At 35.2% G+C, this 451,645-nt stretch carries 402 protein-coding genes, 8 tRNA genes, 3 other RNA genes, 13 pseudogenes, 1 CRISPR repeat array and 2 riboswitches (1 of these 429 running past the window's edge); of the genes and pseudogenes, 239 read left to right on the top strand and 187 right to left on the bottom strand.

Features of this window, described 5'->3' with window-relative positions; translation table 11 throughout:
- From J3U57_RS02340 to J3U57_RS02210, 29 genes and pseudogenes are all read left to right on the top strand, one after another.
- The coding region (locus J3U57_RS02340; protein WP_267343717.1) for a DUF2345 domain-containing protein at positions 1-2,209 on the top strand (2,209 nt) is incomplete at its 5' end.
- A gap of 29 nt (positions 2,210-2,238) precedes the next feature.
- Positions 2,239-2,937 (top strand): hypothetical protein, encoded by a 699-nt coding sequence (locus tag J3U57_RS02335; RefSeq protein ID WP_267343716.1) that lies wholly within the window; start codon positions 2,239-2,241, stop codon positions 2,935-2,937.
- On the top strand, positions 2,937-3,590 hold the full coding sequence (locus J3U57_RS02330; RefSeq protein WP_267343715.1) for a hypothetical protein: 654 nt from the start codon (positions 2,937-2,939) through the stop codon (positions 3,588-3,590). Before J3U57_RS02335 ends, J3U57_RS02330 begins: the two co-directional genes overlap by 1 nt.
- 38 nt (positions 3,591-3,628) lie before the next feature.
- Positions 3,629-3,949, top strand: coding sequence for a lysozyme (locus tag J3U57_RS02325; protein ID WP_323849435.1), 321 nt, complete (start codon positions 3,629-3,631; stop codon positions 3,947-3,949).
- Positions 3,950-3,959: 10 nt separating this feature from the next.
- Positions 3,960-4,355, top strand: a complete 396-nt coding sequence (locus J3U57_RS02320) for a hypothetical protein (RefSeq protein ID WP_267343714.1) — start codon at positions 3,960-3,962, stop codon at positions 4,353-4,355.
- A gap of 532 nt (positions 4,356-4,887) precedes the next feature.
- Positions 4,888-5,427 carry an N-acetylmuramidase domain-containing protein gene (locus tag J3U57_RS02315; protein WP_267343713.1) on the top strand — a complete coding sequence of 180 codons (540 nt, stop codon included), beginning with the start codon at positions 4,888-4,890 and terminating at the stop codon, positions 5,425-5,427.
- Positions 5,366-5,548: an N-acetylmuramidase domain-containing protein gene (locus J3U57_RS12755; RefSeq protein ID WP_416379637.1), complete on the top strand. Its 183-nt coding sequence runs from the start codon at positions 5,366-5,368 to the stop codon at positions 5,546-5,548. Before J3U57_RS02315 ends, J3U57_RS12755 begins: the two co-directional genes overlap by 62 nt.
- A 25-nt stretch (positions 5,549-5,573) precedes the next feature.
- Positions 5,574-6,569, top strand: a complete 996-nt coding sequence (locus tag J3U57_RS02310) for a hypothetical protein (protein WP_267343712.1) — start codon at positions 5,574-5,576, stop codon at positions 6,567-6,569.
- A gap of 108 nt (positions 6,570-6,677) precedes the next feature.
- Positions 6,678-7,535, top strand: a complete 858-nt coding sequence (locus J3U57_RS02305; RefSeq protein ID WP_267343711.1) for a hypothetical protein — start codon at positions 6,678-6,680, stop codon at positions 7,533-7,535.
- A gap of 1 nt (position 7,536) precedes the next feature.
- Entirely contained in the window at positions 7,537-8,589 is a 1,053-nt protein-coding gene (locus tag J3U57_RS02300) for a hypothetical protein (RefSeq protein ID WP_267343710.1), read from the top strand.
- Positions 8,590-8,730: 141 nt separating this feature from the next.
- Positions 8,731-9,708, top strand: a complete 978-nt coding sequence (locus J3U57_RS02295; RefSeq protein WP_267343709.1) for a hypothetical protein — start codon at positions 8,731-8,733, stop codon at positions 9,706-9,708.
- A 264-nt stretch (positions 9,709-9,972) separates the two neighbouring features.
- Entirely contained in the window at positions 9,973-10,401 is a 429-nt protein-coding gene (locus tag J3U57_RS02290; protein ID WP_267343708.1) for a hypothetical protein, read from the top strand.
- Positions 10,402-10,913: 512 nt separating this feature from the next.
- Positions 10,914-11,255: a hypothetical protein gene (locus tag J3U57_RS02285; protein ID WP_267343707.1), complete on the top strand. Its 342-nt coding sequence runs from the start codon at positions 10,914-10,916 to the stop codon at positions 11,253-11,255.
- Positions 11,252-11,431 (top strand): annotated as a pseudogene (locus J3U57_RS12750) (M23 family metallopeptidase); the annotation flags it as partial. The gene J3U57_RS02285 and the pseudogene J3U57_RS12750, both read left to right, overlap by 4 nt.
- A gap of 6 nt (positions 11,432-11,437) precedes the next feature.
- Complete coding sequence (locus J3U57_RS12710) at positions 11,438-11,593, top strand: hypothetical protein (protein WP_323849432.1); 156 nt, start codon at positions 11,438-11,440, stop codon at positions 11,591-11,593.
- The gene (locus tag J3U57_RS02275) at positions 11,574-12,632 is read left to right on the top strand and encodes a hypothetical protein (protein WP_267358418.1); all 1,059 of its coding nucleotides are present in this window, start codon (positions 11,574-11,576) and stop codon (positions 12,630-12,632) included. Before J3U57_RS12710 ends, J3U57_RS02275 begins: the two co-directional genes overlap by 20 nt.
- A 60-nt stretch (positions 12,633-12,692) precedes the next feature.
- Complete coding sequence (locus J3U57_RS02270; RefSeq protein ID WP_267343705.1) at positions 12,693-13,703, top strand: hypothetical protein; 1,011 nt, start codon at positions 12,693-12,695, stop codon at positions 13,701-13,703.
- A gap of 149 nt (positions 13,704-13,852) precedes the next feature.
- Positions 13,853-14,359: a hypothetical protein gene (locus J3U57_RS02265; RefSeq protein ID WP_267343704.1), complete on the top strand. Its 507-nt coding sequence runs from the start codon at positions 13,853-13,855 to the stop codon at positions 14,357-14,359.
- Between the two features lie 1,191 nt (positions 14,360-15,550).
- On the top strand, positions 15,551-16,483 hold the full coding sequence (locus tag J3U57_RS02260; RefSeq protein ID WP_267343703.1) for a hypothetical protein: 933 nt from the start codon (positions 15,551-15,553) through the stop codon (positions 16,481-16,483).
- Positions 16,484-16,487: 4 nt separating this feature from the next.
- Positions 16,488-16,715: a hypothetical protein gene (locus J3U57_RS02255; RefSeq protein ID WP_267343702.1), complete on the top strand. Its 228-nt coding sequence runs from the start codon at positions 16,488-16,490 to the stop codon at positions 16,713-16,715.
- A gap of 62 nt (positions 16,716-16,777) precedes the next feature.
- Positions 16,778-17,413 carry a hypothetical protein gene (locus J3U57_RS02250; RefSeq protein ID WP_267343701.1) on the top strand — a complete coding sequence of 212 codons (636 nt, stop codon included), beginning with the start codon at positions 16,778-16,780 and terminating at the stop codon, positions 17,411-17,413.
- 171 nt (positions 17,414-17,584) lie between these two features.
- Complete coding sequence (locus J3U57_RS02245) at positions 17,585-18,316, top strand: hypothetical protein (RefSeq protein WP_267343700.1); 732 nt, start codon at positions 17,585-17,587, stop codon at positions 18,314-18,316.
- 58 nt (positions 18,317-18,374) lie between these two features.
- Entirely contained in the window at positions 18,375-19,406 is a 1,032-nt protein-coding gene (locus tag J3U57_RS02240) for a hypothetical protein (RefSeq protein WP_267343699.1), read from the top strand.
- 132 nt (positions 19,407-19,538) lie between these two features.
- Positions 19,539-19,808 carry a hypothetical protein gene (locus tag J3U57_RS02235; RefSeq protein ID WP_267343698.1) on the top strand — a complete coding sequence of 90 codons (270 nt, stop codon included), beginning with the start codon at positions 19,539-19,541 and terminating at the stop codon, positions 19,806-19,808.
- On the top strand, positions 19,774-21,003 hold the full coding sequence (locus J3U57_RS02230) for a M15 family metallopeptidase (RefSeq protein ID WP_267343697.1): 1,230 nt from the start codon (positions 19,774-19,776) through the stop codon (positions 21,001-21,003). Before J3U57_RS02235 ends, J3U57_RS02230 begins: the two co-directional genes overlap by 35 nt.
- Positions 20,975-21,427 carry a hypothetical protein gene (locus J3U57_RS02225; protein ID WP_267343696.1) on the top strand — a complete coding sequence of 151 codons (453 nt, stop codon included), beginning with the start codon at positions 20,975-20,977 and terminating at the stop codon, positions 21,425-21,427. Before J3U57_RS02230 ends, J3U57_RS02225 begins: the two co-directional genes overlap by 29 nt.
- A 147-nt stretch (positions 21,428-21,574) precedes the next feature.
- The gene (locus J3U57_RS02220) at positions 21,575-22,015 is read left to right on the top strand and encodes a hypothetical protein (protein WP_267343695.1); all 441 of its coding nucleotides are present in this window, start codon (positions 21,575-21,577) and stop codon (positions 22,013-22,015) included.
- A 104-nt stretch (positions 22,016-22,119) separates the two neighbouring features.
- Complete coding sequence (locus tag J3U57_RS02215) at positions 22,120-22,398, top strand: hypothetical protein (protein ID WP_267343694.1); 279 nt, start codon at positions 22,120-22,122, stop codon at positions 22,396-22,398.
- A gap of 98 nt (positions 22,399-22,496) precedes the next feature.
- On the top strand, positions 22,497-23,678 hold the full coding sequence (locus tag J3U57_RS02210; RefSeq protein WP_267343693.1) for an NAD(P)/FAD-dependent oxidoreductase: 1,182 nt from the start codon (positions 22,497-22,499) through the stop codon (positions 23,676-23,678).
- 14 nt (positions 23,679-23,692) lie between these two features.
- Here J3U57_RS02210 and J3U57_RS02205 read toward each other — a convergent pair whose 3' ends face one another.
- The gene (locus J3U57_RS02205) at positions 23,693-25,129 is read right to left on the bottom strand and encodes a sigma-54 interaction domain-containing protein (RefSeq protein ID WP_267343692.1); all 1,437 of its coding nucleotides are present in this window, start codon (positions 25,127-25,129) and stop codon (positions 23,693-23,695) included.
- Positions 25,130-25,386: 257 nt separating this feature from the next.
- Here J3U57_RS02205 and J3U57_RS02200 point away from each other — a divergent pair, with 257 nt between their 5' ends.
- The 4 genes from J3U57_RS02200 to J3U57_RS02185 are packed head-to-tail and all read left to right on the top strand — an operon-like array spanning position 25,387 to position 30,826.
- A complete protein-coding gene (locus J3U57_RS02200) occupies positions 25,387-26,784 on the top strand; it encodes a diaminopimelate decarboxylase family protein (RefSeq protein WP_267333811.1) in 1,398 nt (465 codons plus the stop codon).
- A gap of 55 nt (positions 26,785-26,839) precedes the next feature.
- On the top strand, positions 26,840-28,252 hold the full coding sequence (locus J3U57_RS02195; protein WP_065633707.1) for an APC family permease: 1,413 nt from the start codon (positions 26,840-26,842) through the stop codon (positions 28,250-28,252).
- Positions 28,253-28,269: 17 nt separating this feature from the next.
- A complete protein-coding gene (locus J3U57_RS02190; protein ID WP_267343691.1) occupies positions 28,270-29,376 on the top strand; it encodes an alanine/ornithine racemase family PLP-dependent enzyme in 1,107 nt (368 codons plus the stop codon).
- A gap of 55 nt (positions 29,377-29,431) precedes the next feature.
- Complete coding sequence (locus J3U57_RS02185) at positions 29,432-30,826, top strand: amino acid permease (RefSeq protein WP_267333809.1); 1,395 nt, start codon at positions 29,432-29,434, stop codon at positions 30,824-30,826.
- Positions 30,827-30,960: 134 nt separating this feature from the next.
- Here the strand turns inward: J3U57_RS02185 and J3U57_RS02180 are convergent, their stop codons facing one another.
- From J3U57_RS02180 to rpsP, 5 genes are all read right to left on the bottom strand, one after another.
- Positions 30,961-31,563, bottom strand: coding sequence for a MarC family protein (locus tag J3U57_RS02180; protein WP_267333808.1), 603 nt, complete (start codon positions 31,561-31,563; stop codon positions 30,961-30,963).
- 164 nt (positions 31,564-31,727) lie between these two features.
- Positions 31,728-32,078: a 50S ribosomal protein L19 gene (gene rplS / locus J3U57_RS02175; RefSeq protein WP_065633703.1), complete on the bottom strand. Its 351-nt coding sequence runs from the start codon at positions 32,076-32,078 to the stop codon at positions 31,728-31,730.
- A 31-nt stretch (positions 32,079-32,109) separates the two neighbouring features.
- Positions 32,110-32,862: a tRNA (guanosine(37)-N1)-methyltransferase TrmD gene (gene trmD, locus J3U57_RS02170; RefSeq protein ID WP_267343690.1), complete on the bottom strand. Its 753-nt coding sequence runs from the start codon at positions 32,860-32,862 to the stop codon at positions 32,110-32,112.
- Positions 32,863-32,878: 16 nt separating this feature from the next.
- Positions 32,879-33,409 carry a ribosome maturation factor RimM gene (gene rimM / locus J3U57_RS02165; protein WP_267343689.1) on the bottom strand — a complete coding sequence of 177 codons (531 nt, stop codon included), beginning with the start codon at positions 33,407-33,409 and terminating at the stop codon, positions 32,879-32,881.
- Positions 33,410-33,433: 24 nt separating this feature from the next.
- A complete protein-coding gene (gene rpsP, locus J3U57_RS02160; protein ID WP_025314644.1) occupies positions 33,434-33,682 on the bottom strand; it encodes a 30S ribosomal protein S16 in 249 nt (82 codons plus the stop codon).
- Between the two features lie 431 nt (positions 33,683-34,113).
- On the opposite strand from rpsP, the gene J3U57_RS02155 reads away from it, so the two are divergent.
- Positions 34,114-34,389: a hypothetical protein gene (locus J3U57_RS02155; RefSeq protein ID WP_267343688.1), complete on the top strand. Its 276-nt coding sequence runs from the start codon at positions 34,114-34,116 to the stop codon at positions 34,387-34,389.
- 267 nt (positions 34,390-34,656) lie between these two features.
- Here the strand turns inward: J3U57_RS02155 and J3U57_RS02150 are convergent, their stop codons facing one another.
- The 8 genes and pseudogenes from J3U57_RS02150 to aas all read right to left on the bottom strand — a co-directional run bounded on the left by J3U57_RS02150 (position 34,657) and on the right by aas (position 42,946).
- On the bottom strand, positions 34,657-35,031 hold the full coding sequence (locus J3U57_RS02150) for a DUF956 family protein (protein WP_267333805.1): 375 nt from the start codon (positions 35,029-35,031) through the stop codon (positions 34,657-34,659).
- Positions 35,032-35,179: 148 nt separating this feature from the next.
- Entirely contained in the window at positions 35,180-36,091 is a 912-nt protein-coding gene (locus J3U57_RS02145) for a PTS system mannose/fructose/sorbose family transporter subunit IID (protein ID WP_065633698.1), read from the bottom strand.
- A 17-nt stretch (positions 36,092-36,108) separates the two neighbouring features.
- On the bottom strand, positions 36,109-36,909 hold the full coding sequence (locus J3U57_RS02140; protein WP_065633697.1) for a PTS mannose/fructose/sorbose transporter subunit IIC: 801 nt from the start codon (positions 36,907-36,909) through the stop codon (positions 36,109-36,111).
- 20 nt (positions 36,910-36,929) lie between these two features.
- Positions 36,930-37,478, bottom strand: a pseudogene (locus J3U57_RS12745) (PTS system mannose/fructose/N-acetylgalactosamine-transporter subunit IIB); the annotation flags it as partial.
- A 47-nt stretch (positions 37,479-37,525) separates the two neighbouring features.
- A pseudogene (locus tag J3U57_RS12740) lies at positions 37,526-37,898 on the bottom strand (PTS sugar transporter subunit IIA); the annotation flags it as partial.
- 807 nt (positions 37,899-38,705) lie between these two features.
- Entirely contained in the window at positions 38,706-39,617 is a 912-nt protein-coding gene (murQ, locus tag J3U57_RS02130; protein ID WP_267333803.1) for an N-acetylmuramic acid 6-phosphate etherase, read from the bottom strand.
- The gene (gene lplT, locus J3U57_RS02125; RefSeq protein ID WP_267333802.1) at positions 39,604-40,812 is read right to left on the bottom strand and encodes a lysophospholipid transporter LplT; all 1,209 of its coding nucleotides are present in this window, start codon (positions 40,810-40,812) and stop codon (positions 39,604-39,606) included. The genes murQ and lplT overlap by 14 nt, the downstream gene beginning before the upstream one ends.
- The gene (gene aas / locus J3U57_RS02120) at positions 40,805-42,946 is read right to left on the bottom strand and encodes a bifunctional acyl-ACP--phospholipid O-acyltransferase/long-chain-fatty-acid--ACP ligase (RefSeq protein ID WP_267333801.1); all 2,142 of its coding nucleotides are present in this window, start codon (positions 42,944-42,946) and stop codon (positions 40,805-40,807) included. The genes lplT and aas overlap by 8 nt, the downstream gene beginning before the upstream one ends.
- A gap of 194 nt (positions 42,947-43,140) precedes the next feature.
- Between aas and J3U57_RS02115 the strand changes: the two genes are divergently transcribed.
- Positions 43,141-44,115: a hypothetical protein gene (locus J3U57_RS02115; protein WP_267343687.1), complete on the top strand. Its 975-nt coding sequence runs from the start codon at positions 43,141-43,143 to the stop codon at positions 44,113-44,115.
- A 68-nt stretch (positions 44,116-44,183) separates the two neighbouring features.
- On the opposite strand, the gene gpsA is transcribed toward J3U57_RS02115, so the two are convergent.
- The 3 genes from gpsA to J3U57_RS02100 are packed head-to-tail and all read right to left on the bottom strand — an operon-like array spanning position 44,184 to position 46,185.
- Positions 44,184-45,197, bottom strand: coding sequence for an NAD(P)H-dependent glycerol-3-phosphate dehydrogenase (gene gpsA, locus J3U57_RS02110; protein WP_267343686.1), 1,014 nt, complete (start codon positions 45,195-45,197; stop codon positions 44,184-44,186).
- A gap of 44 nt (positions 45,198-45,241) precedes the next feature.
- Positions 45,242-45,715, bottom strand: coding sequence for a protein-export chaperone SecB (secB, locus tag J3U57_RS02105; RefSeq protein WP_267343685.1), 474 nt, complete (start codon positions 45,713-45,715; stop codon positions 45,242-45,244).
- A 29-nt stretch (positions 45,716-45,744) separates the two neighbouring features.
- The gene (locus tag J3U57_RS02100; protein ID WP_267333797.1) at positions 45,745-46,185 is read right to left on the bottom strand and encodes a rhodanese-like domain-containing protein; all 441 of its coding nucleotides are present in this window, start codon (positions 46,183-46,185) and stop codon (positions 45,745-45,747) included.
- A gap of 728 nt (positions 46,186-46,913) precedes the next feature.
- Here J3U57_RS02100 and glnA point away from each other — a divergent pair.
- The 12 genes from glnA (at position 46,914) to fruA (ending at position 61,877) form a co-directional block, all read left to right on the top strand.
- Entirely contained in the window at positions 46,914-48,323 is a 1,410-nt protein-coding gene (gene glnA / locus J3U57_RS02095) for a glutamate--ammonia ligase (protein ID WP_065633690.1), read from the top strand.
- A 74-nt stretch (positions 48,324-48,397) separates the two neighbouring features.
- Complete coding sequence (gene glnL, locus J3U57_RS02090) at positions 48,398-49,447, top strand: nitrogen regulation protein NR(II) (RefSeq protein WP_267333796.1); 1,050 nt, start codon at positions 48,398-48,400, stop codon at positions 49,445-49,447.
- An 11-nt stretch (positions 49,448-49,458) separates the two neighbouring features.
- Entirely contained in the window at positions 49,459-50,919 is a 1,461-nt protein-coding gene (glnG, locus tag J3U57_RS02085) for a nitrogen regulation protein NR(I) (RefSeq protein ID WP_267343684.1), read from the top strand.
- Between the two features lie 633 nt (positions 50,920-51,552).
- Complete coding sequence (locus tag J3U57_RS02080) at positions 51,553-52,752, top strand: hypothetical protein (RefSeq protein WP_267343683.1); 1,200 nt, start codon at positions 51,553-51,555, stop codon at positions 52,750-52,752.
- 265 nt (positions 52,753-53,017) lie between these two features.
- Entirely contained in the window at positions 53,018-53,974 is a 957-nt protein-coding gene (locus J3U57_RS02075; RefSeq protein ID WP_267333793.1) for a siderophore ABC transporter substrate-binding protein, read from the top strand.
- Positions 53,975-53,982: 8 nt separating this feature from the next.
- Positions 53,983-54,942, top strand: coding sequence for an ABC transporter permease (locus J3U57_RS02070; RefSeq protein ID WP_416379636.1), 960 nt, complete (start codon positions 53,983-53,985; stop codon positions 54,940-54,942).
- On the top strand, positions 54,932-55,903 hold the full coding sequence (locus J3U57_RS02065) for an iron chelate uptake ABC transporter family permease subunit (protein ID WP_416379590.1): 972 nt from the start codon (positions 54,932-54,934) through the stop codon (positions 55,901-55,903). The genes J3U57_RS02070 and J3U57_RS02065 overlap by 11 nt, the downstream gene beginning before the upstream one ends.
- Entirely contained in the window at positions 55,900-56,655 is a 756-nt protein-coding gene (locus J3U57_RS02060) for an ABC transporter ATP-binding protein (RefSeq protein WP_267333790.1), read from the top strand. The genes J3U57_RS02065 and J3U57_RS02060 overlap by 4 nt, the downstream gene beginning before the upstream one ends.
- A gap of 167 nt (positions 56,656-56,822) precedes the next feature.
- Positions 56,823-57,851: a catabolite repressor/activator gene (gene cra, locus J3U57_RS02055; RefSeq protein ID WP_267333789.1), complete on the top strand. Its 1,029-nt coding sequence runs from the start codon at positions 56,823-56,825 to the stop codon at positions 57,849-57,851.
- 188 nt (positions 57,852-58,039) lie between these two features.
- A complete protein-coding gene (fruB, locus tag J3U57_RS02050) occupies positions 58,040-59,242 on the top strand; it encodes a fused PTS fructose transporter subunit IIA/HPr protein (RefSeq protein WP_267343681.1) in 1,203 nt (400 codons plus the stop codon).
- Positions 59,242-60,177: a 1-phosphofructokinase gene (gene fruK / locus J3U57_RS02045; RefSeq protein WP_267333787.1), complete on the top strand. Its 936-nt coding sequence runs from the start codon at positions 59,242-59,244 to the stop codon at positions 60,175-60,177. Before fruB ends, fruK begins: the two co-directional genes overlap by 1 nt.
- 8 nt (positions 60,178-60,185) lie before the next feature.
- On the top strand, positions 60,186-61,877 hold the full coding sequence (fruA, locus tag J3U57_RS02040; RefSeq protein ID WP_267343680.1) for a PTS fructose transporter subunit IIBC: 1,692 nt from the start codon (positions 60,186-60,188) through the stop codon (positions 61,875-61,877).
- 64 nt (positions 61,878-61,941) lie between these two features.
- Here the strand turns inward: fruA and J3U57_RS02035 are convergent, their stop codons facing one another.
- Complete coding sequence (locus tag J3U57_RS02035; RefSeq protein WP_267333785.1) at positions 61,942-62,514, bottom strand: TIGR00730 family Rossman fold protein; 573 nt, start codon at positions 62,512-62,514, stop codon at positions 61,942-61,944.
- Positions 62,515-62,663: 149 nt separating this feature from the next.
- Here J3U57_RS02035 and J3U57_RS02030 point away from each other — a divergent pair.
- A tRNA-Asn gene (locus J3U57_RS02030) sits at positions 62,664-62,739 on the top strand.
- 440 nt (positions 62,740-63,179) lie between these two features.
- Here J3U57_RS02030 and J3U57_RS02025 read toward each other — a convergent pair.
- A complete protein-coding gene (locus J3U57_RS02025) occupies positions 63,180-63,476 on the bottom strand; it encodes a hypothetical protein (protein ID WP_267343679.1) in 297 nt (98 codons plus the stop codon).
- 311 nt (positions 63,477-63,787) lie between these two features.
- On the opposite strand from J3U57_RS02025, the gene J3U57_RS02020 reads away from it, so the two are divergent.
- On the top strand, positions 63,788-64,519 hold the full coding sequence (locus J3U57_RS02020; RefSeq protein ID WP_267343678.1) for an outer membrane protein: 732 nt from the start codon (positions 63,788-63,790) through the stop codon (positions 64,517-64,519).
- A 379-nt stretch (positions 64,520-64,898) separates the two neighbouring features.
- The gene (locus J3U57_RS02015) at positions 64,899-65,636 is read left to right on the top strand and encodes a carbonic anhydrase (protein WP_267333784.1); all 738 of its coding nucleotides are present in this window, start codon (positions 64,899-64,901) and stop codon (positions 65,634-65,636) included.
- A gap of 121 nt (positions 65,637-65,757) precedes the next feature.
- Here the strand turns inward: J3U57_RS02015 and J3U57_RS02010 are convergent, their stop codons facing one another.
- Positions 65,758-65,949: a hypothetical protein gene (locus J3U57_RS02010; protein ID WP_267343677.1), complete on the bottom strand. Its 192-nt coding sequence runs from the start codon at positions 65,947-65,949 to the stop codon at positions 65,758-65,760.
- Positions 65,950-66,236: 287 nt separating this feature from the next.
- Between J3U57_RS02010 and J3U57_RS02005 the strand changes: the two genes are divergently transcribed.
- Together J3U57_RS02005 and J3U57_RS02000 are read left to right on the top strand one after the other, a co-directional pair.
- The gene (locus tag J3U57_RS02005) at positions 66,237-67,145 is read left to right on the top strand and encodes a DUF5655 domain-containing protein (protein ID WP_267343676.1); all 909 of its coding nucleotides are present in this window, start codon (positions 66,237-66,239) and stop codon (positions 67,143-67,145) included.
- A 46-nt stretch (positions 67,146-67,191) separates the two neighbouring features.
- Positions 67,192-67,860: a hypothetical protein gene (locus J3U57_RS02000; RefSeq protein WP_267348400.1), complete on the top strand. Its 669-nt coding sequence runs from the start codon at positions 67,192-67,194 to the stop codon at positions 67,858-67,860.
- A gap of 949 nt (positions 67,861-68,809) precedes the next feature.
- Here the strand turns inward: J3U57_RS02000 and J3U57_RS01995 are convergent.
- Complete coding sequence (locus J3U57_RS01995; RefSeq protein ID WP_267333779.1) at positions 68,810-69,055, bottom strand: helix-turn-helix domain-containing protein; 246 nt, start codon at positions 69,053-69,055, stop codon at positions 68,810-68,812.
- Between the two features lie 174 nt (positions 69,056-69,229).
- Between J3U57_RS01995 and J3U57_RS01990 the strand changes: the two genes are divergently transcribed.
- From J3U57_RS01990 to J3U57_RS01970, 5 genes and pseudogenes are all read left to right on the top strand, one after another.
- Positions 69,230-69,517, top strand: a complete 288-nt coding sequence (locus J3U57_RS01990; RefSeq protein ID WP_065563680.1) for a helix-turn-helix domain-containing protein — start codon at positions 69,230-69,232, stop codon at positions 69,515-69,517.
- A gap of 5 nt (positions 69,518-69,522) precedes the next feature.
- Positions 69,523-69,750, top strand: a complete 228-nt coding sequence (locus J3U57_RS01985; protein WP_267333778.1) for a helix-turn-helix domain-containing protein — start codon at positions 69,523-69,525, stop codon at positions 69,748-69,750.
- Between the two features lies 1 nt (position 69,751).
- Positions 69,752-70,159, top strand: a complete 408-nt coding sequence (locus J3U57_RS01980) for a hypothetical protein (RefSeq protein ID WP_267343674.1) — start codon at positions 69,752-69,754, stop codon at positions 70,157-70,159.
- A gap of 51 nt (positions 70,160-70,210) precedes the next feature.
- Positions 70,211-70,444 (top strand): hypothetical protein, encoded by a 234-nt coding sequence (locus tag J3U57_RS01975; protein ID WP_267343673.1) that lies wholly within the window; start codon positions 70,211-70,213, stop codon positions 70,442-70,444.
- Between the two features lie 298 nt (positions 70,445-70,742).
- Positions 70,743-70,922, top strand: a pseudogene (locus J3U57_RS01970) (hypothetical protein); the annotation flags it as partial.
- Positions 70,923-71,067: 145 nt separating this feature from the next.
- On the opposite strand, the gene J3U57_RS01965 reads toward J3U57_RS01970, so the two are convergent.
- The 4 genes from J3U57_RS01965 to J3U57_RS01950 form a co-directional block, all read right to left on the bottom strand.
- Complete coding sequence (locus tag J3U57_RS01965; RefSeq protein WP_267339638.1) at positions 71,068-71,454, bottom strand: hypothetical protein; 387 nt, start codon at positions 71,452-71,454, stop codon at positions 71,068-71,070.
- Positions 71,455-71,855: 401 nt separating this feature from the next.
- Positions 71,856-73,274 (bottom strand): HEPN domain-containing protein, encoded by a 1,419-nt coding sequence (locus J3U57_RS01960; RefSeq protein ID WP_267343672.1) that lies wholly within the window; start codon positions 73,272-73,274, stop codon positions 71,856-71,858.
- A 590-nt stretch (positions 73,275-73,864) separates the two neighbouring features.
- Positions 73,865-74,229: a transfer-messenger RNA gene (gene ssrA / locus J3U57_RS01955) on the bottom strand.
- A 64-nt stretch (positions 74,230-74,293) separates the two neighbouring features.
- Entirely contained in the window at positions 74,294-75,274 is a 981-nt protein-coding gene (locus J3U57_RS01950; protein ID WP_267343671.1) for a 2-hydroxyacid dehydrogenase, read from the bottom strand.
- 857 nt (positions 75,275-76,131) lie between these two features.
- Between J3U57_RS01950 and J3U57_RS01945 the strand changes: the two genes are divergently transcribed.
- The gene (locus J3U57_RS01945) at positions 76,132-77,028 is read left to right on the top strand and encodes a DMT family transporter (protein ID WP_267333774.1); all 897 of its coding nucleotides are present in this window, start codon (positions 76,132-76,134) and stop codon (positions 77,026-77,028) included.
- Between the two features lie 51 nt (positions 77,029-77,079).
- On the opposite strand, the gene J3U57_RS01940 is transcribed toward J3U57_RS01945, so the two are convergent.
- Together J3U57_RS01940 and mprF are read right to left on the bottom strand one after the other, a co-directional pair.
- Positions 77,080-78,351 carry a virulence factor family protein gene (locus tag J3U57_RS01940; RefSeq protein ID WP_267333773.1) on the bottom strand — a complete coding sequence of 424 codons (1,272 nt, stop codon included), beginning with the start codon at positions 78,349-78,351 and terminating at the stop codon, positions 77,080-77,082.
- Between the two features lies 1 nt (position 78,352).
- Entirely contained in the window at positions 78,353-81,001 is a 2,649-nt protein-coding gene (gene mprF / locus J3U57_RS01935; protein ID WP_416379589.1) for a bifunctional lysylphosphatidylglycerol flippase/synthetase MprF, read from the bottom strand.
- 311 nt (positions 81,002-81,312) lie between these two features.
- Here mprF and J3U57_RS01930 point away from each other — a divergent pair, with 311 nt between their 5' ends.
- The 4 genes from J3U57_RS01930 (at position 81,313) to J3U57_RS01915 (ending at position 85,858) form a co-directional block, all read left to right on the top strand.
- Complete coding sequence (locus J3U57_RS01930) at positions 81,313-82,815, top strand: hypothetical protein (protein WP_267343670.1); 1,503 nt, start codon at positions 81,313-81,315, stop codon at positions 82,813-82,815.
- 61 nt (positions 82,816-82,876) lie between these two features.
- On the top strand, positions 82,877-84,274 hold the full coding sequence (locus J3U57_RS01925; protein ID WP_267343669.1) for a hypothetical protein: 1,398 nt from the start codon (positions 82,877-82,879) through the stop codon (positions 84,272-84,274).
- A gap of 24 nt (positions 84,275-84,298) precedes the next feature.
- Positions 84,299-84,970 (top strand): HD domain-containing protein, encoded by a 672-nt coding sequence (locus J3U57_RS01920; protein ID WP_267343668.1) that lies wholly within the window; start codon positions 84,299-84,301, stop codon positions 84,968-84,970.
- Positions 84,971-85,015: 45 nt separating this feature from the next.
- A complete protein-coding gene (locus tag J3U57_RS01915) occupies positions 85,016-85,858 on the top strand; it encodes an aldo/keto reductase (protein WP_267333768.1) in 843 nt (280 codons plus the stop codon).
- A 41-nt stretch (positions 85,859-85,899) separates the two neighbouring features.
- Here the strand turns inward: J3U57_RS01915 and J3U57_RS01910 are convergent, their stop codons facing one another.
- The 8 genes from J3U57_RS01910 to J3U57_RS01875 all read right to left on the bottom strand — a co-directional run bounded on the left by J3U57_RS01910 (position 85,900) and on the right by J3U57_RS01875 (position 99,146).
- Positions 85,900-86,823 (bottom strand): AEC family transporter, encoded by a 924-nt coding sequence (locus J3U57_RS01910; protein WP_267333767.1) that lies wholly within the window; start codon positions 86,821-86,823, stop codon positions 85,900-85,902.
- 24 nt (positions 86,824-86,847) lie between these two features.
- Positions 86,848-89,502: a bifunctional uridylyltransferase/uridylyl-removing protein GlnD gene (gene glnD / locus J3U57_RS01905; RefSeq protein WP_267333766.1), complete on the bottom strand. Its 2,655-nt coding sequence runs from the start codon at positions 89,500-89,502 to the stop codon at positions 86,848-86,850.
- A gap of 169 nt (positions 89,503-89,671) precedes the next feature.
- On the bottom strand, positions 89,672-90,370 hold the full coding sequence (locus J3U57_RS01900; RefSeq protein WP_267343667.1) for a hypothetical protein: 699 nt from the start codon (positions 90,368-90,370) through the stop codon (positions 89,672-89,674).
- Between the two features lie 197 nt (positions 90,371-90,567).
- The gene (nrdB, locus tag J3U57_RS01895; RefSeq protein ID WP_416379643.1) at positions 90,568-91,698 is read right to left on the bottom strand and encodes a class Ia ribonucleoside-diphosphate reductase subunit beta; all 1,131 of its coding nucleotides are present in this window, start codon (positions 91,696-91,698) and stop codon (positions 90,568-90,570) included.
- Positions 91,699-91,842: 144 nt separating this feature from the next.
- Entirely contained in the window at positions 91,843-94,128 is a 2,286-nt protein-coding gene (nrdA, locus tag J3U57_RS01890) for a class 1a ribonucleoside-diphosphate reductase subunit alpha (protein WP_267343665.1), read from the bottom strand.
- A 290-nt stretch (positions 94,129-94,418) separates the two neighbouring features.
- Positions 94,419-95,840, bottom strand: a complete 1,422-nt coding sequence (locus J3U57_RS01885) for a hypothetical protein (protein WP_267343664.1) — start codon at positions 95,838-95,840, stop codon at positions 94,419-94,421.
- Positions 95,841-96,198: 358 nt separating this feature from the next.
- The gene (locus J3U57_RS01880) at positions 96,199-97,593 is read right to left on the bottom strand and encodes a hypothetical protein (RefSeq protein WP_267343663.1); all 1,395 of its coding nucleotides are present in this window, start codon (positions 97,591-97,593) and stop codon (positions 96,199-96,201) included.
- Positions 97,594-97,805: 212 nt separating this feature from the next.
- On the bottom strand, positions 97,806-99,146 hold the full coding sequence (locus J3U57_RS01875; protein ID WP_267333761.1) for a replication-associated recombination protein A: 1,341 nt from the start codon (positions 99,144-99,146) through the stop codon (positions 97,806-97,808).
- A gap of 173 nt (positions 99,147-99,319) precedes the next feature.
- Here J3U57_RS01875 and lolA point away from each other — a divergent pair, with 173 nt between their 5' ends.
- Complete coding sequence (gene lolA, locus J3U57_RS01870; protein WP_065633124.1) at positions 99,320-99,913, top strand: outer membrane lipoprotein chaperone LolA; 594 nt, start codon at positions 99,320-99,322, stop codon at positions 99,911-99,913.
- A 118-nt stretch (positions 99,914-100,031) separates the two neighbouring features.
- On the opposite strand, the gene exuR is transcribed toward lolA, so the two are convergent.
- Positions 100,032-100,811: a transcriptional regulator ExuR gene (exuR, locus tag J3U57_RS01865; RefSeq protein ID WP_267333760.1), complete on the bottom strand. Its 780-nt coding sequence runs from the start codon at positions 100,809-100,811 to the stop codon at positions 100,032-100,034.
- A gap of 669 nt (positions 100,812-101,480) precedes the next feature.
- Between exuR and uxaC the strand changes: the two genes are divergently transcribed.
- From uxaC to J3U57_RS01815, 8 genes and pseudogenes are all read left to right on the top strand, one after another.
- The gene (gene uxaC, locus J3U57_RS01860; RefSeq protein WP_267343662.1) at positions 101,481-102,893 is read left to right on the top strand and encodes a glucuronate isomerase; all 1,413 of its coding nucleotides are present in this window, start codon (positions 101,481-101,483) and stop codon (positions 102,891-102,893) included.
- A 48-nt stretch (positions 102,894-102,941) separates the two neighbouring features.
- Positions 102,942-104,405, top strand: coding sequence for a tagaturonate reductase (locus J3U57_RS01855; protein ID WP_267343661.1), 1,464 nt, complete (start codon positions 102,942-102,944; stop codon positions 104,403-104,405).
- Positions 104,406-104,421: 16 nt separating this feature from the next.
- On the top strand, positions 104,422-105,918 hold the full coding sequence (locus J3U57_RS01850; protein ID WP_267343724.1) for an altronate dehydratase family protein: 1,497 nt from the start codon (positions 104,422-104,424) through the stop codon (positions 105,916-105,918).
- 96 nt (positions 105,919-106,014) lie between these two features.
- On the top strand, positions 106,015-107,529 hold the full coding sequence (locus J3U57_RS01845; RefSeq protein WP_267343660.1) for an MFS transporter: 1,515 nt from the start codon (positions 106,015-106,017) through the stop codon (positions 107,527-107,529).
- A 122-nt stretch (positions 107,530-107,651) separates the two neighbouring features.
- Positions 107,652-108,974 carry a glycoside hydrolase family 28 protein gene (locus J3U57_RS01840; protein WP_267343659.1) on the top strand — a complete coding sequence of 441 codons (1,323 nt, stop codon included), beginning with the start codon at positions 107,652-107,654 and terminating at the stop codon, positions 108,972-108,974.
- 790 nt (positions 108,975-109,764) lie between these two features.
- Entirely contained in the window at positions 109,765-111,006 is a 1,242-nt protein-coding gene (locus tag J3U57_RS01835; RefSeq protein ID WP_267343658.1) for an oligosaccharide MFS transporter, read from the top strand.
- Positions 111,007-111,085: 79 nt separating this feature from the next.
- Positions 111,086-112,182: pseudogene (locus J3U57_RS12735) on the top strand (glycoside hydrolase family 172 protein).
- An 18-nt stretch (positions 112,183-112,200) separates the two neighbouring features.
- The gene (locus J3U57_RS01815; protein WP_267333753.1) at positions 112,201-113,199 is read left to right on the top strand and encodes a substrate-binding domain-containing protein; all 999 of its coding nucleotides are present in this window, start codon (positions 112,201-112,203) and stop codon (positions 113,197-113,199) included.
- Between the two features lie 28 nt (positions 113,200-113,227).
- Here J3U57_RS01815 and smpB read toward each other — a convergent pair whose 3' ends face one another.
- Positions 113,228-113,710, bottom strand: coding sequence for an SsrA-binding protein SmpB (smpB, locus tag J3U57_RS01810; RefSeq protein WP_267343655.1), 483 nt, complete (start codon positions 113,708-113,710; stop codon positions 113,228-113,230).
- A 33-nt stretch (positions 113,711-113,743) separates the two neighbouring features.
- On the opposite strand from smpB, the gene J3U57_RS01805 reads away from it, so the two are divergent.
- Genes J3U57_RS01805 through J3U57_RS01785 form a run of 5 tightly spaced genes read left to right on the top strand, consistent with a single transcriptional unit; the run spans position 113,744 to position 115,662 of the window.
- Complete coding sequence (locus J3U57_RS01805; protein ID WP_267343654.1) at positions 113,744-114,205, top strand: type II toxin-antitoxin system RatA family toxin; 462 nt, start codon at positions 113,744-113,746, stop codon at positions 114,203-114,205.
- Between the two features lies 1 nt (position 114,206).
- On the top strand, positions 114,207-114,479 hold the full coding sequence (locus J3U57_RS01800) for an RnfH family protein (RefSeq protein WP_267343653.1): 273 nt from the start codon (positions 114,207-114,209) through the stop codon (positions 114,477-114,479).
- A 24-nt stretch (positions 114,480-114,503) separates the two neighbouring features.
- Positions 114,504-114,938 (top strand): zinc uptake transcriptional repressor Zur, encoded by a 435-nt coding sequence (gene zur, locus J3U57_RS01795; RefSeq protein ID WP_065633135.1) that lies wholly within the window; start codon positions 114,504-114,506, stop codon positions 114,936-114,938.
- Positions 114,926-115,282, top strand: coding sequence for an EamA family transporter (locus tag J3U57_RS01790; protein ID WP_267333750.1), 357 nt, complete (start codon positions 114,926-114,928; stop codon positions 115,280-115,282). Before zur ends, J3U57_RS01790 begins: the two co-directional genes overlap by 13 nt.
- Entirely contained in the window at positions 115,282-115,662 is a 381-nt protein-coding gene (locus J3U57_RS01785; protein ID WP_267343652.1) for a DMT family transporter, read from the top strand. Before J3U57_RS01790 ends, J3U57_RS01785 begins: the two co-directional genes overlap by 1 nt.
- Positions 115,663-115,851: 189 nt before the next feature.
- Here J3U57_RS01785 and J3U57_RS01780 read toward each other — a convergent pair whose 3' ends face one another.
- The 4 genes from J3U57_RS01780 to J3U57_RS01765 form a co-directional block, all read right to left on the bottom strand.
- The gene (locus tag J3U57_RS01780; protein ID WP_065633138.1) at positions 115,852-116,067 is read right to left on the bottom strand and encodes a DUF4177 domain-containing protein; all 216 of its coding nucleotides are present in this window, start codon (positions 116,065-116,067) and stop codon (positions 115,852-115,854) included.
- A 205-nt stretch (positions 116,068-116,272) separates the two neighbouring features.
- Positions 116,273-116,677, bottom strand: coding sequence for an 8-oxo-dGTP diphosphatase MutT (gene mutT, locus J3U57_RS01775; RefSeq protein WP_065633139.1), 405 nt, complete (start codon positions 116,675-116,677; stop codon positions 116,273-116,275).
- A gap of 117 nt (positions 116,678-116,794) precedes the next feature.
- Positions 116,795-119,518 (bottom strand): preprotein translocase subunit SecA, encoded by a 2,724-nt coding sequence (gene secA, locus J3U57_RS01770; protein ID WP_267343651.1) that lies wholly within the window; start codon positions 119,516-119,518, stop codon positions 116,795-116,797.
- 81 nt (positions 119,519-119,599) lie between these two features.
- Positions 119,600-119,944 carry a hypothetical protein gene (locus J3U57_RS01765; RefSeq protein WP_267343650.1) on the bottom strand — a complete coding sequence of 115 codons (345 nt, stop codon included), beginning with the start codon at positions 119,942-119,944 and terminating at the stop codon, positions 119,600-119,602.
- A 205-nt stretch (positions 119,945-120,149) separates the two neighbouring features.
- Here J3U57_RS01765 and J3U57_RS01760 point away from each other — a divergent pair, with 205 nt between their 5' ends.
- From J3U57_RS01760 to J3U57_RS01750, 3 genes are read left to right on the top strand one after another with little or no spacing between them, the layout of a single operon-like run.
- The gene (locus tag J3U57_RS01760; protein WP_267343649.1) at positions 120,150-120,284 is read left to right on the top strand and encodes a hypothetical protein; all 135 of its coding nucleotides are present in this window, start codon (positions 120,150-120,152) and stop codon (positions 120,282-120,284) included.
- Positions 120,285-120,287: 3 nt separating this feature from the next.
- On the top strand, positions 120,288-120,434 hold the full coding sequence (locus tag J3U57_RS01755) for a hypothetical protein (protein WP_267343648.1): 147 nt from the start codon (positions 120,288-120,290) through the stop codon (positions 120,432-120,434).
- A complete protein-coding gene (locus tag J3U57_RS01750) occupies positions 120,428-120,577 on the top strand; it encodes a hypothetical protein (protein WP_267343647.1) in 150 nt (49 codons plus the stop codon). The genes J3U57_RS01755 and J3U57_RS01750 overlap by 7 nt, the downstream gene beginning before the upstream one ends.
- A 191-nt stretch (positions 120,578-120,768) precedes the next feature.
- On the opposite strand, the gene J3U57_RS01745 is transcribed toward J3U57_RS01750, so the two are convergent.
- Entirely contained in the window at positions 120,769-122,322 is a 1,554-nt protein-coding gene (locus tag J3U57_RS01745) for a multicopper oxidase family protein (protein ID WP_267343646.1), read from the bottom strand.
- A 136-nt stretch (positions 122,323-122,458) separates the two neighbouring features.
- On the bottom strand, positions 122,459-122,833 hold the full coding sequence (locus tag J3U57_RS01740; protein WP_267333743.1) for a hypothetical protein: 375 nt from the start codon (positions 122,831-122,833) through the stop codon (positions 122,459-122,461).
- A gap of 257 nt (positions 122,834-123,090) precedes the next feature.
- On the opposite strand from J3U57_RS01740, the gene J3U57_RS01735 reads away from it, so the two are divergent.
- Positions 123,091-124,155, top strand: coding sequence for an MJ1255/VC2487 family glycosyltransferase (locus tag J3U57_RS01735; RefSeq protein ID WP_267343645.1), 1,065 nt, complete (start codon positions 123,091-123,093; stop codon positions 124,153-124,155).
- A 14-nt stretch (positions 124,156-124,169) separates the two neighbouring features.
- Complete coding sequence (gene folA, locus J3U57_RS01730) at positions 124,170-124,667, top strand: type 3 dihydrofolate reductase (protein WP_416379635.1); 498 nt, start codon at positions 124,170-124,172, stop codon at positions 124,665-124,667.
- Between the two features lie 50 nt (positions 124,668-124,717).
- On the opposite strand, the gene relA is transcribed toward folA, so the two are convergent.
- The 11 genes from relA to trmB form a co-directional block, all read right to left on the bottom strand.
- Positions 124,718-126,961 (bottom strand): GTP diphosphokinase, encoded by a 2,244-nt coding sequence (gene relA, locus J3U57_RS01725; protein WP_267333741.1) that lies wholly within the window; start codon positions 126,959-126,961, stop codon positions 124,718-124,720.
- Positions 126,962-126,971: 10 nt separating this feature from the next.
- Entirely contained in the window at positions 126,972-128,300 is a 1,329-nt protein-coding gene (gene rlmD, locus J3U57_RS01720; RefSeq protein ID WP_267333740.1) for a 23S rRNA (uracil(1939)-C(5))-methyltransferase RlmD, read from the bottom strand.
- A gap of 15 nt (positions 128,301-128,315) precedes the next feature.
- On the bottom strand, positions 128,316-128,804 hold the full coding sequence (gene coaD, locus J3U57_RS01715) for a pantetheine-phosphate adenylyltransferase (protein WP_267333739.1): 489 nt from the start codon (positions 128,802-128,804) through the stop codon (positions 128,316-128,318).
- Between the two features lie 238 nt (positions 128,805-129,042).
- Positions 129,043-130,041 carry a galactose-1-epimerase gene (gene galM, locus J3U57_RS01710; protein ID WP_267343644.1) on the bottom strand — a complete coding sequence of 333 codons (999 nt, stop codon included), beginning with the start codon at positions 130,039-130,041 and terminating at the stop codon, positions 129,043-129,045.
- Entirely contained in the window at positions 130,032-131,189 is a 1,158-nt protein-coding gene (gene galK, locus J3U57_RS01705) for a galactokinase (protein WP_267343643.1), read from the bottom strand. Before galK ends, galM begins: the two co-directional genes overlap by 10 nt.
- Positions 131,190-132,239, bottom strand: coding sequence for a galactose-1-phosphate uridylyltransferase (gene galT, locus J3U57_RS01700; RefSeq protein ID WP_267343642.1), 1,050 nt, complete (start codon positions 132,237-132,239; stop codon positions 131,190-131,192).
- 44 nt (positions 132,240-132,283) lie between these two features.
- Positions 132,284-133,300, bottom strand: a complete 1,017-nt coding sequence (gene galE, locus J3U57_RS01695) for a UDP-glucose 4-epimerase GalE (RefSeq protein ID WP_267343641.1) — start codon at positions 133,298-133,300, stop codon at positions 132,284-132,286.
- Between the two features lie 9 nt (positions 133,301-133,309).
- On the bottom strand, positions 133,310-134,617 hold the full coding sequence (locus tag J3U57_RS01690) for an MFS transporter (RefSeq protein WP_267343640.1): 1,308 nt from the start codon (positions 134,615-134,617) through the stop codon (positions 133,310-133,312).
- A gap of 699 nt (positions 134,618-135,316) precedes the next feature.
- Complete coding sequence (locus J3U57_RS01685) at positions 135,317-136,468, bottom strand: histidine-type phosphatase (protein ID WP_267343639.1); 1,152 nt, start codon at positions 136,466-136,468, stop codon at positions 135,317-135,319.
- Positions 136,465-137,190, bottom strand: a complete 726-nt coding sequence (gene nfsA, locus J3U57_RS01680; RefSeq protein ID WP_267343638.1) for an oxygen-insensitive NADPH nitroreductase — start codon at positions 137,188-137,190, stop codon at positions 136,465-136,467. The genes J3U57_RS01685 and nfsA overlap by 4 nt, the downstream gene beginning before the upstream one ends.
- A gap of 18 nt (positions 137,191-137,208) precedes the next feature.
- Positions 137,209-137,913, bottom strand: a complete 705-nt coding sequence (gene trmB, locus J3U57_RS01675) for a tRNA (guanosine(46)-N7)-methyltransferase TrmB (protein ID WP_267346715.1) — start codon at positions 137,911-137,913, stop codon at positions 137,209-137,211.
- A gap of 266 nt (positions 137,914-138,179) precedes the next feature.
- Here trmB and J3U57_RS01670 point away from each other — a divergent pair, with 266 nt between their 5' ends.
- A complete protein-coding gene (locus J3U57_RS01670; RefSeq protein WP_065634720.1) occupies positions 138,180-139,127 on the top strand; it encodes a ribose-phosphate pyrophosphokinase in 948 nt (315 codons plus the stop codon).
- A gap of 78 nt (positions 139,128-139,205) precedes the next feature.
- Positions 139,206-139,790: an aminoacyl-tRNA hydrolase gene (gene pth / locus J3U57_RS01665; RefSeq protein ID WP_065634721.1), complete on the top strand. Its 585-nt coding sequence runs from the start codon at positions 139,206-139,208 to the stop codon at positions 139,788-139,790.
- Positions 139,791-139,879: 89 nt separating this feature from the next.
- On the opposite strand, the gene J3U57_RS01660 is transcribed toward pth, so the two are convergent.
- Positions 139,880-140,311 carry a DUF3597 domain-containing protein gene (locus tag J3U57_RS01660; RefSeq protein WP_267333730.1) on the bottom strand — a complete coding sequence of 144 codons (432 nt, stop codon included), beginning with the start codon at positions 140,309-140,311 and terminating at the stop codon, positions 139,880-139,882.
- Positions 140,312-140,867: 556 nt separating this feature from the next.
- Here J3U57_RS01660 and J3U57_RS01655 point away from each other — a divergent pair.
- A pseudogene (locus J3U57_RS01655) lies at positions 140,868-141,698 on the top strand (MFS transporter); the annotation flags it as partial.
- On the opposite strand, the gene J3U57_RS01650 reads toward J3U57_RS01655, so the two are convergent.
- Positions 141,668-142,312 (bottom strand): GntR family transcriptional regulator, encoded by a 645-nt coding sequence (locus J3U57_RS01650; protein WP_267343637.1) that lies wholly within the window; start codon positions 142,310-142,312, stop codon positions 141,668-141,670. The pseudogene J3U57_RS01655 and the gene J3U57_RS01650 overlap by 31 nt on opposite strands.
- Between J3U57_RS01650 and J3U57_RS01645 the strand changes: the two genes are divergently transcribed.
- The 6 genes from J3U57_RS01645 (at position 142,273) to rpmE (ending at position 146,870) form a co-directional block, all read left to right on the top strand.
- The gene (locus J3U57_RS01645; protein ID WP_267343636.1) at positions 142,273-142,575 is read left to right on the top strand and encodes a DUF5110 domain-containing protein; all 303 of its coding nucleotides are present in this window, start codon (positions 142,273-142,275) and stop codon (positions 142,573-142,575) included. The genes J3U57_RS01650 and J3U57_RS01645 overlap by 40 nt on opposite strands.
- Before the next feature lie 392 nt (positions 142,576-142,967).
- The gene (locus J3U57_RS01640; protein ID WP_267343635.1) at positions 142,968-143,429 is read left to right on the top strand and encodes a DUF721 domain-containing protein; all 462 of its coding nucleotides are present in this window, start codon (positions 142,968-142,970) and stop codon (positions 143,427-143,429) included.
- A gap of 58 nt (positions 143,430-143,487) precedes the next feature.
- A complete protein-coding gene (locus J3U57_RS01635) occupies positions 143,488-143,892 on the top strand; it encodes a YhcB family protein (protein ID WP_267333722.1) in 405 nt (134 codons plus the stop codon).
- An 81-nt stretch (positions 143,893-143,973) separates the two neighbouring features.
- The gene (locus tag J3U57_RS01630; protein ID WP_323849430.1) at positions 143,974-145,350 is read left to right on the top strand and encodes a Do family serine endopeptidase; all 1,377 of its coding nucleotides are present in this window, start codon (positions 143,974-143,976) and stop codon (positions 145,348-145,350) included.
- Between the two features lie 114 nt (positions 145,351-145,464).
- Positions 145,465-146,517: an outer membrane-stress sensor serine endopeptidase DegS gene (gene degS, locus J3U57_RS01625; protein ID WP_267333721.1), complete on the top strand. Its 1,053-nt coding sequence runs from the start codon at positions 145,465-145,467 to the stop codon at positions 146,515-146,517.
- A 137-nt stretch (positions 146,518-146,654) separates the two neighbouring features.
- Complete coding sequence (gene rpmE / locus J3U57_RS01620) at positions 146,655-146,870, top strand: 50S ribosomal protein L31 (protein WP_065634733.1); 216 nt, start codon at positions 146,655-146,657, stop codon at positions 146,868-146,870.
- A 73-nt stretch (positions 146,871-146,943) separates the two neighbouring features.
- Here the strand turns inward: rpmE and metJ are convergent, their stop codons facing one another.
- Positions 146,944-147,261 carry a met regulon transcriptional regulator MetJ gene (metJ, locus tag J3U57_RS01615; protein ID WP_267333720.1) on the bottom strand — a complete coding sequence of 106 codons (318 nt, stop codon included), beginning with the start codon at positions 147,259-147,261 and terminating at the stop codon, positions 146,944-146,946.
- 172 nt (positions 147,262-147,433) lie between these two features.
- On the opposite strand from metJ, the gene metB reads away from it, so the two are divergent.
- Positions 147,434-148,600: a cystathionine gamma-synthase gene (gene metB / locus J3U57_RS01610; protein ID WP_267343634.1), complete on the top strand. Its 1,167-nt coding sequence runs from the start codon at positions 147,434-147,436 to the stop codon at positions 148,598-148,600.
- Positions 148,601-148,686: 86 nt separating this feature from the next.
- On the opposite strand, the gene citX is transcribed toward metB, so the two are convergent.
- The 7 genes and pseudogenes from citX to J3U57_RS01575 all read right to left on the bottom strand — a co-directional run.
- Positions 148,687-149,241 (bottom strand): citrate lyase holo-[acyl-carrier protein] synthase, encoded by a 555-nt coding sequence (gene citX / locus J3U57_RS01605; RefSeq protein ID WP_267343633.1) that lies wholly within the window; start codon positions 149,239-149,241, stop codon positions 148,687-148,689.
- A 47-nt stretch (positions 149,242-149,288) separates the two neighbouring features.
- Positions 149,289-150,818, bottom strand: coding sequence for a citrate lyase subunit alpha (gene citF, locus J3U57_RS01600; protein WP_267333717.1), 1,530 nt, complete (start codon positions 150,816-150,818; stop codon positions 149,289-149,291).
- A gap of 12 nt (positions 150,819-150,830) precedes the next feature.
- On the bottom strand, positions 150,831-151,718 hold the full coding sequence (gene citE / locus J3U57_RS01595) for a citrate (pro-3S)-lyase subunit beta (RefSeq protein ID WP_267343632.1): 888 nt from the start codon (positions 151,716-151,718) through the stop codon (positions 150,831-150,833).
- A complete protein-coding gene (citD, locus tag J3U57_RS01590; protein ID WP_065634739.1) occupies positions 151,715-152,005 on the bottom strand; it encodes a citrate lyase acyl carrier protein in 291 nt (96 codons plus the stop codon). Before citD ends, citE begins: the two co-directional genes overlap by 4 nt.
- Positions 152,006-152,026: 21 nt before the next feature.
- Positions 152,027-153,061, bottom strand: a complete 1,035-nt coding sequence (citC, locus tag J3U57_RS01585) for a [citrate (pro-3S)-lyase] ligase (protein WP_267343631.1) — start codon at positions 153,059-153,061, stop codon at positions 152,027-152,029.
- A gap of 4 nt (positions 153,062-153,065) precedes the next feature.
- Positions 153,066-153,911: a fumarylacetoacetate hydrolase family protein gene (locus J3U57_RS01580; RefSeq protein ID WP_267333714.1), complete on the bottom strand. Its 846-nt coding sequence runs from the start codon at positions 153,909-153,911 to the stop codon at positions 153,066-153,068.
- A gap of 95 nt (positions 153,912-154,006) precedes the next feature.
- Positions 154,007-155,296, bottom strand: a pseudogene (locus J3U57_RS01575) (2-hydroxycarboxylate transporter family protein); the annotation flags it as partial.
- A gap of 282 nt (positions 155,297-155,578) precedes the next feature.
- Here J3U57_RS01575 and J3U57_RS01570 point away from each other — a divergent pair.
- From J3U57_RS01570 to J3U57_RS01540, 7 genes are all read left to right on the top strand, one after another.
- A complete protein-coding gene (locus J3U57_RS01570; RefSeq protein WP_267333713.1) occupies positions 155,579-157,171 on the top strand; it encodes an ATP-binding protein in 1,593 nt (530 codons plus the stop codon).
- Positions 157,172-157,181: 10 nt separating this feature from the next.
- Positions 157,182-157,883, top strand: a complete 702-nt coding sequence (locus J3U57_RS01565) for a response regulator (RefSeq protein ID WP_065634742.1) — start codon at positions 157,182-157,184, stop codon at positions 157,881-157,883.
- 168 nt (positions 157,884-158,051) lie between these two features.
- The gene (locus tag J3U57_RS01560; protein ID WP_267343630.1) at positions 158,052-159,023 is read left to right on the top strand and encodes a glutathione S-transferase family protein; all 972 of its coding nucleotides are present in this window, start codon (positions 158,052-158,054) and stop codon (positions 159,021-159,023) included.
- A 21-nt stretch (positions 159,024-159,044) separates the two neighbouring features.
- Positions 159,045-159,785 carry an amino acid ABC transporter permease gene (locus J3U57_RS01555; RefSeq protein ID WP_267333712.1) on the top strand — a complete coding sequence of 247 codons (741 nt, stop codon included), beginning with the start codon at positions 159,045-159,047 and terminating at the stop codon, positions 159,783-159,785.
- Entirely contained in the window at positions 159,782-160,540 is a 759-nt protein-coding gene (locus J3U57_RS01550) for an amino acid ABC transporter ATP-binding protein (RefSeq protein ID WP_267333711.1), read from the top strand. Before J3U57_RS01555 ends, J3U57_RS01550 begins: the two co-directional genes overlap by 4 nt.
- A gap of 18 nt (positions 160,541-160,558) precedes the next feature.
- A complete protein-coding gene (locus tag J3U57_RS01545) occupies positions 160,559-160,984 on the top strand; it encodes a GNAT family N-acetyltransferase (RefSeq protein ID WP_267343629.1) in 426 nt (141 codons plus the stop codon).
- Positions 160,985-161,029: 45 nt separating this feature from the next.
- Positions 161,030-161,851 (top strand): transporter substrate-binding domain-containing protein, encoded by an 822-nt coding sequence (locus J3U57_RS01540; RefSeq protein WP_267343628.1) that lies wholly within the window; start codon positions 161,030-161,032, stop codon positions 161,849-161,851.
- A 32-nt stretch (positions 161,852-161,883) separates the two neighbouring features.
- Here J3U57_RS01540 and J3U57_RS01535 read toward each other — a convergent pair whose 3' ends face one another.
- Positions 161,884-162,363 carry an AraC family transcriptional regulator gene (locus tag J3U57_RS01535; RefSeq protein WP_267343627.1) on the bottom strand — a complete coding sequence of 160 codons (480 nt, stop codon included), beginning with the start codon at positions 162,361-162,363 and terminating at the stop codon, positions 161,884-161,886.
- Positions 162,364-162,669: 306 nt separating this feature from the next.
- On the opposite strand from J3U57_RS01535, the gene J3U57_RS01530 reads away from it, so the two are divergent.
- Both J3U57_RS01530 and J3U57_RS01525 read left to right on the top strand, forming a co-directional pair.
- Positions 162,670-163,527, top strand: a complete 858-nt coding sequence (locus tag J3U57_RS01530) for an RNA ligase family protein (RefSeq protein WP_267343626.1) — start codon at positions 162,670-162,672, stop codon at positions 163,525-163,527.
- Positions 163,528-163,530: 3 nt separating this feature from the next.
- Positions 163,531-164,673: an AAA family ATPase gene (locus J3U57_RS01525; protein WP_267343625.1), complete on the top strand. Its 1,143-nt coding sequence runs from the start codon at positions 163,531-163,533 to the stop codon at positions 164,671-164,673.
- 72 nt (positions 164,674-164,745) lie between these two features.
- On the opposite strand, the gene J3U57_RS01520 is transcribed toward J3U57_RS01525, so the two are convergent.
- Both J3U57_RS01520 and J3U57_RS01515 read right to left on the bottom strand, forming a co-directional pair.
- Positions 164,746-166,143, bottom strand: coding sequence for a glycoside hydrolase family 1 protein (locus J3U57_RS01520; protein ID WP_267343624.1), 1,398 nt, complete (start codon positions 166,141-166,143; stop codon positions 164,746-164,748).
- Between the two features lie 10 nt (positions 166,144-166,153).
- Positions 166,154-168,016: a beta-glucoside-specific PTS transporter subunit IIABC gene (locus tag J3U57_RS01515; protein WP_267343623.1), complete on the bottom strand. Its 1,863-nt coding sequence runs from the start codon at positions 168,014-168,016 to the stop codon at positions 166,154-166,156.
- A 259-nt stretch (positions 168,017-168,275) separates the two neighbouring features.
- On the opposite strand from J3U57_RS01515, the gene J3U57_RS01510 reads away from it, so the two are divergent.
- Entirely contained in the window at positions 168,276-169,439 is a 1,164-nt protein-coding gene (locus tag J3U57_RS01510; protein ID WP_267343622.1) for an MFS transporter, read from the top strand.
- 159 nt (positions 169,440-169,598) lie between these two features.
- On the opposite strand, the gene citG is transcribed toward J3U57_RS01510, so the two are convergent.
- The 16 genes and pseudogenes from citG to J3U57_RS01425 form a co-directional block, all read right to left on the bottom strand.
- Positions 169,599-170,486: a triphosphoribosyl-dephospho-CoA synthase CitG gene (gene citG, locus J3U57_RS01505; RefSeq protein ID WP_267343621.1), complete on the bottom strand. Its 888-nt coding sequence runs from the start codon at positions 170,484-170,486 to the stop codon at positions 169,599-169,601.
- 208 nt (positions 170,487-170,694) lie between these two features.
- A pseudogene (locus J3U57_RS12730) lies at positions 170,695-173,634 on the bottom strand (DNA translocase FtsK 4TM domain-containing protein); the annotation flags it as partial.
- A 136-nt stretch (positions 173,635-173,770) separates the two neighbouring features.
- On the bottom strand, positions 173,771-174,307 hold the full coding sequence (locus J3U57_RS01490; RefSeq protein ID WP_267333701.1) for a gamma carbonic anhydrase family protein: 537 nt from the start codon (positions 174,305-174,307) through the stop codon (positions 173,771-173,773).
- A gap of 2 nt (positions 174,308-174,309) precedes the next feature.
- A complete protein-coding gene (locus J3U57_RS01485; protein ID WP_416379634.1) occupies positions 174,310-175,608 on the bottom strand; it encodes a Bcr/CflA family multidrug efflux MFS transporter in 1,299 nt (432 codons plus the stop codon).
- Positions 175,609-175,701: 93 nt separating this feature from the next.
- Positions 175,702-176,391, bottom strand: a complete 690-nt coding sequence (rsuA, locus tag J3U57_RS01480; protein ID WP_267343619.1) for a 16S rRNA pseudouridine(516) synthase RsuA — start codon at positions 176,389-176,391, stop codon at positions 175,702-175,704.
- Positions 176,392-176,414: 23 nt separating this feature from the next.
- Positions 176,415-177,164, bottom strand: a complete 750-nt coding sequence (locus J3U57_RS01475; protein ID WP_416379633.1) for a class I SAM-dependent methyltransferase — start codon at positions 177,162-177,164, stop codon at positions 176,415-176,417.
- Positions 177,130-179,157: an oligopeptidase A gene (gene prlC, locus J3U57_RS01470; RefSeq protein ID WP_267343617.1), complete on the bottom strand. Its 2,028-nt coding sequence runs from the start codon at positions 179,155-179,157 to the stop codon at positions 177,130-177,132. The genes J3U57_RS01475 and prlC overlap by 35 nt, the downstream gene beginning before the upstream one ends.
- 94 nt (positions 179,158-179,251) lie before the next feature.
- Positions 179,252-179,509, bottom strand: a complete 258-nt coding sequence (locus J3U57_RS01465) for a BolA family protein (RefSeq protein WP_267343616.1) — start codon at positions 179,507-179,509, stop codon at positions 179,252-179,254.
- Between the two features lie 85 nt (positions 179,510-179,594).
- Positions 179,595-179,870 carry an STAS domain-containing protein gene (locus J3U57_RS01460; RefSeq protein WP_267343615.1) on the bottom strand — a complete coding sequence of 92 codons (276 nt, stop codon included), beginning with the start codon at positions 179,868-179,870 and terminating at the stop codon, positions 179,595-179,597.
- Positions 179,871-179,873: 3 nt separating this feature from the next.
- Positions 179,874-180,518 carry a phospholipid-binding protein MlaC gene (gene mlaC, locus J3U57_RS01455; protein ID WP_267343614.1) on the bottom strand — a complete coding sequence of 215 codons (645 nt, stop codon included), beginning with the start codon at positions 180,516-180,518 and terminating at the stop codon, positions 179,874-179,876.
- 2 nt (positions 180,519-180,520) lie between these two features.
- Entirely contained in the window at positions 180,521-181,111 is a 591-nt protein-coding gene (gene mlaD / locus J3U57_RS01450; protein WP_267343613.1) for an outer membrane lipid asymmetry maintenance protein MlaD, read from the bottom strand.
- 11 nt (positions 181,112-181,122) lie between these two features.
- On the bottom strand, positions 181,123-181,902 hold the full coding sequence (mlaE, locus tag J3U57_RS01445; protein WP_267333693.1) for a lipid asymmetry maintenance ABC transporter permease subunit MlaE: 780 nt from the start codon (positions 181,900-181,902) through the stop codon (positions 181,123-181,125).
- Positions 181,902-182,717 carry a phospholipid ABC transporter ATP-binding protein MlaF gene (gene mlaF, locus J3U57_RS01440; RefSeq protein WP_267333692.1) on the bottom strand — a complete coding sequence of 272 codons (816 nt, stop codon included), beginning with the start codon at positions 182,715-182,717 and terminating at the stop codon, positions 181,902-181,904. The genes mlaE and mlaF overlap by 1 nt, the downstream gene beginning before the upstream one ends.
- Before the next feature lie 284 nt (positions 182,718-183,001).
- Positions 183,002-183,700 carry a methionine ABC transporter permease gene (locus J3U57_RS01435; protein WP_267333691.1) on the bottom strand — a complete coding sequence of 233 codons (699 nt, stop codon included), beginning with the start codon at positions 183,698-183,700 and terminating at the stop codon, positions 183,002-183,004.
- The gene (locus J3U57_RS01430; RefSeq protein WP_267333690.1) at positions 183,701-184,744 is read right to left on the bottom strand and encodes a methionine ABC transporter ATP-binding protein; all 1,044 of its coding nucleotides are present in this window, start codon (positions 184,742-184,744) and stop codon (positions 183,701-183,703) included. It lies immediately after the preceding gene.
- On the bottom strand, positions 184,744-185,895 hold the full coding sequence (locus J3U57_RS01425; protein WP_267333689.1) for an amidohydrolase: 1,152 nt from the start codon (positions 185,893-185,895) through the stop codon (positions 184,744-184,746). Before J3U57_RS01425 ends, J3U57_RS01430 begins: the two co-directional genes overlap by 1 nt.
- A 179-nt stretch (positions 185,896-186,074) precedes the next feature.
- Between J3U57_RS01425 and J3U57_RS01420 the strand changes: the two genes are divergently transcribed.
- Positions 186,075-186,917 (top strand): MetQ/NlpA family ABC transporter substrate-binding protein, encoded by an 843-nt coding sequence (locus J3U57_RS01420; protein ID WP_267333688.1) that lies wholly within the window; start codon positions 186,075-186,077, stop codon positions 186,915-186,917.
- A 42-nt stretch (positions 186,918-186,959) separates the two neighbouring features.
- Here J3U57_RS01420 and J3U57_RS01415 read toward each other — a convergent pair whose 3' ends face one another.
- Positions 186,960-187,289, bottom strand: a complete 330-nt coding sequence (locus J3U57_RS01415) for a rhodanese-like domain-containing protein (protein WP_416379593.1) — start codon at positions 187,287-187,289, stop codon at positions 186,960-186,962.
- 123 nt (positions 187,290-187,412) lie between these two features.
- Complete coding sequence (gene pepN / locus J3U57_RS01410) at positions 187,413-190,046, bottom strand: aminopeptidase N (RefSeq protein ID WP_267343612.1); 2,634 nt, start codon at positions 190,044-190,046, stop codon at positions 187,413-187,415.
- Between the two features lie 158 nt (positions 190,047-190,204).
- Between pepN and pncB the strand changes: the two genes are divergently transcribed.
- The 6 genes from pncB to mdtH all read left to right on the top strand — a co-directional run bounded on the left by pncB (position 190,205) and on the right by mdtH (position 197,690).
- The gene (gene pncB, locus J3U57_RS01405) at positions 190,205-191,398 is read left to right on the top strand and encodes a nicotinate phosphoribosyltransferase (protein WP_267343611.1); all 1,194 of its coding nucleotides are present in this window, start codon (positions 190,205-190,207) and stop codon (positions 191,396-191,398) included.
- Positions 191,399-191,568: 170 nt separating this feature from the next.
- Entirely contained in the window at positions 191,569-192,969 is a 1,401-nt protein-coding gene (gene asnS, locus J3U57_RS01400; protein ID WP_416379592.1) for an asparagine--tRNA ligase, read from the top strand.
- A gap of 292 nt (positions 192,970-193,261) precedes the next feature.
- Complete coding sequence (locus tag J3U57_RS01395) at positions 193,262-194,431, top strand: porin (protein ID WP_267343610.1); 1,170 nt, start codon at positions 193,262-193,264, stop codon at positions 194,429-194,431.
- Positions 194,432-194,740: 309 nt separating this feature from the next.
- On the top strand, positions 194,741-195,886 hold the full coding sequence (locus tag J3U57_RS01390) for a porin (protein ID WP_267343609.1): 1,146 nt from the start codon (positions 194,741-194,743) through the stop codon (positions 195,884-195,886).
- 133 nt (positions 195,887-196,019) lie between these two features.
- On the top strand, positions 196,020-196,478 hold the full coding sequence (locus J3U57_RS01385; protein WP_065634807.1) for a methylglyoxal synthase: 459 nt from the start codon (positions 196,020-196,022) through the stop codon (positions 196,476-196,478).
- On the top strand, positions 196,479-197,690 hold the full coding sequence (gene mdtH / locus J3U57_RS01380) for a multidrug efflux MFS transporter MdtH (RefSeq protein WP_267343608.1): 1,212 nt from the start codon (positions 196,479-196,481) through the stop codon (positions 197,688-197,690).
- Here the strand turns inward: mdtH and J3U57_RS01375 are convergent.
- Together J3U57_RS01375 and lpcA are read right to left on the bottom strand one after the other, a co-directional pair.
- Entirely contained in the window at positions 197,668-198,447 is a 780-nt protein-coding gene (locus J3U57_RS01375) for a class II glutamine amidotransferase (RefSeq protein ID WP_065634773.1), read from the bottom strand. The genes mdtH and J3U57_RS01375 overlap by 23 nt on opposite strands.
- A gap of 1 nt (position 198,448) precedes the next feature.
- Positions 198,449-199,024 (bottom strand): D-sedoheptulose 7-phosphate isomerase, encoded by a 576-nt coding sequence (lpcA, locus tag J3U57_RS01370; protein WP_267333680.1) that lies wholly within the window; start codon positions 199,022-199,024, stop codon positions 198,449-198,451.
- Between the two features lie 369 nt (positions 199,025-199,393).
- Here lpcA and ribE point away from each other — a divergent pair, with 369 nt between their 5' ends.
- The 11 genes and pseudogenes from ribE to gorA all read left to right on the top strand — a co-directional run bounded on the left by ribE (position 199,394) and on the right by gorA (position 209,658).
- Positions 199,394-199,864 carry a 6,7-dimethyl-8-ribityllumazine synthase gene (ribE, locus tag J3U57_RS01365; RefSeq protein ID WP_416379632.1) on the top strand — a complete coding sequence of 157 codons (471 nt, stop codon included), beginning with the start codon at positions 199,394-199,396 and terminating at the stop codon, positions 199,862-199,864.
- A 4-nt stretch (positions 199,865-199,868) separates the two neighbouring features.
- Complete coding sequence (nusB, locus tag J3U57_RS01360) at positions 199,869-200,288, top strand: transcription antitermination factor NusB (RefSeq protein WP_267333679.1); 420 nt, start codon at positions 199,869-199,871, stop codon at positions 200,286-200,288.
- Positions 200,289-200,308: 20 nt separating this feature from the next.
- Positions 200,309-201,379, top strand: coding sequence for a TrmH family RNA methyltransferase (locus J3U57_RS01355; RefSeq protein ID WP_267333678.1), 1,071 nt, complete (start codon positions 200,309-200,311; stop codon positions 201,377-201,379).
- A 148-nt stretch (positions 201,380-201,527) separates the two neighbouring features.
- Complete coding sequence (gene nadR / locus J3U57_RS01350) at positions 201,528-202,463, top strand: multifunctional transcriptional regulator/nicotinamide-nucleotide adenylyltransferase/ribosylnicotinamide kinase NadR (protein ID WP_267343607.1); 936 nt, start codon at positions 201,528-201,530, stop codon at positions 202,461-202,463.
- 62 nt (positions 202,464-202,525) lie between these two features.
- On the top strand, positions 202,526-203,302 hold the full coding sequence (gene ubiE / locus J3U57_RS01345; RefSeq protein WP_065634779.1) for a bifunctional demethylmenaquinone methyltransferase/2-methoxy-6-polyprenyl-1,4-benzoquinol methylase UbiE: 777 nt from the start codon (positions 202,526-202,528) through the stop codon (positions 203,300-203,302).
- A 20-nt stretch (positions 203,303-203,322) separates the two neighbouring features.
- Positions 203,323-204,831 (top strand): annotated as a pseudogene (gene ubiB / locus J3U57_RS01340) (ubiquinone biosynthesis regulatory protein kinase UbiB); the annotation flags it as partial.
- A gap of 102 nt (positions 204,832-204,933) precedes the next feature.
- The gene (gene tatA, locus J3U57_RS01335) at positions 204,934-205,149 is read left to right on the top strand and encodes a twin-arginine translocase TatA/TatE family subunit (protein WP_416379585.1); all 216 of its coding nucleotides are present in this window, start codon (positions 204,934-204,936) and stop codon (positions 205,147-205,149) included.
- A gap of 3 nt (positions 205,150-205,152) precedes the next feature.
- Positions 205,153-205,446: pseudogene (gene tatB, locus J3U57_RS01330) on the top strand (Sec-independent protein translocase protein TatB); the annotation flags it as partial.
- Between the two features lie 44 nt (positions 205,447-205,490).
- Positions 205,491-206,261: a twin-arginine translocase subunit TatC gene (gene tatC / locus J3U57_RS01325; RefSeq protein WP_267333674.1), complete on the top strand. Its 771-nt coding sequence runs from the start codon at positions 205,491-205,493 to the stop codon at positions 206,259-206,261.
- A 46-nt stretch (positions 206,262-206,307) separates the two neighbouring features.
- A complete protein-coding gene (hldE, locus tag J3U57_RS01320; protein ID WP_267343605.1) occupies positions 206,308-207,732 on the top strand; it encodes a bifunctional D-glycero-beta-D-manno-heptose-7-phosphate kinase/D-glycero-beta-D-manno-heptose 1-phosphate adenylyltransferase HldE in 1,425 nt (474 codons plus the stop codon).
- A gap of 573 nt (positions 207,733-208,305) precedes the next feature.
- Positions 208,306-209,658 (top strand): glutathione-disulfide reductase, encoded by a 1,353-nt coding sequence (gene gorA / locus J3U57_RS01315; protein ID WP_267333670.1) that lies wholly within the window; start codon positions 208,306-208,308, stop codon positions 209,656-209,658.
- Between the two features lie 74 nt (positions 209,659-209,732).
- On the opposite strand, the gene J3U57_RS01310 is transcribed toward gorA, so the two are convergent.
- On the bottom strand, positions 209,733-211,082 hold the full coding sequence (locus J3U57_RS01310; protein ID WP_267333669.1) for an MFS transporter: 1,350 nt from the start codon (positions 211,080-211,082) through the stop codon (positions 209,733-209,735).
- Positions 211,083-211,321: 239 nt separating this feature from the next.
- On the opposite strand from J3U57_RS01310, the gene J3U57_RS01305 reads away from it, so the two are divergent.
- The 10 genes and pseudogenes from J3U57_RS01305 to J3U57_RS01260 all read left to right on the top strand — a co-directional run bounded on the left by J3U57_RS01305 (position 211,322) and on the right by J3U57_RS01260 (position 219,289).
- Positions 211,322-211,903, top strand: a complete 582-nt coding sequence (locus J3U57_RS01305; protein ID WP_267333668.1) for a DNA-3-methyladenine glycosylase I — start codon at positions 211,322-211,324, stop codon at positions 211,901-211,903.
- Positions 211,897-212,493 (top strand): YdcF family protein, encoded by a 597-nt coding sequence (locus J3U57_RS01300; RefSeq protein ID WP_267343604.1) that lies wholly within the window; start codon positions 211,897-211,899, stop codon positions 212,491-212,493. The genes J3U57_RS01305 and J3U57_RS01300 overlap by 7 nt, the downstream gene beginning before the upstream one ends.
- Before the next feature lie 174 nt (positions 212,494-212,667).
- Positions 212,668-214,029, top strand: a complete 1,362-nt coding sequence (gene mnmE, locus J3U57_RS01295) for a tRNA uridine-5-carboxymethylaminomethyl(34) synthesis GTPase MnmE (protein ID WP_267343603.1) — start codon at positions 212,668-212,670, stop codon at positions 214,027-214,029.
- Positions 214,030-214,296: 267 nt separating this feature from the next.
- Positions 214,297-214,527: pseudogene (locus J3U57_RS01290) on the top strand (helix-turn-helix domain-containing protein).
- A 3-nt stretch (positions 214,528-214,530) separates the two neighbouring features.
- Positions 214,531-215,604: a hypothetical protein gene (locus tag J3U57_RS01285; RefSeq protein WP_267343602.1), complete on the top strand. Its 1,074-nt coding sequence runs from the start codon at positions 214,531-214,533 to the stop codon at positions 215,602-215,604.
- Positions 215,605-215,637: 33 nt separating this feature from the next.
- The gene (locus J3U57_RS01280) at positions 215,638-216,603 is read left to right on the top strand and encodes a hypothetical protein (RefSeq protein ID WP_267343601.1); all 966 of its coding nucleotides are present in this window, start codon (positions 215,638-215,640) and stop codon (positions 216,601-216,603) included.
- Between the two features lie 441 nt (positions 216,604-217,044).
- Entirely contained in the window at positions 217,045-217,371 is a 327-nt protein-coding gene (locus J3U57_RS01275; RefSeq protein ID WP_267343600.1) for a hypothetical protein, read from the top strand.
- A gap of 262 nt (positions 217,372-217,633) precedes the next feature.
- The gene (locus J3U57_RS01270; protein WP_267343599.1) at positions 217,634-217,837 is read left to right on the top strand and encodes a heavy-metal-associated domain-containing protein; all 204 of its coding nucleotides are present in this window, start codon (positions 217,634-217,636) and stop codon (positions 217,835-217,837) included.
- A 318-nt stretch (positions 217,838-218,155) separates the two neighbouring features.
- A complete protein-coding gene (locus tag J3U57_RS01265; RefSeq protein ID WP_267333663.1) occupies positions 218,156-218,659 on the top strand; it encodes an STY0301 family protein in 504 nt (167 codons plus the stop codon).
- Positions 218,660-218,782: 123 nt separating this feature from the next.
- Entirely contained in the window at positions 218,783-219,289 is a 507-nt protein-coding gene (locus tag J3U57_RS01260; protein ID WP_267343598.1) for an STY0301 family protein, read from the top strand.
- A gap of 119 nt (positions 219,290-219,408) precedes the next feature.
- Here the strand turns inward: J3U57_RS01260 and thiD are convergent, their stop codons facing one another.
- The 13 genes from thiD to J3U57_RS01195 form a co-directional block, all read right to left on the bottom strand.
- Positions 219,409-220,203: a bifunctional hydroxymethylpyrimidine kinase/phosphomethylpyrimidine kinase gene (gene thiD / locus J3U57_RS01255; protein WP_267333661.1), complete on the bottom strand. Its 795-nt coding sequence runs from the start codon at positions 220,201-220,203 to the stop codon at positions 219,409-219,411.
- An 11-nt stretch (positions 220,204-220,214) separates the two neighbouring features.
- Complete coding sequence (gene thiE / locus J3U57_RS01250; protein WP_267333660.1) at positions 220,215-220,856, bottom strand: thiamine phosphate synthase; 642 nt, start codon at positions 220,854-220,856, stop codon at positions 220,215-220,217.
- 9 nt (positions 220,857-220,865) lie between these two features.
- The gene (gene thiM, locus J3U57_RS01245; protein WP_267333659.1) at positions 220,866-221,654 is read right to left on the bottom strand and encodes a hydroxyethylthiazole kinase; all 789 of its coding nucleotides are present in this window, start codon (positions 221,652-221,654) and stop codon (positions 220,866-220,868) included.
- Between the two features lie 60 nt (positions 221,655-221,714).
- Positions 221,715-221,817: riboswitch (TPP riboswitch) on the bottom strand.
- A 39-nt stretch (positions 221,818-221,856) separates the two neighbouring features.
- Positions 221,857-223,260, bottom strand: a complete 1,404-nt coding sequence (trkA, locus tag J3U57_RS01240; protein WP_255307739.1) for a Trk system potassium transporter TrkA — start codon at positions 223,258-223,260, stop codon at positions 221,857-221,859.
- A 76-nt stretch (positions 223,261-223,336) separates the two neighbouring features.
- The gene (trpS, locus tag J3U57_RS01235) at positions 223,337-224,332 is read right to left on the bottom strand and encodes a tryptophan--tRNA ligase (RefSeq protein WP_267343597.1); all 996 of its coding nucleotides are present in this window, start codon (positions 224,330-224,332) and stop codon (positions 223,337-223,339) included.
- Positions 224,333-224,371: 39 nt separating this feature from the next.
- Positions 224,372-225,067, bottom strand: coding sequence for a phosphoglycolate phosphatase (locus J3U57_RS01230; protein WP_267343596.1), 696 nt, complete (start codon positions 225,065-225,067; stop codon positions 224,372-224,374).
- A complete protein-coding gene (gene rpe, locus J3U57_RS01225) occupies positions 225,060-225,737 on the bottom strand; it encodes a ribulose-phosphate 3-epimerase (protein WP_267343595.1) in 678 nt (225 codons plus the stop codon). Before rpe ends, J3U57_RS01230 begins: the two co-directional genes overlap by 8 nt.
- A gap of 37 nt (positions 225,738-225,774) precedes the next feature.
- Complete coding sequence (locus J3U57_RS01220; RefSeq protein WP_267333655.1) at positions 225,775-226,596, bottom strand: Dam family site-specific DNA-(adenine-N6)-methyltransferase; 822 nt, start codon at positions 226,594-226,596, stop codon at positions 225,775-225,777.
- Between the two features lie 48 nt (positions 226,597-226,644).
- Complete coding sequence (locus tag J3U57_RS01215) at positions 226,645-227,493, bottom strand: SPOR domain-containing protein (RefSeq protein WP_267343594.1); 849 nt, start codon at positions 227,491-227,493, stop codon at positions 226,645-226,647.
- A 68-nt stretch (positions 227,494-227,561) separates the two neighbouring features.
- The gene (gene aroK / locus J3U57_RS01210) at positions 227,562-228,083 is read right to left on the bottom strand and encodes a shikimate kinase AroK (protein WP_065634798.1); all 522 of its coding nucleotides are present in this window, start codon (positions 228,081-228,083) and stop codon (positions 227,562-227,564) included.
- 186 nt (positions 228,084-228,269) lie between these two features.
- Positions 228,270-229,232, bottom strand: a complete 963-nt coding sequence (gutQ, locus tag J3U57_RS01205) for an arabinose-5-phosphate isomerase GutQ (RefSeq protein WP_267333653.1) — start codon at positions 229,230-229,232, stop codon at positions 228,270-228,272.
- 187 nt (positions 229,233-229,419) lie between these two features.
- Positions 229,420-230,043: a LysE family transporter gene (locus tag J3U57_RS01200; protein WP_267343593.1), complete on the bottom strand. Its 624-nt coding sequence runs from the start codon at positions 230,041-230,043 to the stop codon at positions 229,420-229,422.
- An 8-nt stretch (positions 230,044-230,051) separates the two neighbouring features.
- The gene (locus tag J3U57_RS01195; protein WP_267343592.1) at positions 230,052-231,494 is read right to left on the bottom strand and encodes an LTA synthase family protein; all 1,443 of its coding nucleotides are present in this window, start codon (positions 231,492-231,494) and stop codon (positions 230,052-230,054) included.
- A 728-nt stretch (positions 231,495-232,222) separates the two neighbouring features.
- On the opposite strand from J3U57_RS01195, the gene J3U57_RS01190 reads away from it, so the two are divergent.
- The 3 genes from J3U57_RS01190 (at position 232,223) to glyA (ending at position 236,430) form a co-directional block, all read left to right on the top strand.
- Positions 232,223-233,875 carry a PT domain-containing protein gene (locus J3U57_RS01190; RefSeq protein WP_267343591.1) on the top strand — a complete coding sequence of 551 codons (1,653 nt, stop codon included), beginning with the start codon at positions 232,223-232,225 and terminating at the stop codon, positions 233,873-233,875.
- A gap of 292 nt (positions 233,876-234,167) precedes the next feature.
- The gene (locus J3U57_RS01185) at positions 234,168-234,731 is read left to right on the top strand and encodes a hypothetical protein (protein WP_267343590.1); all 564 of its coding nucleotides are present in this window, start codon (positions 234,168-234,170) and stop codon (positions 234,729-234,731) included.
- A gap of 442 nt (positions 234,732-235,173) precedes the next feature.
- Complete coding sequence (glyA, locus tag J3U57_RS01180) at positions 235,174-236,430, top strand: serine hydroxymethyltransferase (RefSeq protein WP_267333259.1); 1,257 nt, start codon at positions 235,174-235,176, stop codon at positions 236,428-236,430.
- Between the two features lie 69 nt (positions 236,431-236,499).
- On the opposite strand, the gene J3U57_RS01175 is transcribed toward glyA, so the two are convergent.
- Positions 236,500-238,668: a phage holin family protein gene (locus tag J3U57_RS01175; RefSeq protein WP_267343589.1), complete on the bottom strand. Its 2,169-nt coding sequence runs from the start codon at positions 238,666-238,668 to the stop codon at positions 236,500-236,502.
- Positions 238,669-238,866: 198 nt separating this feature from the next.
- Here J3U57_RS01175 and J3U57_RS01170 point away from each other — a divergent pair, with 198 nt between their 5' ends.
- Positions 238,867-240,792: an ABC transporter ATP-binding protein gene (locus tag J3U57_RS01170; RefSeq protein WP_267343588.1), complete on the top strand. Its 1,926-nt coding sequence runs from the start codon at positions 238,867-238,869 to the stop codon at positions 240,790-240,792.
- 15 nt (positions 240,793-240,807) lie between these two features.
- Here the strand turns inward: J3U57_RS01170 and J3U57_RS01165 are convergent, their stop codons facing one another.
- Positions 240,808-241,983 (bottom strand): sugar transporter, encoded by a 1,176-nt coding sequence (locus J3U57_RS01165; RefSeq protein WP_267333262.1) that lies wholly within the window; start codon positions 241,981-241,983, stop codon positions 240,808-240,810.
- 143 nt (positions 241,984-242,126) lie between these two features.
- Positions 242,127-242,642 (bottom strand): thiol peroxidase, encoded by a 516-nt coding sequence (gene tpx, locus J3U57_RS01160; RefSeq protein WP_267333263.1) that lies wholly within the window; start codon positions 242,640-242,642, stop codon positions 242,127-242,129.
- A gap of 264 nt (positions 242,643-242,906) precedes the next feature.
- On the opposite strand from tpx, the gene J3U57_RS01155 reads away from it, so the two are divergent.
- Together J3U57_RS01155 and J3U57_RS01150 are read left to right on the top strand one after the other, a co-directional pair.
- On the top strand, positions 242,907-243,260 hold the full coding sequence (locus J3U57_RS01155) for a DMT family protein (protein ID WP_267333264.1): 354 nt from the start codon (positions 242,907-242,909) through the stop codon (positions 243,258-243,260).
- A gap of 233 nt (positions 243,261-243,493) precedes the next feature.
- Positions 243,494-244,240, top strand: a complete 747-nt coding sequence (locus J3U57_RS01150; protein ID WP_267343587.1) for an acid phosphatase — start codon at positions 243,494-243,496, stop codon at positions 244,238-244,240.
- Between the two features lie 88 nt (positions 244,241-244,328).
- Here J3U57_RS01150 and apbC read toward each other — a convergent pair whose 3' ends face one another.
- The gene (gene apbC / locus J3U57_RS01145; protein WP_267333266.1) at positions 244,329-245,396 is read right to left on the bottom strand and encodes an iron-sulfur cluster carrier protein ApbC; all 1,068 of its coding nucleotides are present in this window, start codon (positions 245,394-245,396) and stop codon (positions 244,329-244,331) included.
- Between the two features lie 257 nt (positions 245,397-245,653).
- Here apbC and metG point away from each other — a divergent pair, with 257 nt between their 5' ends.
- Positions 245,654-247,681 (top strand): methionine--tRNA ligase, encoded by a 2,028-nt coding sequence (gene metG, locus J3U57_RS01140; protein WP_267343586.1) that lies wholly within the window; start codon positions 245,654-245,656, stop codon positions 247,679-247,681.
- 106 nt (positions 247,682-247,787) lie between these two features.
- Here metG and J3U57_RS01135 read toward each other — a convergent pair whose 3' ends face one another.
- Positions 247,788-248,456 carry a YcdB/YcdC domain-containing protein gene (locus tag J3U57_RS01135; RefSeq protein ID WP_267343585.1) on the bottom strand — a complete coding sequence of 223 codons (669 nt, stop codon included), beginning with the start codon at positions 248,454-248,456 and terminating at the stop codon, positions 247,788-247,790.
- A gap of 3 nt (positions 248,457-248,459) precedes the next feature.
- Positions 248,460-249,623: an MFS transporter gene (locus tag J3U57_RS01130; RefSeq protein WP_267343584.1), complete on the bottom strand. Its 1,164-nt coding sequence runs from the start codon at positions 249,621-249,623 to the stop codon at positions 248,460-248,462.
- Positions 249,624-249,770: 147 nt separating this feature from the next.
- Here J3U57_RS01130 and J3U57_RS01125 point away from each other — a divergent pair, with 147 nt between their 5' ends.
- Positions 249,771-250,073: a MerR family transcriptional regulator gene (locus tag J3U57_RS01125; protein ID WP_267333270.1), complete on the top strand. Its 303-nt coding sequence runs from the start codon at positions 249,771-249,773 to the stop codon at positions 250,071-250,073.
- A 140-nt stretch (positions 250,074-250,213) separates the two neighbouring features.
- On the opposite strand, the gene J3U57_RS01120 is transcribed toward J3U57_RS01125, so the two are convergent.
- Both J3U57_RS01120 and J3U57_RS01115 read right to left on the bottom strand, forming a co-directional pair.
- Positions 250,214-250,993 (bottom strand): SDR family NAD(P)-dependent oxidoreductase, encoded by a 780-nt coding sequence (locus J3U57_RS01120; protein WP_416379642.1) that lies wholly within the window; start codon positions 250,991-250,993, stop codon positions 250,214-250,216.
- 123 nt (positions 250,994-251,116) lie between these two features.
- Positions 251,117-251,779 (bottom strand): NADPH-dependent F420 reductase, encoded by a 663-nt coding sequence (locus J3U57_RS01115; protein WP_267333272.1) that lies wholly within the window; start codon positions 251,777-251,779, stop codon positions 251,117-251,119.
- A gap of 103 nt (positions 251,780-251,882) precedes the next feature.
- Here J3U57_RS01115 and J3U57_RS01110 point away from each other — a divergent pair, with 103 nt between their 5' ends.
- A complete protein-coding gene (locus J3U57_RS01110) occupies positions 251,883-252,773 on the top strand; it encodes a LysR family transcriptional regulator (RefSeq protein WP_267333273.1) in 891 nt (296 codons plus the stop codon).
- A gap of 147 nt (positions 252,774-252,920) precedes the next feature.
- On the opposite strand, the gene tolC is transcribed toward J3U57_RS01110, so the two are convergent.
- A complete protein-coding gene (tolC, locus tag J3U57_RS01105; protein ID WP_267343582.1) occupies positions 252,921-254,267 on the bottom strand; it encodes an outer membrane channel protein TolC in 1,347 nt (448 codons plus the stop codon).
- 139 nt (positions 254,268-254,406) lie between these two features.
- Here tolC and nudF point away from each other — a divergent pair, with 139 nt between their 5' ends.
- Positions 254,407-255,036 carry an ADP-ribose diphosphatase gene (gene nudF / locus J3U57_RS01100; protein ID WP_267333275.1) on the top strand — a complete coding sequence of 210 codons (630 nt, stop codon included), beginning with the start codon at positions 254,407-254,409 and terminating at the stop codon, positions 255,034-255,036.
- Positions 255,037-255,204: 168 nt separating this feature from the next.
- Complete coding sequence (gene cpdA, locus J3U57_RS01095) at positions 255,205-256,035, top strand: 3',5'-cyclic-AMP phosphodiesterase (RefSeq protein WP_267343581.1); 831 nt, start codon at positions 255,205-255,207, stop codon at positions 256,033-256,035.
- Positions 256,036-256,058: 23 nt separating this feature from the next.
- Here cpdA and cls read toward each other — a convergent pair whose 3' ends face one another.
- The 5 genes from cls to fldA all read right to left on the bottom strand — a co-directional run bounded on the left by cls (position 256,059) and on the right by fldA (position 259,675).
- Positions 256,059-257,522 (bottom strand): cardiolipin synthase, encoded by a 1,464-nt coding sequence (gene cls / locus J3U57_RS01090; protein WP_267343580.1) that lies wholly within the window; start codon positions 257,520-257,522, stop codon positions 256,059-256,061.
- Positions 257,523-257,527: 5 nt separating this feature from the next.
- Complete coding sequence (gene yciA / locus J3U57_RS01085) at positions 257,528-257,986, bottom strand: acyl-CoA thioester hydrolase YciA (protein WP_065634304.1); 459 nt, start codon at positions 257,984-257,986, stop codon at positions 257,528-257,530.
- 24 nt (positions 257,987-258,010) lie between these two features.
- Positions 258,011-258,553: an inner membrane-spanning protein YciB gene (locus J3U57_RS01080; RefSeq protein WP_267333278.1), complete on the bottom strand. Its 543-nt coding sequence runs from the start codon at positions 258,551-258,553 to the stop codon at positions 258,011-258,013.
- Between the two features lie 72 nt (positions 258,554-258,625).
- A complete protein-coding gene (gene fur, locus J3U57_RS01075) occupies positions 258,626-259,084 on the bottom strand; it encodes a ferric iron uptake transcriptional regulator (RefSeq protein ID WP_267333279.1) in 459 nt (152 codons plus the stop codon).
- Positions 259,085-259,162: 78 nt separating this feature from the next.
- Entirely contained in the window at positions 259,163-259,675 is a 513-nt protein-coding gene (gene fldA / locus J3U57_RS01070; protein WP_267333280.1) for a flavodoxin FldA, read from the bottom strand.
- 178 nt (positions 259,676-259,853) lie between these two features.
- On the opposite strand from fldA, the gene sucC reads away from it, so the two are divergent.
- The 11 genes from sucC to hslU all read left to right on the top strand — a co-directional run bounded on the left by sucC (position 259,854) and on the right by hslU (position 269,825).
- Positions 259,854-261,023 (top strand): ADP-forming succinate--CoA ligase subunit beta, encoded by a 1,170-nt coding sequence (sucC, locus tag J3U57_RS01065; protein ID WP_267333281.1) that lies wholly within the window; start codon positions 259,854-259,856, stop codon positions 261,021-261,023.
- A 25-nt stretch (positions 261,024-261,048) separates the two neighbouring features.
- Positions 261,049-261,921, top strand: a complete 873-nt coding sequence (gene sucD / locus J3U57_RS01060) for a succinate--CoA ligase subunit alpha (protein ID WP_267333282.1) — start codon at positions 261,049-261,051, stop codon at positions 261,919-261,921.
- A 99-nt stretch (positions 261,922-262,020) separates the two neighbouring features.
- On the top strand, positions 262,021-263,592 hold the full coding sequence (locus J3U57_RS01055) for a cytochrome ubiquinol oxidase subunit I (protein ID WP_065634310.1): 1,572 nt from the start codon (positions 262,021-262,023) through the stop codon (positions 263,590-263,592).
- Positions 263,593-263,611: 19 nt separating this feature from the next.
- Positions 263,612-264,748: a cytochrome d ubiquinol oxidase subunit II gene (cydB, locus tag J3U57_RS01050; protein WP_267333283.1), complete on the top strand. Its 1,137-nt coding sequence runs from the start codon at positions 263,612-263,614 to the stop codon at positions 264,746-264,748.
- A gap of 9 nt (positions 264,749-264,757) precedes the next feature.
- Positions 264,758-264,868, top strand: a complete 111-nt coding sequence (locus J3U57_RS01045) for a cytochrome bd oxidase small subunit, CydX/CbdX family (RefSeq protein ID WP_141671549.1) — start codon at positions 264,758-264,760, stop codon at positions 264,866-264,868.
- 185 nt (positions 264,869-265,053) lie between these two features.
- Complete coding sequence (gene ybgC, locus J3U57_RS01040) at positions 265,054-265,449, top strand: tol-pal system-associated acyl-CoA thioesterase (protein WP_267333285.1); 396 nt, start codon at positions 265,054-265,056, stop codon at positions 265,447-265,449.
- Positions 265,450-266,130 (top strand): protein TolQ, encoded by a 681-nt coding sequence (gene tolQ / locus J3U57_RS01035; protein ID WP_267333286.1) that lies wholly within the window; start codon positions 265,450-265,452, stop codon positions 266,128-266,130. It begins immediately after the preceding gene.
- A gap of 6 nt (positions 266,131-266,136) precedes the next feature.
- Complete coding sequence (gene tolR, locus J3U57_RS01030) at positions 266,137-266,556, top strand: colicin uptake protein TolR (RefSeq protein WP_065634314.1); 420 nt, start codon at positions 266,137-266,139, stop codon at positions 266,554-266,556.
- A gap of 32 nt (positions 266,557-266,588) precedes the next feature.
- Positions 266,589-267,803 (top strand): cell envelope integrity protein TolA, encoded by a 1,215-nt coding sequence (tolA, locus tag J3U57_RS01025; protein WP_267343579.1) that lies wholly within the window; start codon positions 266,589-266,591, stop codon positions 267,801-267,803.
- Positions 267,804-267,942: 139 nt separating this feature from the next.
- Positions 267,943-268,470 carry an ATP-dependent protease subunit HslV gene (gene hslV, locus J3U57_RS01020; RefSeq protein ID WP_065556332.1) on the top strand — a complete coding sequence of 176 codons (528 nt, stop codon included), beginning with the start codon at positions 267,943-267,945 and terminating at the stop codon, positions 268,468-268,470.
- Between the two features lie 26 nt (positions 268,471-268,496).
- A complete protein-coding gene (gene hslU, locus J3U57_RS01015) occupies positions 268,497-269,825 on the top strand; it encodes an HslU--HslV peptidase ATPase subunit (protein ID WP_267333288.1) in 1,329 nt (442 codons plus the stop codon).
- 72 nt (positions 269,826-269,897) lie between these two features.
- On the opposite strand, the gene asmA is transcribed toward hslU, so the two are convergent.
- From asmA to mltA, 3 genes are all read right to left on the bottom strand, one after another.
- Positions 269,898-271,787 (bottom strand): outer membrane assembly protein AsmA, encoded by a 1,890-nt coding sequence (asmA, locus tag J3U57_RS01010; RefSeq protein WP_267343578.1) that lies wholly within the window; start codon positions 271,785-271,787, stop codon positions 269,898-269,900.
- A 36-nt stretch (positions 271,788-271,823) separates the two neighbouring features.
- The gene (gene dcd / locus J3U57_RS01005; protein WP_267343577.1) at positions 271,824-272,405 is read right to left on the bottom strand and encodes a dCTP deaminase; all 582 of its coding nucleotides are present in this window, start codon (positions 272,403-272,405) and stop codon (positions 271,824-271,826) included.
- A gap of 70 nt (positions 272,406-272,475) precedes the next feature.
- Positions 272,476-273,564 carry a murein transglycosylase A gene (mltA, locus tag J3U57_RS01000; protein ID WP_267343576.1) on the bottom strand — a complete coding sequence of 363 codons (1,089 nt, stop codon included), beginning with the start codon at positions 273,562-273,564 and terminating at the stop codon, positions 272,476-272,478.
- Positions 273,565-273,763: 199 nt separating this feature from the next.
- Between mltA and cycA the strand changes: the two genes are divergently transcribed.
- Entirely contained in the window at positions 273,764-275,137 is a 1,374-nt protein-coding gene (gene cycA, locus J3U57_RS00995; RefSeq protein WP_267333291.1) for a D-serine/D-alanine/glycine transporter, read from the top strand.
- Between the two features lie 38 nt (positions 275,138-275,175).
- Here cycA and J3U57_RS00990 read toward each other — a convergent pair whose 3' ends face one another.
- Positions 275,176-276,210: a TerC/Alx family metal homeostasis membrane protein gene (locus tag J3U57_RS00990; RefSeq protein WP_267343575.1), complete on the bottom strand. Its 1,035-nt coding sequence runs from the start codon at positions 276,208-276,210 to the stop codon at positions 275,176-275,178.
- Positions 276,211-276,385: 175 nt separating this feature from the next.
- Here J3U57_RS00990 and dacB point away from each other — a divergent pair, with 175 nt between their 5' ends.
- The gene (dacB, locus tag J3U57_RS00985) at positions 276,386-277,819 is read left to right on the top strand and encodes a serine-type D-Ala-D-Ala carboxypeptidase (protein WP_267333293.1); all 1,434 of its coding nucleotides are present in this window, start codon (positions 276,386-276,388) and stop codon (positions 277,817-277,819) included.
- Positions 277,820-277,879: 60 nt separating this feature from the next.
- On the opposite strand, the gene J3U57_RS00980 is transcribed toward dacB, so the two are convergent.
- Both J3U57_RS00980 and J3U57_RS00975 read right to left on the bottom strand, forming a co-directional pair.
- The gene (locus J3U57_RS00980) at positions 277,880-279,715 is read right to left on the bottom strand and encodes an ABC transporter ATP-binding protein (RefSeq protein WP_267343574.1); all 1,836 of its coding nucleotides are present in this window, start codon (positions 279,713-279,715) and stop codon (positions 277,880-277,882) included.
- A 254-nt stretch (positions 279,716-279,969) separates the two neighbouring features.
- Positions 279,970-280,656 (bottom strand): LexA family transcriptional regulator, encoded by a 687-nt coding sequence (locus tag J3U57_RS00975; RefSeq protein WP_065634324.1) that lies wholly within the window; start codon positions 280,654-280,656, stop codon positions 279,970-279,972.
- A 647-nt stretch (positions 280,657-281,303) separates the two neighbouring features.
- On the opposite strand from J3U57_RS00975, the gene J3U57_RS00970 reads away from it, so the two are divergent.
- Complete coding sequence (locus J3U57_RS00970; RefSeq protein ID WP_065634325.1) at positions 281,304-281,480, top strand: Sec-independent protein translocase subunit TatA; 177 nt, start codon at positions 281,304-281,306, stop codon at positions 281,478-281,480.
- Positions 281,481-281,494: 14 nt separating this feature from the next.
- Positions 281,495-282,679 carry an FAD-dependent oxidoreductase gene (locus J3U57_RS00965; RefSeq protein ID WP_267343573.1) on the top strand — a complete coding sequence of 395 codons (1,185 nt, stop codon included), beginning with the start codon at positions 281,495-281,497 and terminating at the stop codon, positions 282,677-282,679.
- Positions 282,680-282,742: 63 nt separating this feature from the next.
- Here the strand turns inward: J3U57_RS00965 and J3U57_RS00960 are convergent, their stop codons facing one another.
- From J3U57_RS00960 to raiA, 5 genes are all read right to left on the bottom strand, one after another.
- The gene (locus tag J3U57_RS00960; protein ID WP_267343572.1) at positions 282,743-283,783 is read right to left on the bottom strand and encodes an NADH:flavin oxidoreductase/NADH oxidase; all 1,041 of its coding nucleotides are present in this window, start codon (positions 283,781-283,783) and stop codon (positions 282,743-282,745) included.
- A 526-nt stretch (positions 283,784-284,309) separates the two neighbouring features.
- A complete protein-coding gene (locus J3U57_RS00955; RefSeq protein ID WP_267343571.1) occupies positions 284,310-285,497 on the bottom strand; it encodes an MFS transporter in 1,188 nt (395 codons plus the stop codon).
- 69 nt (positions 285,498-285,566) lie between these two features.
- Entirely contained in the window at positions 285,567-286,610 is a 1,044-nt protein-coding gene (gene mutY / locus J3U57_RS00950) for an A/G-specific adenine glycosylase (protein ID WP_267343570.1), read from the bottom strand.
- A gap of 3 nt (positions 286,611-286,613) precedes the next feature.
- Positions 286,614-287,765 carry a bifunctional chorismate mutase/prephenate dehydratase gene (pheA, locus tag J3U57_RS00945; protein ID WP_267343569.1) on the bottom strand — a complete coding sequence of 384 codons (1,152 nt, stop codon included), beginning with the start codon at positions 287,763-287,765 and terminating at the stop codon, positions 286,614-286,616.
- A 102-nt stretch (positions 287,766-287,867) separates the two neighbouring features.
- Complete coding sequence (gene raiA, locus J3U57_RS00940) at positions 287,868-288,197, bottom strand: ribosome-associated translation inhibitor RaiA (protein ID WP_267333300.1); 330 nt, start codon at positions 288,195-288,197, stop codon at positions 287,868-287,870.
- A 255-nt stretch (positions 288,198-288,452) separates the two neighbouring features.
- Between raiA and trmJ the strand changes: the two genes are divergently transcribed.
- Positions 288,453-289,178 (top strand): tRNA (cytosine(32)/uridine(32)-2'-O)-methyltransferase TrmJ, encoded by a 726-nt coding sequence (gene trmJ, locus J3U57_RS00935; RefSeq protein WP_416379641.1) that lies wholly within the window; start codon positions 288,453-288,455, stop codon positions 289,176-289,178.
- Between the two features lie 55 nt (positions 289,179-289,233).
- Here the strand turns inward: trmJ and cysS are convergent, their stop codons facing one another.
- The 5 genes from cysS to mog form a co-directional block, all read right to left on the bottom strand.
- On the bottom strand, positions 289,234-290,628 hold the full coding sequence (cysS, locus tag J3U57_RS00930) for a cysteine--tRNA ligase (RefSeq protein WP_267333302.1): 1,395 nt from the start codon (positions 290,626-290,628) through the stop codon (positions 289,234-289,236).
- Positions 290,629-290,862: 234 nt separating this feature from the next.
- Entirely contained in the window at positions 290,863-291,105 is a 243-nt protein-coding gene (locus J3U57_RS00925; RefSeq protein WP_065634334.1) for a GlsB/YeaQ/YmgE family stress response membrane protein, read from the bottom strand.
- A 350-nt stretch (positions 291,106-291,455) separates the two neighbouring features.
- Entirely contained in the window at positions 291,456-292,817 is a 1,362-nt protein-coding gene (lysC, locus tag J3U57_RS00920; RefSeq protein WP_267333303.1) for a lysine-sensitive aspartokinase 3, read from the bottom strand.
- Between the two features lie 81 nt (positions 292,818-292,898).
- Positions 292,899-293,073, bottom strand: a riboswitch (Lysine riboswitch).
- Between the two features lie 103 nt (positions 293,074-293,176).
- Positions 293,177-293,635 (bottom strand): transcriptional regulator ArgR, encoded by a 459-nt coding sequence (argR, locus tag J3U57_RS00915; RefSeq protein WP_267343567.1) that lies wholly within the window; start codon positions 293,633-293,635, stop codon positions 293,177-293,179.
- A gap of 201 nt (positions 293,636-293,836) precedes the next feature.
- A complete protein-coding gene (gene mog, locus J3U57_RS00910) occupies positions 293,837-294,415 on the bottom strand; it encodes a molybdopterin adenylyltransferase (RefSeq protein WP_267343566.1) in 579 nt (192 codons plus the stop codon).
- A gap of 206 nt (positions 294,416-294,621) precedes the next feature.
- Here mog and J3U57_RS00905 point away from each other — a divergent pair, with 206 nt between their 5' ends.
- Positions 294,622-295,548: an ABC transporter ATP-binding protein gene (locus J3U57_RS00905; protein ID WP_267333305.1), complete on the top strand. Its 927-nt coding sequence runs from the start codon at positions 294,622-294,624 to the stop codon at positions 295,546-295,548.
- A gap of 11 nt (positions 295,549-295,559) precedes the next feature.
- Positions 295,560-296,330: an ABC transporter permease gene (locus J3U57_RS00900; RefSeq protein WP_267333306.1), complete on the top strand. Its 771-nt coding sequence runs from the start codon at positions 295,560-295,562 to the stop codon at positions 296,328-296,330.
- Between the two features lie 51 nt (positions 296,331-296,381).
- Here the strand turns inward: J3U57_RS00900 and J3U57_RS00895 are convergent, their stop codons facing one another.
- From J3U57_RS00895 to accB, 3 genes are all read right to left on the bottom strand, one after another.
- Positions 296,382-297,020 carry a bifunctional 4-hydroxy-2-oxoglutarate aldolase/2-dehydro-3-deoxy-phosphogluconate aldolase gene (locus J3U57_RS00895; RefSeq protein ID WP_065798822.1) on the bottom strand — a complete coding sequence of 213 codons (639 nt, stop codon included), beginning with the start codon at positions 297,018-297,020 and terminating at the stop codon, positions 296,382-296,384.
- A gap of 69 nt (positions 297,021-297,089) precedes the next feature.
- Positions 297,090-298,436: an acetyl-CoA carboxylase biotin carboxylase subunit gene (gene accC, locus J3U57_RS00890; RefSeq protein ID WP_267333308.1), complete on the bottom strand. Its 1,347-nt coding sequence runs from the start codon at positions 298,434-298,436 to the stop codon at positions 297,090-297,092.
- A gap of 29 nt (positions 298,437-298,465) precedes the next feature.
- The gene (gene accB / locus J3U57_RS00885) at positions 298,466-298,930 is read right to left on the bottom strand and encodes an acetyl-CoA carboxylase biotin carboxyl carrier protein (protein ID WP_267333309.1); all 465 of its coding nucleotides are present in this window, start codon (positions 298,928-298,930) and stop codon (positions 298,466-298,468) included.
- 368 nt (positions 298,931-299,298) lie between these two features.
- Between accB and J3U57_RS00880 the strand changes: the two genes are divergently transcribed.
- The 6 genes from J3U57_RS00880 (at position 299,299) to J3U57_RS00855 (ending at position 305,609) form a co-directional block, all read left to right on the top strand.
- Positions 299,299-300,345: a rod shape-determining protein gene (locus tag J3U57_RS00880; protein ID WP_065634343.1), complete on the top strand. Its 1,047-nt coding sequence runs from the start codon at positions 299,299-299,301 to the stop codon at positions 300,343-300,345.
- 138 nt (positions 300,346-300,483) lie between these two features.
- Positions 300,484-301,326, top strand: a complete 843-nt coding sequence (gene mreC / locus J3U57_RS00875) for a rod shape-determining protein MreC (protein ID WP_267333310.1) — start codon at positions 300,484-300,486, stop codon at positions 301,324-301,326.
- The gene (mreD, locus tag J3U57_RS00870; protein WP_065634345.1) at positions 301,313-301,798 is read left to right on the top strand and encodes a rod shape-determining protein MreD; all 486 of its coding nucleotides are present in this window, start codon (positions 301,313-301,315) and stop codon (positions 301,796-301,798) included. The genes mreC and mreD overlap by 14 nt, the downstream gene beginning before the upstream one ends.
- Before the next feature lie 14 nt (positions 301,799-301,812).
- The gene (rng, locus tag J3U57_RS00865; protein ID WP_267333311.1) at positions 301,813-303,288 is read left to right on the top strand and encodes a ribonuclease G; all 1,476 of its coding nucleotides are present in this window, start codon (positions 301,813-301,815) and stop codon (positions 303,286-303,288) included.
- A 148-nt stretch (positions 303,289-303,436) separates the two neighbouring features.
- Positions 303,437-304,891, top strand: coding sequence for a metalloprotease TldD (gene tldD / locus J3U57_RS00860; RefSeq protein ID WP_267333312.1), 1,455 nt, complete (start codon positions 303,437-303,439; stop codon positions 304,889-304,891).
- Positions 304,892-304,922: 31 nt separating this feature from the next.
- Positions 304,923-305,609 (top strand): DedA family protein, encoded by a 687-nt coding sequence (locus tag J3U57_RS00855; protein WP_267343565.1) that lies wholly within the window; start codon positions 304,923-304,925, stop codon positions 305,607-305,609.
- Position 305,610: 1 nt separating this feature from the next.
- Here J3U57_RS00855 and rnpB read toward each other — a convergent pair.
- The 3 genes from rnpB to J3U57_RS00840 form a co-directional block, all read right to left on the bottom strand.
- Positions 305,611-306,002: RNase P RNA component class A (gene rnpB / locus J3U57_RS00850), an RNA gene on the bottom strand.
- Positions 306,003-306,208: 206 nt separating this feature from the next.
- Positions 306,209-306,571, bottom strand: coding sequence for an outer membrane protein assembly factor BamE domain-containing protein (bamE, locus tag J3U57_RS00845; protein ID WP_267343564.1), 363 nt, complete (start codon positions 306,569-306,571; stop codon positions 306,209-306,211).
- Between the two features lie 215 nt (positions 306,572-306,786).
- On the bottom strand, positions 306,787-307,050 hold the full coding sequence (locus J3U57_RS00840; protein ID WP_065634350.1) for a helix-turn-helix domain-containing protein: 264 nt from the start codon (positions 307,048-307,050) through the stop codon (positions 306,787-306,789).
- Positions 307,051-307,227: 177 nt separating this feature from the next.
- On the opposite strand from J3U57_RS00840, the gene J3U57_RS00835 reads away from it, so the two are divergent.
- The 14 genes from J3U57_RS00835 (at position 307,228) to J3U57_RS00775 (ending at position 322,794) form a co-directional block, all read left to right on the top strand.
- Complete coding sequence (locus tag J3U57_RS00835; protein WP_065634351.1) at positions 307,228-307,584, top strand: DNA-binding protein; 357 nt, start codon at positions 307,228-307,230, stop codon at positions 307,582-307,584.
- A 69-nt stretch (positions 307,585-307,653) separates the two neighbouring features.
- The gene (proQ, locus tag J3U57_RS00830) at positions 307,654-308,190 is read left to right on the top strand and encodes an RNA chaperone ProQ (protein ID WP_267333315.1); all 537 of its coding nucleotides are present in this window, start codon (positions 307,654-307,656) and stop codon (positions 308,188-308,190) included.
- Positions 308,191-308,199: 9 nt separating this feature from the next.
- Positions 308,200-310,272, top strand: a complete 2,073-nt coding sequence (gene prc / locus J3U57_RS00825; protein ID WP_267333316.1) for a carboxy terminal-processing peptidase — start codon at positions 308,200-308,202, stop codon at positions 310,270-310,272.
- Between the two features lie 34 nt (positions 310,273-310,306).
- Positions 310,307-310,396, top strand: coding sequence for a YnhF family membrane protein (locus tag J3U57_RS12725; protein WP_416379566.1), 90 nt, complete (start codon positions 310,307-310,309; stop codon positions 310,394-310,396).
- Between the two features lie 70 nt (positions 310,397-310,466).
- Positions 310,467-310,554: transfer RNA gene (locus J3U57_RS00820), tRNA-Ser, on the top strand.
- Between the two features lie 154 nt (positions 310,555-310,708).
- Positions 310,709-311,602, top strand: coding sequence for a 50S ribosomal protein L3 N(5)-glutamine methyltransferase (gene prmB, locus J3U57_RS00815; protein WP_267343563.1), 894 nt, complete (start codon positions 310,709-310,711; stop codon positions 311,600-311,602).
- A 29-nt stretch (positions 311,603-311,631) separates the two neighbouring features.
- Positions 311,632-312,705 (top strand): chorismate synthase, encoded by a 1,074-nt coding sequence (gene aroC, locus J3U57_RS00810; RefSeq protein WP_267343562.1) that lies wholly within the window; start codon positions 311,632-311,634, stop codon positions 312,703-312,705.
- On the top strand, positions 312,702-313,454 hold the full coding sequence (locus J3U57_RS00805) for a TSUP family transporter (RefSeq protein WP_065634356.1): 753 nt from the start codon (positions 312,702-312,704) through the stop codon (positions 313,452-313,454). Before aroC ends, J3U57_RS00805 begins: the two co-directional genes overlap by 4 nt.
- Positions 313,455-314,067: 613 nt before the next feature.
- Positions 314,068-314,395: a CRISPR direct-repeat array (repeat unit 28 nt; unit sequence GCTCAATACCGTGTAGGTAGTTTAGAAA).
- 607 nt (positions 314,396-315,002) lie between these two features.
- Positions 315,003-315,740, top strand: a complete 738-nt coding sequence (locus J3U57_RS00800; RefSeq protein WP_267343561.1) for an MBL fold metallo-hydrolase — start codon at positions 315,003-315,005, stop codon at positions 315,738-315,740.
- Positions 315,741-316,066: 326 nt separating this feature from the next.
- Complete coding sequence (locus J3U57_RS00795; RefSeq protein WP_267333321.1) at positions 316,067-316,990, top strand: LysR family transcriptional regulator; 924 nt, start codon at positions 316,067-316,069, stop codon at positions 316,988-316,990.
- Positions 316,991-317,139: 149 nt separating this feature from the next.
- Positions 317,140-317,409 (top strand): 30S ribosomal protein S15, encoded by a 270-nt coding sequence (gene rpsO / locus J3U57_RS00790; protein WP_065634359.1) that lies wholly within the window; start codon positions 317,140-317,142, stop codon positions 317,407-317,409.
- Positions 317,410-317,684: 275 nt separating this feature from the next.
- A complete protein-coding gene (gene pnp / locus J3U57_RS00785) occupies positions 317,685-319,799 on the top strand; it encodes a polyribonucleotide nucleotidyltransferase (protein ID WP_416379567.1) in 2,115 nt (704 codons plus the stop codon).
- Positions 319,800-319,822: 23 nt separating this feature from the next.
- Positions 319,823-320,680 carry a lipoprotein NlpI gene (nlpI, locus tag J3U57_RS00780; RefSeq protein WP_267333322.1) on the top strand — a complete coding sequence of 286 codons (858 nt, stop codon included), beginning with the start codon at positions 319,823-319,825 and terminating at the stop codon, positions 320,678-320,680.
- 344 nt (positions 320,681-321,024) lie between these two features.
- Positions 321,025-322,794 carry a DEAD/DEAH family ATP-dependent RNA helicase gene (locus J3U57_RS00775; RefSeq protein ID WP_267333323.1) on the top strand — a complete coding sequence of 590 codons (1,770 nt, stop codon included), beginning with the start codon at positions 321,025-321,027 and terminating at the stop codon, positions 322,792-322,794.
- Between the two features lie 39 nt (positions 322,795-322,833).
- Here the strand turns inward: J3U57_RS00775 and J3U57_RS00770 are convergent, their stop codons facing one another.
- Positions 322,834-324,228, bottom strand: a complete 1,395-nt coding sequence (locus J3U57_RS00770) for an MFS transporter (protein ID WP_267343560.1) — start codon at positions 324,226-324,228, stop codon at positions 322,834-322,836.
- Between the two features lie 247 nt (positions 324,229-324,475).
- Here J3U57_RS00770 and J3U57_RS00765 point away from each other — a divergent pair, with 247 nt between their 5' ends.
- From J3U57_RS00765 to recB, 3 genes are read left to right on the top strand one after another with little or no spacing between them, the layout of a single operon-like run.
- Positions 324,476-324,772, top strand: a complete 297-nt coding sequence (locus J3U57_RS00765) for a YfcZ/YiiS family protein (protein WP_267333325.1) — start codon at positions 324,476-324,478, stop codon at positions 324,770-324,772.
- Positions 324,773-324,796: 24 nt separating this feature from the next.
- The gene (gene sixA, locus J3U57_RS00760; RefSeq protein ID WP_267343559.1) at positions 324,797-325,240 is read left to right on the top strand and encodes a phosphohistidine phosphatase SixA; all 444 of its coding nucleotides are present in this window, start codon (positions 324,797-324,799) and stop codon (positions 325,238-325,240) included.
- Positions 325,219-328,689, top strand: a complete 3,471-nt coding sequence (recB, locus tag J3U57_RS00755) for an exodeoxyribonuclease V subunit beta (protein WP_267343558.1) — start codon at positions 325,219-325,221, stop codon at positions 328,687-328,689. Before sixA ends, recB begins: the two co-directional genes overlap by 22 nt.
- A 149-nt stretch (positions 328,690-328,838) precedes the next feature.
- Here recB and J3U57_RS00750 read toward each other — a convergent pair whose 3' ends face one another.
- Entirely contained in the window at positions 328,839-331,922 is a 3,084-nt protein-coding gene (locus J3U57_RS00750; RefSeq protein WP_267343557.1) for a beta-galactosidase, read from the bottom strand.
- A 437-nt stretch (positions 331,923-332,359) separates the two neighbouring features.
- On the opposite strand from J3U57_RS00750, the gene J3U57_RS00745 reads away from it, so the two are divergent.
- Positions 332,360-334,099 carry a carbohydrate porin gene (locus J3U57_RS00745; RefSeq protein ID WP_267343556.1) on the top strand — a complete coding sequence of 580 codons (1,740 nt, stop codon included), beginning with the start codon at positions 332,360-332,362 and terminating at the stop codon, positions 334,097-334,099.
- Positions 334,100-334,253: 154 nt separating this feature from the next.
- Here J3U57_RS00745 and J3U57_RS00740 read toward each other — a convergent pair whose 3' ends face one another.
- Both J3U57_RS00740 and J3U57_RS00735 read right to left on the bottom strand, forming a co-directional pair.
- Complete coding sequence (locus tag J3U57_RS00740; RefSeq protein WP_267343555.1) at positions 334,254-335,258, bottom strand: substrate-binding domain-containing protein; 1,005 nt, start codon at positions 335,256-335,258, stop codon at positions 334,254-334,256.
- 331 nt (positions 335,259-335,589) lie between these two features.
- A complete protein-coding gene (locus J3U57_RS00735; RefSeq protein WP_267343554.1) occupies positions 335,590-337,707 on the bottom strand; it encodes an alpha-galactosidase in 2,118 nt (705 codons plus the stop codon).
- A gap of 227 nt (positions 337,708-337,934) precedes the next feature.
- Between J3U57_RS00735 and J3U57_RS00730 the strand changes: the two genes are divergently transcribed.
- The 7 genes from J3U57_RS00730 to J3U57_RS00700 all read left to right on the top strand — a co-directional run bounded on the left by J3U57_RS00730 (position 337,935) and on the right by J3U57_RS00700 (position 340,319).
- A complete protein-coding gene (locus J3U57_RS00730) occupies positions 337,935-338,546 on the top strand; it encodes a TIGR04211 family SH3 domain-containing protein (RefSeq protein WP_267343553.1) in 612 nt (203 codons plus the stop codon).
- A complete protein-coding gene (locus J3U57_RS00725) occupies positions 338,547-339,644 on the top strand; it encodes a multifunctional CCA tRNA nucleotidyl transferase/2'3'-cyclic phosphodiesterase/2'nucleotidase/phosphatase (protein ID WP_267343552.1) in 1,098 nt (365 codons plus the stop codon).
- A gap of 117 nt (positions 339,645-339,761) precedes the next feature.
- Positions 339,762-339,838 (top strand) — tRNA-Met (locus J3U57_RS00720).
- 37 nt (positions 339,839-339,875) lie between these two features.
- Positions 339,876-339,960, top strand: a tRNA-Leu gene (locus tag J3U57_RS00715).
- Positions 339,961-339,986: 26 nt separating this feature from the next.
- Positions 339,987-340,061 (top strand) — tRNA-Gln (locus tag J3U57_RS00710).
- Between the two features lie 77 nt (positions 340,062-340,138).
- Positions 340,139-340,223: transfer RNA gene (locus J3U57_RS00705), tRNA-Leu, on the top strand.
- A 21-nt stretch (positions 340,224-340,244) separates the two neighbouring features.
- Positions 340,245-340,319 (top strand) — tRNA-Gln (locus J3U57_RS00700).
- A gap of 972 nt (positions 340,320-341,291) precedes the next feature.
- On the opposite strand, the gene J3U57_RS00695 is transcribed toward J3U57_RS00700, so the two are convergent.
- Positions 341,292-342,092, bottom strand: a complete 801-nt coding sequence (locus J3U57_RS00695; protein ID WP_267343551.1) for a YdgH/BhsA/McbA-like domain containing protein — start codon at positions 342,090-342,092, stop codon at positions 341,292-341,294.
- Positions 342,093-342,444: 352 nt separating this feature from the next.
- Entirely contained in the window at positions 342,445-343,062 is a 618-nt protein-coding gene (locus J3U57_RS00690) for an NUDIX hydrolase (RefSeq protein WP_267343550.1), read from the bottom strand.
- Between the two features lie 74 nt (positions 343,063-343,136).
- Between J3U57_RS00690 and J3U57_RS00685 the strand changes: the two genes are divergently transcribed.
- The 8 genes from J3U57_RS00685 to era all read left to right on the top strand — a co-directional run bounded on the left by J3U57_RS00685 (position 343,137) and on the right by era (position 352,583).
- On the top strand, positions 343,137-345,644 hold the full coding sequence (locus J3U57_RS00685; protein WP_267343549.1) for a class I adenylate cyclase: 2,508 nt from the start codon (positions 343,137-343,139) through the stop codon (positions 345,642-345,644).
- A gap of 207 nt (positions 345,645-345,851) precedes the next feature.
- Entirely contained in the window at positions 345,852-346,427 is a 576-nt protein-coding gene (gene rpoE / locus J3U57_RS00680; RefSeq protein ID WP_267343548.1) for an RNA polymerase sigma factor RpoE, read from the top strand.
- Between the two features lie 42 nt (positions 346,428-346,469).
- Positions 346,470-347,030 carry an RseA family anti-sigma factor gene (locus J3U57_RS00675; protein WP_267333340.1) on the top strand — a complete coding sequence of 187 codons (561 nt, stop codon included), beginning with the start codon at positions 346,470-346,472 and terminating at the stop codon, positions 347,028-347,030.
- A gap of 54 nt (positions 347,031-347,084) precedes the next feature.
- Positions 347,085-348,020, top strand: coding sequence for a MucB/RseB C-terminal domain-containing protein (locus tag J3U57_RS00670; protein ID WP_267333341.1), 936 nt, complete (start codon positions 347,085-347,087; stop codon positions 348,018-348,020).
- A 156-nt stretch (positions 348,021-348,176) separates the two neighbouring features.
- Complete coding sequence (gene lepA, locus J3U57_RS00665) at positions 348,177-349,973, top strand: translation elongation factor 4 (RefSeq protein ID WP_065633325.1); 1,797 nt, start codon at positions 348,177-348,179, stop codon at positions 349,971-349,973.
- 20 nt (positions 349,974-349,993) lie between these two features.
- Positions 349,994-350,995: a signal peptidase I gene (lepB, locus tag J3U57_RS00660; RefSeq protein ID WP_267333342.1), complete on the top strand. Its 1,002-nt coding sequence runs from the start codon at positions 349,994-349,996 to the stop codon at positions 350,993-350,995.
- An 8-nt stretch (positions 350,996-351,003) separates the two neighbouring features.
- Positions 351,004-351,681, top strand: coding sequence for a ribonuclease III (gene rnc, locus J3U57_RS00655; RefSeq protein WP_416379573.1), 678 nt, complete (start codon positions 351,004-351,006; stop codon positions 351,679-351,681).
- Positions 351,678-352,583: a GTPase Era gene (gene era, locus J3U57_RS00650; RefSeq protein ID WP_267343546.1), complete on the top strand. Its 906-nt coding sequence runs from the start codon at positions 351,678-351,680 to the stop codon at positions 352,581-352,583. Before rnc ends, era begins: the two co-directional genes overlap by 4 nt.
- Positions 352,584-352,653: 70 nt before the next feature.
- On the opposite strand, the gene idnR is transcribed toward era, so the two are convergent.
- From idnR to idnO, 3 genes are all read right to left on the bottom strand, one after another.
- Entirely contained in the window at positions 352,654-353,646 is a 993-nt protein-coding gene (idnR, locus tag J3U57_RS00645) for a DNA-binding transcriptional regulator IdnR (protein WP_267333344.1), read from the bottom strand.
- Positions 353,647-353,789: 143 nt separating this feature from the next.
- Entirely contained in the window at positions 353,790-355,040 is a 1,251-nt protein-coding gene (locus tag J3U57_RS00640; RefSeq protein ID WP_267333345.1) for an MFS transporter, read from the bottom strand.
- Between the two features lie 120 nt (positions 355,041-355,160).
- A complete protein-coding gene (idnO, locus tag J3U57_RS00635; protein ID WP_267343545.1) occupies positions 355,161-355,925 on the bottom strand; it encodes a gluconate 5-dehydrogenase in 765 nt (254 codons plus the stop codon).
- Between the two features lie 249 nt (positions 355,926-356,174).
- Between idnO and purH the strand changes: the two genes are divergently transcribed.
- The 5 genes from purH (at position 356,175) to J3U57_RS00610 (ending at position 363,189) form a co-directional block, all read left to right on the top strand.
- Positions 356,175-357,767, top strand: a complete 1,593-nt coding sequence (gene purH, locus J3U57_RS00630) for a bifunctional phosphoribosylaminoimidazolecarboxamide formyltransferase/IMP cyclohydrolase (RefSeq protein WP_267343544.1) — start codon at positions 356,175-356,177, stop codon at positions 357,765-357,767.
- A 112-nt stretch (positions 357,768-357,879) separates the two neighbouring features.
- Positions 357,880-359,172, top strand: coding sequence for a phosphoribosylamine--glycine ligase (purD, locus tag J3U57_RS00625; RefSeq protein WP_267333348.1), 1,293 nt, complete (start codon positions 357,880-357,882; stop codon positions 359,170-359,172).
- 242 nt (positions 359,173-359,414) lie between these two features.
- Positions 359,415-361,805 (top strand): ribonuclease R, encoded by a 2,391-nt coding sequence (gene rnr, locus J3U57_RS00620; RefSeq protein WP_267343543.1) that lies wholly within the window; start codon positions 359,415-359,417, stop codon positions 361,803-361,805.
- The gene (rlmB, locus tag J3U57_RS00615) at positions 361,806-362,561 is read left to right on the top strand and encodes a 23S rRNA (guanosine(2251)-2'-O)-methyltransferase RlmB (protein ID WP_267343542.1); all 756 of its coding nucleotides are present in this window, start codon (positions 361,806-361,808) and stop codon (positions 362,559-362,561) included.
- Between the two features lie 4 nt (positions 362,562-362,565).
- Positions 362,566-363,189, top strand: a complete 624-nt coding sequence (locus J3U57_RS00610; RefSeq protein ID WP_267333351.1) for a hypothetical protein — start codon at positions 362,566-362,568, stop codon at positions 363,187-363,189.
- Between the two features lie 124 nt (positions 363,190-363,313).
- Here the strand turns inward: J3U57_RS00610 and J3U57_RS00605 are convergent, their stop codons facing one another.
- The 14 genes from J3U57_RS00605 to J3U57_RS00540 all read right to left on the bottom strand — a co-directional run bounded on the left by J3U57_RS00605 (position 363,314) and on the right by J3U57_RS00540 (position 378,800).
- Positions 363,314-364,774: a catalase gene (locus tag J3U57_RS00605; protein WP_267333352.1), complete on the bottom strand. Its 1,461-nt coding sequence runs from the start codon at positions 364,772-364,774 to the stop codon at positions 363,314-363,316.
- Positions 364,775-365,008: 234 nt separating this feature from the next.
- The gene (locus tag J3U57_RS00600; RefSeq protein WP_267343541.1) at positions 365,009-365,554 is read right to left on the bottom strand and encodes a 5-formyltetrahydrofolate cyclo-ligase; all 546 of its coding nucleotides are present in this window, start codon (positions 365,552-365,554) and stop codon (positions 365,009-365,011) included.
- A gap of 31 nt (positions 365,555-365,585) precedes the next feature.
- A non-coding RNA gene (gene ssrS / locus J3U57_RS00595) (6S RNA) lies at positions 365,586-365,766 on the bottom strand.
- A gap of 65 nt (positions 365,767-365,831) precedes the next feature.
- Positions 365,832-366,116: a cell division protein ZapA gene (zapA, locus tag J3U57_RS00590; protein WP_267333354.1), complete on the bottom strand. Its 285-nt coding sequence runs from the start codon at positions 366,114-366,116 to the stop codon at positions 365,832-365,834.
- Positions 366,117-366,123: 7 nt separating this feature from the next.
- The gene (gene dxs / locus J3U57_RS00585; protein WP_416379631.1) at positions 366,124-367,986 is read right to left on the bottom strand and encodes a 1-deoxy-D-xylulose-5-phosphate synthase; all 1,863 of its coding nucleotides are present in this window, start codon (positions 367,984-367,986) and stop codon (positions 366,124-366,126) included.
- A 14-nt stretch (positions 367,987-368,000) separates the two neighbouring features.
- The gene (gene ispA / locus J3U57_RS00580; protein WP_267343539.1) at positions 368,001-368,873 is read right to left on the bottom strand and encodes a (2E,6E)-farnesyl diphosphate synthase; all 873 of its coding nucleotides are present in this window, start codon (positions 368,871-368,873) and stop codon (positions 368,001-368,003) included.
- The gene (xseB, locus tag J3U57_RS00575) at positions 368,863-369,108 is read right to left on the bottom strand and encodes an exodeoxyribonuclease VII small subunit (RefSeq protein ID WP_267333357.1); all 246 of its coding nucleotides are present in this window, start codon (positions 369,106-369,108) and stop codon (positions 368,863-368,865) included. The genes ispA and xseB overlap by 11 nt, the downstream gene beginning before the upstream one ends.
- Positions 369,109-369,259: 151 nt before the next feature.
- Positions 369,260-370,567 (bottom strand): DNA recombination protein RmuC, encoded by a 1,308-nt coding sequence (gene rmuC, locus J3U57_RS00570; RefSeq protein ID WP_416379640.1) that lies wholly within the window; start codon positions 370,565-370,567, stop codon positions 369,260-369,262.
- Between the two features lie 45 nt (positions 370,568-370,612).
- Positions 370,613-371,587, bottom strand: a complete 975-nt coding sequence (gene epmA / locus J3U57_RS00565) for an elongation factor P--(R)-beta-lysine ligase (RefSeq protein ID WP_267333359.1) — start codon at positions 371,585-371,587, stop codon at positions 370,613-370,615.
- 67 nt (positions 371,588-371,654) lie between these two features.
- Entirely contained in the window at positions 371,655-374,012 is a 2,358-nt protein-coding gene (gene mdoH, locus J3U57_RS00560) for a glucans biosynthesis glucosyltransferase MdoH (protein WP_267343537.1), read from the bottom strand.
- A gap of 23 nt (positions 374,013-374,035) precedes the next feature.
- The gene (locus J3U57_RS00555) at positions 374,036-375,547 is read right to left on the bottom strand and encodes a glucan biosynthesis protein G (RefSeq protein WP_416379639.1); all 1,512 of its coding nucleotides are present in this window, start codon (positions 375,545-375,547) and stop codon (positions 374,036-374,038) included.
- Positions 375,548-375,616: 69 nt separating this feature from the next.
- On the bottom strand, positions 375,617-376,282 hold the full coding sequence (locus tag J3U57_RS00550) for a hypothetical protein (RefSeq protein WP_267333362.1): 666 nt from the start codon (positions 376,280-376,282) through the stop codon (positions 375,617-375,619).
- Between the two features lie 149 nt (positions 376,283-376,431).
- Complete coding sequence (locus J3U57_RS00545; protein ID WP_267333363.1) at positions 376,432-376,668, bottom strand: YecH family metal-binding protein; 237 nt, start codon at positions 376,666-376,668, stop codon at positions 376,432-376,434.
- 191 nt (positions 376,669-376,859) lie between these two features.
- Positions 376,860-378,800, bottom strand: coding sequence for an exoribonuclease II (locus tag J3U57_RS00540; protein WP_267343535.1), 1,941 nt, complete (start codon positions 378,798-378,800; stop codon positions 376,860-376,862).
- Positions 378,801-378,936: 136 nt separating this feature from the next.
- On the opposite strand from J3U57_RS00540, the gene J3U57_RS00535 reads away from it, so the two are divergent.
- Positions 378,937-379,680: an alpha/beta fold hydrolase gene (locus tag J3U57_RS00535; protein ID WP_267343534.1), complete on the top strand. Its 744-nt coding sequence runs from the start codon at positions 378,937-378,939 to the stop codon at positions 379,678-379,680.
- Positions 379,681-379,705: 25 nt separating this feature from the next.
- On the opposite strand, the gene J3U57_RS00530 is transcribed toward J3U57_RS00535, so the two are convergent.
- Genes J3U57_RS00530 through J3U57_RS00515 form a run of 4 tightly spaced genes read right to left on the bottom strand, consistent with a single transcriptional unit; the run spans position 379,706 to position 381,485 of the window.
- A complete protein-coding gene (locus tag J3U57_RS00530; protein ID WP_267343533.1) occupies positions 379,706-380,041 on the bottom strand; it encodes a type IV pilus modification PilV family protein in 336 nt (111 codons plus the stop codon).
- Positions 380,034-380,468 (bottom strand): DUF2509 family protein, encoded by a 435-nt coding sequence (locus tag J3U57_RS00525; protein ID WP_267343532.1) that lies wholly within the window; start codon positions 380,466-380,468, stop codon positions 380,034-380,036. The genes J3U57_RS00530 and J3U57_RS00525 overlap by 8 nt, the downstream gene beginning before the upstream one ends.
- Positions 380,437-381,015, bottom strand: a complete 579-nt coding sequence (locus J3U57_RS00520) for a prepilin peptidase-dependent protein (protein WP_267343531.1) — start codon at positions 381,013-381,015, stop codon at positions 380,437-380,439. The genes J3U57_RS00525 and J3U57_RS00520 overlap by 32 nt, the downstream gene beginning before the upstream one ends.
- Complete coding sequence (locus J3U57_RS00515; RefSeq protein WP_267343530.1) at positions 381,009-381,485, bottom strand: prepilin-type N-terminal cleavage/methylation domain-containing protein; 477 nt, start codon at positions 381,483-381,485, stop codon at positions 381,009-381,011. The genes J3U57_RS00520 and J3U57_RS00515 overlap by 7 nt, the downstream gene beginning before the upstream one ends.
- 223 nt (positions 381,486-381,708) lie before the next feature.
- Here J3U57_RS00515 and dapD point away from each other — a divergent pair, with 223 nt between their 5' ends.
- The 8 genes and pseudogenes from dapD to yqfB all read left to right on the top strand — a co-directional run bounded on the left by dapD (position 381,709) and on the right by yqfB (position 392,793).
- A complete protein-coding gene (gene dapD, locus J3U57_RS00510; RefSeq protein WP_065563367.1) occupies positions 381,709-382,533 on the top strand; it encodes a 2,3,4,5-tetrahydropyridine-2,6-dicarboxylate N-succinyltransferase in 825 nt (274 codons plus the stop codon).
- A gap of 119 nt (positions 382,534-382,652) precedes the next feature.
- Complete coding sequence (locus J3U57_RS00505; protein WP_267343529.1) at positions 382,653-383,144, top strand: YajQ family cyclic di-GMP-binding protein; 492 nt, start codon at positions 382,653-382,655, stop codon at positions 383,142-383,144.
- Positions 383,145-383,440: 296 nt separating this feature from the next.
- Positions 383,441-385,651, top strand: a pseudogene (gene bglX / locus J3U57_RS00500) (beta-glucosidase BglX); the annotation flags it as partial.
- 55 nt (positions 385,652-385,706) lie between these two features.
- On the top strand, positions 385,707-387,407 hold the full coding sequence (locus J3U57_RS00495) for a sensor histidine kinase (protein WP_267343527.1): 1,701 nt from the start codon (positions 385,707-385,709) through the stop codon (positions 387,405-387,407).
- Positions 387,401-388,120, top strand: coding sequence for a two-component system response regulator BtsR (gene btsR / locus J3U57_RS00490; RefSeq protein ID WP_065633354.1), 720 nt, complete (start codon positions 387,401-387,403; stop codon positions 388,118-388,120). Before J3U57_RS00495 ends, btsR begins: the two co-directional genes overlap by 7 nt.
- A 291-nt stretch (positions 388,121-388,411) precedes the next feature.
- Entirely contained in the window at positions 388,412-390,559 is a 2,148-nt protein-coding gene (locus J3U57_RS00485) for a carbon starvation CstA family protein (RefSeq protein WP_065633355.1), read from the top strand.
- Positions 390,560-390,781: 222 nt separating this feature from the next.
- The gene (locus J3U57_RS00480) at positions 390,782-392,449 is read left to right on the top strand and encodes a bifunctional metallophosphatase/5'-nucleotidase (protein ID WP_267343526.1); all 1,668 of its coding nucleotides are present in this window, start codon (positions 390,782-390,784) and stop codon (positions 392,447-392,449) included.
- Between the two features lie 29 nt (positions 392,450-392,478).
- Entirely contained in the window at positions 392,479-392,793 is a 315-nt protein-coding gene (gene yqfB, locus J3U57_RS00475) for a N(4)-acetylcytidine aminohydrolase (RefSeq protein WP_323849428.1), read from the top strand.
- A gap of 50 nt (positions 392,794-392,843) precedes the next feature.
- Here yqfB and J3U57_RS00470 read toward each other — a convergent pair whose 3' ends face one another.
- Together J3U57_RS00470 and J3U57_RS00465 are read right to left on the bottom strand one after the other, a co-directional pair.
- A complete protein-coding gene (locus tag J3U57_RS00470; protein WP_267343525.1) occupies positions 392,844-393,308 on the bottom strand; it encodes an NfeD family protein in 465 nt (154 codons plus the stop codon).
- A gap of 120 nt (positions 393,309-393,428) precedes the next feature.
- The gene (locus tag J3U57_RS00465; protein ID WP_267333377.1) at positions 393,429-394,337 is read right to left on the bottom strand and encodes an SPFH domain-containing protein; all 909 of its coding nucleotides are present in this window, start codon (positions 394,335-394,337) and stop codon (positions 393,429-393,431) included.
- A gap of 320 nt (positions 394,338-394,657) precedes the next feature.
- On the opposite strand from J3U57_RS00465, the gene J3U57_RS00460 reads away from it, so the two are divergent.
- The 12 genes from J3U57_RS00460 to truB all read left to right on the top strand — a co-directional run bounded on the left by J3U57_RS00460 (position 394,658) and on the right by truB (position 410,224).
- Positions 394,658-396,733 (top strand): tetratricopeptide repeat protein, encoded by a 2,076-nt coding sequence (locus J3U57_RS00460; protein ID WP_267343524.1) that lies wholly within the window; start codon positions 394,658-394,660, stop codon positions 396,731-396,733.
- A gap of 343 nt (positions 396,734-397,076) precedes the next feature.
- A complete protein-coding gene (locus J3U57_RS00455; RefSeq protein ID WP_267343523.1) occupies positions 397,077-398,639 on the top strand; it encodes an anthranilate synthase component 1 in 1,563 nt (520 codons plus the stop codon).
- On the top strand, positions 398,639-400,270 hold the full coding sequence (gene trpD / locus J3U57_RS00450; protein WP_267343522.1) for a bifunctional anthranilate synthase glutamate amidotransferase component TrpG/anthranilate phosphoribosyltransferase TrpD: 1,632 nt from the start codon (positions 398,639-398,641) through the stop codon (positions 400,268-400,270). Before J3U57_RS00455 ends, trpD begins: the two co-directional genes overlap by 1 nt.
- Before the next feature lie 14 nt (positions 400,271-400,284).
- Complete coding sequence (gene trpCF / locus J3U57_RS00445; protein WP_323849427.1) at positions 400,285-401,667, top strand: bifunctional indole-3-glycerol-phosphate synthase TrpC/phosphoribosylanthranilate isomerase TrpF; 1,383 nt, start codon at positions 400,285-400,287, stop codon at positions 401,665-401,667.
- A 21-nt stretch (positions 401,668-401,688) separates the two neighbouring features.
- On the top strand, positions 401,689-402,882 hold the full coding sequence (gene trpB / locus J3U57_RS00440; RefSeq protein WP_267343521.1) for a tryptophan synthase subunit beta: 1,194 nt from the start codon (positions 401,689-401,691) through the stop codon (positions 402,880-402,882).
- Positions 402,879-403,685, top strand: coding sequence for a tryptophan synthase subunit alpha (trpA, locus tag J3U57_RS00435; RefSeq protein WP_267343520.1), 807 nt, complete (start codon positions 402,879-402,881; stop codon positions 403,683-403,685). Before trpB ends, trpA begins: the two co-directional genes overlap by 4 nt.
- Before the next feature lie 207 nt (positions 403,686-403,892).
- Positions 403,893-403,969 (top strand) — tRNA-Met (locus J3U57_RS00430).
- A gap of 191 nt (positions 403,970-404,160) precedes the next feature.
- Positions 404,161-404,622 (top strand): ribosome maturation factor RimP, encoded by a 462-nt coding sequence (gene rimP / locus J3U57_RS00425; protein WP_065633366.1) that lies wholly within the window; start codon positions 404,161-404,163, stop codon positions 404,620-404,622.
- Positions 404,623-404,638: 16 nt separating this feature from the next.
- Positions 404,639-406,114 carry a transcription termination factor NusA gene (nusA, locus tag J3U57_RS00420; protein WP_065798778.1) on the top strand — a complete coding sequence of 492 codons (1,476 nt, stop codon included), beginning with the start codon at positions 404,639-404,641 and terminating at the stop codon, positions 406,112-406,114.
- Positions 406,115-406,131: 17 nt separating this feature from the next.
- Entirely contained in the window at positions 406,132-408,813 is a 2,682-nt protein-coding gene (gene infB / locus J3U57_RS00415) for a translation initiation factor IF-2 (RefSeq protein WP_267343519.1), read from the top strand.
- Positions 408,814-408,878: 65 nt separating this feature from the next.
- Complete coding sequence (gene rbfA, locus J3U57_RS00410; RefSeq protein WP_065798776.1) at positions 408,879-409,256, top strand: 30S ribosome-binding factor RbfA; 378 nt, start codon at positions 408,879-408,881, stop codon at positions 409,254-409,256.
- 68 nt (positions 409,257-409,324) lie between these two features.
- Positions 409,325-410,224, top strand: a complete 900-nt coding sequence (truB, locus tag J3U57_RS00405) for a tRNA pseudouridine(55) synthase TruB (RefSeq protein WP_416379568.1) — start codon at positions 409,325-409,327, stop codon at positions 410,222-410,224.
- A gap of 79 nt (positions 410,225-410,303) precedes the next feature.
- Here the strand turns inward: truB and J3U57_RS00400 are convergent, their stop codons facing one another.
- Positions 410,304-411,350, bottom strand: a complete 1,047-nt coding sequence (locus J3U57_RS00400) for a LacI family DNA-binding transcriptional regulator (RefSeq protein ID WP_267343518.1) — start codon at positions 411,348-411,350, stop codon at positions 410,304-410,306.
- A 302-nt stretch (positions 411,351-411,652) separates the two neighbouring features.
- On the opposite strand from J3U57_RS00400, the gene J3U57_RS00395 reads away from it, so the two are divergent.
- From J3U57_RS00395 to dnaB, 10 genes are all read left to right on the top strand, one after another.
- Positions 411,653-412,615 (top strand): putative type VI secretion system effector, encoded by a 963-nt coding sequence (locus tag J3U57_RS00395; protein ID WP_267343517.1) that lies wholly within the window; start codon positions 411,653-411,655, stop codon positions 412,613-412,615.
- A 63-nt stretch (positions 412,616-412,678) separates the two neighbouring features.
- A complete protein-coding gene (locus J3U57_RS00390) occupies positions 412,679-413,641 on the top strand; it encodes a putative type VI secretion system effector (RefSeq protein ID WP_267343516.1) in 963 nt (320 codons plus the stop codon).
- 63 nt (positions 413,642-413,704) lie between these two features.
- Positions 413,705-414,667, top strand: coding sequence for a putative type VI secretion system effector (locus J3U57_RS00385; RefSeq protein ID WP_267343515.1), 963 nt, complete (start codon positions 413,705-413,707; stop codon positions 414,665-414,667).
- Between the two features lie 63 nt (positions 414,668-414,730).
- A complete protein-coding gene (locus J3U57_RS00380; protein ID WP_267343514.1) occupies positions 414,731-415,693 on the top strand; it encodes a putative type VI secretion system effector in 963 nt (320 codons plus the stop codon).
- Positions 415,694-415,756: 63 nt separating this feature from the next.
- Entirely contained in the window at positions 415,757-416,719 is a 963-nt protein-coding gene (locus J3U57_RS00375) for a putative type VI secretion system effector (protein ID WP_267343513.1), read from the top strand.
- A 62-nt stretch (positions 416,720-416,781) separates the two neighbouring features.
- Positions 416,782-417,744, top strand: a complete 963-nt coding sequence (locus J3U57_RS00370) for a putative type VI secretion system effector (protein WP_267343512.1) — start codon at positions 416,782-416,784, stop codon at positions 417,742-417,744.
- Between the two features lie 63 nt (positions 417,745-417,807).
- The gene (locus J3U57_RS00365; RefSeq protein WP_267343511.1) at positions 417,808-418,770 is read left to right on the top strand and encodes a putative type VI secretion system effector; all 963 of its coding nucleotides are present in this window, start codon (positions 417,808-417,810) and stop codon (positions 418,768-418,770) included.
- Between the two features lie 429 nt (positions 418,771-419,199).
- Positions 419,200-420,222, top strand: coding sequence for an aspartate-semialdehyde dehydrogenase (locus tag J3U57_RS00360; RefSeq protein ID WP_267343510.1), 1,023 nt, complete (start codon positions 419,200-419,202; stop codon positions 420,220-420,222).
- Positions 420,209-421,000 carry a tRNA pseudouridine(38-40) synthase TruA gene (truA, locus tag J3U57_RS00355; RefSeq protein ID WP_267333394.1) on the top strand — a complete coding sequence of 264 codons (792 nt, stop codon included), beginning with the start codon at positions 420,209-420,211 and terminating at the stop codon, positions 420,998-421,000. Before J3U57_RS00360 ends, truA begins: the two co-directional genes overlap by 14 nt.
- 47 nt (positions 421,001-421,047) lie before the next feature.
- The gene (gene dnaB, locus J3U57_RS00350; RefSeq protein ID WP_065798771.1) at positions 421,048-422,472 is read left to right on the top strand and encodes a replicative DNA helicase; all 1,425 of its coding nucleotides are present in this window, start codon (positions 421,048-421,050) and stop codon (positions 422,470-422,472) included.
- Between the two features lie 63 nt (positions 422,473-422,535).
- Here dnaB and J3U57_RS00345 read toward each other — a convergent pair whose 3' ends face one another.
- The 5 genes and pseudogenes from J3U57_RS00345 to J3U57_RS00325 all read right to left on the bottom strand — a co-directional run bounded on the left by J3U57_RS00345 (position 422,536) and on the right by J3U57_RS00325 (position 428,499).
- On the bottom strand, positions 422,536-423,372 hold the full coding sequence (locus J3U57_RS00345; RefSeq protein ID WP_267343509.1) for a metal ABC transporter permease: 837 nt from the start codon (positions 423,370-423,372) through the stop codon (positions 422,536-422,538).
- Positions 423,369-424,235, bottom strand: coding sequence for a metal ABC transporter permease (locus tag J3U57_RS00340; protein ID WP_267343508.1), 867 nt, complete (start codon positions 424,233-424,235; stop codon positions 423,369-423,371). The genes J3U57_RS00345 and J3U57_RS00340 overlap by 4 nt, the downstream gene beginning before the upstream one ends.
- Positions 424,236-425,121, bottom strand: a pseudogene (locus tag J3U57_RS00335) (manganese/iron ABC transporter ATP-binding protein).
- Complete coding sequence (locus tag J3U57_RS00330) at positions 425,121-426,044, bottom strand: metal ABC transporter substrate-binding protein (RefSeq protein WP_267343507.1); 924 nt, start codon at positions 426,042-426,044, stop codon at positions 425,121-425,123. Before J3U57_RS00330 ends, J3U57_RS00335 begins: the two are co-directional and overlap by 1 nt.
- Positions 426,045-426,423: 379 nt before the next feature.
- Entirely contained in the window at positions 426,424-428,499 is a 2,076-nt protein-coding gene (locus J3U57_RS00325; protein ID WP_267343506.1) for an autotransporter outer membrane beta-barrel domain-containing protein, read from the bottom strand.
- A gap of 191 nt (positions 428,500-428,690) precedes the next feature.
- Here J3U57_RS00325 and J3U57_RS00320 point away from each other — a divergent pair, with 191 nt between their 5' ends.
- A complete protein-coding gene (locus J3U57_RS00320; protein ID WP_267333402.1) occupies positions 428,691-429,611 on the top strand; it encodes an L-lactate dehydrogenase in 921 nt (306 codons plus the stop codon).
- 170 nt (positions 429,612-429,781) lie between these two features.
- Here J3U57_RS00320 and J3U57_RS00315 read toward each other — a convergent pair whose 3' ends face one another.
- The 8 genes from J3U57_RS00315 to ilvG form a co-directional block, all read right to left on the bottom strand.
- On the bottom strand, positions 429,782-430,282 hold the full coding sequence (locus J3U57_RS00315; RefSeq protein ID WP_267333403.1) for a CbrC family protein: 501 nt from the start codon (positions 430,280-430,282) through the stop codon (positions 429,782-429,784).
- A 2-nt stretch (positions 430,283-430,284) separates the two neighbouring features.
- The gene (locus J3U57_RS00310) at positions 430,285-431,157 is read right to left on the bottom strand and encodes a hypothetical protein (RefSeq protein WP_267343505.1); all 873 of its coding nucleotides are present in this window, start codon (positions 431,155-431,157) and stop codon (positions 430,285-430,287) included.
- A 415-nt stretch (positions 431,158-431,572) separates the two neighbouring features.
- Positions 431,573-433,942: a membrane-bound PQQ-dependent dehydrogenase, glucose/quinate/shikimate family gene (locus tag J3U57_RS00305; RefSeq protein ID WP_065634917.1), complete on the bottom strand. Its 2,370-nt coding sequence runs from the start codon at positions 433,940-433,942 to the stop codon at positions 431,573-431,575.
- A 389-nt stretch (positions 433,943-434,331) separates the two neighbouring features.
- Positions 434,332-435,873: a threonine ammonia-lyase, biosynthetic gene (gene ilvA, locus J3U57_RS00300; RefSeq protein ID WP_267333406.1), complete on the bottom strand. Its 1,542-nt coding sequence runs from the start codon at positions 435,871-435,873 to the stop codon at positions 434,332-434,334.
- Position 435,874: 1 nt separating this feature from the next.
- Positions 435,875-437,725, bottom strand: coding sequence for a dihydroxy-acid dehydratase (ilvD, locus tag J3U57_RS00295; RefSeq protein WP_267333407.1), 1,851 nt, complete (start codon positions 437,723-437,725; stop codon positions 435,875-435,877).
- 114 nt (positions 437,726-437,839) lie between these two features.
- The gene (locus J3U57_RS00290) at positions 437,840-438,769 is read right to left on the bottom strand and encodes a branched-chain amino acid transaminase (RefSeq protein WP_267333408.1); all 930 of its coding nucleotides are present in this window, start codon (positions 438,767-438,769) and stop codon (positions 437,840-437,842) included.
- A gap of 160 nt (positions 438,770-438,929) precedes the next feature.
- Positions 438,930-439,163 carry an acetolactate synthase 2 small subunit gene (gene ilvM / locus J3U57_RS00285; RefSeq protein ID WP_267343504.1) on the bottom strand — a complete coding sequence of 78 codons (234 nt, stop codon included), beginning with the start codon at positions 439,161-439,163 and terminating at the stop codon, positions 438,930-438,932.
- Positions 439,163-440,842: an acetolactate synthase 2 catalytic subunit gene (ilvG, locus tag J3U57_RS00280; protein WP_267333410.1), complete on the bottom strand. Its 1,680-nt coding sequence runs from the start codon at positions 440,840-440,842 to the stop codon at positions 439,163-439,165. The genes ilvM and ilvG overlap by 1 nt, the downstream gene beginning before the upstream one ends.
- A gap of 715 nt (positions 440,843-441,557) precedes the next feature.
- Between ilvG and J3U57_RS00275 the strand changes: the two genes are divergently transcribed.
- The 4 genes from J3U57_RS00275 to J3U57_RS00260 all read left to right on the top strand — a co-directional run bounded on the left by J3U57_RS00275 (position 441,558) and on the right by J3U57_RS00260 (position 444,821).
- A complete protein-coding gene (locus J3U57_RS00275) occupies positions 441,558-442,007 on the top strand; it encodes a hypothetical protein (RefSeq protein WP_267333411.1) in 450 nt (149 codons plus the stop codon).
- Between the two features lie 423 nt (positions 442,008-442,430).
- Positions 442,431-443,318 (top strand): SDR family oxidoreductase, encoded by an 888-nt coding sequence (locus tag J3U57_RS00270; protein WP_267343503.1) that lies wholly within the window; start codon positions 442,431-442,433, stop codon positions 443,316-443,318.
- Positions 443,319-443,469: 151 nt separating this feature from the next.
- Entirely contained in the window at positions 443,470-443,997 is a 528-nt protein-coding gene (locus J3U57_RS00265; RefSeq protein ID WP_267333413.1) for a hypothetical protein, read from the top strand.
- A gap of 401 nt (positions 443,998-444,398) precedes the next feature.
- Positions 444,399-444,821: a hypothetical protein gene (locus J3U57_RS00260; protein WP_267333414.1), complete on the top strand. Its 423-nt coding sequence runs from the start codon at positions 444,399-444,401 to the stop codon at positions 444,819-444,821.
- Positions 444,822-444,880: 59 nt separating this feature from the next.
- Here the strand turns inward: J3U57_RS00260 and J3U57_RS00255 are convergent, their stop codons facing one another.
- The 6 genes from J3U57_RS00255 to J3U57_RS00230 form a co-directional block, all read right to left on the bottom strand.
- Entirely contained in the window at positions 444,881-446,122 is a 1,242-nt protein-coding gene (locus J3U57_RS00255; RefSeq protein WP_267343502.1) for an MFS transporter, read from the bottom strand.
- Between the two features lie 289 nt (positions 446,123-446,411).
- Positions 446,412-447,524, bottom strand: a complete 1,113-nt coding sequence (locus J3U57_RS00250; protein WP_267343501.1) for a cupin domain-containing protein — start codon at positions 447,522-447,524, stop codon at positions 446,412-446,414.
- Complete coding sequence (locus J3U57_RS00245; RefSeq protein WP_267343500.1) at positions 447,514-448,299, bottom strand: YchF/TatD family DNA exonuclease; 786 nt, start codon at positions 448,297-448,299, stop codon at positions 447,514-447,516. The genes J3U57_RS00250 and J3U57_RS00245 overlap by 11 nt, the downstream gene beginning before the upstream one ends.
- A gap of 10 nt (positions 448,300-448,309) precedes the next feature.
- Positions 448,310-449,488 (bottom strand): lipopolysaccharide assembly protein LapB, encoded by a 1,179-nt coding sequence (lapB, locus tag J3U57_RS00240; RefSeq protein WP_267333418.1) that lies wholly within the window; start codon positions 449,486-449,488, stop codon positions 448,310-448,312.
- A 6-nt stretch (positions 449,489-449,494) separates the two neighbouring features.
- Complete coding sequence (locus tag J3U57_RS00235; RefSeq protein WP_267333419.1) at positions 449,495-449,806, bottom strand: LapA family protein; 312 nt, start codon at positions 449,804-449,806, stop codon at positions 449,495-449,497.
- Between the two features lie 83 nt (positions 449,807-449,889).
- Positions 449,890-450,360, bottom strand: coding sequence for a phosphatase PAP2 family protein (locus tag J3U57_RS00230; RefSeq protein WP_267343499.1), 471 nt, complete (start codon positions 450,358-450,360; stop codon positions 449,890-449,892).
- A gap of 345 nt (positions 450,361-450,705) precedes the next feature.
- On the opposite strand from J3U57_RS00230, the gene ribA reads away from it, so the two are divergent.
- Positions 450,706-451,308: a GTP cyclohydrolase II gene (gene ribA / locus J3U57_RS00225; RefSeq protein ID WP_267333465.1), complete on the top strand. Its 603-nt coding sequence runs from the start codon at positions 450,706-450,708 to the stop codon at positions 451,306-451,308.
- 169 nt (positions 451,309-451,477) lie between these two features.
- Here the strand turns inward: ribA and J3U57_RS00220 are convergent, their stop codons facing one another.
- Positions 451,478-451,645, bottom strand: the 3' portion of a protein-coding gene (locus J3U57_RS00220; RefSeq protein WP_065634899.1) for a 2-hydroxymuconate tautomerase. 21 nt of this gene lie beyond the right edge of the window; the window shows 168 of its 189 coding nt (coding positions 22-189); its start codon lies beyond the right edge, outside the window; it ends in the stop codon at positions 451,478-451,480.

The raw sequence follows: 451,645 nt of genomic DNA, 5'->3' as shown, positions 1-451,645 counted from the left end.
TCAAAATTTGAGTGTGGTGGGCGTTGTTGAAGAGGTGCTGCGTGGACATGGTTTTACCGGCATTGACTACCGTTTAGAATTAAAAAATCGTTATCCGGTCCGGGAGCTTATCACCCAATGGCAGGAGAGTGACCTGACCTTTATTCAACGAATTTTAGCCGATGTGGGGATTTGGTTTCGTTTTGAAACGCATGCTGAGCACAATTGTGATGTTATGGTCTTAAGTGATTACGAACAAGGTTATCAGCAGGCAAAAGATATCGACTACAAACTACCGAGTGGCACTTTAGATGCAGGCGTTGACAGTGTGTGGGATATGGGTTTACACAGTCAGATGGTTGAAGCGTCAGTTCAGGTGCAGGATTATAATTACCGGGATGCAGGCAGCAATTTACAAACGGAAGTGAACAGTCAGCCAACAAACGCGACGACGTATGGCATGAATTACCGTTATGAAGAGCACTATAAAGGATTGAATGATAACGGCACGGCTAATGCCGGTCGTGATAGCGATACAGCCAACCGTTTTGCGGCAGGGGAGCAAAATGGTAACCGCGAAGGTGACCAGGATAACAGCATTGAAAGTGGGACATGGTATGCGCGTATTCGTCATGAACAGGCAATCAGTAGTCAGGTAATCATCAGCGGTAAAAGTAACCGCTGTCAGCTAGTACCGGGGCAACGTATTTGCATAACAGGTAACCCGTTAGCCGATACGCAAGAGGGGTTTATCATTATAAGTGTGGCTGGGCACGGTAACCGCACGGATGCTTATGAAGTAGTATTTACCGCCATCCCGTATCAGGTATTAAAACCCTACCGCCCTAAACCGATAGCATGGCCACAAATCAGCGGCACCTTACCGGCACGGGTAACCAGTCCGGATAATGACACCTATGGTTATATTGACACTCAGGGTCGGTATCGGGTTAAGTTTAACTTTGACCTGAAAAGCTGGAACAGCGGTGAAGAGAGCTTATGGGTCAGACTGGCAAAACCGTATGCAGGTGATAGTTACGGTTTTCACTTTCCGCTTATTGACGGTACGGAGGTGGCGATAGCCTTTACTAACGGTAACCCTGACCGCCCTTATATTGCTTATGCGATGCATGACAGTGCCCACCCTGACCATGTTGCAACGGCCAACAAACATCGCAATGTGATTCGCACAGCGACCAACAATAAACTGCGGATGGATGATAAACGCGGTCAGGAGCACATCAAGTTAGCCACTGAATATGGAAAAACCCAGCTTAATATTGGTCACTTAGTTAACCAGAATAAAGAGCAGCGAGGTGAAGGGTTTGAACTGCGCACTGATGAATGGGGCACCTTAGCGGCGGCAAAGGGGTTATATCTGACCACCCAAACCGAACCGAAAGCACAGGGCAAACAGCTGGATATGCAAGGCGCGATTGCGCAACTAGAAAACGCCTTATCGATAGCTAAATCCCTGCAAAATGCGGCTAAACAATCGGAAGCACACAGTGCTGATACCGACAGTCAAAATCAGCTCAAGGCAAACTTAACTGAACTGGCGCAAAGTGGCATTTTAGCTTATGCACAGGAGGGCATGGCGTTAACCAGTCCTGAAAACATCCAGCTATCTACGAGTAGCAGTATTTCCTTAACCAGTGAAAACCAGACTGATATTACCGCCTTAAAAACCATCACCCTGTCTGGTGGTGAATCAATGGGATTATTTGCTCACAAATCGGGGATGAAAGTCTTTGCTAACCAGGGTGATATAAACCTACAAGCACAAAATGCCAACCTGAATATGGCCGCCAAACAGGATATCAAAATTGACAGTGTTGATGGTGAGCAGACAATCACAGCCAGTCAAAAAATCACCTTAATTTGTGGTGGCTCTTATATCAAAATCAGTGAAGAGGGGATTGAACTCGGTACAGCTGGTAATGTGTATATAAAAAGCAATGCCCTGCAAAAAATGGGGGCAAATAAAATATTAAATAACAAAAAATATTTACCTTGTGCAAGCGATAGTGGTTTATATCATATAAAATTTTTATTAAAAGATACAGATACGAAACAACCGCTAAAAAATACGAGATATGAAATAACATTAGATGATAATACCAAATTAGAAGGAATATCAGATGAACAAGGATATACTTCAAAAATTATTTCATTGGAAAATAAAATTACTAATTTAAAAGTATTTAAACCTATCTTTATTGAGGAATAAATAACTGTATTGAGTGAGTGAATATAATTATGAATTATGCTATTGAAGTAAACAATTTCCAGATGAATAAAATTGATGAAGACGATGTTGTAGAAGCATATATTAGTGGTTCAGAAGATTATATAATTCCTTTGGTTTTTCCCGATTATTTAATTAGGATAGATATATTGGATTCAACAATTCGAGTCCCTTTGTTAGGGCATGCAGGAGCTTTGATAATTAATGGTAAAAGTGGGCAAACAAAATATTACGAATACGGTCGATATCCACCAGGCGATTTAGGAAGAACAAGAAAAGTCTCAATTAACAATGTTAAAATAACTTCATCAAAAATGATTGAAATATCTTCATTCAAAAAGTTACTACGGCAAATATCTGCAAATTCAGGTCAACGCGGTAATATTAGAGGAGCTATTCTTAGAAAAGAAAATATTTACGATATTTCAGTCGAGTATTGTGAGCAAAAAATAAGAGAAAATGATGACCCTGAAAGAAAACCATATTCAATTTATTCAAATAGTTGCATGACATTTGTTGATGATTTGCTCAGATATCTTGGTTTTGTAACTCCAGGTTTAACAAGAATATCGATAGACATAGCAAATACTGTAAAAAATTATATATTTTCAATAATACCAAATACTTACATGCAGGAGATCCAATTTTATTTTTCAGCAAGGGATTTACACTATTATTATGTTTCAGATAGGTTAGAGGTAGATTATTAATGAAAAGAAAATTGAAGATAAAATATCTATTTTTCATAACATTATGTTATTTAAGTGGTTATGCTTTTGGCGAAACAAAATTAATTTCTAAAAATAATAATGAGTGGATTGAATTTTATAATGGTAAGGATTCAGAATATCTAATAATTACGTCAAATAATCAACCTAACTATTGTATTTTAATTTCATCTAGTACAGGTGTCCCTTTAACTAAGGGAAGAATTTTTTATGATGATTCTATCGATGCACTTAAAATGGCTTTAAGATTTGCTTATTTAAACCCTGCAGAAAAGTGGTGGTCAGTTGATATTTATAAAAAGAATGATTTGAATAAAAGCGTTAAGACTATGCCGATTACTCCTAGTGTTGATTGCTATAATGGTGGATTGACCTTAGAGGTCATTGAGTATAAACCTCCCTTTTATTTTGTTGCAATCAAACTAATCAATCAAGAATTTCACACTATTGGTTTTATAAAATCAGACAAAATATTAAACAAAAACAATTTTGATTTTATTTTATTAGATATTATATATATGAAAAATAGAGAAAGATTTGAAGTGTTATCATGCTCTACAACTAACTTTGATTGTAAAAATAGCAAATACTCATATCCTTACCAGTATTTTTCTAAACTATCGCAAAATAATTAAGTTTAATCATTTTGAGATTCTTTTTAATGTAAGACGTTATTACATTAACTATTGAACAAGAAAAATTATTATTAATTAAAATAATTCCCGATTATGAAAATAAAATTGAGAAAGTTATAAAAATTGATTTGAAGCAACATGAATATGATGCATTAGTTTCTTTTGTTTATAATTTTGGTTCTATTAAGAGTGATAGTGATTTATCAAAATATCTTAATGAAGGCAAAAAGAAAAAAGCAATGGATGTTTTTGTACAATATAATAAATCTGGAGGTAAAGTTTTAGACGGTTTAAAGAAAAGGCGAGAGAAAGAACGGGAAATATTTGAAAATGGTATATATGCGACAGAGATTTATTAGGCGAAAGATTATGCTTCGTAATACTTATTTAATATTCAGCCTGCTTTTGTCATTTTCAATAAAAGCAGATTTAACAAATAATTGGATAGTGACTAAAGTATATATTAGTGATAGACCATATACAAAAAAAGTGTCCTATAATGATCCAATTTATCTTAATAGAATTTTTCAATGGGATGAAAATGTTATTAAAACTAATATTTATTCTGGTGATCTTATTGAGATTTGTACAAATTATAAAATAAATAAATTTATTATCAATTTTGATGAGATTTTAAACAAAGAAATGCTAAGTGCTGACTCTTTTGATATAAATATCAAACATTCAATAAACCAAATAGATATTTTTTGCCCTAATATTCAAAAAACATGGACACTATTTAAAAAAATGCTGATGCATATTTAATAATAAATACAAATGATTCTATATTAGAAATAAATCGAATAAAGTATCAAAATACTGTTCCAAGTTTCTCTTGTTCAAAAGCAAAGAAGGTAGCTGAAAAACTGATTTGCCAAAATATTTATCTATCAGGATTAGATAGGAGTATTCATGATATTTATCATAATATAAAAAAATATTATGACTACGATAATGATCAGAAAGAGTTTGAAGAAATATACAGTAATCAAAAAAAATTTATTCAGAAAAGAGATTTATGTACTAACGAAAAGTGTTTGCTGGATATTATGAATAAACATACTTATCAATTACATGAATATATGCCATTGATTACACCTTACTAGACTGGCATCTGGTGTAAATTTCAAGTTGTATTTGATCAGAAAGTAAAAATAGGGAACTTTAAGAATCTTTTTTGAATGATAAATATCTTACGTATAGTCGCTTATATAAAGAATAATCAGACACCTCAACCAAGCAAACTGAAACTTCATCAACGCCAGACACGTTAAGTCAAAATGGTAAGGTTTGGTTTATGCATCTGATTACGATGATAAATCCAACGATTAAAAAACATCCAATTATTTTATTAAATAATAAAGAATATGAACTTATTTTTTTAGAACTAAGAATGAATATGGATTTATTAACCGACTTCGATTATGAACAAGTTGCAAATGAGTTAGGATGTGAAGCAAAAGCTCTTAAAGCTGTAGCTATAAAAGAAACAAAGGATGAAAGTTTTTATACTTATTTAGGAGATCATGTCCCTAAAATATTGTTTGAAAGAAATTATTTTCACAAATTAACCAATGGTAAATTTGATGATGATCCTGAAATTTCTAGTAGTTCTTCATTTGCTAAGTATGGTACTTATGCTAAACAATATGAACGATTAATAAAAGCATATAATTTATCACCTCGAGAAGCATTACTATCAGCTTCTTGGGGAAAATTTCAAGTCATGGGGGCAAATATGCATTCAAATGAATTAAGTATTGAAGATATTCTATATGAAATTAGCCGTTCAAAAAAATCATTTAATTACATTAAAAGGTTATTTATTAAAAAATAACAATGTATTAGAACCATTAAAGTTAAAAAAATGGGACACATTTGCTTTTTATTATAATGGAAGAAATTATAATAAAAATAATTATGATGTGCTTATAAAAGAAATATATGAAAAACTATAAAGAAGAAAAATAAAGGAATCATAATATGAAGAAAATTATTATTATTTTTATACTATCAATTAATTTTGCATTTGCTAATACAACAAAATGTGATAAAGATTCGGTTAAAAAAATAAATATAACAACATTTTCTGGGGACAATATGAATTTATTATACCAATATTGCCGGTATAATAACGAAGAATCAAAGAATTATGATGGATATCAATTATTAACGATTAACGTTGATAACAATTCATTCACCTATACAAATAATGTGATTGGCAATGAATATTTTGGTGGGGAAATGTTTTATTCAAAACTAGGTATATTCGGTTTAATCGAATCAAATACAGGTAATTCACCATTAACAATCACATATTTAAACATCAAAGATAATAATCTAATTTTATTGGGAAAAATCACGTTTGAACGACGTATGGGAAATATAATCGGTGAGCCCATTATAGAAAATATAAGTAATGAAACCATTAGAATTATCGATAATATATTTGTATTAAATAAAAAAAATATTTTGGGGGAATATTTTTTAAATTACTATGAGAGCTTTCTGTTTATTTTAGCCGATCAATTTAAACAAAATTTGTCAAAACATGATATAAATAGATTACTAGATAAATTAGCTAATTATCCAGATTTAAATAATTTTTATAGGCAAAAAATCTTTTTTAAAGATCGTTCTTTATGTACATATAATGAAAATCTAATTGAAATGGATGCTTTTGGTTGCCAAATAGGAAATAAACAATTATCTATTTGTTATAATTATTTTAACAGAAGTGATCTAATATATAGATTTGGCAATAAAAACAAAATAGAATTAGAGTTGCGAAAAGAAATTTCTGACCATAAAGTTTCAATAAATCCGTTAGTTTTTAAAAAAAATATTTGGCATTATGAAGTAAATACATATCCAGATAATGCAGGAATTTTAATAAAAAAAAATAACGAGAATATTACATTTCTTAAATGTGAAAATGAAAGTGTAGAACCTTATATACTCAATCCAATATGGAATTAGAATGAAATAGGTTAGTAATAACTTATTGGCAAGTCACATGGATAAATGAATTTTTCTGCTTATATGAATAATATCTGGTTATTTAGGAAACGCAAATTTTAACAAGCATTGAAAAATTATAACCCAACACTAAATCACATAAAACTAAAAAAAATTCAAACATCTGATACCTCAAATAAACATGCAGAAACTTCAACACCTGCTACGTTAAGCCAAAACGGTGAGGTTTGGTTTGTGAATCCGCTTACATTATATAATTTTGTTTCATGGAAAAGTTTGATAAACGTTGAAGTTTTCCTTACTAAGTATGAAAGCGAACATAAAAAATTTAAGAAAAACGAGAACGATATCGTTCCGAACTTTAATCAGAAATCTAAAGATGCTCTTTGTGGAATTATTGAAAGAATAAATCTATTTTATAAAAAAAATGATGACTTCAAACCGAACATTTACTATATATCTTATATGTTAGCAACAGCTCGTTGGGAAGCTAGCTGGGGAAATGATTTCTTCTGTGCATTGGAAGAACGTTCCGGTGGATTAGGAAAAGAATATTTTAATAAATATGACCCTGTATTAGCAAGCACTGAAGCTTTACGAAAAAATGCTAAGAACAATGGAAATATAGTCGAAGGAGATGGTTATAAATATCGAGGTCGGGGTTTAGTTCATTTAACTTGGAAAAATAACTATAAAAAGGCTAGTAATTATTTGGGTGTTGATTTTAAAACCGATCCAGATAAAGCTGCGGAACTTGACTTTGCTGTACCAATTATGATTTGGGGAATGATGAAAGGGGTTTTTACAGGCAGTAAATTACCTGAGTATATCTATAAAAATCATATTGATTACAAAACTGCAAGAAAAGTAATTAATGGCAGTGATAGTGCTGATAGCATAGCTTCTTTTGCGAACTTGTTTGAATCAATTCTTCGACAAACATCAAATTTAACTGAGGAATTCTAGAGTGAAAAAAATCATAATATTGATATTATTAATGATAATCAGTAGCTTTAGCTACGCAAAGCAACCTTGTAAGGTTAAATCATTTCAAGAAAATAAACAATTTAGTATTGATTCAAAAGTTTATAAATTCACTTCTTATTTTTGTGAAGATGAAAATGGTGAGGAAGAAGTTTTTGCAAAAAAAGCCATATTAGAAGTACAGGCAAAAAATACTAGCCAATTATATAAAAATGTTATTGGAATACGCGGAATGCTGAATATTGCATTCGAAGCATGGAATAATCAGCCTGCATTGTATTACTTTATGCCAGCAGCTGAATCTATTGAAGCACATATACCTATTATTGTTAAAAATAATGATTTAATGGTTCAATGTATATATATAAGCCAACAATTAAAAAATTTTATGGTAGCCAATTATTCGTATTGTGGCGATAAACAAATCATCCAAAATGGATTTGGTGAAGATGCAATTTTAAATCTATTTCCATATTTTTATTTATACAGTATATACGATAATATCTACTATCCTGAAAATAATGAATATTTATCTGATAAAGAATTCGATGCTTTTATTGGTAAAATAGATGATATCAGTTTTTATCGACGATATTCCTCACTTTCTGATTATTTTTTGAATAAATTCAGAGTAATAATAGTAAATAAAGAAAAAGAATACTGTTTTAAAGAATCAAAAATTTACCAACGAATAGGGGCGGTAAAAACTGATGGAATTATTGGATTAGATATTTTTGATGTAAAAGGGAAAAAAACTTTTTATGATAAAAAGGCATTATTAGAATTATTAAATAAATCTAATGTAGAACCCAATATCAAATCTTACATCCAGCAAGAAAAAATCAATCTTTATAATGAACCCAATGATAACTCTTCAACAGATATTTATATAATAAAAAACGATATGGTAAAAATTTTGGATGTAATTTGGGCTGATGAACAACATTTGAGAGTCTGGTATAAGGTAAGTTATGACAGTAAACAAAACGGTAAAATAATTAAATGGATTAAAGGGGATTCATTTACTATTTGGTAAATAAATTTATTAATAAAATATCTTATTATTACTAATGTAAAAATTAAATTGTGGAAATGAAAACCTTGATTTTCAATTATTGATAAAATTGCTCACCAACTATATGAAGAATTACTAAAAAATATTCTTAACAGGTAAACAATGAAAAAATTCTATATTTTTACAATATTGCTTTTCTTTAGTTTTCCGATATTTGCACAACTATGTAAGGAAAGTAAATTAAATGTTATTAAAGGTCAATTTATTAATGGTAATAATTTTGAAGGTAAATATATTTATTGTCGTCTGATTAATCCTGAAGAAGACAAAATGTCACAAATTGATTTAAATTTAAATATAGATAGAACAATTAATAATTATATTTACAACGGAGGAGGTAATCCATCAATTCAAACTTCAAATTTAGGTGTAATTTCTATTTTTGATAAATTTGGTGGGATGGAAAGCCCAGCTAAAATAACTTATTTAGCTAGTTTAAATAAAAAATTAATCATACTAGGCGAAATTAATCTAGATTATTCTCAAGGACAAGTTGTTAGTTATTCTATTCAGAACATTAATGACAAACTAGACATTATGAGCTCTATTTTCTTAGAAAAAATAAAGCATTATTTTATAGATAATACTCAATTGTCTTATCCTGATTATTTTTTATTGCTGTTATTTAATTCATTTTTGGAAAAAAACATTTCAAAAGATTGGATAAAGCAGTTTTATAAAAAATTAAATTTAAACCAGCATCAAGATATCATTAATATTTATAGTCAAAATGTATTTTTTAAAAATACGACACTTTGTAATAAAGATAAAAATGAAAAAAATGCATTTGGATGTGAAGTTAACAATACTCAATTATCGTTATGCTATGATTATATTAATTCAAAGTTGTTTTATAGACTTGGTAACCAGTCAAAATTAGAATTACAACTAGTAAAAATAATCGATGATAAAGACAAGAAAAAATCTGTAATAACTTTTACCAATAAAGACACTGATTATTTGGTGGATACAAATCCAGGAAAAGAGGGTGTGAGAATTAAAAGAAAAGAGATGCACTTTAAGAAGTTTGAATGTAATCCAAGTACTATTGAACCAATGATTTTGAATAGTTTCAATTAAATAGACTGTTTTAATAAAAATTAAAAGGAAAAACATAATAAAATATTTAGAACAGGATGGTGATGTTGAAGATGCTATTTATGATTGGGCTAAAGAATTTACATCAGCAGGAGTACGTAAAGGGAAAACAATAAGTAAGGGAAGAATTGCAGCTTTTGAAGGCTCATCATATTATCATGGAGATGGGCTAAATTCCGGTCATATATTACCAGATCAAAAGGTTGAAGCCTTAAAAGAATCGAAAAATTGAAATTGGAGGTAAATATGAAAAAGTTAAAGTTTACTCTTCTGTGTTTGATAATATTGGCAATTAATTGTTCCTTTATAGCTCAAGCTCAAAGTAAAGATCTTATCAAATTAGATTTTAACGATTTCGCTATTAAAACTAAGACAAAAATTAAAAATGCAAACTTTGCGTATCATTATTTGATTAAGGTTTATGGGTGTGGTGGTGGTGCAATTTGTGGAGAGATTCGAAACTTACTCTCTAACAAAGTTATTGGACTTCCTAATGCTTATTTGATAGAAGATGAAAATGGAGAAAATGGGTTTTCTATAGAGTATCATTTAAATAGTAGTTTAATTATTATTTCTGGAATAATAGCGGATCCTGATAAAAATAAAGCTAACGAAGGATATAGAAGAAGATATTATAATTTCATAAATGAAAAGTTTGAGCTTTTACAAAAATGATTAACATTATTGGGGGGCTATAAATTAACTATTAGATGTTAATAATCGTGATGATATTAAAGTATGAACAATTCAATTTATGGATATAAATAGAAAAAGCTCTTGTTGAAAAAATTTTTTCATGCAGTTGGAGCATTAAGTAATGCTAAGATGTGAAGAAAGTCAATTGTTCGTTCTTAGAGATTAGCACAACAAAAAAAAGATTATCAACGTTTTCCCGCTGATTATAAAGCTGCCCCCGACAAGAAATTAACACCGGAGCAACTTAACTTATTGGGTAAAATAAATAAGTTAGAAGAGAAGTCAGAATTATGGGAAAAACCAAAGAAAAAGCGACAAAAATGCTGTGATGGAATGATGTCGCCAAAAGTTTAGCCAAGTAAAGTCAACAGACAGAACAAAGTAATGCGACCACTGAAAAGGATAAAGCAACCCCGTCAACTAAACAAACCGAAACTTTATCAGCACCTGCCACGTTAAGTCAAAATGGTCGGGTGTGGTTTATTCACCCAGTGGCGATGGTGTATTATTTTAATGCTAAAAGAAAACTCTGGCATGAGCCTTTAGAATACCCACAACGAACGTGTTATAGTTCAAACACGTTTCTTAATAATTGGAATGGCGCTTTTGGTTTTGTAAGAAATAATGGAGATAAAGCTCATACAGGTTTAGATTTATTCGCGGATATAAATACCCCTTGCTATGCCTGCTTAGATGGTGAAATAGTACAATATGAAGAGGAGGGGGTTAAATCATATGGCTATGTGCTGGTTATCAAAGTTAAAGGTGATGATTTACGCGCATCAAGGAATGACTATACGCTTAAATTTAATGAAAAAAGAAACAAGAGATAGTCCAAGCTGATGATTTTGATATTAATGCTGACCATTTTTACTTACGTTATTGTCATTTAAGTAATAAACGTGCTGACTTAAAAGTTGGGGACAAGGTTAAATCGGGTGATTTGATAGGCTTTACAGGTGACACTGGTAACGCTGTAAATGTTTGTAATCCTCATTTACATTTTGAAATTGCAATGAAAAAAAATGGTAATAGAACTTATACAAAAGACACACAAAAAGATAGATTAGCCTACAAAATCAATCCGGCATTCTTTGTCAACTTACAGTCAATAGTTAAAGCTGAACAGACAAAAGTAAGAGATAGAAGAATTGAAGAAAGGGATGAATAAGAGCGGCTTAGAAAAGAGAAAGAAGCGAAAGCAAAACAGCAAAGCAAAAAACAAAAATAAATTAAGGAATAAGAAGATGAATTATATCAAGTCAATTTTACTTCTAATATTATTAATACCGACAATTAGCCTTGCAGAATTTAGTCGCATTTACACAGGTACCATTGGTCAAGATAAAGTTGAATTTTATTTTGAATATGATTACGCGGTTTATATTGATAATAAAGATCATCAAGTTAAGGATCTTAATATAAGCCAGATTCGTAATCCTAGTAAATTCAAATCTAATAATGTTAATCCAGTGATTGAGAATGTTGATATTTTTGATTCAGAACAGCTTACAGGCTATACACCCAATGGTGATAAGGTAGATTTACACAAAACATTTGAATACGGTGAATACGATGAACATTCATTACGCAAAGTAGAATTTAATAATGTAGATTATTTACAACAAAGTAGCACTAAAGATTTTTATTTTAAAGCGGTAGTATCAAAGAAAAAAGGGGAAAAAGCAAAAATTGTGGGGATCAAAATTTATAGCAAACAGGATGGTCGCCTTATTCAGACTATTACGGGAATAAAAGGGTGTGAATTTAATTCTTATGTTAGTGTTCAAACACATGAAGGTTTTGATTTTAATTTTGATGGTGATAATAATGATTTTTATCTGACTAAAAATAGAAATTATGGTCCTAATCAAATAGCAGATTATTACGCTTATGATAAAACCCAACAAAAATTTGTTAAATTAAATCTTGATGGTAATGATTTTCGTTTTGATTATAAAGAAAAAGAGGCTATTAGCTACAAAACCTGTCCAAGTAAAAAAGAAAGATCCCAAATATTTCTCACTGATAATTTTCAATACATAGGTAATAACCGTTACAAACGAATTTCAACAGAATGCTTATTTCAGGAGGATAGTTATCACGAAAATAATGGTCGATATGAGTTTAAAAAACAAAGAGCATGCACACTTACTGAGTTGAACTTTTGTCGCAATTATATAGATACTAATGATTATGATGATTATTAATAGCTGTGTGACTGATAAGTATGAATCCAGCTGTATACTAGATAAATTAAGGAATTACACATGAGTTATAAAAAAACAATTTTACTTTTTCTATTATTAATTCCTGCCATCAGCCAAGCAATTTTCCGTGTATATACTGGTAATGTAGGAAAAAATAAAGCTGATTTTTATTTTGATTCTGAAACGGCTGTTTTTGTTTATACAAATGGTATAGATCATCAAGTTAGATTATTAGATTTTGTAAAAAACAATACTAATGAATTTAATTTCAAAACTTATTATGCCAATTCATATAAAAAGATGATTGATAAAATATTTATTAAAGATTTCAATGTCGTGACTTTTAATGATGGTTCGGAAAATTACCAACAGCTAGCAGGATATGCTTTTGGTAAAGATAGTAAGATTAATTTAAATAAAATATTTGAATATAACGAATATTCATTAGATGAAGCGGAATTCAGCAATATAGATTATTTACAGAGAGATAGCACAAAAGATTTTTATTTTAAAGTGATAGTGTCTAAAAATCAAAAGGAAAAAGCACATATTGTGGGTGTCAAAATCTTCAATAAAAAAGATGGTCGTCTTATTCAAGTCATCGATGATATAAGTGAATATGAGTTTCATGGTTATGTTAGCATCAAAACTAATGAAAGTTTTGATTTTAATTTTTATGGAAATAATAATTCCTTTTTCATCGTTAAAGATCAACTGTCGGGTTCAAATAATATTGATAAATATTATGCTTACTCTTATGACAAAAAACAGCAAAAATTTGTCAAATTGAATCTTTACGGTAATGATTTCAGTATTGATGATGAAGATAAATTTGCTTATAGCTACAAATACTGTCCGGGCAAAAAAGAAGATGAAGTTATATCGTTGAAAAATAATTTTAAATGCTTTGAAAATAACCGTTATAAATATGTTGAAACAGAATGTTTGTATAAAGAGGTTGGAACGATGGTCGTAAATTCTAATCTATTGGTGTTTACAAAACAAAGAGAATGCACACCTAAAGAGCTAAGTAATTGTAGAAAATTTGTAGATGATCCTTATGAAGATTAAAAATTTTTAGATAAGTAATAAGGTTTTTTATTAATTATAAAGTTATTGAAATATATGAATTTTTGATAATAATCATAATGAATATTTGATATTGCAAATGTTTTAAGGGAATATCGCAAAAAAAACCATTAACAACGGCACAGGGACGGTTGTTAGTTTATTATAAAAGTGAATGGTATGAAGAGCTAGATGCGGAAGGAAAGCGGCCTGAATGGGAAGCATTAAACAGTGAAATGACAGATGATGCTGAAAACTATTTGGGTTATATAAAAGACGGTGATGAAGCAAAACGTGATGCATATGTTAGTAAGTTTGATGCAAGCGAACAAGAATCAATAAAACAAGGTTTAGAACAACAAAGAAGAGACTATGAGCGTTTTCCTGCTGATTATAAAGATGCCCCCGACAAGAAATTAACACCGGAGCAACTTAACTTATTGGGTAAAATAAAAGAGTTAGAGCATAAGTCAGAATTATGGGAAAAAACCAAAGAAAAAGCGACAAAAATGCTGTGGTGGGAAGATGTAGTCGAAAAATTAGCTAAGCAAAGTCAACAGACAGAACAAAGTGACACTGGAACAGAAAAAAGTCAAACATCCCCCCCTCAACCGAGCAAACCGAAACTTCATCAACGCCAGCCACGATTTGCTGGATGAAATAAAATGTCCTTATGAAAATGGCGGTCTTAAATTGGTTTGTAAAAATAAAAATTTTAAAAATAAATAGTCAGCTTGCTTTAATTGAGTAAAGTGCTATATCAATTTAGGGATATAAATCCCATAGTTTTACAGCCAATTATGAGCCAATCTAAGTATGATCATCTATTTAAGGGACATCTACTAATACATATGGGATGTATCCACTAACGGTAAAACCTAGTTTATTCACCCGTTAGCAATGGTGGATTATTTTAATATTCTTGAAATAAGAAAAGGTTGGGTAGAAAGTCTATTTACTTTGCTGTTGGGTAAAGTTGAATCCAATAATGACTATTCAGCTTATAATTAAACTGAACCAAAATTAAGCGCTTTTCTAATACTAATTTAATATTTATAACGATAGAAAAATTAATTGATAAAAAAGTATAAAAAGAAATATTTGCAGCTTTTGGCGATTATCATATTATCAAGGAGATGGGCAGAATTCCGTCCACATATATAAACAGACAAAATGGTTGATGCTTTAAGAGAAGCAAAAAATGAAAATTGGAAATAAATATGAAGAAGATTAAATTTGCTATTTTATGTTAATTATATTTTTCAGTTAGTTATTTTTTCATGGCTCAAAATAAAGAACCTATTAAAATAAATTTTACCAATTTTCACTTAAAACAAAAATTAAAAATACAAAACTTAAGGTTTACGGATACGGTGTTGGCTCAATTTGTGAAGAGATTATAAACTGACTTTCCAACAAAGTAATTGGATTACCTAATGCTTCTTTAATAAAAGATGAAAATGAATTTTCTATAGCGTATCATTTAAATAGTCGTTTAATTATTATTTCCGGAATAATAGCTGAACTGAATGAAAAGTAATTAAATTAATTTCGGGACCTAAGAGTTTTGAACAAAATATTTTCAGAAATAATAAAAGAAAGATGTCTTCATTGGGACAAAGATCGGAAAGACAAAAAATATAATAGAAGAAGAAAATACTGAAAAATTATAGCAATAACCATATTTGTATTATAAACTTTGATGATATTGAGCATCAATTTTAATACAAATGCTGTGCGGAAAGATTATTTTTTTAGATTATCTGGCTTGAAAAATAGCAAAACTTTAAATAATTCTCTCTTTCACGCTGTGTTTCCTTTTTTAAAAATTGGTAATGGAAGATTAATTTATGAAACTTTTATTGTATCTTATTTTATGTTTGGTTGGTTTTTATGCAAATAGTGCATTGTATAATATCAATAAAAGTTATCAAGGAGACCCCTTCTTTAAAAATGTAAATATGCAAAAATTAGAAGAGGATTGTTCAAGGAGTGTCGAGTATTGGAAAGATAGTGATGTGCAAGATGTGGAAGATCGCCGTTGTCCTTTAAATTCTATTAAATTTGATTATGGAAATGTATATAAATTAATTAATCAAGATCCCATTGTATACAAAGATGATAATTTTCAGCTGAAAATAAGTTTATCAAGTGACGATATAATTTTATCTTTAATTCATAATCATCAGGTGAAAGATAAGATTAACCTTTATGGCTATATGGATGATGGTAGCAGTGCATGTGGAGGTTGGGTTGCTTATCAACGTTATTATATTTCATCCAACGGCGATATTTATACTTTATGGTTAACAGAAACAGAAGATGGTATTTCGCCTACACTTTGGAAACATTATAAAATTGATAGTAAAAATAAGAAATTTATTCTTAAAGAAATGTTAATAAACCGATATTATGATCAGTTTAAAATTGTTTATCCTGATAAATTTAGTGCAATTTCGAATAATAAATTTTCGGAAAATTCTAATAAACAATTTGATGATTCATGTTTAAATGAATGCCAAAAAGGCTACTATTGTAGATGTTATTTAGATTTATATAACCATTATCAACGTCTATTAGAGAATAAGATCATAGCGTTTGATGAAAAAAATAAAACCAAAAACAAAAACAAATCAATTGTTATGTTAAAAAATAGAATAAATTCAAAATGTCTAAGTTTCTCTCCGCCTAATTATCATGATATGTTTGATTCTTATTTAATAAAAGTCATGTCCTGTTTTATAGATGAATATAAGGATGAAATAAAAAAACTGAAGAAATGATTCAATGAACGGGAAAAATAAGGAGGAGGCGTATTTTTCAAGCACTAATCACGCAAAAGGTTCCTGTATTGATATTAACTATTTTTATAATGCCGATCAGGATACATTTGAGCCATATATTCCTCACTATAAAAAATTAATCACTCTTGGGGGAGAAGATGGTACTGATTTACACAATAATCATATGCACTTTGATAAATTTCAATACGAAATAGCCGAGGTCTATCTATAGTGCAGATAAAGTCTTTATTTTATGGTTTATTATTTTTACCTATTTTAGCATGTTCACATTCGTTGAACGCTTTAACTCATACTAATTTATTACCTGTGGGAACGCCTCAAATTATAAATAAGAAACTGGTTAAGGATATTAATGATAATTGTTGGATTGATGGTTATTTTTCTTATGCAGACAAAGACTGGGAAAAATATCATAAAAGATGCAAATTATCGACCTTTTCTTCAACCCAGAATACTAATAATATATTTGAAGAACTACAAAAAAATAAAATTGTCTATTTATATCAATCCAAGCAATTTAATATTTATTTAAAAAAAACGACCGATACAGACATTTGTCTTGTTGAAGAAAAACAGCTTGAAGGTGAATGTGCAATTTCACCCACCAAGTTTATTATTACGATGTTTATCGAATCATCGAGCAAAATAATAAATCAACTTATTGTTTATTATAATGAAGATTATGGAAGTGATATGGCTCAAGTGACATTAGATTTTTACATCGATAAACAATTAAATATTTGGTTATTTGAACATATGTTAGTAGAAGAAGGCGCATCTGCGACTTTGTGGCAACATTACAAAATTAATACCAAAGGAAAGTTTAATTTGCTGGATGAAATAAAATGTCAGTTCGAAAATGGCGGTCTTAAATTGGTTTGTAAAAATAAAAATTTTAAAAATAAATAGTCAGCTTGTTTTAATTGAGTAAAGTGCTATATCAATTTAGGGATATAAATCCCATAGTTTTACAGCCAATTATAAGCCGTTCTGAATATGATTATCTATTTATGGGATATCGACCGATACATATAGAATCAATCCACTAACGGCAAAGCCTAATTTATTCACCTGATTGTTATGGTGGATTATTTTTCCGGATTAGGCATTGTGACTTATCATATCTATCAGGATGGAAAAATCGAAAAGCATATACCCGAAAAAATATTCCCTGGTTTTGAGCGAAAATATCAATATGTCTATCATGATAAAGATAATAACGAGCATGAAATTTGTATTTGTGAATGGCATACCATTAATAAAAAAGTGTTTGAAGATTCTCCTAGAGCAACATTTAACTATCCAGATCATGGAACTGTGAAGGAAACTAAAACTAACGTTAGCGATGGGTATATTGTGGCTAAAGCGAAATACACAAATGGTGATATTCATGAATGGATAAAAATAGAAGAAGGTGTAAGTATAAAATATGAACTTAAAGAAACTTTTCGAAAATATATAAATCCAGACTTACTGGCAGGTTTTATAGGCGCTCTGGCGGAGATTAAAGAAAATATTATTGTAACGGGTAGTGCCTATGAACAAGGCTCTTGTTTTCCTAGTTCTTTACACATAAATGGTCTGAGTATTGACACAAAGTACATTAAAAAAGTTAAAAATTTAACTGATTACAAAAAAGATAAAGAATTTGTTAACGCTTTAGCTAAATTCCATTTTAGAACGTTTCGAGTAGGAAAAGAAATCTATAACTTATTTAAAGATATATCAGGAACAAAAAATGGTGGCGATTTACATAATAGCCATTTGCATACAGAAAATTTTGATTTTAATACCATTAAAATAATTGAATAGTCGACGATTTAAATTAGAAGGATAAAGGGGATGAAAAAAATTTTTTTCACTGATTTTATTGTTTATTTTTTCTATAGGAATTGTTCATTCAAATGAATCACCGGATATTTGGGATTATTATAAAGTTTCAAAAAATTCTGTTTCTGGTAATAAATCAGATTATGAGAGAGAATTTTTAACGGAAAAGTATTCGCGAATTAAGCTAATATTAATCGATGGAAAAGTTATAGTTGATACAATTTGTGTTATCCAGTATAAAACATCAACAAATCTTACTACACCTTTATCTTATTGGAAAACTCCAGAAAAAGTGGAGGAATATAAAAAAATTTTTTCAGAAGAAGGGCTCCTTTTAGGCGATCAATTTGAGGCAATCAAATTTACTAATAATCATGACGATAATTTATGCTTGGAAGCGGGTTTAACTGATTTAATAAAGATCGATAATTATTTTGTTTTTCTAACTAAGTCAGATTACTTAATAATATTTTCGAAGCAATTGAAAAAAAATAATGAATCTCCCATAACTTATCGAGGATTTAATTATCAGGTACCAAATCGAGAGTTTAGTTGGTTTGGTCATCCCATGTTGACTAATAAAAAAATTGTAGAGGATATGAATAAGAAGTGTGATTTTCCCGCTGATGGATCTTATTCTGATTCTTACTTTGCCAATGAGTGCGATTTAAACGAATTAGGTCAATATTTTGGTAAAGTTAGTGACACTTTATTCAACAAAAAGAAAGAGATATATCAAAAAGGAGAATATCGATACAATTTAACTAAAAAGCAGCATGGAGAGTTTGATTTCGAAATATTTTTGAATATTGAAAAAAATAATAAATTAATAGATAAATTATCAATTTTTAAAGAAAAAATTTCAGAATCAGCTGCTTTTGTACAGTATTACTATATTGATAAAAATTTTAAGAATGTCTGGTTATTAAATTATGTTGGTGATCACGAAACACAAAATATTGAAAAATGGAGACATTATAAAATAGATAATAGTGGGCACTTCAAGTTATTGGAATCGATTTCATGTAAACATCGTGATAGACAAAGAGTTGTAAAATGTCAAAAAGATTAAGAATGTCTTCGTTAAAGTTTTGCTACCTTAGAAGAAAAAGGTAATCTAAAAGATTTAGCCAGTACCACACCGGCATGGAGTAAATTTCCCTTACAAGAGAGTGAGTTAACCGGTAGCAAAAATGAAGTTGATATGCCACCGTTGCTACTGAATATAAATGATAAAGATTTAATGGAAAATGATAAACGTGCAATTGATGAAAAGGGGACCTTATGGTTAAAGATAGAGTATGCACTGGATAGTAAAAATATTCCTATTAAAGGATGGACATTTATTGGTAGTGAGGGTGTAAAAAAAGTCAGTGGTTGGGAATGGTTTGATTTTAAACAGATTAGAGAAACCGGCAGTTTAAAAGAGTTTTACCTGAGTGCGAAAAAAAGCGACAACCCGAAACAAAGATAATGCCTCACTTGAGCACTACAAGCCAACCCTCAAAGAGACCCTAACAATATTAGATAAACAATATATTCAAAATAGTAATAAATATGCGACATTAACACAGGACTGTTTTAAGGGAATAGCGGAAAAACCCCCATTAACAACGGCACTGGGACGGCTGTTAGTTCATTATAAAAGTGAATGGTATGAAGAGCTGGATGGGGAAGGAAAGCGGCCGGAATGGGAAGCATTAAACAGTGAAATGACCGATGATGCTGAAAACTATTTGGGTTATATAAAAGACGGTGATGAAGCAAAACGTGATGCATATATTAGTAAGTTTGATGCAAGCGAACAAGAATCAATAAAACAAGGCTTAGAACAACAAAGAAGAGACTATGAGCGTTTTCCCGCTGATTATAAAGATGCCCCCGACAAGAAATTAACACCGGAGCAACTTAACTTATTTGGCATAATAAAAGAGTTAGAGGAGAAGGCAGAATTATGGGAAAAAACCAAAGAAAAAGCGACAAAAATGCTGTGGTGGGAAGATGTAGTCGAAGGATTAGCTAAGCAAAGTCAACAGACAGAACAAAGTGACACTGAAACAGAAAAAAGTCAAACATCGCCCCCCTCAACTGAGCAAACCGAAACTTCAGCAACGCCTGCCACGTTAAGCCAAAACGGTGAGGTTTGGTTTATGCATCCTGTGGCGATGGTGGATTATTATATGGAAGGGAAAAAAACTGAAACATGGGACAAAGTAACAAACTCAAGGATAGCATTATTACATCCAAAAATTCGTCAACACACTTTAGATTTTATAAATGATGCTGAAAGTAAGTTAAATTTGAAGTTAAGAGTATCAGATGGTTATAGATCTATAGAAGAACAAAATAAATTGTATGATAAAGGTAGAGTAAATTCGGATCCTATTGTGACAAAAGTTAAAGGTGGATACAGTTTTCATAATTATGGATTAGCCATTGATGTGGTCGAAATTTTAGATAATAAAGCAATTTTTTTAGATGATAAACACCGAAAAATTAAAGAAATAGTAGATATTGCAAAATCTTATGGTTTTTTATGGGGGGGAGATTGGATAACATTTAAAGATTATCCTCATTTTGAAATTACTTTTGGTTATAAAGCATCAGAATTATTAAAAAAATATAATGAAGGAGAATTAGATGATGAAGGTTATGTCAATATTAGTTAATTTCTTAATATGTTATCTTTTTATTGCAAACGCAAACGCAAACGCAAATGCAAATGCAAATGTATTTGAAACTCAGTCCTTCTCATCTGAAGGAGCGGAATTAATTTGTGAAGATAAAAAAAATAGTGATTTATTATTAAACGTTTATGGGGAAACATTTAAAAGTAATATTAAAGTTATCAATAGTAAACCTCATAATTATAGAATAAAAGCTAAATTTAGTTATTATGATCGCCCGATTTATGAAAAATTCAGAAATATTTTAACTATTGATTATGATTTTTATATTGAAAATGATCAAGTCCTTGTATCGTTACTAGGCTCAGATTACAGCCAAAAAATAAATGAGATCTATGAATCTATTAAACAAATATTAAAAGAAGCTCATGAAAATAATAAATGTTTATCATGGAATTTTAAGTAAATATTTAAAAATAACTTGCGTTTTTATACCTTTACTCATAAAAGTGATTGTTTAATGAGCCAGATATTGAATATTAGCGAACGATTGAAATCATTTTTGGTTATAAAGTATCAGTATTATTAAAAAAACATAATAAAGAAAAATTAGATGATGAAAGGTATATTATATTTAATTAGTCTCAATATTTTATTATTATCATTCACTTTAAAAGCAGAAGAGATGACGCTTGAATCCTTACATTCGACAGAAGGAGCTTTGTTAAATTGTAAAAAAGATCAACTTGAACTAGGAATTTATGGTGAGACATACCGTTCAAAAATTATGGTCATAAAAGTGAAAGATAAACTTGAAGTAAAATCAAACACCGAATACTACAATTTACCAATAGGTTTTCATGATGAAAATTTGAAATCTGAAACTATTTTTATTGTTGAAAGTAAATATTTTATTAAAAATAAAAAGATTATTTCTGCTATTTCACTTGATCCTTTGTATTTAAAAAAGGCTAGAGAAGATTTGTCTACTTTAGTGGATGCGATAAAAGAAGCTCATGAAAATAATAAATGTGTATCTTGGAATTTTGAGTAAAGGTTTAAAAAAATTGAATTTTACATCTTCACTCAAAAAGTGAATGGTATGAAGAGCTGGATGCGGAAGGAAAGCGGCCGGAATGGGAAGCATTAAACAGTGAAATGACCGATGATGCTGAAAACTATTTGGGTTATATAAAAGACGGTGATGAAGCAAAACGTGATGCATATGTTAGTAAGTTTGATGCAAGCGAACAAGAATCAATAAAACAAGGTTTAGAACAACAAAGAAGAGACTATGAGCGTTTTCCCGCTGATTATAAAGATGCCCCCGACAAGAAATTAACACCGGAGCAAATTGAATTGTCTAACGAAATGAAAAAGTTAGAAGAGAAGTTAATCTTATACGATTATGAACCATTAAATTGGTGTTTTAAATAAGTTTCAGCTAATGCATTTAATCAAGTATAAAATGACGACTATAAGTGGCAATTGTATACTGTTATAATCTAGCACCTTTTCTTTTGGACATATCAGTTATGCAAACCAAAATAACAATTGTCGGTGCTGGTGCTGCTGGGCTTTTTTGTGCGGGATTACTTGGTCAAAAAGGCTTTGATGTAACAGTCATTGATAATGGTAAAAAATTAGGACGTAAAATATTAATGTCTGGTGGCGGTAAATGTAATTTTACTAATCTCGATGTTGAGGCAAAACATTATATTTCGCAAAACCGCCACTTTTGTAAATCTGCATTAAAACGATTTTCCCAATGGGATTTTATCCAACTCGTTAATCAATATCATATTGCCTATCATGAAAAAGATCATGGTCAGTTATTTTGTGATAATTCAGCTCAAGATATTGTTGATATGCTTATCAAAGAGTGCCAGAAAGGGCAAGTTAAGTTTATGTTAAAAACACAACTTGAAGATGTGGAGGCTGAACAGCAAGGATTTAAGTTATCTACTTCTCAAGGCTTTGTTGATACTGATAAACTAATTATTGCAACCGGTGGACAGTCGATGCCAGCACTAGGTATGACCGCTATTGGATATAAAATTGCCGAAAAATTTTCGATTCCTGTTGTGCCAGTCAAAGCGGGGCTTGTGCCATTTACGTTACATAAGCCTTTGTTAGATGTGTTATCCTCGTTATCAGGAATTGCTGTTTTAGTTGAAGTATCTAATGAACGAATCAGTTTTAAAGAGAATCTACTCTTTACTCATCGTGGATTGTCAGGACCGGCGATTCTACAAATTTCGAGTTATTGGCAAGTAGGAGAAGAAATCGTTATTAATCTTTTACCGGATTTAGAGTTTGAATCGGCATTTAAGCCTTTACTGGAAAGTAATCGTAATCAAAGTCTAAAAAACTGTTTAGCACAAATTCTACCTAAAAGATTGGTTGAGGTATTAATACAACTTAATTTCATTTCTGACACTATTGTTAAGCAGCTTAATCCAAAACAACAGTTTGAATTGTATAAAAAGTTAACCCAGTGGCGCATTATTCCAAATGGTACTGAAGGGTATCGAACAGCCGAAGTGACCTTAGGCGGCGTGAGTACTGATGCACTTTCATCTAAAACAATGGCAGCCAATACCCAACCAAACCTGTATTTTATCGGCGAAGTTGTCGATGTTGCTGGTTGGCTAGGTGGATATAATTTTCAGTGGGCTTGGAGTAGCGCATTTGCTTGCGCACAAAGCTTTAATTGATTTTATATTGTTATCTAACTATCGATAACGCCCATTTGAATATGGTATTTTTTGACTTTATATTGTAAAGTTGTACGGGAAATATTCAATAATTTAGCCGCAGTGATAATTTTGCCATTGGCTTGATTTAATGCATCAATAATTAATTGACGTTCATAATTTTCCACTTGTTCAGTTAAATTATTGCCGTTAGGTGGGGTAGTTGGATTATTTTTTTCGGATTGACTATTTGTTTCAACTACGGCATATGGGCTGTTAATATCAAATAATTCTTCATCTAAGGTTATTTGTTGTAATTCGCCCGGTTCACTTTGTAATACCATACTTCGTACAATTGCATTCTCTAGCATTCTTACATTGCCAGGCCATGGTGCTGACATTAACTGTTTAAGTGCATGTTCACTAATACCACTAATAATAACGTTAAAATCATTTTTATGTTTATCGATAAAATAACGCGCTAAAACCGGAATATCTTCTGTTCGTTCTCGTAAAGCGGGTAATTTAATTAAACCAACATTTAAGCGATAAAAAAGATCGCTGCGCATTTTACCACTTTGTAACAGTTCCGCTGGGGATTCATTCATTGCTGCCACAATTCGAACATCTGAATGTATCTCTTTATTCCCCCCTAATTGCCAATAGGTTTTTTCCTGAAGAAATCGTAATAATTTGCTTTGCATATCTAAAGGCATAGCATTAAGTTCATCTAAAAATAGTGTGCCTCCGTTGGCGAGTTCTAAATAACCTTGTCGATTTTCAGCACCCGTAAATGCCCCTTTAACGGTTCCAAACAAAGTACTTTCGATAAGCGTTGTCGGTAATGCACTACAATTAAGTGAAATAAAAGCCTTATCACGGCGATGGCTGGTTTGATGAATTAATCGAGCAAATAATTCTTTGCCCGTGCCTGTTTCACCTACAATCAGTACAGGAACGTCGTTTCGACCTAAAATATTAGTTTGATCGATAACATCCTGCATTTTATTCGAAACAAAAACAATTTCAGGTAAAGGTTGTTCTTTATTTTGATACAGTTTTCTATTGAGTGTGAAGACTTGATCTTGAAGTTGCCTTACATCAGATAAATTACGACCTATTTCTACCGCACCAATAATCTCTTTTTTACTGTTGTAAAGTGGTACTGTAGTATGTAAATAATCAACAAGTTTACCTAAATGATTATAGTAAGATTGGTAATTATCTTGATATTCCTTACCTTGTTGTAATGCTTGTAACATTGTACTATCTTCTTTCTTCAAATTAGGATAAACTTTGAGCAATGGTTTACCAATAGCTTGCTCTTCTGAGTAACCATCAAGATCTGCGCTTTCCTGATTGTAATAAATATATTTACCTTCTTTATCAATAATGGCCATTGGCTGATGCATTAAATCAAAAAAATGTTTAAATAGTTCTAATGCTTTTAATAATTCAGGATCGATTATCATGATATCCGTACCTTTGAAATTAGGATTATTTGCTAAATATAACTAGCTTTAGTTTGTTCAACCATCACTAATAATGACAAATATTCGTCATAAAAACATATTTTTTACTAAATGACTAATATTATTTCTATGCCTATATATTTAATTTATTGATTTTTTAATTGTTTTTAAGTTGGCATGCTGATTGCATTACCTGAGAAAAGCCTTTTTTCTTATTCATTGTGTACTTTTTTATGTACTAATTAACTGGAGGTCATATGTCTGACACAATTATGTCTAATTATAACAAAATACGCACCAATCTTATAACCAAAGATCGTCGTTTTAGTGCGGAAGGTAGCAAACTTTGTTTTGATGGCATTGATTTAGTCGATTTAGCCAAAAAATATCCAACCCCTTTTTATGTGTTTTCTGAAAAAGAAATTGATCGTAACGTTCAAGAAATTAAAGATGCATTTAAGGCACATCCAAATACCAAAATTTTCTATGCATCTAAAACTTGTTCAGTCATGGGCGTACTCAAAGCGATTAAAGATGCGGGTATTTACGCTGAAGCTAATTCAATGTTTGAAGTGCGTAAATGTTTGGAAATTGGTTTTCCAGGAAGCCAAATTGTTTTCAACGGTGTGGTTAAAAAACCTGTTGATTTAGAATTTGCTATCAAAAATGATCTTTATATTATTAATGTTGATAGCTTATATGAACTTGATATTATTGATGAAATTTCACAGCGTTTGAAAAAAGTAGCAAACGTGTGTGTCCGTGTTGAACCAAATGTACCTTCTGCAACTCATGCAGAGTTAGTCACTGCTTATCATGCTAAATCAGGTATTGACCTTGAACAAGCTGAAGAAACTTGTCGTCGTATTCTTGAAATGCCTTATGTACATCTTCGTGGTTTACATATGCATGTTGGCGATCAGGTACCAGAAGCAGAACCTTTTGCTAAAGCAACCAAAGTATTAGTTGACGAATCACGCCGTTTAGAAGAAGTACTTGGCATTAAATTTGATTTAATCAACGTTGGTGGTGGTATTCCTGTTCCATATAAATATGATGAAGAAAATGGTAACCCATTAGAAGACAACATGTACGCAGGTATTACAGCACAAGATTTTGCTGATGCGGTAATTAAAGAAGTACACAAATGGCGTAAAGATGTTGAAATTTGTATTGAACCAGGACGTAAAGTAACAAGTTCAGCTGCTGTATTGTTAACCGAAGTAGCTTGTGAAAAACGTAAGACTAATTACGATTTAGACGGTAACATCGAAGAGCATGTTGAATGGAAATTTGTTGATGCAGGTTATAGTGTTCTTTCTGATAGTCAACATTTTGATTGGTTCTTCTATGTTTTCAATGCTTCAAGAATCAACGAAGCACATGATGAATACATCAAATTAGCAGGACCATTATGTGATGGCGGCGACTATTATCATGTAGGGGTTAAAGGTGAAGAATTTTTAATGCCAAAAGATACTCAAATTGGTGATATTGTCGCTTTCCTTGATGCGGGTGCTTATACCATCGAAAGCCAAACTGTTTATAACAATCGCCCACGTACTGCTGTTGTTATGATTGATAAAGAAGGCAAAGATCGATTGATTCGCCGTGAGGACACTTACGAAGATATGGTTGGATACGACGTGTATTAATCATGAGTTATCTGGGGCACATCGTGCTCCAGATATTATAATGTGAGGTTATTTTATGAGTGATTCTAAAGGTTCAAGTTTACTTGGTATTAAAGACATTGTATTTATGAATGTTATTGCAATACTAAGTTTACGTCAAATTCCTAATGTGGCGCCTTATGGGGCATCAGCAATGGTGCTTTGGTTACTTGCTGCATTTTGTTTGTTTTTCCCATTAGCGATGGTCTGTGGTGAACTTTCCACAGGTTGGCCGAAAGATGGTGGGATCTTTGTGTGGGTAAAAGAAGCGTTTGGTAAACGCATTGGTTGGATTGTTGTTGTTTGCTTCTTATTTTCTTGTGTGCTGTTTTTCCCACTCATGTTGCAATTTGGTTTTACCGCAATTGGCTATATGTTTAGTGCCGATTTGGCGCAAAATCAGGTGTTTATTGGTGTAGGATCGATGGTGGTATTCTGGATTTTGACACTGATGAATATTCGCGGTATGCAGTGGACCAAAATTATCAATAGTGTGAGTGCATGGCTTGGGGTATTTATTCCTGCTGCAATTATTGTGTTATTAGCCATTGTTTGGTTATTAACTGGTCACCCGATGGCAACTGATTATAGTCATGTTAGTGATTGGATCCCAGATTTAAGCAGTTGGGACACCATCGTATTTTTATCTAGTATGATGTTTGCTTTTGCTGGTCTTGAAGTGGCACCTATGATTGCTGGACGTACTCGTGATCCACAACGAGACTTCCCTAAAGCGATGGCGGTATCGGCAATTGTAATTGTTGGTATTTACATGATTGGTACTTGGGCAATTAATACTTTATTACCTGCTGCTGATACTGATATTGTTGCTGGCGTAATGCAAGCGATGGAAGCAGCGGCTAAAGAGTTACATATGCCTTGGTTATTACCGGTTATGGCAATTTGTTTATTCTTTGGTGCATTAGGTCAAATTAACTCATGGTTAGTTGGTCCTATTTATATGTTACAAGAAGCATCTAAAGAAGATAATTTGCTTGGTGAACGTATTGGTCGTTTACATCCTGTATATCAAACACCAGCATTTGCTTTAGTTATCCAAGCAATAATTGTAACGGTACTTTGTTTCTCAACGTTTGTATCACCAAGTATTGCGGCAGCTTATTGGATGTTAACCGCATTAACAACAATTTGTTACTTTATTCCTTACTTAGTGATGTTTATTGCTTACTATCGTTTACGTATTACTCAACCAGATGTACCACGTAGCTTTAAGATACCAGGTAAAGTATTACCAATTGTTTTACCCGGTTTAGGATTCTTATCTACGCTATTTGCGGTGATCTTAGTCTTTATTCCACCTGCACAAATTGATATGGGTGGTTATGTTGAGTATATTGCGAAAATTGTTGGTGGTGCAGTGCTTGCAATTGTCCTAGCTGAATGGATATATTACCGAGCACAAAAACGTAATCGTTTGCAACAACAATAATATAGAGGAGTAAGAGTATGTACAAACCTATATTGGAAATTGATTTGCGCAAATTAAGGAATAATGCGCGAGTCGAAAAAGAGATACTTGCTAAGCACGACATTGAAGTGATGGCGGTCAATAAAGTCTTTGACGGTTGCGTTGAAACCGCCAAGGTGGTGCTTGATGGTGGTATTGATGTAATTGCCGAGTCAAGAACTTACAATCTAAAAAAACTTAAAGACGCGTTAAATTGCAAAACGTGTTTATTACGTAGTCCTTGTTTGAGTGAAATTAGTGATGTTGTTAAATATGCTGACATTAGCTTAAACAGTGAAAAACAAGTTATCCAAGCACTTTCTGATGAAGCGGTTAAACAGCAGAAAATTCATCAGGTTTTATTAATGGTGGATATGGGTGATTTACGTGAAGGTATTTGGTTTGAACATGTTGATGATATCATCGATACTGTCAAGCTTATCTTATCGTTACCGGGTGTTGAACTTTATGGTCTTGGAACAAACTTCAATTGCTATGGTACGGTTTTACCGACTGTAAAAAATGGAGTAGACTTTTTACAAATTGCGCGTAAAGTAGAGCAAGCTTGTAACATTAAGATCAAATATTTATCAGCGGGTAACTGTACGAGTTATCATTTACTTGATAAAGGTGTTTGGCCTGAAGGCTTAAATCACATCAGAATTGGTGGTTTACATGAGTTTGGTATTGAGTATGTGGATATGAAGTATTTAGATGAATTCCATCACTCAAATAAGCCTGTCGATAAAGCATGCAGTAATTTGTATAAATTGTATGCGCAAATTATTGAACTCAATAGTAAACCAACTGTTCCTGTTGGTGAGTTAGGTGTAGATGCGTTTTTAAATAGTAAAACTTTTGTTGATCATGGTACGCGTAAACGCGCACTTCTCGCTTTTGGACGTCAAGATGTACCGTCTGAAAACTGTGTACCGATTAATGATAGTATTACTGTTTTAGGACAGACCAGTGATCATACTATTGTCGATATTGAAGATGTTACTGAAACATTGCGTGTTGGCGATACCATTGGTTTTGAACTTGATTACACAGCCTTACTTATGGCTTGCCAAACAAATGGTGTAGAAAAACGTTTTATTTATTAATTCGTGTTAGCTGCTGGTTACGCCAGCAGCTGTTATTAATTATTAGGCGGTTTACATGGCAACATCAGAATCACAAGAAAGTCCTTATCCCAGTAGCTTAAAGAAAAATCTAAAAAATCGTCACTTATTGATGATTTCGTTAGGGGGATCAATCGGTACGGGATTATTTATTGGTATTGCAGCACCGCTTAGTACAGTAGGCCCATTAGGTACTATTATTGCTTATTTAATGGCTGGCAGTATTATGCTTGCAACTATGTTATGCTTAGGTGAACTTTCTTGTGCTTTTCCCCACGCTGGTTCTTTTCAACATTATGCATTAATGTTTATTCCGAACCCAATTTGGAGTTATACCATTGGTTGGTTATATTGGTTAAGTTGGGTGCTGTCGATGGCAGCTGATTTAACTGCTGCTGCTATGATAGCCCATCAAGTTTTTCCTGCAATTCCTATTTATCTTTTTAGTCTTTTAATCCTTACAGTTATTACTTGTGTGCATTTAACTTCTGTTCGTGCATTTGGTGAAAGTGAATATTGGTTTTCAACCATTAAAGTCTTGGCGATTATTGCGTTTATTTGTATTGGCATTTATTTGTTATGTCAAGAATATAACCAAACCCACGTGTTACCAACACTTAAGACAGAACATGGCTGGTTTCCAAATGGTTTTTTATCGATTTTTGTTTGTATGACCATTGTAACTTATTCGTTTCAAGGTGTTGAGTTAATTGGTAATGCTGCTGGTGAAGCGCAATCACCACAAGCAGTATTACCCAAAATTATTACTGGCGTTGCTTTTCGAATCATTTTGTTTTACGTGTTAGCGATTGCGGTATTAGCACTGGTTTATCCTTATGGCACAGAACATACCGAGATCAGTCCTTTTATATGGGTATTTAATAAGGCAGGTATTAGCTTTGCTTCTTATGGGATGCTGTTTGTTATTTTTTGTGCTGCCATTTCAGCTGCTAATTCAGCAATTTATGCTAGCTCAAGAATGTTGTGGTCTATGGCTCAAGATAACTTAGCCCCTAAATATTTTTCAGATGTCAATAAACGCGGTGTACCAACAAAAGGGATTTTATTTATTGCACTTATTGCATTAGTATCCTTATTTTCTAAATATATTGCGGCTGAAAAACTTTATATCTATTTAGTTGCAGGTACCGGACAGGTCGGTTGTTTTGCTTGGATTGTTATAGCTTGGTGCCAGTATCGTTTTCGTAAAGGCGTCAATACTGGTCAGTACCCTAAAGAGATGATTAAATTCAGATCGCCTTTATTTCCTTGGTTAGCCATTATATCAATTATTGCAAATACAGTGATTATTATGGGGGTTTGGTTTGATGAGTCAGGTTACTTCATTCTATTATCTGAGCTAGTGTTAATTGCTATTATTCTTATTTCTTACTTTTTCTATAAAAAACGTAATCCCGACAAAAGCCATTAATCGGCACTTTGTATGTAATCGAGTCAATAAACATATTGTCTTGATTACATAGGATTGATTATTAGTAGCAAACTGTATTATTGTTGAAATCAAATATAATCATGTTTTGTTAATTATATCTCAATTTGTTTGTACTATTTTAGAAAAGCAGCTACACCAGTAAAAACAACTTGTGCCGCAATAGCGGATATAAGTAATCCAGTCAATTTTGATAAAATTGATATACCGGTATTTTTTAGCACTTTAGCGATTGTTTTAGCGCATAGCAACATAGCATAGATACCTGAAGATGCAATGAATAATGATATTGCACCAATCAAATTTTGTACAACACCCAACGAACTCGAACCTAACACAATGATGGTACCAATGGATGCCGGCCCCATACATAAAGGAATTGCTAAGGGCACAACACTAATATCTTCATCGCTACTTATTTTATTCTTTTCTGGTGAGTCATTCATCAACGAAACCGCTGTAATAAAGAGTAACGCACCGGAGCCAATTCTAAATGCATCAAGAGTAAAACCAAAAACACTAAACATAGTATTACCAAAAAAGAACAGTACAATACCAATAATAAAAACGGCACACGATGTTTTAAGTGCTGTTTTGCGGCGTAGTTGTTCATCATATTGTTTTGTGCCACTTAAAAATGCGCTCAAAACTGCTGGTGGTGTCATTAATGCGAACAATTTTATAGTTGTTGCAAGAATTTCGAAAAGATAGTCACCCATAGCATAACCTTCAAAAGAATAATAAAATTTGCTTTAACTTTGTCAACGCTAGATAGTTGGCAGGAAACAGTATGTTTTAAATATAAAAACGGTCACCGTAAAGGTGACCATCATTAGACAGATATATTTTATATTGTTTTTTTAAATCATTAACCAATAAAGAATTAGTTAAGGCGCTCTTTAATACGAGCCGCTTTACCACGAAGTTCGCGTAAGTAGTAAAGTTTAGCTTGACGTACTTGACCACGACGTTTCACAGTAATTGAATCAACAATTGGTGAGTGAGTTTGGAATACTCGTTCAACACCTTCGCCATTCGAAATTTTACGTACTGTAAATGCAGAATGTAAACCACGATTGCGAATTGCAATAACCACACCTTCATAAGCTTGAAGACGTTTTTTGTTACCTTCAACAACCCATACTTTTACTTCAATCGTATCGCCTGGGCGAAAAGACGGGATGTCTTTTTTCATTTGTTCTTGTTCTAATTGCTGAATAATTGCATTTTTCATAATGTTATCTCTTACTAGTTATACTGAAATTTTAGTTGCTTTGTTTATCACGGTATTCTTGTTGAAATTCAGTGAGTAAACATTGCTCTTCATCAGTCAGAGCTAGATTTTCAAGAAGATCGTCTCTTCTCAACCAAGTTCGTCCTAGTGATTGTTTCAATCGCCAGCGACGAATCGCTTCATGGTGACCAGACATTAACACATCGGGCACCGCCATTCCATCTAACACCTCTGGTCTGGTATAGTGTGGACAATCAAGTAAACCGTTAGCAAAAGAGTCTTCTTCTGCTGATGATTCATGATTCAACACGCCAGGAATAAATCTTGCTAGAGCATCAATCATGGTCATTGCCGGTAATTCACCGCCACTTAACACGTAATCCCCAATTGACCATTCTTCATCAATTTCGGTTTGGATAACGCGTTCATCTATACCTTCGTATCGACCACAAATCAAAATCAATTTTTGATATTGTGACAACTCGCAAACACCTTGTTGGTTTAATTTGCGCCCTTGCGGGGAAAGATAGATTACTTTTGTATCGTTACCTGCTACTGCTTTCGCTGCATGAATGGCATCTCTAAGTGGTTGTACCATCATTAACATGCCGGGACCGCCACCATAAGGTCTGTCATCGACAGTCTTATGCTTATCATGCGCAAAATCGCGCGGGTTCCAATAATTTACTGTTAACAGTCCATTTTTTACGGCTCGACCAGTTACACCATAACAGGTAATAGCTTGGAACATTTCGGGAAAAAGGCTAATTACGCCAATCCACATATTCTTACCTTACCAATTAAAATGCTGGATCCCAATCGACCACAATCATTTTTGTTGTTAAATCAACTTGTTTAATAAATTGTTCTTCAACAAAAGGAATTAAACGTTCTGTTGCTCCAAATGCATCTTTTAGATTTGCTTTAACAACCAACACATCATTAGAACCGGTTTCCATTAAATCAGTGACCTGACCTAAGTCATAACCATTAATTGTTTTTACTCGGCAACCAATCAGATCTTTCCAATAAAAATCACCATTATTAAGTTTTGGTAATTTTTCTGCATCGACAAATACTTCGGCATTAGTTAATGCATTGGCTTGATCACGATCGTCAACACCTTTGAGTTTCACAATCATGTCTTGATTATGGGGTTTAAAGCTTTCTACGATTACTTCTTGCCATTGCCCAGCACGCTGAATATACCAAGGTGTGTAATCAAAAATACTATCTGGAAATTCTGTAAACGAAAAAATCCTGAGCCATCCACGAATGCCGTAGCTTGAACCAAGTTTACCCACAACAATTAGATTCTCAGTATTCATCATTACAATTACTATTAGTTACTAATATTAAGCAGCTTTTTGTGCTTGTTTGATCAATGTATTAACACGATCAGAAACGGTTGCACCTAAACCTACCCAATGATTTACGCGATCAAGATCTAAACGTAATTCTTCCGCTTTACCTTGTGCAATTGGATTAAAAAAGCCAACGCGCTCAATAAAACGACCATCACGTGGGTTACGGCTATCAGTGACAACTACTTGATAAAAAGGGCGCTTTTTAGAGCCACCACGAGCTAAACGAATAGTTACCATAACATCCTCTTAAATTAAAAAATAATCTTTATCTTGTCCAACATGGACAAAATCAAAGCCCCGAAATTATACTCTTTCTGGCAAAAAGTGCAATGGCTGTTTATGGCTGATAAAAGGTAATACATTTATTAATCAATATCTATAAATAATCAATCTCACCAATAATAATTACTGGGATTGATTCGGTTCAAAAAACAATCATTAACAGTCGTTTTAATCTATATCTTTACCCATTAATGCCGCACTTAGCCCTTTTCCATGCATATCAAGCGCTAAAGAGCAAGTTATGCCACGGGTGATTGCACAATTTTTTTATACCTCCAAATAGCTGATAACTGTTTGACTAGCTGTCATTCAATTAGCGTTGAGTCAATTGCAATAATCTCTTTGACAGCTTTACGAGCACATCACCCATGACGGTAACATGATCTTTGGCTATTTGTTTAAACGTTACTTGCGAAAAATCGGCAACTCGTTCTGTAATGACAATATTAGCAGAAATACCGACTTTAAAAGATATTCATGCAGATTTATTGTTTTCAGGTGAGTTTTATTTGATTTGCCACAAAGATAATGTTCTTGAGCAGAAACAATCGGTTGAATTAAAGGGGTTAGAAAGGCATAAATTTATTGCTTTTTTAAAAGGTATAATTATTTGTATTTATACTAAAATAATTGACGCAGCTATAACATTTAATATGCTATAGAAGTTAGGCTGTAGACATTTATGATGGGGTTAGTTTCAGTTAATCATGGGATTAGTATTACAACTAGGTTAACCTTATTTCAATTTGAACATGACAATATTGCGGTAATCTTACTTGAAGGCATCTTGCTCAAAAGAGCAGTTTATCTGATTAAGCAAAGAGATCGACAATTACTAAAATCAGCTTAAAAATTTTATCAATTTATTAGGAATAATAAATTGATAAATTAATATATTAATTTATTTGTATATTGTACTTAATATTGTCTTAATTTTTTGTTTTTTTCTTAAAGAAAGCTCGTTTTAACACGTCAAAAAAACCTAGTGAACGTACCATTTTTTGTCCATCAATATAAACACGAATAGCTCTAAGTACTTGTTTAGGTTGTTTAGAAGCAAAGGTAAAAGTACCATCTTTTTTGGTTTGAATTGAATAACGTGGAATCCATTTACCACCAAATAGTACCGATGCAATAACAAAATCGACTTCATTCCAAGGAATTTGAATATATTTGCGCGGATCATGCTGATGATAAAACTCAAAAGCTTTGTCTCCGATTATAATATTGCCATATTCCGTTAAACCAGTAAATGCTGTTGCTTTTACCGTTAAATCAATCTTCGTGTTTAATGATTGAACCATCTATTGTGTCCCTAAACCAGACTTGAATTAGTGATGATATCCTTTTCATCATTGTTATGTGATGAAAAGGATAGTTTGATTATTAAGAATTTGTTGCTTTAAACTAAAACGGTATATTTTAAAAATACGTTGGTTAAAACATTATCTTTTATAAAAGACCAATAACGTGGCCAATAATACCTACAACAAATAATCCAAGGATAATGATAATAGGTGAGACTTTTTTACGTAGTAACCACATACATAAAAATGTTAAAAGTAATGGTACAAGTCCTGGTATTAATTGATCCAAGTTATTTTGCAAGGTAGTCACTTTTTCTTGTGTCAAAGATAATCCAGCTTGCATTTGTTGTAATGCTTTTTGAATGCCTTCCGCACCAGCGGGTAATGCATTCCAATCAATAAATGCACCATTATCTAATTTTACGGTTGAAACGACTGGTTGGAATTTTATCGATACCCACCTTTGTACCAAAGCCGCCAGTACAAACATCCCTAAAATAGACGCACCTTTCGTAATTTTTTGGAGTAAACCACCAGATAAATTATCGGTAATTTTTGAGCCAGTACGATAACCAAACTCTTGGGTATACCACATGAAGCTCCAACGAATAATGTTCCAAAGTAAGAAGAATAGAATTGGCCCCATAATGTTACCGCTAAGTGCAAGCGATGCTCCAAGTGCACCAAGCATTGGTCTTACTGTAAACCAGAATACTGGATCACCCACGCCAGCTAACGGTCCCATCATCCCAACTTTCACCCCTTGGATCGCAACATCATCAACCGCAGCGCCGTTGGCACGCTCTTCTTCTAGCGCAAGCGTTACCCCTAGCACAGGTGATGCTAAATAGGGATGAGTGTTAAAAAACTCTAAGTGACGTTTTAATGCAGCAGAGCGATCTTCTTTGCTGGTATATAATTTTTTGATAGCTGGGATCATTGAGTAAACCCAACCACCATTTTGCATACGTTCATAATTCCAAGAACCTTGGAGGAAAGTCGAACGCCAAGCAACCGCTAAACGATCTTTTTTGCTTAATTGAATTCTATCAGTCATTTTTTTTCTCCAAGTTCCTAGTAATCATTTAAAATGTCGTCAAGTGGATCGCCTTTATCGCCGCCATTTGAAGAGTTTCCGCGTTCAGAAAGGCTAAGATAGATTAACGCCAAGGCAATGCCGAGCGCACCTAGCGCAATTAAGGTTAATTGTGATATCGCTGCAACCACAAAGCCAATAATGAAAAATGGCCATACTTCGCGGTTTGCCATCATATTAATGACCATGGCGTAACCAACCGCAACAACCATTCCTCCACCAATTGCCATACCTGTTGTTAACCATTCAGGCATCGCTTCTAATGCGCCTTTTACCGTTTCAGCAGGGATAAATAAAAGAGCTGCTGCTGGGATTGCGATTCTTAGACCTTGCAAACAGATCCCCAAAATTTGCAATAATTCTATTTTACGAATATTTGCTTCTTCTGCTGCAGCATCCATCATATGGACTAATGGAACAGCAATGGTTCGCACAATCATAGTTAAGAATAATCCAGCTACAGCAAGTGGAATGGCAACTGCAATTGCGGTTGAAACACCAGCGACACCTTGCCCACCTAAAACTAAAATGATAGATGAAGCCACTGCGGCTAATGCTGCATCAGGTGCGACTGCTGCCCCAATGTTTGCCCAACCTAATGCAATCATTTGTAATGATCCACCTAATACAATACCCGCTTCTAAATTTCCGGTCACAAGTCCAATCAACGAACAAGCAACCAAAGGTTGATGAAATTGAAACTGATCTAAAATCCCTTCCATACCAGCTAGGAAGGCAATAACTATCACCAAAATGATAGCAATAATTGATAATGTCATAATATAACCCCTTAAATAAACTAATTCTTTTGCTCAGCTAATTCTTGTTTCGCTTTCTTTAATAATTCATCCATATTATCGTTAGAATCATTAGGTACTTTACGAACGTCAAATTTGACGTTTTTAGCTTTTAACTTTTCGAAGGTTTCAACGTCTTGTGCATTCATTGATAACACTTTATTAACCATGACCTTACCCACAGAATGTGCCATCGAACCAACATTGACAACATTGATATCAACACCACCTTCAATGGTTCTTAATACATCTTCAGGGTTTTCAAATAGCAATAAAGCTTTGGTATTGCCAAAACGAGGATCATGCGAAACTTCAATGATTTTTTTGATAGGAACCACGTTTGCTTTCACACCAGGAGGCGCCGCTTCTTCAATCAGTTTTTTTCTTAACTGGTCCTTAGCAACTGAATCTGATACGACAATAATACGGGTAGGATTGGTTGATTTTGTCCAAGAAGTGGCGACTTGACCATGTAATAAGCGAGAATCGATACGAGCTAACACAATTTTCATCTTTCCATCACCGACAACTGTACCTTCTGGAATAGCTGCAGCGGGTTTAGATGTTTGTGTTTTGGCAGGTTCAACTGTTGCGCGAATGCCTTCTTTAGCAGATTCTAAAATTGCTGATGCAATTTCTTTGGCTGTTTCCATCGAAAAGCGTGATGAGTAAGCTTCAATTAACATAGGTAAGTTTAAACCAGCTACAATCGCCCAATTACTATGTTCACCACATAAATTATTCGCTTGATTGAAAGGTGTTCCGCCCCATAAATCCACTAAAAAAAGCACTTCATCTTGATTATCGAATGTTGCTATTGCAGCAAGCATTCTCTCTTTTAAACTTTCAGGACTATCACTTGGATGCAAGGTAACCGCTTTAACGTTTTCTTGTTCACCAAATATCATTGTTCCTGATTGTAGAATCCCTTCTGCAAACTCGCCATGAGTTGCAAGAATAATTCCTACCATAGATCTTCCTCCAAATATTTATCTCATTGGATAATAATAAATTACTTTAAATGAGCACCAAAAACTAGTTTGGTTTAGTTAAGTCATATGTAAAAACATTGAACATAAAAAGTCTGTTTATAAAAAATATGAGGTACATAGTTGTTTGTAAAACAAATGTTTATATTCCTAATTTTTATATAATTAACTGTTAAATCATAACATTTATTAATAAGTTAAGTATAGATAATCTATTTTTTTATAGAAGAATTTTATCTATTTTTAAAAAATCATTTATTCTTGTTACGAAATTTTGCTAATTATTGATCATCCATCTAATAATGGATACTGTTATTTTATGCTTATTGATAATCAGTATTTAATCTTATTATATGATGATTATTACTGGTTATTGACGCAAAATTAATTATCAGTTATTTAATCCATAATGATGGATTTTGATATTAAATCAACAAGTTGTTGACTAAAACATCTACCATTTTAGACTTTTAAGATGATTTTCTTCAAAGCTAATTGATTGGTTTTTGTCCATTTCGTCAGGTATGTTTTGCTAACATGCAACTCAATATTGCTGCTGATTTAATTTTAAGGAGTTTTTTATCGCTCAACTTTAGATCACATCAAACAATGTCAAAGATAACTGATGTGATCTATACGCTAAATTAGATTGTCTTAGTTTTTTGATTTACCAAATGCAACTGTAAAAATTAAATTGAGATTATTTTCGTCAAATGTACTATATTGCTATTTTTTAAAAATACATTTGAACTAAAAATCACCTTTTTTAAAGGTATTTTAATCGTTATTTTATAAGCCATGATCTTTTAGCGCACGACGAATAAATCCACTATTTTCTGATAGGACCTTTTTGGCTTGCGTAAAAGATAGATTAGCTAAAATCATTAAAATAGCTGTTTTACAGTGTCGATTACTTTGTTGTAATGCTAAAGTCGCGGTTTGTCGGTCACAATCGGTTGCTTGCATAACAATTGATATTTGGCGCTCAATCAGTTTAGCATTGGTTGCTTCAACATCTACCATCAAGTTACCGTAAACTTTGCCAATTTTAATCATACTTGCTGTGGTTAACATATTTAGTACAAGCTTTTGTGCCGTGCCCGCTTTCATTCTAGATGAGCCGGTGATCACTTCTGCACCAACAATGGGAGTGATTGCGATATCGGCTAATTCAAGCATGGGAGCTTTGGGATTGCAGCATAAGCTTACAACTTTGCACCCCAGTGATTTAGCAAAGTGCATGGCACCAAGAACATAAGGTGTGCGCCCACTAGCTGCAATTCCGACTAAAACATCGTTGGCTGATAAATTGATCTTGGTTAAATCACGTTCAGCTAATTGTGGATTGTCTTCAGCATTTTCAACAGCATGAAAGATTGCCTGCTGACCACCAGCGATTAAGCCGATGACCAGTTCAGGCGGTGTGCCATAAGTTGGTGGGCATTCACTGGCATCTAAAATGCCTAAACGGCCCGATGTGCCAGCACCAATGTAAACTAATCTACCTTGATTTAACAAAGCGTGACTAACTACATCTACTGCTTGAGCTATGTTGCTTAATTCTTGCTCTACTGCTAAGGCAACTTTTTTATCTTCATTATTGATAATTTTAAGAATTTCTAATGTAGAGCAATTATCAATTTGTTCACTATTGAGATTGCGGCTCTCGGTTAACATAGAAGATAAATTAATATTTTGCATGTTTTCTTAATCCTAGCCATAGAAGAAATATTATTAGCGTAAATAAGCAACCAAAACCTACACCAATAGCAATAACAGGGAGGTTGAGCGCAACGGCTAAGGTATAAAGCCCTAACATGATCATCATTGCACTATATTCGCTTAAGTTTTGGATTGATATGACACTACCTGCACCAACTAAATCTTTGCCCATTTTTTGGATCAAGGCATTGAGTGGTACTAAGAAAAATCCACCTAGTGCACCAATGATCACTAATAAAATATAGGATGAAATGATATGGCTTTGCAATGTAAAAGCTATAACGGCAATGCCCATCATGATTCCAGCAGGAATACAACGTAATGTTTTATCGATCGAAATAAATGCACTCGCTAAACCAGCGCCAATTACAATGCCGATGGCAACAATGGCATTAAGATTGGTCGGGGTTGAATTGTCAACAATACCTAAAACCACAGGCACCCAGCTAATCAATAAAAAACGTAATGTAATGCCTGCTCCCCAAAATAGGCTGGTGCCTAATAGCGTATATAAAGCTTGTTTATTACTGAAGATGATTTTGACTGTGCGGGTAAAATCTTTCACCATACTGGTAAATTTCCAGTGAATATCTTTTCTTGCAGCAGGTAACTTGGGAATAAATATGTTAGCAATTACGGCGAGTGCATACATTAAAACACAAGTAAGTAAGGATGCACTGACATTCATATCGGCAATATGCCCACCAGCCAAAGAACCCAGCAGAATTGCTGCAATTGTTGATGCTTCAATTAAACCATTCGCTTTTATTAACTTATCACCCGATGTCAGCTCGCCTAAAATACCATATTTTGCTGGAGAGTAACCGGCAGCGCCAATACCCACTAAAAAATAACCGATAAAGGGACTAATATTTAAGCAGATACTTGCTGCGCCAATTAATTTTAGACCATTGGCTATCATCATCGCTTTGCCTTTAGACATACTATCGGCAAATTGGCCAACAAAAGGTGAAAGAATTATAAAAGGAACAACAAAGCTAATTTGTAATACTGATTGGCTCCATTGTGGGTAATGCAAATTTTTAATATAAGCAAGAATAGCAAAAAAGATTGCATTATCCGCAAATGCTGAAAAAAACTGCGCTAGCATGGTTGCTACCATGCCTTTGCTTAATAGTGAATATTGTTTCATAGTAGATTCTGACTTATTCATCGGCCATTTTTCTTAGCGTGATAAAATCGATTTTACCCGTGCCAAGTAATGGTAACTCTTTAACAACCCGAATATCACGTGGAATGGCTAATGTTGGTATACCCAGTTCTTGAGCGGCTTGATTGAGTAATTCTCGATTAATGTTAGACGATGTGGTAAACAGTACAATTGCTTCGCCTTTAGCCGAGTCTGTTTTCACTGTTGCGCCATTCATCGAATCGGGATCGACTTTTTTGGCTAGAGCTTCAACACTTTCTAATGACACCATTTCACCGGCAATTTTAGCAAATCGTTTTAAGCGTCCTTTAATGGTAACAAAACCTTCGTTATCAATAGCGACAATATCGCCAGTATCATACCAACCTTTTTCGACCTTGCCGTTTTCATCTGTGGCAGCAGGGACTTCAAGTTTACCTGGATTTTCAACACGTAAGTAACCTTTCATCACGTTAGGCCCTTTTAATTGTAGTTCGCCACCATCGGTAATCCCTGATATCGGAATTAATCGTGAAATCATACCCGGTAGTAATCGTCCAACTGTGCCCGCTTTAAAGGCCATAGGCACATTAAGGGCAACAACCGGTGCACATTCGGTCACACCATAACCTTCTAAAATACGAATACCAAATTTATCTTTCCATTGTTCTCGAACTGAATCTGGTAGTTTTTCAGCACCCGCAACTACGTAACGTAAGCGCATAAAATCATAAGGGTGTGCATATCGCGCATAGTTAGCTAAGAATGTTGGTGTACCAAATAGAACAGTACAATTTTGGTCATAGATAATTTCGGGAACCATACGATAATGTAATGGATTTGGATATAAAAAGGTTCGACTGCCTGAAAACAGCGGTAAAAATAGACCAGCAGTAATACCAAAAGCATGAAACAGTGGCAAAGCTGACATAAAACGGTCTGCTGGTGTTGGATCGATAACTGTTCGAATTTGTTCTACATTGGCAATCAAACTATTATGGCTATGTACCACACCTTTAGGATTACCTTCAGATCCGGAAGTAAAGAGTACTAATGCTTCGTCATCACTAGATTGACGACGCTGAACCAAACGTGGAATATATTGATGAATTAAAATATATAATTTATCACTGAAGGTTAAGCTTTTACGTAAATCTTCAAGGAAATACCATTTAACACCCTTGACTTCTTCAAGTAAGTAATCAAGCTTACCTTTTTGGATGAATTTTCGAGAAGTAATAATGGTTTTAATTTCAGCCGCTGTTACCGCACAGGTTATGCCTTTGGTGCCTGCTGTATAATTAAGCATTGCTGGAATTCTGTTTTTAACCGATAAACCAAAAATAGTTGCAACAGTAATTGTTGCATTTGGTAATAACAGCCCGACTCGTTCTTTTCTTTTCGTTATTTTAGCAATGATGCAACTAACACCAATAATTTGTTTAAGAAGGTTTCGGTACGACGCTTCCGATGTTGTCGGGTCTTGCACCATACGTGACTTAACCCCGTATTTTACTTGTGCTTCAAGTAAAGCTTCAAATAGTGTCAATTTGGGGCGACTTTCCATGCGAGCATTCATCATAATTTCATGCAGTTTTTCGCCTGCAATGTAACGCCTATCTCTGGCTTTTGGCGCATTTGGCATTGGAATAGAGGTCGGCTCAAGAACATGAATAGTTATCTTTGGAAACAAATGCCGTTTGAATAATCCTTTTAAACGACTGGTTAAGGTAAACTCCGCCCCTTCAATCCAAACTGGTACGATAGTCGCTTTAGAACGAGCCGCAACAAAAGCCGCACCATCATAAATTTTCATTAACGAACCTGTTATTGTGATTCGGCCTTCAGGGAAAATCACAATTGGCCGGCCTTTTTCAATTTCACGAACTAATCGTTTTATTGCCATAGGACTGATAGGATCCATTGGCACAAAATCAACATAACGCTTTGCTAAACGTACCAACCAATGGTCTATATAGCCTGCGTAGATAGCAAAAACAGGTTTTACTGGTAAAAAAACACCGATTAAAACGCCATCGAGGAAGGAAACATGATTAGGCGTGATAAGAAGCCTATCTTGTTTTAAATTATCTAGATTGCCATGAACTTTAACATGAAATAAAATCTTAAGAAAAAATTTTAGTATTTTAAATAACATCTGATTTCTCAATTGTCGTGCAAAATTACACTTTGTCATAATAGTGAAAAAGTAAGCAATATACAAGATAAGCAATTTATCCTGTTATTTCAATTAAAACAAAACATTATTATAAATGCCATTAGGGCTATTGAATAATTAGACAATCGATGTTGCTCAAAAAAATAAGCATTAAAAAATGGACTGGAGATAAAATGTTAATATTAACGGCTAATGAGATTAAAAAAGTTTATACCATGCAAGATGCGATTGCAGCAGATAAGCAAGCTTTGAAAATTTATACCGAGGGTAACAGTGAGGTACCATTACGGATTAATTTTGATATGCAAAAGGGGCAGAGTTTATTTATGCCTGCACATATAAAAGGGAGCGATATTGTCGGCATTAAAATTGTTTCAGTCTTTCCTGATAATCCAACCTTAGGTAAGCCATCAGTACCGGCACAAGTCTTATTGCTTAATCCACAAACAGGTGAAGTTTGTGCAATGTTAGATGGCACTTATGTTACTCAACTTCGAACTGGTGCGGTACAAGGTGCGGCAACAGATTTATTAGCGCGTAAAGATGCTCGTCGCGCGGTATTAATTGGTACGGGAGGGCAAGCTGTATCTCAGTTGGAGGCAATGCTAACTGTTCGTCCACTAACAGACGTGGCCATTTTTGATATTGATAGTGAAAAAGCCAAACAGTTCACCGAAGTGATGAAAAGACAATTTGAACATTTCTCTGCTAATTTTTATTGCTCACAGGACTTGGATCAAGATATTAGTCAAGCCGATATTATTACTTCTGTGACGACTTCAAAAGTAGCGACGTTTAATGGTGCTAACGTTAAACCAGGCACTCATATTAATGGTGTTGGTGCTTATACGCCAGAAATGCATGAAATTCCAAGTGATGTAGTGAAAAAATCGTCTATTCGTGTTCTTGATACTAAAGCAGGTGTTTTTGCTGAAGCCGGCGATATCATCGATCCGATCAATCAAAAGTTAGTGTCTAAAGATGATTTTTTAGAATTAGGCAATTTAGTGATGGACTCTACGCTATGTCGTGAAAATGATCAGCAAATTACGTTATTTAAAACCGTTGGTACCGCTGTGCTAGATGTTTACGTTGGCTATGATATTTACTTAAAAGCCAAACAAAAAGCAATCGGCTTAACAATATAAAATAGGGCAATAGCCCTTTTTTTTACAAAAATTTTTTGGTAAGCAATAGCCTTTTATCGATATAAAACTTAACTTTTTAATTCTTCTTTTTGCGAACGCCCAAGTAATGCCATTGCCGCTTGTTTTGGATCTTTATGTTCATATAGGACTTGATATATCTGTTCTGTAATTGGCATATCGACGTGATTGTTTTTAGCTAATAGCCAGACTTCTTTGGTGTTTTTATATCCTTCGACAACTTGAGCTATCGTTTTTTGTGCTTCTTCAATGGTTTTATTTTGACCTAATAATATACCAAAGCGACGATTACGTGATTGATTATCAGTACAAGTTAAGACCAGATCACCAAGCCCAGCCATCCCCATAAAGGTGGCAGGGTCAGCGCCAAGTTTAGCACCTAATCGCATCATTTCAGCCAGTCCTCGGGTAATTAGCGCTGTTCGAGCATTGGCACCAAAACCAAGTCCATCAGATAGACCTGCACCAATAGCAATAACATTTTTGACAGCGCCACCTAGTTGTACGCCAATAAAATCTTTACTGCTATAAACACGAAAACTTTTACTACAGTGAAATAAATTCTGTAACTCAGTTAAAAACAAATCATCGGTCGATGCAACGGTCACTGCAGTGGGTAAACCTGATGCGACTTCTTTGGCAAAGGTCGGACCAGAAATGACTGCTAAAGGAATTTCATTACCTAGAATTTCTCTTGCTACATCTTGTAATAAACGTCCTGTGTCGGCTTCTAAACCCTTTGTCGCCCAAACGATTTTTGAATCTTTACGTAAAAAAGGTTTAATTTGCTTTAAAATAGTAGCAAAAGCGTGACTAGGTACTACAATAAGTAAGATGGGTGCAGCACTAACAGCGGTTTGTAAATCCGTTTCAACCTGTAATTCAGGTGGAAAAGCAATATCTGGTAAAAATTGCTTATTTTGCCTATCTTGCTGCAAAATAGTCATTTTATCAGGGTTATGACCCCATAATCGTGTTGGATGACCATTACGAGCCAGTAATATTGCTAAAGAGGTTCCATAGGAACCTGCTCCAATGACTGTTACTACAGCGCTTTTTTTCATGAATAATCCGATAAACTGATTAAAAATTTATTGCCAAACAACCACTATTGTAGTGTTTCAGCAGAACTAGCTTCAGCTTGTTGTTGAAGATAGTTAAGGAATAGTGCATCAAAATTTACTGGCTCTAAATTAAGTTGAGGGAATGTACCTTTGGTCACTAAACTTGACACGACTTCTCGAGCATAAGGGAACAATATATTTGGACAGTAAGCCCCAACGCAGTGTTGTATTTGGTTTTCATCAAAGCCAATTAATGAAAAAATACCGGCTTGAGTAACTTCACATATATACACAACTTCATCTTGTGACTTCACTGTTACTGTGACGCGCAAAGCAACTTCATACACGCTTTCATTCAAAACTTGAGATGATGAATTAAGTTCAATATTCATGTCAGGTTGCCATTGTTTTGTAAAAATTTCTGGCACATTATTGGTTTCGAACGAAACATCTTTAGTATAAATACGTTGAATTGCGAATTGTGTTTCGGCTTGTTGTGTATTGTTTTGTTCAGTCATGATAAAACCTTATTTATTTTTAAATTATATTATTTTCTAACTAATGGTAAATTTTCGCCATTCCATCCAGCAATGCCATCTTTTAAGGCATAAACATGTAAAAAACCTTGTTTTACAAGAATTTCACCAATATTTGTTGATGATAAGCCATTTTCATCGATTAAAATAATAAGATCCTCTTTGAATTTATCAATGGTTTTGGCGCTTGCATTTTTAATATCAATCGGCAAGATATTATGAGATTCAGTCACATGCCCTTTTTTGAAGCTATCAGCAGAACGAATATCAACAATAACGGCATTTTGCTTATTGATCATATTGATTGCTTGAGCATTATTAATAATCTTAACTTTCGATAATTTGCTTTTAATCGTTAATACAATGATTGCAATGAATAACACAATCCAACCGAGTGAAAGTAAAAGGTGATTTTTTACAAAAGGAATAATTTCGAGTGTAATAAAGTCCATACTTATGTGATTACCTGATTTTTTCGATATAAGCTAAGATTATAGCGATATTATGCGGTGAAATATAGTACCATTATGTGAAAACATTATTAATGTCATGATGATTATTCGATTTTTAAGTTAAAAATAGATAACTTTAAACAGAATGATATTGATAAGTGGTTACTCAATTGATTACGTTTTTCTAACTTAGTGATATGAATTCCAATCAAATATTCTTCAAATAACGCAAGGAATCTTAATTAGTTTCTCCTATTTTTTGCATATCATGGTGACCAATTTTTCTGGTTTGTTTCAATATTAACCATCGAACAGACAACAAGTAGCACTTACTTTTTCTAATACTAAAATAACACTGAGCAAAACTAAAAATTATTATTGAATTATCATGAGGCATTAAAAAATGCTGGAGTAAAGTTTAAACAAAATATCTGTATGCACCAATACTGAAAGTTTATAAAAGCTGCAACTGTATATAACTTATTTTATATTGGTTTTAGTTTAAGCTTTTGTAATCTTTGATTAGGTAGCAATGATTGGTTTTGGTGCATTACTTTGGTGCTTATTGCTTTATTTTGGTGCAATAATAATATCTGTGTTATTATCAGGTTAGCTTATTGACCACTTAAGCATGGTTAAAAAATGGCATCATATTTGCATAACTGTAAACAACTTGGCAAAAATGCCTTTTAAACTGAACAATTATTTGTCCTTAATGGAGAAGATACATGTCTACACAAAAAGTTTTAACACTAATTAAAGAAAACGATGTTAAGTTTGTTGATTTACGTTTTACCGACACAAAAGGTAAAGAACAACACGTAACAATTCCTGTTAGCCAAATTGATGCTGATTTCTTTGAAGATGGTAAGATGTTTGACGGTTCATCAATTGCAGGTTGGAAAGGTATTAATGAATCAGACATGGTATTAATGCCAGATGCATCAAGTGCGGTAATTGATCCATTTTTTGAAGATGTGACGTTAAATTTGCGTTGTGATGTTTTAGAGCCTGCGACATTGCAAGGTTATGATCGCGATCCCCGTTCAATCGCTAAACGTGCTGAAGAGTTTTTAAAATCATCAGGTATTGCTGATACGGTTATTTTTGGACCAGAGCCAGAATTTTTCTTATTTGATGATGTGCGTTTTGGTACGCCAATGTCAGGTAGCTTTGTACATATTGATGATATCGAAGCAGCTTGGAACTCAGGCACTAAATATGAAGAAGGCAATAAAGGCCATCGTCCAGCAGTTAAAGGTGGTTACTTCCCACTTCCTCCCGTTGATTCATCCCAAGATATTCGTTCTGAAATGTGTTTAATCATGGAGCAATTAGGTTTAGTTGTTGAAGCGCATCACCATGAAGTAGCAACAGCAGGTCAAAACGAAATTGCTTGTCGTTTTAATACATTAACTAAAAAAGCCGATGAAGTGCAAATTTATAAGTATGTAGTACAAAATGTTGCGCATGCTTATGGTAAAACAGCGACATTTATGCCTAAACCGATGTTTGGCGATAATGGTTCAGGTATGCACTGCCACCAATCATTAGCCAAAGATGGGGTAAACTTATTTGCAGGCGATAAATATGCGGGTCTATCTGAAATGGCGCTATATTATATCGGTGGTATTATTAAACATGCTAAAGCAATTAATGCCTTTACCAACCCTGCAACTAACTCGTATAAACGTTTAGTCCCAGGTTATGAAGCACCAGTGATGCTTGCTTACTCAGCACGTAACCGCTCTGCGTCAATTCGTATCCCTGTTGTGACTAGCCCTAAAGCACGTCGCATTGAAGTTCGCTTCCCAGATCCAGCCGGTAACCCATACTTATCATTTGCAGCGCAGTTAATGGCTGGTTTAGATGGCATTATCAATAAAATTCATCCGGGCGATGCGATGGATAAAAACTTGTACGATTTACCACCAGAAGAGTCTAAATTAATTCCACAAGTGGCTGGCTCACTTGAAGAAGCACTTAATGCTTTAGATGCAGATCGTGAGTTCTTAACTCGTGGTAACGTATTTACTAATGACACTATCGATGCTTATATTGATTTAAAACGTCAAGATGTTGATCGTGTTCGTATGACTCCACATCCTGTTGAATTTGAGTTGTACTATAGTTTATAAGTTATTTTCGATTTAACTTAAAGTACTCCACCGCTAATCAGCGGTGGTGTCTAGCGAGGGCGGGAATTGAAACGATGACATTTGATAATGAATCTGATGCTAATCTTGTTCTCGATTCAATAATCACAAGTATTTTATTGCTCGATAAAAATCTTCATATTCTTTATGCCAATACGGCAGCTCAGCAATTATTATCGCAAAGCACAAAAAAATTATTAGAGAGTTATTTGCCTGATTTATTGAGCTATTATTCGTTGGATTTTGAACTCATGTTAAGTGCGTTAGAACAAAATCAAGGTTTTACGGATAATGAAGTCAATTTAGTGATTAATAATGAATTGCATATTTTATCATTAACGGCACAATTATTAGCAAATGGACGCATTCTTATTGAAATGGCGCCATTAAATAACCATAAGCGCCTTAGCCAAGAGCAATTACAACAAGCTCAACAAAGTGCTGCTCGAGAATTAGTTAGAGGGCTTGCTCATGAAATTAAAAATCCATTGGGTGGTCTACGTGGCGCGGCTCAATTATTATCTCGGGAATTACCTAAAAATGAATTACAAGATTATACACAAATTATTATTGAGCAAGCCGATAGACTCAGAAACCTAGTTGATAGATTACTGGGCCCTCAGCAGCGGTTACAGCAAAAAGAACAAAATATTCACAAAGCAATAGAACGAATCTATGCTTTACTCTGTTTAGAAAAGCCAATTAATATTCAAATTTTACGTGATTATGATCCAAGCTTACCTGAGTTAATTCATGATTCTGAACAGATAGAACAAGTGATTTTAAATATTGTCCGTAATGCATTGCAGGCTATAGGAACAAAAACAGGAACAATAACGATAAGAACAAGAACGGCCTTTCAGGTGACTTTACATGGACAACGTTATCGACTTTGTGCCCGCATTGATATTGAAGATAATGGGCCTGGCGTACCGGTTCATATACAAGATACCTTGTTTTATCCAATGGTGAGTGGTTATGAAGGGGGAACAGGAATTGGACTTTCGATTGCACATAATATAGTCGATCAACATCATGGAAAAATTGAATTTAATAGTTGGCCTGGACATACTGAATTTTCTGTCTATTTGCCAATTAAACAATGAGGTAAATTAAAATGAATGTTTGGATTGTTGATGATGATAGTTCAATTCGATGGGTATTAGAAAAAGCACTTACCAATGCTCACTTTAACTGCGTTACTTTCGCGAATGGTCAAGAAGTGATTGATGCGTTAGATACGCATGTGCAAAAACCTGCTGTATTGATCTCGGATATCAAAATGCCAGGACTTGATGGGTTAACCTTGTTACATTATGTGAAAGAACAAATACCGAATTTACCTGTAATTATCATGACAGCCCATTCAGATCTTGATGCAGCGGTCAATGCTTATCAAAAAGGTGCTTATGACTATATTCCTAAACCATTTGATGTGGATGAAGTCATTCAATTAGTTGAACGCGCAATTTTACAAACGCAAACAAACAAGACAAGTCAAACCACAACAGCAAAAGCCTCAACCGGTATTATTGGTGAAGCCCCCGCGATGCAAGAGGTTTTTCGTATTATTGGGCGGTTATCTAAATCATCGATTAGTGTATTAATAAATGGTGAGTCAGGAACCGGTAAAGAGTTAGTTGCCAAGGCGTTACACATCCATAGTCCGCGTTCACAATCGCCTTTTATTGCTCTTAATATGGCCGCAATTCCTAAAGATTTGATTGAATCCGAACTTTTTGGGCATGAAAAGGGCGCTTTTACTGGCGCTGCTCAAATCAGACATGGTCGATTTGAACAAGCTAATGGTGGAACTCTATTTTTGGATGAAATTGGCGATATGCCGTTAGATGTGCAGACGCGATTATTACGCGTACTTGCTGATGGACAATTTTATCGAATTGGTGGTTATTCACCGGTTAAAGTCGATGTACGGATTATTGCCGCAACCCATCAAGATCTTCAAGCGAGAGTAAGAGAAGGTAAATTTAGAGAAGATCTTTTTCATCGTTTAAATGTTATTCGTATTTTATTACCACCGTTACGAGACAGAGAACAAGATATTCCAAAACTTGCTGAACACTTTTTGCATACAACTGCAAAAGAATTAGGTGTTGAAAGTAAAATTTTTAGTCCAGAAGCTTTAAAAATTTTATGTATGTCAAAATGGCCAGGGAATGTTAGGCAGCTTGAGAATACCTGTCGATGGGTCACAGTTATGTCCTCAAGTAAAGAAATACTGGTACAGGATTTGCCACCTGAACTACTACAAATGTCTATGCCTAAAAATTCAATAGAGTATGAACCCCACTCTCAACCATTTCATCAACCAGAACTTGAAATGAATTGGCAAAATTTACTTGAAAATTGGGCTAAACAAGCATTAATTGCAGGTAAAACGGGGATATTAACCGAAGCAGTAAACGATGTTGAACGTATTTTATTGAATTGCGCGTTAAACTTTACGCGTGGTCATAAACAAGATGCCGCACATTTATTAGGATGGGGACGTAACACGTTAACAAGGAAGTTGAAAGAATTATCAGATGATACACAAAATAAATTAGATGAGCTTTGATCATTAATTAAATAAGTTAGTTTGATTACTTTTGAATTAAAGTTTTTAAACTAACTCAATTAAAGTTTATTTGAACAACGACTTTTCAATTCTTAACAAAAAATTTGTATATTTATTTCTGATTTTCTCTCATTATTAATTAGAACCATAATTAACATTTTTCTATTTTTAGAGCAATGTGATTCATTTAATATGATTTTGGTTGTTATTCTTTTAAAAAAAAACAAAAAATAACTTTTCGCATAAAAAAACGAATTTATGCAGAAATATATTGACATTTAGGAAGGGAAACATATATAATGTTTAAAACGCAAAACGCAAAACGCAAAACCTGTAAAACCCTATTTATCGTTAGATAAATCGTTATATTTAAGTTTATTCTTTCACTCTAATCATTTTCGATCCTCAATTAACTTCTTATTCTCCTTTTTAAGAGGAAAAACAGCTCTTTTTAATCAGAAAATATTTAATTCAGTTTCTTTTTATTTAAAATTTATTGGTATCATTTTAGGATTAATCACTGCTAATTCAGTTAATTCGTTAACTGCCACCACTTCAGCTGCAATTCATGGCAATGCACCACATTTAACTTTTGATAATGGAGCCACTAGCAGAAATAAAACAGATCCGCTTTTGAATATTACGCTTTACGATGGCCGAAGTTATAGCATCAAAGATAGTTTATCGACAAAAAGCAACCCAATTCGACTTCCTGCTGGAGGCGAAAAATTAAAAAATATTAAAACTGAACTTCCTTTAAATAAACTGAAAATCAGCTTGTTAGATCTAATTTCAAGTAAGGGTTATTGGAAAGATAATGATGGTGATAAGTTGTATACTGTTTCTGGCAATTTAACGTTAACGGTTAAAAGCGCTGATGGTGAAATGGTAAATAACCCTGAGCAGCTTTTGAATGATGCTTGTAATTCTCCCTATCAACTCAGTTTAACCAGTGATAGCGGCATTTTATCAACTCGCTATGGCTTGCCAAATTCTTCTAATTTTATTGGTAATCAAGCAGTTTACTATCTTATCCCTAATAAAGTGACCACTCCTTATTTTTGCTTTGCTCGGCCTAATTTAAAGTATAATGATAGCGATCCTTTTCCAAATTTTACATCTATGTCGGGACCAACAAGTCAATGGGATGGTAGTAAAGGATTTAAACTTCAAACCTTATATCAACCTTCGACCAATTTTCCAACCACAGCATCAAAAGGACTGTATTTTTATTTAACCGTAGCAGGGGCATTATCAAGTGAATTAAGCTATAGTAAATCGCCACAAAACTCTGGGATTAGCTTAAATATTACTACCGATAATATTAAACAAATCAATGTTGCTAAAGTAGAATTTCAAGGACCAGATAATGGTTCAAGTGCTGCAGAAGCTGCAACTGCAAAAGATCCAACTACTTTTACCATTTATTCAGATAAGAATAAAAAAAATATGATATACCGCTTCACAATAAGTAAATGGTTTATAGCAAAACCTGGTTATATTGACTATCCTTCTGCTAAATCCTACTGTGAAAATTTAGGTTACAAAATAGCTAGTATTATTGACTTAACTAATGCAAATGGTTGGGAATGGCAAGGTAGTTTGCCTAATCAACCCAATAATTACCAGCGTAGAATTGGTCAAACTTTATTTGCTGAATGGGGATTTACTGATAAGAATTATTATACAAATAGTGATCTAGAGTATGGTGATTATTGGACTGGGCAAATATACGACAATCTGAATGAGCCTTATCTTGTCCATTCAGATACCGGTGATGTATATCATGGTTATCTTGGTGGTAATAAACAGCGAGTTGCTTGCGTTAACTGATAGCTTTAACACAAATTTAGTATGAAAATTATTTCCTCACAGCCAATTATAACGGTGTGAGGAGTCGCACTAATAACATTGTCATCTTCACTGGATAAAATGTATTTATTCGATTGTTATATTTCTAATCTACCTAAGACACCCATTCTTTTATTCTATTAAAGTTAATTGAATAGCTTTATTTTTTTCGTTACAATCTAATGCAAATGATAATTGTTATATTTATCATTTCTTTTTTTATCAAGAATGATGATTAGGAGCCAAAATGTATTCACGTATCAAATTTAAGTTTATAGTGTTGTTAACAGCGCTATTTGTGTTAGCGGGATGTGATGATAATAAAAAAAATGAGCAAAGTTCAGTTAATAAAATAACCATTGAGCATGCGCAAGGTAAAACTGATGTACCTGAAAACCCTAAAAAGGTGGTTGTTTTTAATATCGCAACACTCGATATTATGGATGCTTTGAATATTCCTGTCTCAGCGGTTCCTCAATCTGATGTGCATTTCCCTGATTTTTTATCGAAATATAGTGATAAAAGTTATACTAATGTGGGGACGTTATTTGAGCCAAATTATGAAGTTTTAAGTTCATTAGCGCCTGATGTTATTATCGCAGGTGGTCGTGCGAACGATGTTTATAATAAATTAAATGATATTGCGCCAACTATTTCTCTTGATATTGATCCAAATAACTTTTTGGCAAGTTTAACACAAAGAACTGAACAATTAGGCACGTTGTTTAATAAACAAGATCAAGCTAAAAAGCTTATAGCTGATTTTAATCAAAAAATTGAACAACTTAAACCAAAAACAAATACCGCTGGAAGTGCACTAGTCATTATGGTTAATGGTGGCAAAATGTCAGCATATGGACCAAAATCTCGCTTTGGTTTTATCTTTGATATATTAGGTTTTAAACCTGCCACAACATTCCAAGAAGCAGGGCGTCATGGTAACGCAGTTACCTCTGAGTTTATTTTAAGTGTTAATCCACAGTGGCTTTTTGTTTTAGATAGAGATAATGCTATTGGAAATAAAGAAGCGCAATCAGCTCAACAAGTTTTAAATAATGATTTAATTCAAAAAACGGATGCATGGCAAAATAATCATATTGTCTATTTAGATTCAACCTCAATGTATATTGCTGGTGGTATTCAAACTTATAGCCACTTAATGGATCAAATAAGCGAAGCTTTACAAAAAACATCAGCTAATTAATCAAAGATATGGTTAAGTCGTTTTATTTTATTACAGGCATTTTCATTTTGTTGATAATGTCTGTAATAAGTTTATTTATTGGGGCTGGGAATGTCACACTATCTGATCTTTGGATCGATAGTACGATGCGAGAGATTTTTTTTGTTAGCCGCGTTCCCAGAACCGTTGCTTTATTATTTGCAGGTAGTGCCATGAGTGTTGCCGGTTTAATAATGCAATTGTTAACCCAAAATCGATTTGTTGAACCTACTTTAGTTGGCACTACTCAATCAGCCAGTCTTGGTTTATTAATTATGATGGTTCTTGCACCAAGTGCAAGTGTGATGACAAAAATGGTTGTTGCCAGCTTATTTGCTATGGCGGGTACAATGATTTTTATGGCGATTTCCCGAAAAATCATTTTCAAATCAGCATTGATGGTGCCGCTTATTGGTATTATGTTGGGGGCAGTCATTAGCGCGATTACAACATTTTTCGCTATGTATTTTGATTTATTACAATCGCTTGGTGGTTGGGAATCAGGCGACTTTTCAGGTATTTTACAAGGCCGTTATGAATTATTATGGTTAGTCGGCGGTTTGACATTGCTTGCTTGCTGGAGTGCCGATCAATTTACCGTTGCAGGTTTGGGGCGCGACTTTTCAGTTAATGTAGGTCTTAATTATCGTCGAGTCATGTTGACGGGACTTATTGTTATTGCATTAATTGGTGGGATTGTTGTTGTGGTCGTTGGTGTTTTACCTTTTTTAGGATTGATTGTACCAAACATTGTAAGTTTATTATTTGGTGATAATGTTCGTAAAACGATACCTTGGATCTGTTTATTTGGCAGTGGATTAGTATTAATTTGTGACATTATTGGTCGGCTAATTCGTTATCCCTTTGAAATTCCCGTGAGTGTTATTCTTGGCGTAGTTGGCGCTATTATTTTCTTAATATTATTGAGTCGAAGACGCCATGTCAGTTAATCAAAAACGTTATACAATAAGTCAAAAAAGAGTATTTTTGTTATTTATTCTGTCTTTAATTTGTATAAGTTGTTTTATGACTTTAAACCTTAAAGGCAATATTAGTTATATATTGATGCACCGAACTTGGATTGTGCTAACCATGATTCTGGTTGCTTTTGCTGCATCGACTTCTACCTTACTTTTTCAAACCGTGACCAATAATCGAATTTTGACCCCATCAATTATGGGATTTGAATCTTTGTTTGTGTTAATCCAAACGATTGTGATCTTTTTTATTGATACACAAGGTATTCCCTATATTGGGATTATTGGTAAATTTGTATTTGAATCATTATTATTAATTTTATTTTCTCTCTTTTTATACCGTGGTTTATTCACTAAACTCAAACAAAATCTACATTTAGTTTTACTAATCGGTATTATTTTAGGTACGTTGTTCCGTAGCTTTTCTAACTTACTGCAACGTTTAATGACGCCAACAGAATTTGCTGTGTTACAAAGTCGAATTTTTGCAACATTTACCCGTGCTGAACCTGTCTTGATTATCTTTTCATTAATAATAGCCGCTGTGATTGGTGTATTTTTGTGGAAAATGCGATTTCGATTCGATGTACTTGCTTTAGGTCGGGATAATGCGATTAGTTTAGGTATCGATTATCAAAAGAGCGTTACAATAATTTTATTACTCGTTTCAGTTTTAGTCGCAATATCGACGGCATTGGTTGGACCGTTTACTTTTTTGGGTCTATTGATCGCTAATCTTGCTTATAGTATTAGCGGATCAAGCCAACATCGTTATTTACTGCCTACCGCTTTTTTATTGGGTATCATTTTTCTGGTCGGTGGGCAAATGTTTCTAGAGCGTGTGTTAAATATGGTTGGCGCTTTATCTATAGTGATTGAATTTATTGGTGGTTCTTTGTTTATTTTCTTATTATTGAAAAAGGTTCCAATGTGATTGAAATTGAAAATGTTTGTAAAAATTATCAAACTATACCCGTATTAAAAAATGTCAATGCGACTATTTCGCAAGGTGGGATTACGGCAATTATTGGACCGAATGGTGCAGGTAAATCAACGCTTTTATCGATTATCAGTCGACTTTTAGTGGCTGATGAAGGTGTTGTTAAAATTCAAAATATGGATGTTGTTAATACACCAAGTGATAAACTTGCGACCTATTTATCTGTTTTAAGACAAGAAAATCGGTTTACCAGTCGGTTAACTGTTTTTGAACTTGTTGGCTTTGGGCGTTATCCTTATACCAAAGGGCGCTTAAATGCTGATGATTATAAGCATATCAATCAAGCTCTGGATTTTTTGAATCTTACCGAATATAAAGATCGTTTTATTGATGAGTTATCCGGTGGTCAGCGCCAGCGTGCTTATGTGGCTATGATTCTTTGTCAAGATACCGAATATGTCTTACTCGATGAACCGCTCAATAATTTAGACATGAAACATGCGGTTGCTATGATGAAACAATTACGTCGAGCAGCAGATGAACTCGGTAAAACCATCGTTATTGTCATTCATGATATTAATTTTGCATCCGTTTATTCAGACTATATTTTGGCGATGAAAAATGGTGAGCTTGTTTATCAAGGTAGTCCAGAGCAAATTATGAATTCACAACTTTTAGAGGATATATTTGATACCCCTATAAAAATTGAGAATGTCCAAAATCAAAATATTGCGATTTATTATTAACTTATTTTTTATGCTTGATATCGAACATAAACGAATTCAAACTTTAACCAGTTGAACAATGATTGTTCCTGCATTAACACTGTTAATCATCAGATAAAACAATTAAGGTTTACAATTTCTTTTTATTCATGTTTAATTGCCAACAATATGTTTGCTGAGACTATATTATGAAATTAGACGAAATTGCTTTGTTAGCGGGTGTTTCTCGAACTACAGCTAGCTATGTAATTAATGGAAAAGCAAAAAAATATCGTGTTAGTGATAGAACGATTGAAAAAGTCTTAGCGGTCGTTAAAGAGCATAACTATCAACCAAATCAAGTCGCAGCAGGACTAAGAGCTGGTAAAACACGCACAATAGGTATTATTATTCCTGATTTGGAAAATAGTAGTTATACAACCATTGCCAATTACTTAGAGCAATTAGCGCGCAAAAATGGATATCAATTATTACTTTCATGTTCTGAAGATAAACCAAGTATTGAGCAAGAGTGCGTAAGGCATCTTCAGCAGCGGCGAGTTGATGCTTTAGTCATATCTTCATCGTTTGTGTCTCCTCAAGATTATAGGTTTTATGATGGTTGGCAAAATAACCAAATTCCATTATTTGCCTTAGATAGAACATTATCCAATAATCAATTTAGAAACATCGTTGGATCTGATAAACAAGATGCCAAAACGTTAGGCTCCACGTTTAGTCAATTTGTTGATGGAACTGTCGTTTATATTGGTGCTTTGCCTAATTTATCGGTTAGTCAATTACGTCTTGAAGGATTTGAATCAATTGCAGCAAATCAGTTTAATAAAGTTGATTTTTTATATGCAAATAATTATAGTCGCTGTGACGCCGAAATTGTATTTAGTCATTGGTTAGAAACGCATGATATACCCGATGGTATTTTCACTACCTCCTTTTCATTATTACAAGGCGCGATTGATTCAATTTTAAAAAAATTTGGCTATCTACCCAATCAACTGACGATTGCTACTTTTGGTGATCATGAACTGCTTGATTTTTTACCGTGTAAGGTGATATCGCTTGCTCAAGATCATCAAGAAGTTTCACAAGTTGTTATCGCATTATTAATGGAAAGCTTGCGTGAACAAAGTTATAAGCCTGGTACAACCATTATTCCAAGGCGGTTGCTATATAGAGGAAGCTTGGGTAGAGCCTGTCTGAGCGATTATAAAAAATAACTTTTTTAAGTTTTAATCAAAAAATTGGATCTAGATCACATATTAATTATTAATAGAGATAATTTATTTGATAAATATTTTAATTGTATTCATCATTGCTGAAACGATTCAATATAATTCAATTAAGGATTTAGAATTGTTGAGTTATTTTAGCAAGCCCAACATTTTAACCCAGAGGTATTTATTCTATGTTTCATTTAGTTAAAGAAAATATTCATTTAAATGAACAAGCGACTAACAAGCAAGAAGCAATAAAAAAAATTGCCGCAGCATTAACGAGTGCAGGTTTTGTTGAAGATGGATATGTTAAAGGTATGCTAGAGCGAGAAGAGCAAGCTGCAACCTATCTGGGTATTGGTATCGCGATTCCTCATGGCACCACAAAAACTCGACATTTAGTGAAAAAAACAGGTGTACAGGTATTTTGTTTTCCAAATGGCGTTGAGTGGGGTGATGATGGTGAAAAAGCTTACTTGGCTATTGGTATTGCGGCAAGCTCTGATGAGCATTTAGAATTACTTCGCCAATTGACACATGTTCTTGGTGAAGATGGCGTTGAAGATAAAATTAAAAAAATTCAAACAGCGGATGAAGCAATTGCTATTTTAACTGACAAAGTAGAGCAACAAGATAACAAATTTACCATTCATCAAGATTCAGTGTTATTAGATATTCAAGCAGATAGCCTAGCAACCCTACAAGCATTGAATGCTTCGCGTTTAAAACAGCACAATGCAGTGAATGCTAATTTTATTGCCGATGTGCTTGATAACAAACCTAATTATTTAGGCAATGGGATTTGGTTAAGTGATAGTAAAAATGGTAATTTAAAAAATGCGATTGCCATTAGCCGTACAGTTAGTCATTTGAGTGAAGATAGTAAACCTGTAAAATTACTTATAACAATGTCGGTTGTTGATGATTCAGTTGCAGAAGTTGTGCATCACATCGCATCGTTGATTTTTAGACAAAAATTAGACCAACTTTTAACAGCAAATGTCGACCAATTAAGTCAGTTACTTATTTCTGGTTCTGAGATCAATAATTCTGAGCATGTTGAATCGATTCCTACTCTTGCTCAATCTAATGCAACCGAATCAAATGATAATGAATTAAGTCGTGAATTTGTTATTCATAATGAAAATGGCTTGCATACCCGCCCATCATCTGTATTAGTTAAATTGGTCAAAGAATTTAATAGTAAAATAACAGTTGCCAATTTAGATGGTAAAGGCGAACCTGTAAGTGCAACGAGCTTAATGAAGATTGTAGCTCTAGGTGCTAAAAAAGGCAGCCGTCTTAAATTTACTGCTGTTGGACAAGATGCTGAGCAAGCGCTCAATGCCATAGGTCAAGCCATTGCTAGCGGATTAGGTGAGGGAACTGAATAATGACTTATCGTGTTGCAACAATTACATTAAATCCGGCTTATGATCTATTGGGTTTTTGTCCTAAAGTTGAACTTGGTGATGTTAATTTAGTGCAGACAAATGCACTACTGGCTGCAGGTAAAGGGATTAATGTTGCCAAAGTACTATCAGATCTGGATGTTAAGTTAACGGTAGGCGGTTTTTTAGGTAAAGAAAATCGTGATGGCTTTAACTTACTGTTTAAATCACTAAATGTCGTCGATAAATTTCAAACCATTGATGGGCGCACCCGTATTAATGTTAAATTAACTGAAGAAAATAGCGAAGTTACCGACCTAAATTTTTCTGGTTTTACGATTAACGATCAAGATTGGCAGACTTTCGTTACCGATTCATTAGAATGGTTAAAAGATATAGATATGGTTGCCATTAGTGGTAGTTTACCTGCTGGCGTATCTCTGGAAAAGTTTACAGAATGGATGAAGCAAGTTAAAGCAATTTGCCCTAAAGTGGTATTTGATAGTAGCCGTGATGCTTTAGTAGCAGGTCTTAAAGCCAACCCTTGGTTAATTAAACCAAATGATAAGGAACTTGAAATGTGGGTTGGTCGAAAGTTATCTACGCTTACCGACATCAAAACAGCTGCTTTACAAATTATCGATAGTGGTATTGAAAATGTGGTCATCTCACTTGGCAGCAAAGGTGCATTATGGGTAACAAAAAATGAAGCGTGGATTGCTAAACCCCCAAAATGCCAAGTTGTTAGTACAGTTGGTGCGGGTGACTCAATGGTCGCTGGATTAATGTATGGTCTTATGACTAATCAATCAATTAAAGATACGTTAGTGTTTGCATCAAGTGTTGCAGCGCTATCTGTTGAACAAGCAGGCGTAGGCATTTCTGATCGTCAAGCTGTAACAAATATGCTCGGCAAAATTGAAATTAACGCTGGATAGGAGTATTCATGAATATATATATTGTTGAAGGTAGTAATACAGGTCCAGTAAATGGACGATTAGCTAAAGCTGAACTTATTTTAGCTGCTAATGCTTTAAATTTAAATGTAGTTGAAAACGCAGCAAATGCCGATGTGATTGTTGCAGTGGGTACAGGATCAATTGCTGATACGTCAGTGATGGGTAAAAAAGTTTATGTTGTTGAAGATATCGATGATGTTTTTGCCAATTCGAAACAAATATTAAACGATGCGCCAAATAAAGCAAAAGTTTATGAGCAAACAGCGACAACAGCTTCAGCTTCTGCTACAGGGATTAAACGCATTGTTGCTGTTACTGCTTGCCCAACAGGTGTGGCTCACACATTTATGGCAGCCGAAGCCATTGAAGAAGAAGCAAAAAAACGCGGCTGGTGGTGTAAAGTTGAAACACGTGGATCAGTTGGCGTGGGGAATGAATTAACACCTGAAGAAGTTGCTTCTGCTGATGTCGTTATTGCTGCATGTGATATTGATGTTGATTTAAGCAAATTTGCCGGTAAAAAATTATACCGTACTAAAACTGGTCCTGCTCTTAAAAAGACCGCTCAGGAATTAGATAAAGCATTCGAAGAAGCAACAATTTATCAACCTACAACCAATACCTCATCAGCTAAATCAAGTAATGAGAAGAAGAGCGTTTATAAACATCTATTAACCGGTGTTTCGTATATGTTACCTATGGTGGTTGCAGGTGGGTTAATTATTGCGCTTTCTTTTGCATTCGGATCATTTGAAATTGTTGATGGCGTACAAAAATTAATTGGTGAGCCACATTTGGCACAGATTGGTGGACTGGCGTTTTCACTGATGGTGCCATTACTTTCTGGATATATTGCCTATTCGATAGCCGATAGACCTGGCTTGGCCCCTGGTCTTGTCGGTGGTTTGCTTGCGGTATCAACCGGGGCAGGTTTTTTAGGGGGCATTATCATTGGTTATTTTGCTGGTTATTTAGCCTTGTTAATTACTCGATATTTACCACTACCAAAAACGCTTGAAGCATTAAAACCTATTCTAATTGTGCCTTTACTTGCAACATTGGTAACAGGTTTAGTCATGCAGTTTATTGTCGGTACGCCTATAGCATGGTTAATGAATGCTTTAACTGAGTGGTTAAAATCAATGGGTACCGCAAATGCCGTTATTTTAGGTGCTATCTTGGGTGGCATGATGTGTACAGACATGGGCGGACCAATTAATAAAGTCGCTTATGCGTTTGGTACAGGTTTGATTTCTGCTCAAGTCTATGCACCAATGGCAGCAGTAATGGCGGGTGGAATGGTTCCTCCATTAGCGATGGGATTAGCAACTTTAATTGCTCGTAAAAAATTTGCTAAAGCTGAACAAGAAAGTGGTAAAGCGTCTTTAGTTTTAGGTTTATGCTTCATCTCTGAAGGGGCCATTCCATTTGCAGCGCGTGATCCGTTACGTGTTATCCCTTGTTGTATTATTGGTGGTGCAATTACAGGTGGTATGGCATTAGCCTTTGGTTCAGAATTGATGACGCCGCATGGTGGGTTATTTGCATTAGCAATCCCTGGCGTTGTTAAACCTGTTGGTGGTTATTTATTGTCAATCTTAGTCGGCTCTGTCATTGCTGGTGTCGTTTATGCGGTTATTAAAAAACCGGAAGTTGTTGCTGAAGAAGTTACACAGTAATTATTTTTATACTTACAAAAAACGCCATTTTATAATGGCGTTTTTACTTTTTGATAAATAATAATTACTTTTTCACCCAACGCTGTAGGTCTTTAGCAATAAAATCATCCATTTTTTGTAATATATTTGTTGCATCATCCGATACGATTAATGTGTTATAAAAACTTTCTCGAATAAACCCCTCTTGTACTGCATGCTTTAAAAAGTTCAGCAGAGGTTGCCAAAATTGGCTATTGAATAGCGCGACAGGTTTTTCATGGTAGCCTATTTGCATCGCCGTCCAAACTTCAAAAATTTCTTCTAATGTGCCTGTTCCACCTGGCATCGCAATAAAACCATCAGCTAGTTCAGCAAGCCTTGCTTTGCGTTGATGCATATTTTGAACAACTTCTAACTGAGTAATGCCATGATGCGCAGTTTCGGCTTTAACTAAACGTTCAGGAATAACACCAATAACTTCACCGCCATTAGCTAATACGGCATTAGCAATAATCCCCATTAACCCTTTATTGCCACCACCATAAATTAATCGCCTATTTTGTTTGGCAATGGTTTGACCAAGTTGTTCAGCTGCAACACGATATTCGGCACGATTGCCTTCACTGGCACCACAAAACACACAAATATTCTTTTTCATAAACGTTTATTTTACCTATCTTGTCATTTTTAACTTATTTTAGCATAGACATAGACAAATTTGCTTACAAGCTGAGCAATTGATTTTATTTAGTGTTTTAACGATTGACATAAACGTAATAGATGGTTAATATTTTGTCCGTCAAGTGTTCCTCCATAGTTCAGTCGGTAGAACGGCGGACTGTTAATCCGTATGTCACAGGTTCAAGTCCTGTTGGAGGAGCCAACTTTTCCACTTCAACTCATATCTATACATCTCTATTTAGTTATAAATCAATATATTATATTTTTTAGTATATCTATTATCCCTATACATCTATAAATTTATTATTTTTTGGGGTACGAATGAGTGTTCAGCAAAAATTTTCAATTTTTCTTATAAAAAAGAATTTTATGCCAAAAATAATTAAAAGATTAACGAATAATCGATCAAAAATAGTTGAGTAACTGATAAAGACTTGTCTCTAAAAGACAAAGGTTAATTGTTAAAACAGTACTTTATTCAATAGTTAGCAAAGTGACTTATTCCAATATCGGCTTGAATTTTATGACTTCAGGCTTTCTTAGCATAAAGAAATGACAATAAACATGAAAGTATGTTTCCGAAAGCCATAGATATAAAAATGCCATTTATTCCCATTTTTTCGACAAAGACTAAATATAGTCCTATAGAGAAATAATGATTATCTTAATATACAGGATAATTACCACAGGTAGGTGGGCTGTCGCTTGAAAGAATGATCCAATTAGCACTTGTTTTCTGGCAAGATCAATCACGTTCACTATTGAAGTAAATGGTGGAAACAACCAAGGAAACAATAGTACATATAGTACTACAATGACGCTACAAAGTACCATTATTGCTTTTAAGCTTAGATTAAAAGCTTCTTTAATGCGATTAAGTTGATTACAGCTATAATTATTGGGAATAAAGAGCGTCATTGCACCAGCAATAGCAATCATCAGAATAACTATAATTTAGTCAATTCGATTAATCAATGTCCATGCATTGATTGCATTTTTATCAAAGTTATTTGTGATCATTTTATTATATGCAACGATAATGAAATAAGTTGAGACTGTCATTAAAAACTGAAGATAATATTTATTTGAATTTTATTGTGGTTTAAGCATAGCTGCTATTTTTTATTTTATGCTAAAAATCAAATTGATACATAATTTTTTGAGTATATCTACGCTATTTATAGACTTAATGATTTGCTTAGTTTATAATCCAAATCCCCAAAATATTAGAATAATCAAAGGAAAACATAATGAAAAAAACATTAATTGCATTAACTGCTATAGCCTGTTTCTCAAGTGTAGCTTACGCCGAAAATAGTGGTGTTTATTTAGGTGGTCAATTAGGGGTTAGTATTCTAAAAGCAAAAAGCCTTCAAGATAAGTGGAAATACGATGATGGAGATGAAGTTGATACTGAAACATTTAAGACAGGTTCAATTTCTAAAGGAAAATTTGCTGGTGCATTGAACTTAGGTTATAACTTTAAATATGATTATGCAATTCCTGTCAGAGCTGAATTGTCTTTTACGTTACGTGGTAATTTAGATAAAGAAAAGAATAAGAGTATTATTGATGAAGATGGTGATGTTCTTCATTCTAAAGAAAGAACTAAAGCGCGTATGAATACGCTTATGGTGAATGGTTATTATGATATTGAGACTGGTACAGCATTTACACCTTTTGTTGGTGCAGGACTAGGGGTTGCGTTTGCTAAGTTAGATCATAAATATTCAGAAAAATATGATTTCGATAATGAAGAAGATTATATCCAATTTTCAAAATCAAAAACTAAGTTTGCTTGGAATGTTGCTGCTGGTGTAGCATATAATGTTGCTGATAATTTAGATATTGATTTCACTGCACGTTATGTCGATGCTGGTAAACTTTCTATAAAAAGAAACGTTGACGACGAATTAAGCGTAAAAGCAAGTGGTAAATTGAGTTCTGTCGATTTACTAGCAGGTATACGTTATAGCTTCTAATTAATTAGCAATAAGTTAAAAAAGGGCGTTAGCCCTTTTTTAGTGTTCAATTATTTTCTTTGCAATCAAGATGGTATAAGGTTACCCACGTCATATTATTTACATCTATTAATCCTATTCGCATTGACTAGAATATTGTGAATAAAATTCAAATTTCTATTCTTTATTGATTCCCTGATAATGTTAAGTATGGCTATGATGAGCATGAACTTTATTCATGCTATAAAGATTGATGTCAAATTAACAACTTAATTTTTAAAAATGTCAAAGATTTTTTTTATAAAAAAACAAAAAAGTCTTAGTGGTATATTCTAGTAAGGCAATTTTTTGAGGCGTATAATTTGAGACTCGTTAATCAACGTTCTAGTGAAAAATCAAGATGAAACTTAACATAATCATGGCGGCTTTAATGGTAACGAGTTTATCATGTGCTGCTGCCGAACATTCTTCACATTGGGGGTATGAAGGTGAAGATAAACCTGAAAATTGGGGAAAACTATCACCAGAATTTTCAACTTGTGAAAATGGCAAAAACCAATCACCTATCAACATTGAACACGTGTTCAAAACTCATCATGATAAACTTAAACTGGTATTCAAACCAGGTAAGCAAGAAATTATCAATAATGGTCACACTATTCAAGTTAATGTTGGTGAAGGTAATACTTTACAAATCGATAACGAAGTTTTCACCTTACAACAATTCCACTTTCATGCGCCAAGTGAAAATGAAATTAAGGGCAAACAGTTCCCAATGGAAGCACATTTTGTCTATAAAAATAAGAATGGTGAGTTAGCTGTGGTTGCACTGATGTTTAATAAAGGAAAAACGAATCCAGAATTAGCAAAAGCCTGGCAACAAATACCAACCGAAGTTGAAGCGACGGCAACGCTTACTCAGCCTGTTGATATAAAAGCTCTATTACCAAATAGGTTAGATTTTTATCGCTTTAGTGGTTCATTGACAACTCCTCCATGTACAGAAGGGGTAAGATGGATTGTGTTAGAACAAGAAAGCAGTGCATCGGCTGAGCAAATCGAAAAGTTCCACTCAATTATGCATCATGATAACAATCGACCAGTCCAACCATTAAATGGAAGGGTAATTGTTGATTAATGTCCAAATGGCTCTATCAAATGTATTTAGATAGAGCCTATTTTAACAAATTTTTTTCGATTCTATTATAAATAAACTTGTTAATTTTTTTCATAATCGAAATTAAAAAACCAGAAATTACTTATAAATGCTTTGCAACCTCTCGGGCAACATCTAAAGCAATCTGATCCCAAGCATATTCTACCACAGAAGTCATATTTGCATCTTTTACACCACTATCATTTTGCTTGGTTGAAAACTCTTTAGTCCACGTTTTACCTGATAATTCAAATGTGAGATTTAAATATACACTAGCATTATCAATATTCGTCATGCCATAAGTGAATTTAGTTTTGGCATTATTAACAATTAGTCCAAGAACAATATAATTTATTTACTAATTTTAATGAATCACGGAAATTAATTGAGACTTCGACCCAGACGGGGGTTAAATATTTTATAATAAATTGATTAATTGAATAAAAATAGTTTAATTTTTTGTAGACCAATTTAAGTGCTGATTAGGTTAATATTCGTAATATCTTTATTTTTATACACAATGAAAAAAAACACGAAATCGTTTATTCTATAAAAAATGATGAGATTGATTAGGAAATAATGATGCAAATTTTTACAAATAAAAGTCAAAAATTGACTATCTTAAAAGAAAAACCATTCAAACTAGAAAAAGAGATCCAGTCATTATTTGAACATAATTTAGATATTATTGGTAATTTAACCTTTGTAAAATCTGAATTCAAAATTAAAGATTACCGCATTGATACCCTAGCTTATGATACCGAAGCAAATGCGTTTGTCATTATTGAATATAAACGTGAACGTAATTTTAGTGTTATTGATCAGGGCGTGACCTACTTAAATCTTATGCTGGATTATCAGGCTGATTTTATTGTCGAGTATAATGAATCTTGCCAAGCGAATTTAAAACGTCATCAAATTGATTGGTCGCAAAGTAAAATTATTTTTGTTTCCCCTGCGTTTACTGACTATCAAAAACAATCGACTAACTTCAAAGATTTAGCCATAGAACTATGGGAAATTAAACGGTTTGATAATGACTTAATTTCGATTAACCCTATCAAACGTTCTAAGTCGGCACCAAGTATTAAACAAGTACAACATACGAAAGATTCGGCATTAGATAAAGTAACCAAAGAGTTAGTTGTATATGATGAAGACTACCATTTAGAGGATAAATCAGATGACGTTCTAGAGCTTTATGAAAGCTTTAAGAATGCTATTTTATCATTATCGACAGATCTAGAAATCTCACCTAAAAAACTTTATATTGCTTTTAAACAGGGTAAAAATAATATTGTCTCTATACACTTACAAAATAAATCCCTAAAAATTTGGATTAATGCTAAAAAAGGCAATCTTGACGATCCTAAAAAATTAACAAAAGACGTTTCTAATGTTGGTCATTGGGCGACGGGGGATTATGAATTAACTGTGTCTGATACTAAAAATTTAGAATATATTATGAGTTTGGTGAAGCAGGTGTTGTAAGAAGCTACGCTCTTTATGAGGAATAATAAATAGTATGTGGAACAAAATGAGTGATTATTTAAATAGAAATGGGTTTTTGAACATGTCACTAAACCTATTTTGGTGTTTTGTAATACTTTATCTAATAGCAAATCAATATTATGTTATTGCTGGAATCATCTTTTATATTCCCACTATTATTTATATTGTTACTCATTATCAACAATTATTATCTCGCCTAAAAAAATGGTGGAAACTTCTACTTAGTTTTGGTTTTTTATTCTTTTTTGCTCGCATTTATGCCGAAAAGTCATTAAGCTATATTTATGATATCAACCCTGAGTATTTAAATTACTCGGTTAGTATATATGCCACGTTAGTAGCATTGTGCATTGGTGTCATCTTAATTTTTCTATTTTATTTTATTCGTTATCAAATAAAATCTTCATGGTGGGGATTTCTTAATTTTTTGACTACAAAGCATAGAGAAAAGACACAATCAATTGAGTTTTGCTTGGCACCATTTGTGATGATAGGAATGTTTAGTATAATTTTTCCATTATCTTATGTTGCCGATGAATTGAGGGATTATTATATTATCGCTGATGCTTATCCTATTTCTGACTGTGGTGAGAAACATAAAGATATTGTTTATATCAGAAAAAACAATGCTGAATGTTATTCAATTAAGTTAACGATTCCACCTGTATTTAATACCATAGAAATAAAGAAATAAACTTAACTATAAATAATAAATAATATTCTTTATTGATATTTATGGGTTGTAAGTGGAATCTTCATTATCAATTACATAATTTTTATTAATTTTTTAAATTTTAATCCTGTTTTCTAAATCTATTTTATGCCATGTTCCAGGTGAGGGATAGACAGGTTTTCACGTAATTAGTTATGGACATAATTTATTTGCTAATCAATAAACTTAGAATGTTTTATCCTTGTATCTAACTATCTCTTGTATCGACTTTCAATTTTCTGAAATGTATTTTCAAACGCAGCTTCCCGTTCTCTTTGATAAGTTTCTACTTGATCTGATTTTATATGTAAAAATTCTCTTTATCAGCATATTCGATCAATTTATCTTTAAAATTGTCTATAATTGATAAAATAATATCTCTATTTTTTTATTTCTTCTAGTTCCGAAAAGGAATCTTCATCTTCCTTTTCTAAATACTTACCGCCATGCAATTGAATTTCTATTTTTTAAAAAGTGAACATTAATATAGTTTTCATTCAATTTTAACGGTGGTTTATATTTTAGACTGATGATAGTGTGAATATTCTTTAATTTTTTAGGTGTGAGATTTCCAGCTGTATCAATAATGGAAGAACCATGGTCATTATCAACATCAATATCAACGTTAAAGTTAACGTTTTCTAATTTATTGATAATACTTATTTCATTTTGGATAGTCAGGTACTCAGTATTTTCATTACACTACGCAACAATTTTTTTAATGAAACAGCTTTGAAGTTTTGAGTTAATTCATTAATTCTTTTTTTTGATTCAGTAATATATGTGATATAAATTTTACTGCTTTGGTGTTAACTCTTTACTAGTTAGTCCTTCTACTTTCGGTGATTTCCAATCTGTAAGCATGCCGTAAACCGTGCATTTTATTGAACCTGACTTTTTAGTATTGTCCGTAATAGATATTAGATTGTTTCTATTCACATTTTTTAATTCGCAATACTCGAATTTTCTTTCTATAACGAGAGGGCCAAATTCGTTTAGCCTCTATACCTAATGCATTGGCAATAATCAGTTCGCCTTTTGTCCATGGGCGAACAAGTGCGTTAGAGAGCGTTGAAGGTGCATAGCCAGATTGTCTAGATAACGCAGATAGCGTTGTTCCTTTCTTTTTCAATGCTGCAATAATATCGGCAGGATGCCAGTCTTTTTTGCTATTCATAACACCTCCTAAAATCATCAATTACATGAATTATTAATGTAAAACTTTAATTATGATTAAATTAAAATCAAAATTAAAGTTATACATGATTTATTAAAGCATTCCATTACGAAATTCAAATCGAAGAAGAGGATAATTATTAATCAAAACTATATAAGATGAGTAGCAATAATCATGATTGGTAAGCGATTAAAAATAGCTAGAATTAATGCAGATCTGACACAAACTGAACTTGGAGTGAAAGCAGGATTAGACGAAGAATCAGCAAGTTCCCGCATTAGTTCTTATGAAAATGAAGTTCATTCACCTGATTTTACTCTTGTAAAACGTCTCGCAAAAGTTCTTGATGTACCTAGCGCTTATTTTTATGCTGAAGACGATGAATTAGCCGATTTTATTATTCAATATAACAAGCTAAAAAAGCAAAAGCCTAATGCATTTGTGAGTTTAACGGCTTCATAATTGTGATGACATCAATTTATTTAGAACAATATCAGCTTGTTATTCATACACTGAAAGAAGCAAGAATTAAGCAAAACATAACCCAAGAAAAACTAGCACAAGCATTAAATCGGCCACAATCTTTTATTGCCAAGGTTGAAAGTGGAGAACGCCGTTTAGATGTGGTGGAGTTTGTGCATATTGCTCGATTACTTTCACTCAATCCTGAGGCTGTAATTAAAAAGATTAAATAAAATGGCAATTATATACGGGTACATATGCTCATCAGCCTGTGATGATGAAGCTTTAGATAACTTTAATCGCTCTGTTTTACAACATCTTCCTCTTTATGGAGCCTATATTTGTCGGGATATGTTTGCTACGTTGCCGTATAACAATAAAGCACTTAGTAAATATTCACATATTATTCATTTTGCTGCTGAGTATAATGAGATGTACGTTATGCCAGATGATTGGCTAGAAGAGTTTGAAAACTTATTATCTCAGTTATGCTGGAGTCATGTTAATGTGATTGAAACTTATTCAGGTAACCGTTTTGTATGGCAAGCTAATAAATTTGATTTAGAACAAATAGTCGCCACAACTGAATGGCATAGAATTGTCTATGATTCTTATCATGAATTAAAGGAAATTGAGTTGTAATCAACTACCATCTATAATCGGTAGTTTTGCCAAATAAGACAAAATGCTGATATGTTAATTAAAATAGAAAGTTTTTATGGTGATTCATTGCTTTTTGGTAAAGTGTCTTCTATTGGGCAATTAAAATATCGAGTGATGACAGTAGTAGCCGATTGCGATATACAAGATTTTATATCTGTTTTTTGTGCTCGTTATAGCTATGATATTTATCCATATGATGAAAGTATTCAGGTAGATTATGTGGTCGATCTAGATACTTATTTAGTATATAAGCCTGTTTATTAACATATAACGCACTTTGTATCTTATTTTCTATTTATAACGCTTAAAGTCATAAAAGCGTGTACTCATTCTGTATTCTGTTTTGAAATATCATAATTAATCAAATAAGAACCCTCATGGTCAAAAAATTTAGTCCTGAATTTAAACAATAATCGGCTGATTATGCATTATCAATTGTACATCTTTCTATCAGCAAGGACGCAAGCCACCTCGGTGTTGGTAAATCATCCCTTGATAAGTGGGTAAGGCAATTGGCACCCAATAAAACCAGCCGCCGAGAGCTAACCGAGGATCAACTGGTGTTATTCGTCATGCTATCAAGAAACGTAAGGTTTTCCCGACAGATGACTTGGTTATAAAGGTTATCTATTTAACAATACAACAAGCATCTAAAAAATGGACTATGCCTATTCAAAACTGGAAAGGTTCGATGAATCAATTTATTATAGAATTAGGTGACAGAATGACTCGCTACCTCTAACTGGCAAATACACAAAATCTAGGATAGGGTCTAATGAAAAGTCAATAAAGGATCTTATTTTTATTGATAAATAATTTTTATGTCATCTAAGAGGAAATAAAGGCTTTATTCTTCTTTCCTCATTTCTGTTGAGATATATTTTTAACTAGTTATCGATAACATTAGCTTTGGATTGTTTTTCCAATTTAGAGTGATAAAAATATAAATACAGTAATCCAAAAGGAGCTATAAAAACAGAGAAAAAAAAGCATATTCCCATAGTCATTATTTTTAAGAATAAAAATAAAAAGATATTTGAGATAATTATATTATCACCTATTATAAACTCTATAATGCTTTCATAAACGAACCTAGAATATGGATAAAATCCCCACAGGATTAAAGCAATTGTAGTTGGAACTATAGTATCAGATAATTTCAACTGAGATATAGGCATTAATATAAGTATAACAAAAACAAAACCGAATAAATATTGTCGCAACAAATAACTTTTTTCTAATCCACCAAATGTTTTTTTTAAAAAATTAGCCATAAAAAATTCTTCCTTACTTATCATGAAAAAATATTAGACCACATAAAATTAAAATTGAAAACAGTAAAATGTAAATAATAATTTGATCATAATAATAACATTTGTGTTATAAGTAGGTTGAGTTAAAGAACTTGCTTCGCCTGTATACAAAAATAGGTTAACAATCATTTTATCTATTAAAGGTAATTGATAATCATAGTTTTTCTATATTGATAACCAATCAAAAAACATATTTACAGGGCATTATTTTATTAATAGCTTAATTTTCTTAATTAACTATCAGGCAACAGCGTTGCTGTTCTCCTTGAACATCTCTTTATGGCATACCTAACAATTGTTATACAAAAATATAATTTATATCAAATATGATGATTTGGTTTGAACATAAAAAATCGAATATTTTATTGGGCCTTATCCTTTTTTTTGATTTCTTCAATTTTATTTTGTAATTTAGTGCAATTTTCAACTGTCTTTTTAATATCTTCAGTAGTGAAGCCAATAACATGTAAAAAGTGAAACTGGAATATAACTTCCATTTTTAAACATAGAATCCAAAGATCTCGTCCAGTAACTAATTTATCTTTTAAATTTTCATCATAATGAGTTAAATAATTTCTAGTATCTACAATTTGTCTCAAAAGTTTATTTCTTTCTCTATTTGTTCCCAGAAAACATTTAAATGGTTCAATAAGCAATTTCAATCTTTTACTCAGGGTAATTTCATTTCCATGCATTAGTCTGCCTTTGAGCCATTCTAGATGTTCTTCGGGACATGTACCAAGAATTTTAGATACTAATGATTCAAAAACTTCGTTCTTCATTAATTTTTCATCACTAGTTCTTCGGTGATATGTTTCTAAACCCTGTACTAAAGCTAGAAACCTACCATCAAGATATTTTTGATTTCCTCTTTGAGTTGAAAAGTATAAACTAAATGCGGGAGATAAATACTCATAAGCATTTAACCAATTGTTGAATATTTGCTGAGCATTATTTCTTATAATTTTGAAATTGAATAACATTTCAAAAGAATGACGTTTAGGTACAGTTTCTACAAATGGTATGGCTTGATAGAATAATTTAATTTCAGTTGGGTATTCGTCTTCACCTAATTTATCTAGTTTTTTAGATGATGTTGCTGAAACATTTTTTATACTCACAACTTTGTCCATAGCAAAGCACATAAGGTTGGTTATCTTATAGGCAATAGCTATAAAATCATTTAATTTACGTAACTCTTCAGATTTTAATGTAAAATAAGCCTTTTGAGTAATCTTTGCCTCTTTTATATGAGGAAAACTAGGAGATGTGTAATGAAAATTAATTTCAATTTCCATCCCATTATCAAGTATAAAATTTATTTTTTCAGGTCTGTTATAAGAAATACTTACTGATCTATTTTTCCAATCACTCTCTACATGAATACCACTTATTTCAACCCATTCATCTAAGCAATCAATAGAAAAAGAAAATGTATTAAAAGTAACGATTTCATCGGCTCCCCATTCAGCCCCACTCAAAACTGTATTAGCCAAAATTTTTGATTTAGTTATGTTTCCAAATCCAAAACTTTTCTTAAGATAAATGCAATTTTCCAGTGTTACTAATCCATCGTCTTCGACAAATCCAATTATTCTTTTTAGACGAATATTTTCATGTTCACAAATAAATCCAATTCCTTTATCTTCATCAAAATTACCCATGATTTCTAATTCTGCCCGTCCACCATCATAAATGGAGAGAACCCCAGCTATTGAATTCTGTTGATTTTCAGGAAGCCAAAAATAACCAAATTTTATATATTTCTCTTCAAGTCTCATAAAATGTTCCTTTCAAATTTAATGGTTATACAGTCTAAATATATCGTTATTTTGGATCACCAATACTGATCAATAGACGTTCATTAGACTTTGCAACCAATTAGATTTGTTCCATTATTTATTTAATTATATCAAATGATTATTTATCTCTCATTTCTAAAAATTTTTTCATGACTTAAAAGCGATTTTTTTAAATTATCAATAATTTTAATTAAAACACAGCGGTATTCTATGAGATTTTTTGAGCATCTATTTACGTCATTTAATGGGTAATTGAAAAAATTGTGAATCAAATAGATTACTTCATGTTATTTCAAAGTATCTTTCTACTTGATTAACTATTAGCTGCGGATAACGTTAAATTGTTATATCGGTTTCCTAATTTATATAACATAGTTTATAACCTAATTGCCAAACTTTGTTACCACTTCGACTTACAAATAAAAAGATTTCCTTACCATTCATTTTATTATTTTATGACTGTAGTATTTATATCATTGAGTTGAATGTACAAAAAACTTATCTTTCGAAGTTTATCATTGATTTTTAGAGTCATTTTTACTTCAATTGACATCTATTGATTTGAATGGTGGTGGAGCTGGCGGGAGTTGAACCCGCGTCCGAAATCTCTACATCCTTGGTACTACATGCGTAGTTTGTCTTTAAATTTCGCCTACCTGCTGCGGACAAACACGCTACCGATAGACTAGCTTGATTAAGTTTAATGCTTCCGCCCCAAGCAAGGCTTCCACACGATCTCGTTTGGGTTTGACTCCTCTTTATCCCCGTCCTACGAGCGGAGGCTAGGGAGAGAAGGCTCTATGCAGGTTATTAAGCTGCTAGTGCGTAGTTTTCGTCGTTTGCGACTATTTTTTTGCGGTTTATTTACGAGGCCTACCGCACCTCGGCATGCACCTTGGGTTTCGCAAATCCCGTCGAATCCAGAATCAGCCCCAATTGTGAATTGTTAATGTAAACAATATCGGGGCATTATAGGTCAATTCAATAGGGAATACAAGTTAACCAACTTCGGGGTTTACCCAGTTTTCGGTTGGTTTTTCATCTTTTAATGCGGCAATAATATTATCGACTGCACATTTTGCCATTGCGTAGCGAGTTTCAACTGTTGCTGATCCTACATGTGGTGATAATAAAACATTATCAAGCTGCATAAGTGGTGAAGTTGTTGGTAGGGGTTCGACTTCAAATACATCAAGGCCAGCAGCTTTGATCGTTTTATTTTTTAATGCTTCAATTAATGCTTGCTCATCTACAATTGCTCCTCTCGCACCATTAATTAATATGGCTGATGGCTTCATTAAAGCTAATTTTTGTTTAGTAATGAGTCGTTTGGTTTGGTCGGTTAATGGCAGAATAATCACCACAAAATCTGCTTGGCTAAGCACGTCATCAAGTTCTAGGCGCTTAGCTTGATAAGCTTGTTCTACGTCAGGATGGGCTGATCGGTTATAGTAAATGACATTCATATCAAAGCCACAGTGTGCGCGTTTAGCAATCGCTTTACCAATTCGACCCATCCCTAAAATACCAATGGTTTTACCATAAATATCCGTACCGAAATATTGAGGTGTAATGCTCTTGGTCCATTTTCCATCATGAATTAGATTGGACAACTCCACTGTTCGGCGCGCGGTCGCCATTAATAGTGTAAAAATAAGGTCAGCGGTGCTTTCGGTCAATACTTTCGGGGTATTCATTAATCGAACACCATGCTTTTTTAAAGCACTAAGATCATAGTTATCGTAACCAACTGAAATTGTTGCTGCCGCTTTTAATTTTGGCGTTTGGGTTAAAAATTCATCATCAATGCGTGTTGGCATATTAGAACCTATCATACCGTCGGCACTTGCTAATGCTTGAATAAAGGCTTTTGTATCGGTATTAGGATTACGTTCAAATAGCGTGAGATTAAAAGCTTGTTCTAATCTAGCTTGTTGATCAGCAGGAATTTTACTAAATAATACAACATTCTTTTTCATAAACTCTCCTTACGTGCTGCTTGAATTGTTTTAGCCAGTATATCGCTAGTCACTTTTATTGTGCAATTGATTGACTTAAAAAGTTAATTTGTAAAGAATTTTAATCTTAGAGATGTGTTTAAGCAAAAAATGGTTTTGCATTCACATTTTATTTTGAATAATAACCAAATGCAGCTTGATTAAAAAAGGATGAGGTATAGTAATTATATCGAAATATTAATAAGTAACAGGCAAGCAAAGCCGTTAAATAGTTAATACAAGAATAAGTAATCGATAATCGTTCAAAAAATAAAATAAATAACATTAAGAATTTATATTGCCAGCCACTATGAAAATAATCTGATTGATTTGCTACTGATCATAATAACGCTGTAAAGTTATTGTTGATAAAAAAGTAAGATTATTTGACTTATTTTTGTACTAACACAAAAATTTTTTTTTAAAAAATTAAAAAAATATTTATTATAAATCAATTATATATGAATTTATTTCATAAAAAACTAAAATTATTTGAAATTAAATTGAACTTTTTGTTGTTTAGCTTGTCTATATCTACAGATTACATTTTTTCATTTTTTGCCCTCCACTCGAGTTTTCGGGTGGATTTTTTTTATCTGTTATTTTTTGTCAAACGATCTTTTCAAATTTTAGCTTCTCATTGATTGTTACTATCAAATTACAGTAAAAAAATTGCGCTTCACTCGGTAGGAAGATAATATTCATTATCGGCTATTGAAATGGTATTGTTTTTTCTGCTATCAAGTCCTGCCCACTAATACTTAATTATAAAGTGACCAAACTTAAGATAATCATGTACACTTTGATAGCTTTTTATTGATATAAGTAGAGAGATTTTTATGTTCGTTACCAAAAAAACACAAGGACACCTAATTGCCTTGATGACAATCTTTATTTGGGGAAGTACGTTTATTGCAACAAAAGTATTATTGGTCAATTTTAAACCCATTGAAATTTTGTTTTATCGATTTTGTCTTGGCTATGTCATGCTTTGGGTTTTAGCCCCGCGTTTGTTAGTTTGGCAGGGTATTAAGCGAGAATTAATGTTTTTATGTGCTGGATTTTGCGGAGTAACATGTTACTTTCTATGTGAAAATATAGCGTTAACTTATACCAATGCCTCGAATGTTGGGGTTATCACGACCTTAGCTCCCGTATTTACAGCGTTTTTATCGATATTCTTTTTGAAAACAGAAAGGCCGCCTCGACGTTTTTATATTGGTTGTTTGTTTGCTATTTTTGGGGTTGCATTGATTAGCTTTAATGGTAAATATGTGCTTTCTCTTAATCCTTTAGGTGATATTCTTGCTGTTGCAGCTTGTTTATTTTGGGCTTGCTATTCTATTTTAACCAAAAAAAGCAGTAATTATGGTTACAATACCATTTTATTGACTAGACGTTTTTTCTTTTATGGCTTACTACTGATGATACCGGCTTTATCTATTTTTGACTTTAAGTTTGGGTTAGAACGGTTTAGTCAAATGACTAATTTACTTAATATACTATTTTTGGGTGTTGGCGCATCAGCAATTTGTTTTGTATCTTGGAATTATGCAGTGAAATTAGTTGGCGCTGTTAAAATTAGTATTTATCTGTATTTATTGCCAATTTTGACCATTCTTGCTGCGGTTATGATTTTACATGAACCGTTTACTTTAATTGCTGCATTCGGCACCTTACTGACACTTATTGGTGTATTATTGTCTGAAGGTAGAATAAAAATTAAAAAGCGATGACTTAACTCTATGAGTTATATTCAAAAGGGGCTATTGCCCCTTTATTGTTAATTATTGTACTCGCTTATCAATAGCATCCATAATGATTTGACCAAGATGTTCATAATTTTCATCAAAATGATGCCCACCAGGCAATTGAAATGCTTCACCTTTCATTTCAGGCTGTAGACAGCCGGTATCCTCTTTTTCTTCCTCTCCATAGATGCAAAATAGTTTATTGGCTGGAATCTGTGCAACTTCTGGTGCGGTTTTCATTTCGTCACCCGATTGCCCTAGCCATCCACTGACTTCAATTTCAAAATTAGCATCTTTTGAAAAAGCTATCATAACTAGCGCTTGGACACTTTTTTGATCTTGCGGTGATAGTCGGTTATAGAGTGCAGGTAAAATATCCCCACCAAAAGAGTAACCAGCTAAAACGAATTGAGTTGTTCCCCATTTGTCTCGATATTGTTGCATTAAATAGCTCAAATCTTTCGCGCTACGTTCAACTGAACGATGCTGCCAAAACAGTTTTAATGCATCGACGCCAACTACCGCATACCCATGCAAAGCCATATATTCAGCCGAAACTTTATCAAGATCACGCCAACCACCATCACCAGAATAATAAAGTGTAATGGTTTTAGGGTGGATCTCTTTGCTTCTGGCGGGTAATTCTATAACAGGTAATTGTTCATGCTCACCAAATAAAATAGATGATAAGTGTAAACTCAGTAGTTCAGTTGGCGAAGCTTGGTATTCACCGATTGACGTTGTAACATGAATATTTTTTTGTTCCCGAGGAAAAACAGCAACATCATCATCCGGTGGATTATTCCAAATCACTTGCCAACTACCATGGCTGGCTTGTGCCGGTAATGGTGCATCGCAATCTTTGTGATCTAAGGTAAATTCAATTGATAATGCTTTGGCGTCATCACTTTGTTGTTCTGTTAACCATCTATAAGCAAAGGCTGCACCTTCTTCCATGCCTGCGACAGCAAAATTCTTTTCTTTGAGAATTTTTTTAGCTTGTTTAAAACGTGCTTGCTGCTCACTACAACTGGCAGAGGGCTTTAATTCAAACTGGACAAGTTTAGCGCCCATTTTTTCTGACAAGTCTAACAATTGTTGTTCAGTAAAATGATTTTTGGGTGTAGCAACAATAATTGCGGCTGCTTCAGCTGAGCGTTTTGGGGCTGCTGATAGAATGAAATACTCATTATTGATTGTTACGGTCTTAACTGATGCACTTTCTTGATTTTTTATAAAATACCAGCCGAGTATAATCAGTATTAATAGCGTAATAAATAATAAAGCATAGCGTATAAATTTTTTCATATTAATTATTTTTATTCTTTTTTAAACCTGTAATACCACCAGAAATAAGCATAGTAGTATCAATTAAAGCAACTAATGGATCAAGCCCTGCGGGAACGGCCATATAACGCGGCTCCCAATGCGTTGCAAACTTTTCTTTAAAGCGACGTAAACCTTGAAAGTTATAAAAACGTCCACCTCGTCTAAACACGAGTGCACCTAGCCTTTGAATTAATGGGGCGCCGCGTCGCCTTTGCATACCAGCCAAGGGTACCATACCTAGACTAAAGTACTTAAACCCTCTTTCTTGATAATGCAAAATTAAGCCCACCATTAAAAATTCCATCGTTAATTTGGGAATATCTTGTATGACCCGCATTAAATCGATACTGGCAGAATAGTGTTGATCGGTCTCAAGTAAATTAACAAAAGCAATGATGCGTCCTTGGTATTCAATGACTGCTATCGTAAAATTATCCAGATATTGCTTAGAAAAAGACCCTAACGAAAATCTTTTTTCCTTTGAATGTTTATTTTTAAGCCAAGCATCCGAAACCGCTTTTAGTTCATCAAGCGGCGCTGTTCCTGGTGGATAAAATTTGAGTGATAGTCCATCACGTTGCCCTCGATTCCAAGTATAACGAAGATCTTTATAACCTTTTGATGTTAAATCAAAGATTTTTAAATTGACTAATGCTTCTTCACCAAGTTTTACTGTACGTAAACCAATATCCATATAAAAAGGTAAATTAGCTGCTTTGACTTGATAAAAAACAGGGCGAAGATGATGTTCATCACACAGATCACGAAATGACCAAATTAAGTCAGCTCTATCAGCAATATCACCAATCGGGTCAAATAAGGCAACCATACTTCGGCCGCGTCTTGCATACATAATAAAGGCGGTTTGTTCTTGGTTGAACAAGAGTGATTTATCGCCACTCATTGCTAAGCCGCCTTCAGGCTGTTTTGAATTTAAAATGATTTCATAAGCTTTATTAAGTTGTTCTGTTTCTGGTTTAGTTAAAATTGGTAACGCTGGCCTAAATAACCAGATTAACATAATAGAACTTAACAAAATAAAACTGCCTAAGGCTGCACGTAATGCACGTGGTACTCGGCTATCTAATTCAAACTGCCACCATAGATCTTGGCTATAGGGGACATCTTGATAAATAAATAAAATAAGCCAAACAAAAAGCGCAATCAGACAAAAACAGATGGCAAAAGATTTGAAAGAAAAGGGGATAACACTAAGTCGGCTTTTTCGATAAAAAGCATGCCTAAAATTAATGAGTAATATTGCAATAACTAATAACGTTATGGCTTCTATCCAATGTAGGCCTCTTAACACCGAGCAGAGGCTACCAATCAAGAGTAAAACAACGGTAATTGCCCACGCTGAATAAAGACGTCGGCGTAAACCCATTGCAAGTAATAAACATAAAACGCCAATCAAACTCGCACTTAGATGAGCTATATTGATAATTTTATTCGGAATAAATTCATCAACAAAACGATGATTAAAACCAGGAATGATGCTAGAAAACATCATCACTACACCGGCAAAAAATACCGCAGCAGCCATGATAGAAGCCGCAATTCCCGTTTGCGTTTGCTTGACTTGTGATGAAGTTAAATAATGCTTTCCTTCATTGATTAACAGCAAAATCCCAGCAGGGATAAGCGGGATTAAAATATAAATAATACGATAAATGACTAATGCGACAGTTAAAGATGCTGCACCAATTTGAGATGAAAATGCAGCGAGCATAATTGCTTCAAATACGCCTACCCCTCCTGGTACATGACTTAATACACCAGCAACTAATGCTAAAATGTAAATCATAATAAAGGTAATAAAATTTGGATGAGAAGGTAATAGAAAGTAAAGGATAGCCCCTGCTAAGACAGCATCAAAGAAGGTAATAATAAATTGGCTTGAAGCCAAACGTAAGTTTGGTAAACGAATAGACCATCTTGCAATTTTAAATAAGCGAGTATCTTTATTAGGCCTGTCCGATAAACGATTGCAGTATAAGAAAATAAATAATCCAACATAAAAACAAAATAGCATGCTTGCTATCAATATCACGCCATTTTCAGATAAGTGCAAAGCAACCATAGCATTATGTGGATGAATTAATGCCGCCGCTGCTGCCAGTAATGGTAGCGTAAAGCCTAAAGAGAGTGTAACAAAAATCGACATTCTTGCCACATCAATCGTTGTTAGTCCATATTTGAAGTATAAACGACAACGAACTGCGCCCCCTGATAACGCCGATAAACCTATTGCATTACCAATAGCTGAAGCACAAATTCCACCTAAAACAATAATAGAAGGCTTTAGATTTACGCCTGCATAACGTGCGGCTGACCATTCATAGCAAATTAACATTAAATAGCTACCAATAGCCGATAAACAAGCAAATAAAATAGCTTGCGGTGAGAGTTGGTGAACGGCTAATTTTAAATCATCAAGATTAATTTCTTTTAATAGATGCCAGCAAACAATCAAAGCAATAAAAAAGATGGATAATCCAAATAATAAAGCTAGGAATTGGCGATAGCGAGTGAAGTATTCTATCAATTGCCAAGGCAAAACTTTACGCGCTGATATTTTCACGTGAGCAACTCCGATATTTGCTTTATAAATTTTTGATTTGCGCATTCTACCTTTCAAGTTTGTTGAAAACAATCATCCCAAAATAAAAAAAATATAAAAAAAACATTAATTATTACTGAGCAACTTGTTTAATTGATTATTTTTATTTAGTTGATATGAGTTTTTAACAAAAATCATTATGGGTTAATAAATATTACTTTTGGGATAATATGTATTGCTTTATAGTTAGTTTACTTTTAACCTTAGTTGCAAATTAGCTAAAGTAATTTAAGCGTTATCACTGATAGTTTATTCGTAAAAAGGCATTTAGTTGTTGTTTTGTTGTTATCAATAATTATTTAATAAGTTGTTTTATTATGAAAACAGAGATAGGTAATTTAAATAGACTTCGATCGCCAAGCTGGCAACGTTTTGCTAAAAAAAAATATTGTGGTTTGTTCATTCCTATCATTTTTTATTTATTGCGAACAATAAGGACTCGATTTTATTTAATTCGACTATCCATAGTGCTGTTTTTTTGGGGTTTATTCAGTTTTAATGTTTTTAGTGCATTACCCGTAGTTCAAGCTGTTAAGACTGTAAATACCATACAAGGTTCGGCTCCCTATCTTACTTTTGATGGTGGTAAAAGCCGTGCTTATACCACTTATGATTTATTCGTCATTACTTTACCTGACGGCAGAGAATTTAATTACTCAAATAACGTTTCCTCCACCACTAATCCGATTCAATTAACCGGTGCACCAACCAAAGTTAAAGATATTAAAACGATCATCCCTTACAATCAAACAGCAGATAGCTCAGATCAAAACAAGGATATCACTGCTCAACAAAGCATGACCGATGTGCTCAACTCTGGTCCTTATTGGTTTGATGTCGATGGTGATGGTGAAATAACGGCGACCGGTCATTTTCAATTGATTGTAAAAAATGCCAATAACCAAGTGCTTAGTTTGGATGATGAATTAAACGATTGTGAAGCGCCTTATAGCTTTAGGCTAATGCATGATGGGAGTGATGTCACCACTAAATATGGCGATCCTAACCATTTTTCATTGAACTACACTGATATGATTTACTACCTGAATCCGGCACCGGGTGCTTGCTCTTTATCGGCAAAACCCAATTTATTCGTCAGCGATACCCATAAAACTTGGTCAGGTTCGAATTATTCAGGACCGCAAGGCATGTGGGATGATGCCAAAGGATTCAGACAACAATCTTTTGATAATCCAGAATTGAACTTTCCAACTATGGCCGCTAATGGGCTATTGTTTACCATGGATTTAGCTGATTCAGCCAGTAATATGAGCTTTACTAAAATACCTGCCGATTCCGGCATTGACTTAGAGATTACCAGCAAAGGTAATCAAGCAAAAATCACTTTAACCGGTCCTGCTGACGGCGCCAGTTTGCAAGATGCAAGTAAAGCAGCAGTTGCCACCACCTTTATTCTTTATGCCGATAAGGCGAAAACCCAAAAGCTATATAGTTTTACCATTAAAAAATGGTTTATTGCTAAAAAAACTCGTCCGGAAAATTTTGATGAAGCAGCAAAACAGTATTGTCGTGATTTAGGTTATCAATTACCGACAGTATCACAATTGACCAATGCCAATTCAAAAGATTCTTCGAGTTATTGGGATGGTGGTTTGGCCGGGCAAGGCAATAATTATCAACGCCGTATTGGTGGTGGATTGTTTGCTGAGTGGGGCGAAATTCATCTAAATTCTTATCCTCAAGCTGACATTTACCCTAATGAAATTTACTTGACTAGCAATGATTTGCAAGTTTATTCAAATATGGGACAAATTCAAAAAAGGGGATATGGTAGTCTGGTTTGTATCAGTCCTAATTAACGTATTGCGACAATTAGTGATGAAACCATATGTATTGTTTAAAATAACTCGGTTGATTGAAATGCGTGACTTAGCAGCGATAAAATCAAGTTTAGCTTTATTGATATCAAAAATGATAATAGCTTGTCTTGGCATTGTTTGTTACAGTGTGAATGCGGGTTTACCTTATGTTGAAGCGGTCGAAACAACAAATACTATACAAGGTTCGGCTCCTTATATCTCTTTCGATGGCGGCAAGACGCGCTCATTTTATACCGATAATCTTTTATCTATCACTTTACCTGATGAGCGAAAATTTACAAAAGCAACCAACACTTCATCAAAGCAAGTACCCATACAATTAAATGGGGAATCGATCAGCGCCAAAGATTTTAAAACCTTAATTCCTGAAAACCAAACATCCGTTTCTTTAACTGAGGTATTTGCGACTAACGGTTTTTGGTTTGATCAAGATGGTGATGGTGATATCACAGCAACAGGGGATCTTATGTTATCCATTCAAGATGCTAACGGTAAGTCTGTTGCTTTGGATAATGAGTTAACTGATTGTTATGCTCCTTATAGTTTTACGTTGAATCATATGAATGGCACATTATCTACTAAATATGGTCAGCCAAATACGGTTGCATTTGACGCAAATAGTACCACTTACTATTTTTCTCCGCCTAATGGTGCCTGTACTTATTCAGCGGAGCCAAATTTATCAGTCAATGACAGCAAAGGCAACAGTTGGGGCGGAACGGACTATTCAGGACCAGAAAATCAATGGGATGATGCTAAAGGTTTTAAACGGCAATCTTTAACGCATCCAGAATTAAATTTTCCAACTATGGGTGAGAATGGTTTGTTTTTTTATCTGAATTTACTTGATAGTTCAGCACCAGATATGAGCTTTGATAAAATACCCGCAGATTCAGCAATTAATTTAACCATCACTGGTAATGGTTCTAAAGCCAAAATTCAATTAACTGGACCGACAAGTAGCGCTGATGCAGCACAAGCAGCTAAAGCTGCTGTTGCTACGACCTTTATCTTATATAAAGATAAAGCTAAAACCAATAAAATTTATGCTTTTACTATACAAAAATGGTTTATTGTTCAGGCTGAAAATACCAGTATGCTTTTTGACCAAGCAAAACAATATTGTGATAATTTGGGTTATCAAATACCGACTTTACTGCAATTAACTAATGCAAATTATAATACAATTTGGACGGGGGGATTACCCGGGTTAGGTCGTCACTATCAACGCCGGATCGATGGAGGACTGTTTTCTCAATGGGGCGAGACAAACAACTATTATTATCCTGAAAGCCATTTTATTTCCGGCGCTGTTTATTGGAGCGCAAATAGCTTCCAAGAGGGTGGTAAAACTTATTATTTGCAAGTGCACTCTAACATAGGGATGATTGATTATTGGACAGATAAAGCTAAAGTTGCTTGTATTAGTCCTAATTAAGCAAAATAAAAAAAGGTTTAAATGATGAAAGATTCACCGCTAACTAAACATCAACAACGTGCTATGCAAGCCGTAAAAATTTTTGTAGAACAAAAGCTTGCCCATGATTTTTCAGGTCATGATATGGCACATATTGAACGCGTAGTTAAATTGGCACAAAAAATCTTACTCAATGAACCCAATGCTAATTATTTTATTGTTGTTTTAAGTGCTTATTTACATGATGTAATTGATGAAAAAGTAGTGTCTAATGTAGAATTAGCGGTTGATGAATTACGTGCTTTTTTAGCATTGCAGGATTTGACAGAACATGAAATTACCTCTATTTTTTCTATTATCGAAAATATGTCCTATCGGAAAAACCTGAGTGATAAAAAACCATTATCCCTCGAAGGTAAGATTGTACAAGATGCCGATCGACTTGATGCCATTGGCGCAATAGGAATAGGGCGTACATTCTATTATGGTGGTAATAAACATAACATCATGCATGATCCTACGATTTTGCCAAGAATGTCGATGACTGAAGAGAGTTATAAGCAACCTAATACGGTAATTAATCATTTTTATGAGAAACTTCTTTTACTCAAAGGAATGATGAATACACAAACGGCAAAAAAGATCGCAAAGCAACGACATCAATTTTTAGTACAATTTATTAATCAGTTTGAAAAAGAGTGGAGTGGTGATGACTAACTGTACCGCTGTTTAATGTGTTAAATAGTATGGAAGGGGTTTGTGATGACAATAACTATCGATAATAAAATTACTTTAAGTAACAATATAGTAATGCCACAACTTGGTCTTGGTACTTTTAAATTAACTGAATTTGAACAAATATCTCAAGCAATTAAAACCGCTATTAAAGTAGGCTATCGCTCTTTTGATACCGCGCAACTTTACCAAAACGAAAAACAAATCGGTCAGGCGATTAAACAATGTGGTATCGATCGCAGTGAATTATTTATGACTTCAAAAGTGAGCAATGCCAATCAAGGTTACAAAAAAACGTTAGCAAGTTTTGAACAATCGCTAAAAGATTTACAACTTGATTATCTTGATCTGTTTTTAGTGCATTGGCCGCTTCATCATACTTTTTTTGAAACGTGGCGAGCAATTGAAAAGCTCTATGAAGAAAAACGTGTTCGAGCCATTGGTGTGTGTAATTTTCATATCTCACATTTAGAACTACTGGCTAGCCAAGCAAATATTCAGCCTATGATTAATCAAATAGAAATTCATCCCTACTTAACACAAATAGACTTAGTGCGCTACTTACGTAAGCAAAATATTGCAATTGAAGCATGGTCGCCACTTGCTCACAGTAAAATACTCAATGAACCGGTATTAGTTGCAATAGGCGATCGTTATAATAAGTCTTTATCACAAGTTGCCTTACGTTGGCACTTACAAAATGGTTATATTGTGATCCCAAAATCAGCGCATCCGGATCGAATTGCTGAAAATATTAATATTTTTGATTTTGAACTTACCTCTGACGAGATGAGAAAAATCAATTGCTTAAATCAAAAATTACGCACGGGACCTAATCCTGATGATGTGTATAACAATAATGGCTTTTAATTTATCCAGATATGCTCTTTTTAAAAGTAAAAAACTATTTGTTAAAAAGGTACGGGTGCGCCTACTAGCCATAATACAGTCGGTAATGTGATTAAACTTAATAATGTACTGACTAGGGTCGCACTCGAAACTAATTCAGGATGCGTATCAAACTGGACTGACATTAAAGTGGTATTAGCTGCACTTGGCATTGCGGCTAACACAATCAGTACTTGTTTATAAACCGGTGAAATAGGCATAAAGTAGACCAAACAACAAGCGACAAGTGGTGAAATAACCATACGGGTTAATAGCGAAAATGAGAGTTTAGGGTAATCGAGTTGCTTAATCCGAATTTTAGCTAATTGCATACCTAAAATTATCATAATAATCACAATTGATGAATCACCAATCATGCCAATGGATGTCATAATGGATTTTGATAAAGGAATGTGGCACAACTGGAAAATAATACCCAAAAAAGCACCATAAGCTACAGGCATGCGAATGACTTTATTGATGACATCTTTTTGACTGACAATATCGCTACGAGCACTGCCTTTTGCTGCATAGTAGATACCAACGGTACTCATTACAAATTGTTGTAATACCATCATAATAACACCAAGATCAAAGCCTATTGTTCCAAAAAAAACCAGTAGTACCGGCGTACCATAATTACCATTATTCATAAAACAAGAACTAAGAATCATGGCGCAACGTTCTTTGACTGAATAACGCATGATCAACGACCAAATTGAGACAACACTAACTAATAAAAAACATAAGCCAAAAATATAGACAATATAAAATAGATAGTCTGTTGTTAAGGTGTGAGTATAAAACGTTTTAAATGATAAAAAAGGAGAAAGCACATAAAGCGACATTTTTGATAAATTGGCTACATCAAATTTTAGTGCTTTTTGTGCAATAAATCCTACAACAAAAATACAGAAGATTGGAAATAAAATAATAAAAAATTGCATAAACGATATCTTCAAATTGGTTAATTAATTCATCGAATCAATAGTATTTACTATCGAATTTCGTAATATATTACAAGTATTATCATCAAGGGCATTGTTGTGTTTATCTTTCAAAATAAATAAATCTTCAATATGCTCACCGATAGTTGCGATTTTTGCGCTACTTAATGATAACTCTAGTTTTGCAAATACTTCACCGACACAGGCAAGTAACCCCGGCCTATCTAATGCAATTAGCTCCATATAAGTCTGGCTTTCATTAAAGGCAGATAAAAAATTGACTTGTGTGGGCACTGAAAATGAACGCAATCGCTGCTTAGGCGGTTTTATTGTCACCCCTTTATAAACCGGTTGTTGTAAAGCTTTTTCAAGTGATTTTATAATACTGTAATGCCTGTCTGGTTGTAATGTTTGCCCATTTGGTTCTAATACAATAAATGTATCGAGGGCAAAACCTTTCTTATTGGTAATAATTAATGCATCATGAATGCTCAGGTTATGATTATTTAAAATATTGCAAACAGTGGCAAATAGGTAAGGTCTATCCGGTGAATAAATAATTATCTCGCTGCCACCGTGATACGGATCTGGGTTGATTGCTACAAATGTTTGAGTTAAATCATGCTGTAATAGCATTTGCGCATGCCAAACAATCTGTTCAGTTGTATAGCGCAGAAAATAGTCAACACGGTAATCTTGCCACAAATCTTTGATTTTTTGTTCATCATAATGTTGTTTAAGCAAGGTTTCGAATGCTTCATGTTTGTGTTGGCGAGCAATACTTCGTTGTTCAGGGATATGATGAGCACCTGAGTCGAATGATCGTTTTGCGGTTAAATATAGTTCACGCATTAAACTTTGCTTCCAACTGTTCCAGAGTGTTTCGTTAGTTGCGCACACATCAGCAACGGTTAAACATAATAAATATTGTAAACGGCGCTCACTTTTAACAATTTGAATAAATTCATTAATAACGGCAGGATCTTGTAGATCACGACTTTGGGCTGTGACTGACATAAGTAAATGATAGCGAACTAGCCACACAATTAAGTCGGTATCTTTTGGATCAAGTTTATGTAGTTGGCAAAATTTTTCAACCAGTTTTGCCCCTATTTCAGAATGATCACCATGGTGACCTTTACCGATATCATGAAATAATCCAGTAATGACTAATAATTCAGGTTTTGATAGTTTGGCAAAAACGTTTGAACTGTTCGGGTGTTTTTCTTTACTGGCTTGAGTTTTAAAACTATCAAGTTCAAGTAGCAAGCGAATAGTATGTTCATCAACTGTATAGGCATGGAATAGATCAAATTGCATCATACCAGCAATGTGTTTCCAACCGGGAATATAGACCGTTAAAATACCATATTGATGCATCAGTAATATTGCCTTTTTAATTGCATCTGGGTGTTTAATAATTTTTAAAAATAATGATCTTGCTTTTTCATCTTCACATAGCAAAGTGGTTAACTGTCGCCGTGCTGAACGTAATTGCCTAATTGTGTTTGAGTATAGCCCTGTGATTTGGGGATTAAGCAAGATGGTGTAAAAAAGCTGTATAATCATGACAGGATCTTGTTTGAACAAATTATTGTCTTTTACATCAATCAAGTCATCTCTTGCTTGAAAATATTCATCAATACTATAGCTTTTACTTTGAGCATTAAGTTCAAGTATCGATTCATCAAACAGTTGTAATAACATTTGATTAAGTTCGGTAATATTATGTGCGACACGATAATAATCGTGCATCATTTTTTCAACAGGCGTATTACCTTGACCTTGGTAGCCAAGCATATTAGCAATACTGAGCTGGCGATCAAACAGCAAGCGATTGTCATAACGATTAATCACGCTATGCAGAGCAAAACGCATACGCCAAAGGAACTTGCGACAGGTTTTAAACTCTTCAATATCTTCTGGCGTTAAATAATCAAAATCAGCTATTTTTTTTAAAAACTCACCACCAAAATGACGAATAGCAATCCATTGAATAATTTGCATATCGCGTAAACCGCCTGGGCTATTTTTTAAATCCGGCTCTAGATTATAGCTGGTACTATGATATTGCCGATGTCGTTCTTGTTGCTCTTTAACTTTAGCCTGATAGAAAGCCGCTGAAGGCCAAATTTTATGACTAAAAATCTGTTTTTGCAGCTCTTTTAATAATGAAGCGTTACCACATATTAATCTCGATTCAATTAAATTGGTCATAATGGTGATATCGTTTTTAGCTTCTTGCAAACATGTTTTTAACGTTCTAACACTATGACCAATATCCAAATGTAAATCCCATAGCAAGCGAACTAAATCACCAATTCGTTTTTCAAGATCTTTTGTCAGTGATCTATCACTTAATATTAAAATATCGATATCCGATAAAGGATGAAGTTCTGCACGGCCATATCCACCTACGGCAATTAAGGCTAGACGGTTTTGCTTAAACAGTGAAGACATTTGCTCGGGAATTTGGTAGTACTGCCAGAGTCTTTTGAGCAAATCATCAATAAATTGACTCCGTAAATGCACTAATATATCAATGTCAACATGTTGTTTAAATTGGCAAACAGACCAGTTTTGAAATTCTTCAAGTTGCTGTTTTATATAGTGAGTATTTATTTGCTCATCGTTAAAATTAAGCGGTGAGATAGGATAACAAAGATTTGCTTCAGCCATAGCGATTATATCAAATCAAAACAATGTAATGCTAATATCCTTACCCGATTTTAGATAACTGTCAAGCAACGGTTGATTGATATAATGATTGACATTGTTAATGTATAAAAAAAGGAACAAGCGCTTGTTCCTTTGGTGAATAGAAAATGCGGATTGACGCGTTTGATGATTATTTTGTTTGTGTATTAAAGTTACTAAGCATTTTATACTTTATGTACTGGTTAGTCGCTTCTAACACTTCAATAACCGCACCTTTATAACGTATAATTTTGGAACTAGACAAGTCATATTCGGCATTATTCGCAAAAGCAGGTCTTGCCATGTTATTGCTAAACTCGCGATATCCTATATTAATTTTATTTCCAATTTTTCCTGTATAAATTAATATTTGTTGGAATTGGTTTTCACCTGTTATGCTAACTTTCTTGAATTGATATTGTTTATCATAATTACAAAAGTCAGTGCCAGTGTGGAAAGACAAACAAACTTCATTTTTATTATTATCTTTTCTAACGCGAATTCCAATAACTGGCACTGAGTTGGTATAACTTTTGACTATTGATTTTCCATCGATACTTTTTGAGTCAAAAAATAGATAGGTTTTATCTTCACCTAATTTTGGATAGTCACCAGCATCAATAATAAAAGATTGTATAGTTCGAGTAATATCTGTTTTAGAACTAAAAGAAATAGTATCGACTAATTTTATATTTCCCTGGCGAATCATATCATCACCAATATAGGTTGTTGTAACTGTATTGAGTTCTGGAAAACTGATTTGAGATGTTTCAGGTACATAGTTATATTTAATATCACTTACACATCCAAATAATGTAAAAGACATTGCAGCTATAATTATTTTTTTCATTAGATTTCCTTTTCCTTTTTTAGTTCTTTCATATAGTAAGCAAATTTAATAATAGATCAATATAGCAATCAATTTTTATAAAAAAAACAGATTAGTTATTTATTTTTTCAAGTTACTGTTGATTTTGAGATATATAACAAAAAAGGAACAAGCGCTCGTTCCTTTGGTGAATAGAAAATGCGGGTTGGCACGTTTGATTATAATGAGAAATCACTTAAATCATCTTCATTAATTTCTGAGTCAATTTGTCCCACTAGGTAAGAACTCATTTCCGCTTCTTGTGGAGCAACTTGGACATTGTCAGACACTAACCAGTTATTTATCCAAGGAATCGGATTGGATTTAACTTCGTACGGTAATTTTAGGCCAACAGCTTGCATACGAATATTGGTAATATATTCAACATATTGGCATAAAATGTCTTTATTTAATCCAATCATGGATCCACCTTCAAATAGGTATTCGGCCCACTCTTTTTCTTGATTGGCAGCTTGCAAGAATAAATCATAACAATCTTGTTCGCACTCTTTAGCAATTTCTGCCATTTCGGGGTCATCTTCGCCGCTACGTAATGTATTTATCATGAATTGAGTACCGGTTAAGTGAAGCGCTTCATCACGTGCAATAAGTTTAATTATTTTTGCATTACCTTCCATCAATTCGCGTTCAGCAAAGGCAAATGAACACGCGAAGCTAACATAAAAACGAATGGCTTCAAGCGCATTAACACTCATTAAACATAAGTAGAGTCGTCTTTTGAGTTCGCGCAGATTGATGGTTATGGTTCGATCGTTAACGTTATGCTTGCCTTCACCCAATAAATTATAGTAGCTAGCATAGCTGATAAGATCATCATAATAACCAGCAATATCGCCTGCTCGTTTTTGAATTTCTTTATTGGTGACAATATCATCAAATACGACAGAGGGATCGTTAACAATATTACGAATAATGTGTGTGTATGAACGTGAATGTATCGTTTCAGAAAATGACCAAGTTTCAACCCAAGTTTCGAGTTCCGGAATAGAAATAAGTGGCAGTAAAGCAACGTTAGGGCTACGTCCTTGGATTGAATCGAGTAAAGTTTGATATTTCAAATTACTGATAAAAATATGCTTTTCGTGTTCAGGTAATGCTGCATAATCGATACGATCTTGTGAAATATCGACTTCCTCAGGACGCCAGAAGAAAGACAGTTGTTTTTCGATCAGTTTTTCAAACATTTCATATTTTTGCTGATCATAACGGGCAACGTTAACAGGTTGGCCGAGAAACATTGGCTCTTTAAGTTGGTCATTATGTACATGCGAAAAGGTACTGTAATTCATACTCATAAAAGAACTCCTAACGGGTTTTTGTTGCTTTTACCGCGACCTTTCGCGACTGCAAAAGACGAGGAAGAATTTTTAGAGAAAGGTTTAAGTTTCTCTAAAACTATTTTTTAGATATTACTGCGTAACATCGAATGTTGCTTAAATTTTGCAAGCTCCGCCTTCACAACCATCATCACTTGCTGTTAGCGCTATATCACCTTGAATATCTTCGGCACCATCACGTGTATTATGATAATAAAGTGTTTTTACCCCAAATTTATAGGCTGTCAATAAATCTGCTAATAGCTGTTTCATTGGAACTTTATCATTAGGGAATTTAGTCGGATCGTAATTAGTATTAGCTGAAATAGACTGATCAATAAATTTCTGCATGATACCAACTAAGTGTAAATAACCCGTATTATTTGGTATTTGCCAAAGTAATTCGTAAAAGTTTTTTAAGTCGTTATAATCCGGTACCACTTGCTTTAAAATGCCATCCTTTGACGCTTTAACACTAATATAGCCGCGAGGAGGTTCAATACCATTGGTGGCATTAGAAATTTGTGACGACGTTTCAGAGGGCATTAATGCTGATAATGTGGAGTTGCGTAATCCATAAGTTTTGATCGATTCTCGCAAGGATTCCCAGTCATAATGTAAGGGTTCTTTCGTAATGCTATCCAAATCTTTTTTATAGGTATCGATTGGCAAAATCCCTTGAGAATAAGTTGTTTCATTAAATAATGGGCATGCACCTTTTTCTTTGGCTAAATTATTAGATGCCTTAAGCAGATAGTATTGCATGGCTTCGAAAGTGCGATGAGTTAAATTATTGGCGCTGCCGTCGGAATATTTAACGCCATGTTTTGCTAAATAATAAGCATAATTGATGACACCAATACCTAATGTCCGACGGTTGATTGATGAATTTCGAGCGGCAGGTACAGGGTAATCTTGATAATCAAGCAGAGAATCAAGCGCGCGAACGGTAAGATCTGCTAATTCTTCAAAGTCATCGAGTGATTCTATTTTACCTAAATTAAATGCAGATAAAGTACAAAGTGCAATTTCACCCTGTTCATCATTAATATTATAAAGAGGCTTGGTTGGTAACGCGATTTCCATACATAAATTGGATTGATGCACGGGGGCAAGCTCAGGGTTAAATGGGCTGTGCGTATTACAATGATCGACATTTTGGATATAAATACGACCAGTAGATGCGCGTTCTTGCATCAAAAGTGAAAATAACTCGACAGCTTTCACGATACGTTTGCGAATATTTACATCTTGTTCATATTGCTGATAAAGAGACTCAAATTTATCTTGATCAGCAAAAAAAGCATCGTAGAGCCCAGGCACATCTGATGGGCTAAATAGTGTTATATTTTCATTTTTAATAAGGCGTTGATACATTAATTTATTAATTTGTACACCATAATCTAAATGACGAACCCGGTTTTCCTCAACTCCTCGGTTGTTACGTAATACAAGTAAACTTTCAACTTCTAGATGCCAAATTGGATAAAATACCGTAGCTGCACCGCCTCGTACGCCACCTTGGGAACAAGATTTAACCGCTGTTTGGAAATATTTATAAAATGGAATACAACCCGTATGGAATGCTTCACCACCGCGAATTGAACTACCTAATGCACGAATACGGCCCGCATTGACACCAATACCTGCTCGCTGAGAAACATATTTAACAATGGCACTTGCCGTTGCATTGATTGAATCTAAACTGTCATCACATTCAATTAAAACACAAGAACTAAATTGTCGCGTAGGAGTACGAACACCAGCCATAATTGGCGTTGGCAGTGAAATCTTGAACGTTGACACTGCATCATAAAAGCGTTTGATGTAATTTAGACGTGTATCTTTAGGGTAATTGGCAAAAAGACAAGCGGCAACTAAGATATATAAAAATTGTGCGCTTTCATATATTTCACCTGTTACACGATTTTGTACTAAGTATTTACCTTCGAGTTGTTTTACCGCTGCATAAGAAAAATTCATATCGCGCCAATGATCGATTATTTTATCCATTGCTTCGAACTCTTCTTGCGTATAATCTTCAAGTAAGTGTTTGTCGTAGCGTTTAGTGTCGACTAACTTTTTGACATGTTCATAAAGTGGCGGTGGTGTAAACTGATTATAAGCTTTCTTACGTAAATGAAAAATGGCTAAACGAGCGGCTAAATATTGATAGTCAGGGGTTTCTTGCGAAATAAGATCAGCAGCAGCCCTTATGATTGTTTCGTGAATATCGGACGTGCGAATGCCGTCATAGAATTGAATATGTGAGCGCAATTCAACTTGTGATACTGAAACATTTTCTAATCCTTCGGCTGCCCAAGTGATGACTTTGTGAATTTTATCTAGATTTATGGGTTCTTGTTTACCATTTCGTTTTGTTACGAGTATTGATTTATTCATTTTTTTATCCAGTTTATCCCGTATTTCAGTGGGAGTTATGATAATTGATATTTATCAAAATATACAATATATAGTACCTATTAATCATTTTATTACTATATGTAGTGTATTTATTAAGCGATAATTAAAATTTTTTAGTTAAAATCAACTATGATTATGTTCAAAAGGGTGGGGCAGTTAAAAAAATGAAATCAGCGAAAAAGGGAGGTGAGAGCATAAAAACATGCAATTATCGGAATGATAAGATCTACCTATGGATAAGTAGATCTAGTTTAAGGGTAAGTATACTTTTACCATTCTTGACCTGGCGGTATAGAAACACATACACCATTTTTATCTTCATTTTCGTTTGCACGGCAATGATATTTAGCATTATAAGTGTGCATATCACAAAATGTACCCGGTTGATGTGTTTGAGCATCAATGGCTTCTGGATCCCATACATACCAGCGACTAAAAATATTAGATTGATTTTTAGCCGGTCCATATGAACCAGGATATTTATCTTGACTAGGGTCGCCCCATTCACCAAATAAAGAACCAATTTCACGCGTATAGTCAGAAGAACCAGCTCTATTACCATAAGGCGCATTACTTAATTCTTTGGGTTCAGTTATGCGATAGTTACCTGGCTTATCTCTACATTCGGCAGCTACCGCTTCGGCAGTGTCTCTGACGCCAATGATATTGCCTTTGCTATCTAGAGCTTGTTTCCAAGCTTCATACCATTTTTTTATTTTGAATCCATATCTAATAGATTTATGAGTGTTTTTATTTTTCCCTTCTATGATAATTGTAAACCCATCAGAATTCATAGCTTCGACATATTGCCAAGCTTGTTTTGAATCTCTAGCTATTGGTGTATTTAAATATACCGTAACTGTATCACTATTATTGGTAATCGTTGCAAGTTCACTCCCTTGTTTTACCGACCAATCATAGTTATTAGCAAGCCCATTTTGGGCCAAAAGTAAGTCAAACTTAGCGCCATAAAATCCCGTAGTTGGAAAGTTTTTGTCTAAATCTGTATTTGATTGAATTAAAAAACCAAAATTTTTATTCCATTGGTTTTTAGCACTATTAGCGGCTGTAGATGGTGTTAGTTCTGGTTTTGCGTAACAAAATCCAGTATCTTCTAAAACAGTATACATTTTCGATGGTTGCGTAATAAAGGTCTCGTTAGGATATTCATTATCATCGGGTATACCAAATTTTGAGAAAAGAAGTAAGTCTGCTGTCAGTTTTACTTTATAAGGACTGTACATTCCTTTTTGTGATAAGGAACAAAAAGTATCTGTTGCTGTAGGTATAAATTCAACTAATTGATTTTTAGCATTGGTATAATACCAAGTCATAGTAATTTTATCTTTAGCACTTAAAAAATCGAGTTGATCCCCATCGTTATCATAATATTGGTTTTCGTTAGGTTGTTTTATTGGGGCTATTTTAAATTTATCTTTAAATGGATAACTTGTTTGCAGGGGAATAGTATCGACTTCGCTACCGTAGTAATTGAGATCATCAACAGTTAAACCGAAAAGCTCAAGATCATCGATATTATTTTCTATTTCGGTAGACAAAGATGGACGCATACCATGAATGATTTGCACTGTTTGTGACGTTAAATAAGCATAACCTATTGGTGAAAATTGTAATAACAGTAATAATTTACAAATTACTTTTGCTAGTTTTTTAACATTTAATTGATTCACTTTTATATCCCTTTCCATCACTAATTATCTTTACTTAAAATTAATTCATTGTTATTTATGATGTTATTTTTGTAATTTTATTAATAATGCTAATAAATTTTTATCATGTTCAATAAATCAGCCGAGATAATTATAATTCAAATAATAGGTTTAGTCGATCAATAAGATCGTAATGATCGTTAATTCCTTAAATTGATACGTTATTATTCAAAAATATGTTAAAAAATAGTTATATAATTAATAATTTAGTGTAATTAATAAAAAAGCCCCACGACATAAAAATATGCTATTGGGGGGATATTGATATAAAAAGTTATTTGTTTAGCGGTAAAAAGAAAGGAGGGTCTTGATACGAATATCAATTTGTATCACTTTCAGCAACAGCCGTACATATCCCCGCTTTTCTATCTGTTTCAGCGGAACAGTGATATATGGCGTTGTAGGTATGTAAGTCACAATAAGCTTTTTTATTCGGGTCGTACAACCAAATTCTTTTGTATAACGTTGATTGCGTAGCTGCTGGGGCCCAAGAGTTTGGGTAAGCTGTTTGTGATGGATCGCCCCATTCACCAAGTAATGTCCCAATTTCTCGAGTAAACACGACTCTAGTACCAACGACATTAGATGTGGCATTACTGACTTCATCAGGGTAGCTAATACGATAATGTCCATTTAAAGTTTTACATGCTTTGGCTATATTCGGTGCGGTATCTATTGTCGCTTTCGGCATACCAATATTGGCTTTATTATAGCCTGAAAACCATTTAGTTAACGTAAACATATAGTTAAGGTTATAGTTTGTCGTCTTATTGTGACCTTGAATAAGCACTTTATAACCCGTACCTGATCCGATAACATATTGCCAAGCTTTACCTGTATCTTTAGCTTCATCAGTATCAAATGCAACGGTAATCTTATTTGAAGTTGGATTTACCTTCACAGTTGCAAGCTCACTACCTTGGATAATTTTCCAATCATAATTGCTGGCAAGTTCCTGTTGATTAAGTAACAAATCAAATTGAGCGCCATAAAAACCCGTTGTGGGAAAGTTTTTGTCAAATTCGCTAACGGACTGAGTCAAAAATCCATTTTTTTTATCCCATTGATTGGCAGCACTAGCGGTTGCTGCTGTAGGTAATAATACGGGTTTTGCATAACACACACCTGCTTCTTTCAATATTGAATAAGTTTTAGCAGGATGAGCAGAAATAAGTTCGTTGGGGTATTCGTTAGCATCGGGATCACCAAATTTTGAAAATAGAAGCAAATCAGCCGCTAATTTAACTTTATAGGGACCCACGATTTTACTTTGTGCTAATGAACAAAAAGTATCGGTCGTTTTGGGTGTGAATTGCACTAATTTATTTTGCGCATTGGTATAGTACCAAGTCATTGTAATATCATGAACAGCGCTTAAAAAATCCAGCTGATCACCATCTAGATCGACATATTGGTTGCTGTCAGGTTGTTTAATATTTGCAACTTTAAATTTATTGATAAATGGGTAACTTGGCACCAGGGGTATGTTATCGACTTCTTCATTGCCATAATAATCTAATCCCTCAAAGTTTAAGCCAAATAGTGCTAAATCATCGATATGTTGTTCGATGTCTGAAGATAAAGATGGATGGCTGCCATGAATGGTTTTAACTGTTTGTGCGATTAAAAATGCATAGGTTAGTGGGGGAAAGGGTAATAAAAGAACGAAAAAGAAAATTACTTTGAACTGCTGTTTATTCATTAAACTGGTCACTGCTATATTCCTTATATTACTTTTATTATATCTATTGCTGTAAAAATATATTGGTAAATCGAAAATAACGAGCGGCGCGGATTATATCTAAAGCAATAAAATTTGTCTATTAATAAATTGAAATTAATAAATAATACCTTTTTTATGGGGTGGATTTTAGGGTGCAAGGTAAGAATAGTTTGACTAAAAATAGCGAAACTCGATTAAAAAGATTATTTTTTTTGAGTTTTATAACGTTGATTTGGGCTAGCTTGATTTTGTGCATCTAACCAGGCAAGTTTATCAGCATAATTTTTTTCAGCACCACGTTCAGTAGGATAATAGTATTTGCTATTAGCCATTTCTGGTGGAAAATAATTTTCGCCAGCAGCAAAGGCATTGGGTTCGTCATGCGCATAACGATATTGTGCACCATAACCTAACTTTTTCATTAAATTCGTTGGCGCATTGCGTAGGTGTTCAGGAACGTCATAATCGGGTTTTGATGTTGCATCTTTCATCGCTTGGTTAAATGCAGAATAAACAGCATTACTTTTTGGTGCGCAAGCAAGGTAAACAATAGCTTGTGCAATTGCGCGTTCTCCTTCTGCCGGACCAACTCGCGTAAAACAATCCCACGCGGCGAGTGCCACTTGCATGGCTCTTGGATCGGCATTACCAACATCTTCCGAGGCAATAGCTAATAATCGACGAGCAACATAAAGCGGATCGCCACCGGCGGTAATAATTCTTGCATACCAATAAAGCGCTGCATCGGGTGATGAGCCTCGAATCGATTTATGCACGGCCGAAATAAGATCATAATAGCGATCACCTTGATTATCGAATCTGGCACTTCTTTCACCTATCACTTCTTTAAGTAATTCTGGCGTTAGTGCCTGACCATCAGACATATCGACTAATAATTCAAGTGTATTCAGTGCGCGCCTAGCATCGCCACCTACAAATTCGGCAATCTGTTTTTTAGTTTCGTCCGGTAAAATAATATTTCGATTACCATATCCGCGCTCAGGATCGTCCATGGCTTGTTGTAAAATCAGCTCTATATCATTATTGGTCAAGGATTTTAGCAAATAAACTCTTGCTCTTGATAGTAATGCGGAATTTAATTCAAATGAAGGATTTTCTGTTGTTGCACCAATAAAAGTGACGGTGCCATTTTCCACATAAGGTAAAAAAGCATCTTGCTGGCTTTTATTAAAACGATGCACTTCATCGACAAATAAAATTGTACGAATCCCTGCTTGCTGATTAATTTTAGCGCGCTCAATCGCTTCTCGAATATCTTTAATACCTGACGTTACAGCAGATATTCTTTCAACTTTGGCATTGGCATGATGAGCAATAATTTCGGCTAATGTTGTCTTTCCCGTGCCTGGTGGACCCCACAATATCATGGAGTGTAAATTGCCTGCTTTGATAGCTTTAGGTAATGGTTTATCTTCGCCAAGTAACTGAGATTGCCCGATATACTCCGATAAATCCCGCGGGCGCATCCTAGCCGCTAACGGTTTAAATTCATCAGTGCTAAACTCAAAAGATAGGCTAGGCATAGTAAATATTTATCCAAATTTATAAAATTGGAGCTATTATATACTGCTTATTGGTTAAGTGAAAAATAAAAGAAAATATCTTTCTTAGCTAATTGAAAAACGTTAATATTTTAAAATAATTTTGATCTCACAATTAATTTAAATATTGCCAAATAAAAATAAAAGGATTAGGCATGAAAAAGATTTTAGTGTTAATAGGGTTGTTGGTTAGTGTATCGGCATGGGCGGGCGATAAAGAAGTACTGCAACAACGTTTAGACAAAATAGATGGCTTTTATGCACGGTTTTCTCAAGATGTGAAAACCGCTGATAATCAAGTAGTGCAACAAGGTAAAGGGGATTTGTGGGTAACAAGACCTTATTACTTTAATTGGACAATGAATGAACCAGATGAAACATCTATTATTTCAGATGGAAAAAATATGTGGGTCTATACGCCAGCGGTTCAGCAAGTAAGTGTGATGGATTTAAAAAAGGCTGTCGATAACCGATTAATGTTACTTATTACAGATAGCCATAATCCTATTTGGAATGCGTATAATGTCACACGAAAGCAAGACTCATTTACATTAAAACCAACAGATGGGACCAATCAAGACTTTGTTATCTCGGTGTTACCAACAGGCATGATTTCTAGTTTTACGATTATTGAAGAAGATGGACAGCGCAGTTTTTATGATTTGTCGCGTCAAACACTTGGCAAAGTTTCATTAGAAAAGTTTCAGTTTACTCCACCTGCTGGTGTCACCATTGATGACCAACGATAATTATCTAGAGTAATAAAACATAATAACAGATAACAAGCTGGCGAAAGGCACCCGCTTGTTACTATGTGTATTTGATTGAATTGACATTGATAATTATTTTGAACATTAATGAAGAAGATTATTCATAATCTTCTTCATTAATACTCACAACAGGATTATCGGAAAATAAATAGTGGTCACGTTTAGTTTCAAAATCCTCACTTGCCGCGTCAAATAGCATCTTTTTCGTGTTTTCTAAATGTTGCCACATAGCTAATTTAGCCGCTTTAGGATCGCGATTGATTAACGCTTCTAAAATTTTATCGTGCTCTTCCCACCAACTTTCAATGTCCTGTTGTTTAACATGTTCGTGAAGCTTTTTCCATAAAGGATTTAAAGTTCTTTGTTGCCATGCCTCTTGCACAATGGTTATCAGTGCCGTGTTACGCGTTATCATGGCAATTTGGGTATGGAATTTTAAATCCCAATTAGAATCACGATAATGATCTTCTTTTTTAGCATTATGCTGAATTTCTAATAAATTGACGATATCATCTTTAGTGATCTGTGTGGCGGCAAATTCTGCGATATTGCTTTCAATAAGTTGACGAGCTTGAAGTAATTCAAATGGTCCTGTTGTTGCAAAATTCAAACCAACTGGAGAGTCAATAATATTAGATTGCATACTGTTAGCTATAACATGAATACCTGACCCTTTTCGAGCATCAACAAACCCTTCAACTTCCAGCATTATAATGGCTTCTCTAACTACTGAACGGCTCACTTTTAGCTCTTCACAAATTAATCTTTCCGAAGGTAATTTGCTACCCACTGGGTAAATACCTTTAATTATGCGGTTTTTTAATTCGGTTGCGATAATTTGGTAAAGCCTTTGATATTCGTTTTGTTCTTGGGCCATGATGACTTTGATATAGCTCCTTAATTAATCATCGCCTTAAAATAACATCTAATTGCTTGGAGTTAAATAAGATTGTTTCATTTTTTTCACATAGAACATCAATCATCAATGTTGGCAGACAAATAAAAATCCTATCAGATATTTTTATGTTTAAATTATGTGATATATGTCAACTTTTTAAGTTATCAGACATGTTATTATGCCGTGTATTATTATATTGGGCGTGGTGAAAAGTATAAAACACTAACAATCTGCGTTGATATGTGATCACTTTAATAACGATAAGAATAATACTTGGCCATCTAACACGTAATTTGATAGCTGTTGGGCATACCTGTTTTAAAAGCAGTGATGGATATGACAACGCAACACTATTGTTATGTTGTTGCTGTGTATTGGGCTTATTAAATCGTTATCCAACCGTGAACAGATTTACCAATATAGCAGTTTGGCTTCATGCTAGTACTATTTTTGCTTTAATTGTTGGTGCGCTAGCCAATAACATTGGTTTTATTAAGCCATTAGTTTTTTTTTGTTAACTTTATTTTTTAGCCACTGTTGCAGTTTGGACAAATTTTAAAGGCACTATCAACAAATATAACGAATAAATTGATCTGATTACACACGATTTTATGTCATCAGATACTTAATTATTATTGGGAGAATAAAATGAGTTTTTTAACTGAAAATTTTTTACTAGATACCGAGTTTTCTCGTCAGCTTTATCATGACTATGCAGCTGATCAACCCATTTTTGACTATCACTGCCATTTACCACCGGAACAAATTGCAAAAGATTATCAGTTTAAAAACTTATATGACATCTGGCTTAAAGGTGATCATTATAAATGGCGAGCTATGCGTACTAATGGTGTTGCTGAACAATTCTGTACTGGCAGCGATGTCAGTGATTTCGAAAAATTCAAAGCATGGGCTGAAACTGTGCCCCATACTATTGGTAATCCTTTATATCATTGGACTCACTTAGAATTACGCCGACCATTTGGAATAGATAATATTTTATTGTCGCCATCAACGGCTGAAACTATTTGGAACAAATGCAATGTAATGCTCGAAACTAAAGCGTTTTCTGCACGTAGCATTATGAAAAAAATGAATGTCAAAATGGTAGGGACAACCGATGATCCTATTGATGATTTAATCCACCATAAAACCATTGCCCAAGATAGTTCATTTGATATTAAAGTTCTACCAAGTTGGCGCCCAGATAAAGCATTTAATATTGATTCAGAGTTTTTTGTAGCTTATATCGAAAAATTATCTGCTGTCGCTGATGTGGCTATTACTAATTTCCAACAACTTTGCCAAGCATTATCAAAACGTATGGATTATTTTGCTGCGCATGGATGCAAAGTTTCGGATCATGCATTAGATGTAGTTGTTTATGAAGAAGCGAGTGAAAAAGAGTTAGATGCCATCTTAGCTAAACGATTAACAGGTGCAATGTTAAGTGCCAAAGAAACAGCACAATTCAAAACTGCAGTCATAATCTTTTTAGGTAGTGAGTATAACAAACGTGAATGGGTGCAACAGTACCACATTGGTGCGTTACGGAATAACAACTCAAAAATGTTTAAGTTAATGGGGCCGGATGTCGGTTTTGATTCTATTAATGATTCACCTATAGCGCAACCGCTTTCTCGATTATTAGATGCGCAAGCTAAGCAAAATGCACTACCTAAAACAATACTCTATTGTTTAAACCCGTCTGATAACGAAATTGTAGGCACCATGATAGGTAATTTCCAAGGTGAAGGTGTTCGCGGCAAAATGCAATTTGGTTCAGGCTGGTGGTTCAATGATCAAAAAGACGGCATGATTCGCCAAATGACACAACTTGCTCAGCTCGGCTTATTAAGCCGTTTTGTGGGTATGTTAACCGATAGTCGTAGCTTCCTTTCGTATACTCGTCATGAATATTTTAGACGTATTTTATGCCGAATGGTGGGGCGTTGGGTAGAAGACGGTGAAGCACCACGCGACATCGAATTATTAGGTCAAATGGTTAAAAATATCAGTTTTGACAATGCGAAAAACTATTTTGGTATTGAACTAAGCTAAAAAGCATTAAGTCGTTGTAATTAGATTAATTAAAGAAGAGTTAGAGTAATGAAAACATTAAACAGAAATGATTTTCCGGGTGCAAAATATACGACACGTGTTGTTCAATTTGGCGAAGGTAATTTTTTACGTGCTTTTTTAGATTGGCAATTAGATATCTTAAATGAAAAAACAGATATTGATGCGGGCGTAGTCATTGTTCGTCCACTAAATACTGATTTTCCACCTTCATTAAGTATTCAAGATGGCTTATACACCACATTGATTCGTGGCTTAAACGAAAAAAACGAAGCAGTAAAAGAGTTTAGAATGATTCGCTCAGTGAATAATGAGATAAATGTCTATACTCAATACGATGAATATCTTGAATTAGCAAAAGATCCCAATATCCAATTTATTTTTTCGAATACAACGGAAGCCGGCATTAGTTACGTTGAGGGGGATAAATTAACCGATCGCCCTGCGGCTAGCTATCCAGCTAAATTAACCGCTTTTTTATATGAAAGATTTACTCACTTTGCGGGCTGTAAAGCGAGTGGTTTAATTATTATTCCGTGTGAACTGATTGATTACAATGGTGATGCGCTTAAAAAACTTGTATTAAAGTATGCTAAACAATGGAACTTGTCTGACAAGTTTATTGCATGGATCGAAAATGACAATGTATTCTGTTCTACACTGGTCGATAGAATTGTACCGGGTTACCCAAAAGCACAAATTGCTGAGCTTGAAGCTGAACTAGGTTATAAAGACAATTTTATCGATTCTGCTGAATATTTCTATCTTTTTGTTATTCAAGGACCACAATGGTTAGCTGAAAAATTATGCTTAGATAAATGCAATATGAATATCAAAATTGTTGATGATATCAAGCCGTATAAAGAGCGTAAAGTCGCTATTTTAAATGGTGCCCATACAGCTTTAGTGCCAGTTGCTTATCTATCAGGGATTGATACAGTTGGTGAATCAATGAATGATCCACAAATCTTATCTTATATTAAAGAGACTATTTTTGATGAAATTATCCCTGTTTTAGATTTACCACATCAAGAATTAGTGGATTTTGCCCAGTCTGTGATTAGCCGTTTTAAAAACCCATTTATTGAACATCAATTAATGTCGATAGCTTTAAATAGCATGACTAAATTTAAAACGCGTATTCTTCCACAATTAATCGCTTATCAAAAAGACAAAGGTGTTTTACCAACCCATTTAGTTTTCGCATTTGCCGCATTGATGGCTTTTTATCGTGGGGTAAGAAACAACCAAACCTATCCATTACAAGATGATGCTACTTGGTTGGCGCGTTTTCACAACGGTTGGGCAAATGTAGCCGAAGGTAAACAAACTATAGATCAACTTGTACACACGATATTAAGCGATAAAGCCCATTGGGAACACGATTTATTAACTATTCCGCAATTAGCACAAACCATAACGCAATATTTAACGGTCATTACCCAGGATGGTATGCGTCAAGCAATTGAAAAATGCGTTGTGAGTAGCAAATAAAATGAGCGATGTAATGATTAAATTTATAAAAATAAATAATAAAGATAATGTTGCGGTGGCGTTATCTGATTTAGAAGCACATGACGAAAATGTTATTGTTGATGGTCATACCATTGATTTAAAACAACCAGTCAAACAAGGGCATAAATTTGCCCTTCAAGATATAGCACAAGGTGACAATATCATTAAATATGGTTTGCCGATAGGCCATGCAACTTGTGCAATTAAAGCCGGTGAGCATATTCATTCACACAATTTAAAAACTAATTTAAGTGATATTGATGATTATAAATATCATCCTCAGATAGCAAATAATGACTCTTTACATGCCATACCAGATAAAGAAATCAATATTTATCGTCGTAAAAATGGTGAGGTTGGTATTCGTAATGAATTATGGATTATCCCAACTGTAACTTGTATTAATGGTATTGCTCAGCAAATTGTTAAACAATTTTGTGCAGAATTAAATAATCAATTAGAAATTGATGGGATTACCGTTCTTGAACATCCTTATGGGTGTTCGCAACTCGGGCAAGACCATAAAAATACTAAAATTATTTTACAAGATTTAGTCAAACATCCTAATGCAGGTGCTGTACTGGTTATTGGATTAGGTTGTGAAAATAATCAGATTTCGGCGTTCAAAGCCGATTTGGGTGACTATGATGAGTCACGAGTACGGTTTCTTATTGCTCAGCAAGAAGAAGATGAAATCGAAGCCGCATTGGTTCATTTAAGAGAACTTTACACTGTCATGAAAAACGATAAGCGTGAAGCCGGTCGTTTGAGTGAATTAAAATTTGGGTTAGAGTGCGGTGGATCGGATGGTTTTTCAGGTATTACCGCAAACCCGATGCTAGGTCTTTTTTCTGATTATGTGATTGAACATGGTGGGACTAGTGTGCTCACTGAGGTGCCAGAAATGTTTGGTGCTGAAAATATTTTAATGTCGCATTGCATTGATGAATCGACTTTCGATAAAACAGTTCAGATGATTAATGATTTTAAACAATATTTTATTTCGAATAATCAACCTATCTACGAAAACCCTTCGCCAGGGAATAAAGCCGGTGGCATTACCACGTTAGAAGAAAAATCACTGGGTTGTACCCAAAAAGCAGGGGGCAGTAAAGTGATTGATGTGCTTAAGTATGGACAAATGTTAACTAAGCATGGTTTGAATTTACTCAGTGCTCCAGGGAACGATGCTGTTGCCACTGGGGCTTTATCCGCAGCTGGTTGTCACATGGTGTTATTTACCACTGGTCGAGGAACGCCTTATGGTGGCATTGTGCCAACCGTCAAAATTGCAACCAATACACAATTGGCAGAGAAGAAGGTGAATTGGATTGATTTTAATGCCGGAAAATTAATTCAAGGCATTTCAATGAAAACAGTGTTAACAGAATTTATTGATTACATAGTGCAGGTAGCTAATGGACAACAAACTTGTAATGAAAAAAATAATTTCAAAAATTTAGCCATCCTTAAAAGTGGCGTAACCCTCTAAGACTAAATTTTTATTCAAAAATAAATCATGTCGTTAAGTCCTTGTGGACTTAATGCTAGGGGCCCGTTTTTTTTATAAATTATATAGGTATCATTCATGACGAATAAAAAAGAGAGAAAAATCAAATGGTTAGTAAGATTCTCGTATGGAAGTGGTAATTTAATTGGCAGTGGCGCTTTAGCAATTAGTGGGGCTTGGCTGCTTTATTTTTATACCACTTTTTGTGGCTTAAGTGTCGTTCAAGCAGCATTAATTTTTTCTATTGCAACTTACTTGGATGTCATTCTTAATCCATTAATGGGGTTTATTACTGACAACTTTTACCAAACAAAAATAGGACAACGTTTTGGGCGCCGCCGATTCTTTATTTTAATTGGCATACCTTTAATGCTCATCTATCCAATGTTATGGATTGATGGTATGGGGTTTTGGTATTACTTAATAACTTACATCTTATTTGAAATCATCTATACCAGCATTATGATCCCATTTAATACCTTACCAGTTGAAATGACATCTAACTTTTCACAGCGTACTTATTTGACTGGTTCAAAAGCAATGTTTGGTAAAGTAGCTAACTTTTTAGGTGCTGCCATACCTGGCATCTATTTTTACTATTATAGTAAAGATTCAGCAACGCCTTTCTTATTAACGGGGATCACTTACGCAGCGATTATGATCGTCGCGTTGATTTTACTGTATTGTAATAGTTGGGAAAAACCTAAAGAAGAAGTAAAAGATGAATCTGTACATAGCTTTTTTGAAGCTATTAAAAAGCTTATTATCGACATCTTATCAACATTTCGTATTAAAACGTTTAGAACGCATTTAGGCATGTATCTATTTGGGTTTGGTGCTGAATGGTTATTTACCGCCGTATTTACCTATTTCATTGTGTTTAGTTTAGGTGAACCTCGCTCATTTGTCGCTTCAATGAACTCGTTAAGCAGTATTTGCCAGCTAGTTTCGACAGCCTTTTTTATGATGTATTGTGCTAAAAAAGGCTTTAAAAAACCGTTTATTATTGCATTACTCATTGTAATTTCATCGATGATTGGTTATGTCGGTATTTATTATCTTAACTTGCCAAATATCACTTGGATTGTTGTGGGTATTACCATTTGGTTTGGTCTAGGTACGGGGGGCGTATATTACATTCCCTGGAGTGTCTACGTATTTTTGGCTGATGTTGATGAAGTGGTAACTAATCGACGTCGTGAAGGGGTTTATGCTGGTGCAATGACTATGGCGGGTAAATTAGTTCGCGCTTCAATTGTATTTGTACTTGGTATTATTTTAAGTGCATATGGTTTTGAATCAAAATCTCATGTTCAGCCACAAAGTGCAATTGATGCTATTAATGGCATTATTTTATATGGTGTTGTTGGAATGGCACTTATTGGTGCTTTCTTCGCTTGGAGAATGAAGCTTGATCATGCAACGCATTCAATCATTATTAATGAAGTTGCTCGTATTCGCGAAGGGGGAAAAATGGCTGATGTTACGCCAGAAACTAAAAAAGTTGTTGAAGAATTATCAGGGATTGCTTATGAAAATTGCTTTGGCAATAACAACATTGGTTTTAAATCAAAAAATACCCAAGCAAAATAACATTCATTGAATAAATGGCTAGGATTAGCCAGTAATGCGAGTCCTGATTTTAGCCATATATCGTGAACTGTCCGCTACACGATTAGTGGATAGTTCACAAAGTAACACGTAAAGGATAAAAAATGACGACTGTTTCAGTTAAAGATTTTGGTGCAATTGGTGATGGTACTACAATAAATACCTTAGCTTTTGCAAAGTCGATACAACATATTGAACAACGAGGTGGAGGAACTTTAATTGTTCCAGTTGGCACCTATTTTACCGGCGCTATTAAACTTTGTAGTAATCTAACATTAGAGATTGAACAAGGTGCAACGTTATTGTTTTCCGATGATGCTAAAGATTATCCCGTGGTCAATTCACGTTGGGAAGGGGTAAAACAAGATGTATATATGCCATGTATATATGGTCATAATATTGAGAACGTAACAATCACCGGCGGTGGAAAAATCGATGGTAATGGCAAAAAATGGTGGCATACTTTTCGCAACGATCGCAGTAATCTTAAATACCCTAGACCTTATTTGATCGGATTTGATTTTTGCGAGCGTATCACGATTGAAAAACTATTTTTAACACAATCACCAAGTTGGACCGTTCATCCAATGGAGTCAAACAATGTGGTCGTTGATAATATTTCGATTCTTAATCCAGCTGATTCACCAAATACGGATGGTATCAATCCTGAATCTTGCCGTAATGTGAGAATTTCAAATTGTTATATTGATGTTGGTGATGATTGTATTGCAATTAAAGCAGGTACAGAAGAGACTGTTGATAAAAGCGCTTGTGAAAACATCTTAATTACTAACTGTAATATGATTCATGGACATGGTGCAGTGGTATTAGGGAGTGAAATGAGTGGGTGTATTCGTAATGTGACCATTACTAACTGCGTATTTCAAAAAACCGACCGTGGTGTTAGGTTTAAAACCCGTCGTGGTCGAGGTGGTACTATTTCGGATATCACCTTTAGTAATATCATTATGGACGAAGTATTATCGGCATTTGTGATGAACTATTATTACTATTGCGGCCCTAAAGGTAATGATCCCATTGTCTGGAATAAAGCAGCATTACCAGTTAATGAACAAACACCCGCATGTCATAATATTAGTTTTTCTAATATTATTGCCAAAAATGTACGTGCTTATGCTGGATTTTTATATGGTATACCTGAATCGCCAATAGCCAATATTTCGTTTGATAATATTCGAGTATCGATGCAAATTAATGCGCAAGCAGGTGAAGTTGACATGTTTAAAGATGTCAAACCCGAAGCGGGTAAGGGCTTTTTTATTGAAAATGCCGACACCATTTTATTTAACAATGTTATTGTTGATAATGTCATTAGCGAGCCACTTAGTATTAAAAACAGTACAGGTGTACATGTTAATCAATCATTTATTAAACAAGACGGTAAATTATTGCCGCTTAACGCTTAATGGTTTTTCATCAAAATAACCGCGAGAATGCGGTTATTTTTAATTATTTTTTATGTTATTACGGGTTTGAATCTGTCGATTTTATCAAACGTTTTATCACTATTTAGAGATATTATTGCTAATAATAGAACAAAAACAAATCTGGGTAATTTTATTAAAAGGCTGTTGTTTATTATCAATCTTAAATAAAAACAACATATAATGTTGATAAATATTGCAGAATGATGCTGTTAATTGGCTACTCAGTCTTATCTTCAAACTAATCTTTTTTTGTGCAAACAATCAATGGCTAGGTTTAAGGTAAATATTGTACTTTTAAGGCTACTTCACTTGTCACATGTTAGTGTTACCATTAAATAGACCTAGTCACTATTATATCCATCAAAGCGAACTTTAAAGGCTGAGAATGCGTTATTTTTGTTTTAAATCCCTTACAACTATCACATCCCGAAAAAGCATGCTTAATCCTATTTTGTAAAATAGTTTTAGGTTATTTAACAATCCGTTGCAAATGACGAACTTTTATCAAAATGCGCAACGAAATCAATATACTAAAAATATGTCACGTTACTGGCTATATCGTTAGATTGTCATTGGCATAATATTTTTAGTGTTTCATTTGTCATCCTTTTAATTTTTATCTCTGATTTATTTCATTTTGTTTGTGGCAACAAAATAACTTTGATGTTGATCACATTTATCTAATAAACCTTTTAAAGCTAAATTTTAAGCTATTTATACTTTATACTTTATACTTAATTTGAGTTGTTCACTCTTTAAGGGATAAATTATGACAAATGCCTTCTATCAAAAGCCAACTTATTGGTTCGCTTCATGTTATAGCTTTATATTTCATGCTGCAGGGAGTTTTGTTTTTTCTTTTTATGCAATATGGTTAAGTAAGGAAATTGGTTTAACGGCTGAACAAACCGGAATTATTTATTCGTTTAATTACTTTATCTCGTTAATTATTATGATTATTTATGGTGTTTATCAAGATAAATTAGTATTAAAAAAGCATTTAATTTGGTTGCAAAGCATTATTATTACTTGCGCTGCGCCCGCGTTAATTTATGTCTATGAACCGCTATTACTAAATAATTTTTTCACTGGAGTCATTTTTGGTAGTTTCTTTTTAGGTTTTGGTTGGCTTGCTGGTAGGGGACTAATTGATTGCTATTGTGAAAAAATCAGCCGTGCTTTTAATTTTGAATTTGGTCAATGTCGCACTTGGGGGTGTATTGGTTATGGTGTTGTTACTTTTATTGCAGGCATCTTAATTAGTATTAATCCACATATTAACTTTTGGGCGGCATCAGTAATGGGTGTTTGCTTTATGATACTCAATCTGAATTTTAAACCAAATTTAAGCAAATCAACAACAGCAGTCTTTCAAAAGAAAGATAAGTTAAGTTTTAATGAAATTATTTCAGTGTTTGCGCTTAAAAAGTTTTGGATATTTGTGATTTATGTGCTTGGCACTTATAGCCTTTATAATATTTACGATCAACAGTTATTTCCGGTTTATTTTATCCAGCAATTTAATGGTGTAAATGATGGATTTCGTTTATACGGCATCTTAAATTCATTAAAAGTATTTTTAGAGGCTGAAGTGATGTTTTGTGTGCCATTTGTGGTTAATCGCATTGGTGCGAAAAATGCTTTAATTTTTGCCGCTTTTATTTCAGCATCTCGAATCTTTTTAACCGGTCATGTCGAAAGTATTACTATTATTTCAGTCATTCAACTTATTCACTGTTTTGAAATTTCAACCATTTTAGTGTCAGTATTTAAATATATTGATAACAACTTTAATGCGCGCTTGTCGGCAACGGTATTTCTAATTGGCTATCAGGTCGCAGGTTCGGTTGGGGTGATATTGTTTTCTGACTTTGTCGGTCAGGTTTATGACACGGCAGGTGCAGCAACCACTTTTAATAATTTAGGGCTAGTCGTGTTGGGTTTTATGGTTTTTGCCATGCTGTTCTTAAGTAGTGATAAAAAGGTCAAATCATTAAATAATGAAGATTAATAACACTGATTTAATTTGGATCAAGAATTATATTTAAAAAATCATTTTGTTGATTAAATTCAGGATATCAAATCCTGTTATGCAGTTTCACTTTGAACAAACCAGAACTATTTCGCCCGAAAATATGACTGGCGAAAAAGGCAAATCATGTATGAAGGCCAGCGCTTTAGGGCCGAGTCGAAAAGGCAAGGCTGTATCTCAATCCCTGCCGGTAAAAAGGTGACCATAGCTGAAATAACGGGTCCTGCTGAAATTCGTCATATGTGGTTTACTTTAACTGATAGAACACATCGCGGAAGCTTTGTACTCCGCGATGTGGTGATACGCATTTATTGGGATGATGAAGCCGTACCATCAGTTGAAAGCCCAATTGGTGACTTTTTCTGTAATGGTTTTGGTGCAAGATGTGACATCAACTCAATGCCAATTGTCATTAATCCAATAGGTGGCTTAATTGTTATTTTAGAATGCCATTTAATAAAAAAGCCCGCATTGAAATTGAAAATGAGCATGAGGCTGATTTGCAACATTTCTTTTTTACTGTGAACTATGCGTTAATGCCAAAACCATTTGAAGCGCCGCTTTATTTTCATGCGCAATGGCGCCGACAACGCATTACTCAATACGCCCAAGATTATGTCATTTTGGATAATGTGCAAGGACAGGGTTATTATGTAGGGACTTACTTAGCCTTAACGGCGCTAGAGCGTTATTGGTGGGGGGAAGGGGGAGTTTAAATTCTATCTTGATGATGATAGCGACTATCCAACACAACATTCAACGGGTTCTGAAGACTATTTTGGTGGCGCTTGGGCATTTCATAATCGCGACAGCCAAGGACGCCCAAAAGCGAAGTGTTTTCAAACACTGTTTATGGGTTACCCTTATCAAACCAATCGTGATGCAACACGTGATTTTTTCCAGACAGGCGATGCAAACCCTGTACATGGCTTTGGCGATGATGGTTTGCCTATGCATGGTTTATATCGTTGGCATTTACCAGATCCGGTGGCATTTCACAAAAATATCAAGTTAGCCTTTCAACAGATTGGTAACGATGATATAAGATTGTATGAACGTTGTGATGATATCGCAAGTGTGGCTTATTGGTATCAAAATCCATCGGCAAATCACAATCCTGCGTTCCCTAATAAACAACAGCGAACTCCGCGCTAAAAATAAGGTAATGTGGTTATGGCGAGTAATAAATTAAAGATCAATGATATTGCTCGTTTGGCTGGCGTGTCGGCAACGACCGTCAGTCATATTTTTAATAAACGAGATAAAAAGTATCGAATTTCGCCCTTAACTCGGCAACGAGTATTAGCGATTGCTCAGCAATACAGTGATCAATCTCATATTCGTCAATATTTAGTTAAAGCGAATAGCACTAATACTATTGGCGTTATTGTGCCGGATATGTCTAATTCATTTTTTTCGATGTTTTTACATCATCTAGAAGCCTCGTTCAGACAAAAAAATATTCAACTCTTAATCACTTGTAGTCATTATAATCCCGAGGTCGAAATTAAAGTGGCGCAAAATTTGGTCGAACGCTGCGTTGATGCCATGATTGTTGTAACATCTTTAGATAGTGATGATTTTTATGTAAGCATTAACCAAAAGACTCCCGTTTTGTTTTTCGATCGTTATTTGAAAGATACCAAACTTCCTTTTATCACCAGTGAATCTGTAAAGTCAGTTGCCGATTTGATAATTCCTTATGCTAAGCAACTAAAAGAGTTTTATTTTATTGGGTGTGATATACAACTAACCTCGATTCATGCAAGACTTGAAGGATTCAAGCAAGGGCTCAAAACTGCGGGATTAAAGTTCAAACACGATTGGTTAGTCAGTGATGACTATTGTCAAAATAAAGGGTATCAGTTAATTAAAGGTGTTCATCAAAAATTAGGGCGGTTACCTAAGGCTATTTTTACGCCTTCCTGCAATTTATTGCAAGAGGTACTGAGTTATTTGGTCGAAATCAAAATAGATCCTAATCAAATTTGTTTATGCTCTTATGATTATAATATCTATCTTGACTACTGTTATTACCCAACAGATGCCATTGCACAAGATTTTCAAACCATGGCACATACTTGTGTTGAGGTCATCGATCGGCTGATTAACTTTAAAGAACTAAAACATCATGCCTTTTTTATTGAGCCGAAAATTATTCGCCACCGTTAGCCTAGCAATTTTTTTATGAACTAGACTATTAACGGTTGGCATTTTTCATAATTCGCGCTTTATCAACCTGCCATTGGCGTTCTTTAATGTCGGTACGTTTATCGTACTCTTTTTTACCTTTGGCTAAACCGATTTTTACTTTAGCCCAAGCATTTTTCCAATATAAAGATAGGGCAACAACGGTATAACCTTGACGGTTTATTTGACCGAACAGAGCGTTCAATTCACGCTGATTAAGCAGCAATTTACGTGTACGCATCGGATCGCATACTACATGCGATGATGCAACCGATAATGGCGTAATTGTTGCACCAAATAACCATGCTTCGCCATCTTTGAGTAAAACGTAACTATCACTAATGTTGGCTTTACCTGCGCGCAGGGATTTTACTTCCCAACCTTGTAGGGATAATCCCGCCTCAATTTCCTCTTCAATAAAGTACTCATGGCGTGCGCGTTTATTTAATGCAATCGTTGCCGAACCCGGCTTGTGTGATTTTTTCTTAGTCATAATGTGCGATATTATAGAGTTACGTGATACTATATGCCAATAATTTTATTTTTTTATTTTATTCTTATGGCACACGTTTTTCACGAAGTTATCGAGCCCTATTCAATTGAGCAAATGTTTGCGTTGGTTAATGATATTGCTCGTTATCCAGAATTTGTTCCTGATTGTATCGCAACTGGCATTATTAGCAAACAAGATAATAGGTTAACGGCTTTTATTGAGGTTGAAAAGTTAGGCTTTAAAAAATCTTTTACTACTGTCAATCAGATTAATGAGCCGCATTTAATTGAGATGAAGTTACTGCAAGGCCCTTTTAAACACCTGTCTGGTAAATGGCAATTTACGCCAGTGAATGATACTCACAGTAAAATTAGTTTTAGTTTAGATTTTGAGTTTAAAAATAAGCTACTTGATATTGCTTTTACCCCAGTGTTTAAAGAAGTTATGACTAACATGGTCAATGCATTTTCAACACGAGCAAGGCAGATTTATTAGTATGATAAATATTCAAGTTGTTTATGCTTTACCTAATAATGCAACCTTCATTGATTTAGACGTTGATGCACAAACTAATGTATTGCAAGCAATAACAAAATCCAATATCTTATCGCTATGTCAAATTGCATTAGATGAGCATCTAGTTGGTATTTACGGTAAGCGCTGTGATTTTGATACGTTAGTTAATGATGGTGATCGCATCGAAATTTATCGTCCATTAATTAATGATCCTAAAGAGATAAGACGAAAAAAAGCTGCACGTAATAAATAATAATCAAAAGTGAAGGGAAACCGAATGCACAATCTGCTAATTGAAAAGATTGAAATGTTATGCAAAAAACGCGGTATAAAACTGACAACACAGCGGCGTACCGTTTTACATATCATGTTAAAAGCAAATAAAGCGATGAGTGCATATGATTTGTTAGATCTGTTGAAAGTGAGTGAACCGCAAGCAAAACCACCGACAATTTATCGCGCACTTGAGTTTTTACTCGAACAAGGTTTTATTCACAAAGTTGAATCATCTAACAGTTACATTGTATGCCCGCATTTTCACGACCCCGAGCATATTTCAATTTTATTTATTTGTGATAAATGTAAACAAATTATAGAAAAGCATTCAGAAGATATTGAAACACAGCTCAAGCTATTAGCACTGCAAAGTCAGTTTTTAATAAAACATAGTGTGCTTGAAATACATGGAATTTGTCAGCCGTGTCAGCCTTAATTATTACACTTTGGTTAGTTAATCTATTTTGTGATACTGTTGGACAAATTGCATTTAAATATGCCGCCATAACGTCAAAACATCAACAAGGTTTACACTATTGGCAAAGATTGTTTGGTAATTTTTGGCTTTGGTTAGGTTTTGGTACCTATTTTGTTGGCTTTATTTTTTGGCTGGCGTTTTTAAGTGAAGTCCCTTTGTCGCAAGGTATTTTATTAGGATCGTTTAACATTATCACCGTTATGATTGCTGGACGAGTTTTATTTAAAGAGCATCTAACAGCCTTTCGTCTTATTGGTATATTTTTTATTACTTTTGGCGTTATTTTAGTAGGGCTCACCTAATGAAAAAATTTTATATCATTGGTTTTATTTTGTTATTATTTTTCGATACTTTTGGGCAAACCAGCTTTAAATTAACGGCATTAGCAGCACTCCCCTTTGAGGCTAATTTTCATTGGTTGATTCGTATTTTTAGTCATGGTTGGGCTTATTTAGTTATTTTAGGCTATACAGGTGCTTTTATGACATGGATGATATTATTAAAAAAAGCACCAGTTGGTCCGGCTTTTGCAGCTTCTCATTTACAAGTTGTAACGGTAATGCTTGTTTCGATCGTGGCTTTTAATGAGCAAATTACAACCACTCGTTTACTTGGCGCGTTATGTATTATTATTGGTATTGTTTTTTTGGCATTAGCCGAACAACGATTACAGTGTAAATAATCGATTTTGCTGTTTAATTTTAAAGGTCAAATGTAAATTATAAATAGTGAGTGATATTTTATCTTTAAATTGACCTGTAGTTTTGGACATCAACTGTCTTGAATCAAATAAAACTAAACTAACCAGTTTTAAGCTTAAGCTCAATTTCTATTGTTCATACAGTTTTTTAACTGTATGAATATTGGTTATTTATATGCGATCTTTTTCCATCACAATTAGATAGGCTTCGCGTTTCCAAAGTAGAAATAAGCGTCTCATATCTTTTTCCATTGTCACCACACGCCAACCTTGTCTTGCATTTTGATTTAAAAAATCAGAGAATTTTTCAGCATTAGAATTCGCTGCACCAAAAAGTAAAGAGGATAAAGCACCTTCTTGGTAAATAACGACTTTATATTCTTTCATTGTATTCATTTCCTTTTTTTATATTTTAAAAATAGTGTCCTTATTGATAAGTAATATCAATAAGGACAGCAGTATATTATAAGTTATGCTTTGAAACAAAGTTAAAACAGCAATATTTGAGTTAATATTATGTTTTTTATGCGGATAGGGGAAGGTATACGCTTGAAAATCAAACGAATAAAAAGGTATTCTTAAAAAGAATATGCTAAATTTGTTTATCTAAATTTTTTAGCATTTCGATGATAGGTCGATTAGCATCGGGAAATTCATCCGCATTGAGATCTTCTTGATCAATCCAACGACTCGGTTGCCCTTCTTTGGCAAAAGGTACGCCATCCCACTCTTCAACTAAATAAGCATGGATAGTAATATCGCGATCATCGTAACTATGCTGGACTGTTTTTAAGAATTGCGCATGATGAATATGGATGTCGACTTCTTCAGCGATCTCGCGTTGTAAAGTTTGAAAAGGTGTTTCAGCAACTTCGACTTTTCCACCTGGAAACTCCCAAAAACCAGCAAGATGCGAGTCTTCACCTCGTTGAGTGATAAAGATTTGACAATCTTGTGAACGTATAATACCTACAGCAATTTCAGTATGTTTTTTCATAATCCTGTCTGTCTATCTATGAGTCAACTTGGGGAAAGTGATCCTTTCCCACTTTTTGAATGCCGAAAGTGATCGGCAATTTATTTGATAATATTTTGATGATACTAAATTTTTACCTTAGTGAACAGCACCATGACAGTGTTTATATTTTTTCCCTGAGCCACATGGACAAGGATCATTACGCCCAACTTTTGCTTGCGCGCGGACTACTGGTTGCGTCGATGAGGTTTCAGGTTCATCTCCATCAATACTAGTAACAGATTCATGGCTCGTTTTCTGTTTTTCCATGAGCTTTTCCATTTCAGCTAAGCGTTGTCGTTCGGCTTCATCAACTTCCTCTTGTGACCGGATTTGAACACGACTCAGTACGCCAATAACATCATATTTTAACGATTCTAACATGCTTGCAAACATATTAAATGATTCACGCTTATACTCTTGTTTAGGATCTTTTTGCGCATAACCACGTAAATGTATACCTTGGCGTAAATAATCCATTGCGGCTAAATGTTCTTTCCATAAAGTGTCAAGTGTTTGTAACATTACACTTTTTTCAAAGTGTCTAAATGCTTCAGAGCCAGCACTATTTTCTTTTTCAAGATAGGTCTCTTTTGCAATTTGTAAAATACGTTCACGTAATGTTTCTTCATGCAGATTTGCTTCTTCATCTAACCATTTGGCAATCGGTAAATCTAAAGCAAAATCCGTTTTTAAAGCTGATTCTAGTCCTGGGACGTCCCACATCTCTTCAATTGATTGAGGTGGAATATATTGATCGATTAACGCATTAAATACGTCATCACGAATAGAATCAATGGTATCTTTAATATCGCTATTATCGAGTAGTTCATTTCGTTGACGATAAATTGCTTTACGTTGATCGTTGGCAACATCATCAAATTCAAGTAGTTGTTTACGTATATCAAAGTTACGGCTTTCAACTTTCTTTTGCGCATTTGCAATAGCTTTAGTAACCCAAGGATGTTCAATGGCTTCGCCTTCTTTCATACCCAGTTTACGCATCATGTTACCAACACGCTCTGAAGCAAAAATTCGCATTAATGGGTCTTCAAGTGATAGATAAAAGCGTGAAGCACCAGGGTCACCTTGACGACCAGCACGACCTCGTAATTGGTTATCAATACGACGAGATTCGTGACGCTCTGTCCCTAAAATGTAAAGACCACCAAGTGCTATTACCTCTTCGTGCTTGGTTTGCCATGCTTGTTTAGCTTTTTCGATATCTTCAGGGGTTGGATTTTCAAGTTTAGCGACTTCATTTTGCCAGTTACCACCAAGCATAATGTCAGTACCACGGCCAGCCATATTGGTGGCAATTGTCACGGCACCTTTACTACCTGCTTCAGCTATAATCTCGGCCTCTTGTGCATGGAATTTAGCATTTAATACATTATGTTTGATACCCGCTTTTTTAAATGCTTGAGAGACAAGTTCTGATTTCTCGATGGAAGCCGTACCGACTAACACAGGCTGCCCACGTTTTACACATTCTTGTACATCAGAAACGATCGCATCGATTTTTTCTTTTTCGGTCATATAGACTAAATCGGATTGATCTTTACGGACCATTGGACGATTCGTTGGAATAACAATAGTATCGAGACCATAAATTTGATTAAATTCGAATGCTTCGGTATCCGCTGTTCCTGTCATCCCTGCTAATTTTTCATATAGTCGGAAATAGTTTTGGAAAGTGATAGATGCCAAAGTTTGGTTTTCATTTTGAATTTTAACATGTTCTTTGGCTTCTACCGCCTGATGTAATCCATCAGACCAACGGCGTCCATCCATGGTACGACCGGTATGTTCATCGACAATAATGATTTCGTTATCGCGAACAATATAATCCACATCTTTATGGAATAGGTGATGGGCTCGAAGCGCTGCATTGACATGGTGCATTAACACAATATTGCTTGGGGCATACAGTGACTCGTCACTTTTCATAATGCCTTGTTTAATTAGTAACTCTTCAACTTTAATTAAACCGCGTTCAGTAAGGTTGACTTGACGTGTTTTTTCGTCAATAGAAAAGTCACCATCACCTTGAAATTGATCAGAATCTTCTTTTTCTTGGCGAACCAAGTATGGAATAATTTTATCGATACTGACATATCTATCAGAGCTGTCTTCGGCTTGTCCAGATATGATTAATGGTGTTCTTGCTTCATCAATTAAAATCGAGTCTACTTCGTCGACTAAGGCATAATGTAGTGGGCGTTGTACTCGCGATTCTTTCGTAAACACCATATTATCGCGCAGGTAATCAAAGCCATATTCGTTATTAGTACCATAAGTGATATCGGCATTATAAGCATCGCGTTTCATTTGCGGTGGCATGTTAGGTAGATTAATACCGACAGTTAAACCTAGAAATTCAAATAGTGGGCGATTGTTTTCAGCATCACGTTGGGCTAAGTAATCATTAACCGTGACGACATGAACCCCTTTGCCGGTTAACGCATTTAAATAGGCAGGTAAGGTTGCGGTTAAGGTTTTACCTTCACCGGTTCGCATTTCAGCAATACAGCGTTCATTTAATACCATACCCCCAATTAGCTGCACATCAAAATGACGCATTCCAAAAACGCGTTTACTCGCTTCACGAACGACCGCAAAAGCTTCTTCTAAAATATCATCTAATTTGGTGCCATCAGCAATTTTTTGTTTGAATTCTGCTGTTTTTGCTTTTAGCTCATCATCGGTTAATGCTTCCATTTGTGGTTCTAACGCATTGATTCTTTCTACGCGTTTGCGCATTGTTTTTAGTACGCGTTCATTACGGCTACCGAATACTTTGGTTAATAATTTTAATAGCATGATCTTCTCTTATTTTTTTAATAGGATTAATAAGGTTTTATATCTAAATAAGGCAACTTAATTTCAGTAAGTTATCGATTTTTAAACAGTAGCTTCAGGACCAGCTCTAATGCCGTTGTAGGGGGTTAATCGGATGACAATATTGGGACTGACATCATAATGATTTAATGAAATGGTTTGTTTATTATCATGTTGTTTTTGCACCAACAACAGTGATTGTATATGCGTTTTTATTGGCGTTTGATGATCTTGCACTATTGCGGTAATAGCTATAATACCGACTTGAGACACCGATAGCTGAGCAGGTAATGCATTTTCTTGATATAGACCAAACCCAGCAGCAATCACACCTAATAATAAGTGCGATAAGGCAGTTTTGATAATAAAGCGTTTGTGGAGTTGTTTACAATAGCTAATCACAGTCATAGTGGCAACATTCTAGCATTTTTTCTCAAAATTAAAACAATTATTACAGCAGTGTCATTAGCTACTCTTGATGTTAAAAGAAAAATGGCTAAAGGTCTGCTATCTTATTTTGACTCGGTTAGATGTTGTGGCAGTAAAATTGTTAAAATGAGTGACCGATAACATCCACTTGCCAATTTATACTAGCAAGAGGGTGGGGCAGCTTTTGAGCTTTTGTGCCGATTATGAGATTTTTACTGATTTATTGCCTATTGCTAACACGCTTATTTCATCACAAAACCAAATTGTTTTATTTGGCGGTGAACTGCGTGATAAAAGCTCATCGGTTTTTGGTGGTTGAGCCGTGTCAAAGATCAATGAAATTCAGGTAGATGCTTGTTGTTTAGATATTGATGGCTTGAGTAATTTAAGCGGTCCTTCTTGTTCATCTTCTTTTGATGCTTATGTTGATAAAGCGATCATTGCTCACTTGGATAAAAATATATGTTAAGTGATTACACTAAATTCAGTCGCAAAAGTTTATATAAAATTTGCGAATGGCAAGCGATTACCGCATTGATGACTAATGATATGGCTGATCCTTTGCTAGTTGCAAAATTAGAGAAGCAAACACAAGTCATTTTAGGTGAGTAACCGTCAACGTTAATTAGTCTATTATTTACTCGATATTGTCTATTTTGTTACCGTAATTGTTGAAACTATTTTTTCTATTTGAGGGGGATTATTTGCTATAGATTGTTGATTTATCTTAATCGAAATAAAATCCCCTCTTAATCTTAATAGTCTGTATTTAGACAATTAAGAAAAGAGGGAGAACAAATCGATTATTTCACCATCAATTGCCCCATCATACCCAATGTTTCGTGTTCGATGATATGGCAATGATACATGCGTAATCCCGGCATGTTTTGTTGAATTTTCACAACAAGTGTTTCGTGCGGACGTAAATTGGTGGTATCTTTTAACGCAACAAATTCAGGCGTTGTTTTAGTACCATTTAATTCACGAGACTGCACAATAAATTGCGCACCATGTATATGGAAATTGTGATCCATATGTGAGTTGTTAACAATTGTCCACTCCTCAACATCGTGCAGTTTACTTTCTAAGTCAATTCGTGACATATCATGCCGTTTGCCATTAATTAAAAACAACATACCACCTCGAGGCTCACTTTTATCCATTACTTCGGTATATTCCAGTGATTTTTTAGCGACAGCTTCGCCTAAAGTTGGTACTTGTTTTAGATGAGTCGGTAAAACTACACTGGCCGTTTGAGTTAGCTGGAGTTGTGAAAGAATGATATTTTGCTCCGGCGGTACATTACCCATTTTGCCCCGATCGTATCCGATATTTTCCAAGTAAAGGCTGGCTGTTTTCTTCGGAACAATGACCACTTCAGCGCGTTCAGCTGGGGTAAGTAGTAGGGGGGTATTAAGTTGGTGAGGCGCAGCAATTAGGCCACCGTCCGTACCCACTAAATAAACATCACAATCGGGTACCGAAAGGTTTAAGTATCGACCTGAACACGCATTCCAGATTCTGACTCGGGTTGCACCTTCTACTTTTATATTTGGGCGGTAAGCGCCATTGATTAACACAAATTGTCCTTCTCGACCATTCATCCAGTCTGTCATCGAGTTTTCAGCAATTTCCCCTTTTTCTGTTAATTTTAAGTCGGAAAAGAACCAATGTTGCTCAGGTAGTGAAGCTAATGGATCGTTTTTACTGCGGACAATAAATGTACCGGCTAAACCACGGTAGACTTGTTCAGCAACGGTGTCGTGCCCATGGGGGTGATACCAATAGGTTCCAGCGGTGCCTTCAGGGATGGTAAATTCATAAATTCGACTACCGCCTGCTGGAATGGCATCTTGTGGATTACCGTCTTGATCTGACGGAATAAGCAAACCATGCCAGTGTACGGTTGTGGGTTGTGAAAGATCATTTTTCACTGTTATTTTGACCTGATCACCTTCAAATACTTCAATTTTTGGACCGGGAACCATGCCATTATATGCCCAAAATTCTGTCGTGATATCGGGTGTTAAAGCTATTTTTACTGGTTTTAAATGTAACGTTGCTTCAAAGACACCAGCTTGGTTACTGGTATTTTTTAAATTGGTGAGCTCAGGTAAATTTTTACCCTGTTTCAGTGCTGAAGTCGATAACAGTTTTTGTGGCATTGTGTTATTCATATTCATATTCATATTCATGTTCATATGATCGTGCATATTCCCCTCCGTATTACAGTTATCAGAATTAACTTCACAAACGTTTTCAGACATTGATGCGTGATTCATTTTGGCGATAGCTTTAGTGGCAAACAATCCACCTAAGGCGGCGGTAAAACTGATGATAAAATTTCGACGTTTCATAATATTCCTTTAAAATATAGTTAGTTAAATAAAATAACCATTTATTCAAAACAATGTGATAAAAAGCCTCACATAAGGTGCTTTTTATTGCGTTATTGACTGTGAATTACTTACTTCTTGTGTTTGATAAATACTATTAAGCAATTTTTGGTGGTTTTAACTCAGGAATACTTTCTTTATATACAGGTATAAATGTTATTGGTCGGTACTGTTTACTTTTAATGGCATAATCAAAAGAAAAAAAATAGTTAGTAACAAGTGAGCTACATGTTGGGCAGTGGTTTAGTTGTTGATATTTGTTTGGAATTGATGAGTTGGGATTAGATTGAGTCGTATTATGGTGACGCTTGCTCTCTTTTAGGTTAACTGCCGTTTGATGTGCCAAGTTACAACGCGTAGAAGATTGAAAATAATTTTTAGACAAATGCCATGTAGAAACACTCAGCAAAAATACAAGTATTGCGGATAATGCAATAATAGTATAAGCCTTATTGTTGATTCTTAATGACATATTCTATCTCACTATTCATCTAACAAACTATCTGTTTATTCTACCGGAAAAAGGAGTAAATTTATACTTTTTTAAAATTGTTAACTTTATCTGATTTAATTCAAATTGTTTATTTAATTATTGATAAGTGACTGGTTAACGACTACTGCGTAAAATTATAGTCTAATTATTGGGTCTTTTGATATAAAATAAGAAAGATAAATGCTTACTGTTCTGTTATTATATTTACCTAACTTTAAATCGACAAATCATACGATATGAAAATTCTCTTTGGTGTTCAAGGAACAGGAAATGGCCACGTCAGTCGTTGTAGAACATTAGCCAATGCACTTAAAAAAGCAGGGGCTGATGTTGATTATATTTTCAGTGGACGTGATCCTAAAGACTATTTTGATATGCAAGTTTTTGGTAATTATAAAACCTATCGCGGTGTTTCGTTTGCGACGTTAAATGGTAAGATTAATTTTCGCAAAACCGTACAACGGATTCGCGCTTTTCGTTTAATTAAAGATGTGCGTGAACTCGATTTATCGACATATGATTGTGTTATCAGTGATTTTGAGCCAGTTAGTGCTTGGGCTGCGCATTATCAACATCGTGATTGTTTAGGGATTAGTAATCAGGCGGTGTGTCAATATCTTAAACCTAAAGAATATGGATTGATAGCCAATGTGATTATGAAGTATTATGCACCAGTGACTAAACCCATTGGGTTACATTGGTTTCATTTTGGACACAAATTGATACCGCCAATGATTGATTCATTTGAGGTTGCCTCAAGTGAAAATGGCAATATCGTTGTTTACTTACCATTTGAAGCATTAGATGAAATTACTGTGTTATTGCAGCAGTTTCCAAATTATCAATTTATCTGTTTCCATCCGGATATTAAACAAGTTGAACAGCACGGTAATATTCTTTTTCAACCACTTGGTCGAGATAGTTTTACGCACGCTTTAGTCAGTTGTTCCGGAATCATTGCAAATACTGGCTTTGCTTTAATTTCAGAAGCGTTAGTTTTGGGTAAAAAGATTTTAACTAAACCGGTATCGGGGCAATTTGAACAGATCTATAATGCTCAATGTTTACAAGCGTTAGATATGGCAACAGTGATGGAAAGTTTGAATAATATCAAACTTAAATATTGGCTTAGTTTGCCTTCTCCTAAACCAATCATCTATCCAGATGTCGCAACTGAACTTGCTAATTGGATCGTTTCAGGGCAAAAAGAGCCATTACTTTCGTTAAGTGAACGGCTTTGGAGTCAAACGATATTTCCTGAAAATGTCAATCAGAAGATAAAATCCTTAGGATATGTGTAAGTAAAGGTATAAAAATGATTTTAAGCATTATTGTTGCTATGGCGAAAGATCGTGTCATTGGTCTTAACAATCAAATGCCGTGGCATTTACCGGCAGATTTGGCTTGGTTTAAGAAAAACACACTACATAAACCGGTTATTATGGGACGCAAGACTTATGAGTCTATTGGTCGTCCTTTACCCAATAGACATAATATTATTATCAGTCGACAAGCTCAGTTAGAACATAATTCTGATAATGTAAGTTGGGCAAAATCAATTGACGAAGCATTATCTATAGCTAAAGATCAGCTTGCCGATGAAGTCTTTATTATTGGTGGCGGTAATATTTATCAGCAAGTTTTACCTTTTATCGATCGGTTATATTTAACACATATTGATGCCTATTTAAAGGGTGATACCTATTTCCCCGATTATTTGGTTCGGCAATGGCAACAAGTTTATTGCCAAAATTGCTTTGCTGATGAAAAAAATCCTTATCATTATCAATTTGAGATTTTAGAAAAAGTTTAACTATCGGTAAATTGCCACAGCATTAATTGATGTGGCAATTAAATCAAGGGTTATCCTTGAAAGCGTTTTGCTTCAACAACATCGGGTAATTGCTTAATTTTATTTAGTACACGATTAAGTGAGTCGTGATCGAAAATTTGTAAATCCATGTCAATTGTCGCTAATTGCTGTTTAGTATCACTGCGACTTGATACACCTAATACGTTGACTTTTTCGTTAGCAACAATAGTGGTAATATCGCGTAATAAGCCACTTCTATCATTAGCTATAATTCTAACAATCATGGTATAGCTTGATTGGGTGTTTTCACTCCACGCTGCACTTGTTATGCGTTCCGGAGCATGATTTTTTAACTCTTGCAATTGTTCACAATCAGCTCGATGTATTGAGATGCCTCGACCTTGGGTGACAAAACCAACAATAGGATCACCTGGAATAGGACGACAACAGTTAGCAATGGTATACATTAAGTTACCTACGCCTTCAATGATGATTTCACCACTTTTTGTTGTATTTTTGGTTTGAGCGGTCGATTTTTGCGAAATTTGCTTTAATACCGCTTCGTCTTCTTCTTCCGCTGTTGGCTTATTAAATTGCGCGTTAATAAAGTTAACTAGTTGGTTAATTCTGATGTCACCACTGCCAATACCCGCTAAAACTTCATCAAATGAATGGGCGTTATATTTTGCGATAAGAATTTTTTCAACGCTTTTGATACTAATATTCAGCGGTTCTAATTCGTTTTCAAGTATCTGTTGACCAGCCGCAATATTCTTATCACGATCTTGTTTTTTGAACCAAGCTTGAATTTTGGCACGTGCACGGCTACTATTGACAAAACCTGTATTAGGATTTAACCAATCACGACTTGGATTAGGTTGTTTTTGCGTAATGACTTCAACTTGATCGCCAATTTTTAACATATAAGTAAAGGGGACAATGCGCCCATTTACTTTGGCACCAATACATCTGTGGCCGACATCGCTATGAATATGATAAGCAAAATCAAGCGGTGTTGAACCCGCTGGCAAATCAACCACATCACCTTTAGGTGTAAATACATAAACCCTATCATCAAAAATTTGGCTTCTTACTGCTTCTTGGATTTCACCACTTTCTGACATCTCTTTTTGCCAAGTTAATAGTTGTCGTAACCAAGAGATGCGCTGATCATAAGCCGTCATCTTGTCAGTAGTGCCTTCTTTATACTTCCAATGTGCAGCAATACCGAGTTCAGCATCGTTATGCATTTGTTCGGTACGAATCTGAATTTCGATAGTTTTGTCTTGTGGGCCATAAACAACCGTATGAATAGATTGATAGCCATTGGGTTTGGGATTGGCTACGTAATCGTCAAATTCTTTAGCAATGTGTTTGTAATGACTATGTACAATACCCAGTGCGTTATAACAATCTTCAACGCGATCGCAAATAATTCGTACCGCTCGAATATCATACAGCTCTTCAAACTGTAAATGCTTACGCTCCATTTTTCGCCAAATGCTATAAATATGTTTTGGACGACCATAAACTTCGGCATGAATATGATCTTGATTCATTAAATCCTGTAAAGTTTTAACAAATTTATTGATATATAATTCTCGGTCTAATCGCTTTTCTTGTAGTTTGATTGCGATCATGCGGTATTGGTCAGGATATAAATACCGGAAGCAAAAATCCTCTAATTCCCATTTTAATTGCCCAATACCTAATCGGTTGGCCAGTGGGGCATAAATATTAAAGCACTCTTTAGCGGCAAGGACTTGCTCTTCTTTAGGGGCATTCATTAAATTGCGTAAGTAAGTGATACGCTCAGCAATTTTGATTACAACGCTACGAAAATCATTTACCATCGCCAGTAACATACGCCTGATACTATCGATTTGTTCTGTTGTCGCATTACCGTTACGAATTGCACGTAGTTGTCGCAAGTCTTTCATTCGGATGATGCTTGAAATAATATGGGTAATTTCGCGGTCAAAATCTTCTGGAATATCTTCACGACGGATAATCTTAGATTCTAAGAAAGGTAGCAATAACGCAGCACTTAAACTGTTAACATCCATACTTAAGGTTGATAAAATTTCAACCATTTCAATGGCACTTTTGAAACAATACAGCTGCTCAGGTGCGCCTGCACTATTTTCAAAACAGAAATCCCAGACATCTTTAAATTTTTCATAAGATTGCGGGTTAGTTAGTAACAGTTCTTGTTTGGCCCATTGTTCGACATCAAACTGAGCAAGAGAATAGTGTTCTTCGCTCTGTTGGTGGGCTCCTCTAATAGATACCATAATTATGATCCTACTTCGTTAACAGCAACATTGATTCAATGTGCTTGGTTTGTGGAAACATATCTAAAATTGCGACTTGAGCAATCTTGTATCCTTTAGCAATAAATTGTTTACAATCTCTGGCTAATGTAGCCGGATTGCACGAAATATAAACGATCTTTTTAGGTGATATTTTTACAATTTGGGCGGTAGTATTAAAAGCACCTGCTCTAGCGGGATCCAATAGAACTTTCTCAAATTGTAAATGATTCCATGTTGAAAATTGCTGCTCATCCTCTAAATTACTGGTTAAAAATTGGGTATCTGCACGTATTTCACTGCGATTTAATTTGGCATTGAATTGTGCTTTTTCAACCAGTGCTTTAACACCTTCGATGCCTGTGACCGATTTACTTAATGTTGCCATCGGCAATGAAAAATTACCCATTCCACAAAATAGATCTAAAACGTTGTCCGTCGGCTCTAATGTTAGCCACTCAAGTGCTTGGTTAATCATCTTTTGATTAATTTTACTGTTTACTTGAATAAAATCTAGAGGGCTAAAGGTTAATTTTAACTTATTGATTTGATAATAATGCTGGTTATCACCGGTAATATGAACAAGTTTATCGCCATGCAAATAGAGTGAAATGTTATGTTCTTGAGCAAATTGTCGTAATAATTTGGTATCTTGCTCATCCATCGGGCTAATATGTCTTAATACAACAATTACCCCACTATCTACCGAGATTAATTCAATATGACCTAGTGATTTTTTTTGTTTAATATTAGTTAAGCAGTGTTGTAATGGAATCAGTAAGTTATTTAACTTATCAACTAAAACAGGACAATGTTTAATATTAATTATTTGATTTGATTCTGCTTGTCTAAAACCAACAAAAAGTACACCTTTGATCAGGTTGATAGATAATCTGGCTCTTCTGCGATAAGCGTAAGGTTGATCGGCAATAATAATAGGGGCATCGTTAAGCACATTATCTAATGTTGCGCCACTCTCTTTTTTTAACAAATTAATTAATGCTTGATATTTAGCTTGTTGTTGCACGCGTGGTGATATGTGCTGTAAGTCACAGCCACCACATTTTTGATAATATTGGCATGGCGGTTTAAGGCGATCTTGGCTTTGGTTATGATATTTAATGACGGTTGCTTTGGCATAATTTTTTTTATCTTCCGTAAGTTGAATATCAACTGTTTCATTAGGTAGCGCAGATTTAACGAAAATTGTTTTGCCATTATGATTGGCTACCCCTTGACCGAAGGCATCTAACGTTGAGACTGTTACAGTCAATTTTTGCGGAATAAATTTCTTTTTAGGTGGAGTATAAAAATTAACCATATTAACTTACTTAAATTATGTCAAGCGCTTTAAAAGTTCCGTTTTAACGTGTAAAGGCACTAAGTTTGAAATATCACCACCATGAAAAGCAACATCTTTTACAATAGTTGATGAAATAAATCCCATTGCGATAGATGGCATTAAAAATATCGTATCTAAATCGGGTTTTAGTGCGCGGTTCATTTCGGCCAGTTGCCTTTCGTATTCAAAGTCATGCGTGGTTCTTACACCACGGACAACCACTGTCGCATTATGTTTTTGGGCAAAATCTGCCATTAAATTATCAAAGCCAATGACTTCAACATTAAGTAAATGCTCAATGGCGCTAGACGCTAAATTGACGCGTTCATCTAGTGTAAAAAGCGTTTTTTTATTAGGATTTTGTGCAACAGCAATAATTAAACGTGGAAATAATTGCGACGCTCGGGTAATAAGATCAATATGACCATTGGTGATCGGATCAAAAGTACCAGGAAAAATAGCGGTTAAAGTTTTACTTTTCATGTTCAGGTTATCCATTAGGACATATTAAAAATATCATACCTAATTTTATGCCAGATTGTTAGTTTAAGCTGGTAAAAACTTACTGTTTTTATTTTGGTGTATATGGTGCACCTTAATTTCTTATATTTAATGGTATACCAAAATTGGTGAAAAGAGTAAAGTTGCTTTTTCTTTAATTGGTGGGTTATGGGTAAAAATTAAGTATTACTGTCATGTACTTTAATCAAATAAGTCGTTTTTACGTTGTGATAAATTGATAGGTTATATGGTGATGATACACTTCATTGGGTTGCAAATAACAGCTTGGTTGTGGCCATTGTGGGTGATGCGGGCTATCGGGTAAAAATTGTGCTTCTAATGCAATACCCGCAAAGTTGCTATATACATCATTATGACGATTAGGCGTATTTTGTAGAAAATTGCCAGTGTAGACTTGTAATGCTGGTTTAGTGGTTTTGATATTCATTAAAACTTTTTTATCTGATGATATCAGCTGTGCAGCAATAGCTTTGCTTTTATCTAGTAAATAAGCATGATCATAACCGCCTGTCACTTGCCGTTCGGGACTTTCGAGCAGTCTATCAGACAATTGTTTTGCTTGCCGTAAATCCATGTCATATTGACCAACATCAGCTAAGTTATGATAAGGAATCCCCGCGCTATTAACCGGTAAATAGAAATTTGCATTAACTTTTAATGTATGTGCAAGGACACTGTTACTCAAATCACCATCAAGATTAAAATAAGCATGATTAGTTAAGTTTACTGGTGTTGTTTTGTTAGTTGTTGCCTGAAAATTGATAATGACTTCATTTTCATTAGTTAAATAATAGGTCACAATCACCTTCAGCTCACCGGGAAAGCCTTGATCACCATCAGCCGATATCAAGTTAAATATTACTTTTTGAGCTGATTGATATTCAATGTTCCAAATTTTTTTATCAAACCCACATTGTCCACCATGAAGTAGGTTTATCCCTTGGTTGGCGGTGAGTAAATAGTGTTGACCATTGACATCGATAGTTGCATTAGCAATGCGATTTGCATAACGTCCAATAGTCGCACCAAGATAAGCATCTTGGTGTTGATATTGGTTTAGTGATTGACAGCCCAGCAGTATTTCGCGATGCTTGCTTGCTACAGGTATTAAGCATGATAACCAAGTTGCCCCCCAATTAGAAACCTTAATGGTCATTCCTTGTTGGTTTGTTAATGTAATAATTTGTTTTATTGGCATAAAACGTGGGCTCCTTTACTAGGTTCACAAACATAAATTGTTTCTTTAATACCAAACTTTTTAGAATAATTGTCATTAACGATTGTTTTAACACTGTTTACTTTATCTTTTGCCACCAGTGCGACCACACAGCCGCCAAAGCCACCGCCAGTCATGCGAACGCCACCTTGTTCGCCAATTACATCATGAATAATTTCGACAAGATAATCGATAGCAGGAACCGTAATTTCAAAATCATCACGCATTGAATGATGACTTGCTGCCATTAATGCAGATAATAATTTATAATCTTTGGTTTCGAGTGCTTTTGACGCTTGAACAGTGCGTTCATTTTCGGTAATGACATGGCGTGCACGTTTAAATACTGTTGGATCTAAGGTGGTTTTAATTGTTTCAAGATCAGCTAACGATGCATCACGTAATGCCTTAACACCTAGTGCTTTTGCAGCCGCTTCGCATTGTTTACGACGAGTATTATATTCACTATCAACTAATCCCCGTTTAATATTAGAATTAATAATGACAACAGCAAAATCTTTGGGTATTTTCACTGCTTTGGTTGTCAGTGAACGACAATCAATTAATAGTGCATGTTGAGCTTGTCCTAGTGCCGAAATTAATTGATCCATAATGCCGCAATTACAACCGACAAATTGGTTTTCGGCTTCTTGGCCAATTAAGGCTAATTTTGTGCCATCAAAAGGTAACTGATAAAGGACTTGTAACATTTTACCGACGGCAACCTCAAGCGATGCTGACGAGCTTAAACCTGCGCCTTGGGGGACATTACCACTAATGACACAATCGACGCCATGGATAGCATTTGTATAGTTTTTAAGATGTTTTATTACACCTCGCACATAGTTAGCCCATTGGTAATCAGGATGTTTTTCAATGGACGAATCAAGAGAAAATTGGTCTTGTTGATTATCATAATCGACAGCAATAACACGTATAATATTATCTGAACGTTTGTGACAACTTATCACTGTTTGATAATTAATTGCGCAGGGTAGAACAAAACCATCATTGTAATCGGTGTGTTCACCAATTAAGTTTACGCGCCCTGGCGCTTGTATAAAGGTATCGGGTTGATAACCGAATTGGCTTTCAAATACTTGTGTAGTGCTATCAATTAATGCTTTCATTTACTTATCCTTTTGCTCTTTATAATGCACATCACTTACGTTGCGCAGTTTTTCGGCAGCTTGTTCGGGGGTTAAATCTCGTTGCACTTCGGCAAACATTTCGTAACCAACCATGAATTTTTTTACCGTCGCTGAACGCAACAAAGGTGGATAAAAATGTGCATGTAGTTGCCAATAATCATTGTTATCCCCCACAAATGGTGCGCCGTGCCAACCCATTGAATAAGGAAAAGAACAATGAAATAAATTATCGTAGCGACTTGTTAGTTTTTTGAGCGCAATAGCTAAATCTATTTGCTGGTCATTATTTAACTGAGTTAATTGCGCAATATGCGTTTTGGGTAATAATAGTGTTTCAAATGGCCACACGGCCCAAAAAGGGACAACGGCAAGCCAATGTGCTGTTTCTACCACAATTCGTTCACCCAACGTTAACTCTTTTTGCACATAATCGACTAATAAATTTTGGTGATATTTTTCAAAATAATGGCGCATATTTAGGTCTTCACGCGCAACTTCATTGGGGATAAAGCTATTGGCCCAAATTTGTCCATGTGGATGTGGGTTAGAGCAACCCATTGCCGCACCCTTGTTTTCAAATATTTGTACCCAAGGATAATGTTGGCTCAGTTCTTGTAATTGACTTATCCAAGTTTTAATCACGCCTTCAATAGCGGGTAAATTGAGTTCGGGAAGTGTTTTACTGTGATCGGGCGAAAAACAGATAACGCGGCTAGTACCTTTAGCACTTTGGATCTGGAATAACGGATCTTGGCTTTGCGGTGATTCTGGCGTATCTACCATTAATGCGGCAAAATCATTAGTAAAAACATAGGTTCCAGTATAGTTAGGATTAATATCACCCGTCACTCGCTTATTCCCAGGGCATAAAAAGCAGTTTGGATCGTAACAGGGTTTTTGTTCTTGATTTAATGTTTCTTGCTGGCCTTGCCAAGGTCGTTTGGCTCGATGTGGCGAGACAAGTACCCATTGATTAGTTAATGGGTTATAACGACGATGAGGGTGATCAACAGGATTAAAAATAGCCATTTTTGCCTCTTTTATCTTTCTTCTTATGATTGATGCTATATGGTTTAATCTGGATAGCCTTGTGGGTTATGTGATTGCCAATTCCACGAGTCTTTTACCATATCATCAAGTGTTAATTTGGTTTTCCAACCTAAAATTTGTTCTGCTTTTTTTGCGTCAGCCCAAAACGCGGGTAAATCACCTGCACGTTTAGGAGCAAAGTGCCAATTGAGTGGTTTACCAGAGGCTTTTTCAAAAGCTTTAATAACTTCTAAGACACTATAGCCAATACCTGAACCTAAATTATAAATATGTACACCTGCTTTATGTTGGTCAGCTTTAAGTGCAGCGATATGTCCATCAGCTAAATCGACCACGTGAATAAAGTCACGAACACAAGTGCCATCTTTTGTCGGGTAATTATTACCAAAAACAGCAAGTGACTCACGTTTTCCTACAGCAACTTGGGTGATATAAGGCATTAGGTTATTGGGAATACCGAGTGGATCTTCACCCATTAATCCGCTTGGATGTGCGCCAACAGGATTAAAGTAACGTAATAAAGTTAATGACCAGTCTGGTTCAGCAACAGCTAAATCCATCATACATTGTTCAACCATTAATTTACTTTTTCCATACGGGCTACTTGGTAAACCTTGTGGTAATGTCTCGACATAGGGAACTGGTGCGAGTTCACCGTATACGGTTGCTGACGAACTAAATATTAACTGTTTTACACCCGCAGCTCGCATTGCTTTCATTAACACAATACTGCCATAGACATTGTTTTCATAATATTCAAGCGGTTTGTATACCGATTCCCCCACGGCTTTTAGTCCAGCAAAATGGATAACTGCTTGAATATCATGCTCAGCAAATATTTTTTCTAACAATTGTTGGTCACAGATATCACCATGATAAAAACTGACACTATGCCCAGTAATTTGTTTAATTCTATCTAATACCGAAGCTTTGCTGTTGAATAGGTTATCAATGACAATCGGTGTGTATCCTGATTGAATTAATTGTACACATGTATGACTTCCAATATACCCGCAACCACCTGTTACTAATATTTTCATGTTAAAACCTTAATCTAATGTTATATTTTTGTTGAGTTCTTGTTGATCTTTATTTTGTTCACTGTTTAGTCTTTTAAAGATATCCCAAGGACCGCGTCCAGATAAAGTGAATGACGAAATCAATGTAAAACTTAATGCGATTGCGCCAAGGACTAAATACGTGCCTTCGTAGCCAATTTTAACATACATTAGACCTGCAAAGGTGGACATAAACATAATAGAGAGTTGTTTTGCAAAACAAAATGCAATTAAATAAACTGTTGCTGATAATCGAATAGGAAAGTGTTTAGTAATATATTTAAATGCACCAACCAATAATAATGGCGCTTCGAACATATGTAATGTTTTTAAAATAACAACTTCAATTGCGTTAGTTGCAAATGCTGAACCGGTTATACGAATCGACATAATCGCTCCAGCTATTAATAAAGTATTTTTGCTACCGATCTTCATGACAATAATTGGTGCAAAAAACATAACAGTCGCATTTAAAAATTCCCCAAGCGTTGTGACATAACCAAACGCTTCACGACCCACTTGTTCGCTTTTGAAAAATGAAGTGAAAAAGTTAGCAAATTGCTGATCAAACACATCATAAGTACAGGCAACACCGATAATATAAAGCATAAAATACCATGTTTTACTCATGCTAAGTAAGTTAAACGCAAGTTTCAAATTGAACGGTTCTGGTTTATTAAGTCCCATTTGTTCAACAACGTCGGTCGTTGTTGTTTTGGCTGGATCGGCTATTTTAACTAAAAACAATAAGATAATTGCAAAACCTGAACATAACCAGAAAACGGCATTGATATCTTTTGAAATCATAATACCAACAAATGAAGCACAAATTGCCCAACCAAAACAACCAAACATACGGCATCGGCCAAACTCAAATCCACTTCGTCGACTGATTTTTTCAACCAAGGCTTCTATTGATGGTGAACCGCAATTAAATGCCACACTCAGATAAAGTCCCCCAACTATAGCACCTAAAGTAACGTTAAATTGAAGTAGTGGTCCCAATACAAAAATAAAAAAGGGGCCAAATAGAACTAATAGTAATGTGATAATCCACAATAGATGTTTTTTTAATCCGAGTTTATCCGAGATTAACCCAAAGAAAGGTTGAAAAAGAAGCGCAAATAATGAAATAAATGAGAACACATATCCTGTTTCGGCTTGATCTAACCCATTCATTTTTAACCATACAGGAAAAAATGGCGAATAGGCCCCCATAATGAAAAAATAAAGGAAAAAGTAAAGCGTAAATACCCAGTAATTTTTATTATAAAGGGATGAGGTTATTTTTTGATTCATAATCAACTTCCTTTGCTAATCTTTCAATGAACACGTTATTTGCATATCGTTTACATTAAAAGTAAGTACAAAAAGCCATCTGTTTTTAAGGATAATATCATCTTACTTTTTCAAAAAAAGTGATCTAGATAACATTTTGTGAAATCGATTACATTATTTTATAAATTAGTTACATTACATCATTAAGTTTTTTTGAATGTTGTATTAATGCTAAATCTGAGTTTATACATGCTGTTATTTATAGAAAAATAGTGGCTATTTTCATTAAACTGAATTTTTTCAACTATGATAAAATTAGTTATGACTTAAAATTGTACTTTTATGATATCGGTTACATTTTTAAAACAGGTTAATTAAGGTAAAGATCTTTATCAAGTCAAAAATTGAGTGATTTTAAGAAATATGAACCGTAACTAAATCAAAAATAGATTATTTGTTGTTAGTTTTTAGGTATGCCATTTTAGACGATTGATAAAAAATTTTTGATGGAAATTATAAATAATCTGTTGAGTTAGCTAATATAATATGTAATTTTTAATTAGTTATGTTTGTGTATGTATTTTACTGTGTGATTTTATAAAGTTTATCAATAGAGCAATTAACATAACTATAAACGTTAAAGTTAGCTATGGCTTGATAAAACTATTCCGCCAATTTTGTTGGCGGAATGGGCACTAAGGTTATTTATACTTTTTAGCATTAAACATGGATACGTTTTTCAAAATCGCTCCAATCATAAAACCCATCAGAGTTGAGTGATGCATTTTTGAGTTTTAGCTGAAAATGTTCAGGTGGATTATTGATATCGAGCGCTTGTCCTGTATAAAGTTGTTCAAAACTTTGATAAACATATTCAGCTTTAAAATAATGCTTGCCTGTTAGCGAGTGTTTGAAGCGTTGAAAAATTACTTTACCACCAATAGGAGTGGTTTCATATTGATGAGGTAGTTGATACTCTTCAAAATCTAAAGCGCCTAATAGTGATGCGATTGTACTATCATGGCCGACTAATAAATTGACCGTATATTGTTGCTGCATTAGATCATCAATCATATTGATCAATTTGGCTGCTGCGCGTGTAGCGAGTGTTTTGGTGTGGCAAATTAAGTTAATGTACTGATTACGAATCTGCACAATTTGTTGCCACTGCTCTAAGCTATCAATTTTACCCCATGCAATTTGATTTTTAGGGAACGCTGAATAATATTGCAATAAAAAAGAATCAACGACACTAATGCCAACAGCTAAGGCACCCAATAACGCTGGCTCTTCATTCTTTTTAAAATAGAGTTCTAATGGGATATCGGCTAATTCACACTGATATTGTTTGTACAGCTCAGATTGTTTGTAATCGAGTATATCAGACAAAATTTGATAAGCCGGCGCTAAGTTTTTAAAAATTGATTGAGCCTTATCTGCTTGCTCGATATCACGTAAAACGGCTTGCTTAAATTGTGCTGAATCTTCTTCTAAACTTGGATCGAAAATTGGATCCATTCTTTCAATAGGGTATTTATGATTGATAGTTATATCACAACCAGCGTAGGCGCCGGCTACAATGAACTGTGCTGTCGCAACGGTTCTTTGTAAGCTATTGGCATAGACAAACAAGTCATGACTATTATTGGTTATTTTGATGTTGTGTTTTTCTAACCATTGTGACAGGTAGTGACCAAAATAGACTTCTAATGCTCCTCCTCTGGTTGTTAGATAACCATAAGGATGGTCCCATTTGGGCCATTGATAGGGGGTAGCTTGATCAATAAATTCTAGGGTATTTTGTAAAGCTGTACGAATACCATGACGACTTAGTATAACAACTTTCTCCAATTGGTAATGCGAGTTACTCATTTTGTGATCCAACCTTGCTTGTGTAGATAATCTAAAATAAAACTTCGTTGCCCATTTATAATCGTTTCGGCAATTTTATCACTCCAACCACCTGTTTTTTGATGGGTACTACGGTGATTGTAATAATCATTCATTTGTGTATCGTATTGTGCCAATAGAGTTTTATCTATTGATTGATATTGATTTTCAAAAAATACCAAAGGCTTAGGAAGTCTTGGCTTTATTTCAGGGTGCTGGTCTGGATAGCCAATGCATAACCCAAAAAGAGGCAAAACATATTTAGGGATGGCTAATAATTCTGTAACGTTATCAATATTATTACGTAAGCCACCAATATAAACTATGCCTAAGCCTAAAGATTCAGCTGCAATCACTGCATTTTGTGCCATGATCGCAGTTTCAATGCAGCCAACTAAAAGTTGTTCTGCTCTTTCAAGGGGGATTGTTGGATCAATTTGAAAGTGTCGATTGAAATCAGCGCAAAATACCCAAAATTCGGGTGCTTGTTTAACATAGCACTGATCGCCTGTGTAGTGAGCAAGTTTTTCACGTTTGTCACTATCAGTAATACGAATTATCGTAGCGCATTGTAAAAAATTAGAACTTGAAGCCGATTGTGCAGCTGTAACAATTGTATCAATTTGCGCTTGAGTTAAGGGGGTGGATTTATAAGCACGAATTGAACGGTGCTGACAAATTAAATCAATTGTTTGGTTTTGCATAATGGCTCCTTTATATAACTATTTTTTTATGAATTGTAAGTCCCAAACCCCGTGCCCTAAATTTTGACCTCTTTTTTCAAACTTAGTAATTGGCCTATCTTCTGGTCTGGGAATATAATCACCCGTTGATGATAAATTCTTAAAACCTTCTGCTTGAGTTAATACTTCAAGCATATGTTCGGCATAATGTTGCCAATCGGTAGCAAGATGTAACATACCGCCAACCTTTAATTTTCTTTGTATTAATTGCACAAATTCAGGTTGAATAATTCTACGTTTATTATGTCTTGCTTTATGCCAAGGGTCGGGAAAATAAATTTGCACCTTATCAAGCGAGTGATCTGCTATCATATTATTCAAGACTTCAACGGCATCATGACACATGACTTTTAGGTTAGATAATTGGTTTTCTTCAATCGCCATCAAACAAGCACCCACTCCAGGTTTGTGCACTTCAATCCCCAGAAAATCTTTAGTCGGCGCATTTTTGGCCATTTCAACCAATGATGCCCCCATACCAAAACCAATTTCTAACACAAAGGGTTTGTTATTATTTGAACCTATAGTAACGTTTGGATTATAGTCAATACCAAATACAGGCCATAAATTCTCTAATGCTTGTTGCTGGCCTTTAGTTAAACGACCTTGTCGTAATACAAAACTTCGAATAGTTCGTTTTGATTTAATATTTTCATTGTTATTTATCATGGATTGTTCATTCATCACGTTGTCTATTTTTGTGTTGCGGTTTGCCAAATTTGTTTACTCATTAAGGTTTATAATTAGAAAGTAGTTTAACTGATTTTTGATTCACTTCAAGAAAACATATTATTGATATGTTTTTCTATTTATTATTGTGATACATATAAAAATTTTTGAATAAATTTTTATAATGTGGTTGAGCATACTCTGTAAATGATTATATAATTATTACCCCGATTTAACCGATTACGTATAAGTAATCATTATAACATGCTTGAGGATTTCTCGTGCCTGATATGAAGCTTTTTGCTGGTAATGCTACACCGGAGCTGGCAAAACGTATAGCTAATCGTCTTTATACTTCTCTTGGTGATATTGTTGTTAGTCGTTTTAGCGATGGAGAAGTAAATGTACAAATTAACGAAAACGTCCGTGGTGAAGATGTTTTTATTATTCAATCAACTTGTGCGCCTACCAATGATAACCTAATGGAATTATTAGTCATGATCGATGCAATGCGTCGTGCATCTGCTGGTCGTATCACGGCGGTTATTCCTTATTTTGGTTATGCAAGGCAAGATCGTCGTGTACGTTCAGCGCGAGTGCCTATTACAGCTAAAGTTGTTGCTGACTTTTTATCAACAGTTGGTGTTGATAGGGTATTAACCGTTGATCTTCATGCAGAGCAAATTCAAGGTTTTTTTGATGTACCTGTAGATAACGTATTTGGTAGCCCAGTTATTTTAGAAGATATGTTACAACGCGAGTTTGAACGTCCGATTGTCGTATCGCCTGATATTGGTGGTGTGGTACGTGCTCGTGCGATTGCAAAACTTTTAAATGATACTGATATGGCTATTATCGACAAGCGTCGTCAACGTGCTAATGAAGCGGAAGTGATGAATATCATCGGTGATGTTGCTGATAGAGATTGTATTTTAGTTGATGATATGATTGATACAGCCGGTACACTTTGTAAAGCGGCGGATGCATTAAAAGCGCGTGGTGCTAAAAGCGTTTATGCTTATGCAACGCATCCAATCTTTTCAGGTAAAGCCGTCACCAATATTAAAAATTCTGCCATTGATGAAATAGTTGTTTGTGACACCATTCCGTTAACTGCTGAAGTAAAAGCATTAAAAAATGTACGTCAATTAACACTATCTGGAATGCTTGCTGAAGCTATTCGTCGTATTAGTAACGAAGAGTCAATTTCAGCGATGTTCCATCAATAATTTATTTTATTATTGAACGACAAGCCCCTTTATATTGGGGCTTTTTTCTAAAAAAAATCAGTAAATAATCCCAATATTATGACAACGATAAAACTTATTGTAGGACTTGCCAATCCTGGAAATGAATATGCCGCAACTCGCCATAATGCAGGTGCATGGTTTGTTGATCTTTTAGCTGAACGATATCATCAATCTTTAAAAAATGAAGCTAAATTTTTTGGCTATACAGCTAGAATAAACATTGGTGGTCATGACGTGAGATTATTAGTCCCTACTACGTTTATGAATTTAAGTGGTAAAGCGGTACAGGCACTAGCAACTTTTTATCAAATTAAACCAGAAGAAATTTTAGTCGCTCATGATGAACTGGATCTTAACCCAGGTATTGCTAAATTTAAATTTGGTGGTAGTCATGGCGGTCATAATGGTTTAAAAGATATTGCCAGCAAATTAGGTAATAATTTAAATTTTTATCGTCTCAGAATTGGTATTGGTCATCCGGGTGACAAAAATAAAGTTGTTGGTTATGTGTTAAATAAACCCTCTAAACCCGAACAAGAACTTATTGATAAGGCGATAGAAGAATCGGTACGATCGGTTGAGATTTTATTATCAGATGGTATTGAAAGTGCAATGAACCACTTACATGCTTTTAAAGGCTGAAAGAAAGGTTATTAAGCTTATTATAGTGATAAGTCTTATTGGATGATAATCCACCTAGCATCAGGTGGATTGTGTTGAATCAAACAATCTTAAGAAAATAGATGGGTTACATCCCCCCCTTTTTCGGCGATTTTTTTCATTACTTCTTTGATTAACCACATATTCATCGATGCGGTATCATCGGTACTGCCTGGGTAGTTAAGTTCTTTTGCCAAATTTTTTCGTGCTTCTAAACTATTATCGATACCTAATAACTTCAATAAATCAACAATTGATGTTTTCCAATTAAGTTTTTCAGGATATTTGTTCGCTAAATTCTCTAAAATTGACATAACATCAGTCTGAGATACTTGTTTGGCTTGGTCTGAATTTTGTTGTGTTTCCGTTTGAATGCCAGAGGCGGCGTTTTTAGCAGCATCTGTCATACTATTAACTTTGTCTTTGACCGTATTGTTAACATTTGTTGCTGCTGCTTGTGCGCTTGGAAATATTTTAGAAAAAATATTATTTAAGATACCCATATTACATCCTCCTATGTTTAAACTGCTTTAAAAAAACTGCTTAACGATATAGATGTAGATAATATCCTTTTCAGTATACCTGTTTGAAAGTAACGCTGTCAAAAAGATAAATATTTGCTGCTTTTATCTTTCAAAATTAGGCTACCAATTTTAGTCTCTATATCTATTTTTTAAAGCGATCTTTATTCAAACTTTGATGAGTTAATCTATTGAATAACTTGTATAAGTTAGTTTTAAGGTAAATGATATAAAGAGATTTTTAGGATTATTTATTATACCAATCCCATATAAAATGTGATCGGTATCCAAATTTCAAACAAATTTGGCATGTGTTGTAATAAATTAGTTGTAATATTTGGTTTACCAATATGTAGTGTGACATAAATTTTTTATGTTAGAAATTTAAATTACAGCTAGAGGTATATTATGAGTTCCATTTTTAAATCAGGAGAATACGTTACGTTGGGTAATGATCATTTTATTTGCAACGGAGAAAATTCTTAATTATGTCAATCATAATGCACTAAGTATTATGGCTTAAGAAATTGTACATGATTTGAAGATAAAATCTAAAGAGTACTCGTATATTATTCGTGCTTTTCAACTAGCTTATACCCTTTTTCAACCTATTGTAGGCTGGTTTATTGATGTAATTGGTTTACGAGTTGGTTTTGCGATAATGGTCATCATTTGGTCTATTATGTGTATACTTCATGCTGGTGCAGGCACTTGGTTTCAATTAGCGATTTTACGTTTTTTTATGGGCGGTGCTGAATCTGTTGTTGCACCAGACAATGCTAAAGTTATTAGTTTATGGTTTCCTAAAAAGGAACGCGCTATTGCTAATGGTTGGAGTATGGTTGGTTTTTCATTAGGTGCCATGATTGCTCCTCCTCTTATTTATGCGATACACCAATTTGGTGGTTGGCAGTTAGCTTTCTTAATTCCAGGTTCTGTTGGGTTAATTTGGGCAGGAATATGGCTCTACTTTTTCAGCGAGCCGTCAAAAAGTCGGTCTATTAGTGAGGCAGAAAGAAAATATATCTTATCCGATCAAGATGACACAGAGAGCCAACAAAACAAAAACATCTGGCAAGCAATTAAAAAAGTGATTTTGCAAAAAAAATTCTATGGTATTGCTATTCCAGCTTTTTTAGCTGAACCAGCTTGGGCGGCAGTTAATTTTTGGGTTCCTTACTATTTATTAACTGAACGCGGTATGCAATTAAAAGAGATGGCAATGTTTGTTTGGATTCCTTTCCTTGCTGCCGATTTTGGTGGTTTATCCTCCGGTTATTTTTCGCGTATGCTCAATAAGCGTTTTAATTTGTCTCGTGTTAATGCAGCTTGTGTAACTTATCTTGGCGCTGCTTTTTTCATGTTATCCATGGCGTTTGCAAGTTTAACACAAAGCCCATATGCAGCCATCGCATCTTTTATTTGCAAAGCTTGTAAAATTTTTTCATGGTCATCAAGCCATTTTTTTCGATAACAGTGATCAGTGATGCGACTGTGCAATTGATTCCACATTTTACTTGCTGATCGTCTTTGCCATAAATCCTGTAATAAACCTTCAAGTACTGAGTTTTTAGTCGCTTTGGCGATCGTGATATGAAACAATTCATCGGCACTGTAATCATCAATTAACCCTTGCTCTAACATTTGTCGTTCTTGTTCCAAGATTGATCTCAGCTCAATGATATCGGATTTGACTATTTGTGATGCGGCAAAAGCGGCAATATTACTTTCAATTAATTGTCTTGTTTGCAATAATTCAAATGGTCCAAAATCTTCCTCTTCAATTTTTTTATCTTTTTCGGATGAGATTTCATCAGGTAAACCAATTACATAAACTCCCGATCCTTTTTTAACTGTCACTAAATTTTCCAGTTCTAACATAATTAGTGCTTCACGTACTACCGTTCTACTCACACCAAATGCTTCGGCAATGTCTCGTTCAGGTGGTAGTCTATCACCTAACTTATAAGTCCCACTTTTCAATAATAACTCTAGCTCATCATACCTCTCAAGGTTGTTTTTTTGAAGATGATGGTGAAAGCTATGCTTATCAAAATGGTGTTGGATTATGGATCAATTGGCAGTTAGTGTCGACTAATGATCGAATTGATCTTCGTTTGAAAGCAAATGGAAGTTATATTCCAGCTTGGCAAGAGCTGGTCATTACCTTACCAAAAGGAGAATTGCGTACACTTTATATTAACGATGAGCCAATAAATAAGGTTAATTTAAGTGCAATAAGCTAATGCACTTACTTACACTATGCTTTATAACAACACTTTTAAAGTGTATAAATAATTAACATTTAACTGTGAATTAAAACATAAATTTTCAATTTATTGGGGCTTTTATTAGGATTAATAACATTTGATTTTACTCTGTTGTATCAACGAGTTAATTTAACTGATGCAAGCGTATTATGATTCTGGAATATAAAAAATTCAGAACATAAATTTTAATCTTAATGAAAGTCACCTTATTTTGAAATTTATTTTCTATTATGTCTTAATGAAGATTTAAAAAACTGTAAATGTATTTTTATAGCAGGACATTTTTTATGAAATAAGGTAAATTATTTACTGTTGTATTTTATATACAATGTTAATGTGACATTAAGAAGCAAGGATAAACATAATAGATGCGTTATAACCAGCCACAAATATTACCGTCGATTTTGTCACAACAATCTTGGTTATCTGAGATAAAAGAAAGAACAGTTGCATTAGCTAAATTAGCGGATGTGATTAATGAGTTATTGCCTTCTCCATTACAACAGCATTATAGAATTGCGAATTATCGCCAAGGTGTGCTAATTTTAGAGGTGAGTTCAGCTAGTTGGTTAACTCGATTAAAATATGAGCAAAATCATTTGCTATCGGGTATACGTAAAAAAGTTTTACCGTCTTTATCTTCTATTCAATTTAAAATTAATCCCGACCTGTTAGTTGGGTCCTCAATAATGCGTGACAATGCATTGAAAAGTGCCAATGCAAGCCGCATATTAAGTACACAGAGTGCGACATACTTGTATAGTTTAGCGGAAAGTGCACCCGATAAATTAAAAAAACAATTGATTAAACTTGCTAACCATGCAAAATAAGTAAAACAATTGAACGATAATGTATATACTAGAACAAAATAAATACAAGGAGTGAAATATGGATAAACAGATGATGATTTATCTGGCGATTGGTGTAGTAATTGGTTTTATTATCGGGTTTATTTTAACTAATATGTTTAGTAAAAAAGGTCGTGAGTTTGCAAAAGTAAAACGTGAACTTGAACAGACACAAGAAGAGCTTAAAACACAAAAACAGACTATTGTTAAACACTTCTCACACAGTGCAGAAATATTAGATAATATGGCTAAAGAGTTCCGTCGCCTTTATCAACATATGGCTGAAAATTCAGGTAAATTCTCGTCTGATGACGATATCACAGCTATCGCTTTAGATATGAATAAAGATGCAGATATCAAAACAGAAATCACACTTGAAAAGCAACCTAAAGACTATTCTGATAACCCTTCTGGTTTATTTAAAACAGACGAAAATAAATCTTAACTAGCTCTAACTCTTTTCGCCAGTGTTATCTGGCGGAACATTAATGTAAAAAAAATCAATTGTTAAAAACGAGAGTGTTTTATGATTAATAATTCTTTACCAAAACCAAAAAAATTATTTAGTGCAATTGCATTAACGTTAGGTATGGTCTTATCAGGGTTACCCAATGCCTATGCTACTCTCCCTGCCATTTCAACAGGAGATAACGCATCACAACCTAGTTTAGCGCCTATGTTAGAAACGGTATTACCTTCTGTCGTTAGTATTAAGGTAGAAGGTACAGCACAAATGCAAACTAATATTCCGGAAGAATTTAGACGATTTTTTGGTTATCCAGATAGCCAATCAAGATCCTTTACCGGTCAAGGATCGGGTGTGATTATTGATGCTGATAAAGGCTATATTGTCACCAATAATCATGTGATTGATAATGCCGATACCATTACAGTGGTATTGAATGATGGTCATGAATATAAAGCAAAATTAATAGGTAAAGATCCGCAAAGTGATATCGCGCTACTAAAGGTTGAAGATGCTAAAAAATTAACTGCCATTAAATTAGCCGATTCAGATAAAATGCGCGTAGGTGATTTTGTGGTCGCCATTGGTAACCCATTTGGAATTGGTCAAACTGTTACTTCTGGTATTATTTCAGCCTTAGCGCGTAGTGGGCTGAATATGAATGGTTTTGAGAACTTCATACAAACCGATGCTTCAATTAATCGTGGTAATTCAGGCGGTGCATTAGTGAATTTAAACGGTGAATTAGTTGGCATTAATACTGCAATTATTGCGCCTAGTGGTGGCAATGTGGGTATTGGTTTTGCAATTCCAAGTAATATGGTAAAAAACTTGACGTCTCAACTTATTGAATACGGTGAAGTTAAGCGTGGTGTACTTGGTATTAAAGGTAATGAGTTAACCTCGGATATCGCCAAAGCTTTCGATCTTGACGTGCAAAAAGGTGCCTTTGTAAGTGAAGTGATTGATGATTCCGCCGCTAAAGATGCGGGTATAAAATCGGGTGATGTCATTATATCAATGGATGGCAAACCAGTTGATAGTTTTGCCGAATTACGCGCTAAAATTGCCACTACTGGCGCTGGTCGAACCGTAAAATTAGGTTTGATTCGTGATGGTAAAGAGATGACAGTGGATGTTACACTAAAAAATAGTGATGAATCTTCAACTGAAGCGAAATCATTGCATCCTGCTCTTGAAGGTGCAACATTAAGCAATGGTGATATTAAAGGTAAAAAAGGTGTATTAATCGAAAGTATTGCTAAAAATTCGCCAGCATCACGATTAAGTTTACAAGAGGGCGACCTTATTACTGGCGTAAATAAAGAAAGAATCAATAATATTGCTGATTTACGTAAAATTATTGATAGTAAACCATCTGCTATTGCTTTAAATATTGTGCGTGGTGATAGCCAGCTTTATCTTATTTTACGCTAATTAATGCGTTAGCTACATGTCGCCGATAGCATTATCGGCGAAAACTAAAATTCTAACCTGCCATTAGATATGATAAAATCATCACTATTCATTCTTATCTAGATACCTCTGATAATGCTTAAAAAATTTTTATGGCCAATGTTGATTGGTGCGGTTTTAGCGATTGTATTATTAATTATCTTTCCATCCTTGCGCAATGGAACTCAGTCAAATTTTCCAAGATCGATTTTTAATAATGATCCCATGAGTTATTCCGATGCGGTAAAAGTTGCTGCACCAGCGGTAGTTAATATTTATAGTCGCTCTATTAATTCTCTGCCCAAACAACCTCAAGATAGTGCAATTACGCCATTGGGTTCGGGTGTGATCATGAGCGACCATGGCTATATTATTACCAATTATCATGTGGTGGATGGTGCAGAACAAATTATTGTCGCTTTACAAGATGGTCGAATATTTGAAGCTTTATCGGTTGGCACTGATAAACTTGTTGATATTGCGGTATTAAAGATTGACGCAAGTAATATTCCAACTATACCTATTAATCCTAATCGCGAGCCTAAAATAGGTGATGTGGTTCTCGCCATTGGTAATCCTTATAATATTGGGCAAACGATCACCCAAGGTATTATTAGTGCGACAGGTCGTGATGGATTAAGTCCTTATCGAAGACAAAACTTTATTCAAACCGATGCATCAATTAACCATGGTAATTCAGGGGGGGCCTTAGTTAATAGTAAAGGTGAATTAGTCGGTATTAATACCTTAACCTTTGCTAAAAATCTAGGTAATGAAGTGCCTGAAGGTATCGGTTTTGCTATTCCTACCGCTTTAGCTGTTAAAATTATGAATAAATTAATTCAAGACGGTAAAGTGATTCGGGGCTATATCGGTATTGATGGGTTAGAGTTTGCCCCGACTCAAAATCCGAGTGATCCACCGGTTGTATTAGGCATTTTGGTGACTAATGCGGAAGGGCCGTCATTACAAGCAGGTGTTCAAGCTAATGATATTTTGATTATGGTCGATAATAAACCGGTCAAATCCATTGTTGAAACAATGGATAGAATTGCAGAGTTGAAACCGGGCACAACAATCCCCATTATTGTATTACGTAATGGAGAAAGAGTTGAACTTCAAGTGACAATAGGTCAATTACCCGTTTAACTATTTTGTTACTTGATTATAGCCACTATAGGGCGTATAATTTGCGCCCTTATCATGTTTTTTTAACACTCGTATGGTGTTTAGATTTTGCTTTTAGCCATCTATATAGCGATACGAACAAACTTAAGAGGTTTATTATGAAAGAAGGTATCCATCCTCAATATACAGCCATTACAGCAACTTGTTCATGCGGTAATGTGATCAAAACACATTCAACTATTGGTCACGATATTCATCTTGACGTATGTGGTGAATGCCATCCATTCTACACTGGTAAACAACGTGATGTTGCAACTGGTGGACGTGTAGATAAATTCAAACAACGTTTTGCTATGGTTGGCGGCAAAAAATAAGATTGTAATGAATCATTATCAAAAAAGGCGCTTAATGCGCCTTTTTGTTTTTACTATGCTTTGGAATTTCATTTTATTCATCGATTAAGCTGGGATCAATGCCTAAATTACGCATTATTTTTTGAGCTTGCATTGGAATAACATCTTCACGATCTTTTTGTAAATCCTCATCACAAGGTAAAGGTTGACCAGTGTAGGCATGCAAAAAGGCTTCACATAATAATTCACTATTTGTGGCATGGCGTAAATTATTTACCTGTCGGCGAGTACGTTCATCAGTTAATATTTTTAGGACTTTTAACGGAATTGACACTGTAATTTTTTTTACTTGCTCACTTTTCTTACCATGCTCTGCATAAGGGCTTATATATTCGCCATTCCATTCCATCATTGTTCACCAGTATTACATTACAATTAATGTGGATAATTTTATCGTTTTTTTTTAATAACTGCAATCTACACATCGAGACAGTTAGACGTCTAGACATGTTGACGGCTTTATTTATTGTGCTATTCTTATACAAAAGGTATCTAATAATAAATAAACGTTTTAGGATGATATTATGGCTAGCCAATCAAGAAATTTAAGCCAAGGAACAATTGCTGTTCGTGGTGGATTAAATACTGATGATCAATATGGAAGTGTTGTTCCAGTGATTACACCTTCAACTTGTTACCGCTATCAAGAGTTCGCTACACCAAGACAATTTGATTACGCACGTAAATCTAATCCAAGTCGGCGATTAGTAGAACAAACTGTTGCTAAGTTAGAGGGTGGGGCAGATGCAATTTTGACTAATTGTGGTATGTCAGCTATTCATTTGGTTAGTGTTGCATTATTAACCCCCAATGATTTAGTTGTGGCACCTCACGATTGTTACGGTGGCAGTTATCGTCTTTTTAATAGTTTGAGTGAGCGAGGTTATTTTAAAACTAAATTTGTCGATCAATCCGATCCTATTGCATTAAAACAAGCATTGAGTTTAGGGCCTAAATTAGTTTTAATTGAATCACCAAGTAATCCATTATTACGCGTGGTGGATATTCAAGACATTACTCGTCAAGCGCATCAAGCCGGTGCTATTGTTTTGGTTGATAATACTTTTATGACGCCTATTTTGCAAAAACCTTTAGAACTTGGTGCCGACATCGTCACCCATTCTTGTACTAAATTTTTAAATGGCCATTCTGATTTATTGGCAGGAATTTTGGTGTTTAAGGATCAACAACTTGCAACAGATGTGTTATGGTGGGCAAACAATATTGGTACCTTGACTTCATCATTTGATAGTTACCTGTTATTGCGTGGTTTACGTACTTTAGCTGCTCGAGTGAAATTACAACAAGATAATGCGCAAAAAGTAGTGGAATTCTTAGTTAATCATCCTAAAGTTGCAAAAGTTTATCATCCTTCTTTATCGAGTAACCTTGGACATGACATAGCCAAAAAACAACAAAAAGGCTTTGGTTCACTGTTAAGTTTTGAACTTGCAGGTCAAGCAGAGGTTATGCCAAAATTTTTAAAGGCACTCAATATTTTTACCTTAGCGCAATCATTAGGCGGTGTCGAAAGCTTAATTTGCCACCCTGCAACGATGACGCATTCTGGAATAAGTGCAGAAGCGCGTAAAACCGCAGGTATTTCAGACCAGTTATTGCGTATTTCAGTAGGGTTAGAAGAGGTAGAGGATTTATTAGCTGATTTACAGCAAGCATTATCGGTTATTTAAACTATTTTTTTTAGGTGATATGGGGATGATGACAAATTATTATTTTCATTATTCCCATTGCGATTAATAGCGCTAAGTTTGGTGACTTAAGTCGCTAAATTAAAATAGTCATTCGTCATTTTTTCGATAGCAGCAAGCATGTCATCAACAGTATGTTTTCTGCTTCGACCACATACTTTAGCCATATCTTGACATACCAAACATTGTCTGGATTGATGTCCTAATTGCGTACGTGAAACACTTTGCTCAGTTTTCGCATCAATAACATCGATATCCCATAATCGACCTAATGGATGATTGTTTTCAATTTCGATACAAAGCTGTTTTAATTGATCACTTGAGCATTCGACTGAAATTATTGCTTCATAACCTGTTAACGCACAGAATTGCTCTTCATGTATAATTTGAAGCGTATTTTTTGCTAATAAATGGTGAATAGCGGTTATCGCTTCTTTAAACAATACCTTAGTGCCAGTACTCTTTTTTATTGGACCAGGAATGACTAAACTAAGCGAAATAAGTGGAAAAGGGTAACACTTAATTGCGTTACGCTGATGCTCGACTCGTTGTTCTTTGGCCAATAACATCTGTTCAAGGTTAACTGGCGTACCATCATCGAATTTCAATAATATATTAGTCATAATTGAAAAGCATGACATCGTTAGATGTCATGCTATAAAGTGATAAATTAATCTTTAACTTGACGAACAACATCAATGACTGAACCATCACGGAAGTGAACAATACCCACAATTTTATCTTCAAATTCAATTGGTTTTGGTTCACCTGTTAATGAAACAGCACGTTGATATAGCTCTTCAATGCTCATGACCGGTAAATTTGCTGCTTTTAAACGTTCTGCTATTTCAGGACGAGCAGGATTAACCGCAATACCATGATCGGTTACAAGTACATCAACACTTTCACCTGGCGTTACAATCGTGGTGACTTTTTTAATGACTGTAGGAATACGGCTACGAATTAATGGTGCAACAATAATGGTTAAGTTTGCACCGGCTGCTGTATCACAGTGCCCACCTGATGCGCCACGCATCACGCCATCAGAACCCGTTAACACATTAACGTTGTAATCAAGGTCAATTTCTAGTGCACTCAGGATAACAATATCTAATTCATCAACACTTGCACCTTTAGATGCAGGGTTAGCATAGACATTTGTTGATACTTCAATATGATCTTTATTTCTACCTAAAGATTGACCGGCTGCGCCATCAAAGCTTTGTGTATCTAATAAACGTTTTACTAATCCTTTTTCATGCAAATCAACAATACTTGCTGTGATACCACCTAATGCAAATGATGCAGTGATATTTTTAGCACGCATACGATTTTCTAAAAAGCGCGTTGCCGCGGTTGAAGAAGCACCAGAACCGGTTTGGATAGAAAATCCATCTTTAAAATAACCTGAATACTCAATTACATCAGCTGCGTAACGTGCAATCATAAGTTCACGTGGATTGCTGGTAATACGTGCAGCCCCTACGCTAATTTTAGTTGGGTCACCAACCTCATCAACTTTCACAATATAGTCAACTTGATCTTGGCGAATAGATGCAGGATGGTTAGGATAACCAACGATGTCTTCAGTAAGTAATACCACTTTTTTAGCAAATTGGGCATCAACCATGGCATAACCTAGCGCACCACATTGTGATTTACCTGATACACCATTAGCATTACCTTGCTCATCAGCAGTTGAAACAGCTAAAAATGCGATATCAATATTAATTTCACCACTTTGGATAAGTTTTACTCGTCCACCATGTGAATGAATATGGACAGGGTTTTGCATTAAACCATGTGAAATTGCATCAGCTAATTTACCACGTAAACCAGACGTATAAATTTTTGTGATTACGCCTGACTCGATATGTGGAATTAGTGCTGAGTTACAGCTTAACAATGAGCTTGAAGCTAAAGTTAAGTTTTTGATACCTAACTTACTAATCGTCTCGACAACTTTGTTAATAACCTTATCACCTTCACGAAATGCGTGATGGAAAGAGATGGTCATACCGTCACGTAATTCACATTTGTGTATTGCTTGTTCAATAGAATCACATAATTTTCGTGTATATTTAGACTCATCTTTTAAATAGGGAGTGGTTGTATTCGCGTCAATAAATGGCGTAATATTCTTGAGATCGGGATGCTGTTTAAGCAAATCATCAATTTTTTTGTTTATAGAAGTAGTCATTTTGTCATCCTATCAAAGTTCTTTACGTACACCGGAATATTTTGCTAACTCAATAACTTTTCTAGCGCGTTCAATAATCGGTGCATCAATCATTTTGCCATTTAGAGAAATAACGCCTAGGCCTTTTCTTTCTCCTTCTTCTGCTGCTTCAACCACTTTTTTAGCATTTTCAACATCAGCAGCTGTTGGCGCATATGCATTATGTAGTAATTCGATTTGTCTTGGATTAATCAGTGATTTACCGTTATAACCTAGTTTTTTAATTAGGCTAACTTCTTTTAAGAAACCTTCATCGTCATTAACATTGGAATAAACCACATCAAAGGCATCAATTTTTGCCACACGTGCTGCATGTAAAACTGCACAGCGAGCATAAAACAGTTCGGTACCATCACCACGCTCAGTTTGCATGTCAACTAAATAGTCAAATGCAGCTAGCGCAATACCGATTAAACGAGGAGAAGATTTAGCAATAGAAACAGCATTAACCACACCTTGTGCAGATTCGATTGCTGCCATTAACTTAGTACTACCCACTTCTCGACCACACTCTTTTTCGATTCGTTCAACGTGTGCTTCAAGTTCATGAATATCTTCTGCTGAGTTTGTCATTGGTAAACGAACCACTTCAACACCGGCACGTACCACAGCTTCAAGGTCTTTTAAACCAAATGGGGTATCTAACGCATTAATTCTTACAACCGTTTCGATACCATGTTCTTTATAAACAGGTAGTAATAATGTTTGTGCAACTAATAAGCGAGCCGAATCTTTTTCTTTAATTGAAACCGCATCTTCAAGGTCAAACATGATTGAATCTGGTTTATATACGAAAGATGTTGATAACATTGCTGCATTTGCGCCCGGAAGAAATAACATACTGCGACGTAATTTTTTCATAGTAATTTACTCCAATCTAAGTTTTCTTCTTCAGCGCCGCGTAATACTGCACATTGAATTCTTGCTTTAATCGCGCAATCTAGCGCACCTTTATCATCGATAATTATCATGCCATCGGTTACATTCAGATCACGTAATGTTTGATCGACAACTGCACGAATTTGATCGCCGAATTGTTTATTAACATCACTATTAATAACAATTTCTATCCCTGTATTTGGCATAACTTTGACTAACAAATCACTCGATTCGAGAGTCCCAGCCATGGCTTCTTTTTGTATTTTCATTTTTTTACCTTTTAAAATGTATTAAATTTTAAATTTATCCAAATTAGCTGAAAGATAGTCCCAAGTTGTTGTTGGAACTAACTGTTTTATTTGTTCATATTGCCCCGATGCTAATAATTTTCTAACTAATGATGCCGATATAATCGTATCGCCTTCGGTTTTTCGCTCAATTTCAACAACAGTAATTGGCGATGAATTGCTAACCGTATTATCCATAAGCCAATAGCGCATAGCTTCATTATAGGCTTTAGTCACTTCATCATTTGGTTCAGTTCCAACGAAGCGGTAGCTGATATTTAGCGCTGGGGCGATATAATTTCGAAAAATAAGCAGGTCGATTCCCATATAAGCGTAATTGATCTTCGCTTTATCTTTTAAAAAATAAGTAGGGAATGTTGCTCTTGAAATAATATAAGGTGAACTTGCATGGACTGTCACATTCTTGAACTGTTTGGTACCTTCTTGTACTAACTTTATTCGAGTTTCAAATGAAAATAATGAGGCATTTTCATTGACAACAAAAACATGCAACCAGTCACATTGATTTGCCGCATATTCGACAAGATATTGGTGACCTTTGGTAAAAGGGTTCGCATTCATCACAATGCTACCAATCTTTTTACCTTCTTGTTGTAGGCTACTAAGTTGTTTACAGTACTGTTGAATACCAACAGGGGTGTTTTCCATCAGCACAACAAGATTTGTTATTTCAACAATAGGATAAAAACCGCATCCCTTAAAAAAATCAATATTTTCAGGTTTTGTATATAAAAATAGATGAAAATAGCCTTGTTCGTTGGCATATTTTATAGTGTGATCCATTAAGGTTAAATTAAGCTGATTACCTCGATATTCTGGATCAATAGCAACACATTTGATGATGTCACGGTCCATACCTGCACAAGCAATAATTTTACTGTTAATTTTTGCTACTGTAAAAATGGTCACTTGAGAGTCTAAGTCAAGATCTGATAACGCGAGTAACTGTTTTATCGCTTGATAATCTTGTTCTGACTTCGAAATATCAATAACTTCATAATCAGCTAAATCATACATAATGTTACCTTTTTTCTGCAACAACAGTGTTAGTTAGACGTCCGATTTTAGTAATTTCTACTTCTATTTTATCACCATCTTGCATAAACACAGGTGGATGACGTTTTTTACCTACCCCACCTGGTGATCCTGTTAGGATAACATCGCCCGGCGATAAATGTGTAAATGTACTGATATATGCAATTAATTCAGGTACAGTATGGACCAAATTAGAAATTGAGTCATGCTGCATTTGTTGACCATTTAGATATGTGGTCAGTGATAATACAGTCGGATCTGGAATTTCATCAGTGGTTGTTAAATTTGGACCAAATGCGCCAGTACTTGGCCAATTTTTACCAGCTGTAAACCAAGTATATTGCCAATCACGAATAGAACCATCCATGTAACAACTGTAACCTGCTACGTGTGATAAAGCATCTTCTTGCTTAATTCTAAAACCAAATTTACCAATAACAATGGCTAATTCACCTTCGTAATCTAACTCATTTGTAATAGCAGGCTTAATAATATTGGTTTTATGACCAGTTTGTGAATCAGGAAAACGAACAAATAATGTCGGCGCAGAACTGGTTTCATTAAATTCTGCTCGTTTTTCTGCATAATTCATTCCTACACATAAAATTTTGTTAGGATTAGGAATGACTGGTAAATAAGTAATGTCTTGTTCATCAATGTCACATGGTGCGTCAAGAAAGGTTTTGGCAATAGATAATCCTTCTTTGTCTGCAAGTAATGATTTTAAGTCGACGTATTTATTGTCTAATTTTTTTCTTAAATCAATAATGCCATTTTCAGTGAGAAGACCAAAACTTGCTCGATCAGAGACAAGATAACTGACAAGCTTCATGAAAACTCCTTAAAAGCTGTTTATGTTGATTGTAAATACAAAATAAAAATGAACAACCTTAGTATAAACCAAGGTTGCTCTTAAATATGTTAAAACTATACTAAGAAATTGCCGAGAATGAGTAATGATACTGATACATTGATCGCACCACCGATACGGGTAGCAATTTGAGCAAATGGCATTAATTCCATACGTTCAGCGGCAGTTAAGATAGCAACGTCACCTGTTCCACCTTGACCGCTTTGACAACATGAGATTACTGCTGCATCAACTGGATACATACCTAATTTTTTAGCTACAAAGAATCCAGTGGTAACTAAACTAACAACAGTACACACAATAACTGTCAAGTTTACTAATGTAAAGGCTGATACAATTTTATCCCAAGGTGTGATTGCAACACCTACAGCAAATAAGATTGGGTAGGTAACAGAGGTTTGGAAGAATTTGTAAACCACTTGTGAACCACTTAATACTTTTGGTGAAACACCTGATACTAATTTTACAAGAACTGCAGCAAATAACATACCAACTGGTGCAGGAATACCTGTTACTTTATGACCAATCATACCAACCATATAAAGAATAGCGGCTAATAATACACCTGAAGCAAAAGTTGTTACATCAATAACTGAATCAGCTTTAGTTGTTTTACTGCCAGCAATATCGTTTTCATCCGCTGGTAATAAACGACCATTACCGGTTAAATGTGGATACGCTTTACCAATACGGTTAAGAACACCACCACAAATAATACCTGTTAAACCACCTAACATAACAATTGGTAATACTCGGCCAAGTGCTTCACCTTGTTCCATACCTAAAATTGCAGCATAGCCAATTGAAAGTGGGATTGCACCTTCACCAACGCCACCTGCCATGATAGGTAATACTAAGAAGAAGAATGTTTCAAATGGTGTTAAACCAAGTAGATAACCTACACCTACACCAACAAGCATTCCGACAATTTCACCGCAAACCATTGGGCCAAAGATTTTTAAGAAACCTTGAATAAGGGTTTTCTTATCCATGTTCATGATACTACCAACGATGATACAACAAATGTATAAATAAAGAATGTGAGTATCTTTATAGAACTTCGTTGTCGCTTCAACAACCGGTTTAGGTAGAATGCCATAATAGACTAAAGCAGACGGAATAAAGGTTGCACAAATTGCCGCTGCACCCATTTTACCTACGATTGGCAAACGTTTACCAATTTCGCCACATAAAAAACCAAAAAAGGCACAAGTAACGACCATCACTACGATTTCACTTGGTAGTTTGCCTGTTACTAATACTTCAGCGAAAATTAAGATACCCGCTATAATAAATAGCGGTAAAGGAATCACACCAATTTTATAATTATCCATAAGTTTCCACCATCCGTATGGCCAAAACTTTTGCGTGTTACATTCGCTTTGTATGTTATCTTTAACCGTTTCATTCTGCTTTTTTTCAACTGAATTGAAATCCACCATATTTTTTTTATCTCCAAAATATTTTTGCTTTGTTTGAATGGCGCATATAGTGACAAAATATTAATACTATTTTTGTGATATAAATCATAAATTGACAGTGGTTTTTATGGTTTTAAAGGCTCTATGTTTTTTAATCATGTGTTAAACTCACCATTAGCGATATTAAATAGACAATTAAGTATAAAAATGCGAAAACGTATTCATCTATCATTTACAACAAAATTATTTTTCTCTCTTTTAATTTTTTCATTAATTATTCTAGCTTTACTACAAAGCTATATATGGAATTTGACAGAAACCTCGCTGTATCGAAGTTTAGGCGAAAAAGCACAAATTCAAGCCAAGGAACTGGCTGTTATACCGAGTTTAATCAAGTATGTTGAAGAAAGAGATACTGATAAAATAGCACAATTGATTTCGGATATTTATGAACAAAGCGACGCAAGCTATATTGTAATTGGCGATGCTCAGGCCTATCGTTTATATCATACCGCAAATAGTGCATTAAATTCCCCTATGGTTGGTGGTGATAATCACGAAGTGTTAAGTGGTAATAGTAGTGTTACTATAAGCCAAGGCTCACTAGGTTTAGCCCTGCGCGGAAAAGCACCAATTATTGATAAGGGTAAAGTCATTGGTATTGTTTCGGTTGGTTATATGATTGATGACATTCATGTCTTACATGTTAATCAATTTATTCCGATTATTATTTTTTGTTCACTCCTATTTTTGGCATTGTTTATTTTTTCATTTTGCTTTTCTAAATCCATCAAAAAGCAGATGTTTAATTTAGAACCAAACGAAATTGCATTACTGGTTAAAAGTCAAAAATCGATTATGGAGTCAATTTTTGAAGGCATTATCGCAATTGATCTTAACTACAAAATAATCAATATCAATCAATCGGCAAGAAGTATGTTAAACTTTAATAATGATGATGATGATTTGCTTAATCATAATCTACGTGATTTTATTCAATCTAATGATTTTATTTATGGTAGCGATAATCAAAATCAAGATATCCATGATTATATTTGTTATTTTAACGAAACGAGTGTTATTGCTAATAGGATTAGAATTATTGTTGATGATAAAATACAAGGTTGGGTAATCACATTTCGTAACTTCAACGATATTAACGTATTAAGTATGCAATTGACCCAAGTTACCCAGTATGTTGATAATTTAAGGGCAATTAGGCATGAACACCTAAACTGGATGGCAACGTTATCTGGTTTAATTTATATGAAGCGTTATGATGAGGCACAGTCATTTATCGCTTTACATTCAGCTGATAATCAAAATAATTTAGATTTCATTACCCAGCATTTTAAAATAGCCGCTATTTGTGGATTATTAATTGGTAAATATTCAAAATCACATGAAATTGGTTTGAACTTAATATTTGACCCGGCGTGTCAATTAAACGCATTACCTGCTTCAATATCTGAAACTGAATTTATGTCTATATTGGGTAATCTGCTTGATAATGCATTTAATGCGTGTTTAAAAAACGATAATGGTGATAAATCCATTTATTTATATATAAGTGATGCTACAGACGAAATTGTCATTGAAGTAAGCGATCAAGGTTGTGGGGTAGAAGAAGAGCTTCGAGACTCTATCTTTGAACCGGGCGTTACTTCACAAGATAGTAAAGAACATGGTATTGGTTTACACCTTGTGTCAACCTACATAAAAAAGGCAAATGGTTATATTACATTTGGAGATAATCAGCCTTACGGAACAATTTTTTCCGTTTTTATACCAAAAAAATAGAGGTTAAAGTATGCAAGAAAATAAAGAAGATGCTATTAAAGTTCTCATTGTTGAAGATGAGCCTATTTTAGCTGAATTAAATGCTGATTTTATTCAGCGAGATACAAAAGTAAAAGTCGTTGGTATTGCTTCCAATTTAGAGGAAGCAAAAAAGATGGTAGAAAAGTTAAAACCCACTTTAATTTTATTAGATAACTATTTACCCGATGGTAAAGGGATTGAATTATTCGAATATATTATTAATAACAACTTAAATTGCTATGTTATTTTTATTACCGCAGCTAGCGATATGGATACTTGTAGTAAAGCCATTAGATATGGAGCATTCGATTATTTAATTAAACCGGTGTCTTATCAACGTTTAAAACACTCGTTAGCACGTTTTGAACTGTTCTTATATCGTCAAAGCTTACAAAAACATGTCAATCAGCGAAGAATTGATGAACTGTTCAACCTACAAACCAAAGATTTTGTTGATATTAATCGTCATTCAAAAGGGATAGAGGAAATTACCTTGCAAAAGGTTAAAGATCTTTTTATGCATACCGATACCCCTCAAACCGTTGATGAAATTGTTGAAAAAGCAAAAATCAGTAAAACTACAGCTAGACGCTATTTAGAGTACTGTGTTCAAACTAAAGTATTAACTGTCGAACTTAATCATGGAAAGATAGGCCGCCCTGAAAGATTGTACAAACGTCTAGGTAAATAGTTATTGTTGTTAGGTCAATTATTTGCTCAGACACCATCTTCTATATAATTGATAATTATATAAATATGCTTATTTGTTATTTTATCCATTAATTTTTTGATGTTAGATTGATTTTATCCAAGGGTTGGATTGTTTGAAATTAACGCATCAAAAAATAGGAGTAAGCATATGGCCATTGCGATAGGAAAAGTTGTTACTACCGAAAATAATGAAATTAACCAAGACGGTGCTTTTGTTCGTCAAACAAATCGTTTTGATACCCCATTTGGAAATAAACCGGGTATGTTACCGGTTGAGGCTGGTCGTTATCGTTTAATTTGGGCGGCGATTTGTCCTTGGGCACATCGGCAGATGATTGTTATCAAATTATTAGGTTTGGAAAATGTGATCAGTGTTGGCAAAGTTGCGCCAATTCGCACTGAGCATGGTTGGGAGTTTTCACTTGATCCTAATGGTGTTGACCCAGTGTTAGGCATCCGTTATTTACCAGAAATTTACGCTAAAACCGATCCTGAATATAATGGACGAGCAACAGTCCCGACCGTTGTCGATGTAAAAACCGGCAAAGTTGTCAACAACGACTATTTTAAATTAACCAACTATTGGGAAACTGCATTCAAACCTTTCCATAAAGCGGGTGCGCCTGATCTCTATCCGGAACATTTACGTACTGAAATTGATGAATTGAATGATGTGATTTTTCATGAAGTCAATAATGGTGTTTATAAAGCGGGATTTGCTCGCTCACAAAAAGCTTACGAACACGCTTATCATCTTGTTTTTAATCGATTAGATGAATTAGAAAAACGCCTAAGTAAGTCTCGATATCTTTTTGGTGATCACATTACCGATTCGGATATTCGCTTATACGTTACATTAGCGCGTTTTGATGTGGCTTATTATGCTGCTTTTAACACAAATCGTAATCGAATTATTGATTTTCCTAATTTATGGGCTTATGCCCGAGATCTTTATCAAATCCCCGCTTTTGGTGAAACAACCGATTTTGAGTCAATTAAAAAAGGGTACTTTTTAGGTAATAATGCCCATAATCCTTATGATATTTTGCCCTTAGGGCCTGATGTTAGTCATTGGCATACTCCTCATAGCAGAGATAAACAATTTCGTACTCATCAATAATTGATTATTGGGATAATACGCATGCCAAATATATTAGATTTCGGATTGATATTTACTCAAATACCTACGTTACTGGCTTATTTGCCAGTCACGTTATTTATTACCTTTTTTTCAATGCTGCTTGGCGTAATGTTTGGGTTAGTGATTGCCATTGTTAAAATGAATAAAATTCCTGTTCTTTCGCAACTAGCATCGGTTTTTGTTTCATTTATTCGAGGAACGCCTTTACTTGTTCAGCTTTATTTAAGCTTTTATGGGATCCCAATTGTTCTGCGTTATATCAACTATTTTTATCATACTGATTTTAATATTAATAGTGTGCCTCCAATGCTATTTGTACTCATTGCCTTTTCTTTTAATGAAGCTGCTTATAATTCCGAGACTATACGAGCCGCGTTACAATCGGTCAGTAAAGGTCAAATTGAGGCGGCACAATCGTTAGGGATGAGTTATAGCCAATTGTTACGACGTATTGTTATTCCTGAAGCATTTATTGTGGCCTTACCAAATCTTGGTAATGCTTTTATCGGTTTGCTTAAAGGAACTTCGTTAGCCTTTGTCTGTTCAGTCACTGAAATGACAGGTCGCGGTAAAACCTTAGCAGGACACAGTTATCGTTATTTTGAGGTTTATATCTCTTTGGCACTTATTTATTGGGCTTTAACCATTATTATTGAATTAATCATTAAGTATATGGAAAACCGGTTAACGATTTCTGACAGTGTGAATACACCCAGTTATCGCCGAGGAAAATTATTATGATTAAGGTACAGAACTTAACGTTATCTTTTCAGGATAATCTTATTTTAGATCATCTTAATTTCGCTATAAAACCGCATGAAGTTGTTGCTATTATCGGCGCATCGGGAGCAGGTAAATCCACTTTACTACGCTGTTTAAATTTACTTGAAAAACCCCAGCAAGGTAACATCCAAATTGATAATTTTGGCTTGGATGTTAGCCGCATTAAACAACGTGATATTGTTCAGTTTCGCCAAAAGTCAGCTATGGTATTTCAACAATTTAATCTTTTTCATCAAAAAAATGCCTTAGAAAATGTGATGGAGGGTTTGATTATTGTAAAAAAATTGCCAAAGGAGAAAGCACGTAAAATTGCGCATGAAAAGCTTGTTCAAGTCGGACTTGAGGGGCGAATGTACCATTATCCAAAACAGCTATCTGGAGGGCAACAACAGCGAGTAGCGATTGCCAGAGCATTAGCGATGGACCCTAAAGTGTTACTGCTTGATGAACCTACTTCAGCGCTCGATCCTGAGTTAGTTGGCGAAGTATTATCGACCATCAAATTAGCCGCACAATCAGGGATTACGATGATCCTTGTTTCGCACGAAATGAGCTTTGTGCATGAAGTAGCTAGTCGAGTACTGTTTTTAGATAAAGGACAAATTATTGAAGATGGTTCACCTAAGCAGGTGTTTAATAATCCGACCCAACCACGAACCAAATCTTTTTTAGCAAGATATTTTAGTGCAATGCAAATGGATTATGAAATCTAATCAGTTTAAGAGGTATCAATGAGTATAAAGATTCAACAACATTGTGAAAATATTAATTGGCAAGATGTTGCCGATTTATTGGCTTTTTATGGACTTAGTTCGCTCGATGCAACAGCGCAAGAGCGAGTGTTTAAAAACAGTTATGGTGTGATTTTTTTGCTGGAACAAGATCGCGTTGTGGGCGTTGGTCGTACATTATCGGACGGTATTTGTCAGGCGGCAATTTATAACATTGCATTAGCTAAACACTTGCACGGGCAACAATATGGACGTTTAATTGTAGAAAAGCTCGTTGAGCAGGTACAGCATTGCAATATCATTCTTTATACTCATCCACAAACAGTAGAATTTTATAAAAACTTAGGGTTTGATTTAATGAAAACAGGTATGGCTCGATATCAGGCCGATCATCGAATTGAAATGAAAAATATGGGTTTTATTTAAGGTTAACTCAATAATGCTCATTTAAAATGAAAGGAGAATTACGGTATGAACTATAAAAAATGGTATGGTTTTGTCATCTTAGCCGCGTTGTTTTTGTCTGGTTGCGATAACCAAAATAAAGATTCACAATCCACAACAAAACAAAAAATTATTATTGGGACTTCAGGATCGCCAAACCCTTTTACAACGGTCGATGAAAAAGGGGAATTGGTTGGTTATGATATTGATGTGGTGAAAGCCATATTTAGCGAGTTACCTCAATATGAAATTAGTTTTGAAGTGACTGAATTCTCATCTGTTTTAGCTGGACTTGACTCTCAGCGTTATCAAGTTGGTGCCAATAATTATGCTATGAATGAAAAGCGCAAAGAAAAATATTTCTATTCCGATCCAATTTTTAAAAACCAGTATGTTATTGCTGTGGCTAAAAGTAACAATGACATTAATCGCTTTTCTGATCTTCAAGGAAAATCAACTGAAGTCACACCAGGACTTAATTATGCGACAGCATTAGAAACCTACAATGAACAAAATCCCAATAATCCTGTTAAAATTGTTTATAGTGAAGCCGATTTACTACCTGTGTTGCAACATGTCGAGAGTGGTCAATACGACTTTCAGTTAATAGATAACGTGATGCTATCGCAATATATCAATGAACATAAACTCAATCTCAAAACGATAGAATTAAGTCAAGAAGATGGTGATCGTATTGGTTCTCCATTTAGTTATTTGTTAATTAGTAAAGGCGCAAGTGGTGAGCGATTAACTCAAGATATTAACCAAGGTATACAAAAAATTATCAATAATGGCAAACTAACGGCAATCAGCCAACACTATTTTGGTGAGGATTATTCACCTAAATAAGCTTTGTTCTGTTAGATAACCGAGTTTATTTGTTACGCTAATGGCAAATACACATCGGTTATCATCTCTGATGTTGGAATAGTTAATCCTACATTTACGTAATGAAAAATCGGTGGATAACTGCCTATTTTCTCTCTACTTTGTGGTAACCACTGTTCAAGTAAATAGATAATAGCTTGGTTATTATTTCGCGAACCAATATCACGAGCCTTGGCACAACGGAGCGCGGGAATAGTTTTACTGACAATGCCATAGGCATTTTTAGCAATAGGTTTGTCTATTGAAATAGCAAAATCGACGTGATGCTGTTCTAAAGGTGTGATAGCGGGATTGGTGTAATGGATACCATAACATTGGTATTTTTCGTTATCGAATAAGTTGTTCTCTTGTCGCCATTTAATGAGTTTATTGACAGTTTCATGTTCTAACAGTGGCGAACCATGATGTTCGATAACCGCTAAATTTGTTGCGGGAAATTGCACAATTTCAACATCCATAATAACCTCAGTCACGTTATCTTCGTATCCTACTTATAATCATACTGAAATTCTTCATTGTTACTAGCATTGATTATTAAATATTATAAATTGACTTGACAAGCTAGCTGCACAACCAGATAATGGCGCCGTTTTTTTAACCTAAACTTTTTATTATAGCGAGGTGGCAAAATGCCTGTAGTTAACACTTTATCTTAATGCCGGCACGGTATTTTCTATCATATTGTATTTTTGCTTTTACCTCTCAAAGCATTCTCGTTGCACTTCAATTTATAGATTTTTGCCTTGTCGGTTTTCCCTTATATTTTTGGAGAAAACATCATGACAATGGAATCTTATATTCAAAATTTAGAATTAATTAAATATCCAAGAACACCCCATTTACAGGGTTCACGCTTACAATTTGGTGATAGCACCGACGGACAGCGTGCTTATAACCAGTTACATAATTGCTATATTGTCGTTGAAGAAAAACTCGATGGTACTAACTGTGCTATAAGCTTTTCGCAAAGTGGCGAACTGTTATTACAATCGCGCGGCCATTACTTAATGGGTGGTTCAAGAGAGCGTCAATTTAATCTATTAAAACACTGGGCTAGTGTACATGAACATTGGCTATTAGAGCGGTTAGAAGATCGTTATATCATGTATGGTGAATGGTTACATAAAAAACACACTATCTTTTATGATGCATTACCTCACTATTTTTGTGAATTTGATGTTTGGGATAGACAGCAACAATGTTTTTTATCGACCCAAAAGCGGCATCAGCTATTAGCTAATGGTCCGGTTTTATCGGTACCGGTGCTATTTGCTGGGCAAGCACCGACTAAATTAGCTGACTTATTAGCGTTAGTTAAACAGTCTTTAGCCAAAACTCAGCATTGGCAGGCTTGTTTTGAAAAAATAGTCACACGTGACAAGATTGATTTAGCCAAAGCGTGGCAGCAGTGTGACCGCTCGGATTTAATGGAAGGGCTGTATTTAAAAATCGAAAGCGAACATCACACAATCGATCGTTTAAAATGGGTGAGACAAGATTTTGTACAAGCTATTTTAGACGCTGGTCAACACCATTTAGAGCAGCCGTTTATTGCCAATCAACTTGCTGATAATGTCGATTTATACGCACCACAGTTAACCGTCAATTGGAATCAGCAAGTTGGCGTAGGGAGATAAATAATGGACTATTTACAATTACAACAGCAAGTGGCTAACAGTATTGCTAAAGATAATTTCGATGACTGGTTAACGTGTATTCCAGCATTAACTGCGCTTATTACCACACCACAAGACCCGTTGCATCATGGTGAAGGTAATGTTTGGATACATACACAAATGGTATTGCGCGCATTAATTGAACAAACTGAGTTTGCAAAAGCTACCGAGGAGCAACAATTTGTATTATTTATGACAGCGTTGTTACATGATATTGCTAAACCAGAAACCACCGTGATTGATGAGGTCACGGGTAAAATCAGTCAACCAAGACACTCCCAAAAGGGGGAAATTCGTAGCAGAGTATTGTTGTGGCAAATGGCCGTCCCTTTTGAACTACGTGAACAGATATGTCGTATTATCGCTGTTCATCAAGTTCCGTTTTTTGCGTTAAGTGATACGCATCAGCGCTATTCACCCCAATACCTTGTGCATCGTCTGTCATGGCAATTACCGGTTTGGATGCTTTGCCTGCAAGCGAAAGCGGATATGCTGGGGCGTATATGTGCTGATAAAGCTAGAACTTTGGATGAAGTGGAGTTATTTAAACAACTCGCGCTAGAAGAAGAGTGTCTGTATCAACCTCGCCAATTTGTTGATGATCATACGCGAGTACACTATTTTCGCGGCAGTAATGTCTTGCCTGATTATGCACTATATCCACAACAAGGATCAAAAGTGATATTGATGTCTGGTTTACCGGCTTCGGGCAAAAATAGTTGGGTGAGTAAGCATTATCCAACATGGCCGGTTGCTTCTTATGATGATGCGCGCAGTGAACTCAAATTAAAGCATGGCGAAAATGAAGGATTAGTGATTCAATTTGTATTAGCTAAGGTGAAACAATGGTTACGAGATAAGCAGCCTTTTATTTGGAATGCTACCCATTTGTCACAGGATATGCGGCAAAAAGCACTCGATTTACTCTATGCTTATCACGCCGAGGTTGAAATCGTTTATATAGAACAACCGGAACAAGAGTTATATCGGCGTAATTTAAAACGCGATACAAGCTTAGCGAATAAAAAAATTCAGCGCATGTTTAGTAAATGGCAAGTTCCCTTACCGACCGAAGCACATCAGGTTAGCTATGTGATAAATCAGTAATTAACACAATTTTCAGCAATAGAATGGGGCTTTATTTAGCCCCATATTTGTCAATTGATAGCTATGACAGGGTTAAACTCCATTATCTTTAATCACTTTTTGATACCAATAGAAGCTATCTTTTTTGATACGATTTAGTGTTTTTAAGTCATGATCATCTCGATCAACATAAACAAAGCCATAACGTTTTTTAAATCCTTGATGAGAACTTAATAAATCAATGACTGACCATGGGCAATAACCAAATAACTCAACACCATCTTCAATCGCATCATGACAAGCTGAAATATGAGCTTTAATATAATCAATGCGATAATCATCATGCACTTTATTATCTGGTGTTAATTCGTCTGGAGTACCTAAGCCATTTTCAGTAATGATTAGGGGTAAGCGGTATTGTCGATAATATTCATTGAGGACTAAACGTAAACCCATTGGATCAATTTGTGCACCGTAAGTGCTTGCTGTTAAATTCGGGTTTTTTTCAATTTTAAAGTAACCATACAGATCAAAATCGATATCATTATGTTTAGTGCCAAATGGATGCTTTGCATCTTCCGGCAAATAGCTTGCGACTAATGTTCGATAGTAATTGACCGCAATAAAATCCGGTTTAGCTTGTTTTAAAATGTCGGCATCTTCCGGCTGGGTTTGTGGATAGATATCACAACGTTGTAAATAGTGTTTGTAATAACCTGGGTAATCACCGAAACAATACATTTCTAGGGCATAATTAGTTTTAAAATTATCATTCATTTTAGCTGCCCAAACATCCATTGGTTTGTTACTTGCAGGGTAGGTCATGGTGGATGATACCGCCGGTCCCACTTTGCTTCCCGCAATTAGTTCATGACAATCATTAGTTGCCATCGCATGCGCAACAAACATGTGGTAATCCATTTGTGCTCTCACTTTTTCAGTATCTGCTGGTGCGACTTTATACATGTTCATTCGTTCATTAACTCGAATCATCAAATTTTGTTCATTATTGATTTGCCAATGTTTTACCCGATCGCCAAATGCTTTATAGCAGACCTGAGCATAGCGTCTAAACGCATCGACACAACGGCGGTCTTGCCAACCATTATATTTATCAACTAATGCAAAAGGTAAATCAAAATGATAAAGGGTGATAAATGGAATGATACCGTTTTTTATTAATTCGTTAATTACTCGATTATAAAAATCGATCCCAGCTTGATTTATTTTACCATCGCCATCAGGAATAATACGTGCCCAAGATATCGAAAAACGATAAGTTTTTAAGCCCAACTCTTTAAACAACGCAATATCACTCTCTACATGGTGATAAAAATCACTGGCAACTTTGCTATCGGCTTGTACTGCTGAGCGTTGAAATGAATTATAATCAGCAACTGTCATTCCCTTGCCATCGGCATCCCATCCACCTTCAATTTGAAATGCAGAAGAAGATGCACCCCACCAAAAATCCTTAGCAAATGTTTTCATATTTTTACCTCTAAACTTGAATAAATAATAATTGGTCTTGATAATTAACGTCGATATCTTTGGTGTAATCGACATTTTTATATTGTTCTGAATTAACGACAATTATTGATGTTGTTAAATCATATTGTTGTTGTTTAATCTTATCGATGTCAAAGGATACAATTTTAGTCCCTTGTTTAATGTGTTGCCCCACTTCAACATAAGATTGAAAATAGTTGCCTTGCAGGTTTACCGTATCGATACCAATATGGATTAGTAACTCTAATCCATTATCTAATTTTAAACCTATGGCATGTAAAGTGGGATAAAGTACTGTAACTGTGCAATCTGCTGGCGCAATGACTTCACCGATTTCTGGATATATAGCGACACCTTTACCCATCGCGCCAGATGCAAACACTTCATCTTTAACTTCACTAAGTGCAATAACATGCCCTTTGATAGGTGAGGTAATAGTCTGATCGGAAAGTAATAAATCTGGGCTATGCGTTTGGTTTGATGTAGACATTTCCTCGCTTGGTAGATCTTGAAATCCAACAATCATCGTTAAAATGCATGAACCGAAAAAAGCAAAAGATATGCCAATTAAATAGCATAAAAATGCAGTTGTACCGGCTTCAGCGTAAACAGGAATGGTTAATACCCCTTGATTGGCAAAAGCAGTACCGTACGATCCTCCCCAGCCCATTAGCCCGCCAGCGATAGCGCCACAAATAACCGCACAAATCATCGGTTTTTTTAATCTTAAATTCGCACCATAAATTGCGGGTTCAGTAATCCCAAATAAAGCGGTAATGGTTGCCGATGCCGCAACTGTTTTTAAATTTTTATTTTTGGTTTTGAAAAATACACCTAATGCCGCGCCAGCTTGTGAAAAATTGGCGGCTCCAGCAAAAGCGAGTAAGTTTTGCCGACCAGTTTGCGCTACGTCATTAATGCCGATTGGCACAATTGCCCGATGTGCACCAAAGATGACTAATATACACCAGATACCACCAATAAATGCCCCTAATAAAATAGGGCTAACACCCATAATGTAGTAATAGATCCAGTTTATAAATTCGCCAATGTAGATGCCAATAGGACCGAAAATTAGTAATGTAGCTGGTATCATAATCAGTAATGAAAAGGTTGGTACCATGATAATTTTCAATACTTCAGGGATGATAAATTCTAAAAATCTTTGTACGTAACTTAAAATGAATATGGCTAAAATAATTGGAATAACGCTAGAGGTGTAACTTGCTTTGGTTAATTCAATAGTAAACAGAGTGACTTCAGTTTTACTTGCCATTAACGTGACAATTGATGGATAGCACAGCGTTGCCCCTATGATCATCGATATAAATTCGTGGGCTTTAAATACTTTTGCAGCGGTATAGCCTAGTATTATTGGCATGAAGTAGAAAACTGCATCTGATGCAGCATGTAAAATCGTATAGGTGTTGTAAGTTTTGATATCTGTTTGATAGTAATAATTACCAATCATAACAGCAATCGCTAAAATTCCTTTTAACATACCAGATGCGGCAATTGCCGGAATCACGGGCGTAAAAATAGCAGCAAAAGCGTTAAGAATTTTTACGCCAATTGATACTTTAGGTGGCGTTTGTTCGCTGGTCTCTAATTTTCCGAGCAATGGCATGATTTCTTGATAAATTTTGGTGACTTTATTTCCTAGTACCACTTGATATTGTCCACTGCTTTCTACAACTGAAATAACGCCCTCTGTTTGTAATAATTTTTCACGATTCGCTTTGTTGCTATCAACTAATTGAAATCTTAAACGAGTAAAGCAATGCGTTAAGCTAACAACATTAGCTTTACCGCCGACTAATTGTAAAATTTGTTGTGCAATACTTTGATAATCCATTATTTTCTCCATTACATTACCGAATGGTTACACACTGATAAAAACTAAAATCCGCCAAATAAGGTTATCGGGAATATCGGTTACAAAAATTTATAGAAGATATTTTCTGCTAATTTGTAAAATTATTTTTATCGTTGTTTGACTTACTTCAAGCTAACATAGTTTAAAAATTTAGACAAGATGGATTTGTTTGTTGCTAAATATCTAATTTAGATATATTTTTACATAAAGTAATTATAAGAAATAAAATGTTGTTCCAATGAAAGTGGCAAAAAAAAGATCGTATTTGTTGTTGTGTATTGTGTTTTTTTTCTGGTATGCACAATATATTTATATTCCTTATCAAACCCCTTATTTAACTGCAATCCATATGACGACCAATTTTATTGGTATGGTGGTTAGCGCCTATGGTGTTTCACAGTTATTTTTACGCATACCGGTTGGGTTATTAGCCAATGTTAAAGAAAAGCATAAGATATTTATTGTATTAGGATCATTTTTAGCTGGATTTGCTTCAATTATTCGTCTTATACAGCCTACAGGTTGGGGATTTTTGATTGGTAATATTATTTCAGGATTTGCCAGCGCCATGTGGATATCATTTATGGTGTTGTTTATGGGGTTTTATCCTAAATCGAAAAAAAGTTATGCCACTAGTTTAATTATTATGGTGAATAATCTTGGTATTTTTTTAGCATTTTTATCAAGTACCTTGCTATTTGAATATTTTGGGATGCGATTTATCTGTTTACTTAGTTGTTTAAGCGGATTTATTGCTTTTATCTTAGCTATCAGACTGAAATACCCTGAAAGAATTCATCACAATTTTGAATATCATAATTTGCTTAACGTGTTTTTTGATCGCAAATTACTGTTTTTTTCTTTGTTGGCTTTGATTCAGCAGGGGATACAAATGTCGACAACCATGTCATTTACTAATCAGATATTAAGTGGATTAGGTGCAAGTTCAAGCTTAATTGGTTTATCTTCAATAATTTATATGTTGGCATCAGTCTTGTTTGGTAAAGTGGGGGCAAGTAACTTGGTTAATAAATTAAGTATATCTACTTGGATTATTCTGTCTTTTATGTTGCTGGCGTTATATTGCATTTTGATACCGCAGAGTTCATCACCTTATGCCATTTTATTACTACAAATTATTCCTGGAATGGGTACAGGAATATTATTTTCTTTTTTAACGTTTGAAGCAACATCTACTATTCCAGCTTATGCGCGATCGGCAGCGATGGGATTATTTCAAGCGATTTACGCATTAGGTATGACATTGTTTCCTGTTATTGTTGGATACGTAAGTTTACGATATTCAATGCGTATCGCTTATTTAATTTTAGCGATTATGGCTATCTTGGGGGCTGTTGTGTATGGGATTTATCATTTAAAAATAAATAAAAAACAGGATTGATGTTTTTTGTTACAGCCTTGATATATATGAATTTAAACAAAAGAGGTGAATGTTATCAGTTAAAGTAATATAACACCTGCTTGCATAGGGTTGAGTTAACCAAAGCCCATCAATGGTATTGATGTGATGAATCCATCTGATTATTGTTGTACAGATGAATTAGTACTGTGATAAGAACCAAGTAATGGCGATAAGATCAGCTGAGCCACCGGGACTTAAATTACGTTTTATCAACTCGTTATCAAGCTGATTTAATTTTTGTTGGCCATGAGTATGAATCACACCACCGTGTAAAATCAGTTTTTTAGCTTGTTGTTGGACAAAGGCTAATCCATCAAGTCCCCCTCTTGCAACCAAATTGGTATCTTGGTTAAATGCGAGCAGATATAATAAGGTTTGTAATAAGCAAGTTTCCTCATCGTAACCACTTTGCTGCATATTTTTTAAAATAGGTAATGAAATGTTTTTAACTGTTGCGTAACCTGACTCCGCTTCACCCCGTGCCCCAGGAAGATTATGCAGTTTATACAGCTTTTCGCCAATTGAATGAGATCGATTATGTTGTTTTAATTCCTTATTGACGATACCTTGGCATATTATTGATACTTGCTCGCAAATTGTTTGCATTTGACATGCTAAGCCGAGTTGTTCAAGCTTGCCTATAGCGCCAAGTAATAAACCGAAAGCAAATATACCACCTTTATGGGTATTAATTTGATTAGTTGCATTAAACATGGCTTGTTCACATTGCATGCCTAAGGGTCTAATACCGTCTAAAAAAACAGTGGGGTCTTGATGAGCCGATTGTTTACCATATTGATAAAACTGTTCAAACCAAGTTGAAATAGCTGAAATGCTTTGGATAAATGTTTGAAAATCCATATCACGGTGTGCGCCATTATTGTTCATATCAACTAGCCCAGGCTTAGGCGATAAGCAAATTTCCTTAATTAATGCCTTAATAGCTAGTTGCGCAGGTAAACTAAAGTTTTTAGGGTTGATGAGTTGCGATTCTAATAATGTCACTTGCTGTGAATATTTACTCATTATTGTCTAATACCTATCATACGGTTACTGTATTTTGGTTGTATTAACGAGATGCTTAGGGTGTGCTAAGTTGATCTCGTTTAATGTATTTTAAGTCTATTATCTAAAGCTCTGTAATAGGTGTTAACCATTTATACTCAAATCGGCGGATTGCACTCCTATTTCATCCACCTAATTATTTAGCAACTAGATGGATTTATTATCACGACTAAAAATCACCATGTGAATGTGGAACAATCACTTCTCGAGTACCATTATGACTTGGTGCACTAATAATACCTTCAATCTCCATTTGTTCAACTATCCGCGCTGCTCGGTTATAACCAATTCTAAATTTTCGTTGTACACTAGAGATAGAAGCCCTACGCGTTTCAACCACGAACTCTACAACTTGATCAAATAGCGGATCGAGATCTTCATCAATGTTGTCAGCATGACTGCTATCATTATCATCGGTTGATACCGTCACATTTTCAATATATTTTGGTTTGCCGCGAGCTTTCCAGTCTTGCACAACTGCATGAACTTCTTCATCACGTACAAAAGCGCCATGTACACGAATAGGAATCGAACTATTCGGCGCTAAATACAGCATGTCCCCCATGCCAAGTAGTGATTCGGCGCCCATTTGATCTAAAATAGTACGTGAATCAATTTTACTTGATACAGTAAAAGCAATACGGGTTGGAATATTGGCTTTAATCAATCCTGTGATAACATCAACCGATGGGCGCTGGGTGGCTAACACAAGGTGAATGCCCGCAGCTCTCGCTTTTTGAGCTAGGCGCGCAATTAATTCTTCCACTTTTTTACCAACAGCCATAATTAAATCGGCAAATTCATCGACCATAACCACAATGTAAGGCAATTTTTCCAATGTTGGCATGTTAAGATCCATGCTATCGGTAGGTTTCCACAGTGGATCAGGAATAGGTCTACCCATCTCTTGTGCTTGTTTTATTTTTTCATTATAGCCGGCAATGTTGCGGACACCTAAAGCTGACATTAATCGGTAACGTCTTTCCATTTCGTTTACACACCAATTAAGTGCGTTCGCCGCATCTTTCATGTCGGTAACCACTTGCGTTAATAAGTGCGGTATACCTTCATAGATAGAGAGTTCAAGCATTTTAGGGTCGATCATAATAAACCTGACATCTTCAGGTTGTGATTTGTATAAGATGCTTAAAATCATCGCATTAACCCCCACAGATTTACCAGAACCTGTGGTGCCTGCGACTAATAAATGGGGCATTTTAGCTAAATCTGCAACAACCGATTGCCCTGAAATATCTTTTCCTAATACGATAGTCAATGGTGATTGTGCATTGCGAAATTGTGGGCTGTCTAATACTTCTCTAAAGTAGACGGTCTGCCGGTTTTTATTAGGTAACTCGATACCGACATAAGGTTTACCCGGAATAACTTCAACAACTCGCACTGAAGGCATTGATAGTGAACGAGCAAGATCGCGATCGAGTGTTGAAATTCGCGCAGCTTTAATACCGGGAGCTAGTTCAATTTCAAAGCGGGTGATCACAGGTCCTGGCATATAATCAACAACTTTGGCTTTAACACGATAGTCGGCTAAACTTTTTTCAATCAGTTCAGACATTGCATTTAATGCAGCATGATCGACTTCAATTCGCGTTGTCGGCGGTGCAGTTAATAAATCCAATGACGGTAGTGGCGTTGTTGGTTTTGGTAGTGGTTTATCATCACGTCTTAATAATGGGTGAATTAAGCTATCGTTTTCATCATCAATGGTAATTGGGGTATTGTGACTTTGTTCAACCTCTGTATCGTCTAGATAGATGTCATCTATGACAGGATTTTCATTTTTTAACGATTCAAGATCGACATCTTCGGGGATGTGCCTTTCAATCTCGGGTGTAGGATGTTCAATCTGAGTTTCGGGTTCTTGATGTGTTACTTGCTCAACGTCTTGAGTCGATGATTCTGGCTCGTTCGATATAAATTGGTTTGAATCGATTGTATTGTTCGCTAAGGTAGATTCGTTATTATTTAACGTAAATAACGGTTTGCTAGGCGCATCTGAAATGGTGTATTTATTTTCATCAAAAGGCTGCACTTTTTCTGAGTCTGTTGTTGTTTGATTTGCTGTTGCTTGTGGATCATTGGCTAAATTTGATTGTGGCAACGTAGCATTAGTTTGATCTTGTGAGAGCGCTAACTTTCGTTCATTCATATTTTTTATAATCACTTCCATACGCGCTAAAATATCGTTTGGATCCAGATCTTTTTTAGGCTCATCATTAACTGGTGTGCTAGATAAATCAGGTTGATTGTTAGTCGTTTGCTCAAGCGACTGTAACAATTGCTCTGCTGTTTGGATTAATGCTTCATCATCCTTATTGAGTGTTATAGGATTGTTTTGTTCAAGCTGATTAGTGGCATCTACATGATTAATCACTTTTTCTTCATTGGCTGTTATAGATAAAGGTTGCTCTGTATCTAAATTGACTTTATTGCTCTCTAATGGAATAACAACAGGCTGCTCTTTTGTTTGCGTTGTTAGTGCAATGTCTTTATCCCGCTGTTTGGTAACAGTGTGAGTGCTTGCACTGGCTTTATGTGATGAAAATAACCAGGTAATCGGCGTTAAAAGCAGCATGACTAACGCCCCAAGTTTTTCCATCAGTAGTAACCATGATAATCCGGTTAATAGGGTTATACAGGCAAGGCTAACAATGAGTAATATAATCGATGCGGTAAAGCCATTCATTATAGGTAATAGGCTTTCGATAACAATTGAACCTAGGTATCCCCCAGCTTGAAATTGTTCTGCATCACGAATATTTAAGGTAAAAAAACCAGTACTGCTAAAGATAAACGCTAAAATACCAATGATTCTGAATGATATACTAAAATAGTTAATAGGCGCATTAGCATGACGATAAAAATAGCTCACTAATTGCAAACTAAAAAATAGTGCAAAAAAAGGAACACTGTAAGCAATAAAGCCTAAAAATTGGAATAGTATATCCGATGCATATGCACCAATATAGCCGCAATAATTGCTGATAGGGGTATGCCAAGCAGTACGTGACCAGCCGGGATCTGATGCATTGTAAGAAAATAGTGATAAAAATAAGCAGGCAGATAACGCTATTATTATTAATAAAATGAATTGGCTAAATATCTGTCTTCTGGTTGTTTTTGGCTTTTTCAAGTACGTACCTAAAAACGATTGCAATTAAAATTGGTGGCATTTTATCATAAATTACTTTTGCTCACAGAGTGAATAAAATATAAAACGTAATTTATTGTGACTGTGAGCGATTAATTGCCATTAGATTTTTATTAAACCTTTGTCCATTTTTGACATAATTTTGGGCATTTTTAATATTTGCTGCAATTTCGGCTTCGGTAAGTTGCCGAATTATTTTCGCTGGTGATCCCATAATTAAGCAGCCTTCTTGATAAGGTAAACTATGAGTAACTAAAGAATTAGCACCAACCAGACAGTTTTTAGCAATTTTGGCATGATTTAAAATCGTACTTCCCATTCCGATTAAGACATTATCTTCAATTGTGCAGCTATGAAGAATCACATTATGGCCAATTGTAACATTTTCACCAACAATACACGGTATGTTAGTCTCGATATGCACAGTACAATTATCTTGAATGTTGCTGTTTTTGCCAATATGAATACTTGCAATATCACCTCGTAATACCGCGTTAAACCAGATGGATACCCCTTGCTCAAGCGTCACATTACCAATAATATCAGCCGATTTGGCAATAAAACAATCTGGGTGAATTTGTGGGCATAAATCATCTAATTGATAAATCATGGTTATTTCCTTTTAATATTTTTGACACTCAAAAATAAGCCAACCGCAAGAAAATTGCACAACACCATAGAACCAACCATTAACCACTCTGTGGTATTATCATTAATTGGTGTTACCGTTTTATGAATCGAGACTAGCATTGATAATGATATACCAATTGCTCCTGCTATGGCGAATCGAATGGTACCAGCAAGTGACGATGCTGTACCGGCAATATGCGGATAGAAGTCTAATACCACAGCCATACTATTACCACCAACTGTTGACATGCATCCAATGTAACCTGCAATACACACGACTAAATAGATAAATCCAAAATTAAATAATGTTCCAATCAAAAGTCCTATCGCCATGATAAATTGGATTAACAGCCCTAATTGCATCATTTTGATAGAACCAACAAGTTTAACAAAGCGGCTATTTAAGGTATTCATCATTACCATTACCACAATATTAAGTGCAAAATAGTAACCAAAATTGGTGGATGCAACGCCATGTAAGTTCATGTAAACAAAAGGCCCTAAACTTAAAAATGAAAATAATCCAGCACCAGCAAAAGCGCCTATTAGCATATAAGTTAAGGCTTGGCGATGTCGAAATAGTGTAATGAAATTACTTAATATTCGAATGATACTAAATTTATCACGCTTAGCTTTGGCAAGTGTTTCTGGAATATAACTTACCACCAGACCAAAGCAAATGATCGCCATTAGGCAAATGGTATAAAAGTTTGCTTGCCAATTGAACCAATATAAAATAAAACCACCAATGATTGGCGCTAATAATGGTGCTACGTTAGAGATTAACATCACAAAAGACATCATTTTTGAAAACTCATCACGGTCACGATAAATATCTTTCATTAAAGCATTAATCACTATTGTGGTTGCAGCAGCTGCAATCCCATGGAAAAAACGTGCAGTTATCAATTGATTAATATTGCCAGCAATAGCACAACCAAAGGCGGCAAAAACAAAAATAATCAGACCAATAATAAGAATATTTCGCCGGCCATAACTGTCTGTAAGTGGTCCAAATAAGAGTTGGCCAAAGGAAAATCCTAATAAATAGCAGCTAATGGTCAGTTGAACGGTTGCATCTGCTACATTAAAGTCCTGAGCAATTGTAGGCATACTGGGTAAGTACATATCGATGGATAAAGGCATTAACATAGATAGCAATCCAAGGATAAAGATCAGTGCTTTTTTAGAAATTTTAAATTCTACTTGAGTATTTGTGTTTTGCACGTTTGGGTTCCTATAAAGTTCTTCAACTAAAAGCGCATGATGATGTAGCAACATAATCGATAATACCGTTAATTATGACTTAACGGTATTTATTGACTTTAAGAGACAATCATTTATTCACTTTTATTGTTACGATAAAATTTGAAGCTAACTAAAAGAGTTGATTTCTTCTTCAGTAAGTGGACGGTATTCGCCCTCAGGAATATCTAGCATAATGTTGCCAATTTGTTTTCGATGTAACTGAACAACATGATTATTAACTGCGGCAAACATACGTTTAACTTGATGGTATCGACCTTCACTAATGGTTAACTCTGCGTGATATGGATCAATAATATTTAGTTTAGCCGGCTTTGTGAGTGACTTCTCACTTTTTAGTTGAATGCCTTTGGCAAATATATCGATGAGTTCGATACTTAGGGGGTGTTCAACTGTGACTTGATAGACTTTTTCACAATGATGTTTAGGTGAAGTAATACGATGTGACCATTTACCATCGTCTGTTAATAGTACTAAACCTGTTGTATCAAGATCTAATCTGCCGGCTGCGTGCAACTTTTCAGCCATTGGTTCGTCGATAAAATATAGAATTGTTGGATGATCGGGATCATCGGTTGAGCAAACATAACCTTGTGGTTTATTAAGCATAAAATAACGATGTTCGGTGACTGGCACAATTTCGACGCCATCGTACTCAACCACTTGTGCCGGTGATATTTGGTAGGCGCCTGATTTTATTATTTCGCCATCAACAGTCACTTTTTGTGCTCTAAGTTCTTTATTCACGATTGTTCTGCTTATACCTAAGTGATGAGCTAGAAATTTATCTAATCGCATAATCTGAGTAATCTTCCTCTGTTTTAAAAAGGTGTATAAATATCAAAACGGTGATTTTTAGTTTTAATTTCGGCTGTTGGTTTTTGCTCGGCTAAAAATGGCGCATAATCAGGTCGTTTAACGACTACGCGTTTTTTAGCTAATCGTCTAGCTGGCTCAAGTAAACTATCTGAATCTAAGTCACTACCCACTAACTGTTGAAAAATGCGCATCTCTTTTTTGACTAGTGCACTTTTTTGTCGATGTGGAAACATTGGATCGAGATACACCACATCGGGTTTTTCGTGCAATGACAATAGACCTGTTTGGCTTGAATTATAAAACATGTTTAACCGTTGCGGTAACCAATTGCCTATTATTGGATCTTGGTAACCTCGCTGTAAACCATCAGCTAATAATGCAGCCACAACGGGATGCCTTTCAAACATTGTGACATGACAACCGATTGCTGCTAATACGAATGCATCACGACCGAGTCCAGCTGTTGCGTCCACAACTGTTGGTAAATACTCACCTTTTACACCTACTGCTTTGGCAATGGCTTCACCACGCCCACCGCCAAATTGGCGGCGATGCGCCATTGCCCCTGATACAAAATCGACTTTTATCGCACCAAGTTTTGGCTCATCAGTTTTTTGTAATACGAGTTGATGGTTATCTGTTACTAATGCAAAGGGAATAGTTGGGTTTAAGGTTAACCACTGCTCAGCTAATAATTTTAGCTGAGCTAGGTTGGCGTTAGTGGATACCATAGTGACGAAGCAGAGCCTCAAGTTGGGGTTCACGTCCACGGAAATTTTTAAATAATGTCATGGGTTCATCACTGCCACCTTGCGACAAAATATTATCCAAAAAGGCATTACCCGTTTTAGCATTGAAAATGCCTTCTTCTTCGAAGCGTGAAAAGGCATCGGCTGATAACACTTCGGCCCATAAATAACTGTAATAACCAGCGGCATATCCGCCTGCAAAAATATGACTAAAAGCGTGAGGGAATCGTCCCCATTCAACTGTTGGTACGACAGCAACTTGTTTTCTAACCTCTGCCAGAGTGGTTAAGATATCAGGGTTTTTCTGGCTATGAAGTTTAAAATCAAATAAGCCAAACTCTAATTGACGTAAAATAAATAGAGCGGCTTGATAGTTTTTCGCATCGAGCATTTTTTCTAGCATTTCTGGTGGTAAAGGCTCACCGGTTTGATAGTGTCCTGAAATGAAGGCTAATGCTTCAGGTTGCCAGCACCAGTTTTCTAAAAATTGACTCGGTAATTCAACCGCATCCCAAGCTACGCCATTAATACCTGCAACTGATGATACATCAATTTCGGTTAACATATGATGCAAGCCATGACCAAACTCATGGAATAGGGTGGTTACTTCGTCATGCGTAAATAACGCGGGTTTATCACCAATTGGTCGATTAAAGTTACAAGTTAAATAAGCAACGGGTTTTTGTATGTGACCATCGGCAAAACGCATGCGGCCGATACAATCATCCATCCATGCACCACCACGTTTATGTTCACGAGCATACAAATCAAGATAAAAACTGCCTTTTAGCTCGCCACTAGTATTATATAAATCATAAAATTTGACATCAGGGTGCCATACTTCAACACCTTGTCGTTCTTTAGCGGTAATACCAAAAATACGATGGACAACTTCAAATAAGCCATTTATCACTCGTTGTTCAGGAAAATAAGGTCGGAGTTCTTCGTTATTAATGGTATAAAGGTATTGTTTTTGTTTTTCACTGTAATAGGCAATATCCCACGGTTTGATATCGCTGGCACCAAAAAATTCATAGGCATAGCGTTTCAACTCCGCTAATTCTTTTTCACCTTGTGGTTTGGCTTTATTAGCTAAATCAGTCAAGAACTCAGTAACTTGATGGATTGATTGCGCCATTTTAGTGGCTAAAGATTTGTCAGCATAAGTATCAAAGCCAAGTAATTTAGCGAGTTCATCTCTTAACGTTAAAATTTGCTCGATGATTTGTGTATTATCCCATTTACCCGCGTTCGGACCTTGATCTGAAGCCCGGGTATTATAAGCTTGATAGAGCTCAAAACGTAACTCACGGTTATCACAATAAGTCATAACAGGTTGGTAACTTGGAATATCTAAAGTAATTAGCCAGCCTTCTTGTCCTTTTGATTTGGCTTGTTCTTTTGCTGCAGCAAGCGCACTTTCAGGCATACCAGACAACTGTTTTTCATCTGTTATCAGTTTTGTCCAGCCCATCGTTGCATCCAATACATTGTTGCTATATTGTGATGATAATTCTGATAATTTGGCCACAATTTCACCATAACGTTTTTGTTTATCATCAGGCAAGCCTATTCCTGACAATTCAAAATCACGTAACGCGTTATCAATTACTTTTTTTTGTGCTTTGCAAAGCTTATTGTAATTGTCGCTTTGTTTAAGTTGTTTGTAAGCTTGATAGAGAGGTTTATGTTGTCCAACCCATGTGCTGTATTCTGATAATAATGGTAAACATGCTTCATAAGCTTTACGTAATTCAGGGCTATTTTTTACAGAATTAAGGTGGCTGACTGGTGACCAAACTCGCCCAAATTTTTCATCCATTTCATCAATAGGTTGAATTAAGTTGTCCCAAGTATATTCACTATTTTGTTTTAGCACTGTTTCAATTGTGTTGCGACAATTGTTTAAAGCTTGCTTTACAGCAGGTAGAACGTGCTCAGGCTTGATTTGAGAAAATAGCGGTAATGGAGCATTGGTTAATAATGGGTTGGTCATGTTTCGATACCTTTCTACAAAGATTTTATCTAATGAGTGAACATTATGTGCGGGTAAAAAAACGCAAGTCAAGTATTTTGTGTTAAGGAATAGTTTATAATCCCATTAATTTGCGTTCACGCTGCCATTCAGTTGGTGTATAGGTTTTGATAGATAATGCGTGGATACGATTGTCATTAATGAATTCGGCTAAAGGTGCATAAATCAATTGCTGTTTTTTGACTCGGCTCAAATCTGCAAATAGTTCACTGACTGCAATAACCTGAAAATGACTACCATCTTCAGTCATAACATATACATTGTCAAGGTTAAGGGAACTATTTAATTTGTCTATAATTTGTTGTTTGTCCATGATTGTAACTCAGTATGAATATTCTAACTTTATATTAAGTTGTTTAAACTAATATTTATGTTTGGTAATAACACAACAATATGAATTAAGCCATAATAACTGGCTGTAAGTCATACAGTGCAATTAGAGTTTGTAATTGCGGATTAATGCCCATTAATTTGGTTTGATATTTAGTACAAAAATAAACTAATGTTGCTAGTCCAGAAGAGTCAACTCGAGTTAACTGAGCAACATCAATAGTTGTAACGCCATTTAAAATACTATGCTGAGTTGACCATATTTCATTAAGGGAGTGAGCATCTAGCTCACCCTTTAAATATAAGACATTGTGTTGTTTGTCTGCTTTAATTCGCGACATCATAGGCTAGCCTTTTGGTTTAGCGTTAGGATCAATATTACGATTTGAAAGATCAGTTAATTGTTTGGTTAATGCATCAATACCATCTTGACGTAATATAGTCGACCACTCATTTTGTTTAGTGGTAATCATACTTACACCTTCAGCAATTAAGTCGTATGCCTTCCATTCCCCTGTGACAGTGTTTTTACGCCATTGAAAATCAATACGTAATGGTTGCTGGCTTTTATCGGGTTGGATTAATAATACACGAATTGAAACTAAGCTTTTACCTGTTAGGTCTTTTGCAGCTTCAACTTGATAAGTTTGACCGTTATACATCGATAGTGCTTGGGCAAAAGCTTGAACTAAATAGTTTTCAAATGCATTGAAATAAGCGGTACGTTGCGCCTCAGAAGCACTCTTGTAGTAATTACCTAAAATTAATGCACCAGCATATTTAACTTGCACATAAGGTAATAAATCAGTTCTAACTATTTCCTTCAATTTATTAGGATTGGTCTTGATTGTAGCTGATTGAGATTTAATGGTATTAAAAATCTTATCGGCTGCAACTTGCATATCTTTGTATGGATCATTATCAGCAAGTGCAAACGTGCTGAATGCTAAAGCGAATACGAAAAAAATTGCTTGTTTAAATCTGATTAACATAATTACTCCTTACTTTCATTGGTATCTGGTGTAGTTTGTTTTTTATTTTTATCTGATGAACCGCCAATACTATAAAGGAATTTACCGATTAAATCCTCTAAAACCAGTGCTGGTTGGGTATTATTAATGACAAATCCTTCTTGGAAAAATGGTGGTGTTTTGTCTTGTTCTGTAGTTGTGTTGCTTTTGCCGACAGCTTCCGATGCATCTAGATCATGTTCAAGGTTTTGGTCCAGTCCAAAATTGATATCAATAAACTGTTCGCCTAATAAACCAGAGGTTTTAATCGATAATGCGCTTGAGCTAGGAATTTTATCATATTGTGCATCAATATCTATTGCGACATAAGGTTTATACACATCAATTTCAGATGATTGTAATGTGATGTTATTGACCCGACCAATCACAACTCCACCTATTTTGATTGGTGAACGTGCTTTTAATCCACCAATATTTTCAAATACAGCATAAACACGATAAGTATTATGACTGCTAAATGATGTGGGGTCAGTCACTCTAAAGCATAAAAATAGTACTGAAAGAATAACCAGCACCATAAATAATCCAACGGTAATTTCGACTTTACGACTCATGTTTAATGACCTCAATGACTAAACATTAATGCGGTTAGGATAAAATCTAACCCCAAAATAACTAATGATGAATAGACAACGGTGTTTGTTGTTGCCCGACTAATTCCTTCAGATGTTGGTACACAATCGTAACCATTAAATAGTGCAATCCAAGTACTGGCGATTGCAAAGGCGAAGCTTTTAATAAAACAATTGCCTAAATCATGCCACCAATCAACATTACTTTGAATGGAGGACCAAAAAAAGCCAGCGTCAATTCCTTTCCAGTCTACGCCAACTAAAACACCACCCAAAATGCCAACAGTGACAAAAATAGCCGTTAAAAAAGGCATACTAAAAAAACCCGCCCAAAAGCGTGGTGCAATGATTCGTCGTAGCGGGTCGATTGCCATCATTTCCATGCTTGATAACTGTTCTGTTGCTTTCATAAGACCTATTTCTGCTGTTAAGGCAGAACCCGCACGTCCAGCAAATAATAAGCCTGCAACGACTGGACCTAATTCTCTGAGTAGAGCAAGCGCAACCATCATTCCTAAACTTGCTTCAGCACCAAAGGTGGTTAAAATAAAGTAGCCTTGAAGAGCAAGTACCATACCAATAAACAGACCTGATACGATAATAATAGTCAGTGATTGTACACCGACAAAATAAAATTGTTTGATAAGTAAGGGGAATTGTTTACCAAATTGCGGTTGGCCAATCAGTGCGCCAAATAGCATCATTCCCGAACGCCCAACCATTGCAATGGTATTAATGGTTGCTTGTCCCAGTTTTGCCAGTAAATTCAACATTATTTTATACCTCTGCTTAGGTCTAATTTGTAATCATCAGCAGGATAATGAAATGGAACCGGACCATCAGCCAGTCCTTCCAGAAATTGTTTTACACGCAAATCATCATTGTCACGTAACTGCTGAGCAGTGCCACCTGCAATAATGTGTTGTTCTGCAACGATATAAGCATAATCAGCAATACTTAATACTTCATTCACATCGTGACTAACAACAATACAGGTTAATCCCAGTGATTGATTAATCTCAGCAATAAGTTTAACTATAACGCCCATAGATATGGGGTCTTGCCCTGCAAATGGCTCGTCAAACATAATAAGATCTGGATCAAGTGCTATCGCTCTGGCTAAAGCTGCTCGCCGTGCCATACCGCCAGATAATTCTGAAGGCATCATCTGCGCTGCACCGCGTAAACCAACGGACTGTAATTTCATTAACACTAAATTGTGCAATATGGGCTCTGGTAGATTAAGGTGCTCACGAAGAGGATAAGCCACATTATCAAAGACTGATAAATCAGTAAATAGTGCACCAGATTGGAATAACATACTCATGCGTTTACGGACTTCATATAGTCTTGAACGGGACATGCTGGGTATGTCTTCACCATCAAATAAAATTTTTCCCGCTTGAGGTTTGAGTTGACCACCAATTAGGCGAAGCAGTGTTGTTTTACCTATTCCAGATGGCCCCATAATGGCAGTTACTTTGCCTTTAGGCACATTTAAATTCATATTTTTGTAAATCGGCCGGCTACCTCGATAGAAAGACATATCGTGTATTTCGACCAAATTTTGTTGTAATGTGTTCGTCACATTGATTTCCTACACTACCATAATGAAAGTTGAGCTTATTTTACTTGATATTTGCGAATAATGAAATCTATTAAATAGATTAACCAATTATTGACGAATTTTAGTAGATAAGAATAACTAATTAAATTTTAATAGAAAAGTTTACAATAATTTAGTGGTTTATAGACAGGTAATTATTAAAATTCAATAGAGTAAACATTTTGTCAATAATTATAAATGAGGGCCGTAACCCTCATCTTTTTTTTGATTCTAAAGTCATTACTTGTGATGATTGGTTACTTTAGTTATTCATGCCTTGCTTTTCGTGCTAAATAATTACCAAGACTTTGTACGAGTTGCACAGTGATAATTAATATCACAACTGTAATAATGACAACGGTTGTATCAAAACGTTGATAACCATAGGATATGGCTAAATCTCCAATCCCGCCAGCCCCAACTGCACCAGCCATAGCCGTTGCGCTAATTAAGCCTATTGTTGCTGTCGTCAGGGTTAAAATTAAAGAGCTAAAAGCTTCGGGCAACATAAAGTGCCAAATAATTTGTAATGGTGTTGCTCCCATAGACTCAGCGGCTTCTATAATGCCACTATTGACTTCTAGCAGTGAATTTTCGACTAATCGTGCAATATAAGGCGCGACGTATACTGTTAGAGGTACAATTGCTGCTGCTGTGCCGATCGAACTGCCTACAATGAGTTTAGTGAAAGGTAAGATCGCTACTAATAAAATAATAAACGGTAAAGAGCGTAGCAGATTAATTATTGGGTTGATGATCCGATATACTTTACGACTTTCTAATAATCCTGATGGTCGTGTGGTGACTAAACAGATACCTAGAGGAATCCCCAGTAACGAACCTAGTACCAAAGCAAAAAACACCATTATTAAGGTTTCGTAAGACGCTTGAATAAATTGTTCAGCGGTTAGTGTAGTGGCAAAACAAGAACTTAAGTAATTGATAATATTATTTAAGGTTTCCATTTAATTCCTCTCCCATTGTTTAATCTCGGTGACTTGTACACCACACTGACGTAGATATAGTACTGATTCTTCAATATCATTGTTGTTGCCTTTTAATTGAACAAACATACTGCCGAGTACTGTTTTTTCAATTTCTGACATATGGGCAAACAAGATGTTGACGACTACTTTTTGTTTTAATATCAGCGAATTGATGACAGGCTCTGAGGCTGATCTTCCTAAAAATTCGAGTTTGAATAATTGGATATTATCTTTATCACCTTCTATTTCAATTAAGTTTTCAACAACACCAGTTGGGATCTGGTCATTAATCACAGAACTGACAAAGTTTTGAGTAGTATGATGCTTTGGATGACCAAATACGTCCAGTACATTACCATGCTCAATAATTTGGCCTTTTTCCATTACCGCGACTTTATGACAAATTTGCTCAATCACATGCATTTCATGAGTAATAAGTACTACAGTGATCTTATATTTTTCATTGATTTTTTTGATTAAATCTAAAATTGATTGTGTTGTTTGTGGATCAAGCGCTGAAGTCGCTTCATCACAAAGTAAAATATCAGGGTCATTCGCCAATGCACGGGCAATACCAATGCGCTGTTTTTGTCCACCAGAAAGTTCCTTAGGGTAGCTATTGGCTTTATCACTTAATCCCACAAATTCTAATAGCTCATAAACTTTTTGTTTTATTGTTTGCTTATCTTTTTTGATTAAAATTAATGGAATAGCGATATTTTCAAATACAGTTTTAGATTCCAGTAAATTAAAATGCTGAAAAATCATGCCAATTTTTTGTCTTACATGACGTAAGTCAGCATTTGATAATTGATTTAGTTGTTGATCTTGGACAATAACATTTCCTGTTGTGGGTTTTTCAAGAAAGTTAATTAAGCGAACTAAGGTACTTTTTCCCGCTCCACTATAGCCAATAATGCCATAGATATCACCTTTATCAATGGTTAAATTAATATTGTGCAGCGCCTGAGTGGTGATGCCGTTTCGCTCATATTGCTTAGAGACATTTTCAAATTTAATCATTATTTAATACCTGTTAATTGGTGTTCTATTTCAATTAATGCTTGCTTAGCAAGTATATATAAATAATTTACAGCTGGCATTATCATGTCTATGTTGATTTCAAATTTTGGATGATGAAGCGCATAAGGGCTTTGTGAACCGAGATTAATAAAAGCCCCCGGTACTTGATGTAGATAGTGGGCAAAATCTTCGCCACCTAGTTGCGGTTTAAAATCGATTACTTCATAACCCATTTGCTTAGCGATTGACTGGGCAAATGCAACCCATTTGCCATCGTTAATGACAGAAGGTGGACCATCAAACCATCTTAATTCGGCTTTTGCGCCCATGGCAATCGCGATGTTTTCAATAATACTTTGTAGTTGTTGTTTTACTTTTGCCCTCACTTGTGGCGTTAAAGTTCGCACAGTGCCTTCCATTTCTACTGTTTCGGGGATGACATTCCAAGTGTTACCACCTTGAAATTTTGTGATGCTAACAATAACTGCATCAAGTCCACTTATTGTTCGGCTAGAGATTGTTTGGATGGCACTAACAATTTGTGCCCCTATCACAATGGGATCGATTCCCGATTCTGGTCTTGCTGCATGGGCTCCGACCCCTTTTATTGTGATTTCAATGCGATCAACATTGGCCGAAAAAGGGCCAGCACGTGATGCCATCTGATTGATAGTTAAATTGGGGTTATTATGGAGCCCCAATATTGCATCAACCCCTTTCAATGCACCAATATCTATAAATTGTAATGCGCCGCTAAAGTTTTCTTCTGCGGGTTGAAATAATAAGCGAATCGTACCTTTTAAGTCTTGTTCGTGTTGTTTAAGCAAGTAAGCTGCACCCATTAGAATCGACGTATGTACATCATGGCCACAAGCATGCATGACATCGGGCGTTTGAGATTTATAATTGCAGGCTGTTTGTTCATTAATGGGTAATGCATCAATATCTGCACGTAATGCGAGCACTGGTGAGCCTGAGCCTATTTCTGCTATGACGCCTGTTTTTGCACCAAGCTCTAAAATTCGAATATGTGCCTTTTGTAAATAATACCTAATTGTTTTGGTCGTTTCATACTCTTGATTAGAAAGCTCAGGATGTTGATGTAATTTTCTAAAAAGCTGATGAATACTGTCTGCAATTGATTCACTCATGGTATATCCAACAAATAATTATAGATAGTATTAACGTAGCATAGCTTAATTTAGCAACCTAATAATCGTTTTTTATATCTTATTCCAAAAAGTTATAAGATAGAATAACTTGGAATAAATGAACTATTTTTTCTATGCTAGAGTAGGGTTAAGTTTATAGCTTATTGGGGATAGTTAATATGAAGCATCGTTTTACAAAATTGCATAAAAATATTTTGGTTTTATCGATATTAAGTTTTCTATTTTTACTAACAGCTTGTGATAATTCTTCAAAGCAAGCCAATAATCAAACTAAAAAAGAGATTAGTATGGGAGTATCACCCGGGCCTTATAATGAATTATTTAAAGACGCGGTGAAACCCATACTTGAGTCTGAAGGTTATAAGGTGAAATTAGTGAGCTTTCCACATTTACTTGAGTCAGATGTCGCTTTAAGTGAGGGCAGTATTGATTTGACCGTGGCACAGCACACCGCTTATATGAATGTGTTTAATACTCAGCGTAAGGCCAACTTGAAACCCGTTGTACATGTACCATCTGTACCCGCTGCGATATTTTCAAATAAATATAATTCGTTACAGCAAGTGTTTAAAGGCGCGAAAGTTGCTATTCCACAAGATGCATCTAATGCTGCCCGTTCGTATAATTTGCTTGAAAAAGCCGGTTGGATAAAGTTAAAACCGAATACCAATCCTATTATTGTAAGTAAAAATGATATCGAGCAAAATATTGCCGGCATTACTATTATTGAGATGGATTCGGCTAATATTCCTCGCGTGATGAATGATTTAGATTTTGCCGTTATTCCTGGTAGCATTGTTTACTCAGCGAATATTGATCCGAATAAAGCATTACTGTTAGAAACGATAATTCCAGATTTAGAAATTATGGTGGTCGTTAATGCGGGCAATGAAAATAGTCAATGGGCCCAAGATGTGAAACGTATTTATCAATCTCAACAGTTTAAAGATTATATGCAAGCGCACAACCAAAATGGTTATTGGGTGATGCCACAAGAGTAGTTTAATCGCTTATTTTAACAAGCTCAGTTTGTTACGAGCTTGTTAATATCTTGGCATGTTTTTGTCAACCATTAATGCCCAAGCATCTATACCTCCAGTCAAATTATAGAGATAATCAGTATCGAAGCCATTTTCAGCCAAATAATTTGCGACATTTAAACTTCTTACGCCATGATGACAATAAATTACAATATCAATTTCATCGGGGATTTTATCTAAATAAAGCGGGATCAGATTCATTGGAATGTGCATTGCATCCTCAATTTTGCAGAAATTGACTTCGCTAGGTTCGCGCACGTCAAGTAAAACCAGTTTGTGTTGTTGTTTTAGTTTTTGAGCAAGCTCAATAGCGGTGATGGATTTTATAGGTATCATATTAAAAACTCTAAAAAAATGTTGTGAACAAGTTTAAGCTAAATACTTTTTTTGAAAAAAACAGCGCTAATTATTACAAGTTATCATCCTATTAATGATTAATAGGATGATAATGATCATTTAAGCGGCTAATGCTTTACTGATTTTTTCATAGAGATCTTTAGATAGATGTTCTATTTTTAGTAATGCATTAAGCGCTTGTCGCATTTGCTCTTGTCGTTTTTCATCATAACGTTTTAAACGAATAAGTGGATCGATTAAACGAGCTGCAACTTGAGGATTTTTCTGATTTAATTCTGTCAAAATTTCGACTAAAAATTGATAACCACTGCCATCTTGTGCATGGAAGGCGACAGGATTGTTATTGACAAATGCACCGATTAAAGAGCGAATGCGATTTGGGTTAGTTAGCGAAAATGAACGGTGATTTAATAGTTTTTTCACCGTTGCTAGTACTTGCTTATCAGGGCTTGTGGCATTTAAAGCTAACCACTTATCCATCACGAGTCCATCTTGATGCCATTTATTATCAAAATCGATTAGTAGATCTTTTTGGCAATTAAGTTGAGCTTTAACAGCCGTTGTTAATGCAGCAAATGCATCAGTCATGTTATCTGCATGATAATATTGCTGGCTAACTAGATGTGTTACTTGTGACTTATCATCAGCGTAAGCAAGTAGTGTTAAACACGCATTTTTTAATGAGCGTTTTGCAATATCAGCATGAATAATTTGATATTGTGTTGTTTTATTATGTTGATAAACCGCCTGTAATTCATCATAAAGTTCATTTGCAAAACAGGTTAATAGAAAGTGGCGCACTTGATAAATGGCCATTGGATCAACAACAGCAAAAAGATTAGCTATTTCATTTTCTGAAGGTAAAGTTAATATTTGGGCGATAAGAGCAGGATCGGTTGATTCTGATAATAACACTGCTCTAAAAGCATCTAACACTGTTTGCGGTAAGGTTAGATCCTTTTTATGTTGGTAATTATCAACATTACTACGTATATATTTTGCTAAAAGCATCTGTGCGGCATCGTAGCGACTAAATGCATTGGTTGCATGTTGCATTAAGAAAATGAGTTCATCATCTTGATAATGATATGTTAATTTAACCGGCGCTGAAAAATCACGTAACAATGAAATAATCGGTTTTTCATCTATATGATCAAAAACAAATTGCTGTTTAGTCTGGGTAAGATTTAATACATGGTTAATCGATTTACCTTGTGATTGCAACGCAATGACATCACCATTGCGTCGATACAGTTCAATATCAACTGGGATATGTAACGCTTGTTTTTGCTGTTGATCTTGGGTTGCAGGTGTATGTTGCTCAATCGTTAAAGTATAGCGTTGACTTGTTTTATCATAACTATCAGTAACGATGAGCTCAGGGGTACCTGATTGACTATACCATAATTTAAATTGGGTTAAATCAATGCCTGAGGCATCTTGCATGGCTGCAACAAAATCATCGCAGGTAGCCGCACTGCCATCGTGACGTTTGAAATAGAGCTTCATGCCTGCTTGGAATTTTTCTTCGCCTAATAGTGTATGCATCATACGAATAACTTCTGCCCCTTTTTCATAAACGGTAACAGTATAGAAATTATTCATTTCAATAACTTGTTCAGGACGAATAGGGTGAGACATAGGGCTTGCATCTTCAGCAAATTGTACTGTGCGCATAATTTTAACATCATTGATTCGCTTAACCGCTCTTGATCCCATATCAGAACTAAATTCTTGATCACGAAAAACTGTTAAACCTTCTTTCAAACTGAGTTGAAACCAATCCCGACAGGTAACACGGTTGCCTGTCCAATTATGAAAATATTCGTGACCAATAACGCCTTCAATTCCTAAGTAATCATCATCAGTGGCTGTTTCGGGTTTAGCTAGTACATATTTTGAATTGAAAATATTAAGCCCTTTGTTTTCCATTGCGCCCATGTTGAAAAAATCGACGGCAACAATCATAAAAATATCTAAGTCATATTCTAAGCCAAAACGGGTTTCGTCCCAGCGCATCGCATTTTTTAAGCTGGTCATGGCCCATTTTGCACGATCTAAATTACCTTTATCGACATAAATTTCTAGTTCAACGTTACGTTTTGATTGGGTGATAAAATGATCTTTTAAAATATCAAAATCACCTGCAACTAAGGCAAATAGATAAGCCGGTTTTGGAAACGGGTCTTGCCACTGTACCCAATGACGATCGTTGTCAAGTTCACCTTGAGCAATGCGATTACCATTAGAAAGTAAATAAGGATATTGTTTTTTATTGGCCGTAATTCGAGTTGAAAATCTGGCTAACACATCGGGTCTATCTAAATAGTAAGTAATGTGGCGAAATCCTTCAGCTTCACATTGTGTACAAAGTGCATCCCCTGAAACATATAGTCCTTCAAGCGCGGTATTATCAATTGGTCTGATTTCGTTAACAATGGTTAAAGTAAATTCAGATGGAACATTTTTAATGATTAATCCTGTTGTTGTGATTTGATAATCAGTCCAAGGTTGTTCATCAATATTTACTGAAACCAATTTAAGTTCTTCACCGTCTAAAATTAAATTGTCAGCGTGAAGATTTTTTTTGATAACATGACTACGGGCGATAACTGTGGTTATTTCTGCCGCTAAATCAAAATCAAGGTCGATGTCAGTAATTGTAAAGTCGGGTGTTTTATAATCTAAGCGATGTTTAGCTGTAGGTTGTAATTCAAGTGTTTGGCTATTCATTGTTATTAAGACCTTTTCGTATTTGCTTAATTTGTTAGCTGTATTGTTTTTATTATAGCTGATTAAAAATAATCTGACTTAGATAATTAAGCTATATCTTCATTATTATTCTGCTATAATCTTGAGAATTTGATTTAAATTATTAACAATAAGTTCACATGTTACCAGCTATAATTACATCAATTTTAGATACGGATGCTTATAAGTTGCATATGCAGCAAGCCGTTTTTCATCGTTACCCTGATGTTACTGTTGTTGCCGAGTTCCGTTGTCGAAGTGATGATTTATTAGGAAAATATGCTGATGAAATTAGGCATCAAGTTAAATTAATGGAATCGTTAGCACTTTCTGATGATGAGTTTACTTATTTGTCGGGCATCTCTTTTTTTAAAACTGATTATTTAAATTGGCTTAGAAATTGGCGTTTTGATAGCCATTTATTGACGATAAGTAATGAAGATGGGGTGTTAGTCATTCGCATTGAAGGAAAATGGTTAGATGTTATTTTGTGGGAAGTGCCGTTATTAGCTGTAATTAGTGAAATAGTACATAAAGATCGCTCACCAAATATTGGAGTACCGGAAGCATTAAACCGACTCAAGCAAAAATTGGCAAAGTTTGCAGATCAAACAGCCAATATTGATATGTCCGGTTTTAATTTAATGGATTTTGGTACCCGTCGGCGTTATTCCTTTGCTGTACAAGAAGCTGTTGTGAGTTATCTAAAATCACACTTTGATAACTTTCATAGTACTAGTAATTATTTATTGGCTTATCGTTTAGGATTAACACCGGTTGGTACTCAGGCTCATGAATGGTTTCAAGCACATCAACGCTTAAGTTCAAACTTACAAGATTGCCAAAAAACGGCTTTGCAAGTGTGGTTAGACGAATACCCACAAGATTTAGGTGTTGCGTTAACCGATTGCATTACAATGGATGCCTTTTTACGGGATTTTGATTATTATTTTGCCTCTCATTATCAAGGACTTCGTCATGATTCTGGCGATCCCATCGAATGGGGCGAAAAAGCAATCAGCCATTATCAAGCACTAGGCATTGATCCTAAAACGAAACTATTAGTCTTTTCTGATAGTTTAAATTTTGATAAAGCGCTCAATATTTATAAACACTTTAATCATCGAGTACAACTATCGTTTGGTGTAGGTGGTTTTTTAGCGTGTGATATTCCATCAGACGATGTAAATACTAAAGCGTTAAATATTGTCTTAAAATTAACCGAATGTAATAACCAATCGGTTGCTAAGTTATCTGATAGTCCAGGTAAAACGATATCGCAAGATTTAGCTTTTATCGATGAGTTAAAGCGTACATTTAGTGTCAAACATTAATAGTAATTAATGCTTTAAATGTTATTAATATGACAAAATCAACATGAGTATTAAGGATGATATTTGCTTAATATTGCTTGATTACACGATGGCTGTAATTTCAAGGTAAATCATCCTGAGATACTTAAATATTATTTGATAAACTACTATAGAGATGGATAATTAAAATGATTTCAGTTGCACCTATTGTTGATGTGTTACAAGGCAAGATAGCTGTTGGAAGCACTATTTCAGTTCAAGGTTGGGTTAGGACCCGACGTGATTCAAAAGCTGGTATTTCGTTCCTAGCTGTATATGATGGTTCATGTTTTGACCCAATCCAAGCGGTAATTGAAAAAGATCTACCGAATTATGAACAAGATATTTTACGTTTAACTGCGGGCTGCTCAGTCAAAGTCACAGGTACTGTTGTTGAATCTCCAGGACAAGGTCAGCAATATGAATTGCAAGCAACACAAGTTGAAATTTATGGCTTTGTTGATGATCCAGAAACTTATCCTATGGCGGCTAAACGTCACTCAATTGAGTATTTACGTGAAGTTGCTCACTTAAGAGCTAGAACCAATATTGTTGGAGCGATTACACGCGTTCGTCATACACTTGCTCAAGCTATTCATCAGTTTTTTGATGAGCGAGGTTTTTTTTGGCTTTCTACACCAATCATTACCGCATCAGATACTGAAGGTGCGGGCGAAATGTTTCGAGTTTCGACACTGGATCTGTTAAATCTACCAAAAACTGACAAAGGTAACATTGATTTTGATAAAGATTTTTTTGGTAAAGAGGCTTTCTTAACGGTTTCAGGGCAGCTCAATGCTGAAACTTATGCTTGTGCCTTGTCTAAAGTTTACACTTTTGGTCCTACTTTTAGAGCAGAAAATTCAAATACAACCCGTCATTTAGCTGAGTTTTGGATGATGGAGCCAGAAGTTGCTTTTGCAGATCTTGATGATAACGCCAAACTTGCCGAAGATATGTTGAAGTATGTTTTTAAAACCGTACTTGAAAAACGTGCCGATGATATGAAATTTTTTGCCCAGCATATCGATAAAGATGCGATTAATCGTTTAGAAAGCTTTATCAACGCAGATTTTGCACAAGTTGACTATACTGATGCCATTACTATTTTACAAAATTGTGATGCTAAATTCGAAAATCCAGTAAGCTGGGGAATTGATTTAGCTTCTGAGCATGAACGCTATTTAGCTGAACAACACTTTAAAGCACCTGTGGTAGTTAAAAATTATCCAAAAGATATTAAAGCGTTTTATATGCGTATGAATGATGATGGTAAGACTGTTGCCGCTATGGACGTATTAGCACCTGGTATTGGTGAAATTATTGGTGGTTCACAACGTGAAGAACGCTTAGATATGTTAGATAAACGTATGGATGAAATGGGACTTAAAAAAGAAGATTATTGGTGGTATCGTGATTTGCGCCGCTATGGTACTGTGCCTCACTCAGGATTCGGTCTCGGTTTTGAGCGCTTAATTGTATATGTTACTGGTGTACAAAATGTGCGTGATGTTATTCCTTTTCCAAGAACACCACGCAATGCAAATTTTTAATATGATTAAATTGTAAACCATTCGCTTACTAGGTTTATTATAAAAACGATTTGTATAGATTTTATTGAAATAATGATTAAAAAATAATCAAACAGGTGTAATTTTAAGGTTAGACATCTTATTTACTAAAAAGTTCTCTTGATTTTAAAAAAAATTTATACATAATTTACGGTACTGTAAAAAGTAGATAAAAATAATAGAAGTACTATTGTTTTTGGATGAATGATTTTTGTACAAATGACACATAACTTAGTGGATAGTGTCAATATTAAAATAACCGTGAGGGTAAAAAATGAAACGTAATCTATTAGCAATCGCTATTCCTGCACTTTTAGTTGCAGCTGGCGCAAATGCATCTATCGAAGTATGGAATAAAGATGGTAATAAAGTTGACTTTTATGGTCGTGTAAAAGCAGCTAACAATATCACTGATCGTTCACAAGTTAATGAAGGTGATGATACTTCTGCTCGTTTAGGTATGTCTGGTCAAACTCAAATTACTGACAGTGTAACAGGTTATGGACGTTGGGAGTACCAAGCAGATGCAGGTAAAAATTCAGATAATGAAGTGCGTTATGCTTTTGCTGGTTTAAACTTTGGTGATTTTGGTTCATTCGATTATGGTCGTAATGACGGCGTGTTAAAAGCAATCACAGCTTATACTGACGTATTACCACAATTTGGTGGTGATGCAGCAAATAACAAATGGAACGTGCTTTCAAGTCGTAGTAAAGCAGTTGCTACTTACCGTAATAACAATGTCTTTGGTTTAACTGATGATGTTAGTTTTGCTGTACAATATGCCGATAATGGTGATAATTCTAATACTAGTGATAGATTTAAAGGTGATGAAGATCATCATGATTCAAGAGAAGCTTATGGTGCAAACGCTCAATGGCGTATTTTTGATACTGGCTTAACTGCTGGTGCAGGTTATGCACAATCTACTTCAAGTGATCATCGTCATAATACTTGGACTGCTGGTCTAAAATATGATAACTACAATTTATATTTAGCCGCTAACTATTTCCAAAGTAAATTAAAAAACCATGGTGTCTGGGAAAAAGCTACAGCTTTATCAGATCAAGATGATGAAAACCGTTTAGGTAATGCTGACCAAAAAATCAAAGGTATTGAGTTGGTTGCTCAGTATGGATTTGATTTAGAAGTGGGTCGTTTAACACCTTCTTTAGCTTATGTACAACATAAGTTGAAAACTGATTCTTTCTCTAATGCTGGTGAACACCATAGTTCTAGTAATTCACCTCTAGTGAAATATGTATCTTTAGGTGCAACTTATGATCTAAATAAAAACTTTAGTGCGATTGTTGAATACAAATTCAATTTACTTGATCGTAATGACTTAGGTGCTTATAGAAATACTAAAGGTTCAGACCTTGAACGTTCAAGCAAACCAGGTACTAAAGATGTGTTAGGTGTTGGTTTAATTTACCAATTCTAATTTCTATTCTTAATATCTTATAAAAAGGCACTTAGGTGCCTTTTTTTATCATTATTGAAATTTATTTCATATCAAAACACATTTTATGCTTAAAAAATTTTATAGTAAGTATTAAAATTATCGTAAATTTTTAGAATTTATTAAATAAACATTGTTAAATATACTACGTGCATTATTTATTGGTCATTGTTGGTTAATATTAATATTGCATAAAACGTATAATTACTCTGGATTAGTAGTAATTTATGGGTCAAAAGCAAAATATTTTGCCTTATTTAGTAATATAAAAATACCTACGAGGGTAAAAAAATGAAACGTAATCTATTAGCTATTGCTATTCCTGCATTATTAGTTGCAGGTACTGCAAGCGCTTCTATCGAAGTATGGAATAAAGACGGTAATAAAGTTGATTTTTATGGACGTGTTTATGCACTAAATTATATCACCGACCGTGATAATCAAACCGGTGAAGGTGATAAAACCACTGCACGTTTAGGTATGTCAGGTCAAACTCAAGTTACAGAGAACATTACCGGTTATGGTCGCTGGGAGTACGAGGCAAAAACTGGTTCAGATGCTGAAAACGAAACACGTTATGCTTATGCAGGTATGAACTTTGGTGATCTAGGTTCATTTGACTATGGTCGTAATGATGGTGTGTTAAAAACGTTAACTTCTTATACTGACGTATTACCTGAGTTTGGTGGTGATGCATCGGACAATGATCTCTATGCATTAAGTGCTCGTACTAAAGCGGTTGCAACTTATCGTAATAGTGATTTCTTTGGTTTAGTAAACGGTTTACGTTTTGCTGTTCAATATGCCGATAATGGTGATAACAGCTCAACAAGCTATTTTAATAAACATGATCGTGATGGTCACGACAGTGCTGAAGCTTGGGGTTCAGTAGTTGATTGGGATGTATTAGATACAGGTCTATCTATTGGTGCTGGTTATGCGCAAACTGGTGGTCATAAAGATGCAAAAGCTTGGTCAGCTGGTGTGAAATATGATAATAACAACCTTTATTTGGCCGCATTATATATTCAAGGCAAACAAAAATATGGTTGGGAGAATACTTTAACTACTCATAGTACTGATGATTTAAAAACTAAAGGTTATGAAGTTGTCGCACAATATGGTATCGACTTTGATATTGGTCGCTTAACCCCATCTGTTGCTTACATTCAACATCGTGTACAAGATGCTTCAAGCTATTCAAGAAGTGGCGATGCAGGACTTAAAGGTAATGATTTAATTAAGTATGTTGATGTTGGTTTGACTTATGACTTCAACAAAAATCTACAAGCTATCCTTGATTATAAAATCAACTTGTTAGATAAAGACGATATTGGTGCTCGCCGTGCTTTATATGGTGATAGCAAATTTGGTGGATCACAAATTAAAGCAACGACTAAAGATACTGTAGCATTAGGTTTAATTTACCAATTCTAATTACCCGTAAATTAGGTTTTTAAAAGGCACTTAGGTGCCTTTTTTATTGTCTTAAATCTAAGCAAATAACGCTTGCACTTTAATACATACTCTGTTAAAAACTATCGAATAATCATCGATAGGGATAATAATGATGCTTTACACAACGCGTAAATTGGCTGCCAAAAAAAATATTGCTTTAGTTGCTCATGATCACTTAAAAAGTACTTTATTAAATTGGTGTAGAAAAAACCGAGCAGAACTTGCACATCATAATTTATGTGGTACCGGCACGACAGGGAATTTAATTAAAAAAGAGATAGGGTTAAATATTACCCCAATGTTAAGTGGTCCAATGGGTGGTGATCAACAAATTGGTGCATTAATTGCCGAAGGTAAAATTGATATACTCATCTTTTTTTGGGATCCACTTAATGCAGTACCGCATGACCCCGATGTTAAAGCATTATTGCGTTTATCAACAGTTTGGAATATACCCGTTGCGACGAATGAAGCAACAGCTAATGCGTTAATTCAATCAGCTATTTTTACCCAAGAAGTTGAAATTGAAATTCCTGATTACCAAAGATATTTAGCTGAAAGAGTAAAATAAGTGCCAGTACTGTCGCAAATTCGTAAAACCGGTAAACAAATATTACTACTAGATAATTTATTTATTGTTCTAGGATTTTATGTTGTTTTTCCATTGGTTTCGACACACTTTGTTAGTCAAGTTGGTTGGAGTGCTTTGTTTGTCGGTTTTGCTTTAGGATTCAGACAATTTGTTCAACAAGGATTTGGTATTATTGGTGGTGCTATTGCTGATCGCTTTGGTGCTAAACCGATGATTGTTTGTGGAATGTTTTTACGTTGTGTCGGGTTTATATCAATGGCTATTGCTAGTCAACCTTGGCTTTTATTACTATCTTGCTTACTTTCTGCTTTAGGTGGATTACTGTTTGATCCACCTCGCATGGGGCTGACCATCAAGTTTACCCGTCCACATGAGCGCGGTAAATTTATTTCGCTGTTAATGATACAAGATAATGCCGGTGCAGTGATTGGAGCACTTATTGGTGGTATTTTGATTGATTATGATTTTCATTTAGTTTGTTGGTGCGGCGCATTTATCTTTTTCTTATGTGGTCTTTTTAACCTCTTCTTTTTGCCTGCTTATCATATTGCTATTGGTAAAGCACCCATTGTCAATGGTATGAAAATGGTGCTTAAAGATAAAAAATTTACACGTTATGTCTTAACACTAACGGGTTATTATGTGCTTGGAGTACAAGTCATGTTGATGCTACCGCTAACTATTACCAATATTTCAGGAAGTTCAAGTTATGTGAAATGGATGTACGTGATTGAAGCAACTATCTCATTAATTCTGCTTTATCCTCTTGCCCGGTTTAGTGAAAAACATTTTAGATTAGATCAACGCCTTAAATTTGGATTACTTTTGATGTCGTTTGCCTTTATAATAATTGGATTTACATCCCAATTATCTATTTTGCTATCTCTTATAGCGCTTTTTTACCTTGGTGCAATTATTGCAGAGCCGGCTAGAGAAACTTTAGCAACCGTGTTAACTAATCCAAAAGCCAAAGGTAGTTACATGGGATTTAGCCGATTAGGGCTTGCTTTAGGCGGATTTATTGGTTATACCGGAGCAGGATGGCTTTATGAAATTGCAATCAAGATGGGTTTTCCGCATTTGCCGTGGATTATTTTAACGTTAATTGGATTATTAACGTTAGGTTATTTACAATATCTATTTAAAGATGAACTACCTTTCAATTTAGTCAAGATGAAAAAAATTGATTAATTTCACCATATTTAAATAGAATTGCTTCACCAGTGTTTAATTTATGCCAAGTTTCATTTGAAGTTAACGGCATAGTTGAAATAATAGTAACAATATCATTTGGTGTAGTATGCTTTTGAAAATCGATTTCAACATCTTCATCAATTAACTTTGCTTTGCCAAAAGGTGCTTTGCGCGTAATCCAATGTAAATTAGTTGAACAATAAGCAAAGACATATTGCCCATTAGAAAGCAGCATATTAAATATGCCAAGTTGATTCAGTTCAAGTGCACATTGTTGGATATAAGTAAAAAGCTCAATATCATCAGTCGGTTGTTTTGGATATTTTTTATGTAACTGATTAATTAAGTAACAAAAAGCATACTCACTGTCGGTTAATCCAACTGGTTGAAAAATTCCCATATCCAGCTTTTCGTAATCAGTTAATTGCCCATTGTGGGCAAAAGTCCAATTTTTCCCCCACAATTCTCGGGTAAAGGGGTGTGTGTTTTCAAGCGCTACCCCTCCACGATTTGCTTGACGAATATGCGCGATAACAGCCTTGGATTTAATTGGGTATTGTTGTACCATTTTAGCGATAGGTGAATAGCTACAAGGCTCAGGATCCTTAAACGTTCGACAGCCTTTACCTTCATAAAAGGTAATACCCCAACCGTCTTTATGTGGTCCTTTATCTCCGCCACGTTTAATTAAACTCGTGAAGCTAAAACAAATATCAGTTGGCACGTTAGCGCTCATACCCAATAATTCACACATTTTAAGCCATCTCTTTTTCAATTAGCATAATTAAAATATGAATAACTTTGATATGGATTTCTTGTACACGATCAGCATAACCAAAATGTGGTACACGAATATCGACATCAGCCAGTCCGTTCATTTTACCGCCATCTTTACCGGTTAAGGTAATAATTTTCATCCCTTTTTGTTTAGCTACGTCTATTGCTTTTAATACATTAGCTGAATTACCTGACGTTGAAATACCTAATAATACATCGCCTTTTTGTCCAACACCTTCAACATAACGTGAAAATATAGAATCAAATCCGAAATCATTGCCTACACAAGATATATGACTAACATCTGATATAGCTATTGCAGGATAAGCTGGACGATTATCACGGTAACGACCGGTTAACTCTTCAGCAAAATGCATAGCATCACAATGGGAACCACCATTGCCACATGATAAAACTTTACCACCTTGTTTAAATGCGTTAGCTATAAGCACAGCTGCTTGTTGGATTTTGTGAAGATTGCCATCATCCGAAACAAAATTTACCAATACATTTAGTGCTTGGTTGAGTTCATCACGAATAGCATCAATATACATCTAAATTACCTCATAAAAGAAAAATCTTACTACCATTGTAGTGCGTTCAAAACTGCTTGCAAGGGATAATAAAAATAAAATGATAGATAGTGAAAAAAGTTGAAGTAAATTTAATTTATTAGCATAAAAATCAATCATAAAAAATTAACAAAATTGTTTAATTAAAATTTTTTTATATTACTCAAACTATTTAAGTTCTCATAAACAAAATCTTTGTATTTATTTTCCAATAAATTGTTAATCAAAACGAGGTTGTAGCGTTATTTGCTGATAGGATAAGCCTTCAAATCATGATATAATCAGCAAATATTTTCACCTACAATTAATCAAAGTGAAATTGCATTTATAATCGAACGATAAGGAATCACTATGCAAACAGTTAAAGGTAAAGTTGCTGCACCAAAAGCGAAAGTCGCTATAATCGCGGCACGTTTTAATCATTTTATTAATGAAAGTTTAGTAAACGGTGCTGTTGATGCGTTAACGCGTATTGGTCAAGTTGATGAAAAAAATATTACGGTTATTTGGGTACCGGGCGCCTATGAAATTCCGCTTACTGCAAAAGTTGCTGCACAATCTAAAAAATATGATGCTATTGTGGCTTTGGGGACAGTAATTAGAGGAAGTACTGCACATTTTGATTTTGTTGCAGGCGAATCAAGCTCTGGCCTATTAAGTGCTAGTTTAGAATTTTCAATTCCAGTCGGTTTTGGCATTTTAACGACTGAAAGCATAGAACAAGCCGTTGAACGTGCTGGCACTAAAGCAGGTAATAAAGGTGCTGAAGCTGCATTAACTGCACTGGAAATGCTTAACGTTATCAAAACAATTAAGGAGTAATTTAGTGGCATTAGTTAATCCTCGTCGTCGAGCAAGAGAATGCGCCGTTCAAGCAATTTACTCTTGGCAAATATCTAGAAATGATCTTGCTGATGTTGAGACAAGTTTTATGACTGAACAAGATATGAAAGGTGTTGATACGAAATATTTTCGAGAGTTACTTCATGGTGTTGCTAAAAACACTACAGAGTTAGATGAAAAAATGGCACCTTATCTTACTGAGCGAACAGTAGATGAGCTTGGTCAAGTTGAGTTAGCCGTATTAAGAATTGCGCTTTATGAATTAACCAAACGTCACGATGTACCTTATAAGGTTGTTATTAATGAAGCTATCGATTTAACTAAAACTTTCGGGGCAGAAGATAGCCATAAATTTGTCAATGGTGTTTTAGATAAAATTGCGCCAACCATTCGTACACGATAACCAATTATTTTGAGATAAATATGAACGATAATACTGAAAAAAATAAACCAGCTATTTTTTACGCTACAACTAATGACCCTAAAAAGCATTCTCGAACTAATAAAGAAAAAATTAGTGGGCATAAAGATAATCGCAAAGATAATTCTTTTCAGTTTAACGCTAAAAGAAGAGATAAGCGTAATAATGATCGAATTGAAACGTTCAAACCTAAAGCGGCTAAAACAGGTTTTGTCAAACAAAGTATTATTGTTGAAGTAAATAAATCTACGTACGATTTACAAGATGAAAACGAATCCCCTTGGCGCAAAAAAGTACGGGATAATGATCAAAGCCCTACATTTGGTTATGATGGCTACCGCCAACGTAAAGAAGAAACTTTAGTTTATAGTGAAAACAGTTGTAAATCGGTTTTTAAGCACCGCCGCGCGGCAATTGTAAAATTGTTCATTACGCAAGAAATGACTTATCAATTTAGGGATTTAATTAATTGGTTAGTTAAACAACGTTTAGGCTACGATATTGTTTCAAATGAGCAAATTGCCAAAATAACTCAAACTTCGCATCATGGTGGCGTTTGTTTGATCGTTAAAAAACGCGTTGCTATCACTATGTTTGACTATTTAGACAAATATCATGATAAACAGCAAGATTGTATTTTAGCGATTGATGATGTAAATAATCCCCATAATTTGGGTGGATTAATTCGTAGCGCTGCATTTTATAAAGTAAATGCTGTAATGCTACGACAAACTAATTTACTCGATAGTGGCGCAGCTATGCGGGTGGCAGAAGGTGGAATTGAAGCAGTTGAATCAATAAAAAGTGATGATTTTATTGTTTCACTTGATCAATTCAAACAGCATGGTTATCAAATTATTGTCTTATTACCTTGTCAGGTAAAATCAATTGCCTCAACAGAATTAGCAAAAGTTGAGTTTCATAAAAAAACGGTATTAGTCATATTCCAACAAATTAATATAAAATTAGTACAATGTGCTGATGTTGTGGTTCATTTGAAGGGGAATGATAACATGCCTTCACTTAATATCTCTGTTGCAACAGGTATTACTTTATCCTCAATGCAATATTAAAATATTTGATGTTATTGTTGACTATTTACTATGTTGAATAGTCAAAGTAAAAAAATGCTACAAAAACATTAAAATAGCATCAATTCATTAGACAATGTTAATATTTTCTGTACATTGTTAGCAGGATTTCAATGCGTTGGTAATAGTCATGGTATCTAAACATAAAGTTGGTTTGATTTTCGGTAAATTTTATCCTTTACATTGTGGTCATATCTATCTAATTGAAAAAGCGATGACACAAGTTGATGAACTCCATATCATGTTAGGCTGTGAGGCAAATCGTGATAAACAACTTTTTGCAAGCAGTCGCCTACCTAAACAACCACAAGTGTGTGATCGTTTTTCATGGTTACAAGAAACGTTTAAAGATCGCCATAATATTCATGTCCATATTTTAGACGAATCTAACATTGAATATTATCCAAATGGTTGGCAAGATTGGAGTGATCGGGTAAAACAGATTTTAACTGATCATAAAATAGAACCTACAGTGGTTTTTACCAGTGAACCACAAGATATTAAAAATCATGAATTATATTTTCATTGTCCAGCCGTGTTAGTCGATGCTAATCGCGATTTTATTAACATTAGTGCGACTCAAATTCGTGAAAATCCATATCAAAATTGGTCTTTTATTGCCAAAGCTGCAAAACCTTTTTTTGTCAAAAAAATAGCAATTATCGGACAGGGAAAATTCAATGAGCTCCCTTTACAATTAGCTAATATCTATAACACACAATATGTATCAAATGGGTATATTAATTACATTGAACGTGAAATATCAACCCCTTATAATCAGCGTTATTTGAGTGAAACTGATTATATCCGTATTGCAATGTTACATGTGGAGCGGTTATCAAAAGCGATCGAAACAAGTAATAAGGTGCTTTTTACTTCAATCGATTTCGAAACACTGTCCCAATACTATACGCAAATCTTTCAAAAAGAACATGAGGTTTTAAAAGGTTTGAAAGAAAGCTATCATTTTGATTTAGTTATTCATCAACAAGATCTTGATTCGTCCAACACGATGTTACAAAATTTTGAAGCTATTTCTAAAATGGTTGAGTCATTATTGATTTAGTTCATCACATTTACAGTGGCTTATGCTAAAATAAGTTAACTCGATGTGATAGGTAAATTTTTATGTCTCAATCCCCTGATAAGCAAGATAATAAAGAACAAGAAAAAATTGATTTTGGTTATACACAAGTTTTAAAGCAAGAAAAAGTCAAACGAGTTGCAGAAGTATTTCATTCCGTTGCTGATAAATACGATGTAATGAATGATCTTATGTCGTTTGGTATTCATCGTATCTGGAAGAAGGTTACCATTGAATATAGTAGCGTACGTAAGGGCCAAAAAGTATTGGATTTAGCAGGTGGGACAGGTGATCTAACAGCTAAGTTTTCTCAACTAGTGGGGGATGATGGGCTAGTTGTGTTGGCTGATATTAATGAATCCATGCTGAAAGTTGGTCGAGACAAGTTACGCGACAAAGGTTTATTCAAAAATATAGAATATGTACAAGCGAATGCAGAAGAACTGCCTTTTGCTGATAACTATTTTGATTGTATTACCATATCGTTTGGACTGCGTAATGTGACTGATAAACAAAAAGCATTGTGTTCGATGTGGCGGGTATTAAAACCAGGCGGTCGTTTACTTATTCTTGAGTTTTCTAAACCTCAATACAAAATTCTAAATAAAGCTTACGATTTGTATTCTTTCACGATGCTACCATTAATGGGGAAAGTTGTGGCAAACGATGCCGATAGTTATCGTTATCTAGCTGAATCTATTCGTATGCATCCTGACCAAAAAACATTAAAGAAAATGATGGAAGATGCCGGTTTTGTAGACGTTAAATATCACAATATGACAGGCGGCATTGTGGCTTTGCATACTGGTTTTAAATTTTAAGGCGACATGCGACAACGATTATGACATTTTTTCGACTTTATAAAATATTGGCAGTATTTCGTGCATATCGATTAGATGAATTATTGCCAAAACACCATTCAGTAAGATGGCCTAAATTTTTGTCAAAGTGTTTATTTTGGATCCGCCCCAAAGCAAAACACCAAGAAATAGGGGAAAGGCTACGTCAAGCTTTGCAAGAGTTAGGTCCAGTTTGGATTAAATTTGGACAGATGATTTCAACTAGGCGTGATGTATTACCTATACATATTGCAGATGCGCTGGCTAAATTACAAGATCAAGTCGACCCTTTTGATGGGAAAATTGCTAAACAACTAATTGAAAGCGCATTAGAACAACCTCTAGATTACTATTTTTCTAATTTTGATGAAAAACCGCTAGCATCCGCATCTATTGCTCAAGTGCATACAGCGATATTAAAGCGCAGCCAAGCTGAGATAATAATAAAAGTATTACGTCCAAATATTCTACCGGTAATTCGCTCCGATATTGACCTAATGTATTGGGCCGCTAATCAGTTGACTAAACGCGTTAAATCGGGTGAAAAATTACGCGCTTTAGAGATTGTACGCGATTACGAAAGTACCTTATTAAAAGAGTTAGATTTACAGCAAGAAGCTTATAATACAGCTAGATTACGTGATAATTTCATCAATAGTGATATTTTGTATATACCGTATGTCTACCAAGATCTATGTCGAAAAAACATATTGGTTGAAGAGCGAATTAGAGGTGTTCCAATAGCCGATATTGAACAGCTCAAGCATAAAAAAGTTAATATGAAATTACTGGCTGAACGAGGTGTTCAAGCATTTTTTACCCAAGTGTTTCGTGATAATTTTTTTCATGCAGATATGCATCCCGGTAATATCTTTGTGGATATTACTGATGTACAAAATCCAAGATACATCGGCATTGATTGTGCTATTGTCGGCGTATTAAGTGAAGATGATCAACGTTATCTTGCTGAAAATTTTCTTGCTTTTTTTAATCGGGATTATCGCAAAATTGCTGAAACTTATATTGCTTCGGGTTGGGTGCCTGAAACAACTGACGCAACTGCTCTTGAAATGGCAATGCGTAATGTTTGCGAGCCTGCTTTTGCTAAACCATTGTCAGCGATCTCTTTTTCACAAATTTTACTACAATTATTTCAAGTAGCCCGTCAATTTAATATGGATATACAACCTCAATTAACTTTACTTGAAAAAACGTTATTTTACATAGAAGGATTAGGACGTCAGCTCTACCCCGAGCTTGATTTATGGCAAACCGCTAAACCTTTTTTAGAAAAATGGTATGAAGATAAGTATAGCGCTAAAAAAATATTACAACAATTTTGGACAGCATTACCGCAATGGCGCTCAATTTTGCCTGACTTACCTGTAAAATTAAATGATAATGCGCGCATGACAAAGCAGTTGAACCAACAATTAATGCAAATCCAGCAACAGATAAAACAGAGTAAAAAGCGCGAATCTTATCTTTTGGGGTTCACGGTTGTTATCAGCCTATTATGTATAATGGCGCTGATCATTCATTAGCATGTTATTTTAAAATCGTATAAATTAAGTGTATAATTTGTTTACCTAAGCTTGTTGGAGAAAGTTATCATGATGCCAAGTTTACCCCAACTATTAATATTGATTGCTGTTGTTGTATTATTATTTGGAACTAAAAAATTACGTTCATTAGGATCGGATCTTGGTGCGTCTATCAAAGGCTTTAAAAAAGCGATGAATGACGATGATGACAAAAAAGATCGTAATGATTCACAACAAGTTGAAAATCTTGATTCTTCCGATAATAATACTAACAAAAAAGAGTAGCCTGTGTTTGATATTAGCTTTGGGCAATTACTATTAGTAATGATTCTTGGGCTGGTTGTATTAGGTCCCGAGCGCTTGCCTGTGGCAATTAAAACCGTTGCTAGCTGGATCAAAGTACTTCGTCGCATGTCAGCGACTGTACAATTAGAGTTAAATAAAGAACTTAAATTACAAGAGTTACAAGACAGTTTAAAAAAAGCTGAACAAAGTGGCTTAAAAACGCTCACTCCCGAGATTCAAGCTTCAATTGACGATTTAAAACGCGTTACCGAATCATTACAAAAAGAAATTGATTCAGCCGCTCACATTGATACTCAAACTCATTCTGATAAAGATAAATCATGACAGAAGACGCTACACAACCGTTAATTGGACATCTAATCGAGCTTCGGACTCGACTTTTACGCTGTATTATCTGTATTTTACTGGTATTAATTTGTTTACTCTATTTCTCAAATGATATCTATCATATTGTAGCTAATCCTTTAATTAGCCAATTACCGCAAGGCAGCAGTATGATTGCGACCGATATCGCAGCTCCTTTTTTTACCCCAATTAAACTCACCGCTATAGTCGCTATTTTTATTTCGATTCCCTATGTCCTTTACCAAGTTTGGGGATTTATTGCTCCAGCCCTCTATCAGCATGAAAAACGTTTGGTTATGCCACTGATCGTATCAAGTACTGTACTTTTTTATATGGGGATCGCTTTTGCTTATTTTGTGGTGTTTCCATTAGCATTTTACTTTTTTATTCACACTGCACCAGTTGATGTTGCAATTAATACTGATATTACTAAGTATCTTGATTTTGTCATGACACTTTTTATTGTATTTGGTTTTGCTTTTGAAGTGCCTGTAGCCATTATATTGCTCTGTTGGACAGGTGTTACCACTCCAAAAAATTTAAGAAAAAAACGCCCATATATTATTGTTGGTGTATTTGCTGTCGCTATGTTTGTGACCCCACCTGATGTATTTTCACAAATTCTTTTAGCGATTCCTATCTGTTTATTGTTTGAAATTGGTACTTTTTTTGCGAGGTTTTATCGCCCAAGAACCGCAGATATTAAAGACAATGAAGATGATAGCGAATCAAATAAAACTGAATAAGTCGTTATATAAAATATAAATGATAAGTAAAGGATAATTATTGATAATGAAAACTTCATTACCTGATTTTAGTCAAGCCAATGTATTAGTTGTTGGTGATATCATGTTAGATCGCTATTGGTATGGTGGAACCAATCGTATATCGCCTGAAGCGCCTGTACCTGTGGTTAAAATTGATGCATTAGAAGAGCGGCCAGGTGGCGCTGCCAATGTAGCAATGAATATCACTTCATTAAGTGGCAATGTTCGTTTAATTGGCTTAACAGGAATTGATGAAGCTGCTAAAATTCTCGATGAAGAATTAAGCAAACATCATGTTCATTGTGATTTTGTTGCTGTTTCTACTCATCCAACCATAACTAAATTAAGAGTACTTTCGCGTAATCAACAATTAATTCGAATCGATTTTGAAGAAGGATTTGATAAAGTTGATGCTAGCCCAATTTTAGAGCGTATACAAACTGCATTAACTACACATAAAGTATTAGTTTTATCTGATTATGCAAAAGGCGCGTTATCGTCCGTACAAAAGATGATTGATCTTGCTAATCAGGCTAATGTTCCTATTTTGGTTGATCCTAAAGGAACTGACTTTGAGCGTTACCGCGGCGCAACGTTACTGACGCCAAATATGTCAGAATTTGAAGCAGTGGTAGGGCAGTGTGATAGTGAGCAAGAAATTGTCGAAAAAGGGCTTGCACTTATCAAAAAATATCAACTTAAAGCATTACTTGTTACGCGTAGTGAAAAAGGCATGACACTATTACAGTTAGATAAACCAACTTACCATTTACCGACACAAGCTAAAGAAGTCTTTGACGTTACTGGCGCGGGTGATACTGTGATAGCCACATTAGCCGCAGCTTTAGCATCAGGTCAATCACTCGAAGATAGCTGTTATTTAGCCAATGCAGCAGCGGGTGTGGTTGTAGGCAAATTAGGTACTTCTACAGTATCACAAGTTGAGCTTGAAAATGCCATTCGAGCTCGAAAAGATAATGGTTTTGGTGTCATGACGGAAGATGAGCTAAAAGAAGAAGTTAAAAAAGCGAGACAACGCGGTGAAAAAATTGTCATGACCAATGGTTGCTTTGATATTTTGCATGCCGGTCATGTTTCTTATCTAGCCAATGCTCGAAAATTGGGAGATCGATTAATTGTCGCTGTAAATAGCGATGCATCGGTAAAACAATTGAAAGGTGAATCAAGACCGATTAACCCACTTATGCAACGTATGATTGTTTTAGGTGCGCTTGATTCAGTTGATTGGGTGGTACCATTTGAAGAACAAACACCACAACGACTGATCGCTAATATATTACCTGATGTATTAGTTAAAGGTGGTGATTATAAACCGGAAGACATCGCCGGTGGCAAAGAGGTGATTGATGCTGGCGGCATTGTCAAAGTACTTAATTTTGAAGATGGTTGTTCAACGACAAATATTATTAACACGATTAAAAGTCGTTAAATATCATTTTATTAATAAGACTACTTGAGTTAAGCAGGTAGTCTTATTAGCTGTAGAAATCTATCTTTCTGTTTTTAATTAAATAACACCAGTGTTAATCGTTTCAACTGCTACTAATAAGTTTGTTGCTAACTAGAATCATTATATGATGTGTAATAATGTATATTGTTGGTACGACAACTAAATATTTTATGGATAACAAGTAAAATTATCATTGTTAGGATAAAGTTTAGCCATTACCACTGAGTGGTAGCTTAAGTACCTAATATCACAGCAGTTAATATCAATAATCAGTAAAATAGTTTTTTGGGGTTAATACCTCTGTAATCCTATATAATTTTTTATTCAAAATTAAATCAAACCAAATCAATAGACATTATAATTACATACTATTATTAATTTAATTATTTAAATTATCCTTTTATTACTTTTGAATTTATTCGGAAATGCAAATCTTGGTCGCGTAATCAATTGTTAATAACTATCATTAAATTTTAAATTTAATACTTTTTTTATTATCTCGTTTGTGCAAAGCTATAGCTAAATGAAGACAACGAGTATTAAGGATATTGAATGACGAAACATTATGATTATATTGCCATCGGTGGTGGTAGTGGCGGTATTGCGTCAGTTAACAGAGCGGCGTCATACGGAAAAAAATGCGCAATTATTGAAGCAAAATTATTAGGTGGTACTTGCGTTAATGTTGGTTGTGTACCTAAAAAGGTGATGTGGTATGGTGCGCAAATTGCCGAAGCAATAAAACATTATGGTCCAGATTATGGATTTGATACAACGATAAATCAATTTAATTGGGACAAATTAATCTCAAGTCGAAGCGCTTATATTGATCGTATTCATCAATCTTATGATAACGTGCTACGTAAAAATAAGGTAGATGTGATTCAAGGATATGCTAAATTTATTGATTCACATACGGTTGAAGTAAATGGTGAATGTTATAGCGCCGATCATATTTTAATTGCAGTTGGTGGTAAACCAACTATACCTAACATTCCTGGTGCGCAGTATGGTATTACTTCTGATGGCTTTTTTGCATTGAAAGCATTACCAAAGCGTGTTGCAGTTGTTGGTGCGGGTTATATAGCTTGTGAAATTGCCAGTGTATTACATTCATTAGGCGCACAAACTCATCAATTTATTCGTAAAGCGACACCATTACGTTCTTTTGATCCACTTATTGTTGAGACATTAATGGAGGTTATTAAGACAGAAGGCCAAACTTTGCATACGTTTGCTATTCCTCAGTCTGTTACTAAAAATAGTGATAATTCATTAACATTAACGTTAGAAAATGGCGAAAGTTATACTGTTGATTGTGTGATTTGGGCAATTGGTCGAGAACCAGCAACCAACGATCTAAACTTATCCGCAGCAGGGGTAAAAACTAATGATAATGGCTTTGTTATGGTCGACAAATATCAAAATACCAATGTTCCTGGTATTTATTCTGTTGGCGATGATACAGGTGCTATCGCTCTAACACCTGTTGCCGTTGCAGCTGGACGCCGCTTATCTGAACGATTATTTAATAATAAAGTGGATGAACATTTAGACTATACTAATATTCCAACAGTTGTATTTACTCATCCAGCAATAGGTACGGTTGGTTTAACTGAACCTGAAGCCATTGCGCAATTTGGTGAGCAAAATGTAAAAGTATATACCTCAACTTTTACTGCAATGTATACTGCGGTCACAACGCATCGCCAACCATGCCGAATGAAGTTAGTGTGTGTTGGTAAAGACGAAAAAATTGTCGGAATTCATGGTATGGGTTATGGTATGGACGAAATGCTGCAAGGTTTTGCTGTGGCGCTTAAAATGGGTGCAACCAAAAAAGATTTTGATAACACTGTTGCTATTCATCCAACTGCGGCTGAAGAATTTGTAACAATGCGATAATACTATTCAAATTTTAAAGTGACAACTTAATGAAAAAGCAGATCGGTTTGATCTGCTTTTTTTTACTAAAATGATTACTGATCTGCTTCGTTTTGCCAGCCTTTTTGAGCCAAAGGGTAAAAACCTACGGCAACCGCAATTAGTGCGACAAACGAAATATAAATGCCTGCACCTAAATAACTATATTCACCTAATAAATGGTCAGGACTTAATAAATAAATGGTCAACGTTGGTGTGATGGCACTAAATAATGCATATGCCAAATTGTAGGAAAACGATAAACCCGAATAACGAATAGCTGGTGGAAATGTTCTGGTACCAATAATTGGCGTCATGGCAATTGAACCAATAAATAGTCCAAATATCGCCCAAAGGCAGTACAGTTTTGCTAACGACATATCAGCAGTCAGTGAACTATAGAAAATGATACTGGCAATCGCAAGTCCGCCCCAGGTTATTACGACTGTTTTACTTGTTCCTAATTTATCATCAAGCCAACCAGAAATAACACAGCCTATTGTTAGTGTCAAAGCCGCAATACAGCCACCAATGCGCCAATCAAGATTGGCAAAGTGGTACATTCCACCAACAATTCGTCCTGGCGTGATTAATATTCCAACCATAATTGCAGTTGATAATGACCATGTTAACAGTGCAACAATGATACAAGCTGTTTTATGTTTTTTTAATACAGTAACAACAGGGATATTTTTTTCAATAGCTTTCCGTGCAGCTAATTCTTTAAAAATTGGTGTTTCTGAAAGAAATCGACGTAAATAAACTGAGATCACACCAAAAATACCGCCAATAATAAATGGAATTCGCCAAGCATAATCTAAAATATTTTCTTTGGTAAAATAAAGATCGATAATGATAGTGACAATAAAGCCAAGCATAATTCCACCCGTAATGCCTGATGTTAATGTGCCGACACCTAAACCATAGCGCTGTTTTGGCACATGTTCGGCAATAAACACCCATGCACCTGGCATTTCACCACCAATAGCTGCGCCTTGCAGCATACGCATCACTAATAGCAATAATGGTGCAAAAATGCCTATCATTTCATAAGTAGGTAAAACACCAATGATAAATGTCGGTAATGCCATCATTGCGACACTTAAAGTGAACATTTTTTTACGTCCTACTTTATCGCCAAAGTGCGCCATAATAATGCCACCAACAGGCCTTACCAAATAACCAGCAGCGAAGATACCCCATGCGAAAAGATCTAACGTCAATGGCGATAAAGTGTGGGGTAAAAAGAGTGGTTTGACAATGGTATCAATATATAGCGCATAGATAACAAAGTCATAAAATTCTAACGTTCCCCCTAAAGAGGATAAAACTAATGTTTTTAAATCCTTACTGTTTAATGGCCGGGCATTGGGTTGCCACTGCGCATTGATTTCAGATTGACTCATGAAAAGACCTTATAATTATTGTTAAATTAAGATAGATAATAAAAAAATATACTTTTTTTGATTAAAACTAAATATAAAGCGCTCATTTTGCCACAAAAAAATGTGTTTTTTTTTATCATAAAAAAATTTAATGGATGTTATAAAACCGACTATTTGATTTATAATTTACTATAGCTAAATTATGTATAATGTTTTTTCAAATGAATATTAAAAAAATTCATTTATTAGGTAATAACTTGATGAAAAATAATGAAATAACACGTTGTAGTTGGGTTTCAAATGATTCGTTGTATATTGACTATCATGATAATGAGTGGGGTATTGCACAATACGATAGTCTTAAATTATTTGAAAAAATTTGTTTGGAAGGTCAGCAAGCAGGCTTATCTTGGATTACCGTACTAAAAAAACGTGATGAATATCGTCGCTGTTTTTTTAATTTTGATCCTAAAAAGATTATTCAATTAACAGCGCAAGATATCGATAAATTACTTACAAATAAGGGATTAATTCGAAATAAATTAAAACTTAATAGTATTATAAAAAATGCTAAAGCTTATCTTGCAATGCAAAATAATGGTGAAGACTTTTCACAATTTATTTGGTCATTTGTGGGTGGCAAACCAATCATTAATCATTTCAACGATATAAGCGAAGTTCCTATTACTACTGATATATCAGATAAAATGTCTAAAGCGTTAAAAAAAAGAGGCTTTAGTTTTGTTGGTTCGACGATCTGTTACGCTTTTATGCAATCGATGGGATTGGTTAATGACCATTTTCAATACTGTTATAAAAAAGGGTGTGAATCTAAATGCTAAAATTTATTAAATATGGTGTATTGGTTGTTTTAACATATTTCATTATTTGTAATATTGTTATTTATCTTTATGCACTTAAAAAACCTGAGAGTCACGCTGATGTGTTGATTGTCTTAGGCGCTCAAGTAGTTGGTAACCCAGCAGAAGCATCACCCAGTTTACAAGTTCGCTTAGATTCGGCAGTAAATTATTTAAACGATAATACCGAAACTAAAGTCATCGTTTGTGGTGGTAAAGGTCAAGATGAGTCAGCTACAGAAGCCAGTGTGATGGCTCGTTATTTGCTCAATAAAGGCATTGATTTATCGAGAATCTATATTGAAGATAAATCACTACGTACAGTGGAACAAATACATAATGTACTTAATATTTTACCACCAAGTAAAACCGTAATTGCGACTAACGATTTTCATCTATTACGCTCTATAATGTTAGCTAAACGATTTGGTATCGAAGATGTATCTGGTTTATCAAGTCATTTAAGTTATGACAACGTTGATAGATATTTAGCATTGATCCGAGAACCACTGGCATTACTTAATTCATGGCTCTTCGATCATCCCAACGATTCAAGACAGTCACAACCATAAAAAAATGGTCATGCTGCATACTCCCAAACTAATTAATTTATCAATAATTTGTTGATGACCGAACAATGATTTTGCTAGTTTGCTAACGGTAAACACTCGACAAATACTGTATTTGCAATGTGTACATGGTATGATGAACACATTGCTTTTTAATTTTTTAGAAAAAAGAAAAATATGAAATCAGATACAATTGTTGCACAAGCAACACCGCCTGGTCGTGGTGGGGTTGGTATATTGCGTATCTCTGGCCCTAAAGCTCAAGAGGTTGCTAAAGCAGTTTTAGGCATTTTACCTAAGCCACGATATGCGCATTATTTACCTTTTTTAGCTTCTGACGGGACAACGTTAGATGAAGGCATTGCTTTATTCTTCCCCAATCCACATTCATTTACTGGTGAAGATGTACTTGAACTTCAAGGCCACGGTGGACCCGTTATTTTAGATCTACTGTTGAAACGTATTTTAGAAATTGCTGATGTGCGTATAGCAAGACCAGGGGAATTTTCCGAACGTGCTTTTATGAATGATAAATTGGATCTGGCACAAGCGGAAGCGATAGCCGATTTGATTGATGCCAGTTCTGAGCAAGCTGCAAAATCGGCAATTTCATCATTACAAGGGGTATTTTCACAAAAAGTTAATGCATTGGTTGAATCGTTAATTCATTTAAGGATTTTTACTGAAGCTGCCATCGATTTTCCCGAAGAAGAAATAGACTTTTTATCTGATGGCAAAATTGAAGCTCAGCTTGATGAAGTGATTATTCGCTTAAATGAAGTCAGACAAGAGGCGAAGCAAGGTTCGTTATTACGTGATGGTATGAAAGTTGTCATAGCAGGGCGCCCCAATGCTGGTAAATCGAGCTTACTTAATGCATTAGCAGGGCGCGATGCGGCTATTGTTACTGATATCGCCGGTACTACCCGTGATGTGTTACGTGAACATATTCATATTGATGGCATGCCATTGCATATTATTGACACAGCAGGGCTACGTGAAGCCAGTGACGAAGTCGAACGTATTGGTATTGAACGGGCTTGGCAAGAAATAAACCAAGCTGATCGCGTACTATTTATGGTTGATAGTACTACAACAACCGAAACCAACCCAGAAAAATTATGGCCTGAGTTTATTGAACGTTTACCTAAAAATATACCGATGACAGTTATTCGTAATAAAGCTGATCTAACAGGTGAACAACTTGGTCTTAGTGAAGTAAATGGCTACTCACTGATTCAACTTTCTGCACGGACAGGCGAAGGCATTGAGCTATTACGTGAACATCTTAAACAAGCCATGGGCTATACCAGTAGCACAGAAAGTGGATTTTTAGCCCGTCGTCGCCATTTACAGGCACTAGAAAAAGCCGCTGAACATTTAAATAACGGTAAGTACCAACTCACGACATTTCATGCAGGTGAACTATTAGCCGAAGAATTAAGGTTAGCACAGGAAGCCTTAAGTGAAATAACGGGTCAATTTACTTCGGATGATTTACTTGGACGGATATTTAGTTCGTTTTGTATTGGTAAGTAAGTCAGAGTTTATTGGCATCCATTCTTATAAATGAATAAGGCATAGCATACTGTTATGCCGTAATTTTATATTCAGACTATTTTGTAATTGTTTATATCTATATGCATATTTTTGTAGCCGATCCTTTTCCTTTTTGAATTTTTCCAGTGATATAATTAAAATTATGAACTATAAATATGGCCTATAAGCCACACTGATATAATAAATCCACTTAAACGTGACTTATAGTCCGTGGTCTGATACGCTACATAGCGTAATACTATTCGGATGAGAAAATCCGATGAAATTAAAGTCCTGTTTGGACAGAGAGTTAAACAGCTCAGATAACTTGCTGGTATGTCTCAAGAAACATTTGCTGATAAATGTGGTCTTGATCGTACCTATATTAGTGGCATTGAGAGAGGGGGAAGAAATCCTACTCTAGAAGTAATCCAAGTCATTGCAAAAGGATTAGATACTGACATGTCATCACTGTTTTTTTCAAGAATTAATTGGTAGCTGATGAAAGGCTTAGAAAACTTATCTGATGTCGAAAGACTAAAAATACTTAAAAGTATTCGCATTGCTTCATCTTCTGAAGAAGAGTTTGATGAGTATATTTCTTTATACTCAGGTTCAATGGGCGAGGATGAGTGTAGAAGACGATTAAATGGCTATTTTCTAGAAGACGAGTTTGCATTACTATGTTTTCTTATGGGCTCTTGTACTAGCTTGGTGCCTTTAGGGCAATCGTCAGTTAATAATCCTGAACTTAAAATTCCTGATTATATGGCAAGTTTTAAGTTACCTAAAGGAAAAGAGTTTAAATGCTTTGTTGAGGTGAAAACATCTAATAGTATAGAAACAAAGAAAATTTCTAATACTATGTTTGAAAATTATCTGAATTTTGCTCATAAATTTAACCTACCATTGTTATTTGCATCAAGAATACAACAAAACAATCTCCTGTTTTGGATCATTCAAACTGTGGATGAGTTTATTGATAACGGAAGAAAAGCAAAAATTGATTATTTAACAAAAACATCTGGCTCCGTATTATTAAATGATTGTTTTTTATCTTTAATAACTCCATTAAAACTTGAAATTCAGTTTACAGATGAACCCATAAATAGTGGAATGTGGTACCCAAATTATGGGTACGTTAGTGAAATTAAAATCAGTCAGCTAGATAGCAGTGGCAATGAAAAGATTTCATTGAAATTAGAAAAAAATGAGTTAATTTTTGATGCTTTATTAAATTGTTATCAATGTGAGAATATTAAAAATGATAAAGCTCTTATTTTAGAGAAAATAATACCTGCATTGAGCTCAGAGTTAGTCAGTAGCCTACTATTAAAAATGAATTATATAGTTGATCAGGGTGATGGGCGTATGAATGCAAGTCGACTATTAGCTAAAATGGAAAACGGTGAAAAACCACTAATCAATAATACTTTTTTGTTTAACTTGTTTACAGCGATAAATAAGAAATTTAATGAAGCTGGTGGTTGTGATGTGCTTGGGGTACTTACTTTAGGTGATGATCATACGGCAAAAAGAAATCTCAAAAAGTTAATGCAATTAAATAAAAAATAGGATATTTGTTGTGCTGACTAATATTTAGATACTATGGACTTATTAAAATTAATTAAATCAAAAACAAATTATTTTAGAGGTACGCCGTCAGAGCTTGGTTTAGATGCTGTTGTTCATCATATCGAAATATCAGAAAGTCATTTTGAGCTAGGTAAAAGTAATGGTGAGCATTTGTATACAGATGTCATTTATCGAACTAATCAAGCTTTTGAGGGGGCATTAAAAGAAGCATATCGTATTTTGACAGGGGAAGATCCATCCAATAAATCACCTTTTCAAATTGAAAAATATTTTAGCTCTAATAGTTTGCTAAAGGATAGAGTATTAGCTCATTTTACTACTTATAGAACTGAGTGGAGGAACAAATCTACTCATAATTACCAGTTGTTTTTTTCATCGCAAGAAGCCCTTTTAGCTATTGTAAGTGTTTCAGCTTTTTTCAATATATTGTTAGATCAAATGCTCGAAAAGCAATATTTCGACATTGAGAAAGCAAAAACTGAAAAGCGGGCAAAAGGTCTCTTTGGTGATAGTAATATTTATGGCTCACTTAGTTTTATGCAACAAGTGATTGAGCTTCTAAAATTATTTTCTATGGAGCTTAAAGAAGAGTTTGAAGAATGCGTAACACTTAAAGAGTTTGAGCTTCAGGGTCGGTTTGCTGGATTTATTTCAGCAGCCGATCCAGAAGTTGAGGTTTTAACTGATTATCCACTAAGCCATAGTTTAGGGCGGTTCCATTTTGATATGCTACTTAAAAAAGGTAATAGCCATTTGATTATTGAGCTCAAACGACCACAAATAGAATATCAGCATAGAGTCAAGGATGGAATCGAACAGTTAAAGCATTATTTAGTTGCCAGCTATATATCACAAGGTATAGTTTTTGTTCCTGCCTATGTATCTAAAGTAAAAGAAGACTATCAAGAGTATTTTATTGATGAACCAAGTGGAGAACTAAAAATTGCAGCATTTACGCCAGCAATGCTTACCGAATAATAATTCTTGCTCAAATTTAGTTACCTTTGTCATAGAGTATTGTCAGATTGAGTAATAACTATTAGTGCATATATTGAAATAAAGATTAGCTAAAAGATAATATAATCAAACAAATAGTTCTATTATAGAACTTTTATATTGAAATCGATAATTATTCTAATTATTGCCATAATTTTCACTGTATAAATTAAACTGGGCTGTATTTGAAATATAAGATTTAATGCTCAAAAGAGGTGAATATTATCAATATAACAAGGATAGTTTGTTGTATTAACATTAGATTCTAACTAGAAGAAACGTAATTATAATAACTTTGTATAGAATAGAAATAATCTAGTATGCGTGTAATGCGATTACTGTATAAGTTGGATGATTTATGAAAAACTATTTAGTCAAATTTTTCTTTTAATTATACTAATTTAATTAACTGGTTGTAGCCTTATGGACTATAAAAAAGTTATCCAATATGTAGAGCCAAGTGCTAATGAACCAAGGGCAAGGGTTATGCTTGTAGGGGATTATGATAGTTGGTATTATTTTAGTATTATCAATTTTGATGTAATAAAACCTAATTTGGGTTATCTATATACTGAAGGTAAAACAACAAATAGACCAAAAGTAAAAAATTTGGGAATGAACGTAAAGGTGAAAGGCAAAAATAAAGCTAATCAAATTTACTTACCTGCTGGTCAAATAATAAAAATTGGCGTTTATGGTCAACCGTCTGGTATGAACGTTACTCTCTTTGTATTCGTGGTAAAACTATGACTCTAGAGCAAGATATTGATTATGTTCTTTTCTTTGATAAAGTTACATTAAATAATAAAAAATATTGCCTTCTTTAGCTATACAAAGTTATTAATAAAACTCAGCTTGAATTTATTAAAAATTAGTTATATATAATGCTATATAGGTACAACCGAAAACAATTATTTAAAAGAATGAATGGTTCTTTGTGTAACATTTAAATGATGTTAAATGAATTTTTATTTAATAGTAGATTTTATCAGATTGATTAGAGAGGTCTATCATGAAATTAATAGTCGATAATATGACTTGTCAGCATTGTGTTAAAGCAATTACTAAGGCGATTAATGATATCGATCCCAAAGCTAAGGTGACGGTTGATTTAGCCAAACATGAAGTTGATATTGAGGGGGGTAGCATTTCGCAAGAAGCAGCAATTGCAGCAGTCAATGAAGCCGGTTATGAGTTTGTGGGTATTTCATATTAATTTTAATCAGTTTAATGGTAGATAACTATCCGGTGATTTTACTGTGTAGCATGTGGCAAAATATTAAGTCAAATTAAAAGGGGATTTTCGCTAAAATCCCTTTTTTGTTTTCTGCTATATTTTTGTTGACTATTCATGGTTGCAATGTATTTCACTTAAAGCAATCTCAATAAAACCCCACTCAAAATCATGATAATGATAGATGCAATTATCAATGATTAAATCTACTTGACTAAGTCGATATTTTCGCCATAATTGCCGTAAATATTCAATATTTCAAAATGTTATTTACCTGCAATGCTTAAAAGGATAATCAATATGCAAGGAAAAACGTTAAATGCGATCGTTACAATCATTGTTGGGTTTGCAATGGTTTTTACCGTCAATGCTTACCAAATTGATTGTCCAAAATCGATTGATGTTAAAGAAAAAGTTGAAAACATGTCAGACGGATGGGGGGCAGCTGATAGGGAAGAATTTTGGAATAGTGGTTTCGTGAAAAACATTTCACATAAATCTACCGGTGTAGGTGTTTTTTTGGGAGAGCCTTTAGTGGTACAAAAATCTGAGGATTATGTGCTGAATAACAAGAAAGGTTTTAAGAAATATCGCAATGAATGGGACGTAAGTTTACGACCTGAAGATACTGATCGTTATTATGCTTCATGTTTCTATTATAACAGTGAGGTTGTATTAGTAAAAAAGATTGATACATCGATGAAAAGCTGCTGGACTGACGTCTCTTTAGATGAGCTTGGTAATGAGATAAATAGTGAACACACACTTTATTGCAGTACCAATAAAAGGGGTGATAATCATTAATGTTATGTGGGATCGCTAGTCATTGCAATCCCCCTAGTTTAACACTCTATTTCATCATGATTTTCACTCAATTAGGCTAAAATAATTGATTATGTGCCTAAAAATTTTAAAAGGATGAACAATATGCAAGGAAAAACGTTAAATGCGATCGTTACAATCATTGTCGGGTTTGCAATGGTTTTTACCGTCAATGCTTACCAAATTGATTGCCCAAAATCGATCGATGTTCGAGAAAAAATGGTAAACATGCCAGAAGGTTGGGACCTGATTGGTAAGAGCAAATATGCTGATGCTTCTGATATCGATAAGACTATCCTTTCACAGGACTTTTGGGGTATTAATGTTTATCTAGACGATCCGGCGGCGATACAAAGACCCCATCAACGTTTGCTAAGTAAAAAGAATGGCGTTAAAAAATATCAGTTTATCTGGGAGGTTGAACAATTTAAACCTAATGAGAACTTTTATGTTCGTTGTGACTACTCTGGAAGTAGGGTTAAATTGGTGCAAAAAATTGACTCATCGATGAAAAGCTGTTGGATTTTTTATTCTCAGGATAAATACGGCAATAACGTATCTCATGAAAATACACTTTATTGCAGTACAAATAAAGCCGAAGATGTTAAATAATCCTATGTGGGATTGCAAAGCTTGGCAATCCCACACCCGTTCAACTCTCAAACTGTCATGATTTTCCCTAATAACGGGTAATCAAGCATCAAGTAATCCATTATTTTGCTCGCTAGCTTTTACCACCATTGATAAAAATGGTGGGTTGGACCAATTCCTTTGCCAATCGATAAATCATCGGCATGACTAATTGCACCTTGTAAGTAGTTCTTTGCTTGTTGAATGGCATCTGGCAAGCTGTGTTGCGGTAATAATGCGGTAATTGCAGCTGATAAAGTGCATCCTGTACCATGCGTATTTTTAGTTTGGATACGAGGCGATACCATTCTAATTGTTTGGTTTGGAGTAATTAAATAATCTGGGCTTTCTTGACTAAGTAAATGCCCACCTTTGATTAATACCGCTTTACAACCTAATTTTAGCAAGGCATGTCCTTGTGCCTGCATTTCGTCCTCATTTTGGGCTTCTTGACAATCGAGCAGGGCAGCCGCTTCTGGTAGATTCGGGGTGATAACGGTGGCTAATGGTAAGAGTAATTCACGGATTGCATTCACCGCATCAGATTTCAGTAGTGGATGACCGCCTTTAGCCACCATGACAGTATCAAGTACGATGTTGGCAATCGGATGTTTTTTTAAGAGATGATGAACCACTGTCACAATCTCTTTATTCATTAACATGCCCATTTTTACACTATCAATATTGATATCCTGATACAGAGTATTAAATTGGGCTTCTACAAATTCAGGCGAGACAGGTAAAACAGCATCGACGCCTTGCGTGCTTTGTGCGGTTAATGCGGTGATCACTGACATGCCATAAGCACCTAACGCCGAAAAGGTTTTCAAATCTGCTTGTATACCCGCGCCACCGCTAGGATCGGAGCCGGCAATGGTTAATGCAACTGTTGTCATTCTTTGATTTCCTATCTTGCTTGTTGAATTTTGGTCAGTAGCGATTGACTGGCATTAGCAATATCTGCTTGACCACAAATAGCGGATACTACTGCGACACCTTCAATACCAGTTTTTATGACCTCAGTGACATTGGATAAACCAATTCCGCCAATGGCAACCGCAGGACACTGTTTGAGTTTCACAAGTTCAGCTAATTGTGCAGTACCTATGGCGGAGGCCGCATCTTTTTTGGTTGAAGTTGGGAAGATTGGCCCAATACCCAAATAATCAACCAATTGCCATTCAACGGCATCAAGTTGTTGTTGATTACTAACAGAAAAGCCGAGCCATTTATTTGCACCGATTAATTGACGAGTAACGGCAACAGGTAGATCACGCTGTCCAATATGTACGCCGTCAGCGTCTATCGCTAATGCGATATCGACATGATCATTAATAAGTAGCGGTACTGGTGTGTCTTTTAAAAGGTGTTTGAGCTGCATAGCTGCATGATACCAATCTTTACCTGATAGTTCTTGTTCTGATCTTAATTGTACGGTAGTTACACCATTTTCGATGGCAATTTTGGTGGTATTAAGCATACCTTGAATACCGCCACACAATTGCGGATCGAGCACTAAATAGAGGGTTAAATCGAGTTGTTTTTTCATCTGCTTGCCCTATTTTGAACCATCAACAAAAAGTGAAAGCTGATCGATAAGCGACACAGCAAAACTGCCTAGTCCTTGCTGTTTATTGGCTCGCTCACCAGCTTTTTTCATCATATAACAAGCACTGGCTGTGGCAGCTAAACTATCAGCACCACAAGCAATAAACGCAGCAACCATCGCGGATAATGAACAACCTGTACCGGTAACAGACGTTAATGCAATATCTCCACCCGCAATGCGATAGGTGTTCTCGCCGTCAGTGATATAGTCAATATCGCCTGTCATGGCGACAATGGTTTGATAACGACGAGCCAATTGTTGAGCTGCCGTTAATGCAACCGTTGTCGAATCTTGGCTATCGGTACCTTTAGAAGAAGAATGTTCGCCATTTAGCGCTAAAATTTCAGAGGCATTACCCCGAATCGCTGTAGGTTGGTATTTTAATAATTGTTGAGCGATATCAGTGCGATAAGCTAAGGCAGGTCCAACGGCAACCGGATCAAGCACCCAGCGTGTTCGGCTTTGTTGGGCTTGTTCGGCAGCTAACAGCATACTTTCAGCAATATTGCTATGCAGTGTTCCAATATTAATTAATAAGCTATTGGCAATATCGACAAATGATTTCACTTCTTGTTTGGCAATAATCATCGCTGGCGATGCACCAATTGCCAGTAAGATATTGGCGGTAAAATTTTGCACGACCTCATTGGTGATGCAATGCACTAATGGGCGTTGCTGCTTAACAAGGTGAATAAATGGTGTGGCGTGCTCAGCCTGAAAGGTTTTTATCTCTGACATATTCTTTCCTTAACGATTAATACAACTTATAACAGGTTAGGAAGAATTTGCCAATCAGAAGGTTAACGGCTTAGACTTCCCTACGCTGGTATAATCCAGATCAGGTTCAACGGGTAAAATCTCAGTTTTTTGTATCAAACAAAAAACACCCCGAGTCAAAACAATTTGTGTATTATGAACTGAGTATCAGTTTTAAACAAGATTATTGTAATAATCTTTCAATATCGGTTATGGCTTTTCTATCAGGTAAAAAGATGATTAAGTGGTCATTATCTTCAATAGTTAAATCAGTATTAACAATAATCACATCTTCACCTCGTACTACTGCACCAATTGTTGCAGCTGAAGGTAATTTTAATCCATTGATATTTTTACCAACAAGTTTTGATGTATCACTATTGCCTTTCGCCACAACTTCAATAATTTCGGATTCCCCTTGTCTGAGTGAAACGACTTTGACGATACCCGTTTGTCTTACATGGCTTAAAAGCTCAGAGATTGTGGCATGCTGTGGTGAAATAGCAATATCAATCACACTATCATTGATCAATTCTAGGTAAGCTTGCCGTTGAATCAAAACAATCACTTTTTTAGCGCCCATTCGTTTAGCCAGCATTGATGACATAATGTTAGATTCATCATCACTGGTGACAGCGATAAAGAGATCGGTTAATTCTACCTGTTCTTGTGAGAGGAGTTCTTGGTCTGAAGATTCGCCATGTAATACGGTTGTATTGACCAACTGTTCAGCAATAAACTCAGCTCGTTGAGCATTACGTTCAATTAACTTTACTTGATAATCGTTTTCTAAGCGTTTGGCTAGAGCGACAGCAACACCGCCTCCGCCACTAATAATGATACGTTTATAGGGCTTTTCTAAGCGTTGTAATTCACTTGTTACGGCTTTTATGTTCACCGGAGGGGTAATAAAATAGACCATATCACCCGCTTCAATTAAGGTTGAACCGATTGGGCGAATAAAACGATTTTTTCGATATATCGCAACCACTCGAGCTTCTACATGCGGTAAATGCTCTTTTAGTTCAGATAATTCACTGCCCACTAATGCACCGCCATAATAAGCAGTGACTGCAACCAGACAGACACGATTATCATAAAAAGAGGCAAATTGTAAAGCGCCTGGATATTGTACTAACCGGCTGACATGATTAGTGATTAAATTTTCGGGTGCGATGATGTGGTCAATATTAATACAATCTTTGTTAAAGAAGGGATATTTTTCGTCGTTATATTCAGGTGCTCGAATACGGGCAACTTTTTGCGGTATTTTAAACATGACATGACCAATTTGACAGGCCATCATGTTAACTTCATCAGAATTGGTTACAGCAACAAGCATATCAGCGGATTCGGCACCGGCGCTTTCTAATACCTGAGGGTATGAAGATTTTCCTAAAATAACTTGTAAATCAAAGCGTTCTTGTAGTGATTGCAGTTTGTCATGATCTTCATCAACGACAGTAACATCGTTTTGTTTTTCGGTAACCAGATACTCAGCTAATGCGCTGCCGGTTTGTCCTGCACCTAGAATAATAATCTTCATAACAGACCTATCATCGTTAAATGACTTTACTACGCTTGCCATCTTGTGATAAGCGTACTTATGTCAATTAATATTGTTTAAGTTTACCCTTTATTTGCGCTATTTATTCGACTCGCTATTAAACAAAACCGATTACATCGTATACTTTTTTCAAGGTCGGCTCGGCTTTAGCGCGCGCTTTTTCAGCGCCTTCACGCATAATAGAAAATAGATAATTTTCATCGTTGCGATACTCATGATAACGGGCTTGTAATGTTGTTAACATATCGATCACTTGCGTTGCTACTTCCGTTTTCAAATGACCATACATCTTTCCTTCAAACTCTTTTTCAAGCTCTGCTACCGGTTTACCTGTAACGCCAGTTAAAATATCTAATAAATTAGAAACGCCGACTTTATTTTTTAAGTCATAGCGAACTACTGGTGGCTCGTCAGAATCGGTCATCGCACGTTTGATCTTTTTCTCCACATCTTTTGGATTTTCAAGTAGGCCGATCACGTTATTGCGGTTTTCATCAGATTTAGACATTTTTTTGGTTGGTTCTTGTAATGACATCACTCTTGCACCAACTTTAGCAATAAATGGCTCTGGTACAGTAAAAACATCACCATAAAGTGCATTAAATCGCATAGCAATATCACGTGTTAGCTCAAGGTGTTGTTTCTGATCATCGCCAACCGGTACTAAATTGGCTTGATATAGCAAAATATCAGCAGCCATAAGTACAGGATAATCAAATAGACCTGCGTTGATGTTTTCTGAATGACGTGATGATTTATCCTTAAATTGCGTCATGCGGCTAAGTTCACCAAAATAGGTATAGCAGTTTAACGCCCAGCCTAATTCTGCATGGGCAGGAACATGAGATTGTACAAATATAGTGCTCTTTTGTGGATCAATTCCGCATGCCAAATATAATGCCATTGTATCTAGCGTTGCTTTGCGTAATTTTTGTGGATCTTGTCTTACGGTTATCGCATGTTGATTGACAATACAGTAAATGCAGTCATATTCGTTTTGTAGCGCAACCCAATTTTTTAAAGCACCTAAATAGTTGCCAAGTGTTAGTTCTCCTGAAGGTTGTGCACCACTAAATACAATCGGTTTACTCATAATTTATTCCTAATTTATTTATGCTCTGTTTTTTGCTAATTATTTTTTTGCATCAGCTTTGGGATGAGGTAATAACGTTAATATATCTTTAAAATCATCAAATAAGAAATCGGGATCACTTGTTGCAATCGATATTCCATAATTATAACCATAGCTTAATGCTACAGTAGGGCAATGTGCATTTTTAGCTGCCATAATGTCATTTTGAGAATCACCCACAAATAATAATTGATCACTAAATAGACCAAAGGTCGCCATCACTTGATAAAGTCCAGCTGGATGAGGTTTTAATTTGATCACATCACCACCCCCTAAGACTAACGAAAAGTATTCTTTTATTCCTAAAGAAGTCAGTAAATCAGGCAAAAATTGTGCAGGTTTATTGGTGACTAAAGCAAGTGGATAGTGGTTGTCATGTAATGCTTTTAAGGTTTGTTTGACGTGTGGAAATAACTTAGTTTCTACATCCATAACCTTATCATAATGTCGATTAAAGAGTGCCTTGGCTTGTGAAAACATTTCATTGGAAGGTTGGACATTGATAGCTTTAAATATGCGTTCTAACATCACATCAATGCCATTACCTACAAAGTTTTTAACCTGTTCATTGGTTATCGTATTTAATTTTAAATCGGCAAGCATATGCTTGGCTGCAAGCGCAAGTCCAGGAACACTATCCACTAGTGTTCCATCCAGATCAAAGGCGATGGCTTGAATATCGTCGAGTTTAGGCATGATTCACTCCTGATAGCGCTTTACGCATTGCATCAATCACTGTTTTATAATCTGGTTGACTAAATATTGCTGAACCTGCAACAAACATATCTGCACCAGCTTTAGCAATTTCGGCAATGTTATCAACTTTTACACCACCATCAATTTCTAAACGAATATTTTGTTTAGATTGATTAATACGCTCTCTTACTTGTTGTAGTTTTTTCAATGTTGATGGAATAAATGATTGCCCACCAAAACCAGGATTTACGCCCATTACTAAAATAATATCGACTTTATCCATCACATAATCTAAGTAGTTTAAAGGTGTAGCAGGATTAAGCACAATACCCGCTGTGCAGCCATGATCTTTGATTAATTGTAAAGAACGATCTAAGTGGATAGTCGCTTCTGGATGAATAGAAATATTCGTTGCACCTGCTTTGGCAAATGAAATAATCAGCTCCTCAACAGGGGTAACCATTAAATGGACATCTATCGGTGCTGTTATACCAAAATCGCGCAGAGCCTTACAAAACATACTGCCCATGGTAAGATTGGGAACAAAGTGATTGTCCATTACATCAAAATGAACAACATCTGCTCCTGCATCAAGTACTTTTTGAGTATCCTCACCAAGCCGAGCAAAGTCAGCAGATAATATTGATGGGGCTATAATAAATTCTTTCATGATAAAACCTCTTGTGCTAAAAGCTCATCCCTGTCGTTTAAGATTTTTGATATAGTGCTAAAATCTCGTCAATTTTTTTTCGCCCTTCACCAGCACAGCTAATCGAACGACGCATTTCGGCCCGATAAAGATGACGTGCTTTTTTATATAAGCTTCTTGTATAAGAAGTATCATGATTAGATACAAGAACCGGAATATCATTTTGATAGGCGATATTTTCAGCAAGTTGCGATAACTTTTTATGTTCTTCAAAGCCAAAATTATTCGAATAATAGGCTGTAAAACCCGCCGAATCACCCGCTGAAAGGTAAGGAGGGTCACAATAAATTACGGAATTTTGTTTAGCTTTTTTCATTACTTCATAATAAGGAGCACAAATAAATTGGGCATTTTGAGCTTTTTTAGCAAAAAAATAGAGTTCTCTTTCTGGAAAATAGATAGTTTTGTAACGACCAAATGGTACATTAAAAAAACCACTATTATTATAACGGCATAAGCCGTTGTAACCATGTCGATTTAAATAAACAAATAATAGTGAACGTATATATTGATCTTTACTATGATTAAATACATCACGCAGTTGATAAAAGGCATCAGACTGGTTGTTCTGATGAGTAAATAATAATTTAAGATCATTAATAAATTGATCTGGGCTGGATTTTAACAAGTTAAATAATGCAATCAGATCATGATTGATGTCAGCTAAAATATAGCTTTTATAATGTGTATTTAAAAATACTGATCCAGCACCAACAAAAGGTTCAATTAATTGATCGCCTTCAGGGAGATATCGCCTAATTGTGTCCACAAGCTCATATTTTCCTCCTGCCCATTTTAAAAAGGCTCGTTGCTTTTTCAACGGTTACTCCTAGTTTTTCTTTGTAGTCGGATAAATGAACGATATCCTTTAGTTGTTTGCAATTTTTTCTTTGTTAATAGCGGCTCCAGATTTAACCCATGGTTTATCTTTTTGGAGTGCTGCTGGTAAAGATTTCATCGCTTTATGAGCTTCATCTCTTGATGAATAATTGCCTTTGATTAAAATGAACCACGTACCATTTTTATGTTTAGTTTCATAAATATGATAATCAGTAATATTATTTTGTTTTACAAGTTTTCTTAGACCTTCAGCCGATTTAGAAGCACTAAGCTGAATTGTATAACGATCGTTTCCTATCTTGGCATTTTTAGCGGTATTGGTTTTTTCGTCTTTTCTATTAGTTGATTTTCGATTATGACTATCTGTTTGGTGTGAAACATGGGTTCTACCGTTAATGTCATTAATTGTTGTCGTTCTATTTGTTGACGTTGTTATATCACGATTAACTGAAGGAGCAGTTGGCGTATATGTGTTCGCTAAGTCGCTACCTGTATCGCTAGGAATATCCAGTTGTTGTTGCGTATTTGTTTGATTTAACGCATTTTCAGTTGGTGTCTGGGTTGCAATACCAGCACTTTCTGTTGGCATTGCATTTGTCGCTGGACTGTTTAGTCCGTCAGTGACAGGCGTAGTATTGGCATCAGCTGAACTTACACTATTCACTTCAGGAGGCGTTACAAGCGTCGGCTCATTTTTACGTGAAGAAGATCGAAAGATAATTAAACTAAGTAATAACAGAATAATAACGATTGCCAAACCAAGAATAATTAATTTTTTTCTTGGAAAATCTTGTAAAAAACTTGGCAATGTCAACGAGGGCTTAGCGTCCTTACTAGGTTGTTCTGTTATATAACGGTCATCTCTATCTACACGCATACTTGCTCCTTAACCTATCCAAAAGGTTTAATGCTTTATGACTAACCATTATTATTTAAATAAATGGCTTAAATTTGCTCTATTTTTTCAATGATATAACCCGCAACACCTTTGGCACTTTGTTCATCTGTTTTAATAGTAATATCCGCAATTTCTTCATAAAGAGGTTCACGTTCACCTGCTAATTCTTCATAAAGTTCTCTTGGAGTATTACCACCTTGTAATAATGGACGACGTTTGTCTTTTTGCGTCCTTGCCATTTGTTTTTCAATAGTTGTTTCTAAATAAACAACAATGCCACGTGCTGATAATCGATTACGGGTCTCTTTTGATAATACTGAACCACCGCCGGTAGCTAATACTACACCTTGTTTTTCAGTTAATTCATTAATAACTTTTTCTTCTCTGGCTCTGAATCCGTCTTCACCCTCTAAATCAAAAATCCATGCAATATCAGCACCAGTACGTTTTTCAATCTCTTGATCTGAGTCGAAAAATTCCATGCCCAACTGTTGTGCAATTTGTCGGCCTATAGTGCTTTTTCCAGCCCCCATTGGGCCAATTAGAAAGATATTTCGCTTTTCTGCCATTGTAGTTTCATCATCTATTAATTTTGGTTAAAATATACAACACAATGTTAATGTTCATGACTGATTGAATCATTTACTTCATTAACTGTGTAACTTTTCTTGGATCTCCGTCTAACGACAAAAATTTAGGTCGGTAATTATCTCAATAGATAGTACCTTTTTGCAATAAGTATTTGTAATAGTTTTCTAGCTTATTCCTGCTTGGTGTAAATCATGAATATTTAACGCACCGACTAATTCACCTTCGGTATTTACAACGGGTGCAGCTGTAATATTGTGGTCATTAAATGATTTTAAAGCCTCTACTGCTTTCCAATTTTCGGGGATTTGATATCCTGGGCTGGTCATCACGTCTGTAATGCTGTCTTGCAATGTTCCATTTTTGAGTAATAAACGGCGTAAATCCCCATCAGTAAATACGCCAACAATTTTATTATTATTTTTGCAGATTGCAACTAAACCCACGCCAGTTCGGCTTAATTCTAACATAGCATCCAATACGGTTGCTGTTTGTGGTACTTTTGGAATTGAATCGCCCTGTCGCATAACATCTTTAACATGATTAAGTAATTTAGCGCCTAAACTCCCCGCAGGATGAGAGCGTGCAAAATCTTCTTCTTTAAAACCTCGAGCACGCATAACCGCTATAGCAAGCGCATCGCCCATTAATAAGGTATTGGTCGAACTCGAAGTCGGTGCAAGTCCCATAGGGCAGGCCTCTTTTTCAATTGAAATATCAAGCACAGCCTGAGCAGATTTAGCTAATGGTGAATCTAACCCACCTGTAATTGCAATAATAGGCACATTCATTGCTGTAAGGATAGGGATAATAAAATTAAATTCTTTTGCCCGACCAGAATAAGAAATTAAGATAACAACATCATTTTCGGTCACCATACCTAGATCACCATGTAGTGCTTCGGAAGGATGCATGAAAAAAGCTGGGCTACCAGTGCTGGCAAGTGAAGCCGCAATTTTTTTACCAATATGCCCAGATTTCCCAATACCTGACACAACAACTTTGCCTTTTGTTGTTAAAATCAGCTGACAAGCTTTAATAAAATCTTGTCCGAGTCGGTTCGGTAGTTTTTGAGCTTCGTAAAGTTCTAATTCAAGTAGCTCACGACCATATTGTAATAATTTGTCCATTTTCAACAAGCCTAACGCATTTAATATGAATAAAATGAAGTTATAATCGGTAATAACAACGTAAGATGATTATAAAAAGTCAGATTACTGATATTTTATCAATTAACGATTGAATATTCAAAAAAGAAAGGTATGACATTAAAGCATTTGTGGTATTTCAAGCCTTTAAACATCAATACATAATAATTTATAACCCAAAAGCCACTTTTATGCCCAATGTGATTAAAATTACCCCCAATAATTTATCGATAATTAATTGCATTTTAAAATAGTGTCGTTGAACTGCTTGTGTTTGAAAGATGAAAACCACAAAGGGCCACCATAATACGGCTTCTATCCAAATGATGAATGCAACTAGCAATTTGTCGGTGGTTGACGAGTTAGCATTTAATACTTGGGTAAAAATAGCTAGAAAAAATAACGTTGCTTTAGGATTAAGCAAGTTACACAACAACCCTTGTATAAACGCGGATTTAGCGGACATTTGTTTGTCAATTAATTGTTGACTGACATAAGTAGTATTGGTCTTTTTTGCAAGTAATGCTTTAATGCCAAGCCATAATAAGTAAGCGGCGCCCGCATAGCGTAATACATTATACAGTAATGGCGTAGCAGCAATCAGTACTGCCACACCGGCTACACAATAACTCATATGGATTAATATTGCAGTGATGACTCCCAAACACGTCAACAGGGCTATTTTTCGGCTATAAGTTAAGCTGTTTTTCAAAATCAAAAAAAAGTCAGGGCCAGGCGAAATCATGCCAAGACAACTGATGGTTGACACTAAAAGTACGGTATCAAGAGTCATAATTATGCCTAATTCAACAGTTGAGCAGCTTGATTTAAACTAGCAATGCCCGATTTATTTTGTTCAATATACTGTTTTTTATCTAAATTTGGTTGAGTTAAATAATCGGTTAAAAATTTAACATTGCTGTTAATTTGAGCGCCATTTAAAATGAGCCTTGGTAAATCAATCTGATAAATGGTTTGATCAGGTGTTTTTTGTAAATCAACTGTTTGTGCGTTTGTGAGCAAATAAAGCTTACGTTCTTTTTCTGAAAGATGTTTTATCGTTGGGGTTGCAGAGCCCATCATTAAATGATCGGGAAAGATATAAAACACGGTGTTTTCAAGTAGTCCTTGATCTTTTAACTGCTTAATAAACTGACCAACATTATAGTCTAACGAAGCAGCAACAAATGACATATTATCGTCTTTCGGTGCAATCACCGATCGCATTCGTTCGTCATAAAAACCATTTGGCGCATGCGTTGAAATGGTTGAAATAAATAGCGCGAAGGGTTTACCTGAGCTATGCAAACTCGTTACCTGTTTGTGGGCTATATCTAATATATCTTTATCATATAAACCAAAAGGCGCATTAGGATATTGGCCAGCATAGTTTTTCTCAGAAACGACTTGCATGCCTAACAGCTCGGCTATGTGTCCAATACCCGCAAATTCAGGGCCAGCCATAACATAGCGCGTTTCATAGCCTGCTTGTTTGAGTACGTCACCCAAGCTGACTAATTGTGTTTTATTTGCGCTGGCCAGCGGTGATGTCGAATATTCACCAATTAAAAATGGCATGCCAGTCATATAAGTATACATTGAAGCTGTTGTCCAACTGCTACCAGGGCTCATTGGCATATTCGCAAAGAAGGTATAGTCTTGCCGTAGTTGGCGTAAATGTGGCGTAATATCAGTAAAATCAAAAAAACCTTGTTCAAACGATTCTAAAGATAGAACAATAATATTTTTACCTTTTTCACTAGTGATTTGTTGCTTATTTGGATAATTGTCCATGTTTAATGCGTGTAGTGCCTGCTCAAATGATCGTTTAGGTGCACAGGTCACTTGATAGATCTCGTATATTCGGCTAAATGGACCGTTTTGATAACTTAATGAGATAATTGCTATTACGCCAATTAATATTCGAATCGATAATCGACATTTATGTTGGCACAAATTAGCTAACTTTGTCAGCAAATATATCAATATAAAAAAAACCGCAATCACAAGTACGGCTTGTAATTTAAAGATAAACAGCCCTTCAATAATATCATTAACATTTAAATTAACGTAAAACTGATAATCGATAAATCCACCACTAAAATAGATCGAGGTCAGTTCCATCACAATAAAAACGGTCATTAATACTATGATCAATAGTTGCCATTTTTTTTGTTTAAATAATGAAGCGAAAAGAATAGTTAGTAGCAAAAAAGGTAAAATAACAAGGGTAGATAAAGGCATAAAAACGTGTTACTCAGCAATTAACTTTGCCACAGTATATACGTATTCTTGAAAAAATAAAAAAGTAACCAAGGGTGGTATAACGAACATTATATTCCATTATTGTTGGCCACTCAGCATTGGCGGTTAAAGTTATTAAAAAAATTAATAATCTCTTTTTATTTTTTTGATATTAAATTAATAGGTTAATAAAAAAAACAACGATAATATGAAGAATTTCACTGTTTTGTTGCTATTGTTTTTTTTACTTACTTCTGTTATCAAAGATTCTGACTATTATGCGTGACCTATAAATTTGAGAAATATGTGGATGAAGATAACATTGTCTATTAGAGGTTAGATGTATCGAAAACTAAAATAACTTAACTTGTTTTTGAATAAATAAAAAAAGATTATATAAACACAGTTATCATTCTGTTATTTTCTGAAAATAAAATAAAGCTTATGAAGTGATTGCTACTGGTAAAGCATCTTTCCGATCTATACAGTTTAATTTAAGCAATAAGATCGATAACGATACGGTATGTATTCACTTTTTAAATAAACAACAAACCTACAAATTACTATCAGCCATCATTAAAGTAGACTTTACAATTATTAACTATTTTATCATTGATGAGTTTGATTGTTTTTTTTATACTCGGTCAGTCAATATTATGACTGGCATACAGTATTTGTTCAAAATTTAGTATAAAAGAACAATGGATTATTTAAAAAGGATTAAAAATATGTTAAAATACAGTTGTTTACGGGGCCAGCCAGCCAGCCAGCCAGCCAGCCAGCCAGCCAGCCAGCCAGCCAGCCAGCCAGCCAGCCAGCCAGCCACATATAGAATAATTCACTTTTTTAGCGCGTTTGTTAGCGTTATTATTCCAGCCAGAAATTCCTTTTTATTATTTTATTTTTTCATTAATCAATTTGTTGGTCGGTTAAAATTAGCCGTTTTATCCAAATTAGACTTATTATTAAAATTATTTATAAAACGACGTTTATTGTTAGTGTTTTTGTTATGTTCGGTGCTGTTTAGTATGCCCGTTTATGGATTAAGTTCACAAACAGCCAAGGCCATTAATGGTAGTAGTCCGTATTTAAGTTTTGACAATGGTAAGAGTGCTTCATCAACAATACTACCGTTGTTATCTATTACGCTACCGAATAAAGTAGTCATTTCGGCATTGGAAGACAATTCAAGTGCGACAGATCCTATTATGATAGATAAGGTGTCATCGACATTTAGTGATATTGTGACAAATATGCCGTTTGCAAATTATCCATCAACGACCTTAGCCAATGTGGTCGTGACAAATAATTATTGGCACGATCCGGATGGTGATAAATTATTTACGATAACGGGTAATATGCAAATAAAGTGGGAAAATGCGGCAGGAGAAGATGTCACCAATTATGTCAAGTCAAATCCAAATAGTGAGTTAGACACGTGTAAATCGCCTTATAAATTAACACTCAGTGCAGATGCAGGTTCGTTAGCAACAAATTATGGGATCCCTTCAATAGGAAGCTTTACGGGGGGCAGTCATAGTTATTATCTTTACCCTAGTACGCCTAAAGTATGTTATGTTAAACCAAGCCTTGCATATGGTCGTCATTTCAATGATGAGGGTCTAGGTGGAGAGATTGCTGGTCCACCTAATATTTGGAATCCAGACCATGGTTTTCTTGTTCAATCTATCACGCCCGAGTCATATGGCATTAACTTTCCGACTACGGGTGCTGACAATTTATATTTTGATCTTGATATAAGCGGGACAGGAGCATTAAATTGGCCTGTAGTAACACATGGGGGGATCACAGCCACAATGATTCCAAATAGTAGTGGTACCAGTGTGCGAGTGACACTGACTGGACCTGTTGCAAGTGAGGCTCAAAAGCAAGCACTTACCCCTGGTATTATTCCAAAACCGAACTTACCTGCAACATTTGAGTTAGTGGGTAAAGATAATCAAGGTAAAGAAGTAATAAAATATGGGTTTGTGTTAAAGCAGTGGTTTGTTAATAGGGGACAAAATAAAGTTAGGTACGATAACGCAGAAACTTGGTGTGATAGCATAGGTTATCAGCTTCCAACAGTAAAAGATCTTACTAACGGCTATTGTCCATTTCCAGATGATCCAACTTGTCAATCAGCTGTACCAACATCGGATTCCTCACCTTATCAGCGTTACATTGGGGCAAGTTTTTTAGCTGAGTGGGGCAAAATGGGAAATTATCCAAATGCAGATTTTAATAATAGCGAAACATGTCTATATTGGACAAGAGATCGTGGACAAAGTGATAGTTATTATCGTGTTTTCTTCGACGATGGAGTTATCTACGCTTTTGGTGGACATCTTTCTGTCTATTCAGTATGTGTAGCTCCTTAGCAATCATTTATGTCGAGCATGTGTTTTAGATTTTTAAAAATTTGGGTTTAAAAAAGCAATAAAATTTAGGATGATAATACTGTTTTTTTATAATGTCTGTTTAATGAACAATAGTGTTTTCATTGAAATAAGGCTTATGTTATGGCATACACATGTGCGTATGATTTAGTGAATAAATATATCAAGTAGCTTTTCGGATCGATGAATTTTTTACTAGCAGAATACAAAATGAGCATTACTGATTTGATTAAAATTCATAATCACTATTGATTAGATAAAGGTGAAATGTAGTATGGATATAATTGATAAATTAGAGAAAAGTAATAGTCGCACTAGTATTTATTTTTTCAAGCAAGGAATATTTGCGCAGTTGTATGGCATGTCGCTTTATTTGGCTAGAATAGAGTTAAATCTTTTGGTGAAAGTATGCGGTGTTCGTCATAAAAAAAGTGGTGGCGATCTTATTCTTAGAGGGGGATTACCGGTTTCAACCTTAGAAAAACATTTTGGTCGTAGATTAATTCATCATGATTATGGTTATGAAATAAAGTTAACACATGAGATAGAGGATTTAGCAGATTATAACAGTTGGTATCTCAAGCAAAAAAATTATCTACTAAAGAAAGAAGCAATCGAGCGAAATAATAAAACAGAGCTAGTAGAGGCTGAAAAAAACTTAGAAGTATCGGCTTTGAGCAGAGAGTTAGCAGCCAGCAGGCAGCTAACACTCAGCGAGCAAGAGTATTATTTTTTAATGAATTGGCGACAGGATAAATATCCATCATCAATAGAATCGGGTTTTATCCGAGGTTTGAAGGAAAAAATTTTATCACAGGGGCGAAGCCGTCTGAGATAAAATTTTTAGTATAAAAAACATGCATTTTTATTTTTTAAAATAATGTAAAATCTCAACACACTTTTTTTGAGAGAAAGTTATTCACACAATAATGAAATAGCCGATATCAAATCGGCTAAGCATGAAAACAATCCGCTAGTTAATTAACGATTTCACTCAACCAATCACTATTTATTCACATTTTTACTTATTATTTTATCAACGAGTTAATACCTAAGCGAAACTGACCTATCAATTCCTTTAGTAAGTGAATAATTAAAACTGTAGACCAAAATAGCAAATCTCTTTTTCAGCATTTTTCATATAAATATTACTTATAATGATTAAAAAAAGATTGAAATTGCTGGTTAATTAAGTAACGATAATCGAACAGGATTTTTTTTGAACATATTAATACAACAATTAGCCGCAAGGTCAATGTGATTGACAACAAGGAGCCAACATGTTTAGTAAAGAAATGACAATTGCCGATTATGATAAGGATTTGTGGGATGCGATTAAAGGTGAAGAACAACGACAAGAAGATCATCTCGAACTTATCGCATCAGAAAATTACACCAGCCCACGTGTGATGCAGGCTCAAGGCTCTCAACTGACCAATAAATATGCGGAAGGTTATCCCGGTAAACGATATTATGGCGGTTGTGAATATGTTGATATTGTTGAGCAATTAGCCATAGATCGTGCTAAAGCATTATTTGGTGCCGATTATGCCAATGTACAGCCCCATTCTGGGTCACAAGCTAACTTTGCTGTTTATACCGCACTTTTACAGCCCGGCGATACTGTTTTAGGCATGAATTTATCTGAAGGCGGTCACTTGACGCACGGCGCACCTGTTAGTTTTTCAGGTAAACTTTATAATATTGTTGCCTACGGTGTTGATGCTACCGGTCATATCGATTATGAGCAACTAGCTAAAATCGCTAAAGAGTCGCAACCTAAAATGATTATTGGTGGTTTTTCAGCTTATTCAGGTATTGTTGATTGGAAACGTATGCGTGAAATAGCTGATAGCGTAGGGGCATACTTTTTTGTTGATATGGCCCATGTTGCAGGTTTAGTTGCCGCAGGTGTTTACCCAAATCCAGTGCCTTATGCGCACGTTGTAACAACAACGACACACAAAACGCTTGGCGGTCCACGTGGTGGATTAATTTTAGCTAAAAATGGTAGTGAAGATCTTTATAAAAAATTAAACTCATCGGTCTTTCCTGGTGCACAAGGTGGTCCTTTAATGCATGTTATTGCAGCAAAAGCAGTTGCACTGAAAGAAGCGATGGAGCCAGAATATAAAATTTATCAACAACAAGTCGTAAAAAATGCACAGGCGATGGTTGAAGTTATTTTAAAACGTGGTTACAAAGTAGTTTCTGGCGAAACTAAAAACCACCTATTTTTAATTGATTTGGTTGATAAAAATATCACAGGTAAAGAAGCGGATGCTGCTTTAGGTAGTGCAAATATTACAGTGAATAAAAATAGTGTTCCTAAAGATCCACAAAGTCCATTTGTTACCTCTGGTGTGCGTATTGGTACGCCGGCAATTACCCGACGTGGTTTTAAAGAAGCCGAATCACGGGAACTCGCGAATTGGATGTGTGATGTGCTCGATAATATTGATGATGAGCAAACAATTCAAGCAGTAAAAGAAAAAGTGTTAACTATTTGTAAGCGACTACCGGTTTATCAACATTAATTTTGAATGATATTCGCCGGCCGCTAAGTCGGCGAAATTAATCGTCATAAATATATTTTATTCATGTTTTTATTTTTCTGAAGTTGTTGTGGTATTTTTTTGAACTGAAGACTTTTCCGGTTCTAAATATTGATTGAAATACCCTTTATACCAAAGCCATCCTCCACTTATAGCTATGCCAATTACAATGGCTAACCAAAACGCTATAGTTAATTTTTTATTTCTTCTTTTTAATGGATCGCGTAAATTTCGTTTAGCGTTTTCCGGTAGTTCTGCTTTGCTGGTAAGTAATCTTCCTAATAATAGATTGATTTTTACTTGCCCGTTAATTGCCCAGCCGGAAGCTTCAAGTAAAGGACCTAGTGTTCTACGCCTTAATTTTAACCAAGCTAAAACAACAGAAGGACCTGAAATAATTAAAAACAGACCGATAAAAACCAGTGGAAATTGCCACCAAGTAAGTGAAAAAATAGCTTGAAATAGTGTGGCTAGTGCAGTACCTATGGCACCAACAGCTAAGCCTATCGCAGCAAAAATTCCGACACTTTTACCAATATCAAATTTTGTTTCTGGCTGTTGGATGACTTTTTCACTGGATTTTTCGATATCAGCATCTTTGCTTGTTGCCCATTTGTTAATTTGTTCCGTAATTAAACGCCCTATACGTTGATAAGGTGCCCATATTGCTTGTTGAATACTAATCGGTTTAGTAATCATTTTAACTACATTGGCATCCCAGTCATTGCCATCGTTGTCGATAAATACACCATTACGCCCCTCTATTAATAGATCACCTTGGCCCGCTGTGATTGCTGCTGCAATAGTCTGTTTTTCGCCTAGTCTGGTACATTCACAATAAAGTAGACATAACTCGGAGTAATTGGCCATCGTTGAGTGTTTAGCTATATTTTCTACTGCAACACACAATGTGGCACAACGACCGTCAATATAAAGTTTTCCTAATTGAAATGCGGCTCTTTTTTCAAGTGAAAAGAAATCAGCAAATGAAGCAAAGTTAACTAATAAACGATAAAGGTGTTTTTGAAAAAGCACCAGTTTTTCTAACACTAATACATCTGATGCTGAAATTGGTGTTTTACTGTCTTGTTCAATCATTTTTTCAAATTCAAGCAATAAATCATCTATCGTCGTACCATTGAAAAGTTGATTTGGTATATCCTCTATACTTTCCGTTGGGTTGGTTGTGACATTTAATTTCACCATTTCCGGTTTAGAATTAATCAATGTAGCGTAACCTTCTAAACTATGTTGTATCGCTTTCCACTCTGATTGACTGAGTTGATTTGGATTAGTCAATGAAGTTGCAACTAATGTTTTAAATCGGCTAATTTTATCTTTCCAAAGCGGATTAAGACCATTGACTAAGTCAAGCGTAAGGCTGTTATCAATTTTAGATAAAGGTAATTGAGCGAGTGCTTCATTTGATAACAGTCCATTTTGATTTGGCACAATATACTTCTCATCAACATTGAGTGATGATTGTGCTTGGGGCGCATATTGCGCCAGTTCAACACGTAAAAAATAATCATCAATTTTAGGTTTAAGTAATTGGATTAATTTCCATATTTCTGCACTATTTGCACCAAAAGGTGTTTGGGTATTACTAATATCTGTTTGCCATTGTTGCCATATCTTGATATTGCTTGCAAAAGCCTTAGCGATGTCGAGCGTTATACCATCTTGCCCACTCATATCTTTTTCTGCACCAACAGTTTTAATGGCAAATTCAATAAAAGATTGCATTTGAGTTGGTAATTGAGCCGATGCAGGAAAAATTAAATCGCCATTATAGAGTTTACTTGCATTTATTTTAAACGATTGTTGTACATCATCTTGAGTCAAAGACTCTGCTTGATTTTTGCCTAGATTGGCTAAGATACTACGAGCGGTTATTAATAATTTTTTACCTTGTTCGGTCGATGTGTTGATCTCTGATAAAGGTAAGGTTGGGCGGCTTGTTAAAATATTATCAAAAGATACTAGTTTGTCTTTTATCCAATTAATTGCATTTAGAATGTCAGGAATACGAATTCGCCCATCTTTATCATCATCTAATAAAGCAAGCGTTCTTTCGTCAAAATCTAACCCTGTTGTTGGGCAACTTAATGCCACCCATAATTTGGGATCTAATTGTGGTAAATCAATAATATCGTCAGCACTTTTAAAAACGACTTGATCTAATCCACCCACACGTTGAAATGTCCACATATGGCTCATCATAACCTCCATAATGAAATATCATTGATAGTGATAAATAGTAAAAATATCGCAGTATTTATTTTTTAAAAGAAGAGCATTGAATGCTCACCATAGTGAAGCCTTTAACTACAACTTTGAAAATTGAATTTAGTTGCCTATTACAACTTTGTGATAGAATAACGCTTTATTATTTAATATCCAAATAAAACCAAAAATATGTCATTAATTAACCTTACAAATGCTTATCTTTCATTTAGTGATGCGCCCCTGCTTGATCATATTGATCTGTCGATTGAAGCAAATGAACGAGTTTGTCTTGTTGGACGTAATGGGGCAGGTAAATCGACGTTACTTAAAGTCCTTAATAAAGAAGTGCCTTTAGATGAAGGGCAAATTATTTATGAAAATAATGTTATTGTTTCACGCCTTCAACAAGATCCTCCTCGAGATATTCAAGGTAATGTATTTGATTTTGTGGCAGAAGGATTAAAAGATCAGGCGCAATTATTACGAGATTATTATGATTTATCTCATCAAATTGAGCAAAATCCAACAGAAAGTAATTTAACTAAGTTGGCAAAAATTCAAGAGCAACTTGATCATCAAAATGGTTGGCAACTTGATAATCGTATTCGTAATGTGATTTCATCACTTTCTTTAGATGGTGATGCATTATTGTCATCATTGTCGGGCGGATGGTTACGTAAAGCCGCTTTAGCCAAAGCGTTAGTTTGTCAACCAACGGTTTTATTACTTGATGAGCCTACCAATCATTTGGATATTGAAACGATTAAATGGTTAGAAGAGTTTTTAAAAAGTTTTAATGGCAGTATTGTTTTTATTTCTCATGACCGATCTTTTATTCGACAAATGGCGACGCGTATTATTGATTTGGATCGCGGTAAGGTTGCATCATGGGGTTGTGATTATGATAGTTATTTAATTGGCAAAGAAGAAGCATTACGCGTTGAAGAACTACAAAATGCCGAATTTGATAAAAAATTAGCTCAAGAAGAGGTTTGGATTCGTCAAGGCATTAAAGCACGTCGCACACGTAACGAAGGTAGAGTACGCGCCTTAAAAGCAATGCGGCAAGAGCATCGGGAGCGCCGTCAAGTGATGGGCAGTGCTAAGATGCAAATCGAAGAAGCATTAAGATCAGGTAAAATTGTTTTTGAACTTGATAATGTCAGTTATCAAATTGAAAATAAACAATTAATCAACGATTTTACCGTGCAAGTCTTAAGAGGTGATAAGATCGCGTTAATTGGACCTAATGGAGTGGGTAAAACGACATTACTTAAATTAATGTTAGGTGATTTAGTCCCAACATCCGGTCATGTTCATTGTGGAACCAAGTTAGAAGTTGCGTACTTTGACCAGTATCGATTAGAACTCGATCCCGAAAAAACCGTAATGGATAATCTTGCTGAAGGTAAGCAAGAAGTGATGGTAAATGGGCGCTCAAGGCATGTTTTAGGTTATTTACAGGATTTTCTATTTCCACCCAAACGAGCACGTACACCAGTAAGAGCATTATCCGGTGGTGAGCGTAATCGTCTGTTATTAGCAAAACTCTTTTTAAAACCAAGTAATTTATTAGTACTTGATGAACCAACCAATGATCTTGATATTGAGACGTTAGAATTATTAGAAGAACTTGTTAATGATTATCAAGGAACGGTTTTACTTGTTAGTCACGATAGGCAATTTGTGGATAATGTTGTCACACAATGCTGGTTTTTCGAAGATCATGGTCATATTGGTATTTATGCAGGTGGTTACAGTGATGCTTTACAACAACAGCAACAAGCCAATCCCGTTAAAGCACAAATAACCCTTAATCAGTCGAGTAAATCAACTAACAACGAAGCTAATATAGTTGTTGATAATAAAGATCAAACCACTAAAAAGAGAGTCAAACTGAGTTATAATGAGCAACGTGAATTGACCCAATTACCAATTAAGATTGAGCAACTCGAGGTGGCTATTAGTGATTTACAAACACAAATAGGTCATAGTGACTTTTTTAACCAACCTCATGACGTTACCAGCAAAATATTACAAGATTTGGCCGATAAAGAAGCTGAGTTAGAAACTGTATTTACACGCTGGGAACAACTTGAATCGTTAAGCCAATAAGCGCTTGTTTAGCGCTTATTTTGCTAATAACCAAATTCGTTTGGATAATAAGAAGAATAAAAGTAATGCAAGAACAACAAAAATTGAACCAATAAAGCCAATGTAATGGGTTGAGAGTACGACTAAAACTTGGCTACCGACAAAAGCACCGCCACCAATTCCGATATTGTAAATACCTGAATAGACCGAGGTGGCAATATCTGCGGCATCAGGCGCAGCGTCAATCACTTTGCTTTGCATTACCATACCAATAATAGTTATCGAAAGCCCCCATAACATACTTTGCATAATGGCAGTATAAAGGCTTAAAGCACAAACATATAAAGACAATAAACAAATTATTAGCCCTATCATGGGTAAGACGAGAATCGCAATAGGGTATTTGTCAGCATAGCGAGCAAAAAGTATGCTACCTATCATGCCTGAAAATCCAACAGCTAATAATATAATGACAATAACATGTTGACTAAAACCGCCCACTTTCATCATAAATGGTGTGATATACGTGTAAGCAGTAAAATGACCGGTGATAATTATCGCCGTCAATAAATAGATATTCAAAAGAACAGGGCGTTTTAACACTTTTGGAATGTCTTTAAGTGAAATAACATTTAAGCTCGGCACTTGAGGCAATAAGTAGAGTAATAACACCATAATTGAAAATGCAATGATACTGATGCATAAAAAGGTTGCTCGCCAGCCCACGAGTTGTCCTATCATTGTACCAATTGGAATACCTAAAACGGTAGCCATTGATGTACCTACAACAATAAAACTCATTGCCTGTGCCCGTTTGCCATTTGGCGCTAATCGAACTGCTAATGGCGTAGTGATAGCCCAAAAAACGGCATGCGCACAAGCAATACCAATTCTCGCCACCATTAAACTATAAAAATTCCAAGCAAAACCCGCTAAAATGTGACTACAAATAAACAAACAAAAAAGTCCTGCTAATAATTTTCGTCTTTCCATTTTTGAGGTTAATACCGTCAATGGCAAAGACAATAACGATACCGCCCAAGCATAAATGGTTAATAAAAGCCCGGCATGAGCAACATCCATCGAAAAACTTTCAGCAATGTTGGGTAGTAATCCAACGGGAACAAATTCAGTGGTGTTGAAAATGAATCCAGCAAAAGCCAGACAAAGTATCGACGACCAAATTCGAGACCGTTTATTGGCATTATTCATGATATAACTTTATTGAAGGGATAAATTGATTTTCAATAATTATAACTGAATATTGTTAGTTATTAAACGGATAGGTAGCATAAATCTTGCTTTGCTATGCCATCTATAATCTTTAGATGACATAGCTTTCATAATGGGTAAAATTAGTTTGTTAACGCTGTGACTGCGGCTAACACTTTATCGTAATTAGGTTCGTCCGACGTTTCTTTAACATATTCAACATAAGCGATTTTATCATGTTTATCAACGACAAACACAGCTCTTGTAAGTAATCGTTTTTCTTCAATAACAACACCATATTTTAAACCAAAATCCAGATCTTTGTGATCTGATGTCACTTTTACTGCATCAATTCCTTCGGCCGCGCAGTATCGATTTAATGCAAATGGCAGATCGACACTGACAGAGAATATTACGACATCTTTTAATTTTGCAGCTTCAACATTAAAACGGTGAACTTGCGCACTGCACACAGAAGTATCAATTGATGGCACTGAATTAATTATTCTAACCTTGCCTTTAAAATCGGATAATTTTATCGGCTCCATTTTACTATTTTCAACAGTAAAATCTGGTGCTGTATCACCAATTGTTATTTTTGGTCCTAGCAAAGTAACAGGCGTTCCTTTCATCGTGACTTCATTAACTCGTTTTTGCATAGCTGTCTCCTAATTTTTAGTGTCACATTAACTTAATAGTGGTAGAAATAAGATGGAAAGGTGAGGATAGAAAAACTCTCTTTACTATAAAGCTAGATTAAAAAATCATCAATAGTATGACAAGGTGAATAATGATGATTTACCCAATTAATAAAATTGCTAAAAACATTGCGATGTAAACGCAATGGTTATTTATCCATTTTGCAGCTTTATTAGGTGTAGGTATATAATGTTATTTCCCTTTCTACTACTTTATTGATTATTATGAGCCAACTTCTTATCACTGTGTGTTTACTTACTTTTAGTAATATTTTTATGACTTTTGCTTGGTATGGACATTTACGTTTTTTACATAATCAAGCTTGGATAGTTGCTGTTTTTATAAGTTGGGGTATTGCATTATTTGAATATTTATTACAAGTCCCTGCTAATCGAATTGGTTTTCAAGTCGCGACAGCGGGTCAGTTAAAAATTATTCAAGAAGTGATTAGTTTGTCTGTGTTTATTCCATTTTCAATTTACATTTTAAAAGAACCATTCAAAACGGATTATATTTGGGCCGGTTTATGTTTGCTTGGCGCTGTATTTTTTATGTTTCGAGATAAGATCTTGGCTTAATAGACTTTCACAACCTGAATCAATATGTGACACTTATCACATAATAAAAATCCGACTGTTTATTCCTAAAATAATTCAATTTAAGATTGGCTGACTGCGAAGTGGTCAATCTGATTAAATAGCGTTTTAACAACGTATTATCGAAATTTTTTATTACTTGAAGAAACTAACAAGGCAATTTGTTTCATAGACTATATTGATAGTGTAATGCCAAGTTTAGTAAGGAGATGTATATGAAACAACTTTTTGTCAAAAGTATTATTATTGGTTGTTTATTTTGTGCAAATACTTTTGCGGCAGGCGTTAAAGATGTCACTACCGATCCGCAAGATTTTTATCTTAAAGAAGATCAAGCACCTGATAGTCTATTATTGCTACCGCCTCCACCATCTTATAATAGTATTGATTTTTTGAGAGATAAAGCTCAATATGATTGGGGAAAATCTATGCGTAATACCGAGCGCGGTCATCAAGCCTATTTAGATGCCGATTCCAGTAAAGATAATGTTACTAAGCAGTTTTCGCCATCTTTTGGTCACGAAATATCAATCACAACAACTCCTGAGATTTATAAACTAATTACCACAATGAAAGAAGATGCGGGGGATCTCGCCACACGTTCAGCGAAAAACCATTATAACCGAGTCAGGCCCTTCTCTTTTTTTAACGAACCAACTTGTCGCCCTGAAGACGAAAAAACTTTATCCACTAATGGTTCATATCCGTCAGGTCACACCACAATGGGGTTTGCTATTTCGCTAGTGTTGGCTGAGATAAATCCTGAGCGTCAAAATGAAATTTTAAAACGTGGTTATGAGATTGGTGAAAGTCGGGTAATTTGTGGCTATCACTGGCAGAGTGATGTGGATGCCGCTAAAGTGATGGCAGCAGCAGTTGTCGCGCAATTACATACTAATCCTGCATTTAATCAGCAATTAGCTAAAGCTAAAACAGAATTTAGTCATTTAAAAAAACATTGATCTAAAATTTAACTTAGCGTTATTAAGTTGTGATGAATAATTCGCAATGAAATTGGCTTTTAATTATAAAAAGCCAATTAATTAACCCTTATACTGCTTTAAATGATATATCTGGCAAAATAGTTTCACCTTGCCAATAAAGTTCACTGGCAATTAAGCTGGCTATTTGACAATAAAGTTGTGTAAAGTCACTTTCAGGGTGACTAATTACAGTTGGTTTGCCAGAATCGAGATCTTGTCTTAACATTTTATGTAGGGGGATTTGGCCCAATAATTTAGTGTGATATTGCTCGGCTAAATGTTTAGCGCCACCTTCTCCAAAAATAGCTTCATGATGACCACAATTTTCACAGATGTGATAACTCATATTTTCAACAATTCCCAGCGTTGGAATGTTGACTTTATTGAACATGGTAATGCCTTTTTTAGCGTCAATTAAAGCAATATCTTGTGGCGTTGTAACAATAACCGCGGCTGTCACAGGAATACTTTGTGCAAGAGTTAATTGTATATCGCCAGTGCCTGGCGGCATATCGATAACTAAATAATCGAGTTCGGGCCAAAGTGTATCTTGTAAAATTTGTAGCAATGCTTTACTTGCCATTGGTCCTCGCCATACCATAGCACCATCAGCATCAACTAAATAACCAATAGAGTTACTCGCTAATCCATATGCCATAATAGGGCTCATATGTTTATTATCAGGGGTTAATGGTTGTTGTTTTTCTGTGCCTAACATTGTTGGAATAGAAGGACCATAGATATCAGCATCTAAAATGCCAACTTTAGCTCCTTGTGCTTGTAACGCAAGGGCAAGATTAATTGCTGTTGACGATTTACCAACTCCGCCTTTTCCTGAGCTAACAGCAATAATGTTTTTAATATTTTTAACTGCATGTTGGCTATTGGCACGTTTTAAAGTGGCTATGTTATAGTCAAGCTGCCAATTCACATGGTTAACATTATCTAACTTAAGTAACTCAGGCGTTAACTTAGCTTTTAACTCTTCAAAAGCAAGTCCCCAAGCAAATGGCATGGTTAAATGAATTGAAAGTGACTCATCAACATATTCACACCGCTTAACCGCACCAAGTGCAACTAAATTTTTTTGTAAAGTAGGATGGGTAAATGTTTCAAGAATCTGTTTTGCTTCCATGTTTTTTGACCTTAAATTTTGTGTACCAGATTTCTACTTATATTGTTTTAAATTATTAGTATTTCAAGTACGATGACAAACAGTTATCTAATCGATAAATTAAGTATTGCCATTTTATATGATTAATTATGCCTATTACACTTTGAATTCATGTTGAATTTGAGAGAAATGTTATTAAATTATGGCATAAATCTAGCGATAATCCCACGATTGATGTACTATTTCCGCCATTATGTAATAAAAGGTAATTAATCGACATGACAACAAAACGCAAAATATTGGTGACTTGTGCGCTTCCTTACGCAAATGGTTCAATTCACTTAGGGCATATGCTTGAGCATATTCAAGCTGATGTTTGGGTACGTTATCAACGTATGCGTGGTAATGAGATCTATTTTATTTGTGCTGACGATGCGCATGGTACGCCAATCATGCTTAAAGCTCAGCAATTAGGTATGACACCAGAGCAAATGATTGCAGACGTTAACATCGAGCACCAACGAGATTTTGCTGGTTTTAATATTAGTTACGATAATTACCACTCAACGCATAGTCCTGAAAATCGTGAAATATCAGAGCAAATTTATAAAAAGCTAAAAGCTAATGGCTATATTAAAACTAAAGTTATTTCACAATTATTCGATCCCGAAAAACAGATGTTTTTACCTGATCGTTTTGTGAAAGGGACTTGCCCTCGTTGTAAATCACCAGACCAATATGGCGATAATTGTGAAGTTTGTGGTGCAACCTATAATCCGATTGATTTAATCAATCCGCAATCGGTGGTATCTGGTGCAACGCCGATTATGAAAGATTCTGAGCACTTCTTTTTTGACTTGCCTGCGTTTTCCGATATGTTACAAGCGTGGATTCGTTCAGGCACACTACAAGATCAAGTGGCTAATAAAATGCAGGAGTGGTTTGAAGCAGGATTACAACCATGGGACATTAGCCGTGATGCGCCTTATTTTGGCTTTGAAATTCCAGACGCACCAGGTAAATATTTTTATGTTTGGTTAGATGCGCCAATCGGTTATATGGGCTCTTTCCTCAATTACTGCAATAAACATAATAAACCGATTTTTGATGAGTTTTGGAACAAAGACTCAACAACTGAACTTTACCATTTTATCGGTAAAGATATTGTTTACTTCCATAGCTTGTTTTGGCCGGCAATGTTAGATGGTAGCGAACATCGTAAACCTTCCAATATTTTTGTGCATGGTTATGTGACAGTCGATGGGGCTAAAATGTCAAAATCACGCGGTACCTTTATCCAAGCAAGTACCTATTTAAAACATTTAGATCCTGACTGTTTGCGTTACTATTATGCCGCGAAATTATCACCACATATTGATGATATCGATTTAAACTTAGAAGATTTTGTTCAACGTGTAAATAGTGATTTAGTTAACAAAGTGGTGAATATTGCCTCGCGTTCGGCAGGCTTTATTAGTAAACGGTTTGACGGTAAATTATCTGATAATCTTGCTGAACCCGAGCTTTATGCGTTATTTGTCGAAAAATCAATCGTGATTGCTGACTACTTTGAACAACGTGAATCAGGGAAAGCAATACGTGAAATCATGGCACTGGCTGATGAAGCCAATCGCTATATTGATGAAAAAGCGCCATGGGTAGTGGCTAAACAAGAGGGGCAGGAGCAAACTCTACAAGATATTTGCTCAATGGGTATTCATCTATTCCGTATTTTGATGACTTATTTAAAACCAATCGTGCCGTCATTAGCACAGCGCACCGAAGAATTTTTAGGTAGCCAATTAGCGTGGGATTCGATTAATCAACCTTTAATTGGACACACTATTAACCGATTTAAAGCCCTATTTAACCGTATCGATATGGATAAAATTACTGCTATGATTGACGAAACAAAACAACAAGCTGCATTAGCGACACCAGCTAAAGAAAACGTCGCCGAACCTATTGCTGACACGATCAATTTTGATGATTTTGCCAAAGTGGATATGCGCGTTGCCTTAATTAAAAATGCAACTGTTGTTGACGGCTCTGATAAGTTATTGCAGTTAACACTTGATATTGGTGACGAAACTCGCAACGTATTTTCGGGCATTAAACAGTTCTATCCAGATCCAGCGGTTTTAGTTGGTAGATTAACCATTATGATCGCCAACTTGGCTCCACGTAAGATGCGCTTTGGTATTTCAGAAGGGATGGTACTATGTGCAAGTGGTAAAGACGATAGCGAAGGTGTTTACTTATTATCGCCAGATAGCGGAGCAAAACCGGGTATGCGAATTTCGTAACTGTTTATATTATTCACATCTTAACAAGTTAAACATTAAAGCTTGTTAAGATGTTTTTAAGTAGATATTTAAATGAAATTGCACCTCACTACGATGGTTAGTTGAATTATAAATTTTTACTTAACCAACTATCGTGCAACCATTTTTGTGTTTGGCGACCAGCACGAATAAAGTCCCATTCAACATCCCTTTCAAAAACCATTACTGTTTCGTCTGGTGCAATAATTGTCCAAAAGTAAAGACCGGTATTTAAATCACGGCATTTTACCTTCATACCTGTCAACGTTACTTTTTTTCCGTCAACAATGATTTGTTCATCATGCGTATCTATCCAATTATTGTTAAAGTTGTTTAATAAATCGGGTGCATAAGTTTCTAGAAATTTAAGTGTAATGGATAAGGCTTTATCTTTATCAACTTGCGCTTTAGATGATTGATATTTCGGCAATAATCTAACAAATCCTTCTAATTTCCCGGTATTATTATCCAATAAAAATGAGATATGCTGGTTATGAAGTTGCATGGTTTCTTGCGGTTCAAAACGATATAGTGTCACTGGTTGTTGATTGTGCATTACTTCAATAGTTAAAACTAACTTAAAATTAAGTTCATTATTATCTAATAGTTGTTGTAAATTGGGTGCAGCTTGGGTACTGATGTTTGTTAACTCTATTGAGGCCATCGTATTTTCCTTTGTTTGGTGCAATTGTTGAGCATAGCATGTTGAATAACAAAAACTTAATATTAGTGTCAGTTTGATTAATCGTTCTATCATAAATCAATTCCTTATGATGAGGGTTAAATTGATGATGAGTTGGATTGCGCAGAGTAAAAGTAAAAGAGAAAGCGCGGTTATTAGTACAAAAGGGTTAATTAAAGACGGTAAAAATGCTCCAAGACTTACACCAATAAACAAAATACAAGTATATAGTGATGTTGCAATACCTCTATCTTTGATCTCTGATTGTGTTGCTACATATACAATCATAGAAGGAATAGCATAGGCAAGACCAATGATGAATATGAAATGAGAGAGATAGAGGATAATTAATGTGTTAATTTGATCATTTATAAAAAATGCCTGTATCAATAATGTTAATGCCATTAAGCAAAGCGCTATTGCTAGCACATATGCGGGTTTGATCACTTTAAATAGATAACTTGCGGTTAAACTAAATAACATAGCAACAATGCCAATGCTTCTTAAAGTTGGAATATGGCTGATAAGCGAGCTACGATATAATACGGAATAAAGTGCAACAAAACCGAGTAAAACGAATAATGAGCAGAGATATACTGGAAACAATTTTTTATTGATCAGTATAGTTGGTAACTTAGACAATATTTTAATAAGCGTTGTACTTGGTACGGCCAGATTATTTTTTTCGCTTTTTAAGTGATAGACGTAAAAAATAGTGGCACCACTCGCATAAATACCGCCTAAAAACCACATTGCATAAAGCAGTGAGTTTGAAATCAATAACGACCCTAACCATTGCCCAATTGTTGCTGCAAGTAAAAATGCACAACTAATTATTGATATCGCTTTAGATTTTGAGCTGTCAGGTAGGTTAATCGAAATCCACGCTAAAGCAACAGGCGGAAACGAGGCGGCGCAAAATCCCTGAGCTGAACGAGCAAGCAGTAGTAAATAGTAGTTTGCTAGCAGTGGTAATATAAAACTAACGCAGGCAAGTAATAGCAGACCAATGATTAAAGTGAGATCCTTGCCGATTTTGTCTGATAAACTTCCCCAGACAATCAGTCCGATAGCGTAGAAAATGCCAAAAAAGGTGGTTAATAATCCAATATTATCGGTACTTGCGTGAGTCACAAAAAGTAGTAGATTGGTTGAGACAGGCATTAATATATAAAGTTGACTCACAACGGCCAGTGCAATAAGTGGAATGTAAAAGGTACCTATAATTAATTTATATTTCATGTTAAGCTCTAAATATTCAATAATTGTAGTTAAAGTGCAATTATTGAATTATAGAGTCATTTTTATCTTAAATACAACATTATTTGTTGTTTAAAGATATTGTGCCTTATAATAAGTGCTTATTTTGATTATAAACAGGTTTTCGACATGGGTGATAATTCACTAAAAAATACGTATGATGACTTTTTATCAACAGTGATTGTTGGTATTGGGGAAGTTTCTGAAATGACTAAAATTCCAGTGAGAAAATTACGTTATTGGGAAGAAAAAGGCATCATCAAAACAGTTGACCCACAATCTAAATCTCGTCAATTTGATTTAGCCAATATTAAAAAGATAATTCTTATTCAAGAATTGATTGATGATGGATATTCATTAGATGGCGCAGCGAAGAAAGTAGAAGAAAGGTTTGCTAAAATTGGCTCATTGATGAGTTTAATTCAGATGTAACAATAGGTTTTTTTAGACACTAGCTGTTAAGCTACCATTTATTTAAATTAGGTTTAAAAAAACTCAAAACGATAACAATGTTATGGTTTTGAGTTAGTTTTTATTCAAATATCATTCAATAGTAATATGGCATCATCTTACTATTTTTGATTTTCAGCTGGATTGCCTGAATAGGGGAATAGGCCATCTTTAAGTGAGAATGAAAAGTCTTTAGTGCTAATTTCACCAACGACTTTATCACTATCGTATAACGCTAACAAAAATTGTGCCATTTGTTCGGCTGAATGATATTTAGCAAAGCTTTTATTGTAGTCATAATCGGTGACATTGTTAGCTTTTTGTCCAAACTCTGTTTTGGTTGCCGCAGGTGCAAGGACTTTAGCTTGTAATGGCGCTTTAGCTTGTTTTAATTCGTGAGCTAAACCTTCAGTGAATGCACTAACATAAAATTTAGTTGCACAGTATGTGACCGCATTTGGTACTATTGTGTATCCGCCTCTTGATGAAAGATTAATTATTTGAGTATTCGCTTGATCTTGATATTTACGCACATACAGCGTTGATAGAATTGTTAATGCTTCTATATTTAAATGTAGCATTGATTCTATTTTATTTAAGTCCTGCTCTTTAACACTTCCATAATTGCCAAAACCTGCATTGTTAATCCAAGTCTCGATAAAATATTGATCAAGATCTTGAAAAAGTGAATGTACATTACTGGCTACTGATAAATCACATAATTTTATAATGACATCGACCGCTGGGTTGATCTCTGCAATTTTGTGTTTAAGATCAATTAATTGTTCTTCCCTTCTTGCAATAAGAATAAGGGATTTGTTGCGTTTAGCAAATTCAAGTGCTGTTGCATAACCTATACCAGAGCTCGCACCTGTTATAGCTGTGTATCTTTTATCTGTCATATTCATATTTTATTTCCATAAAAACGATTATTAAATTTAATTTGTCTAGTAATTAAATAAAACGGCTAATTGTCATTTTTTTAATATTAAAGCATTAGAGATAATTGAATTGTATTTCTTAATTTAAGATTTCCATGAATTATGTGGTAATTCATCTTCTTTGGTCGCTTTTGCTAAAGCTTCTTTTAATTGTTCACGATTAAGTGAAATGCAATAAGCTGGTTTAGCTCGTTCAAATCGCCAGCTTTCTGATAAATTGCCAACATCAATATAATCATAGCCAATTTGGTCAAGTAACTGACAAACTATCTGTTTGCTCGGCATATCATTACCAGCGACAGGCAGCGCTCTTCTGTTAACTTTATCATTTGGTTTCGCATCTTTAACGATATCTTTTGCAAGAATAGCATTGAATGCTTTGACTACTTTCGATTGATTAAGGTGTTGAGCGACAAGTTCGCTGGTTGTTATTTGATGATTATCCAATAACTCAAAATGACCATCCCTGTCAGGATAGTAGTTCATGGTATCAATAATAATTTTGTTACTTAGTAAATCTGTTGGTAACTGTTTATAGTTAGCAAATGGTATTGCAGTTACGATGATATCACTAAATTCTATGGCTTCTTGTTGACTGCCGATTTGACAACCTATCGCGCTTGCCACGCTGTAAAGTGTGTTTTTTCCTCTTGAGTTACTTAGCATAACTTGATACCCAGATTCTATAAATAATTTTGCACAAGCTTGACCAATAAAGCCAGCGCCAATAATCGATATTTTTTTCATTTTGTATTTCCATTAAATAAATAAAGTTGTTGTATTATCTTTATAAAATAATAGATAATAAATACGATAATAATTGATTTATTAACAACTAGGAGTTGATAATTTGGATTTATTAAAGTGCATGGAAGCGTTTGTTGTGACAGTAAAAACAGGATCTTTTGTTGCTACATCTGTTTCATTAAATACTTCACCTCAAATGGTCACTAAATATATTTCTTATCTAGAAAAATACATTGGTTTAAAGCTACTTAATCGAACAACACGTTCACAGCATTTAACTGAATTTGGCAAACAATATTATGAGCGGTGTTTGTTTATCCTTGATGAAGTTAAAGCAACAAAAAATCTTGCCCAGCAATTTAGTGAAGAGCCTAATGGTCGATTAAGAATCAGTGCGCCAGTCAGCTTTGGTCATTTCAATTTAATTCCAGTTATTAGCTGTTTTATGAAGCGTTATCCCAAGGTAAATATTGATCTTCAATTAAGTGATCGTTATGTTGATTTGGTTCAGGATGATTTTGATGCGGTGTTTCGTATTGGGGTATTAGATGATTCAAGCCTAATTGCTCGTAAACTCAAATCTTTTCAACTTATTTTTGCTGCTGCACCAAGTTATTTGGCTAAATATGGAATACCATCAGTGCCCAATGATATAAAAAAACACCAATGTTTGATTTATCAATATGTTAATCCAACAAGAAAAGATCATCTTTGGTCTTTTAAAGTTAATGGTCAAGTGATTAATCTTCCTATATCCGGAATGTTACAAAGTAATGATACCTTCGCCTTAGCACAAGCCGCCATTCAAGGATTGGGAGTAACGATGTTACCTGAGTCAATGCTAAGTGAAGCAATTAAACAACAAAAATTATTACCCATTCTACAGGAGTATTTACCACCACCTAGAGAAGTTCATCTACTTTATACAGCGGATAAACGCCAGTTGTTGAAATTAAAGATGTTTATTGAATTTATAGTAGATAAGATGGCTTAGCTTATTTGATGCTGTTTACTGTAAGTATATTGGTCAATATGCCTGAGTGTAAGTGAGATAATATAATAACTAGCTAAAGTATCGATAACTAAAAAGGCGACTCAGTCGCCTTTTTAGTTAATAGTTTAAATCCATTTAAACTACTATTTATTTAATTGTTACTGTTGTGCTTAACTCTTTTCCTAACATATTGTTAAGGTAAACTAAGTCATCAGCAGTTAATGTTCCAACTGCATACTTCAGCTGTAATAAACTCGTTAAATAAGTATATTTAGCATCAGACAAGTTGCGCTTAGAGCTATATAGCTGAGTTGTGGCATTTAATACATCAACAATAGTACGTGTTCCAACTTGATATCCCGATGTGGTTGCTTCTAATGAACTTTCCGCAGAGACAACCGCTTGTTGGTAAGCTTTGATTGCACTGATAGATGACGAAATATTGTTGTAAGAAGAACGAACTTGATTAATCACGCTACGATTGGTGCTTTCAAGTTTTTCACTAAAACTGACAAAGTTGTGTTGCGCTTGTTCAACTTGAGACATGGTTGCACCGCCCGAGAATATTGGCATACTAACACTCACACCAACATAGTTACTGCCGGAATATTTAGTACCATTAGGGACATTAGGACTAGTCTGCTTACCATATCGATCAGTTTTATTTAAATTGGTCGATGCATCAACACTTGCTGTTGGCATATAACCAGATTGTGCTAACTTGATTTGATCGCGTGCGATATCTTGATTTAATTTCATTGTTAATAAATTCAGATTTGATGTTTCTGATTGTTTCAACAATGCGCCGATTTGGGTTGGCATTTCAGTTTTAAACGTCTTAGTATTAATACTTGCTAATTGGGAATAAAAACGACCGCTGACTTGCCGTAAATCTTCAATGGCGTTATTTAAATCATTTAATGCATTAACTTGTTGTGCAACGGTTAAATCATAATTAGCTTTGGCATTTTGTACATCTGTAATAGCCACTAAACCCACTTGATGTTGTTGCTGGGTTTGTTCTAATTGACGACCAATGGCTTTTTTCTGAGCTTCGATAAAGCTCAATGCATCAAGCGCTTTTAGCACATTAAAATAAGCAACTGAAGTATTTAAAATTAATGTTTGCCCTTGATATTGGTAAGTGATATCAGCAATACTCGCTTGTTTTTTTGTGATATCTAAATTTTTCCAATTAGAAAAATTGAATAGACTTTGCGATAAAGTGACTTGATATAAATTACCACTTTTAGATTTTTCACCGCTGTTATCTCGGCGCCCATGTGTTACACCATAAGAAGCACTTAACCCAACTTGTGGTAATAAACTTGCTCGAGAGCCTGAAATTGCTGAATAAGCTTTGTCTTTATCGGCTAATGAACTTCGTAGATCTGGGTTCGTTTCTTTGGCTTGTTCATATACCTGAACCAAATTTTCAGCAAAAACTGCTTGGCTTAATGTTAAGCCGATTAGAAAAGTTAGCGTTTTTTTCATCAATTATCTCTTTAAGAAACATTAAAATATAATAGTACGTTGATTTAAGTGATTTTAACAGATAATTAGCATATAGTAAGCATAGTTTATGTAACATTCGCACTTTTTATTAAAATTTAGCTTAAAATTGAGAAACAATATGAAAATTATCAATAATCCTGTCCATTTTAACAAAAACGATGTGTTCAATCTAACCAAACGAGTTTTGTATAAAGGTTTTTTTTCATTACTTGAATATCGTTTTCAATACCGTAAATTCGATGGTTCAGTTAGTGAATTTGTCACTAGAGAAATTTTAGAACGTGGGCACGCTGTTGTGTTATTAGCTTATGATGCTAAACGTGATGAAGTGGTTTTAATTGAACAAATTCGTATTGCCGCTATTGAAACTCAAGATACTCCATGGATGTTAGAGCTGATTGCCGGCATGATGGATCATGAAAATGAATCTTGTGAAGATGTTGCAAGACGCGAAGCTATGGAAGAAGCAGGGATTAAAGTTGGTCGTTGTATGCCAATTACAAGTTATCTGGCTTCACCTGGTGGTCTAACTGAAAAATTGCATATTTTGGTTGGTGAGGTTGATTCAACGACAGCAAAAGGTGTTCATGGATTAGCTGAAGAAAACGAAGATATCAAAGTGCATGTAGTGAGCAGAGAACAAGCTTACCAATGGGTCGAAGACGGTTTAATTAATAATGCGGCTTCAATTATTGCCCTACAGTGGTTACAACTTAATCATCATCGATTAAAAAATGAGTGGATGTAATGAGTATTGCCGATCACATTTAATTATTTCTTCCATTAAAATGTGATCTATTTTACACTTTAATATAACGCTTGGATTTATAATAAAAATTATATCACTTGCTACACCCCTAGGTTTTGCTATTTCCGTCATTAACTGTAATGTATTAATGAATAATTGAGGTGAATTTTGGAATCACTTTTACAGCTTCCAACACAAAATAAACAACACGCCAAAATATTACAAATTACCGATATGCATCTTTTTGCCGGTGACAGCAGTGTATTACTTGGTGTAAATTCAAATGCAAGTTTTTTAGCCGTGTTAGATGAAATAAAAAGCGCCAAAAGAAAGTATGATTTAATTGTGGCAACTGGCGATTTTGTACAAGATGGATCCAAACATGCTTATCAACGTTTTGCAGAGCAAATTATAAGTTTAAAAACGCCTTGTGTGTGGTTAGCTGGCAATCATGATAACTATAGCTATATGCAGTCTGTTTTTGCCCATTATGATTTAGCTGATAATAAGGTGGTATTACTTGGCGATAAATGGATAATCATTCTTCTTAATAGCCAAGTTGAAGGGCAAGCTTACGGCTTTTTAAGCAATATAGAGCTTGAATTTTTACAACATACTTTAGTCAAATATCCAGATAAGAATGCATTAGTTTTTCTGCATCATCACCCTATATCCTCCAGTTGTCATTGGCTTGATCAACATATTTTAAAAAATAGTTGTCAATTGGAGCAAATTGTCCAAGGTCACCAACAAATAAAAGGGGTGGGATGGGGACATATTCATCAAGAGCAAGATCATTTATGGCATCACTGCTTAGCGTTTTCAACGCCATCAACTTGTGTTCAATTTAAACCAAATAGCTATGATTTTCAGTTAGCGGATAAAGATGCGCCAGGCTGGCGCGAAATTAAATTAAATGATAATGGTTCAATTGACACGTCTGTTTTTCGAATTTGTGATAATCGATTTGTACCGGATTTATCACAAAATGGCTATTAATTACTGTAATTAAATATCACCAATTACAGTAATGGAGCAAAAAAGTAAAAGAGCCGTTCAACGACGTGCTGCCAAATGGGTCGTTGTTTCCAAGTTTCGATATTGACTTCGTCTGATTGCGCTAAATATTTTTGTAAAAGGTTAGATAACGATTGGGCAAATTCAGCATCATCAATGACGGTGGTAATTTCAAAATTTAACCATAAACTGCGCATATCTAAATTTACAGTACCAACTAAGCTTAACTGGTTATCAATTAACACACTTTTTGTGTGCAATAAGTTATCATTAAACTGATATAGCTTTACACCACCATCGAGCAGTTCCGAAAAGAAAGCTCGGCTTGCCCATTTGACCATTAATGAATCATTCTTTTTAGGAACAATAATAATTACTTCAACCCCTCTTTGCGCAGCGGTACAAACTGCATGTAAAATATCATCGCTTGGTACTAAATAGGGTGTGGTGAAAATAATTTGCTCTTGTGCTGAATAAATAGCAGTGAGTAACACCTGATGGATCATGTTTTCCATATAACCAGGACCAGAAGCAATAAGTTGCATGATATGCTTTTTCTCTTCTGGTGGTTCTGCAAAGTCAGTAATTTGCGGTAAGGCTAAATCGGTACCGGTTTCTAATTCCCAATCACTAGCATAAATTGCACCCATTAAGGTGGTGACAGGTCCACGCATTCTTACCATAACATCGACCCATTCACCAACATGCTTATTTTGTTTAAAAAAGCGTGGATCAACGATATTCATACTACCTGTATATGAAATATAATTGTCAATAATAGCCACTTTACGATGTTGGCGCAGATCGAGCCGCCTAAACATAAAGCGCAATAAATTAACTTTAAGCGCTTCAACAATTATAATACCAGCTGCTCGCATTCTTTTGCTTGCGTTAGTTTTAAGAAAATGGCGACTACCTGCTGAATCAACCATTAACCGACATGTTACTCCTCTTTTGGTGGCCGAAATCAGTGCGCTTTCAACATCATCTGCTCGACCGCCTTCGTTCCAAATATAAAAAACCATTTCAATATTAGACGTGGCTTGATTAATGTCTTCAATGAGTTTATCAAATATGGTATCGGTGTCACTAAGCAGCTCGATATGGTTACCGTTTATACCATCCAGTCCGGTCTGGTGTTTACAAAGTTGGAAAATGGGTTTACTGACTTGGCTAACTTTGGTGGTAAAAATATCAGAAAATACACTAATTCGATTGATAAAATTAGCAATGATTGGTCGCATTTTTTGCGCACGTTTAACGCGTTGTTGACCTAAATGTGCTTCACCAAGTGAAAAATAAAGAATAATCCCAACGATAGGTAAGATGTAAATGACCAACATCCAAGCAATGACATAAGTTGTTGGTCTACGCTTAAACACTATCCGTAAAGTTACTGCAACGATTATCAACCAATAAACGAAGAAGATTAATGAACTAATTAAGGCATGAAATGAAGTATATTGCATATTAGTTAACTATTGCTTAAGTTTAATTGACTAATGGGATCTTTGCTACAATCATAATGCTGAAAAATTTCAGGTAATGGCTTAGGATTGTTATGTTTATCAACTGATACATAAGTAAATACTGCGTCAGTAATACAAAAACGTTGAGGGGTGTCTGATGTGTCGAGTACTTTTTTTACCCAAACCTCAATGCCAATAGTGATTGAGGTTTTACCTGTTTTAATACAATGAGCATAACAACAGACAACATCGCCAACCATTGCCGGTTTATAAAATGTGATACTACTTGCATTGACTGTTACTACACGGTTTCTGGCAATTTCTTTTGATAAAATTCCGCCAGCTAGATCCATTTGTGACATAATCCAACCACCAAAAATATGGCCATGTGGGTTTGTGTCAGCAGGCATCGCAAGTGTTCTTAATACCAATTGTCCTTTAGGATTAGTTGTGTCTTGTTTCATGATGAAAGCCTTAGTTATAACATTTTACTCGGTACTAGCGTGTTTATTTAAATTTCGATAAATATAGATACCAGATATTAATGATAATAGTAAAGAGGCACCGGGTAAAATAAATACTTTGAAAATCCAAAAAAATTCATCAGGAGCATAATAAGTTGTGATTAAACTGATGACTCCACACGAAATGAAAAATATTATCCATAACAAATTTAGTCTGTTCCAGACAGCTAAGTTTAATTGTAACTCTTTACCAAGCATTTTCTGTAAAAGATTTTTTTTAAAAATAAATTGACTAATTAATAAAGCAGAAGCAAAGATAAAATTAATGATTGTCACTTTCCATTTAATGATATTGGGTTCACGAGTATATAATGTAAAACCACCAAAAATCATGATCATTAGGTAGGATAACAACTCTACTTTATCTATTTTTCGATAAATAACGAGAATAATAAGAAAAGCAATGGTTGCTGAGATCATGAGTGCTTGAACGCCAGCAAAAATATCATACATTGTTAAAAAGACAAAAAAGAAAATCAGTGGAATAAAATTCAAAAGTTGTTTCATGTAATTATTAACCTGATAGATGAGATACTTATTAAGAGTTAAATAAGAAAAAAAGCCTATTAATAATAGGCCTTATTTTTTGGTATGAAGTTCGGGATGTGCTTTACAATTTCCTGATTGGCAATGACCGTAAAGATACAAACTATGGAACGTTAACTTAACGCCATATTGTTCGGCAATTTCTTTTTGTCTGGTATTAATAATTTCATCACGAAATTCAAATACTTCGCCACAATCTAAACATATTAAATGATCATGGTGTTTTTGAGTTGATAGCTCAAAAACCGCTCGTCCACCTTCAAAATTATGACGTGTAACAATACCCGCATCATCAAATTGATTTAAAACACGGTAAACTGTGGCAAGTCCAATTTCTTCACCCATATCAAGTAACTTTTTATAAAGATCTTCGACTGTGATATGTTGACATGAAGGATCGCGCAATAACTCTAAAATTTTTAATCTTGGTAAAGTAACTTTTAAACCTGCGCTTTTTAGTGCAGCGTTATTATCGTTATCATGATTTGTCATATTGCATTCCAGTTTAGTTAATTAATCAGTTATATTATAAGATTATGTACGGAAAATAAAATAAATCACTTTGATAGATTAAATATTCATTTCGCTTTTGACTTGATTTACCCACGTAGCGATGCGTTGTTCTGTCAATTCTGGTTGGCGATCTTCATCAATTGCTAATCCAATAAAATGGTTATCGTCAACTAAACTTTTAGATGCTTCAAAGTTGTATCCATCAGTTGACCAATGCCCAACAATTTTTGCACCTTTCGGTTCAATAATATCGCGTATAGTTCCCATTGCATCACAAAAATATTCGGCATAATCTTCTTGATCACCACAACCGAAAATAGCAACCGTTTTACCATTAAAATCAATTTGCTCTAGATTAGGAAAAAAATCATCCCAATCTGCTTGTGATTCACCATAATACCAAGTCGGAATGCCGAAAAAAAGATAATCATATTTTTCTATATGTTCTTTGGTGGTTTTAGCAATATCAAAAAGATCTGCTTGTTCACTTCCTAAAATAAGTTGGATTTGTTTAGCTACATTCTCTGTATTACCTGTATCACTACCAAAAAAAATACCGACGTTTGCCATATTTGTACCTTCACTGTTTTACAATATAAAAAATATTTTTTGAGTATATCATTGTCACCTGTTATCAGCAATAATTCTCAATTACCATCATCATACCATATTATTTGCTACACAATTGATTGATCTTGGATTAGAATTGTTGAAAATTTAATAATAACATAAGTTTTGGAATTTATTTATGAACCTGCACGAGTATCAATCAAAATATCTTTTTAAACAATATAATTTACCTGTTCCAGAAGGTTATGTTTGTAACTCAATTGATGAAGTACAAGATACCTTAGCTAAATTGGCGTCTCAAGCAGATATTCACGCTTGGGTGGCAAAGTGTCAGGTTCATGCTGGTGGTCGTGGTAAAGCAGGCGGCGTGATTTGTACACACGATTTTAATGAAATCAAACAGTTTGCAGAAAAGTGGCTGGGTAAGCATTTAGTGACTTATCAAACCACATCTAAAGGTCAACCGGTTAATCAAATTCTCATTGAAAAAGCGTCTAATATAGATAAAGAACTGTATTTAGGTGCAGTAATTGATAGAAGTTCTAAGCGCGTAGTTATTATGGCCTCTACAGAAGGTGGGGTGGATATTGAAAGTGTCGCTGAAAAATCACCCCATCTAATTCATAAAATTTCACTCGATCCTTTAACCGGACCTTGTGCGTATCAAGGACGTGAACTCGCATTTAAATTGGGTTTATCCGGTAAACTAATTAATCAATTTGCTAAATTATTTGTCAATTTAGCTACGCTTTTTTTAGAAAACGATGTGTCTTTAGCTGAGGTGAACCCTTTAGTGATTACCGATGCTCAAGAGTTGATTTGTTTGGATGCGAAAGTTGTTATTGATGATAATGCGCTTTTTAGACATCCAAATTTGAATGTGCTAAGAGATACCACACAAGAAGATGAACGCGAATCAATTGCCGCCAAACAGGGAATTAGCTATGTATCTTTAGAAGGTAATATTGGTTGTATGGTTAATGGCGCAGGTCTTGCCATGGCTACGATGGATATTATCAAATTATATGGCGGTGAACCGGCTAACTTTTTAGATGTTGGTGGCGGCACGACCAAAGAACGTGTATCTGAAGCATTTAAATTAATTTTATCTGATAAAAATGTTAAAGCAATTTTAGTCAATATCTTCGGTGGTATTGTTCGATGTGATTTAATTGCTGATGGAATTATTAACGCAATAAAAGAAATAGGTCTTGCGGTTCCTGTTGTTGTCCGCCTTGAAGGTAATAATGCTGAGATTGCTCGAGAGATATTAGCTGAAAGTCAGTTAAATATTATTACTGCAAAAAGTTTAATTGATGCTGCACAAAAAATAGTTGCTGTTGCATAATAAGAAAGAGTGGAGAACGGAAATTATGTCAATTTTAGTTAATAAAGATACCAAAGTTATTTGCCAAGGATTTACTGGCAGTCAAGGAACCTTTCATTCACAGCAAGCATTAGCCTATGGCACTAAATTAGTTGGTGGTGTAACACCAGGCAAAGGTGGAACTCAGCATTTAGGTTTACCCGTTTTTAATACCGTAAAGGAAGCAGTAGCAACTACGGGGGCGACTGCAAGTGTTATTTATGTACCAGCCGCATTTGGTAAAGATTCAATTTTAGAAGCAATTGATGCCGGCATTAAATTGATTGTCTGTATTACAGAAGGTATTCCAACCTTAGACATGTTAATAGTTAAAGAAAAACTAAAACAAACCGATACTGTCATGATTGGACCTAACTGCCCGGGAATTATTGTTCCTGATGAATGTAAAATAGGTATTATGCCGGGGCACATTCATTTAGCCGGTAAAATAGGCATTGTTTCCCGTTCTGGTACTTTAACCTATGAAGCAGTTAAGCAAACTACCGACATAGGGTTAGGTCAATCAGTTTGCATCGGGATTGGCGGTGATCCTATTCCAGGTAGTGATTTTATTTCAATTTTAAAATTACTTGAGCAGGACCCTAAAACAGAAGCCATTGTTATGATTGGTGAAATTGGAGGTAGTGCGGAAGAGGAAGCCGCTGAGTATATTAAAAAACATGTCTCTAAACCTGTTATTGGTTATATTGCAGGGGTATCTGCACCATCAGGTAAACGTATGGGGCATGCTGGCGCAATTATTTCGGGTAATAAAGGCACTGCTGAAGAAAAAACCAGAACACTACAAGCTGCAGGTATAACTGTTGTTAGTAGTTTGGCTGATATCGGTGATGTTGTAAAAAAACAATTTAATATGTAGTTTTTTGATATCCGTCAAATTATATTTTAAAATATTGATGTACAATATCGGTCAATAACGATATTAATTTAGTGAGCATTTATGTAGTAGGGAGCAAATATGTTTGATATAGTTGAACTATCACGCCTCCAATTTGCACTCACTGCAATGTATCATTTCATCTTTGTACCATTAACGCTTGGTTTAGCGTTTTTGTTAGCAATTATGGAAACAGTATACGTTGTAAGTGGTAAGCAAGTTTGGAAAGATATGACCAAATTCTGGGGAAAACTCTTCGGTATTAATTTTGCCGTTGGTGTTGCCACAGGTTTGACAATGGAATTTCAGTTCGGCACGAACTGGTCATATTACTCACACTATGTGGGAGATATTTTTGGTGCACCACTAGCTATCGAAGGGCTAATGGCATTTTTCTTAGAATCGACAATGGTTGGTCTATTCTTTTTTGGTTGGGATAGATTAAGTCGAGGTAAGCACTTATTGGTTACTTGGTGTGTTGCATTCGGTTCAAATCTTTCTGCATTGTGGATATTAGTGGCTAATGGTTGGATGCAATTCCCTGTTGGATCTGAATTTAATCCTATCAATGCTAGAATGGAAATGGCGAACTTTTTTGAGTTAATTACCAATTCTGTTGCGCAATATAAATTCGTGCATACTGTTGCAGCAGGTTATTTAACTGGTGCTATTTTTGTTTTAAGTATTAGTTCATACTATCTACTTAGAAAACGTGATGTTGCTTTTGCCAAACGTTCTTTTGCTGTAGCTGCAATGTTTGGTTTTATTATGTCGATTTTAGTTGCGTTTATGGGCGATGAAGCTGGTCACGAAATGACCACTGTTCAACCAACTAAACTCGCTGCGATTGAAGGTGAGTGGGAAACTCAACCTGCTCCAGCATCATTTAATGTTATAGCTTTTCCTTCTCAAAAAAATAAAGAAAATTTATTTGCTATTGAGATTCCATATGTTATGGGTATTATGACAACACGTTCATTAGATACTCAAGTTATTGGTTTGAAAGACATCTTAAATACCAATGAAACCAAGATTCGTAATGGTGTTTTGGCTTATACAAACTTGGAAAAAATTCAAAAAGGTGATCAAGATCCTGCCGTATTAAAAGCTTTTGAAGATAATAAAGCTGATTTAGGTTATGGTTATTTGGTTAAACGCTTTACTGATCGTGATAATTTAACTATTCCTGAAGCAACAGAACAACATATCAAAGCTGCTGCTGAAGATTCTATTCCTACCGTTTGGCCGCTATTTTGGGCATTCCGTGGTATGGTTGGTCTAGGATTATTAATGATTCTTGGTACGGGTTTTGCTTTGTGGACCACTTATAAAAATAAAATTACAGAAAGACGCTGGTTACATCGTTTATTAATGTTGTTTTTACCATTCCCATGGCTTGCTTGTGAGTGTGGTTGGTTTGTTGCTGAATACGGTCGTCAACCTTGGGCTATTCAAGATATTTTACCAACAGGTGTAGCAAATTCGTCATTAACTCCAGGTGAAGTATTATTTACAATGATATTGATTTGTGGTCTTTATACCTTATTTTTAGTTGCTGAAATGTTTTTAATGTTTAAATTTGCACGTTTGGGACCGAGTTCTTTAGGTACAGGCAACTATCATTATGAAAAAACACAACCGGTAACAGAATAGGGCATAGGGAGTATACACAATGATTGATTACGAAATTGTACGCGTCATCTGGTGGGTGCTGATTAGCGTTGTTTTAATCGGTTTTGTTGTCACAGATGGATTCGATATGGGAGTAGGTATTTTACTACCATTTATCGGAAAAACTGATACAGAACGTCGTATTATGATAAATGCCATTGCCCCTCATTGGGATGGTAACCAAGTATGGTTAATTACTGGTGGAGCAGGTATATTTGCAGCTTGGCCAATGGCTTATGCTGCTTCATTTTCAGGTTTTTATATTGCGATGATATTAGTGTTATGTGCGCTATTTTTTAGACCAATTGGTTTTGATTATCGTAGTAAATTAGAAAATTCAAAATGGCGTAACTTATGGGATGGCGGTATCTTTGTTGGGAGTTTTGTTCCTGCATTGGTATTTGGCGTTGCATTTGGAAACTTACTAGAAGGTGTTCCGTTTAGATACGACAATACTTATCGTGTATTTTATGATGGTAACTTTTTCGGTTTGCTTAACCCATTTGCTCTATTAACAGGTGTCGTTAGTTTAATGTTAATAGTTGCTCATGGTGGAGCATGGTTGCAAATGAAAACCTCTGGTGAGCTTTATTTGCGCGCAAGGAAAGCAACTCAAGTGGCAAGTTTGATTTTAGTCATTGCTTTTGTTTTAGCTGGAGTTTGGGTAGCTTTTGGTATTCATGGATATGAAGTGACAAGTGTTATTGATCACAATGCTGCCTCTAATCCATTAGCGAAGACTGTATCGACCGATACATCATGGTTAACAAATTATATGAATTATCCAATTTTATGGTTAGTGCCTGTTTTAGGTGTCGTTTTGCCATTGTTAACTATTCTTTGTTCTGGTTTAAATAAAAACGCATTAGTTTTTATTTTATCGTCATTAACAATTGCTTGTGTATTATTTACTTATGCTATCGCAACATTCCCATTTATTATGCCATCAAGCATTATGCCAAATGCAAGTCTAACTATATGGGATGCAACATCAAGTCAATTAACACTTAATATTATGTTTGTAGTGGTATTAATCTTCTTACCAATAGTGCTTTTATATACTATCTGGTCATATATTAAAATGTTTGGACGACTTGATAAAAATCATATTGAAAATAATAAACATTCTCTTTATTAAGGAACAGATATGTATTATGTATTATGGTTTGTAGGCATTATTGCAGCTTGTATGTTATCTGCCGTTACTGGATTATGGGTAGAACATATTAGTAGTGATAAAGAGTCAAATAATCAGTAAGTTATTAGTATAAAGTTAATTAAAAAGGTGGCTTATCGTCACCTTTTTTTAATTTAAAAATTGTCACTATAATCGAATTAGTCACAAATGATAATTGTTTTCATTTAAGTAATTTTATATCATAGTGCGGCGAATTTTATATTTAGATATAATAACAACAAATTTTTTTTACGTGATATTTGAATATGAAACAATTTAATTGGAATGCAAGGGTTTATTATGAAGATACCGATGCAGGTGGAGTTGTCTATCATGCTCGGTATCTTGCTTTTTTCGAACGAGCTAGAACCGAAATGCTAAGACAACTCGATATTAGTCAACAAAAGTTATTACAAGAAGGTATTGCTTTTGTTGTAAAAAAGATGGATATTAGCTACCTCTTTCCAGCTCGTTTAGATGATATGCTGACAATTAGCAGTAGCATTGAGCAAGTTCGCAAGGCGTCTATTATCTTTAAACAGACTATTTTTAATCAAAACAAGCAAGCTATCAGTTCTGCTGATGTGATTATTGCGTGTGTAGATATGACTAAAATGAAGCCATGTGGGCTTCCTAAGTTATTAGTTTCGGAGTTTATATAAGTGGAAAATCTTAATATTATTGATTTGTTTTTACAAGCAGGTTTATTAGTACAATGTGTGATGATATTGTTACTGAGCTTTTCTGTTATGTCTTGGGCTATTATTTTTCAACGTAGTAAAATTTTAGGAAAAGCTAAAAAACAAGTTGATCAATTTGAAAATAGTTTTTGGGCATCTGATGAATTAAATGTTTTATTTGATAAAGCAAAATTCAATAAAGAAGATATCAGTGGTACAGAACATATTTTTTATTCGGGTTTTAAAGAGTTTTCTCGGCTATATCAAATTAATCCAAATATGTCAGAAGCGGCATTAGATGGCGCATCTCGCTCGATGCGATTAGCCATGAATCGTGAACTTGATAATTTAGAATTACATATTCCTTTTTTAGGAACAGTTGGTTCTATCAGTCCATATATTGGTTTATTTGGTACTGTTTGGGGGATAATGCACGCATTTATTTCATTAGGTGCAGTTAAACAAGCAACACTTCAAATGGTTGCACCTGGTATTGCAGAAGCATTGATTGCAACCGCTATAGGGCTATTTGCTGCTATTCCTGCGGTGTTGGCATATAATCGTTTATCATTAAGCGTCAGTAGAATAGAGCAAAGCTATTTAAACTTTATTGATGAATTTTCAGCTATTTTACAACGTCAAGCTGTTGCGGTTAGGAAGTAATTAATTATGAGCAGACGTTCACGTTATTCCACAAAATCTGAAATCAATATAGTTCCATTATTGGATGTACTATTGGTATTGGTATTGATTTTTATGGCAACTGCACCCATTATCAGTCAAAGTGTTGAAGTTGATTTACCTGAAGCGTCGGAATCAAAAACAGTTTCACCTTCAGATAATAAACCAATCATTATTGAAGTATCTGATGTTGGCGTTTACGCATTGATCATTGATCAAGATCGTCAATCAAATTTACCGCAAGAGCAAATTGTTGCCGAGGTTAAGCATCAAATTTCACTTAACGAAAAAGCTGTTTTTTTAGTTGGTGGTGCTAAAAATGTTCCTTACGAAGAAATTATAAAGGCGTTGAATTTATTACAATCTGCAGGCGTTAAATCTGTTGGATTGATGACTCAACCAATTTAATTAAACATAATAATACGTTAAAAATGTCAGCAATGTCTTATAAGCCAAATTCTAAATTAAGCGTACCAATTGTAATATCTATTTTATTGCATTTAATATTAATTATCATTCTTGGCTATAGAGCTATACAAGATGATAATGCTAACTATGGTAGTATTAATGGTCAATCTATCGATGCGATTATGGTTGATCCCTCGGTTATGACTGAACAATATCAAAGGCAATTACAAGCTCAAACCAGTCAACAAAAGGCGGATAAACAAAAACAACAACAATTAGAAAACCAGGCTAAAGAGTTACAAGAGAAGCAATTAGCTGAACAGCAACGGTTAAAAGATCTTGAAAAAGAGCGTTTAAAAATTGCTGAACAACAAAAACAGCAAGAGGCAGAAAAAGCCGCTGCTGAAAAGGCCGCAGCCGAGAAAGCTGCCGCTGAAAAGGCTGCAGCAGAAAAAGCCGCTGCTGATAAGGCCGCAGCAGAAAAAGCTGCCGCTGAAAAGGCTGCAGCAGAAAACGCCGCTGCAGAGAAGGCCGCCGCAGAAAAAGCTGCTGCTGAGAAGGCCGCAGCCGAGAAAGCTGCCGCTCAAAAGGCCGCCGCAGAAAAAGCCGCCGCTGAAAAGGCTGCAGCAGAGAAAGCTGCTGCTGAAAAGGCCGCAGCCGAGAAAGCCGCCGCTGAAAAGGCTGCAGCCGAGAAAGCTGCCGCTCAAAAGGCCGCCGCAGAAAAAGCTGCCGCTGAAAAGGCCGCCGCTGAAAAGGCTGCGGCAGAGAAAGCCGCCGCTGAAAAGGCCGCAGCCGAGAAAGCTGCCGCAGAAAAAGCCGCAGCCGAGAAAGCCGCCGCCCAAAAAGCTGCGGCAGAGAAAGCTAAACAAGCTAAAAATGATAAAGCATTAAATGATCTGTTAGGTGGATTAACCTCATCAGGTGCGCCAAGTACTTCAAATGCTCAAGGAGCAACGGCTAGCCGTAAAGGTGTGTCGGATGGTGAATTAGACAAATATAAGTCATTAGTACAAAATGCAATAAGTAATAAATTTATTAATCCTCCTAATGTTTATAGTGGGCAACACTGTGTTTTGCAGATTCAAATTGCGCCCGATGGATTATTACTTAATGTCATTTCAAAAGGTGGGGATGATGCTTTATGCCGAGAAGCGCTTGCCGCTACCAAACTTGCGGTGATACCAAGACCTGCCAATAATCTGTATAATGAAGTAAAAAATATGACTCTTGAATTCCAACCAAAATAGCTTAATGTTCAAATTTTGATCTTCATAAAATAAATTTTCAACATCTTTCACTCAAAGATGTTGAAAATGATTTAAACGTCCCAATATATTTTCTATTCATTCCAAATTTAGTTATTGTAAGTAAGAGAAGGAGCAGAATATGACAACAATAGTCAGTGTTCGCCGTGAAGGGCAAGTGGTTATTGGTGGTGATGGGCAAGTGACACTTGGTGAACGTATAATTATGAAAGGCAATGCCCGTAAAGTTCGTCGATTATATAATAACAAAGTAATTGCAGGATTTGCAGGCGGCACAGCTGATGCCTTTACGCTTTTTGAATTATTCGAACGAAAACTTGAAATGCATCAAGGTCATTTAACCAAGTCTGCAGTTGAGTTAGCGAAAGATTGGCGTACCGATAGGATGTTACGTAAATTAGAAGCATTGCTTGCTGTTGCCGATGAAAGTGCCTCATTAATTATTACTGGTACAGGTGATGTTATTCAACCAGAAGACGATTTGATTGCTATTGGTTCGGGAGGACCATATGCTCAAGCGGCAGCACGTGCGCTACTGGATAATACTTCATTATCTGCACATGATATTGTGCAAAAGTCATTATCAATAGCGGGAGATATTTGTGTATATACCAATAACTTCCAAACAATTGAAGAACTCAATTATTAATTAAACCGATTTAAGAGAAAATTATTATGTCTGAGATGACTCCTCGCGAAATAGTAAGCGAATTAAACCAACATATCATTGGTCAAGATAAAGCGAAACGTTCTGTTGCTATTGCATTGCGTAATCGTTGGCGTCGTATGCAGCTTGATGAAGCGTTACGCCATGAAGTAACACCCAAAAATATATTAATGATTGGACCAACAGGGGTAGGTAAAACCGAAATCGCCAGAAGATTAGCGAAATTAGCACGTGCTCCATTTATCAAAGTCGAAGCAACAAAATTTACAGAAGTCGGTTATGTTGGTAAAGAGGTTGACTCTATTATTCGAGATTTAACCGATTCCGCTGTCAAAATGATTCGTCAAGAAGCAATAGAAAAAAATCGCAATCGTGCACAAGAGTTAGCTGAAGAACGTATTTTAGATGTACTGGTCCCACCAGCGAAAGATGGATGGGGACAGGTTGAAAATAATAACGATTCAACAGCTAGACAAGCTTTTCGAAAAAAACTCCGTGAAGGTGCACTTGATGATAAAGAGATTGAAATTGAAGTAGCCGGCGTTAATATTGGTGTCGAAATCATGGCACCTCCGGGTATGGAAGAAATGACGAATCAATTACAATCGATGTTTCAAAATTTAGGTGGTCAAAAAACAAAACCACGTAAAATGAAAATTAAAGATGCATTTAAACAGTTAATTGAAGAAGAAGCTGCTAAACTTGTAAATCCTGAAGAACTTAAACATCAAGCCATTGAAGCTGTTGAACAAAATGGTATTGTGTTTATTGACGAAATTGATAAAGTTTGTAAGCGTGGTAATTCTTCTGGTCCTGATGTGTCTCGTGAAGGGGTGCAACGTGATTTATTACCTTTAGTTGAAGGATGCACGGTATCAACTAAGCATGGTTCAGTAAAAACTGATCATATTTTATTTATCGCTTCTGGTGCATTCCAAACAGCAAGCCCATCAGATTTAATACCGGAACTTCAAGGGCGTTTACCAATTCGAGTTGAATTACAAGCATTAACCAGTGAAGATTTTGAGCGTATTTTAACTGAGCCAAATGCATCACTCACTGTACAATATAAAGCACTTATGGCAACAGAAGGTGTGAATATTGATTTTACCACAGATGGGATACGTAAAATAGCGGAGTCTGCTTGGCAAGTAAATGAGCAAAATGAAAATATTGGTGCTCGTCGATTACATACCGTGCTTGAACGTTTAATGGAAGAAGTTTCGTTTGAAGCGAGTGAACTTAATGGGCAAACAGTTACAATTGATGCTAAGTATGTTGGTGAGCATTTAGATAAACTCGTTGCAGATGAAGATCTAAGCAAGTTTATTTTGTAGTTTTATTTTTAACTGGTAAACAAAAAAGGTGAGTATATTACTCACCTTTTTTATTATTCATTTGTCTTATTTTTATTTAGTTAGTAAACCTTCTAAAAGATCTACTGCTTTTTGTTTAGAATTTGATTTAGAGTCATCTTTTGAATTACGTCCTTCAAGTTTATTGCGTAATTTATCTAACTTGTCTTGCAACTTATCACTAAATAAATCCTTAATGACTTGTTCTAAATCAATTTGGTAATGAAGATTAGCAAATTGCCCATAAATATGTAACGGTATAGTTAGCTTTTGTAGTTTTGCAATGGTATCGTTTTTACCATTCCAGCCACCTAAAAGTTTAATGTTTAAATTCACATCTAAATCTTTTTGAGTCATACCAACTCTGCCTGAGCCAGAGGTGACATCGAGTGTTTGAGAATTGGCTCCTAACGTTGTTAGCTCTAAATTACCATTGCTTAAATAGCCATTAGCTGTGATATTAGAAAATTCAGTATAGTTTTTTTGATTTTCTGGATTAGATATATCTTTGGTATATTTTGCTGCTGCAGTTTGAATAATATTATTGATATTAATATTATTTAATCTGGCATTGGTCACATTGATTGCTACGTTACCCTTTATACTTTCTAAGAGTCGATTACCTATTAATGTATTCGCTTCTAAATCACCATTTGCATTAAATGATCCTTGCAAATCATTAGGTGTTTCTATTTGGGTAAAGAACGTATTAAGATCAACATTACTAATTTTAGGACTCAATTTAATTAGTGTATTTTTTTGCTTACCATTTGCGATACCTGTTGCCATTACATGGCCTTTAGCAAAGTCAAAATTGATATCATGAAAGGTGGCTACACCATCATTATTGACCATATTTACATTGATATTATTCAATATAATGTTATTAGCATCTAATTGTTTTAAATTGAGTTTAAGTTTAGCATTGAAGCTATTAAGAAAATTGAGTTCGTTCTCAATTTTTTCAATGTTTGATACCACAGGAGGTGTTTGTTGTATAGTGATATTGTCGTTTACTTTTTTATCATTGGTTAAAAATGTCGATAGGTTCAATTTATCCGAGCTAAGCTGCAGATCAATATCAGGTTTGTTGTCTAAATTAGCAGTAAATGCACCATTAAAATTGTTTTCATTGATTGAAAAAGATAAATTTTTACTACTTAATTGCATTGGATTCGTTTGTTGATAATTAAATAATCCATTGATATTGCCTTTTAGAGCTTTAAACGATGAGGTAATGCCTTTATAAGAATATTCAAATTTCTTCAAATCAATAATTGCGCTATTAGGATATTGGGTTAAATCTACATCAGCATTAGCAGCATAATAAAGATCTTGTTGATTACGATCAACATTGCCTTTTACATCAATTGTCATTTTTTTATCTGATTTTTGCTCGATCGCTAAGTTAATATTGCGAAAGTTAATCAAATCATCTTTGTGTTGAATGACAACAGTACTATCAGTGACTTCAAGTTTGTTTAATGTAAACGCCCAATTTGATGGTTTTGCAGCTTGTTTAGTTTGTGATATTTCACCGTTAGATGTGTTTGGCTTGTTAGCTTCTTTGTTGTCAAAAACCAATCCTTTACTTTCATCGGTAATATTAATAATAGCCGATTTTATAAATACATTTTTGACAGTCAATTTTTTAGAAAACAGTGGGAACAACTCCACATCTAAACGCATATTATCTGCTGTTAGAATGGGTTTTTTAGCATCTTGATCAGAAAGCTTAACCGAATCAGTTAATATACTGACTTGTGGCCAAATGTGCCAACGTAAATTTCCTTCGATAGTTAATTCATAGCCTGTTTTATCTTTGACGGTATCGGTTATAAATCCTCGAAAATTATTGGGGTCAACAAAAACGATTAATGAAACAATGCCGATTGAAATAATGAGGATTAAAATTAAAAGCGTAACCAATATTTTTTTGATCATATTAATGTTCCTTTAGAATATAAGCTACTAAGCGTGCTAGTCTTTATCAATACGACTGGCAACTGCACCTTGTTGATCTTTATATTTTGCATCTTTTCTGCTGTTGTAAGGTCTTGCTGCTTTCCCAGTTAATGTTTCAAAACTTAATGCGCCAATGGTCATTCCTGGTCTGAGCGCTAATGGGATTTTTCCCGAATTGTAAAATTCTAATACAATTTGTCCTTGCCAACCAGGATCGATACGGTGAGCGGTCACATGTACCATCAATCCTAATCTGGCCAGTGATGAGCGACCATCTAGCCAGCCAACTAAGTCGTCAGGAATAGTAACGGACTCTAACGTGACGGCTAAAGCTAACTCACCGGGATGAAGATAAAAAGCATCGCCTTCTGCAAGGACCATTTCTTCACTCATCACACGTTCAAGAACCGCTGATACTTGTTCTTTAGGACCACTCAAGTCTATATAAGGTGTAGTATGTTCCCGAAAGGTACGAAATTTATTACCCAATCTAACATCGACGGTTGCGCCATTGATACAATGAATTGTTGGTTGCGGTGTAATTTTTAGTTTACCACTTTGTAAATACGCTTCGATATCTCGATCGCATAATCTCATGAGTTATCCTTAAATATACTGTTATTTGCTTATTCTAACAGGTTCTAACGATGCCGTCGATGTTGATAATTTAGGGTTTGATAACCCATGCACGACCATAATGATTATAGTATCCGGCTAATTTTCCTGGTTTATCACCGATTCCTAAATAAAGATCAAAATGTTGCCCTTTAATTGCGCCACCAACATCTAACGCTACCATCAACCGCGTTTCCCGACGACCTCGATATTGACCATCGTCATCAAGTAAGGGTACATCCACTAACACAACTGAACCAATTGGAATAAGTGATTTATCTGATGCCACCGATGCATTGGCAACCAGTGGTACCGCTGCTGCACCTTTTACCTCAGCATTAGGTTGAGGTTTAAAAAAAACAAATGAACGGTTTTGAATTAATAATGCTTTGACTTGTTTTTCACTTTTGTTTTTAGCCCAATCTTTAATGGCTTGAATTGACATTTTGTCTTTATCGATTTCGCCTTGTTCGACTAATAAGCGACCTATGCTTGAGTAACCATGACCATTTTTACCACCATAACAGAAGAAAACTAAAGGGGTACCATCTTCAAAATCAATATAAGCACTTCCTTGTACTTCCATAATAAAATTATCCATCAAGGAATTACTGTAAGCAATTTCAAGACCCTTTCCGGCTAGGGCTCCATTATAAATTTGTTCGCGATTCGGTAATCGTCCACTAGTTTTTGCAGGCATTTTATAAATAGGGTATTTGAACTCTGCATTTGGTTGGTGTCTTGCTTTGATGACAGGGGTGTAGTACCCCGTTAAATGGACATTACCATAACCATCTTGGCCTGCCATTTCATAACTATTTAGCCCCACTTTGTTAAATTCATCTGCCCCTAACGACCGGTTAATCCAGTTATCTATTGCTTTATAAATATGTTCATTTTTTCGATATAAAGATGGGGATGTAGATTTAATTTTGTTAACTTGAAGCACATAATCGGTAATATTGACTGGAATCCCCAGATCAGGATGACTAACATTGAGTGGCGAACTAAGTTTACCATCTTTGTACAGTTTTCCCTGTTTAAATTGACGTTTTGCATTACTTTGACAACCAGTTAAAACGGTTAGTACAAATAAAATGCACACAATATATATTCGATAATGGCGGTTATATTCTTTCATCTTAGTTAATCATTATAATACGTTATAAAATTATAGGTGGTTATGCTACACAATTCTATTATAAGAAACTACCACTAAATGTGATGTTGCCATAAAAAGTTTTCATAACAATTAAGCTTGCGGTTTGACGGCATAAACTTTATAGTCCTACACTACGGATAGTAGTGTGAAATTTTGAAACTTAAAGGTAATCAATGCGATGAGCGATACATCTCCAAACAGTGATCTTAAACGAAATCTTTCCAATCGACATATTCAACTAATCGCAATCAGTGGTGCTATTGGTACCGGCTTATTTATGGGGTCAGGTAAAACGATCAGTCTTGCAGGACCATCGATTATTTTTGTGTATATGATAATTGGCTTTATCTTATTTTTTGTTATGCGAGCCATGGGTGAAATCCTTTTGTCTAACTTAAAATATAAATCCTTTAGTGATTTTGCCAATGATCTGTTAGGCCCTTGGGCTGGGTTTTTTACAGGATGGACTTATTGGTTTTGCTGGGTAATCACTGGAATAGCTGATGTTGTTGCTATTGCTGGTTATGCGCAGCATTGGTTCCCTCAATTACATGCATGGATCCCAATGCTCTTGACGGTAATTGTGTTATTGACGTTGAATTTATTAACAGTGAAAATGTTTGGTGAAACCGAATTCTGGTTTTCAATGATTAAAATTGTTGCAATTTTAGCATTGATTGTTGTTGGACTTGTTTTGATTTTGACTGCTTTTCACTCAGAGCAGACCAATACTACCGCTTCTTTTGCCAATTTATGGAGTTATGGTGGGTTTTTCCCTCATGGTTCAATGGGCTTTTTTGCTGGTTTTCAAATTGCAATCTTTGCTTTTGTGGGTATTGAATTGGTGGGTACTACAGCCGCTGAAACTGTTGATCCAAATAAAAATCTACCTCGAGCAATTAATTCGGTACCCGCTCGTATTATTTTCTTTTACGTTTTTGCGTTAATTATTATTATGAGTGTCACACCTTGGATTTTAATTTCGCCAAATAAAAGCCCGTTTGTTGAGTTATTTACCTTAATTGGTTTACCCGCCGCCGCCAGTGTTATTAATTTTGTAGTTTTAACTTCAGCTGCATCTTCTGCCAATAGTGGAATTTACTCTACCAGCCGAATGTTATTTGGGTTAGCCAAAAAACAAGATGCTCCAGAACCTTTTGGGAAATTATCGCGCAGATCTGTCCCTGCCAATGGTTTACTGTTTTCATGTACCTGTTTATTTGGTGGTGTAGTTTTAATTTATTTAGTACCGGACGTAATGGCAGCTTTTACCATTGTTACTACCATTTCCGCTATTTTATTTATGTTTATTTGGTCGATGATTCTGGTTTCTTATATCGCTTATTATCGAAAAAAAGCGGATTTACATCAGCAATCTAAATTTAAAATGCCTGGTGGCGTTTTAATGTGTTATGTATGCTTGGCATTTTTTGCTTTCGTAATTGTATTATTGACGTTTGAGACAGATACCCGCCAAGCGCTTATAGCAACACCAATTTGGTTTGTTATTTTAGCGGTAAGTTATTGTGTTCGTGGTTTAAAAAGACAGTAAAATCTAATAGTTAGGCAGGTTTTTTTACCTGCCTAATATTATGAATTGCTTGCGGGTTTATTCTTTTTAGGCCAGATAAAACTGGCAATAATCCCTAAAGCTAATAGACCTAACACAATATATAAACTCATTGTTGGGGTTATGTCGATTCCGTATCCGAACAAATGGTTGCTAGCATTCAGAGCCAATTTGATAGCGATAAAAAATAATAAGCAAATAACAGCTTTACCTAAATGCACGAGATATTGTTGCATCGCTTCTAATACAAAGTACAGTGTTCTTAAACCTAAAATAGCAAATATCATTGCACTATAGACAATTAAAGGTTCTTGGCTCACCGCGATAACTGCTGGCACGGAATCAAAAGCAAACATGACATCACTCAGCTCAATAACGACAATACATAGGAAAAGCGGTGTTGCATATAACGCTTTGTGAGTATTGATATTGCTTAAATTTTTATTTTCTGGTTTAGTCAATTCATTTTGCACTTGTTTTCGTGACAAAAAAAAGTGATGACCAACCAGTTTGGGATAGGTTGGAAACAGACGGTTAGCAATTCGGTAAGCAATATGGTGTGAGTAATCTTTGATAGCTTGGTCATGATTTTGGTTTTTTAACATCATTACGCCACTGTAGGCAACGGCGACTGAGAAAACCAATTCCATCCAAGGACCTAGGGCTAATAATTCGGTACCAATGATGACAAAAATAGCCCGGAAAATAATCGCGCCTATCACGCCTAAGTAAAGTAATCGATGACGATAATTTTCAGGAATGCTGAACCACGAAAACAGTGCCATAATGACAAATAAATTATCGATTGAAAGCGCCTTTTCAAGCACATAACCTGTTAAAAATAAGCTTGCTATTTCAGCGCCGTGATGAATATATAAAAATAGCGCAAAACATAATGCAATAACAATCCAAAAAATAGACCAGGTTATAGCATTAGTTAAAGTAATAGGCTTATCATTATGATGAGCATATAAATCAATACTTATTGCTACAATTGCTAGTATAATAAAAACTAAAATTGTTTCTATAGGGAAACCTAATGAGTTGTGAATCATAGTGACATTACCTAATTTTCAGATTGATTTATGACGTAATGTAAGTATTGTTCTAAGTTATATCAAACATCTTCATAAAAATGATTGAGTATATATTGATAGCAAAACCAAAAAAAGATATATTTATCAAATTGTTTAAACTGTCTTTGTTTATTAAACTTTCGAGCAAACTTCCATGCTAAATTTTCGGCTATTTATCTTATTTATTATCGCAATTTTTTCCAGTCTACTCCAAGCACAATCTGTTGAACCTTATATTTCTACTCTACCCAAAGGCAGTGATATATCAATTTTAGTACAGACGGTTGAAAATAATCCTAAACTTTTAGCTAAATATAAAAGTGATCAATTCAAGCAACCGGCCAGTACACAAAAAGTGATTACTGCTTTAGCAGCCGAACTTGAGTTAGGCAGCGATTTTCGGTTTATTACACGAATGCAAACTAATGGCACAATAAGTAATAAACAATTAAATGGTGATTTAATTATCCAATTAAGTGGTGATCCAACGTTTTCGCGTGAAAAATTACGCAGTATGCTTATTGCTTTACGCCAAAAAGGGATTGAAAAGATTGCAGGTAATATAATTTTAGATACCTCGATTTTTACCAGTCATGATAAAGCACCAGGCTGGTCATGGAATAACTTAACGGCTTGCTATAGCGCACCTTCATCAGCCGCAACAATTGATGATAACTGTTTTTACGCAACAATTACACCGAATAAAGTTGGTGCTATTGCATCTGCATCTGTTGCCGCTAGCAATCCTGTGATAATTACCAGTGATGTTCGAACTGTTGCTGCAAACAGTAAAGATTTAAATGATAAATATTGCGAACTTGATGTGAGTTATTCAGATAAAAATCGATATTATTTGTCTGGGTGTATCTCAGCTAGTGCCGATAAAATGCCATTAAAGTTTGCTGTTGTTGATAGTATTGAATATTTTTCAACGATTTTAAAGAATGAACTAAAAGCACAAAAAATAAGTTATACCGGTGGCATAATAGAAAAAAACAAAAAAACTAACTCACAACTTACCTTGTTAACCGCAAGTCAGTCTGCTCCTTTGTCTGATTTATTAACTGTGATGTTGAAAAAGTCTAATAACTTGTATGCTGATGCTATATTTAGAACTCTGGGTGCTCACTATTTTAATATCTCAGGTACCTGGCGTAATGGAAGTGATGCGGTAAAACAAATTTTACGCAAAAAAGCAGGAATTAATTTAGAGAATCTTGTCATTGCGGATGGTTCAGGATTGTCGAGATTAAATTTAGTTAGTGCCGATAAATTAATGGAAGTATTACAATACATTGCAGCTAATAATGCACGCTTAGGAATTATTGAAAAACTGCCCATAGCTGGAATAGATGGCACTTTGCAATATCGTAAAAGTTTTAGCCAACCACCGTTTAAAGAGGCTATTATTGCGAAAACAGGTTATATACAAGGTAGTTATAATTTAGCTGGATTTATTCAAAAATCTGATGGTCATTATATTGCTTTTGTTCAGTTACTGTCAGGCTATCAAGCTGAAAGCCAAAATGAGCCTAAAAGTGCAATTATGAAATTTGAATCTGAATTTTATAAGAATTTTGTTAACTAATGTGAATTACAGGAAGATTATACGTGCGTGTATATTCTTCCTTTTTTAATCGATAATTCGCTAAAGGTTATCGCCCAAAAAGCCGCCACTTTGATGTTTCCAAAGTTGTGCATATAAGCCATTTTTATTTAATAGCTGTTGGTGTGTACCTTGCTCAATGATTTTACCTTGATCGAGCACGACTAATCTATCCATTGCTGCAATGGTCGATAAACGATGGGCTATCGCAATAACGGTTTTTCCTTCCATTAAGGTATATAAACTTTCTTGAATGGCTTGCTCTATTTCAGAATCAAGTGCACTTGTTGCCTCATCCAAAAGTAAAATAGGGGCATTTTTTAAAATGACTCTAGCAATTGCGATTCGTTGTCTTTGCCCTCCCGATAATTTTATACCTCGTTCGCCTACATAGGCGTTATAACCTGTTCTACCTTTAGCATCGACTAATGTTTGAATAAAGTCATCAGCATGGGCTTTTTTAGCCGCTATGATCATCTCTTGCTCACTGGCTTGATTATTACCATAAAGTAAATTTTCTTTTACTGAACGATGCAGTAGCGAGGTATCTTGGGTGACCATACCAATTTTGGCACGTAAACTTTCTTGGGTAACATTGGTAATATCTTGACCATCAATAATGATTTTACCACTCTGTAAATCGTAAAAACGTAACAGCAAGTTAATTAGTGTCGATTTACCAGCACCAGAACGACCGACTAATCCAATTTTTTCACCAGGATTGATGGTAAGATCTAAATTCTCGATTACCGCATTTAACCGTTTTTTATCATAATTAAAATCTATATGCTTAAATTCAATTTTACCTTGATTGACTTTAAGCTCAGTTGCATCGGGTTTATCTGTGACAGCTTGAGTGGCTGAAAATGTTTTTATTCCATCTTTAACAACACCAATGTTTTCAAATAAGGAGGCTATTTCCCACATGATCCAATGTGAAAAACCATTTAATCGTAGTGCAACTGCGGTTGTTGTGGCAATCGCACCCACTCCGACTAATTGTTGGCTCCATAGCCAGAGTGAAATCGCTGTCGTACTTAAAATCAGTGAAATAGAAAGCAAATGGTTTACAATTTCAAAACTGCTCACTAGGCGCATTTGTTTATTGACTGTAATTAAAAATTCATCCATGGACTCTTGGGCATATTTAGCTTCATTGCCAGCATGTGAAAAAAGTTTTACTGTCATAATATTGGTATAGGCATCTGTCACGCGTCCTGTCATGGTTGATCTGGCGTCTGCCTGCATACTCGCCACTTTACTTAAGCGTGGAATGAAATAGTACATAGCAATGCCAAAAAGGACACACCAGCCAAAAAAGGGTAATAAGAACCAAGGATCGAGTTGTCCAATAATTGCTGCCATGGTGATAAACGAGATAAGCACATAAACTAAAATATCTGCTACCAAAAAACAGGTATCTCGAACGGCAAGGGCTGTTTGCATGACTTTTGCTGATATTCTGCCTGCAAATTCGTCTTGAAAAAATCGCATACTTTGATTTAGGACTAAACGATGTAAATTCCAACGTATTCTCATCGGAAAATTACCAGCAAGTGACTGATGCTTAATAATGGTTTGTAAGCCAATAATCAACGTACTTGCTAAAATGATTAAGGTAAATAAAATTAAGGTACTTTTTTCTTGTTGCCAAAATTTACTTGGCTCAATGACAGCCAGCCAATCAACTACTTTACCTAAAGCCGCAAATAAGAAAGCTTCAAAAGCGCCACTTAAACCACTAAGTATAATGAGTGATAATATAAAGATGCGAATGCCTTTTGTGGATTGCCAAATAAATTTAAAAAAGTTTTTAGCGGTAGGTTGTGCGCCATCTTTAGGATAAGCTGACACCAATTTTTCAAAAAATCGATACATAATTGACCCAATAATTAGTAAGGTTAGCCATTGATTTTTTATCAATGATCAAAAGAAATATGCGGGTAATAGTTATAGATATAAATTATCTAAACACTAAATTGTTGTGTGATATTTTTAGATGAACATTATTTAGCTTTCTACCTGATGTAGGAAAATTATACCTATTAGTAAAATAACGAGGAAATTACAGGTTGTAGATTTCCTCGTGTTTAAATTATAGCCTGAACTAATTTGGATTGCTACTTATGGTATTAAAAAACATCTTTAATGATTTGTACTGCACGACCTACAATATTGTATTTTTCGAAATGAGCTTTAGGAACCTCAATAGTTGGATATTGGTTATTGTTACAAATTAAGATCCAACTGCCCAGTGTTAATCTTATTTTCCTAAGCAAGGTAAAATTTTCATATTCGATTAAATAAATGGCACCATCAATAAGTTCACTTTCTTGTGTGTTGATAATCACGCCATTATTATTTTCAATGTCTGGTGCCATTAGATCGCCTTTAGCCCAATAAATTATTAGTTTTCGGATATCGAGGCCTCGATGAGCAGCCCAACCCTCAACAATAGGATAATTCATCACTGGTGGGGTTTCACGAACATAACGCTGAGTTTGCGCTTCTTCTTTAGTGGGTAACTGTTTTTTATAAACAGGAATTCGATAAATATTTTCGTTATAAATACCATCATCTTCGTCTTTAGGATCGAAAACTTCTAATTTATAACCGGTAGCAAGCCAGTTGAAAGATACATTACATTTTTCCGCAATGACTTCTAAACGGGTAAGAGATGGATATGTTTTACCTGATAAGTAATCTCTGATAACAGTTTCTGACATATCACATTTTTTAGCAAAGGCAGAAACAGATAAACCTTGCATAGAGCTGTATAATCTATCTTTAAATGTTTTAACATTTTTATTTTTAATCATATTTATTTCTGTCTACTTTTTATTTTCATCCGTTTACTAATTATAAAACATATTTTTTTAGTTTTATATATATGATTATCAGAATAGTTTGTATTTAAAAATGTTTTTTCTTAATTTCGGTTAAATTATTCGTTTTATATTCTGATTTTTGTTTAATTTTACGTTTTAAAATTAGAGTTTTTAAAAAAATGATGATGTGTTTTTTTCTGTTTTAAAAAAGTTATTTTATACGAAAAATAAAGTATTTTTATAATTTAATATGTTTTTTTTAATAATTTTTGATTTAAGTTAAAATATTGAAAATGAAATAATTAAGTGGTTATTATATTGTATATTAATGATTTTATTTGTTTTATTTTTAATTTTGCTACCTTTCTTTAAATAAATACGAAAGCAAATAAAAACGTTGACTAAAACGAAAAAAAATGGATAATAAGCAGGGTAAGGATTTTTCATTGTTTTCTTTCCTTATATTCCTTATATTTCATGTTGGCCTGTATATTTATATACAGGTCTTTTTTTTATCCTAAAATAACTTGTTGTGAAATCCCTTAATAAAAAGCGTATAATTAAGCTAATACTTTAAGTGCTGTGTTGTTGTTTTGGATCAAGCATAGCAGTAATACTTTTTAAAAGAGGATTTTTATATGTCATTTAGCATTCCACACCTTTTAGTGTTTCTTGCTGTAGTCATTTTATTATTTGGCACAAAAAAACTACGTAATTTAGGGTCTGATTTAGGTTCAGCTTTAAAAGGGTTTAAAAAAGCGATGAATGATGATGACACTGAAGTCAAAAACGATAACAAACTTGATAATAAGTAGCGATATTTGTTGGTATGAATAAAAATTTTGATATTGCTATTGTTGGTGGTGGATTAGTTGGTTTAGCAACTGCTTGCGCACTTAGTCAACATGGTTTAAACATTGCGCTTGTCGATGCTAACATTCATCAGCATCAACAATTATTTCATAATGAGATAGGTATTCGAGCGTCTGCAATAAATAATGCTAGTCAGCGTTATTTTGCGCAAATTGGGATATGGGATGATTTATTAGCAAGTAAACGAGTACAAGATTTTTCTGAAATAGGTGTTTGGGAAAAAAATGGTCAAGCACATTTAGCTGCTCATGCCAAAGATTATGGTTATGCTAATCTTGGTTATATCATTGAAAATGATGTAATATCTCACTATCTTTATCAATACGCATTATCACGTACTAACATCACCATTTATCCTGATCAAGCAATTAATAGTGAGTTTAGCCAAGATTACGCTTGTCTAACATTATCTAATGAAACTGTATTATATGCTAAATTAGTCATTGGTGCTGATGGGGCACACTCTTGGATTCGAAAGCAAGAAAACATTTCTGTTTTTGAACGTAATTATATTCATCATGCTGTAATAACCACAGTTGAAACGCGTTACTCACATCAATCTTGTGCAAGACAGATTTTTTATCCAAATGGTATTGTCGCTTTTTTGCCGCTTTGGCAACAAAATAAAAGTTGTTTGGTTTGGTCAACCAAGCCTGATAATGCGGCAATGTTATCTTCAATGTCAGAATCAGATTTCTGCAATGAATTATTTCATTTAACGGGTGATAAAGTCGGTCAATGTCAGTTAATCAATCCAAGAATGGTTTTTCCGTTGAAAGCGCGTTTAGCAAGACAATTTATTAAACATCGTTTAGTGTTAATTGGTGATGCTGCTCATACCATTCACCCTTTAGCTGGGCAAGGTGTCAATCTTGGATTTCAAGATTCAGCATTATTGGTTACAACAATTAAAAAATTAATTGATCAACAAAAAGATTTTGGATTAGTTGATAATTTAAAATTGTTTCAATTTATGCGTCGAAAAGATACCTTAGTGATGTTAACCGCTATGCGAACCATACAAGATATGTTTAACGGTGATAGTCTTGTTAAAAAATTAATAAGAACAGTTGGTATGAATACTATCGATCATTGCTCCCCTATCAAAAAACAGTTAATTAAATATGCTATGCATATTTAAGTTAAATTTATGACTTCATTACCCTTAAGCATGGCTTGATGGATAATGAAGTATAAAACTGAGTTATTTAAACGCTGCAGCATAAGAGCTTGGTATAAATGGTGAGGATGGGATATGTAAAGCCCAATATGGATCGCGTAATAACCCTCGTCCAATGCCAATAAGATCAGCATCTTTAGTGCTTAATACATAATCAGCTACATATGGATCTTCGAGCATACCGACGGTGATAATCGGCAAATTTGTTATTTTGCGAATGCTTTGCGCTAAATAAACTTGATAGCCAGCATGAAATTCAGGGGTATGTGCTGGATCTAACTGTCCGTCCCCCCCTCCACTGACATCTAATACGTCAGCGCCAGCATCAGCAAAGCATTTGGCCAGTTTACGTCCGTACTCAACATCATAGCCGTCCTTTCCGTATTCTTGGGCTGAAAAACGCACTATTAAAGGCATATCCGATGGCATGACTGATTTGACGGCTTCGATAACTTGCTTAGCAAATAATAATTTATCTTGCCCGTATTCATCAGTTCGGTGATTACTTTTTGGTGAGCAAAATTGATGGATCAAATAGCCATGTGCCGCATGTATTTCAATCGCATCAAACCCAGCAGCAATTGCTCTTTGGGTTGATTGTTTGAATTTTTCAATGATCTCGATGATTTCATCTTTGGATAATTCCCGAGGTGTTTGGTATTGCCATTTTTCCATGGCTTCGTTAGCGCCATCATATTTAATTGGTGAGCACGACACGACATCAGATGTACCTAATGCTTTGCGTCCGGCATGGGCAATTTGGATGGCGATTTTGCCATTTTGTGCATGTACAGCATCAACAATTCGTTTGAATTGATCTTTTTGCTCATCATTCCATAAACCCAGACAATTTGGCGAGATTCGACCATTTGGCGCGATATTAGTCATTTCTACAATAATTAATCCAACACCGCCAACCGCACGCGACACATAGTGAACAAAGTGCCAATCATTAGGCACGCCATCCGTTGCTTGATATTGACACATTGGCGGCATCACAATACGATTTTTGAGTGTTAATTTTTTTACAGTAAATGGCGTATTAAGATATGAAATTTTTGCCATAAATGACTCCTTAAGTATTGAGTAATTGGACCATTAAACCGTTTTTAATTTAAAAATATTGATGGTAGCTTTATGATTATTAACTATTACTGAAAACATTTTAGCGATGATTACCACCATAATGGTTGCTTTAATTTATAGAACAACGATGTACTTATCAATATTAACTGCTATTTAGCATATTGTATTATAAATAATCTTATTCTAAGCAAGAAGAGGATTATTCCGTTTCTTCTTGTTATGTACAAGGGGTATTGTGTTAGTTTTTAGTCTATTTGATACTATCCATTTTTATTATTTTCAATTCGGATTAATTCTTGTGCCAGGAATTTTAATTAAGCTAATCTATAATAAAATCAGAAGTTAATTGTGATTATTTAATCGATCATCTTAAACAATCAACAATTCGGTTTGTTTAAGCAGAAGAAAAAATAAGATTATAAACAATGTGTTAAACTATATTAACTAAAGCTCAAATATTTTTATTAAAAAATAGGGTTGAGTTGTTTGTGATATCAATTTAAATTCAATGATTGTAATATTTTTTAGTATTGTAAATATACCAACTGACGATACCAAGTAACCCCAATAGCGTTCCGGTAATGGCTATCGATAGCCAACCATAGTGGCTAAATAAGTAGGTTGATGTAACCGAGCCCAGCATGCCTCCAATAAAATAGCAAACCATATAACCTGTGTTCATTCGACTGCGGGCATCGGGTCTAATTTGATAAATAGCACTCATATTAGAAACATGGGTAACTTGTACCGAAAAATCGAGCAATATTACGCCTAAAATTAGCGCTATGATTGAATACTGTGCTAGTGAAAGTGGTAGCCAAGATAGTAGTAATAAACATAAACCAATGGTTGTCGCTAGTGTGCCTTTACCTATATCAGATAATTTTCCGACAATCGGTGAGCCAAGAGCACCAGCCGCTCCCGCTAAACCAAACAGGCCAATAATAAAATCAGAATAATGGTAGGGCGCATCAGTCAATAAAAACGCAAGTGGCGTCCATAATAGTGAAAATAGGGCAAAAGAAATAATTGCCAGTAGCGAACGAATTCTCAATATTGGTTCTTGCTTATAGAGTGTGGCGATTGATAATAACAGTTTAAAGTAATTAATATTAATGGTATTGCGATAGGTAGGTAAACAAAAACCAAGTAACGCAGTGACAGTGACCATAATAGTTGCCGCAATCCAATAGACATAATGCCAGTCAGCATTTGACGAAATAGCCCCTGCAAAGGTTCGACCTAATAATATACCTAATAACATACCGCTCATTAATGTACCAACCACCTTTCCTCGATGCTCAGGTTTTGATAAGGTCGCAGCGAATGGAATTAATACCTGGGCGACAGTTGAAAAGAGTCCTGTCAAAGCGGTTCCTAGTATTAGCATCCATAAATTAATCGATAAAGCGCTAATAATAAGACCACATGTTGATAAGATCATTAAAATCAGTATCAATTTTTTACGTTCGAGTTTATCACCTAGCGGCGTAATAAATAATAAGCCGACAGCATAACTAAACTGTGCAGTCATAATGATCGCGCCAGAGTGTTCAACTGCAATGTTTAAATCATTGGTAATAGAGTGTAACAGAGGTTGTGCATAGTAATTACTGGCAATAGTAATACCTATTGCAAATGCCATTAAAAAGATTAACCACTTCGACAAAGCTTGATTTTGTGTATTGTTCATTAGCTATTTTAAATAAAAATAATCGGCAATTATATACAAAAAATATGGGTAGAAAAACTTGGCTTGATATTAAACGAATTGTTTTAGTAAGTTATAAATTGGTGTTGCCAAGCCAATTTTTGCATTCTCAGTTTTCAAATTATACCAATAACCATTGGTCTCATCTAAACACTTTTTATAATTAGTGATAATACACTTGATCGGTATAATATCTAAGTGAAAATGGCTAAAAGTGTGTCGAAACGAAATTAATTGTTCTGGCGGCGTGGTTTTAATTCCCCTTTGGATTAACCAATCTTCTAATGCTTGTTGATTTGCAAATTCGGGTAAGCAATATAAGCCTCCCCAAATTCCTGATGGCGGTCTTTTTTCTAACCATATTGCGTGTTGATATTCTAGTATCAAAAAATAAGCGGTTTTTTCAGGAAGCGTTGATTTAGGTTTTTTAGTTGGAAATTGTTGCCAACTTTCGGTTTTGTAAGCTATACACTCAACATTGAGTGGGCATAAGTTACACTTAGGTTTAGAACGCGTACAAACTGTCGCGCCTATATCCATCATCGCTTGATTAAATTTTGCGACATCGTGTTTTGGCGTAACTTGTTCACTCAACTGCCATAGCTTATTTTCGATAGTTTTGTTGCCTGGCCAGCCTTCTACGGCAAAATAACGAGTCAGTACTCGTTTAACATTACCATCTAAAATAGCAAAATGTTGATTTTGTGATAGTGATAAAATAGCACCGGCAGTAGAGCGTCCGACTCCTGGTAATGCAACAACATCATCAAAACGAGTCGGAAATATACCTTTAAATTTGTCATTGACAATTTGTGCGGCTTTATGCAAATTACGCGCACGAGCATAATAACCCAGTCCAGTCCAAAGGTGTAGAACATCGTCAATAGGCGCGTTGGCAAGATCAGAGATCTTAGGAAAATGCGCAATAAATCGCTTAAAGTAGGGAATAACTGTTGCAACTTGGGTTTGTTGCAACATAACTTCCGACAACCAGACATGATAAGGGCTTTTTTCTATTTGCCATGGTAGCGTCTTTCTACCAAACTGCTCATACCAGCGAATGACCGCTTGAGAAAAATGTTGCATCATTTTCATTAGTTAGACTATCGCCGCAACCGAGTCACTTGGGTAGCAACCTAATACTTTAGTATAGAGCGTTATGGATGCCAACTCTTTCAATGCTGTTTGCATTTCATCTGAATGGATGTTGCCTTGTAAATCGATGTAAAACATCTCTTCCCATGGGGTACCATGAATGGGTCGAGACTCAAGTTTAGTCATCACAATATTATGATTACGTAGCACTAACAGTGCATCAACTAACGCCCCTGCCTGTTGACCGGTTTTCATTAAAATTGTTGTTTTAGCTGGAATTTGATCTGATACGGCTATCGGTTCTCGCGCAAGTACAATAAAGCGAGTGATATTTTGCTTTTGGTTGGCAAAATTATGTTCAAGCATTTTAAGTCCATATAACTCTCCCCCATCTTTATTGCCTATTGCTGCAACATTAGGCTTATTTAATTTAGCAACGGTTTCCATTGCTGATGAGGTACTATCACAGTAAACAATTTTCCAATGCGGATAATTTTCTAGAAAATTACTACATTGTTGAAAAGGTTGTGGATGGCTGTAAATGGTATCAATTTTATCAAGCTCAGTATTTGGTATAGCAAGGATGCAGTGATCTATAGGTAATGACAGTTCTGCAATAATATGTAAATGTGTTTTTTGCAGTAGATCATAAACTTCATTTATTGATCCTGAACTCGAGTTTTCAATCGGTAGTATGCCATAATCCACCAAATTATGTTCAATTTGTTCAAAGACATCTTTAAACGTTGAGCAACTTGATTCAACCATCTGCTCTAAATTAGCACTAGCATAACGGCGAGCAGCGGAATGCGAATAGGAACCTTTGGGCCCCAAAAAAGCCACTTTTGCGCTAGTAACACAATTTTGGTTTAGATTCTCTTGTAAGATTTTTTGTTGCAGTAAAACTGAATCTTCAATAATGATTTGATATAAACGTCTGATCAGCAAGTCATCAAGGCTATGGTTTTTTCCTTGATTGATCAACGCTTTTACTAGTGATCGTTCACGCTTTAAATCACGTACAGGAATATTTGCTGCAATTTTAGTCTGAATAACTTTGGTTGAAAGTTCGCGTCGTTTAGCTATGAGTTCAAGAAGGTTTCGATCAATTTCGTTAATTTGGTCACGTAAAGGCAACAAAGGATTTACAGTCATATCTATTCATTATATAAAAAAAGTTAGTGATATTATAACAAGCAAAAAAATAAAGGCACTATCAAAGTGCCTTTTTCTTCTATTTCAATAAATAATTAATTACTATTCTTCTTCAATAACAGCGCTTTTTATACTATCAAATGCACGTCTAGATTCACTTTTGTGTTGAATTTTATTAAGTTGTTTTTCAAGTTTTTCAATCAAAGCATTGATTGCTGCATACATATCGCTATGTTTTGCCGAAGCAACTAAGGGGGAACCTTTAGTTGCAATAGTTGCATCAATTATAAATCCATCGGGTTCTTTAGATAAAATAAAATGAGGGTTGATTAACAGTGCTCTCCATTTATCTAGTTTCGAAAACTTATCTTCGAGATAGCTACGAATTGCTGGAGTAATGTCCATTTGCTTACTGGTAATACTTAAAGTCATAATTGACCTCCACTTTGTTTACTTACAAATTGAGCAAACACTACTGTGTGTTTATTTATCTACATTGGCAAATTATTTGTATTTCGTCAATAGGTTATTTGTACTCAAACAAATCTTTGTGATTATTGTCCAGAAAAATCCTATAGTTGTATTAAATCAAACCATAGTCAAACTGCATTTTGTAACATTTTTACTATATACTAATTGTTAATATGATCTAACAATAGTTTTATTTTTTACGAGGATGATGTGAACATTTTAGATAAAGTAAAAATTGTATTAGTCGAAACTTCTCATACCGGTAATATGGGATCAGCGGCTAGAGCAATGAAAACCATGGGGCTATCGAATCTTTGTTTAGTCAATCCGGTGATAAAACCCGATTCGCAATCTATTTCGTTAGCGGCTGGTGCTAGCGATATTATAAAAAACGCGCAAATTTTTACATCACTTGAGCAAGCGATAGCTGATTGCCGTTTAGTCATTGGTACGAGTGCTCGCCCACGTAGCTTGCAGTGGCCCAATTTAACGCCTAAAGAGTGTGGCGATAAAATAATTCAAGAAGCAACCGAGAATGCAGATGTGGCGTTAGTTTTCGGCCGTGAGCGTGTTGGATTGACCAATGACGAACTGCAAAAATGTCATTATCATGTTGGTATTCCTGCCAATCCCGATTACAGTTCATTAAATCTAGCAATGTCAGTGCAAGTGTTATGTTATGAGATTCGAATGTCACTATTAAATCGTCAAACAGTTTTAACCAGTCAATGTGATTCAGCTATTCAATTTCCAAAGGATGAAGATATTGAACGGTTTTATCAGCACTTAGAACAAACTTTATTACAAACAGGTTTTATTAATGCAAATCATCCTGGGCAAATTATGGGACGTTTACGGCGATTATATACGCGTGCGCGAATTGAGCAATCAGAGTTAAATATTTTGAGGGGAATTTTAACTTCCATTGATAAAAAGTTATAAGGCCTAAAGATACCTCATACGAGGATATGGGGTATCTTTAGATGAACTACATTATTTAGCTCTTTTTACGCCAAGTGGTTCCTGTGGCGCCATCTTCAAGCACAATATTCATAGCATTTAGCTTATCTCGGGCTTCGTCGGCTAAAGCCCAATTTTTAGTGGCACGAGCTTCATTACGTTGCTTAATTAACGATTCAATTAATTCAACATCTACTGCGTCTTGATTATCGCCTTGTAAAAATTTTATTGGATCTTGTTCTAACAAACCAAGAACTTTGGCTAAATAACGCAATTGAGCTGCTAATTGATTAGCTAATGTCATATCATTTTCAGCCTTAGCTTTATTAATTTCGCGAGCTAAATCAAATAAAGTTGAATAAGCTTCTGGCGTATTAAAATCATCATTCATGGCATCGCAAAATTGACGATAATATTGGCTATCTGTTGATAATGTATAAGGATAATTGCTATCAGTATCGCGTAAAGCTGTATATAATCGCTCTAAAGCCATTCTTGCTTGTTTTAAATTTTCTTCGCTATAGTTAAGCTGGCTACGATAGTGGCCAGAAAGTAGAAAATAACGTACAGTTTCAGGATCATAATGCTTTAATACATCGCGAATGGTAAAGAAGTTATTAAGTGATTTTGACATTTTTTCTTGGTCGATCATCACCATGCCTGAATGCATCCAGTAATTAACATACTGACCATTATGCGCGCAAGTTGATTGCGCAATCTCATTTTCATGGTGTGGGAACATCAAATCAGAACCGCCACCATGGATATCAAAATGATGACCTAATTGATAACTATTCATCGCTGAACATTCAATGTGCCAACCTGGGCGACCTTTACCCCAAGGTGAATCCCAACTAGGCTCGTTGGGTTTGGACATTTTCCAAAGTACAAAATCCATTGGGTTTCGTTTGACATCAACAACATCTACTCGAGCGCCAGCTTGTAATTGTTCAAGATTTTGACGTGATAAAATACCATAATTAGCATCACTTTCGACCGAGAACATAACATCACCATTATCAGCAATATAAGCATGATCTTTTTTAATCAGCTCTTGCACTAAATCGATGATTTGTGGCATATGATGAGTAGCGCGAGGTTCAACATCAGGACGTTTAATATTAAGTGCATCAAAATCGGCGTACATTTCTTTCAACATTCGTTCAGTTAGCTGATCACAGGTTTCACCATTTTCGAGTGCTCGTTTTATAATTTTATCATCAACGTCGGTAATGTTACGAACATAAGTTAAATCATAACCTAAAAAACGTAAATAACGGGTTACCACATCAAACGCGACAAAAGTACGACCATGACCAATATGGCAAAGATCATAAATGGTTACGCCGCAGACATATAATCCAACTTTATTGGCATGAATGGATTTAAAAATTTCTTTTTCACGGGTTAATGTATTGAATATTTTTAACATTATAATTTTTACGTTTAATTTAGTGAATGTTGTCAGGTAATATAACAAAAATCTAACTATCACGAAATTATTTATTACAATGTTTCTAATCAAAATAGTTCTGACTAACCGAATTACTATAGGTAGCTTTGATTACTTATGAGCACTTTATTTGTTGAGTAATGCGTTGAATGGCACTTAAAATAGCAAATCATCGGCGGGGTTAACCCGCCAATTTAGATCTAAACAGGGATATTATTTAAGTAAACGATAAATATAAATAAGTAATATTGCCCCTAATACTGAAATTAACAGACTATAGAAGTTAAAACCATTGACACTTCCTAAGCCGAAGAAAGTACTGATGTACCCGCCAACTAGCGCGCCTGCAATACCCAGAATAATTGTTTTAATGACACCCACTTTACCCAGTGGCATAAAAAACTTGGCAATCCAACCAGCAAGTAATCCTAAAATAATCCAACTTAATAGACCCATAATGATTTCCTTTGTTTGATTAAGTTTAAATGTATGATGACTATCAGCGTATAAAAAAATTAATAAATAATGTTTATAATTTAATTGATTGAACTTAACTTCTTATTAAGAATAAAAATATGTAGATAAAAGAAATAGCAAGTAGATATATTAGTAACAAATGATTAAATAAGTCGTGATATCGAAGTAAGATATTCATCTAATCATTTATGATATAGTTTACAATTATTTTTAGTTAGATACTAGGCTTTTTATACCGTTAATTTTATGAGCTAATTTATTGATGGGGTAAGTGAGAAACAGGTTAATAGAAACAGAGAAGGCTATTAACCTTCTCTTGCTAGTGGTATTTATTCAAATATTGTTTTATGTAAAATTTTTATGATGGATTCAGCATCGTGACTTCTAGCTAAAAGGCATAAATTATGTGTACTTGCACCATAACAACACAGTCTAATAATATAGTCATCTAACGCCCCAAAGACTTCTTTAGCTATCCCTTTGGTTGATGTTAATTGATTACCGATAATGGCAATAAGCGCTAGATCTTCTTCAACTTCTACATGACATAAACCAGAGAGCTCATCAAACAATTCTTTAGTTAATAAACTGCCACCGTTGGTGTTGGTGCCGGTAGTATCAATTGTTAAGGCAATACTCACTTCAGATGTTGTGACTAAATCAACCGAAATATTGTGTTTAGCCAATATAGTAAAGACATTAGCCAAAAAGCCTTGAGCATGTAACATATTTAAACTTGTTAATGTAACAAGGGTTTGTTTTCGACGCAGTGCTAATGCTCTAAAGGTCGGTACGGTTGATTGAATACTGTGAGTATTATAAACAATGGTTCCCCCATCTTGTGGCGCTTTACTTGAACCAACAAATACTGGAATATTACTTCGAACTGCTGGTACCAACGTTGCTGGGTGCAAAACTTTGGCACCAAAGGTTGCCATTTCAGCGGCTTCAGCGAATGATATTTCATCAATACGTTTAGCTGTTGGCGTAATCCGTGGATCAGTTGTATAAATGCCGGCAACATCTGTCCAAATATCAATTTGACTCGCATTTAATGCTTCACCAAGTAACGCTGCTGTATAATCACTTCCTCCTCGTCCTAATGTTGTTGTTTTACCGCTAGTTTCACTACCAATAAAACCTTGAGTGACAACCAACGCATTACCATTTAAGGATTTAAGATGAGCGCAACAAAGTTGTTTAATTTCGTCAATTTTAGGTTGAGCTTTACCAAAATTATCATCAGTGCGCATAACTTTGCGGACATCAAACCACATGGCATTTTTTTGTTTTTCTCGTAATATTTCGACAAATAATTTTGACGACATAATTTCGCCATGACTGACTAGTTCGTCGGTTAAAGCCGCTGATGTTGCAAGGCTGGCTGCTTCTGATAAAGAGGCAATATTTGCGATGATTTGATCTATTTCAGCTCTTAAGGTTTGGTTTTCGGGTAGATTTTCTAGGATGTTATATTGGATAGATTGGATTTTCGCAATGTGCTGTGCTCTAACTTCTGCATCACGGCCTTCGGCTAAAGCGACCAGTAAATTTGTAATTCCGGCTGATGCCGATAACACAACAACTTTGACGTTAGGGTTAGCAATAACAATGTTAGCGCTATTTACCATTGCTGAATAATCAGCAACACTAGTACCACCAAACTTGGCAATGACAAATGATGTTTCCATGGATTCCTCATATTAAAAATTTAATTTTTAACAGAGATAGAGCGAGGGTATGTGCTATTTACATTCTCGTTGAAAAAGTACAGACCGGGAAGCGCTCCACCTGCTTAGGTGACAACCCAAGGGATTCAGCCCTTGTAGTCGATCTGGTTAATTTCTGGAAGTTTAACCAAACCTCGGCATTACATCCCCTCAATTATTTATAACAAGTACCAGAACCTAAAATAATTTACCTGAGTAATGCGCCTCTTCTTTATATGTAACTTAAGTTACAATAGTGTCGCTATATAGAATTAACGATTCTGTCAAATCTGTCAATAGGTTAAGTACGAAATATTAATGCCGTAATGTTCAATCATTGATTATAATTCTTGTTCAAATAGTTGAATGATAGTTTGGTATAAATGTTTAACAGAACAAGATTTAGTCGGTGTACTAAAGATAGTGTCATCACCGGCTATTGATCCTAAAATGCCTTCTGACTTGCCTATGGAATCAAGCAATCTGGCAATAAGCTGAGCGGCGCCAGGGCTGGTACGAATCACAACCATCGAACTGTTATAATCAATATCTACAACTAAATTTTTTAAAGGGCTACTCGTTGTTGGAACGCTCATTTCAGCAGGTAGACAATAAACCATTTCTGATTTGGCATTACGAGTTCTAACTGCGCCAAATTTGGTTAACATTCTGGAAACTTTGGATTGGTTAATATTATCAAATCCTTGTTCTTGTAACGCTTGCACAATACTAACTTGAGAACTAAATTTTTCTTGCAGCAGCATTTCTTTAAACGTTTTAGTCAGATCGTCTTGTTTCATAATTTTCCTTAGGAATTCATTTATGACGGTTGTTCCATTGAATTAACGGTAATGTTTTTGTGCTGCTTTTATCTTAACAATATTCACATAAACTTATTGGTAAATATGTTGAAAACCGTTATATCAAAGGTTGTTTCAGCACCTCATATTCAATGAGTGTAATGCATATGGTTCATAATTATGCATAATATTTGCATAAAATCAATTATCTGATTTTATGCTGCTTTTGGGTCTAAACGATTTGACGATGTGTTCATGCGTTTCAATATAAGGCCCTTCAAGAAGATCTATACAATAAGGAACACTGGCAAAAATTCCATCAACTAGGCTATTGCCCTCACTATCTTTAACACCTTGTAGTGTTTCTTGAATAGATTTTGGTCTACCGGGCAGATTTAATATTAAACATTTTTTGCGAATAACGCCGACTTGCCTTGATAAAATCGCTGTTGGCACAAAATGCAAGCTAATTTGACGCATTTGTTCGCCAAAGCCCGGCATGATGCGATCGGCAATAGCTAACGTGGCATCCGGCGTGACATCCCTCAAAGCCGGACCGGTACCGCCAGTGGTTAAAACTAAGTGACAGTGAAAATTATCAACTAAGTCACATAATGTGCTTTCAATCAAAGGTTGTTCATCAGGAATAACGCGATTTTCGGTTTCAAACGGGGTTATCAGTGCGGTTTTGAGCCATAATAACAAAGCCGGTATTCCTTCATCTGCATAAATACCTTGCGATGCCCGATCTGATACTGAAACCAGTCCAATTTTAATCATATTTTTTATTCCTTCAAATTTAAAACTTACCTATCAAATCTTAGTATTTTAGCAACTTGCGTTAGATTTAGTGTCATTTGTTCTTTGTGATATCCTAAATAATACTAAAAAGACCTTTACAACTAAAGATTATATTGTCAATATTTCCCTTCTAATAAATGCAATAGCATAATGTAAATAATAATCTATTTATTTAGGATATTTTCATGTCATCAATACCTGCACTAGAGTTAATTGAGCTTAAAAAAATTTACAAAAATGGTGTGCAAGCGTTAAAAGGCATTAATTTGACAGTACAAGCCGGTGATTTTTATGCATTACTCGGTCCTAATGGTGCGGGTAAGTCAACCACGATAGGCATTATTAGCTCACTGGTCACTAAGACATCGGGCCAGGTTAAAATATTTGGTTATGACTTAGATAATGATATCGTTAATGCAAAAAGACAATTAGGGCTAGTCCCGCAAGAGTTTAATTTTAATCAATTTGAAGAAGTGCTACAAATAATAACTAACCAAGGTGGTTATTATGGATTGCCGCGTAAATTAGCTTTAGAGCGTGCTGAAAAATATTTACGGATTTTAGATTTGTGGGATAAACGCCATAGCCGCGCTTGTATGTTATCAGGCGGAATGAAAAGGCGGTTAATGATAGCTAGAGCATTAGTGCATGAACCTAAACTTTTAATTCTAGATGAACCCACCGCGGGCGTTGATATTGAATTAAGACGTTCAATGTGGGATTTTTTACGCGAGATTAATCGCCAAGGCATTACAATTATTTTGACTACTCACTACCTGGAAGAAGCGGAAATGCTATGTCGGCATATCGGTATTATTCAACATGGCCAATTAATTGCCAACTCTTCTATGCGTGATTTGCTCGCTAATAGTCAATCTGAAACCATTATTATTGATTATATTCCAACCAAGGAACCAATTACCTTAGAGGGTTATCAATTTTCAAATATTGAATCAGGCATGTTAGAGGTAAAAGTTAATAAACAGCTTGGTTTAAATCAATTATTTGAACAGCTTAATCAACAACAAATCAAGGTGATAAGTGTGCGAAATAAAGCAAATCGATTAGAAGAGTTATTTGTCGATCTTTTGCATCATAGTGAGCAGGGATAGGGGAACGTTAAATGAATCATTTATATTGGATTGCATTAAAAAGTATTTGGCGTAAAGAAGTCACTCGGTTTTTAAGAATATGGGTGCAAACTTTGATTCCGCCAGTTATTACAATGTCGCTTTATTTTATTATTTTTGGTAACTTAATTGGATCGCGTGTTGGTGATATGGGCGGATTTAATTATATGGCATTTATTGTGCCGGGACTTATTATGATGTCTGTCATTACTAACTCATATACTAATGTCTGCTCGTCATTTTTTAGTGCCAAATTTCAACGAAATATTGAAGAGTTATTAGTTGCCCCTGTGCCTACCCATATTTTAATTTGGGGATATGTTGGTGGGGGCGTTATGCGTGGGATTTTAACTGGTATATTAGTGACAATCGTATCGTTATTTTTTGTTCGCTATCAAGTTCATTCTTGGCTTTTTGTTGTATGTACGCTGCTGTTAACGTCAATTTTATTTTCACTTGCAGGACTATTAAATGCAGTGTACGCAAAAACCTTCGATGATATTAGTATTATCCCTACTTTTGTGTTAACTCCATTAACTTATCTTGGTGGCGTATTTTATTCAATTAGCATGCTACCTACTTTTTGGCAATGGGTATCGAAACTAAATCCTATTGTTTATATGATTAATGGTTTTCGCTATGGGTTTTTAGGGGTGACAGATGTATCATTGTGGATCACTTTTTCAATGCTAATTTTATTTGTAATAGCACTTTATATCATGGTATGGAATTTGATTGAAAAAGGAAAAGGATTACGTAGTTAGTTTGATCGTTTTTATCAATTAACCGCCGACAAATGTCGGCGTATTAGTATCTTATTGTGCACCAGCAACAGCTTGCTGTGCCATTTCAGTAATTTTAGCAAATTCACCTTTTGCTATTGCATCAGTTGGAATAAACCATGTTCCACCAACACAAAGTACATTATCAAGGGCTAAATAATCGCGGTAATTTTTTGGATTAACGCCACCGGTTGGACAAAACTTCATATATCCACAAGGGCCAGCAAAAGCTTTTAATGCCGCTACGCCGCCATTGATCTCAGCTGGGAAAAACTTCAATGCCGTTAACCCATACTCTTGAGCAGTTAGTAGTTCAGAAATGGTTGCAATACCTGGAATAACTGGAATTGGTCCCTCGACTGCGGCTTTTAAAATAGCGTCGGTAATACCGGGAGTTATGACGAACTCAACACCAGCATCAGTCACTTGTTTGAGTTGTTCAACAGTGGTCACAGTACCTGCACCAACGACCGCTTCGGGTACTTCTTTGATAATTTTCTTAATCGCATCAAGAGCACAAGCCGTTCTTAATGTAACCTCAAGCACTTTTACTCCACCTGCGATTAATGCTTTGGCTAGTGGTACCGCATCTTCTAAGCGCTCGATAACAATAACCGGTACAACCGGGCCGAGTGTTAAAATATCTTCAGCGCTTTTTTTCCAGTTTTTCATTTGCTTCACCAATTCTTTATCAATATTAAATATGACACTAATCGCTAATAACGTAGCGATTAGTGTTTACTACTCATAAATACCTAATTTTTTCTCTAAATAATGAATATTCGTACCACCTTTTAAGAAGCCTTTATCATTCATAATTTCGATATGCAAATCAATGTTGGTTTTTATCCCATCAATGACTAATTCAGCTAAGGCATTTTTCATACGTGCAATTGCAACCTCACGCGTTTCACCATAAGCAATTAATTTACCGATCATTGAGTCATAATAAGGTGGAACAGTGTAGCCAGCGTAAATATGAGACTCCCAACGAATACCAAAACCACCAGGCGCATGAAAACGGGTAATTTTACCTGGTGAAGGCATAAAGGTTTTTGGATCTTCAGCATTAATACGGCATTCAATGGCATGACCAGTAATATGAATATCACTCTGTTTTAATGATAGTGGCTGACCTGCTGCAATTGAAATTTGCTCTTTGATCAAATCTACACCCGTAACCATTTCGGTAACAGGATGTTCAACTTGAATACGGGTGTTCATTTCGATGAAATAGAATTCACCATTTTCAAATAAAAACTCAAATGTACCCGCACCACGATAACCGATTTCAATGCAGGCATTAACGCAACGTTCACCAATGAATTTACGCATTTTAGGTGTAATACCTACAGCTGGCGCTTCTTCAACAACTTTTTGATGACGTCTTTGCATTGAACAATCTCGTTCACCCAAGTAAACCGCGTTACCTTGACCATCAGATAGTACTTGTATTTCAATATGGCGTGGATTTTCAAGGAATTTTTCCATATAAACCATATCATTATTAAAAGCTGTTTTTGCTTCTAATTTTGTCATTTTAATCGATTGTTCAAGATCTTTTTCTTCTCTAACAATGCGCATACCACGACCACCGCCGCCACCTGATGCTTTAATAATGACAGGATAACCAATTTTTTTAGCAATTTGTTTATTGGTATTCATATCATTGCCTAATGGCCCATCAGACCCTGGCACACAAGGTACACCTGCTTTTTTCATGGCATGAATTGCCGACACTTTATCACCCATTAAACGAATGGTGTCAGCTTTAGGGCCTATAAAAATAAAGCCTGAACGCTCAACTTGTTCAGCAAAGTCCGCATTTTCTGACAAAAACCCATATCCAGGATGGATAGCTGCCGCACCCGTTACTTCAGCAGCAGAAATCAATGCTGGAATGTTAAGATAGCTTTTAGCAGAAGCTGCTGGACCAATGCAGACGGTTTCGTCTGCAAGTAAAACATGTTTTAAATCTTTATCTGCCGACGAGTGAACTGCAACAGTTTTAATACCAAGTTCTTTACAGGCTCTCAAGATACGTAAAGCGATTTCGCCACGATTAGCTATAAGAATTTTATCAAGCATATTCAATCTCTTAATTTTTTAAATGAATATTATTCAATGATGAATAGTGGCTGATCAAATTCAACTGGTTGACCGTTTTCAACTAAAATAGCTTTAATTGTGCCTGCTTTTTCTGATTCAATTTGGTTCATCATTTTCATCGCTTCAACAATACAAAGTACGTCACCAACATTTACAGTTTGACCCACTTCAACAAACGCTTTTGACTCTGGACTTGGTGTGCGATAAAAAGTGCCTACCATTGGCGATTTTATAGTCGTGCCAGTAGGCGTAATCGGATCAGCTTCAGTAACAACAACATCGGCTGCTGCACTAGGTGCAACGACAACTGGGGATGCTTGAGGAATTTGAATATTTTGTATTGGCGCAGAATAGTTTGTAGCTGGAACAGAACGACTAATTCGTACTGACTCTTCACCTTCAGAAATTTCAAGCTCTGAAATACCTGATTCTTCAACTAATTCAATTAATTTTTTAATTTTGCGTATATCCATGAATTACACCGTGTTTATTTGATATAAGTAACAATTATTTTAATGCATCCTTAATATCTTAAAAGAGATCTTTTAAGTCGATAATAAGGCAGTAACTCAACATTAACGCGGAAGCATACACTGTAAAACCGATTTTGTCATTATATATCTCCTTTACGATCTGTTGTTATACTATTTTCTAGGTATTATTTTATAATTGCGATACAATAGTAACACTTAATTATTATTGAAGCTGGTGGTGTTTTAAAAGCATCAAATAGTATATTATTTAGCCTAATATTGCTTTTAAAGTATATAATTTATACAATGCGTTGCTTCAAATACTCACTAACATTTAAACACGATTAATTCTAGGAAGAGTTTTCATTATGTTCAAAAAAGTTCGCGGCATGTTTTCAAATGATCTATCGATCGATTTAGGTACAGCTAATACTCTTATATATGTAAAAGGTCAAGGTATTGTACTAAACGAACCTTCAGTTGTTGCTATTCGCCAAGATCATCGTACTGGCACACCTAAAAGTGTTGCTGCTGTTGGGCATGCTGCGAAACAAATGTTAGGACGTACGCCTGGCAATATAGCAGCGATTAGACCAATGAAAGATGGCGTGATTGCAGACTTTTCTGTTACCGAAAAAATGTTACAGTATTTCATTCGCCAAGTGCATAGCCATAGTTTTTTAAGACCAAGCCCGCGTGTGCTTGTTTGTGTACCAGTTGGCGCAACGCAAGTTGAACGTCGTGCTATTCGTGAATCAGCCTTAGGCGCAGGTGCGCGTGAAGTCTATTTAATAGAAGAGCCAATGGCAGCAGCAATAGGTGCCGATTTACCGGTTTCTGCACCAACCGGTTCAATGGTGGTCGATATTGGTGGTGGTACGACTGAAGTTGCGGTTATTTCATTAAATGGTGTAGTTTATTCTGCATCTGCACGAATTGGCGGTGACCGCTTTGATGAAGCAATCATTAATTATGTTCGACGTAATTATGGTGCACTAATTGGTGAAGCAACTGCTGAACGTATTAAACATGTGATTGGTAGTGCTTATCCTGGTGATGAAGTGCTTGAAATTGAAGTTCGTGGTCGTAATCTTGCTGAAGGGGTGCCGCGTAGCTTTACATTAAATTCTAATGAGATTTTAGAAGCACTACAAGAGCCATTAAGTGGTATTGTAAGTGCGGTTAAAGTTGCCTTAGAGCAATGTCCACCAGAACTAGCGTCTGATATTTCAGAGCATGGTATGGTATTAACCGGTGGTGGTGCATTATTACGTAATATCGATAAACTATTGTCAGCTGAAACCGGTATTCATGTTGTTGTGGCTGAAGACCCACTAACATGCGTTGCGCGAGGTGGTGGCAAAGCATTAGATATGGTTGATATGCATGGTGGTGATCTATTTAGTGAAGAGTAAAAGTTCAAACAATGTTAACTAACTCTTAATTAATGAAATGATTAGTAAATATACCTCTCATTTTTCCGCCGACATTGTCGGCGGAGTCATATCTTAAAATAATTAGATCTTGAGTCTATTACAGGTAAGTACTGAACAATGAAATTGCTTTTTTCTAAACGTTCGCCTCTTAGTGTACAATTATTTATGTCTTTGGCTATGTCGTTAGCTTTAATTGCATTAGATATAAATTATCGTCCTTTTAAAGAAGTTCGTTATTATTTAGATACGATTATTTCCCCTTTATATTACATTTCAAATGCTCCCCAAGCCACGCTTGATGGGTTTTATGAAATGTCAAAAACACGAGAAACATTAGAAACAGAAAATGCAAAACTGAATAATTTGTTGCTTGAAAAAAAAGCAGATTTATTATTACTTGATCATCTCAGACATGAAAATAATCGGTTAAGAGAATTACTGGGATCTCCGCTCAGACATGATGAACATAAAATGGCGGCACAAGTTTTATTAGCAGACACAGATCCGTATGTTTATCAAGTCGTTGTAAATAAAGGTCAAAATGATGGGGTTTATGTTGGTCAACCGGTAGTTGATGAAAAAGGGATTGTTGGGCAAATTTATCAAACCGCACAGACAACTAGCCGAGCGATTTTAGTGTGTGATTATCAACATGCCATTCCGGTACAAGTATTAAGAAACGATATATCAATGGTGGCGGTAGGGAATGGTTGTAGCAATGATCTAACGCTTGATTTTTTACCTAACAATGTTGATATTAAAGTTGGCGATGTACTTGTCACTTCAGGACTTGATGGTCGCTTTCCTGAGGGATATCCCGTGGCTGTGGTGAGTTCAGTTAAACTCGATATTAATGATTCAACGCCAATTATTTCGGCAACACCGACAGCGGATTTAAAACGATTACGTTATCTACTATTATTATGGGGAGATCAAGGAGTAAAACATGAGGGGTCATAATGGCATATTATTTATTTGGCTAACATTATTTATTGGATTATGTTTACAAATTATACCATGGCCACCAGCTTACAACATGTTCAAACCTCATTGGTTTATGTTAATTTTAGCCTATTGGTTAATTGCACAACCTTACCAAGTCGGTATTGGCACCGCTTTTTTATTTGGTCTAATGATAGATTTATGTTCGGGTACTTTTTTAGGTGTACACGCGTTTATTTATTCATTTATTGCTTATTTGCTTGTTTTTAAATATCAGTTACTTCGTAATTTAGCATTGTGGCAACAATCTTTTATAATAATTGCGGTTTCTGTTTGCTATAATGGATTAGTGTTTATATTTCAAGTTAGTATTTATCATATAATTTCGATGTCACCTTATATCTTATTATCAAGTTGTGTGGATGGCTTTTTATGGATATGGATATATCTACTCTTACGACGAATAGCACGGAACTTTGCAATTAATTAAAGGAAACGCTCTTTATGTCTGTTGAATTATTAATGAATGTGACACCGTCAGAAACTCGTGTAGCTTATATTGAAGATGGTGTTTTGCAAGAAATTCATGTCGATCGTGAATCACGTCGTGGTATTGTCGGTAATATATATAAAGGTAAAGTCATTCGAATTTTGCCAGGTATGCAAGCTGCATTTGTTGATATTGGTTTAGAAAAAGCGGCTTTTTTACACGCTTCAGATATTATGCCGCATACTGAATGCGTTTCTTATTCTGAGCAAGAACAATTTCAAGTTAAGGATATTTCTGAACTGGTTCGCCAGGGTCAAGACTTAATGGTACAAGTAGTCAAAGATCCCTTAGGTACAAAAGGGGCAAGACTCACAACTGATATTACCTTACCTTCGCGCTATTTGGTATTAATGCCGGGGCAAAATTCAGCGCATGTCGCCACTTCACAGCGTATTGAAAGTGAAACAGAGCGAGAAAGACTTAAACATATTGTAGAACAATATGTTACGCCAGAAGGTGGCTTTATTGTTCGCACAGCAGCTGAAGGTGCTAACGCACATGAACTTGAACAAGATGCTAATTTTCTAAAACGGTTGTGGAAAAAAATTCAAGAACGAATGGCTCGCCCGATTAGTAAAAATTTAGTGTATGGTGAACTTGAACTATCACAACGGGTATTGCGTGATTTTGTGGGTGATCCGATAGAGCGAATATTGGTCGATTCAAAGCAAACCTATGATCTACTTATTGAGTTCACTCAAGAATTTATGCCTGAAGTAACAAGTAAATTATCGCACTACCGTGGCAGTATTCCGATTTTCGATCTTTATGATACTGAAAACGAAATTCAACGGGCATTGGATCGCAAAGTTAAATTAAAATCGGGTGGTTATTTAATTATTGACCAAACTGAAGCCATGACAACCATTGATATCAATACAGGTGCTTTTGTTGGTCATCGCAATTTAGAAGAAACGATTTTTAATACTAATATTGAAGCAACTATTGCCATAGCTCGACAGTTACGCTTACGTAATTTAGGCGGAATTATTATCATTGATTTTATTGATATGCAAGAAGACTTGCACCGTGAGCGAGTATTGCAATCTTTACAAGATTTTTTATCGAAAGATAGGGCAAGAACAACAATTAATTCGTTTTCGGCATTGGGTTTGGTTGAGATGACACGCAAACGGACGCGTGAAAGCATCGGTCACATTTTATGCGAGGAGTGTCCAGCATGTAAAGGCAGAGGTATGGTCAAGTCCGTTGAAACAGTTTGTAATGAAATTTTACGTGAAATTGTCCGTGTCTATAAAGCTCATCGTTCTGAATACTTTTTGGTTTATGCATCATCGGCTGTCGCGAATGCTTTAACTACAGATGAATCACATGCTCTAGCCGAAGTCGAAATATTTGTCGGTAAGCGAGTGGAAGTTAAAGTTGAACCGCTTTATATTCAAGAGCAGTATGATGTGGTATTGATGTGATAATTGCTATTTCATCACAATACTCCCGGTCATCATGCTTGTGTTTTATTATAACGATTTGAAATGTGTAATAATAACCCCATTATAAACAAAGATGAAAAACAATTAGCTAAATAACGAATGTGATAAAGTACAGATAAAGGAATTTATGATAATTACTCAAGTGAGTGAACGGTTACTCAATCCCAATAACCTAAGCCACCAAGACCTTTTGAATTTGCTTGATATATTAAGTTCAAGACAAATTGATTTTGGTGATTTATATTTTTTGTCTGGTTACTATGAAAGTTGGTCGCTTGAAGATCGAATTATTAAAAATGCTTCTTTTCATCGTGATCAGGGCGTAGGCGTTCGTGCAATCGTAGGTGAAAAAACTGGATTTGCTTATACAGATCAACTCTCTTTAAACCGTTTAGAGCAAAGTGCTTTAGCCGCTAATTCAATCACTAAACAACAAACCCCAATTGTTGTAACGCCGTTTAAACAAACAGAAGCTGTTGCTATTTACCCAGCTATTAATCCAATTAACTCTTTTTCACAAGAACAAAAAATAGCACTATTAAAGCAAATTGATGCATTAGCACGTTCAATCGATCCAAGAGTCATTGAAGTTTCCGCGAGTTTAATTGGTAGTTATGAAGATATTTTAATTGCAGCAACAGATGGATCGTTGTGCGCTGATGTTCGGCCGTTAGTGCGTTTATCTGTTTCAGTAATAGTTGAAAAAGATGGTAAACGAGAGCATGGCAGTAGTGGTGGTGGTGGGCGTTTTGGTTATGAATATTTTTTAACCACCAATCCTCAAACCGGTGAAAGTATTGCCGATAGCTATACTCGCGAAGCGGTAAGACTTGCGTTAGTATCGCTATCGGCAAAAGCTGCGCCAGCCGGCACAATGCCTGTTATTTTAGGTGCCGGTTGGCCTGGTGTGTTGCTACATGAAGCGGTAGGTCATGGTTTAGAAGGTGACTTTAATCGTAAAAATAGCTCCGTGTTTTCTGGTAAGATAGGCGAGCAGGTCACTTCAGAACTTTGTACGATTGTTGATGATGGTACCATCGAAAATCGACGTGGTTCACTTTCGATTGATGATGAAGGTACACCAACTCAAAAAACGGTTTTAATTGAGAATGGTGTTTTGAAAGGTTATATGTTTGATAAGCTAAATGCTAAGTTAATGGGATGCCATTCTACCGGTAATGGTCGCCGTGAAAATTATGCTTGCTTACCTATGCCAAGAATGACCAATACTTACATGCTAGCGGGTAATTCAACATTTGATGAAATCATTAGTAGTGTAGATTATGGGCTATACGCACCTAACTTTGCTGGCGGACAGGTTGATATTACATCCGGCAAATTTGTATTTTCTGCATCAGAAGCATACCTCATTGAAAAAGGCAAAATTACCCATCCAGTTAAAGGCGCGACATTAATAGGATCGGGCATTGAAACCATGCAACAAATTTCAATGGTAGGGAATGATTTATCACTCGATTCCGGTGTAGGTGTTTGCGGTAAAGCCGGGCAAAGCGTACCTGTCGGTGTTGGACAACCCACTTTAAAAGTGGATAATTTAACGGTTGGTGGTACTATAAATTAGTCATAACTAAATAAGTGAGATATAAAAATAGATGGAAACAATCATTACACTTTATCAAGCATTTGTTCATATGGATATTGCAACACTTTCAAATCCCAATGTGTTATGGATATTATATGGCATGCTGTTTGTCATTATCTTATTAGAAAACGGTGTGTTACCCGCGGCATTTCTACCCGGTGACAGTTTACTGTTTTTAACCGGTGTATTGATAAGTCTTGATGTTTTTCATTTTGGTCTTATAAATTTAATTTTGATTGCCGGCGCCGCTTTTGGCACATGGCTTGGTTATGCACAAGGACGTTGGTTGGGAAATACCAAAATTGTGCAAAATTGGATGGCGCATTTGCCAGAAAAATATCACCATAAATCAGAAGTACTATTCCATAAATATGGATTACAAGCTTTATTTATCGGTCGATTTATTGCTTTTGTTCGAACACTATTACCCATGATGGCTGGTTTATCAGGTTTACATAGCCGTAAATTTCACATCTACAATTGGGTTAGTGCAACATTATGGATATTTTTGATTGTCACATTAGGTTATCTATTTGGATTATCACCAATTTTTAAAACCTATGAAAAACAGATCATGTCTTTATTAATGTTAATACCGGTATTTTTATTGGTGCTAGGTTTAGTCTTTTCGATTTGGTTAGCAGTAAAACGTTGGTTAAATAATAAAAAACAAGCAAAGCAAGACGGCAAAAAATAAAAGTTGAAATTAACCGATAAGCCGGGTTCTGTCGTGGACAATCATTCCTCTAGGCTAATACTCACGCATTAGCTCAAGCAGTCTACCCGGATTCAACGCGGGCCGCGCCAATGAATCCCTATTTGACCTTGCTCCGAGTGGAGTTTACCGTGCCACAACTGTTACCAGTTGCGCGGTGTGCTCTTACCACACCCTTTCACCCTTACCTGATCTTATTTAAACAATAAGCCATCGGCGGTATACTCTCTGTTGCACTAGTCGTGAATGTTCGCTCTCGCCAACATCCCCCAGGCGTTACCTGGCACTCTGCCCTATGGAGCCCGGACTTTCCTCCCCTCTGTTTGTCTCCTTTAAAAAGGACTACAACAAAGCAGCGATTGTCTGGTTAATTTCGTCCATGAGTATAGCCTAATGCATAATTTTGTCCAGCTCTGTCTTGGACTTGATTAAATAAATGTTGAATGTTTAGGCATTTAAAAATGATTAACGAATAAACAGGCCTAATAACAAGGCGCTAATCAATAGGGGGTAGTCTGTGAACTATTTTAATTACTAGCACATCAAAAAGATGCGCTAGCTTTTGTATTAAGATAAATCAATTACCATTTTTTCTGTCTTTCATTTTCGTCGTAATTAAACCAAGTTACAACACCGTTTGAAATTAGCACATCAAGTGTTCCTTCAAGAATATTATATTGGGTTTCGCCAATGAGCATATGACTGGTAGAGCTTTTTTTAGTATATTTATACGTCCACTGGGTCTCGTTAGCATTAATGACCTTTCTACTCGTTGGTTCGCCAAATAATGAAATTATCTGTGATTCGGTGGTTGCACCTTCAACGATGTGACTGACTTTTTCTTTACTTAATGGTGTGCCTTGTTCGACAAAATTCTTTTGACTACAGCTTGAAAGGATAATAATTGAAAATAGTGCGATAATGAATTTACTTATATTTTTCATGGTATTGTTACCTGACAACTAACATAATTTTTGAAGTGTCAATAATAACACATGCTCGTCAACGTTCAAGATGAGCGCATTTTTTAATTTTGAAAAAATCAAATTATCATTAATCAAAGAAATTGGTCGATTTTATGTAAATATGGAAACTATATGTGTTTTACTGTTTCCATATTTTCCGCGTATTTGTTATTAATGTACAATAATTTTTATTTTTAGTCTTTATTTTGTCTTAGGACGCGTTTTATTGGTTGGTTTGTATTTGAATTAATATAACGACTAGGCCAGATCTCATGAGGTTGTAAATTGAGAGCTTGAGCTATAATAACTTCGCCTTTAGTCCAGGGTCTAACTAACGCATTACTCAATGTTGATGAACTCAAACCCGATTGTCGGGATAGATTTGCCAGGGTCGTTCCTTGTTTTTTTAAGGCGGCAATAATGTCTGCAGGGTGCCAATCACTAGACTTTATTTTCATTTTTTATTTCCTCTTAGTTTATAACCTTGTGCATCTATGTTATGCTTTGATGTTACTAAAACAAGTAAGTTTACAATTGAACTTTAGTTATTAATAATTATGTTTCTTAATTTATTGTATCAAAGTTTCTTTAATTTCTGTAATTTTTTCTTATTGTGCTAAAATAGGATAGTGAAAATGAAAGAATGGTTCTCGTCAAAAGAGCTATCAAGCATTGCAGGGATGCCATCAACGATACAAGGCGTCAATCGAAAAGCTAGAGCCGAAAAATGGACTTCACGAAAAAGAACGGGTGTTCGTGGTAAAGCGCTAGAGTATCATATTGCCAGTTTACCGTTAGTTGTCAAAAAAGCACTGTATGCAGAAGAAGAAAGTGCAAGCTACGTCGTATCACCTATCGAACCTTTTCAACTATGGATGATTGCATTTGAACAATTATCGGATGATGAAAAATCTATCGTTGCATCTTGGTTAATGCGTAATGGTATTAAAGATTTTATTACTTTTATTAATAAACAGAAAAAAGATAATTAGTGTTATTGTTTAAGCTGAGATATACTTTAACGCTAGTAAAATTCAATTTAGTTGCTAATGGAATTACCAATGGAAAGTCAGTTTCAATTAACAAATAGTAAAGAGATTATTGCATATTTAGTCGAACAATTTCCTAATTGTTTTACGCTTGAAGGCGAAGCTAAACCTCTCAAAATAGGGATATTTCAAGATATCCTTTCTCGTTTGAGCGAAAGTGAAGTTCTGAGTAAAACCAAACTTCGTGTTGCATTGCGTGCTTATACGATGAGTTGGCGTTATTTATATAGTATTAAAGCGGGTGCTAATCGAGTTGATTTAGATGGAAATCCTGATGATATTATTAATGAAGAACAAGAACAATACGCCCAACAACAGTTAAAAGAAAGTAAACAAAAAGCCAAAGAAAGAGCGAAAGAAAAACGTAAAAATTCTCGCCCACCAGTCAAAAAACCGAAGGCTTTAAAAGTGGGTGACTTTGTTAAAGTATTATTAGGCAATAAACCATTAAGAGTTCAAATCATTAATATTGAAAAAGAACATATTAAGGTGAATGTCGGCTCTGGCATGGAATTAACTGTTAAACCTGAGCATATTATTACCAAATAGAGAATTTGCATGAATAAATTACTCAAAGTTGTTATCAAATTAAGCCTTGTTTTATGTATTGTTAGCCAAAGTACGCAGGCTAAGCAAGTTAATAACGAGCAAATACCTGTTCTTAAACAAGATGATATACACCAAGTTGTGGCGAGAAGAGTTACTAACTATTTTACTCAAGCACATTATCGTAATTTTGCTTTAGATGGTGCTTTTTCGGCTAAAATTTTTGATCGTTATTTCAAAATGCTTGATGGTAGCAAAGCAATATTTATTCAAAGTGATGTGGATAGTTTTCGAAATAGGCAAGATTCGCTTGGACAAGAATTATTAGATGGTAATTTGAAAACTGCATACGATATTTATAATCTCGCCTTACAAAAGCGTTATGATCGTTATAAGTATGCTCTTGAGGTTTTGAAGCGCCCAATGGACTTCACCAATAATGACGAAATTGATTTTAAACGTGAAGATATTGCTTGGCCAACTTCTGAAAAAGAACTCGATGCCTATTGGGATAAACGTGTTAAATATGACGAGCTCAGTTTGTCTTTATCTGGTAAAAATGAAGCACAAATTCGTGAAGCACTAACCAAACGATATAATCGTGTTATAAAAACCATTTTACAATCCAATAATGAAGATGCATTCAAAGTGTTTATGAATGCTTTTGCACGTGAAATTGATCCGCATACCAGTTATTTAGCACCGCGTTCAAAACGTGATTTTGATTCTGAAATGAGTTTATCGTTTGAAGGTATTGGCGCAACGCTCAGCCAACAAGATGATTATACTGTCATCATGTCTTTTGTCACTGGTGGGCCGGCTGAAAAAAGTAAGTTGCTAGCTGTTGGCGATAAAATTATCGGTGTTGGTCAAAAAAACTCAGCTATTGAAGATGTTATCGGTTGGCGTTTAGACGATATTGTCGATAAAATTCGTGGTCCAAAAGGTACAGTAGTTAGATTAGAAATTTTACCAGCAGGTAATAATAGTAAATCTAAAATTATTGAACTAACGCGAGATAAGATTCATTTTGAAGATCGTGAAGCCAAATTAAAAATTATCAATAATGAACGTGGAAAAGTGGGTGTTATTGAGATTCCAAGTTTTTATATGGGTTTAACAGATAAAGTCCACGATCTATTATTGCAAGCAAAAAATGAACAATTGCAAGGATTAGTTATTGATTTACGTGATAATGGCGGTGGTTCTTTAGCTGAAGTTATTACCCTAACGGGATTATTTATTGACAATGGACCAGTAGTACAAGTTCGCGATAATTTACAAAAAGTTGTCGTTTACGACGATAAAAATAAAGGTGCCGACTATGCAGGCCCTATTGTTGTAATGGTCAATCGATATAGCGCTTCGGCTTCTGAAATTTTCGCCGCAGCCATGCAAGATTATGGACGCGCTGTTATTGTTGGTGAAACAACTTATGGTAAAGGCACGGTACAAACTTCTCGTAATATTGCCTATCCTTCTGATTCAAGATTACATCCCAATTGGCCTGAACTTGGCGGTGTGCAATATACTGTACAAAAATTTTACCGTATAAACGGTGGCAGTACCCAACTGAAAGGGGTTGAGCCTGACATTGAAATGAGTAAAACTAAATATATGGACGAAACGGGCGAGCGGTTCTTAGATAATGCTATGCCATGGGATAAAATTCCTTCGTCTGAATATTTGACTGTTGCTAATGTTAAACCGCTTCTACCTGATTTAACGGCTAAGCATTTAACGCGAATAGCTAAAAATCCTGAATTCATCTATCTTGAACAAGATATCAGTGATTTTAATAACAAGAAGGATCGTCAGTATATTGTTTCGTTGAACAAAAAATCGCGTGAAGCAGAGCGAAAAACTTATGATGATCGTGATCTAAAAAGAATGAATGAACGCTTGGCTCGTGAAGGAAAACCAGCCATCGCTAAATTAGACGATTTACCTAAGGACTATAAAATACCCGATGCTTATTTAAATGAAGCGATTGAGATTCTATTAGATTTAGCGCCTAACTATCCAAAAATTGATGTTAGTCAACCCGTAAGTGGATTTATTTCATTAGATCAATCAATTAAATAAAGCTGGGTTCAACAAATAATTGGAGATAATAAACATGTGTACAAATTTGAAATTTGCTTTAGTAACTGTTGTCGCTATACTAGTTGTTTTAGCCGCATTTGGTACTATTGTTGTAATGAATTAAAAAGCTTGATTAATTAGCTTGTGATCATTATAGTATGCAACCTGCTTTAATTAGCGGGTTGAGAAATTTTGGTGAGGTGTCCGAGTGGTTGAAGGAGCACGCCTGGAAAGTGTGTATACGGCAACGTATCAAGGGTTCGAATCCCTTCCTCACCGCCACAAATTTTTATTATTTAGTCATTGAAGGATAAAAGCCGTCAGGTTTTAACTGTCAGGAGTGACTTTCAATGTTACTTTGACAATTTGCATTCACGTTAACAAGACCGAAAGTGACGAGTAGAACCTTCCTCCTCCTAGAATATTTGGAGCCATTATGGAAAACTTACGCACTGTTCAGGACGTTATACGCTGGACAACCTCCCAATTTAGCCAGTCTGATATCTATTTAGGTCATGGAACTGATAACCCGATTGATGAAGCCAAGCAGCTTATTTTAACAACATTAGGTTTATCATTATTTATTCCGCCAGAATTTTATGCCAGCAGTCTTACTGAGTCTGAAAAACAACAGTTACTGGATCTGATTCAAAAACGCATTGAAGATCGGGTTCCAACGCCTTATTTAACCAATCAAGCTTGGTTTTGTGGTCACCAATTTTATGTTGATGAACGGGTGTTAATACCGCGCTCACCAATTGGTGAATTAATTGATAATCACTTTTCCAACTTGTTAACAACTGAGCCAAAATTAATATTAGATATGTGCACAGGCAGTGGTTGTATTGGTATTGCCTGTGCATATGCATTTCCTGATGCGCAAGTTGATATTTCTGACATATCATTAGAGGCGTTAGATGTTGCGCAAACGAATATTGAATTACATGAAATGCAATTTCAAGTAACGCCGATATTATCGGATTTATTCGATAATCTGCCGGTTAAAAAATATGATGTTATTGTTTCAAATCCTCCTTATGTTGATGACGAAGACATGCGTGATCTCCCTGATGAGTTTTTATATGAACCTAAATTGGCATTAGAAGCGGGCGTTGATGGCTTAGATCTTGTGAAAAGAATTTTACGTGATTCCGTCAATTATCTAACACCAAATGGTGTTTTAATATGTGAAGTAGGAAATAGTTGGATCAGTTTGCAAGAACAATATCCTGATATTCCATTCAATTGGATAACGTTTGAACATGGTGGACTTGGTGTATTTTCAATATCGTGTCAAACCTTAATAGAATTTCACCACTATTTTAAATAATGTGTTATTAATCATTGGAAATAAAATTTATGTCTGGAAACTCGATCGGTAAGTTATTTAAAGTCACCACTTTTGGCGAATCACATGGCATAGCATTAGGATGTGTTGTAGATGGTGTACCACCGGGACTTGCTTTAACTGAATCCGATATGCAGCACGATCTCGATCGACGCCGTCCTGGTTCTTCTCGTTATACTACGCAGCGCCGCGAAGCAGATCAAGTTAAAATATTATCAGGTGTTTTTGATGGTGTCACAACCGGCACCAGTATCGGTTTGATGATTGAAAATACCGATCAACGTTCACAAGATTATAGCAAAATTAAAGATATCTTTCGCCCTAGTCATGCTGACTACACCTACCAAAAAAAATATGGCATACGTGATTACCGAGGTGGCGGTCGATCATCGGCGCGCGAAACAGCAATGCGTGTTGCGGCAGGTGCTATAGCTAAAAAATATTTAAACGAAAAACTCGGCATTACTATTCGTGGTTATTTAGCTCAAATGGGTGATATTGAATGTCAATTAAGAGATTGGCAACAAGTTGAACAAAATTCCTTTTTTTGTGCTGATGAAAGTAAACTTGAGCAACTTGATGAATTATTAAGAAAATTAAAAAAAGAGGGTGATTCAATTGGTGCGAAAGTCACTGTTGTCGCTGAAAATGTACCTGTTGGGCTGGGTGAACCAGTTTTTGATAAGTTAGATGCTGAATTGGCCCATGCATTAATGAGTATTAATGCAGTTAAAGGGGTCGAAATAGGTGATGGCTTTGCCGTTATTACTAAACGTGGTAGCGAAAATCGCGACGAGATTAGTCCAGAAGGTTTTTTATCCAACCACGCTGGTGGCATCTTAGGCGGTATCAGCTCAGGACAAACCATTTTAGCCAACATTGCCTTAAAACCTACCCCAAGCATTGAAATTGCAGGTCGATCGATTAATGTACAAGGTGAAGCCGTTGAAGTATCGACGCATGGTCGGCATGATCCATGCGTGGGTATAAGAGCAGTTCCCATCGCTGAAGCAATGGTTGCTATTGTTTTAATGGATCACTACCTTCGTTATCGTGCTCAATGCAGTGATGTGAATCCGCGATGAATTACGAACTTCTTATTCTGCTATTTGCCATAGCAGTTTTAGCGGGATTTATCGACTCAATTGCCGGTGGAGGAGGGTTACTTACCGTGCCGGCACTATTGGCAGTCGGTTTACCGCCGGCTAGTGCCTTAGCGACTAATAAGTTACAAAGTTGTGGTGGATCATTCTCGGCTAGTCTCTACTTTATCCGTGAGCGCATGGTTAATCTTAGAGAACAAAAAATCGCAATTATCTTCGCCTTTATCGGCTCCGCAGTTGGTACTGTTTCGGTGATGCATATACAAGCCGATTTTCTAAGACTATTATTACCGATATTAACGATCAGTGTTGGGTTATATTTCCTACTCTCACCAACAATCGGAGAACAAGACCGCAAAAGCCGCCTGACCACCCTACAATTTGCCCTTATTCCGGCGTTAGCAATTGGTTTTTATGACGGCTTTTTTGGACCCGGTGCCGGTTCCTTCTATGCTTTAGCCTATATTACCCTTGCAGGGTTTAATCTGACAAAAGCAACTGCTCATACCAAAGTCCTAAACTTTACCTCAAACTTAGCGGGATTGTTATTTTTTATTATGGGCGGACAAGTGGTCTGGTCGATAGGTTTAGTCATGTTAGTCGGACAATTCATCGGCGCAAGATTAGGCGCTAAAATGGTTATTGCGAAAGGAAGAAAATTAATAAGACCAATGTTAATTATTGTTTCTACAGTTATGAGCATTAAGCTGATTTATGAGAATTTCTTCTGATGATTAGATTTTGGTTTTGATTGTTAGATAACCGTCATTGCTGATAAATTTTGTTTTAATATATTTAGCTAATAAAGCGTGGAACACTAAAGATTCAGAATTTTAATCGTAATAACATAGATATATTTAAGCTAAACTAATAGAACGATTTTTACATTTTCAATACTTTTGCAGTAAACGATCTAAATATACTTAATGCACTGTTTCAATGTAATGGTAATAATATGCTGCCATGGTTATCGCCCCAAAGCTAACAAGAATATTTGACACACTTCCTTAACGTTACGATTTAAAGTATAGGTTCGTTTATCAACGATTGTTGTTACTGTTTTAAATAAAAAGTAATTGAGGTATTTTTAACATTGTTAAATAAATTATCGAGCAGAGTAATTATCAATTATAATTTGATCGCATTAGATTTCAAACAGACTGTTTCAAGTCAATATCATTTAAACATTATCAATAATTACCTCATCGTTTTTACCCTTTTTTTTCGCTGAATTTAAAGATCAATAAAATCAGAGCGTTACAAAACAGTAGAAAAAAAGGGTTTTTAAGTAATAAAACAATATTTACCTTTATGCCAAAGGCGATTATAGTATGTGCTGTTCTAGCTCAATACCGTGTAGGTAGTTTAGAAAGTAATGATGAATTCGAGCGATACGGGATACTGGCTCAATACCGTGTAGGTAGTTTAGAAAAACATCGATGATGTCATCGAAATCATTAATGAGCTCAATACCGTGTAGGTAGTTTAGAAAAACAAGCGTAATAAAAATAGTAAAAATACAAAGCTCAATACCGTGTAGGTAGTTTAGAAAAAACAGACTATTAGCTAGCACAGTTGTTTATTGCTCAATACCGTGTAGGTAGTTTAGAAATACGCCGAAAAATGGCAAGATCGATTAAAAAAGCTCAATACCGTGTAGGTAGTTAAAGAAAGCAAAAATTTGGCGAGGTAGATTTTTACATTTTAATAGCCTATCCTCAGGAAGTCTTTAGTTAAAGCTATAAAAATGCCTTAACGTATTTCATTAAGATAAATGAGTTAACTATGAAATTGTCATTATGTGCCTTTATTCCAACTTTATATCAACTATCACCAAGCTTGTTTCAGCTAATAACCACACATAAATAGATATTTTGATGTGCTTTAAGCAACACACAATTAATACATAGGCCTTTAACATTCGAGGCATATAGTCTTTTTTTGTATTCAGACAACTTAATCTTGTTAAACTCCATATAGCAAAATTTCTGCTCAAAAAATCTGTTTAGACTGATTATTGAATACCTTTACCACAGCTTATTTTTACAATTTATAAAAACAAGAAAGATTAAGCTTTATTAACAATGAAGGTAAAATTTTTGTCTGTTTGTTAAGTATTGCTAAAATGTAGAAGGTATATGAATGATAAAAATCAACAGTTAATTGATTAACCATATGTTATATTGTCAGTAAGGGATAGTGATACATAGCGTGGTTCAATAATACCAATACAGGCTAATTAACTTACGGACATAAGTATCGAGTAAGGTGAGCATAAAATGAAAATAATTGTACTTGCTATAAAATTTGAATATAACGGTATTGAGCAGATAATTAATCCTGTCATTATACAAGATGATAGTCATATGATCTTAATTGATGCGGGGTATCCTTGTCAGTTTGAGTTATTTGAAGCAGCAGCAAAAAAGAGTGATCTTGATTTAAATAAGTTATCTCATATTATCATTACGCATCATGATTTCGATCATATAGGTTCGTTAGCAGAATTTAAGAAAAGATTTCCTCATATTCAAATATTGTCATCAAGTATAGAAAAAGCCTATATAGAAAAGCATAAAAAACCATTGCGTTTAGAGCAAGCAGAAAAAAGATATCCTTTCTTGTCGGATAATGATAAGCAACAAGCACTGATTTTTCATAAAATATTAGAAAATATAGAAGGTGTTAAGGTAGATGATATTTTGCTCAACCATCAAGTTTTACCTATTGGTGAAGGGGTAGAGGTTATTTTTACGCCTGGGCATACCCAAGGTCACATATCGTTATATATCAAGGAAAATAAAACCCTGATAGCGGGTGATGCACTCGTTTTGGTTATTGATAAATTAGTTATACCTTTTCCAGAGTTTGCTTATGATTTGGCTCAAGCCCAAAGTTCTATAAAAAATCTGATGAATTATGATATTGATGAGATGATTTGTTATCATGGCGGCAGTTATAAAGGTAACTGGCAAGATAGACTGATTTTAGACAATGATTTAATCGAAAATCCATAAACACAAGCATAATGTTTACTATTGATACCGATATTCTTAATATAAAATACGCGGTGTTAGCTAATACTTTTTTAATTAAAAAGTGAATGATGAGTTGCAAAAGCCTGCTATGTGCATTATGTGGATGAAAAAATCAAAGGTAGGAAATTTATTGCGTGTTTTTCATTAGTTGGATAATGTTTAAAAAATGTTTTAGATAAAAATGGACTAATTATTATCTGATTTAATTTTTTTAAGTTTGTCTATCTTATAATCATTAATATCTGTTATATTCTTAATTATATCAAGGCAAATGATTTGCTGAAAAAACTTTATCAATTCACGTTATGAAATTACAACAATTACGCTATATTTTAGAAATAGCTCGATCAGGCTCCATCAATGAAGCGGCTAAAAATTTATATATTACCCAACCTAGCTTGTCGACAGCGGTTAAAGAGTTAGAGGCCGAATTTGGCATTGAAATTTTTGTACGCACTTCAAAGGGAGTATCTTTATCAACCGATGGAGTAGAGTTTTTGGGGTATGCCAAACAAGTATTGGATCAAGCTGAGTTATTAGAACAGCACTATGCTAAAAAGGCGCCCTCAAAGCAACTATGTAGCATTTCGACCCAGCACTATGCGTTTGCTGTGAATGCCTTTGTTAATTTAATCAAGAAGAATCATACTGACGAATATGAATTTACCTTACGTGAAACGCGAACTTACGACATTATTACCGATGTGGCTAATTTACGTAGTGAAGTGGGTATACTCTATTTAACTGATTTTAATCAAAAAGTCATATTGCGGTTACTTAAAGAGCATCGTTTAACATTTAATCCTTTGTTTGAAGCCGATCCACATGTGTTTATTAGTACCCATCATCCTTTAGCTGCGATGAAATCGTTAACCTTACATGATCTGGAAGATTATCCGTATTTATCATTTGAGCAAGGTGAATATAATTCGTTTTATTTTTCTGAAGAGATTTTAAGTACGGTCTATCATAAAAAAAGCATTCATGTGAGTGATAGGGCAACGTTATTTAATTTATTACATGGATTAAATGGTTACACAATTAGCACTGGGGTTTTAAGTACCGATTTGAATGGTTCTGATATTTTATCAATTCCACTGAGTGTTAATGAAAAAATATTAATCGGTTGGATTACCTCTCAAAAAGTGCAATTGAGTATGTCGGCACAAAACTATATAGAAGCACTAAAAAAACTGATACAAGAAGAATATGGTTTTAAGCTTAAGTAGCAGGCAATAATGACCATAATTCAAATTGCTATTTTAATAAATTTGAGTATAATTGCGCACAATTCATATAATGTTTATATGAATATCGAGGTATGTCTGAATTAGAGATCGGACATTCCATCATTAATATTAATTTTAAGAGGTTTATTATGTCTCTAACTGTAGAAGCGAAAGCGAAAATTGTTGCCGAATATGGTCGTGGTACTAATGACACAGGTTCAACTGAAGTTCAAGTTGCTCTTTTAACTGCACGTATTAATGACTTACAAGGTCATTTTTCAGCGCATAAAAAAGATCACCATAGCCGTCGTGGTTTATTACGTATGGTTTCTAGCCGTCGTAAATTATTAGATTATTTACGTCGTAAAGATATCGAACGTTACAACCAACTAATTCAAAAATTAGGCTTACGTCGCTAATAACTTATCTACTTGGAAAGAGGCTTAGGCCTCTTTTTCGTTGTGAAAAATTAGGACTCTGATATAATATCGAGCTCGGAAAAATAAAAGATTGTATCTCATGTTTCGCGCGACTAATGAGAGCTCTATAGTTTATAGATTTGTCATTAGTCGTGACAGTGAAATAATCTTTTGTTTGATATCCCCACACTGTTGAAGTGAGTAGCCTAATTCGTGTTATGTTACTTTTTGTTCAAATTCAAACTTCAACACACAAAATACAAGAGGAAATTGTTTTGTTTAATCCGACACATCAAAAATTTCAATATGGTCGTCATACCGTAACTTTAGAAACGGGTATAATGGCTCGACAAGCAACAGCTGCGGTAATGGTTAATATGGATGATACGGCTGTTTTTGTCACCGTTGTTGCTGATAAAAAAGTGAAAGAAGGTCAAGACTTCTTTCCTTTAACCGTAAATTATCAAGAACGTAGTTATGCAGCCGGTCGTATTCCTGGAGGCTTTTTTAAACGTGAAGGTCGTCCTAGCGAAGGCGAAACGTTAATTGCTCGTTTAATTGACCGACCACTTCGTCCACTATTTCCAGAAGGATTTGTTAACGAAATTCAAATTATCGCAACAGTTGTTTCTGTAAATCCTGACGTGAGTCCTGATTTAGTTGCGATGATTGGTGCTTCAGCTGCCCTTTGTTTATCTGGTGTACCGTTTCATGGTCCTATTGGCGCCGCTCGAGTTGGTTTTATTAATGATGAGTTTGTTCTTAATCCATCAGTTAAAGAACTGGCACATAGCCGTTTAGACTTAGTAGTAGCTGGGACAAAAAGTGCAGTATTAATGGTTGAGTCTGAGGCGGATCTGCTTTCAGAAGATCAGATGCTAGCAGCTGTGGTATTTGGCCATGATCAACAACAAGTTGTCATTGATAATATTAATGAATTTGTTGCTAAAGCAAATTGTGAAAAATGGGATTGGGTTGCGCCAGCTAAGAACGAAGCTTTATATAATGCTGTTGCCGAATTGGCTAAAGATCGTTTAGGTGAAGCTTATCGAATTACTGAAAAGCAAGCACGTTATGCACAAATTGATCTCATTAAAGACGATGTGTTAGCAACGTTAAAAGCACAAGATGAAGAACTCGATGAAAATCAAGTCATTAACATTATTGTTGAATTAGAAAGTCAAATTGTTCGCCAACGTGTTATTGCTGGTGAACCGCGCATTGATGGTCGTGAAAAAGATATGATCCGTGCGCTAGATATTCGTACTAATGTGTTACCAAGAACGCATGGTAGTGCATTGTTTACGCGTGGTGAAACGCAAGCACTGGTTACTGCAACACTAGGAACAGAGCGCGATGCACAAATTATTGATGAGTTAACAGGTGAATATACAGAACGTTTCTTACTTCATTATAACTTCCCACCATATTCAGTTGGTGAAACAGGTATGGTCGGTTCACCAAAACGTCGTGAAATTGGTCATGGGCGCTTAGCTAAGCGTGGTGTTGCAGCTGTAATGCCAAGCAAAGAAGAGTTTCCATATACTGTGCGCGTAGTGTCTGAAATTACTGAATCTAATGGTTCATCTTCAATGGCTTCTGTGTGCGGTGCTTCACTTGCATTAATGGATGCTGGTGTGCCAATTAAATCTTCTGTTGCTGGTATTGCGATGGGACTTGTGAAAGAAGGCGATAATTTTGTTGTTCTATCTGATATTTTGGGTGATGAAGATCACCTTGGCGATATGGATTTTAAAGTAGCCGGTACACGTGAAGGTGTAAGTGCGCTGCAAATGGATATCAAAATTGAGGGTATTACTAAAGAAATTATGCAAATTGCCCTTAATCAAGCTAAAGGTGCACGTTTACATATCTTAGGTGTGATGGAGCAAGCAATTAATAAACCTCGTCAAGAGATCTCTGAATTTGCGCCTCGCATTTATACTATGAATGTCAATCCAGATAAAATTCGCGATATTATTGGTAAAGGTGGGGCAACGATTCGAGCCTTAACGGAAGAAACGGGTACTACGATTGAAATCACTGATGATGGTACAGTAAAAATTGCGGCATCTGATGGTAATAAAGCTAAAGATGCAATGAATCGTATCAATAATTTAGTTGCTGATGTTGAGTTGGGTAAAATTTATACCGGTAAAGTGACACGAATTGTTGATTTTGGTGCTTTTGTATCAATCATTGGTGGTAAAGAAGGTCTTGTGCATGTTTCTCAAATTGCTGATCATCGCGTTGAGAAAGTTTCTGATTACTTGAAAGTTGGACAAGAAGTGAATGTTAAAGTATTAGAAATAGATCGGCAGGGTAGAATTCGTTTAAGCATGAAAGATGCTGTTGAGCCTGCTGCTGATGTCGCACCAATTACTGAATAAAATGTCATTCACTAGGAGTTAAAATGAGACTATTCAACCTGAGAATTATCTGCTTTTTGCTAGCTGTTATTCTTTTATCAGGTTGTTCTAACTCTTTACCTGTACTGGCTGTTCCTGAGCAAGTTTCTTACGAGGATGAATTGAAAATTGCTCAGCTCAGTCAGCAGTTATCACAAAATGATATTGATACCATTACACGTATGCAGCTCATTTTTGAGCGAGGTATTGTCTACGATTCATTAGGTTTTAAAGCTTTTGCATACAGTGATTTTACACATTTGCTAAGCTTTAATCCTGAAATTCCAGATTTGTATAATTTTTTAGGTAATTATGCACTTCGCGATGGTGACTTCGATTCGGCTTTAGCATCGTTTAATACTACCTTAGAGCTTGATCCTGCTTATGCGTATGCCTACTTAAATCGTGCAATTACGTTGTACCGTACTGGGCATTATCAATCAGCAGATCGTGATGCGTTGCAATTTTATCAATATGATGTGAATGAACCCATTCGAATTTTGTGGCTTTATCTGATCGAAAAAGAAATCGATAATAAAGTTGCACAGCATGAGCTACAAAAACGTTATGATCTGCTTAATGATAAAACGATTTATAGTAGCGATATTGTTGCATTTTATTTAGGTAAAATTAATGAATCTAAATTGATGCAAAATCTTCAACAAGGTGTAGAAAGTAATCGGCAATTAGCTGAGCGCCTATGTGAAGCCTACTTTTACTTAGGTAAATATTATCAAAGTAAAGGTGATAATGAGCGTGCCAAAATGTTATTTAAATATGCTTTAGCTAATAATATTTATAACTTTGTTGAACATCAACAGGCACTCTACGAAATGAAGTTACTTGAAGAAAAAGAAAAGTAACAAGGGTCATGCCAGTTTAAAAGTGAAAATATTGTTATAGCGTAGTTCTGATTTGCCAATAATATACTCCTGAATTTTAATGATTTGATTATTTTGCTTTATCTATTTTATGATAAAACGCTAATCATCGTTAAATTTTGCTGAGTAATTATCGATAGTATTAATATTGGCAGTTAGTTATTGGGGTGAGTTGTAAATTTTCAATTTAGTGAGCTGGCATAAATTTATCTATTCTTGGTTTTATTAAATTAGCCATGGCACATTGCCGATATTAAGTTGTGCTTAATATTATTAACAGTGCAAATAACCTGTTTAGATATAATAAAATTTATAAGCGAGTTTACATGACAAAAGAAGTTTCTTTTATTGACCTTGGTTTATCCGAGGATATCCTTAATGCATTAAATGATCTTGGTTTTAGCAAACCATCACCGATTCAAGCTGAATGTATTCCTTTATTGTTAGCAGGTAACGATGTATTAGGAATGGCACAAACTGGCAGTGGTAAAACTGCTGCTTTTTCTATCCCATTTTTAATGAATATAGATGCTAATTTAAAAGCACCACAACTGTTGGTTTTAGCACCAACACGAGAGTTGGCTATTCAAGTTGCCGATGCATGTGCTGAATATGCAAAATATATGAAAGGCATAAAAGTTTTAGCATTATATGGTGGACAACGTTACGATGTACAATTACGCGCTTTAAAACAAGGTCCGCAAATTGTAGTCGGAACACCGGGGCGATTACTGGATCACTTAAACCGTAAAACATTAGATCTGTCTAATCTTAAAGGTTTAGTTCTTGATGAAGCTGACGAAATGTTAAGAATGGGCTTTATTGATGATGTTGAAAGTATCATGGCAACGATTCCTGAAAATCATCAAACAGCACTATTTTCAGCAACAATGCCAGCACCTATTCGTCGCATTACTAAACGGTTTATGCAAAACCCTAAAGAAGTGCAAATTAAAGGAACCAATCAAACCGCACCTGATATTGATCAGAGTTATTGGTTAGTCAGAGGTATGCGTAAAAACGAAGCCATTATTCGTTTTTTAGAAGCTGAAGATTTTGATGCTGCGATTATCTTTGTTAGAACCAAAAGCGCCACGTTAGATGTTGCCGACGTTCTTGAAAAACATGGTTATAGCTGCGCAGCATTAAATGGTGACATGACGCAGCAATTACGAGAGCAAACTCTTGATCGTTTACGTAATGGTCGATTAGATATTTTAATTGCAACCGATGTTGCAGCACGTGGTTTAGATGTTGAACGTATTAGCTTAGTCATCAACTATGATATTACACTTGATTCTGAATCTTATGTTCATCGAATAGGGCGAACCGGTCGCGCAGGTCGAGCTGGACGCGCGATTTTATTTGTCGATAGCCGTGAGCGTCGTTTGCTTAAAAACATTGAACAAACCATTAAAAAATCAATACCAGAAGTCGCATTACCTTCAAAAGAATTGATTGAAAAACGTCGTTTAGCAAAATTTACTGAGCAAGTACAAAAACAGTTAGAAAGTGCTGATCTTAACCAATATCAAGCACTCTTATCACAAATTCAAGCAAGCTGTGATACAGATTTAGAAACGATCGCTACTGCGATTTTAAAAATGGCTCAGGGCGAGCGCCCGTTAATATTACCACCAGATCCAGTGATGAAACCATCTCGTGATAGTCGCGATCGTGATAATCGCAGTGGTGAGCGCCGTTTGCGTGGTGATAATCGTGAAACACCAAAACGTCGAGAACGTCGTGATGTTGGCGATATGGACATGTATCGAATCGAGATTGGTAAAGAGAATGGTGTTGAAGTTCGACATATTGTTGGTGCCATTGCTAATGAAGCTGATATAAGTAGTCGTTATATTGGTAATATCAAACTTTACGAAACTTATTCAACTGTTGAATTACCTAAAGGTATGCCTCAAGACATTCTTAAACACTTCGAAAAGGTAAGAGTGCTTAATCAACCGATGAAAATGAGCTTAGTGAGTAATGCTTCATCTGATAATAGACGTGGTGGACGTAGAAGTAGTAAATCTGAGTCGAATGATAAAGGATTTTCGAAAAAACGAGGTCGCTCGTCAGCACCAAAATTTTAATTAATTTAACCTCTGCCTTAAGGCAGAGGCTTTTCTTCGTTATTTTATTCCTCGCACATTATCACCAGCATTTTTAGGTAGTGTAATAAAATCAATCATAGCAATGATTGTCAGCCCTGCAACCATCAATAAAGCAAATTGAAAGTCTTCAACACTTAACATTGTTTTATTATGATCATGGTAACAAGATGCAATAAATAAGAATAATGCCCCTAGTACAATGCCAAGAACATTATTAAGTTGCTGTGCTAAAGTAGATAAAATATTGGCACTTTGAACTTCACTTTTTTCGATTTCAGAAAAACCTAGTGTATTTAAGGTAGTAAATTGGATTGATCGTGCTCCTCCTGATAGAAAAAGAACGATAATCATAGTAATAATCGAGGTTTGTTCTGTAAAAAATGCACATAAAATAAAACTCGCTGATAACACTATTCCGTTAATAATCAGTATATTTCGAAAACCGAATCGTTCAATTAACGGTGTATTGATCAATTTAAAAAGAATATTACCAACAAATAGCACCAGCAATAAAGCACCTGCTGTTAATGGTGAGTATCCAAATCCAACTTGAAACATCAAAGGTAAAAGAAATGGGGCACTGCTTAAGGCGATTCGGATTAAGGATCCCCCAAAAAACATGGTTCTAAATGTACGTTTAGAAAACGCCTGTAAGCTAATCAGTGGATGTGTGCTGTGAGTTAAGTGATAACATGCCATTGTTAACATTATGCAGCCAAGTAAAACGATTGAAAGGCTTATTCCTATACTCTTTTGTGAATGTGAAATCATTTCAAGTCCATAAACAAAGAGCAATAAACCTGATCCACACAAAATAAAACCAATGCCATCAAATGCGCGTATTTGCGGTAGTTCTTTTGGTAGAAGTTTGAATGCATAAAAAAGGGCAATAAATCCAAGTGGAATATTTAAAACGAAAATCCAATGCCATGTTAGATATTGCGCGAAAAATCCACCAATCACAGGTCCCATGACCGGAGCGATTAATCCTGGCCAGACCAGTATTGATATAGTATTGACTAAATTTTGTTTTTCAGTCCGGCTAAGTACCACCGTGCGGCCAACAGGGACCATTAACGATCCTGCTAATCCTTGGCATAATCTTGCCAGCGTAAACATGGTTAGATTAGTTGAGAGTGCACAGAGTAAAGATGCTAACATAAACAAAACAATCGAGATTGAAAAAATTCGATGTGCAGTAAAACGATTAGCCAGCCAACCACTTGCAGGTAAACCTATGGTAAGGGCTAACATATAGGCACTAATTCCAACTGAGATATCTTGAGGATTAACTGAAAATGATTTTGCGATATTAGGAATAGCGGTAGTAATAACTGTCGCGTCTAAATTTTCCATAAAAAATGTTGCGGCGACTAAAATTGCCATTTTCTGGACGTTACTACGTTGTTGCATAAAAAACACCAATACAAATAAATACTGCAAATATTATATACTACAAAAAGAAAACGCTAAGACAATAATTATTCTTGAGAAATAACCGTGACTTACAAAGGTTATTTTTAAAAAACTTCTATTTTTGATTGATAAAAAACGTTTTTTTATGTCAGTTATTAGGTTGTTAAAAAAATGTTAGAACTTTGCCCTTAAGTTTGATTGAGAGTATACTATGTCAAAACTAAATGATTAATAGAGGTACAGGATGACAGATTCACTAAATAAATGTAAAGCAAATGAAACACCAGCATGTTGTTGTGTTGATGTTGGAACAATTATCGATAATGAGGATTGCACAGCAGAATACGAACACGTTTTTGCGTCAGAATCAGAAGCTCAAGCTAAATTAGTATCATTAACACAAGCTGCAAAAGATGCTGCAACTGAACCCTGTGAAATTAATAGCAGTATCGACAAAGTTGCAGATGGTTTTAAATTAACTGCTAAGTTTACTTTTTGTTGTGGCGCTGAGTGCTTAATTTTTCAATTAAAATTACGTTAATTGTCATTAATGAAAATTTGTATTATGAGACATGGTGAAGCAGGATTTTCTGCTTCATCTGATGCAAGTCGACCACTTACTGCTTATGGCATTGAACAAGCGAATCAAGCCGGTCAATGGCTTCAACAGCAACATTTTAAATTTGACTTAGGTTTAGTGAGTCCATATTTACGAGCAGAGCAAACGTTTGCTCAACTATCCTCTTATATTTCTATTTCAAAAGTAAAAACAGAAAAGCTTTTGGTTCCAGGTGGAAGTGCTGCTTCAATTGCTGATTTTTTAATGACCCTTATATCCCAAGATGTTAAGCAAGTGATTATAGTTTCACACCTTCCATTAGTCGGCTATTTAGTCAATGAGCTTTGCCCTCATATTTCGCCACCGATGTTTCCAACAGCTGCAATTGCATGTATTAACTACTCAATTGGCACCGCAGGAAATCTTGAATGGTTTCATCAAGCGGAGTAAAAAAACTTAATCTTTTTGATTTACCGTTAACCGGACGTACCTTAATTGAAGCCTCGGCCGGAACAGGTAAAACCTATTCACTTGCCTTTATCTATTTGCGATTGTTATTAGGCATAGGCAAAAACAGTTATCCTAACCCACTGAGTATTAATCAAATTTTAGTTGTCACCTTTACTAAAGCGGCAACGCAAGAGCTGCGTTCACGCATTAGAGCAACTATACAAGAACTAAGAACAGGATTACTGCAAGGTAACCATTCAGATCCGATATATCAAAAATTGATTGAATTAATTGATGACCGTCAAGCTGCGATTCAAAAACTCACTGAAGCCCAACAATCAATGGATGATGCGGCTATTTATACCATCCATAGTTTTTGTCAGCGAATATTGACTAGTCATGCATTTGAATCGGGTGTACTTTTTGAACAAAAATTAATTACTGATGAGCAGCAATTACACTTACAAGTTACCCAAGATTTTTGGCGTCATTATTTTATTCCCTTAAATAAACCACTTGCTCAGATAGTTTTTGCAACTTGGCAAGATCCAGATGCCTTATTAGCAAGTATTAAACCTTATTTGAGTTTTGATTTTAGCCAAAACACAGATGATAATATCGATCTTGTGAATATTATTAATGATTTTTATCAGCGTAATTTTTACAAAATCGAAATGTTAAAACAGGCTTGGTTAGAATCAGTAAATGAATTAACCGATATCATTATTCAGTCAGGCGTCAGTAAACAATCTTATAGTAATCGTTATTTACCTAATTGGATTGCCAAAGTTTCGGCTTGGTGCCAAACACCGACAACGACGTTTAAGTTACCCGCTGAACTGGAAAAGTTTAGTCAAGCGGTATTAATTGAAAAAACCAAAACCGATAAGACGGCTCCACGACATTTAGTTTTTGAGCAAATAGCACAACTTTATACAAGCCAACTTGATTTACGCAACGAAATTTTGATGCATATTGTTAAAATTATACAAAAAGGCATTTATTATCAGAAGATTAAACGTGCCGAGATGAGTTTTAACGATCTAATTTGGCAACTTAATCGGGCCTTGCAGACCAAAAATGGTCATCGATTAGCACAAAGTATTGCAAAAAAATATTGTGTTGCTTTAATCGATGAATTTCAAGATACCGATCCCGCACAATATCAAATATTTGATCGTATTTATAATAAGCAGCGAGTAGATACAGGTTTATTGTTTATTGGTGATCCCAAACAAGCAATTTATAGCTTTCGTGGCGCTGATATATTTACGTATTTAAAAGCAAAACAGTCGGCAGGCGAAAATAATTTTACCATGTATGTTAATCACCGATCTTCTTCTGAAATGGTAAAGGCTGTAAATCAGTTATTCGCTAATCGTCAACATCCTTTTATTTTTGATCGCATTCCCTTTTTACCTATGGAAAGTGCAACAAGAAATAATCAAAAAACGTTGATAATCAATGATCAAGAGGCAAATGCCTTAACGGCTTATCTATTACCTGAAACAATAACAACTATTACAGATTATCAAGAACATATGGCGATTTGTTGTGCTAAAGAAATTGTTTCATGGTTAACGGATAGTTCAATATTCATCTGTGATAAAGATGGCAAACGCCCTGTGATAACTAGCGATATTGCAATTTTAGTGCGCACCGGACAAGAGGCTGAAATAATTCAACAAAAACTAGCGATTTATGGGGTTAAAAGCGTTTATTTATCCAATCGAAATAGCGTATTTTCGTCAACCGAAGCACAGGATGTGCTTTCTGTATTGCAAGCCGTACTCATGCCAGAAAATGAAGCAGCATTACGTTTAGCGCTAATGACTAGGTTATTAGGTCAAACCATGGCAGAACTTGAGCAATTGATTGATGATCAAGATCAGTGGGAAAATTTAGTAGAGGAATTTAAACAATATCAGATTATTTGGCAACACTATGGGGTATTAGTGATGTTACGTCGTTTGATGAAACGGCGACACTTAGCCGAAAATCTTTTAGCTTGCCAGAATGGCGAACGAATATTGACTAACTTCATGCATTTAGGGGAATTATTACAAGCCGCCGCGGATGAGTTAGATAGTTTACCGGCTTTAGTTCGTTGGTTGACTAAACAAATAGTCAATCCCGATTTGAATTTAGACAATCATGAACAACGTTTAGAAAGCGATGAAAATTTGGTCAAAATTATCACGATACATAAATCTAAAGGGTTAGAGTTTCCAATAGTTTGGTTGCCATTTGCGGCTAAATATCGCCCTGCTAATAGCCAATTTTATCACGATAAACATAATGATTATCAGCCAAGCTATGCGTGGTCGTTAACTGATGAAATTAAACAACAAATTGAAGATGAACATCTGGCAGAAGATTTACGATTGCTGTACGTGGCAATGACTCGCTCTGTTTATCATTGTAGTATTGGTTTAGCTTCTTTGAAAAAAAATCAATCAGCGATTAATTATCTTTTAAATGATGATTTAAAATCGATAGCCAAATTTTCAAATTTAATTGAGGTTGAATTACCTATAGTCGGTGAACAGTATATTTCACCAAAAACATCAAATAGCACCTTGTTTGCAAGTGTATTTAAGCGAAAGCTTTCGAGTTGTTGGCGTGTGACAAGTTATACTGAACTTCAAAAGCATAATGGTAGTTCAATATTGAATTATGCCATCTTCGATGATTGGGATGAATCTCAATCAGATAATCAAGCGCAACAGTTAGTGCAATTATATGATATTCATCATTTTCCAAAAGGAGCTTATGTTGGTACGCTTATGCATACAATGATGGAAAATGTTGCAGGGAATAATGTTGCTCAATTATGCGATGAAATGGTAAAAAAACTCAATTTAGACGCAATCTGGATCGATGTTGTAAGAGATTGGATGCAACAGGTGCTTAGCACAAAAATTAATCAGCAAGGGCTTACATTAGCGCAAATATTAAGTGGAAAATGTATTCACGAGCTTCAATTTTATTTACCTATTCGTCAAGCAGTGTCTAGCTTGCAATTGGACTCTTTGTGTAAACAATATGACCCTTTATCTAAACAATGCCCAGAATTAGATTTTGAAACAGTACAAGGTATGTTGAAAGGGTTTATTGATTTAGTGTTTGAATTTGAAGGTAAATATTATATTGTTGATTATAAATCGAACTGGTTAGGTGATTCTGCTGCTTATTATCAAAAGCCCGCATTAGAGCAGGTAATGTGTGAACATCGTTATGAATTACAATATCAACTCTATTGTTTAGCATTACATCGATTTTTAAAAAGTCGTTTAGTCAATTATCAATATCAAGACCATTTTGGTGGGGTGTATTATCTTTTCTTACGGGGTATGCCCGAATACGGGATTTTTTATTGCCAACCAGCAAAACAGTTCATAGAGCAACTTGATCAGTTATTTGACGGGGATAATAAGTACAATATTTAATCTGTTAATCTTAGCACTTGATGGTTTGAGCTATTTTTTGGCGTTAAATTTTGCAGATTTTTTTGTTGGCATGTTGTTATCTAAACCGAAATACAGAAGGTATCGACTACTACCTGCTGTATTACTTATTGGTTGGTAACAGTTAAATTTTATGAACATTTAAAAACCAATTGATAACTGTAATACTTTTCGGTTAATAAAAATTCTTTATGGACATTAGGTGTCCAAGAATCATCGCCACCAATTCCCATATGAAATGCATCAATACTGACATAAGCGCTGTCTTTTGGTTGCAATAGATGTCGATGTGATGTTTTCATTAACTGTTTTGTACCATATTGATTAATATTAAATTTAAATTGATGACCCGTAACGGTTAATTGATTGAGTTGTAATTTTTTTACATCGCAACGTAAACCATTTTCACAAGGAAAAATATAAGGCGTGTAGAGTTGGGAAAAAGGTAAACACCAGTCACTAAAGATTGCCGATGTTTTACGATCTGGATAATTTTCGTGTGGACCTAATCCTAACCATTTTACCTGTTTTGGTACCTGTTTTAATTGAAATGTTAACCCTATACGTGCAGGTGGTGGCATATTATTCGCAATATTAACTTGTATAGATAAATTTAAATTACCTTCTTGATCGAAGTGGTGTTGCCATCTGCTTTGAATCACTTTTTGGTTGTCGACAAAATAACCATGTAAAACTTCGATGATAATTTTATTACTTGATTGGCTCACCTCAATGCCTAAGCATTGATGCGTTAAGTCGTAGTAACCAGCTGACTTCCATTTTTCAACCCAAGCATAAGGGTTATTGTCAAGACCACTACTAATACCAATATCATTATCAATTGGTGCACGAATAAATTGATCGGTAAAAGCTGAAGCTAATAACGATTTGTTTCCTTTAAACCATTGTTCTAATTGACCCGTTTTTTTATTCAATTGCCAACGTTGATTTTTATAATTTATGACATATTTATCCTGATTTTCCATTAACTTAAGCGAACTTTTATCTTGATTAATAGTCAGTAATGGAATAAAAGTGTTGGTTAACTTCCACTGTTCCCATGCGACTAGGTGCCCAGCGGCAGACCATGGCGTGGTTTTGCTTTGAATAATTTTGACTGATAAATGCAAATCTTCACAGTTAAAATCATTACCGACATCATCACACAAAACCATTTTTATTGTGCTATTGGCTTTAATGTCCAGTTTGGTTTTGCTGTATTTTCGTTTTTTACCCTCGACTAATAACTCCCATTGTAAAATCTCATGATTGGTATGATAAAATAAATACTCGCTGGTTATCTCAATTACTAATGGTTTTTGACTTATTAGCTTAAATTGATAAGGTTCCTGTAATTTCTTAGCTTCGATTAAACTAGGATGAGCATTGCGGTCGGGGAACACTAATCCATCTAAGCAAAATTGTCTATCGTGATACGCTTCACCAAAATCCCCGCCATAGGCCCAATAACTTTCCCCCGTTTGAGTTTGACAGCGAATACCATGATCTGCCCATTCCCAAATAAATCCGCCTTGCAAACGAGGGTATTGCCTAAATGCTTGCCAATACTTATAAAACGCACCTAAACTATTACCCATGGCATGCGCATATTCACATAAAATAAGAGGCCTGTGTTCATCAGGCATTGAAATCCATTTTGTTATTGCCCATTTAGGTACCGTTGGATGCGGTTGATCTTGCTCAACACGTGCATACATTGGGCAAATGATATCGGTAGCAGCTGTATTCGCACCACCCCCTTCGTATTGTACAGGTCGCGTTGGATCATTGCTTTTAATCCAAGCATAAAGTGCATCGTGATTAGCACCATGACCAGATTCATTTCCTAATGACCAGATTATAATTGAGGGATGATTTCGATCACGTTGTACCATGCGCGTGACGCGTTCGCTATACGCCGCAAACCAACGAGGATCATCCGATAAACGGGACATAGGAAACATACCATGCGACTCAATATTGGCTTCATCCACTAAATACAGCCCATATTGGTCACAAAGTTCATACCATCTTGGATCATTAGGATAATGACTACATCTAACTGCATTAAAGTTGTGTTGTTTGATGAGTTTTATATCATGCAACATCGCTTGTTCAGTGACGGCATACCCCATATCTGGATAGAATTCATGTCGGTTTGTCCCTTTTATGAGTAGAGCTTTACCATTTAAGCAAAGCTGACCATGTTTGATTTCAACTGTCCGAAAACCGACATTGTAGGCTTCTGATTCTATCAACCCTGTTTGTTTATGGTATAAACTGATAACCACACGATAAAGATTCGGCGTTTCCGCGCTCCATAATTTGGGGCTGGTGACTGGTATATGGCAGTCTAAGCGATCGTGATATCCGCCTTTTTCGTCAACAGCATCAGTACCAATGCTTTGAGAATGCTTAGTTATTAATTTATTTTGTTGCCATAATTCAATATCAACATTGAATAAATCTTTGTTGTCATCAAGATTGACATCAATCTGTAGTGAAAGCGTGGCATTTTGATAAAGTGCATCGAGTTGGGTGTGAATTTTTATGTCTCGTAAATGTGATTTCGGTTTATTTAATAACCAGACTTGGCGAAAAATACCACTTAATCGCCACATATCTTGATCTTCAAGATAACTACCATCGCACCACTTTAATACTAATACCGCAATGCGATTTTTACCGGTCTTTAAAAAAGGCGTTAAATCAAATTCTGCCGCAATACGACTATCTTGAGAGTAGCCAACCCATTGACCATTACACCAAAGGTGAAACGCTGAGCTGACACCATCGAATATAATTCTGGTATTTCCTTGCGCCAGCCATTGTTGAGTGATATTGACATAGCGAGAATAACAGCCTGTGGGATTTTGTTCCGGTACAAAAGGTGGATTATAAGGAAAAGGATAACGTATATTGGTATAAACCGGTTTATCATAACCCTGCAATTGCCAATTAGACGGAACAGGAATAGTTGTTTTGTCTAACTCTTTTTTTAACCATGATTCTGGTACTTGATTTGGGCTATTGTAATAGCTAAAAAACCAATCGCCATTTAGTGACATAGTGGTGTCTGAATTCAGATTGTTTTTAGCGCTCTGTTTATCTCGCCAACTGTGAAATTTAGCATGTGTATCGAGTCTATTCATACTTAACACAGATAAGTTATTCCAATCATGGCGGTTAATTATTTCATTGAAAGAAGGGGTCATATACTCTCCATTTACTGTTCCGTTAACCACTATTTTTTATTTATTGTAGTTAATGACATGAGCATTAATTGTTATAAATTATAAGTAACGGGTAATTTAAAACAGTGATCTAGATAACATTTATGTAACCGAATACATCTTTTTTATAAATGGCTAGATTGGTTTATTTTTTTTATTTGTGATTTTCGATTACATCCCTTTTTGCATATAAATAGATAACTATTACTGTGATATAGGTCACAGCTTAGACATTTAATTTATTTATCACTATTTTTATTTGTTATATTAAAAAACGATAATTATTCTTCAAAGGATTGTTACCGCTGTGTAACGGGCAAAACCTAAAGAATAGCCATAAATAGCTATTCTTTAGGTTTTTTTTTTGCCTCGAATTTACGAGGCTTCATTATGTTTTATAAAATAATGAGTAGGTAAATATGAAATATTTAACAAATAAGGTTGTAAAAGTTATAGCCAAACTAAAACAAATTGCGTTAATTACGATGTTAAGTTTATGCTATTTGCCAAATGTTATGGCTGCAACGTCAGAAGAGTTAGAAGCAAGGATAACAATTTTAGAACAGAAGTTACTAGAGATCAGTAAAGACTCAGCGGATTTAAAAAAGCAAGTTGTTGAGTCAAAAAAGCAAATTGCTCAATTAAATAATAATATTCAAAAACAACAAGTCGTTATTAACAATCAACAAAAACAATTAAAAAATCAGACAGCATCACTCACCAATTCTAAAAAATCGGCTAGTTCACCACAAATTAATGTCAATAATAGCGTAAGTGATAATCAAATTGTGTTAGTTAATGATGTTAAAACTTCTTCAGCATCAGACGAAGATGGTTCTGCAAAAAAATCTTTTACTCTATCTGAATTTAAAGATTATATTAAAGATGAAATTGGATTTTCTTATAACGGTTATTTCCGTGGTGGATGGTCAACATCGAATAATGGTAAACCTAAAAACTATGCTGAAGGTGCGTTAGGTCGATTCGGTAATGAATATGGCGGTTGGTATGATCTTATTTTTAAACAAAAAGTTTATGATCAAGATGGGCGTAGAGTCGATGCTATTGTCATGATTGATGGGAATGTGGCAACCAATAAGGCAGCGGGTTTATTTAATACCCAAGATGATAATATTATGCAATTCTCTGATATTTATTTAGCTACTAAAGGATTTGTGCCTCGTTTCCCTGATGCAACATTATGGATTGGTAAGCACTCTTTACCTTACAACGAAATTCAGATGCTTGACTGGAAAACGCAAAAAACACCTGCTGGTGGTGGGGTAGGGATTGAAAATCTTGCCGTTGGTATTGGTGTACTTGATTTAGCTTTAGTTCGAGCTGATGTGAATGTAAAAAGTAAAAAAGCTGATGTGGTTGGTGTTGATGAAAATGGCAATCAGATTACCAGGCATAAAAAAGAGGACGTTGATCTTAATGAAATCGAATTACGTTATCATAACATTCCATTGTGGAAAGATGCGCTGTTTGGCATAAATGCACGTTATTCAGCACCGAATAAATCCAAAATTCAAGGCAATGTAGAAGTCAAAAATGCATGGCTTGGTAGTTTTGTATTACGTCAGAATGAATTTTTTGCTGGATTCAATCAGTTTACACTACAAGCAGCGACAAATTCGGTTGCTTCACAATTAGCCAACATCAATACTAATAATCCAGAGTTTGCAGCTAATGCTGATAATGATTATATTGGTGAACATACTGGGGGTAAAGCTTATCGCTTGGTTTCTGAAGGTGAAGCTTATTTAGCCGATAATGTTATTGTTGCCCATGCATTGGCACTAACTACGGGTAATGATGTTTATTCTTATGATCTCCATCGTGCTCATACCAATTTTTCTAGTTTTAAATCAGCGGTAAGACCTGCATATATATGGGATACCTATAACCAGAGTGGTGTTGAGCTTGGTTATTTTAGACAGAAAAATAAAGCTAATAGTAAAACTTACGTTGAGGAAGGCTATAAAACAACGCTTTATCATTCTTTCAAAGTCGGACAAAGTATTTTATCTTCTAGACCTGATATTCGTTTTTATGTTTCATATATTGAATCATTGCAAAATGATATTAGTAAGTTTGATTTTAATGGTAAGCATCACCAAATTAGTTTTGGGGTACAAACAGAGGTTTGGTTTTAGCTAATATCTTTTAATCGAGAGGGATAATACAATACGATTATCTGAGCTAATAGTATGCATCAAAAATCATTAAGTAAGCTCAGATAAGTGGTGATTATCCTCTATTTTTGATAGTGTTGATAAACTAAGATGTTATTGGTTGTTAATAATCATGTTATTTAATCAAATTGACAGAATAACGTTTAGTTAGCGTAGGTATAAATATATTAACTAAATTAGCGGGTGGCGCTTCACCTTTAGCAAGTTTTAATGCTAATTCAGCCGCTTGTTCTGCCATCGTTTGTAATGGATAACGGATAGTTGTTAATTTAGGGTGCAAGTAGCGAGCAAGAAGTAAATCATCAAAACCTATAATAGAAATCTCGGTTGGAATTTTTATATCATTATCATATAACACTGACATTGCACCAGCGGCCATAGAGTCATTATAACAAGCTATAGCGGTAATTTGACGATTGCGTTCGAGTAATGTCATCATAGCTTGTTCGCCACCGACTTCGTTAGGTGAGGCAAAAGCTATAAGTTTTTCATCAAGTTCTATATTATATTCAGCTAAAGCATCTTTATAGCCTTGCAAACGGTCAGATGCATCCGAGATATCATGGTTTGAACATAAATAACCAATTTTAAGATGGCCATGTTGAATTAAATGCTTCACCGCTAAATAGGAACCATAACGATCGTCGAGTGCAATACACCGTTTTTCAAAGCCGCTCACTACGCGATTGATTAATACCATTCCTGGCACTTGCTGCATTAATTTTTTTAATATACTGTCGGGCAAAACCTTAGCATGAACAACTAATGATGAACAGCGATGTTCGATAAGTTGCGTTATTGCATTATATTCTTGATCATGTTGATGATAGCCATTTCCAATTAATAAAAAATTACCTGTTCGATGAGCTACTTTGTCAACGGTACTTACCATCTCACCAAAAAAAGGGTCGGAAACATCGGCAACAACAATGCCTATGGTATTTGAATTTTGTTGGGATAACGCGCGAGCATTGGCATCAGGATAGTAATTTAATTTTTCCATAGCTTTTTTTACAATTTCACGTGTATTTTCGCTAACATTGTTTGCATTATTAATAACACGAGATACTGTTGCCACTGAAACTTTGGCTAATCGTGCAACATCTTTTATTGTCGCCATAAAACTACCTTTTAATTGATTACTACTAATTATTTATATCCATATTTGATACTTTATGTTTGTCCATATAGAGTTTCGTAAGATTACCAATGATTCAAGCAAAAGGGCTCGCAGTTTGGGAGAAATCCTGTACTTAAAATCTTTAAGTGAATTCAGTATGTAATACTCTGAATATATGAGCCAACGCATTATAATACGAGAAAATTTTGCTTTTGCCAATTGCTCTCTGGTTTGTCGAATCGATTCAGTTTAAATATATTAATTAAGAGGGATTTGTGCTGTTGAAATCCCTCTTGAATTGCTAAAAAATTAAGCCTCTTTGCTAAACAATTTATACCGATGTGATCTTGATTAGCATTGCAGTTGCAGGATCTAGTACTGGTAGGGGTAAACCAATATTCATTAACCAATCGCCCGATAACGTTGTGCTTTTTACCATCCAATTAGGTAGGGCTTTCATGACATGTCCATTCACTTTAGGATCAATATTATTAGGCATGTCAAGAATCTCAATGTGATAATCTTTATCTGGTAATAAACCCGCTAAACGTAAATTACCACTCAAAGCATAAGTCGGTAAAATAAGTTGTGCAATTATAAAAGCGGCCTCGGTTTGGTCTTGGCTAACCACACCATAACTTTGCATGGCTTGATTATCATCAACATCTAACCGAATAAAATTGCCTGAATGGAGCAATGAACGTAATTGTTTATGTAATTTTATATAATTAGCAAATGATAGTTTTTCTTGTTGTGATTCTTTTACAGGATCGAGTTCTACCCCCATATGGCCAAATAGTGCAGTTAAACCACGTAAATTCATATCAATTTGCCTATATGTGGTATGACATAGCGCTCCACCAATATGGGCTCCTATTACTTCTGGTGGGAAAAAATAACTCATGCCGCGTTGAATTATTTGTCTATCTAAAGCATCGTTGGAATCCGATGCCCAAAAACGTTGAGTACGTTTTAATATTTCATAATCAATGCGACCACCGCCAGATGAGCAAGATTCAATTTCGACATTCGGGAATTTTTTTTGCAAAATATCAAGTAACCGATAAACAGCTTTAGTTTGGCCAACTATAGCCGGATGACCATTATGACCCGCTTGTACGATTTCTCTATTCATATCCCATTTTATGTAGTCTATGTCGTAACTTCCAAGTAACCAGGTTAATCTTTCGAGCAAATAGTCAAAAACATTTGGATTTTGTAAGTCTAGTACATATTGATGACGACCTTCAGGTTGTTGATAACCTTGAAGTTCTAATAGCCAGTCAGGATGGGCACGATATAGATTAGAGTTTTTGTTAATCATTTCAGGTTCAACCCAGATACCAAATTCCATACCAAGGTCTTTAACATGTTTAATGACTGGTTCTAAACCATTTGGATATTTGCGCTCATCAAGATACCAATCGCCCAAGCCTTGATAGTCATCATCGCGATGACCAAACCAGCCATCATCAATAATGAAACGTTCAACACCTATTTGAGCTGCTTGTGTTGCCATTTTCATAATATAATCGGGATTATGATCAAAAAAGATGCCTTCCCAAGTATTAAGATGAACAGGGCGTGGTTTATGAGCAGAAAACTTAATAATATTGGTTCGTAAGAATTGATGAAAGTGCTGACTCATTTTATTTAAACCTTGATCACTATAGGTTGCATATAACCATGGTGTACTTACTGTTTCTCCTTTAGCTAAAGATATTTCGCCTGCTAGGTAAAGTGCTTCGGCTTGAATAAAACGTTTTCCATTGCTTTTGACGGCTACCTGTATGCGGTGGTTTCCGCTCCAACCTAAATGGATACCCCATACTTCTCCTGTTTGTTCCTTAAAACCACTTGTACCGACAATCATGCCAGGAAAATATTCATGTGAAGTTCTTCCTCGGCGATTCTCTTGTAAGTATCCGCAATGTTCAATTTTAGTACGATGTGGAAAAAATTCTTTAATCCAACGACCATTAAATGCCATTAATTCCTGCGCCCGTTCAGGTATAGGTAAGGTTACTGACAAACGATTCACTTGATAAGGCTGCTCTGCTAAATTGGTTAGGCTATTTTGACATTGCAAAACACCACTTTCATCTAAAATGAGTTGGCTAGTTAAACGAAGCTTGGCAATATCATCTTCACTAATAATAGTAATATTGTTATTGTTTTTTTTGACTTCTTTAGTGATAAATACTGGAGACCAATCTTTGCCATTCCGATGTCCTTCAAGCCCGGGTGTACTAAAGTTACCTAACCCTTCTTCAGGACAAAGTGTGAATGGAACATCAATATCTAGGCGTGAATTAGGTACGGCAGGGTTAAGCATATCGATAGAATTGATATTTAAATTTTGTAATCGTTTTCCAAAATAACAGATTTCAGCATAAGGTTGCGTGCGTAAAATTATATCTAAGTTATTATTTCCAAGATGGTAATTCATGTTTTCTCCAAAATTGATTACTAAAACAATTCTTATACAGTAATGATAATTTAATTAGAAGGATATTATTAATTTTTTGTTTTGTGATTAAGATCTCATAAAATGTAATCGTTTTCATTTTTAGGGTTATTAACTTCATTCAAGTAAGATATATTATGAAATGATTATGCGAAAAATTCATTTTTTATGCTATTATGAACCAATGTTGGGTGAATAGATTAAATATCATGAAAAAACATAATATTATTGCTGTCGTTTCTTTTTTAAGTTGTGCTTTTAACGCTTATGGTGTAGATAAATATATCACCGATGATGTTGATGTTTACTTGCGTCGAGGTCCGGGGGCACAATATGCTTATTCAAATTCAGCAAAAGCGGGCGAAAAAGTCATTGAACTTGAAAAAAATAGCGATGGTAAATATACCAAAATTCAAGTCAATAATGGTAGTGTTGCATGGATTGAAACAAGTAAACTTAACGATCAACCGAGTTGCAAAGAGCGACTGCCATCTCTCGAATCTGAACTTGCCCAGTACAAAAGTAAAGCTGATAATGCCGATCAGTCCCAACAAAATGTTGCTAATCAATATGTGCAAAAATTGCAAGATGCAAACACTTTAATTGAGTCTTTACAAAATAAAAATACTGAGCTTGAAAACAAACTTAAGCAGCAAAATAGTCAACTTGAGTCAATGCTCAATCAAGTGGATGATAAACGCCGTGATCTGATTATCACTTGGTTCACCTATGGCGGACTCGTTGCTGGTGGAGGCTTAATTTTAGGTTTAATTTTACCATTAATTATGCCACGCCGTAGAAAAGATCGTTGGATGCGTTAAATGTCAAAGATCTATCTTGTCGGCGGCAGTGTTCGGGATAGATTATTAGGATTACCTGTAGTCGATCATGATTGGGTTGTTGTTGGTGCAACACCCGATCAGCTCCTTGCTTTAGGTTACCAACAAGTTGGTAAAGATTTTCCTGTATTTTTACATCCTACTACTAAAGAAGAATATGCACTAGCGCGTACTGAACGAAAGTCAGGTAACGGTTATACTGGTTTTATTTGTGATTTTGGGTCAAATATCACGTTAGAGCAAGATCTTATTCGTCGCGACTTAACAATTAATGCGATAGCGATGGATGAGCAAGGGCATATTGTCGATCCTTATAATGGTGTAAGTGATCTCCATAATAAAATACTACGTCATGTATCTTTGGCTTTTCGGGAAGATCCTTTAAGGATATTACGCATTGCTCGCTTTGCTGCTCGCTATCACCATTTGGGATTTAAAATAGCGCCAGAAACGTTAATTTTGATGAAAGAAATGGTTGATGCTGGCGAGGTGTCATATTTAACGCCTGAACGCATTTGGAAAGAGACAGAAAAAGCATTATCGACTCAGCATCCACACATTTATTTTCAAGTACTCAACCAATGTGGTGCGCTTGCTGTGTTATTCCCGCAATTAATATTGTCACAAAATGTTGTTGATGCGTTAGCTAGATCTGTTGAGTTAACTGCGCTATTAACGGTTCGTTTTGCAATATTATGTGCCCAGATGCCGACTAAGCGAAGTGTTGAATTGTTATGTCAAAAAATAAAATCACCTACAAGTTTTTTAAAGATAGCTGTTATGGTTCAGCAATATGGTAAAGTTGTTGAAGATATAAAGCAGTTGACGGCAGAGCAAATTATCCATTTACTAAATAGTATTGACGTTTGGCGTAATCCCCAACACCTTGAACAATTAATTATTGCAAGCCATGCATATTGTAAAGAAGAACCATTTTTGCAAGCTCAATACTTAAATGAAGCTTATAATGTTGCCAATAGTGTTAACGTGCAAAATATTATTGCAGATGGTTTTGTTGGTAAAGCTATTTATAATGAATTACAAAAAAGGCGAATTGAAGCGTTATTAAACTGGATTTGATTGCATCTTAATCAATCGTCATTTTTTTTCAAAATATCTAAAAAAAAGGGTTGACGATTTGGCTTAAGACAAGCATAATGCGCCTCGCAGTGTTGGTTATGACGTTGCGAATGAGATGGCTACGTAGCTCAGTTGGTTAGAGCACATCACTCATAATGATGGGGTCACAGGTTCGAATCCCGTCGTAGCCACCATTAAGGTTAAGTAATACTTTTACCGGAAGTATACAGTGCGGGTGTGGCGAAATTGGTAGACGCACCAGATTTAGGTTCTGGCGCCGCAAGGTGTGTGAGTTCAAGTCTCTCCACCCGCACCATTTTAATCTTAGTATCTATCCTTTATTGGGGTATAGCCAAGCGGTAAGGCAGCGGGTTTTGATCCCGCCACTCCCAGGTTCGAATCCTGGTACCCCAGCCATTCCAATCTGCATATTTTTGATATCTCACTCTTTTGTATTTTATTGTTAATCATATCGATTTCTAAATTATTCATATGCGGGTATGGCGGAATTGGTAGACGCGCTAGATTCAGGTTCTAGTTCCGAAAGGTGTGCGAGTTCAAATCTCACTACCCGTACCAGATATCATTTTCACACTATAGTGGGGTATAGCCAAGCGGTAAGGCAGCGGATTCTGATTCCGCCATTCCAAGGTTCGAATCCTTGTACCCCAGCCACTAAATAATCATTTGAAGTGTTCACAATCAACATAATATCGGTTGTTATGCCCAGTAAACTTAATCTCTATATTCTAATATCTAATGTAATAGTCGTGATAGATAAAAATTAGCGCAGTATGTGCGAATTGTCAGTTTAAGCCGAAAGTTAACTGTGTAACTTAATAAGTTGTAGTGAGTCTGGGCACCACTTTTATAAATTGGTTATAGCATAGTTAATATTGGGCTATAGAGCTTGATATTTAAATGTCTGGATTTTATTTTCTATCTTGTGTAATTATTAAGAATGTTATTTATCGGCTAACTGTTGCAAGCTTGATTGGTTACTCGGTAAGGTTAATCAATAATAAATGGGTCATCCATTCAAGTTCATATGGTTGCCGGCAACAATTTTCTGTCGAATTAGAGTTTTTTCAAGCAAATTGCTGGAGTATCACTTGGATAAGTTACAGTGAAATTTCAATTATCAATTGTTTGTTAAGATAAACGGTAGGATGACGTTCAAACAAAATTAACTGAGTTATTCTTTCGATTGAATTTTAATAATTGATAATATTGGTTCATTATCATAGTGTATCAAAATAAATAAAGTTTCTTTTATTATGGTTGAGTGCTGTATTGAATTAGCGTGGTTCAAGAGCGGCAAAAGTAGGGCATATCTCGTTAAATAAATGGTTTGTTTGGACATCTAAAGTTGAAGTGAAATTAAACAATACATAAATTAACTTATAAAGCGAACTGTATTGTCTTATCTTTAATTTAAAAAGCTAAATAAAGGATTGTGAAATAGGCTCAAATCAATTAAGTGTTTAGATTGTGTAATAAAGAGGGAATAAAATCTGTTAATAAAAAATAAGTTTTCGATTTGTTAGAATATAAAGATATTGATATTTTGATAGTTATTTTTATCATTAGATGTATTCCACATGCATAATTTATATAGCATGTGGAATACGTTTAAACTATAACGTATTATTTATATAAGTTTACATATACAGTTTGTGAAGTGCCTTTTGTATTTGCAGATACTTCTTTCACATAATAGAAATGTGCACCATTAGCAATTGCTTGTTTTTGAGCAGCAGCACTGATTTCAGCTGTATTGTTGAATGAACCATGGAAACTAATAGTGTCATATGGTTTCATTTTTTTGAATGCATCGCTGCTGATTTCGTAAGCGTCTTCACCTTCAATTGCTTTAGTCACGATGAAATCTCTTGCTACAGCATCTTTTTTGTATAATGCAACATCAATATCTTGTGCTTGATTTTTTACATCAGCAGGTGCAATTGAATACACATAGAAAGCATATGCATTTTTTTCTGCTGCTAATTTACTTGCTGCATTCATAATATCTGAAGTGTTGTTGTAATTACCTTTAAATTTAATCACTTCAAATGGTAAGTAGTAAAGTGCTTTCGCACGAGGATAAACAACAACACCATTTTGAGTCACTTCTTCTTTTTTAACTGCAACAGGTTCTTTTGATTGATAAATATCAGCATAAACGATTGCTTGATCAGCTGAATCACTAGTTGTTGCACTTTCAATTGATTTAATATGATAATATTTAGCACCTGCTTCATCAGCTGCACGAGAAATATCACTTGCCGCATTATCTGCTTGTAAATATTTACCTGTTACTGAGATTTCTTTAAGTGGGATTAAATTACTGCTTTCTTTAGCTGTTAGTGGTTCTGCTGCATACAAGCTTGCAACTGGTAGTGATAACAATAGTGCTAATGCAACAGATGATTTTTTAAAACGTTTCATGATAATTTCCTTCATTTTTATTTATTGAAATTAGAATTAAATTTAACGCTTTTTTTAATTTGCAAATTCATGACATCACTTATAGAGCAAATGGAATATCACGTACTCTACGGTATAATGCCTTAATCTACTTATTACTAAATGCGTTTAGACATAAAGCTTTTTCACTGAATAATTATAAAATAGCTTTTTTCTTTCCTATATATGTATGAATTTTAAGATAATTCTCAAGATATTTATAGTGGAAAATAAAACTTCATAGCACTTTTTGCTAAAAATGCAACAAATTGCTAACAATAGTTAATTTAAAACGATACAACAACTTTTTGAATTACTTGGTTATTTTTGAAATTTAAACAACTACCTGAATTTGATGAATAAAGTTATTCAATATTTGAGCTGTTAATCCCCAAATAATATAATTATTATATTGGTAAAAGTAAACTAAATGTTCTGATCTTTTCTGCCATTTTTGAGGGCGATTAGGCAATAAATGAAAAGGAAAGTCTTTGCCAAGTTTATGGCCAACTTCGACGGTAGCTTGGCTAGGAATGTTGTTGATAAACCAATTAAGCGGTACGGTAAAAACTTCTTCAACTTCATCAGGATTAAGGATAAAGTTATCTATAGATTTGATTTCACCGACAAAAGGGTAAATAGTCATAGCAAAATTTGCGATAAATTTAGGTAATTGTCCTAAAATAGTTATTTGTGTGGGTAAAATACCTAATTCTTCACAAGTTTCACGTTTGGCTGTATATTCTGGATTACTATCGTCTACCTCTACTCGCCCACCTGGAAAGCAAATATCACCAGGTTGCCATTTCAATGTTTTCGAGCGGACTTGAAACAGTAAATGCAATTGATTATTGACCTTAACAAGCGGTATTAAAACTGCTGCTTTTTGATTCATTTCGTTTGCTATCTTATCTGTTTTCAATAAGTTAGCTATCTGTTCTGTTGTGATCATAATATTTATTTAGTTTTGTTTTTAAATTTACGCTGTATTTACGTTATAATATGAACATGGTAGATTGAAGTTGTTTGTTAGTAGTACACGTGGTTCACCTTGATAATGTCATGCAATATTATATTAACAACATAAAAAAAGAACTTAAAGATCTTGCTTTACTAAAACATAAAAGAGCACTCGATGGTATGTCCTTAGAGTTCCAACGTGTTTTTACATTGTTGCCTGCGCTTTTTCATTTTCATCATCCGGCTTTGCCTGGCTATTTAAACGAAGATACCCCGATGGGCATTGCTTGTTATCAAGCTTCTGATGAAGTTTTTGCTCAGTTAAAAAATGAATTTAATTTTAATCTTCCACAAGCATTTAATAAGGCAGATATTTCCGCATTATATTCAATGGGCAGTACTTGCTCTATCGGCCAGTCAGTAACGTCAGATCTTGATATTTGGATTTGTATTGAAAATAATTTATCGGCAGTTAGAAAATCGTCATTACAAAAAAAATGCCGATTGATTGAACAATGGGCAAAAGAGCTTGGAATAAAATTAACATTATTTGTTGTTGATGTAGATCGTTTTATTAATCAACATCATGAATGTTTAATGGGCGAAAACTGTGGTTCTGCTCAACATATTTTATTATTGGAAGAGTTTTATCGATCAGCTAATTTACTTGCAGGCAAACTATTATTGTGGTTTGCTGTGCCCGCAAATTTAACCGTGAATAATACAACCTATCCTAGCTATGAAAAATGTATTGAAGCGTTAGTTGAACAAAAAATAATTGAACGTGATCAATGGATCGATTTTGGACCTTTAACTGGGCTATCGGCAGAAGAATATTTTGGCGCCAGCCTGTGGCAACTTTATAAAAGTATTGATTCACCTTTCAAAGCGGTATTAAAGACATTATTACTTGAAGCCTATTCGTGGATATATCCAGAAAACAAACCTATTGCTTATCAAATGCGCGATTTGATACAAACATTTAAAAGCGATGAAGGGTGTTATCTTGATTCTTACTATATGCTATTGCAACGAATCAGTAACTATCTAATTGAAATTAAAGATTTCTCGAGATTAAAATTAGTAAGAACGTGTTTTTACCTAAAAGTTAATGAAAAATTATCTATTGCAAATTCTACGCTATCGTGGCGTCGTAAAGTACTTGAAGATTTGGTAAAGCAATGGAAATGGGATAAATCATGTTTTGCTAAACTCGATACCAGCGATACTTGGAAAATAGAACAAGTTCGTGAAATACATGAAGTTTTACTGCAAACTATGATGACGGGGTATCGTAACTTACTTAATTTTGGTCGCCGTAATAATTTGGATTCCTTAATAAGTCCCCAAGACTTAGCAATATTAACACGTAAATTGTATGCTTCATTTGAAGTATTACCGGGTAAAATAACCACATTAAAGCTTAATATTTCTCATAATTTACAAGAAGAGGCGTTAACCTTTATTCATGTTAAAGAAGATAGAATAAATCGAGCTGGTTGGTATGTTTATAAACAAAAACCAATATTGGATCAAATTATTGGTCACCAATATTTAGAATATAGTAAGTATTTAGTTAAGCTGGTAAGTTGGTGTTACTTTAATCGTTTAATCTCGGACTCTACTGAATTTTATTATCACGATGGCGAGGATCGGGATAAAGCAAAAATAACCAAATTTATTGATGACCTAAAAGAATATTTTCCTATTGATGTGCCAGCAGCAACCGAAGAGCAATTGTATGGCCCATGTGAAATCCGACATTTAGCGATCATCTTGAATTTAGAAAATGATCCAACTACTCAATGTGAATTAGACCATGAAATTAATACTAATATATTAAATTATGGTAAAAAAGAGTTAAGTTTAGTGGGATCGGTTGATTTGCTTTATCGCAACTCATGGAATGAAATTCGCGTTTTGCACTTTAGTGGTACATTATGTGTCCTTGAAGCCATAAAAGCATTACTAAACCGAATGCATAAAGATGCGGATTTACCCAATTCAATGGAAATTTTTTGTTACAGTAAATATTTTAGTGTTGAAATTAAAAAACAGATTAAAAAATTAATGGATGACTGTGTCGAATTACGTTTGACTACCACTATCAATAATTCGACTCAAGTTAAACCATTAAGAATTGATGGAGCATCTTGGTATTTATTTTTTGAACGTTTAGGTGTTTCATTCCATCAATTTGAAAATGCTATCGACTTTTATGGTGCGGTATCGAATAACAAAGTTCAAGGTAGGCCTTTAAACATTTTAGATGAAACCAATGAACTCCCAAAAGAAATTGACAGTGTAGCTTATCAAGGCATCATACAATTCTTTTTTGAAGATACCCAAACAGGTTTTGATCTGTATATTTTAAATGAACATAATCAGATCGAGATCTATCGCAATTGTAATGGTAATAAAGAAAATATGGTCAAAGCAATCAACGATTTTTATGTTTTGTCTGATGATCGCTTTACTTTTACTACAAGCAGCTCTGTTAATTTTAATCTTCCGCAATTCTATCAAATTACCTACAGTGATAATGGGGATCGTGAGATCTTTTTATTAAATTAATCGATCTCAATTAAAAATTAATGTAAAAAAATTTGAGAAACACATCACGTTTTAGTATAAAAAAGAGTAAAAAAGTAATTTTAATAGGTAAATTTTTAAAATTTCTATTAAAATGTGGGAACTTTTTTTAAATTTAAGAATCTAACTGTTTGTAAGCGCAATTTTGGGCCACATAGCAGTTATTAACATAATGAGGAATGGCCTGTAATGGGGGAGAAAGTAACAGACCAAGTATTAGTTGATCGTGTATTAAACGGAGATAAAAATGCGTTCAATTTGCTTGTACTACGTTATCAAAATAAACTCGCTCATTTGGTTTCTCGCTATGTTTTAGCTTCAGAAATACCTGATGTTGTGCAAGAAACTTTTATTAAGGCTTATCGATCGTTAAGTCTATTTAAAGGTGAAAGTATATTTTATACGTGGTTGTATCGAATAGCAGTTAATACAGCAAAAAATTATTTAATTTCTCAAGGACGACGTCCTCCATCTTCAGATATCGATGCAAGTGAGGCTGAAGGATATGAAGGTGCAGATTCGTTAAGAGATTTGGACAATCCAGAAAGTTTAGTCCTGTCAAAAGAGGTTGAAAAAGTTGTATTTGACGCTATTGAAGCTTTGCCTGATGATTTAAGAACGGCTATTACTTTACGGGAAATAGACGGTTTAAGTTATGAGGAAATTGCTGAAATTATGGATACACCAGTTGGAACAGTGAGATCACGTATTTTTAGAGCGCGTGATATTATTGATGAAAAGATTAAACCATTAATAAATGGTTGAAATGAATTAATAATAAGCAGTGATAAATTTAAGGTATCTATTATGCAAATAGAACAAAAAGAGCAACTTTCATTACTCATGGATGACGAGTTAAACGACGATCACTTCATTGATGCTGTATCAAAAGATGAAAGTTTACAAGCATGTTGGCATCGTTATCACATTGTAAGATCTGCAATGCGTGGTGAATTGCACGATAGTTCATTGACGTTAGATATTTCAAATCAAGTCGCAAAAGCAATCGCTGCTGATAATTTATATTTACCTCTACCAAATCAACCTGATCAAAATAACGTTGATATTCCCAAAGCACAAAATCTTATTTGGCTTCGAATTAAAGATTGCTTAGGTAAAGTAAGTCAGGTTGGACTAGCAGCCTGTGTGACTTTAGCGATTATTGCAGGCGTTCAATATCACCAAGGGCAATCCGATGATTCCAACGGTTCGCCAGTCTTAAATACTGTACCCATTGGGGTAAATGTCGCGCCAGTTGGTGGTATACAACAGCACAATGATCAACAACTAATTGAAAAAAGACAGTATGATAAAATTCGATTGTTGGTCCAAGATTATGAATTGCAAAAAAGGCTCAATGCGTACTAATTTTATATGAATTTTTCATTTTATTTAACTAAGTGCAAAATCAAACAGAGTATAATGATTATTGTTACTCTGTTTTTTATGTTGTTTGCATTATCTGTTTTTGCTGCTGATACCGATAAAGCGGTAAATTTGTTAAATAAAATGAGCAAATCTGTCCAAACAAATAGTTATCAAATCCATTTCCTTTCACAAGATAAAGATCAGTATGTCACTACCTTTGAATATAGCCATTTAGGGGCTTTACAAAAAGAGGAGGTCAAAGCGCAATTGCTTTATCTTGAAGGTCCTGCAAAAGAGATTATTTTACACAATAATATTACCAGTTATTTTCAACCTGATAGTGCATCTTTTTCTATTACCAGCCCTCGTATAACCGAAGCCTTCCCTGATGTCATTTATAATGATTTTACTAAACTTACTGATGTATACGAATTTGTGAAGTTAGGTAAAACTAGAACGGCCAATCGCAGTGTACAGCTAATAAAAATGATAGCTAAAGATAAAGATCGCTATAGCTATATTATTTGGATAGATGACAAGAATTTTTTACCGATACGAATCGATTTACTTGATCAAGATGGTGAGATTATCAATCAATTCAAAGTAGTAGATATCGATGAAGACTTTGATCAGAAAAAAATGAAAGATTATATCGATAGCCGTACTTATCCTATCTTATTATCTATTGAAAAACAGAACAATATGTTAGATGCATGGCGATTAGCTTGGTTACCAAAAGGATTTAAAGAAGTTGCTGCTTATAATGTCAATTTTTACAATTCTGATATTGCAACCAAACTTTTTTCGGATGGCGTATTTTCGTTCACAGTAAATGTTTCTTCTGATTCATCAAATCAATCAAACCAGCTTATACAACAAGGTGGACGTACAATTTTTTCAACAAATATTGGTAACAAAAATATTATTATTATTGGTAACTTGCCTAAAACTACCATTGAGCGAATTGCTCAAAATATTGTTGAGAAATAGCTGCAAACCTTTCGATAAGACTATGCTTAGTGGCTATTAATGTGTAGAATGTTGCTTTTCTATTTTCCGTGATTATCTAATTGCTCTATTATTTGTCAAAACCATTATTGGATAATCAACAGTATATAACTAAAATATAAACTATAATTTATTGATATGAATAAAAATATCCGCAATTTTTCAATTATTGCTCATATTGATCATGGTAAATCGACACTTTCAGATCGTATTATTCAAATTTGTGGTGGTCTTTCTGATCGCGAAATGGCAGCCCAAGTTCTGGATTCGATGGATCTTGAGCGTGAACGAGGTATCACAATTAAAGCACAAAGCGTGACATTAGATTATCATGCTAAAGATGGTCAAACCTATCAGCTTAATTTTATCGATACGCCTGGACATGTTGATTTTTCGTATGAGGTTTCTCGTTCGCTAGCCGCCTGCGAAGGTGCCTTATTGGTTGTCGATGCTGGTCAAGGGGTAGAAGCACAAACCCTTGCTAACTGTTATACTGCTTTAGACATGAACCTGGAAGTTGTCCCGGTACTGAATAAAATTGATTTGCCAGCAGCAGAACCAGAGCGCGTTGCCGCTGAAATTGAAGACATTGTTGGTATTGATGCAAGTAATGCTGTTCGATGTTCAGCCAAAACCGGAGTAGGTGTTGTTGATGTACTTGAACAATTAGTAAAAGATATTCCTCCTCCTGAAGGTGATTCTAATGCACCATTGCAAGCATTGATTATTGACTCATGGTTTGATAACTATTTAGGTGTCGTGTCGTTAATTCGGATTAAAAATGGCGAACTGCACAAAGGTGATAAAATCAAAGTAATGAGTACTGGCATGACATATAATGTCGATCGCCTTGGTATTTTTACACCAAAACAAGTTGATAAAGATTCGCTAAACTGTGGCGAGGTTGGCTGGGTTGTTTGTGCAATCAAAGATATTTTAGGTGCACCAGTTGGTGATACCTTAACCTCCGCCAGAGCTCCAGCGGATAAACCATTACCCGGGTTTAAAAAAGTAAAACCACAAGTTTATGCTGGTTTATTCCCGACAAGTTCTGACGATTACGAAGCATTTCGTGATGCACTCGGTAAATTAAGCTTAAATGATGCGTCATTATTTTATGAACCAGAAAATTCAGGTGCCTTAGGATTTGGTTTTCGTTGTGGTTTCCTTGGGTTATTACACATGGAAATCATTCAAGAACGATTAGAGCGCGAGTATAACCTTGATTTAATTACAACTGCGCCAACTGTTGTTTATGAAGTTTTAACCACATCAAATGAAATTGTCTATGTTGATAGCCCAGCTAAGCTACCAGCGGTAAATAATATTCAAGAACTTCGTGAACCGATTGCTGAATGTAATATTTTAGTGCCGCAAACTTACTTAGGAAATGTTATTACCTTATGTGTAGAAAAACGTGGTGTACAAACTAATATGGTTTACCATGGTAATCAAGTTGCACTGACTTATGAAATCCCAATGACTGAAGTTGTATTAGATTTCTTTGATAAATTGAAATCAACTTCGCGTGGATATGCATCATTAGATTATAGTTTTAAACGTTTTCAGGTTGCTGATATGGTCAGACTAGATGTACTGATTAATGGTGAGCGAGTTGATGCGTTAGCTCTAATTACACATAAAGATAATGCACCTTATCGTGGGCGTGAATTAGTTGAAAAGATGAAAGATCTTATTCCTCGTCAGCAATTTGATATTGCTATTCAGGCAGCTATAGGTAATCATGTTATTGCTCGATCAACAGTCAAACAGTTACGCAAAAACGTATTAGCCAAATGTTATGGCGGTGATGTAAGCCGTAAGAAGAAACTTTTACAGAAGCAAAAAGAAGGTAAAAAACGCATGAAGCAGGTAGGTAACGTAGAACTACCGCAAGAAGCATTTTTAGCTATTTTGCATGTAGGAAAAGATTAATTAGTTGAAGAGGTAAAAAAATGGCTGGAATATTTGCCATCATATTAACGTTAGCAACATTTATAACTGGAATCTTTTGGTTTTTAGAAAAATTTAAATGGAAACCAGCAAGACAAAGAAAAGTTGAAGAAGTTCGCCAACAATGCAATGGTGAAGTTGATGGCAAAATACTTGCTGAAGTTGGAAAACCAAATGGCTGGATAGAGACGTTATCCTCATTTTTTCCAGTTTTATTTATTGTATTTGTGATTCGTTCATTTTTATTTGAACCTTTCCAAATACCGTCTGGTTCAATGATGCAAACTTTACTGGTCGGCGATTTTATTGCCGTCCAAAAGTACTCCTATGGACTTAGAGATCCCATCACAAATACAGTATTGATTCCAACTGGCCACCCAAAGCGAGGTGATGTAGCGGTATTTAAACATCCAAATGTTCCACAAATGGATTTAATTAAACGTGTTGTGGGGTTGCCTGGTGATAAAATTGTCTATTCAGTCAATGATAAAAAGATATTTATTTACCCTGCTTGTCAAACAAGTGATCTCAATTGTGTTGGACAAAAAGCTCAGCCGTTAGATTTACATTACACTGAACCCAAACCTAGTGATTGGAAAGAAGTGCACAGAGAAATGAAAGCCAACCCGAATTTTTATACGCTAGAACAATATGCAAAGCAAGATATTGTCAATTCACGATCTGTGGTATCGCTTGATATGAAAATACAACAAGAAACGTTGGGCGAGCAACCTCACGATATTTTAACCACTCAAGGTTCACAAGAAGATCCAAATTATTTTTACCATCAAGAAGGTCAACCTATTGCGACATGGGTTGTCCCACAAGGGCACTATTTTATGATGGGGGATAACCGTGATAACAGTGGTGATAGCCGTTACTTTGGTTTTGTACCCGAAGAAAACTTTGTTGGACGAGCAACCGCAATTTGGATTAGTTTTGAAAAACAACCTAATGAATGGCCTACCGGTATAAGATTCAGCCGTATTGGTGGTATACATTAATAACAATGATGATGAAAAAATTTAGTCAAATACAACAATCAATTGGTTACCAATTTAACGATTTATCTTTACTTGAATTAGCACTTACTCATCGTAGTGCTAATAAATTACATAATGAACGTTTAGAGTTTCTTGGTGATTCTATTTTAAGTTTTGTTATTGCCGATGAGCTTTATCACCGATTTATCAAACAAGACGAAGGTGATTTAAGTCAAATGCGAGCAAGCTTAGTCTGTGGTCAAACTTTAGCGGAAATTGGTAAAGACTTTAAGTTAGGTGATCATCTTATTTTAGGACAAGGTGAATTAAAAAGCGGTGGATTTCGTCGTGAATCCATCATTTCTGATGCTGTAGAAGCCATAATTGGTGCAATTTACTTAGATAGTGATATTGAAAATATACGTCAATTAATTTTAGCTTGGTACCAAACTCGCTTAACTGAAATTAAACCCGGCATTAAGCAAAAAGATGCTAAAACCCGTTTGCAAGAATATTTACAAGGTATTCATCATGAAAGGCCATGTTATTTAATTCTTGAAGTGACTGGTGACAATCATGAACAAGAGTTTTTAATTCAGTGTAAAATTGAAAACGATGATAATCAATATTTAGGGCGCGGTTTAAGTCGCCGTAAGGCGGAACAATCCGCAGCACAACAAGCACTCAATCAATTAGGTATAAAATGACAGAAACGATAGCACATTGTGGTTTTGTTGCCATTGTTGGCCGACCAAATGTAGGTAAATCAACCTTATTAAATCAATTACTTGGTCAAAAAGTCTCAATTACTTCGCGTAAAGCTCAAACTACACGCCATCGAATTATTGGTATTGATACACAAGGCAATGATCAAGTTATTTACATTGATACGCCAGGACTACACATTGAAGAAAAACGCGCAATTAATCGCTTAATGAATCGCGCAGCGAGTAGCTCAATAGGTGATGTTGAACTAGTTATTTTTGTCGTTGAAGGTACGCATTGGAATGATGACGACGAGATGGTTGCTAACAAGTTGAAAGGATGTAAATGTCCGGTTTTACTTGTCATTAATAAAATTGACAATGTTGTGGATAAAACGCAACTTTTACCCCATATTCAAGCAATCAGTCAAAAACTTGATTTTCTCGATGTGGTGCCTATTAGTGCTGAAAAAGGGGAAGGTATTGACATTATTAAAAGTATTGTCAAAAAACACCTACCCGAAGGTGAACACCATTTTCCTGAAGACTATATTACCGATCGTTCTCAACGATTTATGGCATCAGAAATTATTCGTGAAAAACTAATGCGATTTTTAGGTGATGAGTTACCCTACTCAGTTACTGTTGAAATTGAACAATTTAAAGTTGATGAACGCAACGGCATGTATCGTATCAATGGCTTGATTTTAGTGGAACGAGATGGTCAAAAGAAAATGGTTATTGGTAATAAGGGCGAAAAAATTAAAAAAATTGGTATTGAAGCGCGCAAAGATATGCAGTCCTTCTTTGATAACAAAGTTCATTTAGAGCTGTGGGTAAAAGTCAAAGCGGGTTGGGCTGATGATGAACGGGCACTGCGAAGTTTAGGTTATAGTGATGATTAATTATCATCACTTTAGATTAAGTAATTAAACTCATCATCGTGTTTAATTACTTAATTGATTTGACTGATTTTTATATTGTTTGTCCTTTTTCTATTTTATACGCTAAACAAACACTGTTTTTGACTTGTTCTCCATCTAGCCTTTTTAATAAAAGCTCAATTGCAACTTTTCCAATTTCAAAACGGGGTGTGATAACCGTTGCTATTTTTTGTTGATTAGCGCGACCAATTTCTAAACCATGAAAGCCTGCAATAGCAATTTGTTCAGGTACTGCAATATTATATTTTTGGCATTCGAGTAACACGCCAATTGCCATATCATCATTAGTACAAAATATTCCATCAAGGTCGGGATATTGTTCGATAGCTTGGTTAAATAAGCTTTTACCTAAATTAATTGAGGATATTGCATCAGGAATAATCTGCTTTGCCATCAATCCTGATTGTTTCATAGCGCGTTGATAACCATTGTAGCGTTGGCTATCACGGGCACTTGCGATAGAATTAAAGTAGATAATATTTTTTTTGCCTGAAGCTAACATTTGCATTGTCATATCAAAGGCGGCTTGTTCGTTATCAAACCCAACTTGGATATCAAAAAATTGCTGAGTTACATCCATCAATTCAACAACAGGAATATTGGCCGTTTTTAAGTACTGCAAAGTTGTTTTAGTATGGTTTTTTTCCATTAATACCAAGGCATCAATATTATAGGATAGCAAATTGATAATTTTTTCTTCTTCGATTTTTTTATCATAATTATAATTGGTAATAATGGTTTGATAATGGTGCTTTGAGGTAACAGACTCAATTCCTGCTAACACTTCTAAAAATATGTGATTTTTAAATGAAGGAATAACAATACCAATACACCTACTGCGTGAGCCCAACATGATTTGCGGTGCAAGATTAGGAATGTAATTAATTTCTTTTAAAACTTTTGCTATTTTTTCTTTGTTTTTTTCAGAGACTTGTTCTGGATTTCTCAAATAGCGACTAATAGTCATTTTAGTCACGCCGGTCAAATCTGCGATATCTTGTAAACTAATGCGTTTATCTTTCATAACCCTTTATTTTTATAGGTAAACAAGCCAGTTGAATTTAGCCATTTTACCAGTAAAAATAAAAATAAAAAATAAATCCCATTATTGCTGTACTAAATAAGAAGATAATCGTTACTATTATCTTCCTATTTTTTAATGGATAACTACTGTTTAGGGGCTTTCACACTCGCCATTAATATTACTGATAAAATCAATGCAGCTCCCATAAAAACATATGAGGCTCCAGCACTGCCAGTTGCTGCGTTTATCACGCCAACAAGCCAAGCGCCAATAAATGCACCAAGTGCGCCAAAACTATTAATTAAACCTATAGAAACCCCTGACACATTACTTGGTAATAATTCAGGGATTAATGCAAAAAAAGGACCATAAGGTGCATACATACACCCAGCAGCAATCGATAATAGTATAAAGCAGATCCAAAATTGCTCACTTCCTAATACATAAGCGGTAAAAAAAGCGATCGTTGCAATTAATAATAAAGGCCAAACAAAAAGTTTTCGGTTTTGCAATTTATCTGAATAATAAGAGACAATTAACATCATTGTAATTGCAACAAGATACGGAATGGCTGAAAGCCAACCAACAGAGACAATATCGACATTACCAGCAGATTTAATAATTGATGGCATCCACATCATAAAACCGTAAACACCAATGCTCCATAGCGCATGGACTGCACAAAGTTTAATGACATTTCCTGAACGCAAAGCCTCGCCATAATTGCGCATAGGCTTAATATTTTGCTGTTCTTTGTCCATTACCGCTTTAAAATCTGCTTTTTCTTTATCGGTTAACCAGTTTACTTGTGAAGGTTTATCTCGGACTACAATCCACCAAATTAGCGCCCAAAGGACGGCAGGCAGCCCTTCAATAATAAACATTTCACGCCAACCATAAAGATCGATTAAGTGTGCTGATACAATTGACATCCAAAGCACAGTAACCGGATTACCTAAAATTAAAAACGTATTGGCTTTTGAACGCTCAGCTTTAGTAAACCAAGTACTAATGTAGATTAACATAGAAGGCATAACGGCAGCTTCAACAATACCTAAAACAAATCGGATGATCATTAAAGATGCAATATTAGTAACCATACCGGTTAATGCAGCACAACCTCCCCATAAAATTAGGCAAATAAAAATCAATTTTCGTACACTACGTTTAACTGCGTAAATTGATCCAGGGACTTGAAAGAAAAAATAACCTAAAAAAAAGAGGGCGCCAATTAGTGAAGAGGTACTTTTAGTAATACCAAGATCATTATTAATACCGGCGGCTGCGGCAAAACCATAATTGGCTCGATCTAAGTAAGCTAAACTATAGGTAATAAAAATAATAGGCATCAATCGCCACCAACGAGAGGGGGCTAGTTTATTAGTGATATTCATATTAGTTCTCGTGATTTAATAATAAAGAAAATTGTTCAGTCGGTAAGGAGATATCGAAACCAAATACACGCATTAAATTGATAAAAAAGTGATTTGATAACGATCTCACCGTAAAAAACATCACACCGCAGATAACATACCGCCATCCACATAAAGAATATGTCCGTTGACAAAGTTCGATGCTGCTGACGATAAAAATATTGCTGAACCAATAAGTTCTTCAGGTTTTCCCCAGCGGGCAGCAGGTGTTCGTTGGCATAGCCATTTGGTGAATTCTGCATTTTCAACTAATGCTTTACACATTTCAGTATCAAAGTAGCCCGGACCAATACCATTAACTTGAATGTTGTAACGAGCAAGCTCAACACACATACCTTTAACCAGCATTTTTACCGCACCTTTTGATGCGGCATAAGGCGTAATTGTGTCGCGCCCTAATTCGCTTTGCATTGAACAAATATGAATAATTTTGCCTTGCTTGCGAGCAATCATATGTTTGGCAACCTGCTGTGATACTAAAAACACCGCTTTTTGATTAACATTAATAATGGCGTCCCAATCCGCTTCAGGAAATTCTGTAAATGGATGACGTCGTTGAATACCCGCATTATTGATTAAGATATCGATAGGTCCGATGTTTTGTTCAATATCATCAATTGCTTGTTTAACTGAACTTGAGTTCGTCACATCAAAACCAATACCGACTGCATCAATACCTTGTTGGACTAATTGTGTTGCAGCATTTTTTGCTCTTTCATCGGTAATATCATTGATGATGATACTGGCACCATATTGTCCCAACCCTTTAGCTAATAAATTGCCAATACCTTGAGCCGAACCAGTAATTAAAGCGCGTTTGCCTTTTAAATCGAATAAAGATTGCATATTTTTCTCCCTTTTCATAATAATGTTATGCATAACAGTTACGCATAACATTATTACTAAAAATAAAAAAAATAAAGTGAGCAAAGCCGCAATTGACAGGAAAATCTCAGTTATGTGATCAAGTTCAAATATTATGGTTAAAAATTTTTGATGGCTTTTTAGAAACTTAGTACTAAACATCTACCCTTGTTTTATATATAATAACCACTTCACTGACTTGGATGTAGAATATCAACTTCGGAGCCTTTCATGCAGCAGTATCGTCCTATCCGTCGCGCTTTATTAAGTGTTTCTGACAAAACCGGAATCATTGAATTTGCCAAATCATTATCAGCTAGAAAAATAGAACTCCTTTCCACTGGTGGTACCGCTAAATTGCTAATCGAAAATCAAATACCGGTAACGGAAGTATCTGACTATACGGGTTTTCCTGAAATGATGGATGGACGAGTTAAAACGTTACACCCAAAAATTCATGGCGGAATTTTAGGTCGACGTGGCATAGATGATCAAATAATGCAAAATCATCACATCGAACCTATCGATATGGTTGTGGTTAACTTATATCCTTTTGCTCAAACCGTGGCTAAAGCCGATTGTACCTTGCAAGATGCGGTTGAAAATATTGATATTGGTGGACCAACTATGGTGCGATCTGCTGCTAAAAATCACAAAGATGTGGCTATTGTTGTTGATTGTGGTGATTATGCGACAATTATTAATATGCTCGATAAACAGCAAAATTCACTGACTTTCGAATACCGGTTTAATTTGGCGATTAAAGCTTTTGAACATACCGCTAAATATGATGGCATGATTGCTAATTATTTTGGAAGACTGGTGCCACCTTATTATGGTGAAACCGATAAACCTTCTGGTGAATTTTCTCGAACACTCAATCTGCAATTTATTAAGAAACAAGACATGCGTTATGGCGAAAATGCTCATCAAAAAGCGGCTTTTTACATTGAAGAAGATATCCAAGAGTCTTCAATTGCAACCGCTAAACAACTACAAGGTAAAGCACTTTCATATAACAATATTGCAGATACAGATGCAGCACTTGAATGTGTAAAATCATTTGCTGAACCAGCTTGTGTGATTGTAAAACACGCTAATCCTTGCGGTGTTGCGGTGAGTGATAATATTTTAACCGCGTATTTAAATGCATTTAAAACTGATCCGACGTCGGCATTTGGTGGCATTATCGCTTTTAATCGAACGTTAGATGCTAAAACAGCACAAACTATTGTTGATAAACAATTTGTTGAAGTCATTATTGCGCCATCAGTGACGCAAGAGGCGTTAGCGATTACACAAACTAAGAAAAATGTGCGTGTATTAGAATCCGGAAAATTATCAACATCATCGAAAGCCAGCTTAGATTTTAAACGAGTAAACGGTGGACTTTTGGTGCAAGAGCGTGATTTAGGCACAGTTGATGAAACTCAATTGACTGTAGTAACTAAACGAAAACCAACAGCTAAAGAACTTTCAGATGCACTATTTTGTTGGAAAGTGGCTAAATTTGTTAAATCAAATGCAATTGTTTATGCCAAGGATAATATGACAATTGGTATTGGTGCGGGGCAAATGAGTCGAGTATACTCAGCAAAAATTGCAGGAATTAAAGCGCAAGATGAAAACTTACAAGTTGCAGGTTCCGTTGTTGCCTCTGATGCTTTTTTCCCATTTCGAGATGGCGTTGATGCAGCCGCAGCGGTGGGCGTCACCTGTGTGATTCAGCCGGGTGGATCGATTCGTGACGACGAAGTCATACAGGCAGCAGATGAACATAATATTGCAATGATTTTTACCCATATGCGTCATTTTAGACACTAATAATTGAATAACAAGACAATACAATGTCACGAGAAAAGAGCGTGCTAAACTCAGTTTGCAAAAACTCAAATTTCACCTCGCTTTTTAGCTTAAAGTTTTTAAAGGATCTTTTATGAAAGTTTTAGTCATTGGTAATGGTGGGCGTGAACATGCTCTAGCTTGGAAAGTAGCACAATCACCATTAGTTTCAAAAGTCTTTGTTGCACCCGGCAATGCAGGCACTGCGCTTGAACCGAATTTAGAAAATATTAACATTAAAGCAACGGACGTTGGGGGATTGTTAAATTTTGCACAGCAAGAACACATCGATTTAACCATTGTCGGACCTGAAGCCCCATTAGTGATAGGTGTGGTAGATAGCTTTCAAAAAGCAGGATTAAAAATTTTTGGTCCGACAAAATCTGCCGCACAATTAGAAGGATCTAAAGCATTTACTAAAGATTTTCTAGCCAGACATCATATACCTACTGCAGAGTATCAAAATTTTACCGAAGTTACACCGGCCATTGAATATATTCGTCAAAAAGGCGCGCCAATTGTTATTAAAGCCGATGGCCTTGCGGCAGGTAAAGGGGTGATTGTTGCAATGACTATAAAAGAAGCTGAAGATGCGGTGCGCGATATGCTAGCGGGAAATGCCTTTGGTGATGCTGGGCACCGAGTTGTCATTGAAGAGTTTTTAGAAGGTGAAGAGGCCAGCTTTATTGTCATGGTTGATGGTAAAAATGTTGAACCTATGGCAACGAGCCAAGATCATAAACGTGTTGGGGATGGTGATGTTGGTTTAAATACTGGTGGTATGGGCGCTTATTCGCCCGCCCCTGTTGTTACTGATGAAGTTTTCAGCCGAGTGATGGATCAAATTATTTACCCGACAATCAATGGTATGGCTGAGGAAGGTAATGTTTATGTTGGCTTTTTATATGCTGGGTTAATGATTGACAAAGAAGGCAACCCTAAAGTCATTGAATTTAATTGTCGATTTGGTGATCCTGAAACGCAACCTATTATGATGCGACTGCAATCTGATTTAGTGAAACTTTGTCTTGCAGCTGTCGAGGGTAAATTAGATACCGTCAAATCGAAATGGGATCCAAGACCAGCATTGGGGGTAGTATTAGCCGCCGGTGGTTATCCTGGTGAATATAATACTCAAGATGTCATTCTTGGTTTACCGACAGAATCAACTCAAGATTGTAAAATATTTCACGCTGGTACCAGTTTAGAAAAAGGACGAGTTTATACCAATGGTGGTCGAGTGCTTTGCGTAACAGCTTTAGGTAATACTGTGCTTGAAGCGCAGAAGCGCGCTTATGAACAAATTAAAGATATTTATTGGCATGGTTGTTTTTATCGTAAAGATATTGGTTATCGGGCAATTGAACGAGAAAAGCTTAACCAATAAATGACACTATACAATGATGGCGCTAATAACAGCGCCATATTTTTAATGTAGGCAAAATAAAAAAACATACTAAAAAAATCATAGTAATAACTTTAAAAAAATCAAATAAAATCAATAGAAACACTTCTATTTTTATTCAGTGAGGTAGGTAAAGATTATTCTTGCCTGATCAATAATGTTCATTTTAAGTTATACCACTCTATGTTATGCTAACAGCAATATTAGATCACCGGATATCCCTTATGATAAAAGATCCCTTCTTTGATCGAGAAGCAGAAAAATATGAATCTCCCATAGCGAGCCGCGAACTTATTTTAGATTATTTAACTAAAGAAGCCAAACCCGCAAGTTTAGAGAAAATTGCGCAGGCTGTTGCAATTAAAAACGAAGAGCAAAAAGTCGCGTTACATCGTCGTTTGCGCGCAATGGAGCGTGATGGACAAGTCGTATTTACTCGCCGTAAATGCTACGCCTTGCCAGAAAAATTTGCGATGGTTAAAGGCAGTGTCATTGCGCATCGTGATGGGTTTGGTTTTTTGCGTGTAGAAGGTCAGCCTGAGGATTATTTTTTATCGCCGGATCAGATGAAAAAGGTACTGCAAGGTGATGTTATTTTAGCTCAACCTATGGGTAATCAATATCGTGGAAAAACAGAAGCGCGTGTTGTTCGTATTTTAGAACCTCGTAGTAACCAAATTGTCGGACGTTATTTTATTGAACAAGGTGTTGGGTTTGTGGTACCGGATGATAGCCGTTTAAACTTCGATATTTTAATTGCAGGCAAACCTAATCTCACTGTGCGTATGGGCGCAGTGGTGGTGGTTGAGTTGCAAAAACGCCCTGAACGCCGCCAAAAAGCAGTCGGTATTATTAAAGAGGTTCTTGGTGAAATCATGGGGACCAATCTGGCTATCGACATCGCACTACGTAATCATGAAATTCCTTATGAATTACCAAAACCTGTCGAAAAAGAAGTGAGCAAATTTAGCGATCACGTTCCTGAAAGTGCGAAAAAAGGTCGAAAAGACTTACGAGAGCTTCCTTTAGTGACTATCGATGGTGAAGATGCTCGTGATTTTGACGATGCGGTGTATTGTCAAAAAAATCGAGGTGGAGGCTATCGATTATGGGTCGCCATTGCAGATGTTAGTTACTATGTTCGTCCCGGTAAACCACTTGATAAAGAAGCGTGTTTACGTGGTACCTCGGTTTATTTTCCGTCACGTGTTGTGCCAATGTTACCTGAAGCGTTATCTAACGGACTTTGCTCACTTAATCCACAAGTTGATCGGTTATGTTTAGTTTGTGAAATGACGGTATCGAACAAAGGTCGATTAACAAGTTATCAATTTTATGAAGCGGTGATGAATTCGCATGCTCGGCTAACCTATACTAAAGTAGCTAAAATTTTAGAAGGTGATCGCGAGTTACAAGAACATTATCATGATTTAGTCCCTCATCTGGAAAATCTTTACGGGTTATATAATGTGCTCGATAATTCAAGAGTCTTACGTGGTGCGATAGGTTTTGAGTCAGAAGAGCCAAAATTTATTTTTAATGCCGATAAACGTATTGAAAGTATTGAGCTCGTGCAGCGCAATGTTGCCCATAAAATTATTGAAGAGTGCATGATTTTAGCTAATGTAGCAGCGGCCAAATTGGTTATTAAGGCAAACGTGCCTTCACTGTTTCGTGTCCATGATAAACCCGATGAAGATCGCATGAATAATTTGCGAAGTATTTTAAGCGAATTAGGCGTATCACTGGGTGGCGGAACCAATCCTAAATCTAAAGATATTGCCCAATTGATGTTAGCAATTGAAGAACGTCCTGATCATGAAATGCTACAAACGGTGATACTTCGTTCCATGAAGCAGGCTATCTATGATCCCGAAAATCGAGGTCATTTTGGCTTAGCATTAGATGAATATGCGCATTTTACTTCGCCAATTCGTCGCTATCCTGATTTATTATTGCACCGCACGATTAAATGGATTTTAGCCAATGAGCATGATAAAACCAGTAAAACTGGTGGGCACCGATATACTATGAATGAAATGCTCTATTTTGGCGAACATTGCTCCATGACTGAACGGCGAGCTGATGAAGCAGTACGCGATGTTGTTGATTGGCTTAAATGCGATTATATGCAAGATCATGTTGGTGAAGTATTTAATGGCACGATTTCAAGTGTGGTTAATTTTGGCTTTTTTGTTCGTTTAGATGATCTGTTTATTGATGGTTTGGTTCATGTATCCTCGCTAGAAAACGATTATTATATTTTTGATCCATCACGTAATCGTTTAATTGGTGAAAATACTCGTTACAGTTATCGTCTGGGCGATAAAGTTCAAGTTAAAGTCGATAATGTCAATCCAGAAGAGCGTAAAATTGATTTTTCATTGGTAGGCAGCAATAATAAACCAATGCGCCAAGGTAAAACAGCGAAGACTAAATCGAAACAAGAACAGAAAAAGCCAAAAATTGATCGACCTGTTAAGCGCAAAAGTACAAAATCCACCAGTAAAAATAGTGAAAAATCTCAAAGTAAAATTGAAAGTAAACCTAAAAATAAAAACAGTAAACGAGCAAAGTCAAAAACCAGTAATAAACGAAAAAAGAGTAGCAAATAGATGAGTGAAACAGTTTATGGCATTCATGCCATTGAAGCACTGCTTACCCGTGCGCCGGAAAGAATTATTGAAGTATTTATTATTAAAGGTCGAGAAGATAAACGCCTTATTTCACTGGTTCATCAGCTTGAACAGTTAGCTTTACCGGTGAAAATAACTAACCGTCAATGGCTTGATGAAAAATCTAAGAACGGTGTTCATCAAGGTATTTTAGCTATGGTGAAACCTTGTCGAAGTTATCAAGAAAACGATATTCCATTGTTGATGGAACAAGAATCGAATCCTGTTATATTGATTTTAGATGGTGTCACTGATCCGCATAATTTAGGTGCCTGTATACGAACGGCTGATGCTGCTGGTGTTAATTTTATTATTGTGCCTAAAGATCGCTCCGCTTCGCTAAACTCTACAGCACAAAAAGTTGCTTGTGGTGCGGCTGAAAGTGTGCCGGTGGTTAGGGTGACCAATTTAGCGCGTACAATGCGTATGTTGCAAGATGAATATCAAGTTTGGATTGTGGGTACTGCTGGTGAAGCAGATAAAACACTTTATCAAACCAATTTTTTTACTAAACCCACCTCTCTTGCTTTAGTCATGGGCGCAGAAGGAGAAGGCATGCGTCGATTGACGAAAGAACATTGTGACGAACTTGTGAGTATACCGATGGCAGGAATTGTCTCATCGCTAAATGTATCGGTCGCTACTGGCGTTTGTCTGTTCGAAATTGTTCGGCAAAAAGAACAATCACAAGGATGACAATATGTTAGGATTGTTAAAAAAACTCTTGCCCAAAAAACAGCAAAAATCGCTGTCTGAGCGGGATCTTAATGGACGTAACAGAGTTGGTTACCCAACTCTGCAAATTTCACATGAAATTGATAAGCTAGTTAAAACACAGTACCGTCGAATAAAACCGATTGTAAACATGTACAAAGATACGCTGTTTTTTAAATGGGGTCCAAGTGTTATCAATAAAGCGCTAACTGACGAGCAGATAGCAAGTTTATCGGGGCGTAATGTCCAAATGGTCTATTTGCTACTGTTTCGTGACATGCTAAGACACATTTCTGATTATGTGCAAATGAAAAATGTCGTAGAAAATTGGCCAGATATCTTCGCCCAGCAAATCCTTGATAATTGTAAAATGCTGAGTGATGAAGATGATAATGATATTGCTAAAAAACAACAGCTATTTGCCAATACGCAGCGTTATACTATTGAGATTCCAATCGATGATAAACATTTAGACAATACCGACAAACCCGATTGGACAGTACCACTTGCCGAATTGATTATGGTTTCACCTGATATGATATATAAATGCCATCGACCATTAATGTCGATTATCTTAAAAAAATTAACTAAAAAAAATAAAGCTAAATAATTTTAATCAAGTTAATTCATTTTTTTATAGATATTTGTAACAACGTTTACTATTCAATAATGTTCATGTTATCTGAAAAATAAAAAAGCCGACGTTATTACGTCGGCTTTTCTTGTTTATGAAGTTAATCTTTGATTAAATTAACATCAATACCGAGACCTTTAGCGACACCTTGCCCATAGTCGGGATGAACTTTATAAAAATGTTTTAATTGACGAATTTGTATATTGCGATCAACATTTTTCATCGACCCAACAATATTATCAATTAATAACTGTTTTTGATCTGGTTTCATTAAATTGAATAATGCTCTTGGTTGTGAATAATAATCACCATCAACACGATGATCATGCTTATCCATTGTGCCTGCCGGGACATGCATAGGCGGGTAGGCATATTGTGGTTGCTCTTTAGGTGCACTATCAACGCTATTCGGTTCATAGTTAGGCGCATTATCTGGGCTGTGAAAACGCATTGCGCCATCACGCTGATAATTATGTACCGGACATTTTGGTGCATTTATAGGTAATTGTTGATAATTCGTACCAATTCGATAACGGTGAGCATCGGCATAAGCAAAAACTCGACCTTGTAACATTTTATCCGGAGATAAACCTATTCCTGGTACTATATTACTTGGTTCAAAAGCGGCTTGTTCGACTTCAGCAAAATAATTTTCAGGGTTTCGATTCAGTTCCATTACACCGACTTCGATTAATGGATACTGTTTTTGTGACCAAACTTTAGTCACATCAAAAGGGTTTTCTGGATGTTGATCGGCTTGTTCTTCAGTCATCACTTGCATATAAAGCCGCCATTTTGGATAGTCGCCATTTTCAATCGCCTTGAATAGATCTTCTTGAGCTGAATCAGGATTAGTTCCGTCCATTTCTGAGGCTTTTTTAGGATCAATATTTTTAATTCCTTGTTCAGTTCTGAAATGCCACTTCACCCAAGTTCTTACCCCATCTTTATTGATAAGGCTATAAGTATGACTACCATACCCATGCATATGGCGGTAACCATCAGGAATTCCTCTATCAGAAAATAAAATGGTCACTTGATGAAGTGATTCTGGTGATAAGGACCAGAAATCCCACATCATTTGCGGATCTTTTAGGTTTGTTTTGGGATCACGTTTTTGGGTATGAATAAAATCCGGGAATTTAATTGCATCACGAATAAAAAATACTGGTGTATTGTTGCCAACAATATCCCAGTTACCCTGATCTGTGTAAAATTTTACTGAAAAACCACGTGGATCGCGGGCTGTATCAGAAGAACCACGTTCACCGCCTACGGTTGAAAATCGCACAAAAACAGGTGTTTGTTTTCCAACATTAGCAAATATACTGGCAAATGAATATTTTGTTATATCATTTGTTACTGTAAAAGTACCGTGTGCTCCCGATCCTTTGGCGTGGACTCGACGCTCAGGAATATTTTCGCGATTGAATTGGGCTAGTTTTTCGATAAGTTGATAATCATCGAGTAATACAGGGCCTCGAGGACCAGCAGTGCGAGAATTTTGATTATCGGCAATTGGTGCGCCGTTGTTGGTGGTTAATACTTTATTTTCTGACATTGCAATACTCCTTTTTAAATATTTATAACGTGCTTTCAAGAATATTTATCTCCATTTGGAATTAAATATTGGCTCAAAAGACAAAAGAATAGGGCGGTAGTGCATGATAAAAAGTTAACGCTAAATTATTATATAGCTAAATTTGGTTTTTATCATAGATAAATAAAATAAATTGATGTTTTTTTGGGTAATAATGCGAATGATTCGTATTTATCCTTTGGGCTTGGTTATCAGTTAAGCATAAATAATTTCTGGCAATCGAACATCCCAAGGTTGATTATTGATTTTTTCGACTTTTTGACAAGCAAAAGCGAGTCCAATAGGTTTAATATTGTATATTGGATAGTTTTCAAGTAGCCTATCATAATAGCCACCGCCCATTCCCATTCGGTATCCTCGTTCATCAAATGCAACCAATGGCGTAAAGATAATATCAAGTTTTTGATACGGTATGACAGTTGAAACGTTTAAAGCCGGTTGTAAAATACCAAACCGATTTTTTAATAAAGGCGTATTTGGGGTGTAGTGTAAAAACAATAAATGTGTTTTCACAAATGGATGAATAATGGGTAAATAAACAGATTTATTTTGTTGCCAGAGGTATTCGATTATTGGTAGCGTATCGATTTCTCCATCAAATGGTAGAAATATCGCTATATTTTGAGCTGAATTAACATCGGCATGATGGGTAATTTTATGATAAATATTTTGCTGGGCAACTTGGCGTTCATGGTGGGATAATTGCCGTCTTTTTTGACGGATAATCTGTCTAATGTTCATCAATTACCACTACAAAGTCAAAACAATGAAAGGCACTCCAAGATGTCGTTAGGGTCGTAACCCTTGAACCCAAGGTTCAAGGTGAACAGCATGTTCCAATTTTTAGGTTTCCTTATCAATAAGGCATACACACCAATTGAAAATCACACCGTTCTAAAGTAAAGAATATCGGCTCAGGGGACTAACCCATATCGCGAACATCTCAGAGATGGGTATAATATTACTAAAATTAACAAATGATACAAGATCGTTTTGATTAAATTTACAATTAAAACCATTAATTGTTGCCATTTAAAGCTGAATCAAGTAATTGTTGTAACATTTTTAATCTATCACTGAATTCATTACTTTTTTCTTTTTCTTTTGTTAGTTCGTAAGAAATATTCAGTGCTGCGGTCATAATGAGTTGTTCACTACTTATTTGTGATGACTTTTCACGTAAATTATTTAAGCGCGCATCTAAGTCTTTTGCGGCATTAGCGAGTGCGTCAACTTCATCAACCGGACAATTAAATTTTAAAGTACGTCCAAAAATTTGAATAGTGACAGCTTTAGTTTCCATATTTAACCTATTGTTTTATAAAATTATTAATTTTTTTGATAATATGTTCACAGTTTAAACCCAGTTCATTGCGAACCTCAGTTTGTGATCCTTGCGCAATAAACTTATCAGGTAACCCAATATTTAAAATATCACATTTTATTTTTTTCGATAATAAAAATTCACAGACGCCACTACCAGCTCCGCCTTTGATACTGTTTTCTTCAACGGTGACCAGTATATTATGTGTTTGGCTAATGTGCAAAAGGACTTTTTCATCCAATGGCTTTACAAAGCGCATATCTATGACTGTAGCATTAATTTGGTTGGCTGCCTGTAAAACTTCAGGCAGTAATGTGCCAAAATTGAGTAAAGCTATGTTTTGCCCTTCACGGCACAATTTTGACTGACCTAACGGTATTGTTTGTAACGGTTTTAATAAAGCACCAATACCTTCACCACGAGGATAACGCACAGCAGCAGGGCCATGATGTAAATAACCGGTATAGAGCATTTGCCGACATTCGTTTTCATCGCTTGGTGTCATAATAACAAAATTGGGTATACAGCGTAAAAAGCTTAGATCAAATGCACCTTGATGTGTTTCACCATCAGCGCCAACAATCCCAGCTCGATCAATAGCAAATAGTACGGGTAAATTTTGAATGGCAACATCATGAATAACTTGATCATAAGCGCGTTGTAAGAATGTTGAGTATATGGCAACTACAGGTTTAAAACCGCTAATTGCAAATCCTGTTGCCAGCGTGACAGCATGTTGTTCTGCAATGGCAACATCAAAAAACTGATCAGGGTATTGATCAGCAAATTTTGTCATGCCTGATCCTTCACCCATAGCTGGCGTTATTGCAACTAGCTGTTTATCATGCTTTGCCATTTCACATAACCAATCACCAAAGACTTGTGAATAAGTTGGGGCAACGTTGTTGGTTTTAGGCAAAGTGCCGTCAACTGGGTTAAATTTAGGGACGCCATGCCATAATGTTGGATCTTGTTCAGCTGGCGCATATCCTTTGCCTTTTTTGGTAATAATATGAAGTAGTTGTGGTCCTTTTAGTTGACGCACTTTTTGCAATGTGAGAACTAAATTTTCAACATCATGCCCATCAACGGGGCCTATATAATTAAAGCCAAGTTCTTCAAATAAAATAGCTGGCGTGACTAATCCTTTTAAATGTTCTTCCGTTTTTTTAAATAACTCTTTAAGTGGTGGAATATTGGCAAGTACTCGCTTACCACTTTCACGAAAAGAGGCATAAGCTTTACTTGATAAAATTTGGGTTAGATGTTGATTAAGCGCACCTGTATTTTCAGAAATTGACATGTCATTATCATTAACAATCACTAACATATCTGGCTTAATATGCCCGGCATGGTTCATGGCTTCAAACGCCATGCCTGCAGTTAATGCTCCATCACCAATAACTGCGGCAACTTTTTGCCCTGATTGTTTTTTTTGCTCGCTAATAGCTATTCCAAGCGCAACACTAATCGATGTAGATGAGTGACCGGTTGTTAATACGTCATATAGACTCTCCTCACGATGAGGAAATGGATGTAATCCATCTTTTTGTCGAATCGTGAGCATCTTATCACGGCGACCAGTTAAAATTTTATGTGGATAAGCTTGATGCCCAACATCCCATATAACCTTATCAAAGGGCGTATAATATACATAATGTAATGCAACAGTTAACTCAATAACACCTAATCCGGATGCAAGATGACCGCTCGATTTGCTAACGCTATCAAGTAAAAATTGTCTTAACTCGCGACAAATTTCGGGTAATTGAGACAAAGGATATCGTCTTAAATCTTCTGGCGAGTTGATGGTTTTTAGTAACGGATAATTATCCAAATTCATTGTCATCATTGAGCTATTGTTTAACTTTTACGATTAATAATAAAATCAGCCAGTTTTTGTAATGGTTGGCTATCATAAGGTATTTGGTTAAGACTATCGATAGCTTGGTCATACAACGTTTGGGTCATTTTTATTGCTGATTGTAGTCCAATTAAAGCGGGATACGTGCTCTTTTCTTGCGCGATATCTGAACCTTGAGGTTTGCCCATAATTGCTTGTTCACCGATTATATCTAAAATATCATCCTGAATTTGAAACGCTAACCCAATTGCTTGAGCATAACTGTCTAACATGGCATAGTAAGGTTTACTGTGTTCTCCACATGCCAACGCACCAAGTCGGACGGCTGCTTTGATTAGTGCACCAGTTTTATAATTGTGTATTTGTTGTAAATGCTCAAGTGTTACCGTTTGATGTTCAGCTTGTAAATCCAGTGACTGTCCAATGCACATGCCATTTAATCCGCTAGCTTTGGCTAGTTCAGCAATCATTGAAATTTTAGTTTGGTCATTAATGTGTTGGCTTTCAGAGAGTATAGTGAATGCTAACGTTTGTAAGGCATCGCCGGCTAATATTGCCTGCGCTTGCCCAAATTTTATGTGACAAGTTGGTTTGCCTCGACGTAAATCATCATTATCCATAGCGGGTAAATCGTCATGGATTAACGAATAGGTATGTATTGCTTCAATGGCTGCCGCCGCATCATCAAGCTTAGCGAGTGAACAACTAAACATCTGTCCTGTTAAATAAACTAGAATAGGCCTAATTCGCTTACCCCCTGCTAACAAGCTATAACGCATTGCTTGTTGTAATTCGGAACAAGGAAACTGCGAAATGTAGGCTGCTAAAAACGAATTAATCCGTTCTTGTAATACATTAAGATTATTCATCATGATTAATTGAGAATTCAGACAACTGCGCATCACTATTTTCAGCTAATAATATCTGAATACGTTGCTCTGCTTGTTGTAATTGTTTTTGCCCCGTTCGGGCTAATTTAACCCCTTTTTCAAACTCATTTAATGCTTCATCTAATGGTAAATCACCATTTTCCAGTTGTGAAACAATCGCTTCAAGTTGCTTAAGTGTTTGTTCAAAACTTGGTTCTGTCACTGGTTTTTTTGCCATATGCGCTTCCTTTTTTGCGTAAAAGAGTGTACACATAATTTCAATAAGGATAAATAAGGTTATTTTTATGCTGAAATATGTGTTTCCTCTGAAAATTTAATAACATAATAACTCATGGTATTCACAATTTAAGATTATTTGACAATAACAGTTAATCTTCGTTTTCACTATCTACTTCATCTTTCGATATTAAAGCTAGATCAGGATTGATCGGTTTTTTAACTTCGATGCCCATTTCACGAAAACGTTCAATTTGTCCAATTATATTACCACGTCCTTTGGATAGTTTATTTAACGAATTTTGATAAGTTTGCTGAGCTTTATCAAGGCAATTTCCTAAGTTTTCCATATCTTCAATAAAACCACGAACTTTATCATATAATTTACTTGCTTTGTCGGCAATTAATTCAGCATTGCGGTTTTGGTATTCATAGCGCCATAAGTTATGAATCGTACGTAAAGCAACTAATAATGTGGTTGGACTGACTATCATAATATTATTTTTTAAAGCATCGTTAATCAACGCAGGATCATGATCAATGGCCGATAAAAACGCTGGCTCAACAGGAATAAACATTAAAATATAATCTAACGAATTAATTCCATTAAGTTTATGGTAATCTTTTTGGCTTAGTTGTTTTAGGTGATTACGTACAGCGGCTAAATGTTCAGCCATTGATTTACTTTTAATCGTATCATCATCGCTATTGAAATAACGTTCATAAGCAACGAGTGTTACTTTCGAGTCAATGACCACATCTCCACCTTGTGGTAAGTGAACGATAACATCTGGTTGCAATCGCAGATTGTTTTCATTGGTCAAATTAACTTGTGTATCATATTCATAACCTTCTCTTAGCCCTGAATTATCAAGTATTTGACTTAAAATAAATTCGCCCCAATTACCTTGGGTTTTATTATTACCTTTCAAAGCGTTAGTTAGGTTGTTGGCCTCTTTTGTCATCTGCTCATTAAGTTGTTGCAAATTACGGATTTCATGCGTCAAGGTATGGCGTTCTTTTGCCTCTTGACCAAAGCTATCTTGTACCTGCTTTTTAAATCCTTCTAATTGCTCTTTTAGCGGAGAAAGTAAATAATCAAGGCTTTGCTTATTTTGTTGTTCTATTCTTTTACCACTTTGCTCAAAAATTCGATTAGCTAAATTCTCAAACTGAGTTGTTAGCCGCTGCTCACTTTGCTCAAGTATTGATTGCTTTTCATAAGCTGAGCTTTTCGTTTCTTCCAAACGGGTTTTTAGCTCAGTAATAGTTGCATTTTGTGTCACATATTGTAGACGATATTGATTGAGTTCATTTTCTAATTGTTGTAACTTTTCAGTCAAAGATTGACTTTCATGATTTTTTTGCGACAGTTGCAATTCAAATAATTGATTTATATTATTTATAGTGAGTTTAGATTTAATCACTACAATTAATAATATCAATGCTATCACAGTCATGATGATAGCAACCCATTGAGTTAAACCTAAAGTTCCGAGCATGGTTTAAGCCCTATCAAAAGTGAACGATATAACGTCATCTAAGGTCGTTGAATTGAGGGCTAACATGATTAAACGATCTAAGCCTATAGCAACACCTGCACAATCCGGTAAACCTGACTCCATGGCGGCAAGTAATTCAATATCGATATTTTGTTGAGGTAGATTTTGTTTAGAGCGATCTAAATTATTTTGCTCAAAACGTTGTCTTTGCTCTTGTGAATTAGTTAACTCTTTAAAACCATTGGCAAGCTCAACCCCTTTATAATAAAACTCGAAACGGCCAGCTACACGATGATCTTCACTACTAATTGCAGCTAATGCGGCTTGGGATGCGGGAAAGTGATACACCGCAATCGGTTTTTCAAGTCCAATATGGGGTTCTACACCAAAAGTGAATAAGCATTGTAATAGCCCATCTTTGTCATAATCATCAACATTAATACCAATATCAAGTTGGTTAATGGCTTTTACTAATGTCGCGTGATCGGCTTCTAGTGGATCAATATTTAAATGACGTTGAAACGCCTTTTGGTACGAGACTCGTTCAGCCGGCTCACAGTCTAAAATAGTTTGTAATAGGTCATCGACTTCGTTAATCATTTGCATCATATCATACTGTATACGATACCATTCGAGCATGGTAAACTCTGGATTATGAAAACGACCAACTTCTTCATGATTACGAAAGCATTTGCATATTTGAAAGATTGGACCACTACCAGCGGCAAGTAGACGTTTCATATGATATTCAGGGCTGGTGATTAAAGACATCTTTCGTCCAAGTTGTTCGTCAAATTCACCTGGTTTAAAAAATGTTGTAGAAAATGAACTTAAATGTACATCTGTAACAGCATATTGGCTCAATGTCGGCGTTTCGACTTCTAATATACAGCGATCAGCAAAAAATTGTCGTACTTGTGAAATAATTTTCGCGCGCTTAAGTAAATTATTGATAGATGAGGAAGGTTGCCAAGTCATAAAAAAATATCCATGGATTTTGATTAGTTACTAAAAAAAGAAAATAGGGCTAATGCCCTATTTTTTATTACTGGCGTTCATTTTGCCACAAAGTGAATAAATTGTCGTATTTTTCTTGCTGTTGCCAAATATGACGATGAAGTGCAGAAAGAATAATTGGGTCTTCTAAAATTGCTAATTGTTGTTCTTTATTGATTTTTGCTAAATCAACCTGTTCAAATTGTTCAATCAGTTCACTACGTTTTTGCTGATTTTTTACATTAGATAAATGGCGCGATGTGGATAATGCACAAGCTAATGCATTATACAAAGGATCAACTAATGCCATTATAAAACCATGTTCAACAATATTTGCTTCAGTTTTAACCAAATACTCACCTGTAAGTGTTACCGCTCTTGCTGGGTGTGTTTCTTCAGGGGTTAAAAACAAACCTGCTTTTTGCGCTTTGATACCAATACTTGATAAGCCCGATACCCTAATGACCAGTGGTGAAATGGTTAACGGGATAAGTATGGCGATATACCATAATGTAAATTGCGGATTTAACCAGATAATAATACATAACCAAACTATGCCTAATAATGAAAGAGGCCAACAAAAATAGAACGATTCTCCCCAAGTTAAAGCATCATCGTTTCTGGAGGGTGATTTCCATTGAATTTTACTCCCTAACCAGGCTTTTATCACAAATTTACTGTGAAAGATCATCCGTATTGGTGCTAAAATCATTGACCATATCATTTCAATAAATATAGATAGTGTCAATTTAAAGACACCGCCTACCTCTTTAGCGCCTGTTCTAGCAATAATAATGCCGTAACTGAAAAATTTTGGCGCAAATAATAACACCATAGTGGTAGATAATAGTTGAATTGCTAAATTTTCATCCCATTTGGGCCAGGTAGGATAAAATTGATTTGGCTGGAAAAAATATTGCTGATCTGACAAATTAAAAACTAATAGCAGTAATGTTGAGAAGATCAAAAATATTAACCATAACAAAGATGAGATATATGCCATACCACTGGTTAAAAACATAACACGGTGGGTTAGCGTAATACCACTTTTAAAAATTAAGCGTAAATTGATTAAATTTCCCATACACCAGCGATTATCTCGTTTAAGATCTTCAATCATATTTCCAGGTAACTCTTCATAGCTACCATTCATGTTATATGCAATCCAAACACCATAACCTGCACGGCGCATTAATGAAGCTTCGACTAAGTCATGTGATAAAATATGAATAGAGCCCTTACGTTTTTGTAGTGGCGATAAAATACAGTGCTCAATAAATGGTTTTAAGCGAATCATCGCATTATGTCCCCAATATTGGGCTTCACTGAGTTGCCAAAAGTGGGTTCCAGAACAGAAAATATCACTATAAATTTGATTAGCAAATTGCTGAATTCGTCCGTAAAGGGTTTTCATTCTGACTGATTTTGGAGGAGATTGTAAAATACCTGCTTTAGGTGTCATCTCCATCATTGCAATCATATTCAGTATGCAATCACCTGTCATAATGCTATCAGCATCAAGAATTAGCATATATTCATATAAATGTCCCCAACGTCGGCAAAAATCATCAATATTGCCACTTTTACGTTTAACGCGACGTTTACGATGGCGGTAAAAAACATTACAACCATTATTCTGTTTTTGGGCATTAAAATCAGCCCAAGCTTTTAGTTCGTTGACATAAAGATCGGGATCATTGGTATCACTCAAAATATAAAAATCACAGCAAGCTGCGTTTCCGGTCTCCACTAATGATTGATAAGTTGCTTGTAACCCAGCAAACACACGTGCGACATCTTCATTACAAATTGGCATAACAAGGGCTGTACGATGTTTGGCATCAATATGTGCTGCAGCATCTTTTGGGATTTCAATGGTATAACGATCTTTCCCCATAATAGCTAAAATAAGCCCCATAATACTGGTCCAAAATCCAATTGAGATCCAGGCAAATAAAATTGCAAACAGAGCGATAATAAACCATTGTATAATATAAGGAATGATACTATATATTGCCAATTCAGGATTGATTGCCCAGTTGGCCATAAAATTAATTTTTTGCCAGCTTTGATAGGGTAATAGTGTCGATAAATAACTGGTACCAAAATAGGTTTGAACCACAATAAGCGCAAACATGATTAATCGGCGTATCAACGCTAAAATATTCAAACCTGGCTTCATTTTGGCGTGATAACGCTTATTCCATATTTGTGGTTGAATCGAGACCCGTTCAACTTCCGGGTAACTTGGTTGCTGCTTTCTTTCATCGATATAAGTTGAGGTATCACCAATTTGGTTTAAGCGATATTTTAAAAACTCACTATCATCTGAAGGAATATCATTGTTTTTTAAATTCTGGCGCCAGCTATCTGCGCCAGAAAGAGTTGAAAAGTAATTGTTTTTCATATTATTGGCTTATTGTTATAATTTTATTGTCCAGGATATTGACCGCTCCATGTTTCAGATAAAACTTCATTCGTTTTTTCTGATGCTAATTGGATGCGGATATCCGTTGGTTTTTTATTATCTTCAACATTAAATCGAACCAGCACTCGCCAACCTTTAATAACCGGATTGTACTGGACATCACTACTGACAATAGAACCATTATTGATGCTTGATATGACTTTCACCGGAACTTGTTCTGATAGTTGAGGTCCTGCAAAATCAATAACATATGCATTAGACCCATCAAGCTTACGAATTAAGTTAGCCTGTTTAATATCACCGAGTGATAATCGCGTGCTAATTGCTCTTGCTATATTATCTGGATAACGTTGTTGTTCATCCAATGTATAATGTAGGCGATATTTAAAACTAAGAGTGTCACCAGCTTTGTATTGTTTTTCTGGCACCCAATAAGAGACAATATTATCGTTGGTTTCGTCTGCGGTCGGGATTTCAACTAATTCAACTCGTCCTTTGTGCCAGTCGTCCAAAATTTCTGTCCAAACACTCGGACGTTGTTCATAGTGATCATCAAGATCTTGATAATCATCAAAACCTTTATCTCGCTGAATTAACCCAAATCCTTTAGGATTATCTAAACTATATGATGAGAAAGATAAACGTTTTGGGTTATTGAGTGGTCGCCAAATCCATTCGTTATTATTTGACAAAATTGATAATCCATTTGAATCATGCATTGCAGGACGATAATTAAGTAATGGGGAAGGTTGATTTGGTCCATATAAATACATGCTGGTTAATGGTGCGACACCGAGTTTTTTCACGCCATCTCGGAAGAATACTTTAGCTTCAACGGTAATTGTTGTATCGACGCTCGGTACCAAAGTAAGTTTATATGCACCAGCTACACGTGGAGAGTCAAGAAGTGCATAAATCACTAAATGTTTTTGATTAGGCAGCGGCCTTTCAATCCAAAACTCTTTGAATCGAGGAAACTCTTCACCAGACATTTCACCCGTATCGATGGCTAACCCTCTTGCTGAAAGTCCATAACGTTGATCTTTACCTACCGCTCTAAAATAACTACCACCCAGTGCAGTGAAAATTTCGTCATCTGTTTTAGTCGGATTATTAATTGGATAATGGACTTTAAATCCAGCAAAACCAAGATGTTTTGTGTCTAACTTATCGAGATTAATTTTGCTTAAATCGAAGTAACTTGGATCGAATTTAATCTCGTTAACTTGGTTATTAACAATTTCATTGATTTTTACAGGCGTATCAAAATACATACCTTCATGATAAAACTCAAGTTTAAAACGGCTTTTTCGATCACTCCAATAAGCTTTTTGGTGATTAAATTGAATTTTCTGATAATCAGCGAATTGTAACGATGATAGTTCGTTTGGAATATTTTTAGTTGGTTGTACATAAGCTTGTTTTGATAAATTTTCAGCTTGCGTCACCACATCATTAAACGAAAAAGCCCATGAAGAAAAACTGATACAAGAAGCCGACACTACGCAAAGCATCTTGCCAGTGAATGTTTTACTAAACTGACTAATTGGTAATAAATTGTGCATAAAAAACTCGCGTTAGGATTATCTAAAAATATTTATATAATTAATAATATTGTCTTTTGGATCGTCTAAACATTTTTCAAGAAACTCACTTTTCATTTCTTGCAAAATACTTGGATTTTCATCAATTAAGAAGTGTGAATAATTATCTTTGATGATTTTAGCATGTAATGATGACATATCTTCTTCTGACATTTTGAATAAAGGTTGGAAGTAGTTAGAAACTTTCTGATTGTCATTGGTATAAACAGCAGCAAGAAAATCTGCTGAGAGGTCACAATAATTTTTTATATTAGCAGGTGTTGCTTTTATTTTGCTCAATTCAATTTTATGTTCGGTCAGGTTTTCTTCAAGAACTTTCTTAATCTGTTGATTATATTTTAATTTGTAATATTCAGTCAGGTAAAAATTCAGCACGCAAGATGATTGATTTTCATCATTTTGGCAACTTAATATGCCGGTTTTTTTAATGTAATTATCGAAGTTTTTTGTGCCAATAAGTTGCTGTAATTGTGTTTTTGCATTAACAACATATGGATTGTTTAATTCGGTTTGTTGTTTGATTAATGTTAACTCATCTGTTTCAATCGGCTGTTCTATTTTTTTCACCGGTGCAGCCGATCTATGTACACAACTGGCGACAAGAATAGGAACAATTGCGCAGATTAAAATGTTACTAATTTTCATATTAAATTCCATGAATATATTTTAGAGTTGTAATTTGAGGGCTGGCTATTAGTCTTTGCCCGAAATTATATACTCATATTCTATTAAATACACTATACGATTAATTTAAATTTATAACAGTCTCAAAACACTTAAACATATTTTGAAACTTAATGATGACAAATCTTTGTTTCATTGACCGTAAATTCAACATCAGTAACGGGTTTAAATTTACCTTTTAATTTTAAAAAGCAGATAAGTTGTGTTGAATCCATATCAGTTTGAGAGCAAGTGTGAAATTTAGCATGTTTTCCAAACTGTTTTTCGATAGCTTCCTTTAGAGATGATTCTGTATAGCTATTTCCAGCCATCATATGTAAGACTTCATGCCCATGAATTGATAACATAGTACCCTCTGCATCTTGCCTATTTAATTATAATAATTATTTTAATGAGTGAAGAAAGATATCAGATATTATCAAGAAAAAAAAGAGGTTAAGCGTTAAAATATCATTAATTATTAGTCAGTATTCCCCCGATTGATTTCAGGGGAAAAATGAGAAATTAATACCACTTATCATGATAAAAAAAATGTGCATTAGTGATTATCCGCTAATTTCACTATAATTGATTGATTTTCTTTTTTAACTTGATGGATAACGACCGAAATGGTATCGGTTAGTTTATAGCAAATTTCGTCTTTAATTTTGATAACGCCTTCTTCCGGAAGGGAGCAAATTTGCTCACGTACAGGATGGATCATTGACAGCGGTAAGAATGCAAAAGCGCCAATATCCGTTAAGCGTACCCGAGCACCACCGCGATTAATATCAATAATTTCAGCGGTAAAACGATGATTAATTTTATCCGATAAATATTGTGCATAAAGATTTTCAGCCATATCACGCTCGGCGAGGCGTAATGTTTTACGCTTTTCACCCATTATTTTAAGTAGCTCTATGCTAGGTGAAGTTAATGGAAGCTGGCGTAGGTAAGCCTTAATTAATCGATGATTTATCATATCACCATATTTTCGAATTGGTGAAGTCCATGTTGCATAAGCGTTAAATCCGAGTCCATAATGAGGTCTTGGCTCAAGGGAAAAATCGGCAGGGCTTTGAAATTTTCGCAGGCGCGAGGCTAAAAAGGCATCGTTATCGATGATACGGCGCAGCTGGATATACCCCTCAAACGATAATAAAGCGTCTTTATCAAATTGCGTTAAGCCATGTTCATTTAAGATCTTTAAAATTTGATCCATAAATTTAGGGTCAAAACCCGCATGGACATTAAAAATACCAAAACCAATTTTGTCAGTTAAGTGCATGGTTAAAGCTTGATTGGCTATTATCATCACTTCTTCAACGATTTGGTTAGCAATACCGCGTGTTTCTTTAATAATTGATTTTACTTGTCGGTTCTCATCGAGCATAAAACGATAGTCAGTCATATCTTTAAATACCAAAGCATGACTTTGTCGCCACGCTGTTCTTAGTGTTGCTAGACTAGCTAACCAATTAAGTTGCTCCGGTATCGTTAAATTATCAGATGATAGTAAACTGCCGTTTTCTAAAAAATCAGAAACATTATGGTAACAAAGTTTTGCTTTCGATTCGATAAATGCAGGAATAAATGCAATTGCATTGTCATCAATATTACCATTAGCATCGATTTTTACTTCACATACCATAGCTGGCCTTTTTTGATTGGCTTTTAGTGAGCAAAGCTCATCAGCAAGCTCTTTTGGCAGCATTGGGATATTGAAATCAGGCAAGTACGTTGTAAAGCTTCTTTGTTTAGCGATATCATCAAGTTCACTATTTTCGCTTACATAAGCGGTAGGGTCGGCAATAGCTACTTTGAGTAAATAATTACCGTGTGCATCTTTTTCAATCGATATGGCATCATCCATATCTTCAGTATCTTCACTATCGATCGTAAAAAAATCGATATAGGTTAAATCTTGACGATCGGTTAGCTCATTTTCTGTTATTGCCAATATGTTAGCTGTTGGCGCTTTATCATCTAAATTATAGCGGGCTAATGTTTTTAACCAAGGAAGGTATTTAGAGTTATCTTCAGCAATAAAATGGGTAACTTCGGCAAAAAAGCTGTTTTTATCTTCTTGTAGTGGATGGGCAATCAGTGTTGCAGTTACCCAATCACCTTCTTTGATTTTTTCGGTAACGTGTTTATTGACTTTACAGCGAATAACAAGATTTTCTGGCATATTTTCAGCATGGATAATCATTGCGTTATCTTGAAAACCAATTTTTCCGATGAATTTTTGTAACGCACTTTCTATTAATATTTCTGGATCAAAAGACTCTTTATCATTATTGGCGATGATGGTTCCTGATACTTTATCGCCATGACACACCGTTTTCATTTTAGCAACAGGAATAAAATAACTTGTTTTATTATCAACATCTAAAAACCCAAATCCTTTTTCGTGGGCTCTTACAACACCTTCAACGCGGGGTGTTTGTTGATGAAGTTCTTGTTTTAATTGGGCTAATAGTGGGTTATTTTGGAACATATGTCTTAACATTATTTGAAAAAATTAGTCTGGGATTTTATCATAGTTATTGCAATTTTTGTTATTGAATTAATTAATCATCTTAATGAAATTAGGCTTATAATAGACAAGTTTTGATATGAAGGATTATGTAAAAATGAATTTACACTATAAATTACAAGGTGAAGGACAACCAATAATTTTTTTACATGGTGTGTTTGGCAGTTTGGATAATTCAAATATGTTAGCTAAGCACTTTGTATCTGATTATCAAACCATTCAAGTTGATTTGCGTAATCACGGTCAATCGCCATGGTCAAATGAGATGAATTTAAATGTTATGGCAGAAGATATTGCAGCGCTTTGTCATCATTTGCAATTAGATCAAATCATCTTAATTGGTCATTCAATGGGGGGCAAGGTTGCATTGCGACTAACCCAAATTATTTCTGAAAAAATCAAAAAAATTGTCGCCCTTGATATTGCGCCAGTTAAATACCCGACTACGGATAATGCGCAGGTTTTAGAGTCGTTAAGTACTTGCCTTGCTGAAAATCTGACCGATAAAAAACAGATTATTGACCTTATGCAAAGCCAAGGACTATCAGATGGAACAATCCAATTTTTGCTCAAATCTTTTAAAAATGGACATTGGTTATTTAATGCTAATGTGATTGTGAGTCAATATAGTCATTTACGTGATTGGCAACCTATTTCTCCTTGGTATAAGCCAACGTTTTTCGTGCGCGGTAGCAACTCCAATTATGTAATGCAACAATATTATGAAGCAATATTGCGTCAATTTCCCAATGCTGTGATAGAAACAATTGAAGGAGCAGGGCACAATGTTCATGCAGAAAAAACTCAGCAAGTTTTGCAACTTTTAAAACAGTGGCTTTAAGATAACTTATCCATTGGCCAATACGCTACTCATTTATTACATGACAAAATAATCGTTGCTGATTAATTTGCTTGTTAGGCTTGGTTGTTATTGTGACCGATACGAGTTGGCACTGGCTTGTGTAAGACTCACTGCGTATATTATATTGCCAATTGTTAGGTACAATGTGCCTCGCTATATTAGGGTAACTATCAAGTAATGAAAACGCAATTTGCTGTGCCTTTTGTTGATTTGAAAGATAATGATAAAAATTGGTTAATGTGTGTTGATAATTGCTAAAACTGATAATAACAATGGCAAATATCAAACAGGCTATCATCACTTCAATTATACTAAATCCTGTCATAGCATTGTTATTCACAATAAGCTCTCCTTTTTTCTGGGCAATAATCAAGCCAATGACCTTTTTGTACGATGAGTTTACCACCTTGATGATGCGCCAAACTATAAACAAATAAACCTTCTGATTCACCGCGTATCAGTACGTAGTTGTCGATTTGTAATAATGAATTTTTGATACACACTTTCCATTGATATTTTGTTTCAAATAAGCATTGCCAATTATCTGTTGGTATTTGCCAACTTTGGGTTAGTGCCCAATTTAATGCGGAATTTGCTTGATTAAAACGGTGATAATATTGACTTTCTCTGGCGAGTGTTTTATGCCATGAGATCATTAATAAGTGAGCACTTGTTAATAATATAGCACCAATAATGGTTAAAATAATAACCATGATAATCGTACTAAAACCTTGTTCATGGTTGTTTTGATGGATAAAAATTTTCATTTCTCACTATTTTGCTTATTTGATATTTTACTTGTTGATGTTGTTTGAGTTCAGCTGCTAATACTATTTCGATACTATTAGCCTGTTGCTTCAGATGGAAGGTTGTCACTTTAATCTCAGCTGGATCGAATAATTTTTCCCACTTGGGTTCATTGCAAGCAGTCGCACCCGTTTTATATTCAATATTATTGTTGATAAAGCGATAGACAAAACTATCTGCGTTATTCATGGCTGAAGCATCATCGATCCAATCATGTCGGATTTGACTATCGTAACGAATAATAATGCAATTTTTTTCGTTAATAATGACTAATGCAGTTTTATTTGGTTTACTCGGATCGTTAGCAATAAACCCTGCGCGCTTTATATCTTTGGCTATGCCAAATAGTGCTTGTTGAACAGTTTGTTGCAGATGAATGGCTCGATAATATTGTAAAGTTTGTGCTTGTATCTGTAAGTAATATTCTGTCACTGCAATAAAAATTAAACTTGAAAGTGTTATTGATAACAACATTTCAAGTAGTGAAAATCCTGCTTGTTTTAACATGCGGGTAAACTTGGCAAATAACTGTTGATGCGACAAAATCGAATTCGCCCACGAAATGATATTAACACTCTGGTTGTACCAATTGTGTTGCTGAGTTCAAATGAGCCTGTTTGAGCCATATTCCGTCTTCCCCAAAATGTAATGATTTTTTGTTCGTTTAATAATTTAATGTCAACCGAATTGTTAGGTTTGATAAACTGTAATAGGCCAGTTTGACAACTTGTTGGCGGCTCACCGGATGTAATAGTTAAACACCAAGGGGATAAAAATAGATGAAGATTATAATTTTCATTTTCAGTATTAGCTTTAACTTGGACTTCATTTAAAAAATAGGCTAATTGGTGTGTTGTTGAGACTAATTCGTTACGGAGCTGTATCTCTTTCCATTGTTGCATGCCAATAGCGGCGCAAATTGCACTTATGCAAATAACAATCAATAATTCTAACAATGAAAATCCAAAATTTTGCATTTATCTTTTGTCTAGTAAACTTTCAATATCGATAAGTATAGAAAAGTTTGGTTTTGGTATTTTATGTGTGTGGGGTATTTGTGAACTTAATTCCAAATAAATGTTGTTTATTAACAAGAAAGAAAGTTTGATACGACAAACCGCTTAAAAAGCGTGACATATTATATTATACTGTGCATCTATTTAAATTTGCTAACGGACTTAAAGTTAAAGGAAACGAGAAATGCAACAATTACAAACTATTATTGAGGCAGCATTTGAACGTCGTGCTGAAATCACGCCTTCAAATGTTGATACAGTAACGCGTGATGCAATTAATCAATGTATCGCTCTATTAGACAGCGGTAAAATGCGTGTCGCGGAAAAGATTAATGGCGATTGGGTGACTCATCAATGGTTAAAAAAAGCAGTGTTGCTCTCTTTCCGTATTAATGAGAACCAACTTATTGATGGTGGCGCAACAAATTATTATGATAAAGTGCCATTAAAATTTGCTGATTATGATGAAGCACGCTTCCAACAAGAAGGCTTCCGTGTCGTTCCATCAGCAATTGCACGTAAAGGTGCGTATGTGGCTCGTAATACCGTATTAATGCCATCTTATGTAAATATTGGTGCTTATGTTGATGAAGGTACAATGGTTGACACTTGGGTAACTGTTGGTTCTTGTGCGCAAATTGGTAAAAATGTTCATTTATCAGGTGGTGTTGGTATCGGTGGCGTATTAGAACCGTTGCAAGCAAATCCAACGATTATTGAAGATAACTGCTTTATTGGTGCACGTAGTGAAATCGTTGAAGGTGTGATTGTTGAAGAAGGCAGTGTGATCTCAATGGGTGTTTTCATCGGTCAAAGTACTAAAATTTATGATCGCGCAACAGGTGAAGTCCATTACGGTCGCGTGCCAGCCGGTTCAGTTGTGGTATCAGGTAACTTACCAACTAAAGATGGCAAATATAGCCTTTATTGTGCAGTAATTGTAAAAAAAGTCGATGCTAAAACGTTAGGTAAAGTAGGAATTAACGAATTACTTCGTACCATCGATTAATCGCAATCAATTACCATAAATTAATTGACTGTCTTTGCTTTTAATATAGGGACAGTCAATATATTCTCATAACATTCATCAAGTTAATTTTATTTTTAATTATTCGCAAAGGAGAATTTATGCCTTCTTTTGATATTGTTTCTGAAATTCAAATGCCAGAAGTGAAAAATGGTGTTGAAAACGCGACCCGTGAACTAACTACGCGTTGGGATTTTAAAAATGTGGAAGCCTCATTTGAGCTTAATGAAAAAAATGAAACGATCAAAGCGACCAGCCAATCTGACTTCCAAGTACAACAGCTATTGGATATTTTACGTGATAAGTTAGCCAAGCGTGGTATTGATGGTGGGGCACTTGAAATTCCGGAAGAGATGGAACATAGTGGAAAACTATACAGTATTACAGTAAAACTAAAACAAGGTATTGATAAAGAGTTAGCTAAAAAAATAGTTAAGTTGATTAAAGACAGTAAACTTAAAGTGCAAGCCCAAGTACAAGGGGAACAAGTTCGCGTTACGGGTAAATCACGTGATGATTTACAAGCAACGATGACATTAGTTAAAAACGGAGAATTAGGACAACCGTTTCAATTTACTAATTTTAGAGACTAATTAATGTAACCTTCGTGAACGTCGTCTGGCAATCACTCACGCTAAACGATTAGCCCGCACTTATTATGTAAAAAAGTTTGAGGTTAAATAATATTAACGTCAATTTTTTTATATAATAAATGCGATCTTGTTTTAAACATAAATGAAAACAATGTAAATAACGAGATTTTTATGCGCGAATAAGTTATGCTATCTTCATGTCTATCCTTTAAATTATAACAATATTTATCATGATGAAAAAATTAATAGTTGTTTTGGTTTTTTTTCTGTTTTCAGGCTCTTTGTTCGCACAAGATTCGAATAACGAAGAAAAAAAAGCTTTTATTGATAATTTATTATCAAAAATGACCATAAAAGAAAAAGTGGGTCAGTTAAGATTAATTAGTGTAGGTGGCGATCTCACTTTACCAAAAGTATTAGATCAAATCGAGGCTGGAGAGATTGGCGGTATTTTTAATACTGTTGTTGAGCCAGATTTGACAAATATGCAAGACCGCGCTTTAAAGTCCCCGAATAAAATTCCTCTATTTTTTGGATTTGATATTATTCATGGTCATCGTACGGTATTCCCAATTAATTTAGGTATTGCATCGAGTTGGGATCGTAATGTTATAGGTAAAGTTGCTGAAGTGTCTGCCGACGAAGCGACCTCAGATGGATTAAATATTACTTGGGCTCCAATGGTTGATATTACCCGAGATCCTAGATGGGGACGCGTTTCTGAAGGCTTTGGTGAAGATCCCTATTTAACATCTGAAGCAGGACGTATTTTTGTCGAAAAAATGCAAAAACAGTCTCTTGATGATAAAAAATCGTTAGTGACAACCGTTAAGCATTTTGCGCTATATGGTGCGGTCGAAGCGGGTCGCGAATATAACAGCACCGATATGAGTGAACGTAAAATGTTCCAAGAGTATCTTGTACCTTATAAAGCAGCCATTGATGCCGGTAGTCGTGCTGTAATGGTGTCTTTAGTCAGTGTTAACGGTATTCCAGCGACAGCTAATCATTGGCTACTGACTGAAGTATTACGTGACCAATGGCATTTTAATGGTGTGGTTGTAAGTGATCATGGTGCGATTCGTGAATTGATTAATCATGGTGTGGCAAGCGATGCTAAAGATGCTGTTCGCGTGGCGATAAAAGCAGGTATTGATATCAGTATGAATGATGAATATTTTCTTCAATTTTTACCTGAACTTGTTAATGAAGGTGTCCTCACAGAAGAGGATATTAACAAAGCTTGTCGACATGTATTAGAACTCAAATATGACATGGGGCTGTTTAATGACCCTCATCGTAATTTAGATCCTAAATTAGATATCGATACGATGTTTGCCGACAACCGTCTACATCGAGAAGAAGCCAGAGATGTAGCGCGTCGAAGTATTGTGTTGTTGAAAAATAAAAATAGCATTTTACCTCTAGCCAAAAACAAGAAAATAGCCGTGATTGGACCACTTGCCGATTCTAAGCGCGATATTTTAGGTAGTTGGTCAGGTGCCGGACGCGCTAATCTAGCTGTCACACCTTTAGAAGGAATCAAAAATGCAGTAAAAGATCCTAAAACAATTAGTTACGCATTTGGTGCTAATCTTTCCGATGATTCTAATTTATATAAATTTTTAAATTTATATGAAGAAACCACCAAATTTGATCCTCGTCCTGCTGATAAAATGATTGCCGAAGCAGTTGCTAAAGCTAAAAAAGCCGATGTTGTTGTGTTGTTTGTAGGGGAAGCTGAGGGAATGGCGCATGAGTCATCTAGTCGCACCGATCTTTCATTGCAAGCAAGCCAAAAACGGTTAATCAAAGCTTTAAAGGCAACAGGCAAACCTTTAGTTATAGCATTAATGAATGGTCGTCCATTAACTGTAAAAGAAGAGTATGAACAAGCTGATGCTATGCTCGAAACTTGGTTTTTAGGCACAGAAGGGGGCAATGCTATCGCTGATGTTTTATTTGGTGATTATAACCCATCGGCTAAATTACCAATGTCATTTCCTGATAATGTTGGGCAAATTCCCGTCTATTACAGTCATTTAAACACTGGTCGGCCTCATGGTACTGAAAATATGGGGAAATATACAACATCGTACTTTGATAGTCCTAATGAACCGCTATTCCCGTTTGGATTTGGTTTAAGTTATACCCATTTTACGATAGATTTTGCCTTATCAAGTACTGAGATGCCGCAAAATGGTGAAATTGTGGTGACTGCAAATGTTGAGAATATTGGCGAGAAAGAAGGTAGCCAAACGGTACAGTTTTACCTTCAAGATATCACAGCTTCGGTCAGTCGACCCGTTAAACAGTTGATAGGTTTTGAAAATATTACTTTAAAACCTCATGAAAAAGGTGAAGTGAAATTAGTGATCAAACCAGATATGCTAAAATTTTGGAATGACAAAATGCAATATGTTGCAGAACCAGGTAAATTCAATATCTACGTTGGCTCTGATTCGACAACGCAAGATAAACAGACCTTTACCTTATTAGATAAATAAATTAATTATATTAACCGTCGACATCTGTCGACGGTTTTATTATGTGGTCAAAATTATGTTTGAATTTGATCTTGTTTTACAACTTCTTCAACAAATGTGTATTTATTTAGTTATCGCTTATCTACTAAGTAAAACACCTATTGTTATTCCATTAATGCAAGTGACTGTGCATCTACCTCATAAGTTAGTCTGCTATTGTATCTTTTCTCTATTTTGTATCATGGGCAGTTATTTTGGTTTACACATTGAAGACACAATAGCCAACACTCGAGCCATTGGTGCTATTTTAGGCGGTTTGCTTGGCGGTCCTATGGTCGGGCTATTAGTAGGGATAACTGGAGGAATTCATCGTTATACGTTAGGTGGAATTACCGCTGAAAGTTGTATGCTTTCGACTATTTTAACAGGATTGATTAGTGGTCTATTGCATTATGGCTTAATGAAAAAAGGTCGAGTTGATCTTATCTATAATCCGTTGTTAGTCGGGGTTTTAGGCTTATTAGTTGAATCGCTTGAAATGATAATGGTGTTACTAATTTCACGCCCTTTTGACGTGGTTTTACATGCAGTTAAAAGTATTGCTGCGCCAATGATCGTGGCTAATAGCATTGGCGCAGCTATGTTTATGCGAATTTTACTCGATAGGCGCGCTATTTTTGAACGATATACGTCAGCCTTTTCCGCAAAGGCACTTAAGATTGCCGCAAGTACCGAAGGTTTACTTCGTGATGGTTTTAATCAAAGTAATAGTACTAAAGTTGCACAAATTATTTATCAAGAGTTAGATATTGGTGCAGTTTCGATTACTGATAGAGAAAAGATCTTAGCATTTATTGGTGTTGGTGATGATCATCATCTACCCGGCACACCAATTACCTCTAATATTACTTTAGAAGCAATTGAACAAAATGATGTTAAATATCTTGATGGCGTTCATCAACCTTATCAATGTTCAATTAATAAATATTGCCGCTTAGGTTCAACATTAGTTATTCCGCTGAGAGGTGAAAACAATACTGTTGTTGGTACAATTAAATTGTATGAAGCTAAAAATACATTATTTAGTTCGATCAATCGTACGCTTGGTGAAGGCATTGCCAGTTTACTGTCCGCACAAATTTTAGCTGGGCAAAATGAGCACTACAAACAATTATTATCTAAAACTGAGATTAAATTATTGCACGCTCAAGTTAATCCTCATTTTTTATTTAATGCGCTCAATACGCTATTGGCCGTTATTCGTCGAGATAAACAACAAGCATCACAATTAGTGCAGAATCTTTCGACTTTTTTTCGCAAAAATCTTAAGCGAACAGATGAAATTGTTACGCTGAAAGACGAAATTGAACATGTTAATGCTTATTTGCAAATTGAAAAAATGCGCTTTATGGAACAATTGACTGTCGAAATAACTATTCCCCCACATTTAGAATCGGCTCAGTTACCGGCCTTTTCACTACAACCGATAGTGGAAAATGCGATTAAACATGGTACTTCGCAATTAATTGGTAAAGGAAAAGTGGCGATTTATGCCTATGAACAAAATCAAACATTAGTTTTAGAGGTTATGGATAACGCTGGTAACTACTGCGAAAATAAAAAAGACACAAAAGGATTAGGTCTAAATTTGGTTGATAAACGAATTAATATTCGTTATGGTGAGCAATACGGAATAAAAATAGAATGTGAACCTGATACTTATACTAAAGTAGTATTAACATTGCCTTTACAAAAGGAAAGCTGTATCCAATGTTAGATGTAATTATTGTAGATGATGAATTGCTTGCCCGTGAAAATTTACGTTGCTTGCTTGAAAGTGATCCTGAAATTAATATTGTTGCTGAATGTAATAATGCAATGGAGGCGATTCGTGAAATTCATCGTTTGCAACCTGATGTGGTTTTTTTAGATATTCAAATGCCGAAAATCAATGGTATTGAAATGTTATCTATGTTAGATCCTAAAACCATGCCACATATTGTGTTTTTAACTGCTTATAGTGAGTTTGCGGTCAAAGCCTTTGAAGAGCAAGCTTTTGATTACTTATTGAAACCTGTTGAATCAGAGCGCTTACATAAAACGCTAAATCGATTGCATAATCACTGTATTCCTTGTGATATTTGCCAATTAAAAGGAATCAAGCAGGATTTTGAGTATATTCCATGTGTTGGGCATAATCGTATTTATCTGTTGAATATTGAGGATGTCTATTATGTGTCATCTAAAATTAGCGGCATTTATGTTTTTAACCAAACCAATCAAGAATACTTTACCGAATTAACCTTAAAAACTCTAGAAGATAAAACTCCATTGATCCGCTGTCATCGTCAATATTTGGTTAATTTAAAAAAGCTTAAAGAAATTCGTTTCAATGATACAAATGGCGTTGATATTATTTTAAATAATGATATTTCAGTTCCTGTTAGCCGTCGTTATTTAAAACAGCTCAAAGAGATGTTGGGATTATAGTTTTTGTTGTAATTCGTCAAAACCACTCATCCGTTAAATTTAACCACTCATCTTTTCTATTTAACCTATAACTTAAATATCGATACCTCTGTATTCATTAAAAAATTACTATAGGCTTGGATGTAAAGGAACTTTTAGTTGATATTTTAGGCTATAACAATACAGACAAGCTATTTTAATGAAATTAAAAATGATGGTTTTTTTAATATCAAAACATAGTAAGTCTATATCTGTTTTAAATGGTGTTAAATTTCGAACTAATTAAATTTAAAACCCATGAAGAGAGTTATTATGAATAATAAAGTCTTTAAGCATATTCCATGGCTGATCTTAGCCTTTATTGGTGCATGTTGTTTAGCCGTAATTGCATTACGGCGAGGTGAGCATGTCAGCGCACTATGGATTGTTGCTGCTGCTGTTTCAATTTATCTTGTCGCGTACCGATATTACAGTTTGTATATCGCCAAAAAGGTCATGCAATTAGACCCGACGCGTGCAACCCCTGCTGTCATTAATAATGATGGTTTAAACTTTGTACCGACTAATAAATATGTATTATTTGGTCACCATTTTGCTGCCATTGCCGGTGCAGGGCCGTTGGTTGGGCCGGTACTTGCTGCTCAAGTAGGGTACTTACCAGGCACACTTTGGTTACTTGCAGGTGTCGTGTTTGCCGGTGCGGTACAAGACTTTATGGTTTTATTTTTATCTTCTAGACGTAATGGCTCATCTTTGGGCGAAATGATTAAAGAAGAGATGGGGGCGATTCCTGGCACTATAGCGCTATTTGGTTGCTTCCTTATCATGCTTATAATACTTGCGGTTTTAGCATTGATTGTGGTTAAAGCGCTAGCTGAAAGCCCTTGGGGGGTATTTACTGTTTGTTCAACAGTACCTATTGCCTTATTTATGGGTATTTATATGCGATTTTTAAGACCAGGACGGGTGTTAGAAGTATCTGTTATTGGTATTGTGTTATTAGTGTTATCAATATGGTTTGGTGGCGTAATTGCGCATGATGCATATTGGGGACCAGCTTTAACTTTCAAAGCAACGACTATTACTTATGTATTAGTGGGCTATGCTTTAGTTTCAGCAATGTTACCTGTTTGGTTAATCCTAGCACCTCGTGATTATTTAGCAACATTTTTAAAAATCGGTGTAATTGTTGGTTTAGCTATTGGTATTGTTATCTTAAATCCTGATTTAAAAATGCCAGATGTGACCCAATATGTTGATGGTACCGGTCCAGTTTGGAAAGGTTCACTTTTCCCATTCTTATTTATCACGATTGCTTGTGGTGCTGTTTCTGGCTTCCATGCATTAATTTCATCAGGTACAACGCCAAAATTACTTGCTAACGAAACGGATGCTCGCTTCATCGGTTACGGTGCAATGTTAATGGAGTCATTCGTTGCCATGATGGCATTAGTCGCTGCTTCAATTATTGAGCCAGGTCTTTATTTCGCTATGAATACTCCACCGGCAGCTTTAGGGATTACTATGCCTGATTTGCATAAATTAGGTACTGATCAAGCGCCAATGATAATGGAGCAACTTAAAGATGTGACAGCCCATGCTGCTGCAACGGTTAGTTCGTGGGGATTTGTCATTTCACCTGACGAAATTTTACAAACAGCCAAAGATATTGGTGAACCGTCAGTGCTTAATCGTGCCGGTGGTGCGCCAACGCTAGCGGTAGGTATTGCACACGTGTTCCATCAAATTATTCCCGGTGCCAATATGGGCTTTTGGTATCACTTTGGTATTTTATTTGAAGCGTTATTTATCTTAACTGCACTTGATGCTGGTACCCGTTCTGGTCGTTTTATGCTACAAGACCTTTTAGGTAACTTTGTCCCATTCTTGAAAAAAACCGATTCACTCATTGCCGGTTTTATTGGTACAGTGGGTTGTGTTGGTTTGTGGGGCTATTTACTCTATCAAGGCGTTGTTGATCCATTAGGTGGTGTTAAGAGCTTATGGCCATTATTTGGTATCTCAAATCAAATGTTAGCGGCGGTTGCGTTAGTGTTAGCGACAGTTGTATTAATTAAAATGAAACGTGCTCAATATATTTGGGTGACAATTATTCCAGCAATATGGTTACTCATTTGTACAACATGGGCATTAGCATTGAAATTATTCAGTAATGATCCGCAATTAGAAGGTTTCTTCTATTTAGCCAATGAGTATAAACGTCGCATTGCTGAAGGTAGTGAATTAACCGCACAACAAATTGATAATATGCACCATATCGTTATTAACAATTATACTAATGCGGGTTTAAGTATTCTATTTTTAGTGGTTGTTTACAGTATTATTTTCTTTGGTATTAAAACTGCATTAAAAGTACGTAATAATAAACAAAGAACAGATAAAGAGACAGCTTATGTGCCAATTCCTGAAGGCGGTGTAAAAACTTCAATGTCACATTAAGTCTGTATTATTGATGACGTTACATTATCAAGTTGTCAAAAAATATTGATGGTTGTCTATCTCATACCCAATAATATTGTTATATTGTTGGGTATTTTTATATCATTTAATATTATCTTATTGCGAGTTGTGATTAGAAATGAACGATGCTTTTAACGTATTAGTTATTTTATTTTCGTATAGGGAAGATTATTTGTTTGTCGAGTTTTAAAGGAGCTTAAAATGTTACTCAATAAAAGATTGTTATCATTATTCACGATTGTGGCTTTATCCAGTCCCTTGCCACTGTTGGCTAAACAGGTAAATGTCGCTATTTTAGCAACTTCCGATGTTCATGGACGAATGTTACCTTGGGATTATGGTACAGATAAGGCTGATTTATCCGGTTCTTACGCACAAATATCTACCTTTGTTAATCAGTTTCGTGAGCATCACCCTAATGTCATTTTGGTTGATGCGGGTGATATTATTCAAGATAACCAAATTGAACGTTTTCACGATGTGAAAAATCATCCAGCTATTGAGGCTCTTAATACTATGAAATATGACATTATGGTATTAGGTAACCATGAATTTAATTTTGGCATGCCAGTTGTTGATAAAATCGTTGCTGAATTTAAAGGTAAAACATTAGCAGCGAACATCTTTTATAAAGACTCAGGTAAAGCCTATTTACCCGCTACATCCATTATTGAAAAAGATGGCGTAAAAATTGGTTTTATTGGGGCAACGACACCATTTGTACCTGAATATGAAGATAAAACAGGTTATGTAAAACAAATGGAATTCACTATGCCAATTCCAGAAATACAAAAACAAGTTGAAAAGTTAAAACAACAACATGTTGATGCTATTGTTTTAGTTACCCATATGGGGGTGGATAATGAAAACAATAAACCAGGAACCGGCGTTGCTGATGTGGCTAACCAAGTGCCCGATATCGATGTGATTATAGCTGGGCACAATCATCAAAATATAAGTGAAAAAGTGATCAATAATGTTTTGATTACTGAACCGCATCGTTATGGTACCGTGGTTTCGGTGGTTGATTTAACCTTTGATCTTGAAAAGAACAAAACCTCTTTAGTGAATAAAAAAGCCGAAACACAGCCAGTTAAATCGTATGCTGCCGATCCGGCAATTGAAAAAATTTATGCGCCTTATCATCAACAATTAAGAGAAATAGCCAATCAGGTTATTGGTGAAACCGATCGTGATTTGGTCCCCCAGCAAATGATTCATGGTATTCCTGCGATTTACCTCGAAGAAACAGGGCTAACCCATTTACTCAACGCTGTTCAATTATATTATAGCGGTGCGGATGTGACTTCTGTGTTGGTTGATAATAAAAAAGCAATACTGAATAAAGGTCCAATTACGCGTAAAGATATCGCCAATAATTATCAATATACCGCTGGTGAAACCAGTATATTCGAAGTTACCGGTCAAGACCTTAAAGACTATATGGAATGGTCTGCTGCTTATTTTGCTCAAGTACAACCGGGCGATAAAAATTATCAATATGATCCGATTCGTGGCGCGTCAAAATATATGACTTACGATATGTTTGGTGGGGTCAAATATACTATTGATTTAACTCAACCGGTTGGTGAGCGAATTAAAAATTTAACATTGCTTAATGGTCAGGCTATCACTGCGGATATGAAGTTGAAATTAGGTATGAACGCTTATCGTTACGAAATGTTAGTCAAAAAAGGTGGGCCATTAGAAGGAAGACGTGTTGAACCAACTTGGGACTCACGAACCGCTTTTGGTGATGAACAAGGCACTATCCGTAATATGACGATAAAATATATTACAGACGTCAAAAAAGGTAAAATTACTGATGAATCTAACCATAATTGGCAAGTGATCGGTATCAAACCTTAACCGCTCGTTTAATAAAAAGGATGATCGTTGTGAAAAATGATATAACGTTTTACCAACGTTTTAAATCGGATATTTTGGCAGGTTTAAAAACTATTACTATTCGTGATAAAAGTGAATCACATTTTAAGGTTGGTGATACGTTGCGAGTGGGCGTTTTTGAAACGGATGCATATTTTTGTAGTATAAAAATTACTAATGTGACGCCTGTAACACTCAATCAATTGACTGAAGAACAGGCTAAGCAAGAAAATATGAGCTTAACTGAACTGAAAAAAATCATTAGTGACATTTATCCTAACGAACAACAGTTTGTTATCATTGCTTTTCAACTATTATCAATCTAAAAAAAACGCGCCTTAGGCGCGTTTTTTTACTGGTAAAAAGCAAAATGTGACTAGTTTTTTATTGGTTGTACCGTTAAAACTAGACCATTAACCGCGATAACTTCAACAGCATGACCAACCGGTAAATTAATATTACATTGTGCTGGCCAAGTGCCGTCTTTGATTTTGACTCGGCCTGAGCCATTGATAATGGCGTCGGTAACAAAGGTTTTAATACCAATTAAATCTTGTTGTGGTTGATTAATTTCGTTGCTATTCGGTTTGCTTTGCCCAGACTTTTTAAGCCATAGCCACCATAAATATGCTGAAACCAAGGTAAATATAGCAAATAAAATCCATAGAACAGGCCAAGACAGAGGCAAAATCCAAGCAATAAGACCAACAACAATTGCAGCGATGCCGCTCCAAAGTGAGTAGCCACCAGTACCAAGCAATTCTGCAATTAATAATGTTCCCCCTAAAATAAAAAATACCCAATGAGGGGAATTATAAATAACGGTTAAAATATCAGTCATCGTTTAATTTACCTAATTACATAATTGAAATTGCAAAAGTATTTATTTAATTCCAAAATAACTTGTACTTAAAGTACCTTGGAAAATATATACAACCAGTTCGGAAACTACCTTGTGACATCATTTAGAGTTTTTAATGAGCTCCGCAATGCCACCAATACTGCCCATTAAACTTGATGCATCTAAAGGCATCATAATGACTTTACTGTTATCTGCCGATCCGATTTGTTGTAGCGCTTCAGTATATTTTTGTGCAACAAAGTAATTAACCGCATTAATATTACCTGCTGCAATTGCATCAGACACCATTTGTGTGGCTTTTGCTTCGGCTTCGGCCGCACGTTCACGGGCTTCGGCTTGTAAAAATGCAGCTTGTCGCTCACCTTCGGCCTTTAATATTTCGGACTGTTTTTCACCCTCTGAACGTAGTATTGCTGCCTGACGAACACCTTCAGCTTCCAGAATTTCCGCACGTTTATTACGTTCTGCTTTCATTTGTGCATTCATCGCGGCAATAAGTTCTGCCGGCGGGCGAACATCTCGAATTTCAATACGGGTGATTTTAATGCCCCAAGGGTTTGTTGCATCATCAACAATGCTAAGTAATTTTGAGTTGATATGATCACGCTGTGATAGCATTTCATCAAGTTCCATGCTGCCGAGTACCGTACGAATATTGGTCATCATTAAATTAATCACAGCACGTTCAAGTTGATTGACTTGATAAGCGGCTCTAGCTGCGTCTTGCACTTGAATAAAGCAAACGGCATCAATTTGTACGTTGGCATTATCTTTTGATATAACTTCTTGTGATGGAATATCAAGCACTTGTTCCATCATATTAATTTTACGACCAATCCCATCCATAAAAGGAATAATGATATTCAATCCCGGTTCAAGTGTGTGGGTGTATTTACCAAAACGCTCAATGGTGTATTGATAACCTTGCGGAACAATGGTAATGCATTTTAAAACGGTGATTAGTGCGAGTAACACGATGATACCGATAAAAATATAAAATATAGGCATAGATTAATTTCTCTTAGTAATATGAATTTCGACGGTATAAGCATTCTAATGGCTATGAGATTTTTTGACCAGTTATTAATAAATAATCTTTATGTTATTTATTATTGATTTTATGAAGCTAATTTATTTTTAGTCATATTTTTGCTCTATCCCTTGTTAAATTTTTGGTGATTTTTTAACTTAACGCTAAACTGTGTCTATTAATTTAAACGACGCGCTAATATTAACCAACAAGAATCATTCCAGCCAAATACATACTGGCTGTCGTTTAATTGTTTACTACGATTAAATATGACAAGAAAAACAGAATAGGAATAATAATGAAAGAGCAAACAGTTGAACAAAATATTAAACAACAAACGATCGAGCAGAAAATTGCAGATTTTAAAAAAATCACCAAAAACGATGGCGATGAAGCATTTTCAAAGGCTCAATTAGAGTTAGCCAAAATTTATTTTTTGGATCAAAATACTGAAGCTGCAATCAAACATTTATTAAAGGTTGAAAAGTTAGGTAATTCGACATTATATGCTACAGCTCAGTTTAATTTAGCTCAGATATATCAACATGAAAATAACATAGCGCAGGCAGAACACCATTATTTACAGATTGAAAAGAGTGTTGATCCTAATTTATATGCCGAAGCTCAGTTCAATTTAGCCCTGATATATCAAGATGAAAAAAATAACATAGCGCAAGCAGAACACTATTATTCACGAGTGGAAAAGCAGGATAATGCCGATGCTTATGCTAGGGCTCAATATTGTTTAGCGCTTATTTACCAATTTAAAATACAGAATGACGATCAGGCAAAACATTATTATTCACAGGTAGAAAGGCAGGATAACGCTGATGCTTATGCTAGGGCACAATGTAATTTAGCCCTTATTTACCAATTTAAAAAACAGGATATCAAGCAGGCAGAATACCATTATTTACAGGTACAAAGGGAGGATAATGCCGATGCTTATGTTAGGGCACAATGTAATTTGGGTGTTATCTATCAAACTAAAAAACAGCTTTATAACGAAGCCAGTCAGTGTTTCTTACAATGTTGTGATAGCATTAATTCTTATGTTTCCAATATAGCGAATCTTTATTTAGGGGATAATATCTTTTTTAACAAAACAGAAGGTAGTTTTAAAAAAGCAAAAGAATATTATCTGAAAGTGTCTTATTCCAATGATTTATTTATGCTTTATACTATTGCTCAAATCATGTTATCAGTCATTGATAAGAATGAAGCTTCTTCACTATTTGCCGATGCCAATAAACGCGAGCAATCCGTTACTCAGTACATTTGTTATATCAGAACATTAGCACAAGATATTCAGGAGCAGTTACTGGTTACATTTAAATTAAATGAAAACTTAAAAAGTGAAGAGAAACAATATGAACGGCAGGTTGCACATTATACCAGACCGGGCGTGTTATTTAGTCTTTTAAAAAATGAGCCTAGCGATTTTCGTTTAAATGTGGTTGATTTTATGAACGATCCCACTGAAAATCAGGTACTCACTAGTTGGCTTAATATTAAAACCGATACGGATAGTGAAATCAAAAGCTTTTTAGCCAGTTTTTCATTTAATCACAATTCGTTAAATCAATTTCGTTTATATGGCAATGAAAACAATATTGTCGGCTCGAGTGTTAGTGTAGTTTTTAACCAAAATTTTTTTGGCGACGATGTTGAACAAAGCATCAATCCTGATGGTATTAATCATTTAAATAAATTAACATCAGTTAAAATGGCAAGACAAGATTTTATTGATAATAAAACTGATGCTAATGAGAAGAACGAACCGTTAACACAATCCTCCTTTCATGATCTACCTTTGTTCCGTTGTTTGTATTTTGATCCAAGTAATGAATATATTAGTCTTGCCAAACGTAATAAATTTTCTTTTTATCTGGAGCACCGAGGAAGTTCTGCATCTAAGATTGAAAAAAAATGGAATGACTACCTAAAACAATTAGATGAAAAGCATAAAATTAAAACAATTAGAAAAAAACTAAATCAAATAAAACAAGTAATAAAAAATTTAAATAAAAACAGAAGCATAAAAAATCTTTCTATTCTCGATCAATTAATTACCTTAGCCGTCATGCCTATCTCGTGCTTAATCAAGCATGCTGCATTTGAAGATGAAGATGAATGTCGAATGATTTATATCACAAATATTGCCGATGAAAAAATTCAAGCGCCGACAGATTATGTTCAAGCCAGCAGTTTATTTATTAATTACAAAACGGTGGAAGATTATATTGAGAAGATTTATTTAGGTCCGCAATGTGAAGCACATCATAAGTTATGGATTACTAACCACTTTCGTATTTCGTCAAAACCAAGATCTAAGTTGGTTAAAGTGATTCAATCCGAAATGCCGTTGCGCTAATTTTTACAAAGGATGCTTTATAACAAATAGCATCCTTTGGTTAAACTTGCTATTGATATACTAAAATAAATTTTATTTCTGCACACAAAATATTCACTTGACATTGCATCAATGAACTAGTTTAATAGTACAACATTCATTTTACATTAATAATAATCATGAAATCACAATACTGTTATTTGATTGCTTGCAAATTCGCTAATTTTGGTTGGTGGCGTATGAGTTTGGGCGGGTGATTTGATAAAGCATTGTCTTTGTATGTAAAACCCGCTTAGCGCGGGTTTTTAGTTTTTCATAATCAAATGCATAGTTTAAATAAAAATTTAAAAATAGAGAGTCAACAATGAATAAGCCAACATTAACGCAGATAACCAAAACCATTGGTTATTATCAAGATCCGACTCAGGTATTTTATCAATTATGTCATGACAGGCCAGCTACATTGCTGCTTGAATCAGCCGAAATCGATAACAAGCAAGGCATAAAAAGTGTGATGATTGTGGATAGTGCGTTACGCATTTCGGCAATCGATCAGCAGGTGATATTTGAAGCTTTAACTTCAAATGGGCAAACGTTGTTACCTTTACTTGCCGATGCATTTTCAGCAAGTACTGTGAAAGTTGAAGTTGAAACGTCAAAGTTGACATTGGTGTTTCCTCAAGTTGATGCCATGCAAGATGAGGATTCTCGATTAAAATCGCTATCCGTTTTTGATGCGCTAAGAACGCTACTTAGTCTTGTGAATTATTCGAAACAAGCAAGCCATGATGCGATTTTTGTTGGCGGGCTATTTAGTTATGATTTGGTGGCTGGTTTTGAAAATTTACCTAAACTCCCTACTGATATGCGCTGCCAAGATTTTTGTTTTTATTTAGCCGAAACGTTATTAGAAATTAATCATCAAAATCACGTTTCAATATTAAAAGCGACCGCTTTCACGGCTGATCCAAACGAAGTGGAACGTTTAACTAAACGTATTGATGAGCTGCAAACTTTGTTAAACCAACCGATAAAGCCAATTCCTACTCAATCCCTTGCCAATATTACGGTTGATTGTAATAAAAGTGATGATGACTTTAATACCATAGTTAAAAAGATGCAAGATGCGATTCAACAAGGCGAAATATTTCAAGCAGTGCCATCTCGTCGTTTTACATTGCCTTGTCCTAAGCCTTTGTCTGCCTATCAACTTCTTAAAACTAATAACCCAAGCCCTTATATGTTTTATATGCAAGATAAGGATTTTGTGTTATTTGGTGCTTCACCAGAAAGCGCGCTTAAATATAGTAAAGCTACCAATCAAGTTGAAATCTATCCTATTGCCGGAACGCGTCCTCGAGGCTTAACCGCCAATGGCGACATTGATTATGATTTAGATAGTCGTTTAGAGTTAGATATGCGTACCGACAAGAAAGAACTAGCAGAACATTTAATGTTAGTCGATTTAGCACGCAATGATTTAGCACGTATTTGTCAGCCGGGTACACGATATACTAAAGATTTACTCAAAGTTGATCGCTATTCGTTTGTGATGCATTTGGTGTCAAAAGTCATTGGTCAATTACGTGAAGATTTAGATGCACTTCATGCTTATCAAGCGACCATGAATATGGGGACATTAACCGGTGCGCCCAAAATTCGTGCAATGCAATTGATTGCCGAATCAGAAAAAGTTAAACGGGGTAGCTATGGTGGGGCAGTAGGGTATTTTACTGCCAATGGTGACCTTGATACGTGTATTGTGATTCGTAGTGCTTATGTTGAAAACGGCATAGCGACTGTTCAAGCTGGTGGCGGCGTGGTTTTAGATTCTGAACCACAATTTGAATCCGACGAATCACGTAATAAAGCGCGCGCTGTGGTTAGAGCAATTATGGCAGCACATAATGTAGAAGGTATATTCTAATGGCTAATATTTTATTTATTGATAATATTGATTCTTTTACTTATAACCTCGTCGATCAACTACGTAATAGCCAACATCATGTGACGATTTATCGTAATACGATCCCGGCTGATGCGATAGTTGAAAAACTCTCACAAATGCAAAATCCGATTTTGATGTTATCGCCAGGACCCGGCGCACCAAGTGAAGCAGGTTGTATGCCAGAATTACTTAAACGCCTAAAAGGTAAATTACCGATTATAGGTATCTGCCTTGGTCATCAGGCGATTGTTGAATCTTATGGTGGAAGCATTGTACCAGCGGGTGATATTTTACATGGCAAAGCTTCACTTATTGAACACGATGAACAAGCCATGTTTAAAGGCTTACCTAATCCATTACCGGTCGCGCGGTATCATTCATTAAAAGGCGAAAATATTCCTAAAACTCTAACCATTAATGCCTTGTGTAATAATATTGTGATGGCGGTGCGTAATGATGAGGATCGGGTGTGTGGTTTTCAGTTTCATCCCGAATCAATTTTAACTATTCAAGGCGTAAAACTGCTTGAGCAAACCATTGAGTGGGCGCTTAATCCATCACAAAAAACAGCGCAACCAAAACAAGAAGCCATTATTGATAAGCAAGAGTATAATGTTCAACCTATTCTCAATAAGTTATATTTAGGACAGGTATTAAGCCAACAAGAAAGTAAAATACTGTTCAACTTAATTATTCAAGGTAAAATCGAACCGACGGTATTGGCAACAGCAATAATTAGTATGAAAGTTCGCGGTGAAAAGCCAGATGAAATCGCAGGAGCTGCGCAAGCGTTGCTTGAAAATGCCGATAGTTTTGCTATTCCAGATTATGCGTTTACCGACATTGTCGGAACAGGTGGTGATGGTACCAACAGTATTAATATTTCAACCGCCAGTGCCTTTGTGGCTGCTGCGTTAGGTTATAAGGTGGCTAAACATGGTAACCGTGGGGTGTCGAGTAAATCAGGTTCATCAGACGTGTTGTCTGCTTTAGGCATTAAATTAAATATGCCGGCCGAAGATTCGCGTAAGGCGTTGGATGAGCTTGGTGTATGTTTTTTATTTGCTCAGCAATATCATTCAGGTTTTCGTCATGCCGCGCCGGTTCGTCAGCAATTGAAGACTCGAACGATTTTTAATGTACTAGGGCCGCTCATTAATCCGTCTCGTCCTAAACGAATTTTATTAGGGGTATATCACCCAGATTTAATCAAACCGATTGCTGAAACGTTAACTATGTTAGGTTATACCCATGCCTATGTGGTACATGGTTCAGGAATGGATGAAGTTGCGATTCATGGTGAAACGCAAGTGGCTGAAGTGCATAATGGCAAAATTCGTTACTTTACATTAACACCGCAAGATTTTGGCTTACAGCAATATACATTAAAAGATATTGAAGGTGGCACGCCAGAGATGAATCGTGATATGTTAATTGCGATTTTACAAGGACATGGCAAACCGGCTCATGAAGCAGCGATCGCCGCTAACGTTGCGATGTTAATGAGTTTGTTTGGTCAGTCCGATTTAAAACAAAATGCTAAACAAGCGATTGAAATGATGCGTAGTGGTAAAGCTTATCAACTATTACAGCAATTAGCGGCAAGATAACAGTGGAGAAAAATATGGCAATTGCAGCATTAACGGAAAATGTTGAAATGGCAACCGTATTGAAAAAAATCATCGAAGATAAACAAAGTTGGTTAGTCTCACAGCAAGCATCAAAACCGCTTGAAACATTTAAAATGGATGTGAAGCCTAGTGATCGTGATTTTTATCAATCATTAAATCAAACTAAAACAGAATTTATTTTAGAATGTAAAAAAGCCTCACCGTCAAAAGGGTTAATTCGGGATGATTTTGATCCTGCAACTATTGCCAAAGTGTATAAAGATTATGCTTCGGCTATTTCGGTGTTGACCGACGAAAAATACTTTCAAGGACGTTTTGAGTTTTTGCCTATCGTACGTAATGAGGTAACTCAGCCTGTTCTTTGCAAAGACTTTATTATTGATGAATATCAAATTTACTTAGCGCGTTATTATCAGGCCGATGCCATTTTATTAATGCTATCAGTCGTCAATGACGATGAGTATCGTCACTTAAGCCGTATCGCTCATCAACTCAATATGGGCGTATTAACCGAAGCAAGCACGCAAGCCGAAGTGGAACGAGCAATTGCACTTGGTGCTAAAGTGATAGGCATTAATAATCGTAATTTGCGTGATTTGAGTGTCGATTTAAATCGCGTTAAAAATCTATCGAAAACGATTCCTGATGATCGCATTATTATCAGCGAATCGGGGATTTACACACATAATCAGGTTAAAGAATTAAGTCAGTTTGCTAATGGTTTTTTAATTGGTAGCGCGCTGATGTCAGAACCTAATTTAACCTTAGCGATTCGTAAAGTCATGCTGGGTGAAAATAAAGTTTGTGGTTTAACTCGCGCTGAAGATGCGATAGCAGCTTACCAAGCCGGTGCGGTATATGGTGGATTGATATTTGCACCAAAATCACCTCGTTATCTATCGCCAATAAATGCCCGTAGAGTCATTTCAGCTGCGCCGCTAAATTGGGTAGGTGTGTTTAAAAATGAAACGATAGATCAAGTTTGTCAAATAGCTGAACAACTTTCACTTTATGCTGTTCAATTGCATGGTGATGAAGATAACCAATATATCCAATTATTACGTGAAAAATTACCTAAAAATTGTCAGATTTGGAAAGCATTAAGTATCAGCAATACCATCTCCGAACACAATAACCCATTAGTCAGTCGTTACATTTTCGATCATGGCGCCGGGGGAACGGGTAAAAGCTTTGATTGGTCACTACTAGCTGGGCAAGATTTAACTAATGTGATTTTAGCTGGCGGCATTAATCCGCAAAATATAAAAAATGCTTTAGCTACAAATGTGATTGGGGTGGATTTAAATTCTGGTATCGAAATTTCGCCGGGTATTAAAGATAAACACAAAATTCAAGCTGTATTTGAACAAATTTAATTAATGTTAGAAGGAATAGTTATGTCAAAATTAAATCCTTATTTTGGTGAGTTTGGTGGGCAGTATGTCCCTCAAATATTGATGCCTGTGCTTGAGCAACTTGAGGATGCTTTTTTATCAGCGATTCATGATCCAAGTTTTCAAAAAGAGTTTAATGATTTATTAGTCAATTATGCCGGTCGACCAACTGCGCTTACTTTATGTAAAAACTTAACTGCAGGCACTAAAACTAAACTCTATTTAAAACGTGAAGATCTTGTACATGGCGGTGCGCACAAGACCAATCAAGTATTAGGGCAAGCGTTACTTGCCAAACGTATGGGCAAAACCGAAATTATTGCCGAAACCGGTGCAGGGCAGCATGGCGTTGCATCAGCACTGGCCTGTGCGTTACTTGGCTTAAAATGCCGTATTTATATGGGCGCAAAAGATGTTAAACGGCAAGCGCCTAATGTGTTTAGAATGCGTTTAATGGGGGCGACTGTGATTCCAGTTGAAACAGGTTCAGCTACCTTGAAAGATGCCTGTAACGAAGCGTTGCGTGACTGGTCAGGAAGTTATGAAAAAGCTCACTATATGCTTGGTACCGCAGCAGGTCCGCATCCTTTCCCGACTATTGTACGTGAATTTCAGCAGATGATTAGCCGCGAAGCCAAACAACAAATTATGGAAAAAGAAGGACGTTTGCCTGATGCCGTGATTGCTTGTGTTGGCGGTGGATCTAATGCAATTGGGATGTTTGCGAATTTTATTGAAGAAAAATCAGTACGCTTAATTGGTGTTGAACCGGGTGGACACGGCATTGAAAGCGGTGAACATGGTGCATCATTAAAACATGGTAAATTGGGTATCTACTTTGGTATGAAATCGCCAATGATGCAAACTGATGAAGGGCAAATTGAAGAGTCGTATTCGATATCAGCGGGCCTTGATTTTCCATCGGTTGGACCTCAACATGCTTATTTAGATAGTATCGGCCGTGCGCAATATGTTTCGATTACCGATGATGAAGCGTTAGATGCCTTTAAAGCGTTGTCGCGTCATGAGGGTATTATTCCTGCGTTAGAATCATCGCATGCTTTAGCTTATGCACTAAAGATGATCAAAGAAAATCCTAATAAAGAACAGCTGTTGATTGTCAATCTATCGGGCCGCGGAGATAAAGATATCTTTACTGTTTATGATATTTTAAAAGCAAAAGGAGAAATTGAATGAACCGTTATCAAAAATTATTTGATAAATTAAATCAAGAAAAGCGGGGCGCATTTGTTCCTTTTGTTCCTGTTGGGGATCCTAATCCAGAACTCTCTTTACAAATAATACAAACTTTAATTGATGCTGGTGCGGATGCATTAGAGCTGGGTATTCCGTTTTCTGACCCTATGGCCGATGGACCAACCATTCAAAATGCGAATATTCGCGCTTTTAAAGGTGGTATTAGTGTTGAAAAATGTTTTGAAATATTAACTCAAATCAGAAGCTATCATACTGATATTCCTATTGGCTTACTCATCTATGCTAATTTAGTTTTTAAAAATGGTATTGATAACTTCTATGCGAAATGTGCAAAAGCAGGCGTAGATTCAGTATTAATTGCTGATTTACCGGTTGAGTATGCACAAGAATTTACCAAACATGCAGAAAAATATAAGATTGCGCCAATCTTTATTTGCCCACCAAATGCTGATGACGAAGTTATTAAAAAAATAGCTGAATTGGGTAAAGGTTATACCTATCTTGTGTCACGTGCTGGCGTAACCGGTACTGAAAATCGCGCCAATAAACCTTTAACGCATTTAATCCAAAAATTGACTCAGTACGGCGCGCCGCCAGCGATTCAAGGATTTGGTATCTCAGAACCCTCACAAGTGAGTGAAGCAATTAAATCAGGAGCAGCTGGTGCGATCGCTGGATCTGCGACAGTCAAAATTATCGAGAAAAATTTAGATGAACCTGAAAAAATGCTCAATGAAATGACCGAGTTTGTTAAAAAGATGAGATTAGCGACGTCTAAATAATTTTTTTCCGCTGAGAATTCAGCGGAATATTTTATTTTTTTATAGATTTGATTATGCCATTTTGCTGACTTATTTTACATTTGTTTTGTAAAAAAGACTGAAATTTATTCTGTTAGATTAATCAATTACTTCAGCTATATTTGCTAAAATTAACATTATTACACGTTGCACTTTATTTAAAATAAGGTATAATCTTCAACCATCTATCGCGGGGTGGAGCAGCTTGGTAGCTCGTCGGGCTCATAACCCGAAGGTCGTTGGTTCAAATCCAGCCCCCGCAACCACTTAGATTTTCATTCATAAATCAATTTACCCTTTTTATTGCGTGAAAGTTCGAATCAAGTGGCTTCATTATAGTTAGTTTTAAATGTAGCCTCGCATGTCGAGGTTTTTTTTCGTGTTTTGATTTAAGCGTAAGTTTAAAAGGAATGTTGGGCTATATGCCCTTTTTTTATTTTTTGCAGTGGAGGTTTGTTTGGCTAATATAGAACAGCAATTGACGGATATCATACAAGAACCTGTGAATGCCCTTGGTTTTGAGTTAGTTGGCGTTGAATACATTCGTGGCCGTTACCCAGTGTTACGAGTTTATATAGATAGTGAAAACGGTATAACTGTTGATGATTGTGCTGATGTTAGCCGACAAATTAGCGCTGTGCTTGATGTGGAAGATCCTATCAAAGATGCTTATAACCTTGAAGTTTCATCACCAGGTATGGACAGGCCACTGTTTACGTTAGAACACTATCAACGTTTTGTTGGTGAAGAAGTCACAATTAGTCTGCGTATTCCTGTTGCTAATCGTCGCAAATGGAAAGGACAGATAAAATCCATTGATAATGAGATGATTACACTAACGGTGGATAATAACGATGAAGTGTTTGCTTTTAGCAATATTCAAAAAGCAAATATAGTACCTAATTTTAACCTTAAATAGAGTACGGGTGTAAAGGATGAATAAAGAAATTTTAGCTGTTGTTGAAGCTGTATCAAATGAAAAAGCACTAACGCGTGACAAAATTTTTGAAGCGTTAGAAACCGCATTAGCAACAGCCACTAAAAAGAAACATAATGTTGATATTGATGTTGTGGTAAAAATTGATCATAAAACTGGCGATTATGATACATTTCGCCGTTGGTTGGTGGTCAATGAAGTTACACAACCAACTAAAGAAATAACCCTAGAAGCAGCGCAATATGAAGATCCAACATTAAAAATTGGTGACTATGTTCAAGAACAAATTGAATCTGTTGCTTTTGACCGAATTACAACACAAACGGCGAAACAAGTTATTGTACAAAAAGTACGCGAAGCTGAGCGTGCAATGGTCATTGACATGTTTAGAAACCGAATTGGTGAAATCGTAACGGGTATCGTCAAAAAAACCAATCGCGATAGCGTGATTTTAGATTTAGGTAATAATGCCGATGCAATGATGTCACGTCATGATATGCTGCCACGCGAAAACTTCCGTATTGGCGATCGTGTACGCGGTATTTTATATTTGGTTGAACAAGATAATAAACCAGCACAACTTTGTATTAGTCGCTCTAACCCCGAGATGATGGAAGAGCTATTCCGTATTGAAGTCCCTGAAATTGGTGAAGAGATGATCGACATTAAAGGTGTTGCTCGTGATCCGGGTTCTCGCGCTAAAATTGCTGTTAGCAGTAACGACCGTCGTATCGATCCAGTTGGTGCATGTGTCGGTATGCGAGGCGCTCGAGTCCAAGCTGTTTCGAATGAATTTGGTGGTGAACGTATTGATATCGTATTGTGGGATGATAACCCTGCACAGTACGTGATTAATGCTATGGCACCTGCTGATGTTGTGTCAATTGTTGTTGATGAAGATAAACATACAATGGATGTGGCTGTTAATGCTGATACTTTACCACAGGCTATTGGTCGTAATGGTCAAAATATCCGTTTAGCATCACAACTTACGGGTTGGACGTTAAATGTAATGAGTACCGAAGATTTACAAGAAAAACATCATGCCGAATCATTTGCTGCAATCAGTAACTTAATGAAGCATTTAGACATTGAAGAAGATCTGGCACAACTATTAGTTGAAGAAGGTTTTACTTCGCTAGAAGAACTTGCTTATGTACCGGTTGATGAATTACTTGAAATTGAAGAGCTTGATGAAGAACTGGTTGAAGCATTAAGAAATCGCGCAAAAGATGCTTTAACAACCTTAGCGCTTGCTCATAGTGGCGATAAAAGACCGGCGCAAGATTTATTAGATTTACCGGGTATGACACAAGAATTAGCCTACCAATTAGCCCAACATGACGTTATTACTTTGGAAGATTTAGCAGAACAAGGTACCGATGATCTCGTGGATATTGAAGGTTTAACAAGTAAACAAGCTGGCGATTTTATTATGGCTGCACGTAATATTTGTTGGTTTGCAAATGAATAATTGAGGGAAAGTAATACATGACCAAAGTATCAATCGAAACACTGGCTCAAGAGATAAATACTCCAGTGCAAACACTTTTGCAACAGTTTGCCGATGCTGGGATGAAAAAAACCGCGTCTGACACTGTTACACAAAAGGAAAAAGAAGCTTTGCTTGCGCATTTAAATCCTCAGCAAGGTCCAACAAAATTAACACTACAACGTAAAACTCATTCAACGTTGAATGTGTCAAGTGCGGGTGGCAAAAGCAAAGAAATTAAAGTCGAAGTCCGTAAAAAACGTACTTTTGTAAAACGCGATCCGGCTGAAATTGCTGCCGAGCAAGAAAAAGCACGTCTAGAAGCTGAAAAAGCTAAACAAGAAGCAGAATTAGCAGAATTACAAGCGCGTAAAGAAGCTGAAGAGAAAGCGAAGTTAGCCGCAGAGCAAGAAGCTAAAAAACGCGAAGAAGAGGCTAAAAAACGTGCTCAAGAAGAGAAAGCTAAACCGCAAGCCGCTAAACCTGTGCAAGAGCCGACAACGGATCCTAAAGTAAAAAAAGCACAAGAAGAAAAAGCGCGTTTAGAAGCAGAGGCCAACGAAATAAAACGTAAAGCTGAAGAAGAAAATCGTCGAAAATTAGAAGAAGATGCTAAACGTATGGCCGAAGAAGCTCGCAAACTAGCCGAGCAATATAGTGATACTGATGATAACGACAATAGTGAAGATGATGATTATCATGTCACCACATCTAAATATGCACGCGCTGCTGAAGATGATACCGACCGAGAAGTCGAAGGTGGTCGAGGCCGAGGTCGTGGCGGTAAACAAACTAAACAGAAAAAAGCTAGTAAATTATCTGAAGGTAAAGCTGAACGAGAAGAAGCCCGTGCAGTTACGCGTAGTGGTCACAAAAAGAAAGGTAAAAGTGCATTGCAACAAAGCTTTACTAAACCTGTTCAAGCCGTTAACCGTGATGTAGTCATTGGTGAAACGATAACTGTTGCTGAACTTGCTAATAAAATGGCTGTTAAAGGTTCTGAAGTTATCAAAACTATGATGAAGATGGGGGCGATGGCAACCATTAATCAGGTTATCGATCAGGAAACGGCACAACTTGTTGCCGAAGAAATGGGACACAAAGTGGTACTTCGTCGTGAAAACGAACTTGAAGAATCGCTCATGAGCGACCGTGATACCGGCGCTGAAAAAGTTGCTCGAGCGCCTGTCGTCACTATCATGGGGCATGTTGATCATGGTAAAACTTCATTACTTGACTACATCCGTAAAGCGAAAGTGGCATCGGGTGAAGCCGGTGGTATTACTCAGCATATCGGTGCCTACCATGTAAAAACACCAAATGGCGAAATCACCTTTTTAGATACACCAGGCCATGCTGCATTTACCTCAATGCGTGCGCGTGGTGCTAAAGCAACCGATATCGTGGTATTAGTTGTAGCGGCTGATGATGGTGTGATGCCACAAACTATTGAAGCTATTCAACATGCGAAAGCGGCAAATGTACCAATCGTTGTTGCAGTGAATAAAATCGACAAACCAGAAGCCGATCCTGAGCGCGTAAAAGGTGAACTGGCCCAATATGGCGTTATGTCAGAAGATTGGGGTGGTGATACTCAGTTTGTTCATGTTTCGGCTAAAGCAGGCACCGGCATCGACCAATTACTTGAAGCAATCTTATTACAAGCCGAAGTCCTTGAGCTTACTGCGTATGAATCTGGTATGGCGAGCGGAGTGGTAATTGAATCATTCTTAGATAAAGGTCGTGGTTCAGTTGCAACAGTGCTAGTTCAATCAGGTACTTTACGAAAAGGCGATATCGTTCTGTGTGGTTTTGAATATGGTCGTATTCGTGCAATGCGCAACGAATTAGGTAAAGAAGTTACCGAAGCGGGCCCTTCAATTCCGGTTGAAATTTTAGGTCTTTCTGGCGTACCGTCAGCAGGTGATGAAGCCACTGTTGTTCGTGATGAAAAGAAAGCGCGTGAAGTTGCGCTCTATCGACAAGGTAAATTCCGTGATGTGAAACTTGCGCGTCAACAAAAAGCGAAACTTGAAAACATGTTTACCAACATGACTGAGGGTGATGTATCTGAACTTAACATCGTGTTAAAAGCTGACGTTCAAGGTTCGGTTGAGGCGATCTGTGATTCATTGCTTAAACTTTCAACTGATGAAGTGAAAGTGAAAATTATTGGTTCAGGTGTTGGTGGAATTACCGAAACTGATGCTTCATTAGCAGCGGCTTCAAATGCGATAATTTTAGGCTTTAATGTTCGTGCTGATGCATCGGCACGTAAGGTTATTGAGTCTGAAAACTTAGATCTTCGTTACTATTCTGTTATTTATGACTTAATTGACGAAGTTAAACAAGCCATGAGCGGTATGCTTGCACCAGAATACAAACAAGAAATTATTGGTCTTGCTGAAGTGCGTGATGTATTTAAATCACCAAAATTTGGTGCGATTGCTGGTTGTATGGTGACAGAAGGTGTGGTCAAACGCCATAATCCAATTCGGGTACTTCGTGATAACGTTGTTATCTATGAAGGTGAACTTGAATCCCTACGACGCTTCAAAGATGATGTTAATGAAGTACGTAATGGTATGGAATGTGGTATTGGTGTACGTAACTACAATGATGTTCGTGTTGGTGACAGTATCGAAGTGTTCGAAACTATCGAAATCAAGCGTACCATTTAATCATTACCAAACATGTTATAAGCAAGGTTTAAGCCTTGCTTATTCATATTTTAAGGAAAATAGATATGGCAAAAACATTTAGCCGCTCATCACGAGTTGGGCATGAATTACAAAAAGAGATTGCGATCATCTTACAACGAGAAATCAAAGATCCACGATTAGGAATGGTCACTGTTTCTGGCGTAGATATTTCGCGCGATCTTTCCTATGCCAAAGTATTTGTAACTTTTCTTAATGATGATGATCCACAAGTTATTGAGCAGGGACTAACTGTGCTTAATGATGCAAAAGGATATATCCGAACCTTAATTGGTAAAGCGATGCGTTTACGCATTATTCCTGAAATCAAATTCTTTTATGATGAGTCACTGGTTAAAGGAATGCAAATGTCTAATTTAGTGTCTGATGTGATTAGACAAGACAATGAACGGCATAAAGATTAACTAAAAAGTTAAAATTATACTTAGCAAATAATTATTAAAAAAACTTAAACCTTGAATATAAAGCACCAATGATGAATACAAAAAAAATTCGCCGTGACATTCACGGCGTTTTATTGTTAGATAAACCGCAAGGTATGACTTCTAATGATGCACTTCAAAAAGTAAAAAGGCTGTTCAATGCAAAAAAAGCAGGGCACACAGGTGCACTCGATCCTTTAGCAACAGGCATGTTACCAATTTGTTTTGGTGAGGCGACCAAATTTTCGCAATACCTGTTAGATTCAGACAAACGCTATCGCGTGGTTGCCCAGTTAGGCGAACGAACTGATACTTCAGATGCAGATGGTCAAATTATTTGTTCTAAAGTTGTTAATATTTCTCAATCACAAATTGATGAAGCATTAACGCATTTTCGTGGCGATATTTTACAAGTACCGACCATGTTTTCAGCATTAAAATATCAAGGTAAACCCCTATATGAGTACGCACGTCAAGGTATTGTGATTGAACGTGAAGCAAGGCCTATTACTGTCTACCAAAATCAATTTATTCAATTTAATCCCGATAATAACCAATTAACATTAGAAATACATTGCTCGAAGGGCACTTATATTCGAACCATTATTGATGATTTGGGCGAACTACTTGGCTGTGGTGCGCATGTTATTTATTTAAGACGTTTGCAAGTATCTAATTATCCGATTGATAAAATGATCAGCTTGGATGAATTACAACACATTACCGATAAACAAGCTTTACTTATGCCAGTGGATAGTCCTGTGCAAGATTATCCAAAAATTACTTTAACTGATATTCAAGGAAAAGACATATTGTTAGGCCGAAATATTGTACTTGATACATCAGTATCGAGCGAAACATTAGTTCGAATTTATCAAGAACAACAGTTTATCGGTATTGGTATACAAAAATTTAATCAACTATCACCAAAACGCCTGATATCAGTTTGATTATAGAACATCGTTACCTAGATAATTTATGCTATTTATTGCTCGTAATATCGGGTAAAGTTAAAATGGATGTTAATCATTAATAAAAACGAGGTTCTGCTTCTATAATGTGATAGCTTTTAACGTTTTTTATAGCATTATCAATATGTTGACAAAGCAAATTAGCGGAATCTTGGCCCATTTTATACAATGGTTTATTTATTCGACTTAATTTATCTAATTCGTTATATTGCCTTGCACTGGCATGGCCCACATAGGTTATAGTAAGCGGACGAACTAGCTGAGCTTGACTTTCATGGGCTTGATGTAATGCACCTAAAACAACATGATAATCGGAAAGATGACATTGCAAATTATGATAATTCTTTTCTGGATAGCTCAAACTACTATTATCACCACAAATAACCGCTGAAGGTGGATTATTGCTATTGATTAGTTTTTTTATGGCAGCTCTGCCATGTTCATAACTAATGCAACGCTCAACAAGATAGTGAGGATTAAATTCTATATTTGCTCTGAGTAACGCTTGTTGATACCCTTGCAAAAAAAGTGTGGAACAAATTTTATTGTTATCATTCATCAAAATTGCGATTTTTTGATGTGCGTTTTCTAATAAATATTGCGTTATTTGGTAACCGATCATCAAATGATCAAAATAAACACAGGTAAAATTACGCGAAAAATGATTTATTAAAACAATTGGTGGTAATGCTTTTTTAAATTGTTCAAGCTCACTTAAGTAAGGTGCATCATTAATCACTAAAATTCCGGCAAAGGTGTTTTGGTTAATAAATTGAATTAAATGATGAAAATCAGTTTTAGATTGGCATGGAAAGCGAAAATAAAATACTGTAAAACCTGCTTGTCTTAACGTCTGCTCCAGTCCATAGTTAATTAATGTATATGGTGTAAATTGATTATCCAAAACTAAAATGCGATCAGATTTATCAAAATGGCTATGAGGCTTTAAATTACAACTTATATCAATCTTTAACTCTTCAATCGCTTGGTAAACTTTAGATTGCGTTGTAACAGAGGTTAAATGAGGTTTTTTAAGCACCCTAGATACCGACGCAATCGATAAATTTGCCTGTTTGGCAATCACAGACAGTGTAGTTTTTTTCATAATAATTAAAGTAGTCTATTAAAATTATAATTACATTAATCAAGTTACTAAGTTCTGTAATTGATTTTGAGCGAATTTAGCGATCTGCCTTCCAAATAATTTTGACTATGTAGTAATTTTGTTAACTCAATTTATATTATTTAGATAATGTGTTTTTCGGTTAGGTAAAACTAGTTTGATTAAAGTAGTAAAAAGATCTGTTCTTTTTTTAGCAATTCAGCTAGCTAAAAAATAAATTTTATCATATTGTTATATTTCTGTGGAAGCATGAATATTTATAGCTATAAGGAATAAGACCGAATATGTGCTATGCAAAATATGACGGCAAAGATACCATTTATAAAGACAAAGAGCATGTGTTAAAAAAAACAGGGCTTAAAATAGAAGATCCAACGTTGCCACCTAAAGACTTAATAAAATTAACAGGTACACTATCTGATTTTAAAGGGCTTTTTTGTTATGCTCCAGTTGGTGATGGCGCTTATTTAAGTGAGGCACAAAAAGAAAAACAGAAAGCCAAATTTGAGAAAGGAGCTTTAATTGCTACGTTAAATGGCAATACAGCTTTAGGTTTAGCCGCATTGGGGCATGCAAGTGGAGTTGATTTAAGTAATAATATGAGAGCACAATACATTACTGCCAAACTTAATAATGAAATTACCCTCAAAGGTTGGCTGGGATTTTATAAATTTAATGAGGGTGATCAAGTTGAAGTAATTGCTGAAAAACGTGATGATTATTATGAAGTCTATGCCATGTTAAAACCTAGCGAGCAAATTATTTCAATAATTCCACCCTGTTTTGGTGGTCGTAATCAAGCACTAAAAGCTAGCCTTTGGGGAATGTTTATATTTTATATTTTTTGTGTATTATTGATGAATTATCTTGTTTTAGACTTTTCTTTGGAAAATCTTTTCATCGGTTTTAGCTCGCTTGGTTTGATAATTGGCTCTGCTTGTTTGATTGTCAGGAAAAACTCTATCGCTACTCATATAAAACTCGCGGAAAGAATTTTTACTCTTTTAGGATGGAAAAATGTTAAAAATATTAATTTAATTAAGGTAAGTAAACAATACATCGATAAGTCAATTACTCAAGGGAAAGAGTTAACTGATTGGCAGCAAGATACAGATCCATATATAAAACCTTCCCTAAGTGGTAATGGGTGGTTCTTTTTTTATTATGATCCAGAAGTGCTTTGTAAGGAAGAAGGTAAACCTCTATCAGATAATAATAAAAAGACACAACATGAAGATGGTCAATAATGGTTTAAAAGTGAGTCGGTTGTTTTTAGGGTGTTGAAATAGCAATAAGGAATAAGACCGAATATGTGCTACGCAAAATATGACGGCAAAGATATCACTTATAAAGATAAAGATCATGTGTTAAAAAAAACAGGGCTTAAAATAGAAGATCCAACGTTGCCACCTAAAGACTTAGTAAAATTAACAGGCACACTATCTGATTTTAAAGGGCTTTTTTGTTATGCCCCACTTGCAGATGGTGCTTACATAAGTGAAGCACAAAAAGAAAAACAAAAACTTAAACTACAGAAGCGGGCATTGCTGGCTACGTTAAATGGCAATACAGCTTTAGGTTTAGCCGCATTGGGTCATGCTAATGGGGGTGATCGTAGTAATATGTTTCCTGCGCAATATATTACCGCAAAACTTAATAATGATATTACCCTTAAAGGTTGGCTGGGTTATTATAAATTTAATGAGGGTGATCAAGTTGAAGTAATTGCTGAAAAACGTGATGATTATTATGAAGTCTATGCCATGTTAAAACCTAGCGAGCAAATTATTTCACTTATTCCATTATGTTTTGCAGGTCGCAATCAAGCTTTAAAAATGTATTTTTGGCCAATGTTTATTTTTTACATTGTGTTAACTTTATTGATGACTTACCTTATTTTAGGCTTTTCTTTTGAGAATCTTTTCATTGGTTTTACTGTTACTGGTTTTTTATTTGGATCGGGGTGCTTAATCGTAAATAAAAACTCTATCGCTACCCATATAAAACTTGCAGAAAGAATTTTTACCCTTTTGGGATGGAAAGACGTAAGTAATATTAATTTATTAAAAGTGAGCAGACAATACATTGCTAAATTGATTGCTCAAAATAAGTATTCTTTAGAACCTCACAAAAATACAGATGCTTATTCAAGACCTACAAAAAATGGTGATGGATTTTATTTTTTTTATTACGATCCAGAAGTGCTTTGTAAGGAAGAAGGTAAACCTATATCAGAGGATAATAAAAAGACACAACATGAAGATGGTCAATAATGATTTAAAAATGAGTCGGTTGTTTTTAGGGTGTTAAAATAGCAATAAGGAATAAGACCGAATATGTGCTACGCAAAATATGACGGCAAAGATATTACTTATAAAGATAAAGAACAAGTCTTAAAAAAAACAGGGCTCAAAATTGAAGAACCAACGTTGCCACCTAAAAATTTAGTAAAATTAACAGGTACATTATCTGATTTTAAGGGGATTTTTTGTTTTGCTCAACTTGGTGATGGCGCTTATTTAAGTGAAGAACAAAGAGAAAAACAGAAAGCCAAACTTCAAAAAGGTGCTTTACTTGCTACTTTGAATGGTAATACTGCAGCAGGGCTTGCGGCTTTGGGACATGCTGAAGGTGGTGATCGTAGTAACTTGTTTCCTGCGCAGTATATTACCGCCAAACTTAATCATAATATTACCCTTAAAGGTTGGCTGGGTTTTTATAAATTTAATGAGGGTGATCAAGTTGAAGTAGTCGCTGAAAAACATGATGATTATTATGAAGTGTATGCCATGTTAAAACCCAGTGAGCATATTATTTCAATAATTCCACTTTGTTTAGGTGGTCGAAAACAATTGTTTAAATACTTTAAATTACCTCTTTTTTTATTCTATGTGATTTTTACCGCAATTATTTTATATTTTTTCGGTAGTTTTAATTTAGACGATATTGTTAGTGCATACATCGGTTCCGGAATTCTTTTTGGTCCTGCTTACTTTTTATTATACAAAAAATCAATATCAACTTTTGCTTTACTTTCAGAACAAATTTTTACAGTTTTAGGGTGGCAAAATGTCGCTAATATAAACTTAATCTCCATAAGTAGACAATATGTTAAGAAATTAATAGCTAGTGGTAAATATTCATATGTGTACAACGATCTTATTGATCAATACATTAAACCAACTAAATCTGGTGAAGGACTTTATTTTTTTTATTACGATCCTGAAGTGCTCTGTAAGGAAGAAGGTAACCCTTTATCAGAGGATAATAAAAAGACACAACATGAAGATGGTCAATAATGGTTTAAAAATAAGTCGGTGGTTTTTAGGGTGTTGAAATAGTAATAAGGAATATGACCGAATATGTGCTACGCAAAATATGACGGCAAAGATATCACTTATAAAGATAAAGATCAGGTGTTAAAAAAAACAGGACTCAAAATTGAAGAACCAACGTTGCCACCTAAAAATTTAGTAAAATTAACAGGTACACTATCTGATTTTAAAGGGCTTTTTTGTTATGCTCAACTTGGTGATGGCGCTTATTTAAGTGAAGCACAAAAAGAAAAACAGAAAGCCAAACTTCAAAAAGGTGCTTTACTTGCTACGTTAAATGGCAATACTGCAGCGGGACTTGCAGCATTGGGACATGCTAATGGGGGTGATCGTAGTAACTTGTTTCCTGCGCAATATATTACCGCCAAACTTAATCATAATATTACCCTTAAAGGTTGGCTGGGATTTTATAAATTTAATGAAGGCGATCAAGTTGAAGTAATTGCTGAAAAACGTGATGATTATTATGAAGTCTATGCCATGTTAAAACCCAGCGAGCAAATTATTTCAATAATTCCACCATGTTTTGGTGGTCGTAATCAAGCTTTAAAAATGTATTTTTGGCCAATGTTTATTTTTTACATTGTGTTAACTTTATTGATGACTTACCTTATTTTAGGCTTTTCTTTTGAGAATCTTTTCATCGGTTTTACTGTTACTGGTTTATTACTTGGATCTGCTTGTTTAATAGTAAATAAAAACTCAATCGCTACCCATATAAAACTTGCAGAAAGCATTTTTACTCTTTTGGGGTGGAAAAATGTGAGTAACATTAATTTATTCAAAGTAAGTAAACAATACGTCGCTAAATTAATCAGTCAGAATAAGTATTCTTTAAAATTAAACAAAGATAGCAATCCATTTACGAGCCCTTGCAAAAATGGTTATGGACTTTATTTTTTTTATTACGATCCTGAAGTGCTTTGTAAGGAAGAAGGTAAACCTATATCAGAGGATAATAAAAAGACACAACATGAAGATGGTCAATAATGGTTTAAAAATGAGTCGGTTGTATTTAGGCTGTTGAAATAGTAATAAGGAATAAGACCGAATATGTGCTATGCAAAATATGACGGCAAAGATACCATTTATAAAGACAAGGAGCATGTGTTAAAAAAAGCAGGGCTCAAAATAGAAGATCCAACGTTACCACCTAAAAATTTAGTAAAATTAACAGGTACACTATCTGATTTTAAAGGGCTTTTTTGTTATGCACCTGTTGGTGATGGCGCTTATTTAAGTGAAGAACAAAAAGAAAAACAGAAAGCCAAACTTCAAAAAGGTGCTTTACTTGCTACGTTAAATGGCAATACAGCTTTAGGTTTAGCCGCATTGGGACATGCTAATGGGGGTGATCGTAGTAACTTGTTTCCTGCGCAATATATTACCGCCAAACTTAATAATGATATTACCCTTAAAGGTTGGCTGGGTTATTATAAATTTAATGAGGGTGATCAAGTTGAAGTGATAGCCGAGAAACGTGATGATTATTATGAAGTCTATGCCATGTTAAAACCTAGTGAGCAAATTATTTCGATCATTCCTCCTTGTGTGGGCGGACGTAATCAGGCTTTAAAACATTATTTTTTCCCAACGCTTATATTTTATATTTTCTGTGGAGTATTGATGAACTATTTTTTCTTAGATTTTAGTTTGGAGAATATTTTCATAGGTTTCGGGACTTTAGGTATAATGTTTGGATTGGCTGTCTTAATTGTATGTAAAAATTGCATTGCAACCCATATTACTCTTGCTGAAAAAATTTTTAATTTATTAGGTTGGCAAGATGTCATTAATATTAATTTACCCAAAATAAGTAAACAATATATTGTTAAATTGATGGCTTTAGGTAAATATTCAAATGATTATAATAATAAAATAGATCCGTATTTTAGACCGCCTAAATCTGGTGTTGGTTGGAGTTTTTATTATTACGATCCAGAAATCCTTTGTAAGGAAGAAGGTAACCCTTTATCAGAGGATAATAAAAAGACACAACATGAAGATGATCAATAATGGTTTAAAATGAGTCGATTGTTTTTAGGGTGTTAAAATAGCAATAAGGAATAAGACCGAATATGTGCTACGCAAAATATGACGGCAAAGATACCATCTATAAAGACAAAGAGCATGTGTTAAAAAAAACAGGACTCAAAATTGAAGATCCAACGTTGCCACCTAAAAATTTAGTAAAATTAACAGGTACACTATCTGATTTTAAAGGGCTTTTTTGTTATGCTCAACTTGGTGATGGCGCTTATTTAAGTGAAGCACAAAAAGAAAGACAGAAAGCCAAACTTCAAAAAGGTGCTTTACTTGCTACGTTAAATGGCAATACCGCAGCGGGACTTGCAGCATTGGGGCGTGCTAATGGTGGCGACCGCAGTAATTATTTTCGAGCACAATACGTTACTGCCAAACTTAATAATGAAATTACCCTTAAAGGTTGGCTGGGTTTTTATAAATTTAATGAGGGTGATCAAGTTGAAGTGATAGCCGAGAAACGTGATGATTATTATGAAGTCTATGCCATGTTAAAACCCAGCGAGCAAATTATTTCTATTATCCCCCTCTGTTATGCTGGTCGCAATCAAGCTTTTAAAGCTTGGTTTTGGATAGTATTTATATGTTATATCATTTGTGTATTATTAATGAATTATTTTGTTTTAGACTTTTCTTTCGAAAATCTTTTAATCGGATTTAGTTCGCTTGGTTTACTCATCGGACCGGCTTCAGTAATTGTTAAGAGAAATTTAATTGCTACTCATATAAAACTTGCAGAAAGAATTTTCACTCTTTTAGGATGGAAAAATGTCAAAAATATTAATTTAATTACTGTAAGTAAACAATATATCGATAAATCAATTACTCAAGGGAAAGTTTTAACTGATTGGCAGCAAGATACAGATCCATATATAAAACCTTCCCTAAGTGGTAATGGGTGGTACTTTTTTTATTATGATCCTGAAGTGCTTTGTAAGGAAGAAGGTAACCCTTTATCAGAGGATAATAAAAAGACACAACATGAAGATGATCAATAATGATTTAAAAGTGAGTCGATTGTTTTTAGGGTGTTAAAATAGCAATAAGGAATAAGACCGAATATGTGCTATGCAAAATATGACGGCAAAGATATCACTTATAAAGATAAAGATCAGGTGTTAAAAAAAACAGGACTCAAAATAGAAGATCCAACGTTGCCACCTAAAGACTTAATAAAATTAACAGGTACACTAACTGATTTTAAAGGGCTCTTTTGTTATGCTCCACTTGCTGATGGCGCTTATTTAAGTGAAGCACAAAAAGAAAAACAAAAAGCTAAATTACAAAGAGGCGCTTTACTTGCTACATTAAACGGTAATACCGCAGCAGGGCTCGCGGCTTTGGGTCATGCTAATGGCGGTGATCTTAGTAATTATGTTAAAGCACAATATATTACTGCCAAACTTGATAATGATATTACCCTTAAAGGTTGGCTGGGTTTTTATAAATTTAATAAGGGTGATCAAGTTGAAGTAATTGCTGAAAAACGTGATGATTATTACGAGGTTTATGCCATGTTGAAACCCAGTGAGCAAATTATTTCTCTTATCCCACCATGCTATGCTGGGCGTAACCAAGCTTTAAAAGTTTGTTTTTGGCCTGCGTTAATATTTTATATTTTTTGTGTATTATTAATGAATTATCTTGTTTTAGACTTTTCTTTGGAAAATCTTTTCATCGGTTTTAGTTCGCTTGGTTTACTAATTGGATCGGCTTGTTTAATCGTAAGAAAAAACTCTATAGCTACCCATATAAAGCTTGCAGAAAGAATTTTTACTCTTCTGAAATGGAAGAACGTTAATAATATTAATTTAGACAAAATAAGTAAAAACTATATAACCAAATTAATTGTTCAGGGAAAATATTTAACTGATTGGAATTTCGATGTTGATTGGTGTATTAGGCCATCTAAAGATGGCTGTGGATGGTTCTTTTTTTATTATGATCCTGAAGTGCTTTGTAAGGAAGAAGGTAACCCTTTATCAGAGGATAATAAAAAGACACAACATGAAGATGGTCAATAATGGTTTAAAAATGAGTCGGTTGTTTTTCGGGTGTTGAAATAGTAATAAGGAAGTAGGACTAATATGCTCTATGCAAAAAATAGGGTAACAATTAATGATTTCCTATCAATTTTGAAAACATAAAAAGTTTTAACTTTTTTAAAAAGATATATGACGTTTACTAATAGGAGTTTTTCCGAATAATTTATAAAAATAAGGTAATAGTAATAAAAAAATAATCAATTCTAAAATTCTATTTTAGAATTAAAAACTATTAATTTTAATCAATGTTGGCGAATGATAATTACATTACCCTATAGTTTATATAGACTATTTTGGTTAAACATAAATGGGTTAGAAATACTACATCATGTTTGTTATGATCTTTTGCGCTATCTTAGATAAGATAATGGTATAATAGCCTATACTTTTTTTAATTAGGTTTAAGATATGTCTGCATGGAATATTGCGATTGTTGGTGCGACAGGGCAAGTTGGTTCTGCATTAGTTGAATTGTTACAACAAGATAACTTAGCACAAGCTAATCGATTCGAAATTGAAAATCTTTATTTAGTTGGCAGTGATAATAGTGAAGGCGAAATTGTACGTTTTTCGGGTAAAAATTTAACGGTTGTTGATAGTAATCAAATGGATTGGGGACAATGCCATTTTGCTTTTTTTGTTGCGGGCGTTAAAACCAGTGAAACGTATGCGCAGATAGCAGCACAATCGGGCTGCATTGTGATTGATGCAAGTGGTTATTTTGTCGATGAGGATCATATTCCTTTAGTCGTTCCTAAGGTAAATAATAATGTTTTAACTGAGTATCGTAATGAAAATATCATTGCTGTTGCTAGTGCAACAGTCTGCCAATTATTACGTTGTATTGCACCTTTGACAGATATTGAATTACTTACCAATTTGCATGTTACTAATTTCATTCCATCCTCTTTATATGGTAAATCAGGGGTTGATGAATTAGCGGGGCAAAGTGCTCGGTTGTTAAATGGAATGCCAGTTGAAAATGCCATATTTGATAATCAATTAGCCTTTAATTTGTTACCGATTTCTCATCAAACTGAGCATTTGACACTCAGCGAAAAATCACAAGTAAATCAAATTCGCAAAGTAATGAATAATTATCAATTGCCGGTATCAATTGAATCGATCATTGTTCCAGTTTTTTATGGGCTTGCGCAATCAGTCAATGTGTCAAGTAGTTTACCCATTGAATTAGACATGACACGTTTTAATGACTATGACGTCGAAGTGCGACATGATGATTTACCTACCCCTGTTACCGAGGTCAATACTGAATCTGAAGATAAATTAACCATAAAATTAGCTAATCTAAGGCACAGCTATGGTAATTATGAGCAAATTCAATATTGGTCAGTTGCAGATAATATTCGTTATTTAGGCGCATTGATGCTGATAGAGACCCTAGAGATACTCATTAATGACTATCTGTAAAATTGCACTGGGTATTGAGTACGATGGTAGTGACTATTTTGGTTGGCAAAAGCAGCAGTCGCACGACTCTGTTCAAGAAAGGTTAGAAACGGCCTTATCGATTGTCGCTAATGAACCCATTACCGTTTTTTGCGCGGGCAGAACCGATGCCGGTGTGCATGCTACAGGGCAGGTGGTTCATTTTGAAACCCAAGCCCAACGTTCACACGGTGCCTGGACGATGGGGGTGAATTCGCATTTACCAACTAATATTGCTGTGCGGTGGTCACACTCAGTCGATGATAGTTTTCATGCACGATTTAGTGCAACGGCAAGGCGGTATCGTTATGTGATTTATAATCATCGTTATCGACCGGCAATTTTAGCTAAAGGTGTTTCTCATTATTATTTGCCATTGAATGAAACATTAATGCATCAAGCTGCGCAATATTTATTAGGTGAAAATGATTTTACATCATTTAGAGCGGCTCAGTGTCAGTCATTAACCCCTTGGCGTAATATTCATCATATTGAAGTGACAAGGCAAGCTGAATATATTATTGTGGATATCAAAGCGAATGCTTTTGTGCATCATATGGTACGTAATATTGTAGGCAGTTTAATCGAGGTCGGTGCAGGCAATCAGCAGCCACAATGGATTCTTGATTTGCTCAAAGCTAAAGATCGAACACTCGCTGCTGCAACAGCAAAACCGGAAGGGTTGTATTTGGTTCAAGTGGACTATCCATCGAAATATCAGATCCCCAATTCTTTTTTAGGTCCATTATTTTTACATTAAGCATAATTGCTTATAACTATTCCAATTTAACTAAAAAGATGAATGCAATGAATACTGATGATATCAATTCCAGTAAAGATGATAAAAATAAAGAAACAAAAAAATCAAAACTGCATAATATCAAATTGCCACCACACTCTATTGAAGCAGAACAAGCCGTGCTTGGCAGTTTAATGCTTGATAATCAACGATGGGATGTTGTGGCTGAAATGATTACTGAGCGCGATTTTTATTCTCGTCATCATCAATTAATTTTTTCAGAAATGCATACTTTGGTCGGTAAAGGTACGCCGATTGATTTAATTACACTATCGGAAAGTTTAGAAAGTAAGGATATTCTTGCTGATGTTGGCGGATTTGCCTATTTGGCTGAACTTTCAAAAAATACCCCAAGTGCAATTAATGTCGTTGCTTACAGTGATATTATTCGTCAGCAAGCGATTTTACGTGAACTGATTAGCGCATCAAATGATATTGCTGATAACTGTTATGCAACTGAAGGGCGAGATAGTAGCGAAATTTTAGATCTAGCCGAAAGTAAAATATTCCAAATAGCGGAAAGCCGAACAAAACAGGGTGAAGGACCAAAGAGTATTACTGATGTGCTCGAGGCAACGGTTGCCAAAATTGAAGAGCTCTTTCAGCGACCACACGACGGAGTGACAGGTGTTTCAACCGGATTTATTGATTTAGATAAGAAAACAGCTGGTTTACAACGTTCAGATCTTATTATTATTGCAGCAAGACCATCGATGGGTAAAACGACTTTTGCTATGAATTTGTGTGAAAATGCAGCAATGATGCAAGAAAAGCCTGTGCTGATTTTCAGTTTAGAAATGCCCTCAGAACAGATTATGATGCGTATGTTGGCATCGCTCTCTCGGGTTGATCAAACACGTATTCGAACAGGTCAGCTGAAAGATGATGATTGGGCCAGAATATCGAGTACGATGGGATTGCTTTTAGAGAAAAAAAATATCTATATTGATGATTCATCGGGACTTACCCCTATGGAATTACGCTCAAGAGCAAGACGTATTTATCGTGAACATAAAGGTTTGAGTATGATTATGGTCGACTATTTACAGCTTATGCGTGTTCCTAATATGTCTGAAAATCGAACCTTAGAAATCGCTGAAATTTCACGTTCTTTAAAAGCATTAGCGAAAGAATTACAGATTCCTGTTGTTGCTTTATCACAACTTAATCGTAGTTTGGAACAGCGAGCAGACAAAAGACCGGTTAACTCGGACTTACGTGAGTCAGGTTCCATTGAACAAGATGCCGATGTGATTATGTTTATCTATCGTGATGAAGTTTATAATGAGGCTTCAGAGCATAAAGGTATTGCCGAAATTATTTTAGGTAAGCAACGTAATGGTCCTATTGGTAAAGTTAGATTAAAGTTCCAAGGCCAGTTTTCGCGCTTTGATAATTACGCCGATTCAAGTAAATATTTGGATGACGAGTAATTACTTTTATATTGCTAATATAGATGCGCAAATGGTTGATTTTAAACATTTGCGCAAGTTCAGTTAGTTTTGTGTTCTTTTATTAACGACATATCGATAAACCTGTGCTATAACAAAAATAATTGCTTGTAAAATAACAATGCAGGCACTGGTGGATGCGTCTGAATAGTAGCTAATCAATGTGCCTGTCAATGTTGAAAATACCGAAACGATAACAGCAATAATCAACATCATATCAAAACGTTTAGTAAGTAAAAATGCAGTAATGCCAGGGGAAATTAACATGGCAATCACTAAAATCACCCCAGCAGCTTTGAGTGAACCGACTATGGTTAAAGCAAGCACACTGAGCAAACCATAATGTAATAAGCGAACGGGTAATCCGATCACTTGAGCCTGTATTGCATCAAAGCAATATAGCATAAGATCTCGACGTTTTATAATGATTAAAATTGAAACTGTGGCAGCAATTAAGATGATTTGTTTTAATTCATCGTAACTTGTCCCAAGCACACTGCCAAATAAGATATGATTTAGATGTTGTGATGTGTCGACTTTTGAAAAAAGCACTAAGCCAAAAGCAAACATGCCTGAAAAGACAATGCCCATTACCGTATCTTCTTTAATTCGGCTATGTTCTTTAATGTAGCCAGTTGCCACAGAGCAACATAAGCCAGAAACAAATGCACCAATGATAATTGGAATGCCTGCTAAATAAGTTAACACAATCCCAGGTAATACAGCATGCGAGATGGCATCGCCCATTAATGACCAACCTTTTAAAACCAAAAAGCAAGAAAGTAGTGCACAAACTATACCTGTTGCCATGGCGGCTAAAATAGCACGCTGGATAAGGGGCAAGGTTAATGGATAATAGATAAAATCCCATAATTCTGTCATACATTTGCCCCTTTCTTTAACTTTGATTGTTTTATTTTTCGCTTATTAGAAATTAAGCCTTGTCTAGGTGCAAATAAAAATGCAGTCATAAAAACTAAGGTTTGTAGTGTAACAATTACACCACCGGTTTCACCATTGAGAAAATAGCTAATCCAAGCACCTATTGCACTGGTTGATGCACCAATCACGACCGAAATAATTAATAGATGTGAAAAACGATTCGTTAATAGGTAAGCCGTTGCGCCAGGGGTGACGACCATTGCGATAACTAAAATTGCGCCCACCGTTTGCAAAGCGGCTACTGTGCAAGCACTTAAAATAGTGAAAAAAAGAATTTTTAATTGTAAGGGTTTTAAACCAATTGATCTGGCATGAGTTTCATCAAAGAAAACAACTAACAAATCTTTCCAAAACAACAGTAATAGTATAAATGACACTAAGATGATAATTTGTACTTGCCACATATCACTATCGTCAATGCCAAGAATATTACCAAAAATGATAGTTTGCACATTAACGGAAGTTGGATTGAGTGAAATAATTAACAGGCCGACAGCAAAAAAAGTAGAAAAGATAAAACCAATAATTGCATCTTCTTTTAATCGAGTAATGGTGCGCACAATAATAATGGCCAGTGCGGCAAGTAATCCTGTAAAAAAAGCGCCGACAGAATAGGGTAGCCCAAGCGCATAGGCACCGGCAACACCTGGTACTACTGAGTGGGAAAGTGCATCCCCCATTAGTGACCAGCCTTTTAGCATTAAAAAAGCCGATAAAAACGCACAGGCGGCCCCTACAATGCTACTTACCCAAATGGCTTTAAACATAAAGCTATAAATAAAAGGTTCAAGTAGGAATTCCATTTATTGTTGTCCTTTTGGTTCATTACCTTGCTGTTCAACAAGTAAATTTTGATGAGGTGAATCATCCTTACCTTCACCATAAAAAATCGCTGCACGTTCGTCATCGGTTAGTATCGATACTTTACGCGGATCTTCGTCTTCATGTAATTGAGCACCAGATAGACTTAAATAACGTAATGCACCACCAAAGGTTGTCATTAAATTCTGAGGAGTAAATGTGGTTTTAGTTGGACCAAATGCCAGAACAGTTTGATTAATCAACACCACCTGATCACAAAATTCAGGCACACTGCCTAAATTATGGGTTGAAACTAAAATTAAATGCCCTTCTTTACGTAGCGCTTTAAGCAAATCAATGATTGCATTTTCTGTTTTAACATCAACACCGGTAAAGGGTTCATCTAATAGCAATACTTTTCCTTGCTGAGCCAATGCTCGAGCTAAAAAAACACGTTTTTTTTGCCCACCTGAAAGTTCACCAATCTGTCGATGTTTAAAATCAAGCATATTGACGCGTTCAAGTGCAATATCAACTTGTTTTTTATCTTCCTGACTCGGAATACGAAAAAAAGACATATGCCCGTATCGTCCCATCATCACAACATCAGAAACTAAAACGGGGAAGTCCCAATCAACTTCTTCAGTCTGTGGAACATAAGCAATGATATTTTGCTTTAATGCCTGCCTTACTGGAATATTATTAAATGTTACGCGTCCTTGAGTTGGTTTGATTATTCCCATAATACTTTTAAACAAAGTCGATTTACCGCTTCCATTTACGCCAACAAGGGCACATATAGTGCCGCCATTGAGCTTAAAACTGGCATCATGAATTATTATTATAAGTCACGGTAATATCATCAACATTTAGGCAAATTTGAGTCATTATTTTTCAAATCCTTTAGCTATTGTTTCAACAGTAACTTTTAATAAATCAATATATGTAGGTACAGGCCCATCTTTTGTTGATAAAGAATCGACGTATAAAACGCCTCCATATTTGGCACCGGTTTCCTTGCTTACTTGTTTTGCTGGTTTATCTGAAATGGTACTTTCGCTAAATAATACAGGAATGTTTTTTGCTTTGACTAAGTCGATAAGATTTTTAACTTGTTTTGGTGTTCCTTGTTGTTCTGCATTAATGGGCCATAAGTAAGCTTCTTTTAGATTATAATCTCGAGCTAGATAGCTAAAAGCCCCTTCACTGGTTACTAACCAACGTTGAGCATCAGGAATTTTAGTTAAACGTTCACGCAGTGGAGCATCAAGCGCTTTTATCTTGGCAATATAGTCAGCTGCATTTTGGTTATAAATATCAGCATGTTTAGGATCATATTTAACAAACGCTGCGCGAATATTTTCTATATAAGTTAAAGCAAGTGTCGGAGACATCCAAGCATGAGGATTTGGGTTACCTTTATAACTACCTTCTTGAATTGGCATCGGTTCAATCCCTTCAGTAACTACAACAGAGGGCACATCTTTAATATCTTCAAAAAAACGTTTAAACCATAATTCTAAGTTAAGACCATTCCATAATACTAAATCAGCAGAAAGGGCTTTAGTAATATCTTGTGGTGTCGGATCGTATTCGTGGATTTCGGCTCCCACTTTTGTAATCGATTCAACATCAGCGGCATCACCGGCGACGTTTTTAGCCATATCTTGGATCACGGTAAAAGTTGTCACGACTTTAAATTTTTTTTCGGCTGCTTGGGCTGAACAAAATAGTCCAGCAATTATAATTAACGATGACAGTATCGTCCTAAATACTGTTTTATTATTGTTATTGAATAAATTAAATTCCATTATCAGCTCCTGTTGTATAACATACTAGAAATCAATTAAATAGTAACAAAGTCGTGAGTTGTTATATCTGATATAATCATTAGAAATAGTTATCTTTTTTTACATAAATATTATTATTTAAATGTTAATGAGAATTATTATCATTTAAATAATAAATGTCAAATTATTTTTACTTAGCGGGAATAAATATTTCACCATTTATCTATATGAATTCATTCTAAATAAAAACGTTGTAAAATAGCAGACTATGTTCTCTATTTGAGCAATAGATGATACGGTAAGAAACTTGCTGATTTATTGAGATAAAAATCACATTCATATGATTTAGAATGTGATTTTTAGTTTTCATATTATAATGCGGCTTTATGGTCTGGTTAGATTAGAAAGAATAACGGTAACCACCATTCACTTGTAGTAAATCAAATCGATTACCCGTAGAGCTTTCAACATCAAGGTAAATAGTATGTGCTTTATTAACTTGAGCACTTACACCTATGCTGTTATTCCACCAGTTTCCTTCAAATGAATGGCTCTCTTTATTTCCATTTAGTTTGTAATAAGTGTCGCCATCAAATTCCCGAACAATGCCTGTTTTAGCATAAAGATTAATGTTGCTATTTTCGGTATTGACTTGATAACCAAACAATGCAGAAGCACGACCAATTAATGAGTTATAGTTACCTAATTTGACGTTAAGCCCGTTGGTTGCATTAATTGATGTACCATTTTGGTGGCTATAAGCGATTTGCGTTTGTGGTTCAATATAAAAATCGTTAATTTGATATTTTTTACCTAGCTCTAATGATACGCCAAGTCCATTGGTATGACCGGTACCCTGAACGCGATTATCAGCAGTATCTTTCACTTTGAAATGATTTTTTTGACGTGCATATTTCGCTACACCATCTAGGTAGAAACCACTTTCATCTAAATACGTTGTATAAAACCCTGTATTAAATGATCTTAAAGAGCCGTCGCCTTTACGGTAGTCAGGATCACCATAAGTTTGACCAACAAAAGCACCTATTACAAACGGCGTGTTTTCTGATAACTGTTTATCGGCACCGAACTGGAATCCATGATAATTCATGTCAAACTTACTTAATTTTCCGCTCGAAAATGAATCTAATTTTCCAGAAAAGCCCCTTAACCAAACATCGCCAAACGTACCACTATTCCGCATATCACCTAATCGTTTCAGTAATGTTTGTGTTTCAACATAACTCATTAAATAGTTGGCATTAAGGAATCCAGCACTGGCATTTGCTGTTGTTGTAATTTGTGGTTTTGAGCTTGTGTTATTATCCGGTTTTTTATTATCATCTGGATTAGGGTTAGGGTTAGGGTTAGGATTAGGATTAGTAACCGTGTTACTATTACTCGCTAAGACCCAATTATTCCCATCTTTATTTATATTATAGACATATCCACCCAATTCAATGGCATGAGTCGTTTTAAATTCGGCATTACTGATTGCATTTTCAGCTATTTCTACTAAAGTTAATTTTTCTTTACCATTAGTATTTGCTGCGCCATTATTAATCAAATTAAGAGTGTGATGGCCTTCAGCTGAGTTTGTGATAATGAGTTTATCACTTTTTTCAGCAGCGATATCGGTACTCATTGTGAAATTTAATGCACCTTTTAGATTTTCAACAGTTAAATTTTTGAAAGAAAGCGATCGAGTTTGAGTATTGTGATCAAATGTAACCGACCCCGCACCTGATAATTGCGTGATATAGGAACCATCCTCATCAATTTCCCAATTTGCATTTTTAGCAAGATCAATGATAATCTTACCAGCTAGAGAATCAACGCCATCAATTGGATCAATCTCAGCGTTACTATATGCGGATCCTAAAAATTTAGAGCCATCAGCTAAATATAATTCGACTATTCCACCATCATAAGCCTCTACTTGACCAATTATTTGCGATTTATTTTTAATGATTAATTTTCCTGATTCTTGAACGTTAAGATCACCATTTATTATTGATTCTCCATTTAGTGTTAAAATCCCATCAATCATTGAAATTGCATTTGAATTGTCTTTGTGATCTATATTTAATGTTGTTTTTCCATTAACTTCAATAACTGAATTATTGAATATACTTATTGCATCAAATTTAAAACCTTTTACATCTATGTTTAAATCACCATTAAATACTGTTGTGGAATTACCATCAAAGCTGGTTGAAATACCGGAAATATTTGAATCTGAGTTTGAATCATTATTCCGTTGTAAATTGATGTTAACGTTTTTCTCAAAAATAGTTTGACTATTTTTCAATATATCAATGCCTGAATTAAGTTCACCTTCAAGTTCATTATAATTATGGGTTGATGGTATATTGACTTCTTCAGTAAAAGTTTGATTACCTGATAAATTTATTGCCATTGCGGTTAAAGGTGTAACTAAACTAACACCAAATCCTATAATGATTTTTTTTTTCATTGTTTTTCCCTTCCTTTTAAGATTGTCGATGATTTTAGCAATGAAAAAAAAGTTGTTCAAGAATTAGTCATCGTTTATTTTTACAATCAACTAACATTAAATCTTACTTCTAACATCTTGAATCTTAAAAAAACAGGAGTATAACTAAATCTAATTGTGAAATTTTTAAACTAAAATTAGGTAGGTTAAAGATGAAACTTCGTAAAGTGATGATTATTGGTGTTGGCAATGTGGGTTCAACAACCGCTTATACTTTTGTTAATCGTGGCATATGTGAAGAGATAGCGCTGGTCGATCTTAATAAAGATTTAGCCTATGGTCATGCTCAAGATCTTTTGGATGCAGCAGCTTATCGGCAAAATATGATCAAAGTGAGTTTGCGTGAATCGACCGATTGTGCTGATATTGATATTGCGATTATTACAGTAACTTCAGGATTAGCACAAAAAAGCCGTGATGAGGAGCTTGCAGGCACATCTAAAATTGTGGAAAGTATTGTGCCGAATATGATGAAAAATGGCTTCAAGGGTATTTTTTTGATAGCAACCAATCCTTGTGATGCAATTACTTATCAAGTCTGGAAACTATCAGGTTTACCTCGTCATCGAGTTATTGGTACAGGAGTTTGGCTTGATACCGTACGATTACGTCGCTTACTAGGTGAGCAGATGGATATAGGACCACAAAGCATCGATGCCTTTATAGTTGGTGAGCATGGTGATTCGCAGTTTCCGGTTTGGTCGCATTCTTCGGTTTATGGTATTAATCTTAATCAACTTGAAAAAAATAAAATTGATTTTGTTGATATTGGGACTAAAGCAAAAAATAAAGGTTTTGAAATCGTTAAATATAAGCATTGTACTGAATATGGTATCGCTAGTACCATTACTGAAATTTGTCAGCATATTTTTACTAATAGCCATCGAGCCTTAGCGCTTAGCTGTGTTTTAGATGGGGAGTATGGCTATAAAGATGTTGCTATAGGGGTACCGGCAATTTTGGATCAACATGGGATTAAAAAAGTGATTCAACTTGACTTTAACGAAACCGAGAAACAGCTGTTTGATAAAAGCATTAATATTGTGAAAGGTTATATTCGACATATTAATTAATCTTATTAGGTTTCTATTTTATGCCATACCTTTATCAGCAACAGAACGATATCAATAAGCGTGTTGTCTGATTCTATTTTAAGCCGATTGATAAATCGGCTTCATCGTTTTGTACAATTTGATTTTTGATGATTGGGTAAATTAACTTCATGAAAATGGTGTATAGCTATTTAGTTGCAATCAATATGCAATCTTTTCTTACCACATTGAACACACTCAAATAGATAACCAGTCAGTGAGCCATCTTTGGATAATGACGTTCTTAATAACTCCTCTGGGTAATCAATATCATCTTTAATCTCATCAAAATAGGGAATAATTTCTGCAAATCCGACATAACCGATAAATGCACAAGGCTCATTACAATGCGTTAACCATACTTCTTGCTGCCATGATGAATAACTGGGTGTTTTTAATATGAGCTCGTCAAGCTTTTCAGGCGGCAGCTCATCTATACTGTTATCATCATTGAATTGACCGTGATATTTTTTTGCCGCAGAACCGTCAGCAATACACCATGGACAGATATATTCAGGCTCTTCTTGGCTGTAAAGCGGTAAGTCATATTTTATTGAACGAATTTTATGACAAACCGAGCAAATCCCATCTTTTTGACTAAAAATATCTAGCTGATAAGCGTTGGGATGATATTTAAAAGTAGGTAAACACATACTTAATCCTCAATAATACCAATTCTTTTTTGTAATGTTTTCAATTCAGCAGAACTTAGAAAATAATGAATAGAATTTTTAATATAATTAGCTATTTGTTTATATGTTTGCAAATTTTCGGATACCGGATAACAATCAATATAGTTGCTAAAAGCCACGATATCAGCAACATCGGCAAACTGTTGTTTGGTAAGTTTATTCAAATATTGCTTTAAATTTTTAGTTTGACAGTTAACAGGAGGGGCTTGTAAGTAAAATTGATTGTCATGAAATTGATAAGTTAAATTAATCGTTTGTTTATATTGATAGATATTGTCTTTAACTTCTGCTACATAACCAAGTTCATAAACTGCGTCTAGTTTAATATGAAATAGTTGATCTTTAATCGTGGATGAAAAGAAAAACAAGTGATCTTCATGTCCAGTTTTTCCCGCTATCATTAATTCATCTAGAAGTTTTCCATTTTTGTCAAAAGCATTAATTAATTTGATATCTTCGTTGATACCTTCGCCTATACTATCAAAAGTTAAATCATAGAGTATAAATTTGATATCATCCATTTCAAAGCGACCAATCGCTTTTAGATCTGTTAGCGTAAAATAATTGTCGGTTTGAACAGTTGGTTTATCATAATAGCGATAATCATCATCATCGAAATGAAAAAATTTACTATCAACATATTTTCCGGTGCTGATATTTTTGCTATCAATAGGCATGGATAATATCGGTAAACTTTGATAGAAGTCAGCAAAGGAATCAAAATGCTCACGTTGGTTATAATTTAAAGCGTTATTATTGGCAAACACCATATGCGTATTACACAGAGTAAAACAACAAAATACCGCTATACATAAGCTTGAAACTATTTTTTTCATTTCCTATAAAATCCATTTTTATCACTAAAGATTCACAATTTGTGCAGTAAAGACTATGTCATTATAAGGTGATAAGTTTATCATTTCTGCAATGATTTATTCGAATTACTATTCATTCAAATTAGGACATTACTTTTAACAAAAAATTCATATTTATTTTATTGATCGATATTGAAGTAGTTAGCAATAGGAGAATTGTTTAAAATTATAGAAATAATCGAAAATAGATTTTGTGATAGCGGCTATTTCGCCAATCAGTTTAAAAAAGGTCTGTGTTTTAGTTAAATACCATAGTTGAATTAAACTGTTTAGATTTAATAAATTCGCTGATAGTTTATTTTATCTGCCATTATATCGATAAAACTATACGATATAATGGCAGTTATTATGAGGCTAAAACTATTTTAGCTAACAACTATTTTTTATCAGGTAAAGCATAAGCAATAACATAATCGCCACGAACTGGTGATTGTCTTGCTCCACTTGCTGAGATGACAATATATTGTTTACCTGTTTTAGGTGATACATAGGTCATTGGTGTACCTTGGCTACCGACGGGTAAACGTGCTTTCCAAATTTCTTCCCCGGTCACAGAATCAAATGCTCGAAGATAGAAGTCTTGCGTTGCAGCAAAGAATAATAGACCCGATTTAGTTGCCATTGGTCCACCGATGGTTGGCATGCCAATTGGCGCAGGCAAATGCATTGGGATGCCTAAAATACCTGTATCCATGACTGTACCTAAAGGTTTTTGCCATACAATTTGTCGAGATTTAAGATCGATGGCTGTCATGGTTCCGTAAGGTGGTTTTTGGCATGGAACACCTAAGGCAGAGGTAAATCTTAAACGCATCGCACCAAATGGCGTTCCTTTTTGTGGCACAATACCCATTTCAATACCGCTAGCATTTTTAGGGATATTATCTTGAGGGATCATCCAGTTAGTTAAACCAATTCGCATATCATTAACAAACATTAAGTTGGTTTGTGGATCAACCGCGACACTGCCCCAGTTCATGCCACCTAAAGATCCTGGATATTGCAGCGTTTTGGTCATATTCGGTGGTGTAAATAAACCATGATAGACAGAACCGGCAAAGTCAATTCGGCAGAGTAATTGATCATAAGGTGTCGCACCCCACATATCAAATTCAGTCAAGGTTTCGTTACCAATTGATGGCATACCTACTGAGAATGGCTGAGTAGGGGAGTAATATTCACCTGCTACATCACCTTTTGCTACAGGTTTTTCTTGAACTTCAGCAACAGGTTTACCGGTCTGACGATCTAACATGAAGATCTGACCTGATTTTGTTGTTTGGACAATAACTTTTGTAACGCCACCTTTTCCATCAGGAATATCGTAGAGTAAAGGTTGTGATGGTAAGTCATAGTCCCATAAATCATGATGTGCTGTTCTAAATTTCCAGCGAATTTGTCCCGTTTTACGGTCTAGCGCAACAATTGATGAGTTATATTCATCATCGTATTTTGTTCTATAGCCACCGAAGAAGTCAGGTGTTGCATTCCCTGTTGGTGCATAAACAAGATCAAGTTCTGGATCATAAGCTGTCGTCGCCCAGACGTTTACTGTGCCGCGTGTATAGGTTTCATTAGCTGGCGGAACATCAGTAATATTTGGATTGCCTGGATCCCATGCCCAAACTAATTTGCCTGAATGGACATCAAAAGCACGAACAACACCACCTGGCTCATTAACTGAGAAGTTATCAGCAACGCGGCCACCAACAACAATCACATCTTTCGCTACTAAAGGGGCCGCTGTTGGCTCATAATAACCCGGAGGAATATCGCCCATATCTTTTTTCAGATCAACAACGCCTTGTTCACCAAAATCTTCACACAATTTACCGGTATTTGCATCAATCGCCATCAACCTAGCATCAATTGTGTTCATGATAATACGTGCCGAACACGCTTTTGCATTATTACTGGCATCGTCTAACGTTTTTTGGTCTTCATAGTAGGCTAATCCACGGCAACGTTGCCAGTTAGGTGAAGTCGCTTTAGGATCATAACGCCATTTTTGTTCGCCACTATCAGCATCTAATGCGATAACAACATTTGTTGGTGTACATAAATAGACATTATCGCCAATTTGTAAAGGTGTCTCTTGGTCTTCTGGACCTGATCCACTATTAGAAGGAATATAACCTGTGTGATAAGTCCAAGCAACTTGGAGATCTTTAACATTTTGTTTAGTGATTTGATCTGCACCAGAAAAACGCGTGCCTTTAGTCGTATTAGCATATTGCTTCCAATCTATAGGCGCATCACTCGGATCGAGTTTATTATTGGCTAAAGGGACGGGATTTGTAATAACATTGTGTTCTTTGAACATAAAGCCAAGCGCAATGCCCATTAAGACTAAAATAAATATCCCCAATTTATAACCGCCATTACCAGCAGTCGTATCGCCAGTTTCTTTTTTCTCAAGCATTGGATAGGCAAATGCAATAAGCATTGCAAAACCTGTAAATACCATTAAGCGTGAGAAGAGCGGCCAGAATTGTAAGCCAACCTCATATAAAGCCCAAATTAAGGTTAATGCGTAAGCTAAACCATATAGCCAAGCCCCTTTGGTACTTTGTCTAAATAATAAAAGCGAAGTGATTATTTGTACTAATCCCATAATCGCAAAATACCAGCTACCGCCTAGTGCGATCAATTTAAATCCATAAATTGTACAAAATAAACCGCTCGCTAATAAAATAATGGCAACTAGCCATAAATAAAATTTACGGGCACCTGCAATTTTTATCATGAATTATCCTTATGTTGTTAAGTGTTACTTTTTTAACTCATCTTTTTGCATAAACATTAGATGAAAATAACTATTTTCATCTATGATAATTAACAAAATTGAGTTATATCCTATTGATTAATATTAATGAATTAGAAGATAAATATCCCTATTCACATTCCAACTAGACTTGAAAAATTGTTGTATAAACATTCTACTAATATGCACTGAATAATTAGGGGAATCAATAGGCAAAAGATGATATTTTTACTTTAAAATAGACAATTAAAATTTGGCTAAATTTTTTATTTGTTACTGTTAAAATAAGTTATATTTAAGCAAATATACTTTAATGTTATCTTAATAGGATTACCCAATAATTTTTGGGTAATCCTTATTTTTAGTAAAAATTACGATTGATTTGTGAGGAAAAGTTTGAGTGATGGGTTGTGCGTTTCATTATGAAAATCGTAACCCAATTCGGTTAAATGTTGATTAAACTGATTATAGCTACTTTCATCGATTTCAAAAGCGGCAAGCACTCTTCCATAATCGGTGCCATGACTGCGATAATGGAACATTGAAATATTCCAATTTGTGCCCAATGTTTGCAAGAATTTAAGAAGTGCGCCTTGTGATTCAGGAAATTCGAAACTGTATACTTGTTCTTCAATATGTTTACATGGTTTGCCGCCAATCATATATCGAACATGTAATTTAGCCATTTCATCATCGGTTAAGTCAACTACGGCATAACCAGCAGAAATTAATTCCTGCATAATTTCATCTTTTTCGTCACTTTTGGTAATTTTAACACCGACAAAAACGCATGCTGATTGTTCATCATGATAACGGTAATTAAATTCAGTGACTGAACGTCCACCTAACAGTTGGCAAAATTTCAAAAAACTACCTTTCTTTTCTGGAATCGTCACAGCGAGAAGGACTTCGCGTTTTTCACCTAGTTCACAGCGCTCTGATACATAACGCAAACTATGAAAGTTCAAATTAGCTCCAGATAAAATATGAGCTAGGTTTTCGCCACAAATATTGTGCTTGGCAACATACTTTTTCAATCCCGCTAGCGCCACAGCACCTGACGGTTCGGCAATGGCGCGTACATCGTCAAATAAATCTTTTACCGCTGCACAAATTTCGTCACTATCGACAGTGATAATATCATCAATGTACTGTTGACAAAGTCTAAATGTTTCATCGCCTATTCGTTTAACGGCAACCCCTTCAGCAAATAAGCCTACTCGATTTAAATCAACAGGTTTACCTGCATCAAGAGCCGCTTTTAAACATGCGGCATCTTCTGGTTCAACCGCAATCACTTTGATTGAAGGCATAATTTGCTTAATTAATACTGCAATGCCCGCAGCAAGTCCACCGCCTCCAACAGGGACAAATATGCGATCGAGTTTAGCATTTTGCTGTAGTAACTCCATAGCAATACTTCCTTGTCCGGCAATCACTAAGGGATGATCAAAAGGCGGGATAAAGACGCGATTTTGTTCTTCAACCAGTTCTATTGCTTTGGCTTTTGCTTCATCAAAATTGGCGCCATAAAGTAATACCTCACCACCAAAACCTTTTACCGCTTCTACCTTAATGTCAGCGGTAGTTAATGGCATCACAATTAGGGAATTTATCCCTAATTTACTGGCCGATAGCGCAACGCCTTGTGCATGATTACCAGCAGATGCTGCAATTACACCTCGTTTACGTTGTTCTTCGGTCAGGCTTGCTATCATAGCTTGAGCACCACGAATTTTGAAACTGTGGACTAATTGGCGATCTTCCCGTTTAACAAAAATTTGGTTATGTAACCTTAAAGAAATCTTTTCCATTTTTTCAAGCGGGGTCACTTGTGCAACATCATAGACTGCTGAACAAAGTGTCGCTTTTAGATAATCTGCACCAGTGAGCTTATTCTCTTCTTTTTTCACATTAGCCACCTAATTTACTTTTATCACGAACCGCACCTTTGTCGGCACTTGTTGCTAAACTCGCATAGGCTTTAAGGGCAAATGATACATAGCGATCGCGATCATGAGGCGTAAAGGCTTTATCGCCACGTTCCATTTCAGCCACTCGACGTCTTTCAAGTTCAGATACAGGAACATCTAACACTAATTTACGGTTTGGAATATCAATATCGATAATGTCTCCATCACGGACTAATCCTATTAACCCACCATTAGCCGCTTCAGGTGAAATATGACCAATGGATAGACCTGAAGAACCGCCAGAAAATCGGCCATCAGTAATAAGTGCACATTTTTTGCCTAATCCCATTGATTTTAAATAGCTGGTCGGATAAAGCATTTCTTGCATGCCAGGCCCACCTTTTGGTCCTTCATAGATGATTACAACTACATCACCTTCAACAACTCGTCCTCCCAAGATTGCATCAACCGCATCTTCTTGGCTTTCGTAAACTTTAGCAGGGCCGCGGAATACTAAGTTTTCAGCCGCAACGCCAGCTGTTTTAACAATTGCGCCATCTTCTGCAAGGTTACCATAAAGTGTGGCAAGACCTCCATCTTGGCTATAAGCGTGTTCTTTGTCGCGAATACAGCCATTTACACGGTCATCATCTAAACTATCCCAATAGCAATCTTGTGAAAATGCTTTCGTTGTACGAATACCGGCAGGGCCGCTTCGATACATTTTTTTCACTGATTCGTCTTTGGTTTGGGTGATATCATATTGTGCAAAGGTTTCGTGTAAAGAGAGTCCTAATACATTGTGAACATCACGATTTAGTAATCCAGCTTTATCAAGTTCAGACAAGATAGAGACAACACCACCGGCTCTATGTACATCTTCCATATGATACAGCGCTGTACTTGGCGCAACCTTACATAAATGCGGGACTTTACGAGATAATCTATCAATATCCGACATAGTAAAGTCGATTTCACCTTCTTGCGCAGTGGCAAGTAAGTGTAACACCGTGTTGGTTGAACCCCCCATAGCGATATCAAGAGACATGGCATTTTCATAAGCCGATTTGGTTGCAATAGAACGCGGAAGGTAAGATTCATCATCATGTTCATAATAACGTTTCGTGATTTCAACTATGCGTTTAGCTGCTTTTAAAAATAGCTGTTCGCGCTGTTTATGCGTTGCAACTAACGATCCATTACCCGGTAATGAAAGTCCTAAAGCTTCAGTTAAGCAGTTCATAGAATTTGCGGTGAACATGCCCGAGCATGAACCACAAGTTGGACAGGCAGACTCCTCAATGGCTTTACTATCAGCATCACTGACATTTGGATTTGCGCTTTGAATCATGGCATCAACTAAATCTAACTTAATAATTTGATCTGAAAGTTTAGTTTTTCCTGCTTCCATTGGACCACCAGACACAAACACCGTTGGAATATTTAAACGAAGTGATGCCATTAACATGCCTGGCGTGATTTTGTCACAGTTTGAAATACAGATCATGGCGTCAGCACAATGGGCATTAACCATGTATTCTACAGAGTCAGCAATTAATTCTCGTGATGGCAGTGAGTAAAGCATCCCACCATGACCCATGGCGATACCGTCATCGACAGCAATTGTGTTAAATTCTTTAGCAATGCCACCACATGCTTCAATTTCTTTTGCTACCAGTTGACCTATATCTTTTAAATGAACATGCCCCGGTACAAATTGTGTGAATGAGTTAACCACCGCAATAATAGGTTTACCAAAGTCTTCATTTTTTACGCCTGTTGCACGCCATAAGGCACGGGCACCCGCCATGTTGCGACCTTCTATAGAGGTGGCTGAACGATATTTAGGCATTTCTTGCTCCCAATTTTTTTATGTAAGCGACCGATTCCTATCGGTTGATAATTTTGTATCGTAACTTTAAAAAGCCAATCCACTAAAATGAATTAGTGGATTAGAAAATGACGTTTATTTAACTGGATCTAACCAACCATATTTATCTTCGGTTTTACCGTTAAATAAACCAAAGAAAGTTTGTTGGATTTGTTTTGTGATTGGGCCACAACGACCAATACCAACTTGGATTCGATCAACACTACGTACTGGTGTGATTTCGGCCGCGGTACCTGTCATAAATACTTCGTCAGCAAGGTATAGTGATTCACGTGAAAGTGTTTGTTCACGTACTTCAATTCCTAGATCATGTGCAAGTTTGATGATAGCATCACGAGTGATCCCTGGTAGGGCGGATGATGATAGTAATGGGGTAAATAGTATGCCGTCTTTGACGATAAATAAGTTTTCGCCTGAACCTTCAGAAAGCTGGCCGTTTACGTCTAACGCGATCCCTTCTTGGAAGCCATTAGCTCGAGCTTCTGATCCGATAAGTAGTGATGATAAGTAGTTACCCCCCGCTTTAGCCGCTGCTGGGATGGTATTTGGTGCAAAACGATTCCATGATGATACCATTGCATCAATACCTTGTTCTAAGGCATCTTCACCAAGATAAGCGCCCCATGGAAACGCCGCGATCATCACGTCGGTTTTGTAGCCGGCTGGTGGAATAACGCCCATGCCAACATCACCAATAAAGACTAAAGGGCGGATGTATGCACTTTCAAGATTATTTTTTTTGATGACTTGGCGAGTTGCTTCCATGATCTCTTCTAGCGTATAAGGGACAGGAAAACGATAAATCTTGGCTGAATTTAATAATCGTTGAGCATGTTCTTTATGACGAAAGATAACTGGGCCTTTATGTGTGTTATAGCAACGCACACCTTCAAAAACAGAGGTACCATAATGCAAAGCATGAGACATGACATGTATTTTTGCATCAGCCCATGGAACCATTTCACCATTCAACCAAATATAATCAGATTTCGCTGTAGTACCCATTTTGTTTTCCTCTCAATTTTACTTTTTGTTAAGCAAGTATGTTGCTTTATCTTTATTCTTTTAAAGGTCAAGCATTATACTATTAACTTTGTTTAACTTTCTAAATATATCTATATTATTTTTAATTATTATTTCATCGACAGTTATCGATGAAACAAATTCATATTTCAACTGAAATAACATCCACTAATTTGTTAATTTGATTGCATAAAGCTGCAACGCTGCGTTCGGTGGTGCATGTCAACACTAAGGCAAAAATATGTTGATCTTCAATTTGCATTGTTAAGTTTTCAATATGCGCACCACGATGACGTATGACACGTAAAATACGCTCTAGTGCCCCTAAATTGTCATAAGCTTTAATGCATAGCTGCTGTTTCGTTCTTTCACTCATCATTTATTGTTTCCCTTTTTATCTAACATATTTTCATTAGATGCACCAGGTGGTACTAATGGCCAAACGTTTTCTAATTCATCAATGCAAACATGCAATAAATAAGCATTAGGCGAATTTAGCATGTTAGTTATTGCTGGTTCAATTTCAGATTTTTTTGTTATTTTTTCACCAGTTATATCAAATGCTTTGGCTAACATTAAAAAATCGGGATTATCAGATAAATTAGTCTCACTATAGCGTTGGTTAAAAAATAACTCTTGCCATTGCCTTACCATACCTAAACGTTGATTATCAATTAAAACAATTTTTATCGGTAACTTTTTGCGTTTAATTGTAGTGAGTTCTTGAATATTCATCATGATAGAACCATCACCAGAAATACAAATTACACTGTCATTAGGTCTGGCGAGTTGAGCGCCAATTGCCGCAGGTAATCCAAATCCCATGGTACCGAGTCCACTTGAAGTAATAAAATTTTTGGGATCATTAAACTGCATATGTTGTGCTGTCCACATTTGGTGTTGACCGACATCAGTTGTTACAATTGTAGTTGGCGACTTTCGCTCAGATAGCGTTTTTAATAATGCTGGTGCATAAATTGGATCGCCTGGATGATCATAGCGAGTGGGATATAGGTTTTTCAATTCTTGGATTTTGTTATGCCAGTCACCTATTGCAACAGCTTGATGAATTGATGGTAGAACGCTTTTTATATCACCTTGTAACCCTAAGTGGGTTTGTTTTAATTTATTAATTTCAGCTTGATCAATATCAATATGAATCACTTTGGCATGCCGAGCAAATTCATTTAAATTGCCCGTGACCCGGTCATCAAATCTTACGCCTAAAGCAATTAATAGATCACACTCTTGCACAGCTAAATTAGCTGCTTTTGAACCATGCATACCAATTAACCCTAAATAATAAGGATTATTGATATCAGCCGCGCCCAAACCTTTAAGTGTTGATACACTCGGTATTTGAGTAAAATTCATAAACTGTCTAAGCTCGTCAATCGCGCCAGATAAACCAACTCCACCGCCAATATATAGCATAGGTTTTTTAGCTTGGGATATCATGGTTTTAGCGAGTTCAATGTCAGCAGGAGAGATATTGGATTTTGAAGTATTATTAAGATTAGGATGAGTTGTGATTGGTGATAAATATTTTTGATAATTAAGATCTGCAAGCTGAATATCTTTAGGAACATCAATAAGTATTGGTCCTGGCCTGCCTGAATTGGCTAAATAAAAAGCCTCTTCTAAAATATTGGGTAAGTTTTCTGCTTGATCAATTAAATAACTGTGTTTAGTACAAGCTAATGATAATCCTAAAACATCCACTTCTTGAAATGCATCTGTACCTATTAGTTTATTTGGAACTTGTCCTGTTATCGCAACAATCGGTACCGAATCAATCAACGCATCAGCAAGTCCAGTAATGATATTGGTTGCCCCTGGTCCTGATGTTGCAATACAAACGCCAATTTTACCGGTGGCCCTGGCATAGCCTATGGCTGCCATAGCAGCGCCTTGTTCATGGCGGCATAAAACATGTTCAATACCACCATCATAAAGCGCGTCATAAAGAGGCATAATTTGTCCACCAGGATATCCAAAAACGGTAGTTACGCCTTTTTCTTTTAAGGTTTTTACTATCCACTGTGTTCCTAACATTTCTTCCTCACTTATTCTATTCTGCTCGTTTATTATTCATAAAAAAACCCCCGCTTTTGGGGGCGGGGGTTTTAATTCTATGTATGAACATATTTTTACATCGAAAAACGCCCCCGCGCAGGAATAATGACCACGCTGACTAGGATATTAATGAGGACGTTTTTACGTAAAAAGTTCATAAGCTTATATATTAAAATTATGTCATTTTCAAAAAGTTATTTTTAACAAAATACTCGTTTTTAAAAAAAGTGCAACTTTTTTTTAATCAATGCGTATAGCTTGTGAAAAATTCTGCTCAAACGTGGTAACAATAACGTCAGCTAGTACGATCAATTAATTGAATTGTTGTCTCTATTCAATGAAATAAAAATAGATTAATATAAGATTAGCTTAAACAGTAAAAAATTTTTTGTCACACATCAATAATAGTCGTTTATAGTTAACTTTTAGCTTAGTCACAAATTATAAAGCAGTGATTTTATCGATTAACAATAGCGTGTTAAACGTTATTTTTAATTAAACATTATTTCAGAATCAAAACTAAGTAATTCTAATAATTATTTTTTAATCATATTAATACGCCATTTTAGCGATGTTTCATTGCTGTTTTATTAACAATATTTTCTAACGTTCTTCATTATCTTTTCAAAGAAGACTGCATAAAATTTATATACAAAAGTATCGGTTATTCAGTAATTTAAAGGGAAAGACAACTATGACGAATTTTAAGATAATTCCTTTGCTATTAATGTGTTTTTTGTTAATTAATTGTGATAACAAGAAAAAAAATTCACCTTCAAATAAGAATAATAATGCTAGTTCATCACCAAAGGAAAATAACACGGTTGATGATTTAGTCATTAATCCTGTTAAAAAAAAATTACCCATATTTGTTGATGCACTTACCACTTTGGTTGATATTTACAAAGAAGATGACGTTATTAATTATAAATACGAAGTCAAAGATATGTCTAAATATGCTCTCTTATTACCAACGACTCAAGATACGATTCGGGATAAATTGCTTAGAACTTATTGTAGTGATAATGACGAAGTGAAACAGCTAAAACATTTTTTTCCAAACGGTGCAAATTATCATTATTATATTGATGATCAAGAAATAATCATCGTTGAATTACAACCTGATGACTGTGACGAAGATTAAATCGGTCACGTCTAATTTCTACACAGAAAGAGAGATAGTATATTTATGCTTATAGACAATATTTTTAGTTTTAACAAACTGACGAATTCAAATAATAACAAGCTAATGTAATTGGTTATATCTGGCTTAATATCAATTTATTTGCTAGACTAAAAAAGAATAATATTTCACCAATAAATAATTCAACGTTTAATATTATTCACGGTCCTATTAACCTGCCAAGGATAGCTATCTATAACAATTCACCCAATATTCCATTCCTACATGAGGGTGATGATATAAAAACAAATAATAAGTTTTACCATCACATATATTTAATTTATTTACTGCATAATTTTTCGAAATAGTATTTTGTTTTATCTTAATGATTTTATTAGAGTTATTTTGATTTGTAAAAACGTATTTAACTTAGGAGAAAAAACGATGAGTGAACAAATTTATAATCCAACGACAAAATATCACCACACAAAATTTCAAAAGCAAAAACAAACCGCGCCCGCGCTACAATGTGATATGAAACCCATTCCAGACTGTGGTGAAAAAAGTTACCAAGGGCACCAACGTTTAGCTGGTCGAAAAATGTTAGTAACCGGTGGGGATTCTGGCATAGGTCGTGCTGCGGCAATCGCTTATGCTAAAGAGGGCGCTGATGTAGCAATAAACTATCTTCCGTTTGAACAAAAGGATGCTGAGGAAGTTGCTAAAGTAATTGAATCTGTTGGCCGCAAAGCGGTATTGATTCCAGGTGATTTAAGTGATGAATCTTTTTGTAAAAAACTGGTTAAACAAGCGCATGATAAGCTTGGTGGATTAGATAACTTAACATTGGTTGCTGGCAAACAAACTGCAGTCGAAGATATTGCGAAATTGACCACTGAGCAAATTGTAAAAACCTTTGAAATAAATGTATTTTCATTATTTTGGGTAGTTAAAGCGGCGTTAAATTATTTAAAACCAGGCTCAACAATCATTACTACATCATCAGTTCAAGCATTCCAACCGAGTGGAAATCTTCTTGATTATGCTTCAACCAAGTCTGCTATTATTGCCTTTTCTCGTGGACTGGCTAAACAATTGGCAAGTAAAGGCATTCGTGTGAATTGTGTAGCCCCAGGCCCTGTTTGGACACCATTACAAATTTGTGGTGGGCAGCCAAGTGAAGCGATTCCAGAATTTGGTAAACAAACACCTTTACAACGCGCTGGTCAACCTGTTGAACTGTGTGGCGTGTATGTACATTTAGCAAGTGAAGAGTCCAGTTATACTACAGCCGAAACTTATGGCGTAACAGGTGGTTATCACACTAATTAATCCATAACTGCCATGATAAGCAGATTGATTTATCAACCATTAAAAATTGAAGTTTAATCAATGAGTTTTATATACATTAAATTATTTAGATGCCGCTATTTTCAGGCATTAGAAATATTCAACAATTCTCCACATTTAAAAGGGTTTTACAATGAAAACATACAAAGTAATCGTTCTATCAATAATGGGGTTATTTTTAGTCAATTGTGATGATTCAAAATCTAAGATGGATGATATTAAACAACAAGTGGTAGACACGAGTTCTGCCGTAGGTGACAAAGCCCAAGATTTATACGATAAAACGAAGTTAGAAACAGAAAATATTCTCAATCAAATAAAGGACGGTAATTATAATCTTGCTCAAGATCTTATTATTAAAGCAGTAAAACAAAAATTACCTTCAGGTATTGATCAAAATGTCACTTTAGTCGATGTTGCGAAAGACGATAATATGATTAGTTATAAATATTCGGTAAACAACCTCACTAAAGATGCATTACAAGCTCAGACTAATCAAAACGCAATGTTAGCTAAATTAAAAACTTTCTATTGCGGTAAAGATATTGGCATTAGCGCAATAAGAACTGCTTTTACTCAAGGGGAGACTCATAATTATTACATCAATAACGATAAAGCATTAACGTTAACGTTAAAACCAAGCGATTGCGATAATAAATAATGCTTTCAATGGGGTGCAACCATTGTAAAATTATGGGTAATTTTATGTTAAAAGGGCGAATTAAAGCCCTTTTTATTTAAATAGTGAATTGAAGAAATCGCTTAAAAGCACAAAATACGCTTTAATTTTTAAAAAAATGGCTATGAGCAAAAAATTAGTTATATTTTTTATGGATGAATCGATGGGGTAACTATCACGAGTAAAAGCTTGTTAGCGTTTTAGCCTTCTTTGTCGCTTTTTTCAATTAATGTGTTACAAGTTTTATGTGTTGGCGAAGAATATTCTATAACTTTATTGTCTGTACATAAATTTATGTGGTAATAATATAAAAAATGCGCTATATACGTTTGTAAAACTATCTAATTTATAATCAACGAAATAATAACTAAGGAATATATTATATGAAATTCTTAAAAATCACTTCAATAGCTTTAATGTGTGTTGTTTTGTTCGGTTGTGATAATAGTAATAAGGTAAAGGCGCCTGATAAAGCTGATCTCACTAAATTACAAGATTTAATTATTAGTGAGGCAAAAAAAGTACTCCCAGCTAAAGTTGATTCAAAAACTAGCTTAGTTGATATCTTTAAAGATAATGATGTAATTAATTATCGCTATATCATTAATGTATCTAAGGATTCATTGCAAATCCCTGAAACCGAAAAAATGACAACTGAAAGTTTGAAAAAGGTTTACTGTTCGGATAATCAACAAATTAAAGAGTTTAGAGGTGCATTTCCTAATGGTGCCGTTCATAGCTATTATATTAATGATGAAAAAATATTTAGCGTAACATTAACCCCTGCTTCATGTAACACTAATTAATATTTTTTTGATTAATCGGCTAAGTTATTTAAACAGGGCAGTAGCCCTGTTTTTTTGTATTATTCTAATGTCTTACCTTTTGTTTCGGGGATTAAAAAGATAAATGCAGCCGCAGACAGTAAATAAGCGGTCGAAAGTAACGCTAAGGCATAACTGATGGAATAAACAGTGGCTAAATAAGCAATCAAAACTTGCGATATGCCAGCAATTCCCCGTCCAACATTGAAAATAATGTTTTCGGCACTTGATCTTGCATCTGTTGGGTAGTGTTCAGCAAGCAATGCGCCATAACCGCCCATCATTCCATTGACAAAAAAGCCAATTACAGAACCAAATATAATAAGAATCACCATATCTGTTTGGTGAAAGTAAAACCAAATCGATATAGCAGAAACCAGTAAAAAAACAATATAAGAAGGGCGCCGACCAAATTTGTCACATAGCCAACCAAAGATTAAAATCCCTAATGACATCCCAATCGTTGTTGAGATGGTCCAAAACATAGTGTTTTTGAACGGTAATTTTAATTCAGTTGCAATCATGTTTGGCATCCAAACCATCAGTCCATAAAAGCCAAAATTCTGTACCGCGCAGGCTATGGTTAAACCAATAGTAGTGGCTGTCGTTTTTGGTGTTTTAAATAACTTGTTAATTGCGATTTTATTTTTATTTTGATTTTTTAAATTTTGCCAAATTTCGGGTTCTTTTAGTCCTTTACGTGTCCAAGCAACAAATAAAGCAGGCAATACTCCCATCGCAAAAGCCCAGCGCCAACCATAAACTTCACCAATAAAGTTGACTGTTAGTGCTGCTAAAATAATACCTAATTGAAAGCCTAATGCGACAATAGAAGTTGCTCTTGAGCGCTTGCTTTTAGGCCAACTTTCTGAAACAAGTGTCATGCCAATGCCAAATTCGCCACCTAAACCGAGCCCACTTAGAAATCGAAAAATTAAAAAGCATTCGTAATTAGGGGAGAGCGCACAAAGTCCAGTAAATAAAGAGAAAATTAAAATAGTCCAAGAAAAAACCCTTACCCGACCATATTTGTCAGCAAGTATACCGAATAAAATACCACCGATTACCGCACCTAAAAGCGTGACAGAGGTCAAAGTACCCAGATCTGCTTTTGTCAGATTATAGGTCGCAGCGATGAGACTAAAACAAACACCTAAAATCATCATGTCTAGACCATCTAGAGCATAACCAACTGTAGATGCGAAAAGCGTCTTTTTTTGATATGGGGTAATTTTCTGGTTTTCACTTTCGGCTTGCTTGACTAGGATTGTTTCATTATTCATGTGTACCTCTAGTTGTTAAAAAGATCGTTCACTAATAAAAAGCATTTATGATGTAATTCATCATTAAACAGGCGGGTATTTTAAAGCGGGGCAAGTATATACTTAAAAGTAATAAAAATCCAAATGAAAAGCCGAAATTAGTCGGTTTTATTTTGTTTATTTTTATTGAGGCGAAATTATTTGGTTAAATTTTATAACTATCTAATTTTTTAGACAAATTAGCCGATAATTTCGCCATTTTGCAGTTTTTTCGGGTAGCTTTTTTTAGCCAATAGTTTTTGAACAAAATTTACTCTTCGTCAAAATACCAGTAACCAAGATTGACCAATTTTAACATGACATTTAGGGTTTGTTCATCTTGTAATTGTTCGTAGTAAAGTACATCGGTTTCACATAATAGGTCGATGGTTTCCATCGGTAAGGGTATTTTTTCACCATTGATATAAGCCGTATCCTCTATTTTTACAATACGTATACTCGGTACACGATGTAGTTCGGCACCAGATTTTAGAATTTCTTCAAATTCATCTAGCTCATAGGCGGGATCTGCCGGGATGATGTTAAGATCATGCATAGGTATTGTGATGTGTTTACCAAACCAGTCATTGAATAAGTCTGGGTTTTTGATGAGGTCGATCATTTGCCCTTGTAGTTTTTCTAGCTCATAGGGCTCGATACGATAAGGATCGCTTGGTAATTTTAAGTCTGGATCTTGATAAAAAATCCCATTTGGTAAGTTATCAATCACATAATCAGCAAAACCACTTAATAATTCTTGTGAAGTTTGCGTTCTAAAGCCAACTGAATAACTTAGTGATTCGCCAATTGATACACCATTATGTGGAAAGCCAATTGGAATATATAAAATATCACCGGCGGTGATTTCTTCATCAATAATCGGCTGATAAGCTTCTACATGTAATAGCGCTTTGTGAGCACTAAACTGTTTGTAATTAGGATTACGATCGCCAACTTGCCAACGTCGACATCCCATACCTTGAATGATAAAAACATCATAGTTGTCAATATGCGGTCCAACACCAGCCCCTTTTGTTGCATAAGAAATCATAAGATCTTCAAATTGCCAATGAGGAATACACTTAAACGGTTCAACTAACGTTGCTGCCTGTTCATGCCAATGATCTACCGCTTGCACTAATAAACTCCAGTGATCCTCACCAAGATCATCGTAATGCGTAAAAGGACCAAATTTAGCATCCCATTTTCCATTTTTATTCGTCACAATTCGGCTATCAAGCTCTTCTTCCATCGCGAGTCCAGCAAGTTCATCGGGTGTGATTGGATCGACAAACTCCGCAAAGGCATTTCGTAAAATAACGGGTTTTTTTTGCCAATAATTTGCTAGAAAATGGTCCCAATCAATAGCTAATTTATACTTCATTTAACTTTCCTCGAAGATTGAATAATTGACAAAAATTATAAGTGGTTTGCTGTGCTAGTTGCGCTAAAGAAATACCTTTGAGAACCGATAAATATTGCGCAACTTCCCGCACATAAGCAGGTTGGTTTTCTTTACCACGATAAGGTACTGGAGCTAAATAGGGTGAATCAGTTTCGATTAAAATACGATCTAATGGCACAAATTTTGCCACTTCTCTTAACGCTTCGGCATTTTTGAAGGTAATAATGCCTGAAAAAGAGATATAAAAACCTAAGTCTAATAGTTTTTTTGCCGTATCAATATCTTCGGTGAAACAATGTAACACACCTGAATGGACGTGCTGTTCTTTTAAGATTGTTAATGTATCTTGTCTGGCATTTCGTGTATGGACGATGATTGGCTTGCTAAGCTTTCTTCCAAGACGTATATGTTCAATAAAATTATGCTGTTGAAGCTCTAGATTATCTTGCTGATAATAGTAATCAAGTCCTGTTTCACCTAAAGCGACAACATTCTCTTCTTTAGCCAAATTTTCGAAGCGGTCAGCGTCATAAGGTTCGTCATCAAGATTAAGGGGATGAATACCACACGAAAAAGAACATTGATTAGTGTAAGGTGTCAGTATGCGCTTCATTGATTCATAACCAGATAAGGTTGTTGCTACGCTTAAGCAGTGTTTAACATCATTTTCAGTTGCTTTTTGTAGTACTTGCTCAATTGACTTAGTATTAAAGTCTAAACTATCTAAATGACAGTGCGAATCGATTAAAAACATAAAAAACTCTTTATTTTTCAGAATGCTGTTCAAAATCACGAACAGGTTTAATTGTAGACCATGAACGACAACCAGGGCATAACCAGTAAATTGAATTAACCGTAAATCCACATTTTTGACAACGGTAATTTGGTACTATTTTTATTTGTTCACCTACCATATTACGTAACAATAATAGGCTCTCTTTTGCTCGACCTTGTTCGGCATCGGCAACATGGTAATCCATTAAACGATAAAACCCTTTTAAATTAGGGTGTTTTAATAACTCTCGATACATATAGTTCTGTGCTGCATCAAGACCTCTCTTTTTTTCAATGATATCGGCAAGCATGAGTTCAGCGACATTGCCTGAATCTTGATCAACACATAATTGTAAAAACTGCTGAAATTCGTCTTCTTTATTTAATTTAAGATAACACTCTTTTAATAAAGGTAAAGCTTCACCGATAAAGGCTTTATCTTGTTCAAGTATCTGTTTGAATGATTCAATTGCTTGTTCAATTTTATTTTGCACAATCAATACGCGTCCTAACATCAATGAGGTTCGAGCACACTTAGCATCGGCTGCTGCCGATTTTTGTAATAAACTATACGCTTTTTCAAGGTCTTCATTGGCGATAGCAAGCGAAGCTAACTCACAATAAAATTGTGCTATATCTGTTTTGTATTTTGTATTGCCGAGTTTAACCAACTTGGTGGCAGTATTAATTGCATTAATCCATTCACTGGTTGATTGATAAATAAAAATAAGTTGTTGTAACGCATGTTGTTGAAAATCTTCTTCATCAATGAGTTGTAAAAACATCTCTTCAGCGCGGTCATAAAGACCTGCAACCATATAATCACGTCCAAGTTGTTGAATGGCTAATAATCGTTGTTCAAAAGAGAGGGATGAACTTTCCATTAATGCTTGATGGATTCGTATCGCTCTATCTACTTCGCCACGAGAACGAAATAAATTGCCTAAAGTCAGATGTGCTTCTAACGTGCCTTCATCTTCTTTAAGCATATCAAGGAACAGATCGACAGCTTTATCTTTTTGGTTAGATAAAAGAAAGTTAAGACCATCTACATATTCTCGAGATAGTCGATTTGATTGATTTGTATATTTTTGTTTAGCATTTCTATCGCCCATATACCAACCGTAAGCGGCAGCAATAGGTAATAATAGAAATAACAATTCAAACATAATATTTTATTCTTGATGAGGTTTAATTAAATTATCTTTTTGATGATCAGCTATACTATCATCATATTTTTTTTGTAATTTATTTAATTTACGTTTTGTTGAAGAATGTTGTAGTTTTAATTTAATAAAGAAAATTCCTGTTAATATCATTCCAATAATAAAGCCAGAGCCAAAAAATAGCGCCAATAAAACTGATAATCTTAATTCGGTTTTAGCAAATAAATAGTTAAATGTTACCACTTCATCATTGAATGCGCCTACCGAAATAGATAGGGCAAAAATAATAATTATCAATAGAATGGATATAATAAATTTCATAATAATAACCTTTTTATTATTTTAACGTTATTTAAAATGAGCGTTATTCTCAAATATTATTTCAACACGGTTTACGCTAATTATCAGTTATCTACTATATGATATTTTTGTGCATAAAAATAGCAAATTAATGAAATGATCCAAGCAACTAAAACACCACACAACAGATCAACTGGGCTGTGCATACCCAAACATAATCGACTAATTTCAATTAATAATGCCCAAATAATCAACATATAGACCACAATATAATGGCGTTTAAAGCCTAATAATGTTACTGCTAAAAAAGCCCATGTTACTGCAAATAAAGTATGTCCTGATGGAAATGAATAACCTGTTTCGTTTTGCCAATGTTCACGTAACCAAGTTGGAATCATGTTGGAATTAGTCAATAACTGATCAATGAGTTGTTTTTTTTCCGATTTAGCCAACGAATAAAATTTATCATCACTTAACTGATATTGTTTATTCATCCATAATACATAGGGTCGAGATTCTGCCGTTTGAGATTTGATAACAGCTTTAATCATTTGCCCCGTTAGTATTGCACCCACAAGAAGTATTCCTATTAATACTATTTTTTTTGTCGTTTTAATGTTTAATAATAAGCAAAACAGGATAAACAAAACGAATGATGTTATTATTGCCCAAGGAAAACTTGCCGTTTCTGTTATGACGAAAAAAAATTTGGATGTATTATTTAATGATTCTGGTTGCCAATGCCAATTTATAGCTATAATTACTAAAGGTATAACTAAGAAAATAGCCAGCGTGGCTATTGTTTTTTTTATTATTAACCCCATTTAAAACTCAATTAAGCACAAATTGCTATATATTTTAGCATGGAAGAGAGTTTTTTAAAAAATTCTATTTAAGTTTTATTCAATACGGAGATAATGATGCAATTAAAACTTGTTGCACAAGCAAAACTGCCAACCCCATGGGAATGTTTCACTATTGTGGGATTTGAAGAAATTGCAACTGGTAAGGATCATGTGGCGTTAGTTTTGGGTGATATTGCAAATAAAGAGCCGGTATTAACAAGAATTCATTCAGAGTGCCTAACTGGCGATGCGCTATTTAGTTTACGTTGTGATTGTGGTTTTCAGCTAGAGGCGGCTTTAAAACAGATAGCACAAGCAGGACGGGGAATTTTACTTTATCATCGTCAAGAAGGTCGCAATATTGGTTTGCTTAATAAAATTCGCGCTTACGCTCTGCAAGATCAAGGACTAGATACAGTAGAAGCGAATGAGCAGCTGGGGTTTGCTGCTGACGAACGTGACTTTACGCTCTGCGCAGACATGCTAACATTACTTGGTGTATCTGATATTAGACTATTAACCAATAATCCAGAAAAAATAAGAGTGCTTGAACAAGCAGGCATAAAAATTACTGAAAGGGTGCCGTTAGAAGTGGGTGAAAATCCTAATAATGAGCACTATCTGGCAACCAAAGTCAGTAAAATGGGGCATTTACTTCACCTTCATTGCAATCACTAAGTATTTTATATCATGTTCAATATTACAAACGTTGCCCAAGATTTAAAATAGATAAACCTTAAAAACAGAATGATTTTTAAGGTTTTAAATGAAATGTGCATGATATGCCATAAATTATGACAAACGCTTTTTATTTTTTGATTGAGTATAAATTGAGTCTTGAGTTTAATTAATCTTTATCACACCGCAAAACACCACCATTCGCAATTTGGTCTTTTGAAATTTCGTGCATAATAATTTGTACTGCTTCAGGCTTACAATTTAGCGTTTCGGCGATAGCATTGGTTACACGTTTTGCCATTTCTCTTTTTTGTTCTATAGTGCGACCTTCTAAAAA

Source organism: Gilliamella sp. B3464 (assembly GCF_026536145.1).
Lineage (GTDB): Bacteria > Pseudomonadota > Gammaproteobacteria > Enterobacterales > Orbaceae > Gilliamella.
The sequence above is the reverse complement of the archived record's forward strand: the minus strand, read 5'-3'. Positions and strand labels throughout refer to the sequence as shown.

Bases quoted from the DNA above. Each gene is read 5' to 3' on its own strand.
- J3U57_RS02065 (WP_416379590.1), top strand. From the start codon at position 54,932: ATGTCAGTTAATCAAAAACGTTATACAATAAGTCAAAAAAGAGTATTT.
- aas (WP_267333801.1), bottom strand. From the start codon at position 42,946: ATGTTATTTAAAATACTAAAATTTTTTCTTAAGATTTTATTTCATGTT.
- J3U57_RS01285 (WP_267343602.1), top strand. From the start codon at position 214,531: ATGAAAGGCTTAGAAAACTTATCTGATGTCGAAAGACTAAAAATACTT.
- J3U57_RS02255 (WP_267343702.1), top strand. From the start codon at position 16,488: ATGAACGGGAAAAATAAGGAGGAGGCGTATTTTTCAAGCACTAATCAC.
- sucC (WP_267333281.1), top strand. From the start codon at position 259,854: ATGAACCTGCACGAGTATCAATCAAAATATCTTTTTAAACAATATAAT.
- pepN (WP_267343612.1), bottom strand. From the start codon at position 190,046: ATGAATAGCCAAACACTTGAATTACAACCTACAGCTAAACATCGCTTA.
- J3U57_RS01545 (WP_267343629.1), top strand. From the start codon at position 160,559: ATGAGTATAAAGATTCAACAACATTGTGAAAATATTAATTGGCAAGAT.
- J3U57_RS00725 (WP_267343552.1), top strand. From the start codon at position 338,547: ATGTCAAAGATCTATCTTGTCGGCGGCAGTGTTCGGGATAGATTATTA.
- glnA (WP_065633690.1), top strand. From the start codon at position 46,914: ATGTCTACACAAAAAGTTTTAACACTAATTAAAGAAAACGATGTTAAG.
- J3U57_RS00540 (WP_267343535.1), bottom strand. From the start codon at position 378,800: ATGTTCCAAAATAACCCACTATTAGCCCAATTAAAACAAGAACTTCAT.
- J3U57_RS02330 (WP_267343715.1), top strand. From the start codon at position 2,937: ATGAAAAGAAAATTGAAGATAAAATATCTATTTTTCATAACATTATGT.
- J3U57_RS00325 (WP_267343506.1), bottom strand. From the start codon at position 428,499: ATGAAAAAAAAAATCATTATAGGATTTGGTGTTAGTTTAGTTACACCT.
- ispA (WP_267343539.1), bottom strand. From the start codon at position 368,873: ATGATGAATAATCTTAATGTATTACAAGAACGGATTAATTCGTTTTTA.
- J3U57_RS01120 (WP_416379642.1), bottom strand. From the start codon at position 250,993: ATGACAGATAAAAGATACACAGCTATAACAGGTGCGAGCTCTGGTATA.
- J3U57_RS02205 (WP_267343692.1), bottom strand. From the start codon at position 25,129: ATGATAATCGATCCTGAATTATTAAAAGCATTAGAACTATTTAAACAT.
- J3U57_RS00235 (WP_267333419.1), bottom strand. From the start codon at position 449,806: ATGAAATTTATTATATCCATTCTATTGATAATTATTATTTTTGCCCTA.
- thiE (WP_267333660.1), bottom strand. From the start codon at position 220,856: ATGAAAAAACAACTCGATTTAACCCTCTATTTAGTGCTCGATCCGCAA.
- dapD (WP_065563367.1), top strand. From the start codon at position 381,709: ATGCAACAATTACAAACTATTATTGAGGCAGCATTTGAACGTCGTGCT.
- trmD (WP_267343690.1), bottom strand. From the start codon at position 32,862: ATGTGGATTGGCGTAATTAGCCTTTTTCCCGAAATGTTCCAAGCTATT.
- J3U57_RS01740 (WP_267333743.1), bottom strand. From the start codon at position 122,833: ATGTCATTAAGAATCAACAATAAGGCTTATACTATTATTGCATTATCC.
- mnmE (WP_267343603.1), top strand. From the start codon at position 212,668: ATGAAATCAGATACAATTGTTGCACAAGCAACACCGCCTGGTCGTGGT.
- tolR (WP_065634314.1), top strand. From the start codon at position 266,137: ATGAGCAGACGTTCACGTTATTCCACAAAATCTGAAATCAATATAGTT.
- tatA (WP_416379585.1), top strand. From the start codon at position 204,934: ATGATGCCAAGTTTACCCCAACTATTAATATTGATTGCTGTTGTTGTA.
- J3U57_RS00980 (WP_267343574.1), bottom strand. From the start codon at position 279,715: ATGTATCGATTTTTTGAAAAATTGGTGTCAGCTTATCCTAAAGATGGC.
- J3U57_RS00380 (WP_267343514.1), top strand. From the start codon at position 414,731: ATGTGCTACGCAAAATATGACGGCAAAGATATCACTTATAAAGATAAA.
- trpB (WP_267343521.1), top strand. From the start codon at position 401,689: ATGTCAAAATTAAATCCTTATTTTGGTGAGTTTGGTGGGCAGTATGTC.
- lapB (WP_267333418.1), bottom strand. From the start codon at position 449,488: ATGTTTGAATTGTTATTTCTATTATTACCTATTGCTGCCGCTTACGGT.
- J3U57_RS02005 (WP_267343676.1), top strand. From the start codon at position 66,237: ATGCAAATTTTTACAAATAAAAGTCAAAAATTGACTATCTTAAAAGAA.
- J3U57_RS02290 (WP_267343708.1), top strand. From the start codon at position 9,973: ATGAAAAAGTTAAAGTTTACTCTTCTGTGTTTGATAATATTGGCAATT.
- tolC (WP_267343582.1), bottom strand. From the start codon at position 254,267: ATGAAAAAAACGCTAACTTTTCTAATCGGCTTAACATTAAGCCAAGCA.
- J3U57_RS02015 (WP_267333784.1), top strand. From the start codon at position 64,899: ATGAAACTTAACATAATCATGGCGGCTTTAATGGTAACGAGTTTATCA.
- mutY (WP_267343570.1), bottom strand. From the start codon at position 286,610: ATGAAAATGATGCAACATTTTTCTCAAGCGGTCATTCGCTGGTATGAG.
- J3U57_RS01735 (WP_267343645.1), top strand. From the start codon at position 123,091: ATGAAAATTCTCTTTGGTGTTCAAGGAACAGGAAATGGCCACGTCAGT.
- rsuA (WP_267343619.1), bottom strand. From the start codon at position 176,391: ATGCGATTAGATAAATTTCTAGCTCATCACTTAGGTATAAGCAGAACA.
- J3U57_RS00900 (WP_267333306.1), top strand. From the start codon at position 295,560: ATGAATCATTTATATTGGATTGCATTAAAAAGTATTTGGCGTAAAGAA.
- asmA (WP_267343578.1), bottom strand. From the start codon at position 271,787: ATGATCAAAAAAATATTGGTTACGCTTTTAATTTTAATCCTCATTATT.
- J3U57_RS00600 (WP_267343541.1), bottom strand. From the start codon at position 365,554: ATGAACATTAGACAGATTATCCGTCAAAAAAGACGGCAATTATCCCAC.
- J3U57_RS00290 (WP_267333408.1), bottom strand. From the start codon at position 438,769: ATGGGTACTACAGCGAAATCTGATTATATTTGGTTGAATGGTGAAATG.
- ilvG (WP_267333410.1), bottom strand. From the start codon at position 440,842: ATGTTAGGAACACAGTGGATAGTAAAAACCTTAAAAGAAAAAGGCGTA.
- J3U57_RS00690 (WP_267343550.1), bottom strand. From the start codon at position 343,062: ATGATCACAACAGAACAGATAGCTAACTTATTGAAAACAGATAAGATA.
- J3U57_RS00260 (WP_267333414.1), top strand. From the start codon at position 444,399: ATGAAATTCTTAAAAATCACTTCAATAGCTTTAATGTGTGTTGTTTTG.
- J3U57_RS00740 (WP_267343555.1), bottom strand. From the start codon at position 335,258: ATGGCGACAATAAAAGATGTTGCACGATTAGCCAAAGTTTCAGTGGCA.
- prmB (WP_267343563.1), top strand. From the start codon at position 310,709: ATGGAAAACTTACGCACTGTTCAGGACGTTATACGCTGGACAACCTCC.
- cysS (WP_267333302.1), bottom strand. From the start codon at position 290,628: ATGTTAAAAATATTCAATACATTAACCCGTGAAAAAGAAATTTTTAAA.
- J3U57_RS01925 (WP_267343669.1), top strand. From the start codon at position 82,877: ATGCGTGACTTAGCAGCGATAAAATCAAGTTTAGCTTTATTGATATCA.
- mltA (WP_267343576.1), bottom strand. From the start codon at position 273,564: ATGAAAGAATATAACCGCCATTATCGAATATATATTGTGTGCATTTTA.
- gorA (WP_267333670.1), top strand. From the start codon at position 208,306: ATGACGAAACATTATGATTATATTGCCATCGGTGGTGGTAGTGGCGGT.
- ybgC (WP_267333285.1), top strand. From the start codon at position 265,054: ATGAAACAATTTAATTGGAATGCAAGGGTTTATTATGAAGATACCGAT.
- J3U57_RS02035 (WP_267333785.1), bottom strand. From the start codon at position 62,514: ATGAAAAAGAATATTTGTGTGTTTTGTGGTGCCAGTGAAGGCAATCGT.
- citC (WP_267343631.1), bottom strand. From the start codon at position 153,061: ATGTATGATTTAGCTGATTATGAAGTTATTGATATTTCGAAGTCAGAA.
- J3U57_RS02000 (WP_267348400.1), top strand. From the start codon at position 67,192: ATGAGTGATTATTTAAATAGAAATGGGTTTTTGAACATGTCACTAAAC.
- J3U57_RS00345 (WP_267343509.1), bottom strand. From the start codon at position 423,372: ATGACAGAATTATGGGATTTTATCTATTATCCATTAACCTTGCCCCTT.
- J3U57_RS01230 (WP_267343596.1), bottom strand. From the start codon at position 225,067: ATGCCTAAACTCGACGATATTCAAGCCATCGCCTTTGATCTGGATGGA.
- aroC (WP_267343562.1), top strand. From the start codon at position 311,632: ATGTCTGGAAACTCGATCGGTAAGTTATTTAAAGTCACCACTTTTGGC.
- J3U57_RS00745 (WP_267343556.1), top strand. From the start codon at position 332,360: ATGAAATATTTAACAAATAAGGTTGTAAAAGTTATAGCCAAACTAAAA.
- trpCF (WP_323849427.1), top strand. From the start codon at position 400,285: ATGGCAATTGCAGCATTAACGGAAAATGTTGAAATGGCAACCGTATTG.
- rlmD (WP_267333740.1), bottom strand. From the start codon at position 128,300: ATGGTTAATTTTTATACTCCACCTAAAAAGAAATTTATTCCGCAAAAA.
- J3U57_RS00765 (WP_267333325.1), top strand. From the start codon at position 324,476: ATGACAGATTCACTAAATAAATGTAAAGCAAATGAAACACCAGCATGT.
- J3U57_RS02295 (WP_267343709.1), top strand. From the start codon at position 8,731: ATGAAAAAATTCTATATTTTTACAATATTGCTTTTCTTTAGTTTTCCG.
- J3U57_RS00960 (WP_267343572.1), bottom strand. From the start codon at position 283,783: ATGGCAAAAATTTCATATCTTAATACGCCATTTACTGTAAAAAAATTA.
- citG (WP_267343621.1), bottom strand. From the start codon at position 170,486: ATGAGTAAATATTCACAGCAAGTGACATTATTAGAATCGCAACTCATC.
- xseB (WP_267333357.1), bottom strand. From the start codon at position 369,108: ATGGCAAAAAAACCAGTGACAGAACCAAGTTTTGAACAAACACTTAAG.
- recB (WP_267343558.1), top strand. From the start codon at position 325,219: ATGGTTTCATCAAGCGGAGTAAAAAAACTTAATCTTTTTGATTTACCG.
- J3U57_RS01515 (WP_267343623.1), bottom strand. From the start codon at position 168,016: ATGGATTATCAAAGTATTGCACAACAAATTTTACAATTAGTCGGCGGT.
- J3U57_RS02220 (WP_267343695.1), top strand. From the start codon at position 21,575: ATGATGAAAGGTATATTATATTTAATTAGTCTCAATATTTTATTATTA.
- dcd (WP_267343577.1), bottom strand. From the start codon at position 272,405: ATGAGATTATGCGATCGAGATATCGAAGCGTATTTACAAAGTGGTAAA.
- J3U57_RS00330 (WP_267343507.1), bottom strand. From the start codon at position 426,044: ATGGAATTTAATTTATTCAATAACAATAATAAAACAGTATTTAGGACG.
- J3U57_RS00675 (WP_267333340.1), top strand. From the start codon at position 346,470: ATGCAAATAGAACAAAAAGAGCAACTTTCATTACTCATGGATGACGAG.
- glnL (WP_267333796.1), top strand. From the start codon at position 48,398: ATGACATTTGATAATGAATCTGATGCTAATCTTGTTCTCGATTCAATA.
- J3U57_RS01840 (WP_267343659.1), top strand. From the start codon at position 107,652: ATGACGACTGTTTCAGTTAAAGATTTTGGTGCAATTGGTGATGGTACT.
- J3U57_RS00525 (WP_267343532.1), bottom strand. From the start codon at position 380,468: ATGAAAATTTTTATCCATCAAAACAACCATGAACAAGGTTTTAGTACG.
- dacB (WP_267333293.1), top strand. From the start codon at position 276,386: ATGCTAAATTTTCGGCTATTTATCTTATTTATTATCGCAATTTTTTCC.
- J3U57_RS01425 (WP_267333689.1), bottom strand. From the start codon at position 185,895: ATGAGTGAATCAATTGCAGACAGTATTCATCAGCTTTTTAGAAAATTA.
- J3U57_RS01520 (WP_267343624.1), bottom strand. From the start codon at position 166,143: ATGAAAACATTTGCTAAGGATTTTTGGTGGGGTGCATCTTCTTCTGCA.
- J3U57_RS01485 (WP_416379634.1), bottom strand. From the start codon at position 175,608: ATGTTGCTACATCATCATGCGCTTTTAGTTGAAGAACTTTATAGGAAC.
- mlaC (WP_267343614.1), bottom strand. From the start codon at position 180,518: ATGTTAATCAGATTTAAACAAGCAATTTTTTTCGTATTCGCTTTAGCA.
- J3U57_RS01980 (WP_267343674.1), top strand. From the start codon at position 69,752: ATGGCAATTATATACGGGTACATATGCTCATCAGCCTGTGATGATGAA.
- J3U57_RS01215 (WP_267343594.1), bottom strand. From the start codon at position 227,493: ATGCGTGTAGATAGAGATGACCGTTATATAACAGAACAACCTAGTAAG.
- J3U57_RS02150 (WP_267333805.1), bottom strand. From the start codon at position 35,031: ATGGTTCAATCATTAAACACGAAGATTGATTTAACGGTAAAAGCAACA.
- dnaB (WP_065798771.1), top strand. From the start codon at position 421,048: ATGAATACTGATGATATCAATTCCAGTAAAGATGATAAAAATAAAGAA.
- J3U57_RS01525 (WP_267343625.1), top strand. From the start codon at position 163,531: ATGGACTATTTACAATTACAACAGCAAGTGGCTAACAGTATTGCTAAA.
- J3U57_RS02315 (WP_267343713.1), top strand. From the start codon at position 4,888: ATGCATCTGATTACGATGATAAATCCAACGATTAAAAAACATCCAATT.
- rpoE (WP_267343548.1), top strand. From the start codon at position 345,852: ATGGGGGAGAAAGTAACAGACCAAGTATTAGTTGATCGTGTATTAAAC.
- J3U57_RS01190 (WP_267343591.1), top strand. From the start codon at position 232,223: ATGTTAAAATACAGTTGTTTACGGGGCCAGCCAGCCAGCCAGCCAGCC.
- ilvD (WP_267333407.1), bottom strand. From the start codon at position 437,725: ATGCCTAAATATCGTTCAGCCACCTCTATAGAAGGTCGCAACATGGCG.
- infB (WP_267343519.1), top strand. From the start codon at position 406,132: ATGACCAAAGTATCAATCGAAACACTGGCTCAAGAGATAAATACTCCA.
- metG (WP_267343586.1), top strand. From the start codon at position 245,654: ATGACAACAAAACGCAAAATATTGGTGACTTGTGCGCTTCCTTACGCA.
- J3U57_RS00320 (WP_267333402.1), top strand. From the start codon at position 428,691: ATGAAACTTCGTAAAGTGATGATTATTGGTGTTGGCAATGTGGGTTCA.
- J3U57_RS02270 (WP_267343705.1), top strand. From the start codon at position 12,693: ATGAGTTATAAAAAAACAATTTTACTTTTTCTATTATTAATTCCTGCC.
- mog (WP_267343566.1), bottom strand. From the start codon at position 294,415: ATGATTAAAATTGGACTGGTTTCAGTATCAGATCGGGCATCGCAAGGT.
- J3U57_RS00375 (WP_267343513.1), top strand. From the start codon at position 415,757: ATGTGCTATGCAAAATATGACGGCAAAGATACCATTTATAAAGACAAG.
- J3U57_RS00400 (WP_267343518.1), bottom strand. From the start codon at position 411,350: ATGAAAAAAACTACACTGTCTGTGATTGCCAAACAGGCAAATTTATCG.
- J3U57_RS01395 (WP_267343610.1), top strand. From the start codon at position 193,262: ATGAAACGTAATCTATTAGCAATCGCTATTCCTGCACTTTTAGTTGCA.
- J3U57_RS01960 (WP_267343672.1), bottom strand. From the start codon at position 73,274: ATGAGACTTGAAGAGAAATATATAAAATTTGGTTATTTTTGGCTTCCT.
- J3U57_RS01310 (WP_267333669.1), bottom strand. From the start codon at position 211,082: ATGAGTCAATCTGAAATCAATGCGCAGTGGCAACCCAATGCCCGGCCA.
- citE (WP_267343632.1), bottom strand. From the start codon at position 151,718: ATGAAAAAATTACGTCGCAGTATGTTATTTCTTCCGGGCGCAAATGCA.
- J3U57_RS01750 (WP_267343647.1), top strand. From the start codon at position 120,428: ATGTTAAGTGATTACACTAAATTCAGTCGCAAAAGTTTATATAAAATT.
- bamE (WP_267343564.1), bottom strand. From the start codon at position 306,571: ATGAAAAATATAAGTAAATTCATTATCGCACTATTTTCAATTATTATC.
- rnc (WP_416379573.1), top strand. From the start codon at position 351,004: ATGATGAAAAAATTTAGTCAAATACAACAATCAATTGGTTACCAATTT.
- J3U57_RS01950 (WP_267343671.1), bottom strand. From the start codon at position 75,274: ATGAAAAAGAATGTTGTATTATTTAGTAAAATTCCTGCTGATCAACAA.
- J3U57_RS01555 (WP_267333712.1), top strand. From the start codon at position 159,045: ATGCCAAATATATTAGATTTCGGATTGATATTTACTCAAATACCTACG.
- J3U57_RS00520 (WP_267343531.1), bottom strand. From the start codon at position 381,015: ATGTTAAAACAAGCAGGATTTTCACTACTTGAAATGTTGTTATCAATA.
- J3U57_RS01580 (WP_267333714.1), bottom strand. From the start codon at position 153,911: ATGAAGCTTGTCAGTTATCTTGTCTCTGATCGAGCAAGTTTTGGTCTT.
- cycA (WP_267333291.1), top strand. From the start codon at position 273,764: ATGAGCGATACATCTCCAAACAGTGATCTTAAACGAAATCTTTCCAAT.
- J3U57_RS01150 (WP_267343587.1), top strand. From the start codon at position 243,494: ATGAAACAACTTTTTGTCAAAAGTATTATTATTGGTTGTTTATTTTGT.
- J3U57_RS00775 (WP_267333323.1), top strand. From the start codon at position 321,025: ATGACAAAAGAAGTTTCTTTTATTGACCTTGGTTTATCCGAGGATATC.
- truA (WP_267333394.1), top strand. From the start codon at position 420,209: ATGACTATCTGTAAAATTGCACTGGGTATTGAGTACGATGGTAGTGAC.
- J3U57_RS01630 (WP_323849430.1), top strand. From the start codon at position 143,974: ATGATTAATAATTCTTTACCAAAACCAAAAAAATTATTTAGTGCAATT.
- J3U57_RS01690 (WP_267343640.1), bottom strand. From the start codon at position 134,617: ATGAATCAAAAAATAACCTCATCCCTTTATAATAAAAATTACTGGGTA.
- purD (WP_267333348.1), top strand. From the start codon at position 357,880: ATGAAAGTTTTAGTCATTGGTAATGGTGGGCGTGAACATGCTCTAGCT.
- J3U57_RS01940 (WP_267333773.1), bottom strand. From the start codon at position 78,351: ATGAAAAAATTTATACGCTATGCTTTATTATTTATTACGCTATTAATA.
- hslU (WP_267333288.1), top strand. From the start codon at position 268,497: ATGTCTGAGATGACTCCTCGCGAAATAGTAAGCGAATTAAACCAACAT.
- trmB (WP_267346715.1), bottom strand. From the start codon at position 137,913: ATGAATGAACAATCCATGATAAATAACAATGAAAATATTAAATCAAAA.
- accC (WP_267333308.1), bottom strand. From the start codon at position 298,436: ATGCTTGATAAAATTCTTATAGCTAATCGTGGCGAAATCGCTTTACGT.
- J3U57_RS00895 (WP_065798822.1), bottom strand. From the start codon at position 297,020: ATGAAAAACTGGAAAAAAAGCGCTGAAGATATTTTAACACTCGGCCCG.
- J3U57_RS00545 (WP_267333363.1), bottom strand. From the start codon at position 376,668: ATGTTATCAATTCATGGGCATGAAGTCTTACATATGATGGCTGGAAAT.
- J3U57_RS00955 (WP_267343571.1), bottom strand. From the start codon at position 285,497: ATGAACAATACACAAAATCAAGCTTTGTCGAAGTGGTTAATCTTTTTA.
- J3U57_RS01640 (WP_267343635.1), top strand. From the start codon at position 142,968: ATGCGTTATAACCAGCCACAAATATTACCGTCGATTTTGTCACAACAA.
- lepB (WP_267333342.1), top strand. From the start codon at position 349,994: ATGGCTGGAATATTTGCCATCATATTAACGTTAGCAACATTTATAACT.
- rpsO (WP_065634359.1), top strand. From the start codon at position 317,140: ATGTCTCTAACTGTAGAAGCGAAAGCGAAAATTGTTGCCGAATATGGT.
- rpsP (WP_025314644.1), bottom strand. From the start codon at position 33,682: ATGGTAACTATTCGTTTAGCTCGTGGTGGCTCTAAAAAGCGCCCTTTT.
- trpD (WP_267343522.1), top strand. From the start codon at position 398,639: ATGGCTAATATTTTATTTATTGATAATATTGATTCTTTTACTTATAAC.
- sucD (WP_267333282.1), top strand. From the start codon at position 261,049: ATGTCAATTTTAGTTAATAAAGATACCAAAGTTATTTGCCAAGGATTT.
- J3U57_RS00695 (WP_267343551.1), bottom strand. From the start codon at position 342,092: ATGAAACGTTTTAAAAAATCATCTGTTGCATTAGCACTATTGTTATCA.
- smpB (WP_267343655.1), bottom strand. From the start codon at position 113,710: ATGACTAAGAAAAAATCACACAAGCCGGGTTCGGCAACGATTGCATTA.
- J3U57_RS01055 (WP_065634310.1), top strand. From the start codon at position 262,021: ATGTTTGATATAGTTGAACTATCACGCCTCCAATTTGCACTCACTGCA.
- sixA (WP_267343559.1), top strand. From the start codon at position 324,797: ATGAGACATGGTGAAGCAGGATTTTCTGCTTCATCTGATGCAAGTCGA.
- J3U57_RS12755 (WP_416379637.1), top strand. From the start codon at position 5,366: ATGAAATTAGCCGTTCAAAAAAATCATTTAATTACATTAAAAGGTTAT.
- J3U57_RS01965 (WP_267339638.1), bottom strand. From the start codon at position 71,454: ATGGCTAATTTTTTAAAAAAAACATTTGGTGGATTAGAAAAAAGTTAT.
- J3U57_RS01945 (WP_267333774.1), top strand. From the start codon at position 76,132: ATGTTCGTTACCAAAAAAACACAAGGACACCTAATTGCCTTGATGACA.
- nrdB (WP_416379643.1), bottom strand. From the start codon at position 91,698: ATGAATTACAGTACCTTTTCGCATGTACATAATGACCAACTTAAAGAG.
- J3U57_RS00855 (WP_267343565.1), top strand. From the start codon at position 304,923: ATGGAAACAATCATTACACTTTATCAAGCATTTGTTCATATGGATATT.
- J3U57_RS01270 (WP_267343599.1), top strand. From the start codon at position 217,634: ATGAAATTAATAGTCGATAATATGACTTGTCAGCATTGTGTTAAAGCA.
- J3U57_RS01200 (WP_267343593.1), bottom strand. From the start codon at position 230,043: ATGACTCTTGATACCGTACTTTTAGTGTCAACCATCAGTTGTCTTGGC.
- J3U57_RS01540 (WP_267343628.1), top strand. From the start codon at position 161,030: ATGAACTATAAAAAATGGTATGGTTTTGTCATCTTAGCCGCGTTGTTT.
- J3U57_RS01780 (WP_065633138.1), bottom strand. From the start codon at position 116,067: ATGAAAGAATATAAAGTCGTTATTTACCAAGAAGGTGCTTTATCCTCT.
- lepA (WP_065633325.1), top strand. From the start codon at position 348,177: ATGAATAAAAATATCCGCAATTTTTCAATTATTGCTCATATTGATCAT.
- fruB (WP_267343681.1), top strand. From the start codon at position 58,040: ATGTTTCATTTAGTTAAAGAAAATATTCATTTAAATGAACAAGCGACT.
- J3U57_RS02185 (WP_267333809.1), top strand. From the start codon at position 29,432: ATGGCAACATCAGAATCACAAGAAAGTCCTTATCCCAGTAGCTTAAAG.
- J3U57_RS00275 (WP_267333411.1), top strand. From the start codon at position 441,558: ATGACGAATTTTAAGATAATTCCTTTGCTATTAATGTGTTTTTTGTTA.
- yciA (WP_065634304.1), bottom strand. From the start codon at position 257,986: ATGAAACAAGACACAACTAATCCTAAAGGACAATTGGTATTAAGAACA.
- galE (WP_267343641.1), bottom strand. From the start codon at position 133,300: ATGAAAATATTAGTAACAGGTGGTTGCGGGTATATTGGAAGTCATACA.
- glyA (WP_267333259.1), top strand. From the start codon at position 235,174: ATGTTTAGTAAAGAAATGACAATTGCCGATTATGATAAGGATTTGTGG.
- tolA (WP_267343579.1), top strand. From the start codon at position 266,589: ATGTCTTATAAGCCAAATTCTAAATTAAGCGTACCAATTGTAATATCT.
- J3U57_RS01465 (WP_267343616.1), bottom strand. From the start codon at position 179,509: ATGGACAAACAACAAATTATAGACAAATTAAATAGTTCCCTTAACCTT.
- J3U57_RS00395 (WP_267343517.1), top strand. From the start codon at position 411,653: ATGTGCTATGCAAAATATGACGGCAAAGATACCATTTATAAAGACAAA.
- J3U57_RS00605 (WP_267333352.1), bottom strand. From the start codon at position 364,774: ATGTCAGAAAATAAAGTATTAACCACCAACAACGGCGCACCAATTGCC.
- mreD (WP_065634345.1), top strand. From the start codon at position 301,313: ATGAGGGGTCATAATGGCATATTATTTATTTGGCTAACATTATTTATT.
- J3U57_RS02210 (WP_267343693.1), top strand. From the start codon at position 22,497: ATGCAAACCAAAATAACAATTGTCGGTGCTGGTGCTGCTGGGCTTTTT.
- J3U57_RS01510 (WP_267343622.1), top strand. From the start codon at position 168,276: ATGAAAGTGGCAAAAAAAAGATCGTATTTGTTGTTGTGTATTGTGTTT.
- J3U57_RS02245 (WP_267343700.1), top strand. From the start codon at position 17,585: ATGGTGGATTATTTTTCCGGATTAGGCATTGTGACTTATCATATCTAT.
- secB (WP_267343685.1), bottom strand. From the start codon at position 45,715: ATGACTGAACAAAACAATACACAACAAGCCGAAACACAATTCGCAATT.
- J3U57_RS01855 (WP_267343661.1), top strand. From the start codon at position 102,942: ATGAAAACATTAAACAGAAATGATTTTCCGGGTGCAAAATATACGACA.
- tatC (WP_267333674.1), top strand. From the start codon at position 205,491: ATGACAGAAGACGCTACACAACCGTTAATTGGACATCTAATCGAGCTT.
- J3U57_RS01165 (WP_267333262.1), bottom strand. From the start codon at position 241,983: ATGAATAATGCCAATAAACGGTCTCGAATTTGGTCGTCGATACTTTGT.
- J3U57_RS02025 (WP_267343679.1), bottom strand. From the start codon at position 63,476: ATGATTGCTATTGCTGGTGCAATGACGCTCTTTATTCCCAATAATTAT.
- J3U57_RS01805 (WP_267343654.1), top strand. From the start codon at position 113,744: ATGCCAATAATTTTATTTTTTTATTTTATTCTTATGGCACACGTTTTT.
- J3U57_RS01430 (WP_267333690.1), bottom strand. From the start codon at position 184,744: ATGATTAAATTTGAAAATGTCTCTAAGCAATATGAGCGAAACGGCATC.
- J3U57_RS02335 (WP_267343716.1), top strand. From the start codon at position 2,239: ATGAATTATGCTATTGAAGTAAACAATTTCCAGATGAATAAAATTGAT.
- mutT (WP_065633139.1), bottom strand. From the start codon at position 116,677: ATGAAAAAACATACTGAAATTGCTGTAGGTATTATACGTTCACAAGAT.
- lolA (WP_065633124.1), top strand. From the start codon at position 99,320: ATGAAAAAGATTTTAGTGTTAATAGGGTTGTTGGTTAGTGTATCGGCA.
- J3U57_RS00360 (WP_267343510.1), top strand. From the start codon at position 419,200: ATGTCTGCATGGAATATTGCGATTGTTGGTGCGACAGGGCAAGTTGGT.
- J3U57_RS00735 (WP_267343554.1), bottom strand. From the start codon at position 337,707: ATGAATTACCATCTTGGAAATAATAACTTAGATATAATTTTACGCACG.
- thiM (WP_267333659.1), bottom strand. From the start codon at position 221,654: ATGTCAGAGATAAAAACCTTTCAGGCTGAGCACGCCACACCATTTATT.
- nudF (WP_267333275.1), top strand. From the start codon at position 254,407: ATGAAAATTATCAATAATCCTGTCCATTTTAACAAAAACGATGTGTTC.
- J3U57_RS00370 (WP_267343512.1), top strand. From the start codon at position 416,782: ATGTGCTACGCAAAATATGACGGCAAAGATACCATCTATAAAGACAAA.
- J3U57_RS00535 (WP_267343534.1), top strand. From the start codon at position 378,937: ATGAATTTACACTATAAATTACAAGGTGAAGGACAACCAATAATTTTT.
- trpS (WP_267343597.1), bottom strand. From the start codon at position 224,332: ATGAGTAAACCGATTGTATTTAGTGGTGCACAACCTTCAGGAGAACTA.
- rplS (WP_065633703.1), bottom strand. From the start codon at position 32,078: ATGAAAAATGCAATTATTCAGCAATTAGAACAAGAACAAATGAAAAAA.
- lpcA (WP_267333680.1), bottom strand. From the start codon at position 199,024: ATGTATATTGATGCTATTCGTGATGAACTCAACCAAGCACTAAATGTA.
- J3U57_RS01995 (WP_267333779.1), bottom strand. From the start codon at position 69,055: ATGAATAGCAAAAAAGACTGGCATCCTGCCGATATTATTGCAGCATTG.
- J3U57_RS01910 (WP_267333767.1), bottom strand. From the start codon at position 86,823: ATGCAATTTTTTATTATTTTATTTCCAATCTTCTGTATTTTTGTTGTA.
- zapA (WP_267333354.1), bottom strand. From the start codon at position 366,116: ATGGAAACTAAAGCTGTCACTATTCAAATTTTTGGACGTACTTTAAAA.
- J3U57_RS01115 (WP_267333272.1), bottom strand. From the start codon at position 251,779: ATGAAAAAAATATCGATTATTGGCGCTGGCTTTATTGGTCAAGCTTGT.
- J3U57_RS01835 (WP_267343658.1), top strand. From the start codon at position 109,765: ATGACAAATGCCTTCTATCAAAAGCCAACTTATTGGTTCGCTTCATGT.
- mprF (WP_416379589.1), bottom strand. From the start codon at position 81,001: ATGCGCAAATCAAAAATTTATAAAGCAAATATCGGAGTTGCTCACGTG.
- relA (WP_267333741.1), bottom strand. From the start codon at position 126,961: ATGGTATCTATTAGAGGAGCCCACCAACAGAGCGAAGAACACTATTCT.
- J3U57_RS01175 (WP_267343589.1), bottom strand. From the start codon at position 238,668: ATGAGCCATATGTGGACATTTCAACGTGTGGGTGGATTAGATCAAGTC.
- mdoH (WP_267343537.1), bottom strand. From the start codon at position 374,012: ATGAAAAACAATTACTTTTCAACTCTTTCTGGCGCAGATAGCTGGCGC.
- J3U57_RS00610 (WP_267333351.1), top strand. From the start codon at position 362,566: ATGTTAGGATTGTTAAAAAAACTCTTGCCCAAAAAACAGCAAAAATCG.
- J3U57_RS02180 (WP_267333808.1), bottom strand. From the start codon at position 31,563: ATGGGTGACTATCTTTTCGAAATTCTTGCAACAACTATAAAATTGTTC.
- J3U57_RS02010 (WP_267343677.1), bottom strand. From the start codon at position 65,949: ATGACGAATATTGATAATGCTAGTGTATATTTAAATCTCACATTTGAA.
- J3U57_RS02070 (WP_416379636.1), top strand. From the start codon at position 53,983: ATGGTTAAGTCGTTTTATTTTATTACAGGCATTTTCATTTTGTTGATA.
- prc (WP_267333316.1), top strand. From the start codon at position 308,200: ATGAATAAATTACTCAAAGTTGTTATCAAATTAAGCCTTGTTTTATGT.
- J3U57_RS01785 (WP_267343652.1), top strand. From the start codon at position 115,282: ATGAAAAAATTTTATATCATTGGTTTTATTTTGTTATTATTTTTCGAT.
- J3U57_RS01080 (WP_267333278.1), bottom strand. From the start codon at position 258,553: ATGAAACAACTTTTGAATTTTATTCCACTGATTTTCTTTTTTGTCTTT.
- J3U57_RS01530 (WP_267343626.1), top strand. From the start codon at position 162,670: ATGACAATGGAATCTTATATTCAAAATTTAGAATTAATTAAATATCCA.
- ilvM (WP_267343504.1), bottom strand. From the start codon at position 439,163: ATGAGTGAAAGAACGAAACAGCAGCTATGCATTAAAGCTTATGACAAT.
- J3U57_RS00460 (WP_267343524.1), top strand. From the start codon at position 394,658: ATGAAAGAGCAAACAGTTGAACAAAATATTAAACAACAAACGATCGAG.
- J3U57_RS01305 (WP_267333668.1), top strand. From the start codon at position 211,322: ATGAAAAATAATGAAATAACACGTTGTAGTTGGGTTTCAAATGATTCG.
- J3U57_RS01435 (WP_267333691.1), bottom strand. From the start codon at position 183,700: ATGGAAACCTTAAATAATATTATCAATTACTTAAGTTCTTGTTTTGCC.
- J3U57_RS01915 (WP_267333768.1), top strand. From the start codon at position 85,016: ATGACAATAACTATCGATAATAAAATTACTTTAAGTAACAATATAGTA.
- rng (WP_267333311.1), top strand. From the start codon at position 301,813: ATGTCTGTTGAATTATTAATGAATGTGACACCGTCAGAAACTCGTGTA.
- tldD (WP_267333312.1), top strand. From the start codon at position 303,437: ATGATAATTACTCAAGTGAGTGAACGGTTACTCAATCCCAATAACCTA.
- J3U57_RS01170 (WP_267343588.1), top strand. From the start codon at position 238,867: ATGTCATTAATTAACCTTACAAATGCTTATCTTTCATTTAGTGATGCG.
- J3U57_RS00390 (WP_267343516.1), top strand. From the start codon at position 412,679: ATGTGCTACGCAAAATATGACGGCAAAGATATCACTTATAAAGATAAA.
- murQ (WP_267333803.1), bottom strand. From the start codon at position 39,617: ATGCAAAATATTAATTTATCTTCTATGTTAACCGAGAGCCGCAATCTC.
- J3U57_RS01930 (WP_267343670.1), top strand. From the start codon at position 81,313: ATGAAAACAGAGATAGGTAATTTAAATAGACTTCGATCGCCAAGCTGG.
- J3U57_RS01565 (WP_065634742.1), top strand. From the start codon at position 157,182: ATGCAAGAAAATAAAGAAGATGCTATTAAAGTTCTCATTGTTGAAGAT.
- galK (WP_267343643.1), bottom strand. From the start codon at position 131,189: ATGAAAGCATTAATTGATAGCACTACACAAGTATTTGAAAGCCAATTC.
- glnD (WP_267333766.1), bottom strand. From the start codon at position 89,502: ATGGCTGAAGCAAATCTTTGTTATCCTATCTCACCGCTTAATTTTAAC.
- rmuC (WP_416379640.1), bottom strand. From the start codon at position 370,567: ATGACTGTGATAGCATTGATATTATTAATTGTAGTGATTAAATCTAAA.
- pth (WP_065634721.1), top strand. From the start codon at position 139,206: ATGACAACGATAAAACTTATTGTAGGACTTGCCAATCCTGGAAATGAA.
- truB (WP_416379568.1), top strand. From the start codon at position 409,325: ATGATGAATACAAAAAAAATTCGCCGTGACATTCACGGCGTTTTATTG.
- metB (WP_267343634.1), top strand. From the start codon at position 147,434: ATGGCTAGCCAATCAAGAAATTTAAGCCAAGGAACAATTGCTGTTCGT.
- J3U57_RS00965 (WP_267343573.1), top strand. From the start codon at position 281,495: ATGAATAAAAATTTTGATATTGCTATTGTTGGTGGTGGATTAGTTGGT.
- J3U57_RS00970 (WP_065634325.1), top strand. From the start codon at position 281,304: ATGTCATTTAGCATTCCACACCTTTTAGTGTTTCTTGCTGTAGTCATT.
- J3U57_RS01490 (WP_267333701.1), bottom strand. From the start codon at position 174,307: ATGATTTATCAATTAGATGATTTATGCCCACAAATTCACCCAGATTGT.
- thiD (WP_267333661.1), bottom strand. From the start codon at position 220,203: ATGACAACAGTTGCATTAACCATTGCCGGCTCCGATCCTAGCGGTGGC.
- J3U57_RS00245 (WP_267343500.1), bottom strand. From the start codon at position 448,299: ATGTTTTTAATCGATTCGCACTGTCATTTAGATAGTTTAGACTTTAAT.
- J3U57_RS00310 (WP_267343505.1), bottom strand. From the start codon at position 431,157: ATGAAAAAAATAGTTTCAAGCTTATGTATAGCGGTATTTTGTTGTTTT.
- J3U57_RS01385 (WP_065634807.1), top strand. From the start codon at position 196,020: ATGCTTTACACAACGCGTAAATTGGCTGCCAAAAAAAATATTGCTTTA.
- pheA (WP_267343569.1), bottom strand. From the start codon at position 287,765: ATGACTGTAAATCCTTTGTTGCCTTTACGTGACCAAATTAACGAAATT.
- J3U57_RS02200 (WP_267333811.1), top strand. From the start codon at position 25,387: ATGTCTGACACAATTATGTCTAATTATAACAAAATACGCACCAATCTT.
- J3U57_RS00795 (WP_267333321.1), top strand. From the start codon at position 316,067: ATGAAATTACAACAATTACGCTATATTTTAGAAATAGCTCGATCAGGC.
- J3U57_RS01745 (WP_267343646.1), bottom strand. From the start codon at position 122,322: ATGAAACGTCGAAATTTTATCATCAGTTTTACCGCCGCCTTAGGTGGA.
- J3U57_RS00305 (WP_065634917.1), bottom strand. From the start codon at position 433,942: ATGATAAAAATTGCAGGTGCCCGTAAATTTTATTTATGGCTAGTTGCC.
- aroK (WP_065634798.1), bottom strand. From the start codon at position 228,083: ATGGCAGAAAAGCGAAATATCTTTCTAATTGGCCCAATGGGGGCTGGA.
- J3U57_RS01300 (WP_267343604.1), top strand. From the start codon at position 211,897: ATGCTAAAATTTATTAAATATGGTGTATTGGTTGTTTTAACATATTTC.
- J3U57_RS00880 (WP_065634343.1), top strand. From the start codon at position 299,299: ATGTTCAAAAAAGTTCGCGGCATGTTTTCAAATGATCTATCGATCGAT.
- J3U57_RS01195 (WP_267343592.1), bottom strand. From the start codon at position 231,494: ATGCCTTTATCTACCCTTGTTATTTTACCTTTTTTGCTACTAACTATT.
- J3U57_RS00805 (WP_065634356.1), top strand. From the start codon at position 312,702: ATGAATTACGAACTTCTTATTCTGCTATTTGCCATAGCAGTTTTAGCG.
- J3U57_RS00670 (WP_267333341.1), top strand. From the start codon at position 347,085: ATGATTATTGTTACTCTGTTTTTTATGTTGTTTGCATTATCTGTTTTT.
- J3U57_RS00470 (WP_267343525.1), bottom strand. From the start codon at position 393,308: ATGACTGATATTTTAACCGTTATTTATAATTCCCCTCATTGGGTATTT.
- J3U57_RS01975 (WP_267343673.1), top strand. From the start codon at position 70,211: ATGTTAATTAAAATAGAAAGTTTTTATGGTGATTCATTGCTTTTTGGT.
- J3U57_RS01135 (WP_267343585.1), bottom strand. From the start codon at position 248,456: ATGATAGAACGATTAATCAAACTGACACTAATATTAAGTTTTTGTTAT.
- idnO (WP_267343545.1), bottom strand. From the start codon at position 355,925: ATGCAATCTTTATTCGATTTAAAAGGCAAACGCGCTTTAATTACTGGT.
- J3U57_RS00495 (WP_267343527.1), top strand. From the start codon at position 385,707: ATGTTTGAATTTGATCTTGTTTTACAACTTCTTCAACAAATGTGTATT.
- fruA (WP_267343680.1), top strand. From the start codon at position 60,186: ATGAATATATATATTGTTGAAGGTAGTAATACAGGTCCAGTAAATGGA.
- J3U57_RS02140 (WP_065633697.1), bottom strand. From the start codon at position 36,909: ATGACATTATCAATTATTGCTATCATTTTGGTGATAGTTATTGCCTTC.
- raiA (WP_267333300.1), bottom strand. From the start codon at position 288,197: ATGACTTTAAGTATTACCAGTAAGCAAATGGACATTACTCCAGCAATT.
- J3U57_RS00905 (WP_267333305.1), top strand. From the start codon at position 294,622: ATGTCATCAATACCTGCACTAGAGTTAATTGAGCTTAAAAAAATTTAC.
- J3U57_RS01920 (WP_267343668.1), top strand. From the start codon at position 84,299: ATGAAAGATTCACCGCTAACTAAACATCAACAACGTGCTATGCAAGCC.
- citF (WP_267333717.1), bottom strand. From the start codon at position 150,818: ATGACTACTTCTATAAACAAAAAAATTGATGATTTGCTTAAACAGCAT.
- hldE (WP_267343605.1), top strand. From the start codon at position 206,308: ATGAAAACTTCATTACCTGATTTTAGTCAAGCCAATGTATTAGTTGTT.
- J3U57_RS02145 (WP_065633698.1), bottom strand. From the start codon at position 36,091: ATGACTGATAGAATTCAATTAAGCAAAAAAGATCGTTTAGCGGTTGCT.
- uxaC (WP_267343662.1), top strand. From the start codon at position 101,481: ATGAGTTTTTTAACTGAAAATTTTTTACTAGATACCGAGTTTTCTCGT.
- folA (WP_416379635.1), top strand. From the start codon at position 124,170: ATGATTTTAAGCATTATTGTTGCTATGGCGAAAGATCGTGTCATTGGT.
- J3U57_RS00315 (WP_267333403.1), bottom strand. From the start codon at position 430,282: ATGTGTTTACCTACTTTTAAATATCATCCCAACGCTTATCAGCTAGAT.
- J3U57_RS01570 (WP_267333713.1), top strand. From the start codon at position 155,579: ATGCGAAAACGTATTCATCTATCATTTACAACAAAATTATTTTTCTCT.
- J3U57_RS01685 (WP_267343639.1), bottom strand. From the start codon at position 136,468: ATGAGTAACTCGCATTACCAATTGGAGAAAGTTGTTATACTAAGTCGT.
- J3U57_RS01265 (WP_267333663.1), top strand. From the start codon at position 218,156: ATGCAAGGAAAAACGTTAAATGCGATCGTTACAATCATTGTTGGGTTT.
- J3U57_RS02235 (WP_267343698.1), top strand. From the start codon at position 19,539: ATGCCACCGTTGCTACTGAATATAAATGATAAAGATTTAATGGAAAAT.
- J3U57_RS00255 (WP_267343502.1), bottom strand. From the start codon at position 446,122: ATGAATAATGAAACAATCCTAGTCAAGCAAGCCGAAAGTGAAAACCAG.
- nfsA (WP_267343638.1), bottom strand. From the start codon at position 137,190: ATGCAAAACCAAACAATTGATTTAATTTGTCAGCACCGTTCAATTCGT.
- pncB (WP_267343611.1), top strand. From the start codon at position 190,205: ATGTTACCAGCTATAATTACATCAATTTTAGATACGGATGCTTATAAG.
- ribE (WP_416379632.1), top strand. From the start codon at position 199,394: ATGCAAACAGTTAAAGGTAAAGTTGCTGCACCAAAAGCGAAAGTCGCT.
- J3U57_RS00840 (WP_065634350.1), bottom strand. From the start codon at position 307,050: ATGAAAATAAAGTCTAGTGATTGGCACCCTGCAGACATTATTGCCGCC.
- dxs (WP_416379631.1), bottom strand. From the start codon at position 367,986: ATGACAATGAATTTGGATAATTATCCGTTACTAAAAACCATCAACTCG.
- J3U57_RS01390 (WP_267343609.1), top strand. From the start codon at position 194,741: ATGAAACGTAATCTATTAGCTATTGCTATTCCTGCATTATTAGTTGCA.
- gutQ (WP_267333653.1), bottom strand. From the start codon at position 229,232: ATGGACAAATTATTACAATATGGTCGTGAGCTACTTGAATTAGAACTT.
- J3U57_RS01660 (WP_267333730.1), bottom strand. From the start codon at position 140,311: ATGGGTATCTTAAATAATATTTTTTCTAAAATATTTCCAAGCGCACAA.
- J3U57_RS01355 (WP_267333678.1), top strand. From the start codon at position 200,309: ATGAACGATAATACTGAAAAAAATAAACCAGCTATTTTTTACGCTACA.
- exuR (WP_267333760.1), bottom strand. From the start codon at position 100,811: ATGGCCCAAGAACAAAACGAATATCAAAGGCTTTACCAAATTATCGCA.
- fruK (WP_267333787.1), top strand. From the start codon at position 59,242: ATGACTTATCGTGTTGCAACAATTACATTAAATCCGGCTTATGATCTA.
- proQ (WP_267333315.1), top strand. From the start codon at position 307,654: ATGGAAAGTCAGTTTCAATTAACAAATAGTAAAGAGATTATTGCATAT.
- cra (WP_267333789.1), top strand. From the start codon at position 56,823: ATGAAATTAGACGAAATTGCTTTGTTAGCGGGTGTTTCTCGAACTACA.
- fur (WP_267333279.1), bottom strand. From the start codon at position 259,084: ATGACAAATCATGATAACGATAATAACGCTGCACTAAAAAGCGCAGGT.
- glnG (WP_267343684.1), top strand. From the start codon at position 49,459: ATGAATGTTTGGATTGTTGATGATGATAGTTCAATTCGATGGGTATTA.
- J3U57_RS00750 (WP_267343557.1), bottom strand. From the start codon at position 331,922: ATGACCCCTTCTTTCAATGAAATAATTAACCGCCATGATTGGAATAAC.
- mlaD (WP_267343613.1), bottom strand. From the start codon at position 181,111: ATGAGTCGTAAAGTCGAAATTACCGTTGGATTATTTATGGTGCTGGTT.
- J3U57_RS01635 (WP_267333722.1), top strand. From the start codon at position 143,488: ATGGATAAACAGATGATGATTTATCTGGCGATTGGTGTAGTAATTGGT.
- ribA (WP_267333465.1), top strand. From the start codon at position 450,706: ATGCAATTAAAACTTGTTGCACAAGCAAAACTGCCAACCCCATGGGAA.
- mlaE (WP_267333693.1), bottom strand. From the start codon at position 181,902: ATGTTGAATTTACTGGCAAAACTGGGACAAGCAACCATTAATACCATT.
- J3U57_RS01765 (WP_267343650.1), bottom strand. From the start codon at position 119,944: ATGACTGTGATTAGCTATTGTAAACAACTCCACAAACGCTTTATTATC.
- J3U57_RS00250 (WP_267343501.1), bottom strand. From the start codon at position 447,524: ATGAAGTATAAATTAGCTATTGATTGGGACCATTTTCTAGCAAATTAT.
- J3U57_RS00770 (WP_267343560.1), bottom strand. From the start codon at position 324,228: ATGCAACAACGTAGTAACGTCCAGAAAATGGCAATTTTAGTCGCCGCA.
- J3U57_RS02190 (WP_267343691.1), top strand. From the start codon at position 28,270: ATGTACAAACCTATATTGGAAATTGATTTGCGCAAATTAAGGAATAAT.
- J3U57_RS02075 (WP_267333793.1), top strand. From the start codon at position 53,018: ATGTATTCACGTATCAAATTTAAGTTTATAGTGTTGTTAACAGCGCTA.
- J3U57_RS00480 (WP_267343526.1), top strand. From the start codon at position 390,782: ATGTTACTCAATAAAAGATTGTTATCATTATTCACGATTGTGGCTTTA.
- purH (WP_267343544.1), top strand. From the start codon at position 356,175: ATGCAGCAGTATCGTCCTATCCGTCGCGCTTTATTAAGTGTTTCTGAC.
- J3U57_RS00800 (WP_267343561.1), top strand. From the start codon at position 315,003: ATGAAAATAATTGTACTTGCTATAAAATTTGAATATAACGGTATTGAG.
- J3U57_RS00990 (WP_267343575.1), bottom strand. From the start codon at position 276,210: ATGATTCACAACTCATTAGGTTTCCCTATAGAAACAATTTTAGTTTTT.
- tpx (WP_267333263.1), bottom strand. From the start codon at position 242,642: ATGCAAAAACGAGTTAATGAAGTCACGATGAAAGGAACGCCTGTTACT.
- J3U57_RS01800 (WP_267343653.1), top strand. From the start codon at position 114,207: ATGATAAATATTCAAGTTGTTTATGCTTTACCTAATAATGCAACCTTC.
- J3U57_RS00455 (WP_267343523.1), top strand. From the start codon at position 397,077: ATGAATAAGCCAACATTAACGCAGATAACCAAAACCATTGGTTATTAT.
- J3U57_RS01130 (WP_267343584.1), bottom strand. From the start codon at position 249,623: ATGAAATATAAATTAATTATAGGTACCTTTTACATTCCACTTATTGCA.
- J3U57_RS01420 (WP_267333688.1), top strand. From the start codon at position 186,075: ATGAAGCATCGTTTTACAAAATTGCATAAAAATATTTTGGTTTTATCG.
- J3U57_RS01460 (WP_267343615.1), bottom strand. From the start codon at position 179,870: ATGATGTCGCGAATTAAAGCAGACAAACAACACAATGTCTTATATTTA.
- mreC (WP_267333310.1), top strand. From the start codon at position 300,484: ATGAAATTGCTTTTTTCTAAACGTTCGCCTCTTAGTGTACAATTATTT.
- nlpI (WP_267333322.1), top strand. From the start codon at position 319,823: ATGAGACTATTCAACCTGAGAATTATCTGCTTTTTGCTAGCTGTTATT.
- cls (WP_267343580.1), bottom strand. From the start codon at position 257,522: ATGCAATATACTTCATTTCATGCCTTAATTAGTTCATTAATCTTCTTC.
- cydB (WP_267333283.1), top strand. From the start codon at position 263,612: ATGATTGATTACGAAATTGTACGCGTCATCTGGTGGGTGCTGATTAGC.
- J3U57_RS01155 (WP_267333264.1), top strand. From the start codon at position 242,907: ATGAGCCAACTTCTTATCACTGTGTGTTTACTTACTTTTAGTAATATT.
- J3U57_RS01275 (WP_267343600.1), top strand. From the start codon at position 217,045: ATGGACTATAAAAAAGTTATCCAATATGTAGAGCCAAGTGCTAATGAA.
- J3U57_RS02215 (WP_267343694.1), top strand. From the start codon at position 22,120: ATGACCGATGATGCTGAAAACTATTTGGGTTATATAAAAGACGGTGAT.
- J3U57_RS00270 (WP_267343503.1), top strand. From the start codon at position 442,431: ATGAGTGAACAAATTTATAATCCAACGACAAAATATCACCACACAAAA.
- J3U57_RS00640 (WP_267333345.1), bottom strand. From the start codon at position 355,040: ATGAATATCACTAATAAACTAGCCCCCTCTCGTTGGTGGCGATTGATG.
- J3U57_RS00925 (WP_065634334.1), bottom strand. From the start codon at position 291,105: ATGGGTCTATTAAGTTGGATTATTTTAGGATTACTTGCTGGTTGGATT.
- J3U57_RS02115 (WP_267343687.1), top strand. From the start codon at position 43,141: ATGTTAATATTAACGGCTAATGAGATTAAAAAAGTTTATACCATGCAA.
- J3U57_RS02100 (WP_267333797.1), bottom strand. From the start codon at position 46,185: ATGGACTTTATTACACTCGAAATTATTCCTTTTGTAAAAAATCACCTT.
- J3U57_RS01045 (WP_141671549.1), top strand. From the start codon at position 264,758: ATGTATTATGTATTATGGTTTGTAGGCATTATTGCAGCTTGTATGTTA.
- J3U57_RS00365 (WP_267343511.1), top strand. From the start codon at position 417,808: ATGTGCTATGCAAAATATGACGGCAAAGATATCACTTATAAAGATAAA.
- galT (WP_267343642.1), bottom strand. From the start codon at position 132,239: ATGGCTATTTTTAATCCTGTTGATCACCCTCATCGTCGTTATAACCCA.
- rbfA (WP_065798776.1), top strand. From the start codon at position 408,879: ATGGCAAAAACATTTAGCCGCTCATCACGAGTTGGGCATGAATTACAA.
- lysC (WP_267333303.1), bottom strand. From the start codon at position 292,817: ATGGAAACATCATTTGTCATTGCCAAGTTTGGTGGTACTAGTGTTGCT.
- idnR (WP_267333344.1), bottom strand. From the start codon at position 353,646: ATGAAAGATAAACGCATTAGTTTACAAGATATCGCAGATTTGACCGGC.
- rlmB (WP_267343542.1), top strand. From the start codon at position 361,806: ATGAGTGAAACAGTTTATGGCATTCATGCCATTGAAGCACTGCTTACC.
- J3U57_RS00340 (WP_267343508.1), bottom strand. From the start codon at position 424,235: ATGGAATTCCTACTTGAACCTTTTATTTATAGCTTTATGTTTAAAGCC.
- citX (WP_267343633.1), bottom strand. From the start codon at position 149,241: ATGACTAATATATTATTGAAATTCGATGATGGTACGCCAGTTAACCTT.
- galM (WP_267343644.1), bottom strand. From the start codon at position 130,041: ATGCCAATAAAACAAATTATTACATTAACAAACCAACAAGGAATGACC.
- J3U57_RS01900 (WP_267343667.1), bottom strand. From the start codon at position 90,370: ATGAAAAAAATAATTATAGCTGCAATGTCTTTTACATTATTTGGATGT.
- J3U57_RS12725 (WP_416379566.1), top strand. From the start codon at position 310,307: ATGTGTACAAATTTGAAATTTGCTTTAGTAACTGTTGTCGCTATACTA.
- J3U57_RS01550 (WP_267333711.1), top strand. From the start codon at position 159,782: ATGATTAAGGTACAGAACTTAACGTTATCTTTTCAGGATAATCTTATT.
- J3U57_RS02020 (WP_267343678.1), top strand. From the start codon at position 63,788: ATGAAAAAAACATTAATTGCATTAACTGCTATAGCCTGTTTCTCAAGT.
- J3U57_RS00550 (WP_267333362.1), bottom strand. From the start codon at position 376,282: ATGAAAATTAGTAACATTTTAATCTGCGCAATTGTTCCTATTCTTGTC.
- citD (WP_065634739.1), bottom strand. From the start codon at position 152,005: ATGAAAATACAAAAAGAAGCCATGGCTGGGACTCTCGAATCGAGTGAT.
- J3U57_RS00515 (WP_267343530.1), bottom strand. From the start codon at position 381,485: ATGCAAAATTTTGGATTTTCATTGTTAGAATTATTGATTGTTATTTGC.
- J3U57_RS00505 (WP_267343529.1), top strand. From the start codon at position 382,653: ATGCCTTCTTTTGATATTGTTTCTGAAATTCAAATGCCAGAAGTGAAA.
- trpA (WP_267343520.1), top strand. From the start codon at position 402,879: ATGAACCGTTATCAAAAATTATTTGATAAATTAAATCAAGAAAAGCGG.
- J3U57_RS01560 (WP_267343630.1), top strand. From the start codon at position 158,052: ATGGCCATTGCGATAGGAAAAGTTGTTACTACCGAAAATAATGAAATT.
- J3U57_RS00385 (WP_267343515.1), top strand. From the start codon at position 413,705: ATGTGCTACGCAAAATATGACGGCAAAGATATTACTTATAAAGATAAA.
- accB (WP_267333309.1), bottom strand. From the start codon at position 298,930: ATGGATATACGCAAAATTAAAAAATTAATTGAATTAGTTGAAGAATCA.
- J3U57_RS01375 (WP_065634773.1), bottom strand. From the start codon at position 198,447: ATGTGTGAATTATTGGGTATGAGCGCTAACGTGCCAACTGATATTTGT.
- J3U57_RS01990 (WP_065563680.1), top strand. From the start codon at position 69,230: ATGATTGGTAAGCGATTAAAAATAGCTAGAATTAATGCAGATCTGACA.
- J3U57_RS01845 (WP_267343660.1), top strand. From the start codon at position 106,015: ATGACGAATAAAAAAGAGAGAAAAATCAAATGGTTAGTAAGATTCTCG.
- J3U57_RS00730 (WP_267343553.1), top strand. From the start codon at position 337,935: ATGAAAAAACATAATATTATTGCTGTCGTTTCTTTTTTAAGTTGTGCT.
- J3U57_RS00485 (WP_065633355.1), top strand. From the start codon at position 388,412: ATGAATAATAAAGTCTTTAAGCATATTCCATGGCTGATCTTAGCCTTT.
- epmA (WP_267333359.1), bottom strand. From the start codon at position 371,587: ATGACTTGGCAACCTTCCTCATCTATCAATAATTTACTTAAGCGCGCG.
- btsR (WP_065633354.1), top strand. From the start codon at position 387,401: ATGTTAGATGTAATTATTGTAGATGATGAATTGCTTGCCCGTGAAAAT.
- rnr (WP_267343543.1), top strand. From the start codon at position 359,415: ATGATAAAAGATCCCTTCTTTGATCGAGAAGCAGAAAAATATGAATCT.
- J3U57_RS02195 (WP_065633707.1), top strand. From the start codon at position 26,840: ATGAGTGATTCTAAAGGTTCAAGTTTACTTGGTATTAAAGACATTGTA.
- J3U57_RS01260 (WP_267343598.1), top strand. From the start codon at position 218,783: ATGCAAGGAAAAACGTTAAATGCGATCGTTACAATCATTGTCGGGTTT.
- rpe (WP_267343595.1), bottom strand. From the start codon at position 225,737: ATGAAAGAATTTATTATAGCCCCATCAATATTATCTGCTGACTTTGCT.
- J3U57_RS01185 (WP_267343590.1), top strand. From the start codon at position 234,168: ATGGATATAATTGATAAATTAGAGAAAAGTAATAGTCGCACTAGTATT.
- J3U57_RS00835 (WP_065634351.1), top strand. From the start codon at position 307,228: ATGAAAGAATGGTTCTCGTCAAAAGAGCTATCAAGCATTGCAGGGATG.
- degS (WP_267333721.1), top strand. From the start codon at position 145,465: ATGCTTAAAAAATTTTTATGGCCAATGTTGATTGGTGCGGTTTTAGCG.
- trkA (WP_255307739.1), bottom strand. From the start codon at position 223,260: ATGGCAAGCGTAGTAAAGTCATTTAACGATGATAGGTCTGTTATGAAG.
- gpsA (WP_267343686.1), bottom strand. From the start codon at position 45,197: ATGAAAAAAAGCGCTGTAGTAACAGTCATTGGAGCAGGTTCCTATGGA.
- J3U57_RS02225 (WP_267343696.1), top strand. From the start codon at position 20,975: ATGATGAAGGTTATGTCAATATTAGTTAATTTCTTAATATGTTATCTT.
- ubiE (WP_065634779.1), top strand. From the start codon at position 202,526: ATGTCTCAATCCCCTGATAAGCAAGATAATAAAGAACAAGAAAAAATT.
- lplT (WP_267333802.1), bottom strand. From the start codon at position 40,812: ATGAATAAGTCAGAATCTACTATGAAACAATATTCACTATTAAGCAAA.
- apbC (WP_267333266.1), bottom strand. From the start codon at position 245,396: ATGGAAGCAAAACAGATTCTTGAAACATTTACCCATCCTACTTTACAA.
- zur (WP_065633135.1), top strand. From the start codon at position 114,504: ATGCACAATCTGCTAATTGAAAAGATTGAAATGTTATGCAAAAAACGC.
- J3U57_RS01875 (WP_267333761.1), bottom strand. From the start codon at position 99,146: ATGCCTAGCCTATCTTTTGAGTTTAGCACTGATGAATTTAAACCGTTA.
- J3U57_RS01280 (WP_267343601.1), top strand. From the start codon at position 215,638: ATGGACTTATTAAAATTAATTAAATCAAAAACAAATTATTTTAGAGGT.
- argR (WP_267343567.1), bottom strand. From the start codon at position 293,635: ATGAAACAAGACGATCTGACTAAAACGTTTAAAGAAATGCTGCTGCAA.
- J3U57_RS01815 (WP_267333753.1), top strand. From the start codon at position 112,201: ATGGCGAGTAATAAATTAAAGATCAATGATATTGCTCGTTTGGCTGGC.
- nadR (WP_267343607.1), top strand. From the start codon at position 201,528: ATGGTATCTAAACATAAAGTTGGTTTGATTTTCGGTAAATTTTATCCT.
- era (WP_267343546.1), top strand. From the start codon at position 351,678: ATGACAGAAACGATAGCACATTGTGGTTTTGTTGCCATTGTTGGCCGA.
- rpmE (WP_065634733.1), top strand. From the start codon at position 146,655: ATGAAAGAAGGTATCCATCCTCAATATACAGCCATTACAGCAACTTGT.
- J3U57_RS02320 (WP_267343714.1), top strand. From the start codon at position 3,960: ATGCTTCGTAATACTTATTTAATATTCAGCCTGCTTTTGTCATTTTCA.
- prlC (WP_267343617.1), bottom strand. From the start codon at position 179,157: ATGACCAACCCATTATTAACCAATGCTCCATTACCGCTATTTTCTCAA.
- J3U57_RS01985 (WP_267333778.1), top strand. From the start codon at position 69,523: ATGACATCAATTTATTTAGAACAATATCAGCTTGTTATTCATACACTG.
- rimM (WP_267343689.1), bottom strand. From the start codon at position 33,409: ATGATGAATACTGAGAATCTAATTGTTGTGGGTAAACTTGGTTCAAGC.
- J3U57_RS12710 (WP_323849432.1), top strand. From the start codon at position 11,438: ATGAAAAAAAATGGTAATAGAACTTATACAAAAGACACACAAAAAGAT.
- coaD (WP_267333739.1), bottom strand. From the start codon at position 128,804: ATGAAAAGTAAAACTTTAACCGCTATTTTTCCTGGTACTTTTGATCCG.
- J3U57_RS00555 (WP_416379639.1), bottom strand. From the start codon at position 375,547: ATGCTTTGCGTAGTGTCGGCTTCTTGTATCAGTTTTTCTTCATGGGCT.
- nrdA (WP_267343665.1), bottom strand. From the start codon at position 94,128: ATGAATAAATCAATACTCGTAACAAAACGAAATGGTAAACAAGAACCC.
- fldA (WP_267333280.1), bottom strand. From the start codon at position 259,675: ATGGCAAACGTCGGTATTTTTTTTGGTAGTGATACAGGTAATACAGAG.
- J3U57_RS02260 (WP_267343703.1), top strand. From the start codon at position 15,551: ATGAAACTTTTATTGTATCTTATTTTATGTTTGGTTGGTTTTTATGCA.
- J3U57_RS02310 (WP_267343712.1), top strand. From the start codon at position 5,574: ATGAAGAAAATTATTATTATTTTTATACTATCAATTAATTTTGCATTT.
- J3U57_RS00265 (WP_267333413.1), top strand. From the start codon at position 443,470: ATGAAAACATACAAAGTAATCGTTCTATCAATAATGGGGTTATTTTTA.
- metJ (WP_267333720.1), bottom strand. From the start codon at position 147,261: ATGATGGAATGGAATGGCGAATATATAAGCCCTTATGCAGAGCATGGT.
- secA (WP_267343651.1), bottom strand. From the start codon at position 119,518: ATGCTATTAAAATTATTAACCAAAGTATTCGGTAGCCGTAATGAACGC.
- J3U57_RS00465 (WP_267333377.1), bottom strand. From the start codon at position 394,337: ATGCCTATATTTTATATTTTTATCGGTATCATCGTGTTACTCGCACTA.
- nusA (WP_065798778.1), top strand. From the start codon at position 404,639: ATGAATAAAGAAATTTTAGCTGTTGTTGAAGCTGTATCAAATGAAAAA.
- hslV (WP_065556332.1), top strand. From the start codon at position 267,943: ATGACAACAATAGTCAGTGTTCGCCGTGAAGGGCAAGTGGTTATTGGT.
- J3U57_RS00975 (WP_065634324.1), bottom strand. From the start codon at position 280,656: ATGATTAAAAATAAAAATGTTAAAACATTTAAAGATAGATTATACAGC.
- J3U57_RS01125 (WP_267333270.1), top strand. From the start codon at position 249,771: ATGGGTGATAATTCACTAAAAAATACGTATGATGACTTTTTATCAACA.